Source organism: Bacillus sp. HNG, assembly GCF_003400205.1.
Taxonomy (GTDB): domain Bacteria; phylum Bacillota; class Bacilli; order Bacillales; family Bacillaceae_L; genus Ferdinandcohnia.
The window spans coordinates 288,358-724,551 of record NZ_QUQV01000001.1; the positions used below are offsets into that span (position 1 = coordinate 288,358).

Consider the following 436,194-nt stretch of genomic DNA (forward strand, 5'->3'; position numbering starts at 1 on the left):
TGTTATTAACTACCATTCCAGCAATTTTAATATGCATAGCATTTTACAGATTTTTAGATTTTCAATATGCCGTAAGACTAAGTGAACTAACAACATTCCCTTGGAAGGAATTATCCTTTATCAAGTTACTACCACCACTTATCTTAATCGTAGTGGTATTATTTCGGATTGGAATCGTATATGCTTTTCTAGCGAGTATAATCGTTGCTAGCATTATTTCAATTATTAATGGGACTACCTTTTACCAACTCTCTCATTCCTTATTCTTTGGCGTAGAAGGAATGGGCGGGGGACTTATTAATATGTACGTGCTACTACTATTTTTAGCACTGGCTGGTGCATATAACGGACTACTAGAAGAATATCGTGTCATCCAGCCACTAATCGACGGGTGGTTAAATAAATCAAAGACACTAGTTGAAGATTCCGTAAAAACAATTATTTCCACATTTGGAATCTCCCTAATTGCTGCAAATCAGACGTTGCCGATCATTCTTACAGGAAGATCGCTGCTACCACATTGGAAAAACAACCGAACGAGAGATGACTTAGCAAGGGTTATGGCTGACTCATCCATGCTTTTTCCTGGTATGATTCCATGGAGTGTACTAACGATTATGTGTAGTACGGTCTTGGGATTACCTGTTACAACTTATCTACCTTTTGCCATATTTTTATGGAGTTTACCGTTTATTACAATCGTAGCTTCTATTTTCAAACAACTTAAACTTAACAAGAGAAGGACTGGGCATGTACAAAGGGCTTCTTAGGAACATACATTCATGTATTGTGGATATGGACTAATTGTTAAGGTTACCTTGTTTCTTGTAATCCAAAACCAACAAGCTAGTCTAATGTGCAAGAGTCTAACTAGCCAACGTCAAATGAAAGACGTTGGTTTTTTTGTTCACAAATACCTATAAATCCAACAATAGGTATACTCAATGTTCAAATTTCAAGCACGGGATAATAGATACACGCATATTCTTTATAAGAAAAATGGTGAAATCATATAACTTAGGACGAGACCCTATAAAAAGGAAAAATTATCTCATTAATTAGGATTATGAAAGGAGACTTACTATGAATAATAGAACCAATAATTCAATTTACATCATTTCAGGTCCATATGGAGTTGGTAAATCAACGGTAACAAAGGCACTTGCCCGGGAGATGGAAAATGTTGTCCGAATCGAAGGGGATCTTATTAAATCAATGTACGTAGGAAAAACACCATTACCAAGGGAAAAACAGCGATCTTTACTTTGGAAGAATATTCTTTCCATAACAAAGAATTGCATTGAGAATAACATGAATGTAATGATTGATTATGTTGTTAGAAATGAATTACAGTGGTTTTGCAAACACTTTTCAAACCTAGATGTAAAAATTTATTATGTTGTATTAAGGGCAGATGGAGAGACGCTTATTAAACGGTTAAATAAAAGAGGTCATGGTTATTTAATACAAGGCTCATTGTATTTATTAGACCACCTTGAAAAAGGTTTACCCAACAAAAATCATCTCTATGATACAACGAATAAACTGCCAATTGAAATTATTACTGATTTACAAAGTCGCTTTGAACAATTTTCTCTGTGATTGTTTAATCTAATTGAACCCTTTGCCTAGCTGCTCTTGCTATCCTCTGTTGATTATGCAATGTTCATTTGAACGAAATACTCCATAATTTAATTTCTAGAATGAAAACTACCTTCAAAAGGAAATCCCAATCTAAATTCTTTCAATATATATGCTATCTAATTTTTTATATTATTTGCTGAGTTCATCAATCTCCTTTCCACTGCATGTCAAATGCACATTTCTTAATAAAGTATGTTTGCACCCATACAAAACTAGGGTTTCAGAATATGTTAATAAGAAATTAAAAGGAGGGAAGACATGAAAGTCGTAATTTTGGCTGGAGGATTTGGGACAAGAATAAGTGAAGAGACGCATTTAAAACCCAAACCCATGATAGAGATTGGCGATAAACCCATCCTATGGCACATTATGAAATTGTATTCTAGTTATGGTTTTAACGATTTTATTATCTGTTTAGGGTATAAGAGCCATGTAATCAAAGAGTACTTTTCAAATTATTTTCTCAATCATTCTGATGTAACCTTTGATTTTCAAAACAAAAATAATTGTACAATTCATCAGAGTCTTACAGAACCATGGAAGGTTACTTTAGCTGACACCGGTTTAAATACATTGACAGGTGGGCGAATCAAGAGGATCCAGGATTATATTGGGAATAACCCTTTTATGCTGACTTATGGAGATGGAGTTGGCGATATTAATATAAAACAATTAGTTGAGTTTCATCAGTCCCACGGAAAACTTGCTACAGTAACAGCGACACAACCAAAAGGAAGATTTGGAGCTTTATCCTTATCCTCTGATCAAAAAGTAGAGAAATTTCAAGAAAAGCTACAGGGTGATGGCGGATGGATCAACGCAGGCTTTTTTGTGTTACAACCGGAGGTATTTAACTATATAAATAATGGTGATGAAACCATATTTGAAAAAGAGCCATTAGAGAATCTTGCCAAAGATAGCGAATTAATGGCATTTAAGCATACGGGTTTTTGGCAACCAATGGATACGTTAAAAGATAAGAGGTATTTACAAGAGCTTTTGGACTCGAATAACGCTCAGTGGAAGATTTGGGATAATTAATAATGGAGGAAGATACAAGTGGATAAGAATGAAAAAATTACAATCTATCGGACAGATCTCCAGTATATCTTCAATAATCTTACACAGTCTGAAAAAGAAAAATTCAAAGATGCATCTATATTGATAACTGGCTGTGCTGGATTTCTAGGATATTATCTAATGTCATTTTTATCTGAATATGCAGATGAATTAGGTGTTAGAAGGATTATAGGAATTGACAATTTCAAACTAGGAAAACCCAAATGGATTACGGAAATAAACAGATTAAATCCAAAGATTGAATTATACACTTTTGATATTACTGAATTTTCACTGTTCGATACAACAAAAATCGCTGATGTTGATTTTGTTATCCACATGGCATCCATTGCTTCACCGACCTATTATAGAAAGTTTCCATTGGAAACGGTGGATGCAAATATTTGGGGATTACGAGCATTACTTGATTTTTATAAGGATAAAGAAATTAAAGGATTTTTATTTTTCTCAAGTAGTGAGATCTATGGTGATCCTTTTCCAGAGTATATTCCGACCTCCGAGGATTATCGAGGAAATGTGTCTATGATAGGACCGCGTGCATGCTATGATGAGGCAAAAAGGTTCGGCGAGACACTTTGTTATTTATATGCCGAAAAATTCCAAATGCCTATTTCTATTGTCAGACCATTTAATAATTACGGACCTGGAATGAGACTAAATGATAAGCGGGTTCCGGCTGATTTTGCTAAGGCAGTTATTGAGAATCAAAAACTAATCATGCATTCTGATGGAAAACCAACTCGAACATTTTGCTATGTAACTGATGCTATTACTGGTTATTTAAAGGCTTTACTCTATGAACCTTTCGACTACTTTAATATAGGAATAGACCAACCGGAAATTTCAATAAAACAATTAGCTGATATTTATAAGGAAGCGGGCGAAAAAATTTTTGATTATGATCAATCGATTGAATTTAGAAAATCGGATGAAGAGAGCTATTTAACACATAATCCATTAAGAAGATGCCCTGATATTTCAAAAGCTAAAAAACTATTAAATTATTCTCCTTCCATTTCAATTGTTGAAGGTGTGGAGCGCTTTCTAACCTTTTTAAAAGAAAGAGGGGAAAATCATTGATTACGGTTATCGGTCTTGGCTTTGTTGGATTGACAACAGCTTTAGGATTTAGCAATAAAGGATACAACGTTTATGGCTATGACATTGATCAAAAGAAAAAAACGATGTTAACCGATGGAAAAATTCCTTTTTATGAACCTCACCTTGATGAGAAACTAAACGAGCATTTAAATAACGGATTTAAGATTGTAGATGATTTACAGGAAGCTATAGACAATAGTGAAGTTATTTTTCTTTGCGTAGGAACCCCGAGTAAAGCAGATGGGAGTGCTGATTTAGGCTATATTTTCGATGCCGTTAAAAATATAACTGCATGTATTAAAAAACCAGATTTTAAAGTACTGGTTCTTAAATCAACAATTCCACCATCAACAACGAGTGAAAGGATTAAACCTTATATAGAAAATCTAGGTTTTAAGGTTGGTGTGGATATTGGCTTAACCAATAATCCTGAATTTTTAAGAGAAGGGTATGCTTGGGAAGATTTTATGGAGCCAGATCGAATTGTGATTGGTCAAGAAGAAGATAGGAGCGGCCAGATTGTAGAAAATATTTATCGGACATTTAAGGCTCCAATCTTTAGGGTTAGCCTTAATACGGCAGAGTTTATTAAGTATTTATCTAATACTTTACTAGCATCTCTTATTAGTTTTGCGAACGAACAGTCATTAATCGCTAAGTTCATTGGAGACATTGATATAAAAAAATCATTTCAAGTTTTGCATCTTGATAAAAGATGGTTTGGGGCTCCGGCTAAAATGACATCCTATGTATATCCCGGCTGTGGTTTTGGGGGATATTGTCTTCCGAAGGATACAATGGCTTTAGTTAATCAGGCATTAAAAAACTCATACTCACCTGAACTATTAAAAGCAACTTTAAAAGTTAATAAAGAAATTAAAGAATTTGTCGTGAATGACGTTATAGGAAAAATTGGAGAAAAAGAGACAGTAGGTGTTCTTGGTTTGGCATTCAAGCCAAATTCAAATGATATAAGAGATACACCAGCAAAATCAATTATTGAGAGCTTATTGGAAAAAGGGTTTAAAAATATTATCGCTTATGATCCGATGTCTATTGAAGAGTTTAAAGAGGCATATAGATTTCCGATTGAATATTCTACTGACTTAAAAACACTGCTTGCGAAAGTTGATCATGTTGTTATTTTAACAGCATGGAATGAATTTTTGATAAATAAAGATTTGATAGAACAGAAGAATGTTTTTGATTATCGTTATTTATATGACTAATTAACTATAATGAAAACTTCCTGATTAGTCACGTATAGGAAAAATTTCATTTGGAAGGAGCTTGGCAATTGAAACACTATTATTGTTCAACATTTAGTAAAGATTATACCTATAAAGGTTTACTATTATACAATTCTCTGGAAAAGCATGATAAAGATTTTGAGTTTTTTATGATTTGTCTCCACGAAGAGGCAAAAGATTTATTTGAGAAGATGAACCTATCACATGCAACGATCATAAGCATGGAAGAAATTGAGAAGGAAGACAAGGAATTACTTGCAGTGAAGAACTCGCGAAATGACAAGGAGTATATCTGGACATCAAAGGCATCAATCTGTCTATATTTATTTAAGCATTTCACTGAAATAAATCATATTGTATGGCTAGATGGTGATACTTTATTTCTCTCAGAACCAGAACCTATCTTTACTGAATGGGGAGACTATTCCATTACCCTGACAGAGGAAAAATGGCGTGAAGAACATAGCTTCTTAGGTGATACCAACGGTGTTTACAATACTGGGTATATGGGATTTAAAAGAGATGATCATGCGATGGAGTGTCTCCACTGGTTTAGAGAGAAGCTGATCGAATGGTGTTTTGATAAGTGGGAACATGGACTTTGGAGTGATCAAGTATATGCAAATGATTGGACGAAAAGATTTAAAAATGTAGGAATAATCGAAAATATCGGAGTGAATCTTACTCCATATATCATAAATTATCGGTACAAAGAAAGTTCAATTATTAAATCAGGTAATGATATTTATATCAATAATGAAAAGGTCATATTTTTCCATTACTATGGGTTTAAATATTATGATGGCAATGTATTTGATATCTGCCACTATGTCATGAATCACAGAGATGATGTGCTTGAGCATCTTTATATTCCTTATCTCCATGCATGCAATGGAATAATGGATCAGATCAAAACCATTGACAGCACCTTTAGTATTGAAAAAGACAGCAAAGATCATCATGTTAGAAATTACTTTAACCTTCAAGTGAACTTATCTTCTGAGGAAGCCTATAATCTTTGTACTATCATAAGCACACAACACCTACCACAAGGCTTGGCACTTTATCATTCCCTCAAAAAGCATACACCGAATTTTCGACTTTGGATTTGTTGTTTAGATGATCGGACTTATTCCTTACTAAACAAAATGAATTTAGAACAGGTCGTTCTCATTACTTTAAAAAATATCGAGGGCAATGAGTTATTAAGTATTAAGGATAGCAGGAGTTTCGATGAGTACAGTCGGACCTTAAAAGCTTCCTTTATTTCATATGTGCTCAAAAACAACTTTACTTTACATTCTGTTATCTATACAGACGCTGACATGTATTTTTTCGCCGATGTACAAAATTTATTTCATGAGTTGAATGAACAGTATCCAGTCTGTATTGTTCCTCGAAAAGCTTCCGTTGAAGAAGAAAAAAATTATGGAATTTATGATGCAGGGCTCATAGGTTTTTACAGAAATGAAATCTCCTTTGACTGTCTTTTTAAATGGAGAAAAGATTGTGTTAACTGGTGTTTTAATAAAGTTGAAGACGGACGCTGGGCCGACCAAAAATATTTAGACCAATGGATTCACCATTTTCCGTCAGTTAAGGTTATCGAGACACCCAATACAACAGCGGGTCCTTGGATTGTAAACGAAAATCTACAGGTTGATAAACTATTCGCCTTTCATTACAGCGGGTTTGTCATATTAAATCAAGTTGAATTTGATTTATGTAACACTAATACCTTAAATGAAAATATGATCAATTCCATTTATTTGCCGTATGTTAAAGCTGTCAGAGAAGAAATGGAAAACATAAAATCACTAGATGAACAATTTCTTGGGAGTGAATATCGAAATAAAGCCACTCAAAAAGCTTTAAACCATTATCATGTTGAATAGTCCAACTCCGTCTTTAAGAAACAGATGGTCGATTTTAACAACCTACTGATACAGGTCAAACCTTGAAAAAATAAACAATATGAGAATAAAGAGAAGACTCGTCTTTAACTACGGGAGAGATTATCATGGAAAATACTTTTAATAATCAAAGGGTTTTAATTACAGGGGCCAATGGTTTTATTGGGTCTCATGTAGTCCAAAGAATGGTACAAGAGAAAGCTCTTGTATCGGTTATAGTTAGGGAGTCATCCGATTTATGGAGAATTGAAGAATTAAAAAAAGAGATTGATATTAACCTGGTGGACTTAAGGGACTCTGCCTCAATTGATAAATGTGTCAAAAGCCTTAAGCCTGATTTTGTTTTTCATGTAGGTGCTTATGGAGTAGATTCAAGACAAAAGGATTATTCTACCGCAGCGAACACAAATATTATGGGGACAATGAATTTATTAAATTCAGTAAAAGATATAGGATGTAAGAAATTTATTAATGTTGGTACCTGTATGGAGTACGGTGATAAACAGGAGATTATTCGGGAGAATTCTTATTTAGAACCTGATAGCATTTACGGAAGCACGAAAGCATCTGCCACGATCATTGCTCACCAAATTGCCAAGGAAAACAACATTAATCTTGTAACGCTAAGGCCTTTTGGAATTTTCGGGGAAAAAGAGGGAAGCCATAAATTCTTTCCCTATATTATTCTATCAATTTTAGAAGGCAAAGACGTGAACTTAACACCTTGTGAACAATACCGGGATTATTGTTATATAGAAAATATTATGGATGGATTTGTTTTGGCTGCCAAAAACGAAACTGTTAACAATGAGATATTTAATATTGGGAGCGGTGAGATTTTCAAATTAAAGCATTTTGTAGATATTATTTACAACCAAATGAGATCAACGAAACAACCAAATTACGGAGCATTACCTTATAGACAAAATGAAGTTTGGAGACAACAGCCAGATACAAATAAAATGAAACGACTATTAAATTGGGAACCTAAAGTAAGCCTAGAAGAAGGTATCAAAAGAACTATTAATTGGTATGAGACAAATACAGAAAAATTTGTTGGAACAAAAAGATAACGAAAAAACGGTAAACCTCCTTCAGAAACTCAAAAGGGAGAGGAAGTGTGAAGATGGAAAAAGGATATGAATTAATTTCTATAAACCCTTTCGAGGATAAGCGCGGAAGTCTCAAAAAAATCATAATGAAGAGCCAACTTAAGGAAAATGAAAAAATAGAAGAAATTTACTTGTTATATTCTGAAAAGGATAGCGTTAGGGGAAATCATTATCATAAAAAAACATTAGAGTATTTTGTGGTTGTTAGTGGAAAGGCAAAGGTGGCACTGAAGAATTTGGAAACAGGAATGTTAGATGAAATCTATATCGCTGCGGAAGATAATCTAGTTTTAAAAGTACCGCCACAGGTCGTTCACGCTTTTAAAAATGAAGAAAATGTTCCTTTAATAATGCTCGCTATATCTTCAAAAGAATATAATAAACTCGATACAGATACTTTTCCAATCGACATTTTACAATAGTCTTGTAATGAAAATTAACAAGTTAATAAGAAGACAATGTGGGAGGTTAACTATGTTGGATTTAAGGAAGATGGATACTTCATTTTAGAAGAAATAAAATATTTTTCTTTGATCTAACTATACAGTGATAGACCTTCCACATATACGCTTGACGATAGTCATTTCATTCACCTGTAATCATATCCTCATTCGGGACTTTTTGAGTAGGAAAATATAACGAGAATAGTCAAAAAATTCATAAAATGATTATATACGTACTTGCATCGAAGGGCTTACCATTGTTTTGATATATAGACCTTTTTATGTGAAAGCAGCGTTAAATAGGTTTATATATATTTTCTAGAAAGGAGGATTTACGAATTCTTATTTTTGCCCATTACTAGGAAAAGGTGGTAAGCGAATTTGAAGAGATTTAAAGTGAATTGCTCTCTGTTTTTAATTTTACTATTAGTTTTCAGTAGCTTTAGTGGAGTAGCCGCCGCGAAAACGGAAGTATCTCCAAAATCACCAGCATCACCTGTTCATTTACAGATTCCAAACCTTGCTTACGACGAAACCAGCATAACACTTGTTTGGGAAAAGCCGGAGAATTATAAAGGCATCGTTGATTTTAACATCTATATGAACAAGAAGAAAATTGGAAGCGCTTTAGATGATAATAGTGGCCCAGCAAAAGCTTATATTGATAATTTCTATAAAAATATTGATAAAGATGATTTTCACGAGAAGATCCTAATCCATAATTTTAAGGTAAATAACCTTAAACCTAATAAAACCTATGAATTTTATGTAACATCAGTAAATGCAGAAGGGGTAGAATCAGCACCTTCTAATAAAATCGAAGGTAAAACGACAAAAGCACCCGAAGTTTTTAATATTGTAGATTTTGGGGCAACACCTGATGACGGAACAAAAGACACTGAGGCCATACAAGCAGCCATTGACGCCGCTACGCCAGGGTCTAAAGTCGTAATTCCAGAAGGGGAATTTATCTCCGGTGAACTGTGGCTTAAATCAGATATGACTCTCCAAGTGGATGGTTATTTGCTCGGATCTCCAGATGCTGAAGACTACAGCATGAATTTCTGGCTGTACGATTATTCAACAGATGAGCGTTCCTATTCACTCATCAATGCACATACATACGATTATGGAAGTTTAAAAAATATACGTATCGTTGGCAACGGTATCATTGATGGGAATGGGTGGAAATATGATAAAAATCATCCTACCGTCGATGAACTAGGGAACGAATTACCACGCTACGTTGCAGGTAATAATTCAAAAGTAACCGGGAATGTAAAAGTAGAGAACGGGAAGATGAGCCCATTAAATCTTGAGTCCGAAAATACGTTGGGAATCTTAGCAGCTAACCAATCATATGCCGCACAAGAAATGGGTATGGATGTGAAATCCGCTTATTCGACTCGTTCTAATCTAATTACTGTTCGTGGAGTAGATGGAATGTATTATGAAGGTATCACACAACTTAATCCAGCAAATCATGGGATTGTAAACCTTCATAGTAAAAACATTGTTATAAATGGAACCATTTCCAAAACATATGATGGTAATAACGCAGATGGATACGAGTTTGGTGACTCTCAAAATATCATGGTATTTAATAATTTTGTAGATACAGGCGATGATGCTATTAATTTCGCATCTGGTATGGGACAAGCAGCATCTAAAAGTGAACCAACAGGTAATGCTTGGATCTTCAATAACTATATTCGTGAGGGACACGGCGGGGTAGTTACCGGTAGCCATACAGGTGGCTGGATCCAGGACTTTTTAATAGAAGATAATATCATGTATAAAACGGATGTTGGTTTACGCAGCAAGACAAATACACCTATGGGTGGTGGAGCTAAAAATATCCTATTTAGAAACAATGCATTAGAGGGTATAGACGGAGATGGACCATTTGTCTTCACTTCCTCCTATACAGATGCGAATGCTTCAATCTTATACGAGCCAGCAGAGATTATCTCTCAATTCAGAGATATGGAGATCGTTGATACAACGGTTCGTAATCAAGGTGGCAGTAATAAACAAGCCATACTAGTGAATGGTAATAATAATGCAGGTGAAGTTTATCACGAAAATATTACTTTTAAAAATGTCAAATTTGATAATGTCTATTCTGTAAAAATGGACTACGCAAAAGACTTTAAATTTATTAATGTATCTTTCACAAACGTAAAAGATAATGGAGGAAATCCATGGAGAATATCAAATTCGACTGGACTTGTGTTTGAGAATACAACAGCAGCTCCAACTGACGCTATACAAAAACCGGAATGGCCAGAGGATACCATTATTGATGCTCAATCATCACCTGATGGAAAAAGTGTAACTTTAACATGGGGTGAAGCAATAGATAATGGTGGTGTTACGGGTTATACAATCTATAAAGATGGTGAAAAATTCAGCGGAGACTATACAACTACAAATCTCACAAGTGTTAAGGTAGATGGGCTGACTCCGGCCAAGGAATATTCATTTAAAGTGGAAGCTACTGATGCGACCGGTAACCGAACTTCGGATGGTCCGGAAATCAAAGTTACAACAAGTGGGGAAGCGGACCAGACAGCTCCTATTTTACCTGAGAATACAAAGATTTCAGAGTCAACTACCAAGATTCCTTCTAGTGATACTTTTAGCGGCAAAGAAGTTAATGTTGTCTATACTGGTTTTACCTGGACTTCTATAAATTGGAATGCTGCTAATGACGACACGGGAATCGCTGGTTATAATGTTTATGCAAATGGCGAACTACATGGATTTGCAACATCTACTAAATACACATTAACACGATTACAACCTGGAACAAAATATAATATTGAAGTAGAAGCAGTGGATCTTGCTGGCAATAAGACACCTTATAATAGTGTACTAGAATTTGAAATGGCTAAACCTTACCCAATCGGCGCTCCATCTTTTGATGGCAACTTAGAGGCAAAAATAAATACTGATGGAACGAGTGTATCCCTTTCATGGAACGCTGCAAAAGCACTCAATCAAGATGTAATCGGATACCGAGTATATGTGAACGGTCAACCTATCAAACCTGAAGGAGTGGCATTCACACCTATAAATTCAGAAATGACAACATCAGATACAAACTATACGGTAACAGGTCTAAAACAAGGAAAACGATACACATTTAAAGTAGAAGCAGTCGGTCATGCCATCAAATACTCTAAGAGAGAAAGACTCTCAGATGTACTTTCAAACGGTCTTCTTGAGGTTTCAGGTTACAGATGGAGTGGATTTGGACCAAGTGTCGATGTTCATCTAATACCTGGTAAAGCGAAGAGTGAACAAGCAAAATACAAATAAAGAAATGTTGGCACGGAAATTCTGTTTTTATTATGACGGATGCAAAATTTGAAAAAAATAAGCATCAAAAGCTTCGTTTTTATTAAAGATGTTTTCCGTCTTTTTTCAACAAAAAACTTTTAGTTACCTCATATTAAAATCCTCTCCTTTTATTAATATTTTTCAATGATTTCCATTGAAAAGATAAGGAGAGGATTTTTTAGTAGATTTTACCCACACATTATCTTTCAAGTTGTAGGCTATCAGGATTTAACACTATTCTTATAAATTTATTGCCAAGAATCCTTATTTAATATTTTGTGTTAAAGGTCAATTTAAAATAGGCGATACAATCAGGCACAATACCCAATTATCGTACATATTTTGTTGGGGAAAGTCTTTAAAATATTTCCAGTATAACTTGAATACATTACTTTTCTATTAGTTCGTTCTTTTTCATTTTAAAGTACTTTCATACCTTAATAAATAATGAAAAATCGGAGGTAATGTTCGTGAATAGTTTTCAAAATGAACTCCAAATGTTGAACCTTGGAGATTTCCATTCGACTGATGTAGTTCCTTGGGATCCAAACCAGTATTACGATGAGTCTGTACGACAATTAGGTGGATTTGGTGGAATCGGTGGTTTTGGTGGATTTGGACGTTGTTCTGGTTTCTTTAGTTGTTTTGGATGCTCTAGCTGTTTTAGTTGCTTTAGTTGTTCTAATTGTTTCCGTTGTCATAGTTGCTTTAGTTGTTTTCATTGTGGAGGCGGACGCTGCGGTGGAGGCCGTTGTGGAGGCGGCGGACGCTGCGGAGGTTACTAAAACAAAATAAAATATAAAACATATCCAGCCTTGTAAAAAGTGCAGCCCCTGAAAAAATACATTAGGGGCTATCCCTTTATGATTAGACATAATAGACAAATTTCAGTACATAGGATTATAGTGACAGTTTTCGTACAGAATCTCAAGCTGGATCTAAAGTAAAGGAGGAGCGCAATGACAAAAAAATTAACCCCTTCTATGCGTCTCAAGGTAAAAAGAGACACGTTTTTTCTCCCTTATGAAAACAGCGGTGTATATTTTCGGAACAACATAAGTTCGTTCCGTATGGAAGGAAATACAATCGATAAGTGGGTTGAAAAGCTAATACCGATGTTTAATGGAGAGTACACATTGGGGCATTTAACAGAAGGATTACCCGCCCCATACCGAAAGCGGGTATATGAAATTGCGGAAGCACTTTACCGTAATGGATTTGTAAAGGATGTAAGTCAAGAATTACCACATCATTTACAATCACATGTTATAAAAAAATATGCATCCCAAATTGAATTCCTGGAAAATTTCGGGGATTCCGGCGCTTACCGCTTTCAAGCATATCGCCAGTCAAAAGTTTTGGCAGTTGGCTCCGGCCCATTTTTAGTATCGTTGGTATCTGCATTACTCGAATCGGGATTACCGAGGTTCCATGTACTAATTACTGACCAAGAATCTACTAATAGAAAGAGATTGTATGAACACGTCGAACATGCCCGTCAAACCGACCCCGAGGTTAAGGTTAATGAATTAACCCATCAAAAGGATGACATGAGTTCATGGAGTGAAATTGTCCAAGAGTTTCAATTCATTTTGTATGTATCAGAAGAAGGTGATGTGGAGAAACTACGTGCACTTAATGAGATTTGTATAAAAGAGAAGAAGGGATTTCTCCCCGCTATTTGTTTAGATCATATGGGTATGGGAGGTCCCCTTGTGCTACCTGAATCTAAGGGATGTTGGGAATCTGCATGGAGGAGCATACATGAATCTGCGCTTCACAAAGAACAGCCGGCATCCAATTACTCTCAAGTAGCAGGAGCGATGCTGGCAAATGTAATCGTCTTTGAACTATTCAAAGAGATGACCAGAATAACCGAATCAGAAAAAGAAGTTAATCAATTCTTTCTGCTTAATCTAGAAACTCTGGAGGGGAACTGGCATTCCTTCATTCCACACCCCTTAGTGACGGGATTTGCCGAAGTTAGATGGATAAAGGATTTTGATGTACGGATCAACGATGCATCTAGCAGTGGTGATGTAGATAAGTTATTTCTATTATTCAATCATTTGACATCACCTGAAACTGGCATACTTCATATTTGGGAAGAAGGCGATTTAAAGCAGCTCCCCTTATCTCAATGCCAGGTTCAGGCAGTCAACCCGTTGTCAGAAGGACCCGCTAAACTGTTGCCAGACATTGTCTGTGCCGGCTTGACTCATGTGGAAGCTCGAAGGGAAGCAGGCTTGACAGGGATTGAAGCCTATGTGTCTCATCTTTTCAAAACTTTACTACAACAGGAAGTGGATAAAAGCATTATAGAAAAAAACGAGTTTGTCGGAGTAGGAATGGGAGAGTCGTTAGCAGAAAGTGTTTGCCGGGGATTGCAAATGTGTTTGGTTAAGGAGCTAAGCGAAAAAAATATTGAACAGAAGCATGCAGTTTCACGTATAGAATTGAAATCATTAGAAGATAAACACTGTCAGTTTTATCTGCAGGTATTAACCAGGTTAAATGGAGCGCCGTTTATCGGCGTAGGAGAGAAAGTTTCTGGATTCCCTGTAGTTTGGATTCGAACTAATAACCGGTGGTATAGCGGTATGGGTTTGACTATCACAAAGGCATTGGAAAACGCATTACAACATGCCATTATGGAGATAGAAAACAGAGAGGATTTTCGCACAGCTTATTCATATGAAGATTCATCCGTACTTCTGGAGCAAAATGTTCCACTAATCCTTGAAATACCTTCGAGTGAAGAGATGACACATTCAGAGATGTTAAATTCCGCAATAAAAGTACTAGAACGAAACAGCAAGCAAATCATGGTATTTAAACTTGAAATAGAACCATTTAACAAAAATGAATTGGTAGAGCTGCACGGTGTTCTTTTAAAAAAGGAGGAATCCACTTGAACGGTATCTTGGTGATTATCGGAGAAGGTTTTTTAGCGGATCACGTGTCCAAAGAATTAGCCTCCCAATTCATGTTAATTCGTCATCCCGATTTCGAATCAGGAATACCAGAAAAGGCCGATTTGGTTTTAGTATTGCAAGAAGCCTGGAATCCGTCCATTCATCAAAAGGCAGAAGAACTATTACGCCCTAAAGGCATCCCCTGGTTACGAGGCTTTGTTTCATTTGGTGAGGGTGTGGTTGGTCCGTTGGTTCGCCCAAATTCCCGAGGATGCTCCCAATGTGCTGACATGAGGCGGCTTATGGCTGGACGTGACCGAATAGATATGCGGCATTTGCAGGAACACCTTTCCAAACAAAGAGGTATTATTCGTGACGCATGGGCATCTAACACAGGGCTTTTACAGATGGCTTACTTGATAGTTGAAGAGTCAAAGAGAATTTTGGGTGGAAAGGACACTCACTCAGAAGAAAAACTTTTCTTACTAAACTTGAAAACTCTTAAAAGTTCATGGCATTCCTTTCTTTCAAACCCATTATGCTCGGTTTGCGGTGGACTTCCCGACGATTCAGAAAGTAGTGCCATAATTTCTCTTCAACCCAGTCCTAAGACCAGCCTAGACAGTTACCGATGCCGTTCTATAGACGAATTAGAAAATTTCTTAGTAAATGACTATTTGGACTTTAAGGCTGGCTTTTTAAATGGGAAAATGTATGACCTCTTGCCACCTTTTGCCGATGTAGGTGTGAATCTACCTTTGTTGCACGGCGATGAGGGTGTAGCAGGTCGGACTCATTCATACGCTGTAAGTGAATTGACTGCCATATTAGAAGGCTTGGAGCGTTACTGTGGACTTTCCCCACGTGGCAAAAGAACTGTTGTTCATGATAGTTTCCGCAATTTAGAAGGAAAGGCACTAAATCCTCTCACAGTTGGTATCCACGAAGCGGAAAAATATTCTCAACCTGGTTTTCCATTTAAACCGTTTGATCCAGATAGACCCATGAATTGGGTATGGGGCTATTCATTCTTGCAGGAACGCCCAATTCTTGTTCCAGAGTTGCTTGCCTATTACAGCTTAGGCGATGGGGAAGGGTTTGTTTATGAAACTTCAAACGGATGTGCATTAGGTGGGAGTTTAGAAGAGGCCATTTTCTACGGAATAATGGAAGTTGTAGAACGTGATTCATTCTTGATGACTTGGTATGCGCAAATGTCACTACCCCAAATAGACCCATATTCATCTAATGATCAGGAATTGGAGTTAATGTTAGAACGTATTCGTGCAGTTGCAGAATACGATATATTTTTGTTCAATTCGACAATGGAGCACGGTATTCCGAGCGTATGGGCATTGGCAAAGAACAGGAAGAATGTCGGATTAAATATTATTTGTGCTGCAGGGGCGCATCCAGACCCGATACGAGCTGTAAAAAGCGCAGTTCATGAGTTGGCAGGTATGATGCTTACGCTTGACAAGAAATTCGAGGGAAACAAGGAAGAGTTTGTTCAAATGTTGCATGATTCAACCCTTGTTCAGAAAATGGATGATCATGGCATGCTCTATGGATTACCCGAAGCAGAAGAGCGCCTAAGGTTTTTGCTGGACGAAAGTCGTCCATTGCGAACATTTGCCGAGGAATATAAGTTGAAGGTGCCTCATCAAGACCTTACCGAAGATCTTAAAGACATACTTCGAGAGTTTCGTCGCTTGAAACTCGATGTGGTTGTAGTGAATCAGACGACATCAGAAACCCTACGAAATGGACTTCACTGTGTAAAAGTTATAATACCTGGGATGTTACCGATGACATTCGGACACCATCTTACCCGGATAACTGGACTTGAGAGGGTACTCAGGGTACCAATGGAACTCGGGTATGCGGATCAACCTCTAACATTTGAACAGCTTAACCCACATCCACACCCGTTTCCATGAGATTGACTAGGAGGTAGTAGGATGAGTCTGGATGAATTTCTACACAACTTACATTTCGATATTGATAAAATAAGCCCGCCGGATCGTGTAATTGATTGGGAAGATTCACCATTACCCTATAAACTATACCGTGGTTTGCATGATTTTCCGCTATCGTTAGAAGTGCCATTGAAGCTAGTTAAGCAGGATGTCCCTAGCAAACCTAATCATAGCAGAATGGGGCATTTTCTTTGGTATATATTTGGTCTTAGTCAAATAAGCCAATCAGCCATTACAACGAATCAAGAAGTTGATCTAATGCAGTCATACAGACGGTTTGTCCCTTCCGGCGGAGCCTTATATCCAAACGAAGTATACGTTTATCTGAAATTGGAGGATTTGCCTGTTGGCGTATACCACTATGATGTCGCACGTCATCGATTGGTATTACTGCGAGAAGGCAATTTTGATTTTTATATCAACCAAGCACTTGGTCACCGCATTGATTTGTCTACATGTTTTGGTACTGTTTTTATATCCACAATGTTTTGGAAAAATTTCTTTAAATACCACAACTTCTCCTATCGTTTGCAAGGGTTGGATACAGGTGTTTTAATTGGGCAATTACTCGAAGTAGCAAAACGGTTTGGATTTGAGACAGGGGTATACTTCCAATTTCTCGATAATGCAATCAACCATCTACTTGGGCTATCTGAGAAAGAAGAAAGCGTATATGCTGTGATTCCACTCACCGTTGAAGCAACAAACTGGAACATTAATCAGAGTAATAGATTCGGGAATGTCAATTCCGTGGACTTGGCTACTAATTTGAATGAAATAAAGGATAATAATTACTATTTACGATCACAGAGAATAATAGAGTATCCCATTTTGACAAAGCTGAATGAAGAGTCTTTTATTGAATCAACAGAATCATTTAGTAAGATTAAGCCAAAAAGAATAATGATTGGAGAAGGTCCTAAAGTATCTCTTCCTCAAGTAAAACGTTTAGAGTACGACCTTGTGTCCGTCTTGGAAAAGCGTTTATCACCGGACATGGATTTTACAATGGGAAAGGTAGACCAACTGGATCTGGCAAGTCTCCTACAGGAGGCAACAGCTTCATTCGAATATCGAAATGATCTGGACAGTGAACTAAAAGGGCATCAGTCCCGTATCTCACTGTATGGCTGTTTTCATAATGTAGAGGACATTCCGGATGCTGCATATTTTTATGATAGCGTGTCTCATTCGTTACGACAGATAGAACCCGGAGACCATCGACTTACCCTTCAATACGGAATGTCTGCAGATAACGTAAATTTGATTCAAGTCCCATTATGCTTTCATGTGGCAGGAGATAAGGATCACTACAAAACATCACTAGGCCTAAGAGGCTACCGAATCCAACAAATGGAAGCTGGTATGCTGGTGCAGAGATTGCTTTTGGCAGCCTCTGCGATTGGATGGGGAGGCCATCCACTTCTTGGTTTTAATGCGAACATATCTGATCAAACTTACAAGATGGATTCACAACAAAGAACAAGTTTAATCCAAATCCCAATCGGCCCTTATCGACCTCGACCATGGCTAAGAGGTAGCTTGCGTTGCTAAAACAAGTTAATAGGTTAGAAGAGCAAAGAAAAGATTTCTTCTTTGCTTTTTTTGATAGAAACAAAGAGTTAGAGGGGACAACTTCACAAAATATATTATTATATGTATATGTAAAAGGATAAAAAAGCCTAAACTAGCTTGCTTTCGGTGAACAATTGTTAACATAAAAACATTATGATTATGATGGTTCTCTTAAAAATGTATTGGAAGTAGATCAAACTAACGCAGAAGGAATACATTTTAAAAGTGTTTTTTCCTTTTTAACTGAACTATACGACTATGTTGAAAATGTAGATCCTTCGCCATTCTAGTGGCCATAATCAATTGGTGGTTGATTCTCAACATTCGGTACAGATTGGTTAGATATATGAGTTTTTTATAAAACTAGCTACAGCACCTTTCCTATTCGTTAGGGTAGGTGCTGTTGATTATTTGTTGATTAGATGAAGGGAGTAGTTAGTGGGCTCTCTGTTTTCTCAAGTTGAAAATAAATGATATCATCATACTATAAGGAGGCCTATGAGAATGGATACGATAATTTTTGATGTCGATGATACACTATATGATCAAGCACAATCTTTTCATAAAACGGTGAGGAAGCTTTTTCAAGAGCCGTTTTCAGACGAAGAAATCGATCAATTATATAAAGCTAGTCGTAAGTATAGCGAGATTTTATTTGATCAAAGTGAAGCAGGTGAAATAACCCAATTTGAATGGCAAACTGGACGAATCATGGCTGCCTGTAAGGATTTTAACATCCCGATAGATACGGAAAAAGCGACTATTTTTCATGAAACGTATGTGACCGAACAAAAAAATATTACCTTGTTTCCAGAAGTCGAAGAACTACTAAATGTACTATACAAAGAAGGGAAACAACTTGGGATTCTAACAAATGGTGAAGAAAAACATCAAGCAATGAAAATTAAACAGCTCCGCCTTAGTCGGTGGATTCCGGCAGAGATGACGTTTATTTCTGGTACAATTGGTCATGCAAAACCGAAAAGAGAAGTATTTGATTTTATTGAACAGAAACTGAGCCTTGACCAAACCAAAACCGTATATATCGGGGATAATTTTGAAAAAGATATTATCGGAGCAAAACAAGCAGGCTGGCAAGCGATCTGGATGAATCATCGTAAGAAAGATCTACCGACTAACGCTACCTATAAACCAGATAAAGAAGTACATAGTGCCAAAGAGTTATTAGAATTATTTACAAAAAAGGCTTAGATCTTTATGGTAGGAATCAGCGATTGTCATCCTGGTTCCTATTTAGGTTTCATTGAAAACTTACTATATGAATTGCATTGAGCGGGTTTTTAAACAAAACGGAACCATTAGTTTTACAAGAACTGTCATCTAAAAAAGGCTCTTTGCTACGCAGTACAATGAAACTACTATTGATGGTGAAAATACAAGATTTCATATTATCCACTTTCCAAAAGTAGGACATTTAACGCCCCAAATGAACAATATGTGTTGAGGACTCTAGTAACAATATGGATGGGGTTATTGTGACCGTTCAAGATATGAATAGTGTCGAATATGGTTGTTGAAATGAAACTGAACAAAGTATGACAGCCCTGAAAAGTCCGTCACTAAGCCTTTATTTTATTGTGGATTCCATTAAATAAAGTTCCTTGTTAATTTCCCTTTATGTTAAAATTTAGATAGTTCTAACTATAAGGGGTGGATGGTGTGAAATTTGAAAATCAAGTGGCGCTTATTACCGGGGGGACTTCTGGAATTGGGCTAGCCGTAGCAGAACAATTACTTCTTGAGGGAGGAAAAGTTGTCATAGTAGGTCGTAATAGGGAACGAGGAAACTCAGCCCTAGAAAAACTGAAACAGATTAGTCCACATGTTCTTTTTCTATCAGTTGATGTAAGCAAAGGAACAGAAGTAGAACAGATGGTAAAAGAAACAGTGGACACATTTGGAAGAATCGACTTTGCCTTTAATAATGCGGGAAATGCAGAAGGTACGCCTGCATTGACACATGAATTCAGTGAAGAAGACTTCGATCATATGATGGGCTCTACAATCAAAGGAGTTTGGTTGTGTATGAAGTATGAGCTGCAAGCTATGATTGAAAATGGTGGTGGTTCAATCGTTAATACATCATCCCTGGATGCCTTAATTTGTTCGGCATACACGACAGCTTATGCAGCTGGGAAAAGTGGAATTCTTGCATTAACCCGCGGAGTCGCCCAAGAATATGGAAATAAAGGAATTCGAGTTAATGCCATTACACCTGGTGCAATCAGGACTCCGATGATGGAACGAAAATTTGAAAACTTGACTGAAGAGCAATCAGAACGGTTAGAAGAAAGGTACAACAGCCTGAATGCCCTAGGAAGAATGGGGACCTCTTCCGAAGCGGCAGATGTGGTAACCTGGTTATTTTCTAAAGAATCTTCCTTTGTTACAGGTCAAAATATCATTGTTGATGGTGGAGTTTCCATCGTAACAAAATAAAGTTTTTCGGACCTAGAACCGGATGGTCAATAAGTGAAGTAAATAATAAACTAAACCGTTTCTCTTTAAAATTACTCGCATATGAAAAAGCATAAATAAAATCACCTATAGAAATAGAAGCAGTGGATTTCACATCAGAAATCACACTGCTTCTAACAATCTATTAATTTAACGATTATGTGTAGTACGGTTCTTGAGAATACCTGTTACTGCTTATTTACCTTATACAATATTTTTATGGGGTTTACCTTACGATAGTAGCATCTTACTTAACAAAAAACACTGGACACATACAAAGGGCTTCCTAGGAAAATACATTCATTTTTTGTGGATTTGGACTAATTGTTGATGTTACCTTGTTTCTTGTGATGTAAAGAGCCAACAAGGGGAGTGGGGAGGAGTCTCCAATTCGGACTACTTTCTACAGAAAACATGCTACAGTTTATTAAAATTAAATGGTAAAATATGCGAATAGTAGGTGGAATTATATGAGTTTTATTAAATATAGAGGTGAAATCGGAAAAATCCTTTTTGAACCTCTTTATTTTGAATATGACGATAATAATGTTATTAGTCTAAAAATATACAAAAACGAAAAGGAAGAAAACTATATTTATTTTCACTTTACTTTCAAAGATAAGATTTCTGATTTAGAATCAGCAAAGAAACTAACTAAAAAATACTTAAATGACTTTACAAATTTATTACTTTATTTATATGGATATAGTGTAAAACACCTTGAAGTTCATGAATTTACAGATACAATCTTCCTAAAGGGAAGTTTTGACTATGTTGGGACTATAGAAGACAATTTTGAAAAGATTAAGGATAGAATTACTGATAGAGGCTTATTATGTACATTAGAAGAAAATATATCTTTTAGGTTATATAAATCTGCTATGGAAATCTCCGACCCCTTTGGAAAATTTATGTTCCTTTATAGTATTATTTATGATATTTTTGGGAATCAGGCAAAGCTAGAATCATATATCAAAAGTACTATGAATAATGTGGAGACCTTAAAAAGGGTAAAAACAAACTTAAAAAATGAAGAAATTATAGTTGAGGAAACTATTTTTACTTGGATTCGAAATCACATTGGACATACAAATAAGTTAACCGATATCGAACTTATTAGAGGACAAGTTATGAAAAATACAGCAAATTTATCAAACCTAGTCTTAAAAGCAATTTTTAGTTAAAAGTGAACATTGCTTTTATTTAAAAACCACCGACATTACTTGTAGAGGGTTTACTTTAGGAGTGCAAACATAGTAATTCACACATCGTAAAACGCACTTGATTTCACAGGTAAAATCACAATGCATTTTTTATTTATTTGTCAACTAGCATTAGGTTGGAGGAAACCAGAAGTTAAAACCATTCCATTCCTAACCTGTTTTATTTTAATAAATTTCTTCGTATTGTTGATTTACTTACCATGTTACACAAAGAACAATTAAATGTTTTTGATATTAAGGATGCTATTAGTACGATTTATTATATAGAGCTAATTTTAAATAATAATTAGTATTACTTATTTTTGTTAAAAGGGAAGTACTCCAGATTATGAATACACTTTTGCTTCAACGAACGAGAGGTAGCTAACCATTCTACCTAACTATTTAACTTTTATTCTAGTTAACATAATATCTATTCTCAGAACTTAGTTAAAAGTAACCGAAATATAGCAAAACAATGCTATAATTAACTTAATTGCTGTTAACTAATCTATTGTTTTAAAATCGTAACTCATGGTTACATATATCTAACTATTTAATTGAATTTATACCACGACTAAATTTTAATTTAAATCAGGAGTTGTTCTACATATGCCTTACGAAAGCAAAATTAGACCGCATAATGCTGATCGTGTAACTAAAAATACAACAATTAGCCGTGATTTGCTCAATCAAATTAAAGAAATTGCAAATCACATGCAAGTTCCGTTTAATCAATTGCTAGCTGAAGGAATTGATTATGTATTAGATACTTATAAGAAACCTAAAGAATTCAAAGCTCCAGTTAGACCTAAGGATCGAATTCAAATGGGTACAACATTTAGTCATGTTCAATATGAATTGCTAAAAGATCGTGCACGAAGACTTCATACTCATACAAATACACTAATCGAAATTGGGATGGAATTTATCATAGATAAATATCGGAATGTGTAATTCCAACCCTCCCTTTGATTTTCTTTATTTTAGTTTACATAATATAATTATAATAAACTAACTCTTTCTTCAGAACGGAATTTAAACTTAACTTAACTTCCCACGAATATCGATCAATTCTTGCAGCAGCTCCTCCATCTCAGAGTGATTGATCCTAACCGGCATCTGATCATTTAACGTGATAAAATGCTCCTGTTCCCCACTTTCTACCTTTTTCATTAAATAATCGCAAAGCGCCTCAAGCCTTTCCCTACTTATGACAGACTGTGTTTTCATATGCTTAAATTGTGTTAAAACAAATGCATTTTCTTCAATATCTCCACTAATTAGACTGTTCACTTCCATATCATTACCTCCTATTCTACTCTTAAATTGCTCCTCCTCCCTTCTATTTATTACAACTCATAATTGAATCTTTTTTATTTTTCTAGTATGTTTTTAATATCTGATGTCGAAAGGATCGAATACTAGATGACAAAAAAGCTATATTATGAAAATCCATACTTAACAAATTGGAAAACCGAAGTTACCAATATGATTACAAAAGATGATTACTGCCTTATTACTCTTAAAGAAACTGCATTTTATCCTGAAGGCGGCGGACAACCTTCGGACACTGGCTTGATTGGCAACATTAAAGTGTTGGATGTTTATCAGGAAGCTGGAGAAGTATACCATAAACTCCCCCATCCCCCAGAAAACAAGGTTGTCGAATGTCAGATTGATTGGGAGCTAAGATTTGATCATATGCAACAGCATACAGGTCAGCATTTGCTGTCAGCAATTTGTATCGAAGAATATGATGCACACACATCAAGCTTTCACTTGGGTAAAGATACAGTATCAATTGATTTGAGTGTACCGGAATTTAGTGATGATCAGCTATTACATATTGAAAACAAGGTGAATAAAGCTATCCATGAAAACCAGCAAATCAAAACATTTTTTGTTACTAAGGAACAAGCTAGCGCCCTTCCTCTTCGAAAAATGCCTGATGTTGAAGGAAATGAAATGCGGATTGTTGAGATTGAAGGATATGATACATCAGCATGTGCGGGTACACATGTCTCTAGAACTGGAGAATTAGGATTAATGAAGCTATTAAAAACAGAAAAAAGTAAAGGAAATACACGTGTTTATTTTATTTTCGGTGGTAGAGCCCTTCATGATTATCAAGCAACGCATTCGGTTTTAATGACTTTAAACAACCAGTACAGTACTAATCGTGAGGGTCTCATTGAGAAAATCAGCAAAATCGAAATGGAAAACAAACAATATCAAAGAGAAATTGAGGAGTTAAAAGGAAAATTAAATCAATTTTTAGCTCAGGAACTGATTCAAACTCATACCGAGCCCATCATTATTGAGAACTTTGAAGATAAATCGTTAAAAGAACTCCAAGGCATTGCAAAACAGATCAATGAAGTCTCAAATAAATGTGTGATTTTTACTACTACACTTGAAAATAAGTTGCTTATCTCACACAATGGTTCAGTCCCGGTCCAGTGTGGTCAATTATTCAAACAAGAATTAAAAAATTACCACGGGAAAGGTGGCGGCAACAATACCACTGCCCAAGCAGCTTTTGATAATGAAAGAGACTTAGAAACATTTAAAACATTTTTAGAAACAAAAATATTAGAAGCAATATAAGTGAAAAAGCTACCCATAGAGGTAACGGGTTCGGTTGTTGAGTTCAAAATGTAAAAAGGTAATACAAATGGGAGTTAAATTCGCATTTGTATTGGACTCCCTTTATTTATCGGTATATCAACATTTATAGAAATATATCCTCCATAATAGCATTAGAATTAACACAATAATTAGCAATTGACTTCTGACCAACAATCAGTATACCAATTATGTGTTGAAATTGATGCTAATTTGGCATAGTAAGTCGAGCAGTTTAGCTCGACTTATTTATTTAACTAGTCGTTTGGGATATTATGTTAAAATATGTTAAAGGGGGTTGCATATGAATAAATTAAAAGGAAAGATTTTTTTATGTTTTATCTTAACAATTCTAACAGTAGCTCTAACAGCGTGTACTTCAAGCCCAAATTTTGAACTGTATGAAGGACATTCTTTAAGAATAGCAGTGGTTGGGGAATCACCAGAAGTAAAAGAGGAACAAGTAAGATTTACAGAAATTTCATTTGATGAAATGACAAGTGAAGAATTGAAGTCTTATGATGCAGTCTTTATCAGGGAAGATAATCTTTCAGAGGCTGCCGAAAGCCAATATGCAGATGTTTACTTAAATTCAACAATTCCATTTTTCTTTATTGGAACTGATAATTTTGTACCTTTTACTGAAAAGGATTTGGAGTATGACAAAACTTCGAATTGGACTGGTAGTTATGCTACTGGCGTTCTTAAATCACAAGAAGATGATAGGTTAAAAAAATGGGAATATGGTTTGTATAATGATGAAAAGACTGATGAACACATTAAAGAAATGTATTCAAGAATTTTCAAGACAATTGATGAATTACATAAATAATGTAAAAAGGAGCATAAAGAACATGCTCCTTTTTACTGTTATTTTTTTTTGCTAATTAAGGTACTAATATGCAACTGTATGACTATCTTTTTTTACTGTTTTTTATCATTTTGTACTTCTGAACCGAACCCGTTACCATTTAGGTAGCTTTCTTATATTTTATCCGAATTAAAACTGAGGTTGATTACGCCAGCTTTTGTTAATGAATCGTAAAGGATGACGAGAAGCGGTCCAAGTAATAAACCAACTATCCCAATTATTTTAAATCCTAAATACATGCTGATTAGTGCTGCTAAAGCGCTAATACCAAAGCTTTGTGAATATACCTTTGGTTCGATAATTTTTCGAATCACGGTAATGAGTACAAATAGAATTAATAATCCGACTCCAAGTTTGGTGTTGCCGTTAATTAACACAAAAATGGCCCACGGTACAATAAAAGATCCCGTTCCAAGTATTGGTAGTAAATCGACAAGAACAATGAGCAATGAAAGGATTAAAAGATACTTAACATCTAAAATCCAAAGCCCAATATAAGTGATGATAAATGTGACACCACTCAGTACGATTTGTGCTTTTAAAAAGCCGACAAATATCTTTTTCAATTGGGTGGTTACAATTTTAACCTTTTCAATTGTACTCTCCTGCAACATTTCCTTAAGCCTGTTTTTAATTCCTGGTAGATCGTTCATGAAAAGGAAAGCTGCAACTAAATACACAATTAGCTCTAACAAAAGTTGTGGAAGACTTGAAACAAAACCAAACGTCCCTTCTGTAATATTCCTCGCTATAACAATCAATAAATCCTGGAAGGAATATAGAGTATTCATAATGGAATCCAAGACTTCCTTTGGTAAATCTTCAAAATAGGTTTCAAATTTTTGAAAGGTTGCAATGATTTGGTCCGTATCAATACTTGAGACATAGAACGGTATATTTTTTACAATCGTAATCAATTGATTAATAATGACATTGACTAATAAATATCCCAAAAATAGTACGAATACCATGAAGACAACAAAGGTTATTGTTACAGAATAGATTCGTTTGATTCGGTAATTTGTGATTAATACATTAACAACTGGCTCCAGTAAAAGAGCCGTTAAAAAGGCTAATATTAATGAAATTGACATTGGTAATAAATACAATACCGCAATTAATGCGATGACAAGGAGGATATTTCTTTTATTAATATATTTTTTAACCATTTTCTCAATATTACCTACTCTCTACCTGATAGATCCGACATCTTATAAAATTATTGTACAGTAAAGCAGAGATATTTAAAATATAAATATTTTTCGAAATTAAGACATTTGGTTTGACAAGTTCACATCATCAAAAAACAGCTACCAGTTAGTAGCTGTTTTTCATATGTTTATTTTGTTTCATCATTGGTTTCTTCGTGCGTGACAATCCATGTATCAATTACTTCTCCCGCTTCATCTGAATCAACTACAAACGAACCATTGCTATAGCGATCATTTGGACGTAATGAATTTGGATCGACTGACTCAATTTTACCGTTTTGAGTTTTAAGGAAAATTTGATCTAATTCTGTAATAAAATGTGCTCCTGCAATGCGATGTGGATGATTCTTTAACTCACGAAGCATGACTAATCCACGTTTTGCACGGGTTGCTTTTTCAAATTCTGTGATTTTCATTTTCTTCACTGCTCCACGTTGTGTAACAATCGTTAATTCAGCTGGTGTGGATGGTGGTACAACGTATCCAGCGACAACATAATCGTCGTCTTTTAGGTTAATCCCTTTAACCCCTGCTGCTCTTTGCCCAACATCATTTACTTCTTCTTCCCCGAACCATAGTCCATAGCCTAGATGTGTAACTAAGAAGACGTCCATATTTCCATTTGTGATGTGAACATTTACGACTTCATCATCATTTTTCAAATTAACCGCAACAAGTGGTTTTGAGTATCTCTGTGCTTTATATAACGAAAGCTCTGATTTTTTAACCATTCCATTTTTCGTGATGAAAAGAAGATATTCCGGCAGGTCAAAATTTGTAACCGGGAATGCTTCAATGATGGACTCATCGCGGTCAATACTTATAATATTAGCAACGTGCTGGCCTAGGTCCTTCCATCTAATATCAGGAAGCTCATGTACTGGAACATATAGATAGTTCCCTTTATTTGTAAAGAGTAGTAAGGTGTCCGTTGTATTGATTTCGAATTTGCGCAACAATCGATCCGTATCCTTCATGCCAAAATCAAGACCATTTGATGCGGCATAGGATCGAGGGCTTGTTCGTTTTACATAGCCATCCTGGGTCACTGTTACAATAACATCCTCAGACGGAATCATAACCTCAAGATTAATTTTAATCTCTTCAATCTCATCTTCAATTTTTGAACGGCGATTATCGGCATATGTCTTTTTCACACGTTTTAGATCTGTCTTAATTACTTGTAACAGCTTGCGTTCATTTTGAAGAATTTCAACTAATTCACTAATTTTTTTGTTGAGTTCATCAAATTCATGCTGTAGTGCTGTGATGTCTGTATTTGTTAAACGATATAGTTGCAAGGAAACAATCGCTTCTGCCTGAGGTTCTGAAAAATCAAATTTAGCGATTAAGTTGTTTTTTGCGTCCTTTTTATCTTTTGAAGCTCGAATTGTTGCAATGACCTCATCTAAAATGGATAAAGCCTTAATAAGTCCTTCTACAACATGCTGACGGTCACGCGCTTTTTCTAATTCATAGTGAGAACGATTGGTGATTACCTCTTTTTGATGGTTAATATACGCATCCAAAATTCTCGGTAAACTCATTAATACTGGTCTTCTATCTAAGATCGCAACCATATTAAAGTTATAGGTTATTTGAAGATCAGTATTTTTATAGAGGAAGTGTAAAACTCCCTGTGCATCCGCGTCTTTTTTTAGTTCAATGACAATTCTCAAGCCTGTTCGGTCTGTTTCATCACGGACTTCGCTTATCCCTTCCACTTTTCGGTCTAGGCGAATCTCGTCAATCTTTTTAACCATATTCGCTTTATTCACTTCATATGGAATTTCCGTTACGACAATTTGCTGTTTTCCACCGCGAAGATCCTCGATGTCCGCTTTACCGCGCACAATGATTTTTCCTTTTCCGGTTTCATAGGCTTTTTTAATTCCTTCAATGCCCTGAATAATACCACCTGTTGGAAAATCAGGACCCTTAATCACCTGCATAAGCTCATCGACGGTAGAATTTGGATTTTCAATTCTTTTAATGACGCCATCTATGACCTCACCAAGATTATGTGGAGGAATATCTGTTGCATATCCCGCCGAGATTCCAGTCGAACCATTTACGAGCAAATTAGGAAAACTGGCAGGTAATACAACTGGTTCTTTACTTGTATCATCAAAGTTTGGAATGAATTCAACTGTATTTTTCTCAATATCACGTAAAAGCTCGGAAGCAAGACTTGATAGGCGAGCTTCCGTATAACGCATTGCTGCTGGTGGGTCACCATCATTACTACCGTTATTTCCGTGCATTTCAACTAAAACATTGCGAACCTTCCAGTCCTGGCTCAAACGAACCATCGCATCATATACGGAAGTGTCACCATGTGGATGGTAGTTACCAATTACATTACCAACCGTTTTGGCCGATTTACGGAAACCTTTTTCACTAGTATTTCCTTCAACGTGCATCGCATATAGAATCCGTCTTTGAACTGGCTTTAGACCATCCCTTGCGTCAGGTAATGCACGATCTTGAATGATATACTTACTGTATCTACCGAAGCGATCACCGATTACCTCCTCAAGAGGCAGATCGCGAAATTTTTCTGCTTGTACCATCTATCTGTTACTCCCCTTCTACGACCGATAAATTTTCATTGTCCAAAATATTCGAATCATCCTCAAGACCAAAGGCAACATTTGATTCAATCCACTTACGACGTGGTTCTACTTTATCGCCCATAAGTGTTGTTATTCTACGCTCGGCTCTTGCTCCATCATCGATTCGGACTCGAATAAGCGTTCTCGTTTCAGGGTTCATGGTTGTATCCCATAGTTGGTCAGCGTTCATTTCTCCTAAACCTTTATAGCGCTGGATGATATAACCTTTTCCTACTTTGCTAATAGCATCCTTTAACTCGTCATCACTCCATGCATATTCTATGACTTCCTTCTTACCTGTTCCTTTACTTACCTTATAAAGTGGTGGAAGGGCAATATAGACCTTACCCGCTTCAATTAAAGGCTTCATATAACGATAAAAGAACGTTAAGAGCAAGACTTGAATATGTGCCCCATCGGTGTCAGCATCTGTCATAATGACAACTTTGTCATAATTGATGTCCTCAACAGTAAAGTCTGCACCAACTCCACCACCGACTGTATGAATGATTGTATTAATTTCTTCATTTTTAAAAATATCAGCAAGCTTTGCCTTTTCCGTATTGATAACCTTACCCCTTAATGGAAGAACTGCTTGGAAACGACGATCGCGTCCTTGTTTGGCTGAACCTCCAGCAGAATCACCCTCAACTAAGTAAAGTTCATTTTTTTCAGGGTTTCGGGATTGAGCAGGAGTTAGCTTACCACTTAATAGCGTTTCGGATTTTTTTCGTTTTTTTCCACTTCTAGCTTCTTCTCTTGCTTTTCTTGCAGCCTCTCTTGCTTGGGAAGCTTTAATTGCTTTTTTTACAAGAAGGGTACTCACATCTGGATTTTCCTCAAGGAAATAAGCAAGGTTTTCTGATACAACTGAATCTACGGCTGAACGAGCTTCACTTGTTCCGAGCTTACCTTTTGTTTGACCTTCAAATTGTAAAAGTTCTTCAGGAATACGAACAGACACAATCGCCGTTAACCCTTCACGAATATCAGAGCCATCAAGGTTTTTATCTTTCTCTTTTAATTGGCCGATTTTCCGAGCATATTCATTAAAAGCACGAGTTAATGCCGTCTTTGATCCAACTTCATGAGTCCCTCCATCCTTTGTTCTAACATTATTTACAAAGGATAAGATATTTTCTGAATACCCATCATTAAATTGGAAAGCAAAGTCTACTTCAATCCGGTTCTGAATACCCTCAAAAGATACAACAGGATGTAAAGTATCTTTTTCCTCGTTCAAGTAGTCTATAAACGCTTCTAGACCATTTTCATAATGATAAACTTCCAGAAAATCATTTCGCTCATCAATGATCTCTATTTTTAACCCTTTCAATAAAAAGGCCGATTCTCTCAAGCGTTCACTAAGTATTTCAAAATTAAAAGTAGTTGTACTAAAAATCGTTGGGTCTGGTTTGAAATGAATCGTTGTACCTGATTGATTCGTCTTCCCAATGTTTTCAAGCGTGGTAGCAGGTATTCCACCGTTTTCAAAACGCTGCTCATATATAAATCCATTACGCTTAATCGTAACAGTTAGCCATTCTGATAATGCATTAACAACAGAAGCTCCAACCCCGTGGAGACCTCCACTTGCTTTGTACCCACCTTGTCCAAATTTTCCACCTGCGTGTAACACTGTGAAAATTACTTCAGGTGTTGGCTTACCCATTTTATGCATTCCCGTTGGCATACCACGTCCTTTATCCTGGACACTTATACTATTGTCTTTATGGATTTTAACAATGATGTGATTACCATAACCAGATAGTGCCTCATCCACAGAGTTGTCTACAATTTCATAAACAAGGTGGTGAAGACCTTTGCTATCTGTGCTTCCTATATACATACCAGGTCTCTTTCTAACAGCTTCAAGTCCCTCTAGTACCTGAATCGCATCATCATTGTAATCAAATTGTTGCTTTACCAAAAAACATACCCCTTTCATATACAAAACACTTGGGAGTTTACCCAAGCACATAGCTAAAAATTAGCCTCTCTCTATATAAGTAGTACTATTAGAAGTATTTCTTACTTAACAGAACAAATGTTTTGTTTTTTGATGCCCTACCTTTTATTTTATATCTTTATCCAGATTTGGCAAACCGTTTCTCGAAAAAAGGCGAAAATCCTTGTGTAATAACAAGGATTTTTGTCTCGTGATTTGTTATTTTGTCAGCGCATGCTCAACCTTGATACAGCGATCCATGACAACGGTATATCCACGATCCTTTAAGAAATTGTATGCTTCCTCACTCACACAACCAAGCTGGGACCAAAATACATCTGCATCAATTTCAACAAAATCTTTTGCAACATCCATTAAATACTCAGAACGGCGAAAAACATTGACAATATCAATATGTCCTTTAATTTCTTTAAGTGATTTTACAGCTTTTACACCTAGAGTCTCATCAATTGTTGGATTTACAGGAATGATTTCATATCCAGCGTCCTGCATTGCTTTACTCACCATATTGGAAGTTCTTTCAGGGTTATCAGATAAACCTACAACAGCAATCCTTTTACTTTTCTTTAATATCTCACCAAGTTCAGCACGAGTTGGAATTTCCATTGTCATATTTGAATCCCCTTTTTTAAATAGTAGACAATTTGATATCTCTCATAGTATTTCGGTCCCAAGCATAGATATTCCTTCATTTATTTTGTTTTTTAACCGCTAATGATTGTTTCCTATTTGATATTTACCTATTTTTTGTTGAAATTTATAAAAAAAATCATTGTAAGGAAAAATTTCTAGTATAATGAGAATACTTGTACAAGCATGGTATTATAAGAACAGAACAATCTGCCAAAACTAGAGATGTTCATCTAAGTTCAAATTGTACAATGTTGCACACAAGCACTTATCTATATTTTATTAAAGGAGTTATGTGTATGGTAGTAGAACTTATTATTATTCTCCTAGCTTATCTTCTTGGATCAATCCCATCTGGGTTAATCGTTGGGAAGGTTGGCTACGGTATTGATATTAGGGAGCATGGCAGCGGAAATTTAGGTGGGACCAATACATTCCGGACACTTGGTAAAAAAGCCGGGTTAATTGTAACAAGCGCTGATATTTTAAAAGGAACCTTGGCAACTTTGCTTCCTTCTTTATTATTGGGTGATACATTTCCAGATTATTTCCCATTATTAGTTGGTATGGTGGCGGTTGTCGGCCATATGTATCCTATTTTTGCAGGCTTTAAAGGCGGAAAGGCAGTCGCAACCTCTGGTGGAGTTCTGTTGGGCTATAATCCTATCCTGTTCCTAACGACCTTATTATGCTTTTTCATTTTCTTAAAATTGACGAAAATGGTTTCCTTATCTTCTATGCTAGTTGCCCTTTATTGTATCACATTCAGCATTGTGTATAGTATTTTTATTAAAACAGATTATCCTTTAATCATCGTTGTTTCATTACTAGCGGCATTTGTATTTTATCGTCACCGTGCAAACATTTCTCGGATTAAAAACAAAACAGAACCGAAGATTAAATGGTTATAAGAAAAGTGTTAAGCGCCCAGTAATAGTCGACACGCATAAAACGAGAACTGACAAACTTCCGAAACAATTAGCTAGGCTAGAGAGTTGATAACGCCTGGAACTAGACAATAAAAATTGACGTGTGAGCCTTTTAGGTCACACGTCTTTCATTTCTTTAGATAAATCGATCAAAAAATTCGAGGATTTTACGGTTTACCTTTATTTCATTTTCCTTCTTCGAAAAACCATGCCCCTCATCCTCCAGTACAAGATATTCGACTTCCCTGCCTTTATCTTGCAAAGCCTGTACGATTTTATCAGATTCTGCCTTTACAACACGTGGATCATTAGCCCCTTGGATTACTAACATCGGCTTTACCATGCCATCTAAATGAGTAATCGGTGAATACTCGATTAACTTTTCACGGTCGTTCACAGGATCACCTACCCACTGATTCATGACCGGCTTCCAATGCTCGGGAACGGAATCAATAAAGGAGAAAAGATCACTTGGGCCAAAAATATCAATCACAGCTTTGAAATATTCAGAATGCTTGCCATGGAGTAGAAGTGCCATATATCCACCATAGCTGCCACCTAATAGTAGAATTTTGTCACGATCTGCATAGCCATTTTTGATTAACCATTCCAATCCTTCGATATTATCTAGGCGAGGTCCATGCCCCCAGTCACCCTCTACCATTTTCGTAAATTCCAAACCGTAACCGGTTGAACCACGGAAATTCGGTGCAAAAATGCTATAACCACGATTCACTAAAAACTGAAACATCGCTCGAAAAGACTTTCTTTCCGCAGACTGCGGACCACCATGCGGCCATAGAATGACATGTCCATTCGAAACATCCTTATTCGCCTTAAAAAAGAGCGCTTCAACTTCTAGACCATCAAATGATGGATACGTAATTACATTAGGATGAACAAGCTCCTCTTCTTTTACCCCGGGAACCCCATAATTAGTACATGCTGCCCATGTATGGTCATTAGCCGAGCGCTTATAAATATTAAATGGACTTGTAGCAGAACGTCCCAATACATATAAGTTATTACTTTCTGTCACAACTAATTTTTCAATCACAGATGCTGGAGTCTCCAGCTTCTTCAATTCACCAGATTGGATGTCAAAGGCATATAGAAAATCCTCCACGCCCTTCTCACTCACAATATATATCGTTTGAGATTGCTCATGATATTTAATTGATTTAAAATCTTCCATTTGAAGTGAAACAACCTTTGAAAATTGCTTTGAATTCACATCATATTTGGCCAGATACGAAAAATCATCATCATAATCTGTTAATAAGTAAATCGTTGTTTCAGATGTAAACAATACATCTGAAACAGTATGCTGTTTATCCGTTTCTGGTGTTAAGCGATATTCCCTATCGTCTTTATGTAAAAAGGCTAACGAATATGTATTTGCAAAATGTTTTAAATAGATTTGACTACTTTCATTCGGACTTAGAGCGGTTAAATAAGTCGCCGCATCAGTACCTTCGTTCATAATCCACTCTTTTTCCGTTTCTAAGTCAAAACAATAAGAATTCAAACACATAGCATTATCCTTCGTTGAAGTGTAAAACAATTTCTTTCCGTCCTTTGATAGTATTGCTATCATGTGACGATGCCCTTCATGTATTCTTACAGGCTTTAACTCCCCACCTTGTGGCTGTAATGCATATAATTGAGTATTTTCATCCCCATCTTTATCAAAGCCCGCAATCAAAAATTGACCATTTTTATCATAGGTAAGCTCTTGACAGCTTTGATCAATGAAAGTGAGTGGATAAGGAAATTGATTTGGTAAATCCATTGCCCAAAGATTATATGTCCCACTCAAATTCGTGCTAAATACTAACTGTTTTTCATTAGGACTAACCGTAAAACTTTGAATACCAAAGGTTCTAAAAAACTGTTCTACATCTGGCTTTTGGAATTTCATTACTAAACACCTACTTCAACATAGTTTAATTTTCTCTTTATTTAATTCGACAGACGTTCAAATTGTCCTTCCAACTTATTTCGACTTATGAAATACATTGAAGATAATAGACAATATTCGATAAATTTCTAACATTTTTTCATAGTTTTGTATTATAGTAGAATTATCATACATTACGGGGTGCAATGTCATATGAGAACAAGTAGAAGGAAACGAAAAAAAATTAATATCACGAAATACCTTATTAGTCTACTTATTTTATTGCTTATTCCATTAGGTGTTTATTTTACACTAAATAATGTTAAAGCTGATTCTGTTACTAAAGACTACATTGCCCATAATCACGATTATAAAAAGACAGAGCCGGAATTTAAGCCATTTACAACTTCAATGACACTTGCAGCAATTGGGGACATATTAATTCATTCAATTGTTTATGATGATGCGAAGACAAGCAATGGATATGATTTCAAACCAATGATTGCAAATGTAAAGGGATTACTAGAAAATGCAGACCTTACGATTGCCAATCAGGAAACAATCGTTGGTGGAACTGAAATTGGATTATCGACCTATCCGAGCTTTAATAGCCCTTTTGAGGTTGCTGATGCATTTAAGGATGCGGGTGTCGATATTGTTTCTATCGCAAATAACCATACGCTTGACCGAGGCGAAAAGGCAATTTTAAGTGCAACTAATTATTTAAATAAGATTGGTATGGAATATACAGGAGGTTATCAGAGTCCAGAAGATAAAAGTAAAATACGTGTGTTAAATCGAAATGGAATCAGCATAGCATTCCTATCTTACACATATGGGACTAATGGTATTCCTGTGCCACAAGGAAAAGACTACCTCGTTAACTTAATTGATATGGAATTCATAAAAAAAGACATCAAAGCAGCCAAAGAAGTAGCAGATGTCGTTTCAGTTAGTATGCACTGGGGAAATGAATATCAACTATACCCGAGTGATTATCAAAAACAACTAGCTCAACAGCTTGCAGATGAGGGCGTTGACATCATTATTGGTCATCATCCCCACGTATTACAGCCAATGGATTGGTTAACAGGTAAAAATGGTAATCAAACATTTGTTGTCTACTCACTAGGAAATTTCTTATCTGGACAGATGTGGGATTATAAAGATATTGGCGGGGTTTTACAGGTCGAAATTGTCAAAGAGGTAAAATCAAAGGATGAAACCATCATCCATGTTCAAAATCCACAACTTGCACCAACATTTGTGTCAAATAGTCACTATAAAAACTTTAAAGTCGTACCACTCCAAGACGCAAACAATTTTGGGTTAAGCAATGCGTCTAGTAAATATGATGAAATGACTCATCACATGAATCAATGGCTGGATTCGAAGCAATAGATTAAACACAAGGCATATCCTTCGATATGCCTTGTGATCTTTATTCCTCTTTCTTTTTAGCATCTTCATATGCCTCATGCCAGTCAGGATAGTGTTTTCTAATCGATATTGGCCGGAATGAGTCTTTTTTTACACAAACATGGGATGAGGTTGCATTCACTGATACCTCCCCATCTGGCCTTTCAATTTGATATCCATAAATAACGCGAAGGCCATCATAATGTTCAATCCATGTCTTCACTAGTGCTGTTTCTCCATATCTTAATGGTTTTTTGTAAGAAACCTGCAAATCAATTACAGGAGAAATGATACCATCACTTTCCATAGCTGCATAACTAAAACCTAAATCCTTAATTAACTGGGTTCTTCCTAATTCCATCCAAACTAAATAATTTGCATGGTAAACGACACCCATTTGGTCTGTTTCTGCGTAACGTACTTCGACTTCCTTCTTTGAAATGAGCAATGCGGTTCTCTCCCTACTCTTGTTATAAAAGTTTTATTTATACAAATATAGTATCATAAATGGAAAGGCTCTTAAAAATAAATGAAAACAAAATAGAGTATGCCATCAATCAGGCATACTCTTTCATGTTATTGGTACCCATTTTCACGATCTGCTGCTTCGTCTTTAATCTCTTCTCTCATAGCCGCTATTGATTCTTCACGACGTTCATTCTTCGCTTGAATTCGTTGGCGTTCTTCTGCATTTGAGAACTCCATAGATTCTTGAGCTTCCTCGATGTTTTCGATTGTGTTCTGAACCATGTCTTGTAGTTTTTCTACATTATCACTTCGATCGTCTGGTTTCGGTTTGTTGTGTGTCACGCCTATTCCTCCTATGTAATGTCGTACACCTCTATTTTGCTTCATATATAAAAAATTTATTTCTAAAAGGTAGAGAATTCTCATGTAAAAAAAGGAATATTTTCGCAAAAACAAAAGGACGTTGCTATAACGTCCTTTTATCCAGTGAATACGTAATTATTCACCTTTTGTTTGCATAACCTGAGCGTGCTTCCCAGATTTGTCCTGCATCTTTTTACCTTTATTTCCACCAAATCCACGTGGTTGTGTACCAATATGGTTAGGTTTGAATTGTTCATGGTCTTTTTGCGGCATTATTTATTTCCCCCTCCTCCTTTTCATTATCACCCGGAAAGGTGATTCTCATGTAAAAAGAAGAGTGGAGATTATATTCAGTAAAGGATTTTGATGGAAATTTACTCAGCTTTTTCTAATCTTTTTTGTTCTAGTCTTGCCTCAATTCGATCCATTGCTTCTTGGTCTTTTAACAATTGTTGTTTGTTTTCTTTGACCAAGTCTGCAAACGATACCTTTCTAACTTTTCTCAATTTTCTCACCTTCCTCTAATTACTATTGTAATAGTAATAATCTCCAAAAACGGCTGAAATTATTACAAATTTTCGAAAATTTATTTAAAAATTTAAAAAAGGTCGGTTTTTGTTGAAAAATACGCAAAAAAAAGAACCAATCTACTATTGGTTCCTTTTGTTACTTTAATTTTTTGACTTTGCTTTCAAGCATTTCTAAGTCCATTTGACCTTTTATAAAATCATTTATCGTCCCATCAGAGTTAATGAAAAACGTTTCAGGTAAACCCAAAACCTTATAATCACTACTGGCTTGGTTTTTAGGATCTACTAAAAGTGGAAATGTGTAACCCTTACCTTCCACGAATTTATGTGCATTTTCTGCCTTGACTTCGGAAGCTGTCATATTGACGGCTAGCACTTCAACATCATCACTTTTATTTTCATAAAATGTTTGAATTTCTGGCATTTCTTCACGACATGGTTTACACCATGAAGCCCAAAAATTTACAACAACCTTTTTCCCTTTTAAATCGGATAAACGAATTGTCTCGTTTTCATCATTTAACAATTGAAGTTCGAATTCAGGTGCTGAATTTCCAATCTCGATTCCGGTTACGCCTCTTTTTTGATCTTGAACAAATTCAAAAACAGCATATCCTACTAGTCCTATTAAAACGAGTGCAATCACTATTTTTTTCACGATTTCAATCCTCCGTAAAATTTCCGCAAATGTCATGTATAATTTCAATTTCCATTATATCTATTTAACCATATAAAAGAATAAAATTAAAAGGCAGTTTTGTGAACTCCACAAAACTGCCCTAGAATTAAGCGTAATGTCTAGCTTCTGCTCCCAACGACTAGCGAGACTTCCCTCACCTTCTGTACGATAAGTCAGGTTCAGTCCAGTCCGTACGTCGTTAAACGGTCGCTTTCGCCTTTCGTTTTTAACCCTTCATTTTCTCACGAAGAACCATTTGAAGGATACCACCGTGACGGTAGTAATCAATTTCAACTTCACTGTCGAAACGAACTAATACTTCAAATTCTTTCTTATTACCTTCTTCGTCAGTAGCCGTAACTTTGACATAGTCACGTGGTTTTACATTTTCGTCGATTTGAACTTCAATTTCTTCTTTACCAGTCAAGCCAAGAGTTTCTGCATTTTCACCTTGTTTGAATTGTAATGGTAATACACCCATTAATACAAGGTTACTACGGTGAATACGCTCGAAGCTTTCAGCAATAACTGTTTTAATGCCAAGTAGGTTAGTACCTTTCGCAGCCCAGTCACGTGATGAACCCATACCATAATCGTTACCAGCGATAACAGCTAGGCCAGTTCCATCTTGCTTGTATTTCATACATGCATCGTAGATAGACATAACTTCACCAGTTGGCCAGTAAGTAGTCCATCCACCTTCTGTTCCAGGAGCGATTTGGTTGCGAATGCGGATATTCGCGAAAGTTCCTCTTGTCATGACACGGTCATTACCACGACGTGAACCATAAGAGTTAAAGTCACGAGGTGTTACTCCTTTTTCTTGTAGGTATTTACCTGCTGGCGTATCTTTACCAATCGAACCTGCCGGTGAAATGTGGTCAGTCGTTACGGAGTCACCGAATTTACCAACTACACGTAAGCTATTAAGTGGCTGAACTTCACCTGGCTCTTTAGATAACCCTTCAAAGAATGGTGGGTTTTGAATATATGTGGAGTCTTCATCCCACACATAAAGTGCTTCATCCGTACTCTCAATTGCGTTCCAACGCTCGTTATCGTCAAATACACGCTCGTATTCTTTTCTGAATAACTCAGGTGTAACAGTCTTTTTAACTTCAGCTTTAACTTCTTCTGCAGTTGGCCAGATGTCATTAAAGAATACATCATTGCCGTCTTTATCTTTACCGATAGGTTCTTTTTGAAGATCGATATCAACAGTACCAGCTAATGCATATGCCACTACAAGTGGTGGAGATGCAAGGTAGTTACCTTTCACTAGTGGGTGAATACGTCCTTCAAAGTTACGGTTACCAGAAAGTACAGAAGTAATAACTAGATCATTTTCAGCAACTGCTTTTTCAATTTCTGGTGCTAATGGACCTGAGTTACCGATACAAGTTGTACAACCATAACCAACTGTACTAAAGCCAAGCTTTTCAAGGTATGGTAGTAGACCAGAATCTTCTAAATAACCTGTTACTACCTTAGAACCTGGTGCTAAAGATGTTTTAACATATTTAGGTACTTCTAGGCCTTTTTCAACCGCTTTTTTTGCAACAAGACCTGCACCTAACATTACATATGGGTTTGAAGTATTTGTACAGCTTGTGATCGCAGCAATTGCGATATCACCTGTCTTCATTTGTACTTCTTCACCATCATTGAATTTTACAGTAATCTCCTTTTTGATTTCTTCTGGAGTTAAACCGTAGCCTTGGTTACCAGTTGCAGTTAATGCAGTGTGGTAAGCTTCTTTCATTTTTGAAAGTGGAATTAAATCTTGTGGACGCTTAGGACCAGAAAGATTTGCTTCAATTTCAGATAGATTAATCTCAACCACATCTGTGAAAATTGGATCTTCTGCATCAGCTGTATAGAATAAGCCGTTTGCTTTGGAGTATTCTTCTACAACTTTAACTTGCTCTTCATCACGACCAGTTAAACGAAGATATTCTAATGCTTCTTCGTCAACAGGGAAGAATCCACAAGTAGCACCATATTCTGGAGCCATGTTAGAAATAGTTGCACGGTCAGCAAGTGGAAGTTGAGAAACACCAGGACCGAAGAATTCAACAAATTTACCAACAACGCCTTTTTGACGTAATACTTGAGTTACTTTGAGCGCTAAGTCAGTAGCTGTTGTACCATTTGGTAATGTACCAACCAGTTTAACCCCGATTACTTCTGGTACTGGGAAATAGGATGGCTGTCCAAGCATTCCAGCTTCAGCTTCAATTCCTCCAACACCCCAACCAAGTACACCGATACCGTTAATCATTGTTGTATGAGAATCAGTACCTACAAGTGTATCTGGGAATGCTTCGAACTCACCGTTTTCACCTTCAACTGCATGAACTACGTTCGCTAAATATTCAAGGTTTACTTGGTGAACAATACCTGTTGCAGGTGGTACTGCACGGTAGTTATCAAATGCTTTTTGAGCCCAGCTTAAGAACTTATAACGCTCAGCGTTACGCTCGAATTCTAGCTCCATATTGTATTTTAGTGCATCTAATGTACCTGCTCTGTCAACTTGTACAGAGTGGTCAATAACTAAGTCTACCGGAATTTCAGGGTTGATTTTTTGTGGATCTCCACCCATGTCAGCCATTGCCTTACGAAGTGATGCTAAATCAACTACAGCAGGTACCCCAGTAAAGTCTTGAAGAATAACACGTGATGGTTTGAATGGCACATCAACCTCTTTTAATTCATTAGTTCCCCATTTTGCTAAATTTTCAACATGTTCCTTTGTAATTACTCTTCCATCAACTTGACGTAATACAGATTCTAAAAGAACCTTAATGGAATATGGCAATTTTGAAACGTTACCAATTTTAGCATCTTCTAATGCTTGTAAGCTATAATAGTTATACTTTTTGCCGTTTGCTTCGAAAGAAGAACGTGCATTAAATACATCATGCTTTGCCATATGTATACCCCCTTTGTTATAATAATAACGCAATTTTACACAATTGTCGAAATTTAAGAGGAATTTTAAACTCTCCAATTAAATCCCCCGCATAACATATATTAATATAACTATATACATAAGTAAATAACAAGATTGTTATTATACTTTATAAGTTTTACTTATCATCTTGAAGGATAAATTGTTGAAAAAAGTATAAAATAAGGTCGGAGGTGAATAGAATGTCGAAACGTAAAGCAAATCATATTCGACCTGGAATGAATGATGCAAGCGCACAAGGTATTGGAGCGGGGTATAATGAAGAATTTGCAAATGAGCCATTAACGGCAGAACAACGTCAAAACAATAAAAAGCGAAAGAAAAATCAATAAATTTTTTATAAATTAAAGCCCGCTAATGCGGGCTTACTTTTTTATTCGTTAACTTCATTCATAATAGATTGTAGATCCTGTTGAAATTGCTGAAGTTGAGATTTTTGGTGCTCTGATGCCACTTCCAACGCATTTTCAATTTGTTGATAGGCTTCATTAACCTCATTTTTCAATCGTTTTAAATGAGTACCATAGTCAGGATCATTGCTAACGATGTTTGTATAAACATCCTTCGCTTGTTCTGTTCCTTGCTGTGCAGCTTGGAATGCTTGTTGTTGATTTTTATGATACGGCATTTTTTCAACTCCCTTAAGGTAATTCGTGCAATTATAGCTTACCTTTTTTCCAAAAAATCATTCGGCACACAATCGCATAAAAAAGTGGAAAAATACTATCCTAATACATAAGGGAGGGATAAAATATGGGTGAAAAAAATACATTCAAGGATATTAGAGCAAATGGTGGACAAAGCACCGGAAGTCAACCACAACCACTGAGTGGTTCGAAAAAAGTAAAAAACCGCAACCATTCAAGACAAAATAATAACCCTGGACACGATATGTAAAGATATATCATGATAAAAAGCCGCACTACTAGCGGCTTTTTATTCTATCAATGTAAAAGCTTTTACAATTTCATTCATTTCCTCTTTTTCAATGGTTCGAAAGTCAAGGACGACTTCGTTATTTTTAATCCGTACAATGATTGGTGTAGAGTGCTGACGTAACTTTACTGCGATATCCTCTGCTGACTTTTTTGGATGTGTTATACAAACTACATGAGTTGGTACCTCAACTCCAGGCATTGTTCCGCCACCGATTGGTGATCCTTCCTCTTTTAATTGAATGGTAAAATGATTTGTTTGTTCTAATAAACATTTCCTAAATAGATGACAGCGTTCCATGATCTCCTCTTTTGGAACAACGATGTCCCTTATTGTTGGAATTTCCGAATATCTTCCTTTCAGGTAGGAAAATAAAGTTGCTTCAAGAGCTGCATATGTCATCTTATCAACACGTAAAACCCGAGCAAGTTGATGTTTTTTTAGTTGATTAATTAATTCTTTTTTTCCAACAATAATACCTGCCTGTGGGCCACCAAGAAGCTTATCCCCACTGAATGATACAAGATCCACACCTTGTTGAAGAACTTCTTTTATGACAGGCTCATCCCCAATTCCATGCTGTTTAAAATCGTATAGGACGCCACTTCCAAGATCTTCATAAATAACAAGATTGTCTTTTTCTTTTTTCAGTCTGACCAATTCTGAAACCTCAATTGTTTTTGTAAAACCAATCGTCTTAAAATTACTTGTGTGTACCTTAAGAATCATGGCTGTTTCCTCAGTTATCGCATTCTCATAATCTTCTAGATGTGTTTTATTGGTAGTACCGACCTCAACTAGCCTAGCTCCACTTTCCTCCATAATCGCGGATATGCGAAATGCCCCACCTATTTCCACTAATTGTCCACGCGAAACAATTACCTCTTGGTTTTTAGCTAATGCACGCAAAACAATAAAGACAGCTGCTGCATTATTGTTTACCACCATCGCACTCTCGGCACCTGTTAACTCCTTAAGGAGGGATTCCACAATTGAATGGCGTGAGCCCCGCTTCCCCTCGCTTATGTCATACTCTAAATTGGAATAGCCTTTTGAGATATCTACCACATGTTGAATCGCTTGGTCACTAAGTCTAGCTCGTCCTAAATTTGTATGTAAAACTGTTCCAGTCGCATTGATTGTTTTGGTTAAGTAATATTTTGTTCTGTTTACTAGCTCTTCTTCCCCTTCTTGGAAGATAATATCCATCATTTCTTCCTTTGATGAAATCTGTTTATCCCACTTTCCATGAATGATATCATCTCGAATCTTTGTGACTACATCCCGCAACACGCTCGTCAAATAATCCTTTTCCACTTGATGCAGAGTCAGAAATTGTTCAAAGGATGGATGGGCTTGTAGATCATGTATGGCTGGAAGTAGTTTTACTTTATTTTTCATGCCGATTCCTCCACATAAACTTACATATGTATGTCTATTCTTACATAATTTCAGTTGACATTCCAACAGTTTGTACCTTTTCTATGTTTTCATTATCACGAACAGCCTTCCTCTTGAATACCTTAAATATAGAATGACATGGAGGTTCATAACATGAATAATTTCGATGATTCAAATCCTCTCTCCATAAATGGATTAGAGGACTGGATGAAACAATTCCTCGAAGACCCGTACCTTTTAGACGATTATCAATTTCGAATTGATTTGTTTGAAACACAAAATGAATACATTATTGAGGCTGAATTATCAGGATATCAGCCCGAGCAAATCCAGCTACATGTCAAAAACGATTCCATCCTTATCAAGGTGACAGATTGCGAAAAACCTCCAAATGATACACTTTTAACCGAAAGAATTGTTACCCTTCCTTTCGAATTAGAAAAAAAGAAAATAGAAGCGCTATTTCGAAATGAAATTCTTGAAATATACATCAAAAAAAATAGCAAACGTAAAAAGAAGAAAAGCAAAATCAAAATAAAAGTCCTGTAAAAAGCTACAGGACTCTTTTAATTTGAAACTTTTTCAAAATTTATGATCGTTGTTCCGGGAAAATAAAATTGGATAATGTCTACATATTTTTTCCCTTTATTCCCCATAATACTTGCTCCCCATTGACTCATCCCAATACCATGTCCATACCCTCTCCCCTTCATCACATATTTAGCATTATCAGAATCAAGTGAGTCAATATAATAGCTTTTAAAAATGGTACCGCCTATCATGGGTCGAATTCGATTTAAATTCACATCTTCAAGCGTAACCTTTCCTAAAAGAACTGTTCCATCAATTAATCTTTGTAAAAATTCAACTTCAATTGATCCTGTCTTAGAGCGACTCGATTGATAAGTTTCTGGATTTACTTCGAATTTAGGAATTGAGAGAATCTTAATATCTCCCGGGAAGCCTTGTCGATTTATAGATCTTTTCATGACACTTGTTATTTCTTTATCCTTTTCCTGGAGTTCGTCCCATGCATCAACAGACTCCCAATCGATTTCTTCAAGGTTAATTTGCGTTTTTGATAGTGTAAATCCCCACGGATGTATTGGGTCAAACGGATCTTCTTTGATTGGATAAAATGACCTACTGTCTCCTCCCCATACATTTTTATTATTCTCTGTCATTCCACCATTACTAGCCGAATAAAAGGCATCAATCAACTTATTTTTATATGTAATCACTTGACCCTTTGTAGCCTCAACTGCTTTTGTTGTTCGTGCATTCCACGCATATCCACCATACACCTGATAGAAAGTTGTGTCGTCCATTTCTTCTTTTATATGGGATACAGCATACGTTCTTGCAGCCAGTGCCTGCGCCTTTAGTGCCTCGATATTCCAAGAGGGAAACACCTCTAGTGGAACGACTCCTTTTAAATAGTCTTCTAACGGAAGTTGATTAACCGGACGTACAAAATGGTTATTCTCTACTTGAAACTCCATTGCACCTAGGTATGGGCGTTCGTCGATATAAACACGATGATTTTCGTTATAGCTGCGAGGGATTAAAACAAAGCTGCTATCTACCTGTTGGTTGACTTCTCCTCCTTTTAGATGGAGATTCCCATTTTTTATATATAACCGGTAGTTCACTCCTTCTTGCAATGATAGGGTAGGATCCAAAGTGAAATATTCTCCCTTAATTTTCATCTGAACCTCTTGTGCATTCCCTACAAAATTTTCGAGTCGAACACGCACTAGTTCTTCTGCATCACCATGTGATAAATCGATTGTAAAAATAAGTATACACGTAAAAAATAGAATCTTTTTCATATCCGTATCATGCCCATACACTCAAAAATATATGATGTTCTATTTTTGATATAATTTTACCTTTTCCTGTTACCAAACGATTGAAGAATAAGGTATAATGAACCAATGAGGTGAACAATTTCATGCAGCAATTATCTGGATGGTTTTTATGGTTTATTTTAATATGGGTAGTCTTTTTTATTACAATTCTTGCAATTGGCGGCTTTTTTATGTTTCGAAAGTTTTTAAAGAAACTTCCAAAAGAAGATGGAATGTCAGATTTAGATTGGCAGGATTATTACATAGAACAAACGCTTCATATGTGGTCAAGCGATCAGAAGGCATTATTAGAAGATTTAGTAAAGCCAGTTCCAGAGCTCTTTCGTGATGTGGCTAGACAAAAAATCGCTGGGAAGATAGGCGAACTTGCATTAGCCGAAAAAGCAAAACAAATTACACAGGATTTAGTTGTTCGAGGATATATCATAGCCACACCAAAACGTGACCATAAGTTCTTATTAAAAACATTAAAGGAAAAGCAAATAGATGTGACACCATATAATGATCTATTTTAACATTATTCATCGGGGTTGAAACCCCGACTGAATAATGTTAAAGCCTCCGGCGGATGCCACGATTTTTCAAAGGAAATTTTTCGAGTCGTAAGATCAAAGACTAAGAACGCCACATCCTGTGGCAACGTCTTTGTGACCCACCTCGTGTGGGCCTAAAAAATCGGGCACAAATATGCCAAGGCGCATTTAATTAACTCGGCATATAAAATGCCGAGTTTTTTTAAAGCTCTGAAGCAAGTCTTTTATACTTTACATACATTGCAATTCGCCATGGGACAATCATAGAAAATGCTAGAATCCAGAACATCCCACTTAATGCCCCAAAATCAATCGTTGTACTTAATACAGATTTTAAAATAATCCGAACTACTAATAAACCTACTAAAATATAAACAAATGCTTTAGAACGTTTCATATAGATATCATTATCTCTAATTTCAAACGATGATGTTTTTATTAAAAGAATAGAAAAAAGCATCCCAACGACGACAGCCTCTAAAATTTCAAGTGGAGTAACACGAAACATTGGAACTATAAACATAAGTGCTCCAGTGCTCATAAAAACAGGTGGCAAAATAATTTTTTTCACAGACGCAGGTTTTTGAGAAGATTTTGTTCTTAAAAAGGTTACGAAGATTGCCATCATAATCGCGACAATTGAAGATGCAATAACCAAATAAATCAGTCCTTTTAGTAATCGTAAATTGTTTGGTATAGCCAAATGAAACCCATTTAAGACAACATTCTTAAATGGGTTTACACTTAATTTAACACTCTATTAATGGCTTCAACAACTCTGCTTTCATCGAAAGGTTTTACAATATAATCCTTCGCTCCAGCTGAGATTGCATCCGCGACCATTTTTTGCTGCCCCATAGCAGAGCACATGATAATTCGAGCCTTTGGGTCAAATTCTTTAATCATTTTAACAGCTTCAATGCCATTCATTTCAGGCATTGTTATGTCCATTGTCACAAGATCGGGTTTTGTCTCTTTGTATTTTTCAACAGCTTCAAGACCGTTCTCAGCCTCCGAAACCACTTCATGATCCGCTTTAACTAATATGTCTGTGAGCGTAAGTCTCATAAATTTCGCATCATCAACTACTAAGATTCTAGCCACTGTACTGGTCCTCCTTGAAAACACTTATCTGGTAACTTATTCGACTAAAAACCCGTAAATCCTCCAAAGAGTGCAGTCGCATATGCAATTATTTTTGTCATCCAGTCAAAATACAGTATAACTCCCATAATAATCATTGCATATCCACCAATTTTTACTATTTTTAAACTGTTTCTTCGAATCCATTGTAATCGACCAATAAAAAATGAAAGGATAAGAAATGGAATTGAGAATCCTAATGAATACATGACCATATAAAGCATTGCAGAATCTGGATTTGTTCCCGCAAGTGCGATAACAGACATTAAAATAGGTCCCATACACGGTGTCCAGCCTGCAGCAAATGCCATTCCGATAAACACGGACCCGACATATCCTGCTGGACGATGTTTGAATTCAATTTTGCGATCCTTCATTAAAAACTTTGGTTTAATAATACCAAGTACAAAAAGACCAAAGAAAATAATGAAAATGGCTCCAATTTGACGAATCAAGTCTTTATAATCACTAAATATTTGACCGACGAAAGTTGTTCCAAAGCCAAGCATCACAAAAATAATCGAAAAACCAACTAAAAAGAAAATTGTATGTAAAATACTCCGTTTTTGCAGCATTGCATTTTCTGATTTTAATTCGCTAACAGATGCTCCTGTTATATACGATAAAAATGCTGGATATAACGGTAAACAACAAGGTGAGATAAAGGATAAGAATCCGGCACCAAAAGCAAGGAACACGTTAACATCTGCCATTTTAACAACCCCCATAATCAAATGCGCCTTGGCGTATTTGCGCCCGATTTTTTAGGCCCACGAGGTGGGTCACAAAGACGTTGCCACAGGATGTGGCGTTCTTAGTCTTTGATCTTACGACTCAAAAAGTTTCCTCTGAAAAATCGTGGCATCCGCCGGAGGCTTTAACTTTATTCAGTCTTTGTTTGAACTACAATACAAAGTGTTTAATCTTTTTACATCGTTATCCCACTTAAGAAAATAGAGACCTCAACTGAATAAAATAATGTTCATTACCATTCTAGCAAAAATACATTCGTATTCATAATTTTTAATATGAACGTTTTGTGTCTTTCCACTATTCGAAAGTTGAATATATTTCCAAAAAAGTTTTATTACCTAATTACCATTATATGTTATACTATAATATAACTTGTCCATAACGAACCTTAAAAACAAAAGAAGGGGTTTTACCTTGTGTCTAAAGAACAACTTCTCCTTAAAATTGAACAAAAGAGAACCGAACTGGTTGAGATTGTCTTGAAACACGGTTTTACCGCTACGGTCACCATTAAAGTTAGTCAAGATTTAGATCATCTTTTAAATCAATATAATACAGGAAGAACAAAGAAAAGCCTCTCTAATTCATGAGAGGCTTTTTACATGACTGCTTTTCCAACATGATCTACACTACCATTCTGCAGCAAAAACATTTTGTAATATAATCCTTTTAGTGCTAATAACTCCTGATGTGTTCCTCTTTCAACGATTTCCCCTTGATGCAATACTAAAATTAAATTAGCATCTTGAATCGTAGACAAACGATGGGCAATTGCAATTGTCGTTCTTCCCTGTCTCATTTTTTCGAGAGCCTTTTGAATTTCTTCCTCTGTTTCTGTATCGATATTTGCAGTAGCTTCATCAAGCACCAAAATCTTTGGATTGTTTACGATTGTTCGTGCAAATGCCAATAGCTGCCTTGCCCACTTGAGAAAGTTGAACCGCGTTCAACAACTTGATAATCATATCCTTCTTCTAGTTTTCTAATAAACTGATCAGCCTGAACGAATTTAGCGGCCTCCTCAATATCCTGATCCGAAATATGCGGATTATTTAAACGAAGATTTTCCTTAATGGTACCAACAAATAAAAATGGATCCTGAAGGACGAGACCTATTTTTTGACGAAGTTCATTATTTTCATAAGATGTAATGGAATTCCCATCTATTAATATATCTCCACGTTCAATCTCATAAAATCTCATTAATAAATTGATAATTGAACTTTTTCCACTTCCAGTGTGGCCAACAAGTGCAACCGTTTCTCCTTTTTTTGCCGTAAAGGAGATATTTTTTAATACATCTCGCTTTCCATCATATGAAAAGCTAACATTTTTAAATTCAATTTCACCCTTTATAATCGATGGGTTCTCATTTCCAATCGTTTGAGGTGCTAACTCATCATGATCAAGAAGTTCGAATACCCGCTGTGAAGCAACCACTGCCTGCTGCAGGAGCGATAAACGCATCATCATATGGTTAACTGGCTCGAAAAATCGTTCAAGATAATTCACAAACGCATAAAGGACACCTATTTCAATCGGACTCTCCAGTGCAGAGATTCCAAAAAAGCTTAATACCAAAATAATCGTCACGATATAAATAAAATCAACTGCTGGTCTAAGTAAAAGCCCATCAAGCTTTATATTTTTAATTCCCGCTTGATAATGGGCATCATTGATTTCAGCGAATTCACGTCGCAATCGTTTTTCCTGACGGAATACCTGAATGATTGCCATACCTTGAAGGGACTCATTGAGCTTAGCATTCAGTTGACTGAGTCGTTCCCTCATATCATGGTAATATTTTGAACTGAATTGACGATACGTTTGCATCAACATAAATAAAATCGGTAGTATTACCAAACAAAACAGTGCAAGTTGGACATTTAGATAAAACATTGTTATAAAAACTCCAACTAAAAACACACCATTTTGGACAAACGTGGCAACAACCTCGACAAACATATCCTTGATTGCCTCTGTGTCATTTGTAACCCTTGATACAATACTTCCTCCTGGCGTTTTATCAAAATATTTCAACCCTAGCTTATGAACCTTTGAAAATACCTCTATTCTCATTTCACGAATAATTTTTAAAGCGATTCCTTGAAATTTGACAAGTTGAAAATACTGAAGAATCACTTTTGAAAAATGAATAAAAAGGTAAACAGCCCCTAAATATACTAACGGCTTAACGGGAAGATGACGTGGTGTTAAATAGTCATCAATAAAAATTTTTATTAAAATTGGCCCAATAATGTCCAAAAGGGTAGCAAATAATAGCAAAGCAAATGCGAAAACAAATTCCTTCGTATGTGATTTTGTGTAAGAAAGGAGCCGTATTAACGTCCGCCTTTGTTCTTTTTTTGAGATTTTGTTCATGCTTTATCCTCCATGCTCAACAAGTGATTCAAGCTGTTGGCGTTGATACATATCACGATACCATCCTTCTTCCCCCATTAACTCCTCATGCGTACCTCGCTGAGCAATTTTGCCATCATCTATGACGAGAATTTGATTTGCATGCTGAATTGCACTTAAACGATGTGATGTAATGAAGGTTGTTTTTCCTTCTCGATTTTCTCGTAAGGCACGTAAGATTTCCTCTTCCGTCTTAGCATCTACTGCTGATAAAGAATCATCAAGAATCAAAATTTCTGGGTTCATTAAGAGTGCCCTAGCAATTGAAATACGTTGCTTTTGTCCCCCTGATAAAGATACTCCTCGTTCACCAACAACTGTCTCATATCCTTCTACAAACTGTAAAATATCCTCATGAATATTAGCTAGCTTTGCAGCCTCGATAATTTCTGACATGGATGAACCAGGTTTAGCAAACGCAATATTATCGGCAACTGTTGCAGAAAAGAGAAAGTGATCTTGTGGAACATAACCAATTCCCTTACGCAACGCATCTAATGTAAAAGCTTTAATTTCTTTTTCGCCAATCATAATTTCGCCTGTATAGCCTTCTATTTCGCGAATGAAAAGTTTTAACAATGTTGTTTTACCAGCACCAGTCTTCCCAACTATTCCGAGTGTATGGCCACGGTTTAGACTAAAATGAATCTCTTGAAGCGTTTGCTTAGACTCTCCCAGAAAGGAAAATTGGGAAATGGAATACGTAATATCACCAGATGGTGTCATTTCACTAGCATTTTCATAATCTGTTATTTCCATTGGTTCAGCAAGGAGACTTGAGACACGGTCATAGGATGCTCTTCCCCGCTCTACTATATTAAACAGCCAACCAAAAGCGAGCAATGGCCATATAAGCAACCCTAAATAAGTCGTAAAAGTAACCAATTCCCCTAGCGTCATTTCCCCTGAAAGTACATACCTAGAACCAAACACAATAGCTAGGAAGAAGGAAATTCCCACTATCAATGAAATAGTCGGATCATATAAAGCATCAACCTTTGCTACAGAAAGATTTTTCCGAACAACATCATCTGACTGTTTTCGGAAAGTTTCGATATCCTCTTCCTCCTGCCCAAAGGTTTTAATGACTTTAATACCACTCACACTTTCCTGTACTTTATCATTTAGGCTTGAGAATGCTTCTTGTGCTTTATGGAAGTGTCTATGTAATAGTGTTCCATAATAATTCGTAGATAGAGCCATAAACGGCAATGGAATCAGACAGATTAATGTTAGCTTCCAATTTATTGTTATGGCCATTGTTAATAGAACAAATCCGCCTGTAGCGAGTGAGTCGACTAGAGTTAACACACCTGAACCAGCCGTTTGCTGTATCGCCTGTAAATCATTTGTCGAATGAGCCATCAAGTCGCCTATTCTTTTCTTCTGGAAAAAGCTTTGTGACATTTTCGTAAAATGCTCATATAAACGATTCCTTAATAACCTTGCTAGTTTTACAGATGAACCAAATATCATGATTCGCCAAAAGAACCGAACGATATAAACGGTACATGCCGTTACCAATAAAATAGCCAGCCATTTAAATAAGATTTCTTTTGTTAGTGTTCCTTGTGATATATAATCAACGATTAAACCAATTACTTTGGGAGGAACAAGCTCCAGCAAAGCAACAATCAGCAATAAAAAAATACCTGTTATATATGATTTTTTCTCCTGCTTAAAAAACCACATTAAATCCTTAAAGATTTTCATCTAATAATCCTCCGAAAGACGAAATAAGTGCCATAATAGTTTACCAAATTTTTATAATTGTAGGAAGATGGTAACCAAGCTTTTCAAAATGTTTTAAGTGAAAAGAATTATATTTATTTAAAATATCTACTATAATTGGGTTTAGATGATAAAGTGAAATATCATTTAGTGAGGGTTTCCTTAATCCCCACCTATACATTTTGCTTTATCTGCATTCTTGAAGTGGGGTCTTACTGCCAATTAATGCGAGATAAATTTGAGGTGATTGATGATGATTAACTACAAGGAGCTTCACCATGTGAGTTTAACGGTAACGAATCTTGAAAAAGCGAAGGATTTTTACAGCAATATTCTTTGTTTACAAGAAATTGAACGTCCAAATTTCGACTTCCCCGGTGCTTGGTATTCAGTTGGGAATCAACAACTCCATTTAATTGTACTACCTGAATCCCAAACGATTCGAAAGGATAAAAGCTTAAGCAGCCGTGAAGGTCATTTTGCATTAAGAGTGGAAAACTATTATGACACACTAAATTGGCTCTCTATGCACAATGTAACCGTGCTTGAAAAGCCTGATAGTATTAGTGGTTTTGCCCAAATCTTTTGTGCGGACCCGGATGGAAATTTAATCGAGTTAAATGTGGATCAACGTGATTTATAGTCTCGAATACGTAGAAGGACCCTTTTATATTCGGGTCCTTTATTTTAATTATCTGTTCCTGGCTCATAGTAATAAGGATCATTTTTATGATTTTGTAGTTCATTATTGTCTATAAATAACTCTCCATTTTCAGAATAGGTGGCTAACATAATGTTTTCAACATTTTCACCCGCTTTTCCTACCTCATTAATGAGCCAGCTTTGCTTTAATTGTAAATATTTTAAATTATGGTAAATGATTTGACCATCCATTATCAGAGGAATAGGAACATATTCTTTTCTTACCCTTAAATTTAAATCGTTGGGCTGAACTGGACGATATTCTGACTTGGGGATCACACTAATACTTCCCGTTTCCTCCATAGTCGCCATGGCAATATTTTGCGTTTCCGTAAATCCTTTCACCCTTAAATGTGATAAAAATTCATTCATTGGCCTTCGCACTTTTTTAAGCCCGTTTCGGTCAATATCCCCATTACGAATTAACACTGTAGGTCTTTCATATAGAATCCATCTTAATTTATTATGTAAGGATAAACGAATTAAAACTTTGTAAAAAACCACAATTATAACCGCATATGTTAATGCTTTTCCGATGTGGTCATCTTCTACTGGCATACTTATAATATTTGTTAAAACAAAAATATATAATAAATCAAAAGAATGCATTTGGGATACAGCCTTTTTTCCCGTTATTCTTAACAACAAATATCCTGCCGTAAAAACAATAAATGCACGAAATATTATTTCCAAATTGGTATCTCTCCTAAATAATACATTGGTTGTTAAGAGGTATTTTATCCAAAAATAGAAGATACAACTATTAATTACCTATACAAAGCTAATTACTAGTTAAGACCGTTTTTACTTTTATCACATTTATCCTTTTCTACTATCCTGTCTCCGAAAATACCCCGACATAACAATTTCTAAAAACACAAAAAGACCACCTTTTTACTGAATCTTTCACCAGTAAAAACGCGGTCTTTGCGAACTCTAGAAAGTAAAACCAAATGTTTATCAAAATGAACGTTTCAGGTTACACTAACTTAACTATTATCCTTAGTTACCAGTGTCAACAAAAAACCCTTTTTGTAAATGGGTTCTATGCTTATTGCTTGTCCATTTGACCGTTCATTGCTTTTAGCATTTGATTGATTTTCTTCTGAGATGGTTTCATACCCATTTGCATCATCATTACTTTTAGCATTTGCTCATTGATTGGTGGATTTTTCTTTAAGTAATTCATCATGTATTTACGTGCAATAAAAAATCCTAATGCAACGCCACCAAGTAAAGCTACCACGATTAGTAAGATAGCTAACCATATTTGCATCATACAAAAACTTCCTCCTTCATGTTGTCTCATTACAGTGTACTAAACCAATAGCAATTATACAATATTTGTTTTATGTTTTCCTAGTCCTTAGACAAACTTTCTTTCCTTTATTGGATTTAACCACCCATATTTATTGGCAGAAAAGTCCATTGCTAAAAAACATCGGTCATATTTACGGAGGATTTCAAAAAAGGCAGTTTCTGCCTCAAAACTTCCAGTTGATTGAAGATGGATATAATCATTATGTATGGTTAGTTTTGCATAGCTATTAAATTCATTCCATTCTATCGTGTGCATATGACTTTGGCGTTGATAATAGGAATAATGAGCAAGGATTGATTCAATTTTTTGTTGGATGCGTATTGTTGGAATTGACCTTGTAATGAACTCTATTTGTTTATATAAGATTTGTTTCCGCTCTTGTTTGGATTGGTTATATTCTAAAAACAAATGATAGATTAGTGATTCACGCCCAAAGTAATGAGTGGCAAATTCTTCTTCTATTAAATAGATGTAATACTCTCTCATACTCTTTCCTCCCAATACTATCGATATTGAATAGTATATTCGAAAGAGTCTGTGTTTTTTGTCTGAAACTGGAGTAAGAATCGTCTAGTTTTGTCGAAATTGGTGTTTTATAAGAAAAGGGGTCGGATTCGACCCCTTTTCTTACGTTATTGAAGTAATTGCTTCACTCGATTTACGACATTTTCAACTGAGAACCCATATTCTTTCATCACAATTTCACCTGGTGCAGAAGCACCGAATTCGTGGATACCGAGGATATCTCCCTCATCTCCAGTGTATCTCTCCCAACCAAGGGGTGTTGCCATTTCAATGGCCAATCGTTTTTTTACGTTTTTAGGAATAACGGATTCCTTATACTCAGTTGATTGTGCCTCGAAACGGTCCCATGATGGCATACTTACTACGGATACCTCAATATTTTCGTCAGCAAGTTGTTTTTGTGCTTCTACAGCAAGACTTACTTCAGATCCTGTTGCTAAAAGTAAAGCTGCCGGTTGTCCAGATTTTGCAGGTGATACTACATATGCGCCTTTTGATACACCTTCATACGCATTTTCAACTGTTCCTTCTAGAGTAGGTAAGTTTTGTCTTGTTAAAATAAGTGCAGTAGGAACATCTTTTGATTCAATGGCTACTCTCCATGCTGCCGCTGTTTCATTTCCATCAGCTGGTCGTATCACTGATAAATTGGGCATCGCTCTTAATGCGGGTAGTTGTTCAACAGGCTCATGTGTTGGTCCATCTTCACCAACTGCAATGCTGTCATGTGTAAACACATAGGTGACTGGAACTTTCATTAATGCAGCAAGTCTTATCGCTGGTCGCAAATAATCAGAAAACACGAAGAATGTTCCACCAAATACTTTTAGTCCGCCATGGAGAGCCATTCCGTTCAAGGCCGCACCCATTGCAAATTCGCGAACTCCAAACCAAATATTGCGCCCACTATAATCATTTGGCATAAAATCAGCAGCATCTTTTATCATTGTTTTATTAGAACCAGCCAAATCAGCAGAACCACCAAAGAATTGTGGCACACTATTTGCGATTGCATTTAATGCCTCACCAGATGACGCACGTGTTGCAAGTTTCTTACCTACTTCATAGACTGGTAACGTCTTTTCCCAACCCTCAGGTAGCCTACAATCTATCGCCATTTCTAGTTGTTTTCCAAGCTCTGTATTGCTTTCTTTATAATTGTTAAACAATTTGTTCCATTCTTGCTCACTTTGTTCGCCAGCCTTTTTCACGGTTTCTTCAAAATGTTTATAGACCTCGCTAGGTACATGGAAGTCATTTTCAAATGTCCAATTATATGCTTCTTTTGTTAATTTTAATTCATCAGCACCTAATGGCTCACCATGTGCTTTTGATTTACCAGCACGATTAGGAGAACCATAGCCAATTGTTGTTCGAACCTCGATAAGTGTCGGACGGGTTAAATCTCCTTTTGCTTCCTCAATTGCCTTATCAATCGCATCAACATCATTCCCATTTTCCACACGAAGATACTGCCAACCATAGGCCTTATAGCGTTGTTCAATAGATTCAGAAAAAGCCTGATCCAGATCACCATCTAAAGAAATATCATTTGAATCATATAAAACAATTAAACGCCCTAATTTTAAGTGACCAGCTAGTGATGAAGCTTCTCCTGAAACACCCTCCATTAAGTCACCATCTCCACAGATGGCATATGTAAAATGGTTTACAATTTCAAAGGAGTCTTTATTGTAAACACCTGCTAAATGACGCTCGGCCATCGCCATCCCAACAGCCATAGCGATACCTTGCCCGAGCGGACCTGTTGTTGCATCAACACCCGCTGTATGCCCATATTCAGGATGCCCCGGTGTTTTGCTTCCCCATTGACGAAATTGCTTTAAGTCATCGATTGTTAAGTCATAGCCTGATAAGTGAAGCATGCTGTACAATAGTGCCGACCCATGTCCCGCTGAGAGAACAAAGCGGTCACGATTAAACCATTTTGGATTTTTTGGATTGTGCTTCATATGTCTGGTCCATAGAGTATATGTCATTGGAGCTGCCCCCATTGGCATCCCTGGGTGACCTGAATTTGCTTTTTCAACAGCATCGATCGAAAGTGTTCGAATCGACGCAATCGACAAGTCAGTAATTGAATTCGTCATAAAACAAACATCCTTTCAAATAATTAGTCGGTTCTTATGTAGTATGCACCAAAAAAAAAGAATACATAGAAATCTATGTATTCTTTGTTAATGCAATCTTTTCCGTTTGCTCTCTTTTAATTTTTCGGGAGTTACATCATTACCCTTTGGGTCTACGACCGTTACCGAATGTAAGGTGTTTGTCATTGAATTTCTAAAAACACGTAAATACTCTTGTCGCAGCTCTTGTTGTTCTTCTTTTTCTTTATCCGAAAGACCAACAGACTTTGCTTTTTTTGCAAGAGCATTGATCCGATTAAGTTTATCTTTTGAAAGCATCGTATTTCTCCTTGTTTCATCTTTTCTAAATCATAGTTCATAGTACTAAATGAAAAGAATTTTTACAAGTATTCCACTTTGCTTAACTTAGCTAGCAGTGATAAAAACCATTCCCATACTTAATAAAACAAATAAGACATAATAGATAAATCCACTTTGTAATTTTTTCAACATGTTATTTCCACTCCTACAGAATGTTTGTTCGTATTTTATGTTTTTATTATAAACCGAACAAATGTTTTGTGTCAACAAAAATTCGAACTTATGTTTGTATAATAAAATAAAACATGCTATACTCTACTTAAGAATTTAGGTTTTTGTCGGACAGACACATGCTTAAAAACCGAACATGATGAAGCGAGAATTTAATACATATAAAAAAATAAATAAGGGGATGAGTGTAGATGACGACAAAGCTTTCAAAAAGACAGCAGGACATATTGAATTATATTAAACAGGAAGTAAAAGATAAGGGCTACCCACCTTCAGTAAGGGAGATTGGAGAGGCAGTTGGGTTAGCATCGAGTTCAACAGTTCATGGCCATTTGTCCAGACTTGAAAGTAAAGGTTTGATAAGAAGAGACCCAACAAAGCCTCGTGCCATTGAAATATTACAGGCTGATACAAATGATACAATTCCAACTGCAAATGTTGTGAATGTCCCTGTCATCGGTAAGGTTACAGCGGGTCAACCAATCACAGCCATTGAAAATATTGAAGAGTATTTTCCACTACCTGATCGATTTGCTGCGCACGATGATCAAATCTTCATGCTTGAGATTATGGGTGACAGTATGATTGAAGCGGGTATTCTAGATGGAGACTACGTTATTGTTAAACAACAGCATTCAGCAAACAATGGGGATATTGTTGTTGCAATGACAGAAGAAGATGAAGCAACTGTAAAACGCTTCTTTAAAGAAAAAGACCATATTCGACTACAGCCAGAAAACTCAATGCTCGAACCGATTATTTTAAAAAATGTATCCATTCTTGGAAAAGTTATCGGTGTATACCGCACAATCCATTAAATATGCAAAGGAACATTTCTTCATTGAAATGTTCCTTTTTAATTTAGAATTTTTTATTTTCCCCAACGAAGTGCAATGCTTCCCCAACCAAGCCCAGCACCATACCCTGCTAGGATAACTAAATCTCCGTCTTTTATATTTTTATTTTTGACTTCTTCATATAAACCAATGCCTATTGTTGGAGCGGAAGAATTTCCATAATGTTGTATCGTTTTTGTATGTACTTTTTCTTTTGGAAACCCCAAAGTTTCAATTCCCTTTTCGATGATACGAAGGTTAGATTGATGTGGAATTATAAAATCAACATCAGATAAGGCAAGGTTTGAAACTTCAAGAGCTTTATTGACTGCATAAGGAAATTTTTCAACCGCGAATTCAAAAACGGCCCTTCCATCCATGAAAATGTTTTTCTTTTCAGTTAGATGTAGGTATTTGCCACCACTTCCGTCCATTTGCATATTAATGCCGAGAATACCTTTTCCATCAGACACTCTTCCGAGAACAACTGCGGATGCTCCGTCAGCAAAAATCAAAGCCGTTTTTTTATCCATCGGATCAAGCAAAGTGGAACATTTATCTACAGCAACTACCAGCACATTTTGATAAAGTCCTGTTTGAACAAATTGCGCCCCTGTTGATAATGCAGTGATAAAACTTGCACATCCTGAATGAAGATCAAGACCCGCGCAGACTTTAGCTCCAATTTGGTCTTGTACAAGTGCTGCTGTGATGTGTGTATCGTGTGTATTTGTTCCGATAATGACTAAATCAATAATACTTGGATCGATACCAGCATCTTCAATCGCCCTTTTCCCTGCAATTACAGACATTTCAGTAAGTGATGTTTCAGTTTTTTCGTATCGTCTTTCCAAAATTCCAGTTTTTCTTACAATTTCTTCTTCTTGGATACCAAAACGTTTTGCAATTTCCTTATTGGTAATAATTTTTTCTGGAATATTGACTCCAATTCCTAAAATACCTGCATTGTAATTCATTTAAATATCCTCCTAAAACAATGGTATAAAGTCAAATGCAAACATATAAGAGATTCTCGTTTATTACCTGTAATACCTTCTTTCACTAAAACCTTATTCATCGTAAATTTTATAATCATGTGTTTCATCTTCTTCCGTTAGCTATATTACTATTTTCATTTATAAACGGTTGAATGAAAGTGTTCTAAAAAGGGGAAGTTGCTGCTCTACGACGGAGTAACGTGGACTCGATTAAAGGAAGGAATATATTTGTGAAATTTCTCTACTCCCAACAGGATTGGATTGATGAATTATTTGGCGATACAAAAAACATAGTACTTCAAAATTTGGGTGAACGGAAAATCATCAATTCAGTTCCTTCCATTTTCCGCTAAAAAGAACCCTTAACACAACAATGTCAAGGGTTCATTCTTATTAATACATCGTCATATACTGCTCACGTTCCCAAGGGTGTACTTGGGTGCGGAACATATCCCATTCGATCTCTTTAGCTTCGATAAAGTGTTCGAACAAATGTCCGCCTAAGGCATTAATTAACACTTCATCCTCTTTTAATTTTTCTAAGGCAATTGCCAAAGTAGATGGTAAATCAACAATTCCTGCTTCATTACGCTCTTCTTTGTTCATAACATAAATATTTCTGTCGACAGGTGCTGGTGGTGTAAGTTTGTTCTTAATACCATCTAAGCCTGCAGCCAGTAATACAGCCATTGCCATATAAGGATTTGCTGCTGGGTCGACTGAACGAACCTCAACACGTGTGCTTAAACCACGTGAAGCAGGGATACGAACAAGTGGACTTCTATTTTGAGCAGACCAAGCCACATAACAAGGTGCTTCATATCCAGGCACTAAACGTTTATAAGAGTTTACAGTTGGGTTTGTAACAGCTGTAAAGTTAGGCGCATGTTTTAAAATACCGGCAATGAAATGTCTAGCATTATCACTTAATTGTAGATCAGCGTTTGAATCGAAAAATGCATTTTCTCCACCTTTAAATAATGAAAGGTTGCAGTGCATTCCGGAACCAGCTACACCAAACAATGGTTTTGGCATAAATGTAGCATGTAAACCGTGTTTGCGGGCAATTGTTTTTACAACAAGTTTAAACGTTTGAATTTCATCACAAGCTGTAAGTGCATCTTCATATTTAAAATCAATTTCATGTTGACCAGGTGCTACCTCATGATGGGACGCTTCAATTTCAAATCCCATTTCTTCAAGTTCTAACACGATATCTCGGCGACAGTTTTCACCAAGGTCTGTTGGAGCTAAGTCAAAATATCCACCATTATCATTTAACTCAAGAGTGGGTTCACCTTTTTGATCTAGTTTAAACAGGAAAAATTCTGGTTCAGGTCCAAGGTTGAAATTTGTAAATCCTAACTCTTCCATTTCTCTTAAGACTCTCTTTAAGTTATTACGAGGGTCACCTTCAAATGGAGTACCATCTGCATTATGGATGTCACAAATTAAACGTGCAACCTTTCCCTTTTCAGCAGTCCATGGGAATACTACCCATGTATTTAGATCGGGGTAAAGGTACATATCTGATTCTTCGATACGCACAAAGCCTTCGATTGAAGAACCATCAAACATCATTTTATTACTCAATGCTTTTTCTAACTGACTTACAGGAATTTCAACATTTTTAATTGTTCCAAGAATGTCTGTGAATTGTAAACGAATAAATTTCACATTCTCTTCATTTGCTAAACGAAAAATATCATCTTTCGTATATTTGGACATTAAGTCTTCCTCCCCAAACCTTGTTGTAAGTATAGTTTTTTACAAATTCATAAATTAATGAAAAAATCTCGACATATCACTATGATGAGGACCGGATTGCCTTTTAAACCTACCTGCTTGAAGCAATTCATTCCTCAATAATTTTCTAAGCTCTGAATTAGATATTTCATGTTTCACAGGCTCGACCGGTTTTTCTTCGACTTCTAATCCTTGGTTTTGAACTGCGAATATTTGTTTAATTCCAGCTAGGTTGACTTTTTGTTCGATCAAGCTTTTGATTTCAAGTAATCGATCAACGTCATTAAATGAATATAGCCTTCGATTTGTTTCAGTTCTTGCAGGAGAAATCAGACCATTTTCCTCATAATACCGGATTTGCCGGGCAGATAATTCAGTTAATTGCATGACAATTCCAATCGGAAAGAGTGGCATGGAACGTCGTATTTCGTCACTCATATGGGCTCCTCCTTTGCAATGAATAGTTTGATTTTAAATGATGTTAGATTATCTGTCAAGTTCATGTCAGAAAACCTAACATGATTTTTTATAAAAATTAAAAGGTTTTTCTAACAGGTTCAATTTAATCGGTTATTAGATGTGAAACATAAAATGTTGCCTAAATTTTCTAGTAACATTTCCGAAGTAACTTTTTAAAATACGACCGAGGGCTTAGAAAATAATTAGACTATAGAAGGTTAACCTAATAAAGACGATCTTGTATGATTATGTTTGTATATAAAGCAATTAAAAACCCACACAAAGTTATTGGAGGAAAGTTATTTGAACACAAAAGTAAACACGAAGAAATTAAGCTTTATTCTTCTGTTCATAATCCTTTTAACGCAAATATTTCATCTTCCCTTTTCTGTAGGAGCTCAAGCTGCCGTGCCATTTAAAACAGAAGATGTTGATAAATTTGTCACTACCTATATTGAACGTAATGGACTTCCTGGTGCAACTATAGTAGTTGTAAAAGACGGTACATTAGTATATGAGAAAGGATATGGTCACGATTCTAAAGGGAAACCTCTAACAGAAAATTCGTTAATGAGGATCGGTTCCGCATCCAAATCATTTACTGCGTTTGCTGTTTTACAACTTGTTGATGAAGGGAAAATCAAACTGGATGACCCAATAATAAATTATTTACCAGAGGTAAAACTTGACGATTCAAGATGGAAAGAAGTGACTGTACGGGAGGCTTTGAGTCACACATCAGGTATTCCAAACCCGGTTATTGTTCCACCAGCGAATAACTTAAAAGCCGGCGTGGAACGTATGAACGATTGGAAACTGCAATCAAACCCCGGAGAGAAATACTACTATAGCAATGGGAATTACTGGATGTTAGCACTTTTGGTGGAAAAAGTAAGCGGAATGGAATTTTCCCAATACCTTAAACAAAAGGTTTTCTCTCCACTAGGAATGAATGACTCACTTACTACTGTTAATTCTGGCGATTTTGTACCAGGACTACCTAAAGGATATGTAACTGCATATGGAACAGCAATACCTTGGACAGAGCTGGAAGCAATGAATATGGGGGCTGGAAGCATCATATCGACTGCGGCAGATATGGGAAAATGGCTTTCAATGCAAACGAACAAAGGAAAGACTAGAACAGGTGAGCAACTACTATCAGAAAAATTATTGGAAGAATCGTATTCGCCACAACTTGGAAGCGAAAAATACGGACTTGGTTGGGAGTTAAGTTCATCGGGTGTGAAGCCATCACGCATTTCACATAGCGGTGTAGAAACGACGTATCAAACTCAACAAGACATCATACCAAGTAGTGGTTACGCCGTTGCAGTTTTATTAAATAGCTTTACCCCAACTTTAGAACACGCTTATGAGATAAGTTCAGGAATTATCCAATTGACCGAGGGACAAGAACCCGAATTAAAGGCTCCAGTACCTAAAATCATTGATTTATCCCTTGGCGTTGTCACTTTGTTTTACTTTCTTCTAGGAATTAGAGGAATTCTGCGGAGCAAAAAATGGTCAGATAAACGGAAACAACATCCTACTTGGAGATTTATCCTTCGTTTAATTCCCCAGTTGGTTCCAACATTATTAATCGGGTGGTTGTTTTTTATTGTTCCAACATTACAAAATAATAGTTCGACCACAATTGATGCATTCGGTCTTTATCCAGCTGCGATGTGCCTATTAGCTATTATTTTCATTATTGGCTTAGCTCTTACCATTTTGAGAATCTATTATCGAATCACATTAAATAAAGATTAAGATTATAGAAAATTACATTCAAAAAACGCTCAGATTACTATGAGCGTTTTTGCTTGCATTTGTTTATTTATCTACTAATTTCTCTTTTAAAACGAAACCCGTTAGGATAATTCCTCTGTTTTTATGGATATTAGTTGTTTTACTAGTAAACGATTTAAAGCTAAACATATGGCAATTTTCACATGCGAATAAGTAAGGCCCCCCTGAACATAGGCAACATAGGGTGGACGAGTTGGACCGTCTGCCGTTAGTTCGATGCTGGCACCTTGAATAAAAGTACCTGCTGCCATGATCACATCGTCCTCGTACCCCGGCATATAACTTGGATATGGAGTTACATGGGAATTTATTGGTGAAGCGAACTGGATAGCCTGACAAAAGGCCACCATCATGTCTTTGTTATTGAATTGCACAGATTGAATTAAATCAGTTCGTTCACTATCCCAGCTTGGCTCAGTCTTAAGTCCAATTTTTTCTAAAATAGCAGACGTAAAGACAGCCCCTTTTAATGCTTGTCCTACAGTATGTGGAGCTAGGAACAATCCTTGATACATTTCCTGTAAAGTATAAAGAGATGCTCCAGCTTCTGCTCCAATCCCAGGAGATGTCATGCGGTATGAGCAAGCTTCGACGAATTCTTTTTTTCCTACTAAATAACCACCGGTTTTTGCAAGTCCGCCTCCCGGATTTTTAATAAGTGAGCCGGCAATTAAATCAGCCCCGACATGACAAGGCTCTTCGCGCTCGACAAATTCACCATAGCAATTATCTACAAACACGACCACATCCGGCTTGATTTCCTTTACAAATTCAACCATTTCTTTTATTTCTGCAATCGTAAAAGATGGTCTTGTCGCATATCCTTTTGAACGCTGGATCCCAATCATTTTTGTATTTTCATGTATGGCATTTTTAATCGCTGCAAAATCAGGTCTTCCTTCTGCAGTTAAGTCGACAGTGTTGTAGCTGATATTAAATTCCTTTAATGACCCATTTCCAGAACCACGAATACCAACAATTTCTTCCAAAGTATCATATGGATTCCCCGTAATATAAAGCAATTCATCATTTGGACGTAAAACCCCAAAAAGTGCGATTGAGATAGCATGTGTCCCTGATATAATTTGTTGGCGAACAAGGGCTGCCTCCCCGCCGAAAAGATCAGCGTACACCGCTTCAAGTGTATCTCGGCCGATGTCATCATATCCGTACCCTGTTGAGGGGATAAAATGTGAATCACTCACTCGATTGTTTTGAAAGCTTTTAAGTACACGATACTGATTATAATCAATATTTTTTTCTATTTTTTTTTGAACTTCTTTAATTTGTTGTTCTGTCTCATCTACTAATTTTGAAATTAGTTTACCATAATCTAATTCTGTAAACATGTTGTGTTCCCCTTTTTATGAATAAAAATCCCTAAGTTGTCCCATTAAAGAATGATTTGAAAAAATAAAACCTGTGCAATCGTATTTTTCGGAATCCTCATTATAACGTAGTTCTTTTAAAATCGTTTCTTGTTTTAAATATGCTAATATTCTACCTTCCGAACTAGGTAGAGACACCTTGTATTCTTCCATATTCTCAATCATGGAATCCTCCACTTTTGTCTTAATCACCACTAAATCACTTTTATCAAACGCACTAACTAAAATAGATTTAGATGTTGATGACGGAACAAAATCGGGATGGACTTTATCTTTTTTATTATAAAGTGTTAAGACTGGAATTGATTCTACACCTAACTCATCCAAAAGCTTTAATACTGTTTTTTCATGATTAAAATAATCTGGATTTGAAGAATCAACTACATGGATAATCAAATCTGCTTCCTTCACTTCCTCTAATGTAGAGCGAAATGCTGCAATTAGTGATGTTGGCAAATCCTGAATAAATCCAACGGTATCTGTTAAAAGGGTTGTTAACCCACATGGTAGAATCATTTTTCGAGTCATTGGGTCTAATGTTGCAAACAATAAATTTTCCTCAAATGAATCTGCCTCAGTTAATCGATTAAATAATGTTGATTTTCCCGCATTTGTGTAACCTACCAATGCGATTTGATATGTATTGTTTTTCTTTCTCCGTTCACGATATCGTTCACGGTGCTGCACGATGACCGATAATTGATTTTTAATATCATCAATCCGTTTATGAATATGACGTCTGTCTGTCTCTAGTTTCGTTTCACCAGGTCCTCTTGTCCCTATTCCTCCACCAAGTCTTGATAATTCAATCCCTTTACCGGTTAATCGAGGAAGTAGGTATTGAAGCTGTGCTAGTTCTACCTGTAACTTACCCTCTTTGGAATTTGCTCTAGAGGCAAAGATGTCAAGGATTAGCTGGGTTCGGTCAATTACTCTAGCTTCGAGCTTGGAGGATAAATTCCTAACCTGGCTTGGTGACAATTCGTCATTAAAAATAATGACGTCTGGTTCTAATTCTGCTTCAAGATTAATAAGTTCCTCCACTTTCCCTTTACCAATATATGTTGCTGAATGAACTCGTTCCCGCTTCTGGGTTACAGTCATTAAAACTTGACCCTTAGCTGTTTTCGTTAATGATTGTAATTCTTCAAGGGAATATTGAAACCTATCTTCGTCTTCGGTTTGAATCTGACACCCTACTAGTATGGCTTTTTCTAATTCTTTCTTTTGTTCGTTTGCCATTCAATTTACCTACTTTCTACAATCAAATGCGCCTTGGCGTATTTGCGCCCGATTTTTTCAAGGTCCAAACGAGGTGGGTCACTAAGACGTTTCCACAGGTTGTGGCGTTCTTAGTCTTCGTTCACTTTACCAGGCTTTTACTGGCAATTGCCCTCTATAAGGGCTTAGTGCCAGTTAATGCTGAAAAACTACCTTTGAAAAAATCGTGGCATCCGCCTTTTCCTTAAGCTATCATATCAAATTTATTGAAACTACACCAATTCGAAATGAAAAAATCCGCCTAGTTAGGTAGGCGGTAAGTTTATTCCTTAAAAACTAAATCCTGCGTTCTGATTGTTTGAAGTTCCTGTTTACTGTATGAGTCATCGATTAGTAATCTCATCGCTTGTGAGCGTATCGATTTTTCAATCACGTTCCGTACATAGCGGCCATTGCTGAATTTACCAGGAAAAGAATCCATTTTTACAGCTATTAAATGATCACGTAATTTCCTCTCCGCTTCAGGACTGAACATATATTCCCGCTCCACCATCATTTTTGATGCGATTTCCATTAACTGATCAACCGAATAATCCGGAAAATCAATGACTAATGGAAAACGGGAATACAATCCTGGATTTAAAGAGAGAAAGTGGTCCATTTCTTTTGAATACCCAGCTAATATCAAAACAAATTCATGTTGTTTATCTTCCATATGCTTTACAAGTGTATCAATAGCTTCCTTTCCAAAATCCTTCTCCCCACCTCTTGCTAGAGAATAAGCCTCGTCAATAAATAAAATGCCACCAATAGCTTTCTTTACTAAATCTCTTGTCTTTTGTGCAGTATGCCCAATGTATTCTCCAACTAGATCGGCTCTTTCCGCTTCAATCAAATGACCCTTTGAGAGGACATTCATTTGTAGAAATAACTTCCCTAGCAAGCGAGCAACCGTAGTCTTACCTGTTCCAGGATTTCCTTTAAACATCATGTGTAACGCTTGCTTACCTACCTTTAATCCCTGTTCTTCACGTTTTTTATTAATGTATATCCATGCATATATTTCTTTTACCATTTTTTTCATTTCATCCATACCAACAAGAGTGCTCATTTCTTCCTCTATTTCCACAAGAGCCGCATGCTTCGTTTGGATTTTTGTTAAAACTGCTTCTTTAGAAGTTGAATGCAAGACCTTTAATTTCTTTTTTTCTCCATTTAAAACAACATTTATTTGTCCATTGTTCTTCATTGTAATTGGTTGATCCAAGAGCTCTCACCTCTCATTTTGTAGTACATTATACGCTGCTGGGTTCAATTCGTGACAAAAGCCCAAGGAAATAAGAAAAGCGCTAAGCGCGCCCGCCTATCGGTGACAAGCATAAGACGAGCGCTGACAGAAGGAGCTTTTTACCTTCCGAAGCGATTGGCTTAGACCAAAGAGCCGATGGCGCCTGGAGCTAGACCTAAATCGCAAACTAAATTTCCCTTTTTATTTCAACATTTTTTTCACTTTTATGACAAAAGACCCTTGTTTTTTGTCAAAGATTGCGCTTTCCCAGAAAATAATATTCCATAACACTATATGTATATGAGGCACTTTTCAAATCTTGAAGAAAAATTAGACAAGATGAAAAAAAACAACCCTACTTTAAAAGTAAGGTTGTTTTTCGTTAGCTATTCAAGCTCAAGCTTAATATTTTTTTGTGGGGCAAAAGTAGAGATCGCATGCTTATAGATAAGCTGTTGCTTTCCTTCTGTTTCTAATAATACTGTAAAATTATCAAACCCTTTTACTAATCCTCGTAATTGGTATCCATTTAATAAGAATACAGTTACAAATGTCCCATCCTTACGCAGTTGGTTTAAAATCTGATCTTGAATATTAATAGCTTGTTTCATGAACTGTCCTCCTCTAAATCTTCCCGCAATATGCTGGAGCTGTCATTGTCCTTTTTATTGGACAAAACGAATAATCATATTATAATCTATTCTCCTAAATTCCCAGCTTTCCTGCTATATATTTATAAATTTCATTAAATTTTTCTTCAAACCCATTTTTCCCTGTCATATCAAACCACTTTACATCCATTTTATTTCGAAACCAAGTTAATTGACGTTTCGCATATCTCCGGGTATTTTGCTTTAACTCATTAATTGCCTCATCTAGGGATAATGTGCCATCTAAATAACGATAAAGTTCTTTATAACCAATAGCTTGAATAGATTGGCAATCACGTAAACCTTGAGAATGAAATGTGGAGACCTCTTCAAGTAGCCCTGATTCTATCATCATGTCAACTCTATCGTTAATTCGGTCATACAATTTGTCTCGGTCCATTGTTAATCCAACAAGGGCAAGGTCATATATGAGCTCTTGCTTCTGTTCTTTCATATATTCTGTCATCGTTTTTCCTGTTGTTTTAAAAATTTCCAAAGCACGAATGACTCTTCTTACATTATTAGGATGAATTCGCTCGGCACTTTCTGGATCAATCTCTTTTAATTCCTGATAAAGAGAATCCACACCATTATCATTAGCTTGTTGTTCGAGCGTTTTTCGATACTCGGGATTAGATGCATCATCTGTAAACTGATAATCATAAATCACAGATTGAATGTAAAGCCCAGTCCCGCCAACTATCATCGGTAATTTACCACGACTATGTATGTCTGAAATTAAATTTCTTACAACGGTTTGAAACTCGGCAACCGAAAAACTTTCATGGGGTTCCTTTATATCGATGAGATGATGTGGAATCCCCTCCATTTCATCAATCGAAATTTTCGCCGTGCCGATATCCATTCCTTTGTAAATTTGCATGGAATCTCCGCTAATGATTTCGGCATTTAGCTTCTTCGCAAGCTCTATACTTAATTTTGTCTTACCAACAGCGGTTGGACCAATTAGAACGACTAGTTTCTCTTTTTTCGATTCTTCCAATCAATCACTACCTTTACTTCAATTCATACTATTATCGTAACATAGATAATTAGACGAATACTAAATTATTATAACCAAATCGGCTAAGAAAATAACACCTTTTTCTAATCTTAACTAAACTTTATACAACTTTTGACTTATATGGTAAAAACTCGCCAATTCAGCGAGTTTTCAACCCTTATCATCCTATCGTTACATAACACGTTTGAACATTTTTTCCATTTCATAGGTCGAATGGTGTATGATGATTGGTCGACCGTGTGGGCATGTAAATGGATCACTTGTTTTACGAAGAGTTTCGAGTAAAGCAAATATTTCATCGTTCCGTAAGTGATGATTTGCCTTAATCGATGCTTTACAGCTCATCATAATCGCTGCTGCCTCTCTCAATTTCTTAATCTCTATTTTTTTATCATTTAGCACTTGCTCAATTATTTCTTCAATAACCTCTTTTTCTTCCCCTTTCGGAAACCATTGTGGGTGTGACCGAACAATGTAACTGTTATGTCCAAAGGGTTCGAGGAATATCCCGACCTTTTCCAAGTCCTGCATGTGTGCATTTATATTTATACATTCATCAGTCGAGTACTCAAGAGTAATTGGGATAAGCAATTCCTGTAAATCGGAAATATTTTCGCCAACTTTTTCTCTGAAATATTCATATTTGATTCGTTCTTGGGCAGCATGTTGGTCAATGATATATAATCCTTTCTCATTTTGAGCCAGGATATAGGTTCCATGCATTTGCCCAATTGGGTACATGACCGGAACACGTTCATCTAGATTTACGGCTACTACAGAATTTTTGATTTCCGTTTCTTCACTATTTTCCGTTACAGCATCCGCTGCATCCTCATTTTCAGCAATCACTACGTTTTCCATTTCAACCGATTTATTCTCATATGAAGGTTGGCTTATATGTGTTACTGTCTCGACTATCGTTTCTTCTTTCCTAGGAGCCTCTTCTACCGTCTCCGTAAATCTAGGGAGATATGGGTACTGCTCCTGAGGTTCTGTTTTTATAGAATGTTGAAACACAAATTCTTGTTGCTCAGATTTCTGAACTTCTTTCTTCTTAGGATATGCTGCATCTGGGATTAATTGCTTATGTTTAAAAACTTCTTTGATGCCTTCGTCAATTAATTGATTAAGTTCAGATTCTTTACTAATCCTGACTTCTAGTTTTGCTGGATGAACGTTGACATCCACTAATAATGGGTCCATCTTAATATCAAGTAAAACAATTGGAAATCTTCCTATTGGTAAAAGAGTATGATAGCCTTGTTGAATGGCTTTTACAAGCGCATAGTTTCTTATATATCTACCATTAATAATAGTTGAGATATAGTTTCTCGAAGCTCTTGTTACCTCTGGCATAGATACAAAACCTTCGACTGTAAAGTCTAAGGATTCTAGATGGATAGGCACCATTTGCTTTGCAATACTTAAACCATAGATTGCTGCGAGTACCTGTCTAACATCACCATTTCCACTTGTATATAAAAGTCTTTTCCCATTATGAAGTAAACGAAATGAAATTTCTGGATGAGCAAGTGCGATTCGATTTACAGCATCGGTAATATTCCCCAACTCTGTATGAATTGTTTTGACATATTTTAAGCGTGCTGGAGTATTAAAAAAGAGATTTGAAACTGTAATATCCGTTCCCTTGCGACTATTCGTTGCCTTTTTCCAGGCAAGCTGTCCGCCTTTAATTAAAATATGTGTACCCGAATTGTCCCCGGTGCTTGTCTTCATTTCCAGCTCGGATACGGAGGCAATACTCGGGAGTGCCTCTCCTCTAAAGCCTAACGTACGGATTCGAAATAAATCATTTTCGTCCTTTATTTTACTTGTAGCATGTCGATGGAAGGCATTTACGCAATCCTCACTGTCCATCCCGTCTCCATTATCAATAATTCGAATTTTGGAAAGACCTGCATCTTCTATTTCAATTTCAATTATTGTGCTATTTGCGTCAATAGCATTCTCGACTAATTCCTTCACAACAGAGGCTGGGCGTTCGACTACCTCCCCTGCTGCTATTTTATTTGAAAGAAGGTCATCTAATTGGATGATTTTCCCCATGCCATCACCTCATTGTCTTAACTTATTTTTATGCTTTTAATTGTTTTTGAATTTCATATAAACGATTGATGGCTTCTAGTGGTGTAAGACCTATAATGTCCATCTCTTTAATGGATTTCAATATATCCTTCTCTTTTGAAGATAGTGACTTTTCTTCTTTTTGATAACTAGCCTTTGATTCCTTTGATTCCTCAAAAAACGAAAGCTGCAGATTATCAGAAAGATCACTTGAATCTTCCTTTGTTGCTGCTATTTGCTTTTCACCTTGTTCAAGTTGGTTCAAAATTTCATTTGCACGTTCAATCAAGTTATCTGGAAGCTCCGCAAGCTTAGCGACATGGATCCCATAGCTTTTATCTGCTGCCCCTTCTTTAATTTTATGAAGGAAAACAACATTATCATTTTCCTCAATTGCACTTACATGAACATTGACTAAATTTTCAAGTGCTGCTTCCAAATCGGTCAACTCATGATAATGTGTAGAAAATAGAGTATGAGCTCCGATATTTTCATGAATATACTCAATAATCGCTTGAGCTAATGCCATCCCATCATAAGTGGATGTCCCGCGTCCAATTTCATCAAACAATAATAAGCTCCTAGATGTTGCATTCACAATCGCATTTTTGGCCTCAAGCATTTCCACCATAAATGTACTCTGCCCAGAAATCAAATCATCCGCTGCTCCTATTCTTGTAAACACTTGATCATAAATCGGCAGGGTCGCTTCACTTGCCGGAACAAAACAGCCGATTTGGGCCAAAATCGAAGTAAGGGCAATTTGTCTCATATACGTACTCTTACCAGACATATTGGGACCTGTGATAAGTAGTAGGGAACGGCCCTGTTCCATTACACAATCATTTGGAACATATTCCTGAGCTTGCATTACTTTTTCAACAACAGGATGACGTCCATCTTTAATGATGAGCTTGTCCTCTGAAAAATGAGGCATACAATAATGGCGCTCCTCGCTGATCGTTGCGAAGCATTGTAGAACATCCAGTTCACTAATTACCTTTGCTAAAGACTGAAGTCTTGGAATATATTCTTTCACTTGTTCACGAATATTGAGGAAAATATCATATTCCAACTGGACAATCTTTTCCTCCGCTTCAAGAATTAATGTTTCTTTTTCTTTAAGCTCAGGGGTGATAAAACGTTCGGCATTTGTTAATGTTTGTTTTCTTTCGTACATACCTTCCGGTAAAAACTGCAAGTTTGCCTTCGTAACTTCAATATAATAGCCAAATACACGGTTATATCCAATTTTCAAGGACTTGATTCCTGTTTTTTCTCGTTCTTGTTTTTCTAATGCTGCAATCCATGTTTTTCCATTCCGACTGGCATCACGATATTGGTCAAGAGTGGCGTTGAAACCATCCTTAATAATATCTCCTTCTTTAATCGTCATTGGAGGTGATTCCTTAATAGATTGCTGTAAAAGGTCAGTTAGTGATTCACAAAGATCCATTTGATTTCCTAGATTGTCTGCATATGGATGCTGTAGCTTGGTCACAAGATTATAAATACCAGGTACTTGTTCGAGCGATTTTTTTAACTGTAACAGGTCCCTTGCGTTGACATTCCCATAGGCTACTCGTCCAGCAAGACGTTCTAGATCATAGACTTCCTTTAATAAATCTCTTAATTCTAACCTCTCAAAATATTGATCAATAAAGGTTTGAACCATATTTAGACGAGCTTCAATTTCATTTTTATTTAATAGTGGTCGGTCAATCCATTGCTTTAACAGACGTCCTCCCATCGCGGTAACTGTTTGATCTAAAAGCCACAATAAAGAACCTTTCTTCCCTTTACTTCGAATCGTTTCTGTTAATTCTAAGTTACGCTTAGAATAAAGGTCAATTTTCATAAATTGATTTGTATAGTAAACCTGAACCTGCTGTAAATGATCCAGTGATCGTTTTTGTGTTTTCATTAGATAATTTAATAATCTTCCAAATGCAAGGACTAACTTTTCATCATCAAGACGATTGGTTAGTTGTTGTAAATGTCCTGCTACCTCACAATTATCCTCTTGTGAAATTGTAACCTGACAGCGTTCCATCATCGCTTTTTTATACATTTCCTCAAAATCAGATGGAACAACTACCTCTTTTACACTATTTGCATAAATTTCTCCGATCACATCTTCAAAATTTGAAGACAATAACGATACCCTATTTTCACCAGTTGATAAGTCGGTTAATGCAAATCCAAAACCATCTGAAAAACTTGTTACAGAAGCTAAAAAATTATTCTCTTTATCTAAAAGATTCTTTCCTTCCATCACAGTACCAGGTGTAATTAATTGAATAACCTCTCGTTTAACGACACCTTTTGCTTGCTTTGGATCTTCCGTTTGCTCACAAATTGCCACTTTATATCCTTTATTCACTAATTGTTCAATATATCCAGCAGCCGAGTGATAAGGAACCCCACACATCGGGATTTTTTCATCCATTCCACCATCTCTAGCCGTTAAGGTTATTTCTAAAATCTGGGATGCATTTATTGCATCTTCAAAAAACATTTCATAAAAATCACCAAGTCGAAAAAATAAAAAGGCATCTTGATAATCTGCCTTTATCGCTAAGTATTGCTTTATCATCGGCGTATATTCTGCCATTTATTAATCCCCCAACAACTATAGTTCTGTTCATATTATAACATAATTTAAAAATGGGATGGGGGAGACTTGTCTGCCATTAAATGAAAAAAAACTAGGAAGTCGTGCCTCCTAGTTTCAATTATTCTTCTAAATCCCCCACTAAGAAGTCAGGATTTAAATCCTCAAATTCTTCGTCATCTACATCCCAATCTTTTATGTCGTCATAGCAACCATCTGGATTTACATGGACGCATACCTTTGTTTCGCCAATCACTTCTGCAAGAAGCTCTCTTTCTACCTCAACAAGAATTTTGTTCCCATTAGGTGAAATTGTGCATTCTAAGCAATTTGGCTGTTGCAACACTTCAACAATTACATCACAGTCATCACCTAAGAAATTCTCATCTCTATACTTGAGTTTGATGGAATCTTTGTATGAAAGTGTTTCTGTAACAACCTCTGTTTTTGTATTGTTACCAAAAGAATACCATGTATTGACATCGAATCTGCCACTTACTTCTACCGTATTCCCTTTTTTCTCCGCTTCATACTGATGGTTAATGATCCAGCATCCTAAAATGTTGGATGGGTGGTGTGGTGGTGAAATTGTATAAGTAGACTGCGAAAACTTACGTCCTTTTCCTACAACAGCTTTTGTGATAATCTCTCTGTATTCAGACATTCGAACATACCCTCCTCAATCAATCTTCAATTCATCCTATGCGGGACATTTGACTAGTGTGATAAAGACTGATTTCTTTTTCGAAACTTTTTGCAGTACCTCGATATCTTACTTTTAAGTACATGGAAAAAAGTTGAATTAACCATTCAAAATAAGTACTAAAAAAACGCAATGTCCTTCTCTTTATACATCAACCTTACGATTACCGTATAGTTCATTGTATGCGCGTTCGCCCATTTATGTACCTTTTTTTAAAAGCGGTACAAGCAAAAATATAATCTCTACATGACCAAGCAAAAAAAATAAGGCAAAAGCTTTACGCTTTTGCCTCATATCTTTAGTGGCAACCACAGCCACTTTTGTTATTCATTTTTGAACCAGTTTCACCAGCTAATAAATCTCCGCCAGTAGACGTAATGATTTCATTTGTTACATTGTTTGAAATCGTATGTGCTACAAGCTGGAGAAGATCATTCACTTCAAGTTGTGAGTTTTTGAATTCTTCTACAACTGGGATGCTATCAAGTTCTGCTTGTAGATTATCAATTTTTTCTTCCACTTGCTTTAATGCTTCAGACTTACCGTAGTGCTGGAAATTAACTGCTTGTTTTTGCAAGCTTTTAATTGTCTCTATAATCTCTTGAACCTTTTTGTTCTCATTGATTTGTGCTTCTGCACGTTTAAAGAAATCAACTTCTTCTGTTTCTGCAATCATTTTTGCAAGTTCTGTTGCACGCTCAACGATTTGCTCTTTTGTGTATTGTGCCATCTTAGTTCACCTCTACCGCTTCTTCGATCATTTCCCCATCTAATGACCAAGTTTTTGCTTGTATAATTTTTACTTTTACAATTTTACCAATTGCTGATTTTGGACCTTTGAAGTTGACCAGCTTATTCTTACTTGTATATCCAGCTAAAACATCCGGATTGTTTTTACTTTCACCTTCAACAAGAACTTCCACAATTTGATCTTGGTATGCAAGATTTTTCTTTGCAGAAATCTCATTTACAAGTGCATTAAGACGCTGAAGTCTTTCCTTCTTCACTTCCATTGAAATGTTATCTTCCATTTTTGCTGCTGGTGTTCCTTCACGTGGTGAATAAATGAAGGTATAGGCAGAATCAAATTCTACTTCTCTATATAAAGAAAGAGTTTCTTCAAATTGTTCATCCGTTTCATTAGGGAAACCAACTATGATATCTGTTGTGAAGGAAGCATTTGGAATTTGTTCCTTCATTTTACGAACTAACTCTAAATAGGATTCTCTAGTATATTTACGAGACATTAGCTTTAATACTTGAGAACTTCCAGATTGTACAGGTAGGTGGATGTGTTCCATCAGGTTTCCACCTTTAGCAAGTACTTCAATTAAATGATCATCAAAATCACGAGGATGACTCGTTGTGAAACGAATACGTGGGATATCAATCTTACGTAACTCGTCCATTAAGTCACCTAAACCATATTTGATATCAGTAAAATCCTTACCATAAGCATTTACGTTTTGACCAAGTAAGGTAATTTCTTTATATCCTTGTCTTGCTAAATGTCGTACCTCTTCAATAATATCTTCTGGGCGACGGCTCCGCTCCTTACCACGTGTATAAGGCACGATACAGTAAGTACAGAATTTGTCACAACCATACATAATATTGACCCAACCCTTGATATTTCCTTTACGTACTTTTGGAAGGTTTTCAATAATGTCACCTTCTTTAGACCATACTTCAACAACCATCTCTTTACTGAACATCGCTTCTTTTACAATATGAGGAAGGCGGTGAATATTATGAGTACCAAAAATCATATCAATAAATTGATGTTTTTCAAGAATTTTATTAACCACTGATTCTTCTTGGGACATACATCCACAAACTCCAATTAAAAGATCTGGATTTTCAAGTTTTAATGGTTTAAGGTGTCCGATTTCACCAAATACTTTGTTTTCTGCGTTTTCACGAATCGCACACGTATTAAGTAAAATAATGTCTGCGTCTTCGGTATTTTCAGTTGGCTCATAGCCCATCTCCATAAAAATACCAGCCATTACTTCCGTATCATGCTCGTTCATTTGACAACCATACGTACGGATTAAAAAGCGTTTTCCTTTTCCTGCATTTTTCATATCCTCAGGGATTGAAAACTCCTTTAAGTAATTAACTTGTTCTTTACCACGTTTTTTCGCATCTTTTAATGAAGGTGGTTGATAAACGGATTGAAAATACTTACTGTAATCCTTTTCGGATTTTTTGTCCGCAGGTTTTACTTGAGTACTTTCAAGACGTTGTTTTTCGTTCATGTGGTATCTCCTTCCTTTTTACAAAAACGATCTGTTGTAAAGTTTTTAAATTCTTTAACACTACAAACCTACACATTTAACTAGTATAAGGTTTAACAAATTTTAATACAATAAAACCATAGAAAATGTAGAAATTTGTACATTTTTCATAGCCAAGACATACATGCCTATTTTATCATTCAAAAAACAGTGAGTAAAGGTTAAAACAAAAACCCTACTAAGACAAAAATCCTTAGTAGGGTTAGTGTATTACATAAATTCTGCAACTAGCTTATTGAATTTTTCTTCATCCAGATTCAAATCAGCATGCACGAGTGGAGTTTCATTATATCCATGCACAAGTTCTTGATAGGAAGGCTTTTCTGTATTCTGATAGATAAGCCCTGTTACGAGACTATTATGCTTCATCAATGTCTGCATAGCCATAGAACGATCAGATGGATCATATCCTTCTACATCCGCTAGTTTTGTTAGGTTTTCTTTAAACCAATCATATGTGTTCACCTTGTTATAAGTAACACATGGGCTAAATACGTTAATTAATGAGAAACCTTTATGCTGAATGCCAGCCTCAATTAGTGCTGTCAAATCTTTAAGGTCCGTAGAGAAACTTTGCGCAACAAAAGTTGCCCCGGCAGTTAAAGCCATTTCCATAACGGAAAGCGCAGACTCAATCGAGCCTTGTGGCGTACTCTTTGTTTTAAAGCCCATTTCACTTCTTGGTGAAGTTTGGCCTTTTGTTAAACCATAAATTTGGTTATCCATAACAATATATGTGATGTCGATATTTCGACGAATCGCATGAATTGTATGGCTCATCCCAATTGCATAACCATCACCGTCTCCACCTGAAGCAATAACGGTTAAATCACGGTTAGCCATTTTTACCCCTTGAGCAATTGGTAGTGAACGTCCATGAATACCGTGCAATCCATAGGCATTGATATATCCTGAAATACGTCCTGAGCATCCAATCCCCGAGATAACAGCTAACTGTTCAGGCTCAAGTCCAACATTTGCAGCCGCACGCTGAATTGCCGCTTGTACGGAGAAGTCACCGCATCCTGGACACCAGTTAGGTTTTACATTATTACGAAAGTCTTTAAATGTTGCCATATTAGAACAACTCCTTACACTTTGTGTGAACTTCATGAGGTAGGAACGGATTACCGTCATACTTTAAGAAATTAGTAATCTTGTCCGCATGTCCTACATTCATCTTCATAATGTTTGCGAGCTGACCTGTAGCGTTATTCTCAACTACTAATACTTTCTTAGCTGATTGAACCAAAGGTAAAATTTCGTCAGTTGGGAATGGATGAATTAAACGAATCTGAGCATGGTTTACTTTAATACCATCATTCTCAAGGCGAGTCATGGCTTCTTCAATCGCACCTCGAGTTGAGTTAAAACCTACAACTAAAAGGTCTGCCTCTTCATGTTTCACATTTTTATGGACAGGAGTCTTGAATTGAATGTTTTTAACCTTTCTAAGGCGTTTTTCCATTTGATCCTTACGGTTGCTTGCAACCTCGGATGGTTTACCTTGTTCATTATGTTCAACACCCGTTACATGGTGGATTCCATTTTTTACGCCTGGAACTACACGTGGAGATACTCCACTATCTGTTACTTCATAACGCTTAAAATATTCCTTATTCTCTAATTCTGGTAATTCATCATCAAGAACTAGATTTCCACGTCTGATTTCAATCTGAGAATAATCAAGTGGTTCAACTGATTGCTTACCAAGTGAAAGTTGTAAGTCTGTTAGAAAAATAACCGGACATTGATATTCCTCAGCAAGGTTAAATGCTTCGATGATGTCGTAAAAAGCTTCCTGTACAGTGCTAGGTGCCATTACGATCTTAGGAATTTCTCCGTGCGTACCGTAAATCATTGCCATTAAATCAGATTGTTCTTGCTTTGTTGGCAAACCAGTACTAGGTCCTCCACGTTGTGTATCAATAATAACAAGTGGTGTTTCAGTGATACCTGATAATCCGATTGATTCCATCATTAATGATAAACCTGGTCCTGCAGAAGCAGTAAATGCACGAACACCGGCATAGTTAGAGCCAATTGCCATTGTACACGCTGCGATTTCATCCTCCGTTTGGATTACTGTTCCACCAAATTCAGGTAGTTTGCTAATTAGGTATTCCATGATTTCAGAAGCGGGGGTAATTGGGTATGCAGGCATAAATCTTGCTCCACCAGCTAGAGCACCCAAAGCAATTGCGTCATTACCAATCATGAACATGCGCTGTTTTCCGTCTGCTTTTTCTAGCTTCATTTTTACGTCTTCGCTAAGTTGATCCTGTAGGAATTTAGCACCTGCTTTGATCGCTTCCATATTCTTTTCTACAACCTGCTGACCTTTACGGCCAAAGATTTCTTCTACAACATTTAAATACACATTCAAATCGAGGTCTAATAAGGAACTAGTTGCACCAATAGCAACCATGTTTTTCATAAGGGACGTTCCAAGTTCAGTTGCAATTTGAGTAAAAGGAACAGAAAATAAATGAACATTGGTGTTTTCAGGAATGGTTGGTCCGAATTTAGCATCCGCCAACACAACTCCGCCATCTCGTAACTCATGAAAATTAAAATCAATTGTCTCTTGGTCAAAAGCTACTAAAATATCAAGATCATCTGAAATTGAACGAACTTGAGTTGTACTTACTCGAATTTTGTTATTCGTGTGACCACCTTTAATACGTGATGAAAAATGGCGATAACCGTATAAATAGTAGCCTAAACGATTTAAAGCTATGGAAAAGATTTCCCCAGTACTTTCGATTCCTTCCCCTTGTTGTCCGCCAACTTTCCATGAAAGTTGATTGATCATGACTTACACCCCTTTGGAATACGTTCTATATAAGATTTTTTTTAGGTTTGAGTGTATAGCACTTTCCAACTCTGCAGTAATAGATTTTTTATGTGAATTCTAGTGATTAGATACAGGACCTTTTCCAACAACAAAGTTGGGATTAATTCACCAAAAATGAAGTGCAAAAAGCTGTCCGAATTTATCCTGTTGGATATGTACTAAACGCTTTCATTCTAGACCTATCAACGAAAAAAAGCAACCCTTAGTAAGCAAATTATGAAGAAAAATGTATATTTTTTTATTTTTCAATTAATTTAATTTCATTCAGTTAGAACAAGAGCTACTTTTACACAGGTAAATTCTCTATAAAATTATCATATAAGAATTTTCTCACCTGGTTCTCTGTGTAATGTTTTAACAAGTTATTTACAAGAATTTCGTACCCTAGGAAGCATTCAAGTCCAGTGGTTGTTTCTGTTATACCATCAAAATCAGATCCAAATCCAACATGGTTTTCTCCGCCTAATGAACAAATATAGTCAAGATGTTTCAATACATCATCTATAGTTGCACTGCCCTGATTATTTAAAAATTGCGGGACAAACGTGACTCCAATCATGCCATTCTTTTGTATGAGTGCGCGTATTTGATCGTCTTGAAGATTGCGTCGGTGATTGCAAATTGAGATTGCATTTGAATGAGAGGCAATCGGATAATCCGCTATTTCCATGACATCCCAAAACCCTTTGATTGATAAATGGGATACATCTGTCCAAATTAATGACCTATTGTGCTCCTTCACAACCTCTTTACCGAAGCTTGATAGCCCCGCTCCACGAGCTTCTCCTATGCCATCCGCAACAAAATTAGCGTAATTCCATGTTAGCCCAACAGACGACACACCCAGCCTAATAAGCGTTTGAAGTTTTACTATACTTTGATCAATTGCGTCACAGCCTTCTAACGTTAAGAAAGCACCTATCTCATTCTCTTTCAAGGCCACAATGTCCTCTTTCGTTCGTACCGCTTTTAATAACGGCGAAGGGGCAATTACTCTCTTATAAAAAATTTCTACCATTTCTAACGCTGTTTCAAACCGGCTTTCCGCTCTTACTTCTTCAGGAATATATATCGCAAAGCATTGCACTTTGCTACCTGCTGCTTTTAATTGATTATATGTAATATGTAATTTCGGTGAGTCGGCAAAATCAATGGTAGGGTCCATCCACATTTTATATAAAACATCGGAATGGGCATCAAATATTTTCAAATTAATCAACTCCCTTTTCTTTCTATTTTACACAAAAATACCTGTTTGTCTTATAAGACAAACAGGCTACTATCCGTCACTTGACCACTGTATATAAAAGGACATACATTCATCGTGGTTCAACGATTAATTTTATAGCAGTTCTTTCTTCACCATCAATTTGAATATCTGTAAATGCCGGAATACAAATTAGGTCCACTCCACTCGGTGCCACAAACCCTCTAGCTATCGCTACTGCTTTCACTGCCTGATTTAATGCACCTGCACCAATCGCCTGGATTTCTGCTGCTCCTCTTTCACGCAATACACCTGCAAGAGCTCCAGCTACAGAGTTTGGATTAGATTTTGCTGAAACTTTTAATATTTCCATTTCTACTTTCCTCCTTGTTCTTTACAATGTTTCCCTGAGTGATCGGTAGAACCATACAAACCAATACCGACTGATAAATTACGATCTATCACTATTTTTCTAAGATCCTAACACGATCGCAAGACATACCAGTGGCTATCTTTATTCAACCAGGGATTCCCAAGTCCTGTTGAACAACGAATAATGATCCCATAACTACTATATTCACTAGAAACTACCAGTATTCCTGCTTGTTTCTAAGTTTTTTCTAAAAATTCAAAAACTTGTTCAATACATGAAAAAACCAAGATATTGAAATGAATATCTTGGTTGAAAAGTTCAGTCAAAAAATGGGTGATCGTCATTAATGAGAATTCGTTGAATCCCTTTTGCCTTGCCACTCTTTGGGTCTACATCTATGAGAACACCATTTAATTGGGTTCTTCCTTGAACCACTTCAAATCGTGTAGGTAAAGTCGTTCTAAATTTATGAATAACAGCTTCTTTATCCATACCTAAAATCCCATCGTATGGCCCTGTCATCCCAACATCTGTTATAAAGGCAGTGCCTTGTGGTAAAACACGATTGTCCGCTGTTTGGACATGTGTATGTGTTCCAACGACAGCAGTTACCCGTCCATCAAGATACCAGCCCATCGCGATTTTTTCACTTGTAGCTTCCGCATGAAAGTCAACGAAAATGATGGAAGTTCGCTTTTTTGCTTGTTCAATTAATTCATCACATTTTTTAAACGGATCGTCAATAGCAGGGAGAAATGTCCGACCTTGCAAATTAATAATTGCAACCTCTTGTCCATTCACTTTACTATACATGATTCCTTGACCAGGAGTTCCTTCGGGGAAATTGGCAGGACGGATCATGTTTTTAGCAGTATCAATAAACTCGAAAATGTCTTTGTTGTCCCATGTATGATTACCTAGAGTGATTGCTTGGGCACCGCTCTCGAGAAATTGGTTGTATATTTTTTTAGTAATCCCTCGTCCCGATGCTGCATTTTCACCATTCACGATGGTAAGTGTAGGATGGAATTTTGCCTTTAGTTTCGGAAGATATTCACGAATCATATCTCTCCCTGGTGAGCCGACAACATCACCAATAAATAAAATCTTCATGTAAAAGCCCCTTTCATAACAAGTGAAGCACAAAAAGCGAAAAATCTCAATGTCAAAGGCCATTTTTTAGAGTATTTGCCAGTTGTAACTTTTCTAATAATTTTGAGCAAAAAAATAAAGTGGTCTTAACGACCACTTTATTTTGCATATTCAACCGCTCTTGTTTCACGAATAACGGTTACCTTGATATGACCCGGATAATCCAACTCTTCTTCGATTCGTTTACGGATATCGCGGGCTAATCGATGTGCATTTAAGTCATCGATTGCATCAGGTTTTACGATAATTCGAACTTCACGTCCAGCTTGTATAGCAAAGGATTTTTCAACACCATCATAGGATTCTGAAATCTCCTCTAGCTTTTCAAGGCGACGGATATAGTTTTCAAGTGTCTCACTTCTAGCACCAGGTCTTGCGGCAGATAAAGCATCAGCTGCTGCAACTAAGACAGCAATAATAGATGTTGGTTCCGTATCACCATGGTGGGAAGCAATACTATTGATAACAATTGGATGCTCTTTATACTTCGTGGCTAATTCTACACCGATTTCAACGTGGCTACCTTCCACTTCATGGTCAATAGCTTTACCGATATCGTGTAATAGTCCAGCACGACGAGCAAGTGTTTCATCTTCACCTAACTCAGCAGCCATTAAACCTGCCAAGAATGATACTTCCATTGAGTGCTTTAAGACATTTTGGCCATAGCTTGTACGATACTTCAAGCGACCTAAAATCTTAATTAAATCAGGATGGAGTCCATGAACACCAACCTCAAAGGTTGTTTGTTCACCCACTTCACGAATATATTCGTCAACTTCACGTCTAGATTTATCAACCATCTCTTCAATACGTGCTGGATGAATACGTCCGTCTTGAACAAGTTTTTCAAGTGCGATTCTCGCTGTTTCACGGCGAATTGGATCAAAGCCAGATAAAATAACAGCCTCTGGTGTATCATCAATAATGAGGTCAATACCCGTTAATGTTTCAAGTGTACGGATGTTTCGTCCTTCTCTACCAATAATACGACCTTTCATCTCATCATTAGGCAAGTTAACTACAGATACTGTAGTTTCTGCGACATGATCAGCGGCACATCTTTGAATAGCTAGCGAAAGTATTTCTTTAGCCTTTTTATCAGATTCTTCCTTTGCACGAATTTCTGCCTCTTTCACCATCATCGCAATATCATGGGAAAGTTCATTTTCAATACGTTCAAGGATGATTTGCTTTGCTTCTTCACGTGTTAAGCTAGAAATGCGCTCAAGTTCAACCTGTTGCTTGTGTACCATCTCTTCCACTTTGCTTTCCATCTCTTCAATATGCTGTTGTCTTTGAGCGAGAGAATCCTCTTTCTTTTCTAACATGGATTCACGTTTATCTAAAGTTTCATCCTTGCGATCAAGGTTCTCTTCTTTTTGCAATAAACGATTTTCTTGTTTTTGTAGTTCGTTTCTTCGATCACGGACTTCTTTTTCTGCTTCTGTGCGAAGTTTGTGAATTTCATCTTTTGCCTCTAACAGTGCTTCCTTCTTTAATGAATCTGCTTCTCTATTGGCATCTTCAATAATTTGTTCGGCAACACTTTTTGCACCTGCAATTTTTGTTTCGGCAATTGATTTACGAACATAAAAGCCAACAATCGCACCGACGATTAGGCCAAACAAAGCGGAGATGATTATAGAAATGGGATCCATCTTCTTCACCTCCTCTTGCTATAAACTTTTTCTTGCTAGATCAAAATGTCGGCATGTACATTAATCAATTTCGCCCTTGCGTATTTGCACCCAAATTTCTTGAGGTAACTCAAAAAAATTCAGTTAACAATTGCATATATACGCAGGAGCCTTTAACTTTATTAAGCACGATTAAACGTTACTGAATAAAGTTAGATAGATAACATACAGCGCAAAGGCTTTTTAAGCTAATCAGAGTCTTAGGTTACGATCCGAAAGCAGCTTTGACTACTCCGGGTCTGAATAGCAAAAGCTCAAACCGAGTTTTGCTTCTAACGTTTTAATTCTAACAAAATGTAAAATATACATTTTAATTGTAAATGTGTGAATTTTTATTGTCAAGAGCTGTCAAAAATACTGTTTCATGAAAATGGAAATTTTGTGTAGCGGAATTGTCTATATTCGCGTTCTACGAAGCTAAGAGGTGGTTTCTTTCGCGTTCAAATTTGAGTGAGTGGATGGAGAAATTAAAGAAGAGACACAAATGCTGTGTCTCCATCTTCATTAGTCTTGTAAATCAAACTCTTCCTGTTCCTCATCAGCTGGTGCTACTTTAACACCGTCAAGCCCATAATGATTTCTAATTTGCTGAAGGATTTCATTACGAACATCAGGGTTTTCTTTTAAGAATTGTTTTGCATTTTCGCGACCCTGACCCACTCTTTCTTCATTATAAGAATACCAAGAGCCACTCTTTTGGACGATATCAAGTTCCGAACCGATATCAATGATTTCGCCCTCAATTGAAATTCCTTCTCCGTACATAATATCTACTTCAGCTGTTTTAAATGGTGGTGCTACTTTATTCTTAACAACCTTCACTTTTGTTCTATTACCAACAAGTTCATTGCCTTGTTTTAATTGTTCCGCACGACGAACCTCTAGTCTTACAGAAGAATAGAATTTAAGCGCACGTCCACCTGGGGTTGTTTCTGGGTTTCCGAACATTACCCCAATTTTTTCACGGACCTGGTTAATGAAAATTGCAATTGTATTTGATTTATTGATTGCACCTGAAAGCTTACGTAATGCTTGTGACATTAAGCGGGCTTGTAGACCCATATGGGAATCTCCCATTTCACCTTCAATTTCTGCTTTTGGAACAAGTGCTGCAACAGAGTCAACTACTAAAATATCGACTGCACCACTACGTACTAATGCTTCAGCTATTTCTAATGCTTGTTCACCAGTGTCAGGCTGAGATAATAATAGTTCATCAATGTTTACACCTAATTTTTGTGCATATGCTGGATCAAGCGCATGTTCCGCGTCAATAAACGCTGCTTGTCCACCAGTCTTTTGTACTTCAGCAATTGCATGAAGTGCTACAGTTGTTTTACCAGAGCTTTCTGGTCCATATATTTCAATTATCCGTCCTCTTGGATATCCTCCAACACCTAATGCTACGTCTACCGCTAGTGAACCACTAGATATAGTAGAAATTCGACGATCAGTTTGTTCTCCAAGCTTCATGATTGAGCCCTTACCAAACTGTTTCTCTATCTGCTTCAATGCCATTTCTAAGGCCGCTTGACGATCACTCACTAATTTTTCCTCCTTTATTCGTGAAACTACTATTACTATACAATGTTTTGTTCGATTTGCCAAGCAAAAAGTCGAACATTTATTCGCTTATTTTTATTAATAGTTTTTTCCCATAAATCCAATTATTAATAGTTGAAAATTGTATTTTCAAAGTTATAAAGACCATTAAATTTTAATTTTTGTCTTTCAAATAAAATTATAATAATCATAAAAAAAAACGTAAGCATATGCAACTTACGCCCATTATCTATTTATTTCATTCAATCGGTAAAAGGACTATTTTTTATCTTCTTCCTTTGGTTTTATCGGACCACATATCCCTGTGTTGACATCGCAGACAAATCCTGAGGAACTGTCAATGTCCAAGCTTTTTAATTTTTTTACACCATTTAGTTCTTTCAACGCTCCATAGCCATCTGTTGAAGATGTTGTTGATTTAGTTTGCTTGTCATCTACCATCGATTTTCCTCCTCATTGTTTCATTATGATCATTTTATATGATATTCCCCTTGATTTCTAATAAATTGAACTTCGACCGTATTGGCATTATCCCTTGTATAGTCTCTGTAGTTCGGCCAGATCTAACTTTTTCATTTTTAGAACAGCCTTATTAACACGTTCAATTTGTTCTGGAGTGCTATTATTCATCATCTCATCCATTTCGCGTGGCACAATCTGCCAAGACACTCCATACATATCTTTCAGCCATCCACATTGTTCGGCTTCAGGAACAGCTGACAACTTATCCCAATAAAAATCAATCTCTTCTTGTGTGTCGCAATATACCATAAATGAAATGGCCTCGTTAAAATTGAATTCATGATCTTCGGCACTATCCATTGCTACAAACCAATGATTTTCTAGTCTAAAATCAGAAAACATAATTGTTCCTTCTTTGTTTGGTTCCATCCCCTTAGGGTAACGGACCAAATTGCCCTGCTTTGAGTTCTTGAATACAGATAAATAAAATTTTAGAGCTTCCTCTGTTTTACCGCATTTATCTCCAGTAAACATGAATGACGGTATAATCGTTGGTCGCTCTTCACCTTCTGGATTTGTAAGGATTAACTGCCAAGACAAGCCATACTTATCTTGAATCCAACCATACCTCTCACTAAATGGATATTTATCAAGTGGCATAAGAACTGCGCCACCTTCAGCTAATTTGTTCCAAACCTCATTCATTTTGTCGCGCGCATCTTTTTCTCGTGAAGGGTCAAAATTTACGAAGAAAGAAAGGGATGGATTAAATTTAAAATAAGGACCAGCACTAATTGCCATGAACTTTTGTCCCCACAATTCAAACGAGACTAAATCGGCATCGCCGGATGGCGTATCGTAAAGTGTGGTTACATTCGTAATGCTCGAGTTCGGAAAAACAGAAGTATAAAACTCTGCTGCTTCTTTCGCCTCCTTGTCATACCATAAATGCGGAACGATGTTTTGATTCGTTTTTGTCATTTTATTGCACCCCTTATGTATTTATTTTTTAGGCTCTTTTCTAAAAGATTGATGCTTTTAAAACACAGGGTGAGTTCTGCTCCTGATACTCGCTTTCCGCGGGCGATCCGCAAGCCTCCTTGCTTCACTACAGGGTCTTGCTTGGCTCGCTATTCCCGCAGGACGTTGAGTTTGCTTCCTTGAACTACACCGCACGAAGAAAATGCATGCATTTTCGAGGATCTCGTACCATCCGCTGAGATCACTGGAAGAACAACAATTACTACAATCATATCCAAAAACAACAATGTTTACGAAAACAGCCATTTTTTATTTTACCCATATCACTTTGATATTGAGTATTTTGATAAAAACTAAAACCATTATTACCTATGTGCATCTATTCGTGCTTGTTTATATCCATAAAATGCACAGGTACCATTTATAGTAGGGTCATTAACTTCGAATCCACATTTTTGATAGAAACTAAAATTATTAGCTGAAGTGTGAGCAAACCAATCACCATGTGGGAGCTTTTGAACACAATGCTCTACCAGCTTCTTACCTATTCCCCTTCCACGATAATCCGATAAGACAACTAAATCCATAATCGTAGCTGCCATTATCTTGTCTGAGATGACACGAACCATACCAATCATTTGTTCCTGATCCCAGACTGTATATGCCCATGTTGAGTTTTGAAATATCAACGAAAATTTTTCTTTTTGCCAATTTGGAATATTTTTCACCCATCCGGCATCTTTAAATAGACCCTCGACATTGTCTGCAGGAACACCTTCTGTGCCTTCCCTAATTTATGAAACCATTAAAATACTGATACACCTCAAACACCCCCATTTTAAAAAATCTAAAATCTTGAACACTATGGAATAAATACTTTCAACTAAATTGAGTATTTTCCTTCTTACTCCATAAAAAAAGACGATCTATTAAGATCGCCTTTGGGTGAAAATTTCAGTTTCCTTATTTGTTTAATAATTGGAGCAAATAGTAGAACCCATATTTAATGGTTCTAGTTCTGATACCTTGGCGGGAACCCGCTAACTGTAATGGATATACTTTTGTAGGCTGATCTAAATAGGAAATCCCAATATACACCGTACCTACCGGTTTCCCTTCCGATTCACTTGGTCCCGCTACACCAGTAAAACTTATCCCTATATCGGAATTTAGGAGCTTTCTCACGTTCTCAGCAAGCTGTAGGGCTGTTGAACGACTAACAGCCCCATCCGTATCGAGAGTTTCCTTCTTAACATGTAGCACATGTTCCTTCACTTCATTTGTGTAACAAACAATTCCACCCTTCACAACCGCAGAAGAGCCGGCTAGATTCGTTAATTCTTCGGCGAACAAGCCACCTGTTAAACTTTCAGCGCTCGCTATCGTTAGCTGAGACGCTTTTAGTTTATTCATAAGTTCATTAACTAACGAAGTCGAGTTATAGCCATATAAGAACTTTCCTACTCTTTTTAAGATTTGTGCCTCTGTATCATCTAATAATCTATTTGCAACGTCAAGAGAACTGTGCTTTGCTGTTAAACGAAGTGTAACTTCACCATCACTTGCCAATGGAGCTATCGTAGGGTTTGTTTGGTTATCGATTAAATCTTCAATCTCTGTTTCAAGATGCGATTCTCCAATACCAAAAAAACGTAATACCCTAGATTCAATTCGTTCAACAACACCTAATGTTTTTAATAAGAATGGTGCTCCGTATGAAAGAAACATTGGATTAAGCTCTTTAGGAGGACCTGGGAAAAGCATGTATATGATTTTATCGACTTCTAGTCCCATTCCAGGCGCCATTCCATGATCGTTAGGAAGGATTTCAGAGCCCTCAAGTACAAGAGCTTGTTTTTTATTATTCTCAGTCGTATGGCGGTTTGTTTTCTTAAAGAAATCTTCAATACTACGTAAGGCTGTTTCATCAAATACAAGCTGTCTTCCTAAAACCCTTGCAATCGTTTCTTTTGTTAAATCATCCTTTGTTGGACCCAATCCACCGGTAAAAATAATCAGATTGGAACGTGATTGTGCGATTTTAATCACTTCCTCTAAACGTTCGGAATTGTCACCAACGACTGTATGGAAGTAAACATTGATTCCAAGCTCGGCAAGCTGTTTGGAGAGAAATTGTGCATTGGTATTTGCAATTTGACCCAAAAGGAGTTCAGAGCCTACAGCAATTATTTCAGCATTCATTTAAGAATCTCACCATCCTATTTGGAGTTAGCAAAAACCCCTTTATTTTTCGCGAAGTAATCCCATCCTGAAACAATCGTAAATATAACAGCAACCCAAAGTGCAATCATATCAAAAGGGATTGATAGAAATTCAAACGGCCAATTATGTAATAATAATGCAGAAACAGCTACAACTTGAGCCCACATTTTTATCTTTCCTAACATTTTCGCAGCAGAAACCTCTCCACCCTCTGCTAATAAGAGACGTAAGCCAGTAACCGCGAACTCTCTACTTATGATAATAACAACCATCCATGCCGGCGCTAAGCCGAACTCAACTAAACTAACCAACGCTGCCGATACTAAAAGCTTGTCTGCAAGTGGATCTAAAAACTTTCCAAGGTTCGTTACTAAATTATGCTTCCTTGCTAAGTGACCATCAATCCAGTCTGTACTAGAAGCCACAATAAAAATAATCGCACCGACTAAATGGGCAACAGGTATTGACATTGAGCCAATCGAAACATCGCCCCATCCAAACGGAACAAACATAATAATTAAAAATAGTGGAATTAGGCAAATTCTTGCCACTGTAATCTTATTTGGTAAATTCAAAATTCATACCTCCAACATGTACTAAAATATCTATAATAGTGATAATACCACTTATACGAAACAAAAAGCCATCATAATGATGACTTTTTGTTATTCCTCGGTTCCTGGAGTGTACTTTAACGTAATGATTTGACGAACAATTTGTCCGGTATCAAATGGATACGTAAAAGGCTTACCATTGATTTCTACTGTGAGATCCGAAGACCTGCCAACTGTTAAAATCACTTCTGATTGATTTGTTAAATCAACCTCTTTTGTTGTGCCATTTGCAATTGTTTCGTAAATAAATCTTTCATTTTGACGATTTTGAAGCGTTACCCATGATTGACCAGCTTCGGAAGCGGTAACTTTCACTTTAAAAGTATCAGTATTTTTTAACTCATAGGTTGCGGTGCTTGTTTCTTTTGCAATTTCGACTAGCTCCTGAGCTGGAGTTTCTTCCACAGGTTCTTCTTCAGCAGGTGTATTATCTGTTTCACCGGCTACCTGTTCCTCGTCTTTTGGTTCCTCTTTAACAGGAGGTGGCTCATTGGATTCGTCATATTCAGTTTCCTGACTCTCAAGTTTTGTCTCCGGTTCTTGGGCAACATCTTTTTTGGATACAAACCAATAAATCGTCATCGCACCACCAAGAAGGAAGAGTGCTAATATAATGATTGGTACTTTATCTATGACTTTCGAACTTGTCGTAGAAATTTGCTTTCTCGATTGTACTCTAGAAATTTGTTCGGGAATGTCATCATTATATGTACCTGGAATTTCTGACTTAAATTCCTCAAATAATCCCTCAGGATTTAGCCCGACTGCTTCAGCATATTGTTTAATGAATGCACGGACGTAGAATTTGCCTGGCATTACAGAATAATTTCCTTCTTCAATACCAGCCAAATATCTTTTTTGGATTTTCGTTATTTGCTGTAAATCATCCAAACTTAAGCCTTTTTGTTCTCTCGCTTCTTTAAGTCTAGATCCTAATTCAGTCATTTTTTTCACCTACCAACTCTCAGATACCTATTCACATATTTGCGTTCATAATACTAGCATTTTTATCCTTCACAGTAAAGGTTTTACGATAATATTTACACAAAAATTAAAAATCAAAACCTGAAAAATTAGACTCAGAAAACTCTTGGTATTCCATATCATATGTAATTTCTTCTTCAGGTTCATTTCGAAGTTCAATAATGTAATCAAAATCCTTTAATGTATACTCGGTATTACGTACAAATATATCTGGATGCTCCACTAATTTAACTGCAGGAAGTCTCATGATCTCCCTAACTAACTGTAAATGTTTTTCAGTTGCGCGCTTTGTAGATACTATGCCATCGATGATAAAAAGATTATTGACGTTGTACTCATCATGAATTAACTCATTTCGCATTGTTTGCTTTAATAAAGTCGATGATACAAACAACCATTTTTTATGCGCACAAACACTTGCAGCTACAACTGATTCAGTTTTACCCACCCTTGGCATTCCCCGTATTCCTATCAGCTTATGCCCCTCCTGTTTAAAGAGCTCAGCCATGAAATCAACAAGAAGACCTAATTCATCGCGAGTAAACCGGAATGTTTTTTTATCATCTGCATCCCGCTGTATATATCTCCCATGTCTTACTGCAAGCTTATCACGAAGCTTTGGTTCTCTAAGCTTTGTAACGGTTATCGTATCCATTGTATGTAAGATTGATTCAAGTCTTTCAATTTGTTCACTACTATCACTTAATAAAAGCATTCCTCTTCTACGATCATCTACACCATTTATTGTGACAATATTTATCGAAAGCATTCCTAATAATGAAGATATATCCCCAAGTAGTCCTGGGCGATTTTTTGCAATTTCATATTCTAAATACCACTCTTTTTTCTCCAACATTCCCAGCCCCTCGCTTGGTGATTATCATTTTCCAATTGTGAAACTGTGCATCATTTTTATTATAAACTAATCAATTCACATTTTATAGAGGGGTAGAAAAATAATGGATAAACTAAATGAAAAAAGAGAGGAAAGTCCTCTCTCGTTTTAAACCACTGCCTAACCTATTGAACAAGCTTTACCATTACGTTGGCAATCGCTTGTTGCTCCTCTTCAGAAGCAACGTTCCAAAGGTCACGTAAAACTTTTTCTTGAGCATTTTTCGGCTCTACTTCACTAGCCAGGTAATCACCTAGTTGATGAGCCATATCATTGATCACATTTTGATCCATTCCTTCAGATTTAGCATGCTGCAAGCGATCACCTAAAAAATTTTTCCAATCCTCGAAATTGTCTAGTACTGACATAAGTGACCCTCCTTATAAGGTAATTACAATGTTAGTTTGTCGAATGTTAAATAATTTATTCGTAAAATAATCAAAGCACAAATAAAGTTAGCAATGCCAACCACCATTGACAGACAACACTTGACCCGTAATATAAGAAGCTTTATTTGAAAGTAGAAATGCAACCGCATTTGCAACCTCACTTGGCTCTCCAATTCTTCCCATCGGAATATCTTCACTAATGCCTTCGATATCTTCAGGAGTAAATTCCTTAAGCATGTTTGTATCAATTGCGCCGGGTGCAACAGCGTTAACTCTAATTCCACTAAGCGCAACTTCCTTTGCTAAAGCTTTTACAAATGAAATTTGACCACCCTTTACCATTGAATAAAGTACTTCACAGGAGGCTCCTGTGATTCCCCAAATCGAGGAGATAACGATAATATTTCCACTTTTTTTTGTGATCATGTTTGGAAGCAATGCTTTTGTTAACATATATGGTGTACTCACATGAAGTTGTACCATTTGTTCAACTGTCTTTTCATCAAAATCAGTCATAAGTCCAAACACACTCTTACCGGAATTATGGATAACTGCGTCAATTGGATGTTCAATTTGGTTAACTAATTGATTTACTCCGTTCGCAATGCTTAAATCTGCCTTAATCAGGAATGTTTCCACACCTTTAGAAGCTAACTCTTCTGCAATCGTTTTTATAGATTGTTCATTTTCATGGTAATGGAGGTATAACGAATAGCCCAGACTGGCAATTTCTTTAGCAATGGCACTTCCAATTCCTCCACTCGCCCCTGTCACTAATGCATATTTTTTCATTACTCATTTCCCCTTAAAAAAGCATCCTTCACAAAAGGATGCTTTTTTTCCATCAAAATGCGCCTTGGCGTATTTGTGCCCGATTTTCTTAGGCCAACACGAGGTGGGTCACAAAGACGTTGGATGTGGCGTTCTTAGTCTTTGATCCTACTCCTCGAAAAATTTCCCTTTGAAAAGTCGTGGCATCCGCCGTAGGCTTTAACTTTATTTAGCCAAGGTTAGTACCCTGCAATTATTATACTCATATTACGAATATCTCACCACTTAAAAAGATACGTAGCCTTCTGAAATAAACTTATCTATTTTTTAGGTATTACCTGGCACTCGGTCATTCGAACTTCATCAAAGAATTCATTTACCGTGTTTGTTATATCATCGACGGTTAGACTTTCCATCATGGGAACGACATCGAATAAATTCATTTCATTAAATGCATATCTTGTAAATTGATTTGCAATATAATCTGGTGAATTTAAAGAGCGTAAAAACGCACCAATCTTTTTCTTTTTGACACGTTCTAATTCTTCAGAAGTGATTCCTTGGTTTTTACTTGAAAGCATAATTTGTCTAATTTTTGATGATAATTCATCAGGGTTAGGTGTATCACCGCCAACGACCGCAAAACCAAACCCTTGTTCTTCCGTATAATCAAACGTAAACGTGTCATCGATTAAGCCCTCATCATATAATTCCTGATAGTACTTAGAGCTTTTTCCAAACAGCCAATCCAGAATAATCGTTAAAGACAATTCTTGTTTTAGCAATTGATCGCCCTTACGAGACGGATTTAAGGCTTTTACGCCCACCATACATTTTGAGGATTGAACATTCATTTTAAGAACTTTCTTCTTTTCATTTACTTCAATTGGTTCATCTTCAAAATGGCGTTTAATTTCTGGCTGATCCTTGTAATCTTTTTGTGCTTGGTTAGAACGAATTTGGTCCATTATTTTTTCCGGTTCAATGGGACCCACAACAAATAAAACCATATTACTCGGATGATAGAAGGTTTCATAGCATTCATAAAGCATATCTTTTGTTATTTTGGCAATGGAATCAATTGTTCCTGCAATGTCAATTCGTACTGGGTGGTTTTTATACATATTTTCAATGACACCAAAATATAGTCTCCAATCAGGATTGTCATCGTACATTGTAATTTCTTGCCCAATGATGCCCTTTTCTTTTTCTACTGTTTTTTCCGTAAAATAAGGACTTTGAACAAAGTCAATCAACGTCTTCAAATTCAATTCTACATTGGATGTAGATGAAAAAAGATAAGCAGTTCTAGTAAATGAAGTAAACGCATTGGCTGATGCACCTTGTTTACTAAAATCTTGGAAAACATCGCCATCCTCTTTTTCAAACAGCTTATGCTCTAAAAAATGAGCAATTCCATCTGGTACATGAACGAAATCATCCTTCCCTAATGGTATAAATTGATTATCCACAGAACCATAATTTGTCGTGAACGTAGCATAGGTTTTGTTAAATCCCTTTTTAGGAAGGATATAGACATTTAGTCCGTTATCAAGTTTTTCATGAAAAAGAACCTCTTGAAGTTGATCAAATGTGATTTTTTCCATTACTTGCCTCCCTCCAATCCAGTAAGGAAGTAGATGGTATCAAGTTCAATTTTTTTTGCCACATTGACTACTTCCTCCTTCGTTACAGCTTCTATTCCAGAAATCCAATCTTCAAGCTTCCTTGGTTTTGGGGAAACAACATTATGATACAGGACCTCTGCAATTCCTCGTGATGTATCAATGGTTTCAAGTAGTTGATTCCGGATTACAGCTTTTGTTTGAGTCATGATCTCATCTGTAAAATCACCATCGACCATCGCTTGCAATTGTTCCTTTATAATGGTTACTGCACGATCATAATTAGAAACATCGATTCCAGACATCACCATTAATAATCCCTTATGACTTTCTACCCTTGATGCTGCATAGTAGGCCAAGCTTTCTTTTTCACGTACATTAATAAATAATTTTGAATGCGAAAACCCACCAAATATCCCGTTGAATACCTGAAGAGCATCATAATCAGGATCACTATAGGTTGTATTTGTACGATATCCAATATTTAGCTTACCTTGTTTAACATCCTGTTTTTCAATCACTTCATTGACTTTTACGACCTGTTTTGTTTTCGTTTCTGTAAATGGCCGCTTGTTTCGATCAGCAAATACAAACGTGGATGAAACAACTTCCTTTACCTTTTCTGGTTCGATATTACCAATAATATATAAGTCAATCTCGTCTTCTTCGATTACTTTTTGATAATAATCGTATAAAGATTGTGCCGAAATAGTATCAATGTCTTCAATTCTTCCATTAACGTGAAGATGATATGGTTCATCTTTACACATTTCTTCAACTAAGCGTAGATTTGAATACCTCATTTTATCATCATTAACAGCTTGAATTCGTTGCTTAAGGCTACGTTTCTCTTTTTCAACGATCGTATTCTTAAAAGCTCCATTTTCAGTAATAGGAGAAAGTACCATCTCCTGTAACAATGCAATGGCTTTATCAAGAAGTGGTGTTTGATCTTTTAAAAATAATTCATTCGCAATTTCAACAAAAAATGTAATAATGTGATTTTCACCTTTTTTAGCTAAATCCACATATAACGCAGCTCCATATAATTCGTCTAGATAAGAGCGTAAACTAGTTGTTGAGGGATAGCTAGCTGTTTCACTTTGCAGGACGTATGGTAGCAATGCCCTCTGTGTTACGTATTCCTCCTGAAGCGGTGCTTTCATTCGTAATACAATCGTATTTGTTTTAAATTTATCTGTTTTTATCGTGTGAAGAGTCAAGCCACTTAATTTATGCTCAGTTTCATTAAGTAAAAACATGTAAACATAGCCTCCTTTTTTCGTCATAACTTAAAACCATATATGGCTATTTTTCAACCAAAACCGTTTAATTAGTCTTAAAATCACTATAACCTCAAATTAGCAATAATTTCAAGTTTTGACCCATAAATTTCCTATGAACAAAGTGCAAGTGCCTTGAAATAGAACATCGACTAACTACTGCCATGTCCTGTGGCAAACGTAGATGTCAGCACTAGGATGTCAGAAGGCGGTTTTGCCTTCCGAAGCGATTGCCTTATGACCTCGAGCGGCTAGGCGCTGGAGCTGGACTTGAATACAACTAACAAAATTTGTATACAATGAGATAAATTTTATAATTTCCTAGAACACAAAAAAGGAATGGCATTTAGCCATTCCTTTTAAAAATGATATTTATCGTTTCCCTGAATCAAAAGGTTCACCAGCAGCCTTAGGTGCTTGCGATGATTTAGAGAATATAACCAATGCAATTAAAGTGACCACATAAGGGAAAATTTTCAAGATAATTGGTGGAAAAACGGCAAGCTCAGGGATAACCTGTGAAACGTTGGCAACTGTACTTGCAAAACCAAAGAACAAGGTAGCGCCTAATATTCCCAGAGGCTTCCATTGTCCGAAGATTAATGACGCAAGAGCTAAGAATCCTAAGCCAGAAACGTTTCCAGTAAATTCACCCGCATATGTCACAATAATTAGAGCACCACCTAAACCTGAAAATGCGCCAGATAGTATGACTCCTAGGTAGCGTACTCGTTTTACATTAACTCCTGCGGCTTCTGCAGCTTGTGGATATTCACCACAAGAACGCAAACGAAGTCCTATTTTTGTTTTGTATAATACAAATGCACTTATTAACAAAACAACCAGGATAAACCACGTTGTTGGATATGTTTTTGTGAAAAACAGATCCCCGATAACAGGAATTGAAGCTAGTCCAGGAATATCAGTCGGTGTAAAACCACTTGTAATTCGGATATTTCCACTACCTGTAATATTTCTTGCTAAGAATACTGTTAATGCACCGGCTATCATATTGATGGCAGTACCACTAATAATTTGGTTAGCATTTAAGTTAATGCTAGCAAACGCATGTAATAATGAAAAGATAATCCCAACAACGGCTGCTGCAATCAAGCCAAGCCATAGAACTGCATTATGATTTGAAATTGTATCCTGAAGATAATAAATCGTTAGGGCACCAGCAAATGCACCAAAAATCATTAGCCCGTCTAAACCGATATTGACAACACCACTTCGTTCACTAAATAATCCTCCAAGTGCTGTAATAAGAAGGGGGATTGTAAATACGATTGCATATGGAAAAATCTGTTCAATGATTGACCACATATTACGCTTCCTCCTTTTTTACAGCTTTGCTTTTTGAATTATTTCGTCGTTTCATGAATTTATTTATTAAACGTTCAATCAAAATACTTGTTGCAGCAAAATATATAATGATTGCAATGATTGTATTTGCAAGTTCTGGTGGAATTTCTGTCATCGCATTCATAAATCCAGTTCCTGAATAAAGGATTCCAAAGAATACAGCTGCAAAGAATACTCCGATAGGATTGTTAGCTCCTAATAAAGCTACGGCAATTCCGTCAAAGCCTTGTGCTGGCAAAATTCCAATTTGCATGCTCGTCGCATTTCCTGTGTACATTGCAACACCAGCAAGACCTGCTAATCCACCAGAAATGAGCATGGATAATACAATATTTGAATTCACTCGCATACCTGCATACTCTGCAGCATCACGGTTAAACCCAACCGCTTTCAATTCAAAGCCTAAAGTTGTTTTATTAATGATAAAACCAACTATAATAACCGCAATAATACCTAGGAACAAACCAAGATTGATATAGGAGCCTTGGAACATTTCCGTTAAAAATGGCACACGTAATGTTGCTTCATCCGCTAACTTTCTTGATTCTGTTTCAAGAAACTCTCCCTTGAAATATCCAGGAACAACATAATATACAGTCCAATATGCAACCCAGTTCATCATGATTGTAGAAACAACCTCATGCACATTAAATCTTGCTTTAAGCAATCCTGGAATAAACGCCCAAAGAGCTCCTCCAAGAAAACCGAGTAATATCATAACGAGCAGGAGAATGGGTCTGGACCAGTCAAAAGTTAAACCAACAGCAGTCGCAACTAGACCACCAATTAGCATTTGACCAGAAGCTCCGATATTAAATAAACCTGTACGGAATGCAAAAGCAACCGATAAACCAGTAAAGATTAATGGTGATGCAGTCGCTAATGTATCCCCAATTCTAGAGATGTTTTTTAATCCTCCCTGGAACAAGTAACTATACCCTTCGAAGGGATTGCTTCCAATGAAAAGCATTAATATTCCACCAGCTATTAGACCTAAAAGCACTGCAATTAATGAAACAATTGTGGTTCTCATACACTTCTCTCCTTACCTACACCAGCCATCATGAGACCAACCTCATTTTCATTTGTTTCAGAGGCATTTACAATCCCAATAAGTTCACCGTTGTTAACTATGGCAATGCGATCAGATAGCTGCAATACTTCATCGAGTTCCAGAGAAATTAAAAGTACTGCCTTACCTTTGTCACGGTGCTCGACCAACCGTTTATGAATATATTCAATTGACCCAACATCGAGACCACGAGTTGGTTGAACCGCAACTAGCAAGTCAGGATCTAATTCGAGTTCACGTCCAATAATTGCTTTTTGTTGGTTACCACCGGATAAGGTTCTTGCTATGGAAACTTCCCCTTCTCCTGAACGCACATCAAAATTTTCTAAGATCTTTTTCGCATATTCTTTCATTGCAGAAACTTTTAGTAGGCCGTGCTTTGAAAATGGTGGTTTATTATAAACTTCAAGTACCATATTGGATTGGAGCGTGTAGTCCAATACAAGTCCACGTTTTTGTCTATCTTCAGGAATATGAGCAATCCCCTTATCAATTCTTTTACGAACCGATAGACTTGTGATATCCTCTCCATTTAATAGTATTTTACCCGACTCTGCCTTACGAAGACCTGTTATTGCTTCGACTAACTCAGATTGACCATTACCTTCAACGCCTGCAACTCCGACAATTTCTCCTTTGCGTACGGATATAGAAAAGTTTTTCAAACCTAAAACCTTTCTATTATTTTTTACGGAGAGAGAATCTATTTCTAAAACCACTTCACCTGGTTTACTTTCTTCTTTATCTACATTAAAGGAAACATGTCGACCTACCATCATTTCCGCTAAGTTTGCTTCACTTGTTTCTGCCACATTAACAGTACCAATATATTTGCCGCGACGAATTACCGTACAGCGGTCTGCGACAGCTTTAATTTCCTTTAATTTATGTGTAATGATGATGATGGATTTTCCTTCTTTAATCAGGTTACGCATAATTTTCATTAATTCATCTATCTCATTTGGTGTTAAAACAGCTGTTGGCTCATCGAATATTAGCACATCAGCTTCACGGAAAAGCATCTTCATAATCTCAACCCGCTGCTGCATTCCAACAGAAATGTCTTCTATTTTAGCATGAGGGTCTACATTTAGTCCGTAATATTTAGACAGTTCTTCAATCCGTTTCGCGGCACTATTAATATCTAGGACAACCCCATTCTTTATTGGTTCGCTACCTAAAATGATATTTTCAGTAACCGTAAAATTATCTACTAGTTTAAAGTGTTGATGCACCATTCCAATACCTAGACGGTTTGCCACATTAGGGTTGGAGATATGCACTTTTTCCCCATTTACTTTAATCATCCCTTGCTCAGGCTGATACATACCAAATAAAACACCCATAAGCGTGGACTTTCCTGCCCCATTTTCACCAAGCAGGGCATGTATCTCTCCCTTTTTTAAAGTAAGAGTGATATTATCATTTGCTACAATCCCAGGAAATTCCTTCCTAATATTCAGCATTTCTACAACATATTCCATAGTAGCACTCACCTTTTTCTAGACTCATATCCTTTTTTATTAGGAGTCCCCTATCCACATCTAAAAATGTAGAAAGATGTGTTACGTTCACCTTTTTAGGTTATATACAAAAGAGACGGATGAAAACCGTCTCTCTTTAAACTACACTTACTTGATTAAATCACCTTGTTCACCTGAGACTTTAATTTCACCTGATTTAACCTTTTCAAAGATTTCTTTCACTTGCTTAACTGTTTCCTCGCTTAAGTTAGGGTTTTCATCTGGAATACCTACACCATCATTTTTAACATCGTAGGTTAACGTTTCGCCACCAGGGAATTCTCCATTTAACTCTTTTTCAATTAGTTCTTGAGTTGCGTGAGCAAGTTTCTTCATTGCAGAAGTTAAAGTAACTGATTTTTCACCTTCATAAATTCCTTCAGAATATTGGTCTACGTCAACACCAACCATCCACACTTCTTCTCCTGCTTTGGCACGGTTTTTAGCTTCTGTAAAAGCACCTACACCAACACCACCAGCAGCAGCAAAGATTACGTTTACACCACGATCATACATTTGTGCAGCAATTTGTTGACCAGCAGCTGAGTTATCAAATGATCCTTGATATACTACGTTGTCAGCTTTAATTGTTAAATTTGTTCCTAAGTTTTCATTCGCATATGCTAGACCTTGTTGGAAGCCCCAGTTAAACTTTTGAACAGCTGGAATTTCCATACCACCGATAAATCCTGCTTCTCCTTCTTGTAACTCAAGTGCAGTAGCAACACCAGCTAAGAAACCGGATTCATGTTCAGCAAAAAATACAGCAACAGTGTTGTCAGCGACTGCAGGAACAAAGTCACCCTTATGTGGGTTACCGTCTAAAATAACAAATTTTGCGTCTTCGTATTTAGATTGTGCTTGGAAAATAGCGGTTTCAAATTTGAACCCAGGTGCTACAATAAATTTATAGCCTGCATCGTAAAGGTTACCCATTTCTTTTAGGTATTCTGCTTCAGTAGTACCAGCTGGCTTAAGATATTTTGTTTGAATGCCAAGCTCGTCTTCTGCAGCCAAGATTCCTTCCCAAGTACCTTGGTTAAAGGATTTATCGTCAATTGTACCAGCATCAGTAACCATACCTACTTTCAGGTCAGCACCTTTGCCATTTCCTTTACTTGTACCTTCGTCATCTGCGCTTCCACATGCTCCTAGTAATGTTCCAGCTGCAAGTAGAAATGCAAGACCAAAACCAGCTTTCTTTTTAAACATAATTTAACCCCCTAAAAAATTTTTAATAAAACAAAGCCTTACTTTAGAATATTTGTTAGTAACGGACTACTTATTCACCTCCTTAAAAAGTGCATTTTTATCACCTTTATAATACACGCTTTCTAACAACATGGAAGGAAAATTTGTCAGCTCTAAAATAATTTTGTGAAAATAATACAGGCTTATCATTTTCGTCGTAATGCATTTGTTTTAATAACAAAAGGGCTGTTTCCGGATCACAATTTAAAATAGGAGAAATGGTCTCATGGTACCCAATCGGTTCAATATGAGTCACAGCATATGTGATTTTTCTTCCTGCTTTTTTCTCTAATAAATCAAAGATAGATTCTTCATGTGAATAGCTAGAAGGTAAATTTTTACTAAGTATTTTATCAATACAATACACAACAGGCTCGTTGTTTGCCGTACGGACCCGTTCGATCACAGTTATTTCTTCATTTTCTAAACAACTAAATCCCTTAATATCGCCGTCAGTTGGTCCCTTCACTGTTTTTGACAAAAAGATGGTACCTGGTGACATTTCAGCTTGAATAATCATATCTGTAATACTACTAATCTGCTCAATTCCGGAATTAAAAAGAGGTTTTGCATTAACAAAGGTCCCAACGCCATGCCTTCTAATAATGACATTCTCTTCTTCAAGAATTCGTAATGCTTCTCTCAATGTTGCTCTGCTAACACCCAATTGTTTTGCTAGGAGAAATTCGGATGGTAGCTTTTCCTTTTCTTTGTAGACTCCGTTATCGATATCAAGTCTAATCTGATCTATCACTTGCAAATACAATGGTCGATTATCTAACTTGATAGTCATCTGCATTTCCCCCAGTTTATGTAAAGTCATCAGACCTCTGATGTTAGACCGATATTAATCCGAGATAACTATATCATTTTTTTTGAAAGAAATAAATAACAATTGCCAAATTTGTCGAAAAAAAAAGAAGAGCAATTGCCCTTCTTTGTTCAAAATTAACTTTCGAATTAACTTCCAACATCTTCATTTTTGGCTGTAACAAGGACTACTCTTGGTTTACTACCCTCATATGGACCTACAACACCTCTAAGTTCCATTGCATCGATCAGTCTAGCAGCTCTCGTATATCCAATTCTAAACCTTCTTTGAAGCATGGATACTGACGCTGTTTGCATTTCAATTACAAGTTGTACAGCATCGTCATATAATTCATCATCTACTTCCTCAGTCGTCTCAACTGTGTCTGTCGGAATCATCTCTTCTTGATACTGAGCCTTTTGTTGAGATATAACAAAATTAACCACCTCTTCTACCTCATCATCTGATAAGAACGCACCTTGTACGCGAACAGGTTTTGAGGCTCCAACAGGTAAAAATAACATATCTCCTCTTCCTAATAGTTTTTCTGCTCCACCCATATCTAAAATGGTTCTAGAATCGGTTGAGGAAGAAACACTAAAGGCAATACGCGAAGGTATATTGGCTTTAATAACCCCTGTGATTACGTCAACTGAAGGTCTTTGAGTTGCGATAATTAAGTGTATTCCGGCAGCACGAGCCATTTGCGCTAAACGTGTGATAGAATCCTCAACATCTGATGAGGCGACCATCATTAAATCAGCTAACTCATCTACGATCACAATAATGTATGGAAGAGTTGGTTGTTTTGCTTCTTCTTCCAAATTGTGACGTCGGATATATTCATTGTAGCCCTCAATATTTCGCGTATGGGTATGCGCAAATAACTCATATCTACGTTCCATTTCGTTTACGACTTTTTTAAGGGCTTGTGATGCCTTTTTGGGATCTGTCACAACTGGTGCTAGTAAATGTGGGATTCCGTTGTACACATTTAATTCAACCATTTTCGGATCAATCATCATCATCTTCACTTCATGTGGTTTAGCCCTCATAAGTACACTTGTAATAATGCCATTAATACATACACTTTTACCGCTACCTGTAGCACCTGCAACTAATAAGTGAGGCATTTTATTAAGTTCAGCAAATTTAGCCTCACCTGAGATATCACGTCCAAGCCCAATTAATAACTTAGAGTCTGAACGCTGTGGTTCAATATCCTCTAAGACCTCTCGTAGTGATACAACTGCAATTTCGGAATTGGGTACCTCGATTCCAACAGCTGATTTACCAGGGATTGGGGCTTCAATTCGAATGTCTTTGGCAGCTAATGCTAGTGCTAAGTCATCACTTAAATTAACGATTTTACTTACTTTTACACCAACATCAGGGTATACTTCATATTTTGTCACGGCCGGGCCGAGGTGAACCTTTGTCACCTTTGCTTTGACACCAAAGCTATGAAAAGTTTTTTCTAGCTTTCTAGCATTTTCATAAATATTTTCATGCTCTGCACTTTGATTTGTTTGTTTTGGCGGATGAAGAAGTTCAATTGGTGGTAATTCATAATCTACATTCTCCAACTCACCCTCAGTAAAGGTAATTGGCATTTTTTCATCATGGTCATCTTCATTTATATGATGTTTTTGCTCATGTTTTTCTTGATTAGTCTCGTGTTCTTTTGTATATGCCTTATCTGCAAAATTCGAGATAATCGGCTCGATCGGAATCTCGACAGGGTCTTCTTCGACCTGCTCATCTTGTGCAGCATGAACATCTTGTTTTTGTGTCTCTTTTTTCTTCTTTCGTTTTTCTCTTTTTGGCTGATTTTTTCGTTGCTGTGACCAATTTTTAATATCATCGACGAATGCAATCCATTGATTCTTAAAAAATGTAAAAACAGGACCAAACATTTTCGCAATGGTATCGTGGAGCGATTTACCGGTAACAAGCACACCACCAATCACAATTAAAAAGACGGAAATAATCTTCGTACCCGCTTCATCAAATAGAAAATACGAAGCAGCAAATAGGATGGAACCAATCATACCTCCGCCTAAATCAGTAGTGCTTGTATTGCCATTTACCACTGCCCAAAACATACTCCATGTATTTTTAATAACGCTTGGGTCAGTGAATTTACCCTCATTTGTTTGCAAATTAAATAATGGAATATGACTTAATAGGAGCAATGCGCAAATGATTAAATAGACTCCAATCAATTGCCTAGTAATCATTCTTGGCCATGTGCGGTTCCAAATGATATAAAGTGAAACGAGCAAAAGTCCAATTAATCCAAGAATGTCCCAATTGCCAAGGAAAAATCGAAATAAATAGACTAACGCCGTCCCTACTGTTCCAAGTCTAGCTAATCCAATACATGCTAGAGCTAGCAATAATAAGCCTAGCAATTCATATTTAAGTGTTTTTTTCCACTCATCTTTTCGCTTCGACTGTCTTCGTTTTCGTTTTGCCATACTACACCTACTCTACCTATCAATAAAGGAAAGCAGCCAAATTATGGCTGCCTATGTAATGAAAATCTACTTAAATTATAGCACAATCAAATGCGCCTTGGCGTATTTGCGCCCAAATTTTTTAGGCCCACACGAGGTGGGTCACAAAGACGTTGCCACAGGATGTGGCGTTCTTAGTCTTTGATCTTAAGCTCGAAAAGTTTCCTTTGAAAATCGCATGTCTCCGCCGGAGGCTTTAACTTTATTCAGTGGTGGTTAACCTCCAGTGAATAAAGTTATACCATTCTGTCTCAAAGTCTTATTTTCTGCCCTGGTGAATATCTTACATCCAGATAATGCTGAGGATCTGTGCTCATTACTCTCTCAATCGTGTATTCGCCGTTTTGAGCTTGACTTACAGCTAAAGAAACACCATGTAGATCGACATACTTTAATTGATTATCTTCTATATCAGTTTGTGGATAAATTAATTCCTGTGGCATCATCGTATATAAAATCATTGGATCATCTGCCCACTTTCGTCAGAAAGATTTCGCTCTTCAATTAACTCATTTAATTTCTTCAATGCCTGACCAATTCCACCAATCCCATCAATGAGCCCATATTCAACTGCATCCGAACCAATTACATTTGTCCCAATATCTCTTGTTAAATTGCCTTTTGAAAACATCAATTCCTTGAATTTCTCTTCTTTAATGTTTGAATGACTAATTACAAAATTGACAACACGCTCTTGCATTTTATCAAGATATTCAAACGTCTGTGGCACTCCTATAACGAGACCTGTCAGTCTAACCGGATGAATCGTCATTGTCGCCGTTTCCGCAACGTAGGAATAATCGCAAGCCACAGCAATTGGCACACCAATTGAATGCCCTCCTCCTAAAACGAGAGAAACAGTCGGCTTAGAGAGTGAGGCTAGCATTTCAGAAATGGCAAGTCCTGCTTCTACATCTCCTCCAACAGTATTTAAAATAACAAGTAAACCTTCGATTTTAGGATTTTGTTCAATGGCAACAATTTGAGGGATAACATGTTCATATTTTGTTGTCTTATTTTGCGGTGGCAGTTGAATATGACCCTCGATTTGACCGACAATTGTAAGGCAGTGGATTTTGCTGTCATTTGACAATTGAGGGACATTTGTTTGTCCTAATTGCTGTATCTTATCTACTAATGATGACCCCTTCGATTCATTTTTATCTTGATCCCCTTGTGGTTGTTCTTCATTTATGAATTGATTATTATTCATTGTAATCTCCTTTCAACCCATTTACCATTTAGTATAAACACATGACCCTATTTCATTCTGTAAATGGTTGAAAGAAAAAAAGTCAATCCAAATGATGATTGACTTTTTTCTATTTCTTATGAGTCTTGAAGTAAATTTGATAATTGAATACGTTCTTGCTCATTTAAAGGAACAAGGGGCAAACGAACCGATCCAACATCTAATCCTTTTATCTGAAGAGCTGTTTTTACAGGCACTGGATTTGGAGCTGTAAATAGTCCCTTCATGATTGGTAATAGCTTTTGATGGTAGTTAGCAGCTTCCGTTATATTACCAGTTAAAAATGCATTAACCATTTGTTGCATCTCATTGCCAATGACATGGGCAGCAACTGACACGACACCTTTTGCACCGATTGAAAGAGCTGGTAAAGTAATACCATCATCTCCACTATATACAGCAAAATCATCATCGGTATTTGCTATTATTTCAGTCATTGCCTCTAAGCTTCCGTTCGCTTCTTTTACCGCAACGATATTTGGAATCTTAGATAATTTAATAATCGTTTCAACTGACATATTAATAACCGATCTACCGGGGATATTGTATACCATAACAGGTAGATTTGTACTTTCAGCAATCGTTTTAAAGTGCTGATAAAGACCTTCCTGATTTGGCTTGTTATAATACGGTACGACTAGCATAATAGCGTCAACACCGGCTTCTTGTGCTTTTTTACTTAATTCCATTGATGCATACGTATTATTACTGCCTGTGCCAGCAATGACCGGAACCCGACCGTCAACTATTTTTACAACATGACGGAAAAGCGCCACTTTTTCCTCAGAAGATAATGTGGGAGATTCACCTGTTGTACCTGCTACAACTAGTGATTCTGTACCATTATTTAATAAATAATTAATTAACTGAGTTGTTTTTCCAAAATCGATGTTACCTTTATTATCAAATGGTGTCACCATCGCCGTTGAGATTCTTCCAAAATCAATCATGCTTTTACACCTACTCCCATCAATTATGCCTAGTGTATCAAATAAACAGTTAGGCTTGATCAAAAATTAAAAAACATATCTCTATTGAATAAGAAAGGGACACCTCACAACTGCAAGGCTCCCTACCTCTTCAATTTAATAGTCTACCACTTCTGCTCCAACAGGTCCATCGGATAAATGGAATGCCTTGTGTAAAGCATTAATCGCTTCCTTCATTTCAGTTTCTTTTACAAGAACCCAAATTGTGGACAGGCTATCTGCAGACTGTAGAATCTGGATTCCTTTTTCTGAAAGAGCCGTTACAATACGGGCAGTTACTCCAGGAACACCGCTCATACCCGCTCCGACTGTTGCTACCTTCGCACATTTCTCAGTCACTTGGGGCTCATATCCCATTTCCTTTAGTTTATTAACAGCACGGGCTGTCATTGCGCCTGCAACAGTATAAACAACTCCATTAGGCGTAATATTAAAGAAATCTACGCTAATCTTTTCATTTGCCATAGCCTTAAACACTTCTGTTTGAAGATTGTATTGGCCTTTTTTGGCTTGAACCTTTAATTGCGTAACATTTGTTACATGAGCAATACCCGTGATCAGTCTTTCTTTGACTTCAACGCCTTTGCGCTTTTCTATTGTTGTTACAAGTGTACCTGGTGCATCACTGTATGTTGAACGCACCCTTATTGGTACCTTTGCTTCCATCGCAATTTCAACAGCACGAGGGTGAATGACTTTCGCACCCTGGTATGCCATATTAACAATTTCGTTGTATGTGACGACAGATAAAGGCTTTGCATCCCCAACGATACGTGGATCAGCGGTCATGACACCTTCTACATCAGTAAAAATATCAATCCATTCTGCTTGTAGTGCAACACCAAGAGCCGCTGCAGAAGTATCACTTCCACCTCTACCTAAAGTCGTAATATCACCTAATTTAGAGATGCCTTGAAAGCCTGTGACTACAACCACGTCATGGTCTTCAAGCGTTTGAAGTAATCTATCACACTTCATTTCAGTAATGCGCGCATTTGTATGATCACTATTTGTACGGAAGCCCGCCTGGCCACCGTTTAAGGCAGCTGCAGAGATTCCGGATTGATTTAACATATTTGTAAAAACAACACTTGAAATAATTTCACCACAGGATACTAACATATCCATTTCCCTACTGCTTATCCTGGAGTTTTGATCCCCTACTAAGCTTAACAGTGTATCTGTAGCATATGGATCACCCATGCGTCCCATAGCAGATACAACAACTACTACTTTATATCCATCTGAAACAGCACTTGCAATATGATTTTTTGCTCTTTCACGAGATTCCTCATCTCGAACTGAGGTTCCGCCAAATTTTTGTACAACGATATTCATGAAACCACCTCATGTTTGGTTGAACGGATTATTTTGCAACTAAACCTAGCTTTAACAGACTGCCCGCAATTTGAACTGAGTTCCATGCAGCACCTTTTAATAGGTTGTCAGATACTACCCACATGTGGAATCCATTATCTTGGTCTAGGTCTTTTCTAATTCTTCCTACGAATACATCTTTTTTACCAACTGCATGAATTGGCATCGGGTATACTTGCTCAGCAGGATTATCCTCTAATACAACACCCGGTGAAGATGCTAATAAATCTTTTACATCCTGTGCAGAAACCCCATTTTGAGCTGTTTCAAAATAAACAGATTCAGAATGTCCAGTTTCAACCGGTAAACGAACGCAAGTTGCTGCTACAGGTAGTTCTGGTAAATGCATGATCTTCTTCGTTTCGTTAATCATTTTCATTTCTTCAAAAGTAAAGCCATTCTCTTCAAATTTATCAATTTGTGGAATTGCATTAAAGGCGATTTGATAATGTTTTTTGTCCCCTTTTACAGGTAATATCTGTGGAGTAAATTCATTTCCTTCAATGATATCCTTTGTCTGCTCTTTCATTTCTGAGATGGCAGCTACACCAGAACCTGAAACTGCTTGATAAGTTGAAACAATAACCTTTGATAAACCATAGGTTTTACGAATTGGCTCTAAGGCTACAACCATTTGAATGGTTGAACAGTTTGGATTTGCAATAATACCATTATGATTAAGGAGGTCATTTTCGTTAACCTCTGGAACAACAAGGGGCACATTTTCATCCATTCTAAATGCACTTGTGTTATCTACAACAATTGCACCACGTTTAACAGCTTCAGGAGCTAGCTCTTTCGAAACGCCACCACCTGCACTAAATAATGCAATATCAACACCTTCAAATTTTTCTGGTGTTGCAACCTCCACTGTTACTTCTTTACCCTTATACGTAATCTTTTTACCAGCAGAACGCTCTGATGATAATAAAGTTAGTTTTGTTAATGGAAAATTCGTTTCTTCAAGTGTTTTGATCATTTGCATTCCTACTGCACCTGTAGCACCTACAACTGCAACATGTAATTCCTTTTCTACTGTCATTTGATATTCCCCTTCCTAGAATTACTAGAACGTCTAATTTACGTTTAATGATTTATATTTTACCACATACAAGTACTAAAGGAGAGAAGAATTTTCATTCTTTCCCCTTTATTATGAATAATTTTATTATTTTTCATCGTCACGGTATCGTTCAACAAGTACCGGCTGTAACTGTTTTCCTTCAATTGCTGCTGCAACTGTATCCCTAAGCATACTCATACGAGCTACCATCGAATTAGGTTTCTTTGTCGGATCATCCTGCCCATATGGAATAAAATAAATATTTTTTGTGGCCATTAGTCTCATAAGATTGATACCATTTAAACCCAAAGCATCATTCGTTGAAATTCCTAAAACAACGGGACGTTGATTACGTAATGTTGCCTTCGCAGCCATCAAGACAGGAGAATCTGTTAAAGCATTGGCGAATTTACTCATTGAATTCCCTGTAAGCGGTGCAATGACCATGCAATCTAATGGCATTTTAGGACCTAATGGTTCTGCTTTTACTATTGAATCAATAACTTGATTACCTGTCGCTTTTTCAATTCTTTCAATCCACTCTGCGCCTTCTCCAAACCGGGTAGTTGTCGATTGAACAGTCCATGATACGACAGGAATTACATCAGCACCCTCATCGACAAGTCTAATAATTTCAGGCATTACAGCATCATACGTACAATGGGATCCCGTAACTCCAAATCCGATTCTTTTACCTTTTAATGAAGTCATATTATTCGTTCTCCTCTCTTTGTTGTAATAACTCAAGAAGTAGTTGAGATAACACATTCGCAACAATTTGCCCAGCAGTCTTTGGAGCGACAATACCTGGTAATCCTGGTGCTAATAATGCTTTAATTCCTCTCTTTTCTGCATATCTAAAATCAGTTCCCCCAGGTTTTGATGCTAAATCAACAATCAACGTGTGGGCTGGCATTTTTGAAATAACACTTGCGGTTACAATTAATTTTGGAACGGTATTAATACAAACATCGATATCCTTAACCTCTTCAGCTAGGTTAGAGAGATGAAAAGGTGTTAATCCCATTTCTGTAATTCTTGCAATATGCTCTGTTTTTCTGGCACCTACTTTTACATGTGCTCCTAATGCAGCAAAACTTCTTGCCACACTCATTCCTACCCTTCCTAGTCCAAGTACCGCAACGTTCGAATTATGAATCGTAATATCCGTATGTTGGATTACCATCATAATAGTACCTTCAACAGTAGGAATCGAATTATAGATTGCAACATCATCTCTTTCGAATAAACGTACTAATTTTCGATTAGTTGCATTCGTAATACCATCTAAATATGAGTTGCTTATCCCCGAAAAAACAACACAGTGTTCAGGTGTTTGTGATAGGATTTCTTCTGTTAAGACGACCGTTTCATTTGAAAAAATCGTTTCAACCTCACCTTCACTGTTTGTGCCAGATACTGGCAAAATAATCGCATCTATATCTGTAAAGTCGATTTCGTCTAATCGTTCCTTTGAAGCTCCTGTAAATCCATGATCTAATTGATCAAATCCAATTAAAGATAGCCTTGCATCTAATTCAATTAGTTTACGAATTATTTCTAACTGTCGTGCATCTCCACCAATGATTGCTACATGCATATCGGTTAACATACGCTTTATCACCTTCTTTTACCTAAAATGAAATCGAATGAAAGTGAGAATTGTTTAATGGCTCACATTAAGATACTTCGACTTCTGCTTTCTCTAATTTTTGAAAGATACCCCTCAAAGGCTTTTGATAAAATCACCATAACTTTATCTACTCCACCATACTATGAGGCATTGTTAAAATAGGTGAATGAACAAGATAAAATTTGCTCAGAATAACATTTTTTTCGAAGAATAGAAAAAACCCACGGAATACCGTGGGTTTAACTTATTCTCTATTCAATTTCCTCTGAATCCTTTTCTTCTGGAATATCAATGATAATCATATCTGTTCCGATTTTACGAATGTGTTGCCACGACACACGAACTTCATTGCCTTGCTTTTTGAAACCAAACCATTTTAATGAAGGAATAATAAGCGCCTTAATTTGACCTGTTCTTTCATCAATTTCTAAATCGGTTTGACCTAAAACACCTAGTCTTTCAGCACGTTTTACATCCACAATTTCTTTTCCACTTAATTCGCTTAACCTCAAAAGAGACCACCCCTTCAATGTCCTTTGTACATTCTATGGAGTAGTCCACTTTTTTAGAAGTAAATTCAGTTTGAAAGCTTAATTGGTAGATCATCAGAAGGACTAACCAACGCTAGTGAAAAATCATCGGTGAATATTTGAGTTGCCATTTCATTCACACTATTTTCATTGACAGCATTAATTTCGTCTATAATCTCATCGAGACTTTTATGTTTTTTCAATAATAATTCATTTTTTCCGTTACGGCTCATCCTGCTATTTGTACTTTCGAGGCTAAGCATGAGGCTGCCTTTCATTTGTTCCTTGCTATTCTTTAATTCTTTTTCAGTAATACCCTCTGCTTTCAGCTTTGCCAACGTATCCTGAATCGTTTCAAATAAGAGATTTAATTGATTGCTACCTGTCCCTCCGTAAATTGTCACCATCCCTGTGTCCTTATAAGAAGAGTGATAGGAGAAAACAGAATAAGCAAGGCCTCTTTGCTCACGAACTTCTTGGAATAATCGACTGCTCATGCTTCCTCCAAGAATATTATTTAACACAATTAAGTCATATACATCTTTATCACCGATTTGCAAGCCATTAAAGCCTAAGCAGAGATGGGCTTGTTCGGTTTCTTTTTTACGTGTGATTTTATTTGTATGGAAAGATGGCTTTTGTAACTCCTGATTTGTTTGGTTCCCTGAATAATTACCAAAATACGCTTCAACCTCAGAAATAAAGGCTTCATCAATATTCCCAGCAATGGATACGACCACTTTGTCCGGTGTATACATATCATTCATATATTGACGTAACTTATCTCCATTAAAGCTTTCCAACGTCTTTTCAGTGCCCAGTATCGGATAACCTAATGGATGATTCTCATAGCTTGCTTTACTTAATATGTCATGGACGATATCATCGGGTGTATCTTCGTACATTTTGATTTCTTCAAAGACTACATTTTTTTCTTTTTTCAATTCCTCTTCATCAAAAGTTGAATTAAAAAACATATCAGCTAGGACATCTAATGCATATTTTGCATGTTCATCTAACACCTTCGCATAGTAACAAGTATATTCCTTAGATGTGAACGCATTTACCTGTCCACCTATGCTATCAAAAGACTCTGCAATTTCTCTAGCAGACCTTGTTTTCGTTCCTTTGAAAAACATGTGCTCTAGAAAATGTGAAATCCCGTTGTTTTCCGGGTTTTCATAACGTGACCCTGTCCCAATCCAGACACCTATTGCAACTGATCGAACAGTTGGGATGTTTTCTAATACGATTCTTACACCATTTTGACAAGTATATTTTTTGATCAAGGCTGTATTCCTCCTGTTCTAAAAACAACGGATTACTTTTTCTTTAGTATTATACGTTCTTCGTTTAATAATGTAGAAACATTGTCGATTGCAAGATCTTTTTGTTTAATTGATAGAATTAATCTTTCAAGGCTTTGAGCAGTTGGTGATGTCGGATGCATTAAAACCATGGCTCCAGGATGAATTTTACCCATTACTCTTTGGACCAATACATGTGGTTGTGGAAGCTGCCAATCAATTGTATCCACACTCCACATAATTGTTTTCATACCAAGTTCATCAGCTATTGTAACAACTTCATCACGGTAACTTCCACTTGGAGGAGCAAATAGGGTCGGCTTTTTACCTGTTGCTGCCTCAATCACTTGATTTGTTTTGATTAATTGTTCCCTAACTAGATCGGATGACAATGTTTTCATATCTGGATGTGTATACGAATGATTTCCTACCTCATGACCAGCATCTACAATCATTTTTGCTAAATCCGGATTTTCCTTAACCCATCTACCTTCTAAGAAAAAAGTTGCCTTTACATTATGTTTTTTTAGGGTTTCAAGCATATCAGGAATATATTCATTCCCCCATGCTACATTGATTAAAAACGAAACGATCGGTTTATTCGGATTTCCACGATAAATCACGGATGTAGGTAAATCCTCTAAATGAATCTTCGGTGAAATCTGCTTATACACTAGCTTGTTTTCATCAAAAGTTCTATTTTTTTTCATCTTTTCATATGAAGCCTGAATATCCACCTCTAGGCCATTTAAGCCAGGAGTTGCTTTCCAAACAGGGTCTATTTTAGCATCTTCAGCCGGAATGCTATACTCAAACGCCCTTTTTTCAATTTCATTTAAAAGCTGATCACCTTTACTTACAGGGATTGCATCAGCAGTCTCTTTTAATCCTTGAACATAATTATTCGTATATGGATTATGTAATGAACCAATCGAAATCAATAAAATACATATAAAAACAAAAAATTGTATGTACTGTTTTTTCATAGCTATCCCCCTCTTTACTAGAAATTATGTAAAGGAGGGACAAGGTAGAACTCAAATCATAAATTTAAAGAAACTGTTTAAAAACCTAAAAAGCCCGGTTTACCAGGCTTTAGAATGGATTATTATTGTTGTTGTTCTTCTTTTTCCTTTTGTTCACGTAGAACGGCTTTTCTAGATAGGTTTACACGGCCTTGCTTATCAATTTCTGTTACTTTTACAAGGATTTCATCCCCAATAGAGACAACATCCTCAACTTTTCCAACTCGTTCTTCAGCAAGTTCAGAAATATGAACAAGTCCATCCTTACCACTAAAAATTTCAACAAAAGCACCGAATTTTTCAATACGTTTTACTTTACCAAGGTACATTTGGCCAACTTCTACCTCACGAACGATATCTTCGATGATTTTCTTAGCTTTTTGATTCATCGCTTCGTCGACAGAAGAGATAAAGATTGTTCCATCTTGTTCAATATCGATTTTAACGCCAGTTTCATCAATAATCTTATTGATTTGTTTACCACTTGGTCCAATAACATCACGGATCTTGTCTGGATTAATTGCCATTGTTAAAATCTTAGGTGCATATTTAGAAAGCTCAGTTCTAGGTGTTGTTAATGTTGCTAACATGGAATCAAGAATCTGCATACGACCTTTTTTCGCTTGCTGTAATGCTTCTTCAAGAATTTCACTAGAAAGACCTTCGATTTTAATATCCATTTGTAAGGCTGTAACACCTTTTGATGTCCCCGCAACCTTAAAGTCCATATCTCCTAAATGGTCTTCCATTCCTTGAATATCTGTTAGCACGGTATAATGCTCGCCTGATTTAACAAGTCCCATTGCAATACCAGCTACAGGAGCTTTTATCGGAACACCCGCGTCCATCATGGCAAGTGTACTTGCACAAATGCTTGCTTGTGAAGTAGAACCATTTGATTCTAAGACCTCAGAAACAAGACGGATTGTATATGGAAAATCCTTCTCAGAAGGAACAACTGGTTCTAAGGCACGTTCTCCTAATGCACCATGTCCAATTTCACGACGACCTGGACCTCTCATTGGACCAGTTTCACCTACACTGAATTGTGGGAAATTATAGTGATGCATAAATCGTTTTGTTTCTTCAATTCCTAATCCATCAAGGATTTGCACATCCCCTAATGCACCTAGTGTACAGATACTTAATGCCTGGGTTTGTCCACGTGTAAATAAACCTGAACCATGGGTACGAGCTAATACGCCAACCTCTGATGAAAGAGGGCGAATTTCATCGATTTGTCTTCCGTCCGGACGGACCTTTTCAACCGTAATTAAGCGTCGAACCTCTTCTTTTACAAGTTTATTTAGAATTTCCTTTACTTGTTTAATAGTAGCTTCTTCAGCTTCTTGTTCCTGGTATTCAGCAACAATTGCTGCTTTTACTTCATTAATTGCAGCTTCTCTAGCATGCTTTTCAGCAACTTGTACCGCTTTATTGATGTCCTCTTCTGCTTTTGCTCGAATTTGAGATTCTAGCTCTGCATCAAGCTCATAAAGAGGAATTTCCATTTTTTCTTTACCGATTTCAGCAACGATTTTTTCTTGGAATGCGATTAAACGCTTGATTTCCTCATGTCCAAACATAATTGCTTCAAGCATCACTTCTTCAGGAACCTCATCAGCACCAGCTTCAACCATGTTAATCGCATCTTTTGTACCAGCAACAACTAAATGGATATCGCTTTTTTCTTGGTCTGCTACTGAAGGGTTAATGATAAATTGATTGTCAACTCGACCAACCGTTACACCAGCAATTGGACCTTCAAATGGAATATCTGAAACAGATAGTGCCAATGATGAACCGAACATTGCAGCCATTTCAGAAGAGCAGTCCTGATCTACGCTCATGACAATGCTTATTACTTGTACTTCATTTCTGAATCCATCAGCAAATAAAGGTCGTATTGGACGGTCTATTAAACGACTTGCAAGAATTGCTTTTTCACTTGGTCTACCCTCACGTTTAATAAATCCTCCAGGGATTTTTCCAACTGCATATAATCGTTCTTCATAGTTTACAGTAAGTGGAAAGAAATCTAATGGTTTTGGCTCTTTTGATGCGGTTGCTGTACTTAAGACAGCTGTTTCTCCATAGCGAACTAATGCAGCTCCGTTAGCTTGTTTCGCTAATTGACCAATTTCTACGGTCAGTTGTCTGCCAGCCCAGTCCATGGAAAAAACTTGCTTTCCTTGTTCCATATAATAGTACCCCTCTCTAAATCACATTCAAATGTATATTATGTATTGATAGTATGAACTAATTTATTCGAACATATCAATACTCGTTCAATATGTAAAGTGAAATTTGTTCAAATTTGCTAGAATGGAAAGGAAAAAAATCCCTCCATTTTTAACCTAATAAAAAAGCGGGAATGCTCCCGCTTTTTCGTAGATTATCGACGTAGTCCAAGCTTGTTGATTAATTCACGGTAACGAGTTACGTCTTTATTACGAAGATATGTTAATAAATTACGACGTTTACCAACCATCTTTAATAGACCACGACGTGAATGATGATCTTTCTTGTGTGTACGTAAATGATCATTTAACTTATTGATTTGCTCAGTTAGGACAGCGATTTGAACTTCTGGTGAACCAGTATCATTCTCGTGAGTTTTGTACTCGCTGATAATTTCATTCTTACGCTCTTGTGTGATAGCCATCCTATTCACCTCCTATAATAGTATCCCCGATTACCTAGCAGACGTTGGTGATTCGATCTGCCACGCAATGGTTCTTTTTCATACTTAAATAGAATACATCTTTTTATGATAAAAAGCAAGTATGTTCGTCTATTTTCTCAAAATACTGCTTTGCTTGTTCCTTATCTCGTCCAATTTGCTTGATTAATTCATCGATGGACGAAAACTTTTTCTCAGAACGGATTCTTTTATGCCATTCAACAATAACTTCTTTTTTATAAATGTCTTCATTAAAATCAAACAGATGGACTTCAATCGAAGGTACAGTCTCGTTTTCATGAAAGGTAGGTTTAACACCAAGGTTACAAACACCATGATGCCATGTTGAACCAATCTTTAAACGAACTGCATAGACTCCCATTTTAGGAATAATATAATCCTCACTCGTTTTTACATTAGCTGTTGGAAAGCCAATCGTTCTTCCGCGTTTCTCCCCATCAACTACGATCCCTTTTACTGTATAGAATCTACCTAAAAGCGGTGCAAGTTGATCCACTTCTCCTTTTTGGATCAAACCTCGGATAACAGTCGAACTCACCTTTTCATTCTTAAACGTAAATTTCTCAACAGTAGTTTGAGTAAATCGTCCATTTGAAAGTTCAGGAAGAGTGTCCATCGTTCCTTTTCCAAATCGTCCAAACGTAAAATCAAATCCCGCGACAACATGTTTCACATTCAGACCAATGATATATTGATCCACAAATTGTTGTGGTGATAAACTTGCAAACTCAGATGAGAAATTCACAATGTATAAATAATCAATATCCATCTCTTCAAATAACTCTTGTTTATGATGTAATGGCGTTATATATTCAACATTTGTAACATCTTTTTTAAGGACAACGGATGGATGGGGATCGAAGGTCATGACAGAGCACGCAATTCCTTGTGTCTCTGCTTCCTTCTTTGCCGTTTCAACAACCTTTTGATGTCCAAGATGAACACCATCAAAATATCCCAAAGCTAAAACAGTTGGTGGTAAATCTGTTTGATTAAAAGAATGTGGGTGTGTGATATGAATCGTTTTCACTTCTATTTCACCTTTTCTACTTCTAAATCAAATACGCCTAGGCGTATTTGCGCTCGATTTTTAGGCCCACAGGAAGTGGGTCATAAAGACGTTGCCACAGGAAGTGGCGTACTTAGTCTTTGATCTTACTGCTCGAAAAATTTCCATTTAAAAATTGTGGCATCCGCCGGAGGCATTAACTTTATTCAGACAGGGTTTGAAATCAAACCAGATTTTTAAATGATATTTGGATGTGTTCCACTACCTAAATAGGAGTATTCTGCTGAATAAAGTTAACTATTTTAACTCTTGGTTATTAACTAATACCTTAATAGGTTTTATCAATTGAGTTTTTTCTGGATGTCTTTGATATATTGCTAGGATTTCTCCATTATGTAGGATAGCAATAGGCTCCCCGGTTGAAATCTCATTTAACTCTTTTGGAACCGGAAAAACAGACCCATTTTTTACTTTCTCTGCTACTTTATCATTAATTAAAATTTTGCGCAAATGGGAAACGGCGTCTTCAATTGTTAGAAGATGTTCTCCAATTGTTTCATTCTGAACATGCTGTTCTAATTCTTCTAGTGTCATACATTGATTAAGAGTAAAATCACCAGAAGAAGTCCTTTTTAAATCAGACATATGTGATGGATATCCTAGTTTTTCACCCATTTGAACAGCTAAGGTTCGAACATAAGTGCCCTTACTGCATGTTACACGGAAACGAAAGGAGACAGTTCCTTCCTTTTGAACGATATCACTGAGTAGCTCTAAGTGATGGATGGTTATTTTACGAGAAGGTCTTTCAATTACCAATCCTTGTCTAGCGTACTCATAAAGGCGTTTTCCATTTACTTTAACCGCAGAATACATAGGTGGTGTTTGAATGATTTCACCTGTTAATGAATGAAGTACGTCTAGGACTTCATCTTTTGTAATTGGTCGGTCCACTTTTTTTTCTTCGACGATCTCACCAGATGCATCTTCTGTCGTCGTTGAAATCCCTATGGTCGCTTCCCCTTCATAGGTTTTATTTGCCGCTGTGACATATTCAACGATTTTCGTTGCTCTTCCTAGACAAATAGGCAGTACTCCTGAAACATCAGGGTCTAGCGTACCAGTATGACCTACCTTTTTCATTTTTACTAACTTTCGCACTTTAAAAACACAATCATGGGAAGTCATCCCTTTTGGTTTATTGAGAAGTAAAATTCCATCCACTAAGAGCCACACTCCCCTATCCTTTTTTTAAATATACTTTCGTTCATTACTATCTAAAATCAACTGAAAAAAAGGGATAGACTTTATAAAAAAGCCTATCCTCTCCCTTATTCTCGGTTTGATTCTTGATTTGATTGCTTATTTATTTCATGAAGGATCGATTCAATTCGATTCCCATAATCAATTGATTCGTCAAATTCAAATAGAATCTCAGGTGTTTTCCGTAAGCGAATACGCTGACCGATTTCTGACCGGATAAAGCCTTTCGCTTTCGCGAGACCTTTTAACGTATTCTGCCTTTGTTCTTCATCACCTAGAACCGAAATAAAAACTTTCGCTTGCTGTAGGTCTCCAGTAACTTGGACGTCGGTTACTGTAACAAATCCAATTCTAGGATCCTTAATCTTCCGTCCAATGATGTCACTTAATTCCTTTTTCATTTGTTCTCCAACACGATTAGGTCGTAAACTCATCTAGCTTTCACCTCTTATAACCACTCAAAGTCGGTTATTGTTCGATCTAATTCTGGGAAAGAATCAATAAACTTCAGGGCATTGTTTAATTCGAGTTCAGAATGCTTGCGACTAGAAGATACAGTGACAATTGCAAGCTTAGTGCGTTGCCATGTATCTTGATAGTCTACCTCCGCAACTGAAACATTAAACTTTTGTTTGAGTCGAGTTATGACACTCTGCAATACTGCTCGTTTTGCTTTTAAAGAGTTTGCATCATAAATGACACATTCGCACTCCACATAGCCGATCAATGACGATCAACTTCTTCCATCACGAATGCTTCAATGATGTCTCCTTCTTTAATATCGTTATATTTCGTAATTGTTATACCACACTCGTAACCTTGCGCAACTTCCTTTACATCATCCTTGAAGCGTTTCAATGTATCGATTTCACCTTCAAAGATAACAACACCATTACGGATTAGGCGCACTCCACTATCGCGTGTGATTTTACCATCGGTAACATAAGAACCAGCAATTGTACCGATCTTAGATACTTTAAAGGTAGTACGAACTTCTGCTTGACCGATTACTTTCTCTTCAAATTCAGGGTCAAGCATACCCTTCATTGCAGATTCAATTTCTTCGATTGCTTTATAGATAATACGGTGAAGACGGATATCAACTTCCTCTGCTTCAGCAGTGCGCTTTGCATTCACATCTGGTCGTACATTAAATCCGATTACAATCGCATTTGATGCAGATGCGAGGGTAATATCTGATTCATTAATTGCCCCGACACCAGTATGAATAATCTTAACTTTAACACCTTCTACATCAATTTTTTGGAGAGATGCTGCCAAAGCTTCTACAGAACCTTGAACATCGGCTTTAACAATAAGATTGATTTCCTTCATTTCACCTTGTTTGATATGTTCAAATAAATCTTCAAGGCTTACTTTTACTTTATCGCCACGTTGCTCAACTAATTGCTTTTGCGCTCTAGCTTCCCCAACCTGACGTGCTTTCTTTTCATCCTCAAAGACTACAAACTGATCACCAGCTTGTGGCACATCATTTAATCCTGTAACTTCAACTGGAGTTGAAGGTCCTGCTTCCTTAACGCGGCGACCAATATCATTAACCATTGCACGAACACGACCAAATGTGTTTCCAACAACAATTGGGTCACCAATGCGTAATGTTCCGTTTTGAACTAATAGTGTCGCAACTGAACCTCTTCCTTTGTCAAGCTTGGCTTCAATTACTGTACCTGTAGCTCTTCTCTTTGGATTGGCCTTATATTCTTCGACCTCACTAACGAGAAGAATCATTTCAAGCAGGTTGTCGATGCCTTCTCCTGTTAACGCAGAAATTGGTACGAATATGGTTTCTCCGCCCCAAGCCTCTGGAATTAGACCATGCTCTGTTAATTCCTGCATAACGCGATCTGGATTTGCTGTCGGCTTATCCATTTTATTCACTGCTACGATGATTGGTACCTCAGCAGCCTTAGCATGGTTAATTGCTTCAACTGTTTGAGGCATTACACCATCATCTGCTGCAACAACTAATACTGTGATATCTGTGATTTGAGCACCTCTTGCACGCATAGTTGTAAACGCAGCATGTCCCGGAGTATCCAAGAAAGTAATTTTCTTACCATTAACAACTACTTGATAGGCACCAATATGTTGCGTAATACCACCAGCTTCGCCAGCTGTTACTTTGGTATTTCGGATTGAATCAAGGGTAGTTGTTTTACCGTGGTCAACATGTCCCATGATTGTTACGATAGAAGGTCTTTCAATTAGATCTTCATTTTTATCTTCTTCAACATATTGTTCGAATTCTGTAACATCAAAGACAATTTCCTCTTCTACCGCTACACCATAATCGGATGCAATTAATTCGATTGAATCTTTATCAAGATCTTGGTTAATTGTAGCCATAACACCTAACATGAAGAGCTTCTTAATAATTTCTGAAGGTTCTTTGCCAAGTTTTTTAGCTAATTCTCCAACCGTTAATGAACCAACAAACGTGATTTTTTCAGGCAATTTCTTTTCTGGCTTTGGCTGAACTGGTTGGTGATTGTTATTTGAACGATGATTGCCTTTTTGTTTATTCTTATTTCTCTTATTATCCTTTGGTTGAAATGCCTTTTTCTGACCTTGGTTCTCCGTTTTTTTACCATCACGATTTTTAGGAGGTACAGGCTTTTTCTTCGTTTCGTTTTTTTCAACCACTGCTTCATCGTCATTAGCAGGCGATACTGGTTTACTATTATTCGTTTGTTCCTTTGCAGGCTTAACCTGTTCTGACTTCTTTCCAAATGATTGATCTAGTTTTTTCAAAATATCTCCCTCGATTGTTGCCATATGATTTTTAACCTCAATGTCCATCTCTTTAAGCTTCGTAATAACTTCTTTGCTTGAGATATTTTGTTTTTTTGCATATTCGTATACACGCATTCTACTCATATGTTCACCCCCAAATATGTTAATCGAGCAAGTGACTCATCTTTTTTGCAAACCCACTTTCTGTTATCGCGACAACCACTCTGGCATCTTTGCCAATCGCATGACCCAATGTATAACGGTCGCTAACAGTACGAAGTTGAACCTGATAATACGTGCTTTTATCCGTAATTTTCTTTGTAGTGTTTGCTGACGCATCTTCAGATAATAGAACTAATTTTGCGTTTCCATTGCGAATTTCCTTCACAACAAGTTCTTCACCTGAAATGACTTTTCTCGCTCGATTGGCAAGACCCAATAACGACATCCATTCCTTGTTTTCCATCGATAAAGGCTACTCCTTATCTACCAACTGAAGTAATTCTTCATAAATAGAATCATCAATCGTAGCTTTCAGTTGACTTGCAAGAATGTTCTTTTTCTTTGCTAGTAAAATACATTCTTTATCTTTACTGAGGTACGCACCACGTCCCGACTTTTTTCCGGTCAGGTCAATTGTAACTTCGCCTTCTTTGGATCGTACAATTCTTACAAGTTCCTTTTTCGGCTTCATTTCACCACTAGCTATGCATTTACGTAATGGTATTTTTTTATTACCTACCAATTTCTTTCACCTCACTCGATTTCTTCAGATTGCAAATCGAATGCTTCAACCTCTAGTTCATCTTCATCATTTTCTTCAAATAAACCAAAGCCGTCTCTAGGATATATTCCCGCTTGCTCCGCCTCTGTTTGACTCTTAATATCAATTTTCCATCCTGTTAATTTTGCCGCTAAACGTGCATTTTGCCCACGTTTTCCAATTGCTAATGATAATTGATAGTCAGGAACAACAACAGTTGTTGCTTTTTCTTCTTCATTAACAATGACATCAAGCACTTTTGATGGACTTAAGGCATTCGCCACAAAAACAACTGGATCATCGGACCATTTGACAATGTCTATTTTTTCACCTTTTAATTCATTCACAATTGCTTGAACACGCTGCCCCTTAGGACCAACACATGAGCCAACTGGGTCTACCTCAGAATTATCAGAGTGAACAGATATCTTTGAACGATCACCCGCTTCTCTCGCAACCGACTTAATTTCAACTGTTCCATCATAGATTTCAGGAACTTCGATTTCAAAAAGGCGTTTTAATAATCCAGGATGTGTTCTAGAAACAAAGATTTGTGGTCCTTTTGTAGTTCTTTCAACCTTTGTTATGTAGACTTTAATTCGGTCATGTGGCTTATAATGTTCATTTGGCATTTGTTCGTTTACCGGTAGCAATGCTTCGATTTTTCCTAAGCTAACATAGATAAACTTTGAATCTAAACGCTGAACAATTCCCGTCATGATATCTTCTTCACGGTCAATAAACTCGGAATAGATGACTCCTCTTTCTGCTTCACGAACACGTTGAGTTACAACCTGCTTTGCAGTTTGAGCAGCAATTCTACCAAAGTCTTTTGGTGTTACTTCGATTTCCACAACGTCTTCTACTTGGTAATTTGGATTAATAGTTCTAGCTTCTTCTAAGGAAATCTCTAATCGTGGGTCAAACACTTCATCTACTACATCTTTTCTAGCAAACACACGCATTGAACCGTTTGCTAAGTTTAAATCTACTCTTACATTTTGAGCCTGATTAAAATTCCGCTTGTATGCAGAAATAAGTGCTGCCTCAATTGCTTCAATAATTACATCTTTACTAATGCCTTTTTCTTTCTCGAGCAATGTTAAGGCATCTAACAATTCACTACTCATTTGTCTTCTAATCCCCCTTATGAATTCTAACTATTAATGAAAAGTAACAGCAAGTCTTGCATTTGCAATTTTTTCATACGGAATTTCTACAGATTTTTTGCGTGTTTTGACCATAATGTTGATTATCATTATACTTCCATCAAAGGATGCAAGCTCTCCTTCAAAGACCTTTTCGCCATCGATTGGTTCATATGTCTTCACATACACCAGTTTTCCAATTGCCTTTTCGAAGTCGCTCATTTTTTTCAACGGGCGTTCAGCACCTGGACTTGAAACCTCGAGAAAATAGTTATAAGGAATCGGATCAATTTCATCAAGCTTTTCGCTTAACTTTTCACTAACTGTTCCACAATCTTCTATATCAACGCCCTTTTCAGAGTCGATGAAGACCCGAAGAAACCAGTCTTTTCCTTCCTTTACATACTCAACATCTACAAGTTCCATCTGTAATTCAGTTAATATAGGTATCACTAATTCTTCCACTATTTGTGTTACCTTTTTACTCATGTTTTTCCTCCTAAGCTGAAAAGGAATTTTCGTTTTTGTTCTTTAGTATTTCCTAAGTAGTGTAAAAACACCCTGCTATAGTAGCAGGGAGGCAGTTGGAAAATATAGAGAAGTTCCATCTTTAGAAAAAGTTGTTACACAATTTAGCCTCAGCCAAAGAATAAAGAGTGGGAAGCCCCACTCTTTCATCAGTAATTATACATAGCATTTCCATAAAAACTATAACATAATCGCTGTTTATATGCAAATAAATTTAAAAGCGCTAGTGCCTTGCTTAGCCCCGACAAGCACAAGACAGGCCGGCTAGAAGGTTGCCCTTTAACCTTCTCGACGGAATGGCTTGTGACCTCGAGGGGCTAGGCGCTGGAGCTAGATATCGATAATAACTAGAACAAGGATAATTGATTTTGTTCTGGCATATCTTCTAGGCAACCATGGTTCTCAAGGTATTCCATGATTGTCTTCGATACTTTACCACGCTTTTGTAAATCTTCTTTTGATAAAAATTCACCTTGTTCTCTTGCTTTTACAATATTAATAGCAGCGTTGGTACCAAGTCCAGGAATCGAATTGAACGGAGGAATTAAAGCATCCCCGTCGATGATAAATTCTGTTGCACTAGAGCGATACAAATCAATCTTATTAAAGGCAAATCCACGCTCACACATTTCAAGTGCTAACTCAAGAACTGTAAGTAGGTTCTTTTCTTTAGGTGAAGCATCAAGCCCTTTTGCATTGATTTCTTCCATACGCGCCCGAATTGTACTGGAACCCCGTACCATTGCCTCGACATCGAAATCGTCCGCACGAACAGTGAAGTATGCTGCATAATAGAGTAATGGCAAATGAACCTTAAAATATGCAATCCTTACTGCCATTAGTACATAAGCGGCAGCATGGGCTTTTGGGAACATATATTTTATTTTCAAACAAGAATCGATATACCAATCTGGGACATCATTTTTCTTCATTTCTTCGATAAATTCATCGGTTAGTCCCTTCCCTTTACGGACGGATTCCATGATTTTAAATGCCATCGAAGGATCTAATCCTTTATAGATCAGATATACCATTATATCGTCACGACAACCAATAACTTCACTAAGCGTACAAATATTGTTTTGGATAAGCTCCTGTGCGTTTCCTAGCCAAACATCTGTACCATGTGATAGACCTGAAATCTGTACGAGTTCAGAGAAAGTAGTCGGCTTTGTATCCTCAAGCATTTGGCGTACAAATCTTGTACCGAATTCTGGAATCCCGAGGGTACCCGTTTTACACATGATCTGCTCTTCGGTTACACCAAGAGATTCTGTCCCACTGAAAATTTTCATAACCTCAGGGTCATCTGTTGGAATCGTTTTTGGATCAATCCCACTTAAATCCTGGAGCATCCGAATAACTGTCGGATCATCGTGCCCAAGAATATCCAGTTTTAACACATTGTCATGGATAGAATGGAAATCGAAATGGGTTGTTCGCCATTCAGAATTAATATCATCGGCAGGAAATTGAATTGGTGAAAAATCATAAATATCCATGTAGTCTGGTACAACGATAATACCACCAGGGTGCTGTCCAGTTGTTCGTTTAACACCGGTACAACCCGCAACTAACCGATCTGTTTCTGCACCGCGCATCGTTAAGTTATGATCATTCGCATACCCTTTTACATACCCATAGGCTGTTTTTTCAGCAACGGTACCAATGGTTCCAGCACGATATACATACTCCTCACCAAATAGCACCTTTGTATAGTTATGAGCACGTGGCTGGTATTCACCAGAGAAGTTTAAGTCGATATCCGGTACCTTGTCTCCTTTGAATCCTAAAAACGTTTCGAAAGGAATATCATGACCGTCTTTTTTATAATTAGCCCCGCAATTTGGGCATTCCTTATCCGGTAGGTCAAAACCAGAACCGACTGAACCATCGTTAAAGAACTCTAAATGCTTACAATCCGGACATACATAATGTGGAGGTAATGGATTAACCTCTGTAATCTCTGTCATCGTAGCGACTAACGATGAACCAACCGAACCACGAGAACCTACTAGATACCCATCATCCAGTGATTTTTTCACAAGTTTATGGGAGATCAAGTAAATAACTGCGAATCCATGCCCAATGATACTTTTAAGTTCTTTTTCCAATCGCTTTTCTACGATTTCAGGTAATTCTTCACCATAGATACTTCTTGCCATGCTATAGCTCATATCCCTAATTTCATCTTCCGCACCTTCGATTTTAGGTGTATATAGATCATCTTTTATCGGCTTCACGTCACCAACCATGTCTGCGACTTTTTGTGTATTTGTCACGACAATTTCCTTCGCTTTCTCTTTATCAAGAAAAGAGAAACAGTCTAACATTTCGTTCGTTGTCCGGAAATGGACCTCAGGTAGCGAGTGTCGATTTAACGGATTGGCTCCACCCTGAGACCGTACTAAAATTTTTCGGTAGATATGATCCTCTGGGTTAAGATAATGCACATTCCCAGTTGCAACTACCGGTACATTCAGCTTTTCACCAAGGCTGACAATATTCTTTAAGATATCCTTAAGTTCCCGCTCATTTTGAATCAAATCTAATTCTAATAAATGTTTATAGTTTGATGGTGGCTGAACCTCAAGATAATCATAAAATTGAGCAATAGACTCTACTTCCTCAGGTGACTTCTGCATCATGCCTTCAAATACTTCCCCTTTATCACAAGCAGATCCTACTAAAATACCTTCTCGATATTTTTGTAATTGTGATCTTGGAATACGAGGTACACGATAATAATAATGAATATGTGATAACGAAATTAATTTAAATAAATTCTTAAGACCTACATCATTTTGGGCTAACAATGTCGCATGATATGGTCTAGAACGTTGGTAGGATTTACCTTGACCCATGTAATCATTTAATTGATCATGGTACATAATTTCTTTTTCAGCCGCATCTTTTAACAATTTTACTGCTAAAAATCCTGTTGCCTCCGCATCGTATATCGCACGGTGATGCTGGGTTAATTCAATATCAAACTTTTTACACAATGTATTTAAACGGTGGTTTTTTAAATCCGGATATAAAAATCTAGCAAGCTCTAGTGTGTCAATGACAGGATTGGTTGCTTGCTCAAGACCCGCTTTTTTATAACCTACATTCAGGAACCCCATATCAAAGCTTGCATTATGAGCTACTAATATCGCATCCCCAGTCCATTCCTTGAATTTTACTAAGACTTCACTAACTTCAGGCGCTGAACTCACCATGTCATCTGTGATTCCAGTAAGATCAATTGTCGTTGCACTTAAGCGATGATGTGGGTTAGCAAATGATTCGAATCGGTCTATGATTTCACCATTTTTTACTTTAACAGCGGCCAACTCAATAATCGTGTTATAAACTGCAGATAAACCTGTTGTTTCAACGTCAAAAACGACATACGTATCTTCTTCTAAATTACGATGTTGTGAATTATATGCAATTGGGACACCATCATCGACTAAATTAGCTTCCACACCATAAATCATCTTTATCCCATTTTTCTTAGCAGCGGAATATGCTTCTGGGAATGATTGAGCACCAGCATGGTCAGTTAATGCAATAGCAGTGTGACCCCATTTTTTAGCTTGTCCAACTAATTGGCTAATTGAAGTGACAGCATCCATCTGACTCATAGGTGTGTGCAAGTGAAGCTCGACACGTTTTTCTCCTTCAGGAGCAGTGTCTTTTCTTTCATTCATAGGCTGGATTTCATTAATATCATTAGCAATCATAACTAAGTCTCTAACAAAAGTATCATTCTGAATACTTCCTCGTACTCGAACCCACATACCTTTTTTAATTGATTGTAATAGTTGAACATCTTCTTTATCGCGTGAGAATACTTTTACTAAAATCGAATCCGTATAATCGGTAATTTTGAAGGTTAGAAGTGTTCTGCCACTGCGTAACTCCCTTGTCTCTGCAAAGAAGATATAGCCTTGAACCGCGATTCTCCGCTCCTCGTCAAGGATTGAACTAATTTCTTTAAAGTCTTCATCCTCTTTAATTGTATAACCAATCGTAATCGGTCCAGTAACGGCGTTAGCTTGTTCTTTATCCTTTTCTTTCTTCTGCATGTCAGCAACGGCTAACAATGCTCTTTCTTGGTCTTCTTGTTGTTTTTTCTCTAAAAACTGTTCATACTCCTTATTCGATAACTCTACCTCTGTTTCAAGCGTGAACATGGGAAAACCATAGGATTGATATACATTTCCTATCAATTGACCGTATTTTTTCTTAATCGCAATAGATTCAGTATCATTTCTTGTTTTGATATGAAGTTTAAGACCCTGTTGGGTAGGTAGTTGATTATGCAATAACGATAAAATTGGTGGTGCGATTCCATCTAATTCTTGTAAACATAGTGGCCAATAGGCCTGGACCATTTCTTCAGTCACGTGCTGAGACCCGACATGTAAAGAGAAGGTCACAGATGCGATATGGGCGAATTTTGTTTGTAATTGTGTAGAAAAAATTCTCATGACATCGGCAGGTATCACATTTTCAAAAGAAAATACAAAATGCCATGCTTTGTTTTCTTTGTCAATCATCAGTTTTACAATACCTGCATTTTCAAAGTGTGTAACCAATGCATCGTCAGTTAACTCAAGTTGTTGCAGTAATACTTTAAAACGCTCTTTTTGCTGTGGCGATAATTCCATCCTCGTTCCCCCTCTTCAGACAGAATAATGAAGGTACCTCAAATTATCGAGGTACCCTCTTCTTTTCTATTATTTATTTTACTACATATTTCTTAATTGTCTCGATAAGATTTTCAATATTTATTTCCAATGTTTCCCCTGTCTTACGAACTTTTACCTCGACGATGCCTTCACTAGCACGTTTTCCGACAGTGAGTCGTAGTGGCAGTCCGATTAAATCTGAATCTGCAAATTTTACACCAGGTCGTTCAATACGATCATCGAATAAAACGTCATAGCCGCTTTCCTGTAGGGCAACATATAAAGATTCAGAGAGAGCTTTTTGTTCTTCATTCTTTATATTTACAGGAATTAAGTGAAGATCATATGGTGCTAAATTCTCAGGCCAAATTAGACCATTTTCATCATTTGATTGCTCTGCAACAGCAGAAAGAGTTCTAGATACACCGATACCATAGCAGCCCATGATCATTGGCTGTGATCTTCCATTTTCATCGAGGAAGGTTGCACCCATCGCTTCACTATAACGTGTACCAAGTTTAAAGATATGACCAACTTCGATACCTTCTGCAAAGACAATCGTACCTTGCCCATCAGGTGATGGATCCCCTTCTTGAATAAAACGAAGGTCCGCAAATTGAATTCCTGCAAAATCACGGTCTGGGTTCACATTTATAAAATGATAGTTCTCTTCGTTTGCACCACAAACACCATTAACAACTGATGCCACTGCATGGTCCGCAATTACAGTGATTTCCTTTGTTACATTAATTGGTCCTAAAGAACCAACTGTACAGCCCATAATCCGTTCAGTATCTTCAGTACTTGCTAATTCGACAGTTGTAGCTTCTAACAGGTTTTTCACTTTTATATCATTTACTTCATGGTCACCACGAGCTAACACAAGAACAAATTTTTCGTCCACCTCAAAAAGAAGTGATTTAATACATTTATCCTTTGAAACGTCAAGGAAAGCAGCCACATCATCAATTGTTTTCTTCCCAATTGTTTCTACTTTTTCTAGCTCTTTTGCTGGCTCATCGCTTTTGGGATATTCCATGACAACTGGTGCCATTTCAATATTTGCCGCAAATGAAGAAGTATCAGAATACGCAATTGTGTCCTCTCCAACTTTCGATAGAACCATGAATTCGTGGGTATCTTTACCACCCATTGCACCAGAGTCTGCAATAACGGCACGGAAGTTAAGTCCACAACGTGCAAAAACATTTGAATAGGCGGTATACATTTTTTCATATACATCATCTAGGCTTTCTTGATCAGCATGGAATGAATATGCATCCTTCATAATGAATTCTCGACCACGTAGGAGCCCGAAACGAGGTCTTTTTTCATCACGGAATTTTGTTTGAATTTGATAAAGTGTAATCGGTAGTCTTTTATATGATTTAATTTCATCACGAACAAGACTAGTAATGACTTCTTCATGTGTTGGACCTAATACGAAATCACGCTGATGGCGATCATGAAGACGCATGAGTTCCGGACCGTACGAATACCAGCGTCCAGATTCCTGCCAGAGCTCTGCAGCTGTTAAAGCTGGCATAAGGAGTTCCGCAGCACCCGCACGCTCCATTTCTTCACGGACAATGGTTTCGATTTTTTGTAAAACTCGTCTTGCTAATGGAAGATAACTATAAACCCCACTTGCATTTTGTCTAATAAAACCTGCACGAATTAGAAGCTTGTGACTTTTGATTTCGGCATCAGCTGGTACTTCTCGTAGTGTAGGTATAAGCGTCATACTTTGTTTCATATCTTGCACCTCGTTTTATTGAACTTCAATTTATAAAAAGAATCGTTGAATATCATTCCAGGTAACAACCAACATTAGAAGCATTAGTAAGGCAAATCCAATAAAATGAACCATACCTTCTTTTTGCTTATCAATTGGTTTTCCACGTACAGCTTCCAACGCAAAGAATACTAATCGTCCACCATCAAGAGCTGGCAGTGGTAAAAGGTTCACAATTCCTAAGTTAATGCTAAGGATAGCAGCCCATTTCATTACATAGAAGATTCCAGATTGAACAACTGTATCGGTCGAAACATATATTCCAACTGGCCCAGATAACATGTCAATCGAAAATTGACCTGTAATAAGCTTTCCTAGGCCTAGTAAAATTTCCTTTGTCCACATAAAGGTTTCCAAGACACCATATTTCAAGGATGGCAAAACGGATTTCTCAACTGGACCATAAACACCTATGACCCCAATTGTTTCATTCTCAAGCTGCTGAGCTTTAGGGGTTACGGAAATTTCATGAAGGCTACCGTTACGTTCGACCACAAAGCCGATTTCTTCTTCGGGATGAGAGCGAATGATATTTACAATATCATTCCAGGTTGATACTTGTTCATTATCAATCTCGCGAACAAGATCACCTTCATGGAGCCCAGCTCGAAGTGCTGCTCCATCTTCAGTTAATTTTCCAAGGATTGGTTTATCAACCGGAGTTCCTTGTAGTAAGCCGATTACAATTAAAATAATAAAAGCTAGTACAAAATTCATTGCGGGACCAGCAGCAATTGCCAATGTACGTTGCATTAATGTTTTAGAAGCAAATTGGCGATTATAAGGAGCGATTTGCGTTTCTTGTCCATCCATGACAAAAAAAGCAGTCTCACTAACCTCAAATCTTTTTAGAACCTCATCTTCTCCATCTTCATATCCAGTAATAAATAAGTGATGCTCTAAGTCAGCTTCCTCAACCTCAATTACCTTTAAATCAGGATATTTATCCTTATTATTTAAAACAATTTTATCGACTTTCCCATCTTTATTTAATAACAACCCGATGTTATGACCTGGTTTAATTTCAACCATTTCTGGGTCTTCGCCAGCCATTCTAACATATCCGCCAATCGGAAGGAGACGAATGGTATAAAGTGTTTCATTTTTTCTAAAGGTAAATACCTTTGGTCCCATCCCAATTGCAAATTCACGACAAAGAATACCGGCTCGCTTAGCTAATACGAGATGTCCCCACTCATGAAAAAATACAAGTGCACCAAATATAATGATAAAGGCTATCACAGTCTCCACATATTTAACCACCTTTTGTTAGATTAAGCCAAAAGCGCTAAGCGTACCCGCTAATGGGCTAAAAGCACAAGACGAAAGCTGACGGAAGGCACTTTTTTCCTTCAGAAGCTATTGACTTATGACCTCGAGCCGATGGCGCCTGAAGCTAGACGTATACAACTATTTCCTATCTACCAAGTCACGAACAAATACTCGTGTTTGTTGATCTACTTGTTGGATGATATCCAAACTTGGATTTTGGATGGTATCGTGTTTTTCCAATGCTTCTTCTATGATTTCCTCAATTTCTAAGAATGAGATTTTACCATTTAAAAATCCTGACACCGCCTCTTCATTTGCAGCATTTAATACAGTTGGAAGAGTCCCACCTGTTTTACCCGCATGAAAAGCAAATCCAAGGCATCTAAATCTGTCAAAATCCGGCTTTGAAAAATGTAGTTTTCCTATTTCCCAAAGTCGTAATCTCTCCTTAGATGCAGGCATTGGATAACGATCTGGATATGAAAAGGCATATTGAATGGGAACCCTCATATCTGGTGTTCCAAGTTGTGCGATAACACTGCTATCATGAAACTCAACCATGGAATGAATAATGCTTTCTTTATGAAGAAGAACATCAATTTGTTCATATGGAAGATTAAACAGCCAATGAGCTTCAATCACTTCTAATCCTTTGTTCATCATGGTTGCTGAATCAATTGTAATTTTAGCACCCATTGACCAGTTCGGGTGATTAAGTGCATCTTCAATCGTAACATCCTTAAGCTCATCACGAGTTCGATCACGGAAACTACCCCCTGAAGCAGTCAAAATGAGTTTCTCCACATTCTTTTCATTTTCACCCTGTAGGCATTGAAAGATAGCAGAGTGCTCACTATCTACTGGTAATATGTCTACGCCATGTCTCTTTACGGCATCCATAACAAGGTGCCCTGCAGTAACGAGAGTTTCCTTGTTGGCAAGCGCAATTGTTTTTTTGGCTTCAATTGCTTTTAAAGTTGGTAATAATCCTACGCTCCCAACTACAGCATTGAGTAAGATTGTTGCTTCATCGTATGTTGCAACCTCAATTAAACCTTCATCACCATATACAAACTGAATATCACTAGAAAACTCACTTTTCAATAATTCACATGTTTCTTTTGTTTTTACAGAAACAAGTTTCGGTGAAAACTTATGTATAATTTCACGCCCTAAGGTCACATTACCCCCTAAAGACATAGCAACAAGCTTTAACTTTTCCGGATGCTGCTCGATCACATCCAATGTTTGTTGCCCAATGGAGCCCGTAGCCCCTAATAAACTAATTTTCTTCACAAACTCACTCCCAATACAAAACCACTACTGAATAATAGCACTTAAGAAATATAGAATCGGTAGAATGAAAATCATGCTATCAAAACGGTCTAAGATTCCGCCATGACCTGGTAGCAATGTCCCCGAATCTTTCACATTATAATGTCTCTTTAACGCGGATTCTACTAAATCCCCTATTTGTCCAAAAACAGACACAAACAAAGTCACAATTATAAGTGATAAGAAGGAATCAAATAAATCTGTGATTAAGTTAAATACAAACGCAAAAACGATAGCCGTAACAATTCCACCTAAAAAGCCCTCAATTGTCTTATTTGGGCTAATTTCTGGCCAGAGTTTCTTGTTACCCAGCTTTCTCCCAACAAAATAAGCCCCAGAATCAGTAGTCCAAATAACAACGAATGCATAAAATATATATGCTAATCCCATCGCTCTTATTTCAATCATATAATAAAAACCAAAACCTATATAGAGTGCTGCAAGGATAACTAGTCCAGCATCGTCAAAATTGAAACTATTTTTAGATATTACCGTATACGTTAAGATCAATAAAACGATCAGAAGGACTATTTCGATTTTCGTAAATTGAAGAGTTGTAAATAAATCATTATATTGATTTGGGATTAAAATAACCCATAACAATATGATAGAAATTAAGCCTGGGATAGATGCAATTTTAATTTGCTTCATCCGTAAAAGCTCAAAAATAGCTATAGCACCCATTAAATAAACTAAAATGGTAAACGGGATGCCTCCAATAATCACAATCGGTAGAAAGATTGCTGCTGCAATTATTGCGGTAATAATTCTTTGTTTCATCGTATCATTCCTTTTTCAAATGCGATTGGGTCTTATACTCCCCCAAATCGCCGACCTCTCTTTTGATATGCGTGGATGGCCTCTAATAAATGCTGCTCTTTAAAATCAGGCCATAACACATCTGTAAACCAAAATTCAGTATATGCAAGCTGCCAGAGCATAAAATTACTTAATCGTATTTCCCCACTAGTACGGATTAATAAATCCGGATCTTGTAATCCAGCACTCATTAAATATTGGTCAAATACATTCTCGTCTATTTTTTTATGTAGGTTTCCCTCTTGATAGTCCAAAAGAATGTGATTTACAGCATCTAAAATTTCTGCACGACCACCATAATTAAGTGCGAAGTTTAATACTAAGCCGGTATTGTGCTTCGTATCATTTACAGCTTTATCTACCGCTTTTTGAGTATGCGCAGGAATTGCTTCTTTATTCCCCATAATACGAACCTGAACGTTTTCCTCAATCAACTCAGGTAGAAAGGTTCCCAAAAATTCTTGGGGAAGTCTTAATAAATAATTAACCTCATCCTCTGGACGCTTCCAGTTCTCTGTTGAAAACGCGTAAACTGTTAAAGTCTTTACTCCAAGTCTGCTGGCAAGCTTGGTCACTCTTTTAACTACTTTCATTCCTTCATGGTGACCAGCAGTTCGGGGCAATGAACGTTTTTTGGCCCATCTCCCGTTACCATCCATTATAATCGCTATGTGATTAGGAATTGACCCTTTTACTATTTCTTCTTCTGAAATAGAAACTGGCTTTTTTTTCGTTTTCTTAAATTTTTCAAACATTCACAAGTCCTCCAACACCCGAATCAAATACGCCTTGGTGTTTTTGCACCCAGACCAGTTTCATTTTACCATTTTTGTATCGGTCAAGGTAACTAATTAGTAGTCAGTATTAACAAAAAAACCCCCTGTAAACGTTAGAGGGTCTTTTTACAATATATTGTACATTGAAATGGATTAGACTTCCATGATTTCTTTTTCTTTTTCTTTTGCAATGGAGTCAATCTTATTAATAGATTCGTCCGTGATTTTTTGAACATCATCTGTTAGGGTGCGTAATTCGTCTTCAGTAATTTCGCCATTTTTCTCAAGCTTTTTCAATTCATCGTTCCCATCACGACGAACGTTACGAACGGCAACTTTAGATTCTTCCGCATATTTCTTAACAAGCTTCACCAACTCACGACGTCTTTCCTCTGTAAGTGGTGGGATTGAAATACGAATAATAGACCCATCATTAGTTGGATTTAAGCCTAGATCAGCCTTTTGAATCGCTTTTTCCATATCCCCTAAAACAGACTTGTCATATGGTTGGATAACAAGCATTCTAGCTTCCGGTACATTGATAGATGCAAGCTGATTTAAAGGCGTTGGTGCACCATAGTAATCAACTGAAACCTTATCAAGGATCGCTGGGTTCGCTCTACCAGCTCTAACAGTTGCTAGTTCACGAGACAATGCTTGGACTGCTTTAGACATTTTATCTTTCACTTGATTTAATGTGTTATTTGCCATAAAGTTATTTCCCCCTTACAATTGTTCCGATATTTTCTCCTTGAACGGCACGTTTAATATTGCCTTCTTCCATAATTGAAAAAACAATTAACGGAATATCATTGTCCATGCAAAGTGAAGATGCAGTGGAATCCATGACAGCTAATCCTTCTTTTATAACATCGAGATAGGATAATGTGTCATATTTAACAGCTGTTTTATCTTTTGATGGATCTGCATTATAGACACCGTCTACATTGTTTTTAGCCATTAAGATAACCTCTGCTTCGATTTCAGCAGCACGTAGAGCGGCAGTTGTATCTGTTGAGAAATAAGGATTTCCTGTACCTGCTGCAAAAATAACAACTCGTTTCTTTTCAAGATGACGAATTGCCTTTCTTCTTATGTATGGCTCAGCGACTTGACGCATTTCAATAGATGTTTGGACGCGAGTTTGAATCCCTTGATTCTCTAGGCTATCTTGTAAAGCTAAGGAATTCATTACAGTTGCAAGCATTCCCATATAGTCAGCATTTGCACGGTCCATCCCCATCTCACTGCCAATCTTACCTCTCCAAATATTTCCGCCACCGACAACTACAGCAACTTCGACGCCAAGTTCAGCAACTTCCTTCACTTGTTTTGCTACAGACTGGATTACAGATGGATTTATGCCAAATCCCTGCTCACCCGCTAATGCTTCTCCACTTAATTTTAACACTACACGTTTATATTTGGCACCACTCATCGAATAAAAAACCTCCATCTTTTAAGAAAAGTACAAGGCGCCCGCCTATCGGCGACGAGCATAAGACGAGCGCTTCTGAAGGTGCGTTTTACCTTCAGAAGCGATTGACTTAGACCAGAGAGCCGATGGCGCCTTGTGCTAGACACAAAAAAAGTACTAGCACCTTTTAATGGCGCAATACTAAACATTTCAAAAAGAGGGAACACATAACGTGTTCCCTGTTTTCTTTTTACTTCTTCACTTGGCTCATTACTTCTTCAGCAAAGTTATCTTGACGTTTCTCGATTCCTTCACCAACTTCGTAACGAACAAAGCTCTTCACTGTAGCACCTTTAGATTCAACAAACTTACGAACTTTTTGATCTGGGTCTTTAACGAAGCTTTGGTCAAGAAGACAGATATCTTCGAAGAACTTACCAAGACGTCCTTCAACCATTTTCGCTACGATATTTTCTGGTTTACCTTCGTTTAATGCTTGTTGTGTTAACACTTCACGCTCATGTTCAACTTCTTCAGAAGAAACTTGATCGCGTGATACATATTTAGGATTTACAGCTGCTACGTGCATTGCTACATCCTTTGCAACATCAGCGTCTGTAGTACCACCTAAAACAGCTAGAACGCCAATACGTCCACCCATGTGAAGGTAAGCACCAAATACATCACCGTCTTCTTTTGTAGCAACTTCGAAACGACGAAGTGAAAGCTTTTCTCCGATTTTTGCGATTGCTGCATTAATATATTCAGAAACAGTTGAACCGTTGTCCATCTTTTGTTCTAATGCTTCTTCAACATTAGCTGGCTTTTTCGCTAAAAGATGAGCACCTAATTCTTTTACTAACGTTTGGAAACCTTCGTTTTTTGCAACGAAATCAGTTTCAGAGTTTACTTCTAAAATAACTGCTTCATTACCTGAAACTTCAATAGAAGTTAAACCTTCAGCAGCGATACGGTCACCTTTTTTCGCAGCTTTTGCAATACCTTTTTCACGAAGGTAGTCAATTGCTTTGTCCATATCACCATCAGTTTCTGTAAGAGCCTTTTTACAGTCCATCATACCTGCTCCAGTTTTTTCACGGAGCTCTTTTACCATTTGTGCAGTAACTGCCATTATGTTTTCCTCCTTATTTGCCACTATGTACTTGAACGAATTTAAATTCTTTAGACATTCTGTTTCTATTATGACTTAAAAACGGCAAAAATATATAGTTCTTAAAAAAGGTGATAAAAGGCATAACCCTCTTATCACCTTTCGCTCATTAAGCAGATGTTTCTTCACCTTGTTTAGCTTCTAGGATAGCGTCTGCCATTTTTCCTGTTAAAAGCTTAACCGCGCGAATTGCATCATCGTTTGCAGGGATTACATAATCAATTTCATCTGGATCACAGTTTGTATCAACGATACCTACGATTGGGATGTTTAATTTATGAGCTTCTGCAACCGCAATGCGCTCTTTACGAGGGTCGATGATGAATAATGCATCTGGTAATTGCTTCATATCTTTAATTCCGCCTAAGAATTTTTCAAGACGTTCTAACTCTTTTTTAAGTTGAACAACTTCTTTCTTAGGTAACACATCAAAAGTACCGTCTTCTTGCATTTTTTCAATGTCTTTAAGACGTTTGATACGCTTTTGAATTGTTTCAAAGTTTGTTAAAGTACCACCTAACCAACGTTGGTTAACAAAGTACATTCCAGAACGCTCAGCTTCTTCTTTAACAGAATCTTGAGCTTGCTTTTTTGTACCAACAAAAAGCATTGTTCCACCGTTGCCTGCTAATTCCTTAACGAAATTATAAGCTTCTTCAACCTTCTTAACAGTTTTTTGAAGGTCAATGATATAGATTCCGTTACGCTCTGTAAAGATGTAACGCTTCATTTTTGGGTTCCAACGGCGAGTTTGGTGACCGAAGTGAACACCAGCTTCAAGCAATTGCTTCATAGAAATTACTGACATGGATAAATCCTCCTAATGGTTTTTTTTCCTCCGTTCATATCATCTTTAAGCAAAACTGTATGAACAGCACCAATGCTTAAATCTATGAACGTGTGTGATAACACCAAAAATTAATATAACACAATCAAAATCCGTGGGTCAAGAAAAATTAGTGGTTTTGACGAAATTTGTGTAAAAGTTCGATTTCAGTCTTCCCCTTATGTAGTTTTTTTGCAATCTCTTCATAAGAAAGACCTAGGTTAATAAGATGTTCGATGTCTCTAACAATGTTGTCTTTATTATTATCATCTTTTTCTTGTGTATCTTGTTTTTTTTCATTTTCTAAAATAGTAACCTGTTCCACGTCCTCCTTATTTGAAAATGAAGGTAGAAGGTCATGAAGGTCATCCGTGGTCAATTCCGGCTCTCTAATATGGATTGATTTCTTATCGTTTTCTTCTGCTTGTTCATGTTTCATATCTTTGATTCTATTTAAAAAAACTTCATTTTCTTCTTTAATTTCCATCACATATGATGTGATCACACTTTCAAATTCCTTGAGTAAGCGTTCCTGTTTCATTTCAACATCTTTTAGTTGCGTTATCTTAAGGTATAAAAGAATGATTAAAAAAAAGGCAACTGCAAGTAACGCAAAGCTAAGAATAAATAATATGGTTGTCATTCAGTTCCCTCTATCCTACAATATCAATAAAATTTCCCTTGTATGGATGTTGCTCTTTCTCTTCTTGCTCAGTATGTTTTGTTTTATCTGAAGGCTGTTTTGAAAAAGCGTTTGATGATGCATCCTTATGTATGTGTGCGTTTTCAGATTTGTTGTTTTCGTTGACTTTTGTTCGGTTTCTTTTCTCCATTTTCTCATTTTCCGCAGTGATGTGGTCTTGCATATGCTGTCCACGGTTTATTACTTGTTCCTGGATTTTTCCTGCATCTTGAATTCTTGGAATCGCAACTTGTAATTCAACTAATTTTAGACTCAATGATGATCACTTCTTCCAATTTTTATTTTTCAGAATAGATGTCTATTGAAATCTCTTTATTAACTAGTTGCGCTTTTACATGGTGAAAGAGTTGGTTTATGATTCTTTTATATTTACCAAATTGGATATAGACATTCGGATACAGATTACCGGCAGCTATTATATATGTAGATTCTTTCTTCTGTTTTGAAGAAAGTTCTACAAATTCTAATTCAAGTAACGCTAGTTTTTTTGTTAGCTCCGTTTGTGTGAGTTTGTCTCTCTTGAGAAGTAAAACTTCATCCTCTGTTAAATTGGATGTCCTTTTGTATTTTTCCGATAATTTCTGCAGTATTAGTAAAACTTTTTGAAGTTGGGCTTTTGTTACGTCGATTTCTGTACGAATCCTTTTTTCTTCTTCACTATAACGTTCAGTTGCTCCAATTTGTATCTCAGTTTTTGTATGTAAAGCGTTTCCGATGTCCTTCGCCGCTACATGATTCCCTGCTGATATTAGACCTCCAATGATACTCCCAGTTATGGCATGAACATTTTCTTTCGCAAAACAGACACTATGTAAAATTGAACCTGTTGTTTCGATATTTTTTCCTGCATATACTTGACATTGATTCAAATAGGCTGCAATAATATCCCCCTGGGCACGAATCGATGCTTTGGCAAATCCAACTATCCCGCCAGATATAAAAATGGACCCTCCAGCCTCTAATTGTGCGCCTTCAACAATGCCATATATAGAGATGTCACCACCAGCTTTTACTACATAATCGCTAGGCACATCCCCTCTAATTGTTACATTCCCAACGAAGTCAATATTTCCGGTTTTTAGATTTAAATCTCCATCTACTTCAAAAACAGGGAGAACGTTGATCTTTTTATCAGTTAGGCTAATTTGTCCGTCTATTGAGGCATAAAGCTTTCCATTTGTCTCCACAATGTTTTTACCAACCATGGGTGGATTTGGTTTTCCATTTGCGGCTGCAATGGGATGTCCTAATACATTTCTTCCTGGAATCCCGGGCTTACTTGGATAAATGGTAGCAACTAACTGTCCCGCTCTAACGGACGGTATTTGCCTTACATTTCGAAAATTTAATACCTCGTTCGTTTGAATATCGTGTTTGTTTTCGACAATTTCAAGCTTTAAAAAACCATCTTCATCTTTTTTAGGAGCCTCGCCCTCTGCAATTAATAAGGGGAAAAACATGTCATTCATATTCGAAATCATATTCGAAATGACATCTCGTTTTATTCCAAACGAAATCCCATGTTTAGACAGTAAAGAATAGACGTCAGACTCTTCAATTTGAAGAGGTGTAGAATCTCTAATGACATTTACATGTACAGTTAATTTATCCTTGGATACTAATAATTCTAATTCTGACACAATCCTCCCGCCTTTTTGATGTCCTATTTTTAATGGATGTGTTTTTGTAAGATATCCCTTAGTTTAAAGAGGGCCTTTGAGTGAATTTGTGATATTCTTGATGTCGATAACCCCATAACCTGTCCAATTTCAGTTAATGTAAGCTCTTCTTTATAAAATAAACTTATAATCAACTGCTCTTTTTCATTTAACTGTTGGATAACATTCATTAATTGATCGAGTATTTCTTTTTTAACAACATGTTCTTCTGGTGTTAAGGTCCCATGATCCTTTATCGTAAAGGCTGATTTTTCACTACCCTCATCATCATGTTGATGATCGTCCATGGAAAGTACATTTGCAAAGAAGCCTTCATTCATTGTTTGATAAACATCTTCTTCACTCATCTCGACCTCAGCAGCGATTTCTGGAATTGTTACATTCCGCATCAGCTTTTGTTCTAGCTTTTCGATAGCAGCCTCGACCTTTTTTGCTTTTTCTCTTGAACTCCTAGGTAACCAATCTTCCTTTCTGAGCCCATCTAATATGGCTCCTCGAATTCGAAAGGAAGCATATGTATCAAATTTTAAGTCACGAGAAGGATCGAATTTTTCCAGAGCATCATATAACCCAATCATTCCAAGACTTTTTAAATCATCTTTATTCACACTTTTCGGTAGTGTAACTGAGATTCGCTGTACATGGTATGAGACGAGCGGCATGTATTTTCTAACAAGCGCATCCCCTGCATTTGGGTCTCGTGAGTCGGTCCATTTCTGCCAATATTCCCCTTGATCAGTTGATGATAAACTGGACATTCTACTCCTCCTTTTCGTTCATTTTAGAAACTTTATTTTAACCTACTTAAATTTCCTTAATCCCTTTGTTGACTGTGCGGATTTTTAAAATGGTAGTCACTGGATCAAATTCAATCGTTCGACCATTGCTCCCTCCAACATCTGATGCCACAAGACTGATATTTAAGCGCTTTAGCTCAGCCTCCACTGCTTCAATGTTGCGTGGACCAATTCTCATAATATCACTGCCAGATTTAAATTGAAACATTTGGGCTCCACCAGCAATTTTGGCTTTTAGACTCTTTTCTCGACCGCCGATTCCAGTAATTTTATAAATTAGCTCCTCAATTGCAGTATCTGCATATTTGGCAATGTTGATGTTTCCTGCTTTTGTCGATACCGAACTTGGTAACATGATATGGGCTAGTCCTGCTACCTTTTTTGCTTGATCATAAATGACGACACCCACACAGGAACCTAATCCAGAGGTGCGGATTAAGTCAGGTGCAGTAATAACATTCATGTCAGCTATCCCTACTTTAATGACTTGAGAAGAGTCAATCATGAATTTGAACTCCCAAGGCAGTGAAGATTTTTTCGAATGAATCTGGATCTGGCAACAGCAAAAAATGCCCATTTATATTGTTGTTATCAGGATTTTCATTTTCTTTAATTTCTGTTTCAATGACAATCGCAAAATCACTTACCTGGGAAAGTTCCAATAAGCCATAGCCAATAATGGCACCTACCATATCGATTGAAAAACCTGGAACGGAAGGATACAAATTCAACCCGGTAAAATCTGATAATGATGTAAGATAGGAGCCTGACAAAATATTTCCAACCTCTTGAAACGCTGATATCCCCATTTCGTTTTGGGAGTCACTTTCAAAAGAGAAGCTTTTATCACCGATAACATCCTGAATTAGTGAAGTTGCTTGTGGAAGCTGTAAAATAAAAAACATATTTCCGGTTAAATCCCCTTCAATACGCAGGAAAATGCCCGCAACAATATTTTCAGCCCCACCTGCAAACTCCATCATTTCATCAAACGAAACGATCCTGACATTAGGCACTTGCATATCAATTTTTCGATGTAATAGCTTTGACAAAGCAGTAGCAGAGTGTCCTGCCCCAATATTACCAATCTCTTTTAAAATATCTAAATGTGTGGAATTAATACGTTGGAAAAATGACATATCGATTACCCTTCCATCTTTTCCCTTACGATATCTGGATTAAGCACCTTGTCTAAATTTAATAAAATAAGCAGCCTTTTCTCTAATTTTGCTACTCCTTCTAAGTATTCCACCTCGACACTACCTACAATCTCTGGTGGGGGCTCAATTGTGTCAACTGGAATATCCATAACGTCATTTGCCGTATCAACAATTAATCCAACTTCAACTTCATCGGTCGCAACAATTATAATCCTTGTACTGTCCGTATACTCGGTTTCCGCCATTCCAAAGCGTGTTCTTAAATCAATTATGGGAGTTACAACCCCTCTTAAATTAATTACCCCCTTTACAAAAGGTGCTGTTCTAGGCACACGAGTAATGTGCTGCACTTTTTCAATAGAACGCACCTGGGAAACCGGGATTCCGTATTCCTCATCATGGAGTGAAAATATAATTACTTTTAACACAGCTGCTTGTTCAGTCATGTTTCCTCCTCCTTTAACCTACAAAAAATTCATTTAATTAATGCATTACAATCGACAATTAGAGCTACTTGGCCATCACCTAGGATGGTTGCTCCAGAAATCGCAAACACACTTGATAAGTAATTTCCTAACGACTTCAACACAATCTCTTGTTGGCCAATGAACGAATCAACAATGAGTCCTGCTGATTTATCAGCTTTTTTAACAATGACAACAGAAAGGTACTCATCCTCATCTGTAGTAGCAGGTACTTCAAAGATATCCTTCAAGTTTACTAACGGCACAACCTTGCCTCTAAAATCTATTACTTTTTGATTATGGGCATGAAGAATCTCACTTCTTTTGATAATTGCCGTTTCGATAATAGAAGAAAGTGGTATTGCATATTTTTCATTTTGAACTTCAACGAGCATAACAGATATGATAGATAATGTTAATGGTAACTGAATTGAAAAAACAGATCCTTTTCCCATCGTAGATCGAATCGTAATTGAGCCTCCAAGTGATTCGATTGTATTCTTTACAACATCTAGCCCAACCCCACGGCCAGAAACATCCGATATTTTTTCAGCAGTTGAAAAACCGGAAGAGAAAATAAAATCAAATACTTGGCTATCGGTTAAGGTCTCTGCTGATTTCGCTGTAATAAGCCCTTTGTTTATCGCTTTTTGAATGATTTTATCGCGACTAATACCAGCACCATCATCCTCAATTTCAATAAAGACATGATTTCCACTGTGATAGGCACGTAAAATAACAGTGCCTTCTTCTTGTTTTCCTTTTTGTAGCCGGATTTCCGGTGTTTCGATCCCATGATCTAGTGCATTACGTAAAAGATGTACAAGTGGATCACCGATTTCATCAATAACTGTCCGATCTAATTCCGTTTCCGCGCCAATAATTTGAAGGTCTATTTTTTTATGCAAATCCTTCGCTAATTGGCGTACCATACGTGGGAAACGATTAAAAACTGTTTCAACAGGAACCATCCGCATTGTAAGGATAATGTTTTGTAAATCTCCTGAAATTCTAGACATTCTTTCTACCGTTTCATTTAACTCAGAATGATTTAGGTCACGAGAGATTTGCTCTAAACGCCCTCTATCTATGACTAGTTCTTCAAATAAATTCATAAGAATATCAAGCCGTTCAATATTGACCCTTATAGTCTTATGATTACCACCATGCTTACTACTTGATTTAGCAGGATGTTGGTCTTCTTTTTCAACTTTCGATTGTTCATCCCGATCAGCTAGAGTAGGGGCAACTTCTGCCTGAGCCTGAATTTGTTCTTGAGCAACAGCCTTCAATGAATCAAGTTGGACATCTAGCACGGTTACTCTATCAATTTCAGATACTTTCATAATACGTTTTTCAATATTTTCGGCTATTTCGGTTGATACTAGGGTTACAGTAAACTCACTTTGAAATTGCTCTTCCTCCAACTGATCTACTGAAGGAATGGATTTAATTATTTCACCGACCTGTTCAAGGACCTCAAAAACCATAAATACACGAGCCGCCTTTAATAAACAATCCTCTCTAAGAACAATTGAGATTTCATAACAATTAAATCCTTGTTCTTTTGATTGTTGGATGACTGTTAATTCAAAATCATCATAGTTAGACTTTACCGCTGCATCTTCGGTTTTTGGCTCAACAGTGACAGGTGTTTCATTATCCTCAATTTCTTCTCCACTTTCGATTTTCTTCAATAAAAACACGACATCTGAAACATCTTTTTTCCCGTCGCCTCCGTCAGCAATCGAAAAAATCATTTCTTCCAGATAATCTACTGCTTTAAAAACAATATCTAAAAGTGATGGTGTTACGGTAATTTTCATATTTCGAATGCCATCTAGCACATTTTCCATTTGGTGAGTGAGGCTAGCTAAATCATCATATCCCATTGTCGCTGACATTCCCTTTAATGTATGGGCCGAGCGGAAAATTTCATTGACGATTGAAATATTTTCAGGTTCTTTTTCCAATTCTAATAAATGCTCATTACAAGCCTGGAGATGCTCTTTACTTTCTTCAATAAAGACTTCTAAATATTGATCCATTTCCATCAAACAACACCCCTTTACTTATGTAAGGCTAATTATGGTATCCGTTATATCCTCTAATTTTTCAACTCTATCGACTAAATGTGTCTCGATTGCCGACTTCGGCATTCCAAAAACAATTGAAGTTTCTTGCGATTCTGCAATGGCAACAGCTTGTCCAGATTCTTTTAATTTTTTCAAGCCACAGGACCCATCTGTTCCCATGCCAGTCATTATAACGGATATTTTTTGAATACCTTTGATTTCACTTATTGATTCAAACAGCACATCAACAGATGGTCTATGTCCATTTCTAATTTCGCTCTCATCAATATTCACAGCTAGTGAAGTGCCGATCCTTTTTATTTTCATGTGATGACCACCAGGTGCGATATAAGCTATTCCTGCCTTCAAAACGTCACCATTCTCAGCTTCTTTAACGGTAATTTCACATAAACTATTAAGTCTAGTAGCTAAGGATTTCGTAAAACCCGCCGGCATATGTTGAACAATAACAATTGGTGCAGGATAATTTTTAGGAAATCTGGGGAGAACCTGCTGTAAGGCTCTTGGTCCCCCAGTAGAAGTACCAATACAAACGATTTTTTTAATACTTCTATTTGAGTCTAGTTCTATTTTACTATATTCTACGTTTCTACTTGTATTATTTTCTTGTATTTTCAATGGCTTTTTTAACAAGGCCATATTTACTCTTCCTGCTTGTAGTACTTTTGTCACAATTTCGTTCTTAATAATATGAAGATCAATGGATATTGGACCTGATGGTTTTTGAATAAAATCGACAGCGCCATTTTGAATCGCTAGTAATGTGTTCTCTGCTCCTTCTTTCGTTGTGCTTGAGAGCATCACAACTGGTCGTGGACTTTCATTCATAATCCGCTGTAAAGCTTCAATTCCATTCATTTCAGGCATCTCAATATCTAAAGTTACAACATCTGGATTGAATTTTTTAATTTTATCCAATGCATCCAATCCGTTTCTTGCAGTTCCAACAACATGAATCCTTGAATCTTCCTGAAGAAAATTGGAAATGAGTTTCCTCATGAATGCCGAATCATCTACAATAAGAACATTAATTTTTTCCATTTTAAAGCTCCTATCTACCACGTACGAAAAAACGCTGTAACTTTGATATGAAGGAAATATCTTGTTTCTTTTCTTCCCTTTGTTCATTATTTTCATCAAGATATTTTTTGCAAATATCAAGCAAGTTTTTGCTTATTAAAGCTTTTGGTGCATATAGCAAAAATGGTTCTTGGTGACTCACAGCTTTTTGAACTGCTTTATCATCAAGTAAAACTCCTAATAGGTTGACTTCCTTTACTAAAAACTGCAACACCACTTGCTTTAATCTTTTAAGGGTTTGCATCCCTTCTGACTCATTTTCAGCACGATTAACAATAAGGTACAAAGGAATAGATTGATCAAACAAACAGATATATTTCATTGCTGAATAAGCATCTGTAATTGCGGTTGGTTCTGAAGTTGTTATAACAAAAATTTCATCCATCGCCAAAAGGAATTTTACATTTTCCTCTGTCATTCCTGCACCCATATCAAAAATAACGTAGTCATAATCATTGAGTATGAATTGCAATTGCTCAATTAAATATTCTGTTTTGTCTTCATCAAGCTTAAACAAATTCGGCAACCCATTCCCACCTGCAATATAATCAATGCCTTCCGGTCCCTTGATGAGCAATTCTTTCATGGTAAGATTCTTTTCAAATAAATCAACAATTGAATGATGGGCGGTAATCCCCATCAAAATGTCAATATTCCCCATTCCGATATCCATGTCAAAAAGCAACACCTTCTTACCAAATCTAGAAAGGGCAATAGAAAAGTTCAGGGAGAGGTTAGATTTTCCAACGCCACCTTTTCCACTGATTACAGCTATTGTCTTCGGTTGTTCTTGTTCGTTATTCATAGATGCTAGTTTTTTACGAAGAGCTGTAGCCTGGTCTATCATGATTCATCGACTCCAAGGATAGTATTAACGATTAAAGAAGGAGATGCAATGACAATGTCATCGGGTACATTTTGTCCATTCGTTAAATAGGCAACACCAATGCCAGAATTAACTATTAAATTCACCATTGCTCCATAGTTTGCCGTTTCATCCACTTTTGTAAAAATAAATTTAGATATCTTTATTTTGGAAAATTGTTCATAAATCACGTTCATATCCGTTATTTTCGATGTTAAAGAGAGAACTAATAACGTCTCCATATCATTTGAAAAATGGATTAATTGATTTAAATCATCAATATATTTTTCGTTCCGGAAGTTTCTACCTGCTGTATCAATGAAAACAACATCATACTCTTTATAGGCTTCCTTTGCTTTTTTAAAATCCTCAAAGGAATAACAAACTTCAACAGGTGCCCCTAAAATTTTTGCATATGTTTTCAATTGTTCAATGGCTGCAATCCGAAACGTATCGGTTGTAATAAATGCAATTTTCTTTTTATCTTTTAACATACAGTCGGCTGCAATTTTAGCAATGGTTGTCGTTTTTCCAACTCCAGTAGGGCCGACTACATTAATATATTTTTTTTGATAAGTTAAACCACCGTAATCAACGTTCGATATTTTTGAAATGATATATTTTTTTGTCCAATTTTGAACCTCTTCAAATGAAGCATTCTCAGACGCCAGATACCATTTTTCAAGTAGACTAGACATGATTTCTTTTCGAATCAATGGATCAATTTCTTGTTGAATTAACAATTGATTCATTTTCTGAAGATGTCCAGTATATGGGCTAATATCAGAGGATAAGTCCTTCATAGCTGCTTTTAATTCTTGAATTTCTTTTAGAAGATCTGGAGCAGGGCTATGAGTTTCCTTTGCGTCGTATTTAGTAAATGGTTCACGAACAATAGGTTGTTGTGATTCAATTCGTTTGCTGTTAACCGGAATTTTTCGTTCCTTTTCTTTAAGTTGCACCATTTGTTTTCTGGGTGCCTCTGGGTCTACAGCAGCAATTACTTCAAAATTCTTTTTTCGAAAAAGTCCGAAAAAACCTTGTGTTTGAACAATCTTTGAGTTTAAAATGACCGCTTCACTACCTAATTCTGTACGAATCATTTTCATCGCTTCCGGCATAGAAGGCGCAATATATTTTTTTACCTTCAATCTATATTCACCACCCCAACACTTTGAACTTCCACATTAGCTTCTAGCTCGTTATAGGAAAGGACAGGAACCTGTGGAAAATATCGTTCTATTAATTGCCTTACATACATTCTAACAGCAGGAGAACATAAAAGAATCGGTGTCTGCTCTTGGATACTAACAGTTTCAATTTGCTTAGCAATCGATTCAATGATTGATTGTGACACACTTGGGTCAATGGATAAATAATTTCCATGCTCTGTTTGTTGAACACCATCTGCGACGAATTTTTCAACTCTGCCGGAAAGAGTTACAACCTTCATTGTCTCTCCTTGTACGATGTATTGGTTTGTAATTTGTCTAGCAAGAGATTGTCTTACATATTCAGTTAATAAATCCGTATCGGTTGTCATTCGGCCAAAATCAGCTAACGTTTCAAAAATAATCGGCAGGTTTCGAATTGAAACATTTTCTTTTAATAATTTTGCTAGTACCTTCTGTACATCTCCAACCGATAGTGGATTTGGTGTTACTTCATCCACTAAAATTGGGTATGATTCCTTTAAATGATCAATTAACTGCTTCGTTTCTTGTCTACCGAGTAATTCATGAGCATTTCTTCTGATGACCTCCGTAATATGTGTAGATACAACAGATGGTGGGTCAACTACTGTAAACCCAAGCATTTCAGCTTGGTCCTTCATATCCTCAGAAATCCATTTAGCCGGAAGACCAAATGATGGCTCAATCGTATCAATCCCTTCAATCGAATCATCTTCATAGCCCGGGCTCATCGCCAAGTAATGGTCAAGCAATAGTTCCCCTCTTGCCATTTCACTTCCCTTTATTTTCAAGCGGTACTCATTGGGTTGCAATTGTATATTATCCCTAATTCTAACGACCGGTATTACTAAACCTAACTCAATTGCCAATTGTCTACGGATCATAACAATTCGATCTAAAATATCCCCACCTTGGTTTGTGTCGGCTAAAGGAATTAAGCCATAACCAAACTCAAACTCAATTGGATCTACATTTAACAAATTCACAACACTTTCAGGACTTTTTAAGTCCTCAACCTGTACTTCTTCTTCCGTATCTGGCTCAAGCTGAATCTCTTGATCCTTATTTTTGGAAATCATAAAGCCACCAATCGCTAAAAAGCTTGATATGGATATGGTTAATAAATCATGAATCGGTGTAAACAATCCTAACAGGAAAATGGTACCCGCAGTTACATACAGCATTTTAGGATAAGCAAATAATTGCTTTGTAATATCTGTTCCTAAATTTCCTTCTGATGCAGCACGTGTAACGACAATCCCTGTTGCAGTAGAAATTAATAAGGCTGGAATCTGACTAACGAGTCCATCCCCTATTGTTAATAGTGTAAATTTAGAAAGTGATTCTTGGAAGCCTAACCCATGTTGCGTCATTCCAATGATAAATCCAAATAATAAGTTAATAAGGACAATAATGATACCAGCAATGGCATCCCCTTTTACGAACTTACTCGCTCCGTCCATCGCCCCATAAAAGTCAGCCTCTCTGCTTACCTTATCACGACGTTCTCGGGCTTGGGTTTCAGAAATCATCCCTGCATTTAAATCAGCATCAATACTCATTTGCTTACCTGGCATTGCATCTAAAGTAAAACGTGCAGCCACTTCTGAAACACGTTCTGACCCTTTTGTAATAACAATAAATTGAATAACAACGAGGATTAAGAAAACGACGAATCCAACGACAATATTTCCCCCAACAACGAAGGTACCAAAGGTATGAACAACTCCCCCAGCATCCCCAGTAGAAAGAATCGATCTTGTTGTTGAAACATTTAGCCCTAATCGAAATAGGGTTAGAAGAAGTAATAATGATGGAAAGATTGAAAATTGAAGTGGTTCTTGCATATTCATTGAAGTTAAGAGGACCAAGAGTGCAAGAGAAATATTGATGATAATTAAGATACTCAACATCCAAGATGGAAACGGAATAATAAGCATCGCAACTATTAAGATTACACTTAGTAAAACGGATAAATCTCTTGCTTTCATTGTTTTTCTCTCCTTTAAGTCAAAAAGCACAAGTGATGATGAGAAGGTTTAAAAACTTTCAAAGGGTTTAAACCTTCTCTTTTAAGCGGTATACATAGGCAAGAATTTCAGCTACCGCTTTAAAATAATCTTCAGGAATCGCATCCCCGATATCTGTCCCTGCGTAAAGAGCCCTTGCAAGTGGTCTGTTTTCAATGGTTGTAATTTCATGTTCTTTAGCAATTTCCTTAATTCGCTGAGCTATAAAATCAACACCCTTAGCAACCACGAACGGTGCATCCATTTTTGCCTCGTCATATTTCAGAGCGACAGCATAATGTGTTGGGTTTGTAATGATAACATCGGCCTTTGGCACTTCCTGCATCATACGGCTCATTGCCATTTCACGCTGTTTTTGCTTGATTTTGGATTTGATTAGTGGATCCCCTTCAGTCTTCTTAAATTCGTCTTTAATATCTTGCTTTGACATCCTTATGTTTTTTTCATAATCAAAACGTTGATAAAGATAATCTAAAAAAGACAAAAATAAAAGTGCCCCACCAGCAAACAGTCCCATTTGGACGGTCAGTTTTGCCAGAACAATGAGTGCAGCCCCGACAGTTTTTTGTGATAAGGACAAGATATCCTCCAAACGAAACCAAAGAATTGAAAAAGTCACGGCACCAACTATGACAATTTTTAAGATGGATTTAATCATTTCAACAAGCGCACGAATCGAATAAATACGTTTGAATCCTTGTATCGGATCAAGTTTATTTAGCTTCATTTGAATCGCTTCTGGTGAAAATAAAAAACCAACTTGCATAAGGTTTGCTGCTATTCCAGCAATAAGCGCTACTACCATGATTGGTGCTAAAATTATCGCAGCTTCTATAGTTAACTCGATAAAAATTTCTTGTACGCTCTGTTCAGTCGGTGTAATTGATAAATAATAACTGAATGAATGTTTTAAAAACGTCATTATCCGATCAAAAATAAATCCTCCAAAAACAAGGAGAGTAAAAAAGATAGATAGCAATAAGATGGCCGTATTTACATCCGCACTTTTTGCAACTTGTCCTTTTTTCCTCGTTTCTTGACGTTTTTTAGGAGTGGCTTTTTCTGTTTTTTCACCTGCAAAAAATTGTAGGTTTAAACGAACAAAATACATCTAGCTTCCTCCTAAAAGTTCCATTAATCCTCGCATCGTGTACAACATATTGTCTACTAGCTTTCCGACCAGCATGAAGATCATTGACATCGCGATTAACATGACAACAAAACTAACTCCAATTTTTAATGGCAGTCCCACGACAAAAACATTTAACTGTGGAACGGTTCTTGCGACAATTCCTAAGGCAATATCCACTAAAAACAAAGCGCCAACGACTGGCATGGACATTTGAAATCCAATTATAAACATGGTGCTAAAAGCCCTTAAAACAAACTCCACCACATTTTCATTTCCAAAAGGAAGTGTCGCTTGTTCCATTGGAATAAATGAATAGCTATAAAAAATTCCGTCTAATAAAAGATGGTGACCATTAATAGCTAGTAAAAAGAGAAGTGAAAAAGTATATAAGTATTGACCCATTAACGGACTTTGTGCTCCAGTTTGGGGATCGATTACATTGGCAATGGCAAACCCCATCTGAAAATCAATAAAACCTCCTGCAATTTGGATTGCAGCAAAAATCATATAGGCAACTAAACCAATTAAAAGTCCGACCATGGCCTCTTTAAAAATCAGCATGATAAAATTACCATCAATTTGAAGAATCGGCTTTTCCATGGATAGGAACATAATCCAAGAAATAAAAAATGCAATGCCGATCCGATGAGTAGCGGGCAGAGTTCGATACGAAAACAACGGCATCGTCACAAAAAAGCTGGTTACTCTAACTAAAACCAGCAAAAACGCAGGAAAATAGGTATAAACCTCTGTCATTTTTTCAACCTACAAATCTCGTCAAATTACTAAAAATATCATGGGTATACGCAAGCATCTTAGAAAGCATCCAAGGTCCAAAGAATACCAAGCCAACAAGTACAGCAATGATTTTAGGTATAAAAGCCAAGGTTTGTTCCTGAATTTGTGTTGTTGCCTGGAACACACTCACAATAAGCCCGACGACGAGTGCAACCAATAAAAGTGGACCACAAATCATCAATGTCGTATATACACCTTTTTCTGCCAATGAAATGACTACTTCAGGATTCAACACGGTTCACCTACTTCTAGAAGGTCTGTAATAAGGATTTAACGATCAAATACCATCCATCCACAAGAACAAATAAGAGTATTTTGAATGGCAAGGAAATCATAACTGGCGGAAGCATCATCATCCCCATTGACATGAGGATACTGGCAACAACCATATCAATCACAAGAAATGGAATAAAAATCATAAATCCGATTTGAAATGCTGTTTTTAGTTCACTTATTGCAAAGGCTGGAACTAAAGCAGTTAAAGGGATATCTTGAATCGTCTCAGGTCTGTCTGCTCCAGAATAACTTAAAAATAACTCCAAGTCCTTTTGGCGAGTATGTACACTCATAAATTCCTTAAACGGTACAGCGGCCCGAGTATAGGCTTCCTCTAAATTAATTTCTTCATTAAATAACGGAGTTAAAGCTTGTTCATTCACTTCACTAAATGTTGGTGCCATCACAAAAAAAGTTAAAAACAAGGCTAGTCCAATTAAAACCTGATTAGGAGGCATTTGCTGTGTACCTAATGATGTTCTAACAAATGAAAGCACCACAATAATTCTTGTAAAGCTCGTCATTAAAATTAAAATACCAGGTCCAACTGAAAGAACAGTTAGTAGGAGAAGAAGCTTAACTGATGTCGAAACATTTTCAGGGGCACTAGTATTAAAAATTTCCATAAATTCATTCATTCTTTGCTAGACTCCTTATTTTCAAGTTGCTCGACAATCTTCTTTCTCCCTTGTTTTAACTCGGTTAATTGTTTTTGCAGAATCGAGGAAAAAAGAGCCTTATCCTTGTCCTTTGCTGATTTTCTTTTTTCAAGAAAACGATTAATAATATCTTGTGGTTGAATCATGGATTCTAATGACGAATTATGCTGTTCAAGTATTTCATTTATTTCATCTGTATCTTCGATTTCCTTTAGAAGCTGAATGGAATCTCCAACTCCCACAACTAAAATCCGTTCCCCAACCTTTACAATTTGAATCGAGCGGTTCGTTCCAAGACTGGTTCCACCAAGGTTTTCAATAAACTTATGCTGGTTAAACATACGATTTCTTTTATTTACAAATTTTAATAAAAAATAAATAAGTGCAAGAACAAATAAAGTCGTAAAAATCATTTTAAAAAAATCGCCAGCAGTTAAATCACTAGTAGGTTGTGTAAGTTCTGGGACATCACTCTCTTGATCAGGCTTTTCTTGGTTTTCTGGATTGTACTGGTTGTAAACATTTTTATCAATTTGACCATCTTCTGCTTGAACAGGAAAAGTGACAAGCAAGGTATGAAAGAAAATGATGGCTATAAAGACTTTTTTTATATGTTTCACTATGTTGCCACTCTCCTGTTAGTAAAAATTAATCCCATTAATACATTTAGCTTAAAGTTTTACTGATTGCTTCAATTACTCGGTCTGCTTGAAATGGCTTTACAATAAAATCCTTTGCTCCCGCTTGGATTGCATCAATGACCATCGCCTGTTGTCCCATTGCTGAACACATAATTACCTTTGCATTTGGATTCATTTTTTTGATTTCTTTCAGTGCTGTAATCCCATCCATTTCAGGCATTGTAATGTCCATTGTTACAAGGTCTGGTTGGTGTTCTTTATATTTTTCAACCGCCTGCGCTCCATCTGCTGCCTCTGCAACAACCTCATAACCATTTTTAGTTAGAATATCCTTTATCATCATTCTCATAAATGCTGCATCATCTACAATAAGAATTTTATGTGCCATTTGAATTGCCCCCTACATTAATTCAGTTTTTTAATTCGATCACTTTGGCTAATGATATCGGTAATTCTGACACCAAAGTTTTCTTCAATTACAACTACCTCACCTTGTGCGATGAGTTTTCCATTTACTAAAACATCTACAGGCTCGCCTGCAAGCTTGTCTAACTCAATAATTGAGCCAGTTGATAATTCAAGAATCTCTTTAATAGAACGTTTTGTCCTGCCTAATTCAACTGTAACTTGGAGTGGAATATCTAATAACATATTTAGGTTTCTTGATTCAGCTTCCTGTAAATGAACAGATTCAAACTCTGAAAATACGGCTGGTTGAATCTCAGGATGCTTCGCATGAGTACCACCTAAATGTTGTGGACCACTATTTGTCACGGGTTGATTAAAATCAGGTTGATGATATGGCTGTGTCGGTTGAGACGGTATTTCCATTTGCTGTTCAACATTAGGCAAAGAATAGTTCGATTGCTGGATTGGCATTCCAACATTAACAGGTTGAGTCGAATGCTCCATTGCCGAAGCTGTATTTTCCACCTGAGGGGAAAGGAGTTCTCCAACAAGACCTTTCGCAAATTCAACTGGAACCAACTGCATAATCGTTGAATCAATTAATTCCCCTATTGTTAAACGAAAAGATATTTTCACTAGAATATCATCAGCTGGAAGCTTTTCAGCCCCTTCACCTTGTTTTATGTCAAGTATATCAATACTCGGTGGAGATATATCAATTTTCTTACTGAAAACAGTTGACATAGAAGTTGCGGCAGAACCCATCATTTGGTTCATCGCTTCCTGAACAGCACTCAAATGTAGTTCGCCTAAGCTTTCTGGTGCCGCAAGCCCATTTCCACCAAGCATCAAATCAGCAATGATAGCTGCGTCACTTTGTTTTATAACTAATAAATTTGTCCCTGTAAAACCAGCTGTATAATCAACATAGATTGCTACATATGGGTGTGGAAACTCATCAGCTAGCTCAGATCTTAGAACAAGCGAGACATTTGGTGTCGTAATTTCAACCTTTTGATTGAGTAATGTGGAAAGCGCAGTTGCTGAACTTCCAAAAGAGATGTTTCCAATCTCCCCTAGCGCATCCTGTTCAATTAAAGATAAAAAATCTTCTACAAGGGGTTTATTCTCATTCGCTACCGGTTCATCGTTGTCTAAGTCAGCGGTACCTCTTAATAGTGCATCTATTTCATCTTGTGATAGCATATTTCCATTATTCATTTTCACGGTCCCCCCCTTTAATCTCCTCTAAGATTTGTACGGCTTGTTTTTTATTTACTTTACCAACCTGTGCATAAAATTTAGGTATACCCTCAACTTTCAACTCGATTGGTTGTTGAATCGTTTTATCGAGTTGAATAGTATCCCCAACATCCAATAATAAGAATTCCTGAATGGCGATATTAGTAGTCCCTAATTCTGCAACAATTGGTAATTTTGTATCCTTAAGATTGTTTTGAATATAAGTAAGTTCTTCATGATTTCGTTCTTTTTTAGGAGTTGATTGCATCCAATAATGTGCTGATAATTTCGGAATAATCGGTTCAAGGAAAACATGAGGAATACAAATATTAATCATTCCACTTGTTTCTCCAATTTGAGTATTCAGTGAGATAACTACCACAGTTTCATTTGGTGATACCATTTGAAGAAACTGTGGATTCACCTCAAATTCAGTTAAAATTGGATCGATTTCAACTAAATTAGCCCAAGCTTCCCTTGCTTGCTCAAAAGCTTTTTCAAACATATTGCTCATGATTTTCGTTTCAATTTCAGTTAAATTTTCGATTTTATTTAAACCTGTACCTCGTCCCCCAAGCATTCGATCAAGCATGGCATAGGCAATATTAGGATTTACCTCTAAAATAATACGGCCTTCTAAAGGAGGCATTTCAAATACGTTTAAAATCGTCATATTTGGAATTGAACGTATAAATTCCTCATATGGCACTTGGTCGGCTGTCCCCACTGTAATTTGCACATAAGTCCGAAGTTGAGCCGAGAAAAAGGTTGTTAATAATCGTGCAAAATTTTCATGGATACGAGTGATACTTCGAATTTGATCTTTTGAAAAACGAAGCGCCCTTTTAAAATCGTAAACTTTTACACGGCGTTCACTTTCTTCCCTTTTTAATTCTTCTGGATTCATTTCACCAGTCGAGAGGGCTGAAAGTAATGCATCTATTTCACTTTGGGATAATATTTCTCCAGGCAAGGTTCCACCTCCGCTCATTACATACTTGATTCTAATATTTTTGGTTATTGCGGAAGAAAGGATGTCGCATAAACTTTAATAACAGTTCCATCTTGCATTAATTCATTTATTCGATCTTTTAATCTATCTTCAAGATTGACAATTCCTTCTTCGCCTTTAAATTCATCAGATGTCATATTGGAAAGCTCTTTTATAATGATATTACTTACCTGGAATTGTCGTTTTTCTAATTCCTCTTTTCCCTTTTTACCATCTGTCTGAATGTTAAAGGATATACGAATATAATCATCACTAAGTAATTTAGTTGTGATTTCAGGAATTTCGACGGTAGCTTTTAGTACTTGATCAATTGACGGTTCCTTTTGATTTTCACTTGCTGTTACCTTTGTTAAAATGACAAAAGCAGTGGTACCGACTAAAGTTATCGTACTTAAAATGATGACCATTATTACAAGCAGCTTATTTTTCATAGCACCTTTTCCCCCCCAAGCATTAACGAAGGCCAAGTACATTTATTTTTTGATAAAATTCAAGAACCTTCACTTGTACATCCTCTTCCGTTTCCTTTACAACAAATTTTTTGCCATTTGTTAATGTAATTGTTGTATCTGGAAAGGACTCAACCTGCTCAATATAAATTGCATTTAATGTGAATTCTTTGTCATTTAATTTTGTCAATGTAATCAAGATTTATCGGGGTTTTAGTAAAATACTAAAACCCCTGCCCCCTTAACGTTTTAAGTTTACGAGTTCTTGTAGGATTTCATCAGATGTTGTGATGATACGAGTATTCGCTTGGAATCCACGCTGAGCTACGATCATTTCTGTAAATTCCTCAGAAAGGTCAACGTTTGACATTTCAAGTGCACCAGATTCGATTGATCCGAGACCAGATTGACCTGCAAAGTCGACGACTGGAATACCCGAGTTTGATGATTGTTGGAAGAGATTTCCTCCCACTTTCTCTAAACCACCTGTATTTGGGAATTTCGCTAACACAAGCTGACCTGCCCAACGTAATGTTCCAGCAGCATCTACATAAGTGACCGAACCATCTTTACCGATGCTCATGCTTTTTGCATCAGTCGGGATTTGGATTGGTTTAAAATTAATCGCTGGTTCTCCAGCAATATTATTTGGATTATATTCAGGTGGGGATACATTAAAATCGAACAACCCTGAATCTACATCAGTTGGTTCAATAACTGCATTTGGTGAAAAACCTTGAACATACATACCCGCACTTGTTACAAGATATCCATCTTGATCCATATAAAAGTTACCAGCTCTTGTGTATACTGCGTCTTGCGAAAATCCAGTAGTCGGTGTATCTGTTGGTGCTACCTGGAAAAATCCATCGCCAGCAATTGCTAAATCTAAAATTCTAGCAGTTGTTTGTGTACTTCCACTGTTGTGGATTGTATCTATAGCTGCTAAAGATGAACCTAAGCCAACCTGTTTCGGGTTAACACCACCGAGCGATTGACCAGGCGCTGTAGCACCATTAATCGTTTGACTCATGATGTCATTAAAGATTGTTCTACCTTTCTTAAAGCCATACGTATTTACGTTTGCAATATTATTACCAATCACATCTAGTTTGGTTTGAAAGTTTTTCATTCCACTAATTCCTGAGTACATTGAACGTAACATTTCATTTTCCCCTTTCGAATGTAGGTGGCTTCTGTCAGTCCGCACACCTTGGCTTCCTGTTAAGGTCCAGCCTAATTAATCTAAAATTATCGTTCCATTTATGTTCGTAAATATCTGTGAGTTTGCTTCATCTCGATTCATTGCTGTTATGACCGTGTTATTTGGGACATTTACGATTAATGCTGCATTATTCGTAACAACCAATGAATCTCGGATTCCTTTTGTTTTAGCTTCCTTTATTTTCAATTGGATTTCTTTCCATTTTGAATCTTGTATATTAATATTCCTCTCGTCTAACCGCTTTTGGGCATGCTTACTTATAACCAAGCTTGTCTCATTTTCAAGTGTTTCTTTAAATGATATTTTAGGTGGTTCAGCATGCAGCACCTTTTTACGAGTTTGTAAGGATAAAGGATGATTTTGTATTTGATAAATTCGATGGTCCATGTATTCACCTCCTATTCTTCTTTGTTAGAAGGTTGCTTCACTTTCAAAATTTCATCACTATAAATCTTCGTTCCATCCTTCAACTCTAGCTCAATATAACCGGATTTTTGTGAAACGGATGTGACAATTCCTTGTCCATTTTTAATGATTTCTTTTCCGTCCTCATCTTCCGTTTTAAAGCTGTATTCTACTTCTTTACCGATCATATTGCTGTATTTTAAGAGTTGTTCACCCTGATTAGCATTCACAAATTTTTCTAAAGTACTATTCATATTTGTCATTTGCTCTAATGAAGTAAAGGTCGCCATCTGCGCGATAAAATCTTTATCTTCCATTGGATTCATCGGGTCTTGATTTTGGAGCTGAGTCATTAAAATTTTCAAGAAATCATCTTTACCTAAAATGTCATTACCCGTTTTTCTTTCAGGTTTTAAATTCGATAGATAAAGATTTGAATCAATTTTAGTCGCCACTTCATTCACCACCTATACTTTAAAATTGACAAGTTCATCAAGTAGAACGGATGTAAAAGAGTGTTCATCATTGGTTTCTTGCTGGTCATTCTCTTTTGGTTGTCTTCCTGATTGTTGGCCTTGTTGCTGTTCACTTTCTCTTTGTAAACTTCTTTCAGTTTGATACTGAAGTTGTGTTGAGACCTCAATTTTTTCCACTGAAATATTTTGAGCTAAGAAAGTATGCTTTAGGTTCGTTAGTTGTGATTCAACTAACTCCTTTGCTTGAGTCGTAGAAGCCATAATTCTTGCAATCATTCCTGACTCACTTTGAAGAAGTTCAATTCGTAATGAACCAAGATGTTCAGGATATAAATTAAATAATAGTTTTTGCTGCCCTCCACTATTAAAAAAGTTGCTTCGTGCTAGGATGTTTTGAAATTGTTTAATAAATTGTTGCTGATTTGGCATCTGCTTTCCATTTTGTTCTACAAACAATGAAAATTGTTGCACTTTAGATAATTGATTTGAACCTACATCACTTAATGGTGTTCCCTCTGGCGTTGATGTTATAACCTGAGTCATATTGCTTGTCTTTTGCAAGAGCTTATCCGTTATAACTGTTTGTGGCGTTTCCATCCCTTTAGGTGTAGAGAAATACCTTGCATGGACTACTTGCAAATATTGATGCTTATTTTGTGATTCTGTTAAAGGCTTATCTGAAAGCTTATTTTCTAGTGTTTGCATCATATCCTGTATAGTCTTGTTAAACTTTATATCAGTCAGTTCTTTATCAGTTAGCCCATTAGATGATGCTGGTAAGAGCTCGTTAAAAGTCATTTTCAATTGTTTAAGTAAAGAGATAAGCCCTTCTTTATTTGTGTTTGAAGGTTCCTCTACATATTGTGCTGTTACTAAAAGTAGTCCTATGAGTTCGGCCTTACCATAACCCTGGTCAACTTCCAACTTTTTGTCACCATTTTGAATATCAGAAATAAATGCTTTTATTTGTTCAATTAAATCAGGTGGAAGGGTTAGAAATACATCTTCATAATCTGATAGGTCGATGGACTCCTTCGTAAACGTTTCGATGTCAGCTAATAAATACTGGATTAATTCAGATTCAGTTGATTCGCCTTCTCCTACCTCATCAGTTAAGCTTTGCGGACCCATTGTATGAGTCTTTTCGTTCGGTTGCTGCTCATTTACTAATGCCTCTAAACTTTCCCGAAAAGACATTTGTGATGAACCATTTCCTTGTAAAGATCTATTACCTACTGTTCCGGTTTCGACAGCATTACGAATGGAACCCATTGAAGGATCAAAGTTTGCAACCATGTTCACGTCATTTCACCTCCCTTCAAGTGCTTAAAATACTTTATTGGGTAATCAATTGGGTAAATCTTGCAGCATCTTCAGGTGACATTTTTTCAAAGATGGCAGCTAGTTTTTCAGTATTAATACTAGAAAGGATCTCTCTTGCTTCGTCATCTTTTAAATTTGGAATAATCTTTGCCGCATTTTTGGCAGACATTTGTTCATACATTTTGGTTAAATCATTTAATGATTTGCTTTTCGCTAAACGTTCTTCCCGAATTCTGACTATCTCATCTGAAAGATTTTCGATTTCAAGCTCTAATGACTGGATTTCGTCGTCTTTTGTTTCCAATTCACTTTCAAGTTGTGTAATTTTTGATTCCTTTGCTTGAATGTCTGCCTCTAAATCTGAAACCGATACTTCATCCTCTTTTTGGATCTTTGAATCTTCTTCGTTATTAAAAAGGGAAGAAACACCTGGAACCTTGGCCGCAAAATCCTTGACAGTTCCAATTGGATTAAATCCAGCCACAGATAATAGAACAAAAATGACAACCAATGTAAAGAAGGATGGAATTAGTACGACAAACAGAAACCATTGGAATTTGCTGTATTCTTTTTCATTGGGCTCCATTTGATCACCTATCTTCCTTTTGACATGTATTGTTGAATTGAAATTTCATCCATCATTTGGCTTTCCTGCATTTTTATTTGTCCTTCATAAATAGCAAAATCCTTTTCATGCATGACCTCATATTTCTTAACTTCAATATTTTTTTCGGTTAACATTGCTTGCAACTGCTGCATTTTACTTCTAGCTTTAATGACAAGATGTTGGTAATACATAATTGTTTTTTCCAGGGCGGTAATGAAAGACTGCTGATGCCTAATGCTCTGAATAGATAATCCACTTTGTAGCTGCTGTCTTTGATCTTCTTCTAATGTTTCTTTCTTCTTTAATGATTCATATAAAGCTTCTGCCGCTTCTTCAAATTCCTTAACGGAAGATTTATAATCTGCCAGAACTTGATTTTTCTCATTTTCTTTTATCGACATCACTTTTTGAAATTTGAACTTGTAGCTCATTTGATTCATTCACCTTTTTCAGCTAATTGTGCCAATAAGTGTAAACTTTCTTCAAACGTAAATTTCTCATCCGTTTGTTGTTTTATAAACGATATAATCTTTGGATAATACCTAATGGCTTCATCAACTTCTATGGAGGATCCTCTTTTATAGGCACCAATATTAATTAAGTCCTCTGAATTAAGATAAGTTGCCATAATACCCCTGAGTTTTTCAGCATTAGCCTTATGTTCACTTGTTGTAATTTGGTTCATAACTCGACTGATTGATTTTAAAACATTAATGGCTGGATATTGTCCTTTATTTGCAAGACTTCGATCAAGCACGAAGTGTCCATCTAGAATCCCTCGGACCGTATCTGCTATCGGCTCATTCATGTCGTCTCCATCCACTAGAACTGTATAAAAGGCAGTTATCGAACCTAAATGATTCGTCCCTGTTCTTTCCAACAGTCTCGGGAGTGTTGTAAAAACGCTTGGTGTATAACCTTTTGTTGTCGGTGGCTCACCAATTGCTAAGCCAATTTCGCGGCTCGCCATCGCAACACGAGTAACGGAATCCATCATTAACATGACATCAAGACCATTGTCTCTGAAATATTCAGCTATTGCTGTCGCAGTCATTGCTGCTTTGATACGAAGTAGCGCTGGCTGATCGGAAGTTGCCACAACTAAAATGGATCTTTTTAGACCTTCCTCACCTAAATCTTTTTCTATAAATTCTCGCACCTCGCGTCCACGTTCCCCGACAAGTGCAATCACATTAATATCCGCGGTCGTATTACGAGCAATCATTCCTAAAAGAGTACTTTTCCCGACACCACTACCTGCGAAAATACCGACACGCTGTCCTTTCCCAACAGTTAACAAAGTGTCTATCATTTTCACACCAACTTCAATTGGCTCATCAATAGGAGGGCGAGATAATGGATTTGGAGGATCTTGTTCAGTAGGTACAGAAGATAACCCCCTAGGTAGCCCACTTCCATCCAGCGGATGACCAAGTGGATCTAATACTTTTCCAACTAATCCAGTGCCAACCTTAATATCGAGTGGTTTGCCAGTAGCTTCGACAATGCTGCCGGGTGATATATCCTTCACATTAGAAAATGGCATCAGGATTACATGTTCCTCACGAAATCCGACTACTTCAGCTTGGATACATCTTTTATGATTTGAGCCAACATATATATAGCACAAATCTCCAATCGAACATTCTGGTCCGCGCGATTCAATCATTAAGCCCACGACTCTTGTAACTTTACCGTACCGTTTATAAGAATCGATTGAATGGATTTCATTTAGAAGCTCGATTGCCTTCACAGCCTATTCCTCCAATAACAAAGAAAGTAATTTTTCTTTAATCTCAGAAAGCTGGGTATCAACACTTGCATTAATCTTTCCAAAGGAAGATTCAATTTCACAATCAGCTTCTCCTAGATCTTCATTCGGATAAATAAAAAGATTGGTTTCCCGGTTAAGAATAGCGGTCAAATCCTCTTTTTGCTCTATCACAATTGGGTAAAAGCGTGGGTGGACTTGAATCGTTATATCGGAATGTTCCTTTACTTCTTTAATGGCCTTTTTTACAAGGTGGGTAAAGTCTCCTGGTTGCTCTGATAGATGAATCCCGATAACCTTTTCTGCTACCTTCATCGCAAGCTTTAAAATAACTTCTTCTGAAGAATCCAGATATTGATTGTAATCATGCTTTGATGCATCAATAATTTGACGAGCTTCGGTTAGTAAATCCGAATATTCTTGATAGCCTTGTTCTCTACCTTCAATCATCCCAGATTGAAAGCCTTCTTCCGATGTCTTACGGTACAATTCTTGTTGCTTTTCTTCCCAATTACGTTTTTCAACTAATACTTGTTGTCTCACTGAATTGGAATAAGCAATCGCATCTTTGACAATTTTATCAGCCTGTTCTTTCGCATCATCTAACATTTTTTTGGAAACAATTTGTATATCTTGTTGCTCTAGCTCTATTTGATTGTTTTCAATGGTTTGTAAGACTTTAAGCCCGATGACTCTCTTTGGAATATCCTTAGAGAGAGTCGAATTTGACTTTATAACGTTAGACAATGATATCATCTCCTCCACCACGAGCGATGACTATTTCTCCAGCTTCCTCAAGTCTTCTTATAACCGCCACAATACGTGATTGAGCTTCCTCAACATCACGCAAGCGAACTGGTCCCATATATTCCATTTCTTCTTTAAATGTTTCAACCATCCGTTTGGACATATTTTTAAAGACAATTTCCTTCACTTCTTCACTTGCAACACGAAGTGATAACATGAGGTCCTCATTTTCTACATCACGAATGACTCGTTGAATGGCTCGGTTATCAAGAGTAACAATGTCTTCAAAGACAAACATTCTCTTTTTGATTTCCTCTGCAAGCTCTGGATCTTGAATCTCAAGCGCATCTAAAATCGTTCTTTCTGTTGAACGATCGACTCCATTTAACACTTCCACAACAGCTTCAATGCCACCGGTTTGGGTATAATCATGTGTTACCGTCGCTGAAAGCTTGCGTTCAAGGATTTGCTCAACCTCATTAATAATTTCAGGTGAAGTACGATCCATTATTGCGATTCTTCTTGCGATATCTGCTTGAACCTCTTGAGGCAGCTCGGATAAAATTTGTGCCGCTTGTCTTGAATCTAAATAAGATAGTATTAAGGCAATCGTCTGTGGATGCTCATTTTGGATAAAGTTCAAAATTTGTCCAGGATCTGCTTTTCTTGCAAAATCAAACGGTTTAACCTGAAGAGAAGACGTTAATCGATTAATAATGACTCCTGCTTGTTCTTCCCCCAGTGCTTTTTCAAGAACTGTCTTTGCATAACCAATTCCACCTTGGGTAATATAATCCTGGGCAATGGCAATTTGGTGGAACTCTTCCATAATTTGTTCCTTTGTATTTGCTTCGACCTTTCGAACACCAGAAATTTCTAAGGTTAACTTTTCAATTTCTTCCTCTGACAGATGCTTATACACTGAAGCAGAAACATCTGGCCCTAGTGAAATAAGGAGAATGGCTGCTTTTTGTTTGCCGGTAAGACCACTATGAATATCTCTTTTTGCCATTTCGCCACCTCCTACTCATCTGCTAACCATGAACGTAATAATTTTGCAAAATCCTCTGGCTTATCCTTCGCAAGCTTCTCCAATTGTTTTTTTCGAACGGTTGCTTCTGATTCTTTTTCCTCATTAACATCAGGAATATGATCAAAGAATACTGGTTCTGTTTGAGGATCTTCCTCCTCGATAATCGTCTCTTTCTTTTTGCGTAAAAATAAGAATAATAGAATGATAAGTCCAAGTACTAAAAGACCACCTACAATATAAATCCATAAAGGAATTGTTGAAATTACTGGCGTTTCAGTAACTGTAGTTGATTTTCCATTAAATTCTTGAACAGAAACAACAATCTTATCTTGAATTTCTTGTTGTGTTAATTGATTATTCTCGTCCTGATTAATGCTAGTACTTACGATGGTACTTAGTATTTTTTCAATATCATCGACACGTTCTTGTGGCATCGATGCAGGATCCTTAGGGTCTGGCGCTTCAACCATAACCTGAATCCCTAAATCTCTTATTTTATAAGGAGCTTCAACAATATCCTTTGTGATTCGATTCACATCTTTATTAACACGTTCTTCAATGCGTTCGTAATCGCCATTACCAGTTTGTCCACCAGTATTATAAGCCGGGACTTCATTTTCTCCAGTTCCGCTTATTCCACCCACTTGCGCACCATCACCAGTAAAGGTTTCAGTTATTCTTTCAACACTGATATCAATACCTTCCATATTTTCAGGATCAACTGGTGTTACAAGGTTTTCCTGACGGTTTTCTTGTGTAAAATCAATATCCGTTGTAACCGACACGACGATTTTATCTGGTCCCATCATTGTTCCAAGCATTTTCTGGACCTGTCTTTGTAAATCTCTTTCAATTTCACGTTTTAATTCAAGCTGTGACGCCACATTTCCAACAACCGCTAATTTTTCTTCAGTTTCCAAGTCAAAATACTCAAAGTTTTGGTTGGTTATGACGATATTATCAGTAGGTAGATTAGGAATACTTTTTGAAACTAGGTGATATAAAGATTTGATCTGTTCTTGTTCAAATCTATACCCAGGTTTCGTGTTTAGAACGATAGAAGCGGATGCCTCTGCCTGGCTATCCTTAACAAAAATCCCATCGTTCGGCATGCTAATCATAACCTTCGCATCATTTATCCCATCGATGCCCTTGATTAGATTAGCTAATTCAGTTTGAGTGGATTCGAGTTTAAGCATATTAAATTCATTATCGGTCATCCCAAAACCCGCATTTTGACCAAAAAATGAATAATCAATATTACCACTATCTGGTATTCCTTCTGCCGCAAGTTCAACCATTAAGGTTTCTACCACTTCCTCTGGTACCTTAATGGTTGATCCATTATCCGCTATTTCTGATTGAATTCCCCGAGAATCTAAAGTTGCTTTTATTTGCCCTGTTTCCTGTGGTGTAAGGTTACTATACAAAGGAACAAGGGTTGATTTTGTTGTAAAAAACACGGTAAGCGAAATAACGAAAATTAAAAGTACAGGCAATCCAATTATTATGGTCTTTTGAAGACCGGATTGTTTCTTCCAATATTCACTTATCTTCGTTTTATATAAAAGAAGTTTCTCTTTCATTTACATACCCCTATCAAGCTGTATTATTTCGGATTAAACCTGCATCCTCATGATTTCTTGGTATGCCTCTACTACTTTATTTCGAATTTGAAGTGTCGCCTGCAAGGAAACACTCGCTTTCTGAGAAGCAATCATAACTTGGTGCAAATCAACGTTTTCGCCTTTAATCAGCTTTTCGGTCATGATATCCGATGACTTTTGTGAATCATTCACATTATTGATGGCGTCTTTTAAAAAATGGCTAAATTCCTTTTGAACAGCACTTGCTGTTTTTTGTTGTACCCCGGGCTTCGAAAAAACCTGCGGTGTCGCAATATTTATCTTTTCAATCACAGTTCATCACCTATTTTCCAATTTCTAAAGCCTTCATTAACATTCCTTTTGAGGCATTAAGGACTGTCACATTCGCCTCATACGATCTTGTGGCGCTAATTAAATCGACCATTTCCTTTAGAGGGTCTACATTCGGAAGTGCGACATAGCCATCTTCATTTGCATCAGGATGATCCGGGTTATATACAAGCTGGAATGGAGTGTCATCTTCAACGATTCCTGTCACCTTAACTCCGTTTCCAACTTTCGATTGGTTCATCGCTTTTGATAGATGTGAAGAAAAACTATTTCCTAGTGGCTGCTGAACTACCATTTTTCGTTTATACGGCTGCCACTGACCATCAACAAGTTTTCCCCTTGTTGTATCCACATTTGCCATATTTGAAGAAATAACGTCCATTCTAAGTCGTCCAGCAGTTAGTGCAGAAGCACTTGTATTAAGGCTATGAAAAATTGACACTCTTAGTTCCCTCCTTTAATCACGGTTTTTAAGGTATTAAACTTCCCACTAATTCTTTCGGTTACGGCATTATAGTAAATTTGGTTTTCCGCTAATAGTGTCATTTCTTTATCTATATCAACGTTATTACCGTTATGGTTATACGCTGTATCATTCTTTGTAGCGAGTAGGCTGTTTAGGCGTTTGCTACTAGTAAATTCGAAATGTTTTTCATTCGTACGATTTGCTCTCAATTGACTATTCATTTCATTCGATAGAAGGTTTTTAAAGCTAACATCCTGTGCTTTGTAATTTGGCGTATCAACATTTGCAATATTATTTGAGATTACCTTCTGTCGTAGAGCTGAATAATCTAATGCTTTTTCTAGTGAATGAATCGTATTAGAAAAAAGTTTCATCTTATCCCCTCACAAAAAATATAGTTACTTCGAATAAATATAACGTATTGTGTTAACTCTTTATTATTGTAATGAAATTAAATCTATCTGTCTATGAAGCTTGTGATAAAAAGTGATGTTTTTCGACAATATAGGACTTTATCCCTATGAATTCCATTCTTAATTATAGGATTAAAGTTGTGGACTTTCATGTGTTTTTTACAAAAAAAAGACATGAACTTATTTCCACTACAAAAAATCGACAATTTATGATAGAAATGTGATCTGCTTTTTTTGAACATTATTACATCGTTTGTCATTTGATAAAATCATAAAAAAAACGAAGATGGAGAAATCCATCTTCGTTTTTTGTTCTTAATGTGATTTTAGTTTTTCTAATTCCACTAAGAACTTATCGTTTAGTACTTTAATGTAAGTACCTTTCATGCCTAGTGAACGGGATTCAATTACACCAGCACTTTCAAGTTTTCTTAATGCATTAACGATAACTGATCTTGTGATTCCAACGCGGTCTGCAATTTTACTTGCAACTAATAAACCTTCATTGCCGTTTAATTCTTCAAAAATATGCTCAATAGCTTCAAATTCACTATATGATAATGAACTAATCGCCATTTGAACAACTGCTTTACTTCTTGCTTCTTCTTCAATTTCCTCTGCTTTTTCACGAAGGATTTCCATACCAACAACCGTTGCACCATACTCAGCTAAAATTAAATCATCATCTTCAAAACGTTGATCAAGTCTTGAAAGAATAAGTGTACCTAAGCGTTCACCGCCACCGATAATTGGTACAATTGTTGTTAGACCACTTTTAAACAAATCTTTGTTTTCGATTGGGAAAGCTGTATACGCACTTTCAATATCAAGGTTAGATGAAGTTTCTCGAATATTGAATAGGCTTTGTGTGTACTCTTCAGGGAAATGACGATCCTCGATCATTTTCTTCATTCTTTCATTTTCAATCTGTTGATTAATCGCAAATCCTAGAAGCTTTCCACGGCGACTTAATAAGAAAATATTTGCTCCAATTACATCGCGTAGAGTTTCTGACATTTCCTTAAAGTTAACTGGTTTACCTGCTGCATTTTGCAGCATCGCATTAATTTTTCGTGTTCTTTCTAATAATGGCATTTTACTTGTTCCTCCTGATAATCTTACAAAATAAACTGACTTAAATCTTTGTTCTTCACGATCGTACTTAATTTCTCATCCACATATTGTGGCGTAATCGTGATTTTTTCCATCGTAACATCTGGTGCTTCAAATGATAAATCCTCTAAAAGTCTTTCCAAAATCGTATGTAGTCGACGAGCTCCGATATTATCCGTGTCCTGATTCACTTGGAAGGCAACCTCAGCTATCTTACGAATAGCATCGTCAGAAAATTCAAGTTGTATACCTTCTGTTTCTAATAATGCTGAATATTGTTTCAATAGCGCATTATCTGGCTCAACTAAGATTCGATAAAAATCATCGACCGTTAGTTTCGTAAGCTCTACACGAATCGGAAAACGACCTTGTAATTCAGGGATTAAATCCGAAGGCTTTGACATATGGAATGCTCCAGCTGCAATAAATAACATATGATCTGTTTTAACGGATCCATATTTCGTTACAACGGTTGAACCTTCCACAATCGGTAAAATATCTCGTTGAACTCCTTCTCTGGAAACATCTGCCGAAGAAGAATTATGACTTTTACCTGCTACTTTGTCAATCTCATCTATAAAAATAATACCTGATTGTTCAGCACGATTTACAGCTTCTTGAGTAACCTCATCCATATCAATTAACTTTGCTGCTTCCTCATTTGTCAAGACTTTTCGAGCTTCTTTAACCGTTAATTTACGCTTTTTGCGTTTTTTCGGCATTAAACTGCTTAGCGCATCCTGCATATTCATTCCCATGCTCTCCATACCGGAGCCTTGAAAAAGATCAAACATAGACGGCTGCTGTTCTTCTACTTCCACTGTAACATAATAATCTTCTAGTTCTCCAAGTGCAAGCTTGTGAGCCATTCGCTTTCTTCTTTCGCTTACACTTTCTTCTTCTGTAGACTTTTCTGTTTCTTGCTCATTAGTATTCCCACCAAATAGCATCTCAAGTGGGTTTTTATAAGTTGTTTGCTTTTTTGAACCTGGGACAAGCAAATCGACAATACGCTTATTGGCATTTTCACCAGCTCGTTCAGAAACTTCCGCCATTTTTTCCTCTTTCACTAGACGAACAGCTGTCTCGATTAAATCACGAACCATTGATTCTACATCTCGACCAACATAACCTACTTCGGTAAACTTAGTAGCCTCAACCTTAATAAACGGAGCTCCAACCAGCTTTGCTAACCGTCTTGCAATTTCGGTCTTTCCAACACCAGTTGGTCCAATCATCAGTATATTTTTTGGAACGATTTCATCTTTCAGCTTTTCGTTAAGTAAACTGCGGCGGTATCTATTTCTTAATGCCACTGATACGGCTCGTTTAGCTTCGTTTTGGCCAATAATGTATTGATCTAGTTTTTCAACAATCTGTCTTGGGGTTAAATTCGTTTTCAAAGTAATCCCCTCCTTATAGTTCTTCAACTATAATATTTTCATTAGTATACACACAAATCTCACTTGCAATTTCCAACGAAGCTTTTGCTATCTCTCTTGCCGTTAAATGGTCACCTGAGTATTTTTTTAAGGCACGACCTGCAGAAAGAGCGTAGTTTCCGCCAGAACCAATGGCAAGAATTCCATCATCTGGTTCAATCACTTCGCCTGTTCCCGAAATGAGAAGCAAATCCTTCTCATCCATCACAATTAGCATAGCCTCTAATTTACGAAGAACTTTGTCACTTCTCCATTCTTTTGCAAGTTCAACCGCTGCCCTTTGTAAATTCCCATTAAACTCCTCAAGGCGTCCTTCAAACATTTCAAAAAGGGTAAATGCATCTGCAACAGAACCCGCAAACCCTGCAATTACTCTTCCTTGAAACAGCTTACGTACCTTTCTTGCTGTATGCTTCATAACCACAGCATTACCAAAGGTTACTTGACCATCTCCTGCCATCGCTGATTTACCATTATGTTTGACAGCAAATATTGTTGTTGCATGAAAATTTGACATTTTTTAGAACAACCTCCTTATGCACGTGGATGTGAGGATAGATAAATATTCCGCAAATGATCCTTTGTAACATGCGTGTAAACTTGTGTTGACGACAGATTTTCGTGCCCGAGCAGTTCTTGTACAGACCTCATATCAGCGCCCTCGTTTAAAAGGTGTGTAGCAAATGTATGTCTTAATACGTGTGGACTAATATGTATCGTAGATGAAGTCTTTTTAATCATATTATTTAGGATTAACCGGACTCCCCTCGTTGTTAAAGGTCCACCACGAAAATTAAGAAAAAGACTGTTTGTATGTACTGATGCTTTTTCGAGCAATTCCTTACGACCCTTTGATATATAGTTTGTAAGTGCTTGTTCGGCATAGCTTCCAAAAGGAACATAGCGTTGTTTATTTCCTTTTCCATGAACAAACACGGTTCCTACAGAAAAATCGAGATCCTGAAGAGTAAGCTTACAGCATTCACTTACACGGATTCCTGTTGCATAAAGCAATTCAAGTATAGCTTGATCCCGCTGCCCTAAACTTGTAGAAACATCCGAAACTTTGAAAAGTTTTTCCAATTCTTCTTCATATAAAAAGTGAGGAAGCTTTTGTTCTCTTTTAGGCAACGAAACCAATGAAAATGGGTTTTGAGAAATAAGCTTTTCCCTGAGAAGAAAATTAAAAAAACTGCGCAATGTTGAGATTTTTTTTGCAACAGTACGTCTTGCATATTGTTTCTTGTAAAGCTCTGTAAGATACAGTCGTACATCCGAATATGTCACATCAGATAACTCTGAGATGGATTCTTGATTCAGAAATAAGAAAAAATGTTCGATTGATTGCTCATAATGGACAATTGTATATTCTGAATAATTTTTCTCGATTTGTAAATATTCTTTGAACAACTGTAACGATTTGTTCACATTTTCCATTATTTTCACCTCACAAGGGCTACTAAATATTATCACAATTTAGTAGCCCTTGCAAATAAAAACTCTGATTTTTTTACAAAATTCTGAATTGCGCAAGAAATCACGTCTATTTCCACATACTTTAACAAGGAAAGTGGTGAGTCATAATTATAACCCACCACACAAGTTATTTTTGAGGTTCTTCTTTGTAGTCACACTCAACACACTGTACTTGAATGCCTTTTTTGAGTTTTTTCTCCACAAGCAAGTTCTCGCACTTTGGACATTTCCTCGGTAGTGGTTTATCCCAAGAAAGAAAATCACATTCAGGGTATTGATCGCAGCCATAAAAAATTCGTTTCTTCTTGCTTTTTCTTTCGACAATGTTTCCTTTACCACATTTCGGACAAGGAACACCGATTTCTTTAACAATTGGTTTAGTATTGCGGCAATCAGGGAAATTGGAGCAAGCCATGAATTTTCCATAACGTCCCATCTTATAAACCATGGGGTGTCCGCAATTTTCACAATCAACACCTGCAGGTTCATCCTTAATCTCAACTTCCTGCATCTCTGCTTCCGCAATTTCTAATCTTTTTTCAAAATCTTTATAAAAATCATCTATAATTTGAATCCATTCTGTCTTTCCTTCTTCGACTTCATCAAGGTCATTCTCCATTTTTGCAGTAAACTCTACATCCAAAATTTTCGGGAAAAACTCAAGCATTAATTCATCAACGATTTCTCCAAGTTCCGTTGGTACGAATCGCTTGTTATCTAATGACACATACCCTCTCTTTTGAATGGTATCTAGAGTTGGTGCATACGTAGAAGGTCGGCCTATCCCTAATTCTTCAAGGGTCTTTACAAGTCTTGCTTCCGTATAGCGTGGAGGTGGCTGAGTAAAATGTTGCTTTGGATCAACATCTTTCGAAAACACTTGGTCTCCTTCTACTAGCTCTGGAAGCATATTTTCTTTTTCTTCAATATTATCATCATTACCCTCAACATACACCTTCATAAAACCAGGAAATTTAACTTTTGAGCCAGTTGCTCGAAAGACAACATCGCCATTATTCAGGTCAACACTCATTGTATCCATAATTGCAGAAGCCATTTGACTTGCAACAAAACGCTCCCAAATAAGTTTATACAATCTAAATTGATCTCTGCCTAAATATTGTTTCACACTATTTGGCTCTCTAAAGACAGAGGTCGGTCGAATCCCTTCGTGAGCATCTTGGGTATTCTTTCCGTTTTTCCCTGTTCTTTTTGTATCTGTTAAAAATTGTTTACCAAAAGTCTTTTCAATATATTGTGAACCTTCCTCAATTGCGGTTTCTGAAATACGTGTTGAATCGGTACGCATATATGTGATTAGACCGACCGTTCCCTCTTTACCTAGGTCAATACCTTCATATAATTGTTGTGCAAGCATCATGGTTTTCTTTGCACGAAAATTCAATTTACGTGCAGCTTCTTGCTGTAAAGAAGAAGTAATAAAAGGTGGTGCCGGGTTTCTTTTTCGTTCTTTTTTTGTGACAGAAGTAATCGTAAATGAGTTGCCTTCAATTGTTGAAAGAATATCTTTTACCTCTGTTTCATTTGTTAACTCTAGTTTTTTTCCCTTTACACCGTAAAATTGTCCTTCAAATTGTTCATTTCCTTTTAAAAAGTCCGCTTTAATTGTCCAGTATTCTTCAGGCTCGAAAGCTTGAATTTCTTTTTCTCTATCAATGATAAGTCTGACTGCAACGGATTGTACTCGACCGGCACTTAAGCCCTTTTTTACTTTTTTCCAAAGCAGTGGACTAATATTATAGCCTACTAATCTGTCAAGAACACGTCTTGCTTGCTGTGCATCTACTAAATCCTGATTAATCGGGCGCGGATGCTTAAAAGACTCTTTAATAGCATCTTTCGTAATCTCGTTAAAAACCACTCGACAGTCTGAATGAATATCTAAATCTAATGAATGGGCAAGATGCCATGCAATTGCCTCACCTTCACGATCGGGGTCAGCTGCCAGATAAACTTTTTTTGCCTTTTTTGCAGCCGTTTTTAAATCCTTTAATACTGGACCCTTACCGCGGATTGTTATATATTTCACTTCGAAATGATTTTTTGGATCTACACCCATTTGACTTCTTGGGAGGTCTCTGATATGACCCATAGAAGCCTTTACCTTATATTTTTTTCCCAAATATCTTTCAATTGTTTTTGCTTTTGCTGGTGATTCAACTATGACTAAATAGTCCGACATGTATCGCTTCCTCCTTAGAGGTTAAATTCTGAATTAAAATAAATCCTCCATATTATTAAATATTCATGGACAGTTTGTCAAACTGTTATGATAATTTTTATAAATTTTTCATATATATTTTTATGATGAAGTGTGAATTTCTGATAAAATATCCTCGCTGGTACGCACCAATTTTGCTCCAGACTGAATTAATTTATTCGTTCCAACACATGAAGGTTCTAAAATAGAACCAGGAATGGCAAAAACCTCTCTACCCTGGTTTAGTGCTTGATCTGCTGTGATTAACGAACCACTTCTTTCCTTTGCTTCTACAACTAATGTGCCCTGGGTCAAACCACTAATTATTCGATTCCGCATCGGAAACTGCCATTTTTCTGGCTTTGTAAAAGGGGGATATTCAGATATAAGTATATGATTTTGAGTGATAGTAGTTGCCAACTCTTTGTTTTCAAGGGGATAAATATGTTGAAGGCCACCAGCAATGACCGCAATGGTTTTTCCATTATGAGCGATTGCTAGCCTATGAGCCATTGTATCTATTCCACGCGCCAAACCACTAACCAATACCCAATTCTGCTTAATTAAGGGCACCAACACCTTTGCCATACTTTGCCCGCATGTTACTGTAGGTGTTCGAGAGCCTACTACACTTAATAATTTTTCCCTGTTTAATAGGGCCTTGTCTCCAGCAGTATATAACACCCACGGTGGGTCATAAATTTGTTTGAGAAGACGAGGATATTCTTGATCAAATATGGTAATAATGCCCACACTTTTATTGCTATATTGTTTTAGCATACTTTGGATTGATAAAGAATGCAAATCTTTTAAAAAAATATTGATTTGGATTTTGGTTAATGGAAGGATTTTTTCATAAAACGATGAGGGGTAATTATAGATGGAAGAAAGTGTTGGATCATGCTGTAAAATTCGAAAAATAGATTTCCAGCCTATTCCCCGACAATGGTGTAGATGTATTAAATTTTCGCGAGTTTTTTCCATATTGACTCCTTTTTTTCATCAGAAAGAGACAGTTCCTTAAACAGAACTGCCTCATTTTAATATTTTTTTTAGTGAGTTTTACACTTTTCGTATAAACCTTTTTCTTTCAGAACGGAAATTAACGTTTCGCCCATTACTGATGGTGTTTCAGCAACCTTAATTCCACATTCATTCATTGTTTTAATCTTTTCAGCAGCTGTACCCTTACCACCAGAGATAATCGCGCCAGCATGGCCCATACGCTTTCCTGGAGGTGCAGTTTGTCCACCGATGAATCCTACAACTGGTTTTGTCATGTTTGCTTTAACCCATTCTGCTGCTTCTTCTTCCGCTGTTCCACCGATCTCACCAATCATGATAACCGCATATGTTTCATCATCTTCGTTAAATGCTTTTAGTACATCGATGAAGTTTGTACCGTTAACAGGGTCTCCACCAATACCTACTGCTGTTGTTTGACCAATACCAGCTTGTGTTAATTGGTGCACAGCCTCATATGTTAACGTACCAGAACGTGATACAACACCTACATGACCTTTTTTATGAATATATCCAGGCATGATACCAATTTTACATTCGTCAGCAGTGATAACACCAGGGCAGTTAGGACCGACTAAACGAGTCTTCTTCCCTTCCATATAGCGTTTCACTTTTACCATGTCTAATACTGGAATATGCTCTGTGATACAGATTGCTAGATCTAATTCTGCGTCAACTGCTTCCATAATTGCATCCGCAGCAAATGGAGCAGGTACATAAATGACAGAAGCTGTTGCACCTGTTTGATCTACTGCCTCTTTTACAGTATTGAATACAGGAACACCTTCTACCTCAGTTCCACCTTTACCAGGTGAGGTACCACCAACAATTTTAGTACCATATTCAAGCATTTGTTTTGTATGGAAAAGGGCCGTAGCACCTGTTATCCCTTGAACAATTACTTTTGTATCTTTATTAACAAATACACTCATGTTTGTCCCCTGCCTTTCTTACCCTACTAGTGATACGATTTTTTGTGCACCGTCTGCCATAGACTCAGCAGCCGTAATGTTTAGACCAGATTCTTGTAAAATCTTTTTACCTAAATCTACATTTGTTCCTTCAAGACGTACTACTAGAGGAATTTCCAAGCCTACTTCTTTAGTTGCAGCTACGACACCTTCTGCAATAACATCACATTTCATAATGCCACCGAAAATGTTTACAAAAATACCTTTTACGTTTTCATCAGATAGAATAATTTTGAATGCCTCAGTTACTTTCTCAGCTGTTGCGCCGCCCCCAACATCAAGGAAGTTCGCAGGATCTCCACCGTAATGTTTAATGATATCCATTGTTGACATCGCAAGTCCTGCACCATTAACCATACAGCCGATGTTTCCATCAAGTGAAATATAGCTTAAATCATATTTGGATGCTTCAATTTCTTTTGCATCCTCTTCGTCTAAGTCACGATATTCCAATACGTCTTTTTGACGGTATAATGCGTTAGAATCGAAGTTTAATTTCGCATCAAGAGCCATTACTTTACCATCGCCAGTTACAACTAGAGGATTGATTTCAGCAATTGAACAATCTTTTTCAACGAATGCAGTGTATAAAGCTGTCATGAATTTAACGGCTTGATTCACTAACTCTTTTGGAATGTTAATATTAAATGCAATTCGACGTGCTTGGAATGGCAATAATCCAACAACAGGATCGATTTCTTCTTTGAAAATCTTCTCAGGCGTTTTTTCAGCAACCTCTTCGATTTCTGTTCCACCTTCTTCAGAAGCCATTAAAACAACACGAGAAGTTGCACGATCAAGTACAAGTCCAATATAGTATTCTTTTTTAATATCGCAGCCTTCTTCAATAAGAAGACGCTTTACTTCTTTACCCTCTGGACCTGTTTGGTGTGTTACAAGAGTTTCACCTAGAATTTCATTAGCATATGTACGAACCTCATCTAGGTTCTTCGCTACTTTAACTCCACCAGCTTTACCACGACCCCCTGCATGAATTTGTGCTTTAACAACACAAACTTGGGTTCCAAGTTCTTTTGCAGCTTCAACAGCCTCATCAACCGTGAATGCAACCTTACCATTAGGAACAGCTACCCCATATTTTCTGAGGATCTCTTTTCCTTGATACTCATGGATATTCATTTCCCATCCTCCATTCTTATGTAAAAAAAGCAAAGAATTTTTTGTCAGTCCAAATGTTATTATACATTTTCTTTTTAAAACTTTCTATGACAATTATAATTTTTCAGAAAAATCATATACGCATAGAAAAGTACATCATTTAAATGACCGGGAATGGTCCCAAATCATAATGACGCAAACTAGACAAAAATTAGACTGCGCTTTCATTTTATAACTGAAAATACTACTTGTCTACCATTTCGCATGAATTTGTTCTTTTTTCTGCTTATTATAAAAATACTATATCAAAAAACTATTCATCTTGATTTTCAATACTTTTATCCATTTTATAAATAAAAGCAAAGATTTCCGCGATTACCTGGTACAAATCCTCTGGAATACCCTCATTTAATTTTAGTTCACCTAATAGTTCTACTAATGCAGTATCCTCTTGGATTGGTATACCATGAGCCTCTGCCATTTCAATAATATTTTGAGCAATAATACCTTTGCCTTTTGCAACAACCTTTGGCTCAGAATCTAGCTTTTCATCATATGACAGAGCAACTGCCTTCAGCTCATAATCTTCAGGTGTCTTTTTCATATTTTCACATCCACTCTTTCATGAACTTCTTCAAATTTTGTTTTCTCAAATTGATTATCTTGTTCCGTAGGGTTCACAATTTTGATCGATGAAAGCAAATACCCTTGCTTTTCCAAATTTGTTTGAAGAGTGGGTTTTAGTTCCTCTACTAGCAATCCGATTCCTTCTGTGTCATTAAAGATGGAAATGGAAAGAATACGGTTCTGAACTTTAACATCAATGACCACCTCTTTTAAATAATTCAGTTCTAACGAAAAAAGGAGATGACAAAAATCAGGATCGATTTTCCCATTTTTCTTCCTACCATCCATTCGAATCATAATACTTTGATTAGCTGAGTTTTGAAAGGTCATTTGTTGCTGTAGAAATTGGTTTGATTCATTAGATGTTAATTCAACAGTGTCTGATTGAGGTAAACGGCTTTGATTGATTACATTGTCTGCTTTTTCCCCCTCTAATACTGGTAATAACTTGGAGAGATGAGTGGTAGTATCTTGTGTTTTTTGTTCGCTCGAATTTGTATTTGATAAAGAGTGAAGCCTTTGAAAAGCTTCACCCTTCATTAATATTTGAAGTAAATGGACAGGTATCATTCTTTTACCTCTATTAAATCTCGTACTGGAGCAAATGAACGACGATGTTCACTTGTAACACCATATTTTTTAAGTGCTTCTAGATGGTGTGCCGTTCCATATCCCATGTGTTTCTCAAATCCGTATTCTGGATACTCATGGCTTAAGCGTACCATGAGGCGATCTCTAGTTACCTTTGCAATGATGGAGCTTGCAGCGATGGATACGCTTTTCGCATCTCCTTTTATGATAGATGTTTGTGGGACATCAATTGGTATTTCCATTGCATCGACTAAAAGATGATCAGGCTTTACTGACAAACCAGATATAGCCTTTTTCATTGCCTGCTTTGTAGCTTGATATATATTAACATCATCAATAACATCAGCCGGTATAATCCCGATTCCAACAGAGATGGCACGCTCTGTTATTAATTGAAATAATTCTTCTCTTTTTTGTTCAGATAGCTTCTTTGAATCATTTAAGCCAGGTAAATAGGCATCTTGAGGCAAAATAACGGCAGCAGCCACAACTGGTCCTGCTAATGGACCCCGACCAACTTCATCAACACCTGCAATATAAGAAATACCTTTTTTATAAAGAGCCTGTTCATATTGGGTCATTTCTTTATATTGTTGCTCTAACACCTTTTCCTCTGTCTTTTTCTTTTTCCAGCGTTGCAACAGAACTTGAACACCTTTTCGGCTATCTTGCTCGCAATCTTTTAGAAACGCATCCTGTTCATCATATATCGTGGCTAGCTTCTTTTCGATATCTTTGATTGTTAATTGTGACATTGCTTCACCTTCTATTTCTCGAGCTCTATGTAGTTAATATCGTCATTTTCCCAAAAAAATGAAGGCCCGCATTATGCGAACCTTTACGGTCTTTCAAATGTGAGCCTGCCAAGTTTTTCAGTTCGGATTTCTCTTATGATTAATTCAGCTGTTTTATCGTAATCGGTAACTCGACCTGATATTCTAGTACCACGACGCTTTGCAATTTCGTCAAATAGCAGTACAATATCGTCCGGAATTTCTTCAAGAGCATAACGTTGCTTTAGACTTTCTGGATAATTCTCCTCTAAAAATCGAAGAGCGTATACTGCGATATCTTGTAAGTTTAAAATTGTATCTTTAATCGCACCAGTTGTTGCGAGTTTCAAACCAACTTCTTGGTCCTCAAATTTTGGCCATAAAATACCAGGTGTATCAAGTAGTTCTAGTTCTTTTCCAACCTTGATCCACTGCTGTGCCTTGGTTATACCAGGACGATCACCTGTTTGCGCGATATTTTTCTTGGCTAAGCGATTAATTAACGTAGATTTGCCTACATTTGGGATTCCAACAATTAACGCGCGAATGGCACGTGGTCGAATCCCTTTTGCAGCCATTTTGTCGAATTTCTCTTTTAAAATTTCCCTTGCTTCACTCACTATTTGTTTCATGCCGTTTCCTGCTTGTGAATTTATAGCCAGGGCGTGTACTCCATTTTCTTTAAAGTACTCAATCCATTCCTTTGTTACCTTTGGATCAGCCATGTCAGCTTTGTTTAAAAGGAGTAGTCTCGGTTTATTTTTAATGATTTCATCGATCATTGGATTTCTTGATGATGCAGGGATTCTGGCATCCACAAGTTCAAATACAATGTCGATGAGTGATAGTTTTTCTGTGACTTGTCTCCTTGCTTTTGCCATGTGGCCTGGGAACCATTGAATTGTCAAAGTCTTTCACCAACTTATATGGTTTAATTTATGAATATTTTTTGCTTTTAGGTTATTTTACAATACCAAAGTCAGATAGTGGCCAGTAGATTAGGCTTGTTTCTCCTAGTACTTCGTTTATAGGGACTGGACCTATGTGGCGTGAATCTTTACTATAGCGACGATTGTCCCCCATAACAAACAGATGCCCTTCTGGAACTTCTTCAAAAACAAATGGGTCTGTTAGTGGACCATCAATTAGGTTTTTCTTATAGTCCTCTAGATACGGTTCATCATACGGTTTACCATTGATGTAAAGAATATCGTTTTTGTATTCAATTCGATCACCCGGTAATCCAATTATGCGCTTGATGTAATCTTTTTCTACTGTTGCATGGAAGACAACAATGTCAAAGCGTTCCGGTTTACCGACCTTATAGCCAATTTTATTGACGATCATACGGTCTTGGTGATGAAGAGTTGGCATCATTGATAGCCCGTCTACTACAATCGGTGCAAAGAAAAAATAACGGATAACAGCTGCCAAGATCACAGCAATCGCTAATGCTTTAATCCATTCCCAAAGTTCATTTTTTTGTTTGGCCATCATTGCTCCTCCACCTGTTCTTTTCACATCTATTAAATCGTTAGTATGTATTATTCTCTTATTATAATAATTACTCTCTCAAATGTAAAAGGAGCTTGTTATTTTTATACAAGCTCCTTTCTTTTTTATTATCGAATTTCTTTAATACGTGCTTTTTTACCACGAAGTTCGCGTAAGTAGTATAATTTCGCACGGCGTACTTTACCACGGCGTACTACTTCAAGCTTCGCAATTTTTGGTGTATGCACTGGGAATGTACGTTCAACACCTACTCCGTAAGATACCTTACGAACAGTGAATGTTTCACTAACTCCACCACCACGACGCTTAATCACAACACCTTCGTATACCTGAATACGTTCACGAGTACCCTCGATAACTTTCACGTGTACACGTACAGTATCTCCAGGACGGAATACAGGAAGGTCAGTTCTTAATTGTTCTTTTGTGATTTCTTCAATAATGTTTTGCATCGTCTCTTCAACTCCTTCCAACAGATGCTCTTACCAATATCCATTCATTGCAGCGGAACATCTTAATAAGACAAAGGACAAATTGCCCAAGTCACAAAGAGTATCTTACCATAATCCTGCTGTTGTTGCAATAGCTACTCTTCATCTAATTTAAATTCTTCGACCCATTTTTCTTGCTTAGGTGATAGCTGGTAGTTTTCTAGTAAATCTGGTCTTCTTTTATAGGTTCGTCGAAGTGATTCTTTTTCTCGCCATTCTTCAATATGCATATGATTTCCTGACAATAACACTTCAGGTACGGTCATTCCTCTAAAATTTGCTGGTCTTGTATAGTGGGGATGCTCCAATAATCCTGTACTATGGGAGTCTAGGACAGGCGAATCCTCATTTCCAAGTACACCTGGCAAGAGTCTTACAACACTGTCCGATATCACCATTGCAGCAAGCTCGCCTCCAGTTAAGACAAAATCCCCAATTGAAATTTCTTCTGTGCTTAAATGTTCACGAATTCTCTCATCATAGCCCTCATAATGGCCACAGATAAAAATGAGGTGTTCTTCTTTGGCTAGGTCTTCCGCTTTTTGCTGGGTAAATCTTTCACCCTGAGGACAAAGAAGAATGACTTTCGGCTTAGTTTCTGTTTGTTTCGTTAAATCCTCCACCGCATCAAAAATCGGCTGTGGCATTAATACCATTCCAGCTCCGCCGCCATATGGATAATCGTCGACTTTTTGATGTTTGTTATCCGCGTATTCACGGAAATTAACAACTCGAAACGAGACCTTTTCTTTTTCTTGAGCCTTTTTTAAAATAGATTCACCTAATACACCATTAAACATGTTAGGGAACAAAGTTAAGATATCAATTTTCATGTTAAATTAATCCTTCCATTAGGTGAATGGTAATTCTTTTATCCTCCACATCAATTTCCTTAACGATCTCATCGATATACGGAATTAATATTTCTTTACCTTTTGCTCCCTTTACAACCCAAACATCGTTTGCACCTGGTGTTAAAATCTCTTTGATGGCACCTAGTTCTTCGCCTTCCTCAGTTACAACCGTACAGCCGATAATTTCATGAAAGTAGTATTCACCGTCATCTAATTCCCCCAACTGACTTTCATGAACTTTGACAAGTGCACCTTTAAAACGTTCTACTTCGTTGACGTTATCGTAGCCCTCAAAGGTAACTAAATCAAAATTTTTATGAGTTCGGTAAGATTGGACTCTAACCTCAATTGGGTCTTTATCTTCCATAAAAATATATAAGGTATTCCCTATCTTGTATCGTTCCTCAGGAAAATCAGTTCTTGAGATAATTCGAACCTCACCTTTGATTCCATGTGTATTCACAATTTTTCCGACGTTATACCATTTATCCATTTCTTTTCACCCCTAACGAATTTCTTCAACTATACCTTCTTTAATTACGATTGTTCGTGCTGCTGTTTTTTCATCCCAGTTGTCGCCTACATTTATGTCAATAATGGATCGGACTTCTTTTTCTTTTATTTCACTGCCTATTGGTAGCATATGTATTTGTTCGATTTGAAACTCGAGTTGTTTTACTTTTTCCTGTCTAAGGTCCATTTCATTTGTAAAATAAAGTTTGATTTTAGTCGGATCGAACTTTTGCAGTCTTTCCATTTTTTTAAGTTCAAATTTAAGTTGGTCGCACTCTTTAAGTAATTGGTCTTTGTTCGTTTGCAGCGAACTAATAAGCTTTGACTTACTTTTTTCAGTTAAAACTTGTTTCACTTCAACTGTCTGGATGATTTTCATACACCACACAACCCTTACCATTTAATTCATAGGCTCACTTCTAAAAGATTGTCGCTTTTAAAACATAGGGTGATTTCCGCTCCTGGTACTCGCTTTCCGCGGGCGATCCACAAGCCTCCTCAGGCCTACACGATGTAGGTCACGAAGCCGTTGCTACAGGACGTGGCGCTCTTAGGCTTCGAACATTAATTGGTCTTGCTTGGCTCGCTATTCCCGCAGGACGTTGAGTTTGCTTCCTTGAAGCTGCACTGCACGAAGAAAATGCATGCATTTTCGAGGATCTCGTACCATCCGCTGAAATCACAGGAAGACAAATAATTACCAGTCCTTTTGAACAATCATATCAAAATCAACAAAACTTAGAAAACAGCCAATTCATAAGACTTTTCCTAAAGTGTTAATCATCAATACAGAAAAAAGGGGGAGGTTACCCTCTCCCTTTTTTTCTCATAATCATTCGTTAATTTCTAGATGAATTCGTTTATCATGGCCAGTTCCTGCTGCATAAACAACAGTTCTAATCGCCTTAATGACACGGCCTTGTTTCCCAATTACTTTACCCATATCTTCTTTATTTACACTTAGTAAATAGGTGATATTACGGTTGTCGGAAGTCTCAGTGACTTCGACGTCATCAGGATGATCAACAAGCGGCTGTACAATTGTTTCAATCAACTCTTTCATCTGTGAGTTACCCATTACTTACCGTTTTTTGCGTTATGGAATTTTTCCATAATACCTTGTTTTGAGAACAAGTTACGGACAGTATCAGATGGTTTTGCACCATTTTGTAACCATTTTAATGCTAATTCTTCATCAATTTTAACCTCTGCAGGTTGAACAACTGGATTATAAGTTCCAACTGTTTCAATTTGACGTCCATCACGTGGTGAACGAGAATCAGCTACTACGATACGATAGAAAGGAGATTTTTTTGCTCCCATGCGTTTTAAACGAATTTTTACTGCCATTTTATATAGCACCTCCGAAAATATTTCAACAAGATATAATATTAACTGTTCCACAACTGTTTGTAAAGTGTTTTTTCTTTACATCTATGAAATGGTTATTATTACTACGTTTTTTTAAGCAAAGTAATGAACTTTTACTTATTTTCTTACTTACATAAAAGGAAACTTAAATCCTTTTTTCTTTCCTTTTGTCATGTTTGTCATTTGCTTCATCATCTTTTTCATGTCTTCAAATTGCTTTAATAGACGGTTGACCTCTTGAACAGTTCGACCGCTACCTTTTGCAATTCGCTTTTTACGACTTGAATTGATGATTTCAGGTTGTTCTCTTTCAACTTTTGTCATGGAACGAATGATTGCTTCAACATGGCCAATTTGTTTATCATCAACCTGAACATTCTTAAGACCCTTCATTTTGTTAGCGCCTGGTAGCATACCTAGGATCTCATCAAGAGGACCCATTTTACGCACTTGTGCTAACTGTTCGAGGAAATCATCAAATGTGAAAGACATTGACTTAAATTTCTGTTCTAGCTCTTTTGCTTTATCCTCATCAACAGAAGCTTGGGCTTTTTCGATGAGTGAAAGAACATCCCCCATCCCTAAAATACGTGAAGCCATACGTTCTGGATGGAATGCTTCTAGCGCATCTAGCTTTTCACCAAGTCCCACAAATTTAATTGGTGTATTTGTAACAGCCTTTACAGATAATGCCGCACCACCACGGGTATCTCCATCAAGCTTTGTTAAAACAACGCCAGTTAAACCTAATAAATCATTAAAGCTTTGTGCCACATTGACTGCATCCTGTCCCGTCATTGCATCCACAACAAGGAAAATCTCATCAGGCTTAGCCACTTCTTTGACTTGCTTGAGCTCGTCCATCAGTTCTTCATCGATGTGCAAGCGACCGGCTGTATCGATTAATACATAGTCATGATGATCTTCTTTTGCTTTTTCAATTGCCTGCTTTGCAATTTCAACAGGACTAACTTTGTCACCAAGAGAAAAGACCGGCATATTAAGTTGTTTTCCTAAAGTTTGCAATTGATCTATCGCAGCTGGACGATAGATGTCTGCGGCTACAAGAAGTGGTTTACGGTTATGTTTTTTTCGTAATAGATTTGCAAGCTTACCAGTAGTTGTTGTTTTACCTGCACCTTGTAAACCAACCATCATAATAACAGTTGGCGGTCTATTGGCAACCGCAATTTTACTTTGCTCGCCACCCATTAATGCAGTAAGTTCCTCCTGAACGACTTTGATAACTTGCTGTCCCGGAGTTAAACTTTTCATTACTTCTTGTCCAACAGCTCTTTCGCTTACACGCTTTACAAAATCCTTGACAACTTTGAAGTTAACGTCTGCTTCAAGTAGGGCAAGACGAACCTCACGCATCATTTCTTTTACATCGGATTCTGATACTTTTCCTTTACCGCGAATTTTCTGAAGTGTTCCTTGCAGTCGGTCGGCTAATCCTTCAAATGCCATTCTTGCCGCCTCCTATTCTAATTTCTCAAGCAACTGTATCACATTTTGAAGCTCTACGCTATCATCATATTTATGTGAAAGTCGTTTTAGCTCAGTAAACAGTTTTCTGCGCTCTTGAAATTTCTGAAATAGTAACAGTTTTTCTTCATACTCTTCAAGCATTGTCTCTGTACGCTTGATATTGTCATAGACCGCTTGACGACTAATCTCATATTCCTCTGCTATTTCACCAAGGGAAAAGTCATCTAAATAATATAAAGACATATAGTTTCGTTGCTTTGGTGTCAACAACGATTGATAGAAATCGAAGAGATAGTTCATTCTCATTGTTTTTTCAATCATAGTATCTCCCCCTTGTTAAGTGAAATACCTTTACAATTCACTAGTTTACCTACTTTACAATGCGTTGTCAAGTTAATTTACTTTACTTAAAAGAGAGCCTGGGCGATAGGCTCTCTTTTAAACGTTTTATTCTTCTGTTTTTTCGACCAAATCTGCGAATAGACCATATACGTAGTTTTGAGCATCGAATTCTTGGAGGTCGTCAACTTTTTCTCCTAATCCAACCAGTTTCACAGGAATGTTTAGTTCATTTCGAATCGCAAGGACAATACCGCCCTTAGCTGTTCCGTCTAACTTAGTTAACACAATACCTGTTACATTTGTAGCCACAGAGAATGTTTTCGCCTGTGTTAAAGCGTTTTGTCCAGTTGTCGCATCAAGAACGAGCAATACTTCATGGGGAGCACCTGGTAATTCACGTTCGATCACACGTTTTACCTTTTCAAGCTCTTTCATTAGATTGACCTTGTTTTGAAGACGTCCTGCCGTATCACAAATTAATACATCGACATTACGAGATTTTGCCGCTTGTACTGCATCATACATGACCGCTGCGGGATCTGAGCCCTCTGATTGTTTGATCACATCTACACCCACTCGATCGCCCCAAACTTCAAGCTGCTGAATCGCACCGGCACGGAATGTATCACCTGCTGCTAATAGGACTGATTTCCCTTCATTTTTCAAGCGATTTGCAATTTTTCCAATAGATGTTGTTTTACCAACACCATTTACACCGACTACTAAAATGACTGTGAGTCCTTCATCCTGAATATTAAGCTTCGGTGATTTTTCTTCACCGCCTTGATAAATTTCGACGAGTTTTTCTGAAATAACACCTTGAACCTCTTTTGTATCCTGAATGTATCTTTTCTTTACTTCCATTTTCAATTCATCGATTAGTTCCATAACAGTTGAAACACCGACGTCTGCAGCAATTAAAATTTCTTCAAGTTCTTCGAAAAAGTCCTCATCAACCTTACGATAACGGGCAACTAAATCATTCACTCGTTCGGAAAAGGAATTACGAGTTTTAGATAAGCCATCCCTAAATTTTTCAGTAACCGCATCAGTTTGATTTGTAATCTTTTCTTTTAATTTCTTAAAAAAATTCATGTAAAATCCCCTTTCAATCTAGTTTTGGGTAACCAATTCTTTCGATTCTTCAAGACGAACTGAAACAAGTTTGGATACGCCTGATTCCTGCATGGTCACACCATATAATACATCTGCTTCTTCCATCGTACCCTTTCGGTGGGTGATCACAATAAATTGAGTTTCATTGCTAAATTTCTTTAAATATTGCGCAAATCGGAAGACATTTGCTTCATCAAGCGCTGCTTCAACCTCATCCAGTACACAGAATGGGACAGGACGAACTTTAAGGATTGAAAATAATAACGCAATTGCCGTCAATGCCCTTTCTCCACCCGATAAAAGACCTAGGTTTTGTAATTTTTTCCCTGGTGGTTGAGCGACAATTTCAACCCCTGTATTTAAAAGATCATCGGGGTCTGTTAGTCGAAGATCGGCTCGTCCACCACCAAAAAGTGCTTGAAAGACAGTTTCAAAATGCGATCGGATACTTGTAAAAGTAGATTCAAATCTCTTTTTCATTTCGTCATCCATTTCGTCTATAACCTGGAACAATGTATCCTTTGCTTCCTGCAAATCATTTTGTTGTTCAGTTAAAAACGTATAACGCTCAGAAACTCTGTCATACTCGTCAATTGCGCCAAGGTTTACCGTACCAAGTTCTTCAATTGCAAGCTTTATTAGCTTTACCTTCTTTCTAGCTTCAGAAACTTCAATTTGAAGTGGAAATTGTTCTTTTGCAGCTTCGTAGGTTAATAAATATTCCTCGCGTAGATGGGTTAAACAATTTTCCAATTCAACATCCAAGCGGTTCACCTTCACTTCTTCATCCTGTAAAATATCTACAAGTTGCTTATGTTGACGTCTTGATTCCTTCAATTCACGTTCAAGATCTTCAAGTGTTGTTTGTAGTTTCAGGCGATGATCCCTTTTATTGCTAATCGTTTGAATGGTATTATTTTTATCACTTGATTTTTGCTTTGCAGCTTCTTCGAGTTCTATTTCTCCAGAATTACTTGAGGTCATTTCATTATCAAGAAGCGATAAATCCTCTTTCAAATCAGTTAGTTTAGCAAGTCCTTCATTCATTTCTTCTTCTAAGCGATTCATTTTCTCTTGTTGATGTTCAAGCGCTTGTTTTTTTCTTGCTAAAATAACCTTTTGATCTGTAATTTCTGTTTGCACCGTTTCTCGTGATGTCTGTTGGTCAGACTTTTGTGAATTAAGCTGATTGATGGTCTCATTTAATGAGTGAAGTTCTTCCTCTAGGTTAGCTAATTCAGATTTCAGCTCTTCTAGTCGACCAGTCATTCTTTCCTTATCTACTTGATACTGTTGCTTTTCATCATCATACAATTCCAAATGCTCGTTCACATTTTGCTCTTTTAAAGCCACTTCTCTGTATTCACCTTTAATCGTTTGCTCTTTTAAGCGCAATGTTTCACCAGCTTGACGAAGCTTTTCAAGCTGATCTTCTTGTTCTGTGATTTGCTTTTTCTTATCCTTGACTGTTTTTTCAAGATCAGCCGTTTTCGCTTCCATATCAGCAAGCTTTTCTGTGATGCTCTCAAGCTCCCTACCACGGCTCAGTAAAGAATTTGATTTCTGTTTAACAGCTCCCCCTGTCATCGAACCACCCGGATTGACAACATCACCTTCAAGGGTAACCACTCGATACCTGTGCCCTACAAGGGATGCAAGTTCATTCGCACCTTTTAAATCTGTCGTAATCAAAATGGTTCCTAACAGATTTGCGATAATGGAGTGATATCTTTCTTCAAAGGTAACTAATTCGGAAGCTACACCAATAAACGCAGAATGTCCCTTGATAGCAACAAGCTGTGTTGCCGAAATCGAACGTTCCTTAATCACATTCATTGGTAAAAATGTTGCGCGACCAAAAGAGTTTTTCTTTAAATACTGGATCGCTGTTCTTGCATTTTTTTCGTTATCCACGACAATATGCTGTGTTGCTGCACCTAATGCAATTTCAATCGCGGTTTCATATTCCTTTGGAACATGAATAAGTTCAGCAATTGCGCCTTCAATTCCTTCAAGGTGTTCGTTTCTTGCTTTTAAAACTTCCTTAACACCCTGAAAGAATCCAGAATAATCATCCTGCATTTCTTCTAACATTTCTTTTCTTGACTTCGTTTGTTGTAAGTATTGATAAGCTTGGTAAAGCATACTCTCTTGCTTCTGATAGTTTTTCTTATTATTTTCTAGCTTAGTTTGTAAGTCTCTAAATGAAACAATTTGATGGTTAATTTCTTGCTCAATAACAGAAAGCTTTGTTTGAAGTCGTACTTTTTCATCAAGGATTTCCTTGCGTTCTGTCAAATATTTTTGATTTGAATCATTTAAACGATTTTCTTTCGCTTCTTGCTGTGCAAGCTGTTCCTTAATATAACCCATTTCGTTACGGTAGGAGGCTTGCTTATTTAACAACTCAAAATAATCACTTTTTAAATTTTCGATTTTTTCTTCGATGTTTTGATCATACGATGCAAGCAAAATTTGTTTATCTTTTAGTTGTTGTTCAAGCTCTCTTACTTCTTCACTAAGCTTTGATAATTCATGTTGCTCTGTTTGTTTTTTCTCGTTCAGGCTCTCTAGCCTTTGTGATAACTCATGAATTGAGTTTTCAAGCTGACCTTTATTTTGTGTCGCATTTTTTTTGCGTTCTTTTAAGACTTCTTTTCGACCTTCTAATTTTTCTAGTTCCTCACTAGTACGTAGAAGAAGCTGTTGAAGCTCATGAATCGATGAATCTGTCGCCTCAATTCCAGATCTTAGCTCCTCGATTTTCGCTTCCTTGCTTTGGAGTTTTGTGTTTAATGCTAGTTCCTGCTCTTTATGCTCTTCAACAAGCTTAGATAGCTTCTCCCATTTGTCGTGAAGATCTTCAATTTCAAATACAGTTAAACCGACTTCAATTTTTTCCAGTTCTTCTTTCTTCTCCAAATAGTCTTTTGCAATCGAAGACTGGATTTGTAATGGTTCAATTTGCGATTCAAGCTCATGAATAATGTCGTTAACTCGATTTAAATTTTCCTGTGTTTCTGCAAGCTTATATTCTGCTTTCTTTTTACGGGTTTTATATTTCAAAACGCCCGCAGCCTCTTCAAATATACTTCTTCGTTCTTCAGCTTTACTGCTTAAAATTTCTTCTACTTTCCCCTGACTGATGATCGAAAAAGCTTCACGACCAAGTCCGGAATCCATAAATAAATCAACAATATCTTTTAGTCGACATGCTTGTTTATTTATAAAAAATTCACTTTCACCAGACCGATAGACGCGGCGTGTCACACTCACTTCATGATAATCGATAGGTAAAAAGTGGTCTTCGTTATCCAATGTTAATGTTACCTCAGCCACATTCAATGCTTTCCGGCTGTCACTTCCCGCGAAAATGATATCTTCCATTTTCGAGCCGCGCAATGATTTTGCAGACTGTTCTCCAAGAACCCAACGGATTCCGTCTGTAATATTACTTTTTCCACTACCATTTGGTCCAACGACAGCCGTTACACCAGGTACAAAATCTACCGCAATTCTTTCAGCAAACGATTTAAATCCTACTATATCTAAACGTTTGAGGAACATAAACTTCCCCCTCAATTCGAAATTCAAGTCCTACATATTTTAACACAAACTAATGTTTTATTGGATTACTTTTTAAAGCAACCTTTAATAGCAATTGCTCTATTCTAAAAGATTATAGCTATTCAGCCGCAGGTGGACGCTTTCCTCGGGCGTGGCTTGAGCCTCATCAGTCCAACACAATGTAGGTCACGGAGCAGTTGCCACAGGACGTGGCGCTTTTAGGCTTCGTTCTACTGGTCGCTCCTGTGGGGTCTCAAGTCTCACGCTTTTCACGCTGGAGTCGCCACCTTCCGCTTAACTCAATATCATTTATGTCAAAGACAACAAAGATTACGAAAACAGCCGATGGCAAAAATATAACCCCACGAAATCGTGGGGTGCACTACCTTATTGTTGTTTGCTTTTCAGCTTTTTCAAAGCAATTTCTGCTGCATGCTGTTCAGCTTCTTTTTTCGATCTACCTGTACCTATCCCAAGTTCCTCACCATTTAGGGATACCCTAGAAATGAATTCACGACTATGGGCTGGTCCTTTTTCTTGGAGCACCTTATATTCGATAATTCCAGTACCATCTCGTTGCACAAGCTCTTGAAGCTGACTCTTATAATCCATCACATGAGAAAAAGCACCCGCATTAATTTTAGGAATCACTGTTTGATCTAAAAACTGGTTTACTACCTCTAAGCCTTTATCAAGGTATAATGCCCCGATAAATGCTTCAAACACATCAGCAAGCAGGGCAGGTCGCTCTCTTCCACCAGTCATTTCCTCACCTTTTCCAAGTAAAACAAGTTCCCCAAATTTTAGCTCATTTGCAAATGTAACTAGAGACGGTTCACAAACAATGGCTGCCCGCATCTTCGTTAATTCACCTTCGCTCATGATTGGAAATTTTTTAAATAAAAACTGTGAAATGGTTAGCTCTAAAACAGCATCTCCTAAAAATTCAAGCCGTTCATTGTCTTCATGCGGCTTTTTTCGATGCTCATTCACATAAGATGAATGTGTAAATGCTTGAATAAGTAGACTTTCATTGTGAAAATGAATCCCTAGTCGCTCCTGAAAAGCGTTAAATTTCGGAGTGAACTTATTGCCTTTGTCTTTATTTATCCGCTTCACCTTACGTAACCTCCAATGAGAAAAGCGCAAACGCCTTAGGAGTGGAACGTCTACTAAATACCACCACGTCCTGTGGCAAACGTAGACGTCAGCACATCCTGTGCAAGCCCGACAAGCTAATGTTCTGTGGCAAAAAAAGTCGCTCTTTGACTTTTCTTGACACAGGTTATTAGACCTCGAGGGGCTAGGCGCTTGTGCTAGACACTTTAAGAAAGCCCCGTTATATAACGGGACTTTTGCATTTTAAGAATTATAGCTGGCTTTTTATGTAATTAACAGCGTCACCAACTGTAGAAATTTTTTCAGCCTCATCGTCTGAAATTTCCATGTCAAACTCGTCTTCAAGTTCCATAACTAGTTCAACAACATCTAGTGAATCCGCTCCAAGATCATCTTTAAAAGAAGCCTCTAAAGTAACTGCTGATTCTTCAACACCTAAGCGGTCAACCACGATTTTTGTAATTCTCTCAAAAACATCTGCCATTTCCATTCACCTCCCCTCAAGGTATTATATTTGGTTTTACTAGAAAAGCGCAAGCGCGTTTAGTAAAAAGGATATCGATTTCGCTCTTTTTCTTTTTTACATAACCATTCCGCCGTCAATATGAAGGGTCTGACCTGTCATATAGTTGCTTTGGTCTGATGCTAGGAATAAAACAGCTCCAGAAATATCGGTTGTGTCACCGAATCTTGCAAGAGGAATTAATTTAAGCATTTCGTTTCTTACATCTTCAGGAAGTTTATCCGTCATATCTGTCGTAATGAACCCTGGTGCAACAGCGTTAACGTTAATATTACGACTCGCTAATTCTTTAGCAGCTGTCTTTGTTAAGCCAATCACACCTGCTTTTGCTGCAACATAATTAGCTTGTCCAGGATTACCACTAACCCCTACGATAGAGGCGATATTGATAATTTTACCAGAACGCTGCTTCATCATTTGTCTTGTAACAGCTTTTGTGCAGAGAAACACGCCTTTAAGGTTAATGTTAATAACATCGTCCCATTCTTCTTCTTTCATTCTCATTAATAAATTGTCTCGTGTAATTCCTGCATTATTAACTAGAATATCAAGACTACCAAATGTTGCAATAACCTCTTTTACCATAGAAGTAACAGAATCTGCATCAGATACATTTGCTTGTATCGCAAATGCTTCTTGTCCTAATGCTTTAATTTCATCGACTACTTCATTCGCTTTTTGCTCACTTCCGGAATAGTTTACCGCAACCTTCGCACCTGCTTTTGCAAGTTCAATTGCAATCGTGCGGCCGATTCCACGTGAAGCGCCCGTTACCAATGCTACTTTTCCACTTAACATCTTAATTTCCCTCCTTTAACGCACGAATGGTTGATTCAAGTGTTTCTAAATCGCTAATTGCATATGTTGCAACTCTGCGATTTACTTTTTTTATTAATCCAGAGAGAACCTTACCAGGTCCAATTTCGATAAAAGTGTCTACACCTTGTTCAAGCATGTATTGAACTGAATTTTCCCATAGTACAGGAGAATACAATTGCTTTACTAGATTTTCTTTAATTTGGTCAGCGGATGTCATTTCCATAGCATTCACATTTGCTACGACAGGAACAGATGCATCATTAATTTCAATTTGATCTAGTACTGAACGTAGCTTTTCGGCTGCTGGTTCCATTAATGAAGAATGGAAAGGTCCACTAACCTCGAGTGGAATAGCACGTTTCGCACCTTTTTCTTTCGCTAATTCACAAGCCTGCCTCACACCTTCGGCAGCCCCTGAAATCACAATTTGCCCAGGACAGTTGATATTCGCAAGCTGGACTGGATGACCTGCTGCAGAAATTTCATCTGTTACCGCTTGTAGGTCCTCGCTACCCATTCCAAGAATTGCTGCCATTGTTCCTTGTCCTGCAGGAACGGCTTCCTCCATGAACTCACCGCGTTTACGAACTGTACGTACAGCATCTTCAAAGCTTAATGCACCAGAAGCGACCAAAGCCGTGTACTCACCGAGACTATGACCGGCAACATAATGAGGTGTTATACCTGCTTCATTGAATTTTTCTAGAATTGCAATACTTGTTGTTAATAGAGACGGCTGTGCGTTCACTGTTAATGTGAGTGTGTCCTGTGGTCCGTTAAAAATCAGAGAAGAAAGCTCCTCATCTAAGGCTTTGTCAGCTCTTGTAAAAATCGCATGAACAACTTCTGAAGAATCAGCTAATTCCTTCCCCATTCCTACAACTTGAGATCCTTGTCCTGGAAAAACGAATGCAATCTTACTCATTCTACATTCCCCCTATTCATCTACTTTTGGATTGATATCCTCTAGTGTTTTACGTATTGTTCCTGAAACATCTTTTTCAACCATCTCGTATGTTTGTCTTACTGCACTAAATATACCATTGGCATCTGAAGAACCATGTGCTTTGATTACAGGTGCATTTAAGCCGAATAGTCCTGCTCCACCATATTCTGAGTAATCGAGCGTCTTTTTCAATACCTTTAATTCTGGCATTAAAAGTCCTGCCGCTATTTTACTCTTTAGATTGCTTGTAAAAGCTGTTTTTAGCATTTTAAACATAGAAAGAGCAGTACCCTCGATTGTTTTTAATGCTACATTTCCTGTAAATCCATCTGTAACAACAACATCTGCTACTCCGTCTAGTAAATCTCTGGCCTCTACATTTCCAACGAAATTGAGATTTGTAGCTTTGATTAATTCAAAAGCATGTTTGGTAAGATCATTTCCTTTTTTATCTTCCGTACCGACATTTAATAAACCCACTCTTGGATTCACCACTCCTCGAACCTTTTCCGAGTAGATTGATCCCATGATGGCATATTGAAGCAAGTGCTCAGGCTTGGCATCAACATTTGCGCCTACATCTAACATAAGAAAACCTTTTTTATCTAAAGTTGGGAGTGTAGGCGCTAATGCTGGACGGTCAATTCCTTCAATTCTACCAACGATAAAAAGTCCTGCCGTCATGAGAGCGCCCGTATTCCCAGCTGAAATACACGCATCAGCCCGGCCCTCACTTACTTCTTTCGCCATTAAGACCATGGATGCATTCTTTTTCCGTCTAACGGCTCGAACAGGTTCATCCGTACCTTCAATTACATCGGTTGTATGTATAATTGTAATCCTATCTTCTTCAGTTATGTATTGACGAATTTTTGCTTCATCACCAATTAGTGTTACTTCAAGGTCTTTAAAATGCTTTAATGCAGTCATTGTACCCTTAACAATTTCTTCTGGGGCATGATCTCCACCCATTGCATCTATCGCAAGTTTCATCTTGTATCATTCCTTTGTTTGCTATTAGGTAGTTGTCTACACGTATTGTTCTCTATTATAAATCAGTTTTTACTTGTTTATTAGAACGATACATTGTAAATTCACCAGAAAATACGAGTTCGTTTCCAACATAACTATTTACATCTACGATTGTTCTATCTTTTTCCTGAGCACCCTTCACTTTTGCTTTCGCGACGACACGTTCCCCTACTTTTACCTGTCTCGTAAACCGAATGTTAGCTTTGGCAGTAAGCGCAAGTTCATCATTAATTACAGCTACCGCCAGTGAATTTGCTTGGGCAAAGAGATGGTGCCCACGAGCAATTTGGTTTCGTTTAAACACATGCTCATTTGTTACATCAAAGATTGAAATTGCACTTTGGTCTAGTTCAATATCTATAATTTCACCAATTACTTCTTCAATTGGCAAAGCTTTCACTTCATCATCTAGTTTTTTCTCAGCAACATTTTTGATTCGTTCACGAAGTTCAGGAATCGATAATTCCAATCGGTCCAAACGAATCGTTTGAACACTCACCTTAAATTTTTCAGCTAACTCTTCATCCGTAATAAAAGGATTTATTTCAATCGTTTCTTGAAGCAATTGCTGCCGTTCTTTTTTATTTCTTCTCATTAAAAATACACCGTCCGCACTCTTATGACTAGGTACTAATAGTAAGTATATAATTAAAAAAAGCAGATTGCAAGAAAAAATATCCTTACAATCCACCCCTAAAAACAAATGGTTTAATCCAATTTTTCTCCATCTAAAATACCGGATTGCAACAAATCGTCCCGTAGGTGTTTGTATGAGGAATCCTCCCAAAACGCCTTCGAATTAATTAATTTCGCCGCATCATTTCGCGCCACCTCTAATGTGCGATAATCATGAACCATATCTGCTACCTTAAATTCAGGAACACCACTTTGTTTCCGACCGAAGAAGTCCCCAGGTCCACGAAGCTCCAAATCTTTTTCTGAAAGAACAAAACCATCGTTAGTTTCTGTCATGATCCGCATTCTTTCTTTCCCAACCTCAGATTTTGGATCCGCAAGAAGAATACAATAGGACTGTTCCTTACCTCTTCCGACACGTCCCCGCAATTGGTGTAGCTGTGAAAGACCGAAACGTTCAGCATCATAAATCACCATCAATGTCGCATTTGGGACGTTCACACCTACCTCAACTACTGTTGTGGATACGAGAATTTGAACTTCATTTTCACTAAATTGTCTCATTACATCTTCTTTTTCATCTGCTGCCAATCGACCATGCATTAAGCCAACTTTTGCCTTGTTTTGAAAATGAAAGGAGAGCATCGTATGAACATCTATCGCATTTTGAACGTCCAACTTATCAGATTCCTCGATCAGCGGACAAATGACATAGGCTTGTCTGCCTTTAGCCAACTCTTTTTCAATAAATACCAAAATCCGCTCAAGCATCTCATGCTTCACCCAATACGTTTCAATCTTCTTCCGTCCTGCTGGCATTTCGTCGATTACCGAAACATCCATCTCACCAAAAACAGTAATGGCAAGTGTTCTTGGGATTGGGGTTGCAGTCATAAAAAGGACATCGGGATTTTCGCCTTTTTCCCTTAAAATCCTCCGTTGCTCAACACCAAAGCGGTGCTGTTCATCTGTTATGACGAGCCCAAGCTTATGGAAATTGACTTCATCCTGGATAAGCGCATGTGTACCTACTAATATATGAATATCACCTGATTCTAGCTGTTCAAGGATTTCTCTTCTTCGTTTACCTTTAACAGAACTTGTTAACAGTTGAATATTTAACCCGTAATCTGAGAAAAGCTCAACAAGTGACTGGGCATGCTGTTCAGCTAAAATTTCCGTTGGGACCATTAATGCTCCCTGATAACCCGAAAGAATAGCAGCATATAAGGAGATGGCTGCTACAACCGTTTTTCCTGAACCAACATCACCTTGAAGTAATCGATTCATTCGATACGGGGAGCGCAGGTCATTCATAATCTCAGTAACAACTCGATTTTGGGCATTTGTTAATGGGAATGGCAACCTATTCATAAAATCTTCTAGTTTATCGGTTTGAAACTCCATGGCTGAACCGGCCGTTTGTTCTCGCTCAAACTTCCTTAATGCTTGCATTTTCAGTTGAAAAAGCAGAAATTCTTCGTACACAAAACGACGTCTCGCTTGTTTTAAATCCTGATGACTAGTTGGATGATGCATAATTTTAATTGCATCCTTCTTTGGTAAAAGCCGATATGCCGTTAATAATTGTTCAGGAAGATTATCCTCAATTTGGTCGCCAAACTGCTCGAGGGCAATCGCAATAAAACGCTTCATTCCTTTTATCGTGATTTTTCCTTTAATTGAATACACAGGCTCTATGCGGTTATCTTTTATCATCGGACCAAAAACAATCTCACTGACAGTTATGGTTTGCCGATGCTGATCCCATTTTCCTGTAATCGTTACAGTATCGTTTAACGAGATTTTGTTTTTATAATACGGGCGATTGAAACAGGTCGCTGTTATTAAATAGCGACCTACTAAGACCCTAAAGGTTAAGCGAGATCGTTTACGATTATAATAGGTTAACAGCGGTTCACTATGAACCTTACCCTCAATCGTAATTTTCTCCTCATGCTTGACCTCGGCAAGGTCTCGCAAACTATAATCTTCAAATCGATATGGAAAGTATAAAAGTAGGTCAAAAATAGTGAAAATGTGCATCTCATTAAGCTGTAAACCTGTCTCTTCACCGATTCCTTTAATTTCAGTAACAGGCTGCTGTAAATGACTATTCACTTTTGTTTAGCGAAATCCCAAAGATCTTTGCCTCAAGTGCACGACCTGTTGGGGTTGCCGCTAGCCCTCCCCGCGCTGTTTCTTTTAACGCCGTCGGCATTGTTTGACCTATTCTATACATTGCATCGATTACTTCATCACATGGGATACGACTTGTAACACCTGCTAATGCCATATCTGCAGCCACCATCGCATTTGCTGCTCCCATTGCATTACGCTTCACACACGGCACTTCGACAAGCCCAGCAACTGGGTCACAGACAAGTCCAAGCATGTTTTTTAACGTAATTGCCATTGCTTCAGCAGATTGTTGTGGAGTTCCACCTGCCATTTCAACGATTGCTGCTGCAGCCATTCCAGCAGCAGAACCAACTTCCGCTTGGCATCCACCTGCAGCACCTGAAATCGAAGCGTTGTTTGCAACAACAAATCCAAAAGCTCCAGCAGTAAATAAAAACTGAACCATTTGCTCTTTTGTCGGATTCAATTTATCCTTTACAGCAAATAAAGTCCCTGGCACTACACCAGCAGAACCAGCAGTAGGTGTTGCACAAATCGTTCCCATTGCAGCATTGACTTCATTTGTTGCAACAGCCTTACTGACAGCATCTAAAACTGTTTTACCAGTTAAAAAGTTTCCTTTTTTTATATAATCTTGTAAGAGAACCGCATCTCCACCTGTTAAACCAGAATGGGATGAAACACCGGCTAACCCTCTTTCAACAGCTTTTTCCATTACTTCTAAATTACGTTCCATTTGAGCAATGATTTCTTCACGGGTTTTTCCTGTTACTTCAACCTCTTGTTCAATCATCACATCTGCTATTTTCATATTTTTAGTAGTAGCAAGTTCTACTAACTCAGCAACATTACGAAACATATAAAAACCTCCTGTCAGAAAAGTGCAAGGTGCGCAGTTTTAGGCGACAAGCATAAGACAAGCGCTGACAGAAGGTCATTTTACCTTCCGAAGCGATTGGCTTAGACCCGTGAGCCATTGGCGCTTGGAGCTAGACATGAATAACGTGTAAACGTTTAATAAATGATGCTTATTCGACAATTTTAGTTACCTTTAAGATATTGGGTAAAGTAGAAAGTTCATCTAAAACATGCTCGTCGATGTTTTGATCCACTTCAATTGTCATAAGAGCTTGCATTCCTTTTTCTTTCCGTGCCACTTCCATATGTCCAATATTGATGGCATATTTCGCAAGCACATTCGCAACACCAGCAATTGCACCATAACGGTCATTGTGAACAACAAGTATAGCTGGATGATTTCCAGATAAACGAAGCTGAAACCCGTTCAACTCAGTAATTTCAATTTTTCCTCCACCTATAGAAATACCAACAAGCTCCAATTCCCCTTCATCATCACCGATAGAAACTCGTGCGGTATTAGGGTGTTCTGGTATAGCTTCCTCTTCAACAAACTTTATCTGAATACCTGCCTCTTTTGCAATTTCCAATGAGGTTTTAATTCTTTCGTCGAATGTGTCAAAATCAAGCAAACCACCAATGATTGCAACATCTGTCCCGTGACCTTTATAGGTTTCGGCAAATGATCCATAGAAGGAAATGTTCGCCCATTTTGGTTCACGACCAAACAAGCTTCTAGCAACCCTCCCGATACGAGCTGCCCCTGCTGTATGTGAGCTTGAAGGACCAATCATAACCGGACCAATAATATCAAAAACACTTCTAAACTTCATCTACTCTCCCCCTTACTTACTTAATCAAATATGCCTCGGCGTATTTGCGCCCAGATTTTTAGGCCCACAGGAAGTGGGTCATAAAGACGTTGCCACAGGAAGTGGCGTACTTAGTCTTTGAGCTTACTGCTCGAAAAACTTCCTTTAAAAAATCTGTGGCATCCGCCGGAGGCTTAACAATATACAGTCAGATTTTTATCTGACAGTATATTGTTATATGGAGTAAGGCAAAACTATGTTCCTACATATTACTCTATTTGTCTCTGACTTTTTTATCTACAGGAAATTCTCCCCAGACATTGAAATAGAAGGGATAAATCCCTTCTATTTTGTAACTTTATTCAACTGAGAAAATAAATGCGTAAAGTGGTTGCTCACCATTATGTGCTTCAACTTCTATGTCCTCATATTCTTCTTCAAGATATTGGACAATTGCATTTACCTCATCCTCTGAAGCGTCCTGACCATAAATAATCGTTACAATTTCATCGTCATCAGCAGAAATAATCTTTGCTAAAAGGTCTTTTGCAGCTTTTAATTTATCCTTGTCGGTAACAACAATTTTTCCATCTGCAATTCCCATGAAATCATCTTTAGCAATGTCGATTCCATCGATATTGGTATCACGTACTGCATATGTGATTTGACCAGTCTTTACATTGCTTAATGCACTTGTCATAGTTTCTTTATTTGCATCTAATTCACCTGATGGGTTAAATGCAAGTAATGCAGACATCCCTTGAGGCACAGTTCGTGAAGGAACAACGATCACATTTCCTTCTACAACAGAAGCTGCCTGTTCAGCTGCCATAATAATATTTTTGTTATTCGGCAGAAGGATAAAGTTTTCCGCATGTACTGATTCCATTGCTTTTACAAAATCCTCAGTACTTGGATTCATCGTTTGGCCACCCTCAATTACAACATGTGCACCGATACTCTTAAATAACTCAGTAATTCCCGTACCCATGGCAACAGTGATGATCGCAAATTTCTCTTTTTCTTTGTTACGTTTCTCCTGCACTGGAGCATGTGCTTCATCTTCATTTAGAATAGCTGTATGCTGCTCGCGCATATTTTCTATCTTCATTTTGATTAAGCTTCCATAACGTTGACCATAGGATAAAACCTCACCAGGCTGCTCGGAATGGATATGTACTTTCACAATATCATCATCAGAGATTACTAATAATGAATCACCAAGACGACTTAAATCATTTCGGAACTGTTCTTCAGAAAATGGATGTTTGCTCGTTTTTTCCTGTTCAAACTTCACCATAAATTCTGTACAGTAACCAAATACGATATCCTCGGTATTCATATGACTTTGAACACTTTTATGATGTTCTGCATTGACAAGTTCATTCATTGATGGTGATGCAATTGACATGTTCTCAATTGTTTCACCTTTTAGCTCTGATAGGAATCCTTCGTAAACAAGTACTAAACCTTGTCCACCACTATCAACAACCCCAACTTCCTTCAATACAGGTAATAGATCAGGTGTACGATTTAATGACGCCTTTGCTTCTTTTAAAAGTTCGTCCATTACAACAAGGATATCAGACTCGTTATCTGCAACAGCAACCGCACGTTTAGCAGCATCTTTTGCAACTGTTAATATCGTTCCTTCAACAGGCTTCATAACAGCCTTATATGCTGTTTCCACGCCCATCTCAAATGCGTGGGCAAATTCAGCAGCATTTAACGTTTCCTTTTGTTCGATAGCCTTGGAAAAGCCTCTGAAAAGCTGAGATAGAATAACCCCAGAGTTACCACGGGCACCCATTAATAATCCTCGTGCTAATGATGCACCGACTTTACCAATATGTGGGGTAACATTATTTTTTACTTCTTTTGCACCAGATGTCATGGAAAGATTCATATTCGTTCCGGTATCACCATCTGGAACAGGGAAAACGTTAAGGGCATCTACCATTTTTGCGTTATTAGATAAATGAGTAGCTCCTAATAACACCATTTTTGCAAAACGTTTTCCATCTAATGTAGTAATTGACACTCAATTTTCCTCCTCTTTATGGGTTCGTTACACGAACTCCTTGCACGTAAATATTAACCGAGCTTACAGCAAGTCCTACTGTTTGGTCTAATGTATATTTCACCTTAGATTGAACATTGTGGGCAACCTCAGAAATTTTCGTGCCATAACTTACAATTATGTACATGTCGATATGCACTTCATCATTTTCTTGACGAACAACAATACCACGGGCAAAATTTTCTTTTCGTAAAAGCTCAGAGATACCATCTTTAATTTGCTTTCTAGACGCCATTCCGACGATCCCGTAACAATCGATAGCAGCTCCACCAGCAACCGTTGCAATTACATCGTTTGATATATCAATTTGTCCGTACTTTGTTTTTAATTCGATGGACATGAGAGACTCCCCCTTTATAATTGTTCACCTTGGCTACAGTCATTTTACTATAATATCGCATATTTTAAAAGTAATTCATCAGGTTCTATTTTGGATTCATTATCATTTAGTATATAACTTTTAATAATTTCTATGTCTTGACAAGTATTTTTCCTTTAAACCCTGGTTATGAAGTATTGCAATATCCCATTAGTTATGATAAATTATATAAGTATTTCTATGAAGAAAGCGATATGTTTGATTGTTGCTGTGCAAGTTAGGAGGGAAATAGAATGGCACGTAAATGTGTAATCACTGGTAGAAAAACTACTACTGGTAATGCTCGTTCCCATGCAATGAACGCTTCAAAACGTAAATGGGGAGCTAACCTACAAAAAGTTCGTATTTTAGTTGATGGTAAACCAAAACGCGTATATGTTTCTGCAAGAGCATTAAAATCTGGTAAAGTAGAACGCGTGTAATAAAGAAACGCATTAGCTCTTACAATTTGTAAGAGCTAAAAATTCGCACAAAAAAAGCACCTATGGACGGTGCTTTTTTTATCCTTTTTTAAAAGATCCTAACATCGCACGGACGATACCGCCTAAGAACTTTGGTAACTTAATTGTATAAAATTTCATACTTTCCCTCCTCAATGCAATATCCACGTACTTTCTTTGAATTCACACGGTCTACCTTATTAATAATATTCAAATGAAAAAAAATAGTACCATAGTACATATAAATAAAAGCAATTTCATGGAAACCTCTTAAAACATTCTTATGCCTTATAGATGAAAAAAAGTACAATTCAATTGAAGATTATTACAAAACATCGTTCTCACTTAGAAGTAATATGCAAGAAAGCATAAAAAAAGAGCAGAAATTTCTGCTCTTTTTACAAACTACGAATTTTTTCAATTGCTGCCTTCCGATCTTCTTCATTATAAATAGCTGATCCGGCAACCAATACATTTGCACCAGCATTCACACAAAGTCTTGCCGTTTCTTGATTGACTCCTCCATCAACTTCGATTTCAACATTCAAATTCTTTTGTTTTACCATCTGTGCAACTTCCTCAATTTTAGGAAGGACAGAATGGATGAATTTTTGCCCACCAAATCCAGGATTCACTGTCATTAACAACACTAAATCAATATCCTCAATCACATGCTTAATCGAATCGACTGGAGTGGCTGGGTTTAAAACGACACCTGCCTTTACACCATGAGATTTGATTAGCTGGATGGTACGATGTAGATGTGGACATGCCTCAACATGAACCGTTAAAAAGTCGGCCCCTGCTTTTGCAAAAGCAGGAATATATTGGTCAGGATTTTCAATCATCAAATGAACATCTAATGGCAATTTAGTAATAGGTCTAATCGCTTCTACGATGAGTGGACCGATTGTAATATTTGGAACAAAATGACCATCCATGACATCTACATGAATATAGTCTGCTCCTCCATTTTCAACATCCCTGATCTCTTCTCCAAGCTTTGCAAAATCTGCTGAAAGAATGGATGGTGCAATTTTAATCATGATTAATACCTCGGCTTTCTTTCCTTTATTTCTTCATAAAAACTTACATAGTGGTCATAACGGAATTGTTCTATACTTCCGTCCTCTACGCTTTGTCTGACAGCACACTTCGGCTCAGAAATATGTGTGCAACCACGAAATTTACAATTTGCACCTGCTTCATATATTTCTGGGAAGCAATATGGAAGTTCTTCAGCTTCAATTGTAAGAAATTCCAACGAACTAAATCCTGGGGTATCTGCTACAAGCCCATTGCCGATTTCAATTAATTCAACATGTCTTGTCGTATGTTTTCCCCTGCCCAATGACATTGAAATTTCATTTGTTTCTAATTCTAAGTCTGGTCGAAGCGAATTTAACAAGGAGGATTTCCCTACTCCAGATTGACCAGCAAATACAGAAATTCGATTTTCCAATAATGGTAACAGCTGGTCAAGCCCTTCTTTTTCCTTCGTCGACGTTAACAAGACATGATAACCGATATCTCGATAGTTTCTTGCATATTCCTTTATTTCTTGAACCGCATCATCCGAAATTAAATCCGTTTTACTAATACAAATAATAGGTTCTATATCGTTTGATTCAACTAAAACAAGAAAGCGATCTAACAACAAAGGACTGAAATCGGGTTTAATCGCCGAAAAAACTAAAATAGCTTGATCAACATTTGCAATTGGCGGACGAACCAATTCATTTTTACGTTCCAATACTTCTAAAATATAGCCATCCGTATTATTTTCTGCTTGAAATAAAACATGATCGCCTACCAATGGGGTGACTTTATTTTTCCGAAAGACCCCCCTACCACGACATTGAATCAGTTCTCCATTTTCATCTTGAACATAATAAAAACCGCTTAATGCTTTAATGATTTTGCCTTCTGGCATAGTTTCACTCCTTGTTTCGTTTCGTTCGTCACGACATATCAGGTAACCAACATAAACACTACCCATTTTCAACCTATTCTTCTGGATACGGAATTTCCTCTTTCAGAGAAGGTTCATTGTCAATATACACCAGGTATTCTGCAGTTTCGCCTGGATTAATGACAAAATTAATATCAATTTTTTGTGTTTCCTTGATTTCAATCTGTTTATATACGTCCGTGATTTTATGATCTGCATCCTCAATATAAATTTTCACCAATTGTGGATTGCCTTCTTCATCAGGTGTATATTCAATTGTTAAAGTACGTTTAACCGTTACCGGCTTTTTCGGCTCAGGACCTTTTGACATAATTACTTTGACCTTGTCACCCTTGGTTAACTCGGCCCCTTTTTCTGGTGATTGAGAAATCGCTTGGCCTGCTGGTATATCATCTGAAAATTGTTCTTCTTTGTAGTCGATATTGAGCCCCGTTGTCCTTGAGTATTCATCAAGTGCATTTGCTGGATATTTTGTTAAATCAGCAAGTTTAATAGTTTCAAGTCCTTTACTTACCGTAAAGGTAACTTCGGTTTCTTCTGGAACAACTTCTTCTCCTTCTTCAATAGACTGTTTAAGGATGGTTCCAAGAGCACTGTCATCAAATACTTCTTCCTTTTTTACATAAAAATAATTTTCTTTATCTAATTTGGCCTTAACTTCCTCGAAATCTTTACCAATATAGTCCTTAAAGGCCACTTTCTTTTTACCGGTACTTTCATATAAATCAATCTTGGCGCCTTCCTTTACTGAAGCACCTGCTTCAGGGTCTGTCCGGACGATATATCCTTCTTGGATTTCTTGATCACTGATTTCAATTGTATCCCCAATCGTAAAACCAGCTTCCTTCAATTTGGCAACTGCTCGATCATATTCCATATTTGAAACATTAGGTACTTCAACATCCTTCGGTAAAAATAAAGCCGGAAAAACCGTAACTGCTGCTACACCAGCTCCAATGATAAAGAAAAAGATGATGGCAAGCGTTACTAAAAGCCTATTTTTCTTCTTTTTCTTTGGTTTTGGCTCGTCCTTCTCAGATTGATTCGTGTTCTTCTGAGAGTCTCTAACCAGTGTTTCAGTTGATAATGGGCTATTATCTTTGATAATCGGTATGGCTTTTGTCACTTCATCATCCATATCCGGTATAACAAATTTTTCTTCGTTTAAACGATTTGGAAAAAGTGCTGTCTGCAAATCCTCTTCCATTTCTTCAGCGGTATCGTAACGATGGAATGGGTCTTTTGCAGTCGCTTTTAAAATAATATTTTCAACACTCTGTGGTATTGTAGCGTTCCATCTTTTTGGTGAAGGAGTATCTGTTTGCAAATGCTTGAGTGCAATGGATACTGCAGATTCACCTTCAAAAGGAACACGGCCTGTTAAGAGCTCAAACATCACAATCCCAAGAGAATAGATGTCAGACTTTCGTGTTGACATGCCACCTCTCGCTTGTTCGGGTGATAAATAATGAACTGATCCTAGCACAGAGTTTGTTTGCGTTATAGTTGTTGAACTAAGTGCAACTGCAATCCCAAAATCAGTTACCTTTACTGTCCCGTCATGATCGATTAGGATATTTTGTGGTTTAATATCACGGTGAACAATCTGATTTTGGTGTGCATGTGTGATCGCAGACGTGAGCTGCAACATAATGTTAATTGCTTCTTTTGGATGCAGTGGTGCGTTTCGTTGTATGTATTGTTTTAAGGTTTGGCCAGGAACATACTCCATTACGATATAATAAATATCCTCTTCTTCACCAACATCGTAAATACTCACAATATTTGGATGAGCCAAACTTGTAGCCGCATGGGCTTCTCGTCTAAAGCGCTTGATAAATTCTTCATCATTTGAAAAATCTAACCGGAGAACTTTAATGGCAACATCTCGTTCGAGAATTACGTCACGCGCAAGATATACGTTCGCCATTCCGCCCCCACCAATGACTTCGAGAATTTTATAACGACCACTTAATCGTCTTCCAATAAGCATAGGATTATTCTCCCTCACTTTCAGACGTGTAATCGACGATTACGAGTGTTATATTATCTTCTCCGCCATTGTCATTGGCCAATTGAATAAGTTTTTCACCCTTATTTTCGATAGAATCGTCACTTTCTAGAATGCTTTTTAATTCAACTTCCGAAACCTTGTTAGACAAGCCGTCAGAACATATTAAAAGCATATCGCCTTCTTCTAAAATTAATGTTTTTAAATCCATTTGGACATTTGCTTCCGTACCTAATGCACGTAAAACCACATTCTTCCGTGGATGATGCTCTGCATCTTCCTTAGAAATATGCCCTGAACGGACAAGTTCATTGACAAGTGAATGATCTTCAGTAATTTGTTGGAAACCATGACTATTCAGACAATAGCAACGACTATCCCCAATATGAGCCACCGTTGTAAAAAGATCAGTACATATTGCAGCAACAACAGTCGTTCCCATACCTTTACATTCATCATTTTCTTGAGAATGTGTGAATAGGTTTGAATTTATTTTTAAAATATGCTCTTTTAGCCAGCTTTCAGCTGAATCAGATGTGGAGAGCTTTTCACTTGCTTCCCAGTAGGACTGGAGCTGTGATGTTGTCATATGACTTGCAACATCACCAGCTAAATGCCCGCCCATACCATCAGCTACGACAGCTAATATTTGTCCATCCTTATTATGATAAACACCACAACTATCTTCATTGATTTGCCTTACTTTTCCCCGGTTTGTCAAAAAGAACGACTTCATTTGTTTCACCTCGTCTCCTCTTTACGCTCCTTTGCTCGTAATTGACCACAGGCAGCATCGATATCATGACCTTGTTCACGTCGAATTGTTACATTTACACCATGCTTCTTTAATGTCTTTTCAAATTCAAAGATCTGCTCTTTTGGTGTTCTCACATAATCGCGTTCAGGAACATAATTCACTGGAATTAAGTTAACATGACACTTAATTCCCTTTAATAGCTCCGCAAGTTCTTCAGCATGTTCAACTTGATCGTTGACACCGCCAAACAACCCGTATTCAAAGCTAATTCTTCTCCCTGTCTTGTCAATATAATAGCGTACAGCCTCCATTAGTTCTGGCAGTTTATATGCACGATTAATCGGCATTAATCTGCTTCTAATTTCTGTATTAGGTGCATGTAAAGAGATTGCAAAATTTATTTGTAATTTTTCATCTGCAAACTTATAGATTTTCGGGATGATTCCACTTGTTGAAACTGTAATATGACGTGCCCCAATATTTAGTCCTTTATCATGATTAATAATTTTTAGGAATGAAAGCATTTGATCGTAATTATCAAATGGTTCACCAATTCCCATAATAACGAGATGACTTACTCGCTCACCAAGTTCATCTAATGCTTTTTGAACCTTTACCACTTGGGCAACAATTTCTCCAGCTTCAAGATTCCGCTTTAGTCCTCCTAATGTTGACGCACAGAAGGTACAGCCGATACGGCAACCAACCTGTGTTGTCACACAAATCGAGTTCCCATAGCTATGTCTCATTAGCACTGTTTCAATGGAATAACCATCATGTAGTTCAAATAAAAACTTCATCGTTCCATCAGCTGATGTTTGTTGAATGATCGTTTTAAGTGTTGTAATCGTAAAGTGCTCAGCAAGTTTTTGTCTTAGTGCATTTGATAAGTTAGTCATTTCATCAAAAGTTGTTACCCGCTTCGTGTAGAGCCATTCAAAAATCTGATTTCCTCGAAATTTCTTCTCTCCGTTTTCAATGAGCCAGTTTTCGAGTTCTTCTATTTGAAGAGAATAAATGGATGGTTTCGAATTTGGTAAGTTTTGTTTTTTTCTTCTAGTTGTTTGTACTTCTTCCAATACTTTACACCTGCTTTCTTAATCTTGCAATATAAAATCCATCCGTACCAAAATAATGTGGATAAAGCTGAAGTTGTCCGTTTTTAATATATGGCTTCACTATTTCAGGCAGGTAATTTTCTATTGAATCATCTAACATAAAATCTTCATGTTGTTCAAGGAAGGCTTTAATGACACCTTCATTTTCTTCGTACTCTATTGTACATGTGCTATACACGAGTATACCATCTTTTTTTAATAAAGTTGAAACCTCATTTAAAATGGCTAATTGTATTTTTGCAAGGTTTCCATTGTCTGATTCTGATTTTGAATATTTTATGTCTGGCTTTCTTCTAATAACCCCAAATCCTGAACAAGGGGCATCTACAAGAATTTTATCAAAGCTTTCTGCTTTGAAGATTTCGCTTGCTTTTCTACTATCAAGGGCTTTTGTCTCCACGTTTTCAAGCCCCAATCGGTTTACTGCTTCATTAATTAATTTAATTTTGTGTTCATGGAGATCTAGCGAAAAAACCTTACCTGTATGTTGCAGCAATTCTGCAATATGTGTTGTTTTACCACCTGGCGCAGCGCAACTGTCAAGAATTTGGTCTCCTTTTTCAACTCCAAGCGCACGGGCTACAAGCATGGAACTTTCATCCTGGATGGTAAAATAGCCTTCCTTAAAAGCTTTTGCATGGGCTAGATTTCCACGAACAGCTTTAATGGCATCTACAGAAACGCTACCCTCTTCTGCTTCAATTCCATCCTCTTTTAACATTTGAATGAGTTCGTCTCGAGTTGTCAATACTTGATTGACACGTGCAGTTTGTTCTGGAGGAGTACAATTGACCTCACACATTTTTCGAGTTTCTTCCATTCCCATTTGCTCAATCCATCGCCTAACAAGCCATACAGGGTGACTTGTTTCAATTGCGAGACGTTCCACTTCATCTTTTAGTTGTTCTAATGATGGTAAGCCCTCGCGTTGGATGGAACGAAGCACTCCATTTACAAGTGAAGCCGTCCCTTTATGGCCTCTTTTTTTAGCAATTTCGACCGCTTCAAAAAAAATTGCTCGTTCTGGAACTCGGTCTAAAAAGACCATTTGGTAGAGGGAAAGCCTTAATAGAATCCTCACCCATTGATCAAGCTTTTTATTCTTTTTTAAAAACGGCGCTAAATAAAAATCTAGAGTATCCCGGCGCTGGATCGTACCATAGACAATCTCAGTGAGTAGCCCTACATCTTTCCCTTTTACCTCATGCTTTTTAATCATTTGGTTTAAGAGAATATTGCTATATGCCTGGTTTTTTTCAATTTGTAATAGTATTTCAAGTGCTACAATTCGAACATTAGTTTTCGTCATTGTTGTCTCCTAACTGAGTCCCTACCTGTAAATCTGCCCCCATTAAGAATTGCGCTGCACTCATTTTTTTCTTTCCGGCAGGCTGGAGTTGAGTGATTTTTATAAAAGTAGTATTCCCAGTCGAAACAATAAACCCATCTTTTTCAATTGAAACAACAGTACCGCAGATTTTTGAAGTAGGGGAAGATATCTTTTCACCCCACCAGATTTTCATGACCTCTCCGTTTAATGTGGTATATGCAACAGGCCAAGGGTGGAGCCCACGAATATGGTTATAAATATCCTCTCCATCTTTTGTCCAATCTATCTTTTCCTGTTCGCGTTTAATGTTTGAAGCAAACGTTGCCTTGGAATCATCCTGTTTTATCGGTGTTATTTTATTGTCTAAAAGTAAAGGAATGGTTTCCGATAAAAGCTTTGAACCCGCCACACTTAATTTGTCATGTAATGAACCAACATGGTCCGTTTCTAAAATTGGGATTTCCACTTGTGTTAAGATATCCCCTGCATCAAGCTTTTCAACCATGTACATAATAGTAACACCTGTTTTTTTCTTTCCTTGAAGAATTGAATAATGAATGGGTGCTCCCCCTCTTAGCTCAGGTAGTAATGATGCATGTACATTTATACATCCATACTTAGGAGCTTCTAGTAGTTCTTTTGGAAGGATTTGCCCAAATGCCGCCGTTATGATTAAATCAGGCTTATAGCTTAATACTTGTTCTATTTCTTGTTTTTCTCTTATTTTATTAGGTTGTAGGACTGGGATATTATGTTTTAATGCCTCCACTTTAACAGGTGGTGGCGTTAAAACTCTTTTTCTTCCTACTGGTCTATCCGGTTGTGTCACAACAGCTACAACCTCGTATCCATCTTCTATTATTTGACGTAAAACAGGTACTGAAAAGTCTGGGGTACCCATAAATACAATACGTTCCATATCATTACCTACCCTTCAATTTCTCCTTCTTCATAAAAACGGTTCACCTTTGAGGTAAATAATATACCATGAAGATGATCGATTTCATGTTGAATCGCACGAGCCAAGAAATCTCTTGCCTCAAATATGTATATTTTTCCTCTTCGGTTTTGCGCTCTGACCTTTACGTAATCATAACGAGTTACTTCACCAAAAAGGTCCGGAAAACTTAGACAGCCTTCTGGACCTACCTGTTCCCCTTTTTGCTCAAGGATCACGGGATTTATCAATTCAATGAGTCCACTCTCGTCTCCTATATCAACGATCGCGATTTGTTTTGCAATTCCAACTTGAGGTGCGGCTAAGCCAACACCGTCTGCCTCAAGCATTGTATCATACATATCTTTGATTAATTTCGATAATTTCCGATCAAAGGTTGTCACCTTTTCACATTCAACTTCAAGTATTTCATTTGGATATTTAACAATTGGTAATAAAGACAAGCGATTTCCTCCAACATTCTACTTATTTACATGTCTAGCTCCATGCGCCATCGGCTCACGGGTCTAAGCCAATCGCTTCGGAAGGTAAAAAGCACCTTCTGTCAGCGCTCGTCTTATGCTTGACTTGCACAGGAAGTGCTGACATCGACGTTCGCCACAGGACGTGGCGGTAGTTAGTCGATGTTCTGCTACCAAGCCGCCTTACGCATTTCTATTAGTCTCTCTCTTTTTTCTCAACTTTAAACTACATCATAATATATGGGTTTAAGTCGATTGATAATGTAAGTGAATTTTGTGCAATTTCTCGTTGATAACGATCCAAAATCCCTTTTAAAAGCTTATTCAAATTTGGCTCATTTTTGTATTTTATCATGCATTGATATCGATATCTATTATTAATCCGGGCAATCGGTGATGTCACCGGGCCTAAGATGATGGATTGATTGGATAAAGACTTTCGTAAATAGATTGCAATTTTCTCAGCAACATCCACCGTTTTCGTAAGCTCGGGATGAGTTACTGTGACTAATGCCAAATAGTAAAAGGGTGGATAAGCATGAGCCTTCCTGATGCGCATTTCATTTTGATAGAATCCATCATAATTATGATGACTTGCAAGCTCAATGCTATAATGCTCAGGTGTATAGCTTTGAATCACTACCTCACCAGGTAATTCATGACGTCCCGCTCTTCCGCTAACCTGCGTGAGAAGCTGAAATGTTTTTTCCGAGGAACGAAAATCCGGTAGATTGAGCATTGTATCTGCAGTGAGTACACCAACTAATGTCACATTCGGAAAATCTAATCCCTTTGCAATCATTTGTGTTCCTAATAAAATGTCCGCTCTACCTTCACCGAATTCCTTCAATAATTTCTCATGGGCACCCTTTCGACTCGTTGTATCTACGTCCATTCGGATTACCCTTGCTTCAGGTAAGACTTTTGCAAGTTCTTCTTCGACCTTCTGCGTACCCGTTCCAAAAAAACGGATATGTTCACTACCGCACTCATTACATGTATTAGGCATGAATGTTTCATATCCACAATAATGGCATTTTAAGCGGTGATGTGGTCTGTGATAGGTTAATGAAATATCACAATGTGGGCAATTTGCGACATAGCCACAATCTCTACACATGACAAAAGAGGAGTGGCCACGTTTATTTAAAAATAAAACCGACTGTTCATTTCGTTCAAGTCTTGTTGTTAATTTTTCAAAAAGGGGTGCCGAGAACATCGAACGATTCCCATTACGCAACTCCTCGCGCATATCGACGATTTCAACAGTCGGCAGCGGCCTGTGATTTACGCGCTCCCTTAATGTTATAAGTTCATAGACATTTTTTGAAGCACGTGCAAAGGATTCAAGAGTTGGCGTTGCACTACCTAAAATGACAGGAGCATGATGAAGCTGACCACGAAAAATCGCGACATCTCTCGCATGGTATCTCGGATTATCTTCCTGCTTATAGCTGGACTCATGTTCTTCATCGATGATAATAATCCCGATATTTTCAAACGGTGCAAAGATCGCAGACCTTGCTCCGACTACGACACTTACTTCCTTACGATAAATTTTTCGCCACTCATCATATTTCTCGCCAATACCAAGTCCACTATGCATTACAGCAACTCGAGAACCAAAGCGACCCTTGAATCGACTCACCATCTGCGGGGTAAGGGCGATTTCAGGGACAAGCACAATCGCTTCTTTTCCCTTTTTTAAAACAGCGTCAATAGCCTGCATATACACCTCGGTCTTACCACTTCCGGTAACACCATACATTAAAAATACCTTATGAAGCACATCTTCGATTGAAGCTAGAACCGGAGAAATTGCCTTTTGCTGTTCAGTCGTCAAGGGCATTGGTGTTGTTTGTTCAAAATGCCTGTCCGCATACGGATCTCGGTAAACCTCAACATTTTGTTCAGAGATATACCCTTTCTTTACCATCGTTCGAATTGTACTATCAGTAACACCAACCTCCTGTAAAAGTTCCTTTAAAAAGATTGGCTTATTATTGTTCAGAAAAAACTCAAGTACTTGTTTTTGTTTTTTTGCAGTAGAAGTTAGCTCTTGAACTACATTTTCCGCTTCTTCTATCGAAAGTGACAGTTGCACCTGTTTCATCGTTTTCTTGTTGCTACGATTTTTTACCTTATAGACAACCTCGAGAAGACCTTTTTTAATATCCTTTTGGTAAATATGCAATAAATCATTTTTTTCAGCATCTTCCCAATGGACCTCATCATGTTCTTCAAAAGAAGCTTGAATTTGTGGATTCAATTCCATTCTTCTTGATGGGTCAAGAAGTCTTATTTCCTTCTCATATTTCGCCCGCATGGCGGATGGAAGCATTGCTTGAAGAGCAGATATCGTAAAGCATAGTGTTTTTTCCGTTAACCATTTGCCAATATGAAGAAGCTCTTCATTCAAAGCAGGTGTAAGGTCTAGCAAAGAGTGAATTTCCTTCAGCTTACTTACTTCGGCCTCGTTTGATAGACTCATCACAAACCCCTGTACTTTACGAGGACCAAAAGGCACGACGACCCTCATTCCGGGTACAATTACGTCACTCCATTTTTCAGGAACGATATAATCATATGGTTTATCTGTTTGCATGGCGGGAACGTCGACAATAATGCTAGCAATTTTCATTTTATTCGCCATCCATCATCAGCTTCACTTCACGAAGTAAAGCTTTCGCAACTTCAAGCTTTGTCATCATCGGCAGTTCCTTGAGGGTTCCATCCTTTTTGTAGATGGTTACAAGGTTTGTATCCGTACCGAATCCCGCACCTTGTATAGTCACATTATTAGCAACAATCATATCAAGGTTTTTCGATACTAGCTTCCGTTTTGCATATTCTTCAATATTGTCTGTCTCCGCTGCAAAGCCGACTAAAAATTGGTGTTCCTTTTGTTGACCTAATGTTTTTAAAATATCAGTGGTTCTTTCAAGTTCTAAGACAAGATCTCCAGCCTTCTTTTTCATTTTCCCATCATAGACTTGCTTTGGCCGATAATCTGCAACCGCTGCAGATTTGATGACGATATCACTTTGTTTATAAAAGCCCATGACTTGTGTATACATTTCTTCTGCCGATTCAACAGGAATGATTCTTACATTTGGAGGTGCCGGAAGATTAGTCGGACCCGAAATTAAGGTTACTTCTGCACCCATTTTATTTGCGGCTTCAGCTATTGCATAACCCATTTTTCCAGTTGAACGATTTGTAAAGAAACGAACGGGGTCAAGCTTTTCGCGAGTCGGTCCTGCCGTAATTAAGATTTTTTTACCTTGAAGTAACGGTGGTTCCGAAAAATGAGCAGTTATGAGTTCGACTATTTTTTCTGGCTCTTCAAGTCGCCCTTTTCCAACATATCCACAGGCTAAATAACCTTCTGACGGTTCAATAAATTGAAATCCATCCTTAGCTAAAATATCGATATTACGTTTTACTGCAGGATGGTCATACATATGGACATTCATAGCCGGAGCAATCCAGACAGGTGCCGTTGTTGCAAGTAATGTGGTAGTAATCATATTATCTGCGATTCCATTTGCAAGTTTACCGATTGAATTGGCTGTGGCAGGTGCAACGACTACAAGATCAGCCCAATCAGCAAGATCAATATGAGCAATAACTGCAGAATTTTTTTCATCGAAGGTATCAAAGTACACATCACTTCTAGATAGTGCTTGGAATGTTAGCGGAGTGACAAATTTCATTGCAGATTCACTCATGATCACTTTTACATTTGCCCCAGCTTGGGTTAGCTTGCTTGTTAATGCCGCAGCTTTATATACAGCAATCCCACCACTAACACAAAGCAGTATATTTTTATTGAGCATTTGAATCCCCCTTAACAGAAAAGCATACTTTGTAAAAAAATAACAACCTACAAGAGAGGTTGTTATTTTCGGTTATTCATTAATTGTTGGTGTTGTATCAACAGCCGTCTTCTTATCAGTTGTATAATAAAGAAGACCTGCATCGATTTCTTCTAGTGCTTTACCAACTGACTTAAAGGATACAGGATTCTGTACCATTCCATCATTTTTTTCTTGCATGACTCTTGCCCTTTTAGAAGCAACAGTCACAAGAGTATATTTAGAATTTAATTTATTTAATAATGAGTCAATAGATGGATTTAACATTAAAAATCAACCTCCAGCATTTTTTTATAGCGTCTTGCCACACGGTCACGGCGACAATGCTCAGCAGTAACAATCGCATTAATTCGATCGCAGGCAAGCTCAACCTGATCATTTTCAACCACATAATCATAGGCGTCCATCATTTCAATTTCTTCTTTTGCAACCTTCATTCTGTTAAGAATTAATTCATCAGTTTCAGTACCCCTCGTAACGATTCTGTTTTTTAATTCTTTCAGACTCGGTGGTGCTAAGAATATGAATAAACCTTCTGGAAATGCTTTCCTTACTTGAAGTGCACCTTGAACTTCAATTTCTAGAAAAACATCCTTCCCTTCTTGTAGGGTCGCTTCGACATAATCAATTGGGGTTCCATAATAGTTCCCCACATACTCTGCCCATTCAAGAAGCTTGTTATTTTTAATTAATTCTTCAAATTCCTCTTTCGACTTAAAGAAGTAATCGACACCATCGACTTCACCTTCTCGAGGCTTTCTTGTTGTCGCTGAAATGGAGTATTGATATTTTGTATCAGGCTGTGAAAAAATGGCTTTTCGAACAGTTCCTTTTCCCACACCAGATGGACCTGATAAAACAATTAGTAAACCTCTTTCTTTCATTCGTCCTTAACCCTACCCTTCGTCTGTTAGCTCTTCTTCTTTTGATAGTCTTTGTGCAACTGTCTCTGGCTGAACTGCAGATAGTATAATGTGGTCACTATCCATAATCATGACAGCGCGTGTCCTTCTTCCATATGTAGCATCAATGAGCATTCCTCGATCCCTAGCATCTTGAATAATTCGTTTAATCGGAGCAGACTCAGGACTAACAATAGAAATAATTCTGTTGGCCGAGACAATATTCCCGAATCCGATATTTATTAATTTGATTTGCACTTAATCTCCCCCATTACGTACCCCTCTATTTTTGCCGCGAAAATGGCTTACTAATCAAGCTTATTCTATATTTTGAACTTGCTCTTTTATTTTCTCTACTAAGCTTTTCAAATCCACCACATGTTTTGCAATTAAAGAATCGTTTGCTTTTGAACCAATTGTATTGATTTCCCTGTTCATTTCTTGCACGATAAAATCAAGCTTTCTACCAATAGGCTCATTTGTTTGGACGGTTTCCCTGAACTGACTTATATGACTTTCAAGTCGTGTTAATTCTTCACTGATATCCGCTTTTTCCGCAAATAATGCAACTTCTGTGAGAACTCGATTTTCATCAAATTCATTTCCGATATATTCTTTAATTCTTTTTTCAATACGGTCACGATAATGAGAAACTACTCTTGGTGCATATTCTTTGATCGTATGTATGTTCTCTTCGATTTGCCCAAGAAATAAAAAAATATCTTCGATTAACGCCTTACCTTCAACTTCTCTCATTTGTCTCAACTGCAGTGCAGCACTTTCAATTACCTCTAAAATTATAGTTTGCAGTTCTTGGTTTTCGGTTTCTTTTTCTTCAATAGAAAGAATATTTTCATTTGAAAGCAGCTGGCCGGTTGTGATTTGATCAGTAAGCTGATATTTATCTTGGATTTGCTTCGTTGACGTAACTAGGGCTTCTAATAAGTTCCAGTCAATGGAGATTGTTTTCTTAACAAGTCCTTCACCTTCAATTGTAAGAAAGACCTCAACACGCCCTCTTTTCACATGCTCTCCTATTGCTTTTTTTATTTTATCCTCAAGGAACAGTAGTTGTCTAGGTAATCTTACATTGATTTCACAAAATCGATGGTTTACAGATTTCAACTCTGCCTGAACGTAAAATGTATTTGATTCTTTCTTAGCACGTCCAAAACCTGTCATACTTGCAATCATCATACCACATCCAATCCTTCATAACAGGTATTTCATTATATGTACACGTTCATAATAGCCCTTTTTATTTTACCATTGTTTTCTAAAATCGAATAGTTTTTAACCAATGAAAAAAGGTAATAGAGTATGAACTCCATTACCTCATAAATTATAACATAGTTTTATATCTAAATTCCAAGTCTTGCTCGATTTTATGAACGAGCTTCGGACCTTTTGCTTGTTAATAACGATCCTGCAAGTAGAAATGTTGGAATTGCAGACATTCCAATTACTAGGAGCCAGTCTCTTGGTTCGATCGCATGTGTCTTGAAAACGGGTTGTAGTGGCGGATAATAAATAACAATTAACATTAAAACAATAGATGAGATAACCGCCCATACTAAATACATATTTTGAAATGGGTTACGATGGAAAATCGAACGCTCACTTCGACAATCAAATACATGGATTAACTGAGCCAAAACAAGTGTTGCAAACGCGATTGTTTGCGCATAACCTAGATTGTTTGGATCTCGATGATACACCACCATAAAGGCAGCTAGTGTCGCAATACCGATTAAGAAACCACGGCTTATGATTTTCCAACCTAGTCCTCTAGCAAATACACCTTCTTTTGGATGTCGTGGCCCATGTTTCATTAAATTACCCTCTGGTTGGTCAAGCCCTAGAGCCATCGCTGGTAATCCGTCTGTTACGAGGTTGACCCAAAGGATTTGAATTGGTACGAGTGGCAACGGAAGTGCCATTAGCATTGCAAACAACATCACAAGTATTTCCCCAACATTCGAAGCTAACAAATATCGGATGAACTTTCTAATATTTTCATAGATATTTCTACCTTCCTTAATCGCTGCACGTATTGTTGCGAAGTTATCATCTAGCAATACTAGTGATGAAGCTTCTTTCGCAACATCTGTTCCGGTAATCCCCATCGCAATTCCGATATCAGATGCTTTAATTGCAGGAGCATCATTTACCCCGTCACCCGTCATTGCAACAATATGTCCCCTGCTTTGAAGTGCTTTAACAATTTTTAGTTTATGTTCAGGAGATACCCTTGCATATACATAAACATCATCAACAATGTTCTCTAGCTCCTCAACATCCATTTTCGAAAGAGCATTTCCATCTAATACTTTACCACCTGCTGGTAGAATTCCAAGCTGAGTAGCAATTGCTTTAGCTGTTATAAGATGGTCACCTGTGATCATAATTGTCTTTATACCAGCATCCTTACACTCTTTTACAGCCGCTTTTACTTCTGGACGTGGTGGGTCAATCATCCCTTGTATTCCAATAAAGGTTAAATCATTTTCTGCCTCACGTTCAGATACTACCTGTTGATTAGGTCGTAACGGTTTAAAACCTACCGCAATTGTACGAAGTGCATTTGAAGCTAGTCCTTCAATCGCATGTTTAATCTTATTCTCGTATTCTCCTGATAATGGTTGTTGTTTATGATCCCAAAGGACCGATTTACTTATACCAAGTAATACGTCTGGTGCACCTTTCGTCACTACAAACTGATTGCCTGAACGATCCTTGACAATGACACTCATCATTTTCCTTGCAGAATCGAAAGGGAACTCTTCAACTATTTCAAATTGGTTTGCTAAAAAATCATTCGAAAGACCAGCCTTAATTCCCGCTACAAGAAGAGCACCTTCAGTTGGATCTCCATCAACGATAATATCATCATCCGTTCGCTTTAATGAAGCGTTGTTACATAACACCCCAAAGGTTAATAATTGTTGAAGCGTTTTATGATTGGAAGGTTTGATTTCGGTTTCTCCTGCGAAAAATTTCCCATTTACATCATAGCCTGTACCTGAAACGGTCCACGTTTTGCCGCCAGACCATAAGTGTGTAACTGTCATTTTATTTTGTGTCATTGTTCCTGTCTTATCGGAGCATATGACGGATGCACAACCTAATGTTTCAACAGCAGGCAAACGACGGACAATTGCATTCTTCTTAATCATCCTTTGAACACCTAATGAAAGAGCAACCGTAACAATTGCAGGAAGTCCTTCTGGTATTGCAGCAACAGCCAATGAAACTCCCGCTAAGAACATTTCATAGACTTCATGTCCATTTATAACACCTACAATGACGACTAAAAGAGTTAAAATTAATGCAACAGTTATTAAGATTTTCCCTAATTGTTCTAATCTTCTTTGCAATGGCGTGATCATCGCTTGTGCTGTTTGAAGAAGCTCTGCAATTTGACCCATTGCGGTATTCATACCAGTTCCAACTACAATTCCGACACCACTACCACGTGTTACCATCGTTCCCATAAAGGCCATATTTTCTTGGTCACCAAGTGAAACGTCATCATTTTCACGAATTGGTTCAACATGCTTTGTAACCGGAACTGATTCCCCTGTTAATGCAGATTCTTCAATTTCTAAGCTTTTCACATTCACTAATCGTATATCTGCTCCAATCCGGTCGCCACTAGTGAATTTGATAATATCCCCTACCACAAGTTCTTTAGAAGGAGTTCGAACCCACTCGTTATTTCGGAATACATTCACTTGAGGTGCAGAAAGCTCCTTTAACGCTTGAAGCGATTTTTCTGCTTTTCGTTCCTGAAAAAAACCTAAAAACCCATTGATTAAGACAATTGCCATAATGGCGATGGCATCTATGTATTCCCCTAGCAACCCGGACACTAGGGTTGCGGCAAGTAATACAAGAACCATGAAATCCTTAAACTGCGCTAAAAAAAGCAAGAGTGCTGAAGGGCGTTCCGCTTCCTTCAATTCATTATATCCAAATTGCTTTTGTCGCTGTTTCACTTCTTGGTCGGTAAGACCACTGGAAAGGCTTGTATTAACTTTTTTTTCGACTTCTTCTGACCTAAGTTCATACCACTTCATCCGTCTTTTACACACCCCTCGCTAAATCTGTATCTATGAAAGCTTATTCAGTCTCGTCCAAAAAAATGCTATACTTTTTCTTAGTTACCGTTTTGTTGGTACAATTGTTGAAGAGATGTAGAAGGTCTGCCTTCTATTGAAATAAAAAGGCTGTTTTCCAAACTTTATTGTTTTTGACACAATTGGATAAAACAAAACTATTGATTGAAGCGGAAGGTGGCGACTCCTCGAAAATGCATTCGCATTTTCTTCGTGCGTGGGTTATTTCAAGGAAGAAATTCAAAGTCCTGCGGGAAAAGCGTGAGACTTGAGACCCCACAGGAGCGATTAGCGACGAGGAGGCTCAAGCAACGCCCCCGGAAAGCGTCCACCTGCAGCGGAAATTAGCAACAATCTTTTAATAGAGCCAATTGAAAAGAGGATATTAAAATGACATTCGATGGGATATTCACTAATCAAATCGTAAATGAATTACAACAAACACTTGAAAACGGAAGAATTTCAAAAATCTATCAACCCTATAAAAATGAATTAATTTTTCAAGTTCGTTCAAATGGTAGGAATCATAAGCTATTGCTTTCTGCTCACCCAAGCTACGCCCGCATTCATGTAACAAATGAATTATATGATAATCCACATGAACCACCGATGTTCTGTATGCTTCTTCGCAAACATCTTGAAGGTAGCATCATTGAAAATATCCGTCAGGTAGAAATGGACAGAATTATCATCTTTGATATCAAGGGGCGAAATGAACTTGGTGATGTTTCATTAAAACAACTTATCATTGAAATTATGGGTAGACATAGCAATATCATTCTTGTTGATGCCCAAAAGCAGACCATTTTAGATAGCATCAAGCATGTTTCACCCGCGGTCAATCGACACCGCACTGTGTTACCAGGCTATACATATGTTGCACCTCCAGCACAAGAAAAGACAGATCCTTTTACAGTCGACGAAGAATTATTTTTGAAAAAAATCGACTTTAATGCTGGTAAATTAGATCAGCAAATCGTGAATAAGTTTTCAGGTATTTCGCCACTATTTGCTAAGGAAGCTGTATTTCGAGCTGGGCTAGCCAATCGCAAAACATTGCCAGGACCATTTTTATCGATGATCAATGCCTTAAAGCAACATCAAATTACTCCACAAATTATTACAAAAGGGCAGAAGGACTTTTTCTATATCCTTCCTCTACATCATATTGGCGGAGAGGCTAAAGAATTCGCTTCAATTAGCGAAATGCTTGATCGTTATTATTTCGGGAAAGCCGAACGAGATAGGGTTAAGCAGCAAGGAAACGATTTGGAACGCTTTATCGTGAATGAAAAATCGAAAAATGAAAAGAAAATCAAAAAGCTTGAAGCAACCTTAGTGGAATCTGAGAAAGCTGAAAAATACAAACTATATGGTGAGCTATTGACCGCAAATATGTATGCAATATCCCGTGGTGATAAGGAGGCGCAAGTGTTAAATTACTATTCCGACGACAATGAGGTGATAATCATTCCTCTAAATCCACAAAAAACGCCGTCTGAAAATGCACAAAGCTATTTTTCAAAATACCAGAAGGCAAAAAATGCTGTTGCATATGTAGAGCACGAAATAGAGAAAGCCAATGAAGAAATTGCTTATTTTGACTCCCTGTTACAACAAATCGAATCTGCTGCACCAAAGGACTTACAGGAAATTCGTGAGGAACTAATGGAGGAAGGCTATCTTAAGAACAAACAACAAAAAGGCCATAAAAAAGTAAAGCCGACCAAACCGTCTATTGAGCATTATCAAGCGAGTGATGGAACCGAAATTCTTGTTGGTAAAAATAATAAACAAAATGATTATTTAACCAATAAATTAGCGGCAAGAGATGATATTTGGCTTCATACGAAAGACATTCCAGGTTCGCATGTCATTATTAGAAGTAAGCAACCAACAAACGATACGATCCTTGAGGCTGCAACGATTGCAGCGTATTTCAGTAAAGCCAAAAACTCATCCTCCGTACCGGTAGATTACACATTGGTTCGTCATGTCAAAAAACCAAATGGTTCAAAGCCAGGTTATGTAATTTATGACAATCAACAAACTGTGTATGTAACTCCAGAAGAGGATGTAATACTAAAACTTAGAAAACCCTAGGAACGAATTCTAAGCAGCGCTCCGTTTTCGGATTCATTCTTATTAAATGACACAAGAATTGACGTATGAATTGGCATACGTCTTTTTCCTTATTTTTCAACATTTCTTAAAAATTTGGCGGAAAAATTTCGCTTATTTAGTAATTTTTACAAAAAAAGGCTTAAATAGACGGAAAGGTTCCGACTATTTACTCAAAAAATGCGAAAATAGGCGATTTTGCTTTTCATAATCTGAAAACTCCCCTTATTTACCCCTAGATAGTGCTCCATTCTGCCTCAAACAGGAAAATCTCCGCTTATTTTGAATATGGACAATTCATCATAATCAGAAGTAAGCAGGTTTGATCACAAAAATTCAAGAAATCCCATTTTACATATGACAAAGTTAGTGGGGTTTATATATATAAAACTCGCCGTTTGATGTGGCGAGTTTTCCTTTTTTATATTCCATTAACGATACCAATACTACTGTCATATCGGCACGTATTTTAAGACAAGCACCTCAAAACGGAACGGTTTTAAACGAATTCCTAGGGTTCTTATTAGGCTTTACTTGTATTCCATTCGGCTGGATTTTCTCTCCAGCTTTGAAGACTATCAATATCATCTTCAGTTACAACGTTTTTTTCTAAAGCTACTTCGAGTAGTATTGGATAATCAGTTAATGTATGTGCGGTTAGTTTTGCTGCTTGTAAACGTTCTGCAGCTGTTGGAAGCTGATAGGAAAATATAGCCACAATGCCTACTACTTCACACCCTGCTTCACGAAGGGCTTCAGCTGCTGTAATCGCACTACCTCCAGTTGAAATAAGGTCTTCAATCACAACTACTTTTTGCCCCTTCGTTACCTTACCTTCAATTTGATTTCCTTTGCCATGTGCTTTTGCTTTGCTACGAACATAGCACATCGGTAAATCTAATACATCACTTACCCAGGCTGCGTGCGGAATTCCTGCTGTTGCAGTTCCAGCTATTACTTCCACATCTGGGTAGTGAGTTTGAATCAATTCAGATAATCCTTTCGCTATTTCTCTACGAACATGTGGGAATGAAAGGGTCATACGATTGTCGCAATAAATAGGAGATTTCAATCCTGAAGACCACGTAAATGGTTCATTTGGCTGTAAAAATACCGCACCAATATCTAATAAATGTTCAGCTATTTCTTTATTCATACTTGTACCCCTTCCCATGCTGCTTTCATTTGTTTATATGCTTGTAATGGGTTATTCGCTCTTGTGATCGAACGACCGACAACAATTGCAGAAGATCCTAATTCTCGTGCCTTTTCAGGTGTAACAACCCGCGCTTGATCACCAACTTCATCAGATGCCTGACGAATTCCTGGTGTAACTGTCATAAAGTCGTTCCCTAGCTGGTTGTTAATGACTGGAACTTCAAGTGACGAACAGACAACTCCATCTAATCCGCTTTTTTTCGTTAATGTGGCATATTCAACAACTACATCTAGTAAATTACGTTCTATTAGTAATTCGTTTCTCATTACGTCTTCAGTTGTACTTGTAAGTTGAGTGACGGCAATACACTTAGGTCTTGATTGCCCGCTGGCTGTTCCAGCTTCAAGTCCTTCTCGAGCTGCTTCCATCATCTTCCGCCCTCCTGTAGCATGCACATTGACTAGGTCAACACCAAGTCCAGCTAGACGCTTCATGCTTGAATATACCGTGTTTGGAATATCATGAAGCTTTAAATCTAAGAAGACAGAATGGCCTTGCTCTTTTAAAAAATGAATCACTGGCGGGCCTTCCTGATAATATAATTCCATTCCAACCTTTACGAAAAGCTGTTCCTCTTGAAAGTCTGCTAGAAAATCTTTCGCAACTGTTAGACTTGGAAAATCAAGAGCGATTATGAGGGGACGTTTCATTATTTCCAGCTCCTTCCCTGACATTCAGATATATGATTAAATCCATATTTATCTAGTAAACTTGGAAGCTCCTCAATGATTGTTGGGCAGACGTATGGGTCAACAAAGTTCGCGGTACCGACAGCAACAGCACTTGCACCAGCATAGAAATATTCTAGTACATCTTCAGCTGTTTGAACTCCTCCCATTCCAATAATCGGAATAGACACGGCCTGACTTACCTCATGAATCATTCGAATAGCAACTGGTTTGATTGCCGGACCTGATAATCCACCTGTTTTATTCGCTAAAATCGGCTGCCCTGTTTTAAGGTCAATGCGCATTCCGATTAATGTATTAATCATCGTTAAACCATCTGCACCCGCTTCTTCTATCGCTTTTGCCATTTCCATGATGTTTGAAACATTTGGAGATAATTTTACATAAACCGGGACACTGGATGCTTCTTTCACATATCTTGTCAGCTCTGCCGCAATCTCTGGAATCGTACCGAAGGCGATTCCTCCTGTTTTAACATTCGGACACGAAATATTTAATTCAAGTGCATGAACATTTGGTGCTTTTGAAATTTCTTTTGCTACTTCGACATAGTCTTCAATTTGTGAACCCGCAACATTGGCGATAACTGGTACATCAAACTGCTCAAGCCATGGTAGCTCTTCAGACAAAACCTTCTCAAGCCCTGGGTTTTGTAATCCGATTGCATTCAACATTCCTGCACTCGTTTCTGCTACTCGTGGAGTTGCGTTTCCGAATCTTGGTTCAACGGTTGTTGCTTTGATCATAATCGCACCTAGCTCGTTTAAATCATAGAACTTCGAGTATTCTTTTCCGAATCCAAAACAACCAGATGCTGGCATAATGGGATTTTTTAATGATAAACCTGGTAGTTCAACTTGAAGTCTGTTCATAGTACCACCTCTCCAACCTTAAAGACAGGACCATCGCTGCAAACCTTCTTATAGGAAGACCCATCGGGGTCACTTTGAAGATGGCATACACATGCAAAACACGCGCCAATTCCGCAGCCCATTCGTTCTTCTAAAGAAATATATGCGTTTCGATCTGGATATTTATTTTCAAGTGCCTTAAGCATCGGTGTCGGACCACAGGAATAAAGGGTATCAAATGTGATTCCATACTGATTTATGACATCTGTCACAAACCCTTTAGTCCCGACAGACCCATCGACTGTGGCAATATGAGTTTTTCCTAACTCATTAAATTTTTCTTCATAAAAGACAGCGGCCCTTGTTTGAAATCCTAGTACATGGATAACATTTACACCTTTTGCAACTAATTGCTTTGATAATTCATAAAGAGGTGGAACGCCAATTCCTCCGCCGACAAGCAAAGCTGTCTCACCTTTTCTAACTTCATCTACCGGAAAACCATGTCCAAGGGGACCAAGGACGTCAACCGATTGGTCGATTTTTTTTTCAGAAAGGACTCTTGTTCCAAGTCCTTCCTTTCGGTAAATAAGTGTGCATTCTAAAGCTTCATGGTTAATATTTGCAATACTAATGGGTCTTCTTAACAATGGATCAATTCCATCACTTACCTTTACATGGACAAATTGCCCGGGTTCGCCCATTTCCTGCACTAAATCCCCTGCTAAGGTAAGCTCAAAAATATCGTCTGCAATTTGAGTGTGGCTGACAACCTTCATTTGTTCCTTTTTAATCATGAGTGTACCACCTCACGCTTTTGCACGTGAGAACCCATTGATTCACTTGAAAATGTCATTGATTCTAGCACTTTCACAATTGCTTTCGCTGTATCTAATGAAGTTAAGCATGCAACTCCATTTTCAACGGTTTCTCGGCGAATTCTAAAGCCATCTCTTGCAGGCTGCTTTCCTTTTGTTAATGTGTTAATGACGAATTGTGCTTTTCCTTGTCGGATAACATCAATTAGATTTGGTTTTTCCGAACCAATTTTATTAACAACTGTTACTGGGATATTCGCCTTTTGTATATAGCTAGCAGTACCACTTGTTGCAAGAAGTTGATAACCAATCGTATGGAATCGTTTTGCGATTTCTAGGGCTTCTTCCTTGTCTTTATCTGCTACAGTTATCAAAACAGAACCATATGTTGGAATTGTGATACCTGAAGCTACTAACCCTTTATATAAAGCTTTTTCTAGCGTATAATCTTTACCCATTACTTCCCCCGTTGATTTCATTTCAGGACCAAGGGAAATGTCCACATTGCGAAGCTTCGCAAACGAGAAGACTGGAACCTTTACGTACACTCCTTCACTTTCAGGGTGTAATCCTGTTTTGTATCCTAATGAAGGTAAGGAGTTTCCGAGAATAACCTTTGTTGCAATATTTGCCATTGGTACACCCGTAATTTTACTTAAAAACGGGACTGTACGGCTTGATCTTGGGTTTACCTCGATTACAAATACTTCTTCGTTATAGACTACAAATTGAATGTTTAATAGCCCGATAATCTTTAAACCTTTTGCAAGTGCGATTGTATGTTCAATGATTTGTTGTTTTACATGCTCTGATAATGTTTGAGGAGGATATACGGCAATTGAGTCGCCAGAGTGGACTCCAGCACGTTCGATATGCTCCATGATTCCTGGAATATAAACTGTTTCCCCATCAGAAATTGCATCTACTTCAATTTCTTTACCCGTTAAATAGCGGTCAATAAGAACCGGATGCTGCGGATTAATCTTCACCGCGTTTTCCATATAGTGAAGGAGCTCTTCTGTTTGATATACGATCTCCATTGCTCTTCCACCTAATACATATGATGGTCTTACAAGTACTGGGTAGCCGATGGCTTCAGCAATTACCACTGCTTCTTCTACAGATGTTGCGGTTTTTCCTTTTGGCTGTGGAATACCAAGTGAAATAACCGTTTGTTCAAATTTATCTCTGTTCTCTGCACGGTCTAGGTCTTCCAATGATGTACCTAAAATTTTAACGCCACGTTCTGCTAAAGCACTTGCTAGATTGATAGCTGTTTGACCACCAAACTGGACAACCACGCCTTCAGGCTGTTCAAGGTCAACGATGTGCATGACATCTTCGATTGTGAGTGGCTCAAAATAAAGCTTATCTGAAATACTGAAGTCCGTTGATACTGTTTCAGGGTTGTTGTTAATAATGATTGCTTCATAACCTGCTTGTTTAATTGCCCAAACTGAGTGAACTGTTGCATAATCAAACTCCACACCTTGGCCAATTCGGATTGGTCCAGAACCAAGAACGATGACACTTTTACGTTCCGTAACAATTGACTCATTTTCTTCTGCATACGTTCCGTAGTAATAAGGTGTCGCAGATTCAAACTCGGCTGCACATGTATCTACCATTTTATAAACCGGGAGGATCCCTGCTTGTTTACGGTTTTCATATATTTCTATTTCTGTTGTATTCCAAAGCTTTGCAATTATTTCATCAGCAAAGCCTCTCTTTTTCGCAAGTTTTAATGTTTCGAGGTCACCAACATTTTGACGTAATGTGTCTTCAAACTTAATAATATTTTCAAACTTTTGCAGGAAGAACAAATCAATTTCACACCATTCATGAATTTGCTGGATCGTGATGCCTCGTCTGATAGCCTCTGCAAGATAGAATAGACGTTCATCTCCTGCTTTGCGAATTCTTTTTTCAATTGTTGCAATATCAGCATTGGTTGCATCTTCAAGTTCTACATGGTACACTCCCGCTTCAAGGGAACGCACGGCTTTCAAAATGGATTCTTCAAAATTTCTTCCAATCGCCATGACTTCACCAGTAGCCTTCATTTGTGTACCCAGTCTTCGATTCGCAGACTCGAACTTATCAAATGGCCATCGTGGAATCTTTGTAACGATATAATCTAATGCAGGTTCAAAAGATGCATATGTTTTTCCTGTAACTGGGTTAATCATTTCATCAAGTGTTAACCCTACTGCAATTTTTGCCGCAAGCTTCGCAATCGGATAACCAGTAGCTTTCGATGCTAAAGCCGAAGAACGACTTACTCGAGGATTTACCTCAATAATATAGTAATTGAAACTTTTTGGATCAAGGGCTAGTTGTACATTACAGCCCCCTTCAATACCTAATGCACGAATGATTTTCAAAGATGTATTTCGCAAGAGCTGATACTCACGGTCACTCAATGTTTGACTTGGGGCAACAACAATTGAATCGCCAGTATGAATACCAACCGGATCGATGTTTTCCATATTACAAACCACAATTGCAGTATCAGCAGAATCACGCATTACTTCATATTCAATCTCTTTATAGCCCGCAATGCTTTTTTCTAAAAGACATTGAGTTACAGGACTATTTTTTAAACCACTTGATACAATTTCAATCAATTCTTCTTCGTTGTTACAAATACCGCCACCAGTACCTCCTAATGTGAAGGCTGGTCTTACAATTACAGGGTAGCCAACTTGGTCAACAAACCCATATGCCTCTTCTAAATTATGAATGATTTCACTATCTGGGACTGGCTCATTAAGCTCATTCATTAAACTACGGAATAAGTCACGATCTTCAGCTTGTTCAATTGCTGATAATGTCGTGCCTAATATTTCTACCCCACATTCTTCTAGTACGCCTGATTTTGAAAGCTCTACAGCCATATTTAAACCTGTTTGCCCTCCGAGTGTTGGAAGGATTGCATCTGGTCTTTCTTTTCGAATAATTTTACTTACAAATTCCAATGTTAATGGTTCTATATAAACCTTATCTGCAATTTCAACATCTGTCATAATGGTTGCAGGGTTTGAGTTTACTAAAATAACCTTATAGCCTTCTTCCCTAAGTGCTAAGCAGGCTTGTGTTCCTGCATAATCAAATTCTGCTGCTTGCCCAATGATGATTGGACCTGAACCGATTACTAATATAGAGTTAATGTCTAAACGTTTTGGCATAGCACTTCGCCCTCTTTCTTGAAGTTTTCAATCATCTGTAAAAAGTCGTTAAATAAGCTATTTGCATCCTCTGGTCCTGGCGAAGCCTCAGGGTGATACTGAACCGTAAAAGCTGGATAATCCAAATGGCGCAGTCCTTCTACAGTTCCATCATTAAGTGCTAGATACGTTACTTCAAGTCTAGTAGATGCTAATGATTCTTCTTTTACTGTATACCCATGGTTCTGAGAGGTAATGGCAACCTTGCCCGAAGCTAAGTGCTTAACTGGATGGTTAGAGCCTCTATGTCCAAATTTCATCTTTTCAGTGTCCGCTCCACATGCTAAAGCGAATAATTGATGACCTAAACAAATCCCAAAGAGTGGAACCTTTCCTAAAAGCCCATTAATCATAGTAATTGCTTCAGGTACATCTTTTGGATCCCCAGGGCCGTTACTTAACATGATTCCATCGGGATTTAAGCGAAGAATCTCTTCTGCTGTCACATTATATGGAACTACAATTACATCACAGTCGCGATTGTTTAATTCTCGTAAAATTCCATGCTTCATTCCGAAATCAACTAATACCACACGCTGTCCTCTACCAGGACTAGGATAAGAGCCCTTTGTTGAAACCTGTTTCACCTGGTCAGTAGGTAATGCTCTACCTTTTAATTGGTTGATAACTTCATTCACATCGACATCCATACCACAAATAGATCCCTTTAATGTCCCATATTGACGGATGATTCTTGTCAGCTTTCTTGTATCAATTCCTGAAAGTCCTGGAATGTTTTTTAATTTAAAATAATCGTCTAGACTAAATTGGCTTCTAAAATTTGAAGGGTGGTCACACACTTCATTTACAATAAAACCGTTTATAGCTGGGGTGATTGATTCAAAATCATCCCGATTTATGCCGTAGTTTCCTATCAAGGGGTAAGTTAAGGTTACAATTTGTCCACAATAGGATGGGTCAGATAATATTTCTTGATACCCTGTCATGCCAGTATTGAAAACAACCTCTCCAAATGTTTCTTCCCCGCTTCCAAATCCCTCTCCAACCATAATCGTTCCGTCTTCTAATATTAGTTGTCGTTTCATGCTAGCACACTTCCTTTCTGCCAAACAATGCTGCCATTTACGAGTGTCATGACTGGCCAACCTTTACATTCCCAGCCAACAAATGGTGTATTTTTTCCTTTTGATACAAAGTTTTCAGGATTGATTGTTTCTTTTGCATCTAAATCAATAACAGTTAAATCAGCATTTTTCCCAATTTCTAAGCTTCCAAATGGTAGCTTAAATGTGTTTGCTGGTTTGCTAGTTAAAAAGTCTACTAATTGCTTTAAGGTGATTTTATTCGTTTCGACAAAATGTGTATAAAGAAGTGGGAAAGCTGTCTCTAAGCCAACAATGCCAAATGGTGCTAAAGCCATCCCTTGAGCCTTTTCCTCATTTGAGTGCGGAGCATGATCGGTTGCGATAAAATCGATTGTTCCATCAAGCAGACCTTCAATAAGTGCTTCCAAATCTTCTTTTCCACGTAATGGAGGATTCATTTTATAATTTGTGTCAAGGCCTGAAATGTCGTTTTCACATAACAGTAAGTGATGTGGAGTAACCTCAGCAGTCACATGAATTCCTGCTCGCTTCGCATCTCTAATGACTCGCACAGACTCCTTTGTACTTACGTGACATACATGGTAGTGGCAGCCTGCGGCTTCAGCTAATAAAACATCCCTTGCAATATGTACAGATTCGCACACAGAAGGAATTCCGTTAATCCCATGCTTTTTCGAAAATTCACCTTCATGAACAGCCCCTTTATTAATGAGCGTATTTTCTTCACAATGAGCAACAATTGGCATATCTATAGCAGCCGCTTGCTTCATTGCTTCAAGCATCATTCCTGCTGATTGAATGCCAACACCGTCATCTGTAAATGCGAATGCTCCAGCTTCTTTTAATCCTTTCATATCTGTTATTTCTTCACCAAGCTCACGAATGGTGATAGACGCATATGGAAGGACATTAACATGAGCCGTATCTTTAATTCTTTGTTGTAGCCAGTTCATTTGCTCTACTGTATCTGGAACTGGTCTTGTATTTGGCATTGCTGCAATCGTTGTAAATCCACCTTTAGCAGCTGCAAGGCTTCCTGTTTCAATCGTTTCTTTATGTTCCCCACCAGGCTCGCGAAGGTGAACGTGGACATCAACAAGTCCAGCTGATACAAACTTTCCTTCTACATCAATAACCTCACTATTGGTTTGATCTAGACCCGCACCAATTGCTTCAATTAAACCTTCTCTGATTTTGATATCGGCAGCAATTAATTCACCATGTTCATTTAGAATCTTTGCGTCTTTTAGTATTGTGCTCATATTAAAATTCCTCCTTCTACCTGCTGTAAAACTCTTTTAAGTACGGCCATTCTTACAAATACACCATTTTCCATTTGCTTAAAAATCCTTGACTCTTTCGATTCGACTAATTCACTTGCCATTTCAACACCACGATTAATTGGTGCTGGATGCATAATGATGCTTCCTTTTTTCAAGTTTCTGCCCCGTTTTAACGTTAAGCCGTATTGTTCGTGATATTCTTCTTTCGTTAAGCCCATGGATGATTGATGACGTTCATGTTGAATCCGCAGAAGCATTACAACATCAGCTTGTTTAAGTCCTTCGTCGAGGTCTACATATTCACCATATGGATTTGTATGATCCTGCCACTCTAATGGAGCTGAAAAATAAACCTTTGCACCAAGTCTTGTTAAAGTTTGCGCATTTGATCTAGCTACTCGGCTATGACGGATATCGCCAACAATTAATACATTTATATCTTTGAATCTAGTAAACTCTTGTTTAATCGTTAATAAATCGAGGAGAGATTGTGTAGGGTGATGACCACATCCATCACCAGCATTAATGATTGGAATCGTGATACCATTCTTCAATTCGTTGAAATACTCATCTTCTGGATGACGAATCACAACTGCATTTGCACCAATTGATTGAAGTGTTTTTACGGTGTCATAAAGGCTTTCTCCTTTTTGAACACTTGAGGTCATTGCCTCTAAATGCAATACATCTGCACCTAATCTTTTTTCGGCAACTTCAAAACTAAAGCGTGTGCGCGTACTCGGTTCAAAGAAAAGATTAGCTACAAATGTTTGTTGATCAAGCTTCCATTTGCTCCCTTGGGCAAACAGTTCTGCATCAAAAAGGATACGGTCAATGTCTTCAATGCTTAATTCGGTCATCGTAAGTAAATGATTCATGTTCTCTCCTCCTAATCAAGTCCAATCTCTATAAAAAAACACCCTTACCAATATAAGGTAAGGGTGTATGGAACATGGTTTTGGTTAAAAAAGGGTACAGGAAAACATACCCCTCCTTCGCAAAAACCTTACACCCTTAATAACCTCTCTGGGTTATTTTAAAAGGTGTTGCATTTATGCAACAGAGTCATCATCCTCAAGATGAGTCTCATAGATATCTTCGTCTTCCTTCACTTCTCCACCAGGAAGAACGATGTTAAGTAAAACCCCAATAATTGCAGCCAAGGCCATACCGTGAATTTCAAAACCTACCACTTTGATGAAGGCTCCACCAATTCCGACGACAAGAATGACTGAGGAAATTACTAAGTTTCTGTTTTCACTAAGGTCTACCTTGCTATCGACTAACATTCGTAAACCAGAAGAAGCAATGATTCCGAATAACAGGATAGAAATTCCTCCCATAACCGGAGTTGGAATCGAACTGATTAACGCATTGATTGTTCCACTGAATCCAAAGAAAATCGCGACAACCGCTGCACCACCGATTACATAAACACTGAATACACGAGTGATCGCAAGGACGCCAATGTTTTCTCCATAAGTTGTGTTTGGTGGGCCACCAAGAAGTGATGCGATCATGGTTGCCACTCCATCTCCCATAATTGAGCGATGTAATCCTGGCTGTTTAATCAAGTCTTTTTGAACAACTTTACTTAATACCATTTGATGTCCGATATGCTCTGACAATGTCACAACCGCTACTGGAACGATTAAGGCAATCATGTCCATTGAAAAATGTGGTGTGTATGACACAAACGGGATAATAAAATCTGGCATTTCAATCAATTTTGCTTGTTTTACGGCTGTAAAATCAACCAATCCAATTGCTAACGCATAAATATATCCACCGATGATTCCGATTAACACCGGGATTAGATTTAAGAAACCTTTAAAGAAGATGGTTGCGATAATTACGATTGCGAGTGTAACTAATGCCACTGAAAAATGCTGTAGGCTATATGCGCCATTTGCATCATTCATTGCCATTCCTACTGCTGTACCCGCTAGGCTTAATCCGATAACGATAATGACCGGACCAACAACCACAGGTGGTAGAATTCGAACAAGCCATTTATGTCCTGTTGCTTTTATGATGAGTGCTACAACCCCATATACTAAACCTGCTAGTAGACTTGCCATCATTGCAGCGCCTGGACCGTCAGCTGCAATTGCTGTTTGAAGTGGGATGATAAAAGCAAAGGATGATCCTAAGTATGCAGGAACCTGACCCTTTGTAATGAGTAGGAATGCGAGTGTACCTAATCCACTGGAGATAAGCGCAACCCCAGGACTAATTCCTACTAGATACGGTACAAGAATTGTTGCACCGAACATTGCAAATAAATGTTGCAGGCTAAGTATTGCGAAGAGACCCGCTGATGGTTTTTCTTTTATGCCTAAAACAACCTTTTGGCTATCTTTCATTACCTTATTTCCTCCTCATGTTTAACATACCCAAAACAAAAAAATCTTTGTGCTTTTTACACAAAGAGGTACACATATCCCTTTACAAATTGAGAAGGAATGTTACCCCTTTGTTAGCCTCTCTGGACTACAATTAAAGGGTACTTATTTGTCTAGCTTCAGCGCCTAGAAACTCGAGAAACTTCAACTCCTCCTTCAGAAGCAAAGAACGCTTCTTTTGTCGGAGTCTCCAGTTTTCTCGTTTCTGAACAAGGCGCTTACGCATTTCGTTTTATTTTTTATGAATAGTTACCTGATCTGTTTTATCAATTTCTTCTAGTTCCACCACTATTTTTTCCGAGTTGGATGTTGGAATGTTTTTTCCAACATAATCAGCTCGAATTGGGAACTCTCGATGACCTCTATCAATTAAAACGGCTAGTTGAATCTGTGCAGGCCGTCCGATGTCAATTAGCGCATCTAATGCAGCTCGTACAGTTCTCCCAGTAAATAATACATCATCAACTAGGATGACTTTTTTATTCGTAATATCAACTGGTATATCAGAACCTTTAACAATCGGTTCTTGATCTGCTGTCTTTGTTGTTAAATCATCTCGATATAACGTGATATCTAGCTCACCAATGGCAATCTTTTTGCCTTCAATTTGTTCGATTCGATTTGCAATTCGTTTTGCCAAATAAATTCCCCTAGTCTTGATCCCAACGATTACACAATCCTCGATACCTTTATTTTTTTCAATGATTTCGTGAGCTACTCTTGTTAATGCTCTTCTAATTGCCTGATTGTCTAATACTACAGCTTTTTCAGTATCCGCCATTGTTACACCTCACTTACATTGAAAACTCCCTTATTTAACGAAAAAAGTCCTCCCACCGCTAGTGAGAGGACAAAGAGATTTTTACACAGAGATATAGTTATAGCTATCCCAATGTAATTTCCGTTTCCTTCTCAGCCTCACGGGACTGATTTTAAAGGGGCTCATTTAATTAAGTTAATTGTAAAGTGCATATCGAATTTTGTCAATCCTTTTACGCGACAAAATTTTAATGACGAAGTTTTTCAAGAAGCTCTTCAAAATATGCAGGTAGCGGTGCTTCAAATTCAAGATACTCATTCGTTCGAGGATGAACAAAGCCTAAAAGTCCTGCATGTAGTGCTTGTCCGTCAAGTTCTAATGTTTTTTTAGGTCCATACTTTGGATCACCCGCTAACGGATATCCAATATATTTCATATGAACACGAATTTGATGGGTCCTTCCTGTTTCAAGCTGACATTCAATAAAGGTAAAATCCTTATAACGCTCTAAAACATTAAAATGAGTAACGGCAACTTTACTGTTCTCATCTGTAACTGTCATGCTTTGACGGTCCTTTTTATCTCTTCCAATAGGAGCATCTATTGTTCCTTGGTCATGTGGTATTACTCCATGAACAATTGCTTTATATTTACGAGTTACTGTCTTTTCGACTAATTGATTTACTAAAGATTCATGAGCAATATCATTTTTTGCAACCATTAACAAACCTGAAGTATCTTTATCAATCCGATGGACAATCCCAGGGCGAAGTACTCCATTGATTCCCGATAAATCCTTGCAGTGAGCCATAAGACCATTTACAAGGGTGCCACTGACATGACCTGGCGCAGGATGCACGACCATCCCCTTTGGTTTATTGACAACAAGAACGTCCGCATCTTCATAATAAATATCTAAATTCATTTCTTCAGGAACCACATCAAGTGGTTCAGGATCTGGAATGTCAATTTTAATTTTGTCTCCAAGAATTGCTTTATAATTGGGTTTTACTTTATCCCCATTAACCGTAATGTTTCCATCCTTAATCCAAGTCTGAACTTGAGTTCTTGACCATTCTGAATTAAAGGCAGAGACAATTTTATCAATTCGGTCATTTTGCTGATGTTCCTCAATCGTTAGTTCGAATTGATTCATTTGATTTCTCCTTTTCCAATTTCCCTTCAAACAATGTTAATAGTAGGATTAAACCAACACCAATAACAAGTGCGGAATCGGCAATATTAAAAATTGGGAAATTATATGTGAAAATGTATGTATCTATAAAGTCGACAACTTCTTTACGAAAGATACGGTCGATAAAATTACCAATTGCACCTCCAAGCATAAATGAAAGCGCAACGCCAAATAAGCGCTGGTTTGGTTTGAGACGTTGTATGTACAGAACGAGCATAACAACAACGACTATGGTGATAATATAGAAGAACCACATTTGTCCCTGTAAAATCCCCCACGCTGCACCACGGTTACGATGCGAAGTTATGTACAAAAAGCTTGGAATAATTTCAATGGAATCCCCAAGTTCCATAAAACGGACAATTGTCCATTTTGTAACCTGGTCTAATAAAATTACAAATAAAGCTATTAAATAATAATACACGTAAACGCCCCCATGTTAACAAACTTTACCTTTCTGCATTTTAGCACATGATTGGACGGCTGTACAATTTATTTGAGGGATGAGGCAAGCAGAAGTAGAAGGTGCACCTTCACTTCTGCTACACTAAATATAGATGGTTTTCACGTTGTTGGGGTAGACAATTGTTTCTGTCATATAAATCAGTGAAGGAAAATTCAAAAATGGTACGAGCTGTCGGAAGAATCCGAAGCTTATGGATTGGAATTTCAGCACCTGTTTCTTCACAGATACCAAAGCTCCCGGAATTCATTTTATTTAATGCTCTTTCCACATCATACAGGTCTTCTTTAATATGATTGATGATAATTTTTTCTTTTTCAGATTGTTGGTTCTGAAAGAGTAATTCTTGACTTACCTCATATTGTGTTGACTGCATCAACCTTGATATTAGTTCCTTCTTCGTTAATTCTAACTCCGCTTTAATCTCTGCATACTGATCGTTCATTGGAACGCCTCCTTATCATGCTTTTGATTAAATGCATAAGAACATTTCTATTTCTATAAGGTAGTAAAGTTAGTGTTACCGATAAAGGTTTGTGTTAAAGCCAACAACTTTTTCCTGTAAGTTGAAAAAATGACGCGCGGAAATTAGTTTTATTTGAATATTATTGTGACTGTTTCTAATTACATAATACGTTCTTCTTATAAAGAATTGACGGTTGGCAAGCCATTTTTTCAGTTTACAGTTATATTAACGTAATATTTCAGGAAGGTATTTAAACCGCAAAAAAATGCCATGAACCTTAAGATTCATGGCATTTTTCCTAGATTAGTTTTCGTAATTTTCTTTTACAACAGATGCACAGCGTGTGCAAAGTGTTGGGTGATCTTGGTCTTCACCAACAGTTGGTGTTACGACCCAACAGCGATCACATGTTTCACCTTCTGCTACACCTACAACGATTTTTACTTGTTCAAAAACTTGTGCATTTTCCGGCGCATCCTCAAAAGTTCCACCAATTTCAAAGCCTGATACGATGAACAATTGCTTTAAGTTTTCTTCAACAGAATCTAAAAGAGCTTTTGTTTCGTTATTTGGATATAATGTGATGCTAGCAGCTAACGATTTTCCGATTACTTTTTCATTTCTTGCCGTTTCTAGTGCTTTAAGAACATCATCACGTAGCTCCATGAATGAATCCCATTTTGCCTCTACTTGATCAGCATTTGGAATTTCAACTGAATTAGGCATATCAACTAATTGAACACTTTCTTCTTTAACAGAATCGATATGAGACCATACCTCGTCTGCTGTATGTGGAAGAATTGGTGTTACAAGCTTAGTTAAACTTAATAATGCCTCATATAAAACAGTTTGAATCGAACGACGATCATGCTGATTAGCTGGTTCGATATATAAAATATCCTTCGCAAAATCTAGATAGAAGGAGCTTAACTCGATTGTACAGAAATTATGAACAGAGTGGTAAACACCTGCAAATTCATAATTTTCATAAGATGCTTTTACCTTATCAATTAATTTATTTAATTTAACAAGGATATAACGATCTACTTCACGTAATTCATTTACTGGAACTACATCTGTTTCTGGATTAAAGTCACTTAAGTTACCAAGTAAGAATCGGAATGTATTTCTGATTTTACGGTACACCTCAGCGACCTGTTTTAAGATTGCATCGGATACACGAACGTCTGCTTGATAATCTACAGAAGCTACCCAAAGACGTAAAATATCTGCTCCCAGCTGTTTCATAACCTTCTCAGGAACAACAACATTACCGAGTGACTTACTCATCTTACGACCTTCGCCATCTAGTGCAAAACCATGGCTTAGTACGCCTTTATATGGCGCTTTTCCAGTTACCGCTACTGCCGTTGATAATGATGAGTTAAACCAGCCACGATATTGGTCTGAACCTTCTAAATATAGGTCTGCTGGACGTTGTAAGTCGTCTCTTTCTAATAAAACTGCTTGGTGAGAAGAACCAGAATCAAACCATACATCCATAATATCTACTTCTTTTGTAAAATGGCCATTTGGACTTGATTCATGTGTGAATCCTTCAGGCAATAAATCTTTTGCTTCACGTTCAAACCAAACGTTTGACCCATATTCTCTAAATAACTCAGATACATGGTTAATGGTTTCATCTGTGATGATTGGTTCACCATTTTCACCATAAAAGACCGGAATTGGAACACCCCATGCACGTTGACGTGAAATACACCAATCTCCTCTGTCACGAACCATATTATAAAGTCGTGTTTCACCCCATGCTGGAACCCATTTTGTTTCTTTAACAGCTTCCATTAACTCATTTCTAAAATCCTTGATTGACGCAAACCATTGAGCTGTTGCTCTAAAGATGGTTGGTTTCTTAGTTCTCCAATCATGTGGATAGGAGTGAGTGATGAAGGTAAGCTTTAAAAGTGCTCCAACTTCATTTAATTTTTCTGTAATAGGTTTATTAGCCTCATCATAGAATAAGCCTTCAAAGCCTTCTGCTTCCGCTGTCATATATCCTTTTTCATCAACTGGACAAAGAACGCCGATACCGTATTTTTGACCTACAATAAAGTCGTCTTCCCCATGTCCTGGTGCTGTATGAACACAACCCGTACCTGCATCCGTTGTAACGTGTTCACCAAGCATTACTAATGAGTCACGTCCATAGATTGGATGAGCTGCAACAACATGTTCTAATTCGCGACCTTTCAGAGTTTTCACTACTGAAACATCTTCCCAGCCGATTTCTTTTGTTACCGATTTTAAAAGTGCTGATGCAACCACATATTTTTCATTGTTAACAAGTACCACACTATATTCAAGATCAGGGTGTACGCTAATTCCGAGGTTAGCAGGAATTGTCCAAGGTGTTGTTGTCCAGATGATAATTTTTTCGTCACCCTCTAATACACCTTTGCCATCCTTAACAGGGAATGCAACATAGATAGACGGTGAACGCTTATCTTGATATTCAATTTCGGCTTCTGCAAGTGCTGACTCACTTGACGGAGACCAATAAACAGGTTTAAGTCCTTTGTAGATATAGCCTTTTTTAGCCATCTCTCCAAATACTTTGATTTGTTGTGCTTCATATTCTGGTTTTAATGTGATATATGGGTTCTCCCAGTCACCACGTACACCAAGACGTTTAAATTGCTCTCTTTGGTTATTGATTTGCTCATATGCATATTCCTCACATAGCTTACGGAATTCTGCAACACTCATCGCCTTACGGTTAACCTTTTTATTCTTTGTAAGAGCTGTTTCAATTGGCAGTCCGTGCGTATCCCAACCTGGCACATATGGTGCACAATAGCCATTCATTGATTTAAAACGAACAATCATATCCTTGATAATTTTATTTAGGGCATGCCCCATATGAATATCACCATTGGCATATGGTGGTCCATCATGTAGGACGAATAATGGACGCCCCTTTGTACGTTCTTGAACCTTTTGATAAATATTCATATTTTCCCATTGTTCTTGAATTTGTGGTTCCCGGTTTGGGAGATTTCCACGCATCGGAAAATCCGTTTTTGGCATTAATAACGTATCTTTGTATTCCATTTCATTTCCTCCTAATAATCGTTCCAACTTTGTTGCAGCTTGTTACAGTATGCGACTAATGTTTATCATTTAATACAAAAAGACCTTCTCATCCCAAAAAGGGACGAGAAGGTCTCTCGCGGTACCACCCTTATAGACGAAGATTTCTTATTCGTCCACTCGACATTCGTAACGTGAATGATTCGCGAAATGCTTACTTAGAAATGATAAAAGGACAGCCTTAAACCATTTTTATGTGTTCAGCACCGAACTCCGAGGTGATCTTCATTCTTAACGCTTATATCAGGCTTCCACCATCCCTGACTCGCTTGCAAAATTGATAAGACGATATAAGAACTACTGTCCCCATCATAGCTGCTCTAAATATTTAAGTTTAATTAGTTGTTTTAAAATTATATGCGTATTAAACAGAAGAGTCAAGTATAGAAGTTAGTTTTCTTCTGATTCTGCAAAAACGGGTTCAACATTGTATTCCATGAGATGATCCCAATCATCATTATTAAGCATGTCTAGTTGTGCTTCAATTAACATTTTAAATCTGTTTCTAAATACTTTTGATTGTTTCTTCAATTCTTCGATTTCAATTGATATCTTTCTAGATTTAGATAAGGATTCATTAATAATTCGATCCGCATTTTTCTCTGCCTCTTTAATAATAAGCTTTGCTTCTTTTGAAGCATTGCGTTTCACTTCTTCTGCTGTTTCTTGAGCAATTAAAATCGATTTATTTAATGTTTCTTCGATATTTGTAAAATGTCCTAGTTTTTCGTTTAGCTCTGAAAGCTTTGATTCAAGTTCTTTTTTCTCACGTATAACCATTTCATAATCTTTAATGACCTGATCGAGAAACTCATTTACTTCGTCCTCATCATAGCCGCGAAAACCTTTATTAAATTCCTTATTATGAATATCTAATGGCGTTAAAGGCACGAATGCCACCTCCAAAAATTAATAAATTATTAAAATTAGAAATCATTACCTATATGTATGATACTTTACATTTCGACAAAAAAGAAGAAAATCCTGCACTCTTTTCAATTATTTTTGTCTACCAACAATAATTCTCCATTTTTCCTTTTTCGTTTTCCCTTCAATTGAATGAAGTTTACTTCTTCCAAACCCACGAACAGAGAGAACATCCGTTTCTTTACATTCAAATGAAGTTTGCTCGATTTTTTTCCAATTTACCTTTACAAGTCCATTCTCAATTAAGACTTGAACCTTTTGACGGGACAAATTTAAAATGGATGATAGTACCACATCTAACCGTAAAGAAGAAACAGTGACGGTTTGCTCTGTCCATTCTTCATTTACCTCAAGTAAATCAGTCGACATTATTTCTGAAAGTGAAATGGTTGCTTTTCCGACAGCAGTTAAATTCATTCGAACGTAGTCTGCAATCTCTTTTGATAGCACAATTTGAATCCGCTCACCTTGTGTCAAAATATCGCCAAATTTGGCTCGTTTTAAACCAAGAGACATTAATGAACCGAGTACTTTGCGATGATCAACTGTAACAAATTTAACTGGATACTTCACCTCAAAAAAGGCAAGATTATAATCTTCTTCATTTGGCTCGAAATAAGTGGGATACAATAAGGCTCGTTTTCGTTCAAACCCTTCTTTTCCACCAAAAAAACCAACAAGGATTTCTCCATTTGTTCCAATCACTTGTTTTACGATTTCTTGTTCACGTGGATCAAGAAAATCGGTTAACTTTGGACTATACTGGTTCTCTACAGTCTGCTTCCATTCTAAAACTTGATCAATGAATGCATGCTCTTCTTTTCGAAAATGTTGATATAAATTCATTTGTCTAGTACCTCAGATTGAAATAAGAAAGGGACCTAACATATGAGGTCCTTTTTATCAAATGCGCCTTGGCGTATTTGCGCCCGATTTTTTTAGGCCCACACGAGGTGGGTCACAAAGACGTTGCCACAGGAAGTGGCGTTCTTAGTCCTTGATCTTACGCTCGAAAAATTTCCTTTAAAAAATCGTGGCATCCGCCGGAGGCTTTAACTTTATTCAGCCGAGTTAGAACCCAACTAAAGTTTATGCAATTTTGCTTAGATTCCCTCTTATAAAAGTCGGGAAGTCTACTGAATAAAGTTAAAACATGAATTGTAGAGCATCAATTCCTCTACCAGCAAAATTAAGAACTAAGATTGCGACGATTGGAGAAATATCAATCATCCCTAATGGCGGAATAAATCTGCGGAAAGGTTCTAGATAAGGTTCACAAATTCTTGCTAAAAATTGACCTATTCCTGATTCACGTGCATTTGGAAACCACGACATTAATATATAAATGATAAGTGCATACGAATAAAGTACGATCACATTACCTATAATTCCGAAAATAATACTCATTTTCGACTACCACCCCTTTTCAGTGTATTCTTCGTTAGAAACAATCTCAGAGATATTTCCAGAGACATCAATATTGTCAGGAGTACATAAGAATATATTTGAACCTATGCGTTGAATATCTCCACCGATTGCATATACAGTTCCACTTAAAAAGTCAACAATTCGCTTAGCCTGATCATGTTGAACTCGTTGCAGGTTAACAACCACTGCTCGTCTGTTTTTTAAATGATCTGCAATTTCCTGTGCCTCTGCATACACGCGAGGTTCGAATAAAATAACCTTTGATGATTTTTGAACACTTTGCAAGCTTACCACATTTTGCTTTGCAGCAGATCTTGTAGGCTTTGTAGGTTCTACTTCCTCTTCAAAATATTCTTCCTCATCATAATCATATTCATCTTCTAATGCAAAAAAACTTTTAAATTTTGACTTTAAGCTCATTTCTAACACCTCTCTTTTTTAGAATTCTTTACCAACTAGCGAAGTCCCTATTCGAATGAAGGTAGCCCCTTCTTCTATTGCGATATCGTAATCATTAGACATTCCCATAGATAACTCTGTACATGGTGCATATGAGAATCCCAGGGCTTGTACATCGTCTCTTAGCTTTCGTAGTCTTATGAAGCATTCACGGATGATGTTCTTGTCTTCAGTAAATGGAGCCATTGTCATTAATCCAACAATCTTAATCGAAGGGAATTTTCCTAATTCCTTTATGAAAGGCTCAAGTTGTTCCGGTGTCATTCCATGTTTGGATTCTTCTCCAGAAACATTTACTTGTACAAAACATTTTATTTTTCCACTTGCCCGTTTATGTATTTCCTCAGCTAAAGTAATGCGGTCAAGCGAGTGAATGTAGTCCACTTTATCAATAATGTTTTTTACCTTTCTTGTTTGAAGTGAACCGATGAAATGCCAAGTCGGCTCATCTCCAATTTCCTCTCGTTTCTTTATCAGACCATCGTCACGGTTTTCTCCAATATGATGAACTCCTGCCTCTATCGCTTCTTTGGCAGTTTCGACACTCACATATTTGGTAACAGCAATGATCGAAACATCATCAGCAGAACGGTTTGCCCGCGTGCATGCCTGTTCTATCTTTTCTTGTATCTTTAAAAGATTTTCTTTCACACTCATATAAAATTTAGTCCTCCTTTAACCCAATAAAACTCATCATTCTACCCGTTTTCCCGTTATCCCTACGATGCGAAAAGAAAAGATGATTCTCACAAGATGTACAATACGAGGAAACTTGTATATTTTCAGGAGGGATTCCTGCTCTAACCAGCAGTTGATAATTCAGCTCTTTTAGCTCCAATCGATACTGATTATCACCTATTTTCTCAAATGGCTTTGAATCTACATTGTCCAAATCTTTGACGAAATTCATAACATAATCATCAACAATATAGCAGCATTTACCAATAGAAGGTCCGATGATAGCTTGGATTTCATTTGGACTAACATCTTCAATTCCCCAAGCCCGAACCATCTCACCTGCAATATCCTGAACAGTTCCCTTCCAGCCCGCATGCGCAATTCCAATCAGTTGTTTTGATGGTGCAAAAAAATAGAGTGGAACACAGTCCGCAAAGCAAAGGGTTAACAGAATATTTTTCTCATCGGTATATAATCCATCAGTATCTTTGATGCCTTCCTCATATGTAAAAACCCCTGCACTGAGATCCTTTTTAGCGACCTTAGCAATTTTATTTTTATGTGTTTGTTCAGAGCATACCCAGGATTCTAGTGGAAAATGAAGAATGTCTGCAAGTTTTTTTCGATTTGAGATAACAGAGTTGGATTTATCATGTACATGCAGCCCTATATTTAAGGATTCAAATTGTTCTTCACTTACTCCTCCATTTTTTGTTGAAAACCCAACAATGAGCCTTTCGGAGTACTTGCTCCAAGCTCGGGCCATTAAAACCTGTTTTGTATCCTCAATAAATGGTTCAAGCTTCATAACAACATCCTTTATACATATTTTCAAACCTATACATGACAGGTTGACAATAGTTTATTTTTTTCGAAAAATGAACCCTTCTCCTGCCTATTTTATCACATCTTAGCAAAAGAAAGGAGAATATGTTAGGAAAAATGTCAAAATTTAGCCGTGTTTATTCAATATTATTTTGTGTTCTAACTAAAATAACATCCTTGCCGACTTTAATTATATTTCTCCAAGGAATCACAACCTCTTCATCACGACCAAATAAACCTAATACTTTTCCATAGCCGCCAATAACAATAGCATCGATTTTACCGGTTGTTAGGTTAATATCGATATCACCTATATTGCCAAGTCTTTTTCCATCCACAACACTCACAACATCCTTTGCCTGAAAATCAGAAATTTTAACCATATCCCCCGCCTCCTTATAGTAACTATATGACTGTCTCAGTAAGTTTTATGTGATAAAAATAGGGAGAGTAGAAGACGTTAGAATCCCAACGTAAAAAAGACATTCGAATGATACGAATGTCTAGTTATTTTATCTTCTTTGGACGATTACTTGTCCACAAAATGGGGTTACTCCCCATTATTAATTTTGGATATTCTTATTCATTTGTTTAATGGCCGCTTTTTCAAGACGTGAAACTTGGGCTTGAGAGATTCCGATTTCTTCAGCAACCTCCATTTGTGTTTTTCCTTGAAAAAATCGTTTCCGAAGGATTAGTTTCTCACGATCATTTAGTCGTCTCATTCCTTCTTTTAAAGCAATCTCTTCAATCCAATTTGAATCTCGATTTCGCTCATCACTTAATTGGTCCACCACATAAATAGGATCTCCGCCATCATTATAGATTGGTTCAAATAATGATACAGGGTCTTGAATGGCATCGAGTGCAAAGACGATTTCCTCGTGTGGCACTTCTAGGACTTTTGCGATTTCTTCTGCTGTGGGTTCCCTCGAGGTTTCACTCATTAAACGCTCTCTTACCTGCAATGCCTTATAGGCAATATCCCGCAGTGAGCGCGACACCCTGATAGGATTGTTGTCTCGTAAATAGCGCCGAATTTCACCGATAATCATCGGAACTGCATAGGTGGAGAATTTTACGTTTTGACTGAGGTCAAAATTATCGATTGATTTCATAAGGCCGATACAGCCCACTTGAAATAAATCATCTACAAATTCTCCTCTGTTGTTGAAACGTTGAATGACACTGAGGACAAGTCGTAAATTACCATTTACAAGCTTATCGCGGGCTGACAAATCATTCCCACTTTGCATTTGTCTAAATAATTCCCGCATCTCTTCATTTTTTAATACTGGAAGCTTTGAAGTATCAACACCACAAATTTCTACTTTATTTCGAGTCAATTCTTTCCCTCCTAACAGGAGTTGCTGTACAAAGTTAAGTATCTCCGTTAGAGGGAAAAATATGCATTTTGAATTCACACCTATTTCCAAAACAGGTGAAAAAAAACAGAAAAATCAACTACTACAAAGTATAATAAATTTTTTTACACCATTTTATTAAATTCTTTACGTAGACGTTTTATGATTCGCTTTTCCAATCTTGAAATATAGGACTGGGATATTCCAAGCATATCTGCAACGTCTTTTTGTGTCTTCTCCTCACCACCAATTAGTCCGAAACGAAGCTCCATAATTTGTTTCTCACGATCATTAAGCTGATGGAGAGCTTTTATTAATAGTTTGCGATCAACGTTTGCTTCCAGATCCTTGGTAATGATGTCTTCCTCTGTTCCTAGTACATCAGATAGTAATAATTCATTGCCATCCCAATCGATATTTAATGGTTCATCGAATGATACCTCGGACCTAATTTTATTATTACGCCGTAAATACATCAAAATTTCGTTTTCAATACATCTTGAAGCATACGTAGCGAGTTTAATTTTCTTTTCAGGATTAAATGTATTCACTGCTTTAATTAATCCAATTGTTCCGATGCTAATTAAATCCTCAATATTAATTCCGGTATTCTCAAATTTTCGAGCAATGTATACCACAAGTCTTAAATTTCTTTCAATTAAGATTGACCTTGCCGCCTTATCACCACTTGGAAGTTTATTTAATAGGACTTCTTCCTCATCCTTGGATAATGGCGGTGGCAATGCTTCACTCCCGCCAATATAATAGATCTCATCCGTTTTTAAGCCTAATTTTATTAAAAGTTTATACCACCAATATGTAAGTTTTAATTTTAATTTAGCCACAGGTAAGTTCTCCCTTCTAATTTGTAAAAAGTGTGAGTATGATATTTATAGGAATCTAATCGTTCTTTTTCCCCATCATGAAGCTGACTTAATGGAGGATGATATAAGCATTTTCGGATGGACGATACAATCATATTCGCCATCAGTAGACAATGTTGTATGGTTAAATGCAACAAGGCCTTTTTTTACGATATTTTCTTCATTTCCTTGAAAAATCGTTATTTGGTCTGGTTTAATTGCGAGTAAAAATTGGTGCTCTTGTCCAACGCCCCGATATGGAATAAGCCTTACCCTGCTTTCCCATTTATGGGATTCAGTTGAAGTATCATTTGTTAATAACTCGATATTTTTAGACTGTTCGATTATAGATTTAGGAAATAGCTCTTCATATTTCGTCGTATCTAAAATCATAACCGGGCTTTTGGTAATCGGATCAAATAATTGATTTCCACTGTCAACCAAACCTTTTAAGTTCAGGGTAACATCATCTATTTCAAGCTTCACGTCGACAATCTGGTCATAGAAAACTTGTTTCGTTTCGATGTCAGCTATTCTATTTTTAGAAAAATACCATAAGAGAGGAAACCCAATTAATACAAATCCCCAACTAATTGGATTACCAAAACCTCTAGATTGCGTCAGGATTGTACCATCAAATACTTGAACATCAAATTCTAAGAAATAATGGACCCCTATCATTCCACCTCCAATCATGAAAGTAGCAAAATAAAAGGTTAATAGCCCCTGTATAAAATATCGGAATCGTTTATAACCAAAAGCAACTCCTACGATTGCGAATGAAAAGAGTAGTTTAGTAAGAGGATGTGACCCAATTGCCGCAAAAGGAGAAACCACTATCAGGACTACTAAAGATCCGATAAAAGCACCTACTAATATTCGCCTTTTGACAATTTTACGCTTAAGTATTAGCGCTGTTAAAAGTAACAACAAGGCGTCAAAGAAAAAGTTTAATAACCAGATTACATCTAAATAAATGGACAACCTATTTCTCCTTTCACCAATAGTCACTGCTCTTTTTCAAACGCAATTAACGTAAACTAGTTAGCTTAAAAAATAGTATATAGTACATCTTATATGGAGTCTGTCACTTCATGCCGATAATAAAAGAGAAATTTTGAAAGATTAGATCTTATTTTGTCAGTTCGCCTGTGAATGAAGATAGGATGGAATAAAACGAGGGAAATCTGAATAAAAGCGCAAGCGCCTTGTTCAGCCCAGACAAGTCTAAGAAAAGATGGCGAGAAGGATGTATTTTATCCTTCTTGACAGATTGGCTAGACCAGAGAGGGGCTAGGCGCTGAAGCTGGACTTGAATACACCCATAAAATGGAATCAACAACGATAAATTTTATATATGCTTCTAGACCACAAAAAAAAGGCATTCGACAATTTTGTTGTCAAATACCTTTACTTTATATTTAAAGAATCTTGAATGGTCTAGCTCCAGGTGCCATCGGCTCGAGGTCAAAAGCCTATCGCTACTGAAGGCTTAGAGCGCCTTCTGTCAGCGCTGTTCTTTTGCTTGTCGCCGATATACGGGCACCTTGCGCTTTTCTTTTTATCCTCTTCTTTTACGGTTACGTAGGAATGTTGGTACATCGATTTCATCTTCAACATGAACTGCGCCACGTGTATTTACTTCTTGTACTGGCTCCTCACGCTTCACTTCTCTTCTTGGTGCAGCCTGAACCTGTGGTTGTGGTTTAGCACCAAAAGATGGACGAGATGGACGCGTTGGGTCTAGTTCAGTCTCTTTAAAGCCTGTAGCAATCACAGTAACAACAATTTCTTCTTTTAAGTTTTCATTAATAACAGATCCAAAAATCATGTTCACTTCTTGATCTGAAGCTGATGCAACAATATCGGCAGCCTCTTGAACTTCATAAAGACTTAAATTGGTTCCACCAGTGATGTTCATGAGTACACCTTGTGCACCATCAATAGATGTTTCAAGCAATGGACTTGAAATCGCCTTTTTAGCAGCTTCTGCAGCACGGTTTTCACCTGTTGCAACACCGATCCCCATAAGTGCAGAACCTTTATTAGACATAATTGTTTTTACGTCAGCAAAGTCTAGGTTGATTAATCCAGGAACAGCGATTAAATCAGAAATACCTTGTACACCCTGACGTAATACATTATCAGCCTCACGGAAAGCCTCAAGCATAGGTGTATTTTTATCAACAATTTCAAGAAGACGATCATTTGGAATGACGATTAAAGTGTCTACTGATTCTTTCATTGCAGAAATTCCACCAGCTGCTTGTGTTTGACGCTTTCTACCTTCGAAGGTGAACGGTCTTGTTACCACACCTACTGTAAGGGCACCTAAATCTTTTGAAATTTGTGCAATCACAGGTGCAGCACCTGTACCTGTTCCACCGCCCATACCAGCTGTTACGAATACCATATCTGCTCCTTTAAGGGCTTCTTCGATTTGTTCTCTGCTTTCTTCTGCAGCTTTTTTACCAACTTCTGGATTTGCTCCAGCGCCTAATCCACGGGTTAATTTCCCACCGATTTGCATTTTGATTTCCGCTTTTGAAAGATTTAAAGCTTGAGCGTCGGTATTAACTGCGATAAACTCCACACCTTGAACACCGTGTTCAATCATTCGGTTAACCGCGTTATTCCCACCGCCACCTACACCTATTACCTTTATTGTAGCTAATTGATCAACATTTGTATCAAACTCTAACATTATAAGATCCTCCTAATTTGCAAATATACTACTCTTGTAACTGTGTGTTATTCAAAGAAGAGACCAAAAAACCTTTTAACCTTATTCCCAATATTTTGTTCTTCTTTTGAGTTTTTAGGGTGACTTTTCGCTTGAGGCTGTCTTGACGGTCTTTTCTCTGTATTTTCCACTTGAACCGTCGTACTAATTTTTCTCCCTTGAACTCTTGCTTGTTCATAAGCGAACTGCAATAGACCTACACCTGTTGAATATTGAGGTTCTCTAACTCCAATATAGTCAGGCTTTGCAATTCTAACATTGCTACGTAATACAAGTTGAGATAGCTCTAATACTCCAGGCATATTTACTACTCCACCTGTAAGAACAAAGCCACCAGGAAGATCTCCTACACCCATTTTCTTAATTTCCTTTTGAACTAATAGTAAAATTTCTTCTAATCTTGCTTCGATGATTTCAGAAATTTGTAATTGGGTAAACTGTTCTTGTTGATCACTGCCGATAATAGAAACATTGAATACTTCTTCATCAGAAGCATCATCATAGAAGGCATGTCCATGTTTAATTTTAATTTTCTCTGCTTCTTCAGTAGAAGTTCGCAATCCAATTGCTAAATCTTTTGTAATATGGTCTCCACCAATTGGTAGAACACTTGTTGCTTTCAAATAACCATGATTGAAAAGAGCAACGGTCGTAGAACCTCCACCAATATCAACGAGAGCAACACCTAGATTTTTTTCGTCATCAGATAATGAGATTGAACCTGATGCAAGAGGTTGTAAAGAAATTGCTGCAATATCAAGTCCTGCTTTTTCTACACAACGAAGCAGGTTATGTAAGATTGTACGTGAAGTTGTAATAATCGTACCTTCCACTTCAAGTCGAACACCTAACATACCACGTGGATCACTAATTTCATCATATCCATCTACGATAAACTGATTAGGAATCATATCGATAATTTCTCTTTCTGGTGGGAGAGAAATAAATTGTGCGGCATCGATTACACGTAGGACATCTTCATTGCTAATTTCACGATTTTGACGAGATTCAGTAGAAACTGCCACAACACCGTGGGCATCCTTTAACTGTACATTAATTGCAGGAACAGATACGACTACCTGATTAATAGAAATGCCTACCATTCTTTCTGCTTGCTCAACTGCCTTTTTAATAGAATGAACGGTTTCATCTATGTCTACAATTGAACCTTTTTTCAAACCTTCTGTTTTAACATTACCCACACCTATTATGTTAAGAGAATCATCAACCATTTCACCGATAATTACCTTAACACTGGATGTACCGATGTCAAGACTAACACATATTTCATTGCTGTTCATTCTGTGGCACCTCCTTTTTTTACATAAACACATTTACATATGATTTCGAACAACAACTGCTATTTTCATATGAATTTACACATATGAAAAATATTCAACAATCATAGGGATTTTCCCTTTATAAAAAATCAATTTTTTTCTATTTTATCACGAGAAAGGCTCCATTTGGATAAAATTATTCGTCTGATAACCGCAATATTTTGGAATAACCTTACTCCGAATGCAAAAACGGCTACCAAATACAAGTCTACACCAAGATGTACACCTAGAAAAGCTAAACTTGCTGCTAATAAAATATTAAAAAAGAAACCAGAAACAAAGACGGACTGATCATAAATATTTTGCAGGTGTGCACGGATGCCACCGAATAATGTATCAAGTGCTGCTAATACTGCAATTGATAAATAATTTGAATACTCTGCCGGAATCTTAAATTCCGATAACAGTCCGAGAATGATTCCGACTATTAGACCGAAGATTGGGAGCCACATATCTATGTTCCACCTTTATCACTTTTTATCTGGTTCCATATTAGGCTGCATTTCTGTAATCCTAATTGGGTCGTCATACGCAGGTATTGTTACGACTTTACTTGGCTTTGAAATTTTCAAGCGCAAATTATCAATGAAAAACTGACGCTCCGCTTCCGATGCTTTTAACTTGTTGTAAAGTCGTTCTGCATCATCGGCAATGACTTTTATTTCAATTGGCAATGGACTAATTGAATATGAATCGATTTTAGGTCTTCCTTGAATTTCCCGAATCACCGTGGTGGCAATTACTCTGTGACCATCAATTGAAATCGCCTTTGCTTGATAAGAATTTAATTCATTTATCAACCACCTTAACAAGCTAGGGGTGATGGTTGTTGCTTGTTTTCCAACTTCATTGAACGACTGCTCAACAGTTATCGTGATTCCTGGACCCGAAACTTCTGTTAGTCCAGCCTCTTTCTTTAACTCATCAAGGGTATCCTGTAAAATCGTTATTTTACTATCATCACGTTGACTTTCGTACTGCTCTACCTTCGCCTCATATGTATAAATTTTTGTCAAAAGCTCCGTATATAATTCTTGGGATTGCTTTAAATCCTCTCGTAATTCCCATAAATCACGGGTATCACGCACTTCAGGTTCTTTAATGGTTTGAAATTGGACAGCAACCATAAACCCTATTATACACGTAATGACCGTGAAGCTAATGCCTGTTTTTTTGTCCAATAAAACCACCTATTTCGCGTTAATTAATGGATCCATTTCAATTTGTGCCTTGTTCTCGATTTTCACGACAATATTATCCTGTATCAATTGGTCAGTGATTCCTCCATTCATATTTAAGGCAGGCACCAGTACATTTGGGTCACCGATTGCTGAAATTACAAATGGAGCAGGAAAAGGTGCACCATCGACGACAACAACAGGTCCGTTACAGTAAATATAAGAATCATGACTAAGTCGTTTACCATTAACAGAAACAGCTTGGGCACCAGATACGTAAAGTTCATTAATAACCTTGAATAAATGACTCTCATGAACTAAATAATTGTTCACGTCTTGTCCCGACGGAACGTAAGAGGCATCTTCAAGCGTAACGACAACTCCTGGACCTTTTACACCAATCTCACCTACAACCATACGGTACTTTTCTACTTCCTCGACGAGATTGAAATAAATCTGTTCTTGTTCTTCTTTTGCGAGCTCTTCTTCTATTGCTTGAATTTGATTTTGCTTTTCAATCAACTTTAATTGAAGTTCATTATTCTTTTCGTTTTGTTCGTTCAACTCTGTTCGAATTTTAGCTTCTTCATTCCATTGTTGTTCAGTTACCTGATTAGATTCCAATTGTTCCTTTGTAAATTGGTACGAGAATGAAATCATAAAGCCTAGGACTAAGCAAACAAATGAGAGAATAACGTGCTTACCCTTCACCTTCACCTGTTACCATCTCCTCATCTTCATTGGTGTTCTCGTATTCGTATGGAATAAAAGTTGGTACAACATCTAGCTCAATATAACCATTAAGAGAAGGATCCAATTCACTAATGATCGTTGGATAAGCTGTAATATTTTTCGCAAAATTCCTTACCGTTGCTTTTACCTCATACCCATCAATCATATACAATGTCATTTGTAAAGGATCATATTCTGTGGGGGTATGATGAATTTCAGAAATCAGCTTCGAAATGGACGGTTGAACTTTATTAAGTTCCTTTGCGAGCAAAGTTAAGGCTTCATCCTTCCAGTCAACTAAGATGGGTGCATCCACTGGAATTGCCTTTGAACCGAACTCCTCTGGTTTTTCAATAATTTCGCCATTTTCAAGAATTGGATAAAAAGTACTTGACCCACTTATATATCCTACCCTTTTCAATTCGCTAACATTTAACTTAATATGATTTGGTAGTCTTTTTTCAATCGATACTTCCTTAATTTCAGGGTGTTTTTTTATATTTTGGATTACTATATCCTTATCGACTTTCCAAAAGCTTGTCCCAACTTGTAATTTACTTAATTTTAAAATTTGATCGGATGAGATATTTTGGTTGCCTGTAATGGTGATTTCGCCAATTTTACTAAAAGGAGATTGGAAATAAAGTATTCCTGAAAGCAAAAAAAAGAAAAACGTTATATACATAATCAATCGTCGATTAGCCTTTTGTTTTCTCCTTTGCTTAAGCTTTGGAATCCGGTCTTCTATTGTAACAACCTTTTGCTTCGCCAAATAATATTCACCCCGCTCTATGAAAGCCACTAAAAATACAAACGTATGTATGTTTAAACAGTCATTATTCCAGTCATAAAAAAATGCGTAGAACGAAAGAATAAACGGCATGTATACATGCCGTTTATTCACCAGTACAGTAACACATACATGTTATTGTATTATATCATATTTTCCTAAGAAATGGGTGTAGAAACTGTCTAGCTTCGACCAATTATTTCAACTTCCGTTTCCATTCGCACACCATGTAAAGTATAGATTTTCTCTTTTACAAATTCAATTAGGTCTAGAACATCCTGAGCTTTTGCATTACCAGCATTGACAATAAAATTCCCATGCATTTCAGAAATTTTGGCCCCACCGATAGAATGACCTTTCAAGCCTGATTTTTCAACTAATTGTCCAGCATAATTTGGAAGTGGATTGCGGAAAATGCTTCCGGCGCATGGAAGATCCCATGGTTGCGTATCTCTTCGATACTCTTTATTTTTCTTCATAACAGCCGAGATTTCTGCTTTATCCCCTTCTGTTAATTGAAATGTAGCTTCAACCACAATCCCTGGTCGCTTTTTTTGAAGAATGGAGGTGCGGTATGAATATTCCATTTCCTCATTTGATAGCCATTCAAAGGTACCATCGTGAAATAATATATGAGCCTTTGTTAAAACTTTAGATACATCAGAACCATGTGCCCCTGCATTCATATAAACAGCTCCACCGATCGAACCAGGGATCCCGCTTGAAAACTCAAGTCCCGATAATCCTTTTCTTGCAATTTGTACAGCCAGACTTACAATTGAATATCCAGCACCAACAGTAAGTGTGGTACCATCAAGTTCCATATGGTTAAGGCCATTGCCTATTTTAATGACAGCACCCTCAATCCCATTATCAGATACGAGGAGATTTGATCCCCTACCGATTGCTCGCCACTTGATACCATGCTTTTTAATAATTTCAAGCGTCTTTTTTAATGATTCAACACTATCGGGTTCGATGAATAAATCAGCCGGACCACCTATCTTAATTGTTGTATGCTTTGATAAAGGTTCATTCACTAAAACCTTGCCGACACTTGCCTCTTGAAGTTCCTTTACAATATTGTCCATATTAACCTCCTTTATCAGCATTTCACTTGGAACAAAACATAATGTAGTATATGCTCCACGTGTGCTTCATGGTACATTTGCCTATTATAGAAAAGCGTAATGCACCCAAAGCTAGAAACTAACTAGCTATAGAATTTTTACTCGTGAACAAAGACGTCTTTTCTATATTAATTCCTTCATTACATTGTACAACCGTCTTGCGGCATCTGGTATACCTATTTGAGAGGAAGCTTTTTTCATTTCCTCTAGTTTGATTTGATTTAAAAGAATTGAGTCAATGTCCTTAATAAGCTGAGGGCCTGTTAAATCCTTTTCAAGTCGTAAAATCGCGGCCCCTTTATCACTTAATGATCTCGCATTTTTCTCTTGGTGGTTGTTTGTCACATATGGACTTGGCACCAAAATACTTGGCAGACCTAGAGCAGTTAACTCAGCCAATGTTGTCGCACCTGCGCGGGCAACAACAAGGTCTACACCCGCTAAAACCTCTGGCATATTGTGAATAAACGGCTTAATGATGACATTGTCAGGATTTCCAACTGCTTCTACCTGATTAATTACATTTTCATAATGAACCTCACCAGTTACATAGAGGAATTGATAGTCCTTTTCTTTCACATCAGATAAAGCATGTAAAAAAGCATCATTTAACGGTCTCGCTCCTCTACTTCCTCCCACTAATAAAACGGACTTTTGGGAGCCGTTGAGACCAACAGATTCTCTGCCAGCTTGCCCATCCTTACCAATGACTTCAGAAGCCCGTGGATTTCCTGTCAGAACGACCTTTTCCTTAGGAAAGAAGTCTCCAGCTTCTTCAAAGCATATTGCCACTTTATCAACATAGCGGCTTAAAAATTTATTGGTGAGCCCTGGCATACTATTTTGTTCATGAATAATTGTTGGGATATGTAATTTTGATGCTGCATATACAACGGGGCCACAAACGTAACCGCCTGTACCAATTACCACATCTGGTTTGAAATCCTTAATTATTTTTTTGCTGTCATTTACTCCTTTTAAAAAACGAGCGACCGTTTTAATGTTATCAAAGGACAGCTTTCGTTTAAACCCTGTGATATGAATCGTTTTAAAAGGGATCCCCTCACGAACCACAATTCCACTTTCTAACCCTTTTTCAGTACCGATATATAGAAACTCAGCTGACGGGTTTAGCTTTTTTATTTCTTTAATTAAGGCAAGTGCAGGATAAATATGACCTCCTGTACCTCCACCACTCACTACTATCTTCAAGGTTCATTTCCTCCCGTTTGGAAGTTTAATTAATCAAATGCGCCTTGGCGTATTTGCGCCCGATTTTTAGGCCCACAGGAAGTGGGTTATAAAGACGTTGCCACAGGAAGTGGCGTTTTTAGTCTTTGATCTTACCGCTCGAAAAAGTTCATTTAAAAAATCGTGGCATCCGCCGGAGGCATTAACTTAATTTAGTCGGGGTTTGCATCCGACTGAATTACGTTAAAAGTAGTTTAACCCTGTTTATGTAAACAGGGTTAAACCATTTTATAGTATAACATATATTCATGTGTTTTTGGGTTAATACCTTGAATACCTGCTAATATTTAAAAGGACACCGACTGCCATGAGCATTAAGGTTAAGGACGAACCCCCGTAGCTTAAGAATGGAAGTGTAATTCCAGTTACCGGCATTAAACCTGTAACAACTCCGATATTAATAATAACCTGGATCGCAATCATTCCAATAATTCCAATCCCCAGAAAGCTTCCATATAAATCAGGTGCACCTAAAGCAATTCGTACGCCTCTCCATAGTAGAATACTAAATAATATGATGACAAACGAACCACCGATAAAACCCAATTCTTCGGCTAAGATAGCAAAGATAAAGTCAGTTTGTGGTTCTGGTAAATAAAAGAACTTCTGCCTACTTTGTCCTAGACCTAAACCGAATAAACCACCCGGACCAATTGCGTAAAGGGATTGAATAATTTGAAACCCCGTTCCCAACGGATCTTCCCACGGATCTAAAAAGGAGGTGATTCGTTTAATTCGGTATGGGGCTGATAAAATTAAGGCGACAAACCCTACCACACCGATTAGACCCAAACCAACAAAGTGGGAGATTCTTGCTCCTGCTACGTAAATCATAACAATACATGTACCTACCATTACCGTTCCCGTCCCTAAATCGGGCTGCAACATTATCATTGCAAATGCTAGAAAAACAAGAGACAGTGAGGGCATTAAACCTTTTTTGAAGGATGTAATTTTCTTTTGATTTTCAGATAGGAATTTGGCCAAAAACGCAATCATCGCTAATTTCATAAATTCTGAAGGCTGGATGGAAAATGCACCGATTCCGATCCAACTTTGTGAACCATTACGTTCCATTCCGATTCCAGGAATTAATACAGCTACCAATAATACAAAACAAATGATGATTAGGACTTTTGCCCACGTCCTCCATGTCCAATAATCTACAGTCATAATGAAAAACATTGCTATGACTCCAACACTCGCAAACAGGAGTTGTCTTTTAGCGAAGAAAAATGAATCATCGAATTTATATGTAGCCCATACCGCACTGGCACTGTATACCATGATCAATCCAACTGCTAAAAGTGTAAGAGTAGTAATAATTAAGATAATATCCGGAGTCGTTCTTTGGGTCACAATCAAAACACCTCTACATTCTAGATTCAGAGCAAGGAAAAAGCGCAAGCGCCTTGATTAGCCCCGACAAGCATAAGACGAATCACGCAGGAAATCCTGATTTCTGTAGTGATTTGGCTTATGACCTCGAGGGGCTAGGCTGCTTGTGCTAGATTAATCTAGATTGTCCAAGCCCTTACTTAAGCTTATGCACGGCGTTTATAAAAATGTCTCCTCTTTCTTCAAATGTTTTATGTTGATCCCAGCTTGCGCATGCAGGTGATAATAAAATGACATCACCTTCATTTGAAAGAGTATAAGCTTCTTTTACCGCTGCCTCAACATTATCGACCAGTTTCATATTTTCTATTCCAGCAAGCTTCCCTGCTCGTTCAAGCTTTTTCGCAGTTTGACCAAACAGTACCATTGCTTTCACTCGTTCTAGTTCAGGAACAAGGTCATCAAATTCATTACCACGATCAAGTCCGCCAGCTAACAATATAATCGGTTGTTCAAATGCGGAAATTGCCTTTTTCGTTGCTAGGATATTCGTTGCTTTAGAATCATTATAAAATTTGCGATTCTGAATCGTAGTAACATATTGCAGGCGATGCTTTACTCCCGTAAAGGTTGTTAACACTTGGGTAATCGCATTATTTGGTGTATGGACGAGCTTTGCAACCGCAACTGCAGCCAGTATATTTTCAAGATTATGGACGCCCGGTAAAACAATATCCTTAATTTCAATGATTTTTTCCTCATCAAAATAAATACTTTGATCCTTAATATAGGCACCCGTTTGTAATACCCTCGTAGTGGAGAATGGTATTTTCTTACCTTGGCTACCCTCTGCTGCAAATACAACATCCTTGTCATCGACATTGATCACACTGTAATCATCTTCCGTTTGATTTTCAAAGATTCTCGCCTTTGCCTTCACGTATTCTTCCTTCGTTCCATGATAATCAAGATGCGCATCAAATATATTTAATAAAACCGAAATTTTTGGTGCAAAATCTTCAATTCCCATTAACTGAAACGAGGAAAGTTCAGTCACGATAAAATTTTCCTTTTTCGACGATTGTGCAACCTCACAGGCCACTGTTCCAATGTTTCCAGCGATTAAAGGTGATTTCCCGCCATACTTTAACATTTCAAAAATCAATGTCGTTGTGGTTGTCTTTCCGTTAGAGCCCGTAATACCAATAAACTCTGCAGGAGTAATGTGGTAGGCAAGTTCAACTTCCGTAATGACTGGAATTCCTTTTTCTTTTGCCTTTACAAGAAGTGGGTTGCTGTAAGGGATTCCTGGATTTTTAACAATAAAGTCAAAATGATCATCCAAAATTTCGATTGGATGACCTCCACATACTACCCTTATGCCCAATTTTTCGAGCTCTTGTGCAGGCTCGTTTTCTTCAAATGGCTTCTGGTCGTTAACTGTAAGGCGGGCGCCAAGATCATAAAGGACCTTAGCTGCAGCAAAGCCGCTTTTGGCAAGACCAAGTATTAAAATATGTTTGTTAGAAAATTTGTTTGCATTTTTCAATTAAATCCACACCTCGATATAAATTCCAAGAATCGCACACAATAGTCCTACCGTCCAAAAAGTTACAACAACCCGCCATTCGGACCATCCCACCAATTCATAATGGTGATGTAAAGGACTCATTCTAAACACACGTCTGCCCGTTGTTTTAAAAGAGATAACTTGAATAATAACAGACAATGTTTCAATTACAAAAACTCCGCCAATTAAGATTAGCAAGATTTCGAGCTTTAGGGTAATCGCAACTGTTGCTATCGCACCACCAAGTGCAAGTGAACCTGTATCACCCATGAATACTTTAGCCGGGTTTGCATTAAATACAAGGAACCCAAGAACTGCTCCGACTACAGCCACACAGAAGATCGCAACATCATATTGCGCTTGATTCCAAGCTAATACCGCAAATGCACCAAACGCTATTGCAGCCGTACCTGAAACTAATCCATCTAATCCATCCGTTAAATTAACAGCATTGGAGAAACCAACTAACCAAAAAATTAACAGGAAGACATATAGAATTCCTAACTCAAACTCAAAAGCTGTTCCTGGAATTGAAATCGCAGTTGAAAAATTATTTTGTTTAAAAATAAAATAAAAAATGATAGCAATAGCGATTTGACCAAGTAATTTTTGTAGGGAGGTCAAACCGAGATTCCTCTTTAGTACTACTTTAATAAAATCATCTAAGAAACCTAATACCCCGTATCCCAAAGTTACAAATAATAGTAAATATGTTGTAACTGAAAGTTCCCCTAATCGAGTCGACACTAAAATCGTCGTAAGTATAATCGACACCAAAATAATGATTCCGCCCATCGTAGGTGTTCCCGATTTTTTTTGATGGGATTTAGGACCTTCCTCACGAATACTTTGTCCAAATTTTAATCTACGTAAGAAAGGGATAAAAATGGGGGAGAGAATGACGCTTATGATAAATCCTATGGCAATCGAATAAATGACTACTTCTTCGATCATCTTTATCCCCTCCCTTTTTCAAGCATTGCTAATTTTCTAAGATGCATTGTTATTTCGTTTACTGCTTGATCGTTTTGCTTCATACTTTTCAGTTCATTTGTAAATAGTTTAAATTTTGTCATTGTATCATACCCATTTTCTTCGATTTTTTTTAGATAGAATTCCAAGATTTGATTGAGTGCTGGTAGTGGATCTGTAACTACGAATACTGGGAAATGATTGGGAAGAAACAGGGGTAATTTTTCATCCTTTGGCCAAACTGCTGCAACTGCACCATTATAAAGTGCTTGCTTTAAAAATTTATCCCTTTTTTCTTGTTCAATTGAAATATAAAGGCCTCTTTTCGTTACGATATTGGGGTCAGTAGTCACTTCCTCAAAATCAAAATTCTGATGATTGAACCCATACGCTTCTTCAAAAAGAGTCCACATATCTTGATTGGATAACAATTAATTCAACTCCTTAATTGCACGAGCAGCAACAAGGCGGTCATCAAATGAATGAGTTTTATTCCCAATGATTTGATAGGTTTCATGTCCTTTTCCAGCAATGATTATTATATCATTCTCACCCGCATTTGAAATAGCATAAAAAATTGCTTTTTCACGATCCGGGATAGTGATATAAAATTCTCCCTCTACCCCCGCTTCCATCTCCTTTAAAATTTCGAGAGGATCTTCCGAGCGAGGATTATCAGATGTAAAAATGGGGACATCCGCGAATTTTGTTGCGATTTTGGCCATGAGCGGACGCTTTGATCGGTCTCTGTCTCCACCACATCCAATAATTACGTTGATTTTCCCTTTTGCAAACTGTCTAACTGTTTTTAAGACATTTTCTAAGCTATCAGGGGTGTGTGCATAATCGACAATTACAGTAAAATTTTGCCCTTGGTTCACGATTTCAAAACGTCCGGGTACACCTTTTACCTTTTCGATTGCCCTAATTATTGTTGAAATTGGGATCCGAGACACGATGCCAGTAGCGATGGCAGCCAAAACGTTATAAACACTAAATTGTCCAATTAAATTCGTCTTCACTTCGTAAGAACCAAACGGCGTAATTAAATCAAATTCTGTCCCAGATGCGGTCATACGAATGTTAGCAGCCATAATATCAGCTGTCTGTTGAATTCCATATGTAACGATTGTTGCTGAAGTGGATCTGGCGTATTCCTCTGAAGCAGTGTCATCATTATTCAAAACCGCGAATTTCGGATTATCTTTATCAAAACGATTACCTAAACTAGCAAACAATAAACCTTTCACTCTTCGATACTCATCAATTGTTCGATGGTAATCCAAATGATCCTGTGTCAAATTTGAAAACACCGCTATATTAAAGTCACATCCGTGTACCCTACCAATATCGAGTGCATGGGAAGAGACCTCCATCACAACCCTCGTTACTTTATCAAAAACCATTTGATAAAAAAACTTTTGAAGTGTTACTGATTCTGGTGTCGTATTCTTCATTTCAATTGTTTTTTCACCGATTTTTGTGTACATCGTTCCAATGAGACCTGTTTTTTCACCGGCTTCTTTAAAAATTTCTTCAACAATATGGCTTATTGATGTTTTCCCGTTTGTCCCGGTAACCCCAATTAATTGGAGTTTATGTGTCGGTTGCTGATAAAACGCATCTGCCATTACAGCCATTGCTCTTCTTGTATCCTTCACTTTGATAACAGGAATCGATACCCCTACATCTTTTTCAGCGATGATTGCAACCGCACCTTTCGCTTCAGCTTCTGATGCAAATACATGACCATCGAATGTACTACCTTTTACACAAAAGAATAAACTTCCCTTTTCTACCTCCCTCGAGTCCATTTCAAGAGATGTGATAAAAGGATTGGCATTACCTTTTTCCGTAAAATCATGCAGGTTCGCTAATAAGTCCTGTAATCTCATCATGAATTTTACCATTCCCTCTCGAAAAATTTACCCAGGAATTGTATCAGATTAACATAATACGCTAGTCCCCGTGTGTTGTCTAGTACCCTAATTTCCCATAAATAGAAGGTTAAAAAGGACACCCTACCAAAAATTTTATTCCTCTATATTAAAGGTATTCCTTTTTATAGAAAAAAGAAGTTTGAAAGGGGGAAAATCCCCCTGAACTTAGTTCTTCTTTTTTGAATCTTTTTGGTCTGTCGCTTCCCCAAGATGGATCCGCAATGTTGTTCCTTCTTGAACCCGTTCTCCTGGATTTGGTGCCTGGTCAACAACAACATTTCCTTCTCCACTGATATCCAATTTGATATTCATTAATTGCTGCTGTAATTCCTTTTTAGTTAAACCAATTAGATTTGGAACCTCGAGATATTTTTTATCCGTCCACAATCTGATTTCTTTTTCAATTTGTTTATCTCGCTTTTCAATTCCTAGCAATGGCAGGCTTTCACGCATAATATTTCCAACAATCGGTGCTGCAACGACCCCACCAAATTGAACTGTTCCCTTCGGGTTATCAACGGCAATATAGACGACAATTTGAGGATCATCTGCAGGTGCAAAACCAATAAATGATACAATATGGTTATTTTGAAGGTAACCGCCACCCTTTTTTGATTTTTGAGCGGTACCGGTCTTTCCACCTACACGATAACCATCCACATAAGCGCCTCCACCTGAACCTTTTGCTACAACACTTTCAAGTGCATATCTTACTTGTTTAGACGTTTCTTCGGAAATGACCTTGCGCTTTGCTATAGGAGAATTACTTTTCACCACTTCTCCTGTAACTGGATTGATCCATTCCTTCGCGACATATGGCTGATATAAGGTTCCACCATTTACGGCTGCAGAAACAGCTGCCACCTGTTGAATCGGCGTCACCGCCACCCCTTGACCAAAGGCGGTTGTTGCTAATTCAACTGGACCTACATTTTCTGGTTTAAAGAGGATTCCAGTACCTTCACCTTGAAGATCAATGCCTGTTTTTTGGCCAAATCCAAAATCACGAACATACTTGAACAATGTATCCTTCCCTAATCTTGTTCCTAACTCGACAAAACCAGGGTTACAAGAGTTTTGAACAACCTCTAGGAATGTTTGATGGCCATGTCCGCCGCGTTTCCAACATTTAAGGGTAGCTCCCCCGACCTTGACAAAACCTGGGTCATTAAAATGATCATTATCTAAATTAACTTTGCCTTCTTCTAAGGAAGCAGCTAGAGTTATAATCTTAAAGGTTGAACCAGGCTCGTAGGTGCTCCAAACAGGAAGATTACGGTTGTACACTTCTTGCGGAACGTTTCGAAAGTTTGCTGGATCAAAATCAGGTCTTGAAGACATTCCTAAAATTTCACCATTATTTGGATTCATCGCAATCGCAATGATTCCATCTGGATTATATTGCGCCTCAGCATTATCGAGTTCACGTTCAATAAGAGATTGAATTCTCGTATCAATCGTTAGCTTTAAGTCAAGACCATCCTTAGGAGGGGTATAATCATCAGCGATATCCGGCATTCGTCTTCCTTTTGCATCGGAATAGAACTGCACACTTCCTTTTTCACCCTTTAATTCTTCATCATAGCTTTTCTCAAGTCCTGTTAACCCTTGATTATCAATACCTGCAAAACCTAATACATGCGATAGATAACTACCAAACGGATAATGACGTTTCGAATCTTCCGCTATATATACACCCTTAATTCCAAGCGCTCGAACTTCATTCGCTTTTTCATGAGAGATCTTTCTTCCCTCAGGATTGATATAGACTTTTGATTCATTTTCAGTTATTTTCTTATACGCTTTTTCTTTTGACATATTTAAAACGGCAGCAAGTTTTTCTGCTGCTTCTGCAGGATTCTCAATTTGTCGAGGAACGACTAGAACAGTCGGTGCACTCTGGTTCGTTGCAAGGACGACGTCATTTCGGTCAATGATCTTTCCTCGTTCCGGCTCAAATGGAATATCCCGGCTCCATGAATCCTTTGCCAGTGCAGTTAACTTATTCCCAACGAAAAATTGAACATATCCAAGTCGAACATCAATAATCAAAAATAATAAAAATCCTATAAATAGTACTAATGAGAGTCTTTTTCGTACTGTTACATTCGAAACACGCATATAGATGTACCTCCTATTAAACTTACAAATCAAGGCTCGTCTAAATATATGCTTGTACAAGAATGAATAGAACGAGTGTATCGATATCGAATTGCTTGGTCTGAACAAAAGCGCAAGCGCCTTGATTAGCCCCGACAAGCATAAGACGAGCGCTGACAGAAGGCGCCTCTTGCCTTCCGAAGCGATTGGCTTATGACCTCGAGGGGCTAGGCGCTGGAGCTGAACGTGGATACTCCAATAAGAGTTATTCACATTGATAAATTTTATAATATCCTAAACAATAAAAAAAGGAACTGAAATATCAGTTCCCTTCTTGTTCTTTCTTACTATTCTCGTTTTCTTCAGCTGGTTCTTCAGCTGTTTCCTCTTGTGGTGTGTATGGTCGTTCTAATTTAACGGATAATGAATCACCGTCTTTAATGATAGCCCCAGGTTCCAAGCTTTGTTGGACGACATATCCACTGCCGCTATGTGAAACTTTTATATTCGTTAAATCAGCAACTCTCATAACATCCCTTATTGACCAATTTGTCATGTCTGGCAAGGTCGCTTCCTGATCAGTAAGTAGAAAGACCTGTTCGTTAGGTAGTATTTTTTCACCTTGACTTGGACTTTGAGCGATAATATTTTTGCCTTTTCCAATAACAGTTGCTTTAAGCTGTAACTTATCAATAGAAGCTTTAGCCTCTTCAATAGATTTTCCAACATAGGAATCAACTTCAACTTCTTTTTCTACATCCACATTATTTTCCGTATTTTGCTCTATTGGTTGTATATTTAGGTATTGTAAGCTATTTTTCATCACATGATTAAATACCATCACAACAGGTTCGTGACCAATGTCTGTATCTTTAAGCTTAGGCTTCTCTACAGCAACATAGACAATTAATTTAGGGTCATCCATCGGTGCCATACCTAGGAATGAGTATAAAAAGTTACCCCTTCCCGATAAATACCCACCATGTGGACTTGGAATTTGAGCAGTACCTGTTTTCCCAGCAACTTGATAGCCATCAAGATCATAGGCCTTTCCTGTACCATCTGTTACGACTTGGCGTAATAAATCTAACACTTTTTTAGAAGTGTTTGCTGAAACAGGTTGTCCCGCGACTTGAGGCTTATGATCAACAACCGTTTTATCTGTATCCGGGTCGACGATTTTATCAACAACATATGGTTTCATCATCTTACCGCCATTAGCGATCGCTGTAGCTGCTTGTATCTGTTGAATTGGAGTAACAGAGGATGCTTGGCCAAATGCGGTTGATACTCTATCAATCTCCCATTTAAAATTGATCGTGTTTTGAACTTCACCTGCTAAATCGATGCCAGTTGGTCGATCAAGTCCAAAACGTCCCAAATACTCCAATAATTTATCCGTTCCTAGTTGTTCATTGGCTAACTTTGCAAACGCAACGTTTGAAGATTTAAGGACACCTTCATCATAGGTAATCGTTCCCCAACCTCTCCTATTATGGTCACGAATTGTTTCTCCTCCAGCCGTATAGCTTCCTGAAGCAAAGGTTGCATTCCCATTATATACTCCTTCTTCAATCGCTGCGGCCAATGTAAAGATTTTCATCGTTGAACCTGGCTCAAACGGGTAGGAAATGGCATCATTCAAGTAGTTTTGGATATTTCGAACATTTGGGTCAAAGCTCGGTCTCGACGACATTGCTAAAATTTCACCCGTTTTTGGGTTTGCGACAACACCAATGATTTTTTCAGGTTCATATTCCTTCATGGTCGTGTTCATGGCGTCCTCTAAAAACGTTTGGATTGTTTGATCAATTGTTAAATAAACATCGCTTCCATTGTCAGGTGCGACAATCTGCTCTTTTGCATCTGGTAATTTAAAGCCTTTCGTATCACTCTGGAATTTCATGTAGCCATCTTTTTCTTGAAGGTACTTATCAAGACTTTGTTCAATTCCCATCTTTCCGACCGTTTCCGTCTCTTTCGTTTTGGGATCAGTTACCATCTGTGCATAGCCAACAACATGTGAGGCGAAGGTCCCGTTAGGATAGTAGCGTTTTGATTCTCTTCTAAACGCAATACCAGGTAATTCTAAACTTTCAATTTCCTGTTTGAGTGATGTACTAATATCACGGCCATAAGTACCGAATTCAACCTGTTTCCTTTCAGGTTTTGTTAATATTTTATACATCTCGTTCTCGTCCATATTCAAGAGCGGTGAAAGCTTACGAGCCGTTTCTTCAGGATCAACAACATGTTGCGGGTCATCTTTATCTACCGTTAAATCTTCATCAAGGATCGCGACAACAGTATAAGAAGACGTATCCTCAGCAATTGGGTTTCCGTTACGGTCATACACCGTTCCTCGATGCGCTTCAATTGTTCTTTGTTTCGTATATTTTTTTTCTGCCAATGCCGCTAAAACAACACCATCAACCTTACCAGTACCTTGGATATACACAAATCTTGCCATCAATGTAAAAAAGAGCAAAGCAAATATTATACTAATAAATGCTGCTCCTCTATTTATATTGTTATTTTTAACCTTCATTTTCATGTTTTAATTCCCTTGAACAACTTTAACATTGTTTTCATTTAAAACAAGGCCAAGTTCTCTCGCTTTTTCCCAAAGACGTTCGTATTCGCTTAATTCCTGAACTTGTACATAAAGGTCATTATTTGTTTTTGTTTGTTGGCTAATTGATGCTTCGATTTGTTGGATTTCGATGTTTGTATGATAGATCGATACTTGGTTAGATATGATATGAATTGCGCAGAACATTACAGCTGCGGAGAATACAATCCCTAATACCTTTTCTCCTAACGTAAATCGAAACTTCTTTCTAATGGTTGGTCGTGTCTTCGGTGTCTGATCTGGTTGGTAGTTTTCTGTTTGCCTTACTTTGTATGCTAAATTACCCATCATATCCCTCCTCAAGTACCTATCGTAATATATTGTTTAAAGTCTTTCTGCGATTCTTAACTTCGCAGAACGAGCCCTCTTGTTTGCCTCAATTTCTTCCTCTGTAGGTAATATCGGTTTTCTTGTAATAAGTTTTAATTTTGGCTTGTATTCATCAGGAATAATCGGAATGCCGGGTGGAAGGGGTGGACCTTCGCTTGCCTTTTTAAAGGTAACTTTACAAATTCTGTCCTCTAGTGAGTGAAAAGTAATAACACTCACCCTTCCTCCTGTTGCAAGAAGCTCGATTGATTGATTAATCGCATCTTCAAATACTTTTAACTCATCGTTTACAGCAATTCGAATCGCTTGAAAAATCCTTTTTGCCGGATGCCCGCCAGTTCTTCTTGCTGCGGCCGGGATACCCTCTTTAATTAATTCCACCAATTCTCCTGTGGTTTCGATTGGTTTCTTCTCACGTGCGGCCTCTATTTTTCTAGCAATTTGTTTTGAAAATTTTTCTTCACCATATTGAAAAAAGATTCTTACCATTTGCTCATATGACCAATGATTTACGATGTCATACGCAGATAATGTTGCATCTTGATCCATTCGCATATCAAGTGGGGCATCGTGGTGATAGCTAAATCCTCTTTCCGGGGTGTCCAATTGTGGGGATGAAACACCTAGGTCAAACAAAATGCCATCAACAGTTGTTACACCTTGTTCGTGTAATTTATCAGTTATGTTAGCAAAATTACTTTTAATGATGGTAACAATATCACCATATTTAGCAAGCTTGTCCTTTGCATTTTCGATCGCAACATCATCTTGATCAAATGCATATAGCTTACCTTTGTTTGAAAGCTTTGAAGCTATGTATGAGCTATGTCCTGCTCCACCAAGTGTGCAGTCTACATAGATGCCATCTGGGTCTATCTTTAATCCATTTACAGCCTCTTCTAATAGAACGGTTTTATGTTCGAACATGTTAGCACCTCTTATAATCATCTGTGTAATATCCTTATTATCTTTAACACAATGAATAATTATATATCAAAACCGATCATATTTTCAGCTATATCAGAAAAAGATTCCTCAGAAGCGGCGAAATATTCTTCCCACTTGTCCTTACTCCAAATTTCTATGCGGTTTGATACTCCTAGAACCACACATTCCTTTTCAAGCCCTGCATATGAAAGAAGAGGTGATGCAATATTCACTCTTCCTTGTTTATCAAGTTCACATTCAATGGCTCCAGAAAAGAAAAATCGTGTGAAAGCGCGAGCGTCTTTTTTTGTTAATGGGAGTGTTTTTAATTTTTCTTCAAGTATTTTCCATTCAGATTGTGGGTAACCGAACAAGCACTGATCAAGACCTCTCGTTAAAACAAATGTTTCACCAAGATTATCTCGAAACTTAGCAGGTATAATCATTCGGCCTTTCGTATCAACAGTATGATGGTATTCTCCCATGAACATATCCATTGTCCCCACTTTCTGTATTTATCTTACCACAATCCCCCACTTTCCACCACCAGTTTTTATAAATTTTTACCAAATAAAAAAAATCCCCGGAAATTCCGAGGATTTTCAATACGAACTACATCTTTATCACTTTGTGTTTTCCGTTAAATTCAAACGGAAGAGCTAATAAATCTTTGATAAAATCGTCGCCATATTTATTTAAATAGTAAAAAACATTCCATAATCTCTCCTGTGGGGAGCCAAGTGGTAGAAGTGATTTTTCAATTCGGTTAAAACGATTTAATTCAATTTCATTACGCTTTAGGATACTTCGATTAAATGTATTTTTCAGAAAATCAAATTGTGATTGAATATTTTGGGCGTTCTTTATTAAAAGATCTGCCAACCCATGGTCCACTTCTAGCCCCACATTTCTAACCTTTTTATGAATTAGCTCGACTTCTTTCTTTGCTTCTGAAATGATGCCATCTACATCAGCCGTTTGTTTTTCCAGCCATGTTTCTTTCGCTTTTACAAGCTCCCCTGACAACACCGCTTGAATAGTCAAGCCAATTTCTTCTATATTAGACTCGATTGCTCTTTCTACAATTGTCATCATTAACCGTGGAAGAACAGGCGGCATCTTAATTTCCATTACTTCAAATACCTTTTTAAGCTCTGCCCAGTATGATACTTCACCAGGTCCAGATATAAAAGCAAGTGTCGGAAATAAGAACTCCTGCATAACCGGTCTTGTTACTACATTATTGCTTAATAGTTCCGGCTTTTCTATCGCAACCTCAAGCAATTCGTCGCCACAAAGGATACATTCATTATTCTTCCCACTAAAAATATCATGCTCTACATTGTACTCAAGCAAAATCCGTTCATCATTTTGCGTATAAAAAAGGTTTGCACTAGATTCATTCATATCGATTGTTTTAGGGTATTGATAGGAAGACAAAACTTCCTGCTGCAATAACAATGAATCATGAATCTCTCTATTTTTTTCAATCATTTTTTTAAAATAAGGTGATTGAAGTGTTCTAATTTCTTTTGAACCAGAATCCACAAGAACGAGCCCAGTTTCTCCAAAAAGTTCATTGATAATTTGTATAAAGAAATCAACATATGTCTTTGATTTTTCCACAAATCCATTCAGGAGTTCTAGAAGACCATTTGTATGATTGGTTTCACCATACGTCTCAAAGACTTCTTCAATCCATTCCATGAAACCATCCTGTTCAATTTCTATTGAAGATACCATTGTCTTACGGTTGTGATATTGTGGAACTGCTCTTTTTCGAATGCCAGTTTGAAGATTCACAAAAAGATGATTGATTTCTGCAAAATCATGATCCTCTCCAGCAATCCAAAATACTGGTATAACAGGTATATTTAATTTTTCCTCTTGTTCTTTTGCAAGCTTAATAATAGAAACGATTTTATGAATCGTATATAACGGTCCAGTCAATACACCTGCTTGCTGTCCACCAATCACCACAACACTCTGTGCGTCTAATAGCTTGTGTATATTCTCAATCGTATGGGGATGATAATTTAATCTTTTATTAAAAGAAACTAAGTGCTCCACAAGTTTCTCACGTTCAAAATGTCTCTTTTCTAAATCTTTTTTTCTCACCTCATACACTAGGGGAGATTGGATATCGTAATCAAAAAATTTCTCTATATCCATTTTATTAGAAAGATAATCGTTTACTAATCGATTTGAAGATGGCAGTGAGAGATCCAAAACCTCCATAAATTCTTGTTCTTCCTTTCATATCCAGTTTATATCTTAGTTGAGTATAGCACGCTTTTTTGATAAACCAAAAATTACTGCTCATTGTTTCAAAAATTTATGCTGTGACAAAAATTCGTTGAACAAGCCCAATGAGTAGTAATAGAAAATACGCAACCGTGGAAGCAAGGAATACGAAACGCCAAGACTTCCTTAAAACTTTCACTGTTTCAATTTCATGGTTTTTCCTCCAAGTCATATAGCCAATAATCAAAATGGACATAAGGAGGATGAGGAGAATGAGCCAAAGCATGCTTTTTCCAACAATCACAAGTAATAAATAATGCACTGCAATAAGAAAAAATACGGTCGTTACATCAACCGATAGAAAAAAGGATTTCCGAGTGCTTTTTATAATAAATCTACTAATCAAGTAGACTAGGACGAATCCTAGTAATGGAATTGTAACAAACGTCGCAGCGATTCCTGCAAAAAAGTCGACCATTCCTTATCCCCCTTTAGTTTCAAAGCCTTTTATAGAATCATATAGAAATTTAGTTATAACTACTTCCTTGCTCATCTTTATAGCTTCTTTTAATACGTAGCCTAAAATGGCATCAATCTCTGTTTTTCTTCCTTCTTCAATGTCACGCAGCATGGATGATTTGTTTTGAGCTGTATTTTCACATATCGTCTTTACAAGTTCCCACATTTTTTCATGATTACAAGGTATAACAGAGATGATTTCATCGAATAATGCTTTCATTTGGTTATGAAAATAATCATTTTCAAGCAACTCACCATTTCTAACACCAAATAGGGCAGTTAATGGGTTGATGACAGCATTTGCAATAAGCTTCGATGTTACAATTTCATACCAATTGTCAAAGTATTCAATTGAAAAATCAGGTGTTTTGTCCTCGAGTGCCTCATTTTTCCCTTTAATTACTCCTATTTTCGTCCGACCGACACCTGTGTGGATGACTCTAGTTTCATCTACTTTTAGTGCGCCATGTTCAACAACCCCCACAAGAATCGTAGGATTTTTCAGTTTTTCGATGAGGTTGATGTGGCTCATTCCATTTTGAAGGAAGCAGACCGTATGTACATTTTCTAAGTCAAGAGTGTTTGATAAAACTTCTTCTAATATGTATTGTTTCACCGCAAAGAGAACAATGTCTTCTTCTATTACAGATGCTAAGCTGGTAGCAGCTTGTACTCTATATGTTTTTGACGTATTTTGTTTATCAATAGTTACACCATTTTTGTTTATTTCGTTTGCCTGGTGTTCGGTTCGTGTATAGATGGTTACATCATGTTGTTCTGCCAAATATCCCGCAAAAAGCAATCCGATGGACCCTCCACCAATAATTCCAATCTTCATAGCCCCAACTCCATAGTTTGTCCTCCCTTTATTTTACCAAAAAGTCCGACAAAATGCCTAGTACATCTACTACGAAATGAAGGCAAAAACGTAGGAGCATGACAAAACCCCAAAGTTTACTCCTTGGGGTCTTGTACCTATTATTTAAACCGGATAAACAGGGTGTTTTTTGTGTGTGACATTGAGTTCTTTTGTTTCATATACAGCTAAGCGGTGGATGAGCACACTCCTTAGATCAGCCGCTGGGACGATATCATCAATGATAAGCTCAGAAGCTAACTTATATATATCGATTGCCTCTTTATACTCCTGTTGCTTTTGCTGAACAAAGGCAATACGTTCTTTCGGATCTTCAATTTCATTGATTTTATTTGAATAAACTGCATTTACCGCCGCCTCTGGCCCCATTACCGCAATTTGGGCAGTTGGTAGGGCGACGCAATAGTCGGGTTCAAAGGCAGGACCTGCCATTGCATAGAGACCTGCACCATATGCTTTTCTGACTATGACTGAAATCTTCGGTACAGTAGCAGAGCTCATAGCCGCGATTAACTTTGCACCATGTCTAATGATTCCTGCTCTTTCAACCTTTGTACCAATCATAAACCCTGGAACATCTGCCAAAAATACTAGAGGGATATGGAACGCGTCACATAAAGTGATAAATTTTGCTGCTTTGTCTGCTGAATCTACAAACAAGACGCCACCCTTCACCTTAGGCTGATTCGCAATGATTCCGACTGGTCTACCGTCAATACGGGCAAGACCTGTAATAATTTCAGGTGCAAATAGTTTTTTTATCTCATAGAAACTTCCTTCGTCAATGAGAGCATCAATCCCTTCATACATATTAAAAGGGGCATTCTGATTAACCGGAATTATTTCTTGTAGGCTCTTGCCTTCCTTTGGTGAGATTGTTTCTGTAATCGCCGGTTTGTTCAAATAATTAGCAGGAAAAAACTTTAAATAATCCCGAGCACTTTGGATTGCTTGCTCTTCATTTTCAGCAAGTACATCTCCACAGCCACTAACGGTACAGTGCATTCTTGCACCACCCATTTCCTCCAACGTAACCTTTTCACCAATGACCTTTTCTGCCATCCGAGGTGATCCCAAATACATAGATGCATTCTTATCAACCATGATGACTATATCGCAAAAGGCTGGTATGTAGGCTCCACCTGCTGCTGATGGGCCAAATAAAATACAGATTTGAGGAATCATACCTGATAATCTTACCTGATTATGAAATATTCTCCCCGCTCCGCGTCGGTTTGGGAACATCTCAAGCTGGTCCGTTATTCGCGCTCCAGCGGAATCTACTAGATATAAGAGGGGTATGCGTAACTTTTCTGCCGTCTCTTGAATCCGAATAATTTTCTCAACTGTACGAGCCCCCCATGACCCCGCCTTTACTGTGGAATCATTCGCCATAACACATACTTTTTGTCCGTTAATGTCTCCAATCGCGGTAACGACACCATCAGCCGGAAGGTCTCCTGCCGTATTGTTTGCATATTTACCATCCTCTTGATAAACTCCATTATCAAAAAGAAGTGCAAGACGATCACGAACAAATAATTTATGTTGTTCCTTCAGCTTTTGATGGTATTTTTCATGACCTCCTGCTTCGATTTCTTTGCTTTTTTCTACGAGCTTTTGGTCTAAATCCTTAGTAGTACGAAGCATGGTTACCCTCCTTCCATTATTCTAGAACAAGTAATACATCATCCTCATTTACAAAATCACCAATATCTACTTTTATGCTAGCAATCTTACCTTTTTGCTCACTTTCAATCGGAATTTCCATTTTCATTGATTCCAACATGACAACCATTTGACCTTCTGAAATCTCATCACCTTCTGAAACTAATACTTGTAAAACGGTCCCTGCCATGCTGGCTGTGATTTCTTTCATCTTGATTCCCCCTAGTGTTTTTTCATCAAAGAAATGTAGTTCGTGTCATATTCTCCTTCGGTATATGATCCTTCATTTAAAATTTCTTGCAATAATGGGATATTTGTCTTTATTCCTTTTATCACCATTTGATTAAAATAATCCTTAGCTATTTGAATCGCTTCGGGACGATTATCTGCTTTAACAATTATTTTGGCAACCATCGGGTCGTAAAATGGTGTAACCGTCGTCCCTGCTTCATAACCACTATCAATTCGGACACCTTTTCGATTTTGAGGCAACGTAAATTCTTCGATTTTGCCTGGGGAAGGGAAAAACTTTATCGGGTCTTCTGCATACACGCGAAATTCAATTGAATGCCCTGATGCCATGATTTCATTCTGAGCCAATGGCAGCTTTTCTCCCCTTGCAACAAGCAACTGCCATTTAACTAGATCAAGATTCGTGATCATCTCTGTAACCGCATGTTCAACCTGAAGCCTTGTGTTCATCTCTAAAAAAAAGAAATTTTCCTGTTCATCAACAATGAACTCGATTGTTCCGGCATTTGTATAGCCAACATATTCTGCAGCTTTTTTTGCCGCATGACAGATTTTTTTACGTGTCGCTTCCGAAAGAAAAGGAGATGGTGTTTCTTCAATCACTTTTTGATTGCGACGTTGTATGGAACAATCTCTTTCAAAAAGATGAACAATATTTCCGTGATAGTCACCAAAAATTTGCACCTCAATATGTCTTGCATTCGGGATGAATTTTTCAATAAACATTTCATCATTCCCGAAATACGATTTGGCCCTATTTTTTGTTGTTTGAAAAGCTTTTTGTAATTCTTCATCAGAATGACAACACACCATTCCGATTCCGCCTCCACCTCCACTTGCTTTTAACATGACAGGATAACCAAAACCTTTTGCTAACTTTAAGGCTTCTTCTACGGTTTGAATGCCCTTTTCACTCCCTGGGACTACAGGCACACCCGCATCAATCATTGTTTGTCTTGCTTTCACCTTATCCCCCATTAAGGAGATCACCTCGGGTGTTGGACCTATAAAAACAATCCCTTTCTTAGCTACTGCTTTGGCAAAAGTTGCATTCTCTGATAAAAATCCATAACCAGGATGGATTGCATCAACCTGCTCTTTTTCTGCTACTTCAATGATTTTGTCCATTTGAAGGTATGATTTCATAACCGGTGGTTCGCCGATTCGATGAGCTACAGTTGCATTTTTTACAAACGGCAATTCTTGATCCGCATCAGAATAGACAGCGACTGTTTCAATCCCCATCTCGTGACACGTTTTCATAATCCTCGATGCTATTTCACCTCTGTTTGCAATCAACACTTTTTTCAAGCTCATTTCCCCTTTCGCCATTAGTTAAAAGGTGCAATATATAATTTCTACATACATCTACATATTCCTGCACCATATTGAAAACGCTTTCTATATTTTTCTACAGAATTTTTTGTTTTTTTGTTATATAATGAATGTACGATTAAAGTAAAACAGTTTTTTATTGTAGAATCGCAAGGGGGATATCAAATGTATACGGCAAAGGTTGAGAAATTATTAGTAAACTATAAAACTCTTGAAGAATTTAAAGCATTTAAGGAATATGGCCTCCAGGAGCTATCCATGCTGGAAGACCTTGAATCAAATATTATTGAAAATGATAGCGTTTCACCTTTTTATGGGATATTCTTTGGCGATAAATTAGTGGCACGTATGAGCCTTTATCGTGTTGATAAAAAATTCAACAAATACTTTGAACCCGCACAGGACTACTTAGAACTGTGGAAGCTTGAAGTACTTCCTGATTATCAGAAAAAAGGCTTTGGTAAGGCACTAGTGGATTATGCTAAATCCTATAATCTACCGATTAAAACAAATCCACGTGTAAAATCTTCTGATTTTTGGGAGAAAATGGGTTTTACACCTGCAGCCTATAATATGGAACGTGACCTTGGGGAAAATCCGCTACTTTGGTTTCCGGAAGGTGTACATGAAGTCGACTAACAAATGAGCCTCTGGCTAGATAATAAAAAGAAGAAAACAGCTGAACATCATGTCAGCTGTTTTCTTCTTTATTTTTCTACTCGTTCAAGGTTCCCATTTCTGTCCATTTGAAATTTTACCTTTTTACTTCTTTCATCTTCTTGAAGAACCACCATTTTGCGGGCACGTTCCATAATCTCAATTAATGCTTTATAATCTTCCTCTATTAATTGAATATTATTTTCTAATGTGTTATTTTCTGCCTTCAAGGCTTTCACTTGGTCTTGGAGTTTGCTTATTTGATTGTTCAGGCTCTGATTTTCTTTAACAACGCTTTGAAGCTCTTTTTCAGTTTTTTCGTATTCCTCAAGGAAACGGATGACATCCCTTAGTTGTAGCTCAGGTGATTTGCTAAGTGTAATTTCAGTAGTTTCAGGTTCTGCTTGTTTTTCCTGGGGCTGTTCTCCGTTATTTTGCTTTTTTAATTCTTTACGCTGTTTTTTCGCAAGTTCAATTCCAGATTTATATTGTTTGCGTACATACGAATTCCATCGAAAACCACAGGCAGCTGCAGTACGTGAAAGTGTACGACCTACCTCTTCAAAGGCGCCTAATTGTGTTCCTCCCTCACGGATGTGGCGCAATACTACTTCTGCAAGTAATAAATCCTCATCTTGAGTCCATGCATCTTGACGTGTTGAAGTCATATCTTTCCCTCCTATACTTTTTTACTTATACATATGCATGTAGTAGAAAAGATAGACTACTCTCACTCTAGTAAGAAAATAATTATTCTTTACGCATGATTTTTCGAACGGCCTCAAGATGTTCGTCCGTTACCCACAAGGCTGAACATTCCTCAATTTCTTCAAGCATTCTCTCCTTTAAACCTGTAGCCAACCATTTTCTAATCACTACCTTTTTATATGCTTTTACAACTTTAGTAGTATGCAAGAATTCATTAGCTATAATTTCTTCACAATCCCTCTTCAGATCGTCGTCTGATAGGACATGTTGAATAAACCCAAGCTCTATTCCGACTTCAGCAGAATTAATGTCTCCAGTCATAAGAAGGTGATATGCTTTATCAAAAGATATTCTTTCTAGTAGGAGCGATGCACCACCCCACCCTGTGGTAATTCCTTGTTTTCCTTGAACAAAACCAAATCTACTTCCACGGGATGCTAGTCTATAATCACAGGCGGTTGCAAGCTCACATCCCCCACCAATTGCTAGTCCATTCAATAGAGCAATCGTCGGTTTGGATAATGTTGCAAGTTTGTATAGGATCATCCCCATTTTACTAAGCATTTGGTATGCATCTTCAACCGTTTGAAGGTTTTGAAAAACCGATAAATCCCCACCCGAACAAAATGCTTTTTGCCCTGCTCCTGTTATGACGAAAACGCGATCATCCTCGTTCTTTTCAACCTCTGTAATCGTTTGTAAAAGTCCATCCATTACATCATAATCAATTGCGTTCCATTTCTCTGGTCGATTGATCGTAAACCATACAATTCCCTGTGTATCACGGTTAACTATGTATTTAGTCATCATTTTCCCCTTTACCCCTTTTACTCTAATTGTACTGGTATTAAACAGGGACTCGCAACTTAGACAAATTAAAAAGCGTATGAATAACAATGTTATTCATACGCTTTTAACTTGTTAACAAAGATTATTTGCTAACAACTTCTTTTCCTTTGTAAGTACCGCATTCTTTACATACGCGGTGTGCTAATTTCATTTCACCACAGTTTGGGCAAGCCACCATACCTGGCACTTGTAATTTGAAATGTGTACGACGTAATCTTTTTCTTGTCTTAGATGTTCTTCTAAAAGGTACAGCCATTATTCCCACCTCCTTAAAAAAATGAATAGATAAAGATGGATTTTATTCGTCTTCAAAGAATTTTGCTAGTCCTGCCAATCGCGGATCAATCTTGTTCTTTTTGTCATCTTCGCTGATAACTTCCCAATCTTGTCCTGATTGTGGCGCAGCATCTTCTGAGTTCGAATCATCACAAAAAATCTGCATCGGAATTTCAAGTAAAATATTTTCCTTGATAATCGGAAGTAAATCAATTACTTCGCCTCGAATTTGATGAACATCCTCGTCCGACTCTAGGTCATATACAGATGTATCTTTAAGTAGAAACGTTTCAGTTGTTCGGATCTCGAATGGAAATTTTACATCAACCAATGTTCGAGAACAAGGCAGAATCATTGATCCTGAAATTGTTATATGAAAGCTCGCTTTTGTAGAACTAAGATCAGCACGACCGGTTATTTGCACCGGAGAAATGTCTCGTATCGATTTTTCGAGCTCCATTATGTCTTTTACATCAACAGTTTCATCAATCGTTAGGCCTTTATGAGCCAACTGATTTAATTGATTAATTGTCCATTTCAATTGAAATCACCTCGAAGCGCAACAAAGGTAATTATAGCTTTGCAGATTACATTTGTCAATATTTTTTCTTTACACTATACTTGATGTATAGATACTTTTCTACTATATCAGCTTTTCCATTAAAGTGAAACTTCAATCAGTGGTTTTTTTGAAATAAAAGACGTGCTAGTAAGACTTCGCAAAAGAACGTCGCGATTTTATATCGCTAATTCCCACTGAATGTTAGTTGAGACCCACATGATGCGGGTCATAAAGACGTTGCCACAGGACGTGGCGTTTAGTATTTGTTCATTTAATTGGGCTTTTACGGGCAGTTGTCGTCACCTAACTCATTTTTTTATTTATATTAAAGTTTTGAGGTGGGGGCTTACTGCCCGTTAATGCGGGAAAAAATGATATTTAAAAGTAAGATTTTAATAATAAAGGATGAATAGGTGAAATAATGAAGGCTGTTGGTGTAATTGTTGAATATAATCCTTTCCATAATGGACATAAGTACCATCTTGATGAAACGAAGAGGAAGACAAACCCTGACTGTACAATTGCTGTGATGAGTGGAAATTTTCTACAACGTGGCGAGCCTGCCTTAGTATCGAAATGGGCAAGAACAAAAATGGCATTGGAAGCTGGCATCGATATCGTCATTGAATTACCATATGCATTTGCGACTCAAAAAGCAGAAAACTTTGCAAACGGTGCCATATCACTTTTGAATGCTCTTCATTGTGAAGAAGTTTGCTTCGGTAGTGAAAATGGAACAATCGATGACTTTCAGGCTACTGTTAATTTTATGAAAAGTAATCAACACTCATATGATCACACCACCCGGCAATACTTGAAAGAAGGATATAGCTATCCAAAAGCAGCATCCCTTGCTTATTCTTCACTTACAAATCATGATACATATGTGGATTTATCAAAACCAAATAATATTTTGGGCTATCATTACGTTAAAGCCATCCAAGACCAAAATAGTTCATTAAAAGCAGAAACCATTATGCGGACATCTGCTGGCTACCATGATGAGACATTTTCACACGAAACGATTGCTAGTGCAACTAGCATTCGCAAAACATTATTTTCTGCTAAAAAAAACATCGAGGAAATTCAAAACTATCTACCCGTGTCCACTACCAAATGGCTTTCAGCTTATTTCGAGGAGTATCAGCTTTTCCATCGGTGGGAGGATTATTTTACTTTATTAAAATACAAGCTACTGACATCTACACCATCTGAGTTGGCAACTATTTATGAGGCTGAAGAAGGAATTGAAAATAGACTACTCACTTATATTTCCGAATCAACTTCCTTCAAAGACTTTATGGAAAAAATTAAAACAAAACGCTATACATGGACTAGATTACAAAGATTATGTGTACATATCTTAACAAATACAACAAAAGAACAGCTAAAAAAAATCAATGAAAACCCGGTTGCAACCTATATTCGCTTACTTGGGATGTCCCAAAAAGGACAGAGCTTTTTAAATTATGTCAAGAAGGATGTTGAATTACCTATTCTCTCAAAGGCGACGGGCTTTTCTGATGACCTTTTTACACTCGACCAGAAGGCTGCTCAAACGTATGTAGCTATTTTCCCTGAACCTCTTCGCACTCAACTTCTACGACAAGAATACGCCAAACCACCGATTCGATTTAATGAAGAACAACAAGAATACCTATAAAAAATAAACAGTCGCACCATTTGGTAGCGACTGTTTTTCATTATTTATTCTCATCAAGATTCTCTAAATAGTGGAGTGCGTCTTCAAATGTATCAACAGGTACGATTTTCATATCACTCTTGATATCCTTCGCTGTTGCTAGAGCTTCGCGATAATCTGAGTCTGCTGCCCCATTTTCATTAGGTGCGAAGAAAATATCGACATCAGAATTATTGGCAGCAACGATTTTTTGACCAATTCCACCGATTGGACCAACTTGTCCATCGATATTAATTGTTCCGGTACCCGCAATACGCAATCCATGGGTTATATCCTTTTTAGTTAATTGATTATAGATTTCAAGGGTAAACATAAGTCCAGCAGAAGGACCTCCGATTTTTTTGGTATCTATTTTAATTTTCGGATCGGTCACCACTTCAATATCTGTAATTAATTCAATTCCAATTCCAATTTTGTCTGGATTCTTTGGAAAAGGAGCAAGTGGAACGGAAACTGTTTTCACTTCACCATTTCGTTCGACGGAGATTTTAATGACTTCATTTTCTTTCTTCCCCGCTACATACTCCATAAATTTTGTATGTTCTTCGATTTGGTTTCCATCAACTTCAAAAATTCGATCACCGGCTTTTAGTACTTTTTCCGCAGGCATTCCTTCAACGATTCCCATAATGTAAATCCCATTGTTTTTGACTGTTACTGGCTTGTTCGCATGATGATAAGCAACAGAAATCGCAGATTCCTGTGAGTCCTCCATATAAAACAGCTGTCGATTGTTATATTCCTCATCGCTTTCATTGTCACGTCTTACATGTTTAATCGGTAAAATCTCATGATACTTTTGAACCTTCGCCCATGCATAGCTAAATATATTTGCTTGCCCCATGCGAATAGTCGTTAACATGAATTCCCCGTCTTCTTTATAGCCGTTTTCCACTTCAATAATTGGAGCAAGCTCTGTCGCCATTCCAGGCTTAGTCACGTAATATGGGAGTTGGATAAAGGTGCCTAGTATCGCAAGCACCACCCCAACTGCAAGAGCTTTTACATAAGCCTTATTTCTCTTTTTCTTCATACAACAAAGACTCCTTCCACTTTGCGATTGCCTCTTGGATTGCGGGGAGTTGTTTTCTTGTTTCTTCTTCCCCGATTGTGATTATGTCCTCAATATTTGTAAAAGCACGTGAACTATAATGTCCTACATGTGGTCGGATCATAATATCAGATGAAAATTCTCCATACTTCACTAGCTCTTTCTGCATAATATCAATACTTTGTAAAATCACATCAAATATTGAAGTAACCTCTTCATTTATTTTAACATGTGAGACGTCAACCGCAATAACTATATCAGCTCCCATTTCTTTTGCCACTGAAATGGGAACCCGATCAATTACACCACCATCAACAAGAATTCGGCCATCTATTTTTTCTGGAACAAAAATTCCAGGGATCGCAATGCTTGCTCGTACTGCATCTGCGACAGGGCCATTTCGAAACACTACTTTTTCACCCGTTAATAAATCTGTTGCAACAATACCAATGGGAATATCCAGTTGCTCGATATTTTTACTGTGTGTAAAGACACGGATTAATTCCTTTACTCTTTTTCCTGCTATGAAGCCCATCTTCGGTACAGTAAAATCCAAATAATACTTTCGCTTAAAAGCAAGTGCAAGTTTATAAAGTCGATCAATATCAAGTCCCGCTCCATAAAAGCTTGCTACCAATGAGCCCATGCTTGTTCCTGCAATAAGATCGATTGGTATTTTATTTTCTAAAAGTACTTTAATCACCCCTAAATGAGCAAATCCTCTTGCTCCACCGGATCCAAGTGCCAATCCAATTGTAGGTTTGTTCATTAGAATCATCCCCTGAGTTATTTTCATTGAATTTTCCACGCATTAACTGGCAGTACAGCCCTCAATTCAAAACTTTAAGGAAACCAATAAAGTACAAGTGAGATCAACTGCCAGTAAAAGCCTGATTGGTTCAACTAACATTCCGTTAGGGGTGAATACCCCCTCACTGAATGAAGTTTCACTTTATATCATTATATGAAAAAAGAATTGAAAACTTGTACATTCTTTTTGGTCTAAACTTGCCACCCATCTACGTATATTTAAATAGATGTACAAACCATACGTTTGTTTCTTGCACTTTTTTTCACTTTTTTAATGACATTCTAGAAAACAATAGAGGATTGTGAAAATTGTGGGCTCTCTTATTCTATCACTCAGATGATCTCACTATATAAAAAGAAGACTTCAGTAGGAGGAGTACCATTGATACGTTCTAGATTTAAAACTGTAACAATTGCAGCAGGAATTTCATTATTAACAATTGCCCTAATTTATTTTCCAAAGGAATCACTAGAAGCTTCTAGGGTTGGTTTGGAAATGTGGTGGAAGATTGTATTTCCTTCCTTACTCCCTTTCTTAATCTTATCAGAGTTATTAATTGGTTTTGGGATTGTTAAATTCATCGGTGTTTTATTTGAACCATTAATGAGACCTCTATTTCGAGTGCCAGGTGTGGGTGGATTTGCATGGGCCATGGGTATGGCTTCAGGATTTCCAGCAGGTGCAAAATTGGCTGCACGACTTAGGCAAGAGAAACAGATTACGAGGATTGAAGCAGAAAGGCTTGTTTCCTTCGCAAATGCTTCAAATCCCCTATTTATATTTGCCGCTATTTCTGTCGGTTTTTTTGAAAATCCACAGTTAGGGATCTTACTTGCAGTCAGCCATTATGTTGGGAATTTTTGCGTTGGTTTAATCATGAGATTCCATGGTAAAAAAGGGGATGAACAAACACCTAAAGATGAAGAAAAGAAGAGTATCATTGTAAAAGCCTTACAGGAGCTTCACCGAACTAGACTAAAGGAAAAAAGACCATTTGGTCAATTATTAGGTGACGCGGTTACTACCTCGATTCATACATTATTAATGATAGGAGGATTTATCATTCTTTTTTCTGTTTTTAATAAGCTCCTTTCATTGATTAATGTGATTGCATTAGTTGGGGCTGGACTATCCATCCTATTAAAACTCTTTCAGCTACCTTCCGAGCTTAGCATCCCACTTATTTCTGGAATATTTGAAATAACGACTGGTTCAATGATGACGAGTCAATTGGAACATATTGACTTACTTTCAAAAGTAATTACCGTAAGTTTTATCCTAGGATTTTGTGGACTTTCTGTTCAAGCACAGGTTGCAAGTATTTTAGCAGAAACGGATGTTAGGTTTAAACCCTTTTTTATTGCGCGAATAATGCACGGATTTTTAGCAAGTGTTATCACATTTCTATTATGGAATCCACTTTATGCAAAAAATGCTGGTTCAGAGGAAACACTCGGCGTCTTCTCTCCATTCGTTTCGGAACAGACTGCCGATTGGGTCGAAACGTTATGGAACGGGTTATTGACGTACGGGCCACTCTTTACAATTATTTCGTTGCTAGGTTATATTGTCATATACTCAAGCAAAATGAAAAGCCCTCGCATTTAATTTGCAGGGCTTTTGAATTTCTCCTTAAGCGCCAATTCAACTGGCTTTGGTACAAGCTCGGAAATCTCTCCATGATATTTGGCAGCTTCCTTTACAATGCTTGAGCTTAAGAAGGAATATTGATTATTTGTCATCATAAAAAAGGTTTCAATTTCTTCATTTAAAATACGATTCATTGATGTAATTTGCATTTCATACTCAAAATCCGAAACAGCACGAAGGCCTCGTAAAATGGCATTCGCATTCTTCTGGCTCGCATAGTCCATCAATAGGCCAGAAAAGGACTCAACTTCAATATTATGTAAATCTTTCGTGCTTTCCTGTAACAATTGGATTCGTTCTTCTACGGTGAACAATGGCTGTTTTGAAGAATTATTTAATACACACACATACATTTTATCAAACACTTTTGCTCCTCTTTTGATAATATCGAGGTGCCCATTTGTTACTGGATCAAAACTCCCTGGGCAGACGGCAATTCTAGTCATTTCGTTTCCCCTTTCTATTCTTCTTCATGTCTATATATAGATACCCCAATGATTCCATACACTTCATGACGAACTAAACGAAGGTTACCAATGGATGACTCTAACGAAACATCCGATCCATGTTCTGCAACAATATAACCGTGTTTTGTTAACAACTGATGTTTGCTTATTTCTTCGAGTAACTCAGTTAATTTTTGTTGCTTATATGGTGGGTCTAATAGGATTAAATCAAATTTGATATCCCGTTTTACAATAGCCTTTAATGCTCGAAACGCTTCGTTTCGATATACTTCTGCATGTTCAACAAGTCGACATGTCTCTAAATTTCCTTTAATCGTTTGAATTGCTTTTTGATCACGGTCAACAAAGATGACCTTATCAATTCCACGGCTTAAGGCCTCAATTCCAAGTCCTCCGCTTCCTCCAAATAAATCAAGTCCATTCCCTCCATCAAAATATGGACCGATAATATTAAAGATGGCTTCCTTCACTTTGTCTGTAGTTGGTCTAGTAGACACCCCTGGTACCGCTTTCAAGTGAATACCTTTCTTCGACCCGGATACGACTCTCACTGCTATCACCACTGTCTATGTAAATTGAATAAGATTATCCTACCATAAACCTAAACGTTTGTTAATGAATTACGAAAAATTGTAGGTCTTATGTTTAATAAAAATTTTTCTCGGATAATAAAAATATGTCACATGATGTATACACAATTTTCAATTGGTCATAATTAGTAATAACAACATCATTCGAGGATGTTGTTGCCAACCGCGGAGAAGACTTACGTTTCCCCATAAGTTCTTCCTCCGGTTTCTCCTCTCCCTTTGCCTTCTTCCATGTGAACGGTAAGAAAACATGGAATGGAAGGACCCTGCAGGTAGACTTGCAGGGTTTTTTTGTTTTTATTTGTTACCTATTCGTGTTAAAGTAGACATGGAAAATATGAATTTGAGGGGAATTTAGGATGATACAACGTTTTATTGAGATTGGTGAAGGATTTTCTGATATTTATGAACTCGTTGAGCTAGTAAGAGGAAATAGACACAGAGTTTCGAAGCTATTTGCATTTCATACAACGATCCAGGATAAACAGGTTAGCTCTTTGGCAGCCGCATTTCAACCGACGAATCCTGGGGATTTTCAAGCAATCTATATTTGTAGAGAAGGCATTCCTAATCCTAATGTGAAACCAAATCAACGTTACACGCTAATTGCAGAGGTAGCGAAAGAACTTGATTTGCAAATCATCACACTTGATGTAAAGCCTTCTACGATGTTTCATGAAAAAGAGCTCTATTATCAGCATTTAATCGGAATTTTACGAATGAATCGTTACATTCCGCCAATGAAATAAGAAAAAAAAGCTTATCAAAAGCAAGATGCCTTTGATAAGCTTTTTTATAAACCAATTTTATAGTCGTATTCCTTTGCACGATCTGGTTTTTTATTCTCAAATTCAATCTTTAAAAATGGTTTATAGGACGGCTCTACCTTTTTTACAAAGGCAAGAGCGTTTAATTTTTCTACGATTGAATCCGTATTTTCCATATCGTTATATAGGACCACGTATTTAAGTCGTTTTGATACATAATGAATATTTCCAAATTTACGCAGCATTTTGGAATGTTTGAGCGAATGTAGCCAAACGATAATTCCTTGGCGTTGTCCAATCATCGTGTTTTCTCCTTATTTCAATAGATTACATTAGATTATTAAATAGTGTAGCATAACAAGTTAAAATTTTACAATATGAAATAAAGTAGAAAACTTACCTTTTTCTGAAAATAACATGAACATCAGCTATTCCTTTTGGAATAGCATCACTTACAACCGCAAGCCCCACCACTTCCACAGCCACCACCGCAGCTCGAAATGGAATCAAAATAAGGATTCCCCGTTGGGACTTTAATATGCTTTGATACAGCTCCACCTAGTAGCACACTAATTTCATCAAGGACCTTTTGTAAATTATCCTCTGCTGTTTTAAAATTAGCAATAGATTCGTGAAGATCGAGTTTTCTTTTTAGTTCCCTCGTCTCTTTTGAAACGGTTCGAAAATCAGGATGGTATTTCCCAAATCGTTGAACCTCTTCATATTTTTCCTTCATCCTCTGAAAATCAGCGATTAACTTTTGTGCTTCTCTATCTTGTTGTAACATATATAAACAGCTTCGGTATTCCTCTGCAAGTTCTGAATGTAGAATCATTAATGAAATTTCTTGAGCCTCGTCAAGGATTTCAATTTTTTCAATTGTAGCAATCAAAATTAACACCTCCACAATCACTATACCACGAATTTTTACGAATCGCATCTCTGTAATAACACATGCTTATAAAAGTTAATGTATTTGAACATGAATCGTACGCTCAAGAGGATATGTAGTTAAGTCATTATGTACAACTTGAATCGCTAATGTATGTTCTCCTCTAGACAGCCCTTTAATAATAAAGGCTGCTGTCGATATTTTTTCTATTCTCTTCCCATCAATAATGACATTCAGATGACCCTCTCCATCCCTTTTCTGACCACCACTTTGTTTGAATGTAAAATTCGGAATCAAGCATTCTAGATATACATCATTCCCTCTAACCTGATGCTTGACTTGAATGGTTCGCTCAATTTCTAACTCACTTGTATTGCTAAAACTGGTAGGGTGAATAATCGCGTCCGCAACAGACTTTTCATATATTTGAATCGGGGAGCATAGAAAAGAAAAAAGCAAAATATATATGTACACATTCTTCAACTCCTTTTTTCCTAGTTTTTCCTTTAATTATTCAAATATCCTTGAGCATTAAAAGAAGGAGCCCTTCTAAAGGTGGCTCCTTACTTAATCACTTTGTCGCATCCCTTGATACATCTGTAGCATAAATGAGGCCATCTCTAAGGACTGGTTTATTTTTTGAACTTTATGTGGAATGGTTTGTTTGAAATAAGCCTTTGCCTCATTTTCCAAGACTTGAAAATCTCTTGGATTTCTCGTTAATTTACGGTACCAAACTGGATTTTGACGGACAAACGCGTGTAAATGTTTTTTTGAATTGATGTATTCATATGTGTCTTGTCGCATCCTAAACTCCCTTCTCACCTAATCTTTGCGAAAAGCAAAAGGATGATGATGCTTTTGGGTAGTGTTCAGTTGCTGTTGATTTTCGTTACCACGAAACTGGTGAATAACGGCTTGAATGGTTGAAATGGCTTCCCCTACATTTGTGATTGTCTCCTGGATATTATCCATATCTGCATTTTTAATAGTTGAAAAAATTTTACCAATAAAATCGCCTTTTCCACTTTCTTCTTTTTTACTGTCTTTATCTTTAAACTTATTCCACTTCTCATCTTCCTCACCGAGTATATACCAGTCTTCGTATACTTCCTGCCATTTAAGTGTTCCTTTTCTCACTTCCTGTACCAGTAAAGGATGTTTTTTGACGAAGGCTTTAAATTCCTGAACGGATGGATGAAGCTTACTCCCCATTTAAATCACCTCGATATTCATACAATTGCCTACTATAGTTTATCTTTATTAAATTGAATGGTTCGCCCAAATTGCCAAAATGATAGGTAAATTGATAAAATAAGAATAATAAAAATATTATGGATTTGAGGTAATGTTAATGGAAGATCGCATTCTACATAAATTACAAACATTTTTCCTAGAGGCAGATGAAAAAGAAAAACAAGCAATGGAGCAAGTAATCGATGCGGTGATTCGTAAACAAACAAAAGAAAATGGCTCCTATATTGGCGCGTTAATGCAAACAAATCGACGTATTACCGATGACGAAACCTATGAAATTATTATTCCCAATACGGAACTTATTCAAAATCCATTACAAATTGTCCATGGCGGTATCACTGCCACTTTACTTGATTCTGCAATGGGCTCACTTGTACACCATTTCCTCCCTCAAGAAAAAGCCGCTGTTACAACCGAAATGAAAATAAATTATCTTGCACCAGGAATCGGAAAAGAATTACGTTGTGTTGCACACATGATCCATAAAGGAACGAAAATTTGTGTAACTGAAGGAAGGGTATACCGTGAAGACGGAAAATTAATCGCACATGCAACCGGAAGTTTCTTTATTATTGACAGACCAATAAAAAAATAACGCGATATAAAAAACCAGTAAGCAAAACCATGTCAGGTTCTCTTACTGGTCTTCTTCGTCCCAGGCTTGAATAAAGTTTTGCGTGTAGTATTTTTCGTACACCCCTACTCCTAGGTAATTGTATTCTTCGTTTAACAGGGTTTCTCGATGACCTTCGCTATTTAGCCAGCCTTCTACAGCAGCAATTCCGTCCACATATTTTGCTGCAATATTTTCTCCTGCCAATTGAAAACTTATCTCTCCCTCCGCAAGTCTGTCTGCAAGACCACCTTTTGTTGGGGAAATATGGTCAAAATATTGATTGACTCGCATATCTTTACTATGTAAATACGCGACATCTGCTAATTGTTCGTCGCTTTTTAATGGTTGTATTCCATGTCTTAAACGGATGACATTTGTAATATCCAGGATTTGGGCTTTAGTGCCCTGTTCAATTTCTTGCCACTTTGCCGGGGTGACCTCTTTAGCTGAAAGTAATTCTCCTCGGTAGGCTAATTCATAGGGTCGAAGTTTGATTAAAGTTCTCCCGTCTAAAAAACGAATACTTGATATTTTGTCCGTAAATGTATCCACGTATAGTTGAATATAGACATTTCCCATCGCAATTAATGGTCTTGCTTTCATTTCCTTATCAGTTAACTCAAACCGATAAGGGTTTTTATCAACGTTTAATGAAATTTTAGGCTTTATTAACCCTTTTGAACGGATTTCCGCTACCGGTTGTCCGATTGCAAAGGGCTCAACCAGAACATCATTGCCCGTTCCAAATACGGAGACAACTCTGCCATTTTCAATTCCCACTTGGATATAATTTTGTGGATTTGTATTATACACCCACCAGTCATAGTCATAGGAAGAGCGATCAATTCGTTGGGGTTCCCCTAATTTTTCTTTGATTTGCGTACTATCCATTCCAATGAACGAGATCGGCCCATTGTATTGGTGAATTTCTTTTTGAAGAGGAATATTTTGCTTGGTTGTGCTCGAATGTTTTAATTTGGTTGCTGTATGTTCAACACCATTCACGAGTTCGGTTCTTCCGTGATTAATAGAAATATAATAAAAGCTAGAGACTAATAGTAAGATGGTTACTGCAATCCTTGCCACTTTCAGACTAACCACTTCCTAACATTAATGGTATTTCTACTATGTATATTTAAATTTGCTAGAGTTATGCGTTTTTGAAAAAAATAAACAGGCACCCATCTGGTGCCTGTTTTTAATGAAGTTGGTCTTGTTCGGAAATATCACTTAAAGCTTCTCCTGCCAAATTATCAGATGTTTCATTCGTCGATAAATCACCTAGTGATAACATTCCAACTAATTGGTCATTTTCTACAACAGGTAAGCGTCTAATTTGATGTTTCGACATCAGCTGGGATGCTTCCTCAAGAGAAGTATCTGGTGTACATGTAATTAAGTCATCACTCATCACATTTGTCACTTTATTTGATCCCGATCTTTTTTCCGCATATCCTCGAACCACTAAATCACGGTCAGTGATCATTCCAATTAATTTTTTATCTTCCAAAATTGGAATCGCACCAACATCTAAATCCTTCATTTTAACGGCTACTTCATAAACATTATCAAGGGGCGTACAATATTCAACATCAGTACTCATTACGTCGCGAACAGAATCCATTGTAACCTCCTATTTCCCAATAAACATTTGTGTCCAGTAATGTCGCTTTGAACCACCTTCTGCATACCCAACACCGATATGGGTAACGTCCTTCTTCAGGATATTCGCACGGTGTCCAGGGCTGTTCATCCATGCATTTACCACTTCTTGTGGTGTTCTTTGTCCAGCAGCAATATTTTCTGCAGCTGTACGATATGAAATACCAAAGTTTCGCATCATCGTAAATGGTGAACCATATGTTGGTGACGTATGTTCAAAATAGTTTCGATCTCTCATATCTACGGATTTATAGCGTGCTACGCGTGACAGTTCCCAATCAGTTTTTAATGCAGGTAAACCATATTTTGCACGTTGTTGATTGGTTAGTGATATAACCTGATTTTCAATACTTTTGACATTTTCTATGATTGGAATTGTAACTTTCTGACCTGGATAGATCAGGTTTGGGTTTTTAAACTGCGGGTTTGCAGAAATAATTTCCGACAAACCAACCTGATAGCGTACGGCAATTTTCCAAAGAGAATCACCTCGTTGTACGGTGTATGTAGTTGTACCTTGTCCATTAGCTATAAATGGATGACTTAAAACAAACAATAAACTCAATACAATAAAAAGTATTTTTTTCAATCTCGTCCCTCCTTTCGATGTTAGTTTGACCAAAACAGAAAAATTTCACCAAAATATTTTTTATTTTTCGTGACATATTAATGTCAAACGTTGCAACTTGTATCTTTTCGTACTATTATTATACTGAGAACATATAAATCGTTGCTTGACGGTTTTTGGAGGGATTTATTATATGAGATTTGAAAAAACGGGGATTGAGAACGTTACAATCGAATTACCAAGATTAACTGACATAATGAGATCACAAGGATTTATTCTCGCAGGTCAGTGGGATTATGAAAGAATTACATACGACCGTAAGTTTGAAATTAAAGGTGATATTTACTACCTTCGCGTTCAAGGTTATGCGGTTGAAGGAATTATCGAAGAAAATGCAAAAGATGCAGTCATTAAACTACTTACTCCATTTGTTGGTAAGTACTATTACCCACATGGAGTTGAATATGGTGAAGATGAAAACTTCCCTAATTCACTAGTTGAACAATGCAACCGCATCCTTGCAAAAGTAAAAGAAGAAATCGATGCAGTTGTAAACGCATAAACTGCCACGTCCTGTGGCAAACGTAGACGTCAGCACACCCTGTGCAAGTCAGACAATCGCTGGAACCCCGACGAGGAGGCTTTCGCCACCGGCAGGAGGGGTGAAGCCTCCTCGAGGGTCTAGGTGCTGGAGCTACACAACAACACAAAAAGGAACAGCCAATGCTGTTCCTTTTTGGTTAGGTTGTCACAAGTACTTTTGAATTTGTAAGGCCTTCTACTTTAATAGTTAGACTTGAAACACTAATGTCAGTCATACTTTTTATCTCATGTAAGATTGCTTGTTGTAATCGTTCACAGGTCCTTTTAATTTCTAAGCCGTATTCAATGGCAATCTTTACTTCAAGGGCAATCCCTTCCTCTTCTTCAATAACCGTAATCCCGTTTTTATGGAAATTTCGATTAAGGATGCCGGTAACCCCATCCTTAAAGCCAGAAACAATCGTTACCCCTTCTGTTTCCTCCGCACATATGGATGCAATCATTGCCAGCACATCATTCTTAATATATAGGGAACCATTTTCCAATGATTTACGAACCACCCCAACCACACTCCTTCACATTTTCAAAGCCACAAAGATTACTCCTACCATATGCAAGAAGGACTGAATTGGGCACTAGTCTAGAAAAATTCTTTTATCATAATCGGTTTTATTAAATGACCTTACGAAGCTCCCAAGTTAAAAATCTACCATCCTTCTTCGTACATCTCATCCCAAGCTTTTCAAACAACCGGATGGATTGATAATTACTATCACTACATTCCATTAATACCTTTTTCGCATCGGCTTGAGTAACTAACCAATCAATTAAAGCATCAACTGCTTCATAAGTTAAACTCGTCTTCTGATAATCACGATTCATCGTATACGTCAATTGGACATTCCCTTTCTTATCAGGTTTGCCATGAAGATAAATATCGCCAATGATCCGTTTATCAGCGTAATTAATGATTAGCCATAATCCCCATCCATAATGACTCTCATCCTTCTCGAGCTTTTCTATATAAAACGGAAGAATACCTGTCATTAATGGAGATGGCCAATTTTGTGGAATCGTTATAGGTGATCGTTTTTCAAGTTCTTTGCGATGAAATACTAACGATTTGGCGATATCCAACGAACATGGAACCAATAATAAGTTTTCTGTAAAGATTTCAATCATCCTTAACACTCCCCTCTAACGAAAATGAAAATGGCTAAGGTGTTAATTATGTGAAACGAATTACAAAATAAAAAGGTGCTCTAGAATATTGTATTCTAGAACACCTTATACATATTACAAACAATCCTATTTGTAGTTCGTTAAAAGCCTAATATTGCTTTTAACATGGACGTTGTTTCTCCACCCTCATAAAAAACATACAATAAGAAGTATACTGCTACACCCGTTATGGCTGTAAAGAACCAAATGATGCTTGTAATCGGACCAAGCTTACGATGCTTTGCAATTTTATTTTTATAGCCAAGATATAAGGTAATGACTCCAAATATCGCACCAGTGGTTGCAAGGAAGATATGAAAGATTAAGAAAATCGTGTAGTACATTTTCACATCGTCAGGACCACCAAATGATGTATTTCCGATAAAAACCGTTCTTGACATATAAATAATGAAGAAAATTAAAGCAAAAATCGCAGCAGTCGTCATCGCTTTTTTATGTGCTTCAATTTTTTTCTGTTTTATTAAATACCAACCGATGGCAACAGTTACTGCACTTAAAATGATAAAAGTGGTGCTAATCGTAGGCAGAATCGGTAAATTCATGTTTAACCTCTCTCACAGTTTCTCTTTGTTAATTTGTTTGTGGTTTAAGTAATTGCTCATCTAGTAATTTTTCTTCTTCACGTTCTTTACGAACCCATTCAAAGAATACCTTACCTAGCAGAATCGCATATACGAACTCTTGAATAATCTTCATAATGACACCGCCAGTACGTTGGTCTTCAAGCGGTGGCATAAAGTTAAACATCTCTGGACCTGTAAGGTTAATACTAGATAACATAGATTCTGGGACACAAAGTGCAAGTGCAGTCATCCATGACCCAAAATCCGTATATGTTGAATACATAGCTGTATCTGCAAAAATGATGAGCGCACATGCAGGTGTTAATAACATACCATCTGCAAAGATATACCCAACTTTTTTGAGGCCACTCAAAGTGTTCCACTCTTCTAATTTATTGATTAATGGCCACCACATAAAGAAGGCAGCAATAAAAATAAAAACAGTTGTTGCAGCATGTATAAATACACCAGTTTTCACATAGTCAAATACGAGTGGAATATGATACATAGAAAATGAACCGTTAAACAGAACTAAAGCAATTAAAGGCTTTGTAAGAAATTTGAAAATTGGTTTTATTACCTTGAGATTTATAAACTTTCTCCATAACCAATTTGGGACACCTAAAATGAAAAATGTAGGTACGATTAAATAAAGAATCGCCATTTGTGTCATATGAGCGGTCATGGTCATGTGACCTAATAAATCAATCGGACTTCCTTTACATACATAAAGTAAGATCATCCCTATGACAAATAATATTTTCGTTTTAAACGATGTAGGTTCAGAATGAGCAAATCGATGTCTCCATGGACCAACAATCATAAAGTATAAAATCGTTATGATTAATAGTGAAGCGAAAAAATAGGGACTCCATAATGCCCGAAAACCAAAGATATCTATAGACATCTCCATCTCACCCCTTTTAGTAATATAGTCAATGTACATATACTATTAATTATACTCTTAGGGAAATAGCCATGCAAACAAACCAATTATGAACATTTCTTGTCTAAAAAAAAAATATAAGAAATTGAAAAAAAGCCGGCTTTTACACCGACTTTTTCTGACACTTACCACCAAATGATTGTCATAAAGCATAGAACTGTTACAGCAGCAATTAATACTCCTGAAAACATGAACATTTTTGGTGCTTCATGTCCTTTATGATTCATGTGCATGAAGTAATACAATTGTAAGATAACCTGAATTACAGCTAGAAGTAAAATAAATGGTACTACAAACCAAGGTGAAAATTGTTCAGATCCAACTGCAATAAAGGCAATGATAGTAAGAAAAATCATGAGAGCAAAAGAAATAACATGATGTTTCATTTCTTCCGCACTTTTTCTTCTACGATAGGCTAAATCAACATTAGTGTTATTCGAATTATTTGCCATGTGTTTATCCCACCATTCCCATTAGATATACAACAGTAAAGATGAACACCCATACTACGTCAATAAAATGCCAGTAAAGGCTAAAGACATAAAACTTAGGTGCATTATATAAATCTAAACCACGGTTACCATTTCGAATCATAAGTGTAAGAGCCCAGCATAATCCAAATAGTACGTGAGCACCGTGCGTTCCAACTAATAAATAGAATGCAGATCCAAATGCACTTCCTGTAATTGTATGTCCTAAATGTACATAATGTTGAAACTCATAGATTTCTAATCCTAAGAAAGAAGCACCAAGTAGTACAGTTAGACCTAACCAAAGTTGCATTTTCTTGAAATTGAAATTCTTCATATGGTACATTGCGTACACGCTAGTTAATGAACTAGTTAACAGGATCATCGTCATTGCAAAAGCAAGTGGTATTTCGAACAAATCCTGTGATGATGGACCTGTACCATTGCTTTTGTTTAATGCTAAGTATGTTGCAAAAAGGGAAGCGAATAATACTGTTTCGCCTCCAAGAAAGAGCCAAAAACCAATAAATTTATTTTTTCCTTCTAGGGTCGCTTTTTCAGGCTCTGCAGGAAATGTTTCAGCTGTTAATTTTTCTTCCACGTGCATTATGCCTCAACCCCTTTCTTGTCATCATCATCCATTAATTCTGCTTTGTGAATATGGTATCCATGATCATCAATGATTGAACGTAAGAACATGGAACCGAAAGTAATGATTCCTCCAATGATCATCACTGGAACTGACCAACTTACACCATCTGGATGGTGCAAGAAACCAAATGCAGCAACAAATAATCCTAAAGAAATCATGAAAGGTAAGAAAGAACTATTTGGCATATGAATGTCTCCAAGTGGTTCTGCAGGAGTCATTTCTTTTTTGCCTTGCATTTTTTCTACCCAAAACGCATCTAAGCCACGAACTAAAGGCAATTGCTTAAAGTTATATTCTGGTGGTGGTGATGAAATTGCCCATTCAAGTGTACGGCCATCTCCCCATGCATCTCCAGAAACTTTTTCTCCTTTAATAGATGTAATTACAACGTTATAAAGAAGAACTAGTACCCCTGCCGCCATGAATGCAGCACCAATTGAACTGATTAAATTTCCAAGTTCCCAACCATGGTTTGGTAAGAATGTGAACACACGACGTGGCATTCCCATTAGACCAAGGAAGTGCTGAATAAAGAATGTTAAATGGAAACCAATTAGGAATAACCAGAAAGTAACTTTTCCTAGAGTTTCGTTTAAAATTTTACCAAACATTTTTGGCCACCAGTAGTGAGTTGCTGCAAATACCGCTAATACAACCCCACCGACGATAACGTAGTGGAAGTGAGCAACTACGAAATACGAATCGTGATACTGATAGTCTGCTGGAGCAGAACCTAACATAACACCAGTTACCCCACCCATGATGAAAGATGGAATAAATGCAACTGCATATAACATAGGTGTAGTAAATTTCATGGACCCGCCCCACATTGTGAAGAGCCAGTTAAAGATTTTAATACCAGTTGGCACGGCAATTGCCATTGTAGCAACCGCGAAAATAGAGTTCGCAATTGGTCCTAAACCTGTTGTAAACATGTGGTGAGCCCACACCATGAATCCTAAGAAACCAATTAATACAGTTGCGAATACCATTGAAGAGTATCCGAACAATCTTTTTCTTGAGAATGTAGCAAAGATCTCAGAGAAAATACCGAACGCTGGGAGAATTAAGATGTACACTTCTGGGTGACCGAAAATCCAGAATAAGTGCTCCCAAATGATTGTGTTTCCGCCCATTGATGGAACGAAGAATGCTGTACCAAAGATACGGTCAAACATCATTAATAATAGCCCCACAGTTAATGGAGGGAATGCAAATAGAATTAATGCTGATGCTACAAACGTAGTCCATGTGAATAATGGCATACGCATATACGTCATACCAGGTGCTCTCATTGTGATGATAGTCGCTAAAAAGTTAATACCACCAATTAAAGTACCTATACCCGAAATTTGAAGACCTAGTACATAGAAATCAATACCATGACCTTCTGAGTGTAATGCAAGTGATGCATAAGAAGTCCAACCTGCATCAGGTGCACCACCCATAAACCAACTTAAGTTTAAGAATACTCCTCCGAAGAAGAATAACCAGAAACCTAAAGCATTTACAAATGGGAATGCAACGTCACGTGCACCAATTTGAAGTGGCATGACGGCATTCATAAATCCAAGTAATAGCGGCATGGCTGCCAAGAAAATCATGGTTGTACCATGCATCGTTAAAATTTCATTAAAAAAGCCAGCACTTACAAAGTTATTATCAGGTATAGCAAGCTGAATCCTGATAATGAGGGCTTCGATTCCACCAAGTAGGAAGAAAAAGCCACCAGCCATTATATAAAGTTTAGCAATCTTTTTATGGTCAACAGTAGTTAGATAATCCCATAAAACAGCACCAAACCCTTTTTTCTGAGTTAAAGTACTCACAATGTGACCTCCTTATTCCTTAATCTTACTCTTCGATTTTAAGTCCCATTAGATATTCAGCTAAAGCATCCAAGTCTTGGTCAGATAAACCTTTATTGTCATAAGTTCCAGTCATATTGTTACCTGGCTTAATTGATTCAGGATCCTTCAACCAATCCTTTAAATTATCTTTATTAAATTCTAATTTACCAGCGATACTTGAGCGCTCACCGAAATTAGCTAAGCTTGGTGCAGTCGGACGCTTTTCACCAGGATTGATTGCGTGACATGAAATACAGCCATTAGAAGTGAATAATTCTTCACCGGCTTTTGCAACATCGTTTGCTGGTACATGTTCAGCGTCTTTAGCAGCTACCATTTTGTCCATCCACTGATCAAATTCAGCTCGTGGAACTGGCTTTACTTTAAAATCCATTAAAGCATGTGAAGGACCACAAAGTTCAGCACATTTACCATATAGTAAGCCACCTGCTTTTTCAGTACTTGCTGAGTCAAACTCTAACCAGAATTTGTTTACGTTATCTGTGTTCGTGTCCATTTTCCCACCAGCTGCTGGAATCCAGAATGAGTGCTTAACATCTGCAGCTATAAGGTTAAAATAGACTTTTTCATCCATAGGAACAACTAGCTCCTGCGCAGTTACAACACCCTGACCAGGGTACTCAAATTCCCACCAATATAAATTTGCAGTAACATTGACAACAACCGCATCTTTATCTTGTTCCATTGCTTTTACATCAGCTAATTTAAATGTAGCCGATACTGTTGGAATTGCAAGAATCAGAAGCAAAAGAATTGGAATAGTAGTCCAAATGATTTCTAAGGTGTGATTTCCTTCAACTTGCTTTGGTATCTTGTCCTCACCAACTTTTGTGCGTCTAAACTTGACTAAGGCAATAATAAAGATAATTGTAACAATTGCAATTACGATTACCATGATTGATGTTGCGAGAATCATTAAATCGTATTGCATTTTTGCAACTTCCCCTGCCGGAGTTAGTGCAGATACGAATGGTTCCCCACACCCCGCTAACAGCAGCGCCATGAAACTAAACAGTGTAAATAAGCGCACTTTTGGTAGCCATTTTTTCATAGCTTAATCAAACCCCTCTTTCAATAATATTTTGCTACTATCTTTATGAAAAAGATATTAAATCCCCCTACTTGAATAGAAGAATTATGTATATTTTGAAACCCACTTATACTAATGTCACGATAATCATTGTTACAAACATAATCGTTAAATAGTTAAGCGAGTAAACAAACATTTGTTTTGCCCATTTGATATCATCCTTCTTTTTATATCCCCTAAAACCAAGGACTAGCCATCCGATATTTAGGAGAGTAGCGATTGTAACAAATAGAGCTCCTAAAGAAAACATATAGAAAGGAAGTGGCAGCAAGCAAAGAACCCAAATCATGATTTGTCTCTTAGTCATTGCAAACCCGTGAACAACTGGCAGCATTGGAATTCCTGCTGCTCGGTATTCTTCAACCCGCCTCATTGCTAATGCTAAAAAGTGAGGGGGTTGCCAGATAAACATAATCAAAAATAAGAGCCACGCGATTACGTGTAATTCTGGGTCAATCGCTGCCCAACCAATAAGTGGAGGTACAGCCCCGGATATACTTCCGATTACGGTATTAATTGTATATCTTCGCTTTGACCAAATTGTATATAAATATATATAGGAGAAAACTCCAATTAAACCAATTACAGCAGCTGTAACTGTAGTTAGAAGTAGAAATCCAGTTCCTATTAGTATGAGTATTATTCCCAATCCTAAAACATGTTTCGGATTAATTCTACCAGTTACAGTTGGACGTACTTTAGTACGTTCCATTACGTGATCAATATCTCGATCATAGTAGTTATTCACAACACAGGAACCCGCAATTACCAGCGCTGAACCTATAAGCGTATACAGCACAATGTCTATTTCCTGCAAGAAACTTTTTCCTGTAAAAAATAAGGCCAGCCAAACACCAGTAAAGGCAGTTATTAGATTGGAATTTACAATTCCAATTTTAATTAATGCCAGGAAATCTTTATAGGCAGTCGTTACATTTTCCTGTTCACGAATGTCTTCATTTTTTATTTTTTCATCTGTACCAAGTACAGACCTTGTCGTCGTCATCGAGAAGCCTCCTTATAATCTTCATACATACATTTCGATACATGACAATATATCGCTTGCATACAGCAACCTGATCTACCTCATTTTATATATATTAAAAAGTAAACTTCGTTTGGAAATTCTTTTTTTACCAATTTCAGCCTTAAAAAACGCAATCATATAAATAAAGCGTTTTCGGGTTTAGGGGTATGTAAAATGAATAGAATATTTATCTTAACAAGGTTATTATACTGTAGATATTATAAATTATATTAAAAACTATCCTTTCTGTATATTAAATCACATTTTTTATATTTTTTGTGAACATTTCGTTAAGAATTTATGACTTTTTTGTGACCTTCCCTAGACAACAAAACCGCTATATAAATACTATTAGCACTATAATAATAGTGTTAAACCTTTGTTTTAAGGAACTTGTCGAAAATTAATTTTCCCCTCCTATCTATTTCTAGCAAACTCCTTCATAATATTCAACCTTTTTTACTACAATAATAAATTTTTTTCAAATTCATGTGGGTTGTAAACAATTCGTAAATTGTGTAATATCGAGAAGAGCGTTTCTTTGAATTTTATCTATTATTTAGATAAGATGAATATCGAGAAATTTAAACTGGATAATAGAAATAACGTTTTAATATGTAAGAAGGTGATTTTTTGAGCCGTTCATTAAAATGGTTATCGGTTCTAACTACGATCGGTATGCTATTTGTGTTAATCGGTGGTGCACTAGTAACAAAAACTGAATCAGGTGCTGGATGTGGAGATTCATGGCCCCTTTGTCACGGACAATTAATTCCTGATGAGATAACTTTTGAACTAGTTATTGAACTAAGTCATAGGGTTGTTTCTGGAGTTGTTGGGATTTTAGTTCTAGCACTATCGATCTGGTCTTGGAAGGCAATCGGTCATATTAGAGAAACAAAGTTTTTAGCTTTTATATCATTCTTTTTCTTAGTTTTACAAGGACTGATTGGTGCAGCTGCAGTTATGTGGGGACAATCTGATCTCGTCCTAGCGCTTCATTTCGGAATTTCGCTTATCTCCTTTGCATCAGTTTTGTTATTGACTTTGCTAATTTTTGAAGTGGATAAGAAGTTTGATGCCGATTCTCTAGTAATAGACAAAAAACTACGAACACAGTTTTACGCAATAACCATTTATAGTTTAGTTGTTGTTTATACAGGCGCATTGGTTCGACATGTTGGGGCTTCCCTAGCTTGCCCTGATTGGCCAGTATGTACATATAATAATATTGGTCTTCCAACTCAATTGCATGAATGGATTCAAATGGGACACAGACTATTGGCAGGCATATTATTTATATGGGTATTGATGCTTTTTGTTCGTATTTATAAGCATTATAAGCACGAAAAGGTTCTTTATCACGGATGGATGATTGCATTAGGCTTCATTTCGTTGCAAGTTATATCGGGGGCAATTGTTGTTTTATCTGACCTAAATCTTTATATTGCACTTGCACACGCTTTATTTATCGCTTGCCTATTCGGAGTTTTTAGTTACTTTATTTTATTATCATCAAGAAGTAATAGAAATGAAATGGCATTAAAGACAGAAGCGCAAAATCCAAATGAGGAACCAATTAGTTCAAATCGAACAGTCCCAATTCAATAAGATAGTAAACCCGAGGGAGCTTTTCCTCGGGTTATTTTTTTGCATAAAAGAGCCCCAAAGTAATAACCTTCGGGGCTCAAAGTGATTTATTTTGTAAGTTCTAGTAAAAGGTCACCCGTTTGGATCGCTTCACCATTTGCTACGTGAATATCCTTAACTACACCCGTGAATGGGGCTTGAACAGTTGTTTCCATCTTCATTGCTTCTGTAATCATGAGATGGTCCCCTTTATTTACTTTATCGCCTTTTTCTACTAATACTTTAATCACTGTACCTGGCATTGTAGCGCCAATATGGTTTTCGTTATCACGATCTGCTTTTAGCTTCGCAACAACAGTTGATTTAATATTCGTATCCTTAACGATAACTTCACGAGGCTGTCCATTCAATTCAAAATAGACAATTCTTGTACCATCTGGCTGTGCTTGACCAACTGAAACAAGTTTAACAATTAATGTCTTTCCTTGTTCAATCTCTACTTCAATTTCCTCACCAAGTCTCATTCCGTAAAGGAACGTTGGTGTATCTAACATTGAAATGTTACCAAATTGCTCAAACGTTTTTTGGTAGTCCATGAATACCTTCGGATATAACGCATAAGAAACCAAATCTTTATTCGTTACATCACGATTTAGACTGTGAGTTAAGGTATCTTTTACATCACTGAAGTCTACAGACTCTAGTAATTCACCTGGACGAACGGTAATCGGCTCGCGTCCCTTTAAAATAATCCGTTGAAGTTCTTTAGGGAATCCACCATGTGGTTGACCTAAATATCCTTCAAATAACTCCACTACAGAATCAGGGAAGTCAAGAGTTTCTCCTCTTTCGTAAATATCATCTTCCGTTAGGTTGTTTTGAACCATGTATAATGCCATATCACCGACAACTTTTGAAGACGGTGTTACCTTTACTATATCGCCGAACATATCATTTACACGACGATACATTTCTTTAACCTCTTCCCATCTTGTGCCAAGGCCAACTCCCTTAGCCTGTTGCTGAAGATTACTATATTGTCCACCTGGCATTTCATGTTGATAAACCTCAGTATGTGGTGCATTCATACCACTTTCAAAATCTTGATAATATTTGCGTACACCTTCCCAGTATCGTGCAATCTCCTCATATGCTTTTACAGAAAGCTCTGGTTTTCTTTCAGAACCTTCCAATGCATATAATAATGAGTTTGCACTTGGTTGAGATGTTAAACCTGCCATCGAGCTTGCCGCTACGTCAACAATGTCTACACCTGCTTCAATCGCTTTAGCATAAGTGAATAACCCGTTTCCACTTGTATCATGTGTGTGTAAGTGAATTGGAATTGAAACTGTCTCTTTCAATTCTGAAATTAACGCATATGCTGCTTGAGGCTTTAGTAAACCTGCCATATCCTTGATTCCCAGAATATGAGCACCAGATTGCTCTAGTTCTTTTGCTAGGTCTTTATAATATTTCAAATCATACTTTGTTCGTGTTGGATCACTAATATCACCTGTATAACAAATGGCCGCTTCAGCTATTTTTCCGTTGTTACGAACAGAATCAATCGCTAGTGTCATCCCATTCACCCAGTTGAGACTGTCAAAGATACGGAATACATCGATTCCAGACTGAGCTGATTCTTTCACAAACTCACGGATCAGATTATCAGGGTAGTTTTTATATCCAACTGCGTTTGAGGCACGGAGTAGCATTTGGAATAAAATATTTGGAGCTTGCTTTCTTAATGTTTCAAGGCGCTCCCAAGGATCCTCATTTAAGAAACGGTAAGCTACATCAAATGTTGCTCCCCCCCACATCTCTAGTGAGAATAACTCTGGTAATAATCTTGCGGTTGGATCTGCAATTTGTTTAATATCATTCGTTCTAATTCTTGTTGCCAGTAGTGATTGGTGAGCATCACGGAATGTTGTATCCGTAAAAAGAACTTGTTTTTGTTCCTTTACCCAATTCACTACCCCTTCTGGACCATGTTCATCTAAAATTTGTTTTGTTCCAGATGGAACCGGTTCATCATGTCTTACTTTTGGTAAGAATGGTTTATCAAATACTGGCTTTCTTTTCTTTTCAACACCAGGGAAACCGTTGATTGTTACTGTTCCAATATAGGAAAGCATCTTTGTACCACGGTCCTTTGGTTTAGGAAAAATAAACAACTCAGGTGATGAATCAATAAAAGAAGTATCATATTCACCAGATAAGAACTTGTCGTGTTTTACAACGTTTTCCAGGAACGGAATGTTTGTTTTAATTCCGCGGATTCTGAATTCCTTCAAGTTTCTGACCATTTTTGATGCAGCATGTTCAAAGGTTAATGCTTGTGTAGATAGTTTCACTAATAATGAATCATAATATGGTGTTATCACTGCGCCTTGGAATCCGTTTCCTGCGTCTAGACGAACACCAAATCCGCCACCACTTCGATATGCGCTAATTCTACCTGTATCTGGCATGAAATTATTTAATGGATCCTCTGTTGTTACACGGGATTGAATGGCATACCCATGTGTTTTAATATCTTCCTGTGCTGGGATACCGATTTCATTACTGTGTAATGAATGACCCTCAGCAACCTGGATTTGTGTTTGAACGATATCTATACCTGTAATCATTTCTGTGATCGTATGTTCAACCTGTACACGTGGGTTTACTTCGATAAAGTAGAATTCATCATTGGCTACGAGGAATTCAACAGTTCCGGCATTCACATACTGTACATTCTTCATTAATTTTACCGCAGCATCACAAATATCTTGACGTAATTGTTCAGATAAAGAAACACTTGGTGCTACTTCGACCACTTTTTGATGACGTCGTTGAACAGAGCAATCACGCTCATAGAGATGAACGATATTTCCATGACTATCACCAATAATTTGGACTTCAATATGTTTTGGATTTTCAATTAGCTTTTCAATATATACTTCATCACTACCAAATGCAGCCTTAGCTTCTGATTTAGCACGTTCGTACGATTCTTTAATCCCCGCCTTATTACGAACAATACGCATTCCGCGTCCACCACCACCAAGTGATGCTTTGATGATTACAGGATACCCGTATTCTTCGCCAAAACGCACTGCCTCTTCTAAGCTTTTTAGTGGCCCATCACTACCAGGAATAACTGGGATACCTGCTTTTTCTGCTTGGTGTCTTGCTTTTACCTTGTCACCAAACATATCAAGATGTCCAGTATTAGGACCGATGAAAATAATATTCTCTTCTTCACATCTTCTAGCAAAATCAATATTCTCAGATAAAAATCCATAACCTGGATGAATGGCATCTACGTCATTTTCTTTTGCAATCTCAATAATTCCTTCAATATCCAAATAGGCATCTATTGGTTTTTTTCCTTCACCAACTAAATAAGCCTCATCTGCTTTATAACGATGATAAGAGCCTGCATCTTCCTTGGAATAGACAGCAACTGTACGAATATTTAATTCCGTACATGCCCTAAAAACACGTATCGCGATTTCACCACGATTGGCAACTAGTACCTTCTTGATGCGCTTGTCCATATAAATCCTCCTTCTAAAAAATCATATAATTTAAAAAGTATAATACATTTTATCATCAACATATAGATATTTTTATCTATAAGAGACATAGTTTTTTTGAAAAGAACGAGCCGGTTGGCTTTGCGGTTGTTTTTCTTTTGTGAGATACATAGATTGGTAATTTGTAAACATTGAAACATTTATTAGAATTCCCATAGAGGCCATTAATAACAATAGAGATGAACCTCCATAGCTAATAAATGGCAAGGTAACCCCAGTGATTGGAATTAACCCCGTTAATCCTCCTAGATTAATAAAAGTTTGAATGGCGATCATGGAGGAAATACCAATCGCTAGCAAACTTCCAAAAGGGTCTGTACATTTTCTTGCAATTTGGAATCCTCGTAAAACAATATATGCTAACAATAATAATACAAATAAGACTCCAAATAAACCTAATTCTTCAGCAATTATTGCCATAATGAAATCTGTATGGGCTTCTGGAAGGTAATTAAACTTTTGAATACTTTGTCCTAAACCTAGACCTTTCCATCCACCAGCACCTAAAGCTATATAGGAGTTTACTAATTGGTAGCCATTCTTTTCATCTTCAAAAGGATTCATAAATCCTAAAAAACGCCCCATACGTCCCTCAGATAGGATCCCACCTGATAAGATGTATAGTAACGGTGATAAAAGTACCGCTGTAACAAAGCCCAGAAAGATAAGTTTACCGAGGCTTTTAATCCCCATACCTGAACATAAAATAATGGTCAATGCAATTAACCCAATAATAAAGGCTGTTCCAAAATCAGGTTGTATCGCTACTGTCATACATATAAAAAGGGTAAAAATGATAGGTGGCATAACTGCTATTCCAAATTGGTTAATATACGCCTGTTTCTTCGAATAAACGGCAGCAAGATAGATGATAACACTAAGTTTAGTAAACTCAGAAGGCTGAATTCCCCTTGCCCCTACCATAATCCAACTTTGAGCGTTATTTGCTGTATGACCTACAACAAATACTAATAAAAGCATTGCGACTGAACCTAGAACAATAGTGAGAAGAATTTTTTTAGATGCATATATTTTATAAGGTAAGATCATGGTAACAAAAAATGCAGCTGTACCAGCGAGTAAAGCCACTTTCTGTCTATCAAAGAAGAAGGATGGGTTTTCTCCAAACTTTGGGGCTGAGGCAATGACCATGCTTGCACTATAGACCATGACGAGTCCAAAGGAACATAAAAGAAACACAGCAACTACTAGGGTATAATCATATGATTTTAAAATTTTCTTAAGCATTGGCATCTTCCTCTAAATACAGGATATAATTATTTATTGTACTATATTTTTTCGGTTTATATCGTAAAAATCCTGCATTTTTCTTCTAATCTTACACCAATTAAGGTGTTTAGTATTATCTACAACGTGAAAACCTTTTTTATAAAATTACTGTAAAAAAGAAATGCTGTAAACCCTTCTTATAAAAAAACTCAAATTATCCATTAGAACGGATAATTTGAGTTGATTTATCTATAGGTTACCTATTTTCGAGTTGAAGCTTCATGAAGAACGGATAATTCACGCTCAAGTTTTGAGATGAGCTCTTTTCCTTCAAGCCCCTCTATTAATCCTAATCGTACTGCAAAATCTATTTCCCTGGATAATCCGAACATTTGCGTATCAAGTACTTCTTCATAAAGTGGACATTGAGGCATGGTTAAATTATCCATTTGAACTTTAATAAGTTTTAATATTTTTTCAGCATCTGCTTGTAGTAAAGACAATGCTTTTTCACGATGATTGATCGAAATCTCTGAAGTCAATTTATAACCCCTCCGTTCAGAAGCGATACCTAATCCTATCTATAAATATTAACCTGTATACAATAAAATTGCAAGAATAAATAGATAAGACTATTATTCTTTAAAATCGATTTCATTAACAAATAGCGTTAATTCAGACAATTAATGAGCTTATACTTCCTATTACGTTTCAAAAGCACTATAATATGAATGAAAGGATTGATGCATCGATGAACTCAATTATTTTAATTGAAGGAAAGACAAAGTATAAAATTACACTTGACCCAAGTGTGTGGATTTTTGATGATCGTAGAGTGGATTTACTTACATATTTCGAGTCTGATCAAATCGTCGAGCAAGATTTAAGCGAATACACAAAATCAGTTTCCAAGCATTGGGATCGAGAAATTACGGAAGGTGCGATTTACCCTCCTACTTTAAAAACAGAGAAAAAGTTTTTAAAGGAAAAAGTATTAACTGGTACATTTGGGATCCCTTTTACGGATTTTATTAAAAATGCAGAACCCTTTGAAGATGCTACTACATTAAAAATCGTACAAAATGATCAAGAAACAATTGTTCCACTTAGCGAAGCATATAATGCTGTTCTTGGCTTTTCAAAAGAAGGTAAGCCTTTACGTGAAGACGGACCTGTCCATTTTTATTTTGGAGATGGATCAAATCGTGAAAACCCAATAAAGAATATTACAAGTTTTATCATTGAATAACATGGGAATAGAGCCTGTCACTAACCCTCTTAACGGATAGTGACAGGCTTTATTATCTTTAATGATGGCTCTTTTTAAAAGATAGTTGTTATTAACTTATAGTTTTTTTGAAACTAGGGGTGATTTCTGCTTCTGGCACTCGCTTTTCGCGGGCGATCTGCAAGCCTCCTCTGGCCTACACGATGTAGGTCACGAAGCCGTTGCTCCAGGACGTGGCGCTCTTAGGCTTCGATCATTAATACCTCACTGCGGGGTCTCGCTTGGCTCGCTATTCCCGCAGGACGTTGAATAGGCTTCCTTGAAACTACATCGCACGAAGAAAATGCCTGCATTTTCGAGGATCTCGTGCCATACGCTCCAATACTTGAAGTAACACCAAAAGTTTTATTAAATAATACTTATTAATCTCTATAATAATAACAACAATGTTTAAGGAAACGGCCTTAAAGAATATCCGCAGCTAATTGCGCTAGACCAGACCGTTCTCCTTTTACTAATCGAATATGGCCAGCAATCTTTTGATCCTTAAATTTCTCTACCACATATGTTAACCCATTATTGTATTCATCTAAATATGGATGGTCGATTTGTTCGGTATCTCCCATAAACACGATTTTACTCTTATCTCCCACTCTCGTGAGTATCGTCTTAACCTCATGCTTGGTTAAATTTTGCGCCTCATCAATAATGATAAATTGCTCTGGAATGCTTCTCCCTCTGATATAGGTAAGAGCCTCAACCTCAATTGAGCCCATTCCGGCTAAAATAGCATCCAATTCACCAGGCTTTTTCGTATTAAATAAATATTCTAGATTATCAAAGATTGGTTGCATCCACGGCCTTAGTTTTTCCTGTTTTTCTCCAGGTAAGAATCCAATATCTTTTCCTACAGGGACTATAGGGCGCGCGACTAGTAGCTTTTTATACTGCCCTAAATCCTCTGTCTGCATGAGTCCAGCCGCAAGGGCTAATAATGTTTTTCCAGTCCCAGCCTTCCCTATTAGCGTCACCAATGGTATATCCTCTCTTAATAACAACTCAAACGCCATTGTTTGCTGCACATTTCTTGGTTTAATACCCCAAATATGATCCTGTTTAAAATGGAGCTTTTTTACCACTTTACCTGTCTTATCAACGATCCCAATAGCAGATGATGAACCACCTAATGCATCTTTTAAGAGGATAAATTGATTTGGATAAAATGGGTGATTGACTAACTCTGTTACGTGAAGTTCCCCTTTTTCATAAAAGAGATCAAGAAGGTTACGGTTTATATATATTTCGAGAAATCCGGAATATATATGGTCAACCTCAACCACACGATCGCTTAAAAAATCTTCCGATTGTAACCCTAATGCATCAGCCTTTACTCGAACTAATGCATCCTTACTTACTAAAATAACCTGTTTTCCATTTTCTTTTGATTGTTCTTCCAACGAGAGATTTTTGGCAACTGCTAAAATGCGGTTATCATTTGTTTTCTCAACAAAGATCTCTTGAAGTTCATGAAAGGATCTATGATTTAATTCAATCCGCAGGCTTCCACCTGTTTCAAGCAGTATTTTTTCGTGTAATTTCCCTGTTTGCCGTAAATTATCGATAAGCTTTGATACGTGCCTCGCATTTCTACCTATTTCATCCATATAACGTTTTTTTGAGTCAACCTCTTCTAACACTACTGCAGGTATAACTACCTCATTATCTTCAAATGAAAAAATTGCTCTAGGATCTTGCAGTAATACATTTGTGTCTAATACATAAATTTTCCCCAAAATCACGCCTCCTACTCAAGTGGGTTTCAATTTTTGTTTTAGGAGTGAAACAGGTAATCCTTTCGTACGAAAATTTTTTTATATTATATTAGCCAATCCTAATTTTTGTTCGTGTAAGGACGACCATTGATAAAAATATATGTCTGGATGCATAAAGATAGAAGAATAATTAAACAATAAAAAAAGAAAACATATAGAACGATGGGAGGCAAAACGGTGAGATATATTTATATCCTTCTGTTCTCGAGTATACTATTTTTGGTTTCTGGTTGTGGTGGAAATAATAATGCGGGTGAAAACGGAAAAGATGATCGGGTAAAGGTTCAAAATACAGTTGAAAACAATATCGACAGAAAAACAGGGCAAGAAATTGCAAGCCATCTTGTCGAACTTGCAAGTAGTGTCCCTAAGGTGAATGATGCCACAGCCGTTGTACTAGGAAAGTTTGCCGTCGTTGGCATTGATGTAGATTCAAAATTGGAACGTTCAAGGGTACAGACGATAAAATACTCGGTAGCTGAGAGCTTACAGCATGACCCTTACGGAGCAAACGCCATTGTAATTGCAGATGCTGATACTTATGAGCGCTTGAAGCAAATGAGGAAACAAATTGAAGATGGAAGACCTATTACGGGTATTTTAGATGAATTGGCACAAATTGTCGGGAGATTGGTACCAGATGTTCCGAGTGATTTAATCGATAATCAAAACACTGAACCAACGAAGACAAATGATAAGCAACTAAATCAAAAAGAACAACAAAAAATAGATAAAGAGCAGCAAGATCAATCAAACGATAAAATGGGTACTAAATAAGGTATGAAGCGCGTGGAAAACATTTTGTTTTTCTCGCGCTTTTTGTTGCGTTGCCATCCCGGGAGTACTCAGCGGCTGAAGGACTTCTTCACCCTGTTTGATCCCTCATTATTTCGTCACTTAAAAAGACAAACTTTGTCAGAAAAGTAAGTAATGTTGTATAATATAGAAAAGCTCTAGGCGCCCGCTTATCGGAGACAAGCATAAGTCGAGCGCTGACAGAAGGTCTCTTTTACCTACAGAAGCGATTGGCTTAGACCAGAGAACCGATGGCACATGGAGCTAGACATGAAAAAATAGATACTAGATAACACATGAGGGGTTTAAAAAATGAAGGTAAAATGTGTAATTTGTGATAAAATCGAGGACATTGAGGATGAATCCAGCCTCGCTAAACGACTAAGAAACCGCCCAATCCATACATATATGTGTCAAGATTGCCATGATCGAATTGAAACTAGAACAAAAGAAAGAATTGCAACTAATAAATTTAAATTGTATCGCAAAAAGAAAACCGATGACGATTGGTGGTAATAAGAAAAGCGCAAGCGCCTCGAACAGCCCCGACAAGCATAAGAAAGCCGGCGAGAAGGATGTATTTTATCCTTATTGACGGATTGACTAATGACCTCGAGGGGCTAGGGGCTAGGCGCTGGATCTAGACCCAAAACAAAAAGCCAAGCACCCACGCTCGGCTTTTTGTTTTATTCGTAATTCTGATATCTCTCTGGATGTTGACTGATTTGGTTGTGCATGACTTCGATTAACTCTGTCGGAAACCAAGCACTTTTCGCTTCCCCATCAATCGTATAGTTCACAAGATACATCACATCATCTTTTTGAATTTGGATGTCCTTCAACTTAAACTCATTTACCAAAATATCTTCAAATAGATCGAATGTTTCCTTGGCTGCCTTATCATCAGGTCTTGCTTCAGCTACAATTTTAATCGTTAACCAATTATAAATCGCATCCTGTAGGGATTTCATCAGATTACCTCCTTACGCTTCACGATTTTTCGTCTGGTGAAGACGTACTTTATAAATAAGTAATATAGCAGCGGTAATCGCTAATCCTTCCGCAATCGGTAAGAATGCACCTAAAAACGTTAAAATTGTACAGCCAAAGGCAAGACATGCATAAATGACAATATTTTTTAACAATGGCAGTTTTTTTGCAAACCCTAAACGAAACACGATAATCGTTAAGAGTAAAATGACAACATACAATATATTTGACCCGACATTAGGAGTTGTCGAACTATAGATTGTTTTTGCAATCGGCCACATGTGTTCATAGACATCCATAACTATTTATCCCCTCTTTCTGACACTTCCTATCATAAAAGTATCAGAAAGGGACAACGTTCACAACCCTATTGATTTACTTCAGCAAGTTTTTTTCGTTTTGCTGCTTTTTCACGTTCATTCTTATCAAGAACCTTTTTACGCAAACGGATGGATTCAGGAGTAACCTCACAGTACTCATCATCGTTTAAATATTCAAGTGATTCCTCTAATGACATAATGCGTGGCTTTTTCATCGTTGTTGTTTGGTCTTTATTGGCTGAACGCATGTTTGTCATTTGTTTAGCTTTCACGATATTAACCGTTAAGTCATTTTCACGGGTATGTTCACCCACGATCATTCCTTCATAAACCTCTGTACCAGGCTCAACAAAGATCGTACCACGGTCTTCAACACCAGTAATTCCGTATTGAGTTGCTTTACCAGTTTCCATCGAAACAAGCACACCTTGTCTTCGTCCACCTACTTGGCCTTGTGCCATTGGCTTGTAACTATCAAAGGTATGATTAATAATACCGAAACCTCTTGTTAACGTTAAAAATTCTGTTGTGTAACCGATAAGTCCACGTGCAGGAACCATGAAAATAAGTCGAACTTGACCATTCCCATTGTTAATCATGTCTAACATTTCGCCCTTACGTGCACCAATAGATTCCATAATGGAACCAGTGTGTTCCTCAGGTACATCGATTTGAACTCGTTCAACTGGTTCACAACGAACTCCATCAATTTCTTTTACAATAACCTCTGGCTTAGAAACCTGAAGTTCGTAGCCTTCACGACGCATATTCTCAATTAATATTGATAAATGAAGCTCACCACGTCCTGAAACAATCCATGCATCAGGAGAATCTGTATTATCCACGCGTAAACTTACATCGGTATGAAGTTGTTCACGAAGACGTTCTTCAATTTTACGTGATGTGATATATTTACCTTCGCGGCCAGCGAATGGGCTATTATTTACTAAAAATGTCATTTGTAAAGTCGGCTCATCGATATGAAGAATTGGTAAAGCATCCTGGTGTTCGATTGGACAAACTGTTTCACCAACATTGATATCTTCCATACCGGATACAGCAACAAGATCTCCCGCTTTTGCCTCTTGGACTTCAATTCGTTTTAATCCTGAGAAACCAAAGATTTTTGTAACACGGAATTGTTTTACACTACCATCTAATTTCATTAAAGCAACTTGCTGACCAACATGCATGGTTCCTCTGAATACTCGTCCGATTCCAATTCTTCCAACATAGTCGTTATAATCAAGTAACGCTACTTGGAATTGTAATGGTTCTTCACTATTATCAATTGGAGCAGGAATGTTCTCGATAATACACTGGAATAAAGATTCCATGTTTTCATCTTGTTGATGTGGGTCTGTACTTGCTGTTCCATTGATTGCTGATGCATATACAACCGGAAATTCTAATTGTTCCTCAGAAGCATCTAGTTCGATAAATAAGTCGATTACTTCGTCTACAACTTCTTCTGGTCTTGCAAAGTCACGGTCAATTTTGTTTACAACGACAATCGGAGTAAGATTTTGCTCCAATGCTTTTTTCAATACAAAGCGAGTTTGTGGCATACAGCCTTCATAAGCATCGACAACTAATAGTACTCCATCAACCATTTTCATAATACGTTCAACTTCTCCACCAAAGTCAGCATGTCCTGGAGTATCCATAATATTAATACGGGTATCCTTATAATTAATTGCTGTATTTTTGGCAAGAATGGTGATGCCACGTTCACGTTCAATATCATTTGAGTCCATTACACGTTCATCTACATGCTCATTTGAGCGGAATGTTCCTGATTGATGAAGCAGTGTATCTACAAGGGTTGTTTTACCATGGTCTACGTGTGCAATAATCGCTATATTTCGTAAGTCATTACGTGTTGTCACTATTTCACATCTCCTATTATCAAATTAAGGATTTTAATTTCTTTTTACATTTTTTTACTTCCGAAAAGAGTCGCAACTAAAATATTATATACCAAAGTATAGAAATAATATATATTTATCTGTAAAATAAATTATGGAAAGGGGCAAATTACTTTGAAAAACGTGAATATCCCAATGCTTCTCATTGCGATTGCAACAGCTGTTTGTATTATGCTAATTGGTGTATCAATAGCTGAAAAAAGTCTATTAGGTATTATTTTGTCTATTATTGCAGTAATTATTGTAACAGGTTTAGGATTTACGACAAAGAAAAAAATGCGTGAGAACGGCAGACTCTAATTCTGCCTTCTCACGCTTTTTTATTTCCTCTTTAAAAACTTTGTAAAAATCTCTTCATGTAAATTAGGTCTTGCAACAAAAATACTGTTTTCCTTTAAAAAATTTAATGGCTCCCCGTCAAGCGTAGTGATCACACCTCCAACTTCCTGTAAGAGAACAACACCTGCAGCAAAATCCCAAGGTGAAAGGCGCATGGTGATGTAAACATCAATTCGGCCGGTTACGAGATAGGCTAATTCCAGTGCAGCAGACCCATAAGAACGAGTTCCGCGAACAGCATTGACAATTGGAATTAAAATTTTCGGATCTATTCGTTTATTCTCAGTAACCCATGTAGCATTTATAGCAACAATGGCTCTTTCAAGAGGGACCTCCCCTAGTGGCTCAATTTTTGTAGAGTTAAGATAGGCACCCTGACCTTTACGCGCGTGATAAAGTTCATCATGTACGACATCGTATATCAGTCCAATTTGCCCTACTCCGTCTTCGTACACTGCAACAGAAATTGCAAAATTGCGTTGTTGATGAACGAAATTCATCGTGCCATCGATTGGATCAATAATCCATGTGATCCCCTTTAATGACTGAAGTTTGTCTCCAAAACCTTCCTCTCCAAGAATTTTGTGTGCTGGAAAGGTACTATGTATTTTTTCGATAAAAAACTGTTCAGTTTCTTTATCCATATTTGTAACTAGGTCATCAGGATTTGATTTTGTCTCAATCACAAGCTTGGCTTGAAACGAATCTCTTATTCGTTCCCCCGCTTCTCTTATCCAATGTTTGGCATAGTCTTCTATTTCATTCCAATTAATCATTGTAAGTACCTCACTTTTTTATCTCATCGGATAGTATACGCTAAGTATTATACTTTAAAAGCTTACTTCACTTTTTTACTGAAAAGCAAGCAATAAGGAAAGCAAACCAACTTTGGTTCGCCTAGAGAATGTTGACAAACGCTCGCATACTTCGTTGCTTGCCTCTCTCGTCCGCTCATGAAGGCAACTTCTATTACCGTCTTCGATCGACTGCGCGCCTTGTCTAGCAAGCGTTTTCAAGACAGTCTGGAAAAGTAATTTACATCTAGATACCTGTAAAAAAAGTGTAGACAAAGTCACAGTACTGACTTTGTCTACACTCGAAAGCGAACCAACTTTGGTTCGCCTTTGTGCCTTTATGCTTCAAGTTTAACTATTTCTTTGCTTAATTTTTGTAGCTTCTTTTTACATTCTGCTTTTTTCACTTCATCATTTTCAATCATCGCATCATAAAGGGTTGCCAATTCATAGTCTACTTCAAGACGTAACACTGCCAAGCGTTTCTCACCGTCTTTTCGCTTTAAATCATTTATCACTTGTTTCAATTTTCGCACCCCTTTCATTTATTTCAAACATTCACTTTCCCTTTTTAACTATTCCACTTGTTACAACTATCTTATGAAAAAATCGGAGCATTGTAACAAATATGTGCGTATACCTAGCAGCATACGTTATATTCAAAGCAGACTAGTACAGAAAATCTTATGTTTTTGGTAAAATGACTATAGGACTATCAATAGGAGGATACATAAATGACTTTTACAGGGTTTACAAACGAAGACTTTGATGTGTTTACAATAGATGGACTTGAAAATCGAATGAATGCATTAGTTTCACATGTTCGGCCTAAATTAGAGGATTTAGGGAATTATTTTGCACCTACCCTTTCAAGCCTGACAGGAGACGAAATGTTTGCTCATGTCGCAAAACATGCGAGAAGGACAATCAATCCACCTAAAGATACTTGGGTTGCTTTCGCAAATAATAAACGCGGATATAAAATGTTGCCTCATTTTCAAATCGGATTGTGGAATACCCATCTTTTTGTTTGGTTTGCGGTAATATATGAAGCACCAATTAAATCTGAGTTTGGAAAAATATTAATGGAGCATTCAAAACAAATTAGAGAAAGTGTCCCAAACCATTATTTATGGTCAGTCGATCACACAAAACCAGATACGAGTATTCATCATGAGTTAAACGATCAGGAACTTGAATCGATGTTCACACGACTTCAATCAGTCAAAAAGGCTGAAATTCTTTGTGGAATTAACATTTCTCGAGATAAAGTAGTTAACATGAATGGCGAAGAATTAATACAAACAATTGATGAAACTTTCAGAAAGTTACTTCCATTATATCAGCTAGCGCAAAAAAGTTCAAAGTAAGTTTTAAAACTGAAAGATTTTTCGACAAGCTAAAAGGATGTCCTATTTATCATAGAACATCCTTTTAATCTACATTTTGATGATTTCCTTATTTTCTTTTGCTTTTTGGATAACACGGTATGCAGAATAACCACTCGTTTCTTCGAATTCTCCGCAAACCTGTTTTTCCTCTAATTTGCTTGGCACAATTTCTTTAAACCGCTTATATGCCTGCATTAATCGATCCCTTGCAATTCCCTTTTCATAAGCTTTTTCAACACATTCAAAAAAGGAGATGACATCAACTACTTCATCTGTGCTCCAATCAAAGGAAATAGGATATTGATAATCCAATTCGTTCACCTCTATTTGCTCCACCTGTTTCGAATTTGCTCAGCCTCAGTGATCATCCTCTCAAATAGCTCAGCAACTGTTGGTTCGTCTTTTATAAGACCCATAACCTGACCTGCCCAAGCATAGCCACCATCCAACTTTCCATCATAAATATAGTTCATATTAGCTTGACCACTTATGTATTCCTTTAATCCTTCATATCCGCTGTTTGCTTCTTCTAACTGAAGAATCTTTGAGGTCCATTCATTCGAAATCGCTCGACCTGGTGCCCCAAGTGATCGTTTAATCACAACTGTATCATTTTCAGTTCCTTTTATCAATGCGTCTTTATAGCCTTGATGAGCATGTACACATTCTTTTGTGGCAATAAAACGTGTACCCATTTCGATTCCTTCAGCCCCTAAGCTTAATGCTGCCATTAATCCACGTGCATCACCTATGCCCCCGGATGCGATAACTGGAATGGAAACCGCATCGACCACCTGTGGAATAAGAACCATCGTTCCGATATCCTGTCTTCCTAGGTGACCTCCGCCCTCCTGACCAACCACCATCACAGCGTCTGCCCCTAGTTCCTCGGCTTTTTGAGCTTGCCTTCTAGCTGCAACAAGAACGAGTTTCTTTGTATTAACACCTTTTAATTGTTCAAAAATTGGAGCTGGGTTTCCCCCGGTCATTGTAATGACAGGTACTTCTTCCTCAATGGCAACTTCAAGCATGTCAGAAAATGGCCTTCCATGTTGTCCAATTGCATAGTTAACCCCGAACGGCTTTTTTGTTAATTCTTTTACTTTTTTAATTTCATTACGTAGTTCTTCTGGTGAATGAAGTGACATTGCTGTAATTTGACCAAGTCCTCCTGCATTCGAAACAGCTGCTGCAAGCTCAGAATAAGCTAAATAAGCAAGTCCTCCCTGAATGATTGGATATTTTATTCCTAATAAAGTTGATACTCTTGTTTCCCAATTCATTAAACTCCCACCTTTCAAATAAATCATTTCGAGACGATAACCAAAAACTCCTCTTTTTTATTCTGGTTCTTGAATATCCAGTAAAGTTTAACAACCCCTAAAAATGTTTAATAATCCTCTACCTGTGACACTTTAAAAGAGAGAAATATTTTTATATGCAAACGGTAAAAGAAGTGCTATAATTCTCTTGTTTTATGCAAAAAAGACATTTTAAAACGAGTAAAATTATATAAATAAAGAGGTGTGGTTATCAATTGTCACAAAATGAAACACCATTATTTACTGGTCTTGTTGAACATGCAAAAAAGAATCCAACCCAATTCCACATACCTGGACATAAAAAAGGAGCTGGAATTGACCCTGAATTTCGAAACTTTATCGGTGATAATGCCTTATCCATCGATTTAATCAATATTGGACCTTTAGATGACCTTCATCAGCCTAAAGGTATCATTAAGCAGGCTCAAGACCTTGCTGCTGAAGCCTTTAGCGCAGATCATACATTTTTTTCTGTTCAAGGCACTAGTGGAGCAATCATGACAATGGTCATGGCCGTCTGTGGCCCTGGAGATAAAATCATTGTACCAAGAAACGTCCATAAATCGGTTATGTCAGCCATTGTTTTTTCCGGTGCAGTTCCTATTTTCATCCATCCCGAAATTGACAACAAATTAGGAATTTCTCATGGAATCACAACTGACTCTGTTGAAAAAGCACTTGAACAGCATCCAGATGCAAAAGGTTTGCTCGTGATTAATCCAACATATTTTGGGATAGCTGCAGACTTAAAAAGAATTGTAGATATCGCTCATTCCTATGATGTTCCGGTTCTCGTTGACGAAGCACACGGTGTTCATATTCACTTTCACGAAGGGCTTCCCCTATCAGCCATGCAAGCTGGTGCTGATATGGCAGCAACGAGCGTCCATAAACTTGGTGGGTCTATGACACAAAGCTCTATTTTAAATGTAAAAGAAGGTTTAGTCTCTTCTAACAGAGTACAATCGATTTTAAGTATGCTTACAACAACGTCTACCTCCTATTTATTATTGGCATCCTTGGATGTCGCTAGGAAGCGTTTAGTAACAGAAGGTCATGACCTTATTGAAAAAACGATACTCTTGGCCAATTATATTCGAGACAAAATCAACGAAATCGAAAAACTATATTGTGTAGGACGAGAAATTTTAGGCTCAAAAGCAACATTTGATTTTGATCCAACAAAATTAATCATTTCTGTAAAAGACCTTGGCATTACAGGATCAGATGCGGAAGTTTGGCTACGTGAAAAATATAATATAGAAGTGGAGATGTCCGACCTCTATAACATCCTATGTATTATAACACCAGGTGATTCCCAAAAAGAGGCCGATCTACTGATTGAGGCACTTGCTAATCTTTCCGATGAAGTATCTCACTTTTCCGAATCAAGAATCGTTCCAGAAGTATTACTTCCAGACATTCCAGTTCTCGCTTTATCGCCAAGGGATGCTTTTTACTCTGAAACAGAAGTGGTACCATTTGAAGAATCTGCAGGACGTGTAATCGCAGAATTCGTGATGGTTTATCCACCAGGTATTCCCATTTTTATCCCTGGAGAAATTATTACTGAGGAGAACTTAACTTATATTCAAACCAATATCGAAGCTGGCCTACCTGTCCAAGGACCTGAGGATTATGAATTAAAATTCCTCCGTGTCATTAAAGAACACCGAGCGATTCGATAAAATAAAGAAAAGCATAAGGCGCCCGCCTTTAATAAACAAGTGCTGACAGAAGGCGTTTATTGCCTTCCGAAGCGATTGTCTTAGACCAGAGAGCCGATGGTGCCTGAGATAGACATCGAAAACTAGGTAATAAAATTTTATACTTTCTTATCATTCAAAAAAAGAAAGCATGCAAATTCTGCATGCTTTTTTCATATGTTTTTAATAAAGATTAATTCTCTTCGTGATTACAATCGCAGTGGTCGCATGTTGAATAAAGTGTTGTAACCTTCTCGTATTCAAAGTGCTCGATTGTCTCGCTGCAAGTTTGACAGATGATTGTACCCATTATTCAAAGCCCCTTTCGAAAAGTAGTTTTTTCTTCATTGAAAACGTTTTATGATATGTTATTTATATAATAGTATGTCACATTTAATTAGTCAATGGTTAATTGTATAACATTATTATTTTTTTATTTGTTTTTATGATTCATATTAAAAATGTATACATTTATCACAAACAATATGAAGTTGTAAGTCTTATCTGTTAAATGCTAGAATAGAAGTGAATTCACATAGAAAAAGAGACAATAACCGAATACTTTCTGGAGTAGGAGTGAACAGTTTGGAAAACGCATACATAAAGCTTGTCCCTAATTCAAACGTACAACAAATCTCACTTGATGATGTGAAAGACCTCTTTAGCTATTACACAGAAATCACAGGTAAAACTGGCAAACAGCTCAATTGGGAATACGATAACGCTGCATTCCCTTACCAAATAAAAGAAATCAATCACGAAAAACATTGGTTTTACTTAAAATCAGATCATCAAAAATACAAGGCAATCATAGTCGGTGTGGGTCAAGAAAAAATTGTAGACGAAAATGGTGAGAATACAGATCAAAGCTATATCCAAGTCACCCTTCCTGAAATTTCAACTGCAGGTGACAAAGGAAAAGCAAACGAATTTTGTAAGTTTTTAGCTAAAAAACTTGAAGGTGAATTACACCTATTCAATGGACGGGTTATGTATTTTTACAAACGAAAATAGGAAAATAAAAATAGACCATATCCTACAGATGTGGTCTATTTTTTACGTGAGGAACCAAAACACTTTTTCAAACGAGAAAAAGCAAAAAAATGAGATTGCTGTTATCAGTAAGGATCCTTTTCGCGTTAAACCGATTTTAGTAGCGATTACGAAGGCGATATAACAAAAAATAATCAATAATACACCTCTAGCAAGCAGGCTATCAGATCCTGACAACCATGTCACCAATGAAAAAGTACTCCAAATTAAAACCTGGATCAACCCAATTACATATACCCTCATTAGAAAACTCTCCTTTTATTTACAATAAAAGAACATAAACTAAGAAAGCAGCTTCTCAAATTGCTACGTCTTTTCCCAAAATGGTGTGAGAACAAGCTTGTCTTCTATAAATTTCTGTTTACTATATTAATTAATATGCACAGATAGATGGTAGTATTTTTCATTTTTGTAACAAATCGATTACATCGGAAAGAATTTTTAGAATACATGATAAAATGAATTGGAATGAAAAAATAGGTGTTTTGTATTACTTTTATTAGCTGTAAAGACCTATCCATTTGACTATTTTATGGAAGAGTGATTATTAAAATGAAAGCCTATACTCTAATCATACTTTCTTTTTTTATACTTTCCTCGTGTTCTTCGTACAAGGCACAGCCGCCAATACCGAAAACCGATGAAAAACAAATTATCTTTTTTTCGGATGAGGATAATCTGCGTAATGAAAGCAGCTACTATGATGCTCTACTGGAACTTAAGAATAAATACCCAACAGAAATCGCAAACATGAAAGTTGTTTCTTCTGAAGATAATAGACTTTATACGAAGTATCAGATTGAAACATATCCATCTTTATTAATTGTTCAACAAGATAAAGTCCTTCAAAAAATTGAAGGTAATGTAGACAAAGACGAAATAATCACTCCTCTAGAAAACGTATTATCTTCTTCGGCAAGTTCAAAATAAGAATGAATAGCAGCCTGAAACTAGATTTAGGTAGCAAAAAAATCGCCCCAAAAAGGGGCGATTTTTTTATAATCATTATTTTACAATATGAATTGGAGTACCTAGAGCAACTTCTGCTGCTTCCATTGTAATTTCACCAAGAGTTGGATGAGCATGAATAGTCATAGCGATATCTTCAGCTGTCATTCCAGCTTCAACAGCTAGACCTAATTCAGAAATAATATCTGACGCACTTTCACCAGCTACTTGTGCACCGATTAGAAGTCCATCTTCTTTACGAGTAATGAGCTTCACAAAACCATCGGTTGCTTCAAGAGCAAGTGCGCGACCGTTTGCTGCATAAGGGAACTTAGCTGCCACGATTTCAATTCCTTCTTCTTTAGCTTGCTGCTCAGTGTAACCAACAGTAGCAAGTTCTGGTTCAGAGAACACAACTGCAGGAATTCCTAAGTAGTCAATTTCAGATGGGTGACCAGCGATTGCTTCCGCAGCAATTTTACCTTCATATGATGCTTTGTGTGCTAATTGAGGTCCTGGAACAATATCACCGATTGCGTAGATATTGCTTACGCTTGTACGGCATTGTTTATCAATCTCAATTACGCCTCTTTCATTCATTTTAACACCAGCAAGCTCTAAACCAAGCTCATCAGTATTAGGACGACGTCCAACCATTACGAATACATAATCTGCATCGATTGATTGTTCTTCACCTTTTGTTTCATATTTCACTGTTACGCCATTTTCAGTTTCTTCTACACCTTTAGCTAACGCTTTTGTGATGATTTCTGCACCTTTTTTCTTTAGGTTCTTCTTCACAAGTGTAGTCATTTGCTTTTCAAAACCAAGAAGGATGTCATCTGCTCCTTCTAAGATTGTTACTTGTGATCCAAAGTTTGCATAAGCGCCACCAAGCTCAATACCGATAACACCGCCACCGATAATAACGATTTTTTCTGGTACTTCTTTAAGCCCTAATGCACCTGTTGAATCAAGTACACGTTTTGAATATTTAAAAGATGGTATCTCGATTGGACGAGATCCAGTAGCAATGATTGCGTTTTTGAAATTGTAAGTTTGTGCAGAGTTTTCACTCATTACACGTAAAGAGTTTCCATCAACGAAATATGCTTCGCCTTGAACAACATCAACTTTGTTACCTTTAAGTAGTCCTGAAACTCCACCAGTTAATTTCTTAACAACACCATCTTTAAATGCTTGAACTTTTGAAAAGTCAAGTGTAACATTTTCAGCTTTGATTCCCATTGAATCAGAATGTTTAGCTGTTTCAAAACGGTGCCCTGCAGAGATTAATGCCTTAGATGGGATACATCCAACGTTAAGACATACACCACCAACAGTGCCTTTTTCTACAATGGTAACTTTTTGTCCTAGTTGGGCTGCTCGTATAGCTGCAACATACCCACCAGGTCCAGCACCAATGACTATTGTGTCTGTTTCAATCGGGAAATCTCCTACTACCATGTTGAATTACGCCTCCATTAATAATAATTGTGGATCATTTAACAAACGTTTGATTTGGTTGAGTGCGTTTTGTGCAGTAGCACCATCAATCATACGGTGGTCAAAGCTTAATGATAAAGCAAGAACTGGAGCTACAACAATTTCACCATTTTTAACAACCGGCTTCTCAGCAATTCGTCCTACTCCTAAGATCGCAACCTCAGGGTGATTAATAACTGGAGTAAACCATTGTCCACCAGCTGAACCAATATTACTAATAGTACATGAAGCACCCTTCATTTCATCTGGAGCAAGCTTACCATCACGAGCTTTACCTGCTAATTCATTAATTTCATTTGAGATACTGAAGATAGATTTACGATCCGCATCTTTTACAACCGGAACAAGTAGACCTTTTTCTGTATCTGCAGCAATACCAATATTGTAGTAGTGCTTATGAATAATTTCGTTAGTAGCATCATCAAGTGATGTATTTAACGCAGGGAAATCACGTAGCGCTGCTGTTAATGCTTTAACGATATATGGTAGGTATGTTAATTTAATACCTTTTTCAGCTGCGACAGCTTTGAATTTCTTACGGTGTGCAACCAACTCTGTTACATCTACTTCGTCCATTAAAGTAACGTGTGGAGCAGTATGTTTTGAGTTAACCATAGCCTTAGCAATTGCCTTACGGATTCCACTCATCTTTTCACGAGTCTCTGGATATGTGCCCGCAGGAATTGGTTGTTTTGCAGGAGCTTTTTCTGCTTCTTGAGTAGCTGCAGCTGGAGCTTCGGTCGCTGGTGTTTCTGTAGCAACTGGTGCACCGCCAGAAATAAACGCATCAATATCCGACTTCATTATTCTACCATTATCACCGCTTCCTGCAACCTTTTTGATATCCACGCCTTTTTCACGTGCATATTTACGAACAGAAGGCATTGCGATAATACGACGGTTTTCATCAACATCTGCTGCAGGTGCAGTTGCTTCTGATGTAGTCGCTGCTGGTTGTTCAGCTTGAGCTTCTTCTTTAGGAGCTTCCTCAGTTTCATCACCTTTAAATTGAAGGTCCTCATATCCAGGAGCATCAAATTTAATTAGTGTATCTCCTACAATTGCAACAGTACCTTCTTCTACAAGTACTTCTAGTACTTTACCTTTAACAGGAGAAGGAATTTCTACTACTGCTTTATCATTTTGGACCTCACAAAGAACATCGTCCTCATTTACTTCATCGCCTGGTTTTACAAACCATTTTACGATTTCACCTTCATGGATACCTTCACCGATATCTGGCAACTTAAATTCAAATGCCACGGTTTTCGCCTCCTAAAATAATTAGTTTCATGATTCTCACCTCTATAAAAGATGTGAGATTTTCGCTGAATAAAGTTAAATATGCCCTGGTGTACGGCTCTACATATGATGTAATCAATCTTATCCTGTACACCAAAGGCTGTTCTTAGGTAATAAGGAAATATTATTCCTCTGTATAATTAGAAGTTCAATACTTTCTTAGCTGTTTCCAATACATCCTTGAAGTTTGGTAACCAAACTGACTCTGCTTGTGAGAATGGATATACAGTATCAGGTGCAGCTACACGTAATACTGGTGCTTCTAAGCTTAAAATTGCACGATCATTGATTTCAGCTACTACGTTTGCTGCAATACCAGCTTGCTTTTGAGCCTCTTGAACAACAATTGCGCGTCCTGTTTTTTCAACAGAAGCAATGATTGTAGGAATATCTAATGGGCTAACAGTACGTAGGTCAATAACCTCAGCAGAAATGCCCTCTTTTTCCAATTCAGTTGCAGCTTTTAAGCATTCATGTACCATTGCACCATAAGAAATCATAGTAAGGTCAGTACCTTCACGCTTCACTTCAGCTTTTCCAAGCTCAATTGTGTATTCTTCCTCAGGAACTTCCTGGCGGAATGAACGATAAAGCTTCATGTGCTCTAGGAATACAACAGGGTCATTATCACGAATAGCTGCAATTAGTAGTCCTTTTGCATCGTATGGTGTAGATGGAATAACAACCTTCACACCAGGCTGTTGAGCAATTAGACCTTCTAAGCTATCTGCGTGAAGTTCTGGAGTATGTACCCCACCACCAAATGGTGAACGAATCGTTACTGGAGCAGTGTAGCGACCACCTGAACGATAACGCATACGAGCTAATTGACCACTAATGGAATCCATTACTTCGTATACAAATCCGAAGAATTGGATTTCTGGTACTGGACGGTAGCCCTGTAAGCTTAAACCAACTGCAAGCCCACCAATACCTGATTCAGCAAGTGGTGTATCAAATACACGATCTTCACCGAATTCAGCTTGTAGGCCTTCAGTAGCACGGAACACGCCGCCGTTAACTCCAACGTCTTCACCGAAAACTAAGACATCTGGGTTATTTTTTAATTCTGTGCGTAACGCATCAGTGATTGCTTGAATCATTGTCATTTGCGCCATGGCTTACTTCGACTCCTTCGCTTTATAGATTTCCATTTGCTCCTCTAAATTTTGAGGAAGCACTTCGAACATATGTGAAATAAGGTCAGTAACCTTTTGCTTTGGTGTTTCGTCAGCTTTTTTGATTGCGTTCTTGATGTCTTCTTTTGCTTCTTCAATCACTTGGTTTTCAATTTCTTCGTTCCAAATTCCTTTACCTTCAAGATACTTACGGAAACGAACGAGTGGATCTTTCTTTTCCCATTCATTGTCAAGCTCTGAAGTACGATATCTAGTTGGGTCATCCCCAGCCATTGTATGTGGACCATAACGATAAGTCATAGTCTCAATTAATGTTGGACCATCGCCATTAACTGCGCGCTCACGAGCTTCTTTAACAGCTACATAAACAGCAAGTGGATCCATTCCATCAACTTGAATTCCAGGAATACCAGCTGCTACAGCTTTTTGAGCTAGTGTATGAGCTGCAGATTGTTTTTCTACTGGAGTAGAAATGGCAAAACGGTTATTTTGAACAATAAATACTGCAGGTGCTTTGAACGCTCCTGCAAAGTTGATTCCTTCATAGAAATCACCTTGTGAAGTACCACCGTCACCAGTATAAGTAATAGCAATTGATTTCTTGCCGCGTTTTTTCATACCTAAAGCCACACCAGCACACTGTATGTATTGTGCCCCAATGATGATTTGTGGAGAAATTACATTAACTCCTTCAGGCATTTGGTTCCCATGGAAATGTCCACGTGAGAATAAGAATGCTTGGTATAATGGTAATCCATGCCAAACAATTTGAGGTACATCACGGTAACCTGGTAATATGAAATCTTCTTTTTCTAAAGCAAATTGAGATGCAAGTTGAGATGCTTCTTGACCAGCAGTAGGTGCATAGAAACCTAAGCGCCCTTGACGGTTTAATGAAATAGAACGTTGATCAAGGATTCGTGTATAGACCATTCTTCTCATTAATTCTTTTAATTGATCATCACTTAAATCAGGAACAGCAGCTTTATTTACCACTTCTCCTTCTTCATTTAAGATCTGAAACATAGGAAAGTTTTCAGCAACCTTATCCAGTTGCCCTTGTAAATCAAAGACATTTGCTTTTACAGCCATCTTCTTCTCGCTTCCTTTCTTACCCTATTTTCTTATTCGAATGCGCCCTCGTGATTTTCACCAAGGTGCTTCAACTTTATTATGGCGAAATAGCCATTTATAAAGTTTGGAATGATACAAAACATACAGCATTAGGTTACCCAAAAATATATCTTTTCAAAGACATTTTTTGTCCCTGTGGACATGGTCTTTAGTTGTAATGACTTTCAGTAATGCTCGAAAAGCATATTCTGTTTCCTAAATGAAGCTGTATTAATTATTTTGGTAAAGCAATTAATACAACTGCTCTCTATCCATTTCCAAGTTTACAACAATGAAAGTGAGTCGTCAAATTGTTTGTTTACTGTTTTATTTCTTGTCCACAAAAAGTTTTGCCTTGGAATTCTTATCCATTTTCAAAAACTGTACCAGTACACATTTATCGTCTGTATCATAAAAAATGAAAAATATTAAGATGTTTTCAACTCAAAAACCTTAAAAACAACAATAGAAAAGGACTACCAGCATTGGTAGCCCTTTCATCATGTGTATTATTCTTCCTCTTTAAAAACAACCTCTAGTCCTGCTTTTTTATAAAATGAAACCTTTGCATTGTTGTACTGGTCAGTAAGTTTATTAAACGACTCGTTTGCCGCAACCACTTTTTCATAGGTCTCATTAATGAGATTGATTTGTTGTTCCAGTTCTTCTAATGTTAATTCTTCATTTTGAAACATCTCATATAACTTTTTATCATATCCAATAGCTTCAGTATAAGAAGTATATAATTCCTCATAGCTTTCATAACGCTGATTCATCACCGAAACTAAAGCATCTGCTTCTTCCTTTACACTTTCTTCTTTTATCTCAGAAACAAAGGAATCAATTTTTTGAAACTCCTTTTTAGAATCTTTGATACTTTCATGTTCATTGTTAATTCTTGTTTCACGTTCAGACACAATATCTAGGGCTTCTTTAGATAATGTAACGATTTGATCAAATTCTTTCATTCCCAATGTTAAAATTTCATCGTAAAGTTCTTTTTCTCTTTTCTCCAATTCGACTAATGGGTCTTGTTGTTCTTCAAAGTCCTTTTCAACAGCAACAACTTTTTCTAAGGTCTCATAAATTTGTTCTTCAGGTGATGGTCCATTCATGCATCCCATTAAGAGAAAAATCATACAAAGTAAAACAAATGACAGTTTAAACGTTTTATTTTTCACGATCTGTTCCCCCTTAGCTACTTACAATATACTATATAATAATATGTTTTCATAACATAAATTTTGGGTTTAGGATTTATTTTATTATATTTAGTTGTCCTAAGTTTAGAACAAGGTTGTCCTCTTCTTTTTGTATTTCAAAAACATGAGACCTTTGTTAAACTAAAACTACAAAAAGCATCAAGAGCAGGAAGTGATAACATTGATTACAATGGAAAATATAATCCGCGAAGGGCACCCAACATTGCGTCAAATGGCAAAAGAAGTTGCTTTACCTCCATCGCCTGAAGACCGAAAAATCTTGGAAGAGCTCCTTGAGTATGTAAAAAACAGTCAAGACCCAGAAATAGCCGAAAAATATGGATTAAGACCTGGAATTGGGCTTGCTGCACCACAGATTAATGTATCAAAGCGTATGATTGCAGTTCATTTAATAGAAGATGATGTGCTTTATAGCTTTGCTTTGTTCAATCCTAAGATTATCAGTCATTCTGTTAAAAAGAGCTATCTAACAGCAGGTGAGGGTTGTTTATCTGTTGACCGCGCTGTACCAGGCTATGTTCCTCGTTATGCAAAAATCAAGGTCAAAGGAACTAATTTAGATGGCGAAGAAATCATTGTAGATCTTAAAGGTCTTCCAGCGATTTGTTTTCAGCATGAGATTGATCATTTAAATGGGGTAATGTTTTATGATCATATTAATATGGAGAATCCTTTTACAGAGCCAGAAAACGCCATTCCAATTGAACGTTAAAATTGAAAGTATCGATGTGCACAGCATGTCGATGCTTTTTTTGTTGTTTCCAGTATTTTTCCATGATAAACATCCTTTTTTTCCACATACTAAGGACAAACTTAAAACCATCGCATCGTTTTTGAAATGTTTAAAGTCAGTGAAAAAAGGAGATGATAGTCATGCTAAAAAAGTTACGGGAGAAATTAATAAAACAATGGCAGGATTTATTGAAAAGGAAGTCGATTGCGTAATTCATTAAAGTCATTAAAGAGAAAGACGATAGGGTCCTTCGTGTTTCGGAGGGCTCGTTATGTACTACAATTAATATTAATGGTATAATACATTTTTAGGTGTACGGTGGATTAATCTTCATTTCCCAATTCGTTTTATCCGAAAATTTATAGTCTTTCCCCTTAGACTACCCCCTCTTTTTACCTATTAGGTATACATTTGATAATAAATATTTAGGAAAAGTAAGAAAAAACATGAAAATCATGTTATATTTTTATATAATAGAAAAAGTTACTCTAACTTTCGGAAATTAAGGAGAGATTTGGCAATGATTTTTAAAGTTTACTACCAAGAAGATGCTTATGAAGTTCCTGTAAGAGAAAATACAAAAACGATGTTTATTGAAGCAGAATCTCAAGTTGAGGTTCGCCAAAAATTAAAGGAACGGAAAATTAACATTGAATATATTCAACGGGTGGAAGGGGCCTATCTTGAATATGAAAAACTAAATGAAGATTATAAAGTATTGGAGATTTGATGAATGATGAAATTTGTAAAAAACGATCAAACAGCTGTTTTCGCCTTAGGTGGACTTGGGGAAATCGGTAAAAACACTTATGGCGTACAGTTCCAGGATGAAATTATCCTGATCGATGCTGGAATTAAGTTTCCAGAGGACGAGCTGTTGGGAATCGACTATGTTATTCCTGATTACAGCTATCTTGTTAAGAACGAAGAAAAGATTAAAGGATTATTTATCACACATGGTCATGAAGACCATATCGGTGGTATTCCTTATTTACTTCGTGAAATTAATATACCGATATACGGTGGAAAGCTTGCCTTAGGTTTAATTCGAAACAAGTTAGAAGAGCACGGACTTCTCCGACAGGCAAAGCTAATTGAAATTAAAGAGGATGACATCATAAAGTTCCGTAAAACATCGGTTACTTTTTTCAGAACAACACATAGTATTCCTGACTCTTACGGGATTGTGGTTAAAACTCCTCCTGGACAAATCGTACATACAGGGGATTTCAAGTTTGACTTCACACCTGTCGGAGAGCCTGCAAACCTTCAAAAGATGGCGGAAATAGGTAAGGAAGGGGTTCTTTGTTTACTGTCTGATAGTACAAATGCTGAAATCCCTCATTTCACAATGTCAGAAAGACGTGTAGGCGAAAGTATTCAAGATATCTTTCGTACGGTCGATGGTCGGATTATTTTCGCTACTTTCGCATCCAATATTCATCGTCTTCAACAAGTGGTTGAAGCCGCTGTTAAAAATGATCGAAAAATCGCGGTGTTCGGAAGAAGTATGGAATCGGCAATCACAATTGGTTATGATCTAGGTTATATCCAATGCCCGAAGGACACTTTTGTAGATGCTAACCAAATCAATCGTCTTCCAGCGAATAAAGTAGTTATTCTATGTACAGGAAGTCAAGGTGAACCAATGGCAGCTCTCTCAAGAATTGCAAATGGTACTCACCGACAAATTCAAATCAATCCTGGGGATACAGTTGTATTTTCATCCTCCCCTATTCCTGGAAATACATTGAGTGTTAGTCGAATCATTAATATGCTTTATCGTGCAGGGGCCGATGTAATTCATGGTCCACTTAGCGACATCCATACTTCTGGACACGGAGGGCAGGAAGAGCAAAAATTAATGCTTCGCCTCATGCAACCAAAATACTTTATGCCTATTCACGGCGAATATCGTATGCAAATCATGCATGCAAAATCAGCTGTTGATTGTGGTGTATTTGAAGAAAATTGCTTTATCATGGACAATGGTGAAGTTCTTGCGTTAAGCGAGAATGAAGCGTCTGTAGCTGGTAAAATCCCTTCAGGCAATGTGTATATTGACGGTAGCGGAGTCGGTGATATCGGTAATATCGTATTACGCGACCGCCGGATTCTTTCTGAAGAAGGACTTGTCATTGTTGTGGTAAGTATTAATATGAAAGACTTTAAGATTGCAGCCGGTCCTGATTTAATTTCTCGTGGATTTGTGTATATGCGCGAGTCAGGAGATTTAATCAATGATGCCCAAAGTTTAATATCAAAGCATTTAAATAAAGTAATGGAGCGCCGTACGACACAATGGTCTGAGATAAAGAATGAAATCACAGATACGCTTGCTCCTTTCCTATATGAGAAGACAAAACGCCGTCCAATGATTTTACCAATCATTATGGAAGTGTAATTCGTTTTCATTACCCTTATATTCAATGTTGATCTCCCACTGAGGTATTCTCAGTGGGTTTTTATATTTTTGGATATGATTCTGCCAAGAGAAAATTTTTTCCAATGATAGTATCAATGTTCTTATTGCGGATAAAAACTAAAAAAATAATTGTAGATTATACGACCGTTTAAAAAGGCAACCCAGGGTAAGCCCCATAATGTTGCGATGATAACATGTGGAAAGTCGCCCATGTTCCTTGGAGTGCAGGCGCTCCACTCCTGCGGGAATAGCATGAGACTTGAGACCCCGCAGGGAGCACGCTTTTCGCTCTCGAGGAGGCTCAAGCCATGCCCGCGGAAAGCGAACGCTGGAACGAAGAGGAACAGCCTTTGACAACTTTAAATTTTATTTTGAAAATTACTTTGACTACAGGTAAAAAAGCGATTACGGAAATCACCATATGTTTTAAAAACAAAAGTTTTTTAGTAATGAGCCTTATATTAAAAATAAAAAACGCCTCAAATGAGACGTTTATTCTTCGATTAAGTTTTTTTCGAAACGACTGATATCTGTATCGGCTCCGATAATGATTAAAATATCACCTTTTTGAATTTGTTCGGTTGCTTGCGGCGAAACAATAATATTTTTTCCTCTTTTCATCGCAACAATGGTTACCCCATATTTGGCGCGAACATCTAATTCAATTAATGACTTTCCATCTATTTTCTGCCCTGCAACAATTTCAATAATACTATGCTCATCTGAAAGCTCTAAATAATCTAGTACATTATTTGAGATGATATTGTGAGCAATTCGTTTCCCCATATCACGTTCTGGGTGGACAATTCGATCTGCTCCAATTTTACTTAAGATTTTCTCATGATAATCGTTTTGTGCCTTTACCCAAATTTGTTTAACACCTAATTCTTTCAAGATAATGGTTGTTAAAATACTTGCCTTCAAGTTATCCCCGATTGCCACAATAACAAGATCAAAATTACGAATCCCAATACTTTTGAGTACAGATTCATCCGTGGAATCCCCTACAACCGCATGCGAGGCAATCGTTGAATATTCATTCACTCTATCTTCATCAATGTCCATGGCCATAACTTCCATGCCTTCATCACTCAATGCCCGGCAAATACTTCCTCCGAAACGACCTAGGCCAATGACCGCAAATTCTTTTTTATTCACTACTATTCCCCCAACAATTTTAGATACCATTGATTGTAACATAATTAATTACGAATGTGGAAGCACCTTATCCCCCTTCATTCATGCCCACGAGACATAAAAAATGAAAGGACAATTTTTATTGTCCTTTCATTTTTTCCTTATATTGCTTCAAGCATCTTAAATTGTGCCCTAACTAGACCGAAATACTCACCTTGTTGTTTCATAAGTTCATCATGATTTCCTTGTTCAATAATTTCGCCGTGGTCTAATACAAAAATTTTGTCGGCTTCACGAATCGTTGAAAGTCTATGGGCGATGATAATAGCCGTCCGATCCTTTAATAGTTGTTTCAGAGCCTGTTGTATTTTTACCTCAGTTTCTGTATCGATGCTAGCTGTTGCTTCATCTAGAATTAGAATTTTCGGATCTGCTAGAAGTGCGCGGGCAAATGATAATAATTGTCGTTCACCCACAGATAAGATATTTCCTCTCTCCTCGACTTCTGTATCATATCCGTTAATGAGCTTCTCAATAAACTGATGAGCCCCCACTGCTTTTGCGGCTTCTATCACCTCTTCATCGGTAGCATCCGGTCGACCAAAACGAATATTTTCTTTAATTGTACCTGAGAAAATAAAGGTATCTTGAAGAACCACACTAATTTGGGAACGAACACTTTGAAGCGATAATTCTCTAATATCGATTCCATCAATTCGAACTTCCCCACTTGTTGCATCGTAAAAACGGCTTATTAGATTGGCTATTGTTGTTTTACCTGATCCGGTATGACCTACAAGGGCAACCGTTTGACCCGCTTCCATCGTTAAGGAAATACCTTTTAACGCTTTACGACTATCGTCATATGAAAATTCAACCTTATTAAATTCAACCTTCCCTTTCATATCTGTTAGGTGAATCGCATTTTCTTTTTCACCAACGATTGGCTTTTCATCGATAAATTCAAAAATGCGTTCAGATGAAGCCATCCCTACTAATAGTTGATTATACACTTGACCTAAACGAGAAATCGGCTCCCAGAACATACCTAGGTAAAAGGCAAAAGAAACGAAAACCCCAATAGTTAATCCATTGTCCTGGATAAGTATCGCGCCAAACCAAATGAGAATCGCTGTCCCAACCGCATTCGTCATTTCAACAAACGGCCGGAACATTGCGTTCTTTTGGGTGGCAACTCTCCAACTTTCAAAGTTTTCGTTATTAATACCATCGAAGAATTCGATATTCTCATTTTCCTGTGTAAATGCTTGTGTGACTCGTATCCCCTGAATACTTTCATTCAAATGGGAGTTAAGCATGGATTGTTTAATCCGCACTGTCTGCCATGATCTTCTAATATTTCTTCTTAATTTTGTTGTGATTAAGACCATCAAAGGTAGAATAATCAAGATAGCCAGTGTGAGCTTTGGACTTAATCCAAAGAGAATAAAAATAACCCCAAATAACAGAACAAAGTCCATTAATAGATTAATAATCCCATTGGTGAATAATTCTTGAAGAGAATTTACATCATTAAGAATACGAACTAATATAGAACCCGCTGATCGCTTGTCAAAAAAGCGGTGTGAAAGCCCTTGAACATGTGTAAAAAGATGCTTTCGCAAATCGTAAATAATATTTTGACCTAGCATATTCGTCCATTTAATTCTATAAATGTTTGCCACATAATTGATCGCATATAACCCGGCAATCACCGCAACTAAAATAATTAATAAATTCGTATCTTTATTTGCAATTGCATGGTCGATCGTATACTTACCAATTAATATTGGTGCAATTAACCTTACCGCAGTTGTAAGTAATACCATGATAATTGCGAGTGGTAATAAACTCTTAGAATATGGTTTCATATACGCTAGTAATCTAAGCATTTGCTTCCAGTTAAACGGTTTCTCTATGACTGTATCGCTTGAATAATGGAAGCGATGTTTTATATCTTGTTTTTCTTCCTGGGACATATCATCTCACCTACCTATCCGACTTGTGACTGAAGGACCACTTTTTGATCCTTAAATTGAATTTCATAAATACGTTGATATGGTCCCTCATTTTTCAATAATTCTTCGTGAGTTCCACGTTCCACGATGACACCATTATCTAATACTAAAATTTCATCAGCATGTTTCAGGGAAGAGATACGATGAGCAATGATAAATGTTGTACGTCCTTTCATAACTTCCTTTAAGTCCTGCTGAATCTTGAATTCCGTTTCCATATCGACTGCACTTGTGGCATCATCAAGAATTAAAATACTTGGGTCAATGCAGATGGATCGAGCAATGGCGATCCTTTGTTTTTGACCTCCTGATAATCCCATACCGCGTTCACCTAACATCGTATCGTAACCATTTGGAAGCTCCATGACGAACTCATGTGCCTGCGCTCGTTTTGCTGCATCAATAATTTCTTCCATGGTTGCATTCGGTTTTCCATAAGCTATATTGGCACGGATTGTTGACGAGAATAAGAACGACTCTTGCATTACAAAACCAATATTACTTCTTAAGGTTTGGATTGAATAATCGGTTATGTTTCTACCATCAAGCAACACTTGACCCTTTACTGGTTCATAAAATCTCGTCATCAGCTGAGTAATACTTGTTTTTCCAGAACCGGTAGCCCCAATTAAGCCAACTACCTTGCCTGGTTCAGCAGTAAATGATATTGATTCAAGGGCTGCCTCATCATCCTCTGTATATTTTAAGGTAACATCTTTAAATTCAACATGACCCTGTAATTTTTCTTTCGTGACACAATCGTCTCGGTCAACAATTTTCTCATCAGCCTCAAGAATTTCTAAAAGGCGTTCTCCTGACGCTTTTGCTTGTGAAAACATGTTGATAATAAACCCAAGGTTCATGATTGGATTAAGCAAGTACCATACTAAACTAAAAAAGGCGACAAGTTCACCATGTGAAACTGCACCATCAATAACTAAATATCCTCCATATGAAAGAAGCGCAACGACACAGACATTACCGATAAACTCCATTAATGGGAAGAATTTCGCCCAAATCGTAGAAGTTGCAAGTGATACATCACGATAGCCCTCGTTGGACTGATTAAACTTATTGATTTGATACTCTTCACGTGATAATGATTTTACTGTATTTATGCCACTAATATTTTCTTGGACATTTGTATTCAGGCGACCAAAGGTTTTTCGAACCTTACGAAAAGCAGGGTGAACACGTTTGTCAAAGCGATAGACAACAATCGCTAAAAATGGCAATGCCATAATTGTCACGAAAGTAAGTGGTACAGAATAGGAAAACATGACCATTAAGCTAAAGACAATTAATAGAGCAAAACGAAGCAACTCTGCAAATCCAAAAGATAGGAAGAATCGAAACCCTTCTACATCTGCTGTTAAGCGTGACATCAGATCCCCTGTTTTCGCATTGTCATAGTAGCTAAACGATAATCGTTGAAGTTTTTCATATAATGCATTTCTTACCCTATATACAGCAGTTATTCCAAATAAATCACCTAGATATTGGTTAAAATATGTAGCTACCCCCTTAATAACCATAATAGCAACGAAACCTAGGGCAAGATATGGTACAAGCTGATAGTTACCCGCTCGAAAAACTTCATCAATTGTTAACTGAAGCACAATTGGATACACAACTGTAATCCCTGTCACAAAAATCATTGCAAATAATGACCAGAAAAAATACTTACGATACGGCCAATAAAACCCCTTTAATTTCTTAAAGGTCTCCATTAAACTCCCCCCTTGGTGTTTCCAAAAACATGAAGAAAATGTTAAAAAACTACGTAACATATAATATATCGGTTTTCGAAATAAATTACTAGTGCATTATCAGAAAATCTTAAATTTTTTCTATAGAGAGATAAAAAAACAAGACCAGGTCAAAAAATGACTTGGTCTTGGATGCTACCATTAATCCTGGTCTGCTTTCTCTGTTTCCTCTAACACACGATTAACACGTTTCGTTAGCATTTTCATTCCACTTCCACCCGCTTGGAAGTGACGAAGTTTACCTTCTTTATCAAACACATAATAGGCAGGAACATATTGATTTTCAAATTTATCATTTAGTTTAAGATCACTGTCAACAAAAATGGGTTGTGTGATGTTATGTTGTTGGGCTACTTGCTTGATTTCATCTAAACCAAGATCATTTTCTGATCTCGGCATGTGAACTGCCACAACATTTAATTTGTCTTTATATTGGTCGCGGAATTCATTGACTTGTGGCATGGCTTCTTTACATAGACCACAGCTGATTGACCAGAAATGAATGAGTGTAGGCTTATCACCAACTAGGTCAGACTTATGAACCTCACCATTAAACCAAGCCTTTGCACCTTCAAGCTCAGGCATTTGTTCACGTAATTTCATAGCGTTATCCTCCAAACTTATGGAATAAAGGGCCAAACTATATGTTAGTCCCTGCTAATGATAGCCTTACACATTTAGTGTAGCTTGACCTGGTCTCCAGTTAGCAGGGCAGAGTCCACCTGTTTGAAGTGCTTGGAGAACACGTAAGGTTTCGTCAACGTCACGACCGATATTGTTGTGGTTAACGACTGAATACATCATTTCACCTTCTGGGCTGATGATGAATAGACCACGAAGTGCAACACCTTCTTCTTCGATTAGAACGCCATATTCTTTAGAAATAGTGTGGTTTGTGTCAGCAGCTAATGGATAATTGAGATCACCTAACCCATTGTCTTTGCGGTCAGTGTGAATCCAAGCTAAGTGTGTGTGAATTGTATCAGTAGAAGCGCCGATAACAACAGCATCTAAATCATCAAACTCGTCAAAACGATCAGACATTGCAGTGATTTCTGTTGGACAAACGAAAGTGAAATCAATTGGATAGAAGAACAATACAGTCCATTTGTCATTTTTCATGTTTTCTTCAAGACTTACTTTACCAAATTCTTTGTTTGGCATAACAGCGTCCATTTCAAAACGAGGAGCTTGTTTACCTACCATACGTTCTGCCATATGTAAGACCTCCAACTATTTTATAAGTTAATTGATAACATTTACACTAATATCTTGTATAACCAAATTAGACTTTGATTAAACCATTTGGGTTGAAAGGGCTACTAACAAAGACTCTGCTATTGATGTAAGCAATATCTTGTCATATTTTCAAAAATGAATACAATCTTAACAACATTTATAAAATGAAGCATAAAAAAGACTAGGTGGTGTACCTAGTCGTTTTCTTCTTCTATATTGTCCTTTACGCTTGTCCTAAGCGACTCTCCACTTGTTGACAAACCTCGTCAGCAGATAGGCCATTTGCTTCAATAACCGGCCCTTTCATGACAGTATCAGCTATACCCATCACATTTGAATCTAAACCTGTCACAACACAGCAGTCGCAGTTTTGTGCATCACTTTCCTGTTTTAACTGAACAACTTCATAGCCTTTTTCTTGAAGAGCTTGCTGAACATTTGTTAAAGAGCCTTCAACTCCAATTTTCGCCATTAATCATCCACCTCCTCATATATGTAATTTGTCACAATCATACTGTGATTATTCTACACATATTTGAAGATTGAATTCATTGTGAGGATAAATTTATAAAGAATCCACGTTTTCCTTGATCATTTCCACAAATGCTTGAACCTGCTTAAGTTCAAACGCATAATCATAGCCAACCAGCCATGTATCCCGTTTCATTGGTTCATTGTTTTCATTCATTAACGGGATTTTATAGATGTTTTTCGTTTCCTCATCATTTAATGTGACAGATGGCAAAATGGCATATCCAATTCCATTTAAGGTCATTTGTTTACACGTTTCAATTTGATCAACTACGATTGTTCGGCGTGGTGTTGACTGGAAGGTGCGATGCCACCATTCTTGGATTTCTTGATAATAGGTTGAGTCACTTTTAAATTGTATAAACGGTCGATCGGTTTCCCACACCTGTTCAATTTTTTGGATTTCTTTATCAACCATATACATCGTGTCCGTTAATAAATGGTGTTTGGCACCCTTCCAATCAGGTTTACCGCGAATGATTCCAATATGGACAGTATCATCATATAGATTTTTTAAAATCTCACTACTCCAGCCAGTAATTAGTGAAATTTTTGCATGTGGATATTTATTTACATATTTCTTTAAAACCTTTGGAAGCCAATTTTGCCCTATAATGGAAGCACACGCAATTTTTAGCGTCCCATGCACTTCTTGATTTAGCCCTTGCAGCTGCTCCCTTATTTTCTCCTCTTTTTCTACAACCTCTTTTGCAAAATCTATAATCTTTTCTCCCGCAGGTGTAGGCGTTAGCCCTTTCTGGGAACGAATAAAAATCTTTGTATTCCACGCTTTTTCAATCGTTTGAAGACGTTGAGATAGCGCTGGCTGAGTAACAAATAGGCGCTCTGAAGCCTTTCTCATATTTAATTCAGATGCAAGCACTACTAATAATTGAAATTCGGAAAATTGCACACTTGTTCCTCCCTAACCTACAAGCATAAGTTTTACTTATAGTATAATTTATTTACTATTAAATTTCATTAATAACAAAAAAAACCTCCACTATAAAATGGAGGAATTTGAACTTTATTTAATTTTAAGTTGTTTATTCAATTGTTTTAAGATTGCGCGACGGGTAAAAATCCCCTCAAATACTAATTCATCATTTTCTACACAAACAAATGGGTTATCAATGACTAGATGAAGGCCTTTTAAAACATTGTCATTAAGGTTCAACCTCGGGATTTCCCTATTCATTACTTCTTCAACCTTCATTTTCTCTAGACGTTCAAATTCAATTCGTTCTAATCCGAGGATTGAGTCTAGGATATGGGTTGAGCTGATTAATCCGTGTAGTTTATATTTTGGGTCTAATACTGGAACGGCGGTATAACCGGTTTTCGTAAGGACTAAAAGTGCGTGTTCTAGGCTGTTTCCAATTTGAACATGGGCAACTTTATCCGCAGGAATAATCATGTCATTAATTGTTGTTTCAAATAAATTTTCACTTTGAAGACCAAACATGTAAGCCTCACAACCTCACATCGTAATTATTTTTCATATGTTCCCAGTTTACTATTATTCATGATCCCCCTTTATTTTACCATAATTTAATAGGGATAACTTGTATTATTTTGCAACTGGGGTATTATGAAAGGTCGCTTAAAAAGAAAATGGTCCGGCAATGCGCCGAACCGTTACAATGATGTTTAGCTAATTAAATCAAAAATTTCAATTGCGATCATATCAATATTATCGAATTGATATGTTTTTGGTTTTTCCCCTGGCTGGTATACTTCAAGTTCAAATGTACTTGTTTTGTTAAAATATTTTACACTGCACTTTCTTTCACCATTCACTTCAAAAAAACGTTGAGGGGGCTCCCCACCATTTGCATTTTCCTGAAGGCTGATAAGGCGAGTAATGATTCCTTGCAACTGTGACATATGTGCCTCTCCTTTCGTATGCGTAAAGCCTGTTTCTTTTAGGATTGAGCAATATCCATTCTTCTATCCACATTTTTCGAACGGAGTAATATTATCAGAATATTGTATTCAATACCTTTACATAACTACTATGTAACAATACAATAAAATTAGCCATGAAACAATAAAAAATTGGGAGGAAAACATGACAAATCTTACGCAACTAAATGAGCGAATATTTTTAATTGATGCACATGATTTGGGAAGGAAAGCTAGAACGGGTTCTTACATAATTAAAGAAGAAAAAATTACAATTGTTGAAACAAGTGCTAGTCCGTCCGTTCCTTACATTTTAGAAGGGTTAAAAGAACTCAACATTCATCCAAATGAAGTAGAGTATATTATCGTAACTCATATTCATTTAGATCACGCAGGAGGTGCAGGACTCCTTTTACAGCACTGTCCAAATGCAAAAGTGGTTGTGCATCCAAAAGGAGCTAGACATTTAGCTGATCCTAGCCGTTTAATGGCAGGTGCAAAAGCAGTATACGGGGAGGACTTTGATAGGTTATTTCATCCAATCATTCCCATCTCTGCAGAAAAACTAATTGTGAAGGAAGACCGAGCAGAGCTGACAATTGGACCAGATTGTACACTTGTTTTTTATGATTCACCAGGGCATTCTAATCATCATTTCAGCATTTTTGATCCTGTCAGTAACGGTGTTTTTACCGGTGATACAATTGGTGTTTATTATCATGAACTTGTAAAAGATGATATTGAGCTCTTTTTGCCTTCCACCTCACCCAATCAATTCCGGCCTGATGCGATGTTAGATTCCGTTGAAAAAATAAAATCGCTACAAGTTACAACTATTTATTTTGGTCATTATGGGATGACAACAAATGTGAATGAGGTATATAAACAGATCTCCTTTTGGTTGCCGATTTTTGTTAATGCTGGGAAACAATCATTTGCTGAACATCCTTCAGCAAGTCCAAGTGAGCATAAAAATAGGATCAAGGAACTGATTTTAAAAAAGGTTACCTCCTATCTTGATGAACGGAATGTACCAAGGAATCATGACGTATACGAAATAATTGAACTCGACCTTGATATATGTTCGATGGGAATTGTAGATTATCTCTTAAAATAAAATAGAAATCCCATTGGGATTTCTATTTTAAAGGTTTTAAAATATTCCATTAAAGCATCCCGATTGTAACGGGGTGCGATTGTCCATCTCAAGTAAGGAATAAATCGTTGTTTTAAACGGATTCCAAGTTAAAAATGATGTATCCGTTTTAGCCTTTTCATTTCCCTTGACCGCTTCCCTCTTGGTCTCTTTTACAAAAGGGGGCTCATCTTCCATAGCTAGTTCAGTAATCACCCAATTTGAATTTATTTTTTCAAGCGTGATGATTTCATAATGATCTTTATACGAAACTGGTCCTGATTCGGGAGCTTTGAATAATTCATAGACATACATTTTATTTTCTTGCTGATCAAATAGAATTTTTGTTTCGTCGGTATAGGAATAAAACGGAACAAAGTATAAGGCAAAATCGGAGCCATATACAATATACCCCTCTTCTTCCTTCATTAAATTCTCCTCTAAAAAGGTTGCTGCATAGTCCTCATGAAAATAAGGTGCGAGGATTTGCTCTACCTCATCATATGTACGAAATTCTAGTGTTAGTGAAGATTGTGCTTGAAAGGCTTCTTGTAGAAGTGTGAACGCTTGTTCTTTTGGTAAAGGTTGATTAGATGATGCTGTAGCCACTGGAACAGTAACGAGTCCGATTAAACAAATGATTATGAGTAGTAGTACAATTCGCTTGTTCAAAATATCATCCCTTCCTTGCTAGACTGTCTTTGTACAAGTACCATCATTTTAACAATTTCTCTTCATCCTATGGGTATCAATCGTTCGTTAAATAGTTGCATATTTTGACACAATAAACGGTATACAAACAATTCATTCATTAATCCAGTGAAAAAAAGAAAGAATTTTGACAATCTACATACTAAAAAAAGACCACAAGTCGTGATCTTTTTAATCTCTGAATCTATTAAAATGGATGCTGATTTAGCCACTGACCGCCATCCATCGTAATGCACTCCCCATTCACATAAGCTGCATGATCGGATAATAAAAAATAGGCGAGTTCTGCGATTTCTTCTGGTGTTCCTAATCGTCCTAATGGCACACTTCCAAGCGTTCGTCCTGCTGCTTCTTCTGATTCCCAAAGTTTTTCCGCTCCACCTGTACGTTCAATCGGGCCAGGTGCAATCGCATTAACACGGATTCCATATTTACTTCCCCATTCAACAGCAAGTGTCCTCGTCATGGATAACACACCAGCTTTTGCTGCTGCTGAATGAATCACTCCGGCACCAGCACCCCAAGCATATGTAGCGACCATATTAATCATACTGCCCTTGATATTCTTTTCAATCCAATACTTTCCAACCGCGGAGCTGCAATAAAATGTTCCGTTTAATACAATATTGATGACAGCATTCCAACCATTCACCGATAGCTTTTCAGCAGGACAGATAAAATTCCCTGCCGCATTGTTTACGAGATAATCAATTCGACCAAATGCTTCATCAGTTACCTTAACCATATGCTGGGCATGCTCCGGCTCTCTTACATCCATTTGAACCATAAGAACTTGATCTGGAAAGGTTTCAATTTCTTTTTTCGTCTCTTCCAATTTTTCAAGTGTCCTACCTGTAATAACAACAAAGGCTCCAGCACTTGCAAACCTCTTTGCCATATATTTCCCCATACCACTTGATGCCCCTGTCACAATTACAACTTTCCCCTTCATCCTATCCCCTCCATAAAATGAATGACTATTCATTTTTTATTATACCATTTTAACATGTGTAATACATATTTAAAATTTATTTGAATATGAATATGCTACACTAGTGTCATGACTTCAAATGATTTGATAGATAGGTTGGCGGTTAGGATGTCTAAAAAATATACAAGAAGACAATTTTTAAAAAGAGCGTTAGCTACTACTTCAACAGCAATTATCGCTTCTTCAATCGGGTATGGCTATGCCCGCTATATTGAACCGAAGCAACTTGAAGTTTCAAGGCACATTATTAAGCATCCTACCATTCCGACGAAATTCGATCATATAAAAATAGTTCAATTCAGTGATACACACGTTGGGCACTATTTTTCTTTAGAGCAACTAAGTAATATCGTAGATAAAATAAATAATCTCAAGCCTGACCTTCTGTTTTTTACAGGCGATTTAATGGATGAGCCTAATAAATACGCTGCTACCAACCACCTTATTCCGATTCTTGAACGTTTAGAAGCACCCCTTGGAAAATTTGCAATTTATGGGAACCATGACCATGGAGGCTATGGATCGGAAATATATAAAGAAATGATGAATCAAACGGGTTTTACTCTTTTAATGAATAGCTCGGAGGAAATTTTCATAGAGGATTCTAAGATTACAATTGTTGGGCTAGATGATGTCATGTTGGGTCGCCCTAATTTTGAACAAGCGTTTAAAAACGTAGATTCTTCGAGTTTTACCATTCTGCTTGCACATGAGCCAGATATTGCCGAGCGCGCAGAAGAAGTTGGAGCTCATATGCAATTATCAGGTCATAGTCATGGTGGCCAAATCCAAATTCCATTTTTCGGCCCACTGATTACCCCTCCGCTTGGTAGTATCTACGTTGAAGGTGATCACCTAATTGGGCCAACTAATATGTTCCTTTATGTCAATCGAGGGCTTGGGACAACAAGATTACCACTACGTTTTCTTGCTAAACCCGAAATCTCTTTTTTTACATTAGTTGCTACCTAGCGAAAAGAGGATGTCACAATGACATCCTCTTTTACTATCTCTACTTGTTTTTGAGATAATGTTCAACCATTTCATCTTCTGGAATGGGTTTACTAAAGAAATAGCCTTGTACCTTATGACAACCCATAATTTTGAAAAATTCTACCTGTTGTTCTACTTCTACACCCTCTGCAATAACAGAAAGACCCAGGCTCTGTGCTAAGTGAATAATCGTTGTTGTAATCGCAGCATCCTTCTCATCACGAAGCACATCCCTAACAAAGGATTGGTCAATTTTAAGTGTATCAATCGGAAGTTCTTTAATATAGCTTAAGGAAGAATAACCAGTTCCAAAATCGTCTACCGAAATTCGTACACCAATCTGTTTTAATTTTGCGAGGGTTTGCAACGTTCTTTTCGGGTCCTGCATAGCCCCTTCTGTAAGCTCAAATTCAAGACATCCTGGGTAGATTTGATTTTCTTCGATATTTTGTTGAATCATTGTCACTAATTCAGGTTGCTGGAATTGCTTTGGTGACAAATTGATTGAAATCGAAACTGAACCATACCCGATCTCTTTCCATTGCTTTAGTTTTCGACATACCGTCTGAATAACCCATTCTCCAATTGATAAAATAAGACCTGTATCCTCCGCAATTGGAATAAACTCAGCTGGTGACACGAACCCGAGAACCGGATGCTTCCACCGTAAAAGCGCCTCAAAGCTAGTCACTTTATCTGTACTCAGATCCAACTGTGGTTGGTAATAGATTTCAAGTTCTTTTTTTTCGATCGCTTTTCTAAGACCTGTCTCCAGTTGCATCAAATGAGTTGTTTGTTTTTGTAAGTCTAAACTATAAAATTGATAAAGTGACCTCCCTAATTCCTTCGCCCGATACAAAGCCGTATCAGCATTTTTTATGAGTGAGTCGCCATCTCTTCCATCTGTAGGAAAGAGACTAATGCCGATGCTAGCGGATATAAAAAACTCCTTTGCTTCTAATCGGAAAGGCTTTTCAAAAGCTCTGTTCACGTTTTGAGCGAATTGTTCAGAAAGTTCTCTGGATGTGTTTGGTAGGATCACAATAAATTCGTCCCCACCTTGGCGGAACACCTTATAGCTTTTTTCACTAATAGAAGCTAATCGTTTACCCACTTCTTTTAATAGATGATCGCCAGCAACATGCCCCATTGAATCATTAAAAAATTTAAAACGGTCAAGATCAATAAACATTAATGCTAGATTTTGATTTTTCATTTGTGCTTCTTCTACTGCGTCATCTAAGTCCTCTTTTAATGAACTACGATTTGGCAATCCTGTAAGTGGGTCATGATAGGCCATGTACGTTATCATTTCTTTATCGGCAACTCTAGCAGAGATATCACGTGTAACACTTACGATAAATGTAATATCACCATTGTCATCAAATATCGGTGTTAGGATAGATTCTCCATGAACGACACGCTTATCAGCTAAAACAACCACATCCTGAAAAGAGACTGGTTCTTTTTTCACCATAACAGACATGTATTGTTCATGAAGATGATCTGCAGTTTCAAATGGTAATACCTCGTGAAGTGTTTTCCCTAGACTGTCACTCGTTAATTTTGCATGCCCCTTGGCTTCTTCATTTAAGAAAACATAGGAAAAGCTGCCGTTGTCCTCTACTTTCATAACGTATATTAAATCCTTGATATGCTTAAGGATAATTTCAAAGATGATTGCTTCGATTTTATCATCAAAACGGCTAAATTGATCATCCTTTAAGATGACATTGTTCATTCTGTTCATAATACCATTCCCTATTTTCATGTAATAGTAAATCTTTCTGCATATATCGATAAAAACCTTTATTTTTAATAGAACTATTTTAATATATCAATTGATAACATACTATGTATCGTATACATGCTATTGAATTTGTCAAAATTCACTACTACAAGTATAATAAAAGATAGAAAGGAGAGAAAGTATGAAAAAACAGGTAAATCAAACCCCGCTTGAACCAACTGTGGACAACCTTGCTCGTGCTATCTTTGTTGTGAATCGTCATGCTAAAACAGCAACAAACCCTAAGTATTTATATTTACTTAAGCGCAAAGCCCTAGAAAAGCTTATCTTAGAAGGAAAAGCCAAAAAAGAAGGGCTTCATTTTTCCAGAAATCCGAAAAATAGTCAACAGCAATCTGATGTTTTAATTTCAGCAGGGGATTATTATTTTCACATGCCTCCTACAAAAGAAGACTTCTCACGCCTGCCACACCTTGGAAAGTTGAACCAGACATATCGCAACCCAAAAACTCATCTATCACTTTCTCTAGCTAAAAGCCTTCTGCAGCAATACGTTGGAATCGAAGAAAAAATAGAAAATACTCAATCACCACACAAACGAACCTACCAAAAACCCGTATTCAAAAAATTAGGAGAAAGTTATCGATAAGTCCAAAGAAAAAACCAGGTGTATGTACCTGGTTTTTTAATAGAGGTAATTTAAGGTGCGTTGATCGGCTAAATTTGTATCAATCGGGCATTCTTGGGCGTCTCTTCCATATTGCCATACCCATACATTTGCTTTGCATTTCGGTGACACTGGTCTAAAGGAGGGCGCATTTCGTTCCTTCGACACCCCAGGCTCAGGTTCAGCACTCCATAATATGGTTTGGACTGCAACCTGCTTATTTTTTCGAACTGCCTCACAATATGCATTGGAAAAATCGCCTTCGACTGGATCATGGTAAATACCTGGACGATAACCGGTTGGGTAAATAGACTCCACCCACCCGCGAATCCACGCTTCATCTACAGCAAAAAAGCGCTCGATATTTGCAAACAGAGCTACATTATTGGGAATACCGAGACGTCTTGCATTAAATACGGCATTTCGGGCAGCGAGCTGTCCTTTTTCATAGCTAGTCGCATCAGAAAAAACATTATAAATCGGCAAAACCTTAATTCCACGATTTCGTAAAAATGAAATTTCTTCTCTTGTTAAGGCGTGTGAAACATTTGGCACTTCACTTAAATATCTCCCCCAAAATTTCGGGTTTCCAAATTTACTTTTCACACACGTATATAATTCTTCATCGGCTGTTGCCGCCGAATCCACTCCCCATACATATCTTGGCATTTTTACAACTCCTTAGTGCATACAAGATCAAACTCTGAATTAGTTATTCTTCTGCATTCCCGCCATCAATAGTGGAGGATTGCTGCTACCTAAAATTATGCTTTCCATTTATGGATCAGTTGATTGTTTTCTCCTCTTGCAAAGACATCAATTCGATTGCGACTCCATGAGGCAGAGGATGGTTCGGAGGTTAATGTTCCACCAAGATTTTCCCACTCACTCCAACTACTTCCGTCCCAATTTTTTAAATACAGATGATTATCTGTGCCTTTTACGAAAACATCTAGATTATTAGATTTTCTTGAAGATGCAGCAGGACTTGAGGTTAATTGACCACCAAGATCCTCCCAATTGCTCCAGTTCGAGCCATCCCAATACTTATGATAAAGAGCTCGATTCTCTCCTCTAGCAAAGACATCGATACGATTAGGTCCCCATGATACGGCACCAGGTGCTGAAGTTAAGACACCGCCTAAATCCTCCCACTCACTCCATTCCAAACCATCCCAATATTTATGATAAAGATGGCGATCCGTACCTCTGCCAAATACATCTAGTCGATTTTCCCCCCACGATGCAACAGCAGGCGATGACGAAAGAACTCCTCCTAAATCCTCCCACTCACTCCATGATGAGCCATCCCAGTATTTATGAATTAAATGGTTATTATCACCACGCGCAAAAACGTCTACTCGCCCTGGTCCCCATGACACGGCAGCCGGTGAAGAAGTGAGAGATCCTCCAAGGTCCTCCCAATCTGTCCAGTTTGATCCGTCCCACATCCGGCGGTAGAGGACCCGATTTCTTCCACGTACATAGACATCTAATTGGTTTCTTCCAGGAACCGTAGCCGACGGTCCTGATGTTAGGTAACCCCCAAGGTCCTCCCAATCGCTCCAATTTTTTTCAGGAGTGTAGCCAATATTTTCATAAGTAAGTCGAATAATCGACTTCATAATCCGTTGAAGAACCTGCTCTGGAATGCGATATGGGCCCAGCACAACGAAGATCCAATTAGCTTGATTCTGAAAAGCACGATAGGCCTGATTTACCTTTTGATCTAGAGACCCTGAAAATTGATTTTGAGTCATAAGTGTAAACATTACAAGCTGCATCGCTATATACCGAGACATTCTTCGGTTAACATTAAATTCTGCTAATTCATCATAATGAGGTTTTACATATTTTCGTACTTCTTTCCACACGTTTTGAAACTCTTCTGTTTGTCTTTTTTGATTTTCCGGTGTGTTTGGATTTATATAATAAGCTTGTTGGTAGCCATTAACGGGATAATTTGGATAATAATATTGTGGAACTGCTCGGTTATACGGATTCATTTGATATCCACCATATGGTTGATTCATAGCAGGTACCTCCCTTTTATAAAAAGTCCTCATATCATACTATGATGTAAATTAGGAAAGTAACCCATTTTTTCTTAATCTCTAACACTTATCACAACGTTTTTCCAATTCAACTAAGTTCTGACATATCTAAATTTTCTAAAAAATACTTTACTTTTTACCGTTTTCCCTTCATAATAGAAAGACAACTAGATGATGCAATAGTTTCCTAAAATAGCATGGAGTATCTAGGGACGCTTATAGGTAAACCAACGTTTTTTACAAATAAGCGAAAAATCAAAAGGAGTGATTACGTAATGGACCATTTTAACAAAGAGCAAAAAAATGAAGTAGTTGTTATACCTCAAACGCCTGATGAAGAGATGTATGAGAAGGTAGCAGAAATGGTTCTCATCCAATCACAGGCCTCCTTTAAGAAAGAACAGTTGCTTAAACAAATTGACCAATCACTAATTGATCGAGATGAAACTTTATTTATGAAACTTACAAAACAATATAATATGTTACTGTCCCAACATCATTTTTTACAATAAATAATAGGCTAGTGCGAGATGCACTAGCCATTTCTTTTCACAAAAACGGTGCAGCCTTCAGTAGCTACACCGTTTCGTTTATCCGCGGAAGCTTTATTTTAAAGGTTGTGCCTTCGTTTTCTTTACTATCTACGGTAATTTCTCCATTATGGTTTTCAATAATATTATAGCTTACCATTAGGCCAAGGCCTGTTCCTTTTTCTTTCGTTGTATAAAAAGGCTCCCCAATTCTGTCAAGGATGGATTTTGGAATGCCACACCCCTCATCAATAAATAAGATATAGATGAAGTCATTTGTAACCCTTGTGCGAATAATGATTGTTCCGCCATTTTCCATCGCATCTATGGAATTCTTAATGAGGTTGATGAAGACTTGCTTAATCTGATTTTCATCACAGGTAATAATCGAATCTTCATTCACAAAATCAATATTGATTTGAATATTTTGCAGAATGGCCTGTGTCTCAAGAAGTGTCACAACGTCACGCAAAATAATCCGGATATCCTTATTCTTGAATTTTATTTCGGACGGCTTTGCCAATAGCAAAAGCTCACTTAAGATTAATTCAATGCGATTTAATTCAGAAAAAATAATGTCAAAATAATTCTGTTTCCCTTGGAATTCATCATTAAACAATTGCAAAAATCCTTTGATTGCGGTTAATGGATTCCTTATTTCATGCGCAATTCCCGCAGCAAGCTGTCCGGCAATAGATAGTTTTTCAGATTTAATCATTAATTCCTCTGCTTTTATTCGGTCAGATATATCTCGAATAATGACTTGAACGGCTGCTTCCCCGAAATATGTGGTTGGTATGCCGATTAATTCTGTATAAATTTGCTTTCCTTGAAACGTATACCATGATTGTTTACTAAAATTAACTTCCTTCTTTTCGGAATTTACAATACCGATGAATTCTCTGACTTGGTCATGATTATCTGGATGAAGAAAGGTATAAATATTTTTCCCTAACATTTCTGTATAGCTGTTAGCCCCAAACATTTTTACACCTGAGTCATTGATAAACACCCAATTATTTTGATAAATGACAGCGATGGTATCGATTGAATTTTGAATAATTCGTTGGTAGCGTTCACGGCTTCTATGGATGATATCGTGGAATGACTTTCGTGATGAGATATCGTGCAAAACGATATACTCATAGATTTCATCATGGATGTAGATCGGAACTTCCTTCACTTCCACATAAATTTTTTCGTTGTTTTGTTTCTTCCATCTTTGTTCAATTATACCTAAACGAAATCCACTCTGAAGCTGCTCAATTCGTTTACCCACCACTTCGTGGAATTCTTCGTCTATAAACTGATAAATTGTGTTCCCAATTACCTCATCCGGGTGTTGAATTTCTAATAAGGAAGCTGCTTCCCTGTTCAAATACACGACTTGACCTAATTTTGCAATAATGATTGGAAATGGAGCTTCATCTATTAAAATAGGGGCATCAACTAACCTAGTAATCGGGAAAGTCTTATCCGGAAAAAGCGACGATAACAACGTATTAGGGCTGTTCTCCTCAATAATGCAGTCATTTGCGGGATCCACTAACACGTTCATTTTTAAAAGAATTTCTTCATATTCGCAAGACGTGGTGTCAAAGATAGGCTCAACAATAGTCTCGAACCAGATAACATCATTATTAGTTTTCAACACTCTTAGTGCACATGCTGATTGTTGTTGTTTGTTGAAAAAATAACTTTCAAGCATGAACCGGTCATCTTTATGTATGATATTTTTGATTGAAGTTCCAATTAACATATCTTTTGTGTAGCCTAAAACATCTTTACAGTTGCTAGAAATATAAAGAATTTGACCATTTACAGTCACTGTTAATACAAGATTAACAGATGAAGGTGTTGCCGATACATGTTCCGGAGCACTTTGTGAATTTCCTGTTCTCATCTATTGAACCCCCACCTCTCTATCACTTATTTCGTCGTTATGGTCAATCTTGTATATGAATTTGGAAGTATTCTGTACGTGTATGTTGGTAGGTGTAACCATTTTTTTACTATACTATTACATTAAGTTAGGGGCTAAATCATATCCATAGGTAGAAAGACCTGTTTTATTATTATTATAAAGAAAATTCAGCAAAATTCCCAATATTTTTTGGAGTTTGTCAAAATGCGAAAATCTAGGTCGTAGAGTGACCTAGATTTTACGTTTATTTATGGATGGATGCAGAAAAAAATTCGACAAGTTCATATACTTGTCGAATTTGGTAGGTGAGGAACTAAAGTCCACCTTCGTATTTTCCATTGTTTTTAGACGCTTTTTCTTTTTTTGCTTTTTTCTTGTGCGCTTTGTTTGCTGCTGCACTACCCAACTCTTTCCCGAATTCAGTATCCGTTACAGCCGAATCAAAACCTTTTTTGTTCTTTTGTTCGGGATCATTCTTTTTATTTCGTTTTGCCATAAGAAAGTGCACCCCCTTAGAGATTATCATCCTTATTTTCTTCTCTAAGGGTTTTTCTATACAAAAATAGGCAAGTGAGTTAATTGCCAAACGTATTTATAGTCATAAGTTATAAAATACGGCTATTAGTAGGATTTTTCGGCCAATTCCTAAAAGATACGGTCAATAAATATAATTAGATAGCCGATAGCAGAATCGTGGGTCTCTGAATCCATCGAACCCTTTATTCCCAGAGCTTGAAGATGGCTTGGGTGCCGCTATTTTCTTCCCCTTTTTCAGCTAGTTCGTCGTACATTTGTTTCGCAAGCTCAAGACCTGGTGTTTCCATTCCCATTGCTTTGGCCTCTTCAAGAGCGATTCCCATGTCTTTAATAAAATGTTTAATGAAGAAACCAGGTTCAAAGTTACCAGCGATCATCCGAGGAGCCAGGTTGCTTAGTGACCAACTTCCAGCGGCACCTGTTGAAATACTTTTTAATACTGTTTCAGGATCAAGGCCAGATTTTTTCGCATAGACCATCGCTTCCGCTACACCAATCATATTTGAAGCAATCGCAATTTGATTACACATTTTCGTATGTTGGCCGGAACCCGCTTGTCCTTGGTATACGATGTTCTGTCCCATTATTTCTAGAAGTGGCTTGCATGCTTCAAATACATCACGATCGCCACCTACCATAATGGCCAATCTTGCTTCTTTTGCACCGACATCTCCACCGGAGACAGGTGCATCTAAGGAATGCATGCCTTTTTGTTTTGCAGCCTCATAAATTTTGATTGCTAAAGAAGGAGTCGAGGTTGTCATATCAATAAAGTACGTTCCCTTGTTTGCATGTGCCAAAAGTCCGTTTTCACCTAGGTAGACCTCCTCCACATCGTACGGATATCCAACCATTGTAATGACAATACTTGCTTCTTGAGCCACTTCTGCTACTGACTGTTTCCAAACTGCGGCCTGTTCAACAAGTTCAGCCGCTTTTTCCTTTGTACGTGTATAGACGAGTACTTTATATCCTTTTGAAAGGATATGGCCAGCCATACTTTTTCCCATCACACCTATTCCAATAAACCCAACTACCGTGTTACTAGGTAAGACATTTTTATGTACCATCATATTAACTCCCTCGTTTTTTTATTTGGCTGTTTTCATAAACTTTGTTGTTTTTGACACTATTGATTACCGCTGCAGGTGGACGCTTTCCGCGGGCGTGGCTTGAGCCTCCTCGTCGCTAATCGCTCCTGTGGGGTCTCAAGTCTCACGCTTTTCCCGCAGGAGTCGCCACCTTCCACTTCCATCAATAATTTTGGTTTATCCCATAGCAGCAATCTTTTAGAAAAGAGCCTTTTATTTTCATCATACCATATTTTAAAATGTAGCAAGACTAAAAAAAAATCTAGGAAAATTGGGGATTTGTACCTTACATACTCTGTGCTTTTTCCATAGGATATAACAAATAGATATATGGAGGTGTTCTAAATGAGTGGTGGAGTAGGATATGGAACAGGGTTTGCTTTGCTTGTCGTATTGTTCATTTTATTGGTTATTGTAGGATCTGCTTATGTAGGATGGTAATTCTTTAAGTAAATTAAAGATTCATTATAAAAAAGAAAGGGAGATGTGTTATGGGATTTGGATATGGATACCCAGGATTTGGTTACGGTGGCTGTGGTTACGGTTATGGTGGCTACGGATTTCGCGGAGGCTTTGCGTTGATTGTTGTGCTATTCATCCTTCTAATCATCGTTGGAGCTGCTTGGTGCTAAGTTCACCATTACAAATAAGAAAGCCAGCAACTATTGAAGGTTGCTGGCTTTCTTCATGTCATTTCTCTTCAAACATATCCTGAAACTTTTTCATTTCCTTATCAACTTTAGGCTTCATATTAAAAGGATTTTTCGGTTGAACCATGTTTTCGGGGTTCACATCAGACCTAATCCCTATTTTATTTCCTGCCACATCATCATTGATAACTCCCTCATATCTCCCATCAAAATGTGGGTCTCGTGCATGATAATCTCGATCATTGTCTGGCATAGCTAATACCTCCTCATCATTAAATTGGCGTGTTTTATGAAAAATATGTACTTTTTTATTCAACAATAAGGAACAATAAGAACATCATGAAAGTGAAAAGGAGCGATGAAAATGGGTGCAATTGACCGTGATGGCTATCGGTTTGAAACAGAATACAGTGTGATTAGTCAAAAAGGGGCAATCCATGTATATCGGGATGGTGAATTTATCAAGGAATTGACATTCTCTTTTACAGGAGAACAGCCCGTGCCTAGCTTAATTGAAGAAGTGGTTGATGAGTTTTTTGAAACGAGTCAAAAATGCGAATAGTTTCCCTTCTCATTACACGATTTGTAACGTAAAATGTGTGGTGAGGTGAATAGCATGTTTCAAAAAGAATTGTATGTGTTTGATAAAAATCAACCGAAAAAGTGCGTGATTCGAAATTATCGGGAAACTGATTTTGATGGCTTAATACAAGTTCAACGTGAAAGCTTTCCTCCCCCATTTCCTTCTGAATTATGGTGGAATAAAGAACAATTACATAATCATGTAACCTTATTTCCTGAAGGTGCTCTTTGCGTTGAAATCGATGAAAAAATTTGCGGGTCCATGACTGGATTAATTGTTCAGTTTGATCCTAGTCATCCAAGGCATACATGGGAAGAAATCACGGATAATGGATATATACGAAATCATAGCCCTGGTGGAAACACATTATATATTGTAGATATTTGTGTGAGTCCGGCATACCGAAAATATGGCCTAGGTAAATGGCTTATGCAGTCGATGTATGAGGTGGTTGTTCATTTAAAATTAGAGCGATTATTAGGTGGGGGACGAATTTCCGGCTACTCAAAGCACGCCACAGAAATTAGTGCGGACAAATACATTGAAAAGGTCATGACAGGTGAACTACGAGACCCTGTAATAACCTTTCTCCTCCGTTGTGGACGTACGCCGGTCCAGTTAATTGAAAACTATCTCGAAGACGAAGAATCCTGTAATTACGGATTATTAATGGAATGGAAAAACCCCTTTCAAGGAACAAAAGCGCAAGTGTTGAATTGAACATTTACTAAATACTGCCACGTCCTGGTCCTGTGGCAAACGTAGTTAGCACAACCTCGAAAATGCTATGCATTTTCTTCGTGCGATGAATATGTTCTCGAAGTTTTCCTTTTCCTGTACAAGTCCACAAGCATAAGACGTGCGCTGATAGAAGGCACTTTTTGCCTTCCGAAGCGATTGGCTTATGACCACGAAGAGCTAGGTGTTGGAGTTGGACTAGGATACACCCATAAAAGTTATCCACAATGATAAATAGTATAATTTCCTAGACCATAAAAAAACGAGTCTAAGCTAGACTCGTTTCTTCTTTAGTTCATATAGTTCGCTTTAACAAACTCAACAACTTCTTCAGTTGTGCTCATAGATAAAATCTTTTCTTTATTGCTTGCAATTTCAGCTTTTGAAAGCTTTTTAATTTGAGTGCGTGCTGGTAAAATGGATGTCGCACTCATACTAAACTCATCTAGACCAAGACCTAGAAGGATTGGAATCGCAATTGTGTCGCCAGCCATTTCTCCACACATTCCTGCCCACTTGCCTTCTTTATGTGCTGCGTCAATAACCATTGAAACAAGGCGAAGGATGGAAGGTGAATATGGCTGATAAAGGTAAGACACACGTTCATTCATTCGGTCTGCAGCCATTGTGTATTGAATTAAATCATTGGTTCCAATACTAAAGAAGTCAACCTCTTTTGCAAACTGATCAGCCAATACTGCAGTGGATGGAATTTCAACCATGATTCCAATTTCAATGGAATCAGAAACAGCAGTTCCACTAGCCACAAGCTTTTCTTTTTCTTCCATTAAAATAGCTTTTGCTTGTCTAAACTCATCAAGTGTAGCGATCATTGGGAACATAATCTTTAGGTTACCAAATGTACTTGCACGAAGTAATGCACGTAGCTGTGTACGGAAAATTTCCTGTTCTTCTAAGCAAAGGCGAATCGCTCTGAAGCCAAGAAATGGATTTAGTTCTTTTGGTAAGTTTAAATATGGAAGTTCTTTATCTCCACCAATGTCTAGTGTACGAACGACAACAGGTTTGCCTTCCATTTTTTCAAGAACGGTTTTATACGCATCGAATTGTTCTTCTTCGGTAGGAAGCTGGTCACGCCCCATGTATAAGAATTCTGTACGATAAAGTCCGATTGCTTCTCCACCATTTTCAAGAACACCCTTCACATCTTCAGGAGTTCCGATGTTAGCAGCAAGTTCAACATGCTCTCCATCACTTGTAACGGTTTTTTCATTTTTTAATTTAGCCCATTCAGCTTTTTGAGCTTCATATTGTTCTTTCTTTTGACGATACTGAGCTAAAACCTCTTCTGAAGGATCAACGATAACATCGCCATCAAGCCCGTCGACAATCACCATAACCCCGTTTTGAATAGTTGAAGTAACAGACTTTGTTCCAACAACAGCAGGAATTTCCATCGATCTTGCCATGATGGCAGAATGAGAGGTACGACCTCCAATATCAGTTGTGAATCCTTTTACATATTTACGATTTAATTGAGCAGTATCTGAAGGAGTTAAGTCTTCTGCAATAATGATTACTTCTTCAGAAATCATACTTGGATTCGAGATTGAAACTCCTAGCAAATGCGCAAGTACACGTTTTGTGACATCACGAATATCAGCAGCACGTTCTGCCATATATTCATTTTCCATGCCTTCAAACATTGTAATGAACATACTTGCAACTTCATGCAACGCAAATTCAGCATTTACACTTTCAGAACTGATTTTATCTTTAATTGGATTAATGAGCTCAGGATCACTTAGTACGAGAAGGTGAGCGGAAAAGATTGCTGCTTTGTCTTCTCCAAGTTCTTCATTTGCACGATTTTTAATCACTTCTAATTCATCTTTTGATTGATTAACTGCATCCTCAAAGCGCTTTATTTCAGCATCTTTATCACTGATTGTTTGTTTTTCAACTGTCAAATCAGGATGCTCTAAACGAAAGCTTTTTGCAATAGCAATCCCTGCAGAAGCAGCAATACCTTTAATCATAGTAGACATTATTCACCAAGTCCTTCATTAGCCATGATTTCTGTTAAAGTTGCGATTGCTTCTGCTTCGTCAGAACCTTGAGCAACAATTTTCACTTCAGCACCTTGACCAATTCCAAGAGACATAACACCCATAATAGATTTAAGGTTAACAGACTTTCCGTTATATTCTAATTGAATATCTGAATTATATTTACTCGCTCCCTGAACTAATACTGTTGCTGGGCGTGCATGAATTCCCGATTCACTTGTAACTTTAAACGTTTTTTCTGCCATGGATTATTTCCCCTTTTCAATTATTTAAGAATCAAAATGATTACTTGTAGTATTTGTTCGTTTTCGGTAGATATGTAAAGAAAGAGTCGCATACCTGTATTTAAACGCCAAAAATTAAAAGGCATGAGAAAGACAATAAAACACTAGGGAGAGGATGCTACTCCTTTCCTCAAGCTTTTACTTTTTCTTTACTCATGCCTGATCGTATCAGTAACACGTAAATGCAATGCGTATGTAGAAATGTAGAAGTCGTGACAAACACTTACCTTTACAACCTAACCTCTTACACCGAAGAGTATAGCACAATCAACAAAGTTTTTTCAACAATTTGATTCATAATCCGACAACAATAAAAATTGAGAATCTTTTTCATTTGCAAAATTTATAATAAAATGGACGTTATTTTACAAAACATAAACCTTTAGGATACCAGTCCGTAACGATTATCATGTATAATAAGCAAATATTGTATTTATTTACAAACTAAAGTTGGAGGTGTTTTCATTGATCAAACTAATTGTGAGTGACTTAGATGGAACACTATTACAGGAAAATAATACAGTCAAATCTGAGGACGCCGAAGCCTTAAAACAAGCATTACAAGAAGGACTTCAAATCAGTATTGCGACAGGTAGAATGGATACTGAAATAAAAGAAGTATTAACATCGATTGGGCAAAATTTTCATCGCATTAGTCAAAATGGTGCTTTTGCATCGACAATTGATGAGAAGTCGATTTTTTCTCGTACTTTTACAACAGAAACAGCTGAGAGTATTTATAAAAGAGTATTAGACCCAAAATTCGTTACGATTGTTTGTAGCTACGACACCAATTACACACATGAAAACAATGAGTACGTCGAGGGAGTCCAAAAAAGAATGTTTCATCCAATCATCATTGATCCTGAAATAGGTTCGAAGTTTAACGAAGTCAAACCTTCAAAGATTACATTAATTGGCTTTGAGAATGATATTATTGAGATTCACAAAAGACTTTCGAATGAATTTAAAGACGAAGTTGATATATTCATTTCTGAAACACATGTCTTGGACATTATGCCAAAACAAATTAGTAAAGGGAATGCAATCAAAAAACTTCTTGAAGATCTTTCTTTAAAACCTGAGGAAATGGCCTGTATTGGAGATTCTTTTAATGATATTCCTATGTTTCGTTTAACTCCTTACAGCTTTGTGATGTCTACAGCACATGATGATGTAAAAAAAGAAGCAAAATTCGTGGTTGAAACAGTAGCAGAAGCAGTTGAAATGATTTTGAAAGAAAATAGTAAACAATTCGTTTGATTGAAAAGAAGAACCTGAGCAAATAAGGATAATGACGTGTGCTAATTCACACGTCATTTTTAATGTCATTAATAATATAGTAACCAAAACAAACTAAGGACCCAGGCCGGTGAATAGACGGAAAAATTTCGCCTAATCTGTAAAAAGTACTGAAAAGAGCCTAAATAGACGGAGAGATTCCGCTAATAAGTCTGCAAATACGAAAAAGAAGAGCTTTTTCTTTGGATAACCGGAAATCCTACTCTTATTTATTTTTAGCAGTTCTTCATTAATGGCAAGAAAACTCACCAGCTACTGGGACAATTATGATGCCTAATCTACTCTTATTTCGGCACTTATTTTAAGAAAAGAACCTGAATGGAACGTCAGGTTCTTTTTTAATTTATTTTTGCTTTTTTACATTTTTTATTTTTGCTTTTATTTCCTTCGCCATTTCCTCGCAAGCCGCATTTTCATTATCGTTCAGTTCTTCATCTCCATATCTTACTCTTTCGTAGAGTTCAACAAGACGAGCATCGAGGAATTGGTTTCGCATTAGCCATTCTGTGACACTTTCATGATGAAAGCGACCTAGGCCGTTCTGAGCCGAAAGGACCTCTAATTCAAGGATAAGCCTTCTAACCTTTGCCTGTGGCGTTTGTTTTCTTGGTCTTCTCCATTTTGCAGTAGGCACCTGAATCCCTTCAGTGACAGTTGCATATTGAAAGACATCTCCCACTACAACTGCCTCTTTTACAAATCGTTTTCTAGCTAATAAGAAGAGAATCACCGCTAAAATGATCGCCCCTAAAATCGTTAGATAAAACCAGATATCAAAATATCCTAGCATTTCTAAAAACGGATTTTTATTATCATTATCCTCCCAATTTAAGGAACCAACACTTTCACCACGTGAGCCTCTAAATGAATCAATATCTTCAACTGCATTAAAAAGTGGCTTTGAGACCCAATACAAGCTGGTCCCAATAATTGTTGATACAAAAGACAAGCCCTTCACAAAAACAATTGGAAAAATCACCGCAACACCAATAGCACCTACAAACAGACCACTAAATAATCCGACTACAGACCATGAGTTGTTTTTCGTGGCCATCTCTTTCATGACAAGTGAACTCGTACTTACACTGTTTAAGATTTTACCAATCATAAAGAACACCAATTGGGTCACAAGTAAATACAACACAAGATCACTATAGATATACCCTTGAACTTTTGCCGCAAAATACGTAAGTCCACCAAAAAGCAAGCTACCATTTAAGATAAATGCTTCTGTCAGCTTCGGATTTTTATGAAAATGAACAACCATACGGTAACAAACGATAGCTCCAAGAACTAGACTCTGACTGAAAGACATCCCTATTTCACTGCTAACAAGAGCAAGCAGTGGTACAACTAACATAATAAATACATACGGTGTGTTTGATTTCATCAGTGATAACAAGAACGCAATCACCATAGCTCCAACACCTGTAATAAACAGAAATGGCAGAATAGGTGGCAACTGCTCCGTGTGAATATATAACAGCATGAATAAAACATAGAGAAGGATGACTTCCATTACATATTGGTAGGACTTAAGTAATGATTGACTAAATCGCATATGAATCCCCCCTCTTCACTGAGGAGGAAGCTTTCTGTAAATAAATCGCGTCCTCATTTTCGATTATTTTAAAACAATCGACACCTTTTCTTGCAAAACTTCGTAAAATCAATTGCTCATTTTCTTCCATTTCTCCTAACACAATCATATAGGGTGATAGTTGCTGTTGTCTTGTAATTTTATTGATCATGTAATGAAATGGAATTGTCACACTATGTTTACTCAGCCTAGCAATCAATTCGAGTGCTTTCGCTAAATGCTCCTTCCCTACTCCAAGAGGCAGATGGATATAGGGTGTTTTTCCAGCTCTCCTTACATTGACAAAAACCTCGAAAGGAATATTTTTTACGGTTGCTGTTTCTAGCAAATACGTTAATCCGCTTAAATATTTCTCCAATTTTCGCTCACGTACATTGATAATGATCGTCCATGAAAACTGAGCCGTTTTATCAAATAGTTTTGTTTGCAATTGATTGGTACGTGCACTCGCCTTCCAGTGAACCCTGTTAAAAGGATCGGTTGGTACATAACTCCTCGTTCCAACAATCGCTGTCATGTCTTCAAAAAACGAAGTCCGGATAGGGTACTCCCCTTGATTTTTCGGAACGATTTTTTCAATTCCTCCTACGGTTTCAGGTGAAGAATAAATGATCGTCTCAAAGTTAACTGGCTTCAAATAACGAAGATATGCCTCACCAAAGCCAAATAAATGGGGAATTCTTATCTCGAGTGTACGGATTTTCGCAACTCCCCTTTGCTTCCCTTCGAATGGAAGTGTTGTCGTAAAGGCCTGTCTTCCGAAAAGAGTTAGCGGTAAAGTTAGTTCTATCTGTTCCGTTTCTAATACTTTTCTTTCATTCTTAAAACCTACTACATGATCTATCGTCATCCGGATGTGACCATTAAAGATTGGTAACAGACCCTCTTGACTCAACGTAAGAGAAAAATCACTTTCTTCACCTTTAAAGAGTTTGACAGTATCCTTATCAACAGAAATGATTATTTTATTTCCAACATGCCTTAAATAATATTTGTTTAAAAAGACAAATAAAAGAAATAGTACCCCAACAAACACAAGTAAAAAAACCTGGGAAAGGATCCCCACTAAAATAAATGTGGAAGAAAGGAAGATCAAGTAGGACATTTCATTTCCAATTGATATTTGCCGTTGCCAGTTCATTATTTTACAGCTCCAGCTTCTACCGGCACAGAAACGGTTGAAAGCAACTCCTGAACGATCTGGCGATTCGTCTTCTTCAATGATCCCTCCATCGTCAGTACAAGACGGTGTGAAATCACATACAGAGCCATAAACTTAATATCCTCTGGAGTTACAAACATACGCCCTTCTAAATATGCCTTACCCTGAGCAGCTTTCATCAGTGCTAGCGTCCCCCTTGGGCTCACTCCAACTTCGACATCTGCATGATTTCTAGTGGCATGAACGATTCGTAATAAATAATCCTCAACTTCATCAGAAAGCCTGACTTCCCCGACTTCCGCTTGCATGGCTTGAATCTCTTCTTTTGTAAGAACTTCTAAAATGTCCTCGATTGGGTTGTTTTGTCGATACGTTCTCATGATTTGCCTTTCTTCTTCAAAGCTTGGATAGCCAAGATCAATTTGCACAAAAAATCGGTCCATTTGAGCCTCTGGAAGTGGAAAAGTTCCCTGTTGTGATTCGATTGGGTTTTGTGTTGCGATTACGACAAATGGTGAAGGTAGTTTTAATGTTTCACCATCAATCGTTACCTGTCGTTCTTCCATAACCTCAAGTAAACTAGATTGCGTCCTTGGAGTCGCACGGTTAATTTCATCGGCTAACAGGATATTGGTCATAACCGGACCCGGACGTAGTTGAAATTCCTGCTCCTTCGGGTTAAAAAATTGAATTCCGGTAATATCACTTGGAAGCACATCTGGAGTAAATTGAATGCGCTTAAAATTACCACTAATCGATTTTGCAAAACTCTTGGCAAGCATTGTTTTTCCTGTGCCAGGAACACTTTCTAGTAAAATATGACCTTTATTAATGAGAGAATTTAGGACTAACTCAATCACATCATCCTTTCCGATGATTACTTTCCCAATATTCTCTTTGATTTTTAACACATTCTCTTTTACAGACATAAGCGCCCTCCGTATTCACTAAAATATGTAATTCTATGATAATTTAAATTTATCAAAAATGTAGGTATATTCCAACATAATTATTCTGCAATGCTTGGAATTAATCCTATGAACAAAAGCGCAAGCGCCTTGATCAGCCCCGACAAGCATAAGACGAGCGCTGACAGAAGGCACTTCTTGCCTTCCGAAGCGATTGGCTTATGACCTTGAGGGGCAGGAGCTGGACGTGGATACATCCAATAAAAGTTATCCACAATGATAAATTTTATAATTTCCAGGCTATAAAAAAAGAGAGTCATGAACTCTCCTTCTAACAAACGATAAATAAAAACAGACAGATCCACAAAATTGCCTATGGTCTGTCTGTTTCATTTTAGTTATGCTTTTGTAATCTCAATGATATTTTCTTCAGAGAGATCAATATTTCCTTGCTTTTTATTCACAATCTTTTCGCCTTCTGCAAGGTTTGTGAATACAATTGGAGTCATAATTGAGGTTGCATTTTCCTTAATATAATCTAAATCAACTTTTAAAAGCTGTTGACCTATTTCGACCTTATCATTTTCACTCACAAATATTTCAAAGCCTTGTCCTTTTAGATTAACTGTATCAATCCCAACATGAATAAGAATTTCACGACCTGAATTAGATAGAATACCAATCGCATGTTTTGTTGGGAACACGTTGATAATTTTCCCATTAACAGGTGAAGCAATCACACCTTCTGACGGAATAATCGCAAAGCCATCACCCATCATTTTTCCAGAAAATACGGCATCAGGTACTTCGGTAATTGGTTTTATTTCACCTTTAATTGGTGAAACAAATTGATCTTCACCATGATATTCATTAGTCAATATATCTGGTTTTACTTCTTCATTCCGGCTCGTTTCTACTTCACGGGGCTTTTTCCCGCTCATTACATCTTGCATTTGACTTTTAATGATTTCAGAGCGTGGGCCAAAGATTGCCTGAATATTATTTCCAACTTCTAGCACACCAGCCGCTCCTAGTTTTTTCAACTCATCCTTATCTACATGTTTAATATCGTTTACAGAAACACGAAGTCGAGTAATACACGCATCAAGATGTGCAATATTTTCTTGTCCGCCCATTGCATGTAGGATGTTAAAAGCGAGATCTCCAGCCTTCCCTTCCTTTTCCTCTTCACCTTTTGCTACTTCACGTCCAGGTGTCATGAGATTAAATTTACTAATTGCAAAACGGAATATAACATAGTAAATAACTGCAAAAACAAGACCTACTAATATCGCAATCCACCAAGGCTCTCTACCAGGCAAAATACCAAATAAGAAAAAGTCAATTCCTCCACCCGAGAAGGTATAGCCAATATTAACATTCAAAGCCGTCATTAGAACAAAAGATAATCCATCCAAGATTGCGTGGATTAAGAAAAGAATAGGAGACACAAACATAAATGAAAATTCTAGCGGCTCTGTGATACCAGTTAAAAACGATGTTAGAGCACCCGAACCTAATAAACCGGCTACAAGTTTTTTATTTTCTGGACGTGCAGCATGATACATCGCAAGTGCAGCAGCCGGTAAACCAAACATCATAATTGGAAATTCACCAGCCATAAAGTTACCAGCCGTAATATCTACCCCATCTTTCAATTGGGCAAAGAAAATTGTCATATCTCCCCTAACAACTTGTCCAGCTGATGTTGTATAAGAACCAAATTCGTACCAAAACGGCGCATGGAATATATGATGTAATCCAAACGGGATCAGCAATCTTTTTATTAATCCGAAGAAAAACACAGCAAAATACGAACCTTCTTCTATTAGCCATAGAGAAGCACTATTCATTGCTTCTTGCACTGGTGGCCAAATGATTAATAATAAAAGACCTGCTATAAAAGAAAATGCGGCTGTTGCAATCGGAACAAAACGTTTACCTGCAAAGAAACCAAGAAATGAAGGCATTTCTATATCATGAAAACGATTGTAGGCAAACGCAGCAATTAGACCAACAATGATTCCTCCAAATACACCTGTTTGCAATGTTGGAATTCCTAAAACGGACGCAAATGCTGGATTGTCAGCAAGCATTTCGGGAGTTACTCCCCGCCATGAACTCATTACCTGATTTAGAACTAAATAACCAACTAAAGCGGCAAGTGCTGCTGCACCATCACCAGCTAAGCCAATCGCTACCCCAACCGCAAAGATAAGGGCTAGATTACTAAAGACAATGCCACCTGCATCCTCCATCACTGATGCAGCGAGTTGAATCCAATCAGCATCCAGGAACGGAAGATATTGCAGCATTGATTCTTGTTGCATAGCATTTCCTATCCCAAGTAATAGACCTGCTGCCGGTAATAGTGCTACAGGTAGCATCAGCGCTTTACCGATCTTTTGCAGGATGCCAAAAACTTTTTTAAACATGTAAAAACCCCCTATGTTTTTTCATTCTCATTAAGAATGTCCAAAAAACAAAAAAAGACATGAGTAAGAAAGAACAATCAAAAGAAGCCGCACGGATACTATCTCCGAAAAATGGAAGGTATATCCTGTTACACTTCATTTAATCATTCTCTTTACTCATGCCTGATCGAATCAGTGACACGTCAAAAACAATGTACTATTTAATTTTCTTCTGAAGCCTCTGCAGATGCATCGTAATATAGACAGCTTCAGCGTCAAAAACTGGCTTCTTTAATGTTTGCTGCATTATCTTAATGAGTTTCCATGAGAGATTATAGCATAAGGGATATTCTTCTTTCAAGAGAGCAGTGATTATTTCAGGTTCTTCTACTTTCTCTCCAGCTTTTACCCGTTCAATTGCAAATCTTAAATGCCGTACAAGTCTCATATAATCAATGCTATTTTTATCTATCACTATTTTCAACTGATCTTCTACCGTCTGCACCAATTTTGTCACAAGTTGAGAGTGCATATTGACTTCCGACAATTCTTTATTGGTTATTGCACTGTGTATGTGGAGGGCTATAAACCCTGCTTCTCCCTCAGGTAAGAGTATATTACTTTCTTCCCTAAATAGATCCATTACTTCTTTGGCTATTCCGTATTCCCTCGGATACAATGCTTGCGTTTCTATTAAAAAAGGATTACGGATTTCCATCCCCTGTGAGACCCTCGCCACAGTAAACATCAAGTGGTCGGTCAAGGCCACATGGATATGCTCATTAAGCGACGATTCCGTTCTTCTTTTAATTAACTCGATAGCAGAAATAATTACTCTCTGTAAATCATCCTCTAAATATGGTAGAAGCTTAATATAATTTTTTTGTTCTTTTTCATTCTTTAGAACAAACAGCTTTTCCACACTCGCATCATCCAGTACATCATGTTTCTTTCGGTTAAAGCCGATGCCCTTCCCTATGATAACGACCTCCCCATAGTCGGAGTGATCTGCAATAATTACATTATTATTTAGAGCTTTAGATATGATAATATCAGACATCTTAATTCCCCACTTTTTTACTGTACATACCCTCATATCCTATCTGAACGAGCAGTAGAAATCAATCATTTGAGCATAAGGATCTCTGTTTACGGATGTCTACTTGGTAATGTGATGATTACTTTTGTTCCCAATCCAACTTTACTTCTAATATTGAAGGTTCCCTTATGATCTTGAATAATCTTATTGCTCATCGTGAGCCCAAGTCCCATTCCTTTTTCTTTTAATGTAAAAAATGGTTCCCCTATTTTTTCAAGTCTTTCTTTTGGAATTCCGACCCCAGTGTCAATGACTTCAATTTTGACTTTATCATTATTCACCCACGTACGGATTCTTATTTTCCCTCCAGTAGGCATGGCATCTATTGAATTTTTGATGACATTGACAAATACCTGTATAAGTTCGTTTTTATCTCCATAAAGAAGCGCCTCGGCTGCCAGATTTTCGACTCTTACTTCCACATTATGAAGGATTGCTTCGTGTGAGGTGAGTTTGATCAGATAATCAATAAGGTCGCTTACTTTAAATTCCTTTAGAATTTTACTTTGTGGCTTGGAAAATACAAGTAACTCACTGACAATTTGATTAATTCTGTCGAGTTCAGAAAGGATGATATCTGATATTTGGGAGTTTGGCTCGTCTTTTTCCTTTTGCAATTGGACGAAGCCTTTGATCGTTGTAAGAGGATTTCGTATCTCATGAGCAATTCCAGCAGCCAATTCACCTACAACAGAGAGTTTTTCCCTTCTCCGGGCAAGCTCTTCAGCAGCCTTCACGTTTGATATATCCCTTCCTATAGTAACAAGGCCAGCTCTCTTTCCCTCTTCAAATAAAGGGACACGAATGACATCAAAGGTTTTAAGTTCTCCACTAGGAATCATGATGGTTTGCTCATAACGAGTCTCCCTCGCCTTTTCCCAGGTCTCTTCATCTAATTGAATATTTTGAATCAAGTATTCCTTAAAATCTGGATACATCTGTGCAATTTCTATATCCGTTTTATTTTTATACTTTTCCGTTTGGAGGTTATAGAGATCTTTTGCATACCGATTGACACGAATCCACCTCCCTTGTCCATCTTTAAAACAGACGAAATCAGGCATTGCATTGATTAGTGTCGTCAGTTCATTTTGCTCTTCCAAAGCCTTAATATAGGCATCATGCTTCTTGATGATCAGATGGATTAGAAGCGTAGTAAAAAAGACGAAAACGAGTCCTTTTCCAATCTGAAGATAGTTCGCATTGACAGAAGGAAATTTATCCAAGAGATATTCAGAGAATGTAATCCAAAAAAGGCTTGCCAAAAAATAGATGAGCCACAATCGCTTTTTAAAAACTTCTTTAAACATGACAAGCACCTCGTAACCATTTGACAATAAATTCAATTTGCCGTATAATAATATTTTGCTCCCTTAAAACTTATAACATAATTTTTTATATATAGAAAGATAAGTTCGTTTTATCTTTTACATTTGAGAAAGACTTATTCACACTGGACCGGCTTCGGAGCCGAAAGGACGAAAGAGAGGTAGGGCTTTCGTTGTTTAAGATTTTCAAATCTACCGCGGCAATAAAATTATGAAAAGTGAATCTCGCCCAAAACAAGAACCAACCGTATCATGCGGTTGGTTCTTTTTCATAAGTTGTAGTTTGCACCATGTAGGGTGATTGTTTTTCCCTTTCGAGGTTCAATCCCCATTATATATGGCCGTTCACCTCTTTGATGATTTTCATTACAAAAATAAACATCTATAGAGTCGAGGTTTACTTTAAAAGCGTGTTGTTCAGTACCAGGCAGAACCGTGTCCGAAATAGTCCCTTTTAATACATCGGCCCAAAGCCTTGCAGTTGTTTGGGGTTCCTTCACCGAGTAGCCAACATACGAAATTCCTTTACTATCCGGAACATACATACCTTTTGAAATAAGGTCTTTTTCCCTGACTGCATCCTCTTCTCCCCACTCAATAAAAAATGGCATTGGATGTGTGTGCTGAATAAACAGCATCGACCATTCAAGCATCGTGCCGTCCGGTCGCTTTCGTGATCCTGGGAATGGCCCGAGAGTTTTAAACCCTTTTTCAGATAGCTGTTTTTGTACCTTTTTTATCGAGGATGTTCGAAATGCAATTTGAGAAAGCCCTTCTCCTAGCTGATAGTCTTTGTAAAGGTGGCTACTAAACGGATGGCTACCTTCCTTTGTAACATCTAATTTGTTGATTCCAATCCATTCAATATAAGCTACATTTTTAAAATAACATAATGTATTGTAGGTCCCCCAGAAATCATGGTTTCCACCTTTTACAGGATGAAAACCCAACAATTGAAAAGCTGCCATTGTGTCATGTGGGTCATTCACATAATGAACAACATGGTCAAAACGAATCTCCAACACACCCACTCCAAACCCGGTTTTTATATTATTTTATCAAAAAAAGACCCAATAAAGGGTCTTTTTACAAGAAATCTTATGCACCTAGTGATTGCGTTGGGTTTGAATATGTTTCTTTATCAAGTTCATTTGTCATTCTACTTGTAAGGACACCCGCTGTCATACTGCCGCTAACGTTAAGTGCTGTACGACCCATGTCAATTAAAGGTTCAACAGAAATCAATAAACCGGCTAATGCAACAGGTAAATCGAGAGCTGATAAGACAAGGATGGCAGCAAATGTTGCTCCTCCACCAACACCAGCAACGCCAAATGAGCTAATTGCAACAATCACTACTACTGTTAAAATAAACGATGGGTCCAATGGATTTATACCAACTGTCGGAGCAATCATCACAGCAAGCATCGCTGGATATACACCGGCACAACCGTTTTGACCAATGGATAGGCCAAATGATCCTGCAAAGTTGGCAATACCCTCTGAAACACCTAAATCATTTGTTTGTGCCTTGATATTAAGTGGTAGAGTCCCTGCACTAGAGCGCGATGTAAAGGCAAATGTTAAAACAGGGAATGCCTTTTTCAGATAAGTGATAGGATTTAATCCAGCGAATGTTAGTAACAATAAATGGATTGCAAAGACAATCAATAACGCAACATAAGATGCGACAACAAATTTTCCAAGCTTATAAATCGCACCATAATCACTGGTAGCTGTCACACGTGTCATAATTGCAAGAACACCATAAGGAGTTAAGCGTAAAATGATCGTTACTACACGCATGATAACTGAGTAAAGCGCATCAATTATTTTCGCAAACAGATCTGCATTCTCTGGATCTTTACGACGAACTCCAAGGAAAGCCATTCCGATAAACGCCGCAAAAATAACAACCGCGATGGTTGAAGTTGGACGAGCGCCAGTAAAGTCTAGAAATGGATTGGCTGGTAATAAATCGACAATTTGTTCTGGAAACGTCTTATCTTGAATATCAGCATAGCGCTGGTCGAGTGCTTCTCCTCTTGCTGTTTCAGCATCTCCAGCTTCAATTTGGATAGCTTCCAAATCAAATGCAACAGTTGTACCAATCCCAACTAGAGCTGAAATTGCTGTTGTACCTACTAAAATAGCAAGGATGAGGAAACTAATTTTTCCGATATTATTTGCCAATTTCATTTTCGTAAATGCGGAAACGATAGAAATGAAAACAAGTGGCATGACAATCATTTGTAAAAATTTCACATAGCCGTTACCGACGATGTTAAACCAACTAATCGACTCGGAAATAATTTCTGATTCTGCCCCATAAATGAGTTGCAGGATAAGACCAAAAACAATTCCTAAGCCAAGTGCTGCAAATACTCGTTTTGAAAATGAGACATGCTTTTTTTGCATATAAACTAATAATAATAGCAATAAGACCATCAAAACGATATTAACAATACCTAGTAAACTCATATGATTTTCCCCCTTTTATATGTCAATGTATTAAAATATAATTCAGTTTATACCAATCCGTCAAGTAAGAAATGATTCACTTAAAAAATTATAACAATTTCGAAAAGTAAAAGCGTCTAGAAACATTCTAGACGCCCTCATCCATGTTATGCCACTTTTATCGCCTTTCCAAACGGTACTTTCGGTACATAATCATCTGGAACGAGCCAAAATACTTCGGCTTTTACATCCAATTCATCGTAAAAATAGCCTGTAACATCCGTTATATAAAACAAGGTATCAATTTTCTCCTGATCTGCCCACTCGAGCACTTCCGTATAGGAGGACTTGCCATGCGTATAATATTTAATAGTAGGATTTTGTATAGCTGTGATGCTTCTAATTTTAAAATCAGCTTGAATAAGCTGGGTTTCTGGAATCATTTCACCAAAAAATTTGACAATATTGTTTATTAAAATGGATCGTACTTGATTGGTTGAAGTATCAATGGCTAATGCAATCTTCTTGTCTTTTCGATCCTTAAGTAAACCCATTAGTGACCTTTGCCATCTCACAATAGCATCACTCCTCATGCTTAATCACCAAAGGAAGGTATCTTGTCCAGCTTAAGCGACTAGAAACTCGAGAAATTTCAACTCCTCCGTAGAGACATAAGACGCCTATTTGTCGGAGTCTCCGACGCACAGGAAGTGCTAGTGCCGACTTTGCCACAGGATGTGACGTTCTTAGGAAGCCTTCTCGTTTCTGGGCGAGTCGCTTTCACTTTTCACCCTGGCTACTCTATTTTGTCACGTTTTTTGAACAAATATGAACTGTTCAACTAACAATACTTGGATAGCTTATTTGTATGATTGTAGGCAAACCTATCAATAATTGGGGGAATGAAAATGAATATTTCAAACCAGGAATTACTTGAAAAACTATCAGAAAATAATGGAATTGGTTATGTTGAACTTGATGGTCTTCTTCATGAAATTAGACTTGTAAACGGAAATCAAATTGCTTTTACAGGAGCGTGTCGGAAATGGACGCAAACAGAAATGCCTTCCGCTCACGGTGACTACAATGTATTAACCGATGTTCTAATGGAAGAAGACCTCATGATTCCAAGCTTTCCAACACACGATTACTATGAATTTCACGAAACGGTTCATGATTTTTCATAAGCAACTTAGTGGTATGATTTTCCTTAATCATTTATAGTAAATGCAGATAATAATTTTGAGGAGGCATACATAATGACAAACTTAAAGCCATGGTTTGAAAAAGGCATGAACCAATACGACTATATTAACAGCATGCAAGTTCATAAAGAAAATTTACTAAAGGTGTATAATCAGTTTCGTTTAGACGAATCTGATAAAGAACTACTCCAGGCACTTCAGGAAAAAGAATTAAAAGCAATCATTTTGGCAGCTGATTGGTGTGGTGATGCAATGGTAAACCTCCCTATCCTCATGAGAATTGCAGATGAGGCATTGCTCGAAACTCGTTATTTAATTCGCGATGAAAATCTAGAGCTAATGGATCAATACTTAACAAACGGAAAGTCACGTTCGATTCCAATTATTATTTTCGTGAACAAAGACTTTGAAGAGGTTGGTAAATGGGGACCAAGAGCGCCAGAAGCTCAAGCGATTGCGGATGAATTAAAGGCACAGGTTCCAGATAAGGAGTCGCCTGAATATGATGCTGCATTTAAGGCGTTTATCAAATCTTTTACTGAGCGGATCACAACAGATGAAGCGCTTTGGAATGACATTAAAAATAGTATCATTTCCACTTTGAAAAACGCATAATAGTTTGACCCTAAAACATATACTAAACTTAAGACCGTCCACTACTTCCAACATCGCTTGTTGCGGGACTAACCAGAACGGAAATGTGGGCGGTCTTTTTTGTATGTCTATATAGGAAGAAAGATGTGTATCAGGAATACGAAGGTGAAAATAAAAGCGCTTGTATAATGGAATTTCCGCCTAAATCCTGAGGCCCTTTTATGCCGTAGATATCCTGCAAAAATCGTCAGCGCTAAACATAGAATGGCTAAAATTCCGCTTATGATCTTAGGACTTGTATATCCCACAATTTCACCGAGTTTGACCAACATAATTCCCCCATGAAAAACGATCAAAATTGTTCCAATGATGGCAAGCTTAATATGTGACTTCATCATATAGCGTGATAGCTTGGCAAGAGTTATTTTGAGTTTTCGAACCTTTGTCCTCCGGATGACTAGAAAGATAAAATACATATTTACATTCACGATAAAAAGGATAATTGCAATTTGGGAAAAAGCCTGCCCTAAGGTAACGATTTGAGAGTCATGGGTTCTAAAAATCCATATGTAAATAACTGTGCTAACAACAAGTAGCGCATTTATGAATATCCAAATGTAATAGGCCATCCTCAACCCTCCCCTTCTATTTTTACCAATTTTACCAGATGGTTATGAAATGTGTAGTGTGGGATATCACTCGGGGTGTTTTGAGCGTTGATTGGGCAGTATTTTGGTAACCCCTTCGTTTTTTCCTACTTTTCCTAATTGAGGGGTTACTAGATTGGTTTGCGAGTTCATCTTGTCCTGATTTTATCCATGTGCAGGGACGATAAAATAGTTTACTGGTTCACCTTTTCCTAGTTTTATCCATGTGTGGGGATGATTAATTAGTTTACTGGTTCACCTTTTCCTAATTCTATCCATGTGTGGGGATGATTAATTAGTTTACTGGTTCACCTTTTCCTAATTCTATCCATGTGCGGGGACGATTAATTGGTTTACTGGTTCGCCTTTTCCTAGTTTTATCCATGCGCGGGGACGATTAATTAGTTTACTGGTTCGCCTTTTCCTAGTTTTATCCATGTGCGGGGACGATTAATTAGTTTACTGGTTCACCTTTTCCTAATTCTATCCATGTGTGGGGATGATAGCTGACTTGTCATTCTTCGCATTCTACTATTTAAACCAAGTACTAGCACAAAATTACAGTTTCCTGCCCAACACTTCACCTAAAGACCCCCTCTACCATATTCATCCTTCTTCAAACATGCTAGAATTAAGGTACGATCATGAAATGGAGGTAAGTCAAATGTCTACATGTAACATCGATCACACATTAGAAGATGTGGTCAAAAAACTTCAAAGTCAAGAAACCTTTTTGCCGAAAGAACTTTATCACAACGCGATTCAATTTTTAGAGACAGAACGTACCCAACTTACACTAAACGAATTCTTTCACCTTTTAAAGAAATATGATTTAGCATCTGAGGAAGAACAACAAAAACGTAATCTTGCCATGGAAGAACTCTTCCAAGCATAAAAGTAAGGCAACACAAATGTGGTGCCTTTAGACTGTTGACAAACGCTCGCATACTGCGTTGCTTGCCTCTCTCGTCCGCTCATGAAGGCAACTTCTTATCGCGTCTTCGATTGGCTGGGCGCCTTGTTTGACAAGCGTTTTCAAGCCAGTCTGTGGATAGTAATTGATATCTAGATATCCTCTAAAAAATCGTGTAGACAAAGTCAACACTGACTTTGTCTACACTCTGGAGGCACCACAAATGTGGTGCCTTTAGTTAACTGCACTTTTTTCCTCCACATATTCCCGAATGGCTGTTAAGAAATCCTCTCCATACCGCTCTAGCTTCGTCTGCGCAACCCCTTTAATTTCAAGAAGTTCTTTCTCGTCTACAGGAGCCACTTCACTCATTTCCCGTAATGTACTATCTGAAAAGACGATATACGGTGGAACCCCATCCCTGGCAGAAATCTCCTTACGTACCTCGCGAAGAATTTCAAATAACGTATTGTCGGTCACAACTTGCTTTTTCTTCACCTGTTCCTTCTTATAAATTTTGACTTCTCCCTTTAGAACAGGTAATGCCTTTGAATCAAGAATGAGCACTGGATATTGAGAGTTGGTCAGTTTGACATATCCTTCTGCAGCCAAAAAGTCAATTAAGCCGACAATTTGCTTTTCTGAATACTGCTTTAATAAACCGTAGGTCGACAAGGAAGTAAAACCAAACTCTTGAATTTTTTTATTCCTTGAACCCTTTAACACCTGTGCAACCAAGGTTTTTCCATAGCGCTCCTTCATCCGTTTGATACATGAGAATACCATGAGCGCCTCAGTTGTCACATCGATTTTTTCACGGTCATCTTTACAATTAAAACAGCGACCACATTCCACACTCTCCTTCTCCCCGAAATATTCCAGGATGTAGCTTTGCAAGCATTTCTCCGTGTGACAATAGTCAATCATTTGCTGGAGTTTATGATATTCCTGCTCCTTTTTCACTTCATCCACTGTAGATTGCTCGATTAGGAATTTTTGGAGTTGGATATCCTGTGATGCAAATAAGAGATAACAATCACTCTTTTCACCGTCACGCCCTGCTCGTCCCGCTTCTTGGTAGTAGGCTTCAATATTTTTCGGAAGACTGTAGTGAATCACGTATCTGACGTTACTTTTGTCAATTCCCATACCGAATGCATTTGTCGCAATCATAACATTCACGGTGTCAAACAGGAAATCCTCCTGTGCTTGTTTTCGTTCTTCATCCGATAACCCAGCATGATATTTTCCCACTAAAAAGCCTTCTCTTTCTAAAAACGAATGAAGTTCATTAACCTCCCGACGGGTTGCGGCATAAACAATCCCCGATTGATTCTTATTCTCTAGTAAAAAGCTTTTCACAAAATCTCGCTTGTTTTCACCTTTTAAGACATTGAAAGTTAAATTATCTCTCGCAAACCCTGTGATGAATACAGCATAAGGGTCAATCTGAAGTTGGCTGCAAATATCTTCTTTTACCTCAACCGTTGCAGTTGCAGTTAATGCTGCTACAACCGGCTTTGATGGAAGTTCCGCAATCATATAATGAATATTTCGGTAGCTCGGCCTGAAATCATGTCCCCATTGTGAAATACAATGCGCTTCATCAACAGCAATCATAGAAATGGGTATCGAAGATAAAAGGGATCGAAATTGAGAGGATTCGAGTCGTTCAGGAGCAATATAGATTATTTTATAGCGGCCAGCGCGTGCATCCTGCAGTCTTTCCTGAATTTCTTGCATTGAAATACTACTATTAATATAAGTAGCTGATATACCCACACCAAGCAATGTATCTACTTGGTCCTTCATCAATGAGATTAATGGGGAAATGACAATTGTGATTCCTTCAAAAATCAGAGCTGGAATTTGATAGCATAACGACTTTCCGCCTCCAGTTGGCATAATCGCGAGTGTATCGTTTCCCTGTAAAATATTTTCGATAATGGATTCCTGTCCCGGTCTAAAAGACGGGTAACCAAAATACGACTGTAAAACTTGCTTTGCTTCTTCAATCATATAAAACACCTTTTTTAATTATTTTACTTCATTTGCCAAAAATGTGCGTTTGACGTAGTGTACTACCCCACATGTCCGAGTACCTTCGTGCATACTATACAGTGTGGTGTTAGCTCCTTATTCTTTATCTGTTCGTGTTTGGAAGTGAGAAATCACTTCCTCTTTTTTTAGACTACTCGATGTGAGCCACAAAGACGTTGCCACTCAAACGTGGCGTTCTTATTCTTAAATCATTCGTTAAGTTAATTATAAAGGAAGAAGATTAAGGTGGGAAGGGTATCCACCCTGTGGTAATATAAAACTAAAAAACTATGTCGAGGATGAAGCACGTGAGGAATGCAGATCTACAAGTATCACAACCATATGAAAAAAAATCTTTCTTATTCGATTATACACTCTCATTTCGGAACAAACTACCCGGTATCGCTCTTGTTTTTATGATCGGAGTATTAGCTAACTCTTTAGGGAAAGACTTCCCATTAATCGGAGGAGCAGTGATTGCCATTATTATTGGCATCCTGGTTCGAAATTTTCTACGTATTCCGGCGGTCTATACAGAAGGTATCTCCTATACATTAAAGACGTTACTGAAAACGGCCATTGTGTTGCTTGGTTTCGGGCTAAGTTATGCAAGTATTTTTCAGCTTGGATATGAAGCAATCCTTTTAGTCATTATTGCGGTGTTATCTGGTATTCTATTTACTTTTATTTTGGCCAAGCTATTTAAGCTTGGTGGAAATATCCCGATTCTCGTTTCACTTGGAACCGCCATTTGTGGGGCGACCGCGATTGTAACATCAAGTCCGATTGTTCGTGCAAAAGAGGAAGAAACGGCTTATGCGATTAATACAATCTTTGCTTTTAATGTGTTGGCAGTATTATTCTACCCTCTGATAGGACATCTTTTTTCGATGCCAGACGATATTTTTGGAATGTGGGCAGGTGTAGCGATTCATGATACTTCGTCAGTAGTCGCTGCGGGGTATAGTTATAGCAGCGCTGCCGGAGATACATCTGTTGTCATTAAATTAATTCGAACACTCATGTTAGTACCTGTGACTCTCATTCTATCAATCATCATTTCAATGAGATCAAAAGGGAGCACAATAAACAAAGTAAAAATGAGCAAGGTATTTCCAACCTTTATCTTATTTTTCGCTGGAGCTGTTGCGATTAATACGATTTTCTCACTACCAACATCACTGACGAGTGTAACAGATGGAGTAGCGAAATTCTTAATCCTTATGGTAATGGCGAGCGTGGGTCTTGGTACAGATTTTAAAAAGATTAAATCCGTTGGTTTACGCCCTTTATTTGTTGGGTTAATTTCATCTATCATGATGGGAATTTTAACCCTAACCATCATTCTAGTGCTGTATTAAAAAGAAGTTGGGAACTCATTTCCCAACTTCTTTTCGTTCCTCCAAAATATCACAAATCATTTTAATATGGAAAGATGCCCATGCTCTTTCGCGAAAGTGTAGTATGACAGTAAAAAAAAGGAGAAAGAAATAAATAATGGTGAAGAGAATTAGATAAAGATATCCTCTTCCAAACAAAAATTTTTGCAATTGATTAGAAAAAAGAAATAAAAACCACGGTATGGCTGTAATTAAAATGGGAATGATGCCGGACCCGTTTTTTTCTTTTAACATGCGATAATAAATGATTTTTAAGGTCTGCGAGTCTATTCCTTCATAAAAGAGTTGGATGGAACGCACTTCTTCCATTTCCTTCAAATGTTTAAATGTTCGATCTTTGCGCGCATTCCTTTTTAGCTTTAAATAGATTTTATGTGCATCTCCACGAAACGAAATCAATTGTAACACCTCAGAATATTTAACATTATTTTTAACAATTCCCTGTTTTACGCATAAAAATGCCCCCAACTTTTAGATTTGGGGGCATAATCATTTATGCTGGAGGATCGATGTCTAGATCATCCTCAATTTCCTTTTCTTGATATTGTGTATCCTTCCGTGCATTGAAACGTTCAGCTTTTTCAACGTACACTGCAATGTTGTAATCAGGGATTCCTGCAAATTTTTCATAGCGACCCTTTGGAAGTAAAAAGTTACCTTCTGGGAAGAATACGCCAAGATTTTTTCTTGCAATATCCGCAAATTTTGCTTTCCCTTGGAAGACACCAAAGCCATTATGAACAACAATCGCTTCTCCTTCTGTAATACGAAGCTCTGCAGCATCCTGAGGATTGATTAACACATCATAACGGCCTGCTCCATTAAATGGATCGACCTCTTTATAAATCATCGAGTTAAATTGCTTTCCACGGCGAGTGGTTAACACGAATTGTTCTTCTTTTTTCCCGAAGTCAGGAATTTCAACTTGAATTAAGTTCCCTCTTCCATCAGGGGTCGGGCACACGCCACCTTCACAAAGCCATGCTCCTCCCCATTGGAACACATCCCCTTTTTTCTTAAGATGTTGGATTCCATTGTAGTTTGGATTGGCAATCGCAATTTCGTCGCGAATTTCCTGTCCACTCTTAAAATCAATTAAATGTGCACTTTCAGGTTTAACTCGCTTGGCGAGATCCACATAAATCTTCCATTCTGCGCGAGCCTCTTTTATCTCATTTTTATTCCCTTCAATTTCAGGTGAAAAATACACCATTCGTTCTGTCGAAGTCGAAGTTCCTCCACCCTCTTGTTCATAACGGGTTTTTGCAGGTAACACAATCACAGCTTCTTTCGCATCCAATAGGGTTGACGTATTTAAAATGATATCTTGATGGACACGTATTTCAAGCTCGGATAACGCTTTTTCAACAAAATCAGGGTCTGGCATGGTTTCTAAGAAGTTTCCGCCGGACATATAATAAAGCTTAACTTTTCGCTCATGATCATCTGGAAGGACAATATTTTCTAATGTGACTCCGACAATATCGCCTTGCCACTTTTCAATCTCAAAGCCCCAAACCTTTTCCATTCGCTCAATATTTTTTTCATCAAATTCGCCGCCAGGCAGAACAAATGGATCTGCTCCCATTTCACCTGACCCTTGTACAGAGGAATGACCACGGAAAGGCATTAGTCCGTTGTTCTTACGCCCTAGGTGGCCACGAAGAAGGGCAAGGTTTGCTACCTGTGAAATATTATCGGTCGCAAAGGAATGCATCGTCAATCCCATAGCCCATGTATACACCACATTTTTACTATTGGCTAGAAGCTCCGCTAGCTCGATCATTCGTTCCTTCGACACGCCAGATGATTTTACAATCTCATCCCAGTTTTGTTCCTTAACATGTGCTTTTAATTCTTCAAACCCATTTACATGTTCTTTCACGAATTGATGGTTGATTGCAGAACCATGTTGGTCTTCCTCCATTTCAAACCAATGCTTCATAATTCCGAACATGAAGGCAATATCTCCACCAATGTTAACTTGATAGAAATCATCCGCAAGCTTTGTTCCAAATAAAGCGGATTCCATATTGGATGGGATCCAATATTTATCCATTGCCGGTTCTCTATGTGGATTAATGACTATAATTTTTGTACCGCGTTTTTTCGCTTCGAGCATGTATTTTGTAGAAACAGGTGAACTGTTTGAAGCCACACTACCCCAGAATAATAAAACGTCTGCACCTATCCAATCCTGATAATTGGCAGTTGATGCACCAACACCAACGGAACGCTTCATCGCTGTTTTACTAGGAGAATGACAAATTCGTGAAGCGTTATCAATATGGTTCGTACCTAGGAAACGAGCAACTTTAGCAGCTACATAATAGGATTCATTCGTAATCCCACGAGAAGTTAAATAAAAAGCATATTGCTTCGGATTCAACTTTTGCATCTTTTCCGCAATCATATCCATCGCTTCATCCCAGGAGATTTTAGAAAACTCTCTTTCTCCTTTTCTACGAATCATTGGATATGGAATTCTTCCTAATTTTCTAAGTTCAGTGCTATTATATTTACGCAGTTCATCAATATCTGCGTGGAGAATTTCTGAATCAATGGCTGGCATTGTACTTAGACGTAACACATTAAGGCGAGTTGTGCACATATGTGGCCCCTTCAGTGTTTGGTCATAAAGACCAGAAACACCAAGAGCACAGCCATCACATACACCCTGTGTTAAAATGCGGGTTGCATATCCGAGATTGTCCTTATTTTCCCAAGCCACTTTCATCGTGTCACGAATGTGCTTTGGCTTCACCTTTCCTAAACCAAAGGGAATCGGACTGACCCAGTGCTTTGGTTGTGGCATTTTCGTAGTCTTAATTGGTCCCTGATGCTTTGTTTCTCCCATGATTAATCCCCCTCTTCCTACTCGTTATTACTATGTGTATGGTGAAAGTCAACTTATATTCAAATACGCCTTGGCGTATTTGTGCCCGATTTTTTTAGGCCCACACGAGGTGGGTCACAAAGACGTTGCCACAGGATGTGGCGTTCTTAGTCTTTGATCTTATGCCTCGAAAAACTTCCTTTGAAAAATCGTGGCATCCGCCGGAGGCTTTAACTTTGATTTGCAGAAGAGCAAGCTTCTGCTAATTGAAGTTAACTATGGTTTCGGTATTCAAACTGCCTATTCCTTTATAAAAGGTACGAATTATAGAAAAAACCACCGAAACATGATTCTAGGATGTTAGAAAGATGCAACGGTGGTTAGTCTTTAGCAGGGTCGCTACCAAGTGCCAACACGATAGGATTTTCAAAAAGTGCGGTGTATATGACTCATCGAATTTCTGCGTTGGCTTGCTTCTCTGTTCCTCACGTATTAACTGCATACGCACCGGTACTCAAAGCTGCGCCGCCTTGAAACTCTCGGTCCTATCCATCCTCCTTTTTGAACTCTTATTGCTGTTGTAATTTATTTAGTTGAAAACTTTTTCTCTAAATCTTGATCAAATACAAAGACGGACATTCCGAAATCTCGGTCAATATCAATATCTACAAATAAATCAACTAGGTTTGAACCTAAAAATTCTTCCATTTCAACGGGTCTGTTTTTTCGATACATTTCTTTTACCATTTCGGTTCTTGCCGCACGAAGCATTTGTTTTCCTTCATCTGCGGCTGCAATAAACTTTTCAACTGGAGATAGGTTTCCTTCCATTTCACAAATGGCCCAATTTTTACAAAAGGTTGTTGTGATTTTACTCGGTCCTTTTCCCATATGTTTTTTTCGAAAAGACCTTACTAGATTGCTAAACTCGGCTTCGTACTTATTCATTTTTGTTCTACCCTCTTATCAGTAACTTCATTAACCTTAGTTAATCAAGATTACCAATGAATGTCAACTAGCAAGCTCAGCACCTTTTCCAGCTTGTTGTTTTCGTAGTTTCTTAATATCTAAACGGATTAAAAGTGAAATCGCCAATGCGACCGCAAATAATGCCGTAAACACGGTTAAGCTTTGAGTATAGCTTCCAGTGGTATCACGAATCCAAGAAGCGAACATTGGACCTGCAAGTCCTGCAGCTGCCCAAGCTGTTAAAATATAACCGTGGATCGCCCCAAGTTGTTTTGTTCCAAACAAATCGCCGATGTATGCAGGGATTGCTGAGAACCCACCACCATAACAAGTGTAAATAAGGGCAAGTAAAATTTGGAATAACAACGGATTTGAGACATGTGGTAATAACGGGAATGCAATCACTTGAATGGCAAAGAATACTGTATATGTATTCGGTCTTCCTAAATAATCAGACACTGATGCCCAACCAATACGCCCAAGTCCGTTAAATGCACCTAAAACTCCAACTAATGCTGCTGCTGCAACTGGTGTTAACCCTACACTTTCCTGTGCTAGTGGCGAAGCTGCAGAGATAATGGCAATTCCGCACGTTACGTTGATGAAGAGCATAAGCCATAAATAATAAAATCGTTTTGTTTTTACAGCTTGGTTTGCAGTTAATTGTGATAAGTCCTGTTTTAATTTAGTCGTACCAGATGATACTTTCTCTTTAAATCCAGCTGGCATCCAACCTGCTTGAGGTGGAGCAAGGTATAAAGATGATAGGATCATAATGATAAAGTAAGATATTCCGAGAATATAAAATGTATTTGCTATTCCTACCGATACAATCAGCTTTTGCATGATTGGGCTACTAATTAGGGATGCAAATCCAAAGCCCATAATCGCAAGTCCTGTAGCCATTCCACGTCTATCTGGGAACCATTTTACTAATGTTGATACAGGTGCAATATATCCAACACCTAGACCAATTCCACCTAAAGCACCATAGAATAAATATAATAATGGCAGTGATTCTAAGTTGATTGCAAGTCCAGAGCCTGTGATTCCGATACCAAAGAAAATCGCGGCAAGAATACCGGATGCACGAGGACCATATTTTTCAACGAAATGTCCTAGGAAGGCTGCGGATAATCCTAAGAAAAGAATTGCGATACTAAAGGTCATGCTGATGTCGGTTAAATCCCAACCGAATTCTGTCTGTAATGGTTTTGTAAATACACTCCAAGCATAAACAGAGCCAATTGATAAGTGAATGCCAACTGCCGAGGCTGCGATCAGCCAACGATTTTTTGTCTTTTCCATTTCTTCTCTCCTTTATTTTGAAATATTGATGTTCCTTTTGCAGTATTTCTCTCTAGAACAAAAAAACCGCCAGCAGCCCTATGCTTGAATAAGCATAAAAAGGATGATGACGGTTAATTTCCCTAGCAGGATCGCTACTACAAAATTAACAGTAATCGTTTCCAATATTCCACCTTTTGCACTAGAGACAGGTTCGCTATCCTGTGACAAAAGTGTGTCTATATTGTGAACTATTTGTTACGATATTATCAAACCTAGGAAAATATTACAATAGCTTTTTGTTAAATTATTTCGAGTTGCAAGAAAACTTAATAGTTGTTTTACCAAAAAAAGTATGATTATATATTAGTAATTAATCTAGGAAAAGCTTTAACTCAAAATTGGGACCACAAAAGTGAGGTGTAAAGATGGTAGAGTCTATTACCATTCGAAAAGGTATTATCAAATTTGAAGATGGTCAATTAATTGACGAAGAGGATCAAATTGTCACTGAATTTCCTTTAACCATTATCTTGAACCAACAGGAATTTGCGACAATGGTTTGTACCCCTTCTGAGCTAGATGAACTTGTAATTGGCTTTTTAGCTTCTGAAGGTGTCATCCGCTTCAGAGATGACATTAAGAGTCTTCATATTGACGAAGGTCAGGGCTATGCATATGTGGAAACAACAACCGAAGTGACAACAAGTCAGGAGTATTATTCAAAGCGTTTTATCGGTTCCTGCTGTGGAAAGGGCAGACAATTTTACTTTGTGAATGATGCAAAAACGGCTAAAACATCAACTTCAACCATTACCCTTACACCAGAAGAATGCATCAATTTAATGAACGAAATGCAACAAAGTAGTATTGTTTTTAAAGACACAGGCGGTGTGCATAATGCTGCACTTTGTACGCCTAACGAAATGATTGTTAACCGAACCGATATTGGCAGACATAATGCCCTTGATAAAATATACGGATATTGCTTAATGAACAAAATTCCAGTTCGTGATAAAATCATTGTGTTTAGTGGAAGAATTTCTTCAGAAGTCTTATTAAAAGCCGCAAAAATCGGAGTCGGCATTGTGTTGTCAAAATCCGCACCTACCGATCTAGCAATCAAAATGGCGGAGGAACTCAATGTTACGGCTGTTGGCTTTATCCGTGGTGGCAAACTTAATGTGTATTCACATCCAGAACGAATCGTACAAGAGTCTTTTGAAAGCACTTTCTAAAATGAAAGAGATTAGCAGAATTCTTTTCTGCTAATCTCTTTTTTGGGTATTGTGGTTTTATTATTGGCTATATTTTTTACGTATGCTGGAACAGTTCTTGTACGTTTTTCATGAATTCCTCGGATTGTTTATTACTCGATCCCTTCATTAAGACCTCGCCAACCTTGGCTAATTTACCAGTCATTTCAAAATCCATTTCATATTCAACTAATGTTTTATCTGGTTCAATAGACGTTAGGTTTGCTATAAGAGTATTTGTAAAGGAGCCCGCAAGTGAAACAGGTTTTCCCTTCATTTCAACCACAATTCTCTCATTTTCAATGGTCTCTTTCAGTTCTCCTACACCCTGAATTTTAATGGGTACAAATTGCACCTTCACTTCAACTAATGTTTCATATTTAGTTGGACTTAATTGCTTAACCTCTTTACAGCCTGGAAAGCATCGTCCCAATTTCAGTGGATCCATAAAAACAGAATAGACCCTTGCTCTGTCTGCATGTACGATAAATTGATCAGCCTTTTTCAAAATCCCACTCCTAACCATTTTTCTAAGATGATGTTACAAGTGTATTAGGGTATTTTGAATGTAGAACAACAAGTTATGGCCAAAATGGCAAATCATCATAAGAAATCCTTTTACAAACGCTTATGTATCAAAGTTTCTCACGATAATCGATTTCGAAAATGTATTGGCATATGGCCCTTGCTACCCCGTCCTTTTCGTTTGAGGATGTGATCTTATCGGCAGCTCTCTTCACCTCATCTGATGCATTTTCCATTGCAACACCTAACCCAACAGATGTTAGTAACTGCAAGTCATTAAAACTATCCCCGATCGCCATTACGTTCTCTAATTCGATATCTAACAAACTGCAAACCTTTCGGATACCATATTCCTTTGTGATTCCTTTTGCTGATATCTCAAGATTATTCTCTGCGGACTGAGTAATCTCTAGATGACCCCAACTTTCTAATTCAAGCTTTAGTTCTTTGATTAAAGTTACATTATTATTTAATAATCCAAATTTCATCCATCTATCATTTATATCCTCATCCTGCCAGTCAGGTTTTCTAATGAAGCGGTCTACAGTAAAGCCCCAAAACCAGGAGTCGGTTTGGGTAGCAAGTTGGTGAAGTCTAAGGATGTCCTGAGTCTTTAAATAATGCCTTTCAAATAGGTCATCCGGTGTTTTCCATATCTCTGCACCATTTAAAAACACCATTGGTGAACTAAGGGATAATTCTTTTCTAAACGCCTCTGCAGTCTGTCGCCCCCTACCAGTAGCAATAGAAACAATCACCCCATTCTCAATTGCCTGTTTAATCCAGTATTTAGTGGGGAAAGTAATTTCCTTGTTATCATTTAAGGTTGTTCCGTCCAAATCTAACGCTAGTAACCGATATGGCAGCAAGTTTCAAACTCCTTTCATATACATTCATTTTCTTATGGGAATCGTTTAACAGATTGATTTACATATTCTATTTTTTTCATTTCAAAATTAATATAATATTCTTTTTCCTTTATCAATTCGAGAATGAAATCAAAAGGAATTTCTCCATCTCCAAGCGCTAAATGTTCATCCTTCATTCCGTGGTTATCGTTGATGTGAAATCCTTTTATAAATTCCTTTAGGGCTAACAATTCCTCAACAAACTGACCTTTACTGGCTAAGTACGCATGCCCTGTATCAAAGCATAGTCCCACCTTATCTTTATCAATTGCACTCAGAATAGTTAATAAATCATCACTCGTAGCTCCAATTTCATATTTATAAGGGGGGACATTTTCCAGTAGAAGAAATGTGTTTTCAGGTATTTCATTATACTTTTTATTAAAAAAATCCTGAATGTTAGTTAGCCCTTTTTGATGATCTGAGGATCTACCAGGATGACAAAGTAAATAATCACTATGAAAGTATTTGGCTAATTTAATACACTTGTTCCAAATGTCTTCTGTTTCCTTGATAACTATTGGATCACAGGAAGCAGGATTAAACTTATGAATCGGCAAATGAAATTGAACTTTCGCTTGGTGTTTTAATAGTAAATCTAAAAGTTGTTTACATTTTTGTTCATTCCAGGAAAGCAGCTCATATCCATGGCCTTCACACATAATTTCAATCTTCTTCCACCCTTGTTCAAGAAGGGTGTATATGGCTTTTTCAATTGGCTGATGGTATAAAGCGTATGAAGAAATTATATATTTCATATCTATTCCTCTTTTTGTTTTTTATTTCCTTTTCGACCCCTAACAAACCCCTTTATTCAACAGTCATTCTTTTAGAGATGGTTCTTTTACAAGTATAGTAATTCGCAAACCCTAAAAGACTAAAACCACATAAAATAGGTAGAAATGGAACAAAGGTCCAAGTGAAAATAATGATACTGATAAAAAGGAACATGATAATTGGGGTAGCAGGTCGTGTTATTGATAAATAAAACGATTGTTTAATCAATTCCTTATTCGATATATTAAAATCCACTAACAATGGATAAATATATAAAGACATCGATAAAAAAATCAGCGCAAATAAGCCAAATAAGGGAAACATGAGATAACGAAAAACCCTCTCTAGATTCCACATAACGAGAAGGTCCACTACCAAAACAAGTCCAATTAGAAATTGAAATATCCCAATCATACTTGCTTTTTTTAATAATTTCTTAAAGTGACCATAAAACGCTTTTGGTAAAGAGAGCTCATTACCTTCTGCTAAGTCCTTAATGACTCCAAGCATGGCAGAGGTTGAAGCTGGGATTGTGATGATAGGAAGCGAGAATATAAGCCATAATACATTTAAGAAACAGATATTTCCAATTACCTCCATTACTCTAAACAACTTTCCATCATGCGCGAACACTATACCACCTCTTTCTAGATTGGAAGGATTAAAGCTCATATATTACAATATTACGAACCACTCCAAATTCTTAGTAAGGTAAGTTCGAGTGGTTCGATTATGATTTGAATTGGGAATGTAAGTGGCTCTCCACTTTTGTAGGTTTTAAAATCTACAAAGCTTGCAATATTTGTTTTAGATTATCCACTGACTTCTCTGTTCCTACCTTTGGATCGTCAGTTCCTTCATATTCTACAGAGAGCCATCCCTCGTAATTGACACTATTTAGCTCATGAATGACATGATGCAAATCCACTTTTCCTTCCCCTGCGATTGTTCCTAAAAATTCCCCTCCGGATAGTGAGAGAAAAAAATGCCCCTCGTAATCTGTTCCTACATTAACAAAATCCTTAAAATGCACATGTGCAACATATTTTTTTAGTGCAGTTACGGCATGACTAGGCTCTTCATCTACTAAAAGGAAATTACCTGTATCAAGAGTACTTCTAACATGAGTAGAACCGACAGTTTCAATTAATTCAATAACTTGTTCACTTCTACCAGCGAAATAACCGTGATTTTCAATTGCAAGAATAATCCCTTGTTTTTCCGCATAACTAGCACATTCTTTTAAACATTCAATAATCCAAGACTTACCTTGTTCGAAGGAAACGTTTTCAGTTACATCACCACTAAAAATTCGAACGACATTGGTGTTCAAATTTTTAGCAATATCTATCCCGTCGTATACTTTTTGAATTTCCATTTTTCTTTCATCTTCACTGGTTTTCACAAAATTATTTGAAATATCGTAGGCACTTACCATCAGATTTCTTTCTGCCAACATAAGCTTCACCTTTGGTAATTCTTGCTCCACATCTTTCCAGTACATGTCTAAAAGTTCTACCCCTTCTAGACCAATAGAAGATGCATAATTAATAAAACCAAACACATCCAGATTTTCATTTACTGTATATTTATGTAAACTATACATACTAACACTGGTTTTCATTATATTCACCCCAACCTTATTCGTAAATTTGTACTGCAGCTTATAAAAGAAGATGCAGCAAAAAAAACTGCATCTGTTGCAAAGAAAAAATTAGTACATTTTATCTAAAACCGCTTTTGCTGTCTGTTCAATAGATTTGAAGGTTTGGTTCTTATCCTTTAAGGCAATCACAGTTGTTAAAATATCGAGTAAATGAAGTTGTGCAATCTTTGAAGCAAATGCACCACCTTGGAGTGGTGACTCCTTGGACGCCGCTAATAAAATAACGTCAGCATACCTTGTAATGGGTGATCGTGCATGATTGGTTAAACAAATGACAAATGCGTTATTTTCCTTAGCAATTCGAATTGCGTCAACCACATCTTTTGTACTTCCTGAGGTGGATATGCCAAAGACAACATCATCCCTTGTTACGAGGGCAGCATTCATTGCCATGACATGTGAATCAGCAGAATGGATAACGTTATATCCGAAACGCATGAACCGGTGATTTGCGTCCAATGCTGTTATCCCAGATGAACCAATGCCGAAGCAAAACAATCGATTTGCCGAGACAATCGCATTGGCAGCTTTCTCAAGTGTTTGTGTCTGTAATAAGTTAAGCGTGTTTTCAAGTGCATGTGTGTTTTGGGTTGTAATTTTTCGAGAAACGACTTCAAGCGTGTCATTCTCTTCAATTTTTCCATGAACATGCTCTTCAGGACTAACAAGGTTTTGTGCAACAGCTAACTTAAACTCCTGATACCCACGAAATCCAAGCTTCCGACAAAATCGAATAACAGTCGTCTCTCCTACTCCAGATTTTTCTGCAAGATCTGTTACTGACGAATAAACAGCTTCTTCCGTGTCTATCATTACGACATCTGCTACTTTTTGTTCGGCCTTTGTTAGTGATTTATAGATACTTGTAATCATTAAAATGGGGTTCGATTTCGTCAACGTATTCAATTCCTACACCTTCTTTTCAGCTTAGTGTCTATTAATCAATTAGGATCCCAATTTGTACATTAAAAGTGAATTTCCGTACCCTTCTTACTAGATTCATATATTCCACATAAAATTTTCATCATCTCAACTCCATCTTCCACAGGACTAATGGTTTCATTTCCAGTACGGCAGCAATCAATAAAATAATCGATCTCGGATTGAAATGCCTTCACAAAATCAAATGACAAATTGTCAATTTGTGGATTCAAATTAACAATTGTATCGTACTTTTCTGAAACGACTAGGAGTTCAGGTTCAATTTCCGCTCCACCCTTGTCTCCAAATAATTTAACAGATATTTCATCCTTCTTCGCGTGAAGTGAAAAACTTACATCAACAAATAATGATGCTCCGTTCTCAAATCGGATGAGAGCATTCGCAAGATCCTCTACTGTATTTTTTGTTGCATCAAAATCTGATGCTTTATAGTAGGATAAGTTTTCAATATTTGATCTGTTTCCAAGTTTATGATATGTATTACCACTAATCGATTTTACTTTTGGCCGCCCCATTAGATACCAGCATATATCAATCATATGAACACCTAAATCAATTAATGGTCCCCCACCGGAACGTTCTATGTCAGAGAACCATCCACCTGGATTACCTAATCTTCGAATACAAGAGGCTTTCGCATAATAGATATCACCTAACTCATCATTCTGAATAAATTTTTGAAGAATCTGTGTGTTGCTTGCGTACCGTCGAACAAATCCAACCTGGAGGAGCTTACCAGTTTCCTTTACAGCTTTTTCAATTGCCAACGCCTCTTCTACCGTTTTACATAATGGCTTTTCTACAAGTACGTTCTTACCAGCTTTAAGTGCGGCAATACTTATTTCAGCATGACTATTGTTCCATGTACATATACTGACTGCGTCAATTTCGGGATGAGCTAAAAGCTCATGGTAATCCGTGTACACATGCTCTGCACCATATGTCTTTGCTTTCTGTTCTGCCCTTTCAATATTGAGATCACAAACTGCAACTATTTTGACATGATCATTCTTGGCATAAGAACCAAAATGAAGGTCTGAAATACTTCCAGCACCAATAACTCCAATTTTTATCTGTTTCATTGCCGATCCTCCTTAAATTGTGAATGATACTGTTTATTCACTTCTTATTTAACCCCTACATCCACTCCATACACCCATGGTTGAATGGCCGCGCCTATTATTCCAGCATCATTACCGAGTTGGGTCCCTTTTATCTCAACTGGATCAACAAGGGAACGTATCCCCAATTCACCTACTCTCTTTCGAACCTTTTGAATAAACCATTCACCCTCGTGTAATACACCGCCACCAAGGATGATCAGTGTAGGATTGAAGGTATGGATCATGCTAACTATCGCGAATGATAGGGCATTAATAGCTGTGTCCACCACTTTTTCAGCTACTACATTGCCTGCACTCATTAATTCAAATACTAGTCTACTTGTTACTTCTTCTGGATGTTTTTGATAATATAAGAGTTCACTATTCCCTTCGCTTTCAGGATAAGATTTTATTTCTTCCCTCATCATTCTTGCAATTCCCGTTCCTGATGAATAAGTCTCAACACACCCCTGAAATCCACAGTTACATAAAGGCCCATTCATATCAACTGTAATGTGACCTAATTCAGCACCACCGCCCCATGCACCTCGAAGTAAATGACCACCTGTGATTACACCACCACCAACACCTGTGCCTAGAGCGAGACATATAAGATTTTCAACATTCCTACCTACACCAAGTTGTTGTTCAGCGAGGGCAAGAACATTTACATCATTTTCTATGAAAATTGGCAAATCTGTTTTCTTTGAAAGAATATCTCTTAATGGAACATCATTCCAATCTTTGATATTTGCTGTTCCGGACAGAACTTTGCCTTTTTCGAAATCGATTTGTCCAGCAGTACCTATTCCTATGCCAACCAGCTTTTTCCCTTCCATTTTCGCTGTCTCAGAAAGGGAAAAAATGATATTTTCGAGTAACTGAATAATCGCATCCTTTGTATCTTGGGGTGTAGAAAATGTTTTCTTAATTAAGACACTGCCTTCTCTATTCATAATACCCGCCGCTATCTTTGTACCACCAATATCAATTCCAAGTGAATATTCCATTGTTATTCCACCTCCACCCACAACTATTTAGAAAGCTAATGAAAGAACCTCAAGAATATTGTCACATGAATATGCAGCTGTTAATCCGTCAATACGTTTACATCGCATACCATCAAAATACCTTTGATCTACTTGGTCTGTGCTAAAAAATTTCATTACTAGTTCGTATGGTCCATCTAATGTTACAGGCAACACATTTTCTCGATGATCAATTGATTCCTTTATCATTTCTTTTAATTCCCTATATACTAGCTTAGGTGGTTTAACCAATGCTGCGTGCCTTCCCAACCCCTCTTTTGTTTCGTAAGTTCGGACGTTAGGAATTTCCTTACTTGCCTCTTCACACGTCTTCTTATCTCCCGTCACGAAAAGGACGGGTACATTATGTAAGCCAAATATTAGGCTATCTATTCCTATCTCACCAATAGGCCTTCCATTGAGATGTATAGATTGCCAACCAACCGATGTCATTGTATGGTCTCTAATTGCAAATTCAGTTCCACCCATTGCGTGATATCCGATTAACATAGCACCATCAAACGATGAATCCAACCCAGGAAAGCGATTGGATACATTTGTTGCTCCCATACAGTATCTCGCCCCATGATGTAATTCTGAAGCGATAAAATTGTACCCTGTACCATGAGCATCCTTCACGTAAATGTCATCAGCACCAGCCTCAATTAGCGCCTCAATCACTACATTTACCTCTGCAGTTAAGAGTTTCCTGGCCTCTTCATAGGCCCGTTCTCCTTTTTTCAACTGTTCAGGTAGTAAAACACCTGCGATTCCCTCCATATCAACACTCACATAGATTTTCATAACGAAGCCTACCTTACAAGTAAACTTCTTTTTGGGTTTTAGAAGATTTGTAGATTGACAGGATTAAGTCAACAGCTTTCCTTGCTTCCTCACCAGGCACCATAGGGGCTCGGTCTTCGATAATTGCTTTAGCCATATCTTCAATAAAATAATAATGGCCAATTGACCTTACGCCTTCAATATTTTCCTGGTCAATTTTTATCTCTTTCGTAATATTTCCTTTTTCCATGGTGATCCACTCTTGGATGCCATTATCATCAAAGATAATTGTGCCTTTTTCTCCATAAAGCTCAATTCGAGTATTCCTCTCAGGAAAAACAGAGGTGGTACCTTCAATAACTCCAAAAGCTCCGTTCTTGCATTCTAGAACAGACACGGCCGTATCCTCGACCTCAATTTTTCTTGATAGAGCAGCCGTTCTTGCAAAAACTTTCGAGACCCCACCTGTTAACCACACAAATAGGTCAATCCCGTGTACACCTTGATTCATTAGAGCCCCTCCACCGTCCATTTCCCATGTACCACGCCAACCTGCACTATCGTAATAGGCTTGGTCTCGATAATATTTTAAGTAGGCATCACAAAGTATCAATTTACCAATCTCATTGTTTAAGATGGCCTCTTTAACTCTTTTAACAATGGCTGTGGCTCTTCGCTGGTAAACACAACCTAACTTTACCCCTTGTTCCCTACAAGTCTCTATCATTTCCGTCATCCGTTCAGACCTTATCTCGAGGGGTTTTTCACAAAGAATATGTTTTTTAGCTATAGCTGCATCAATGGCAATTTGACCATGTGTCCCACTAGGTGTACAGATTGAAACGACATCTATATCTTCTATCGCGAGAAGTTCTTTATAATCAGATAGATAGGTAGGGACACTAAAAGTTTCGGCAAACTTCCTTGCTGCCTCTAATCTCAAATCAGAAACTGCAACAAGTTCAGTAAATGGACATGCTTTAATCGCCTCAGCATGTAAAGGAGAAATCACACCACAACCAATGATTCCAAATCTGATTTTTCGAGCCATTTTATCCTCCTGCTATACTAGAGTTTTATACGTTTCAAGCTTATTAATATCTACTTCGCACCCGATACCATAGCCTGAAGGTAGTAAGATTGCTCCCATCTCAATATCTCCTTTGTTCTGAATCGGATCATCCGCGAGGAAAAACGGACCATTCAAATCAGAAGGAAGAGTGATTCCTAAATAATTGAACAAGTGTGCACTACTAGTGAGTCCTAAAGACGATTCTGTTAAACCACCGCCTAGTAAACCAAGGTTTGCTTCTTTTGAAATTTCTCCCGCTAATTTTGCACCCGTAATGCCTCCCATTTTGGTGAGTTTAATCACAGCATAATCACATGCTTCTAAACGAATCGCTTGTAACACGTCACTTGGACTCCAAATACTCTCGTCTAAAGCAATTGGTACTGACGTTTTTCTTCTCAATTCTCGATGACCTAGCAAATCATTTGCTTTTAAGGGCTGTTCAAAAACGTCCACACCGATTCTTTCCATTTTTTTTGCTGCTTTTATTGCTTCGGGTAGAGTATAACCTTGATTAGCGTCCACCCTTAAAAAAAGATTGGGGGCTTCTGCTCTCACTGTTTCCAACACTTCCATATCAAAATCAACATTGAATCCGATTTTCACATCAACCGCTTTATAACCATTCTCACTTGCATATTTGGCTTTATCAGCAGCCTCCTCAATGTTTCTTGTACTAATAAGATAAGAAAGGTCAATTTTTTCTTTTGACCTACCAAGCAATATTTCAGCCAATGATTTTTTGGAACTTTTCCCCATCAGGTCATAAAGCGCCATATCAACAGCTGCTTTACAAATGGGCTGTCCCTTAGAGATTCCAGAAGAAATTTCCTTGTCAATTATTTCATGTAAAGTAGTGAGGTCATCCCCCCTCTTTCCAATAATTGCAGGTCTTATATATTTCTGAAGGGTTGAAACAACAGTCTCCATCGTTTCATAACTCCATCTATGGCTAGGCCTAGCCTCGCCCCATCCCTCAATACCGTCATCAGATATAATTTTCACATAAACATGTGGTGCACCTTGATTACCGTCTCCTACCGTCCCTCCTGAAATTTGAAAGCTTTGCTTCATTGGCAATAATAAAGGAAAGACTTGGAGGTCCTTAATAATCATTTTTATCACCTCATCATTTCTTTAATTCTGCTTTTTTGATTCCATCTACAAATTTCTTCGTTATTTCCTGTGGTCTCGTAATTGCAGATCCAACAACGATTGAATGGGCACCATTTTCAAAGGCCATAAGTGCCTCATCCGGGGTCGAGATTCTACCCTCAGCAATAATTGGCACGTTACAACTAGAGGTAAGCTCCTTAATAAGCTCAAAATCAGGTCCTTCAATTTGGGGACTATATGGCGTATATCCTGAGAGCGTAGTAGAAATGAGATCACACCCCGCTTCAACTGCAGCAATACCTTCTGCAACAGTAGATACATCAGCCATGATTAGACTAGAACTATGATTTCGTATATACCAAACCAAATCGTTGAAAGTAACCCCGTTTGGTCGCTCACGAAACGTTGCATCAAGGGTGATAACATCCGTTTCAGACTCTATTAGCTCCTTAACTTCCTTTAAGGTTGGTGTTATAAACACATCGCTTTCCGGATAATCTCTTTTTATGATGCCAATCGTAGGTAAGCCCGTCGCTTTTCGAATGGCAATGATATCATCTTTCCCATTTGCTCGTATCGCTACAGCTCCACCCATTTTCGCAGCAACGCCCATTTTAGCCATGTACATCGACCCATGTAATGGCTCATCCTCTAAAGCCTGACACGATACGATTAATTGTTTATATATTACGTTCAAAAACTCTTTTTTCTTCATCATTTCCCCCTTTTTTCAACATCGTTCCAATACACTGAAAGAATAATCCACCCTCAAAATACCAAAAAGGTTTATTTCTTCACTCTTATTCAAAAAAATTTACAGTGAATCACTTATATAAATTTTGTTAAATAATTGGATACGATTAGAATTTTTCTTGAGCAAATTCTACCCTTTAACGGCACTGCTATAGGCACCTTTAATAAAGTAATTCTGAAAAGCTACAAAAACAATTAATATTGGTATGAGCGCGATTATTGCACCAGCAGATACCAATCGAGTATTCGTTACAAAGGCTCCTTTTAAGTCATATAAGCCCACTGTTAACGGATATGTGTTTGGATCCTGTAAAACAAGAAGCGGCCATAAAAAATTATTCCAGGAACCTATGAAACTTAAAATGGCTAATGTTGCTAGCATCGGCTTTACCATTGGAATCATGATATACCACCATATTTGCCAAGGTTTTGCACCATCAATAATGGCAGATTCGTCTATTTCCTTAGGGATACCCATAAATGCTTGCCTCATCAAAAAGATACCAAATGCCGTAACTGCACTAGGCAATATCACTCCGGAAAAAGAACCGATTAGGTGGAGTTTCTCTAGAATTAAATAGATTGGAATCATTGTGACCTCTCCAGGAATCATCATTGTGGATAAAATCACTAAAAATACAATGTTTTTCCCTTTAAAGTTCATACGAGCTAAAGGAAAGGCTGCTAACGAACAGAATAACAATGGCAAAAGAACCCCCCAAAAGGCTAAAATCGTACTATTCCATAAGTAAAGAGGAATGGGGAGTGTATTCCATACTGTAATAAAGTTATCTAAGGTGATATTTTCAGGAATAAACTGCGGAGGAAATGAAAAAATGGCTTCGTTTTGTCCTTTTAATGCAGTCGATACTGACCAAAAAAAAGGAACAATCATAGCAACCATAATGACGCTCAAAAAGAAATAGGAGATAATCAGGCGACTAATCTTCCGTTTACTCGGTAGATTCCGAAACTGCCTTTTTGGTTTAATGTCTGGTACTGTATTAGTATTTGTTTGTGTAGGCTGCATATACTACTCTACCTCCTTAAGACTGGTTATCCAATGTCCGTTTATTTAACAAAGTCAAAATGAGTATGATAATAAATAGAATAAAAGAAATCGCACTCGCATATCCCATTTCCAATTGCCTAAACGCTTTTTCAAAAACGATGAACACAACCGTTTTGGATGCACCTATTGGTCCGCCATCCGTCATTGTTAACATTAATGTAAATTCCTTGAACGCTGACATTGTTGATATGACGGCCGTAAAAAATATAATAGGCTTCAACATAGGAAACGTAATGTGAATATGTTTCTTCCAAAACCCTGCCCCATCTAATTCAGCTGCTTCGTACAGATCTGTGGGCACCGATTGTAGTCCTGCTAGATAGAAAAGCATATAGTAACCTAAGCCTTGCCATATCGTTACAATCGCTAGACTAATCATTACAAACTTCCTACTTGTTAACCAATCAATTGGATTTATTCCAATAAGGCTTAATAAGTAATTGAAGATTCCGTCACTTGCAAATAGCCAATTCCATAAAATAGCGGTAATGACAACAGAAACAAGTGCTGGGAAGTAATACGTTAATCGAAATAGCTTAATGCCAATTAATTGTTGATTAACGAGAATTGCCAGAAAAACGGGTAGAACGACTAATGCAGGTGTAACTAAAATCCAATAATACGCCGTATTTTTTAAGGCATTCCAAAACTCTTCATCTTTAAAAGCTCGAATAAAATTTTCAAGCCCAACCCAATCTACCGTCCCCATGAATACATTATAGTCTGTAAAACTAAGTCCTAACGCTGCCAGCGCTGGAAGTAAGGTAAACGTCGTTAACAATATAGCGGTTGGTAAAAGAAACATCCAAGCGTGTCTTGATTTATACATACAATCACTCCTACCATAGTCACGAATGCTAGTCGGTTTCAACCAGGCTACTCATTTCAGCCTAATTTAGTAATTAGTTATTCCTTAGAAAAGAAGGCATTCACTATGCCTAAGCAATCATGAATGCCATAGATAATTACTATTGTTCTATTAATTAAAGGATGCTAGGTTTTTGATGTATGTTATTTCGTCTTAAGAAGCTCATTAATTTTTGCTTCAGCATCTTCAATCGCTTTCTGTGGATCTTTATCTTCTAATAAGACCTTATGGAATTCTTCGTTGACAGCCTTATTAATTTCTGAAATATTCTCAACAGGAGCAAACATATCCTTTGCAATATCTAACTGTTTTGCAGCATAAAATTTACCTTTTTCTGCAGGATCATCCGAATTTTCACCTTGGGTAAAGAATTCATCAGCCGCAGCTTCTTTTACTGATGGGAGAATTGCCACAATCTTACTGAATGCTAACTGACTTTCAGCGTTTGTAACAAACTTAGCAAATTTAACAGCCTCATCAGGAGCCTTTGATTTTGCAGAAACCGCAATGTTCATAATCGAAACATGTCTAAATCCTGATGAACCAACGATGGCTGGTGCCGCATCAGATTTTTCATATACTTCTGGGGATAAATCTTTAACTTGACGATAAAGTTGCGGACCAGTGCCCCACCATGCCATTTTCTCTTGTGCATACCACTCGTTTGGTTTTGCTTGAGCTAACAAGATTTCTTTTGGAATTAAGCCTTTATCAAAACGCTCTTTAAAAGTCTTAAATACTTCAACTGCCTCAGGCGTATTAATGGCAGCACTCTTTAAGTCTTCTGAGACTAAAGGAATACCATTTTGTGGTAAGAATAAATGGATATCAATTGGTGTATTTCCATATACCCCCAACTTCTCATAAAGAATCTCTGACATTTCCCAAGCTTCTTCTTCACTTGCAGGCGGATGGTCAATACCTGCTTTTTCTAATAATTCCTTATTGTATAAAAGACCACCAGTTGATAGATACCAAGGAAGAGCATATGTTTTGTCACCTAAATTTCCTGCTTCCCATACGCCTTCAAAGAAATCATCTTTTACATCTGCTGCTTTTTCTGTAAGATCTAGAACAGCACCAACAGCTGCAAGTTTCTTAAGATAGTCTGTGTTTAAGTTCATAACATCAGCAAGCTGTCCAGAAGCTGCAGCAGTTAATGTCTTTTGTTCAACAGTATCGTATGGAATATCTTCCCATACCACCGTTACTCCAGGATTTTCTCCTTCGAACTGGTCAATTAAACCGTTTATGTAATCATCAAATGTAGGGCTTAGCGAAATCGTCCAAAACTTAATTTCAACATTCTTTTCCTGATCTTTGTTACCTTCGTCATTTGTCCCTGTACTTTCAGTTTTCGAACAGGCAGTTGCAACAAAAAGCATTAAAACGATCAACAACATTGAAAGCCTTTTCAATCTTTTCAATTCGATTTCCCCCTTTTTTAATTGAAGAAGATTTCACATCCTGATGGAACTTTGCTCCTAAATAACATGTTGAAAGTGAAGTTATTCTTCACAATTTATTTTATTGCAAGAAGATTACCATGTCAATACAATTATTTCAATTTTTAGAATTTTAAATCTAAACAGAATATGAGTTCTACTTTTATCAATCTTTGCCTCTCCATAATTTCTAAAATCTATAAATTTTCTTTAATATAAGCTATGGTTTCGTCTATATGTGAAATGATTCCTGGAGCGTCGTGTCCTGAAAATGGGTAAGCAATTATTGATTTTTCTGCAACAATGTGACTGTATACGCCGTAAATGGATTGAGGCGGGCAAATTAAATCCTTGAAGGCGACAGAAACTCTAGTCTTACTCTTTATCTTTGGAGCTAAATTTAGATTGTCAAAATATGAAAGTGTTTCAAATACCTGTTTACTCTTTTCAGGATATCTGTGCATAAAATTTTCGATACTAACGAGAGAACCTTCGAATTTTTGCTGGATAGCAAGTTCGATATTGCACATATTTGGAACATCCGCAACAACTAATGAAAGACGATTGTCTAGTGCTGCAACCGCTAATGAAATTCCTCCCCCTAAGCTTGCACCAAGTAAGCAAATTCGGGATTTATCGATTTCCTCTCTAGTAAAAACAACATCGACCGCACGTTTGCAATCCATATAAAGCTTTCTATAATAATATTCATATTTATCGAGGATTCCTTGAGTTGCCCATGTTCCAGTAGCACCAACGGAATAGTGTGTATCCTCGGCACTTTCTCCATGTCCGCGACAGTCTACTGCTAAAACTGCATATCCCTGAATGATCCATTTCATATAATTTGATATTGAACCTTTATTACCACCGTAACCATGAAATGTAATGATACAGGGTACTTTATCAGTTTGATTTTTTGGTAAAATATAAAAGGCATTTATAGGCGTTCCTGCAAATCCCTTGTATAACAAGCTATAAGCTTCTATTTGACTAATTGGGTAATCAATCTCTCTCATTTCAATTTGCAGTGGAGTTTCAGTCGATTCCTTCAAGGTATCTTCCCAAAATTGGGCAAAATCCCTTGCTTTAGTTAGTTTCGGTTTATAATTCTCAAATTCTTTGATTTGTTCTTCATAAAATATCATTTGTTCCCTCGTCCTTATATTTTTTTCTAGCATATTTTTTAGTGCTCATTTTCCTCTTGCTGGCTCTTTGAAATTCAAACATGAAGTACTATTCCATCGTAGGCAACCTTAATGCCAGTGGACGCAAAGATTTCCTCTAGATCCTCATGCATTAGACCTATATTATGAGAAAAATGAGTCGCAATCATTTGACTTTCGTTCGTCATAATCCCTTTTTCAAGAAATACGTTCTGGATGTCCTTCACTGCCTCTATATTAAGATGATTTCTTCGCTCAGGTAGTAATCCATTTGTACAATCCAGTATCGCTACGTCTATCTTTTTCGTGGATAACCATTCCCATGTTTGTTTAGGAAACCACCCTGTGTCATGACCATGAAATATCCTTTTTCCATCCTTCTCTATGTAGAAGAGTAAACATGTTTCTAATGGGTTATGGTCTGCAGCCAAAGGAGTCACCTTTGCTGTACCGACCTGATACGTAGTAAAAGGGTGCATTAAAGTAAATGTAAAATATTGATCAGTGTGCCATAATACTTCTTTACATTTATAGATAGCTGCGTCATTTCCATAAATATGTAGAGGATATGAAAAATCATGAGCAAATCCTGGTGTTCTCATTCCTAGATCTTTTGGATTAAAATGGTCCATATGTGTATGGGTAAATAACAAATGTTCTATCTTTGAAAGATCGAGATTATGTGTTAAGACATGATGATAGGTGTCTGGTGGAAAATCAATTTTAATCGTATCATCAATAATCGTTGAGGAACGTGTTCTAATGTTCTTTCCCCCTAATTCTCTTGCTTTCTTACAATGTTTGCAATTGCAAAACAGTCCCGGAAATCCTTCTGCCGCTGCTGTACCTAGAATTTGTATTTTCATATAATGATTATCCTTTCTCTTTAGAAAAGTAAATTTCCCCATTATTCATCGCAATTGAGTAATTTAGGGTTTCAAGTTTATTTATTCAATAGGATGTTTTCGTAAACTTTGTTGTTTTTTAAATCGTTGATTTCCGCTTCAGGCGGACGCTTTCCGCGGGCGTGGCTTGAGCCTCCTCGTCGCTGTCGTTCCTGCGGGGTCTCAAGTCTCACGCTTTTCCCGCAGGAGTCGCCGCCTTATGCTCCAATTAACTAGGTTTATGCTTTTTTTTCTAAAAGCACATTCTTTTAGAAAAGAGCCATTCAATAAAACTATTACGACACGACAAGGAAGAGCAGGTTAATTAAACCCACTCCTCCTTGTCTATTACGTATCGCTTCGAACCATTTTAAGGAATCCAGGAATATGATGCGGAGCTGTACTAGGCTTTGCAAATTCCTCTTCAACAATTGGCCACCAGTCAAACAATTCTAGATAGACTAAATCAAAGATCATAACACCATGTGTCAATTCGATATCCTTGCGAAGCGCCTTACGGAACTGTTCAGGATTATTAATATATTGATTGAGATATAAACTTCCATAAACAAATGTCGATTCATTAATAACATCCATTGCTAACTCAGCAGAACCCTCAACACTATGTTCAGCAATTCTACCATTTGCAATTGCTTCATCTTTTGTGACATGTTCAAAGTACGTACCTGTCATGATGAAATCTAGTGTTTCAGCATAACCGGTTTTATGATAATCCGGTGAAGTCCAGCTGTAATCTGGTTGATAGGTTTTACTTGCCCAGTTTACACCCTCACTATAATAATCTGAATACCATGCACCTACATACGTACTAAAATATACCTCGTCTTTTATATCATGGATTGTTTTCTCTGCCTTCTTAAAGAAAGACTGGATATTCCCTGCACGCCATTCAATCCATTTTTGGTATAAAGGACCCTCTACCATATTTTGCTGACCGTTCTCAGCAAATTTGATTTCAAAAATATCTTTTGGGAAATTATCAACCTTTTTACCAATATACGCTTCAAATTTTTCGCGGCTTAATTCACTAAAGTCAGCGTAAATATTATTATATCTCGCGCGATCTAGAACAATTCCATCCACATCATAATTCGTAACTAATTCTTCAATGATACCCAATTCATAATTTTGAACATCTTCACGAATTGGGTTTACAAATGTTGAATGACCTGCTGCCTGTGAAGATGGTACAAGTTTTATTTCGGTTGATGCGACATCAATCTGATCTCCAACCTTCACATTATCAAGTAACCAAGTTCTTGCTGTACCATGACCAGACAATACGTAACCGTTTTCAGGAATTTCTAAGGCAGGTGTTCCAAATGTGTTCCGGTCAGAAACCTGTGTTACAATTCCATCTGTAATTTGAACTTCAGCCCCCCAACGGTTTGCAGGAGAGACATCATACTTATCTGGCGTATACAATACAAGATAATTTGTATTTCTTGTAGTATTTGAACCATCAATTTTTCTTGTTTCTCCGTTAGCAGCTGTAGCTACCCTTGAACCCTCATAAATGACGGATTGCCATTCTGGATTCTCATATGCTGGCCCTTCTTGGTAAGTAGTGCTTCCCTCTGAGAAAACATTAATAGCCGCATGGACCTTTATCCCGTATTTATGTGCTTCTTCTATTACATTTTGTAATAAATCATAATTCTCGGGGTAACCTTGAAATTTATCAATCTTCTTAGATGTACTTGCATGAGGAGCTAAATTACTATTGTAGGCAACAAAACCTGTTGAATTTTTTATATCTAGAATAATTGTGTCAATATTTGCTTTAGCCGTTTTGCCAACAATCTCTTTCACTTTTTCTTTCGTATTTAGATATTCGATATTTGCTGACAAGTCATACCAGAGAATTCTAGCCTTTTTATCCGGATCTTTTACTATATTTTGTAATACATTCTTCCTAGCAGTATCATTCCCGCCTTGAGCTGAAACCGGAATAACCAAAAAAGTTAACAATAAGAAAGCAGTAACAACAGCAATTAATTTTTTCATATCTCGCTCCTTTTTACACCTTTTCTTTTCTGTTACCTTTATGTATTTCAACGATGCAAGAATGCCTACCCTCCTTTTTTGAATTATCTAAATAATAGCACATTTATAACAAAAGAAGAATATTTTCTTCTTTTTTATAAAGTAAACAGGATAAATTATCTATCTGTTATTAAAACATTACATTTTACAACAAAACACCCTATGACTTAGGACCTATGTCCAGATGATTGATATGCTCATCTGTTACACATATTCACACGTTTTAATCGACTGACTTAATTTTTGATATAATAAGGCATAGCATTTTTGTGGTAAATTAACATTGGACAGTACTTCCACAAGAAGACGTTAGGGCATTTAACAATAAGAATACAATCAAAAATCTGACTTTCGTCATATTGAAAGTTTAGTGTATGAGGTGAAACTTTATGGCTTTTGGCATTAAACGAAAAGAACTTGTTGAGTGGAAGAAAAAGGTTTCACAAGGGGAAATTGCGTTTTTGACGCATTATTGGATAGACGACCGTTTTCCTGGAATGACAACCGTCACAAAGGTTGGTTGTGCTGACCTTGAAAAGCTTAAAAGATGGGGCAGCAAATATGGGATTCCTTCCAAGTATATTCATAACCGGACAGGCTTCCCCCATTTTGATTTATTAGGTGAACGACAGATTGAAATTCTTAGAAATGAAAACATGCTACATCAACTACAACGGTTCAAAGGATAAGCCATTTGGACTATTTTCTTTTCAACGAATTTGGATAGAATAAAAAGGGTTATGAAAGGAGGACGTCAATATGCTTAATGAATTTAAAAAATTTGCTTTAAAAGGTAATGTGATTGACCTTGCAGTCGGGGTTATTATTGGTGGTGCATTCGGAAAAATTGTCACATCTCTTGTGAATGATATTATAATGCCGCTCATCGGTTTTTTACTCGGTGGAGTAGATATATCAAAGGCTTCCATTCCCTTTAATGGTGAGGAGATCATGTATGGTGCTTTTCTACAAACGGTTTTGGACTTTTTAATTATTTCTTTTTCTATTTTTCTCTTTATTCGCTTCTTCCAACGCTTTAAGAAAAAAGAAGAAGAAAAACCTTCAGAACCAACACCAACAAAAGAAGAACAATTACTTACTGAGATCCGTGATTTGTTAAAAGAACAAAAAGGAATGTCCGAGTCGTAAATGACTAGGACATCCTTCTTTTATACTTCCCAAGGTAAGGCAATGCTAAATTTAGCTGCCATTTTTTCGTTTTCTTTTTTGCGTCTTTTTCGATTTTCCGCGCGTTCTTTTGCAGATTCATGCAACATCTTTTCTTCCTCGGACTTCGGTATAACTTTTGGGACTGGCTTCGGCTTGCCATTCTCATCTAATGCGACAAATGTTAAAAACGACAATGCGCAAATATGCCGTTCTCCCGTATATAAATCCTCGGCTATCACTTTCACAAAAACCTCCATCGAGGAACGTCCCGTGTATGTGACAAACGCTTCCAAACAAACAGAACTTCCTTCCTGAATTGGGTGAAGGAAATCAACGGAATCAGTTGATGCTGTAACAACTGGAGAGCGTGAATGTCGAACCGCTGAAATGGAAGCAACATCATCAATATAAGCCATGAGCTTACCGCCAAACATTGTTCCATGATAATTCGTATCAGGCGGAAATACATTACTTGTCTTCACAACAAAAGATTCCTTGCAATACTTAGCTTCTACCATATGTAAATCCCCCTTATAATATCTTATATTATTCTTCTCGTAAATTTTATTTGTAATTCACAGTACAATAAACATCGTATGTCTTAGCACTACGAATTTCAATCATTTTTTCAAAAGAAAAAGCGGTAGCCAAATCGCTAACGCTGGTTATGCAGAGAATTTTTTTTCAAGTCCTTCGAATGAATATACACGATCTATTAATAAAGCGTAAATTGAAGCTAATATCTGCTGGAAGAGCATCCCCACCACGACAGGCACAGCGACTTCAGCTGGGAAGAATGTAATGGCAATGACGGCTCCGGCACTAATATTGCGCATGCCCCCCGTGAAAATAAGAGCAATTATGACATCGGAGTCTAATTTCATGAAGCGACCTATTCCCCATGCGATTAAATATCCACAAAAGGCAATAAAGAAAACGACCGCTCCAATCAGTATCAATTTCAGGTTTACATTTTTCAAATAAGGTGCTATATCGGCACTATTGATCATCACCACTACTCCAAGGCCAATCTTTGAAAAAGGCGCTAGGTTTGGGCTAAGTGTTTTTGTACACTTGCCTTTTGTAACATGGTTAACAAGCATGCCAAGAATTGAAGGCAGCACAACCATGAAAAAGAGCCCCTGCATAATACTTAAAATATCCATCTCAACATTACTTCCTACAAATAATGTTAGACTATACGGCACCACAAAAGGTGAAATTAATGTATCAATTAAAATAATGGAGAGTGTAAGTGCAATATTACCGTGCTTCATCGCAACCCAGATAAAACTTGATATCCCAGTTGGAATCACCACTGCTAAAATCAATCCAGTAATTGTAAAGCTGTCACCTGGAAAGGTTAAATGCCCAACAATCCAAGCCCAAGCTGGCATGATTAAGTGTAATGTAAAAAGAGCAATTATGATTGGAAATGGATGTGTGATTGCACGTTTTAACGAACTAAAACTAGAACTTAAAGCTCCTGAAAACGTGATGAATGCAAAAATCCATGGTACTAAATACGAAAAAGGAGCCAAGTATGCAGTTAATAAGACACCCAATACTACACTTGTAGGTGTAATGAGTGGCATAAGTTTCTCTAATTTTTTGTTGAGCTTCTGTAACATCATCATTCTCCTAATTTATAAATCTACCACTATAAGTCCATTTTTTAAGTATACTACAATTTTAGCATTTTAGAGGTTGTCTAATAAAGGAAATCAGTAAACTTGGGTATTATGACAGGAAATGAGAAAAGCATCATCACAAAGTGACAATGCTTTTCGCCGTGCTTAGCTCGGATCATTTTCGTCATATGAAAGGGTTGTGACCTGTGTGTAGTCACCTTTTTCAATTTCCTTCATTGACGCATCTTCTCTTAAGTCCTCCTCCGTGTCCATTCCAACTGCAATGGTTGGTTCTTCCTTCTTTTGACTTTTTTTCATTGTTAACCACTCCTTTCATTTTTATATTCCCCATTATGATTTGGTTTGAGTTGGGAATGCTACAAAAAAGCTGGTAGAAATAACAGTCCTTTTTTCAGAATAGTATTTTTATGCGAATCAAAGAATTTTTATTAAAAAACCCTCGCATTTTTATGCAATTTGTTATAAAGTAGGTTTTGTGACTTTTTTACGAGGTGAAACAACTATGGCAATTCAAAAACATCAAGAGAAACCAGCAATCACTGATTATTTAAAATTTATTATTCCATCTTTAATCGGAATTATTTTATTTATTGTACCCTTTCAATATCAGGATACCTTTACGATCCCGGTTGCCATTTTGGCTGGCATTGTTCAAGATTTATTAGGTGATTCAATTCCGTATATCATGACCGGTTTAATCGCGATTACTGGGGTTATTTCCATTTTTACAGTATTCGTTAAACCCGCATTTATTACGAAATCTCCGTTTTTATCGGGACTCTTTTATGTATCACCAGTATGGGTTGTAACAAGAATTTTAGGGATGATTTTTTCAATTATGACCCTCTTTAAGCTTGGTCCTTCTGCTATTTGGTCAGATGCAACAGGTGGTACTTTGCTATTTGATTTAATTCCAGTTCTATTTTCTGTCTTTTTATTTGCAGGACTCTTTTTACCATTATTGCTTGATTTTGGTCTACTAGAGCTATTTGGAGCATTGTTGACTAAGGTGATGCGTCCCCTTTTCAGATTACCTGGACGTTCATCTGTTGATGCCATCGCCTCATGGTTAGGTGATGGAACCGTTGGTGTCCTTCTTACAAGTAAGCAATATGAGGAAGGCTATTATACAAAAAGGGAAGCAGCCATTGTTGCAACAACCTTTTCTGTTGTTTCAATTACGTTTACTGTTGTTATTTTAGCTCAAATGAGATTGGAAAATATGTTTGGTCAATTCTATTTTACAATCTTATTAGCAGGTTTGGTTGCGGCAATCATAACGCCAAGAATCCCACCCTTATCACGAAAAACAGATACGTATTATGAAGGTACAACACAAAAGGCGGACGAAACGATTCCAACAAATGTTAGTCGTTTCCAGTGGGGAATGGAACAAGCGGTCATTCAGGCAAGAAAAAGTGCTGACTATTCTAAGGTGTTTAAAGGCGGTATGCAAAACGTTTTAGATATGTGGATGGGCGTAGTTCCAGTTGTAATGGCGATCGGAACAATCGCTCTAATTATTGCAGAATTTACTCCAATCTTTAAATATTTAGGAGCACCATTCGTACCGCTTCTAACCTTGTTACAAGTTCCCGAAGCGGTCGCAGCTTCTGAAACAATGGTAATTGGATTTGCGGATATGTTCTTACCATCCATTATTGGTGCAGGCATCGAAAACGATCTCACTCGTTTTGTAATCGCTGGTGTGTCCATCACTCAGTTAATCTACATGTCAGAGGTCGGTGGATTGTTGCTCGGTTCAAAAATACCAGTTTCATTCCTAGACTTAGTCCTTATCTTTTTACAGCGAACACTGATTACATTACCAATTATAGTCGGAATGGCATATTTGTTTTTTTAAACGAATGACCATAAGAGTCCGTTTATCAGCCATAAAAATGAATTAATAACCATTGAGTGCTGTCTAATGGCCATAAAATGAAAATAATGACCATAAAACACAAGTAAGCCCTACGAATTAAACCTTCGTAGGGCTTTTTACATTATGCTACCATTGATTGAAGCGGAAGGTGGCGACTCCGGCGGGAAAAGCGTGAGACTTGAGACCCCACAGGAGCGATTAGCGACGAGGAGGCTCAAGCCACGCCCGCGGAAAGCGTCCACCTGCAGCGAAAATCAAGGGTGTCAAAACAACAAAACTTGCGAAAACAGCCTACATGAAAAATATCAAACCTTCACCGGAACTTCTTCCTTCGAAAAACCTTCTTGGTAAATTCGGCTGATAATTGACTCAATTTCAGGCTCTTCTACTGTCAAGTCCGTGATATTGTGAGTTTGAGTAATTTGGGAAATCACATCCGACGCAGAGTAATCGTCACGATTGAAACGAATCCATTTGCGATTCCCTTCCTCTTTGCAAATTTCCCCATTCGATACCTGTAAGTCGATTCCATTTTCCTCCACATCGACAATCAACGTCCGCATTTTTCCATAACGCGATTTAACGGATGCAATCTCGCCATCATACACCTTTTGACCATGATCAATCAGAATCATACGCTTACATAGCTTTTCAATGTCTTCCATATCATGGGTAGTTAAAATCACCGTCACATTTCGGAGCTTATTGATTTCTTGAATAAATTCGCGCATTTTTTCTTTCGCCACGACATCAAGACCAATCGTTGGCTCATCCAAAAACAAGATGTCTGGGTCATGTAACAGGGATGCTGCAATGTCTGCTCTCATTCGCTGACCTAGTGAAAGCTGACGAACAGGCGTGTTCAAAAACTCACCCAGGCCTAAAATGTCTGTAAAAGTATCCATATTCTCTTTATAACGGACTTCTGGGACCCGGTAAATTTCCTTAAGCAATTCGAATGATTCGATCGTTGGCAGGTCCCACCAAAGCTGGGTCCGTTGGCCAAACACCACGCCAATGTTTTTCGCATTTTCCTTCCGATTTTCATACGGGATAATCCCGTTAACACGGATTGACCCGGTTGTAGGAACTAGAATGCCGGTAAGCATTTTAATCGTTGTTGATTTCCCAGCACCATTTGGTCCAATGTATCCAACCATTTCCCCTTTTTCAATCGAAAATGAAATATCTTTAACCGCTTCTTTCGTTACAAATTGCCGGTTCACTACACTTTTTAAAGCGCCAATGAACCCGGTCTCTCTTTTTGCAATCTTAAATTCTTTTCGTAAATTTTCGACCTCTATAATAGCCAAGATGGAACCCCCTTTTTTACGATCCAGCACTCTTATAGCGACTTAAACCAAGCATCCACACATGATACGCAACGATAAAAAACACGATGCCCACGAGTGGTGTAAAATACCCAATAGAGGAAGGAAAATAAGGTGTTTCCTTCTCTAAAATCACCGCTGCCGGGAAATAGTTCACAAACCCAAATGGCACAACAAACGCTGTTACCCATTGGACCACTTTTGGGTAAATCGCAAGAGGATAGTTTGTTAAATTTCGAGCTGGATACATCACGACCCAATAAAAACGCTCTGATTTTGTTGTCCAGAAGGCAATTGCCGAAATGAACACGAGGAGTCCCCCTTGAACCAAAATCCCTCCGGTAACGGCACCAAGTAAAAAGAGGATTTTTCCAAACTGCCAATGAATATCAAGGGCAGTGCTCACCCAAATAAAGACCAAGATACTAAAAATAAACTGCCCCGCTGCCCCGATATCGAATTTCATCGCCATAAAATGAAAGAATGGATTGATGGGGCGAACGAGGAACCGATCAAAGGTGCCATTCACAATATACGTATCCAAGCTTCTAAAGTGGAAAAAGAGAATGATACAAAAACCCCATGACAATACGGCAAGTGCAAATAAAAAGAGCAACTCATAGAAATTCCATTTTCCTAGTTCTTTAAATTGATAGAGCATAACCCACATCGTGATAGCAGTACCTGTATAGGCTGCGACCATCCCGACAATGCGCATGATAAATGCAAAGCGATACTGCATTTGGGCACGGACACCTGCTCCGACGAGGCGAAAATATAATTTTATGTAATCGACTATTTTTTTCATGCTTCACCCTCCCTGAACGATCACTTTGTTTGATGCCTTACGCCAAACAAATCGGAGGATTCCATACGAAACTGCTACCCAAAATAACTGAATCCCAATTGATAGAAAGACCTCGTTACCTGAAATCTCTTCTATGAAAATAGCATTCGGAATAAAATAGATTCCTTGAAATGGCAAATAGGATGCGAGCGTTTGCAACCAACCAGGGAAAAACCACAACGGGATGACCGATCCGGATAGAAGTGAAACCGAAAAATAAAAAACGTCCTCGATTCCCCCTGTTTCAATGAGCCAGAATGTAAATAAACCAAATGTCAGTTCAATACAATATCGAATGAGAAAGCCTAAAAAACCTGAAATAATAAATAAAATCCACGTCTGCCATGAGGTTGGCAAGCTCAGATCAACAAAGAAAAACAACAGAAAATATAACGGGACCAACGCGGTTAACATATAAAATGCGACACTGCCAAAATCGGCAAATAAATAGCGTAACGGAACATCAAAAGGTCTCATTAATTCAAGTGCGATGTCACCTGTTCGAACCTTTTCCTGCAGTTCCCACAATGGCGTCCCAGCACCATTCACTGCCGTTAAAAATTGACTGACGACTACATAGGTAAGCATGGCTGTTAAAGAAATTCCACTTGCTTCTTCTTTGCCAGCATATAGTGCATACCAAATGGACATCCACATTAATAGAAAGATAATATTTGAAACCAGCCTTGTCCACACATCAAATCGATAGGCGGCTGACCTCATAAAAGCTTTTCTCGTAAAAGCCGTATACATTTTTACCGTATCCATCAAGTCACCTACTAGACATTTTGCTTTTAACAAATTTTTCTTTATAGTAGCATAATTGCCTGCCTTCCGACTAGGCTCTTTCTTTCTTTTTGGAGCCTAGTCGTGTAACAGTTTGTTCAATTAAGATGGCGACAATTGTTCCCAGAACAAGTCCATTATTTAATATAGACGTTAAAATAGGGGGCACATCTTTGAAAGCATCTGAAGGTACGAACATCGACCCAACCCCAACAAATAAAGAAAACACAATAATCATTCGGGAACGACTTTTATTCAACAAGTTTTCAAATGCAGCTAACGCAGGCAGCATGAGATTGGCAAAAATGATAAATACCGTTGCATACCCGATTGGTGCCGGCAACCCAGAAACAAAATTCATGATTTTAGGAAAAAAACTAATGCCGACTAAAATAAAACTACCGACTATAAAAGGGAGTTTTGTATTAATTTTCGTGGTTGCAATGAAACCTGCCGCTCCTGAGATGGGTACTGGTGCAACCGCTGAAAAAATCCCTGCGAAAATTTGGTTAACCCCTGCCATAAATCCTGCCGGACGATATCTCGTTTTTTCGGTTTTTATCTGTTGGGAATGCAGCACCTGCTCAACAACTCGTATGCTTGCGATTAAATTTGTTAACAGCAATAACGTCACAAGGATTGCTGTGGCAATCATTCCACTATCAAAGACTGGACTCCCGAAGGCAAATAGACGAGGAAATTCCACCCATTTATTCGATGTCACTTTGATTGGCTCAGTAAGGCCGAAAATAGCAAAAATGATCCAACCAAGAGCTAAGCTAATAAGAACTGAATATTGCCTCAATGCTCGAGGTCCCTTTTCTGCAAAAACAAACGTAAAAACAATAATAAACAGACAAATCACTAAGATTTTTAAATTTACCGTTTCTTCGCCCCGGTACCCCACCCCAAAGATTCCATTTAAAAATGAACCACTTAGTTGAAGGGAAAGTAAAATCAAATACGTCCCGGTTACAACCGGTGTAAATAGCTTTGAAATTCGATCAATAATTCCAAATACACTTAAAAGCATAAATAAAATTCCACTAAATAAAATACCCGCTTCTATGGCTCGAAGTGTATTTTCCCCTGAGCCGTACAAGGTTGGCCCTAGACCAGCATAAATGATAAACACGCCCCACCATAAACCGGCCGGCCCTTCATTAATCGGCAGACGGTGTCCCAAATACACTTGGACTAAGCTTGATAATCCAAGTACTAGGAAAGTCCGCGAAACAAAGCTTGCCGTTTCCGCTGGGTCCATTCCATAGAGAGCCGCTATCGCGATTGGCGCGACAATCGAACTCGCAATGATAAACGCAAGCCATTGTAATGAACTAAAAAACACTTTCACTAATCTCATCCCTATTCCATTATGTATGGTCTTTATTTTATCCCGCATTAACGGGCAGTAAAATAATTTTAGCATATGCTAAGTGTTTAAGTGGAAAATAACTGCCCGTAAAAGCCCGATTAAGAAGAACAAAGACTAAGAACGCCGCGTCCTGTGGCAACGTCTTTGTGACCCACATCGTGTGGCCCTCAACAAACAATCATTGAAGGATGAAGCCCCCCAATGATTGAAGTTTCACTTTATCATTTTTTTCAATGTGTGTATGTCTGATATAATTTAGTATATGCACTAATTTTTGTTTATGGAGGAATATAGATGATTCGTTTTGGAGTAATCGGAACTAACTGGATAACAGATGCATTTTTAGAAGCAACAAAGGCAATCGAGGATTTTTCATTAACCGCTGTTTACTCGCGTACAGAGGAACGTGCAAAGAAGTTTGCTGAAAAATATCAAGCACCCTATATCTTTACATCGATTGAGGAAATGGCACAATCTAATGTCTTTGATGCTGTATATATCGCAAGCCCGACTTCCTTTCACGCCTCACAAGCGATTATTCTATTGAATCATGGCAAGCATGTTCTTTGTGAGAAACCGATTGCCTCAAATACGAGAGAACTAAAAGAAATGATTCAAGCGGCAAAGGAAAATCAAGTGCTCTTAATGGAAGCATTGAAGTCTGGATTTCTCCCTTCTTATGCAAACATTCGGGAGAACTTGCATAAAATCGGTCCCGTTCGTCGCTATTTTGCGAGCTATTGTCAATATTCATCCCGCTATGATGCCTATAAGGAAGGTACGGTATTAAATGCCTTTAAACCTGAATTTTCAAATGGGTCGTTAATGGATATTGGCGTGTACTGTGTGTATCCAATGGTCCATTTATTTGGAAAGCCCGATTCGATCAAAGCAAGTGGGCTAATGCTTGATTCTGGTGTAGATGGCGAAGGAAGTATTCTTGCCCATTACGAGGAGATGGAGGGTATGATGATGTTTTCAAAAATCACGAATTCATACATCCCTTCTGAAATACAAGGTGAAAATGGGAGCATTCTGATTGATAAAATCTCATCACCTGAAAAAGTTGAAATTCGGTATCGGGATGGTCGTGTCGAAGATCTTTCAATCCTCCCCGAGCAGCACACGATGTATTATGAGGCAAAGGAATTTATCGAGTTGATTAAACATGGTTCAATCGAATCAACTGTCAATACATACGAAAACTCATTGGCTGTAATGGAAATCCTTGACGAAGCCCGGCAGCAAATGGGAATAGTATTTCCTGCAGATCAATAAGTTAAAACGCTTGCGACACAAACATGTCGCAAGCGTATGTATACTCTATATCTTTTTTAATGCATCCACGATCGGTTCATCGCCACTTACAAGATCAAAAGCTTGATTAAATGTACGTTCCTCTGTTAACGAAGCAACAATCACTTTTGCCACATCTGCACGGGGGATTGTATTTCTCGTTAAATTCTCCCCTACAGCGATCTTCCCAGTGCCTTCCTCATTCAATAAGCCACCAGGTCGAACAATCGTATAGGTTAACTCACTTTGCTCGAGAATTCGGTCTGCATAATGCTTTGCGACATAGTATGGACGGATGGCCTCATTCCATTTTTCACGTTGATTAGCGCCTAATGCACTTATCATGACAAAGCGTTTGACCCCAGATTGTTCTGCGGCTTCAATGGTTTTTACTGCACCATCCAGGTCAATTAAGAGGGTTTGATCTGGACCTGTATGACCGCCGGACCCTGCAGTAAATACAACTGCATCACATCCCGAAATTGCTTTACGAATTTCTGATACACTATCTGCAATACTTGCAAAGACTGTTTCAACACCTAGATTGTCAAAATAGGCTACTTGCTCCTGCTTACGTACCATAGCGAGTGGTGTATGCTCACCACTTTCCTTCAAAAGCTTCACCACTTGTTTTCCGATTTGTCCATTTGCTCCAACTACACAAACCTTCATCCACCTAGCCCCTTTCAGATTGTATTTCTTTTATTATTACAAGTTGAGGAAGAGATATCAAACGATAGGGCTTATAATTAAGGACCACCGAGCCTTAACTCGTGTGGTCCAAAAAACTTACGCATATAGGGACTGTGCTTGCATGCGATACATGTTTGCATATATACCGCCGTGAGCCAATAATTCATCATGGGTTCCTTGTTCTTTAATGACTCCTCGCTCTAATACAAGTATGCGATCGGCATTTTTGATGGTTGACAGGCGGTGAGCAATAATAAAGGTTGTGCGCCCTTTCTTAAGAACATCCATCGCGTGTTGAATAATCTCTTCGGTCTCCGTATCAATATTGGAAGTCGCTTCATCAAGTATTAAAATCGCTGGGTCAAACGCAAGTGCACGTGCAAATGAGATAAGCTGACGTTGACCTGATGAAAGTGTACTTCCTTTTTCAATTACCGGTTCATCGATTCCTTTTTCCAGATTCTTAAGAACTCGTTCTGCACCAACTGCTTGTAATGCTTTCTCTACTGTTTCCCGTGTGATCTTCGGGTCATTCAAACTTACATTTGAGGCAATCGTACCCGTGAACAAATACGGATCTTGCAAGACGATTCCCATATGCTGACGAATGGTCTGTCTTGGCAAGGTCGTGATGTCGATTCCATCGATATAAATCTTTCCTATGGATGGATCATAAAAGCGGAAAAGCAAGTTCATGATCGAGCTTTTTCCAGAACCGGTATGACCAACCAAAGCAACCGTTTCACCACGTTTTGCTTCAAACGAGAGACTTTTTAATACATATTCATCGTCTTTATAGGCGAAAGTGACATCCTCGAATACCACATGGCCATCATATCTTGGCATGGTTTCCTCGGATACCTCTTCCCCTTTTAAATCTAATACATCAAATACTCGTTTTCCGGCTACAAGAGAGCGTTCTAATTGGGAAAACTGATTCACTACATTTGTTATCGGATTAAATAATCTTGTTAAATAATCAACAAATGCGTACAATGTACCAGCCGAGGCAACCTCACCTACCGATAATGATTGTGTGCCAAAATAAACAATGAAAACGGTGAACATCATGAGACGTAAAGTATTTACTAAGTTAAATGAAGTGGCAGAATCTAATAATAAAAGTTTTCGCCCATATGCATAATGCTCATTATTCATATCATCAAATTCCTTCGTCATTTGCTTTTCACGACGAAAGGCTTGAATAATCGTCATTCCTTGAATGGACTCATTGATCATCGCATTGATGTCCGCAATTTTTTTACGAATCACTTTATTATACTGTGATGCATATTTCCGGTATAAAATCATCCATACATAAATGAGCGGAATCATGAGTAATGCAAGCATTGCCATTTTCCAATTGAGTATAAATAGGGCAATATAAACACCCGCTATTGAAATAAAGCTTGTGGCAAAGTTTGAAAGCACCTGCACGTATAGATTTCGAACGGCTTCTGTATCATTCGTAACCCGTGCGACAATTTTTCCGGCTGGCCGTTGATCAAAAAATTGAATCGGCAATGTATGGATATGCCCAAATACATCCCTACGCAATTTTTGGATGACCCGATTCGCTCCCACTTGTAAATAAATATACATGAAATATCGTAAAATCGCAGTTGCGATGGCTAAAATGAGGTATAAGCAAAGCAACCAGGCAATTGGCTGAATTTCAATATTTCCAATGACCATATATTCATCGATGATGTACTTCGCAATAAATGGACCTGCTAAATCCGTAAAGACTGCAATCGTTAAGAAAAACAGTCCAATAAAAATAGGTCTCTTGTAATACATCGCATATTTTGTTAATCGTTTACCTGTACTCATGCCCGACCCTCCTCTAGCTGCTGACGGTCAAATTGTTCCTTATACCAACCATTTTGTCTTAGAAGTTCTTCGTGAGTCCCTTGTTCTGTAATTTGCCCTTCATCCAGCACGATAATATGATCAGCGTGTTGAACACCAGATAAACGATGTGTCGTAATAATCGTTGTTTTGTCACTTCGCTCATTCTGAATGTTTTCGATGATGCGTGCCTCTGTTTTCGCATCAACCGCGGATAGCGAATCATCCAGGATTAAGATTTCAGGGTCTTTGATAAGTGCACGTGCAATGGACACACGTTGCTTTTGTCCTCCAGATAAGGAAACCCCTTTTTCACCTACAAGGGTTTCAAGTCCCCTTGGTAAGTTTTCCAAGTCTTTTTTAAAGTATGCTAAATGAATCGCCTTCTCGATTTCTGCATCCGTAGCATCTTCTTTACCAAACAAAATGTTTTCTCGAATCGTCCGTGAAAATAACACGTGATCCTGTGGAACGTATCCGATCCAATCAAGTATTTGTTCCTTCGTCTGTGACGCGATATCAATTCCAGCAATACTGAGTTGCCCTTCCTGTAATGGATATTCGCGTAGTAATTGTCGTAAAAATGTGGTTTTTCCAGCACCTGTTTTCCCAACGATACCAAGTGTTTCTCCCTTTTTTAAGGACAGGGTGATCTTCTGTAAGTTTTTCACCTGACTCGTTGGATACTGGAACATTAAATCATGAAATCCAATCTTATTCGGTGTCGAAACAGCAACTGGATCATTTGAATTTTTAACATCTGCCTCATAATTGAGCGTTTCTTGCACACGATCCAGTGAAGCATTCCCTTGCTGCATGACATTGATTAGTTCACCAATTGCAAAAATGGGCCATACGGCAAGACCTAGATAGACATTAAATGTAACAAGCTGACCTACTGTCATTTCACCATTTGCTACAAGAAATGCACCATATCCTAGTGCTACGACATAGCTAATACCTGTTCCGACTTTCGTAATCGGGCCGAACAAAGCATTAATCTTCGCTGTATGCATATTTTTCTGGTAAACCTCTTCGCTTTTATCAGCAAAGACTTGTTCATCCTTCTTTTCCTGGACATAGGCGCGAATGACTCTCACACCTGCAACAGATTCTAGAACATCATCATTCAATTCTCCAAATGAATCTTGGGCTTTCATATATCGTTCATGGACAATTTTCCCTAAATATTGAATGAGCACGGCCATAATCGGAACCGGCAGCATTGAAAAGAACGTTAATTTCCACGAAATCATAATTCCCATTGCTAAAATAATCGTTCCTAAAAATAAGGTGGAATCGATCAATGTCATAATCCCAAAACCCGCGGTTAGTGAAACGGAATTCAAATCGTTTGTTGCACGGGCCATTAAGTCACCAGTACGGTTCTTCTCATAAAAGGTAGGTGTCATTTTTAAAAACTGTCGCATTAACTTACGACGCATGACTTTTTCAAGGTTTAAGGAACCTTCAAATAATCGGTACTGCCAAAAGAAATTTAAGAAATAGCCAGAAACGATAATGGCTACGAATATTAAAATATATTGAATCAATACATTCCTAGTCATTTCTCCTGCTGTTAAAACATCGATAATGGAGCCCAGTAAATAAGGTGGAATTACTTCCAACACTGTGGCGATCATTAACAAGACGATAGCAATTGTATATTGCAACCAATATTTTTTAAAAAACCAACCAAGTTTACCTAATACTTCAAACATTTCTCATACCTTCTTTCTCGTTCACAGTTGAAAGCCCTGAGCTACCCACTGTCTAGCAACTCCTTGTTAAAAATCAATACTCTTCGCTTTTTCCACATTGTCTCTACTCCCTTTCATGTTTGAAAAGCGCAGGGTGCCTGCTTATCGGCGACAAGCATAAGACGAGACCTGATAGAAGGCGCATTTTGCCTTCTGAAGGTATTGGCTTATGACCTCGAGCCGATGGCGCCCGTAGCTAGACTTATTCACTAAAAAATTCCACAAAAAAGATGCATACCCTAAAAAGAGCATGCATCTTTTGTAAAGGTATAGTAGGCGTACCATACCTGTTATTTCATGAGGAATCTACAATTCTACAAATATAGGTATGGACAATGTATAAAATTGTTGTGTAGTTTACGTGTTTTCATGTCTCTCATTGTCCTTTCCTCCTTTGTAAAATTTTTATTAGTGTTCTTGAAGATTACCATTTTTTTCATAACATTGTCAACTAGTAATTTGCGTTTTATTCAGAATACAAGCTCTTTATTTTGAAACGTAAACAAAAATAATTTAAAACCGACTTTTTTGGAGAAAGTATTCATACAATTCTTGTAGGGGTGATGAAAATGCCTAGAGTACAATATACGGACAATGATGTAAATTTAGTGGCAAGGATGATGCGAGCAGAGGCTGAGGCTGAAGGGCGACAAGGGATGCTGATGGTTGGTAATGTCATTGTAAATCGCGCAGTAGCCGATTGTTTAGATTTTAAAGATCTAAGGTCCATACGGCAAGTGATTTTTCATGTACAAGGTGGAAATTATTCATTCGAAGCAGTCCAAAAAGGCAACTTGTTTTATAATCCTGCTAGAACTGTGGAAAAAAGGCTCGCGAAGAAGACATTAGACTATTGGAGGGAACACCCTTCCAAATATTCTCTTTGGTATTTTAACCCGTATGGTCCTTGTCCACCTACATGGTACGGTCAACCATTTGCAGGCCAATTTAAAAATCATTGCTATTATGAACCAGCGCCTAACACTTGTGATAGCGTTTATTCGAGGTAGGGACTGTCCGATAAGTCCTAAAAAATAAGGCAAGGGGGAAAAACAATTCGTTTTTCTCCCTTGCCCTTTTTGAGTTTTTCGATTTTTCTCTGAAAGTAACTGGCGGATGCCTGCTACTTTCAGCATATTGTGGGCTAATGCCACAATCCCAAACTCGACATGTACTTTGTCGAGCCCCCGCAAGGAAAATCTGCGGAACGACCTATTGCCCTTGATGTGACCGAACACACTTTCTACCTCAACTTTACGTTGAGCGTAGATAGCGGCCTTTTCTTCACATTCAAGGGCTGCTTTCGCCTTGGCTTTCATTTCTTCAAAGATTGTATTCCAGTGAACCTGACGATTGCCTTTTGCTTTTGTGCATTGTGCTTTTAGTGGGCAATCTGTACAATCTTCACATTCATATATTTTGAAACTTTGCTCGAAGCCAGACTGATTCTTTTTGTTTAAGTATTTTTTAAACGTCACTTTCATTCCGTTCGGGCAAATAAAACAGTCATCCTTTTCCACATAAGTCCAGTTTTTTGCGTTTTTGATGTCTTTTTTATATTTGCGTGTTTGTTCCTTTACATAGCTCCCGTAAGGGATAAGAAACTCGAATCGTTGCTCTCTCTCCTCACCAACGGCATACAGATAATTTTCTTCACTGCCATATCCAGCGTCTGCACTCACTACTTTAGGCATTGGTAGAGAGGATCTGGCTAGCTTTTCCATGTGCGGGATAAAACAGCGAGTGTCCGTTGGGCGTTGATGGATTGAATAATTAAGAATAAACTGTTTTTCAGTTCCTATTTGTACGTTATATCCTGGCTTAAGTTGTCCATTTTTCATATGATCTTCTTTCATACGCATGAAGGTGGCATCTTTGTCCGTTTTAGAATAACTATTACGATCACCGAATATTTCATTTTGTTCTTTGTACTTGGTCAATCGAGGTATAAAATCCTCGCGGATTTGTTTGATTGATTTCTTTAATTGACTGCGTTCTTGCCTTTTTTCTTTTCGAACGTCTTTATCCGTTTCGCTATCAATTACCTCTGTTAATGCCTCAACTTTTTCCTCGAGTTTTTCGGCAACTTCTACTAATTCTTGTCCAGTGATTTCTTGTTCTTGATCTGCTGGTTGTGCTTCTGACTGCATTAATTCGTGTATATGCTGAAGGGTTTCCTTGATTTTTTCTTTTAGTTTCTCTTCAAAATTTGAAGTCGCCCGTTTCCATACAAAACTAAACTTGTTGGCATTGGCTTCAATCTTAGTACCAACCAAAAAGTAATTTTCGAATGTTATGTAGTTCTCTTCAATTAACTTGTGAATCATAGTTTCGAAGAGTTCATCCATAAAGTCTTTCATGCGTCCCCCACGGAACTCATTGATTGTACGGAAATCTGGTTGTTGCATTGCTGATAACCACATGGCGGGGATACTTTCAGTTGTTAATTTCTCGATTCCACGGCACGAATATACTTTTTGGGAGTAACCATAAAGAATGACTTTAAGCATCATTTTGGGATGGTAACTACTTCTGCCACCACCTACATAGTACGAAAATAGATTCTCATCAGGAATAGCTTCAACCATTTCGTCTACTACACGGGCTTCGTGATGTTCTGGAATAAGAGATTCGATATCATAAATCATTTGAATTTGTCGATTATCGTAGGGTTTGAATGTAGGTGCTAATTGTCTTGGATTAGGTTCTTTTTGCTTTTCAATTTCTTGCTTATCTACTTTTTGAACTTCTAATTTTTCCTCCTCGTACTCTGGAAAAAAGGAAGGTTGCATGTTATAATTTTCATTAGTAATCAGTTGATTGCTCATTAAAAATCATCCTTTCTGGAATGTTGTGTGGTAACTTCATTTTACTAAAAAGGATGATTTTTTTGTGCGTTTTTTTAAAAAATTTTGGTGTAAAGACTACTGAATCTTGTAACCTTGTTGATTGGAGCGGAAGGTACGAGACTCCTGCGGGCAAAGCGTGGCCAGGGGAGACCCCGCAGGAGCTTGCGACGAGGAGGCTCCGGGACCGCCCGCGGAAAGCGAGTACCTGCAGCGGAAATCAACAACCTAGTTTTAGTTGACCCAATAAATATAAAAAATGAGGGGCTGTCCTCAAAAGTCACTTTTCAATGACTTTTTGGACAGCCCCGTTTTTATATTTTAACTTTATCCTTTAACTGCCTTCACCAACCGAGAAAATTGGCTAGAGGCCGATCTATCATAAAAAAAATGACAAGCGCTTTGCACTTGTCGATTATGAAAACTTCGCATCAATATTCCGTAAATGTTCAAGGTCTTTTTCCTTCACCAGCAGGCTTACGACCACAAAACTAATAAGCGAGAAAAACACAGGCAAAACAACGGAATGCATACCAAAGGGCTCTGGATTCGTGGTATGGATCAGGATATAGCTACCTACTCCAACGATGATTGAGGAGATGGCTCCATACTTATTCCCCCTTCGCCAATATAAGCCTAGTACAACCGGCCAAATAAAGGCAGCCTCAAGCCCGCCGAACGCAAACAGATTTAACCAAATCAATAAGTCAGGGGGATTGATGGATAGAAAAAACACCAAAATACCCACGAGCCCTGTAACACTCATACTTATTCTTTTTACAGCTTGATCTGTTGCATCAGGCTTTATGTAATTTAAATACACATCCTTCACAATGGAAGAGCCTACAATTAATAATAACGAGTTAACAGTAGACATGATCGCCGCCATTGGTGCGGAAAGAACAATTCCAGCCAACCATGGGGGTAATACTTCCATGGCTAACAACGGCATAACGGTATCAGGAACTTCAATCCCTGGAATGATAGCTCTTGCAAAAACTCCTGATAAATGCATGCCAAGCATAATAAATCCAACAACAATGGTTCCGATAATCATCGCCTGGTGCATCGCTTTTGCATGACGATACGACATCGCTCTTACGGCAATTTGAGGCAACCCAACAACGCCTACCCCAACAAGAATCCAAAACGAAGATAAATAGATGGGAGTAAGAGATTGATCATGTCCAAACGGGGATATGAGATTTGGATTTTGCCCAATAAGTTCTTTGATAATGGCTGGGATTCCTCCACCTGCAATAATCGTTCCAATGAGGATAATCAACGTCCCAATAAACATGATGATGCCTTGTATCGTCTCTGTTAGAGCAACGGCACGAAAACCACCAATCGTCACATAAACTAAAATGGAAATTGCAAAAATGAATAATGAACTCGTATACGACAAGCCTGTTAAGGACTCAATTAATCTGCCTCCCCCAACCCATTGGGCAATCATGGAAGCAAATAGAAAAATGATAATACTTCCCGCTGATAGTAAAACAACCCACTTCGAGTTATAGCGCTCCTTTAAAAAGTCAATGATGGTGACAGCATTTATTTTACGGGCAACAATCGCAAATTTTTTCCCTAACACCGCTAGAACAAAATACCCTGTGACCACTTGAATCATGGCAAGAAGTACCCACCCAAGCCCAATCGTGTACGCAGCACCAGGGCCACCGATGAAACTACTTGCACTTCCATACGTCGCAACCATTGTCATAGCTAGGACAAAACCACCTAACTCACGGCTTCCTAAAAAATAATCTTGAAGAAATCCGGAGCTATTCTTTAAATGGCCTGCTGCATAAATTCCAATTATAAAAATAATCACTAGTAAACCAAGGAAAGGGATTAATACTTCCCAATTCATAACGAGTCCCCTCCCTCTTCTTCATCAAACGGTACCTCATTAAAGAACACTTTTACAAGAATAATCACCAACAAGACCACCACAATAAAACCAACAACACAACTGTAAAAAAACCAGCTTGGTAATCCTGCGATATATGTATATTCTGAAACTGGCTCTGACCCGAATCCATATGCAAAGCCAAACCACCATATGAAATTGAAAACCGCTAAACCGATTCCAAGTAATGCTTCCTTTTTAGCGACCTTATATCTGCGGTCACCCGTATGTTTATTTTTCTCCATGCCAATTTCCCCTTACTACACGTCGAATCGTGTTCTTATTTACCTATCCTGCCCCAAAATGGTGTCTGCCCATCAAAAAAGCTACCTAAGAAACATCCTTAGGTAGCTTTTTAATCATTATTCGGCTGATTCCTCACCATCAATCAAATAATTGTAATCTGAACGATTAACCGGCTCAAATCCTTGTGGTGTGTAGAATCGTAACAAGTCACCATTTACAACCTTATCAGAAGTTGCTAACTTTTCTTCTACGATGTCCTGAAGCTTTTTCGCAGTGTCTAGCTGGTCTTCTGTGATTTCAACACCTGTTGTTGAATCATAAAACTTTCCATCAACTGCGGAAATAGTTGGACTTACGAAATCACCATTACGGAATGGAATCACTTGATCATGTTGTTCAGAAAGTAAGTCTGTTCCGAATTGCATATAATCCTTCGTATCAATTCCAAGTAAGTGTAGGAGTGTTGGCAGAAGGTCAATTTGTCCACCATATTGGTGTTGAACCCCACCTTCCATACCTGGAACTCGGATGAACAATGGTACCCGTTGAAGGGAAGCACTATCAAATGGTGTAATTTCTTCTTTTTCCAGCACTTGCCTCATGGCTTTATTATGGTTTTCGGAAATACCATAATGGTCACCGTACATAATGATAATTGAATTATCGTATAAGCCTTTTTCTTTTAAATCATTGAAGAATTGCTCTAATGCTTCATCTGCATATCGAGCCGTTTGGAAATATCCATCAACAGAACGATCACCTGTTGTATGAGGCGCAATCGTTGCATCCTCTTCATTAATTTTATATGGGTAGTGATGCGTTACAGTAATAAATTTTGTATAAAACGGCTGTGGTAATGTGTCTAATAAATCTGCTGATTGCTCATAAAATGGTTTATCCATTAGTCCATATTCAGCAAGGTCTTCTGGATTCATTTGATAATAACTTGAATCAAAGAAATGATCATAACCAAATGACTTATAAATTTCATTTCGATTCCAGAAACTTCCTGAGTTTCCGTGGAATACAGCAGATGTATAACCTTCTTGTCCAAGGATTGCTGGAGCAGCTTGATATGTGTTCAAGCCTTTCGTTGTAAAAGCTGATCCTTGCGGTAAACCATATAATGAGTTTTCAAGAAGAAATTCCGCATCAGCTGTCTTACCTTGTGCAGTCTGATGGAAGAAATTATCAAAGTAAAGTGTATTTCCTTCATTCACTAATGAATTTAAGAAAGGTGTTACCTCTTCCCCGTTTAGCTTGTAATTGATTAAGAAATTTTGCATGGACTCAAGGTGAAGATAAATAACGTTCATGCCTTTACCTGCTCCAAAATATTCTGGATTTGGCTCAGCATAGTTTGCTTTTGTATAGTTAATTACTTCAATGCTATCATTACTATCCGCTAATGCTCTTTGTGTAGAAGCCTTTGTACTTTGAACTGCATCGTAAATCGTGTAGTTATACATACCTAAATATTTCACGATATAATGGCGGTCAAATCCACGTGTTAATAGCTGTGGACGATCAGCCTCTGCAAGAGTAAGGTTAACAACTGAAATTAAAATCGCAAATGCAAATAATGCAGCTACTTTTAAACCTTTCATACTACTTGCTGTCGTCTCAGTCTTCACTTTTTTAAATAAAACCAGTCCTAGAAGGACGAAAAAGTCAATAAAGAATAAGAAATCATATGGTTTTAAAAGTGAAACAACACTTCCACTCACATCACCAAAGTTCTGTGTTTGGAACAATGTTGGCAATGTAATGAAGTCACTAAAGAAACGGTAATAAACAATATTCGCGTATAAAAGGAAAGACATTAGAAAATAAAGAATGAGAAGTCGTCTATTTCTCTTTTTCTCTTTCCCTAAGAATGCTAGACCTAAAAAGAATAAAGCCGATCCAAGAGGATTCAAAATCAATAAAAAAGTCTGTAATGAATTATCAATATTTAAGTTAAATTCGGTTGATTGTGAAATGAATGTTTTAATCCAAAGCAATAACACTGCTAATAAGTAGAAGCCAAAAAAGCTAGTGAAGATATTTTGACCACGTTTTAGAAAATTCTTTTTCATGATTGCACCTACCTTCAATCTAAACAAAAATTATTTCAATAACTAAAATCGTAAAAACTATTTTACCAAGCAAATATGAACAAATTATTAACAAATGTAATTTAATTTACATAAGCGATACATTCACTTACTTTACTACGTTTCGTCAAAAAGTCAATAGTTCTAGAAAACCCCGAAATTTTCTTGCAACTTATGTATTCCCTTACACACCAGCCTGTACACCGTATTTACAAACTTTTATAAAATACGTTACATCCTTCTTATTTATGATCATTTTTTCTTTACAAAAGAAAGCAAAAACAAAGACGTAAAGATTCCTTTCAATTATACTACTATAAAAGGAATTACTTTAAATGGAAAGGGCTATTCGAACTATGTTTATTCTAGCAATTCTCCTATTTCTCTTGCTTTATAGTGGTATGAGCTTTTATTTTGGGTATATGGGATGGGTGTGGCTCAAATATTCATTTTCTTTTCGACATAAAAAGACATATACCTTAGTCATTCTGGTTTTATCCTTAACCATTTTTGTTGGTTACTCGACATCATCAGCTATTCTACAAACGATCGGGTATTATTGGCTTCTCCTCGCAGGATTTGGACTTATCCTCCTACCAATCGCTACCCTTCTCTTTTTTAGATTAAAAAAGAAAGGCATTCGTGCAATTGGATTCGTGCTACTCTCGGTGTACATCTTGATCTTTAGTTTCAGAACTTTCTATGCTTGGAGTCCTGTTGTACAAACGTATCAACTTTCGATCGACAAAAATGTCGAACGGGATCGGTTGAAAATTTTAATGGCTTCTGATTTTCACCTCGGGAGTATCGTCGGTAAAAACCATCTTGAAAAATTTGTCCATTTAGTAGAAGAAACTCGTCCAGATATTGTGTTGATCCCTGGAGATCTTATCGATGATCACATTGAGCCATTTTTGAAAGAAAACATGGGTGAGATGATGCGAAAAATCGACGCACCACTTGGCGTCTATGCCACACTTGGAAATCATGACTACTACGGGCAGGATAACAAAAAAATTGTCGAAGAAATGGAGGAGCTCGAGATTGAGGTTTTAACTGATGAAGTGACGATGATTGAAAACGAAATCTATATAATAGGAAGAAATGATGATACAGATAAAAATCGTGTCGAAATGACGAAGCTAGTTTCAACACTTGATTCATCCAAACCGATGATTATGCTCGATCATCAGCCGAATGAATTAGATGCTGCACAGGCAAACGGGATCGACATACTTCTGTCAGGACATACCCATCGTGGACAAGTCTTTCCTGGAAATCTAATCACTAACATGCTTTATGAGAATGACTACGGTTTATTGAAAAAAGGAAATATGCATTCCATCGTTTCTTCTGGATTTGGAACTTGGGGACCTCCCCTTCGACTTGGAACGAGATCTGAGGTTGTGGTGATTAATGTAGAATTCAAGTAAAAAAGCATTACCTTATTTTTAAAGGTAATGCTTTTTTTCCTTAATTAATAGAAGGTGTTGTATTTTCTTTTCCTTTAGAAATCAGTTGATCAAGAGCAAATGCCTTCGAACCTGTGATAGCAAGCATCACAGCCATTGCTAGAAACGCTAAATCTAATTCATAACCTGCCATTTGTCCATTCCCTAAAAAGCCTATTGCAAGTTTCACTTTAACAATGGCACCAACCATTACGATTGCAAATAGGATTGACACAATTCTACTAAATAATCCAAGAACTAACATAATTCCACCAACAAGTTCAATACCTGCTACGCCATATGCTAAAACACCTGGTAGTCCAATGCTGTCAAACCAACCAACCGTGTTTTCAATTCCGTCTTGAAATTTCACAAGTCCATGAATAAAAAATGTAATCCCTAACACAACTCTTATAATTAAACTACCTAATTCAATTTTATTTTCCATTTCCAATTCCTCCATTTTTTAATTCGTTCGTGATCCATTCCCTCAAATCACGATAATTTTGTAGTGATAAGGTGTGTCCTTCTGGATAGGAATGAAAGCTCACATTCGCTCCAAGCTTTTCAAAAAACTCCTTGCTCTCCACTCCCCATTGATACGGCAACACAGGGTCTTGTTGCCCATGCGAAATAAAGATTGAAAGATTTTCGACAGATTGAATGTCATATTCCTCTTTTACAAATCGAGGAATATACCCGCTCAAAGCGACAATGCCCTTAATTCTGTCTCCTAATGAAAGCCCTAAAGTCATCGAAACGATTGCTCCTTGACTGAATCCTAGTAAATAGACGTTTTCTTGATCAATCGGATAGCTTTGCGCAGTATAATCAAGAAAATGTGTGAGTTGATCAATACTCTGGTCAAATACTTCTCTGTGCGGTTTGCCATAACCTTCAATTGTAAAAAAGGCATAGCCTGGTGGTTGTGGTAATGGCCCACGAATACTAAAAATATAAAATAACTCCTCCAAGCCTTTTGTTAATGAGAGGAGATCTTGTTCATTGCTCCCCATCCCATGCATTAAAAACAACGCAGGGTATTTTTTATTCGGTTCAATTGTTGAAGGATTACGTAGTTCATAAACAAAAGGTGAATTCAATTCAAATCAGTCCTTCCTTCATCATATTTAGTTAAAGTATCCCCACAGCGTAGTATTTATATAGAAATAAAATATTCGTATGAAGAAACACGAAGGCAAAAAAAGAAAACCTCTAGGGTTTGTTTCATAATATGAATATTTGTTGTTTATAAGATAACAAGACCTATGGTAGATTGTCAACAGTTTTTTTGCTAATATAAAAATATGTTTCCTACTAGAATACAAGTGAGGTACAAATTATGGATATTGGCACTAAAATTCGCGCAATACGAAATCGCAAAAAAATAACCATCGCCCAAATGTGTGAAGGTACTGGCCTTTCCAAGGGATTCATCAGCAATGTTGAAAATAACAATACCTCTCCATCAATTAATACATTAAAAACAATTTCGGATTTCTTAGAAGTTCCGCTTCCCTACTTATTATTAGAAAAGAAGGAACATATGCGGGTTGTTCGTAAGGATGCTCGTACAAAAACATCTTTTAATCATTTACAAGTGGAACATCTCACCTCCAAGGGTGGCTTGCGCATGATGATTGTCGAATGTCCGCCAGGCGCTTCCATGGGAGAACCGAACGCTCATGAAGGAGAAGAATGTCATTTAGTCTTAAAAGGAAAAATTCTCGCGGAACAAGGAGAGGATTCCGTTGTCGTAGAAGAAGGAGACTCCTTCAGCTGGAATGCCAGTGTTCCCCATTTTGTAAAAAACATAGGAGAAACAACGGCAGTGATTTTGATCTCTGTCTATTCCGATTCAGAATTGAATGATATTTTATAGGTTTGTTTTAAGTCTGCGGAAATCGCAGGCTTTTTTTCTTTGTTAACGTTTGTTCGGCTACCATTAAGAAAAAAACTTTGACATCGTTTTAAAAATCATGTACATTATCTAATGTACGAACATTATTAAATAACAAAGAAAACAATATTCGGTTTTAGGAGTGTTTTTAATGGATAATGTATTTGATTACGAAGATATTCAATTAATCCCAGCAAAATGTATTGTAAACAGTCGTTCAGAGTGTGACACAACAGTTGAATTTGGTGGACACACCTTTAAACTTCCGGTCGTTCCTGCTAATATGCAGACCATTATAGATGAGAAAATCGCATTATTTTTAGCTGAAAATGGCTATTTCTATATTATGCACCGTTTCAACCCAGAAAAACGTGTTGGTTTTATTAAAGATATGCAATCCCGCGGGTTAATCGCCTCAATCAGCGTCGGTGTTAAGCCTGAGGAATATGCGTTCATCGAACAACTTGTTGAAGAAAACCTTGTACCAGAATTTATCACGATTGATATTGCTCACGGTCATTCAAACTCAGTCATTGAAATGATAAAGCATATTAAGGCTCACCTGCCAAAGAGCTTTGTCATCGCTGGTAACGTTGGTACTCCAGAAGCGGTAAGAGAATTAGAAAATGCTGGAGCTGACGCAACAAAGGTTGGGATTGGACCTGGTAAGGTGTGTATCACGAAAATCAAAACTGGTTTCGGAACTGGTGGCTGGCAGCTAGCAGCACTTCGTTGGTGTGCAAAAGCTGCAACAAAGCCTGTAATTGCAGATGGGGGTATTCGTACTCACGGTGATATCGCAAAATCAGTCCGCTTCGGTGCGAAAATGGTCATGATCGGTTCCCTATTCGCTGGACATGAAGAATCACCTGGTGAAACAAAAGAAGTTGAAGGTAAACTAGTGAAAGAATATTTCGGTTCCGCTTCTGAATTCCAAAAAGGCGAAAAGAAGAATGTGGAAGGTAAGAAAATCTACGTTGAGCACAAAGGCTCACTAAAAGATACACTTAAAGAAATGGAGCAAGACTTACAATCTGCTATCTCTTACTCCGGCGGAAACAAACTAGATTCCATCCGCCACGTCGACTACGTCGTCGTCAAAAACTCAATCTTCAACGGCGACCGAATTTATTAAGGACCAACGTGCTATAGGTACCTGGGGTGCCAGGGTGCCAAGGGTGCCATGGGGACGGTTCTTGTGGTCCCCTGGACTACGACACTTCTCAACTAAGCATATTTTTGAAAAGGGAACCCCCGGGTATGTTCCCTAACAGGTTCACTTGTGAGGTGCAAAACGTTAAATCACAGACAAATCACAGTATATTTCACAGTCAAAAAGGCTTAGAGTTATTTTCAACCCTAAGCCTTTTTGGTATTATCTTATAAAACTAAACCAGCTAATAGGATGTCAATATTTTTCTGTAAAATTGTTATGTACTTAATGATATACTAAAAGTGCTCATGCCAAATAACCTTCCTATTCCGTAATGGAAGGTTTTTCATGTATTGCTTAATTGTCACTTTTATTCTAAATCAAGGAAAGTTTCTTTACGTTTTAGTAAGGCATAAATCCAATGAATAAGTTTGTTTATACATGCAATCACAGCTACTTTAAAGGGCTTTCCTTCATCTCGCTTTCTATCATAGAACTCTTTTAACTTCTTATTGCGAGAGCCCCTAATTCCACAGAGAACAGCCATATATAATGCATGTCGTAACCTACTTGAACCTCTTTTGGTAATCCGATTTATCGTCGCTGTAAATTTACCAGACGAATGTACACTCGGATCAATTCCAGAGAAGGCAACCAGTTTTTTAGGATGATTAAACCTCTCAACCTCACCAATTTCGGAAAGAATCGTTGCAGCGATTTTTTTGCCAATCCCAGAGATTGATTGGATAATCTTATATTCTTCTATTTCTCCTGCCAGGGCATCTATTTGATCATCTAACTTTGCTAGATGCTCTTGGTACTGGAGAAGCATCTGAATATACATTTCAAGACTTATCAAATGACTCTGATACAATGTATTTTTAAATGGATTACGCTGTGCCGCTTCAATCAGTTTCTTCGCCCTTTCATGTGCCCAACGCTCTGAACGAGTTATACATAAACCCGCAATCTTATCTGTTAAATTACGCTCCCCAGCTTGTAACACGGATTCGGATGTTTTAAATTCCAATAAAGTATTTAAAGAGACTTTCGAATACATATCTCCGAATACACCTTTATATTCAGGGAAAACTTGATCTAATATGGCATGGAACTGTAATTTAGCTTGCACATACAGACCCGTAATTGTATCGTGTTGTCTAGTTAGATTACGAAGGTTTAAGAGTTGAATACCCCTTTTCTTATAAGGTTCCAGATCCTCTTTGTAATACAACTCACATAAGTGAAAAGCATCAATCGCATCTGTTTTCACCTTTCGCAAGCTCGATTTTTTTGCCTGATAAGACAGTAATGGATTGATCATAATATACAAGTAATTCTTTTCCTCTAAAAACTGAATTATAGGAGCGTGATAATGACCCGTTGATTCCAATATCACCGTTGGCTCCAACCCTGATTCATTTTCTACCTCTTTTAAAAAATGAAGTAAGGAATCTAAAGCCTCATTGGTGTGCGATACTTTAAAACTTTTTCTGTAAGGCTTACCCTTATCTAAAAATGCTTGGACTTGACTTTCCCCTCTTGAAACATCCAGACCAACTACTGGATTCATTATTTATCTCTTCCTCTCACAATTTATTTACCAGTAACCCCTATTCCACCTTGAAGTATCATAGCTTCGCTTGTTATACGAGATCTACGTCCCAACCAGCCTCAAACATGTTTCTACAAGTAGGGGGTGGACAGTTTAGTTGACGGGATCAATGCCCCACGCACCCGTACGTCCTACCCTGGCTACTGCTATAATAGAATCTATTAAAAAAAGGTCAACCAGTAAAAACTGGTTAACCTTATAATACGAATGCACCTGTTAGTCATCCATAAAGCAGAGATTCACCACAGAAAATAAAATTTATTTACGTTCTTTCAGGATAGATTAATAACATTACTTTGTAAAAGATAAGCCCTTTCCAACAGGTTGAATTGAATTTATTACTGCTTCTCCTACTTTCTTACTTATCAATCTTTCAATTATCCATCCAACTAAATATTGTACGGCTAAGCAACCAGCCGCAGTTGCGATATTTTTTTCAACAATAAATGATTCTTCGACAACGGTAACATTAAATTTTTGTAATTCCTTTTTCGCTGTTGGGTAAGTGGTTGCAGTCATACCGTCTAATAAACCAAGAGCTCCTAAAATAAGTGCTCCAGAACACATAGAACCTACTAACTGTTTCGATGGATTTATTTTTAGTCTTTTAAGATAATTTTCATCCTTATATAGTCTCCTCGTACCTGGACCACTGGCAAATAAAATTGCATCTGCATTTCTTAGTTCATCAATAGATGAATGGATTGGAACTGTAAGACCAGTAACCGAACTATGAGTTTCTTTAGTCCCATAAATTTGAACATTCCATTCAGGATGATTAACACGATTTAATATGTCCCAAGGTAAAAAAACATCAATATCCGTAAAATCATCAAATGCAACAATAGCGACTTCCATTAAATCTTCTCCCTCTCCTTATAAAGGATAATTTTTTTTGTTAAACTAACCTACACCGTTTGTAGAATAAATTCAACAAAAAAGTGCATTAATCCTTCTTGGATCAACGCACCCGTAAGTTAAGCGAAAACCTTCACATTACCTTAACAATATCAAATCCCTTAATATATAGGGGCATATCAAAAAGACGCCTCCGATTGCTGAAGATCATTGCTTAAATCTTATTCAAGATAAGTTAGCAATAGGTAAGCATTTGATGTTATCTTCAGCTTTTCCCTGCTCCACACGGAACGTGACAGTTTCCCGTCATCCGCGTTACATCTAACTGTCCATTATAGTTTATGAGTTCCATGTTACTTAAAGTTTGGTCTACTTAATGGGTTCCAAACTCAATATTTCACGGTAATTAATTATTTTATTCATTATTGACGTTGAATAACCGGGATCATTGTAAGATTGTCGTTATCGATAATATGGAAGCTTTTACTGGTGGTATTAATGTTGGGGATAATATACTGGATTAAAGCCCGACGTAGGATACTGGCGTGATACCCATGTAAGAATTGTGGGTGAAGCCTCAGTTGACTTGCAAAGGCTCTTCGAAGCTCATTGGAATAGCTCTGTACCAGAACCGAGCGCATTGTTGAACAGGGTGCTCGCGTGCTTTCTCCATTATTATAAGTTGATGAATCTTATTTTTTTGTTCTATGCTTAAATCTAGATTTAACAAATTTTTGTTTTAAAAATATTTCTGTTTTTTTATAAAAAAGGCTAAAACCCGTGTTATAAGAACTTCCAACATGGGTTTTTTTCTTATTTACGATGGAAATTCATTACTAAAAAACAGAAATGCTAAAAAGGCAGATCAAAGAGGTTGAAATTAAAAATATCTGTTACCTTTAGACTAACCATGGAGAGACACTTAATTCTGCCTTCTGGAATGGGTGGTCTGAATTTCTTAGATTGGAAATAGAGGTTATTAGATACCTTACTTAATCTAGACACAATAATGGTTTAAGCTGTCCATGATGATGAAATAGTTTACTGTCCTTCAATCCATATTCTGTATAAATTAATTGTTTTTACAGACACTATTAAAAACGGTTGAAGGATATGTTAATCATGACAGAAATGCATAATAATGATAACTTCCCAGGTTATGAAAAAATTAAATCGATTCTTAATGAATCACCCGACTTGAAGTGTCGAAAGATTGAAGCTGGACAAGAGGGGATTCATATTATTTTCATGAAGAATTTAATTAAACCAGAGATTCTAAATGAATATGTCATTAAATACATGGAAGAACTTTCTGTAGAATGCTTACATTACACCTATTTAATGAAAAACATACCTATAGAAGAAATAAAGGTAAATATAGAGGAACAAGAGGTAATCTCTTCCCTATTAAATGGATTTGCTTATATTTATTTCTTAGACGAGAAAAAGGGATTCATTGTGAACTGCGCAAATCCCATTGAACGCTCTATTGAGAAAGCAGAAACAGAATCGTTAGTATATGGACCTAAAATTTCGTTTACTGAATCATTAACTTCTAACATTAAGATAATAAGACAAAATCTAAAAGATAAGAATTTGTGCACAGATGAAATAAAAATTGGGGTTCGCGTTCAAAAGCAAGTTAGAATTGTATATATAAAAGATATTGCGAACGATGACACTCTTCAGACACTAAAAGACAGGATTAATCAATTAAAATCGGAAAATATAATTGACAGTTCCGTTTTGGCTCAATGCCTTGAAGATAATCATTACTCTTTACTTCCACAATTTATTTTAACGGAACTTCCCGATCGGTTCATCTATTCGATTTTAAACGGCAGAATTGGAGTTTTTTTAGATGGTAGCCCAGTAGCCATTATTGGGCCTGCTAATTTTTTCTCATTTTTCGAATCAACAGAAGATAACTATTTGAGATGGTCTTTAAGTACATTTATTCGTTTTATCCGATTATTTGCTATGGTAGGTTCTCTATTTTTAACAGCCATATATGTGGCTGCCATGACTTATCATTTTGAACTTATACCATCTAAATTGTTATTTATCATTGGACAATCACGTTCACAAGTTCCTTTTCCACCCTTATTAGAAGCACTCTTACTAGAATTTTTAATTGAATTACTTAGAGAAGCTGGGGCCCGCCTTCCTTCAAAAGTAGGACAAACAATGGGAATTGTAGGAGGAATTGTTATTGGTCAAGCAACGGTTGAGGCAGGGTTAACTAGCAATATTTTAATTATCATTGTTGCATTTAGTGCATTAGGAGCATTTTCGGCACCTATTTATGAAATGGGCACTGCTGTCAGAATTGCTAGATTTCCATTCATTATTTTAGCAGGTGTTTGGGGGTTAAACGGAATCATTGTCGGTATATGTATTCTAATGGTTCACTTGTTAAAATTAACTTCTTTAAATAAACCTTATCTTGCCCCTCTATATCCGCTAAGAATGAAAGATTTGAAATATTTTTTAATACGTCTCCCCCATCATTTTTATATACGACGACCGTTAGTAAATCGAACAAAAGACTCCATTCGCCTAAAGGAACGATTAAAAAATTCACCAGATTTAGATGAATTTTGAGGTGCAAAATGAAATCAAATATACGTTTTGTTAACGCCTTTATGGCATTTTTTATCATACACACTTCGCAAATTGGTATGGGGATTCTTGGAGTTCCAAGAATTATATATCTAGAATCAAAAAAAGATGCTTGGATCTCCATTTTACTTTCTGGTTTATTCGTTAGCTTAATTACATGGATAATAATATCTATCCTAAATAAAAATGAAGGTGGTACTCTATTCGAAATTCATGATCATATTTTTGGACGCTTGATTGGTAGTATTTTAAACTTCGTTATTGTCATTTACTATATTGCCGTCCATTATTCGATTACCATTAGTTATGTCGAGTTGTCACTAACATGGGGATATGAAGGCGTTTATGAATGGGTCGGGGTATTGGCTTTATTAATGATAACCATTTATGCTGTATCAGGCGGATTTAGAGTAGTGACCGGTGTTTGCTTCTTATCCTTTTTATTGACTATATGGCTGCTATTTGTTGTTTACCAACCTCTTCAAACCATAAACTTAACAAGGATTTTACCTATAATGACGACAACTCCTTCAGAAATGATGAAAGGAGTTTTCAAGAGCAGTTATACAATGTTAGGTTTCGAGACGTTACTTTTTATTTTTCCATTTATAAAGGAGAAAAATAAACTTCAGCTTTTTAGTCAAATAGCAGTCTGGTTTACGACCATTCTTGTTTTAATAACAACTGTAGTTTCTATTTTATTTTTTAGCGCTAAAGAATTAGAGAAGAATGTATGGCCTGTTGTCAGCATGATTAGCACTGTCCATTTTCCATTTATTGAACGTTTTGAATTTGTTGCGGTTCCATTATGGATTTTAGTTATTTTTCCAAACCTATGTATCACTCTATATATTTCTTCCAAGGGTATTAAACAGATTTTTCATATAAAACAAAAATATGGAATATGGCTCATCTCCATTATCCTTTTTATCTGCAGTTTTTTAATTACGAAAAGAGTAGATAATAATTATTTTTTTGATCAAATTGGCAAAACTGGATTTTTTCTCTGGTTTATCTATCCAATTTTCTTGTATGTAATCATCTTTATAAGATCAAAAATCAATGCTCGTTCCAGACGGAGTTGAAAGAATGAAGAAAATTGTTATTCTGCTGTGTTCTCTTCTTTGTACTGCATGCATGGCCCCTGAAAAAACAATAGAAATGCAAGGGATTTCAACGATTATTGGTTATGACTTGCTTGAAGACAATACATACAAAGGCACTATCAGTTTGTTACAATTTGACCGACAAGAAGAAAGGACCAGTGTAACCCTTTCAGCTGAAGGAACGACTAGTAAACAAATCAGACAAAAACTAGAGGAACAAACAAGCCATGACATTACGTCTGGTCAATTAAGGACCATACTATTTAATAAAAATATGGCAGAAACAGTAGGAATTACTTCTTTTCTGGATACAATGCAACGAGATAGTAGTATCAGTTCTTTAATCTTTTTGGCCATTACCGATAATGCTGAGGAGACAATTAACAATACAAACTATGAAGAATATCCCGAAATGGGATCCTATATCTATCAACTATTGGATAAACACGAAAAGAAAGAAATGTTAGTCAACTCCAACTTACATGATTTTATTACTACACTATATGAAATAGGTATTGATCCTACACTACCCATGATTAAAAATGCAAATGGGGTAGCACCTTCTATAGGTGGTGTTGCATTATTCAAAGATGATAAAATTGTGGGGTCTATTTCGTTAATAAACACCTTTTACCTAAAATTATTCACAAATAATAATGCATTTTTAGGTGATATAACGGTAGAGATTCCTGCTGATGAATTAGAGAAAAGAGGTATGACAAAACTCAACCTTCCTAAAAGTGATATTTATAAGATTACACTTCATCCAATAAAGTACAAAGGAAACATTGAAATAAAGAACGAAGAATTTGTTCATTTAAATGCAACGATATCCGTTTCAACATTAGAATTTCAACCCACTACATCTTTGAATAATAAAGAAACACTAAACAAAATGGAGCAATTAATTAGTGAAGCCCTAAACAAAGAATTTGATTATATACTTGAGGAATTAAAAAATTTTAATACGGATCCCATTGGCATCGGAAGAAAAATAAGAAGTGTAAGAAAATATTCCCATTTAACTGAAAGAGATTTAAGGCAAAATTACCCAACACTAAAGATAAAACCAAAAATAAAGGTGGAAATTAAACGAACAGGAGCAGTTGATTAACAGGTTTTTAAGAACAAAATCGCTAACGCCACATAAACACGGCCCAAGTGTTGATTATTCACTGGGCCGTTGTTTCGCTTGTTGCATGGGACCATTGCAAAAAGGACAGACTACTTCAACTTGTGAAGAAGTTGCATGAAAATGAAAAGTAATTCCTTAGTTTAAAAGTTGAAAATCTAAAAGAATCTCCTAAACGTAGATATATAAGTAAGCGTAAAATAGGCACTGGTTTGATTTGTTCAGCTAAAATATGGATGAAGTTCCCTATTTTCTGAAGAAGGACTTTTATTTAATCGTTTGATGGTAAACGGCAAAGAATCCCCACCTGTATGTCAGATGGGGATTTAGTTATAGATAACTGGTTAATATGGTTTAATTTATTAGGTTTCTTTCGATTGACAATTTTTTACTGGTAACCGAACTTCAACTGTAGTTCCTGCATTTTCTTTACTTTTTATATTTATTGACCCGTTATGTTCCCGAACAATTCTAAAACATATCATTAAACCTAAACCTGTACCCTTTTCTTTATTACTATAGAACGGCTCACCTAATTTCTGAACTCGCTCCTTACTTATCCCTATTCCATTATCGATTATTTTTATTAGGATATTTTTCCCTTCTATACTGCCTTGGATTTTTACAAACCCATTTTTAGGAATTGCTTCAATACTATTTTTAATGATATTAATGAAAACTTGTTTTATTTGGTTTGAATCACACATAATCTGAGGAAGATCTTGTTTATTCTCTTGGAAAATTTCTACGTTTTTCAAATTTGCTTCTGGTTTTAATAAAGTCTCAACTTCTTTAAGTATATTTTTAATACTAACCTTTTTTAATTGAATTTCTTTTGGTTTGGCAAGATTAATAAATTCTTCAAGAATTTCCTCAACTTGTTTAAACTCTCTGGAAATTACTTCGAAAAATTCTTTCTTCGTGATTCCTTCCTCTAAAAGTTGAATGAATCCTTTTATAGAAGTTATAGGATTTCTAACTTCATGTGCAACACCTGCAGCTAGTTGACCCACAACCGCTAATTTCTCTGATTTTGAGAGTTGTTCTTCCATTTCCCTTTTTTCCGTAATATCTCTTCCCACTAGTATAAAATGTTCTGGAGCGCCATTCTCTCCAAGGACTGGGGTACCTAGTCCTTCAATTAATAACGATTTTCCATCAACGTTCTCAAAACGAGCTTCCATCCTTAATGGATTCATAGTGTTTAATACTTTTTCAAATTCCATCATTACGCTTTGCTTGTCATCAGGATGAATTAAATCAAACGATCTTTTACCTATATATGATTTTAATGGGTTACCCAATACATTTCCAAGGGAAGGTGATGCATACTGTATCGTTCCATTTATATCTAATAACATTATTATGTCCGTCATGTTTTCAGAAATCAGCCGATATTTAGCCTCGCTTTCTTGTAAAGCTTTCTCCACTTTTTTACGTTTCGTTATATCTATACATGAACCTATGACTTGTACTACTTCTCCAGCTTTTTTAATAGGACGTAAAGTTGTAAGATAATTAATTCCATTTAGCTCTCCCTCATAAGTAACAAATTCCTCTCCTTCCCACGCCTTCTTATAGTAGGCAGTTTTATCGAGGGCAGTTCTATAAGGAAGAAAATCAGCCAATTCTTTTCCGATCACTTGAGAAGGAATCATTCCAAGACGGTATAATAACTCCCCGTCACATTGTGTATGAATAAATCGTTCATTCATTTTTTTATACTTAAATATCATCCCTTGCTGCAAACGAATCGTATCGTGTAACTCTCTTTGGGATGATTCCAATAATTCTTTCAATAACAATTGTTGGTTTATATCTTTAGGGATTCCATGTTCTTCAACTATTTTTTCTATTTCAAACCGTTTTTCTTGTAATTGGAATGCAGTTAAGGGCTTACTTAAAAAATTTCCTTGTCCTTCATCACATAAATGTTGCTGCAGAAAAACTAATTGTTCTTTTGTTTCTATCCCTTCAGCTACTACAATCAAATTTAAATTATGAGCCATTGAGATAATGGTTTTAACTATAGTTTCATCATTTGGGTTGTTTCGAAGTTCATTAAGGAAAGACTTGTCCATTTTTAATCTATCAACAGGAATGTTTTTTAAATAACTTAATGAACTGAAACCTGTACCAAAATCATCGATACTAATATGGACTCCAATCTTTTTAAGCTGTTGTAATATTGAAATTGTACGGTCAATATCAATTGTCATACTTTCAGTAATCTCAATTTCTAAAAAGTGAGGTTCTAATCCTGTTTTGTGAAGAATGGATTCAATGGTATCAATAATAGTAGTCTGATTAAATTGAATAGCTGATAAATTGACGGAAACAACTGTTGAAAAACCTTGTTGCTGCCAAGTTTTATTTTGTTTACACGCAGCATTCAAAACCCATTCTCCAATTGGTAAAATTAATCCTGTCTCTTCAGCAATAGGTATAAATGTTTCTGGCGATACCATTCCCCATTCTAGATGGTCCCAACGAATCAATGCCTCGACACCCACAATTTTCCCCGTATTTAAATTGATTTTAGGTTGATAGTGAAGTAGTAACTGATTATTTTCTATCGCCTTGTGGAGCTCTAACTCTAATGTTAAAGCGTCTACTCTTCCTTCATTCTCATCAAAGGTGTAAAACTTATATTTATTTCTACCCTCTTTTTTCGCCTTATACATTGAATTTTCTGAATGTTTTATTAATAATTCTTCACTTTGCCCATCCTTAGGAAACTGGCTAACCCCAACGCAGATTGAAATTTTTATGTCAAACCCATTTACACAAAATGGACTTGAAAATGATTCAATTATTCGTTCAATCACAGATGAAATTTCATGATCATCAAGGTTTTCCAACGTTAGAAGAAATTCATCACCAGAGTAACGAGCTATGAAACCAAATTGAATTATTATTTCCTCAATTTGTCTCGAGATTTGTTTTAATACCAAATCACCTACTCCATGACCATATGTATCATTTACATTTTTAAAATTATTAATATCAATAAATAAAACAGCAAATGAGCCATCAATAGATTGTGATTTTATCTTGCGTTTTAAGTATTTATTAAAGTAAAAACGGTTAGGTATTTCTGTTATAACGTCGTAATTAGCTAGAAAATTAATTTTTTGAAACTCTTTCTTTTTTTCTGTAATATCTCTAAAAAGTACAGACAAGCCTTCACTAGAAGGAAATACCCTTATTTCATACCATCTATTATTAAAAAACTCTTCAAATTCTACAGGTACTTGTTCTGACAATGCCCTTTCATATCGTGATACAAATTTACGCAAGTCACTGTGTGGTAATACATCATGAATATATTGCCCAATTGCATTTTCTCGTTTAATTTGTAAAAGTTTTTCTGTAACATTATTTATATATTCAAATTTTAATTCATTATTTAACGAATAAAATCCATCGGATACTCGCTCCAAAATATCCTTAGTATTGGTTATAGGACTCAATGGTGATCTCCTTTCGTTAGGACCTAAAAAAAGGAACTAAATTATTCACTAATATATTATACAGTTATTTCCATTCAAACGACAAATTTAATATAATACATCGATATTCGTAAAACACCTTGAGCTTTCATCCATTATTAATCCCTTTTTGAAGAGTGTACCTAGCATCATGGTATTTTTCGCTCTACAACTAAAGCTTCGTTAGCCCAACAAGAAAAAGCTGCTCAGTTAATGGCAGCTTGATTTTTAACTCTTGCACCAATTAGTTGAATAAGGAACTGAATCTCACCAAATTCTTTTCGATTTTTATTTCATTCAGGTTTAATTGATTTTTTGCATTGTGCTTGGACTAAAGTGTTATGTTTACTAATTTTCTCACCTTTACTGAGATACTATCACGTTGTGCTATTTTTATTTATTTGATTTTTGATATAACTATATTTATTTGATTGAACTTGTCTGCAATTTGGAACAAGAGGATTTGTCCTAATTTTTAATGAAAGATTATTTAATGTTTTTGCTAGAAGTTCCCGTTCCGATTCAGATATAAGAAATTCTACCCCATAACGATATATACTTTCTTCATTTTCTTCCTTCCAAACTATACGCCCTGTTAAATTAAATACTTCACCTAGAATCTCTACTTCAAACTCATAAATAATATCATGATTAACAGAAAGAAGGAGATGGGATAAGAACCGAAGTCCACCAAGTCCGATATCTTCAACTAAAATCTCGGTACGCCCTAATTGAATATCCTTATTTTTAAACTTTATGATAGTCATTTGTGAACTCATAGGGAAATATAGCTCTACTCTGAAATAATTTCGTTTATTTTCGGAGTAACTTTGTTTTTCCAATTTTGGCTTTATTACTCTATTTCTTAACATTATTAATAAATCCGAGACAGGAACTGGTTTACTGAAAATATAGCCTTGAATTTCATCACATTCTTGCTGTTTTAAAAACTGTAGTTGTTCAGGAGTCTCAACACCTTCAGCTACTACACTCATACCTAACCCGTGTGCTAGTTGAATAATGGACTTTACAACAGTTGAATTAGAACTATTAACGGATACATCTTCAATAAATGATTTGTCTATTTTTAACACATGTATCTTATATCTAGTTAGATAGGATAGAGAGGAATAACCTGTCCCGAAATCATCCAAAGATACTCTTACGTTCAAATTATTAAGCTCATTTATGGTTTTCTCAACAAGACTCTGGTTATCTAAAATTGAAGTTTCAGTTATTTCAATTTCTAACCAATTTCCTTCTAATTTAGTTTCCTCTAATAGCCTCGTTATGTTCGGAACAAAATCAGCAGAGATAAATCGATTAGCAGAAATATTTATTGAAATAGGTATTAGATTCAAGCCTTCATTTTGCCAGGAATTTAGAAATAGACACACTTTTCTTGCAACCCAATTTGAGAGGGAGTGAATCAATCCTGTTTCTTCCGCAATGGGTATTATATCAGCAGGTGTTAACATTCCCCAATCTGGATGATTCCATCGAATTAATGCTTCAGCACCTATTATTTCACCTGTACTCACTTTTACTTTTGGTTGGAAATGTAATTCTAACTTGTTCTCATTAATTGCTTTTCGTAAATCAGTTTCTAACGACAACCTTTTGTAACTATAAATATCCATTATTGGATTATATTCTTCTGCCTTACTTTTCCCCATATCTTTGGCATGATTAACTGCTATATCTGAATTCTTCATTAAGGTTTTGCAATCTTCACCATGTTGAGGAAATACACTAATTCCTATACTTACAGTTACAAACAATTCATAATCATCGACAATAAAGGGTTCTTCTTTTACTTTTGTGATAATTTTTTCAGAAATAGTATAAATTTGTTCTTTTTCAATCGTATTGCTTAATATAACTGCGAATTCATCCCCACCAAGTCTTGCTATGAAACCCTGACTACTAATGATTCGAACCAATCGTTCAGCAAACTGTAAAATAAATTTCTCACCAACTATGTGACCCAGTGTATCATTTATATATTTAAACCTATCTACATCCATGTAAATTAAAGCGAATGATTGCTTATTACCTTTTGATTTCTCAATTAATTCATTTAATTTTTTCTCTAATAAAATCCGATTTGGAAGATTTGTTAAAACGTCATAAAATGCCAAATTTTCAATTGTTTGTTCATAAGATTTTCGCTCTGTAATATTAATTGCATATCCAATTATTCCTTCATCAGTTGGAATAACTCTTACCTCTAGCCATTCTTTTGTTGGTTCATAATAATCTTCAAACGTAACTGTAACTCTTTCTTCCATAGCTTTATGGTAAAAGTTATAAAACTTAGTACCCACCGCCTGCGGGAGTACCTTCCATATGTTTTGTCCTATAAGTTCTTTTCTCTCTTTATTTACGTACCTCTCCATCTCTTTGTTTGTATATATAATCTTCCACTTACGATCTATTATAAAAAAACCATTTGTTATATTATCCAGAATCGTTTCACTTGGTGGTAAATAAGTGACATTATCCTTGCGTTCTAAATTCACACTGGTAAGATATGATTTATTAAATAATTTCATGTATCCACAACCCTTTTCCAAACTTTTCGACACTATTTGACAATATTTTATCACAAACGACACCAGTTAAGAATAACTCCTATTAACTTTCTCTGAATTCAGCATTAATATTATGATTTGAATAATAAAAGTATAGAACTGCGCGGTTTAGTATGTTTTTTTTCAATAAGACAAAAAATATGAAGCTGACTCAAAGTTAAGTGACGACCCTTTTGCGTCATTTTTTTTATTTTTGGCTGTGTTAAATAACTATGTTGATAATTCAACAAAATTAAACGCTTAGATTGATTCCAAGCGTCTACAATGTGTTTTTGCACCCGTTAATTGAAAAGAAATTGCGACTTTATTATTGAGTTTCTCTTCTATCCGCAGTGTAGTCTAATACGAAATAAAGGATGTACATTGAAATAAAGTAAGCCACCGCCGAATATATTATATTCCATTCACCATAATGTAAAATGCTAATACAAACTGCATACAACTCAAGTAATACAAGAATGCATGTCCAACACAAGATATATATAAATTTCTTAATGGTATTAGATTTCAGGGGAAAATAATTAAAAATAATAACCAGTACAGCAATTTCACCAAGGACTACAACTAGGTACAACAACTCTATTTGTTCTTTATCAAAATACCAGTAAAGATTGTACTTTAAATCTAGATAAAGATCAGTTACAAAATTCATTAACAATGCAAACTGTATTGTAGCTAATAACTCGTGCCTTGTTCTTTTTCTAGGCATTTTTAGAGCAACTAAGAAAACTAATATAACAGTTACTGTAAATAGCTTCATCAAGAGGAACACCTCGTTTTAAAAAACAACAATATCAACCCTATTATCATTATTTTATCGATGAATTATTCTTCTTTAACTACCCTTCCCCTTTAGTGGAGGAACGATAAACTTTCGCGTAAAAGGAATTTTTAAAGTTTTCCATTAAACAAAAAAACGACTTAATGACGGTCTTAGAATTCTTTTAGAATTAGATTAACGGAACTTTCACACCTTCCAATAATAATTTCATACCCTGTGATTTATTATGTGAATTAAGATGAAATGAGCGATTGAAATTCGCCAAAATGTTGATAAATAAATAAAAAACGCACTGTGAATTTTGAACTGCCCCCTGTCAAGTAGACAGTGGAAATAATAAAAAATGACCTAAGCGGCTTTAGCTCTATATTCCATAGGGCTGAGGCCGTTTAGTCGTTTTTGATATCTATTGTGATTATAGAAATAAAT

General features: G+C 37.3%; 414 protein-coding genes, 5 pseudogenes and 1 other annotated feature (1 of these 420 only partly in view). Of the genes and pseudogenes, 75 read left to right on the forward strand and 344 right to left on the reverse strand.

Going from position 1 to position 436,194, the window contains the following annotated elements:
• The 17 genes from DZB84_RS01330 to DZB84_RS01410 all read left to right on the forward strand — a co-directional run.
• Positions 1 to 770 carry the 3' portion of a Na+/H+ antiporter NhaC family protein gene (locus DZB84_RS01330; RefSeq protein ID WP_223254368.1) on the forward strand. 517 nt of this gene lie to the left of the window's left edge, so the window shows 770 of its 1,287 coding nt (coding positions 518-1,287); its start codon lies off the left edge, out of view; it ends in the stop codon at positions 768 to 770.
• A 313-nt stretch (positions 771 to 1,083) separates the two neighbouring features.
• Positions 1,084 to 1,602 (forward strand): AAA family ATPase, encoded by a 519-nt coding sequence (locus tag DZB84_RS01335; protein WP_116350452.1) that lies wholly within the window; start codon positions 1,084 to 1,086, stop codon positions 1,600 to 1,602.
• 300 nt (positions 1,603 to 1,902) lie between these two features.
• Positions 1,903 to 2,685 carry a glucose-1-phosphate cytidylyltransferase gene (gene rfbF / locus DZB84_RS01340; protein WP_116350453.1) on the forward strand — a complete coding sequence of 261 codons (783 nt, stop codon included), beginning with the start codon at positions 1,903 to 1,905 and terminating at the stop codon, positions 2,683 to 2,685.
• 18 nt (positions 2,686 to 2,703) lie between these two features.
• A complete protein-coding gene (locus DZB84_RS01345) occupies positions 2,704 to 3,804 on the forward strand; it encodes an NAD-dependent epimerase/dehydratase family protein (protein ID WP_223254355.1) in 1,101 nt (366 codons plus the stop codon).
• Positions 3,801 to 5,054 (forward strand): UDP-glucose dehydrogenase family protein, encoded by a 1,254-nt coding sequence (locus tag DZB84_RS01350; protein WP_116350454.1) that lies wholly within the window; start codon positions 3,801 to 3,803, stop codon positions 5,052 to 5,054. The genes DZB84_RS01345 and DZB84_RS01350 overlap by 4 nt, the downstream gene beginning before the upstream one ends.
• A 68-nt stretch (positions 5,055 to 5,122) precedes the next feature.
• Positions 5,123 to 6,970, forward strand: coding sequence for a glycosyltransferase (locus tag DZB84_RS01355; RefSeq protein WP_189655110.1), 1,848 nt, complete (start codon positions 5,123 to 5,125; stop codon positions 6,968 to 6,970).
• Between the two features lie 125 nt (positions 6,971 to 7,095).
• The gene (locus DZB84_RS01360) at positions 7,096 to 8,061 is read left to right on the forward strand and encodes an NAD-dependent epimerase/dehydratase family protein (RefSeq protein WP_116350456.1); all 966 of its coding nucleotides are present in this window, start codon (positions 7,096 to 7,098) and stop codon (positions 8,059 to 8,061) included.
• A 53-nt stretch (positions 8,062 to 8,114) separates the two neighbouring features.
• Positions 8,115 to 8,522 carry a polysaccharide biosynthesis C-terminal domain-containing protein gene (locus tag DZB84_RS01365; RefSeq protein WP_116350457.1) on the forward strand — a complete coding sequence of 136 codons (408 nt, stop codon included), beginning with the start codon at positions 8,115 to 8,117 and terminating at the stop codon, positions 8,520 to 8,522.
• Between the two features lie 402 nt (positions 8,523 to 8,924).
• Positions 8,925 to 11,867 carry a fibronectin type III domain-containing protein gene (locus tag DZB84_RS24775; RefSeq protein WP_189655111.1) on the forward strand — a complete coding sequence of 981 codons (2,943 nt, stop codon included), beginning with the start codon at positions 8,925 to 8,927 and terminating at the stop codon, positions 11,865 to 11,867.
• 518 nt (positions 11,868 to 12,385) lie between these two features.
• Positions 12,386 to 12,673, forward strand: coding sequence for a heterocycloanthracin/sonorensin family bacteriocin (locus DZB84_RS01375; protein WP_317616337.1), 288 nt, complete (start codon positions 12,386 to 12,388; stop codon positions 12,671 to 12,673).
• A gap of 174 nt (positions 12,674 to 12,847) precedes the next feature.
• Positions 12,848 to 14,803: a putative thiazole-containing bacteriocin maturation protein gene (locus DZB84_RS01380; protein ID WP_116350459.1), complete on the forward strand. Its 1,956-nt coding sequence runs from the start codon at positions 12,848 to 12,850 to the stop codon at positions 14,801 to 14,803.
• Entirely contained in the window at positions 14,800 to 16,743 is a 1,944-nt protein-coding gene (locus DZB84_RS01385; RefSeq protein WP_116350460.1) for a TOMM precursor leader peptide-binding protein, read from the forward strand. The genes DZB84_RS01380 and DZB84_RS01385 overlap by 4 nt, the downstream gene beginning before the upstream one ends.
• A 21-nt stretch (positions 16,744 to 16,764) precedes the next feature.
• Positions 16,765 to 18,336, forward strand: a complete 1,572-nt coding sequence (locus DZB84_RS01390) for a SagB family peptide dehydrogenase (protein WP_116350461.1) — start codon at positions 16,765 to 16,767, stop codon at positions 18,334 to 18,336.
• Positions 18,337 to 18,861: 525 nt separating this feature from the next.
• Complete coding sequence (locus tag DZB84_RS01395; protein ID WP_116350462.1) at positions 18,862 to 19,569, forward strand: HAD family hydrolase; 708 nt, start codon at positions 18,862 to 18,864, stop codon at positions 19,567 to 19,569.
• Between the two features lie 468 nt (positions 19,570 to 20,037).
• Positions 20,038 to 20,817, forward strand: coding sequence for an SDR family NAD(P)-dependent oxidoreductase (locus DZB84_RS01400; protein ID WP_116350463.1), 780 nt, complete (start codon positions 20,038 to 20,040; stop codon positions 20,815 to 20,817).
• 488 nt (positions 20,818 to 21,305) lie between these two features.
• Entirely contained in the window at positions 21,306 to 22,019 is a 714-nt protein-coding gene (gene mauJ, locus DZB84_RS01405; protein ID WP_116350464.1) for a methylamine utilization protein MauJ, read from the forward strand.
• 630 nt (positions 22,020 to 22,649) lie between these two features.
• A complete protein-coding gene (locus DZB84_RS01410; RefSeq protein ID WP_116350465.1) occupies positions 22,650 to 22,994 on the forward strand; it encodes a hypothetical protein in 345 nt (114 codons plus the stop codon).
• 87 nt (positions 22,995 to 23,081) lie between these two features.
• On the opposite strand, the gene DZB84_RS01415 is transcribed toward DZB84_RS01410, so the two are convergent.
• Positions 23,082 to 23,339, reverse strand: coding sequence for a hypothetical protein (locus tag DZB84_RS01415; RefSeq protein ID WP_116350466.1), 258 nt, complete (start codon positions 23,337 to 23,339; stop codon positions 23,082 to 23,084).
• A 126-nt stretch (positions 23,340 to 23,465) separates the two neighbouring features.
• Here DZB84_RS01415 and DZB84_RS01420 point away from each other — a divergent pair, with 126 nt between their 5' ends.
• Positions 23,466 to 24,647 (forward strand): alanyl-tRNA editing protein, encoded by a 1,182-nt coding sequence (locus DZB84_RS01420; protein ID WP_116350467.1) that lies wholly within the window; start codon positions 23,466 to 23,468, stop codon positions 24,645 to 24,647.
• Positions 24,648 to 24,969: 322 nt separating this feature from the next.
• The gene (locus DZB84_RS01425) at positions 24,970 to 25,497 is read left to right on the forward strand and encodes a hypothetical protein (protein WP_116350468.1); all 528 of its coding nucleotides are present in this window, start codon (positions 24,970 to 24,972) and stop codon (positions 25,495 to 25,497) included.
• Between the two features lie 152 nt (positions 25,498 to 25,649).
• Here DZB84_RS01425 and ytvI read toward each other — a convergent pair whose 3' ends face one another.
• The 4 genes from ytvI to DZB84_RS01445 form a co-directional block, all read right to left on the reverse strand.
• Entirely contained in the window at positions 25,650 to 26,705 is a 1,056-nt protein-coding gene (gene ytvI / locus DZB84_RS01430; protein ID WP_116350469.1) for a sporulation integral membrane protein YtvI, read from the reverse strand.
• A 170-nt stretch (positions 26,706 to 26,875) separates the two neighbouring features.
• Complete coding sequence (gene parC, locus DZB84_RS01435; RefSeq protein WP_116350470.1) at positions 26,876 to 29,320, reverse strand: DNA topoisomerase IV subunit A; 2,445 nt, start codon at positions 29,318 to 29,320, stop codon at positions 26,876 to 26,878.
• Positions 29,321 to 29,327: 7 nt separating this feature from the next.
• Entirely contained in the window at positions 29,328 to 31,292 is a 1,965-nt protein-coding gene (gene parE / locus DZB84_RS01440) for a DNA topoisomerase IV subunit B (protein WP_223254356.1), read from the reverse strand.
• Positions 31,293 to 31,529: 237 nt separating this feature from the next.
• Positions 31,530 to 31,943 carry a CoA-binding protein gene (locus DZB84_RS01445; RefSeq protein ID WP_116350472.1) on the reverse strand — a complete coding sequence of 138 codons (414 nt, stop codon included), beginning with the start codon at positions 31,941 to 31,943 and terminating at the stop codon, positions 31,530 to 31,532.
• 317 nt (positions 31,944 to 32,260) lie between these two features.
• On the opposite strand from DZB84_RS01445, the gene plsY reads away from it, so the two are divergent.
• Positions 32,261 to 32,872, forward strand: coding sequence for a glycerol-3-phosphate 1-O-acyltransferase PlsY (gene plsY, locus DZB84_RS01450; protein ID WP_116350473.1), 612 nt, complete (start codon positions 32,261 to 32,263; stop codon positions 32,870 to 32,872).
• 154 nt (positions 32,873 to 33,026) lie between these two features.
• Here the strand turns inward: plsY and DZB84_RS01455 are convergent, their stop codons facing one another.
• Positions 33,027 to 34,811 carry a S9 family peptidase gene (locus DZB84_RS01455; RefSeq protein WP_116350474.1) on the reverse strand — a complete coding sequence of 595 codons (1,785 nt, stop codon included), beginning with the start codon at positions 34,809 to 34,811 and terminating at the stop codon, positions 33,027 to 33,029.
• Positions 34,812 to 35,003: 192 nt separating this feature from the next.
• On the opposite strand from DZB84_RS01455, the gene DZB84_RS01460 reads away from it, so the two are divergent.
• The gene (locus tag DZB84_RS01460) at positions 35,004 to 36,191 is read left to right on the forward strand and encodes a CapA family protein (RefSeq protein ID WP_116350475.1); all 1,188 of its coding nucleotides are present in this window, start codon (positions 35,004 to 35,006) and stop codon (positions 36,189 to 36,191) included.
• A gap of 40 nt (positions 36,192 to 36,231) precedes the next feature.
• Here the strand turns inward: DZB84_RS01460 and DZB84_RS01465 are convergent, their stop codons facing one another.
• From DZB84_RS01465 to acnA, 6 genes are all read right to left on the reverse strand, one after another.
• Positions 36,232 to 36,657 carry an acyl-CoA thioesterase gene (locus DZB84_RS01465; RefSeq protein WP_116350476.1) on the reverse strand — a complete coding sequence of 142 codons (426 nt, stop codon included), beginning with the start codon at positions 36,655 to 36,657 and terminating at the stop codon, positions 36,232 to 36,234.
• A gap of 128 nt (positions 36,658 to 36,785) precedes the next feature.
• Positions 36,786 to 37,019 carry a small acid-soluble spore protein Tlp gene (gene tlp, locus DZB84_RS01470; protein ID WP_223254357.1) on the reverse strand — a complete coding sequence of 78 codons (234 nt, stop codon included), beginning with the start codon at positions 37,017 to 37,019 and terminating at the stop codon, positions 36,786 to 36,788.
• 156 nt (positions 37,020 to 37,175) lie between these two features.
• Positions 37,176 to 37,313, reverse strand: coding sequence for an acid-soluble spore protein N (locus DZB84_RS01475; RefSeq protein ID WP_116350478.1), 138 nt, complete (start codon positions 37,311 to 37,313; stop codon positions 37,176 to 37,178).
• 101 nt (positions 37,314 to 37,414) lie between these two features.
• Positions 37,415 to 37,546 carry an FbpB family small basic protein gene (locus DZB84_RS01480; protein ID WP_116350479.1) on the reverse strand — a complete coding sequence of 44 codons (132 nt, stop codon included), beginning with the start codon at positions 37,544 to 37,546 and terminating at the stop codon, positions 37,415 to 37,417.
• 160 nt (positions 37,547 to 37,706) lie between these two features.
• Entirely contained in the window at positions 37,707 to 38,228 is a 522-nt protein-coding gene (locus DZB84_RS01485) for a TlpA family protein disulfide reductase (RefSeq protein WP_223254358.1), read from the reverse strand.
• 247 nt (positions 38,229 to 38,475) lie between these two features.
• Complete coding sequence (acnA, locus tag DZB84_RS01490; RefSeq protein ID WP_116350480.1) at positions 38,476 to 41,184, reverse strand: aconitate hydratase AcnA; 2,709 nt, start codon at positions 41,182 to 41,184, stop codon at positions 38,476 to 38,478.
• A 221-nt stretch (positions 41,185 to 41,405) separates the two neighbouring features.
• Between acnA and sspO the strand changes: the two genes are divergently transcribed.
• Positions 41,406 to 41,555 (forward strand): small acid-soluble spore protein SspO, encoded by a 150-nt coding sequence (sspO, locus tag DZB84_RS01495; RefSeq protein ID WP_116350481.1) that lies wholly within the window; start codon positions 41,406 to 41,408, stop codon positions 41,553 to 41,555.
• 41 nt (positions 41,556 to 41,596) lie between these two features.
• On the opposite strand, the gene DZB84_RS01500 is transcribed toward sspO, so the two are convergent.
• Positions 41,597 to 41,851, reverse strand: coding sequence for a hypothetical protein (locus tag DZB84_RS01500; RefSeq protein WP_116350482.1), 255 nt, complete (start codon positions 41,849 to 41,851; stop codon positions 41,597 to 41,599).
• Between the two features lie 125 nt (positions 41,852 to 41,976).
• On the opposite strand from DZB84_RS01500, the gene DZB84_RS01505 reads away from it, so the two are divergent.
• Positions 41,977 to 42,120: a small acid-soluble spore protein P gene (locus tag DZB84_RS01505; protein ID WP_116350483.1), complete on the forward strand. Its 144-nt coding sequence runs from the start codon at positions 41,977 to 41,979 to the stop codon at positions 42,118 to 42,120.
• 39 nt (positions 42,121 to 42,159) lie between these two features.
• Here DZB84_RS01505 and selA read toward each other — a convergent pair whose 3' ends face one another.
• Positions 42,160 to 43,560, reverse strand: coding sequence for an L-seryl-tRNA(Sec) selenium transferase (gene selA / locus DZB84_RS01510; RefSeq protein WP_116350484.1), 1,401 nt, complete (start codon positions 43,558 to 43,560; stop codon positions 42,160 to 42,162).
• Between the two features lie 153 nt (positions 43,561 to 43,713).
• On the opposite strand from selA, the gene DZB84_RS01515 reads away from it, so the two are divergent.
• A complete protein-coding gene (locus DZB84_RS01515; protein ID WP_189655112.1) occupies positions 43,714 to 44,109 on the forward strand; it encodes an Hsp20/alpha crystallin family protein in 396 nt (131 codons plus the stop codon).
• A 17-nt stretch (positions 44,110 to 44,126) separates the two neighbouring features.
• On the opposite strand, the gene DZB84_RS01520 is transcribed toward DZB84_RS01515, so the two are convergent.
• Positions 44,127 to 45,392 (reverse strand): SpoIID/LytB domain-containing protein, encoded by a 1,266-nt coding sequence (locus DZB84_RS01520; RefSeq protein WP_116350486.1) that lies wholly within the window; start codon positions 45,390 to 45,392, stop codon positions 44,127 to 44,129.
• A 122-nt stretch (positions 45,393 to 45,514) separates the two neighbouring features.
• Here DZB84_RS01520 and DZB84_RS01525 point away from each other — a divergent pair, with 122 nt between their 5' ends.
• A complete protein-coding gene (locus tag DZB84_RS01525; protein ID WP_116350487.1) occupies positions 45,515 to 45,946 on the forward strand; it encodes a DUF2621 domain-containing protein in 432 nt (143 codons plus the stop codon).
• A 220-nt stretch (positions 45,947 to 46,166) separates the two neighbouring features.
• Here the strand turns inward: DZB84_RS01525 and DZB84_RS01530 are convergent, their stop codons facing one another.
• The 3 genes from DZB84_RS01530 to DZB84_RS01540 all read right to left on the reverse strand — a co-directional run bounded on the left by DZB84_RS01530 (position 46,167) and on the right by DZB84_RS01540 (position 47,820).
• Complete coding sequence (locus DZB84_RS01530) at positions 46,167 to 46,628, reverse strand: CcdC family protein (RefSeq protein WP_116350852.1); 462 nt, start codon at positions 46,626 to 46,628, stop codon at positions 46,167 to 46,169.
• 80 nt (positions 46,629 to 46,708) lie between these two features.
• Positions 46,709 to 47,068: a response regulator gene (locus DZB84_RS01535; RefSeq protein WP_116350488.1), complete on the reverse strand. Its 360-nt coding sequence runs from the start codon at positions 47,066 to 47,068 to the stop codon at positions 46,709 to 46,711.
• A gap of 44 nt (positions 47,069 to 47,112) precedes the next feature.
• Complete coding sequence (locus DZB84_RS01540) at positions 47,113 to 47,820, reverse strand: cytochrome c biogenesis CcdA family protein (RefSeq protein WP_116350489.1); 708 nt, start codon at positions 47,818 to 47,820, stop codon at positions 47,113 to 47,115.
• 456 nt (positions 47,821 to 48,276) lie between these two features.
• Between DZB84_RS01540 and DZB84_RS01545 the strand changes: the two genes are divergently transcribed.
• A complete protein-coding gene (locus DZB84_RS01545) occupies positions 48,277 to 48,450 on the forward strand; it encodes an aspartyl-phosphate phosphatase Spo0E family protein (protein WP_116350490.1) in 174 nt (57 codons plus the stop codon).
• An 8-nt stretch (positions 48,451 to 48,458) separates the two neighbouring features.
• Here the strand turns inward: DZB84_RS01545 and DZB84_RS01550 are convergent.
• Together DZB84_RS01550 and DZB84_RS01555 are read right to left on the reverse strand one after the other, a co-directional pair.
• A pseudogene (locus DZB84_RS01550) lies at positions 48,459 to 50,242 on the reverse strand (ABC transporter ATP-binding protein).
• A 3-nt stretch (positions 50,243 to 50,245) separates the two neighbouring features.
• Complete coding sequence (locus DZB84_RS01555; RefSeq protein WP_116350491.1) at positions 50,246 to 51,994, reverse strand: ABC transporter transmembrane domain-containing protein; 1,749 nt, start codon at positions 51,992 to 51,994, stop codon at positions 50,246 to 50,248.
• 271 nt (positions 51,995 to 52,265) lie between these two features.
• Between DZB84_RS01555 and DZB84_RS01560 the strand changes: the two genes are divergently transcribed.
• The gene (locus tag DZB84_RS01560) at positions 52,266 to 52,655 is read left to right on the forward strand and encodes a VOC family protein (RefSeq protein ID WP_116350492.1); all 390 of its coding nucleotides are present in this window, start codon (positions 52,266 to 52,268) and stop codon (positions 52,653 to 52,655) included.
• Between the two features lie 44 nt (positions 52,656 to 52,699).
• Here DZB84_RS01560 and DZB84_RS01565 read toward each other — a convergent pair whose 3' ends face one another.
• The 5 genes from DZB84_RS01565 to DZB84_RS01585 all read right to left on the reverse strand — a co-directional run bounded on the left by DZB84_RS01565 (position 52,700) and on the right by DZB84_RS01585 (position 56,989).
• Complete coding sequence (locus DZB84_RS01565) at positions 52,700 to 53,407, reverse strand: DUF421 domain-containing protein (RefSeq protein ID WP_223254359.1); 708 nt, start codon at positions 53,405 to 53,407, stop codon at positions 52,700 to 52,702.
• A 358-nt stretch (positions 53,408 to 53,765) separates the two neighbouring features.
• Positions 53,766 to 53,990: a YneF family protein gene (locus tag DZB84_RS01570; protein ID WP_116350854.1), complete on the reverse strand. Its 225-nt coding sequence runs from the start codon at positions 53,988 to 53,990 to the stop codon at positions 53,766 to 53,768.
• A gap of 90 nt (positions 53,991 to 54,080) precedes the next feature.
• Positions 54,081 to 54,521, reverse strand: a complete 441-nt coding sequence (sirA, locus tag DZB84_RS01575; RefSeq protein ID WP_116350493.1) for a sporulation inhibitor of replication protein SirA — start codon at positions 54,519 to 54,521, stop codon at positions 54,081 to 54,083.
• A gap of 146 nt (positions 54,522 to 54,667) precedes the next feature.
• Positions 54,668 to 56,671: a transketolase gene (gene tkt, locus DZB84_RS01580; RefSeq protein WP_116350494.1), complete on the reverse strand. Its 2,004-nt coding sequence runs from the start codon at positions 56,669 to 56,671 to the stop codon at positions 54,668 to 54,670.
• Between the two features lie 87 nt (positions 56,672 to 56,758).
• Complete coding sequence (locus tag DZB84_RS01585; RefSeq protein WP_116350495.1) at positions 56,759 to 56,989, reverse strand: DUF896 domain-containing protein; 231 nt, start codon at positions 56,987 to 56,989, stop codon at positions 56,759 to 56,761.
• Between the two features lie 404 nt (positions 56,990 to 57,393).
• On the opposite strand from DZB84_RS01585, the gene lexA reads away from it, so the two are divergent.
• Positions 57,394 to 58,020 carry a transcriptional repressor LexA gene (gene lexA, locus DZB84_RS01590; RefSeq protein ID WP_116350496.1) on the forward strand — a complete coding sequence of 209 codons (627 nt, stop codon included), beginning with the start codon at positions 57,394 to 57,396 and terminating at the stop codon, positions 58,018 to 58,020.
• Between the two features lie 53 nt (positions 58,021 to 58,073).
• Here lexA and DZB84_RS01595 read toward each other — a convergent pair whose 3' ends face one another.
• The 3 genes from DZB84_RS01595 to DZB84_RS01605 all read right to left on the reverse strand — a co-directional run bounded on the left by DZB84_RS01595 (position 58,074) and on the right by DZB84_RS01605 (position 61,220).
• Positions 58,074 to 59,015 carry a 3-oxoacyl-ACP synthase III family protein gene (locus DZB84_RS01595; RefSeq protein WP_116350497.1) on the reverse strand — a complete coding sequence of 314 codons (942 nt, stop codon included), beginning with the start codon at positions 59,013 to 59,015 and terminating at the stop codon, positions 58,074 to 58,076.
• A gap of 414 nt (positions 59,016 to 59,429) precedes the next feature.
• Positions 59,430 to 60,764 (reverse strand): type I glutamate--ammonia ligase, encoded by a 1,335-nt coding sequence (gene glnA, locus DZB84_RS01600; RefSeq protein WP_116350498.1) that lies wholly within the window; start codon positions 60,762 to 60,764, stop codon positions 59,430 to 59,432.
• A gap of 54 nt (positions 60,765 to 60,818) precedes the next feature.
• Positions 60,819 to 61,220 carry a MerR family transcriptional regulator gene (locus DZB84_RS01605; protein ID WP_116350499.1) on the reverse strand — a complete coding sequence of 134 codons (402 nt, stop codon included), beginning with the start codon at positions 61,218 to 61,220 and terminating at the stop codon, positions 60,819 to 60,821.
• Between the two features lie 324 nt (positions 61,221 to 61,544).
• Here DZB84_RS01605 and DZB84_RS01610 point away from each other — a divergent pair, with 324 nt between their 5' ends.
• Complete coding sequence (locus DZB84_RS01610; protein ID WP_116350500.1) at positions 61,545 to 63,014, forward strand: serine hydrolase domain-containing protein; 1,470 nt, start codon at positions 61,545 to 61,547, stop codon at positions 63,012 to 63,014.
• Between the two features lie 101 nt (positions 63,015 to 63,115).
• Here DZB84_RS01610 and DZB84_RS01615 read toward each other — a convergent pair whose 3' ends face one another.
• The 134 genes and pseudogenes from DZB84_RS01615 to DZB84_RS02280 all read right to left on the reverse strand — a co-directional run bounded on the left by DZB84_RS01615 (position 63,116) and on the right by DZB84_RS02280 (position 200,397).
• Entirely contained in the window at positions 63,116 to 64,402 is a 1,287-nt protein-coding gene (locus tag DZB84_RS01615; RefSeq protein ID WP_116350501.1) for a methionine gamma-lyase family protein, read from the reverse strand.
• Between the two features lie 15 nt (positions 64,403 to 64,417).
• Positions 64,418 to 65,683, reverse strand: a complete 1,266-nt coding sequence (hflX, locus tag DZB84_RS01620; protein WP_116350502.1) for a GTPase HflX — start codon at positions 65,681 to 65,683, stop codon at positions 64,418 to 64,420.
• Positions 65,684 to 65,984: 301 nt separating this feature from the next.
• Positions 65,985 to 66,911 (reverse strand): stage V sporulation protein K, encoded by a 927-nt coding sequence (gene spoVK, locus DZB84_RS01625; RefSeq protein ID WP_116350855.1) that lies wholly within the window; start codon positions 66,909 to 66,911, stop codon positions 65,985 to 65,987.
• A 425-nt stretch (positions 66,912 to 67,336) separates the two neighbouring features.
• Entirely contained in the window at positions 67,337 to 67,561 is a 225-nt protein-coding gene (hfq, locus tag DZB84_RS01630) for an RNA chaperone Hfq (RefSeq protein WP_010282243.1), read from the reverse strand.
• Between the two features lie 94 nt (positions 67,562 to 67,655).
• Positions 67,656 to 68,603, reverse strand: coding sequence for a tRNA (adenosine(37)-N6)-dimethylallyltransferase MiaA (gene miaA / locus DZB84_RS01635; protein ID WP_116350503.1), 948 nt, complete (start codon positions 68,601 to 68,603; stop codon positions 67,656 to 67,658).
• 192 nt (positions 68,604 to 68,795) lie between these two features.
• Positions 68,796 to 70,691, reverse strand: a complete 1,896-nt coding sequence (gene mutL, locus DZB84_RS01640) for a DNA mismatch repair endonuclease MutL (RefSeq protein ID WP_116350504.1) — start codon at positions 70,689 to 70,691, stop codon at positions 68,796 to 68,798.
• Between the two features lie 28 nt (positions 70,692 to 70,719).
• Positions 70,720 to 73,323 carry a DNA mismatch repair protein MutS gene (gene mutS / locus DZB84_RS01645; protein ID WP_116350505.1) on the reverse strand — a complete coding sequence of 868 codons (2,604 nt, stop codon included), beginning with the start codon at positions 73,321 to 73,323 and terminating at the stop codon, positions 70,720 to 70,722.
• Between the two features lie 121 nt (positions 73,324 to 73,444).
• Complete coding sequence (locus DZB84_RS01650; RefSeq protein ID WP_116350506.1) at positions 73,445 to 73,987, reverse strand: outer spore coat protein CotE; 543 nt, start codon at positions 73,985 to 73,987, stop codon at positions 73,445 to 73,447.
• A gap of 337 nt (positions 73,988 to 74,324) precedes the next feature.
• Positions 74,325 to 74,756 carry a regulatory iron-sulfur-containing complex subunit RicA gene (gene ricA / locus DZB84_RS01655; RefSeq protein WP_116350507.1) on the reverse strand — a complete coding sequence of 144 codons (432 nt, stop codon included), beginning with the start codon at positions 74,754 to 74,756 and terminating at the stop codon, positions 74,325 to 74,327.
• Position 74,757: 1 nt separating this feature from the next.
• The gene (gene miaB / locus DZB84_RS01660; RefSeq protein WP_116350508.1) at positions 74,758 to 76,287 is read right to left on the reverse strand and encodes a tRNA (N6-isopentenyl adenosine(37)-C2)-methylthiotransferase MiaB; all 1,530 of its coding nucleotides are present in this window, start codon (positions 76,285 to 76,287) and stop codon (positions 74,758 to 74,760) included.
• A 249-nt stretch (positions 76,288 to 76,536) separates the two neighbouring features.
• The gene (locus DZB84_RS01665; protein ID WP_116350509.1) at positions 76,537 to 77,403 is read right to left on the reverse strand and encodes a 2-oxoacid:ferredoxin oxidoreductase subunit beta; all 867 of its coding nucleotides are present in this window, start codon (positions 77,401 to 77,403) and stop codon (positions 76,537 to 76,539) included.
• Position 77,404: 1 nt separating this feature from the next.
• Complete coding sequence (locus DZB84_RS01670; RefSeq protein WP_116350510.1) at positions 77,405 to 79,141, reverse strand: 2-oxoacid:acceptor oxidoreductase subunit alpha; 1,737 nt, start codon at positions 79,139 to 79,141, stop codon at positions 77,405 to 77,407.
• Positions 79,142 to 79,469: 328 nt separating this feature from the next.
• Positions 79,470 to 80,393 (reverse strand): dipeptidase, encoded by a 924-nt coding sequence (locus DZB84_RS01675; protein ID WP_116350511.1) that lies wholly within the window; start codon positions 80,391 to 80,393, stop codon positions 79,470 to 79,472.
• A 109-nt stretch (positions 80,394 to 80,502) separates the two neighbouring features.
• On the reverse strand, positions 80,503 to 80,763 hold the full coding sequence (gene spoVS / locus DZB84_RS01680; RefSeq protein ID WP_003181955.1) for a stage V sporulation protein SpoVS: 261 nt from the start codon (positions 80,761 to 80,763) through the stop codon (positions 80,503 to 80,505).
• A 318-nt stretch (positions 80,764 to 81,081) separates the two neighbouring features.
• Entirely contained in the window at positions 81,082 to 81,876 is a 795-nt protein-coding gene (locus DZB84_RS01685) for a TIGR00282 family metallophosphoesterase (RefSeq protein ID WP_116350512.1), read from the reverse strand.
• A gap of 137 nt (positions 81,877 to 82,013) precedes the next feature.
• Positions 82,014 to 83,576: a ribonuclease Y gene (gene rny / locus DZB84_RS01690; protein WP_116350513.1), complete on the reverse strand. Its 1,563-nt coding sequence runs from the start codon at positions 83,574 to 83,576 to the stop codon at positions 82,014 to 82,016.
• Between the two features lie 543 nt (positions 83,577 to 84,119).
• Positions 84,120 to 85,160 carry a recombinase RecA gene (recA, locus tag DZB84_RS01695; RefSeq protein WP_099355307.1) on the reverse strand — a complete coding sequence of 347 codons (1,041 nt, stop codon included), beginning with the start codon at positions 85,158 to 85,160 and terminating at the stop codon, positions 84,120 to 84,122.
• A 276-nt stretch (positions 85,161 to 85,436) separates the two neighbouring features.
• On the reverse strand, positions 85,437 to 85,619 hold the full coding sequence (locus tag DZB84_RS01700; protein WP_116350514.1) for a hypothetical protein: 183 nt from the start codon (positions 85,617 to 85,619) through the stop codon (positions 85,437 to 85,439).
• An 87-nt stretch (positions 85,620 to 85,706) separates the two neighbouring features.
• Complete coding sequence (locus tag DZB84_RS01705) at positions 85,707 to 86,621, reverse strand: VOC family protein (protein WP_116350515.1); 915 nt, start codon at positions 86,619 to 86,621, stop codon at positions 85,707 to 85,709.
• Positions 86,622 to 86,986: 365 nt separating this feature from the next.
• Positions 86,987 to 87,443, reverse strand: a pseudogene (locus tag DZB84_RS01710) (GNAT family N-acetyltransferase).
• Between the two features lie 141 nt (positions 87,444 to 87,584).
• Positions 87,585 to 88,823 (reverse strand): competence/damage-inducible protein A, encoded by a 1,239-nt coding sequence (locus DZB84_RS01715; RefSeq protein ID WP_116350516.1) that lies wholly within the window; start codon positions 88,821 to 88,823, stop codon positions 87,585 to 87,587.
• A 17-nt stretch (positions 88,824 to 88,840) separates the two neighbouring features.
• Positions 88,841 to 89,419: a CDP-diacylglycerol--glycerol-3-phosphate 3-phosphatidyltransferase gene (gene pgsA / locus DZB84_RS01720; RefSeq protein WP_116350517.1), complete on the reverse strand. Its 579-nt coding sequence runs from the start codon at positions 89,417 to 89,419 to the stop codon at positions 88,841 to 88,843.
• A 90-nt stretch (positions 89,420 to 89,509) separates the two neighbouring features.
• Positions 89,510 to 90,403: a RodZ domain-containing protein gene (locus tag DZB84_RS01725; protein WP_116350518.1), complete on the reverse strand. Its 894-nt coding sequence runs from the start codon at positions 90,401 to 90,403 to the stop codon at positions 89,510 to 89,512.
• A gap of 106 nt (positions 90,404 to 90,509) precedes the next feature.
• A complete protein-coding gene (locus tag DZB84_RS01730; protein WP_116350856.1) occupies positions 90,510 to 91,295 on the reverse strand; it encodes a YmfK family protein in 786 nt (261 codons plus the stop codon).
• Between the two features lie 167 nt (positions 91,296 to 91,462).
• The gene (locus DZB84_RS01735; RefSeq protein ID WP_116350519.1) at positions 91,463 to 91,705 is read right to left on the reverse strand and encodes a DUF3243 domain-containing protein; all 243 of its coding nucleotides are present in this window, start codon (positions 91,703 to 91,705) and stop codon (positions 91,463 to 91,465) included.
• 87 nt (positions 91,706 to 91,792) lie between these two features.
• Entirely contained in the window at positions 91,793 to 92,518 is a 726-nt protein-coding gene (ymfI, locus tag DZB84_RS01740; RefSeq protein WP_116350520.1) for an elongation factor P 5-aminopentanone reductase, read from the reverse strand.
• A gap of 299 nt (positions 92,519 to 92,817) precedes the next feature.
• Positions 92,818 to 94,104 (reverse strand): EF-P 5-aminopentanol modification-associated protein YfmH, encoded by a 1,287-nt coding sequence (gene yfmH / locus DZB84_RS01745; protein WP_116350521.1) that lies wholly within the window; start codon positions 94,102 to 94,104, stop codon positions 92,818 to 92,820.
• A complete protein-coding gene (yfmF, locus tag DZB84_RS01750; protein WP_116350522.1) occupies positions 94,104 to 95,384 on the reverse strand; it encodes an EF-P 5-aminopentanol modification-associated protein YfmF in 1,281 nt (426 codons plus the stop codon). The genes yfmH and yfmF overlap by 1 nt, the downstream gene beginning before the upstream one ends.
• Before the next feature lie 393 nt (positions 95,385 to 95,777).
• Complete coding sequence (locus tag DZB84_RS01755) at positions 95,778 to 96,731, reverse strand: ABC transporter permease (RefSeq protein WP_116350523.1); 954 nt, start codon at positions 96,729 to 96,731, stop codon at positions 95,778 to 95,780.
• A 1-nt stretch (position 96,732) separates the two neighbouring features.
• A complete protein-coding gene (locus DZB84_RS01760; RefSeq protein WP_116350524.1) occupies positions 96,733 to 97,803 on the reverse strand; it encodes an ABC transporter permease in 1,071 nt (356 codons plus the stop codon).
• Entirely contained in the window at positions 97,800 to 99,326 is a 1,527-nt protein-coding gene (locus tag DZB84_RS01765) for an ABC transporter ATP-binding protein (protein ID WP_116350525.1), read from the reverse strand. Before DZB84_RS01765 ends, DZB84_RS01760 begins: the two co-directional genes overlap by 4 nt.
• 147 nt (positions 99,327 to 99,473) lie before the next feature.
• A complete protein-coding gene (locus DZB84_RS01770; protein WP_116350526.1) occupies positions 99,474 to 100,577 on the reverse strand; it encodes a BMP family lipoprotein in 1,104 nt (367 codons plus the stop codon).
• A gap of 106 nt (positions 100,578 to 100,683) precedes the next feature.
• Complete coding sequence (locus DZB84_RS01775; RefSeq protein ID WP_116350527.1) at positions 100,684 to 101,409, reverse strand: GntR family transcriptional regulator; 726 nt, start codon at positions 101,407 to 101,409, stop codon at positions 100,684 to 100,686.
• A 167-nt stretch (positions 101,410 to 101,576) separates the two neighbouring features.
• Positions 101,577 to 103,907, reverse strand: a complete 2,331-nt coding sequence (locus DZB84_RS01780) for a DNA translocase FtsK (RefSeq protein WP_116350528.1) — start codon at positions 103,905 to 103,907, stop codon at positions 101,577 to 101,579.
• Positions 103,908 to 104,197: 290 nt separating this feature from the next.
• A complete protein-coding gene (locus DZB84_RS01785; RefSeq protein ID WP_116350529.1) occupies positions 104,198 to 104,407 on the reverse strand; it encodes a YlzJ-like family protein in 210 nt (69 codons plus the stop codon).
• A complete protein-coding gene (locus DZB84_RS01790) occupies positions 104,404 to 105,159 on the reverse strand; it encodes a ClpP family protease (protein WP_116350530.1) in 756 nt (251 codons plus the stop codon). Before DZB84_RS01790 ends, DZB84_RS01785 begins: the two co-directional genes overlap by 4 nt.
• 116 nt (positions 105,160 to 105,275) lie before the next feature.
• Positions 105,276 to 106,148, reverse strand: coding sequence for a 4-hydroxy-tetrahydrodipicolinate synthase (dapA, locus tag DZB84_RS01795; protein WP_116350531.1), 873 nt, complete (start codon positions 106,146 to 106,148; stop codon positions 105,276 to 105,278).
• A 135-nt stretch (positions 106,149 to 106,283) separates the two neighbouring features.
• Complete coding sequence (gene dapG, locus DZB84_RS01800) at positions 106,284 to 107,525, reverse strand: aspartate kinase (protein ID WP_116350532.1); 1,242 nt, start codon at positions 107,523 to 107,525, stop codon at positions 106,284 to 106,286.
• Between the two features lie 28 nt (positions 107,526 to 107,553).
• Complete coding sequence (gene asd, locus DZB84_RS01805; protein ID WP_116350533.1) at positions 107,554 to 108,606, reverse strand: aspartate-semialdehyde dehydrogenase; 1,053 nt, start codon at positions 108,604 to 108,606, stop codon at positions 107,554 to 107,556.
• Positions 108,607 to 108,732: 126 nt separating this feature from the next.
• Positions 108,733 to 109,338: a dipicolinate synthase subunit B gene (gene dpaB / locus DZB84_RS01810; protein ID WP_116350534.1), complete on the reverse strand. Its 606-nt coding sequence runs from the start codon at positions 109,336 to 109,338 to the stop codon at positions 108,733 to 108,735.
• Position 109,339: 1 nt separating this feature from the next.
• Positions 109,340 to 110,239, reverse strand: coding sequence for a dipicolinic acid synthetase subunit A (gene dpaA, locus DZB84_RS01815; protein WP_116350535.1), 900 nt, complete (start codon positions 110,237 to 110,239; stop codon positions 109,340 to 109,342).
• A 272-nt stretch (positions 110,240 to 110,511) separates the two neighbouring features.
• Positions 110,512 to 110,772 (reverse strand): YlmC/YmxH family sporulation protein, encoded by a 261-nt coding sequence (locus tag DZB84_RS01820; protein ID WP_116350536.1) that lies wholly within the window; start codon positions 110,770 to 110,772, stop codon positions 110,512 to 110,514.
• Positions 110,773 to 110,837: 65 nt separating this feature from the next.
• A complete protein-coding gene (locus DZB84_RS01825) occupies positions 110,838 to 112,079 on the reverse strand; it encodes a M16 family metallopeptidase (RefSeq protein ID WP_116350537.1) in 1,242 nt (413 codons plus the stop codon).
• A 32-nt stretch (positions 112,080 to 112,111) separates the two neighbouring features.
• Entirely contained in the window at positions 112,112 to 113,083 is a 972-nt protein-coding gene (locus tag DZB84_RS01830; RefSeq protein ID WP_116350538.1) for a polysaccharide deacetylase family protein, read from the reverse strand.
• A 122-nt stretch (positions 113,084 to 113,205) separates the two neighbouring features.
• The gene (gene pnp, locus DZB84_RS01835) at positions 113,206 to 115,323 is read right to left on the reverse strand and encodes a polyribonucleotide nucleotidyltransferase (protein WP_116350539.1); all 2,118 of its coding nucleotides are present in this window, start codon (positions 115,321 to 115,323) and stop codon (positions 113,206 to 113,208) included.
• A gap of 194 nt (positions 115,324 to 115,517) precedes the next feature.
• On the reverse strand, positions 115,518 to 115,787 hold the full coding sequence (gene rpsO / locus DZB84_RS01840; protein WP_010282323.1) for a 30S ribosomal protein S15: 270 nt from the start codon (positions 115,785 to 115,787) through the stop codon (positions 115,518 to 115,520).
• 103 nt (positions 115,788 to 115,890) lie between these two features.
• Positions 115,891 to 116,856: a bifunctional riboflavin kinase/FAD synthetase gene (gene ribF / locus DZB84_RS01845; RefSeq protein ID WP_116350540.1), complete on the reverse strand. Its 966-nt coding sequence runs from the start codon at positions 116,854 to 116,856 to the stop codon at positions 115,891 to 115,893.
• Between the two features lie 276 nt (positions 116,857 to 117,132).
• Positions 117,133 to 118,059 (reverse strand): tRNA pseudouridine(55) synthase TruB, encoded by a 927-nt coding sequence (truB, locus tag DZB84_RS01850; RefSeq protein ID WP_116350541.1) that lies wholly within the window; start codon positions 118,057 to 118,059, stop codon positions 117,133 to 117,135.
• Positions 118,060 to 118,166: 107 nt separating this feature from the next.
• The gene (rbfA, locus tag DZB84_RS01855; protein ID WP_116350542.1) at positions 118,167 to 118,532 is read right to left on the reverse strand and encodes a 30S ribosome-binding factor RbfA; all 366 of its coding nucleotides are present in this window, start codon (positions 118,530 to 118,532) and stop codon (positions 118,167 to 118,169) included.
• A gap of 14 nt (positions 118,533 to 118,546) precedes the next feature.
• Positions 118,547 to 118,825: a DUF503 domain-containing protein gene (locus DZB84_RS01860; RefSeq protein WP_116350543.1), complete on the reverse strand. Its 279-nt coding sequence runs from the start codon at positions 118,823 to 118,825 to the stop codon at positions 118,547 to 118,549.
• Positions 118,822 to 120,999, reverse strand: coding sequence for a translation initiation factor IF-2 (infB, locus tag DZB84_RS01865; protein WP_116350544.1), 2,178 nt, complete (start codon positions 120,997 to 120,999; stop codon positions 118,822 to 118,824). The genes DZB84_RS01860 and infB overlap by 4 nt, the downstream gene beginning before the upstream one ends.
• A gap of 19 nt (positions 121,000 to 121,018) precedes the next feature.
• Positions 121,019 to 121,321: a YlxQ family RNA-binding protein gene (locus tag DZB84_RS01870; protein ID WP_116350545.1), complete on the reverse strand. Its 303-nt coding sequence runs from the start codon at positions 121,319 to 121,321 to the stop codon at positions 121,019 to 121,021.
• A 9-nt stretch (positions 121,322 to 121,330) separates the two neighbouring features.
• On the reverse strand, positions 121,331 to 121,600 hold the full coding sequence (rnpM, locus tag DZB84_RS01875) for an RNase P modulator RnpM (RefSeq protein WP_116350546.1): 270 nt from the start codon (positions 121,598 to 121,600) through the stop codon (positions 121,331 to 121,333).
• 11 nt (positions 121,601 to 121,611) lie between these two features.
• Positions 121,612 to 122,748 (reverse strand): transcription termination factor NusA, encoded by a 1,137-nt coding sequence (nusA, locus tag DZB84_RS01880; RefSeq protein WP_116350547.1) that lies wholly within the window; start codon positions 122,746 to 122,748, stop codon positions 121,612 to 121,614.
• A gap of 33 nt (positions 122,749 to 122,781) precedes the next feature.
• Positions 122,782 to 123,255, reverse strand: coding sequence for a ribosome maturation factor RimP (gene rimP, locus DZB84_RS01885; protein WP_116350548.1), 474 nt, complete (start codon positions 123,253 to 123,255; stop codon positions 122,782 to 122,784).
• Between the two features lie 386 nt (positions 123,256 to 123,641).
• On the reverse strand, positions 123,642 to 127,955 hold the full coding sequence (locus tag DZB84_RS01890) for a PolC-type DNA polymerase III (RefSeq protein WP_116350549.1): 4,314 nt from the start codon (positions 127,953 to 127,955) through the stop codon (positions 123,642 to 123,644).
• 73 nt (positions 127,956 to 128,028) lie between these two features.
• On the reverse strand, positions 128,029 to 129,732 hold the full coding sequence (locus tag DZB84_RS01895; protein WP_116350550.1) for a proline--tRNA ligase: 1,704 nt from the start codon (positions 129,730 to 129,732) through the stop codon (positions 128,029 to 128,031).
• A gap of 30 nt (positions 129,733 to 129,762) precedes the next feature.
• The gene (gene rseP, locus DZB84_RS01900) at positions 129,763 to 131,022 is read right to left on the reverse strand and encodes an RIP metalloprotease RseP (protein ID WP_116350551.1); all 1,260 of its coding nucleotides are present in this window, start codon (positions 131,020 to 131,022) and stop codon (positions 129,763 to 129,765) included.
• A gap of 159 nt (positions 131,023 to 131,181) precedes the next feature.
• Positions 131,182 to 132,339: a 1-deoxy-D-xylulose-5-phosphate reductoisomerase gene (locus tag DZB84_RS01905; RefSeq protein ID WP_116350552.1), complete on the reverse strand. Its 1,158-nt coding sequence runs from the start codon at positions 132,337 to 132,339 to the stop codon at positions 131,182 to 131,184.
• A gap of 24 nt (positions 132,340 to 132,363) precedes the next feature.
• Positions 132,364 to 133,158, reverse strand: coding sequence for a phosphatidate cytidylyltransferase (locus tag DZB84_RS01910; RefSeq protein ID WP_116350553.1), 795 nt, complete (start codon positions 133,156 to 133,158; stop codon positions 132,364 to 132,366).
• 32 nt (positions 133,159 to 133,190) lie between these two features.
• Positions 133,191 to 133,952 carry an undecaprenyl pyrophosphate synthase gene (gene uppS, locus DZB84_RS01915; RefSeq protein ID WP_116350554.1) on the reverse strand — a complete coding sequence of 254 codons (762 nt, stop codon included), beginning with the start codon at positions 133,950 to 133,952 and terminating at the stop codon, positions 133,191 to 133,193.
• A gap of 174 nt (positions 133,953 to 134,126) precedes the next feature.
• Positions 134,127 to 134,684 (reverse strand): ribosome recycling factor, encoded by a 558-nt coding sequence (frr, locus tag DZB84_RS01920; RefSeq protein ID WP_116350555.1) that lies wholly within the window; start codon positions 134,682 to 134,684, stop codon positions 134,127 to 134,129.
• Positions 134,685 to 134,688: 4 nt separating this feature from the next.
• On the reverse strand, positions 134,689 to 135,411 hold the full coding sequence (gene pyrH / locus DZB84_RS01925) for a UMP kinase (protein WP_116350556.1): 723 nt from the start codon (positions 135,409 to 135,411) through the stop codon (positions 134,689 to 134,691).
• Between the two features lie 229 nt (positions 135,412 to 135,640).
• The gene (gene tsf, locus DZB84_RS01930; RefSeq protein WP_116350557.1) at positions 135,641 to 136,522 is read right to left on the reverse strand and encodes a translation elongation factor Ts; all 882 of its coding nucleotides are present in this window, start codon (positions 136,520 to 136,522) and stop codon (positions 135,641 to 135,643) included.
• Between the two features lie 148 nt (positions 136,523 to 136,670).
• Positions 136,671 to 137,369, reverse strand: a complete 699-nt coding sequence (gene rpsB / locus DZB84_RS01935; RefSeq protein ID WP_010282364.1) for a 30S ribosomal protein S2 — start codon at positions 137,367 to 137,369, stop codon at positions 136,671 to 136,673.
• Positions 137,370 to 137,517: 148 nt separating this feature from the next.
• On the reverse strand, positions 137,518 to 138,030 hold the full coding sequence (locus tag DZB84_RS01940; RefSeq protein WP_116350558.1) for a hypothetical protein: 513 nt from the start codon (positions 138,028 to 138,030) through the stop codon (positions 137,518 to 137,520).
• A 10-nt stretch (positions 138,031 to 138,040) separates the two neighbouring features.
• On the reverse strand, positions 138,041 to 138,346 hold the full coding sequence (locus DZB84_RS01945; RefSeq protein ID WP_116350559.1) for a hypothetical protein: 306 nt from the start codon (positions 138,344 to 138,346) through the stop codon (positions 138,041 to 138,043).
• 22 nt (positions 138,347 to 138,368) lie between these two features.
• Positions 138,369 to 139,730: a flagellar assembly protein A gene (locus tag DZB84_RS01950; RefSeq protein ID WP_189655115.1), complete on the reverse strand. Its 1,362-nt coding sequence runs from the start codon at positions 139,728 to 139,730 to the stop codon at positions 138,369 to 138,371.
• A 29-nt stretch (positions 139,731 to 139,759) separates the two neighbouring features.
• Positions 139,760 to 140,527, reverse strand: coding sequence for a FliA/WhiG family RNA polymerase sigma factor (locus DZB84_RS01955; protein ID WP_116350561.1), 768 nt, complete (start codon positions 140,525 to 140,527; stop codon positions 139,760 to 139,762).
• 46 nt (positions 140,528 to 140,573) lie between these two features.
• On the reverse strand, positions 140,574 to 141,071 hold the full coding sequence (locus tag DZB84_RS01960; protein WP_116350562.1) for a chemotaxis protein CheD: 498 nt from the start codon (positions 141,069 to 141,071) through the stop codon (positions 140,574 to 140,576).
• Entirely contained in the window at positions 141,064 to 141,705 is a 642-nt protein-coding gene (locus DZB84_RS01965) for a chemotaxis protein CheC (protein ID WP_116350563.1), read from the reverse strand. The genes DZB84_RS01960 and DZB84_RS01965 overlap by 8 nt, the downstream gene beginning before the upstream one ends.
• A gap of 5 nt (positions 141,706 to 141,710) precedes the next feature.
• On the reverse strand, positions 141,711 to 142,172 hold the full coding sequence (locus DZB84_RS01970) for a chemotaxis protein CheW (RefSeq protein WP_116350564.1): 462 nt from the start codon (positions 142,170 to 142,172) through the stop codon (positions 141,711 to 141,713).
• 29 nt (positions 142,173 to 142,201) lie between these two features.
• Positions 142,202 to 144,244, reverse strand: a complete 2,043-nt coding sequence (locus DZB84_RS01975; RefSeq protein ID WP_116350565.1) for a chemotaxis protein CheA — start codon at positions 144,242 to 144,244, stop codon at positions 142,202 to 142,204.
• Positions 144,245 to 144,262: 18 nt separating this feature from the next.
• On the reverse strand, positions 144,263 to 145,327 hold the full coding sequence (locus tag DZB84_RS01980) for a protein-glutamate methylesterase/protein-glutamine glutaminase (protein ID WP_116350566.1): 1,065 nt from the start codon (positions 145,325 to 145,327) through the stop codon (positions 144,263 to 144,265).
• Between the two features lie 10 nt (positions 145,328 to 145,337).
• The gene (locus DZB84_RS01985; RefSeq protein WP_116350567.1) at positions 145,338 to 146,213 is read right to left on the reverse strand and encodes a MinD/ParA family protein; all 876 of its coding nucleotides are present in this window, start codon (positions 146,211 to 146,213) and stop codon (positions 145,338 to 145,340) included.
• Positions 146,210 to 147,382: a flagellar biosynthesis GTPase FlhF gene (flhF, locus tag DZB84_RS01990; protein ID WP_116350568.1), complete on the reverse strand. Its 1,173-nt coding sequence runs from the start codon at positions 147,380 to 147,382 to the stop codon at positions 146,210 to 146,212. The genes DZB84_RS01985 and flhF overlap by 4 nt, the downstream gene beginning before the upstream one ends.
• A complete protein-coding gene (gene flhA / locus DZB84_RS01995; protein WP_116350569.1) occupies positions 147,379 to 149,415 on the reverse strand; it encodes a flagellar biosynthesis protein FlhA in 2,037 nt (678 codons plus the stop codon). The genes flhF and flhA overlap by 4 nt, the downstream gene beginning before the upstream one ends.
• A gap of 67 nt (positions 149,416 to 149,482) precedes the next feature.
• Positions 149,483 to 150,565, reverse strand: a complete 1,083-nt coding sequence (flhB, locus tag DZB84_RS02000) for a flagellar biosynthesis protein FlhB (protein ID WP_116350570.1) — start codon at positions 150,563 to 150,565, stop codon at positions 149,483 to 149,485.
• Entirely contained in the window at positions 150,566 to 151,342 is a 777-nt protein-coding gene (fliR, locus tag DZB84_RS02005; RefSeq protein ID WP_116350571.1) for a flagellar biosynthetic protein FliR, read from the reverse strand. It lies immediately after the preceding gene.
• Positions 151,343 to 151,346: 4 nt separating this feature from the next.
• A complete protein-coding gene (gene fliQ, locus DZB84_RS02010) occupies positions 151,347 to 151,616 on the reverse strand; it encodes a flagellar biosynthesis protein FliQ (RefSeq protein WP_116350572.1) in 270 nt (89 codons plus the stop codon).
• 16 nt (positions 151,617 to 151,632) lie between these two features.
• Complete coding sequence (gene fliP / locus DZB84_RS02015; protein ID WP_116350573.1) at positions 151,633 to 152,298, reverse strand: flagellar type III secretion system pore protein FliP; 666 nt, start codon at positions 152,296 to 152,298, stop codon at positions 151,633 to 151,635.
• Entirely contained in the window at positions 152,295 to 152,939 is a 645-nt protein-coding gene (gene fliO, locus DZB84_RS02020; protein ID WP_116350574.1) for a flagellar biosynthetic protein FliO, read from the reverse strand. Before fliO ends, fliP begins: the two co-directional genes overlap by 4 nt.
• Before the next feature lie 46 nt (positions 152,940 to 152,985).
• Entirely contained in the window at positions 152,986 to 153,348 is a 363-nt protein-coding gene (cheY, locus tag DZB84_RS02025) for a chemotaxis protein CheY (protein WP_116350575.1), read from the reverse strand.
• Positions 153,349 to 153,365: 17 nt separating this feature from the next.
• On the reverse strand, positions 153,366 to 154,589 hold the full coding sequence (gene fliY, locus DZB84_RS02030) for a flagellar motor switch phosphatase FliY (RefSeq protein ID WP_116350576.1): 1,224 nt from the start codon (positions 154,587 to 154,589) through the stop codon (positions 153,366 to 153,368).
• Positions 154,582 to 155,583 (reverse strand): flagellar motor switch protein FliM, encoded by a 1,002-nt coding sequence (fliM, locus tag DZB84_RS02035; protein WP_116350577.1) that lies wholly within the window; start codon positions 155,581 to 155,583, stop codon positions 154,582 to 154,584. Before fliM ends, fliY begins: the two co-directional genes overlap by 8 nt.
• Positions 155,584 to 155,627: 44 nt before the next feature.
• Positions 155,628 to 156,053 (reverse strand): flagellar basal body-associated protein FliL, encoded by a 426-nt coding sequence (gene fliL / locus DZB84_RS02040; RefSeq protein ID WP_116350578.1) that lies wholly within the window; start codon positions 156,051 to 156,053, stop codon positions 155,628 to 155,630.
• A 22-nt stretch (positions 156,054 to 156,075) separates the two neighbouring features.
• Entirely contained in the window at positions 156,076 to 156,270 is a 195-nt protein-coding gene (locus DZB84_RS02045; RefSeq protein WP_116350579.1) for a flagellar FlbD family protein, read from the reverse strand.
• Positions 156,271 to 156,312: 42 nt separating this feature from the next.
• The gene (locus tag DZB84_RS02050) at positions 156,313 to 157,236 is read right to left on the reverse strand and encodes a flagellar basal-body rod protein FlgG (protein WP_116350580.1); all 924 of its coding nucleotides are present in this window, start codon (positions 157,234 to 157,236) and stop codon (positions 156,313 to 156,315) included.
• A 75-nt stretch (positions 157,237 to 157,311) separates the two neighbouring features.
• On the reverse strand, positions 157,312 to 157,683 hold the full coding sequence (locus DZB84_RS02055; protein ID WP_116350581.1) for a TIGR02530 family flagellar biosynthesis protein: 372 nt from the start codon (positions 157,681 to 157,683) through the stop codon (positions 157,312 to 157,314).
• Between the two features lie 11 nt (positions 157,684 to 157,694).
• The gene (gene flgD / locus DZB84_RS02060) at positions 157,695 to 158,156 is read right to left on the reverse strand and encodes a flagellar hook assembly protein FlgD (RefSeq protein ID WP_116350582.1); all 462 of its coding nucleotides are present in this window, start codon (positions 158,154 to 158,156) and stop codon (positions 157,695 to 157,697) included.
• 12 nt (positions 158,157 to 158,168) lie between these two features.
• Entirely contained in the window at positions 158,169 to 159,473 is a 1,305-nt protein-coding gene (locus DZB84_RS02065) for a flagellar hook-length control protein FliK (protein WP_223254369.1), read from the reverse strand.
• A 40-nt stretch (positions 159,474 to 159,513) separates the two neighbouring features.
• Positions 159,514 to 160,086, reverse strand: a complete 573-nt coding sequence (locus DZB84_RS02070; RefSeq protein ID WP_116350584.1) for a MotE family protein — start codon at positions 160,084 to 160,086, stop codon at positions 159,514 to 159,516.
• 8 nt (positions 160,087 to 160,094) lie between these two features.
• A complete protein-coding gene (gene fliJ / locus DZB84_RS02075; protein WP_116350585.1) occupies positions 160,095 to 160,538 on the reverse strand; it encodes a flagellar export protein FliJ in 444 nt (147 codons plus the stop codon).
• Between the two features lie 5 nt (positions 160,539 to 160,543).
• Positions 160,544 to 161,860 carry a flagellar protein export ATPase FliI gene (fliI, locus tag DZB84_RS02080; protein ID WP_116350586.1) on the reverse strand — a complete coding sequence of 439 codons (1,317 nt, stop codon included), beginning with the start codon at positions 161,858 to 161,860 and terminating at the stop codon, positions 160,544 to 160,546.
• Between the two features lie 3 nt (positions 161,861 to 161,863).
• The gene (fliH, locus tag DZB84_RS02085) at positions 161,864 to 162,625 is read right to left on the reverse strand and encodes a flagellar assembly protein FliH (protein ID WP_189655116.1); all 762 of its coding nucleotides are present in this window, start codon (positions 162,623 to 162,625) and stop codon (positions 161,864 to 161,866) included.
• Entirely contained in the window at positions 162,618 to 163,637 is a 1,020-nt protein-coding gene (gene fliG / locus DZB84_RS02090; protein WP_116350588.1) for a flagellar motor switch protein FliG, read from the reverse strand. Before fliG ends, fliH begins: the two co-directional genes overlap by 8 nt.
• A gap of 11 nt (positions 163,638 to 163,648) precedes the next feature.
• Positions 163,649 to 165,244, reverse strand: coding sequence for a flagellar basal-body MS-ring/collar protein FliF (gene fliF / locus DZB84_RS02095; RefSeq protein ID WP_116350589.1), 1,596 nt, complete (start codon positions 165,242 to 165,244; stop codon positions 163,649 to 163,651).
• A gap of 33 nt (positions 165,245 to 165,277) precedes the next feature.
• Positions 165,278 to 165,559 carry a flagellar hook-basal body complex protein FliE gene (gene fliE / locus DZB84_RS02100; protein WP_223254370.1) on the reverse strand — a complete coding sequence of 94 codons (282 nt, stop codon included), beginning with the start codon at positions 165,557 to 165,559 and terminating at the stop codon, positions 165,278 to 165,280.
• Between the two features lie 28 nt (positions 165,560 to 165,587).
• On the reverse strand, positions 165,588 to 166,037 hold the full coding sequence (gene flgC, locus DZB84_RS02105; protein ID WP_189655117.1) for a flagellar basal body rod protein FlgC: 450 nt from the start codon (positions 166,035 to 166,037) through the stop codon (positions 165,588 to 165,590).
• A 2-nt stretch (positions 166,038 to 166,039) separates the two neighbouring features.
• Entirely contained in the window at positions 166,040 to 166,435 is a 396-nt protein-coding gene (flgB, locus tag DZB84_RS02110; protein WP_116350591.1) for a flagellar basal body rod protein FlgB, read from the reverse strand.
• A gap of 354 nt (positions 166,436 to 166,789) precedes the next feature.
• On the reverse strand, positions 166,790 to 167,569 hold the full coding sequence (gene codY / locus DZB84_RS02115; RefSeq protein WP_116350592.1) for a GTP-sensing pleiotropic transcriptional regulator CodY: 780 nt from the start codon (positions 167,567 to 167,569) through the stop codon (positions 166,790 to 166,792).
• Positions 167,570 to 167,592: 23 nt separating this feature from the next.
• Entirely contained in the window at positions 167,593 to 168,990 is a 1,398-nt protein-coding gene (hslU, locus tag DZB84_RS02120) for an ATP-dependent protease ATPase subunit HslU (protein WP_189655118.1), read from the reverse strand.
• A 13-nt stretch (positions 168,991 to 169,003) separates the two neighbouring features.
• Positions 169,004 to 169,546, reverse strand: coding sequence for an ATP-dependent protease subunit HslV (gene hslV, locus DZB84_RS02125; RefSeq protein WP_116350593.1), 543 nt, complete (start codon positions 169,544 to 169,546; stop codon positions 169,004 to 169,006).
• Positions 169,547 to 169,563: 17 nt separating this feature from the next.
• Entirely contained in the window at positions 169,564 to 170,466 is a 903-nt protein-coding gene (gene xerC, locus DZB84_RS02130) for a tyrosine recombinase XerC (protein ID WP_116350594.1), read from the reverse strand.
• Between the two features lie 166 nt (positions 170,467 to 170,632).
• Positions 170,633 to 172,708 carry a type I DNA topoisomerase gene (topA, locus tag DZB84_RS02135; protein WP_116350595.1) on the reverse strand — a complete coding sequence of 692 codons (2,076 nt, stop codon included), beginning with the start codon at positions 172,706 to 172,708 and terminating at the stop codon, positions 170,633 to 170,635.
• 120 nt (positions 172,709 to 172,828) lie between these two features.
• Positions 172,829 to 173,710 carry a DNA-processing protein DprA gene (dprA, locus tag DZB84_RS02140; RefSeq protein ID WP_116350596.1) on the reverse strand — a complete coding sequence of 294 codons (882 nt, stop codon included), beginning with the start codon at positions 173,708 to 173,710 and terminating at the stop codon, positions 172,829 to 172,831.
• Between the two features lie 68 nt (positions 173,711 to 173,778).
• The gene (sucD, locus tag DZB84_RS02145) at positions 173,779 to 174,681 is read right to left on the reverse strand and encodes a succinate--CoA ligase subunit alpha (RefSeq protein WP_116350597.1); all 903 of its coding nucleotides are present in this window, start codon (positions 174,679 to 174,681) and stop codon (positions 173,779 to 173,781) included.
• Positions 174,682 to 174,699: 18 nt separating this feature from the next.
• Positions 174,700 to 175,860, reverse strand: coding sequence for an ADP-forming succinate--CoA ligase subunit beta (gene sucC / locus DZB84_RS02150; RefSeq protein WP_116350598.1), 1,161 nt, complete (start codon positions 175,858 to 175,860; stop codon positions 174,700 to 174,702).
• Between the two features lie 292 nt (positions 175,861 to 176,152).
• Positions 176,153 to 176,443 carry an EscU/YscU/HrcU family type III secretion system export apparatus switch protein gene (locus tag DZB84_RS02155; RefSeq protein WP_116350599.1) on the reverse strand — a complete coding sequence of 97 codons (291 nt, stop codon included), beginning with the start codon at positions 176,441 to 176,443 and terminating at the stop codon, positions 176,153 to 176,155.
• The gene (locus DZB84_RS02160; protein WP_116350600.1) at positions 176,440 to 177,036 is read right to left on the reverse strand and encodes a hypothetical protein; all 597 of its coding nucleotides are present in this window, start codon (positions 177,034 to 177,036) and stop codon (positions 176,440 to 176,442) included. Before DZB84_RS02160 ends, DZB84_RS02155 begins: the two co-directional genes overlap by 4 nt.
• Positions 177,033 to 177,812, reverse strand: a complete 780-nt coding sequence (locus tag DZB84_RS02165) for a ribonuclease HII (protein WP_116350601.1) — start codon at positions 177,810 to 177,812, stop codon at positions 177,033 to 177,035. The genes DZB84_RS02160 and DZB84_RS02165 overlap by 4 nt, the downstream gene beginning before the upstream one ends.
• An 83-nt stretch (positions 177,813 to 177,895) precedes the next feature.
• Positions 177,896 to 178,738, reverse strand: a complete 843-nt coding sequence (ylqF, locus tag DZB84_RS02170; protein ID WP_116350602.1) for a ribosome biogenesis GTPase YlqF — start codon at positions 178,736 to 178,738, stop codon at positions 177,896 to 177,898.
• Between the two features lie 52 nt (positions 178,739 to 178,790).
• The gene (lepB, locus tag DZB84_RS02175; RefSeq protein ID WP_116350603.1) at positions 178,791 to 179,324 is read right to left on the reverse strand and encodes a signal peptidase I; all 534 of its coding nucleotides are present in this window, start codon (positions 179,322 to 179,324) and stop codon (positions 178,791 to 178,793) included.
• Positions 179,325 to 179,452: 128 nt separating this feature from the next.
• Positions 179,453 to 179,797: a 50S ribosomal protein L19 gene (rplS, locus tag DZB84_RS02180; RefSeq protein ID WP_057996892.1), complete on the reverse strand. Its 345-nt coding sequence runs from the start codon at positions 179,795 to 179,797 to the stop codon at positions 179,453 to 179,455.
• 134 nt (positions 179,798 to 179,931) lie between these two features.
• A complete protein-coding gene (gene trmD / locus DZB84_RS02185) occupies positions 179,932 to 180,669 on the reverse strand; it encodes a tRNA (guanosine(37)-N1)-methyltransferase TrmD (protein ID WP_116350604.1) in 738 nt (245 codons plus the stop codon).
• Position 180,670: 1 nt separating this feature from the next.
• A complete protein-coding gene (gene rimM / locus DZB84_RS02190; protein ID WP_116350605.1) occupies positions 180,671 to 181,183 on the reverse strand; it encodes a ribosome maturation factor RimM in 513 nt (170 codons plus the stop codon).
• 12 nt (positions 181,184 to 181,195) lie between these two features.
• A complete protein-coding gene (locus DZB84_RS02195; RefSeq protein WP_116350606.1) occupies positions 181,196 to 181,582 on the reverse strand; it encodes a YlqD family protein in 387 nt (128 codons plus the stop codon).
• A gap of 453 nt (positions 181,583 to 182,035) precedes the next feature.
• The gene (locus DZB84_RS02200) at positions 182,036 to 182,266 is read right to left on the reverse strand and encodes a KH domain-containing protein (protein ID WP_116350607.1); all 231 of its coding nucleotides are present in this window, start codon (positions 182,264 to 182,266) and stop codon (positions 182,036 to 182,038) included.
• 14 nt (positions 182,267 to 182,280) lie between these two features.
• On the reverse strand, positions 182,281 to 182,553 hold the full coding sequence (rpsP, locus tag DZB84_RS02205) for a 30S ribosomal protein S16 (protein ID WP_077617792.1): 273 nt from the start codon (positions 182,551 to 182,553) through the stop codon (positions 182,281 to 182,283).
• 150 nt (positions 182,554 to 182,703) lie between these two features.
• Positions 182,704 to 184,044 (reverse strand): signal recognition particle protein, encoded by a 1,341-nt coding sequence (ffh, locus tag DZB84_RS02210; RefSeq protein WP_116350608.1) that lies wholly within the window; start codon positions 184,042 to 184,044, stop codon positions 182,704 to 182,706.
• A 12-nt stretch (positions 184,045 to 184,056) separates the two neighbouring features.
• On the reverse strand, positions 184,057 to 184,386 hold the full coding sequence (locus tag DZB84_RS02215; RefSeq protein ID WP_116350609.1) for a putative DNA-binding protein: 330 nt from the start codon (positions 184,384 to 184,386) through the stop codon (positions 184,057 to 184,059).
• Between the two features lie 126 nt (positions 184,387 to 184,512).
• Complete coding sequence (gene ftsY / locus DZB84_RS02220; RefSeq protein ID WP_116350610.1) at positions 184,513 to 185,502, reverse strand: signal recognition particle-docking protein FtsY; 990 nt, start codon at positions 185,500 to 185,502, stop codon at positions 184,513 to 184,515.
• Between the two features lie 18 nt (positions 185,503 to 185,520).
• Positions 185,521 to 189,090, reverse strand: coding sequence for a chromosome segregation protein SMC (smc, locus tag DZB84_RS02225; RefSeq protein ID WP_116350611.1), 3,570 nt, complete (start codon positions 189,088 to 189,090; stop codon positions 185,521 to 185,523).
• Positions 189,091 to 189,477: 387 nt separating this feature from the next.
• A complete protein-coding gene (gene rnc, locus DZB84_RS02230; RefSeq protein ID WP_116350612.1) occupies positions 189,478 to 190,209 on the reverse strand; it encodes a ribonuclease III in 732 nt (243 codons plus the stop codon).
• Between the two features lie 250 nt (positions 190,210 to 190,459).
• Complete coding sequence (locus DZB84_RS02235) at positions 190,460 to 190,693, reverse strand: acyl carrier protein (protein ID WP_010282514.1); 234 nt, start codon at positions 190,691 to 190,693, stop codon at positions 190,460 to 190,462.
• A 96-nt stretch (positions 190,694 to 190,789) separates the two neighbouring features.
• Positions 190,790 to 191,530 (reverse strand): 3-oxoacyl-[acyl-carrier-protein] reductase, encoded by a 741-nt coding sequence (fabG, locus tag DZB84_RS02240; RefSeq protein ID WP_116350613.1) that lies wholly within the window; start codon positions 191,528 to 191,530, stop codon positions 190,790 to 190,792.
• A 1-nt stretch (position 191,531) separates the two neighbouring features.
• Positions 191,532 to 192,476 carry an ACP S-malonyltransferase gene (gene fabD, locus DZB84_RS02245; RefSeq protein ID WP_116350614.1) on the reverse strand — a complete coding sequence of 315 codons (945 nt, stop codon included), beginning with the start codon at positions 192,474 to 192,476 and terminating at the stop codon, positions 191,532 to 191,534.
• 12 nt (positions 192,477 to 192,488) lie between these two features.
• Complete coding sequence (plsX, locus tag DZB84_RS02250) at positions 192,489 to 193,490, reverse strand: phosphate acyltransferase PlsX (protein ID WP_116350615.1); 1,002 nt, start codon at positions 193,488 to 193,490, stop codon at positions 192,489 to 192,491.
• A gap of 55 nt (positions 193,491 to 193,545) precedes the next feature.
• Entirely contained in the window at positions 193,546 to 194,124 is a 579-nt protein-coding gene (fapR, locus tag DZB84_RS02255) for a transcription factor FapR (RefSeq protein ID WP_116350616.1), read from the reverse strand.
• Positions 194,125 to 194,237: 113 nt separating this feature from the next.
• Positions 194,238 to 196,286: an ATP-dependent DNA helicase RecG gene (gene recG / locus DZB84_RS02260; RefSeq protein ID WP_116350617.1), complete on the reverse strand. Its 2,049-nt coding sequence runs from the start codon at positions 196,284 to 196,286 to the stop codon at positions 194,238 to 194,240.
• Positions 196,279 to 197,166 carry an L-serine ammonia-lyase, iron-sulfur-dependent, subunit alpha gene (sdaAA, locus tag DZB84_RS02265; protein ID WP_116350618.1) on the reverse strand — a complete coding sequence of 296 codons (888 nt, stop codon included), beginning with the start codon at positions 197,164 to 197,166 and terminating at the stop codon, positions 196,279 to 196,281. The genes recG and sdaAA overlap by 8 nt, the downstream gene beginning before the upstream one ends.
• A 169-nt stretch (positions 197,167 to 197,335) precedes the next feature.
• Positions 197,336 to 197,998: an L-serine ammonia-lyase, iron-sulfur-dependent subunit beta gene (gene sdaAB, locus DZB84_RS02270; protein ID WP_116350619.1), complete on the reverse strand. Its 663-nt coding sequence runs from the start codon at positions 197,996 to 197,998 to the stop codon at positions 197,336 to 197,338.
• 337 nt (positions 197,999 to 198,335) lie between these two features.
• Positions 198,336 to 200,018: a DAK2 domain-containing protein gene (locus DZB84_RS02275; RefSeq protein ID WP_116350620.1), complete on the reverse strand. Its 1,683-nt coding sequence runs from the start codon at positions 200,016 to 200,018 to the stop codon at positions 198,336 to 198,338.
• Positions 200,019 to 200,034: 16 nt separating this feature from the next.
• Positions 200,035 to 200,397, reverse strand: coding sequence for an Asp23/Gls24 family envelope stress response protein (locus DZB84_RS02280; protein ID WP_116350621.1), 363 nt, complete (start codon positions 200,395 to 200,397; stop codon positions 200,035 to 200,037).
• A 272-nt stretch (positions 200,398 to 200,669) separates the two neighbouring features.
• On the opposite strand from DZB84_RS02280, the gene rpmB reads away from it, so the two are divergent.
• Entirely contained in the window at positions 200,670 to 200,858 is a 189-nt protein-coding gene (rpmB, locus tag DZB84_RS02285; RefSeq protein ID WP_010282529.1) for a 50S ribosomal protein L28, read from the forward strand.
• A gap of 78 nt (positions 200,859 to 200,936) precedes the next feature.
• Here the strand turns inward: rpmB and spoVM are convergent, their stop codons facing one another.
• The 16 genes from spoVM to DZB84_RS02365 form a co-directional block, all read right to left on the reverse strand.
• Positions 200,937 to 201,017: a stage V sporulation protein SpoVM gene (gene spoVM, locus DZB84_RS02290; RefSeq protein ID WP_010282530.1), complete on the reverse strand. Its 81-nt coding sequence runs from the start codon at positions 201,015 to 201,017 to the stop codon at positions 200,937 to 200,939.
• Positions 201,018 to 201,274: 257 nt separating this feature from the next.
• The gene (gene rpe / locus DZB84_RS02295; RefSeq protein WP_116350622.1) at positions 201,275 to 201,922 is read right to left on the reverse strand and encodes a ribulose-phosphate 3-epimerase; all 648 of its coding nucleotides are present in this window, start codon (positions 201,920 to 201,922) and stop codon (positions 201,275 to 201,277) included.
• A 2-nt stretch (positions 201,923 to 201,924) separates the two neighbouring features.
• Positions 201,925 to 202,809 carry a ribosome small subunit-dependent GTPase A gene (gene rsgA / locus DZB84_RS02300; protein ID WP_116350623.1) on the reverse strand — a complete coding sequence of 295 codons (885 nt, stop codon included), beginning with the start codon at positions 202,807 to 202,809 and terminating at the stop codon, positions 201,925 to 201,927.
• Positions 202,810 to 202,882: 73 nt separating this feature from the next.
• On the reverse strand, positions 202,883 to 204,841 hold the full coding sequence (gene pknB, locus DZB84_RS02305; RefSeq protein ID WP_116350624.1) for a Stk1 family PASTA domain-containing Ser/Thr kinase: 1,959 nt from the start codon (positions 204,839 to 204,841) through the stop codon (positions 202,883 to 202,885).
• Positions 204,842 to 204,845: 4 nt separating this feature from the next.
• Positions 204,846 to 205,595 (reverse strand): Stp1/IreP family PP2C-type Ser/Thr phosphatase, encoded by a 750-nt coding sequence (locus DZB84_RS02310; protein WP_116350859.1) that lies wholly within the window; start codon positions 205,593 to 205,595, stop codon positions 204,846 to 204,848.
• Between the two features lie 5 nt (positions 205,596 to 205,600).
• Positions 205,601 to 206,695 carry a dual-specificity RNA methyltransferase RlmN gene (rlmN, locus tag DZB84_RS02315; RefSeq protein WP_116350625.1) on the reverse strand — a complete coding sequence of 365 codons (1,095 nt, stop codon included), beginning with the start codon at positions 206,693 to 206,695 and terminating at the stop codon, positions 205,601 to 205,603.
• Positions 206,696 to 206,699: 4 nt separating this feature from the next.
• Positions 206,700 to 208,043, reverse strand: a complete 1,344-nt coding sequence (gene rsmB / locus DZB84_RS02320) for a 16S rRNA (cytosine(967)-C(5))-methyltransferase RsmB (protein WP_116350626.1) — start codon at positions 208,041 to 208,043, stop codon at positions 206,700 to 206,702.
• A complete protein-coding gene (gene fmt, locus DZB84_RS02325; RefSeq protein WP_116350627.1) occupies positions 208,030 to 208,983 on the reverse strand; it encodes a methionyl-tRNA formyltransferase in 954 nt (317 codons plus the stop codon). The genes rsmB and fmt overlap by 14 nt, the downstream gene beginning before the upstream one ends.
• A gap of 8 nt (positions 208,984 to 208,991) precedes the next feature.
• Positions 208,992 to 209,465 (reverse strand): peptide deformylase, encoded by a 474-nt coding sequence (def, locus tag DZB84_RS02330; protein ID WP_116350628.1) that lies wholly within the window; start codon positions 209,463 to 209,465, stop codon positions 208,992 to 208,994.
• A 244-nt stretch (positions 209,466 to 209,709) separates the two neighbouring features.
• The gene (gene priA, locus DZB84_RS02335) at positions 209,710 to 212,124 is read right to left on the reverse strand and encodes a primosomal protein N' (RefSeq protein ID WP_116350629.1); all 2,415 of its coding nucleotides are present in this window, start codon (positions 212,122 to 212,124) and stop codon (positions 209,710 to 209,712) included.
• A 1-nt stretch (position 212,125) separates the two neighbouring features.
• Positions 212,126 to 213,322: a bifunctional phosphopantothenoylcysteine decarboxylase/phosphopantothenate--cysteine ligase CoaBC gene (gene coaBC, locus DZB84_RS02340; RefSeq protein ID WP_116350630.1), complete on the reverse strand. Its 1,197-nt coding sequence runs from the start codon at positions 213,320 to 213,322 to the stop codon at positions 212,126 to 212,128.
• Positions 213,323 to 213,394: 72 nt separating this feature from the next.
• On the reverse strand, positions 213,395 to 213,628 hold the full coding sequence (gene rpoZ, locus DZB84_RS02345; RefSeq protein WP_116350631.1) for a DNA-directed RNA polymerase subunit omega: 234 nt from the start codon (positions 213,626 to 213,628) through the stop codon (positions 213,395 to 213,397).
• Entirely contained in the window at positions 213,628 to 214,245 is a 618-nt protein-coding gene (gene gmk, locus DZB84_RS02350; protein ID WP_116350632.1) for a guanylate kinase, read from the reverse strand. The genes rpoZ and gmk overlap by 1 nt, the downstream gene beginning before the upstream one ends.
• 12 nt (positions 214,246 to 214,257) lie before the next feature.
• Complete coding sequence (remA, locus tag DZB84_RS02355; RefSeq protein ID WP_116350633.1) at positions 214,258 to 214,521, reverse strand: extracellular matrix/biofilm regulator RemA; 264 nt, start codon at positions 214,519 to 214,521, stop codon at positions 214,258 to 214,260.
• A gap of 60 nt (positions 214,522 to 214,581) precedes the next feature.
• Positions 214,582 to 215,457, reverse strand: a complete 876-nt coding sequence (locus DZB84_RS02360) for a YicC/YloC family endoribonuclease (RefSeq protein ID WP_116350634.1) — start codon at positions 215,455 to 215,457, stop codon at positions 214,582 to 214,584.
• Between the two features lie 191 nt (positions 215,458 to 215,648).
• Positions 215,649 to 218,342 carry a calcium-translocating P-type ATPase, SERCA-type gene (locus DZB84_RS02365; protein ID WP_116350635.1) on the reverse strand — a complete coding sequence of 898 codons (2,694 nt, stop codon included), beginning with the start codon at positions 218,340 to 218,342 and terminating at the stop codon, positions 215,649 to 215,651.
• A gap of 429 nt (positions 218,343 to 218,771) precedes the next feature.
• Between DZB84_RS02365 and DZB84_RS02370 the strand changes: the two genes are divergently transcribed.
• Positions 218,772 to 220,484 (forward strand): Rqc2 family fibronectin-binding protein, encoded by a 1,713-nt coding sequence (locus tag DZB84_RS02370; protein ID WP_116350636.1) that lies wholly within the window; start codon positions 218,772 to 218,774, stop codon positions 220,482 to 220,484.
• Positions 220,485 to 221,025: 541 nt separating this feature from the next.
• Here DZB84_RS02370 and pyrE read toward each other — a convergent pair.
• The 48 genes from pyrE to DZB84_RS02610 all read right to left on the reverse strand — a co-directional run bounded on the left by pyrE (position 221,026) and on the right by DZB84_RS02610 (position 272,444).
• Complete coding sequence (pyrE, locus tag DZB84_RS02375; RefSeq protein WP_116350637.1) at positions 221,026 to 221,658, reverse strand: orotate phosphoribosyltransferase; 633 nt, start codon at positions 221,656 to 221,658, stop codon at positions 221,026 to 221,028.
• Complete coding sequence (gene pyrF, locus DZB84_RS02380; RefSeq protein ID WP_116350638.1) at positions 221,655 to 222,371, reverse strand: orotidine-5'-phosphate decarboxylase; 717 nt, start codon at positions 222,369 to 222,371, stop codon at positions 221,655 to 221,657. Before pyrF ends, pyrE begins: the two co-directional genes overlap by 4 nt.
• Positions 222,371 to 223,282, reverse strand: coding sequence for a dihydroorotate dehydrogenase (locus DZB84_RS02385; protein ID WP_116350639.1), 912 nt, complete (start codon positions 223,280 to 223,282; stop codon positions 222,371 to 222,373). The genes pyrF and DZB84_RS02385 overlap by 1 nt, the downstream gene beginning before the upstream one ends.
• Positions 223,279 to 224,058 carry a dihydroorotate dehydrogenase electron transfer subunit gene (locus tag DZB84_RS02390; RefSeq protein ID WP_116350640.1) on the reverse strand — a complete coding sequence of 260 codons (780 nt, stop codon included), beginning with the start codon at positions 224,056 to 224,058 and terminating at the stop codon, positions 223,279 to 223,281. Before DZB84_RS02390 ends, DZB84_RS02385 begins: the two co-directional genes overlap by 4 nt.
• On the reverse strand, positions 224,055 to 227,267 hold the full coding sequence (gene carB, locus DZB84_RS02395; RefSeq protein WP_116350641.1) for a carbamoyl-phosphate synthase large subunit: 3,213 nt from the start codon (positions 227,265 to 227,267) through the stop codon (positions 224,055 to 224,057). The genes DZB84_RS02390 and carB overlap by 4 nt, the downstream gene beginning before the upstream one ends.
• A complete protein-coding gene (locus DZB84_RS02400; RefSeq protein ID WP_116350642.1) occupies positions 227,252 to 228,352 on the reverse strand; it encodes a carbamoyl phosphate synthase small subunit in 1,101 nt (366 codons plus the stop codon). The genes carB and DZB84_RS02400 overlap by 16 nt, the downstream gene beginning before the upstream one ends.
• Complete coding sequence (locus DZB84_RS02405) at positions 228,349 to 229,635, reverse strand: dihydroorotase (protein ID WP_116350643.1); 1,287 nt, start codon at positions 229,633 to 229,635, stop codon at positions 228,349 to 228,351. The genes DZB84_RS02400 and DZB84_RS02405 overlap by 4 nt, the downstream gene beginning before the upstream one ends.
• The gene (locus tag DZB84_RS02410; protein ID WP_116350644.1) at positions 229,632 to 230,534 is read right to left on the reverse strand and encodes an aspartate carbamoyltransferase catalytic subunit; all 903 of its coding nucleotides are present in this window, start codon (positions 230,532 to 230,534) and stop codon (positions 229,632 to 229,634) included. The genes DZB84_RS02405 and DZB84_RS02410 overlap by 4 nt, the downstream gene beginning before the upstream one ends.
• A gap of 174 nt (positions 230,535 to 230,708) precedes the next feature.
• The gene (locus tag DZB84_RS02415) at positions 230,709 to 232,022 is read right to left on the reverse strand and encodes a solute carrier family 23 protein (protein WP_116350645.1); all 1,314 of its coding nucleotides are present in this window, start codon (positions 232,020 to 232,022) and stop codon (positions 230,709 to 230,711) included.
• Between the two features lie 271 nt (positions 232,023 to 232,293).
• Positions 232,294 to 232,842, reverse strand: coding sequence for a bifunctional pyr operon transcriptional regulator/uracil phosphoribosyltransferase PyrR (gene pyrR, locus DZB84_RS02420; protein ID WP_116350646.1), 549 nt, complete (start codon positions 232,840 to 232,842; stop codon positions 232,294 to 232,296).
• Between the two features lie 226 nt (positions 232,843 to 233,068).
• Positions 233,069 to 233,977 carry an RluA family pseudouridine synthase gene (locus tag DZB84_RS02425; protein ID WP_116350647.1) on the reverse strand — a complete coding sequence of 303 codons (909 nt, stop codon included), beginning with the start codon at positions 233,975 to 233,977 and terminating at the stop codon, positions 233,069 to 233,071.
• Positions 233,952 to 234,440 carry a signal peptidase II gene (gene lspA / locus DZB84_RS02430; RefSeq protein ID WP_116350648.1) on the reverse strand — a complete coding sequence of 163 codons (489 nt, stop codon included), beginning with the start codon at positions 234,438 to 234,440 and terminating at the stop codon, positions 233,952 to 233,954. The genes DZB84_RS02425 and lspA overlap by 26 nt, the downstream gene beginning before the upstream one ends.
• 118 nt (positions 234,441 to 234,558) lie before the next feature.
• On the reverse strand, positions 234,559 to 234,924 hold the full coding sequence (locus tag DZB84_RS02435; RefSeq protein ID WP_116350649.1) for a TraR/DksA C4-type zinc finger protein: 366 nt from the start codon (positions 234,922 to 234,924) through the stop codon (positions 234,559 to 234,561).
• Between the two features lie 324 nt (positions 234,925 to 235,248).
• Positions 235,249 to 238,017, reverse strand: coding sequence for an isoleucine--tRNA ligase (gene ileS, locus DZB84_RS02440; RefSeq protein ID WP_116350650.1), 2,769 nt, complete (start codon positions 238,015 to 238,017; stop codon positions 235,249 to 235,251).
• Positions 238,018 to 238,113: 96 nt separating this feature from the next.
• Positions 238,114 to 238,378 (reverse strand) — a binding site (T-box leader).
• Positions 238,379 to 238,446: 68 nt separating this feature from the next.
• Positions 238,447 to 238,947, reverse strand: a complete 501-nt coding sequence (locus tag DZB84_RS02445) for a DivIVA domain-containing protein (protein WP_116350651.1) — start codon at positions 238,945 to 238,947, stop codon at positions 238,447 to 238,449.
• A gap of 108 nt (positions 238,948 to 239,055) precedes the next feature.
• Entirely contained in the window at positions 239,056 to 239,829 is a 774-nt protein-coding gene (locus DZB84_RS02450; RefSeq protein ID WP_116350652.1) for a YlmH family RNA-binding protein, read from the reverse strand.
• A 300-nt stretch (positions 239,830 to 240,129) separates the two neighbouring features.
• Positions 240,130 to 240,390 carry a YggT family protein gene (locus DZB84_RS02455; protein ID WP_116350653.1) on the reverse strand — a complete coding sequence of 87 codons (261 nt, stop codon included), beginning with the start codon at positions 240,388 to 240,390 and terminating at the stop codon, positions 240,130 to 240,132.
• 6 nt (positions 240,391 to 240,396) lie between these two features.
• On the reverse strand, positions 240,397 to 240,831 hold the full coding sequence (locus DZB84_RS02460) for a cell division protein SepF (RefSeq protein ID WP_116350654.1): 435 nt from the start codon (positions 240,829 to 240,831) through the stop codon (positions 240,397 to 240,399).
• Positions 240,832 to 240,849: 18 nt separating this feature from the next.
• Positions 240,850 to 241,527 (reverse strand): YggS family pyridoxal phosphate-dependent enzyme, encoded by a 678-nt coding sequence (locus tag DZB84_RS02465; protein ID WP_116350655.1) that lies wholly within the window; start codon positions 241,525 to 241,527, stop codon positions 240,850 to 240,852.
• 7 nt (positions 241,528 to 241,534) lie between these two features.
• Positions 241,535 to 242,356 carry a peptidoglycan editing factor PgeF gene (gene pgeF / locus DZB84_RS02470; RefSeq protein ID WP_116350656.1) on the reverse strand — a complete coding sequence of 274 codons (822 nt, stop codon included), beginning with the start codon at positions 242,354 to 242,356 and terminating at the stop codon, positions 241,535 to 241,537.
• A gap of 154 nt (positions 242,357 to 242,510) precedes the next feature.
• A complete protein-coding gene (locus DZB84_RS02475; RefSeq protein ID WP_116350657.1) occupies positions 242,511 to 242,756 on the reverse strand; it encodes a YlmC/YmxH family sporulation protein in 246 nt (81 codons plus the stop codon).
• Between the two features lie 180 nt (positions 242,757 to 242,936).
• Positions 242,937 to 243,719 (reverse strand): RNA polymerase sporulation sigma factor SigG, encoded by a 783-nt coding sequence (gene sigG / locus DZB84_RS02480; protein WP_116350658.1) that lies wholly within the window; start codon positions 243,717 to 243,719, stop codon positions 242,937 to 242,939.
• A gap of 143 nt (positions 243,720 to 243,862) precedes the next feature.
• Positions 243,863 to 244,582 carry an RNA polymerase sporulation sigma factor SigE gene (gene sigE / locus DZB84_RS02485; protein ID WP_116350659.1) on the reverse strand — a complete coding sequence of 240 codons (720 nt, stop codon included), beginning with the start codon at positions 244,580 to 244,582 and terminating at the stop codon, positions 243,863 to 243,865.
• Between the two features lie 75 nt (positions 244,583 to 244,657).
• Positions 244,658 to 245,584 (reverse strand): sigma-E processing peptidase SpoIIGA, encoded by a 927-nt coding sequence (gene spoIIGA, locus DZB84_RS02490; RefSeq protein ID WP_116350660.1) that lies wholly within the window; start codon positions 245,582 to 245,584, stop codon positions 244,658 to 244,660.
• A gap of 577 nt (positions 245,585 to 246,161) precedes the next feature.
• Positions 246,162 to 247,304, reverse strand: a complete 1,143-nt coding sequence (gene ftsZ, locus DZB84_RS02495; protein WP_116350661.1) for a cell division protein FtsZ — start codon at positions 247,302 to 247,304, stop codon at positions 246,162 to 246,164.
• A 47-nt stretch (positions 247,305 to 247,351) separates the two neighbouring features.
• On the reverse strand, positions 247,352 to 248,644 hold the full coding sequence (gene ftsA / locus DZB84_RS02500) for a cell division protein FtsA (protein WP_116350662.1): 1,293 nt from the start codon (positions 248,642 to 248,644) through the stop codon (positions 247,352 to 247,354).
• 128 nt (positions 248,645 to 248,772) lie between these two features.
• Positions 248,773 to 249,135 carry a small basic family protein gene (locus DZB84_RS02505; RefSeq protein ID WP_010282644.1) on the reverse strand — a complete coding sequence of 121 codons (363 nt, stop codon included), beginning with the start codon at positions 249,133 to 249,135 and terminating at the stop codon, positions 248,773 to 248,775.
• 18 nt (positions 249,136 to 249,153) lie between these two features.
• Positions 249,154 to 249,864: a DUF881 domain-containing protein gene (locus DZB84_RS02510; RefSeq protein WP_116350663.1), complete on the reverse strand. Its 711-nt coding sequence runs from the start codon at positions 249,862 to 249,864 to the stop codon at positions 249,154 to 249,156.
• Between the two features lie 9 nt (positions 249,865 to 249,873).
• Positions 249,874 to 250,572 carry a DUF881 domain-containing protein gene (locus tag DZB84_RS02515; RefSeq protein ID WP_189655129.1) on the reverse strand — a complete coding sequence of 233 codons (699 nt, stop codon included), beginning with the start codon at positions 250,570 to 250,572 and terminating at the stop codon, positions 249,874 to 249,876.
• Positions 250,562 to 251,365: a cell division protein FtsQ/DivIB gene (locus DZB84_RS02520; RefSeq protein WP_116350664.1), complete on the reverse strand. Its 804-nt coding sequence runs from the start codon at positions 251,363 to 251,365 to the stop codon at positions 250,562 to 250,564. The genes DZB84_RS02515 and DZB84_RS02520 overlap by 11 nt, the downstream gene beginning before the upstream one ends.
• 200 nt (positions 251,366 to 251,565) lie before the next feature.
• Complete coding sequence (murB, locus tag DZB84_RS02525) at positions 251,566 to 252,474, reverse strand: UDP-N-acetylmuramate dehydrogenase (protein WP_116350665.1); 909 nt, start codon at positions 252,472 to 252,474, stop codon at positions 251,566 to 251,568.
• Positions 252,475 to 252,636: 162 nt separating this feature from the next.
• On the reverse strand, positions 252,637 to 253,725 hold the full coding sequence (gene murG, locus DZB84_RS02530; RefSeq protein ID WP_116350666.1) for an undecaprenyldiphospho-muramoylpentapeptide beta-N-acetylglucosaminyltransferase: 1,089 nt from the start codon (positions 253,723 to 253,725) through the stop codon (positions 252,637 to 252,639).
• A gap of 300 nt (positions 253,726 to 254,025) precedes the next feature.
• Positions 254,026 to 255,126 carry a stage V sporulation protein E gene (gene spoVE, locus DZB84_RS02535; RefSeq protein WP_116350861.1) on the reverse strand — a complete coding sequence of 367 codons (1,101 nt, stop codon included), beginning with the start codon at positions 255,124 to 255,126 and terminating at the stop codon, positions 254,026 to 254,028.
• Between the two features lie 172 nt (positions 255,127 to 255,298).
• The gene (gene murD, locus DZB84_RS02540; RefSeq protein ID WP_116350667.1) at positions 255,299 to 256,651 is read right to left on the reverse strand and encodes a UDP-N-acetylmuramoyl-L-alanine--D-glutamate ligase; all 1,353 of its coding nucleotides are present in this window, start codon (positions 256,649 to 256,651) and stop codon (positions 255,299 to 255,301) included.
• Positions 256,652 to 257,626 carry a phospho-N-acetylmuramoyl-pentapeptide-transferase gene (gene mraY / locus DZB84_RS02545; RefSeq protein WP_116350668.1) on the reverse strand — a complete coding sequence of 325 codons (975 nt, stop codon included), beginning with the start codon at positions 257,624 to 257,626 and terminating at the stop codon, positions 256,652 to 256,654. It lies immediately after the preceding gene.
• A gap of 2 nt (positions 257,627 to 257,628) precedes the next feature.
• A complete protein-coding gene (locus DZB84_RS02550) occupies positions 257,629 to 258,075 on the reverse strand; it encodes a hypothetical protein (RefSeq protein WP_116350669.1) in 447 nt (148 codons plus the stop codon).
• Positions 258,076 to 259,539, reverse strand: coding sequence for a UDP-N-acetylmuramoyl-L-alanyl-D-glutamate--2,6-diaminopimelate ligase (locus tag DZB84_RS02555; protein WP_116350862.1), 1,464 nt, complete (start codon positions 259,537 to 259,539; stop codon positions 258,076 to 258,078).
• 210 nt (positions 259,540 to 259,749) lie between these two features.
• Positions 259,750 to 261,705 (reverse strand): stage V sporulation protein D, encoded by a 1,956-nt coding sequence (locus DZB84_RS02560; RefSeq protein WP_116350670.1) that lies wholly within the window; start codon positions 261,703 to 261,705, stop codon positions 259,750 to 259,752.
• A gap of 301 nt (positions 261,706 to 262,006) precedes the next feature.
• Positions 262,007 to 264,238 carry a penicillin-binding protein gene (locus DZB84_RS02565; RefSeq protein WP_116350671.1) on the reverse strand — a complete coding sequence of 744 codons (2,232 nt, stop codon included), beginning with the start codon at positions 264,236 to 264,238 and terminating at the stop codon, positions 262,007 to 262,009.
• 3 nt (positions 264,239 to 264,241) lie between these two features.
• On the reverse strand, positions 264,242 to 264,604 hold the full coding sequence (ftsL, locus tag DZB84_RS02570; protein ID WP_116350672.1) for a cell division protein FtsL: 363 nt from the start codon (positions 264,602 to 264,604) through the stop codon (positions 264,242 to 264,244).
• 36 nt (positions 264,605 to 264,640) lie between these two features.
• A complete protein-coding gene (rsmH, locus tag DZB84_RS02575) occupies positions 264,641 to 265,573 on the reverse strand; it encodes a 16S rRNA (cytosine(1402)-N(4))-methyltransferase RsmH (protein WP_116350673.1) in 933 nt (310 codons plus the stop codon).
• Between the two features lie 59 nt (positions 265,574 to 265,632).
• Positions 265,633 to 266,064: a division/cell wall cluster transcriptional repressor MraZ gene (gene mraZ, locus DZB84_RS02580; RefSeq protein WP_116350674.1), complete on the reverse strand. Its 432-nt coding sequence runs from the start codon at positions 266,062 to 266,064 to the stop codon at positions 265,633 to 265,635.
• 121 nt (positions 266,065 to 266,185) lie between these two features.
• The gene (gene bshC, locus DZB84_RS02585; RefSeq protein WP_116350675.1) at positions 266,186 to 267,811 is read right to left on the reverse strand and encodes a bacillithiol biosynthesis cysteine-adding enzyme BshC; all 1,626 of its coding nucleotides are present in this window, start codon (positions 267,809 to 267,811) and stop codon (positions 266,186 to 266,188) included.
• Positions 267,812 to 267,908: 97 nt separating this feature from the next.
• A complete protein-coding gene (locus DZB84_RS02590) occupies positions 267,909 to 268,295 on the reverse strand; it encodes a DUF3397 domain-containing protein (protein ID WP_116350676.1) in 387 nt (128 codons plus the stop codon).
• Between the two features lie 3 nt (positions 268,296 to 268,298).
• Positions 268,299 to 269,174 (reverse strand): 2-dehydropantoate 2-reductase, encoded by an 876-nt coding sequence (locus tag DZB84_RS02595; protein ID WP_116350677.1) that lies wholly within the window; start codon positions 269,172 to 269,174, stop codon positions 268,299 to 268,301.
• A gap of 144 nt (positions 269,175 to 269,318) precedes the next feature.
• Positions 269,319 to 270,863 carry an acyl-CoA carboxylase subunit beta gene (locus tag DZB84_RS02600; protein WP_116350678.1) on the reverse strand — a complete coding sequence of 515 codons (1,545 nt, stop codon included), beginning with the start codon at positions 270,861 to 270,863 and terminating at the stop codon, positions 269,319 to 269,321.
• A gap of 16 nt (positions 270,864 to 270,879) precedes the next feature.
• Positions 270,880 to 271,092, reverse strand: coding sequence for a biotin/lipoyl-binding carrier protein (locus tag DZB84_RS02605; protein WP_116350679.1), 213 nt, complete (start codon positions 271,090 to 271,092; stop codon positions 270,880 to 270,882).
• An 11-nt stretch (positions 271,093 to 271,103) separates the two neighbouring features.
• Positions 271,104 to 272,444, reverse strand: a complete 1,341-nt coding sequence (locus DZB84_RS02610) for an acetyl-CoA carboxylase biotin carboxylase subunit (RefSeq protein WP_116350680.1) — start codon at positions 272,442 to 272,444, stop codon at positions 271,104 to 271,106.
• A gap of 189 nt (positions 272,445 to 272,633) precedes the next feature.
• Between DZB84_RS02610 and DZB84_RS02615 the strand changes: the two genes are divergently transcribed.
• Positions 272,634 to 273,107 (forward strand): N-acetyltransferase, encoded by a 474-nt coding sequence (locus DZB84_RS02615; RefSeq protein ID WP_116350681.1) that lies wholly within the window; start codon positions 272,634 to 272,636, stop codon positions 273,105 to 273,107.
• Between the two features lie 68 nt (positions 273,108 to 273,175).
• Here DZB84_RS02615 and gerR read toward each other — a convergent pair whose 3' ends face one another.
• The 4 genes from gerR to DZB84_RS02635 form a co-directional block, all read right to left on the reverse strand.
• Positions 273,176 to 273,793, reverse strand: a complete 618-nt coding sequence (gene gerR / locus DZB84_RS02620) for a sporulation-specific transcriptional regulator GerR (protein ID WP_116350682.1) — start codon at positions 273,791 to 273,793, stop codon at positions 273,176 to 273,178.
• Between the two features lie 82 nt (positions 273,794 to 273,875).
• Positions 273,876 to 274,643 carry an enoyl-CoA hydratase/isomerase family protein gene (locus tag DZB84_RS02625; RefSeq protein ID WP_317616330.1) on the reverse strand — a complete coding sequence of 256 codons (768 nt, stop codon included), beginning with the start codon at positions 274,641 to 274,643 and terminating at the stop codon, positions 273,876 to 273,878.
• A 121-nt stretch (positions 274,644 to 274,764) separates the two neighbouring features.
• Positions 274,765 to 274,938 carry a 50S ribosomal protein L32 gene (gene rpmF / locus DZB84_RS02630; protein WP_116350684.1) on the reverse strand — a complete coding sequence of 58 codons (174 nt, stop codon included), beginning with the start codon at positions 274,936 to 274,938 and terminating at the stop codon, positions 274,765 to 274,767.
• 42 nt (positions 274,939 to 274,980) lie between these two features.
• Positions 274,981 to 275,499, reverse strand: a complete 519-nt coding sequence (locus tag DZB84_RS02635) for a YceD family protein (RefSeq protein ID WP_116350685.1) — start codon at positions 275,497 to 275,499, stop codon at positions 274,981 to 274,983.
• Between the two features lie 442 nt (positions 275,500 to 275,941).
• Between DZB84_RS02635 and DZB84_RS02640 the strand changes: the two genes are divergently transcribed.
• The gene (locus DZB84_RS02640; RefSeq protein ID WP_116350686.1) at positions 275,942 to 277,183 is read left to right on the forward strand and encodes a nucleotidyltransferase; all 1,242 of its coding nucleotides are present in this window, start codon (positions 275,942 to 275,944) and stop codon (positions 277,181 to 277,183) included.
• 40 nt (positions 277,184 to 277,223) lie between these two features.
• Here DZB84_RS02640 and DZB84_RS02645 read toward each other — a convergent pair whose 3' ends face one another.
• Both DZB84_RS02645 and DZB84_RS02650 read right to left on the reverse strand, forming a co-directional pair.
• A complete protein-coding gene (locus DZB84_RS02645) occupies positions 277,224 to 278,255 on the reverse strand; it encodes a SepM family pheromone-processing serine protease (protein WP_116350687.1) in 1,032 nt (343 codons plus the stop codon).
• The gene (locus DZB84_RS02650) at positions 278,236 to 279,042 is read right to left on the reverse strand and encodes a patatin-like phospholipase family protein (protein WP_116350688.1); all 807 of its coding nucleotides are present in this window, start codon (positions 279,040 to 279,042) and stop codon (positions 278,236 to 278,238) included. Before DZB84_RS02650 ends, DZB84_RS02645 begins: the two co-directional genes overlap by 20 nt.
• A 423-nt stretch (positions 279,043 to 279,465) precedes the next feature.
• Between DZB84_RS02650 and ylbJ the strand changes: the two genes are divergently transcribed.
• Entirely contained in the window at positions 279,466 to 280,692 is a 1,227-nt protein-coding gene (gene ylbJ / locus DZB84_RS02655) for a sporulation integral membrane protein YlbJ (RefSeq protein ID WP_116350689.1), read from the forward strand.
• Here ylbJ and coaD read toward each other — a convergent pair.
• Positions 280,689 to 281,180 (reverse strand): pantetheine-phosphate adenylyltransferase, encoded by a 492-nt coding sequence (gene coaD, locus DZB84_RS02660; protein ID WP_116350690.1) that lies wholly within the window; start codon positions 281,178 to 281,180, stop codon positions 280,689 to 280,691. The two genes, ylbJ and coaD, sit on opposite strands and share 4 nt — an antisense overlap.
• Before the next feature lie 14 nt (positions 281,181 to 281,194).
• On the reverse strand, positions 281,195 to 281,752 hold the full coding sequence (gene rsmD, locus DZB84_RS02665) for a 16S rRNA (guanine(966)-N(2))-methyltransferase RsmD (protein WP_116350691.1): 558 nt from the start codon (positions 281,750 to 281,752) through the stop codon (positions 281,195 to 281,197).
• 398 nt (positions 281,753 to 282,150) lie between these two features.
• On the opposite strand from rsmD, the gene DZB84_RS02670 reads away from it, so the two are divergent.
• Positions 282,151 to 282,540, forward strand: coding sequence for a DUF7147 family protein (locus DZB84_RS02670; protein WP_116350692.1), 390 nt, complete (start codon positions 282,151 to 282,153; stop codon positions 282,538 to 282,540).
• Positions 282,541 to 282,584: 44 nt separating this feature from the next.
• On the opposite strand, the gene DZB84_RS02675 is transcribed toward DZB84_RS02670, so the two are convergent.
• The 5 genes from DZB84_RS02675 to ylbD all read right to left on the reverse strand — a co-directional run bounded on the left by DZB84_RS02675 (position 282,585) and on the right by ylbD (position 284,665).
• A complete protein-coding gene (locus DZB84_RS02675) occupies positions 282,585 to 282,860 on the reverse strand; it encodes a YlbG family protein (protein WP_116350693.1) in 276 nt (91 codons plus the stop codon).
• Positions 282,861 to 283,006: 146 nt separating this feature from the next.
• On the reverse strand, positions 283,007 to 283,450 hold the full coding sequence (locus DZB84_RS02680; protein ID WP_116350694.1) for a YlbF/YmcA family competence regulator: 444 nt from the start codon (positions 283,448 to 283,450) through the stop codon (positions 283,007 to 283,009).
• A 75-nt stretch (positions 283,451 to 283,525) separates the two neighbouring features.
• Positions 283,526 to 283,924 carry a hypothetical protein gene (locus DZB84_RS02685; protein ID WP_116350695.1) on the reverse strand — a complete coding sequence of 133 codons (399 nt, stop codon included), beginning with the start codon at positions 283,922 to 283,924 and terminating at the stop codon, positions 283,526 to 283,528.
• Positions 283,925 to 284,017: 93 nt separating this feature from the next.
• A complete protein-coding gene (locus DZB84_RS02690; RefSeq protein WP_116350696.1) occupies positions 284,018 to 284,257 on the reverse strand; it encodes a YlbE-like family protein in 240 nt (79 codons plus the stop codon).
• A gap of 18 nt (positions 284,258 to 284,275) precedes the next feature.
• The gene (gene ylbD, locus DZB84_RS02695; protein ID WP_116350697.1) at positions 284,276 to 284,665 is read right to left on the reverse strand and encodes a YlbD family protein; all 390 of its coding nucleotides are present in this window, start codon (positions 284,663 to 284,665) and stop codon (positions 284,276 to 284,278) included.
• Positions 284,666 to 284,804: 139 nt separating this feature from the next.
• On the opposite strand from ylbD, the gene DZB84_RS02700 reads away from it, so the two are divergent.
• Entirely contained in the window at positions 284,805 to 285,302 is a 498-nt protein-coding gene (locus tag DZB84_RS02700) for a PaaI family thioesterase (protein WP_116350698.1), read from the forward strand.
• A 42-nt stretch (positions 285,303 to 285,344) separates the two neighbouring features.
• On the opposite strand, the gene DZB84_RS02705 is transcribed toward DZB84_RS02700, so the two are convergent.
• The 3 genes from DZB84_RS02705 to safA all read right to left on the reverse strand — a co-directional run bounded on the left by DZB84_RS02705 (position 285,345) and on the right by safA (position 287,574).
• Positions 285,345 to 286,409: a CAP domain-containing protein gene (locus DZB84_RS02705; protein WP_223254361.1), complete on the reverse strand. Its 1,065-nt coding sequence runs from the start codon at positions 286,407 to 286,409 to the stop codon at positions 285,345 to 285,347.
• 112 nt (positions 286,410 to 286,521) lie between these two features.
• Positions 286,522 to 286,947 carry a CBS domain-containing protein gene (locus tag DZB84_RS02710; RefSeq protein WP_116350699.1) on the reverse strand — a complete coding sequence of 142 codons (426 nt, stop codon included), beginning with the start codon at positions 286,945 to 286,947 and terminating at the stop codon, positions 286,522 to 286,524.
• Between the two features lie 9 nt (positions 286,948 to 286,956).
• Complete coding sequence (gene safA, locus DZB84_RS02715) at positions 286,957 to 287,574, reverse strand: SafA/ExsA family spore coat assembly protein (RefSeq protein ID WP_116350700.1); 618 nt, start codon at positions 287,572 to 287,574, stop codon at positions 286,957 to 286,959.
• 172 nt (positions 287,575 to 287,746) lie between these two features.
• Here safA and DZB84_RS02720 point away from each other — a divergent pair, with 172 nt between their 5' ends.
• Positions 287,747 to 288,115 carry a YugN family protein gene (locus DZB84_RS02720; protein ID WP_116350701.1) on the forward strand — a complete coding sequence of 123 codons (369 nt, stop codon included), beginning with the start codon at positions 287,747 to 287,749 and terminating at the stop codon, positions 288,113 to 288,115.
• Positions 288,116 to 288,293: 178 nt separating this feature from the next.
• Here the strand turns inward: DZB84_RS02720 and DZB84_RS02725 are convergent, their stop codons facing one another.
• The 9 genes from DZB84_RS02725 to cyoE form a co-directional block, all read right to left on the reverse strand.
• A complete protein-coding gene (locus DZB84_RS02725; protein WP_116350702.1) occupies positions 288,294 to 288,656 on the reverse strand; it encodes an Asp23/Gls24 family envelope stress response protein in 363 nt (120 codons plus the stop codon).
• Positions 288,657 to 288,768: 112 nt separating this feature from the next.
• Positions 288,769 to 289,278 (reverse strand): GNAT family N-acetyltransferase, encoded by a 510-nt coding sequence (locus DZB84_RS02730; protein WP_116350703.1) that lies wholly within the window; start codon positions 289,276 to 289,278, stop codon positions 288,769 to 288,771.
• Positions 289,279 to 289,418: 140 nt separating this feature from the next.
• Positions 289,419 to 289,880 carry a DUF420 domain-containing protein gene (locus DZB84_RS02735; RefSeq protein ID WP_116350704.1) on the reverse strand — a complete coding sequence of 154 codons (462 nt, stop codon included), beginning with the start codon at positions 289,878 to 289,880 and terminating at the stop codon, positions 289,419 to 289,421.
• A gap of 28 nt (positions 289,881 to 289,908) precedes the next feature.
• A complete protein-coding gene (ctaG, locus tag DZB84_RS02740; protein ID WP_116350705.1) occupies positions 289,909 to 290,814 on the reverse strand; it encodes a cytochrome c oxidase assembly factor CtaG in 906 nt (301 codons plus the stop codon).
• Positions 290,815 to 290,972: 158 nt separating this feature from the next.
• Complete coding sequence (gene ctaF / locus DZB84_RS02745; RefSeq protein ID WP_116350706.1) at positions 290,973 to 291,299, reverse strand: cytochrome c oxidase subunit IVB; 327 nt, start codon at positions 291,297 to 291,299, stop codon at positions 290,973 to 290,975.
• A gap of 4 nt (positions 291,300 to 291,303) precedes the next feature.
• Positions 291,304 to 291,924, reverse strand: coding sequence for a cytochrome (ubi)quinol oxidase subunit III (locus DZB84_RS02750; protein ID WP_116350707.1), 621 nt, complete (start codon positions 291,922 to 291,924; stop codon positions 291,304 to 291,306).
• Positions 291,924 to 293,798, reverse strand: a complete 1,875-nt coding sequence (gene ctaD, locus DZB84_RS02755) for a cytochrome c oxidase subunit I (protein ID WP_116350708.1) — start codon at positions 293,796 to 293,798, stop codon at positions 291,924 to 291,926. The genes DZB84_RS02750 and ctaD overlap by 1 nt, the downstream gene beginning before the upstream one ends.
• A 25-nt stretch (positions 293,799 to 293,823) precedes the next feature.
• Positions 293,824 to 294,891 (reverse strand): cytochrome c oxidase subunit II, encoded by a 1,068-nt coding sequence (coxB, locus tag DZB84_RS02760; protein WP_116350709.1) that lies wholly within the window; start codon positions 294,889 to 294,891, stop codon positions 293,824 to 293,826.
• Between the two features lie 106 nt (positions 294,892 to 294,997).
• Positions 294,998 to 295,936, reverse strand: a complete 939-nt coding sequence (gene cyoE / locus DZB84_RS02765; protein ID WP_116350710.1) for a heme o synthase — start codon at positions 295,934 to 295,936, stop codon at positions 294,998 to 295,000.
• Between the two features lie 654 nt (positions 295,937 to 296,590).
• On the opposite strand from cyoE, the gene DZB84_RS02770 reads away from it, so the two are divergent.
• Entirely contained in the window at positions 296,591 to 297,568 is a 978-nt protein-coding gene (locus tag DZB84_RS02770) for a COX15/CtaA family protein (protein ID WP_116350711.1), read from the forward strand.
• Positions 297,569 to 297,654: 86 nt separating this feature from the next.
• On the opposite strand, the gene pyc is transcribed toward DZB84_RS02770, so the two are convergent.
• The 3 genes from pyc to DZB84_RS02785 all read right to left on the reverse strand — a co-directional run bounded on the left by pyc (position 297,655) and on the right by DZB84_RS02785 (position 302,906).
• Positions 297,655 to 301,095 (reverse strand): pyruvate carboxylase, encoded by a 3,441-nt coding sequence (gene pyc / locus DZB84_RS02775; protein WP_116350712.1) that lies wholly within the window; start codon positions 301,093 to 301,095, stop codon positions 297,655 to 297,657.
• Positions 301,096 to 301,167: 72 nt separating this feature from the next.
• Complete coding sequence (ftsW, locus tag DZB84_RS02780; protein ID WP_116350713.1) at positions 301,168 to 302,382, reverse strand: putative lipid II flippase FtsW; 1,215 nt, start codon at positions 302,380 to 302,382, stop codon at positions 301,168 to 301,170.
• A 242-nt stretch (positions 302,383 to 302,624) separates the two neighbouring features.
• The gene (locus DZB84_RS02785; RefSeq protein WP_116350714.1) at positions 302,625 to 302,906 is read right to left on the reverse strand and encodes an Fpa/YlaN family protein; all 282 of its coding nucleotides are present in this window, start codon (positions 302,904 to 302,906) and stop codon (positions 302,625 to 302,627) included.
• Positions 302,907 to 303,115: 209 nt separating this feature from the next.
• Here DZB84_RS02785 and DZB84_RS02790 point away from each other — a divergent pair, with 209 nt between their 5' ends.
• Positions 303,116 to 303,613 carry a peptidyl-prolyl cis-trans isomerase gene (locus DZB84_RS02790; RefSeq protein WP_116350715.1) on the forward strand — a complete coding sequence of 166 codons (498 nt, stop codon included), beginning with the start codon at positions 303,116 to 303,118 and terminating at the stop codon, positions 303,611 to 303,613.
• A gap of 443 nt (positions 303,614 to 304,056) precedes the next feature.
• Here DZB84_RS02790 and DZB84_RS02795 read toward each other — a convergent pair whose 3' ends face one another.
• Positions 304,057 to 305,385, reverse strand: coding sequence for a PhoH family protein (locus DZB84_RS02795; RefSeq protein ID WP_116350716.1), 1,329 nt, complete (start codon positions 305,383 to 305,385; stop codon positions 304,057 to 304,059).
• Positions 305,386 to 305,586: 201 nt separating this feature from the next.
• Here DZB84_RS02795 and DZB84_RS02800 point away from each other — a divergent pair, with 201 nt between their 5' ends.
• Positions 305,587 to 306,201 (forward strand): YhcN/YlaJ family sporulation lipoprotein, encoded by a 615-nt coding sequence (locus DZB84_RS02800; RefSeq protein ID WP_223254362.1) that lies wholly within the window; start codon positions 305,587 to 305,589, stop codon positions 306,199 to 306,201.
• 330 nt (positions 306,202 to 306,531) lie between these two features.
• Positions 306,532 to 306,735, forward strand: a complete 204-nt coding sequence (locus DZB84_RS02805) for a YlaI family protein (RefSeq protein ID WP_116350718.1) — start codon at positions 306,532 to 306,534, stop codon at positions 306,733 to 306,735.
• A gap of 170 nt (positions 306,736 to 306,905) precedes the next feature.
• Here the strand turns inward: DZB84_RS02805 and DZB84_RS02810 are convergent, their stop codons facing one another.
• The 3 genes from DZB84_RS02810 to typA form a co-directional block, all read right to left on the reverse strand.
• Positions 306,906 to 307,190 (reverse strand): hypothetical protein, encoded by a 285-nt coding sequence (locus DZB84_RS02810; protein WP_116350719.1) that lies wholly within the window; start codon positions 307,188 to 307,190, stop codon positions 306,906 to 306,908.
• 12 nt (positions 307,191 to 307,202) lie between these two features.
• Entirely contained in the window at positions 307,203 to 307,508 is a 306-nt protein-coding gene (locus DZB84_RS02815; protein WP_116350720.1) for a YlaH-like family protein, read from the reverse strand.
• Between the two features lie 68 nt (positions 307,509 to 307,576).
• A complete protein-coding gene (typA, locus tag DZB84_RS02820) occupies positions 307,577 to 309,418 on the reverse strand; it encodes a translational GTPase TypA (RefSeq protein ID WP_116350721.1) in 1,842 nt (613 codons plus the stop codon).
• Between the two features lie 153 nt (positions 309,419 to 309,571).
• Here typA and DZB84_RS02825 point away from each other — a divergent pair, with 153 nt between their 5' ends.
• Positions 309,572 to 309,757 carry a YlaF family protein gene (locus DZB84_RS02825; protein WP_116350722.1) on the forward strand — a complete coding sequence of 62 codons (186 nt, stop codon included), beginning with the start codon at positions 309,572 to 309,574 and terminating at the stop codon, positions 309,755 to 309,757.
• A gap of 20 nt (positions 309,758 to 309,777) precedes the next feature.
• Here the strand turns inward: DZB84_RS02825 and DZB84_RS02830 are convergent, their stop codons facing one another.
• Positions 309,778 to 310,572, reverse strand: coding sequence for an inositol monophosphatase family protein (locus DZB84_RS02830; RefSeq protein WP_116350723.1), 795 nt, complete (start codon positions 310,570 to 310,572; stop codon positions 309,778 to 309,780).
• A 356-nt stretch (positions 310,573 to 310,928) separates the two neighbouring features.
• The gene (locus tag DZB84_RS02835; protein ID WP_116350724.1) at positions 310,929 to 311,117 is read right to left on the reverse strand and encodes a hypothetical protein; all 189 of its coding nucleotides are present in this window, start codon (positions 311,115 to 311,117) and stop codon (positions 310,929 to 310,931) included.
• A gap of 207 nt (positions 311,118 to 311,324) precedes the next feature.
• Here DZB84_RS02835 and DZB84_RS02840 point away from each other — a divergent pair, with 207 nt between their 5' ends.
• Positions 311,325 to 311,960 (forward strand): YktB family protein, encoded by a 636-nt coding sequence (locus DZB84_RS02840; protein WP_116350725.1) that lies wholly within the window; start codon positions 311,325 to 311,327, stop codon positions 311,958 to 311,960.
• Between the two features lie 69 nt (positions 311,961 to 312,029).
• On the opposite strand, the gene DZB84_RS02845 is transcribed toward DZB84_RS02840, so the two are convergent.
• Together DZB84_RS02845 and DZB84_RS02850 are read right to left on the reverse strand one after the other, a co-directional pair.
• Positions 312,030 to 312,293, reverse strand: a complete 264-nt coding sequence (locus tag DZB84_RS02845; RefSeq protein WP_116350864.1) for a UPF0223 family protein — start codon at positions 312,291 to 312,293, stop codon at positions 312,030 to 312,032.
• Positions 312,294 to 312,304: 11 nt separating this feature from the next.
• Complete coding sequence (locus DZB84_RS02850) at positions 312,305 to 313,264, reverse strand: NAD(P)H-dependent flavin oxidoreductase (protein ID WP_116350726.1); 960 nt, start codon at positions 313,262 to 313,264, stop codon at positions 312,305 to 312,307.
• A gap of 254 nt (positions 313,265 to 313,518) precedes the next feature.
• On the opposite strand from DZB84_RS02850, the gene DZB84_RS02855 reads away from it, so the two are divergent.
• A complete protein-coding gene (locus DZB84_RS02855; RefSeq protein WP_116350727.1) occupies positions 313,519 to 314,991 on the forward strand; it encodes an aminotransferase class I/II-fold pyridoxal phosphate-dependent enzyme in 1,473 nt (490 codons plus the stop codon).
• Positions 314,992 to 315,202: 211 nt separating this feature from the next.
• Here the strand turns inward: DZB84_RS02855 and DZB84_RS02860 are convergent, their stop codons facing one another.
• Positions 315,203 to 315,319 (reverse strand): GapA-binding peptide SR1P, encoded by a 117-nt coding sequence (locus tag DZB84_RS02860; protein ID WP_116350728.1) that lies wholly within the window; start codon positions 315,317 to 315,319, stop codon positions 315,203 to 315,205.
• Positions 315,320 to 315,594: 275 nt separating this feature from the next.
• Between DZB84_RS02860 and DZB84_RS02865 the strand changes: the two genes are divergently transcribed.
• Positions 315,595 to 316,023: a DUF1885 family protein gene (locus DZB84_RS02865; protein WP_116350729.1), complete on the forward strand. Its 429-nt coding sequence runs from the start codon at positions 315,595 to 315,597 to the stop codon at positions 316,021 to 316,023.
• A gap of 42 nt (positions 316,024 to 316,065) precedes the next feature.
• Here the strand turns inward: DZB84_RS02865 and DZB84_RS02870 are convergent, their stop codons facing one another.
• A complete protein-coding gene (locus DZB84_RS02870; protein ID WP_116350730.1) occupies positions 316,066 to 316,305 on the reverse strand; it encodes a hypothetical protein in 240 nt (79 codons plus the stop codon).
• A gap of 309 nt (positions 316,306 to 316,614) precedes the next feature.
• Here DZB84_RS02870 and DZB84_RS02875 point away from each other — a divergent pair, with 309 nt between their 5' ends.
• On the forward strand, positions 316,615 to 316,992 hold the full coding sequence (locus tag DZB84_RS02875; protein WP_116350731.1) for a thioredoxin domain-containing protein: 378 nt from the start codon (positions 316,615 to 316,617) through the stop codon (positions 316,990 to 316,992).
• A 75-nt stretch (positions 316,993 to 317,067) separates the two neighbouring features.
• Here DZB84_RS02875 and lpdA read toward each other — a convergent pair whose 3' ends face one another.
• The 5 genes from lpdA to DZB84_RS02900 all read right to left on the reverse strand — a co-directional run bounded on the left by lpdA (position 317,068) and on the right by DZB84_RS02900 (position 323,251).
• Complete coding sequence (gene lpdA, locus DZB84_RS02880; protein ID WP_116350732.1) at positions 317,068 to 318,477, reverse strand: dihydrolipoyl dehydrogenase; 1,410 nt, start codon at positions 318,475 to 318,477, stop codon at positions 317,068 to 317,070.
• Positions 318,478 to 318,483: 6 nt separating this feature from the next.
• Positions 318,484 to 319,779 (reverse strand): dihydrolipoamide acetyltransferase family protein, encoded by a 1,296-nt coding sequence (locus DZB84_RS02885; protein WP_116350733.1) that lies wholly within the window; start codon positions 319,777 to 319,779, stop codon positions 318,484 to 318,486.
• 179 nt (positions 319,780 to 319,958) lie between these two features.
• Complete coding sequence (locus DZB84_RS02890; RefSeq protein ID WP_116350734.1) at positions 319,959 to 320,936, reverse strand: alpha-ketoacid dehydrogenase subunit beta; 978 nt, start codon at positions 320,934 to 320,936, stop codon at positions 319,959 to 319,961.
• A gap of 3 nt (positions 320,937 to 320,939) precedes the next feature.
• The gene (gene pdhA, locus DZB84_RS02895) at positions 320,940 to 322,049 is read right to left on the reverse strand and encodes a pyruvate dehydrogenase (acetyl-transferring) E1 component subunit alpha (RefSeq protein ID WP_116350735.1); all 1,110 of its coding nucleotides are present in this window, start codon (positions 322,047 to 322,049) and stop codon (positions 320,940 to 320,942) included.
• A gap of 530 nt (positions 322,050 to 322,579) precedes the next feature.
• Entirely contained in the window at positions 322,580 to 323,251 is a 672-nt protein-coding gene (locus DZB84_RS02900; RefSeq protein WP_116350736.1) for a YkyA family protein, read from the reverse strand.
• A gap of 202 nt (positions 323,252 to 323,453) precedes the next feature.
• Here DZB84_RS02900 and def (DZB84_RS02905) point away from each other — a divergent pair, with 202 nt between their 5' ends.
• The 3 genes from def (DZB84_RS02905) (at position 323,454) to rnjA (ending at position 326,430) form a co-directional block, all read left to right on the forward strand.
• A complete protein-coding gene (gene def / locus DZB84_RS02905; RefSeq protein ID WP_189655119.1) occupies positions 323,454 to 324,005 on the forward strand; it encodes a peptide deformylase in 552 nt (183 codons plus the stop codon).
• Positions 324,006 to 324,546: 541 nt separating this feature from the next.
• Entirely contained in the window at positions 324,547 to 324,756 is a 210-nt protein-coding gene (locus DZB84_RS02915; RefSeq protein WP_116350738.1) for a DNA-dependent RNA polymerase subunit epsilon, read from the forward strand.
• Positions 324,757 to 324,762: 6 nt separating this feature from the next.
• Positions 324,763 to 326,430 (forward strand): ribonuclease J1, encoded by a 1,668-nt coding sequence (gene rnjA, locus DZB84_RS02920; protein ID WP_116350866.1) that lies wholly within the window; start codon positions 324,763 to 324,765, stop codon positions 326,428 to 326,430.
• 513 nt (positions 326,431 to 326,943) lie between these two features.
• Here the strand turns inward: rnjA and DZB84_RS02930 are convergent.
• The 9 genes from DZB84_RS02930 to DZB84_RS02970 all read right to left on the reverse strand — a co-directional run bounded on the left by DZB84_RS02930 (position 326,944) and on the right by DZB84_RS02970 (position 335,032).
• On the reverse strand, positions 326,944 to 327,639 hold the full coding sequence (locus DZB84_RS02930; protein ID WP_116350867.1) for a potassium channel family protein: 696 nt from the start codon (positions 327,637 to 327,639) through the stop codon (positions 326,944 to 326,946).
• A gap of 110 nt (positions 327,640 to 327,749) precedes the next feature.
• Positions 327,750 to 329,567: an ABC transporter ATP-binding protein gene (locus DZB84_RS02935; protein WP_116350740.1), complete on the reverse strand. Its 1,818-nt coding sequence runs from the start codon at positions 329,565 to 329,567 to the stop codon at positions 327,750 to 327,752.
• A 14-nt stretch (positions 329,568 to 329,581) separates the two neighbouring features.
• Positions 329,582 to 331,336, reverse strand: a complete 1,755-nt coding sequence (locus DZB84_RS02940) for an ABC transporter ATP-binding protein (protein WP_116350741.1) — start codon at positions 331,334 to 331,336, stop codon at positions 329,582 to 329,584.
• Between the two features lie 180 nt (positions 331,337 to 331,516).
• The gene (locus tag DZB84_RS02945) at positions 331,517 to 331,978 is read right to left on the reverse strand and encodes a TlpA disulfide reductase family protein (protein ID WP_116350742.1); all 462 of its coding nucleotides are present in this window, start codon (positions 331,976 to 331,978) and stop codon (positions 331,517 to 331,519) included.
• Positions 331,979 to 332,044: 66 nt separating this feature from the next.
• Complete coding sequence (locus DZB84_RS02950) at positions 332,045 to 332,593, reverse strand: peroxiredoxin (protein ID WP_116350743.1); 549 nt, start codon at positions 332,591 to 332,593, stop codon at positions 332,045 to 332,047.
• Positions 332,594 to 332,837: 244 nt separating this feature from the next.
• Complete coding sequence (locus DZB84_RS02955; protein ID WP_116350744.1) at positions 332,838 to 333,086, reverse strand: YkuS family protein; 249 nt, start codon at positions 333,084 to 333,086, stop codon at positions 332,838 to 332,840.
• A 93-nt stretch (positions 333,087 to 333,179) separates the two neighbouring features.
• Positions 333,180 to 334,058, reverse strand: coding sequence for a transcriptional regulator CcpC (ccpC, locus tag DZB84_RS02960; RefSeq protein WP_116350745.1), 879 nt, complete (start codon positions 334,056 to 334,058; stop codon positions 333,180 to 333,182).
• A 114-nt stretch (positions 334,059 to 334,172) separates the two neighbouring features.
• Positions 334,173 to 334,610 (reverse strand): cyclic-di-AMP-binding protein CbpB, encoded by a 438-nt coding sequence (gene cbpB / locus DZB84_RS02965; protein WP_116350746.1) that lies wholly within the window; start codon positions 334,608 to 334,610, stop codon positions 334,173 to 334,175.
• Positions 334,611 to 334,795: 185 nt separating this feature from the next.
• Positions 334,796 to 335,032 (reverse strand): YkuJ family protein, encoded by a 237-nt coding sequence (locus DZB84_RS02970; protein WP_116350747.1) that lies wholly within the window; start codon positions 335,030 to 335,032, stop codon positions 334,796 to 334,798.
• 184 nt (positions 335,033 to 335,216) lie between these two features.
• Between DZB84_RS02970 and DZB84_RS02975 the strand changes: the two genes are divergently transcribed.
• Entirely contained in the window at positions 335,217 to 336,167 is a 951-nt protein-coding gene (locus DZB84_RS02975; RefSeq protein ID WP_116350748.1) for an MBL fold metallo-hydrolase, read from the forward strand.
• A gap of 36 nt (positions 336,168 to 336,203) precedes the next feature.
• Here DZB84_RS02975 and DZB84_RS02980 read toward each other — a convergent pair whose 3' ends face one another.
• A complete protein-coding gene (locus tag DZB84_RS02980) occupies positions 336,204 to 336,857 on the reverse strand; it encodes a DUF3993 domain-containing protein (RefSeq protein WP_189655120.1) in 654 nt (217 codons plus the stop codon).
• A gap of 226 nt (positions 336,858 to 337,083) precedes the next feature.
• Positions 337,084 to 337,848, reverse strand: a complete 765-nt coding sequence (gene fadH, locus DZB84_RS02985; RefSeq protein ID WP_116350750.1) for a 2,4-dienoyl-CoA reductase — start codon at positions 337,846 to 337,848, stop codon at positions 337,084 to 337,086.
• A gap of 147 nt (positions 337,849 to 337,995) precedes the next feature.
• Between fadH and DZB84_RS02990 the strand changes: the two genes are divergently transcribed.
• Entirely contained in the window at positions 337,996 to 338,859 is an 864-nt protein-coding gene (locus DZB84_RS02990) for a metallophosphoesterase (RefSeq protein WP_116350751.1), read from the forward strand.
• A 40-nt stretch (positions 338,860 to 338,899) separates the two neighbouring features.
• Here DZB84_RS02990 and DZB84_RS02995 read toward each other — a convergent pair whose 3' ends face one another.
• On the reverse strand, positions 338,900 to 340,630 hold the full coding sequence (locus DZB84_RS02995; protein WP_116350752.1) for a sensor domain-containing protein: 1,731 nt from the start codon (positions 340,628 to 340,630) through the stop codon (positions 338,900 to 338,902).
• Between the two features lie 181 nt (positions 340,631 to 340,811).
• On the opposite strand from DZB84_RS02995, the gene DZB84_RS03000 reads away from it, so the two are divergent.
• Entirely contained in the window at positions 340,812 to 341,279 is a 468-nt protein-coding gene (locus tag DZB84_RS03000) for a YkyB family protein (protein WP_116350753.1), read from the forward strand.
• A gap of 36 nt (positions 341,280 to 341,315) precedes the next feature.
• Here the strand turns inward: DZB84_RS03000 and DZB84_RS03005 are convergent, their stop codons facing one another.
• On the reverse strand, positions 341,316 to 341,966 hold the full coding sequence (locus tag DZB84_RS03005; RefSeq protein WP_116350754.1) for a glycoside hydrolase domain-containing protein: 651 nt from the start codon (positions 341,964 to 341,966) through the stop codon (positions 341,316 to 341,318).
• A 95-nt stretch (positions 341,967 to 342,061) separates the two neighbouring features.
• Positions 342,062 to 343,330 (reverse strand): PLL family lectin, encoded by a 1,269-nt coding sequence (locus DZB84_RS03010; protein ID WP_116350755.1) that lies wholly within the window; start codon positions 343,328 to 343,330, stop codon positions 342,062 to 342,064.
• Positions 343,331 to 343,626: 296 nt separating this feature from the next.
• Here DZB84_RS03010 and DZB84_RS03015 point away from each other — a divergent pair, with 296 nt between their 5' ends.
• The gene (locus DZB84_RS03015) at positions 343,627 to 343,863 is read left to right on the forward strand and encodes an IDEAL domain-containing protein (protein WP_189655121.1); all 237 of its coding nucleotides are present in this window, start codon (positions 343,627 to 343,629) and stop codon (positions 343,861 to 343,863) included.
• 64 nt (positions 343,864 to 343,927) lie between these two features.
• On the opposite strand, the gene DZB84_RS03020 is transcribed toward DZB84_RS03015, so the two are convergent.
• The 3 genes from DZB84_RS03020 to DZB84_RS03030 form a co-directional block, all read right to left on the reverse strand.
• Complete coding sequence (locus DZB84_RS03020; RefSeq protein ID WP_116350757.1) at positions 343,928 to 345,784, reverse strand: PAS domain S-box protein; 1,857 nt, start codon at positions 345,782 to 345,784, stop codon at positions 343,928 to 343,930.
• Positions 345,785 to 346,118: 334 nt separating this feature from the next.
• The gene (locus DZB84_RS03025; protein WP_116350758.1) at positions 346,119 to 346,301 is read right to left on the reverse strand and encodes a hypothetical protein; all 183 of its coding nucleotides are present in this window, start codon (positions 346,299 to 346,301) and stop codon (positions 346,119 to 346,121) included.
• A 223-nt stretch (positions 346,302 to 346,524) separates the two neighbouring features.
• Complete coding sequence (locus DZB84_RS03030; RefSeq protein WP_116350759.1) at positions 346,525 to 347,412, reverse strand: NAD(P)-dependent oxidoreductase; 888 nt, start codon at positions 347,410 to 347,412, stop codon at positions 346,525 to 346,527.
• Positions 347,413 to 347,778: 366 nt separating this feature from the next.
• Here DZB84_RS03030 and DZB84_RS03035 point away from each other — a divergent pair, with 366 nt between their 5' ends.
• Both DZB84_RS03035 and DZB84_RS25600 read left to right on the forward strand, forming a co-directional pair.
• Complete coding sequence (locus tag DZB84_RS03035; RefSeq protein WP_116350760.1) at positions 347,779 to 347,874, forward strand: YjcZ family sporulation protein; 96 nt, start codon at positions 347,779 to 347,781, stop codon at positions 347,872 to 347,874.
• Positions 347,875 to 347,981: 107 nt separating this feature from the next.
• Positions 347,982 to 348,065: pseudogene (locus DZB84_RS25600) on the forward strand (YjcZ family sporulation protein); the annotation flags it as partial.
• 58 nt (positions 348,066 to 348,123) lie between these two features.
• Here the strand turns inward: DZB84_RS25600 and DZB84_RS03045 are convergent.
• On the reverse strand, positions 348,124 to 348,336 hold the full coding sequence (locus DZB84_RS03045) for a hypothetical protein (RefSeq protein ID WP_116350762.1): 213 nt from the start codon (positions 348,334 to 348,336) through the stop codon (positions 348,124 to 348,126).
• A gap of 111 nt (positions 348,337 to 348,447) precedes the next feature.
• On the opposite strand from DZB84_RS03045, the gene DZB84_RS03050 reads away from it, so the two are divergent.
• On the forward strand, positions 348,448 to 348,645 hold the full coding sequence (locus DZB84_RS03050) for a YbxH family protein (RefSeq protein WP_116350763.1): 198 nt from the start codon (positions 348,448 to 348,450) through the stop codon (positions 348,643 to 348,645).
• A 54-nt stretch (positions 348,646 to 348,699) separates the two neighbouring features.
• Positions 348,700 to 349,386, forward strand: coding sequence for a GNAT family N-acetyltransferase (locus DZB84_RS03055; protein ID WP_116350764.1), 687 nt, complete (start codon positions 348,700 to 348,702; stop codon positions 349,384 to 349,386).
• 308 nt (positions 349,387 to 349,694) lie between these two features.
• On the opposite strand, the gene ptsP is transcribed toward DZB84_RS03055, so the two are convergent.
• Entirely contained in the window at positions 349,695 to 351,413 is a 1,719-nt protein-coding gene (gene ptsP / locus DZB84_RS03060; RefSeq protein ID WP_116350765.1) for a phosphoenolpyruvate--protein phosphotransferase, read from the reverse strand.
• Positions 351,413 to 351,679 carry a phosphocarrier protein HPr gene (locus DZB84_RS03065; RefSeq protein ID WP_116350766.1) on the reverse strand — a complete coding sequence of 89 codons (267 nt, stop codon included), beginning with the start codon at positions 351,677 to 351,679 and terminating at the stop codon, positions 351,413 to 351,415. Before DZB84_RS03065 ends, ptsP begins: the two co-directional genes overlap by 1 nt.
• A 504-nt stretch (positions 351,680 to 352,183) precedes the next feature.
• Between DZB84_RS03065 and DZB84_RS03070 the strand changes: the two genes are divergently transcribed.
• Entirely contained in the window at positions 352,184 to 352,981 is a 798-nt protein-coding gene (locus DZB84_RS03070) for an HAD family hydrolase (RefSeq protein WP_189655122.1), read from the forward strand.
• 382 nt (positions 352,982 to 353,363) lie between these two features.
• On the opposite strand, the gene DZB84_RS03075 is transcribed toward DZB84_RS03070, so the two are convergent.
• From DZB84_RS03075 to DZB84_RS03120, 9 genes are all read right to left on the reverse strand, one after another.
• Positions 353,364 to 354,581 (reverse strand): hypothetical protein, encoded by a 1,218-nt coding sequence (locus DZB84_RS03075; RefSeq protein ID WP_116350768.1) that lies wholly within the window; start codon positions 354,579 to 354,581, stop codon positions 353,364 to 353,366.
• Positions 354,571 to 355,761, reverse strand: a complete 1,191-nt coding sequence (locus tag DZB84_RS03080; RefSeq protein ID WP_116350769.1) for a DUF58 domain-containing protein — start codon at positions 355,759 to 355,761, stop codon at positions 354,571 to 354,573. The genes DZB84_RS03075 and DZB84_RS03080 overlap by 11 nt, the downstream gene beginning before the upstream one ends.
• Positions 355,761 to 356,711, reverse strand: a complete 951-nt coding sequence (locus tag DZB84_RS03085) for an AAA family ATPase (RefSeq protein WP_116350770.1) — start codon at positions 356,709 to 356,711, stop codon at positions 355,761 to 355,763. The genes DZB84_RS03080 and DZB84_RS03085 overlap by 1 nt, the downstream gene beginning before the upstream one ends.
• Before the next feature lie 377 nt (positions 356,712 to 357,088).
• Positions 357,089 to 359,125 carry a glucose-specific PTS transporter subunit IIBC gene (gene ptsG, locus DZB84_RS03095; protein ID WP_116350772.1) on the reverse strand — a complete coding sequence of 679 codons (2,037 nt, stop codon included), beginning with the start codon at positions 359,123 to 359,125 and terminating at the stop codon, positions 357,089 to 357,091.
• A 196-nt stretch (positions 359,126 to 359,321) separates the two neighbouring features.
• The gene (gene glcT, locus DZB84_RS03100; RefSeq protein ID WP_116350773.1) at positions 359,322 to 360,164 is read right to left on the reverse strand and encodes a glucose PTS transporter transcription antiterminator GlcT; all 843 of its coding nucleotides are present in this window, start codon (positions 360,162 to 360,164) and stop codon (positions 359,322 to 359,324) included.
• Positions 360,165 to 360,253: 89 nt separating this feature from the next.
• Complete coding sequence (locus DZB84_RS03105) at positions 360,254 to 361,513, reverse strand: ATP-binding protein (protein ID WP_116350774.1); 1,260 nt, start codon at positions 361,511 to 361,513, stop codon at positions 360,254 to 360,256.
• 287 nt (positions 361,514 to 361,800) lie between these two features.
• Entirely contained in the window at positions 361,801 to 362,553 is a 753-nt protein-coding gene (locus DZB84_RS03110) for a VOC family protein (protein ID WP_116350775.1), read from the reverse strand.
• Between the two features lie 76 nt (positions 362,554 to 362,629).
• On the reverse strand, positions 362,630 to 364,012 hold the full coding sequence (locus tag DZB84_RS03115) for an L-cystine transporter (RefSeq protein WP_116350776.1): 1,383 nt from the start codon (positions 364,010 to 364,012) through the stop codon (positions 362,630 to 362,632).
• A gap of 146 nt (positions 364,013 to 364,158) precedes the next feature.
• Complete coding sequence (locus DZB84_RS03120) at positions 364,159 to 364,566, reverse strand: VWA-like domain-containing protein (RefSeq protein ID WP_116350777.1); 408 nt, start codon at positions 364,564 to 364,566, stop codon at positions 364,159 to 364,161.
• 333 nt (positions 364,567 to 364,899) lie between these two features.
• Between DZB84_RS03120 and DZB84_RS03125 the strand changes: the two genes are divergently transcribed.
• Positions 364,900 to 365,178 (forward strand): hypothetical protein, encoded by a 279-nt coding sequence (locus DZB84_RS03125; RefSeq protein WP_116350778.1) that lies wholly within the window; start codon positions 364,900 to 364,902, stop codon positions 365,176 to 365,178.
• Positions 365,179 to 365,250: 72 nt separating this feature from the next.
• Positions 365,251 to 365,811, forward strand: coding sequence for a thioredoxin family protein (locus DZB84_RS03130; protein WP_116350779.1), 561 nt, complete (start codon positions 365,251 to 365,253; stop codon positions 365,809 to 365,811).
• 107 nt (positions 365,812 to 365,918) lie between these two features.
• On the opposite strand, the gene DZB84_RS03135 is transcribed toward DZB84_RS03130, so the two are convergent.
• The gene (locus tag DZB84_RS03135) at positions 365,919 to 366,419 is read right to left on the reverse strand and encodes a hypothetical protein (protein ID WP_116350780.1); all 501 of its coding nucleotides are present in this window, start codon (positions 366,417 to 366,419) and stop codon (positions 365,919 to 365,921) included.
• A 682-nt stretch (positions 366,420 to 367,101) separates the two neighbouring features.
• Here DZB84_RS03135 and DZB84_RS03140 point away from each other — a divergent pair.
• Positions 367,102 to 367,332, forward strand: a complete 231-nt coding sequence (locus DZB84_RS03140) for a group-specific protein (protein ID WP_116350781.1) — start codon at positions 367,102 to 367,104, stop codon at positions 367,330 to 367,332.
• 252 nt (positions 367,333 to 367,584) lie between these two features.
• Here the strand turns inward: DZB84_RS03140 and recQ are convergent, their stop codons facing one another.
• Complete coding sequence (gene recQ / locus DZB84_RS03145; RefSeq protein ID WP_116350782.1) at positions 367,585 to 369,369, reverse strand: DNA helicase RecQ; 1,785 nt, start codon at positions 369,367 to 369,369, stop codon at positions 367,585 to 367,587.
• 329 nt (positions 369,370 to 369,698) lie between these two features.
• Between recQ and DZB84_RS03150 the strand changes: the two genes are divergently transcribed.
• Entirely contained in the window at positions 369,699 to 370,751 is a 1,053-nt protein-coding gene (locus DZB84_RS03150; RefSeq protein ID WP_189655123.1) for a YeiH family protein, read from the forward strand.
• Between the two features lie 15 nt (positions 370,752 to 370,766).
• Here DZB84_RS03150 and DZB84_RS03155 read toward each other — a convergent pair whose 3' ends face one another.
• The 4 genes from DZB84_RS03155 to DZB84_RS03170 all read right to left on the reverse strand — a co-directional run bounded on the left by DZB84_RS03155 (position 370,767) and on the right by DZB84_RS03170 (position 375,903).
• Entirely contained in the window at positions 370,767 to 371,189 is a 423-nt protein-coding gene (locus DZB84_RS03155) for a hypothetical protein (protein WP_116350784.1), read from the reverse strand.
• A 94-nt stretch (positions 371,190 to 371,283) separates the two neighbouring features.
• A complete protein-coding gene (locus DZB84_RS03160; protein WP_116350785.1) occupies positions 371,284 to 373,647 on the reverse strand; it encodes an FdhF/YdeP family oxidoreductase in 2,364 nt (787 codons plus the stop codon).
• 564 nt (positions 373,648 to 374,211) lie between these two features.
• The gene (locus DZB84_RS03165) at positions 374,212 to 374,574 is read right to left on the reverse strand and encodes a Na-translocating system protein MpsC family protein (protein ID WP_116350786.1); all 363 of its coding nucleotides are present in this window, start codon (positions 374,572 to 374,574) and stop codon (positions 374,212 to 374,214) included.
• Between the two features lie 63 nt (positions 374,575 to 374,637).
• Entirely contained in the window at positions 374,638 to 375,903 is a 1,266-nt protein-coding gene (locus DZB84_RS03170; protein WP_116350787.1) for an L-lactate MFS transporter, read from the reverse strand.
• Positions 375,904 to 376,310: 407 nt separating this feature from the next.
• On the opposite strand from DZB84_RS03170, the gene fdhD reads away from it, so the two are divergent.
• On the forward strand, positions 376,311 to 377,120 hold the full coding sequence (gene fdhD / locus DZB84_RS03175) for a formate dehydrogenase accessory sulfurtransferase FdhD (protein ID WP_116350788.1): 810 nt from the start codon (positions 376,311 to 376,313) through the stop codon (positions 377,118 to 377,120).
• Positions 377,121 to 377,196: 76 nt separating this feature from the next.
• Here the strand turns inward: fdhD and DZB84_RS03180 are convergent, their stop codons facing one another.
• The 18 genes from DZB84_RS03180 to DZB84_RS03265 form a co-directional block, all read right to left on the reverse strand.
• The gene (locus tag DZB84_RS03180; RefSeq protein ID WP_116350789.1) at positions 377,197 to 377,646 is read right to left on the reverse strand and encodes an SRPBCC family protein; all 450 of its coding nucleotides are present in this window, start codon (positions 377,644 to 377,646) and stop codon (positions 377,197 to 377,199) included.
• Between the two features lie 127 nt (positions 377,647 to 377,773).
• Complete coding sequence (locus DZB84_RS03185) at positions 377,774 to 378,532, reverse strand: Cof-type HAD-IIB family hydrolase (RefSeq protein WP_116350790.1); 759 nt, start codon at positions 378,530 to 378,532, stop codon at positions 377,774 to 377,776.
• A 32-nt stretch (positions 378,533 to 378,564) separates the two neighbouring features.
• Complete coding sequence (locus tag DZB84_RS03190) at positions 378,565 to 379,329, reverse strand: sugar phosphate isomerase/epimerase family protein (RefSeq protein ID WP_116350791.1); 765 nt, start codon at positions 379,327 to 379,329, stop codon at positions 378,565 to 378,567.
• A 52-nt stretch (positions 379,330 to 379,381) separates the two neighbouring features.
• Positions 379,382 to 379,981, reverse strand: a complete 600-nt coding sequence (locus DZB84_RS03195; protein WP_189655124.1) for a YesL family protein — start codon at positions 379,979 to 379,981, stop codon at positions 379,382 to 379,384.
• 151 nt (positions 379,982 to 380,132) lie between these two features.
• On the reverse strand, positions 380,133 to 380,972 hold the full coding sequence (locus tag DZB84_RS03200) for a sugar phosphate isomerase/epimerase family protein (protein WP_116350793.1): 840 nt from the start codon (positions 380,970 to 380,972) through the stop codon (positions 380,133 to 380,135).
• A gap of 90 nt (positions 380,973 to 381,062) precedes the next feature.
• On the reverse strand, positions 381,063 to 381,887 hold the full coding sequence (locus DZB84_RS03205) for a MurR/RpiR family transcriptional regulator (RefSeq protein WP_116350868.1): 825 nt from the start codon (positions 381,885 to 381,887) through the stop codon (positions 381,063 to 381,065).
• Between the two features lie 92 nt (positions 381,888 to 381,979).
• Positions 381,980 to 383,038: a Gfo/Idh/MocA family protein gene (locus DZB84_RS03210; RefSeq protein WP_116350794.1), complete on the reverse strand. Its 1,059-nt coding sequence runs from the start codon at positions 383,036 to 383,038 to the stop codon at positions 381,980 to 381,982.
• Positions 383,039 to 383,082: 44 nt separating this feature from the next.
• A complete protein-coding gene (locus DZB84_RS03215; RefSeq protein WP_116350795.1) occupies positions 383,083 to 384,069 on the reverse strand; it encodes an ROK family protein in 987 nt (328 codons plus the stop codon).
• 27 nt (positions 384,070 to 384,096) lie between these two features.
• Positions 384,097 to 384,891: a M55 family metallopeptidase gene (locus DZB84_RS03220; protein ID WP_116350796.1), complete on the reverse strand. Its 795-nt coding sequence runs from the start codon at positions 384,889 to 384,891 to the stop codon at positions 384,097 to 384,099.
• A gap of 13 nt (positions 384,892 to 384,904) precedes the next feature.
• Positions 384,905 to 385,921, reverse strand: a complete 1,017-nt coding sequence (locus DZB84_RS03225; protein WP_116350797.1) for a Gfo/Idh/MocA family protein — start codon at positions 385,919 to 385,921, stop codon at positions 384,905 to 384,907.
• 12 nt (positions 385,922 to 385,933) lie between these two features.
• Entirely contained in the window at positions 385,934 to 387,058 is a 1,125-nt protein-coding gene (locus tag DZB84_RS03230) for a mandelate racemase/muconate lactonizing enzyme family protein (protein WP_116350798.1), read from the reverse strand.
• A gap of 13 nt (positions 387,059 to 387,071) precedes the next feature.
• Positions 387,072 to 387,773, reverse strand: coding sequence for an N-acetylmannosamine-6-phosphate 2-epimerase (locus DZB84_RS03235; protein WP_116350799.1), 702 nt, complete (start codon positions 387,771 to 387,773; stop codon positions 387,072 to 387,074).
• 168 nt (positions 387,774 to 387,941) lie between these two features.
• Complete coding sequence (locus DZB84_RS03240; protein WP_116350800.1) at positions 387,942 to 388,841, reverse strand: carbohydrate ABC transporter permease; 900 nt, start codon at positions 388,839 to 388,841, stop codon at positions 387,942 to 387,944.
• 16 nt (positions 388,842 to 388,857) lie between these two features.
• Positions 388,858 to 389,712, reverse strand: coding sequence for a carbohydrate ABC transporter permease (locus DZB84_RS03245; RefSeq protein ID WP_116350801.1), 855 nt, complete (start codon positions 389,710 to 389,712; stop codon positions 388,858 to 388,860).
• A 182-nt stretch (positions 389,713 to 389,894) separates the two neighbouring features.
• Positions 389,895 to 391,178 (reverse strand): ABC transporter substrate-binding protein, encoded by a 1,284-nt coding sequence (locus tag DZB84_RS03250; RefSeq protein WP_116350802.1) that lies wholly within the window; start codon positions 391,176 to 391,178, stop codon positions 389,895 to 389,897.
• 215 nt (positions 391,179 to 391,393) lie between these two features.
• Positions 391,394 to 392,344, reverse strand: coding sequence for an acetylxylan esterase (locus DZB84_RS03255; protein WP_189655125.1), 951 nt, complete (start codon positions 392,342 to 392,344; stop codon positions 391,394 to 391,396).
• Positions 392,345 to 392,418: 74 nt separating this feature from the next.
• Positions 392,419 to 393,228 (reverse strand): MBL fold metallo-hydrolase, encoded by an 810-nt coding sequence (locus DZB84_RS03260; protein ID WP_116350804.1) that lies wholly within the window; start codon positions 393,226 to 393,228, stop codon positions 392,419 to 392,421.
• Between the two features lie 366 nt (positions 393,229 to 393,594).
• Positions 393,595 to 395,274 carry an alpha amylase family protein gene (locus DZB84_RS03265; protein WP_116350805.1) on the reverse strand — a complete coding sequence of 560 codons (1,680 nt, stop codon included), beginning with the start codon at positions 395,272 to 395,274 and terminating at the stop codon, positions 393,595 to 393,597.
• 428 nt (positions 395,275 to 395,702) lie between these two features.
• On the opposite strand from DZB84_RS03265, the gene DZB84_RS03270 reads away from it, so the two are divergent.
• Complete coding sequence (locus DZB84_RS03270; protein ID WP_116350806.1) at positions 395,703 to 396,002, forward strand: hypothetical protein; 300 nt, start codon at positions 395,703 to 395,705, stop codon at positions 396,000 to 396,002.
• A gap of 70 nt (positions 396,003 to 396,072) precedes the next feature.
• On the forward strand, positions 396,073 to 396,462 hold the full coding sequence (gene mscL / locus DZB84_RS03275) for a large conductance mechanosensitive channel protein MscL (RefSeq protein WP_116350807.1): 390 nt from the start codon (positions 396,073 to 396,075) through the stop codon (positions 396,460 to 396,462).
• A 20-nt stretch (positions 396,463 to 396,482) separates the two neighbouring features.
• Here the strand turns inward: mscL and DZB84_RS03280 are convergent, their stop codons facing one another.
• The 3 genes from DZB84_RS03280 to DZB84_RS24780 all read right to left on the reverse strand — a co-directional run bounded on the left by DZB84_RS03280 (position 396,483) and on the right by DZB84_RS24780 (position 398,432).
• On the reverse strand, positions 396,483 to 397,001 hold the full coding sequence (locus DZB84_RS03280) for an acyl-CoA thioesterase (protein WP_116350808.1): 519 nt from the start codon (positions 396,999 to 397,001) through the stop codon (positions 396,483 to 396,485).
• Positions 397,002 to 397,148: 147 nt separating this feature from the next.
• Positions 397,149 to 398,114: a bile acid:sodium symporter family protein gene (locus tag DZB84_RS03285; RefSeq protein WP_116350809.1), complete on the reverse strand. Its 966-nt coding sequence runs from the start codon at positions 398,112 to 398,114 to the stop codon at positions 397,149 to 397,151.
• Positions 398,115 to 398,279: 165 nt separating this feature from the next.
• The gene (locus DZB84_RS24780) at positions 398,280 to 398,432 is read right to left on the reverse strand and encodes a hypothetical protein (protein ID WP_189655126.1); all 153 of its coding nucleotides are present in this window, start codon (positions 398,430 to 398,432) and stop codon (positions 398,280 to 398,282) included.
• A 205-nt stretch (positions 398,433 to 398,637) separates the two neighbouring features.
• On the opposite strand from DZB84_RS24780, the gene DZB84_RS03290 reads away from it, so the two are divergent.
• Positions 398,638 to 399,999 carry a YjiH family protein gene (locus DZB84_RS03290; RefSeq protein WP_116350810.1) on the forward strand — a complete coding sequence of 454 codons (1,362 nt, stop codon included), beginning with the start codon at positions 398,638 to 398,640 and terminating at the stop codon, positions 399,997 to 399,999.
• Positions 400,000 to 400,325: 326 nt separating this feature from the next.
• Here the strand turns inward: DZB84_RS03290 and DZB84_RS03295 are convergent, their stop codons facing one another.
• The 4 genes from DZB84_RS03295 to DZB84_RS03310 all read right to left on the reverse strand — a co-directional run bounded on the left by DZB84_RS03295 (position 400,326) and on the right by DZB84_RS03310 (position 404,338).
• Positions 400,326 to 401,333, reverse strand: a complete 1,008-nt coding sequence (locus DZB84_RS03295; RefSeq protein ID WP_116350811.1) for an ABC transporter ATP-binding protein — start codon at positions 401,331 to 401,333, stop codon at positions 400,326 to 400,328.
• Positions 401,334 to 401,349: 16 nt separating this feature from the next.
• A complete protein-coding gene (locus DZB84_RS03300) occupies positions 401,350 to 402,159 on the reverse strand; it encodes an ABC transporter permease (RefSeq protein WP_116350812.1) in 810 nt (269 codons plus the stop codon).
• Positions 402,160 to 402,162: 3 nt separating this feature from the next.
• A complete protein-coding gene (locus DZB84_RS03305; protein ID WP_189655127.1) occupies positions 402,163 to 402,966 on the reverse strand; it encodes an ABC transporter permease in 804 nt (267 codons plus the stop codon).
• A 70-nt stretch (positions 402,967 to 403,036) separates the two neighbouring features.
• Complete coding sequence (locus DZB84_RS03310) at positions 403,037 to 404,338, reverse strand: purine/pyrimidine permease (protein ID WP_116350814.1); 1,302 nt, start codon at positions 404,336 to 404,338, stop codon at positions 403,037 to 403,039.
• 315 nt (positions 404,339 to 404,653) lie between these two features.
• Here DZB84_RS03310 and DZB84_RS03315 point away from each other — a divergent pair, with 315 nt between their 5' ends.
• On the forward strand, positions 404,654 to 405,637 hold the full coding sequence (locus tag DZB84_RS03315) for a Gfo/Idh/MocA family protein (RefSeq protein WP_116350815.1): 984 nt from the start codon (positions 404,654 to 404,656) through the stop codon (positions 405,635 to 405,637).
• Positions 405,638 to 405,682: 45 nt separating this feature from the next.
• On the opposite strand, the gene DZB84_RS03320 is transcribed toward DZB84_RS03315, so the two are convergent.
• From DZB84_RS03320 to DZB84_RS03330, 3 genes are all read right to left on the reverse strand, one after another.
• Positions 405,683 to 406,327: an SDR family oxidoreductase gene (locus DZB84_RS03320; RefSeq protein ID WP_116350816.1), complete on the reverse strand. Its 645-nt coding sequence runs from the start codon at positions 406,325 to 406,327 to the stop codon at positions 405,683 to 405,685.
• Positions 406,328 to 406,444: 117 nt separating this feature from the next.
• Positions 406,445 to 408,181: an ABC transporter ATP-binding protein gene (locus DZB84_RS03325; RefSeq protein WP_116350817.1), complete on the reverse strand. Its 1,737-nt coding sequence runs from the start codon at positions 408,179 to 408,181 to the stop codon at positions 406,445 to 406,447.
• Positions 408,178 to 409,920 (reverse strand): ABC transporter ATP-binding protein, encoded by a 1,743-nt coding sequence (locus tag DZB84_RS03330; protein WP_116350818.1) that lies wholly within the window; start codon positions 409,918 to 409,920, stop codon positions 408,178 to 408,180. Before DZB84_RS03330 ends, DZB84_RS03325 begins: the two co-directional genes overlap by 4 nt.
• Positions 409,921 to 410,528: 608 nt before the next feature.
• Between DZB84_RS03330 and DZB84_RS03335 the strand changes: the two genes are divergently transcribed.
• Positions 410,529 to 410,969 (forward strand): cell wall hydrolase, encoded by a 441-nt coding sequence (locus DZB84_RS03335; RefSeq protein WP_116350819.1) that lies wholly within the window; start codon positions 410,529 to 410,531, stop codon positions 410,967 to 410,969.
• Between the two features lie 123 nt (positions 410,970 to 411,092).
• Here DZB84_RS03335 and DZB84_RS25155 read toward each other — a convergent pair.
• From DZB84_RS25155 to ltaS, 4 genes and pseudogenes are all read right to left on the reverse strand, one after another.
• Positions 411,093 to 412,787: pseudogene (locus tag DZB84_RS25155) on the reverse strand (IS1182 family transposase); the annotation flags it as partial.
• 433 nt (positions 412,788 to 413,220) lie between these two features.
• Positions 413,221 to 414,681, reverse strand: a complete 1,461-nt coding sequence (gene panF / locus DZB84_RS03345) for a sodium/pantothenate symporter (protein WP_116350821.1) — start codon at positions 414,679 to 414,681, stop codon at positions 413,221 to 413,223.
• Positions 414,678 to 414,965 (reverse strand): YhdT family protein, encoded by a 288-nt coding sequence (locus tag DZB84_RS03350; protein ID WP_116350822.1) that lies wholly within the window; start codon positions 414,963 to 414,965, stop codon positions 414,678 to 414,680. The genes panF and DZB84_RS03350 overlap by 4 nt, the downstream gene beginning before the upstream one ends.
• A 117-nt stretch (positions 414,966 to 415,082) precedes the next feature.
• Entirely contained in the window at positions 415,083 to 417,044 is a 1,962-nt protein-coding gene (ltaS, locus tag DZB84_RS03355) for a lipoteichoic acid synthase (RefSeq protein WP_116350823.1), read from the reverse strand.
• A gap of 353 nt (positions 417,045 to 417,397) precedes the next feature.
• On the opposite strand from ltaS, the gene DZB84_RS03360 reads away from it, so the two are divergent.
• Positions 417,398 to 418,495 (forward strand): metallophosphoesterase, encoded by a 1,098-nt coding sequence (locus DZB84_RS03360; protein WP_223254363.1) that lies wholly within the window; start codon positions 417,398 to 417,400, stop codon positions 418,493 to 418,495.
• Positions 418,496 to 418,535: 40 nt separating this feature from the next.
• On the opposite strand, the gene DZB84_RS03365 is transcribed toward DZB84_RS03360, so the two are convergent.
• Positions 418,536 to 418,961, reverse strand: coding sequence for a DoxX family protein (locus tag DZB84_RS03365; RefSeq protein WP_116350824.1), 426 nt, complete (start codon positions 418,959 to 418,961; stop codon positions 418,536 to 418,538).
• Positions 418,951 to 419,616: an alpha/beta hydrolase gene (locus DZB84_RS03370; protein ID WP_116350825.1), complete on the reverse strand. Its 666-nt coding sequence runs from the start codon at positions 419,614 to 419,616 to the stop codon at positions 418,951 to 418,953. Before DZB84_RS03370 ends, DZB84_RS03365 begins: the two co-directional genes overlap by 11 nt.
• A gap of 239 nt (positions 419,617 to 419,855) precedes the next feature.
• On the opposite strand from DZB84_RS03370, the gene DZB84_RS03375 reads away from it, so the two are divergent.
• Positions 419,856 to 420,395 (forward strand): helix-turn-helix domain-containing protein, encoded by a 540-nt coding sequence (locus DZB84_RS03375; RefSeq protein WP_116350826.1) that lies wholly within the window; start codon positions 419,856 to 419,858, stop codon positions 420,393 to 420,395.
• Positions 420,396 to 420,564: 169 nt separating this feature from the next.
• Positions 420,565 to 421,548, forward strand: coding sequence for a GMP reductase (gene guaC, locus DZB84_RS03380; protein ID WP_116350827.1), 984 nt, complete (start codon positions 420,565 to 420,567; stop codon positions 421,546 to 421,548).
• A 388-nt stretch (positions 421,549 to 421,936) separates the two neighbouring features.
• Here the strand turns inward: guaC and DZB84_RS03385 are convergent, their stop codons facing one another.
• Together DZB84_RS03385 and DZB84_RS03390 are read right to left on the reverse strand one after the other, a co-directional pair.
• Positions 421,937 to 423,139 carry an IS110 family RNA-guided transposase gene (locus DZB84_RS03385; protein ID WP_116350828.1) on the reverse strand — a complete coding sequence of 401 codons (1,203 nt, stop codon included), beginning with the start codon at positions 423,137 to 423,139 and terminating at the stop codon, positions 421,937 to 421,939.
• Between the two features lie 333 nt (positions 423,140 to 423,472).
• Complete coding sequence (locus DZB84_RS03390) at positions 423,473 to 424,039, reverse strand: DJ-1/PfpI family protein (RefSeq protein ID WP_116350829.1); 567 nt, start codon at positions 424,037 to 424,039, stop codon at positions 423,473 to 423,475.
• Positions 424,040 to 424,473: 434 nt separating this feature from the next.
• Here DZB84_RS03390 and DZB84_RS25535 point away from each other — a divergent pair.
• The 4 genes and pseudogenes from DZB84_RS25535 to DZB84_RS03405 all read left to right on the forward strand — a co-directional run.
• Positions 424,474 to 424,670, forward strand: a pseudogene (locus tag DZB84_RS25535) (phospholipase D-like domain-containing protein); the annotation flags it as partial.
• A 491-nt stretch (positions 424,671 to 425,161) separates the two neighbouring features.
• Complete coding sequence (locus tag DZB84_RS03395; RefSeq protein ID WP_116350830.1) at positions 425,162 to 426,643, forward strand: spore germination protein; 1,482 nt, start codon at positions 425,162 to 425,164, stop codon at positions 426,641 to 426,643.
• A gap of 8 nt (positions 426,644 to 426,651) precedes the next feature.
• Entirely contained in the window at positions 426,652 to 427,746 is a 1,095-nt protein-coding gene (locus tag DZB84_RS03400; RefSeq protein WP_116350831.1) for a GerAB/ArcD/ProY family transporter, read from the forward strand.
• Between the two features lie 4 nt (positions 427,747 to 427,750).
• A complete protein-coding gene (locus DZB84_RS03405; protein WP_116350832.1) occupies positions 427,751 to 428,881 on the forward strand; it encodes a Ger(x)C family spore germination protein in 1,131 nt (376 codons plus the stop codon).
• A 380-nt stretch (positions 428,882 to 429,261) separates the two neighbouring features.
• Here the strand turns inward: DZB84_RS03405 and DZB84_RS03410 are convergent, their stop codons facing one another.
• The 4 genes from DZB84_RS03410 to DZB84_RS25610 all read right to left on the reverse strand — a co-directional run.
• On the reverse strand, positions 429,262 to 432,372 hold the full coding sequence (locus DZB84_RS03410; protein ID WP_116350833.1) for an EAL domain-containing protein: 3,111 nt from the start codon (positions 432,370 to 432,372) through the stop codon (positions 429,262 to 429,264).
• 395 nt (positions 432,373 to 432,767) lie between these two features.
• Positions 432,768 to 434,945 (reverse strand): EAL domain-containing protein, encoded by a 2,178-nt coding sequence (locus tag DZB84_RS03415; protein ID WP_116350834.1) that lies wholly within the window; start codon positions 434,943 to 434,945, stop codon positions 432,768 to 432,770.
• Positions 434,946 to 435,291: 346 nt separating this feature from the next.
• On the reverse strand, positions 435,292 to 435,744 hold the full coding sequence (locus DZB84_RS25605; RefSeq protein ID WP_116350835.1) for a CBO0543 family protein: 453 nt from the start codon (positions 435,742 to 435,744) through the stop codon (positions 435,292 to 435,294).
• 369 nt (positions 435,745 to 436,113) lie between these two features.
• Positions 436,114 to 436,194 (reverse strand): IS3 family transposase (locus DZB84_RS25610; RefSeq protein ID WP_142759824.1); only part of this gene is annotated, 81 nt, incomplete at its 5' end.

Excerpts from the sequence above, each read along its gene's own strand:
- DZB84_RS01335 (WP_116350452.1), top strand. The coding sequence starts at position 1,084 with ATGAATAATAGAACCAATAATTCAATTTACATCATTTCAGGTCCATAT.
- rfbF (WP_116350453.1), top strand. The coding sequence starts at position 1,903 with ATGAAAGTCGTAATTTTGGCTGGAGGATTTGGGACAAGAATAAGTGAA.
- DZB84_RS01360 (WP_116350456.1), top strand. The coding sequence starts at position 7,096 with ATGGAAAATACTTTTAATAATCAAAGGGTTTTAATTACAGGGGCCAAT.
- DZB84_RS01365 (WP_116350457.1), top strand. The coding sequence starts at position 8,115 with ATGGAAAAAGGATATGAATTAATTTCTATAAACCCTTTCGAGGATAAG.
- DZB84_RS01375 (WP_317616337.1), top strand. The coding sequence starts at position 12,386 with ATGTTGAACCTTGGAGATTTCCATTCGACTGATGTAGTTCCTTGGGAT.
- DZB84_RS01380 (WP_116350459.1), top strand. The coding sequence starts at position 12,848 with ATGACAAAAAAATTAACCCCTTCTATGCGTCTCAAGGTAAAAAGAGAC.
- DZB84_RS01390 (WP_116350461.1), top strand. The coding sequence starts at position 16,765 with ATGAGTCTGGATGAATTTCTACACAACTTACATTTCGATATTGATAAA.
- DZB84_RS01395 (WP_116350462.1), top strand. The coding sequence starts at position 18,862 with ATGGATACGATAATTTTTGATGTCGATGATACACTATATGATCAAGCA.
- mauJ (WP_116350464.1), top strand. The coding sequence starts at position 21,306 with ATGAGTTTTATTAAATATAGAGGTGAAATCGGAAAAATCCTTTTTGAA.
- DZB84_RS01410 (WP_116350465.1), top strand. The coding sequence starts at position 22,650 with ATGCCTTACGAAAGCAAAATTAGACCGCATAATGCTGATCGTGTAACT.
- DZB84_RS01415 (WP_116350466.1), bottom strand. The coding sequence starts at position 23,339 with ATGGAAGTGAACAGTCTAATTAGTGGAGATATTGAAGAAAATGCATTT.
- DZB84_RS01420 (WP_116350467.1), top strand. The coding sequence starts at position 23,466 with ATGACAAAAAAGCTATATTATGAAAATCCATACTTAACAAATTGGAAA.
- DZB84_RS01425 (WP_116350468.1), top strand. The coding sequence starts at position 24,970 with ATGAATAAATTAAAAGGAAAGATTTTTTTATGTTTTATCTTAACAATT.
- ytvI (WP_116350469.1), bottom strand. The coding sequence starts at position 26,705 with ATGGTTAAAAAATATATTAATAAAAGAAATATCCTCCTTGTCATCGCA.
- parC (WP_116350470.1), bottom strand. The coding sequence starts at position 29,320 with ATGGTACAAGCAGAAAAATTTCGCGATCTGCCTCTTGAGGAGGTAATC.
- DZB84_RS01445 (WP_116350472.1), bottom strand. The coding sequence starts at position 31,943 with ATGACAATGGAAATTCCAACTCGTGCTGAACTTGGTGAGATATTAAAG.
- plsY (WP_116350473.1), top strand. The coding sequence starts at position 32,261 with ATGGTAGTAGAACTTATTATTATTCTCCTAGCTTATCTTCTTGGATCA.
- DZB84_RS01455 (WP_116350474.1), bottom strand. The coding sequence starts at position 34,811 with ATGAAATTCCAAAAGCCAGATGTAGAACAGTTTTTTAGAACCTTTGGT.
- DZB84_RS01460 (WP_116350475.1), top strand. The coding sequence starts at position 35,004 with ATGAGAACAAGTAGAAGGAAACGAAAAAAAATTAATATCACGAAATAC.
- DZB84_RS01475 (WP_116350478.1), bottom strand. The coding sequence starts at position 37,313 with ATGCCGCAAAAAGACCATGAACAATTCAAACCTAACCATATTGGTACA.
- acnA (WP_116350480.1), bottom strand. The coding sequence starts at position 41,184 with ATGGCAAAGCATGATGTATTTAATGCACGTTCTTCTTTCGAAGCAAAC.
- sspO (WP_116350481.1), top strand. The coding sequence starts at position 41,406 with ATGTCGAAACGTAAAGCAAATCATATTCGACCTGGAATGAATGATGCA.
- DZB84_RS01500 (WP_116350482.1), bottom strand. The coding sequence starts at position 41,851 with ATGCCGTATCATAAAAATCAACAACAAGCATTCCAAGCTGCACAGCAA.
- DZB84_RS01505 (WP_116350483.1), top strand. The coding sequence starts at position 41,977 with ATGGGTGAAAAAAATACATTCAAGGATATTAGAGCAAATGGTGGACAA.
- selA (WP_116350484.1), bottom strand. The coding sequence starts at position 43,560 with ATGAAAAATAAAGTAAAACTACTTCCAGCCATACATGATCTACAAGCC.
- DZB84_RS01515 (WP_189655112.1), top strand. The coding sequence starts at position 43,714 with ATGAATAATTTCGATGATTCAAATCCTCTCTCCATAAATGGATTAGAG.
- DZB84_RS01520 (WP_116350486.1), bottom strand. The coding sequence starts at position 45,392 with ATGAAAAAGATTCTATTTTTTACGTGTATACTTATTTTTACAATCGAT.
- DZB84_RS01525 (WP_116350487.1), top strand. The coding sequence starts at position 45,515 with ATGCAGCAATTATCTGGATGGTTTTTATGGTTTATTTTAATATGGGTA.
- DZB84_RS01540 (WP_116350489.1), bottom strand. The coding sequence starts at position 47,820 with ATGGCAGATGTTAACGTGTTCCTTGCTTTTGGTGCCGGATTCTTATCC.
- DZB84_RS01555 (WP_116350491.1), bottom strand. The coding sequence starts at position 51,994 with ATGAAAATCTTTAAGGATTTAATGTGGTTTTTTAAGCAGGAGAAAAAA.
- DZB84_RS01560 (WP_116350492.1), top strand. The coding sequence starts at position 52,266 with ATGATTAACTACAAGGAGCTTCACCATGTGAGTTTAACGGTAACGAAT.
- DZB84_RS01570 (WP_116350854.1), bottom strand. The coding sequence starts at position 53,990 with ATGCAAATATGGTTAGCTATCTTACTAATCGTGGTAGCTTTACTTGGT.
- sirA (WP_116350493.1), bottom strand. The coding sequence starts at position 54,521 with ATGAGAGAGTATTACATCTATTTAATAGAAGAAGAATTTGCCACTCAT.
- tkt (WP_116350494.1), bottom strand. The coding sequence starts at position 56,671 with ATGACGAATTCAATTACTGACTTGTCGATTGCGTCGATTCGAACACTT.
- DZB84_RS01585 (WP_116350495.1), bottom strand. The coding sequence starts at position 56,989 with ATGCTTTCAAAAGATAAACTTAATCGGATCAATGCTCTTGCAAAAAAA.
- lexA (WP_116350496.1), top strand. The coding sequence starts at position 57,394 with ATGACGACAAAGCTTTCAAAAAGACAGCAGGACATATTGAATTATATT.
- DZB84_RS01595 (WP_116350497.1), bottom strand. The coding sequence starts at position 59,015 with ATGAATTACAATGCAGGTATTTTAGGAATTGGAGTCAATATTCCAGAA.
- glnA (WP_116350498.1), bottom strand. The coding sequence starts at position 60,764 with ATGTCCAAATATACGAAAGATGATATTTTTCGTTTAGCAAATGAAGAG.
- DZB84_RS01605 (WP_116350499.1), bottom strand. The coding sequence starts at position 61,220 with ATGAGTGACGAAATACGACGTTCCATGCCACTCTTTCCGATTGGAATT.
- DZB84_RS01615 (WP_116350501.1), bottom strand. The coding sequence starts at position 64,402 with ATGTTTACAGAATTAGATTATGGTAAACTAATTTCAAAATTAGTAGAT.
- hflX (WP_116350502.1), bottom strand. The coding sequence starts at position 65,683 with ATGGCAAACGAACAAAAGAAAGAATTAGAAAAAGCCATACTAGTAGGG.
- spoVK (WP_116350855.1), bottom strand. The coding sequence starts at position 66,911 with ATGAAGAACAATGGACAAATAAATGTTGTTTTAAATGGAGAAAAAAAG.
- hfq (WP_010282243.1), bottom strand. The coding sequence starts at position 67,561 with ATGAAACAAGCTATTAATATTCAAGATCAGATTTTAAACCAACTGCGT.
- mutL (WP_116350504.1), bottom strand. The coding sequence starts at position 70,691 with ATGGGGAAAATCATCCAATTAGATGACCTTCTTTCAAATAAAATAGCA.
- mutS (WP_116350505.1), bottom strand. The coding sequence starts at position 73,323 with ATGGCAGAATATACGCCGATGATAAAGCAATACTTAGCGATAAAGGCA.
- DZB84_RS01650 (WP_116350506.1), bottom strand. The coding sequence starts at position 73,987 with ATGTCTGAATACAGAGAGATTATCACAAAAGCTGTTGTAGGAAAAGGA.
- ricA (WP_116350507.1), bottom strand. The coding sequence starts at position 74,756 with ATGGCACAATACACAAAAGAGCAAATCGTTGAGCGTGCAACAGAACTT.
- miaB (WP_116350508.1), bottom strand. The coding sequence starts at position 76,287 with ATGAACGAAAAACAACGTCTTGAAAGTACTCAAGTAAAACCTGCGGAC.
- DZB84_RS01665 (WP_116350509.1), bottom strand. The coding sequence starts at position 77,403 with ATGGCAACATTTAAAGACTTTCGTAATAATGTAAAACCTAACTGGTGT.
- DZB84_RS01670 (WP_116350510.1), bottom strand. The coding sequence starts at position 79,141 with ATGATCAATCAACTTTCATGGAAAGTTGGCGGACAACAAGGGGAAGGA.
- spoVS (WP_003181955.1), bottom strand. The coding sequence starts at position 80,763 with ATGGAAATATTAAAAGTTTCAGCAAAATCTAATCCAAACTCTGTAGCT.
- DZB84_RS01685 (WP_116350512.1), bottom strand. The coding sequence starts at position 81,876 with ATGAAGATTTTATTTATTGGTGATGTTGTCGGCTCACCAGGGAGAGAT.
- rny (WP_116350513.1), bottom strand. The coding sequence starts at position 83,576 with ATGGATCCCATTTCTATAATCATCTCCGCTTTGTTTGGCCTAATCGTC.
- DZB84_RS01700 (WP_116350514.1), bottom strand. The coding sequence starts at position 85,619 with ATGGTAGATGACAAGCAAACTAAATCAACAACATCTTCAACAGATGGC.
- DZB84_RS01705 (WP_116350515.1), bottom strand. The coding sequence starts at position 86,621 with ATGACAAAAACGAATCAAAACATCGTTCCGCATTTATGGTATGACAAG.
- DZB84_RS01715 (WP_116350516.1), bottom strand. The coding sequence starts at position 88,823 with ATGAATGCTGAAATAATTGCTGTAGGCTCTGAACTCCTTTTGGGTCAA.
- DZB84_RS01725 (WP_116350518.1), bottom strand. The coding sequence starts at position 90,403 with ATGACTGAATTAGGATCTAGACTTAAAGAAGCGAGAGAACAAAAAGGC.
- DZB84_RS01735 (WP_116350519.1), bottom strand. The coding sequence starts at position 91,705 with ATGTCAGTACTAGACAATTTCGAGGATTGGAAAAATTTTTTAGGTGAT.
- ymfI (WP_116350520.1), bottom strand. The coding sequence starts at position 92,518 with ATGAAAAAATATGCATTAGTGACAGGGGCGAGTGGAGGAATTGGAAGT.
- yfmH (WP_116350521.1), bottom strand. The coding sequence starts at position 94,104 with ATGGAAAAAATCACATTTGATCAACTTCAAGAGGTTCTTTTTCATGAA.
- yfmF (WP_116350522.1), bottom strand. The coding sequence starts at position 95,384 with ATGTTTTTACTTAATGAAACTGAGCATAAATTAAGTGGCTTGACTCTT.
- DZB84_RS01755 (WP_116350523.1), bottom strand. The coding sequence starts at position 96,731 with ATGTGGTCAATCATTGAACAGATTTTTCCATATGCAATCGTATTTACA.
- DZB84_RS01760 (WP_116350524.1), bottom strand. The coding sequence starts at position 97,803 with ATGAGAACCACAATTGTTTCATTAATTGCAGTGCTTTTAGGTCTAATA.
- DZB84_RS01765 (WP_116350525.1), bottom strand. The coding sequence starts at position 99,326 with ATGGAATATGTTGTAGAAATGCTGAATATTAGGAAGGAATTTCCTGGG.
- DZB84_RS01770 (WP_116350526.1), bottom strand. The coding sequence starts at position 100,577 with ATGTTTAAAAAGAAAGCTGGTTTTGGTCTTGCATTTCTACTTGCAGCT.
- DZB84_RS01775 (WP_116350527.1), bottom strand. The coding sequence starts at position 101,409 with ATGACTATCAAGTTAGATAATCGACCATTGTATTTGCAAGTGATAGAT.
- DZB84_RS01780 (WP_116350528.1), bottom strand. The coding sequence starts at position 103,907 with ATGGCAAAACGAAAACGAAGACAGTCGAAGCGAAAAGATGAGTGGAAA.
- DZB84_RS01785 (WP_116350529.1), bottom strand. The coding sequence starts at position 104,407 with ATGATTTTATATACGATGATGCCACAGGAATTAATTTATCCACAAACT.
- DZB84_RS01790 (WP_116350530.1), bottom strand. The coding sequence starts at position 105,159 with ATGAATAATAATCAATTCATAAATGAAGAACAACCACAAGGGGATCAA.
- dapA (WP_116350531.1), bottom strand. The coding sequence starts at position 106,148 with ATGATTGATTTTGGAAGAATCTCAACGGCGATGGTGACACCATTTGAT.
- dapG (WP_116350532.1), bottom strand. The coding sequence starts at position 107,525 with ATGAATATCGTTGTACAAAAATTTGGCGGAACCTCAGTTCGAGATGAG.
- asd (WP_116350533.1), bottom strand. The coding sequence starts at position 108,606 with ATGACAGTAGAAAAGGAATTACATGTTGCAGTTGTAGGTGCTACAGGT.
- dpaB (WP_116350534.1), bottom strand. The coding sequence starts at position 109,338 with ATGACTTCATTAAAAGGTAAAAGAATCGGATTTGGAGTTACGGGATCC.
- dpaA (WP_116350535.1), bottom strand. The coding sequence starts at position 110,239 with ATGTTAACCGATATGCATGTAGCAATCATTGGTGGAGATGCACGACAG.
- DZB84_RS01830 (WP_116350538.1), bottom strand. The coding sequence starts at position 113,083 with ATGAAAAAACAGTACATACAATTTTTTGTTTTTATATGTATTTTATTG.
- pnp (WP_116350539.1), bottom strand. The coding sequence starts at position 115,323 with ATGGAACAAGGAAAGCAAGTTTTTTCCATGGACTGGGCTGGCAGACAA.
- rpsO (WP_010282323.1), bottom strand. The coding sequence starts at position 115,787 with ATGGCTATCACACAAGAGCGTAAGAATGAAATTATCAGCGAGTACAAA.
- rbfA (WP_116350542.1), bottom strand. The coding sequence starts at position 118,532 with ATGAGTTTACGACCTAATCGTGTTGGAGAACAAATGAAAAAGGAATTA.
- infB (WP_116350544.1), bottom strand. The coding sequence starts at position 120,999 with ATGAGTAGAATGCGTGTATACGAATATGCAAAAAAACAAAATATCTCA.
- DZB84_RS01870 (WP_116350545.1), bottom strand. The coding sequence starts at position 121,321 with ATGGAAAACAAGGAATGGATGTCGTTATTGGGTCTTGCCAATCGAGCG.
- nusA (WP_116350547.1), bottom strand. The coding sequence starts at position 122,748 with ATGAGTAGTGAATTGTTAGATGCCTTAACATTGCTCGAGAAAGAAAAA.
- rimP (WP_116350548.1), bottom strand. The coding sequence starts at position 123,255 with ATGAGTAAAAAGGTAACACAAATAGTGGAAGAATTAGTGATACCTATA.
- DZB84_RS01890 (WP_116350549.1), bottom strand. The coding sequence starts at position 127,955 with ATGGAATTATCGCCACAGCAAAAAGAGCGTTTTAAAGTATTACTGCAA.
- DZB84_RS01895 (WP_116350550.1), bottom strand. The coding sequence starts at position 129,732 with ATGAAACAAAGTATGACGCTTATACCTACACTACGAGAAGTACCAGCT.
- DZB84_RS01910 (WP_116350553.1), bottom strand. The coding sequence starts at position 133,158 with ATGAAACAAAGAATTATTACCGCAATAATTGCAGCAGCAATCTTTCTA.
- uppS (WP_116350554.1), bottom strand. The coding sequence starts at position 133,952 with ATGTTTGAAAAATTTAAGAAAACGAAAAAAAAGCCAGTTTCTATTTCA.
- frr (WP_116350555.1), bottom strand. The coding sequence starts at position 134,684 with ATGGCAAATAACACATTAAATCAAGTGAAAGATAAAATGTCTAAAGCA.
- pyrH (WP_116350556.1), bottom strand. The coding sequence starts at position 135,411 with ATGAGTGGTGCCAAATATAAACGTGTAGTGTTAAAATTAAGTGGAGAA.
- tsf (WP_116350557.1), bottom strand. The coding sequence starts at position 136,522 with ATGGCAGTTACTGCACAAATGGTAAAAGAGCTCCGTGAAAAAACTGGA.
- rpsB (WP_010282364.1), bottom strand. The coding sequence starts at position 137,369 with ATGTCAGTAATTTCTATGAAGCAATTGCTTGAAGCTGGTGTTCACTTC.
- DZB84_RS01940 (WP_116350558.1), bottom strand. The coding sequence starts at position 138,030 with ATGACAACCATATTATTTATTCTTAGCTTTGCGTTACTTGCAGTTGCC.
- DZB84_RS01955 (WP_116350561.1), bottom strand. The coding sequence starts at position 140,527 with ATGTCCAGTTTATCATCAACTGATCAAGGGGAATATTGGCAGAAATGG.
- DZB84_RS01960 (WP_116350562.1), bottom strand. The coding sequence starts at position 141,071 with ATGATTGACTCTTCTCAAGTCATTAAAGTAGGGATAGCTGACATGAAT.
- DZB84_RS01965 (WP_116350563.1), bottom strand. The coding sequence starts at position 141,705 with ATGTCATTTTTCCAACGTATTAATTCCACACATTTAGATATTTTAAAA.
- DZB84_RS01970 (WP_116350564.1), bottom strand. The coding sequence starts at position 142,172 with ATGACTGAACAAGCAGCTGTGTTAAAAGTAATTATATTTTCACTCCAT.
- DZB84_RS01975 (WP_116350565.1), bottom strand. The coding sequence starts at position 144,244 with ATGGAAATGGATCAATATTTAGAAGTCTTTATTGAAGAAAGTAAAGAG.
- DZB84_RS01980 (WP_116350566.1), bottom strand. The coding sequence starts at position 145,327 with ATGGAAAAAATTAATGTTCTTATTGTAGATGATTCGGCATTCATGAGG.
- DZB84_RS01985 (WP_116350567.1), bottom strand. The coding sequence starts at position 146,213 with ATGATAGACCAGGCTACAGCTCTTCGTAAAAAACTAGCATCTATGAAT.
- flhA (WP_116350569.1), bottom strand. The coding sequence starts at position 149,415 with ATGAAAGCAAGAGATTTATCCGTTTTACTAAGTGTAATCTTAATAGTT.
- flhB (WP_116350570.1), bottom strand. The coding sequence starts at position 150,565 with ATGTATTTTGTTCGTTTAAACCTACAATTTTTTGCAGGTGAAAAAACA.
- fliR (WP_116350571.1), bottom strand. The coding sequence starts at position 151,342 with ATGACAGAGGTTTATACCTATTTTCCTGCGTTTTTGCTGGTTTTAGTT.
- fliP (WP_116350573.1), bottom strand. The coding sequence starts at position 152,298 with ATGAATGAATTTATGGAAATTTTTAATACTAGTGCCCCTGAAAATGTT.
- cheY (WP_116350575.1), bottom strand. The coding sequence starts at position 153,348 with ATGGCACATAAAATTCTTATTGTAGATGATGCAGCATTTATGAGAATG.
- fliY (WP_116350576.1), bottom strand. The coding sequence starts at position 154,589 with ATGAATAATGGAAATATGCTATCACAAGATGAAATAGATGCACTATTA.
- fliL (WP_116350578.1), bottom strand. The coding sequence starts at position 156,053 with ATGAAAAATAAGCTGCTTGTAATAATGGTCATCATTTTAAGTACGATA.
- DZB84_RS02050 (WP_116350580.1), bottom strand. The coding sequence starts at position 157,236 with ATGTTACGTTCAATGTACTCAGGAATTAGTGGAATGAAAAACTTTCAA.
- DZB84_RS02055 (WP_116350581.1), bottom strand. The coding sequence starts at position 157,683 with ATGGACCATCGAATTTATCAAATACAAAATCATCCTTTATCCTTACAA.
- DZB84_RS02065 (WP_223254369.1), bottom strand. The coding sequence starts at position 159,473 with ATGGTTGCAAACTTTGATCCTTCAATGGGTTCCATTCGTAATGCTGTC.
- DZB84_RS02070 (WP_116350584.1), bottom strand. The coding sequence starts at position 160,086 with ATGGAGCCCAATGAAAAAGAATACAGCAAATTCCAATGGTTTCTGTTT.
- fliJ (WP_116350585.1), bottom strand. The coding sequence starts at position 160,538 with ATGAGCTACAAGTTCAAATTTCAAAAAGTGATGTCGATAAAAGAAAAT.
- fliG (WP_116350588.1), bottom strand. The coding sequence starts at position 163,637 with ATGGCAAAAAGAGATATTCATAGTGGTCTTACCGGCAAACAAAAAGCA.
- fliF (WP_116350589.1), bottom strand. The coding sequence starts at position 165,244 with ATGAAAGAGAAACTTCTTTTATATAAAACGAAGATAAGTGAATATTGG.
- flgB (WP_116350591.1), bottom strand. The coding sequence starts at position 166,435 with ATGAAACTTTTTTCTAATACGATTCATTCACTAGAAAAAGCATTAGAT.
- codY (WP_116350592.1), bottom strand. The coding sequence starts at position 167,569 with ATGCCATTATTAGAAAGAACACGAAAAATTAATGCGATGCTGCAAAAT.
- hslV (WP_116350593.1), bottom strand. The coding sequence starts at position 169,546 with ATGTCAAATTTTCATGCAACAACAATATTTGCTGTCAAACATAATGGT.
- xerC (WP_116350594.1), bottom strand. The coding sequence starts at position 170,466 with ATGGAAAATGTGAACAAATCGTTACAGTTGTTCAAAGAATATTTACAA.
- topA (WP_116350595.1), bottom strand. The coding sequence starts at position 172,708 with ATGTCGGACTATTTAGTCATAGTTGAATCACCAGCAAAAGCAAAAACA.
- dprA (WP_116350596.1), bottom strand. The coding sequence starts at position 173,710 with ATGGAAAAAACTCGCGAAAATTTAATACATCTACACCATTGTCGGGGA.
- sucD (WP_116350597.1), bottom strand. The coding sequence starts at position 174,681 with ATGAGTGTATTTGTTAATAAAGATACAAAAGTAATTGTTCAAGGGATA.
- sucC (WP_116350598.1), bottom strand. The coding sequence starts at position 175,860 with ATGAATATCCATGAGTATCAAGGAAAAGAGATCCTCAGAAAATATGGG.
- DZB84_RS02155 (WP_116350599.1), bottom strand. The coding sequence starts at position 176,443 with ATGAAAAAGACACCTGAAGATTATGAGCTGAAGGCAGTTGCTCTGTCA.
- DZB84_RS02160 (WP_116350600.1), bottom strand. The coding sequence starts at position 177,036 with ATGATACCTGTCCATTTACTTCAAATATTAATGAAGGGTGAAGCTTTT.
- DZB84_RS02165 (WP_116350601.1), bottom strand. The coding sequence starts at position 177,812 with ATGTCACAATTAACAATCAAAGATATCGAAAAGAAGCTAGCCACGATA.
- lepB (WP_116350603.1), bottom strand. The coding sequence starts at position 179,324 with ATGGCCAAACAAAAAAATGAACTTTGGGAATGGATTAAAGCATTAGCG.
- rplS (WP_057996892.1), bottom strand. The coding sequence starts at position 179,797 with ATGCAAAACATTATTGAAGAAATCACAAAAGAACAATTAAGAACTGAC.
- trmD (WP_116350604.1), bottom strand. The coding sequence starts at position 180,669 with ATGAAAATTGATATCTTAACTTTGTTCCCTAACATGTTTAATGGTGTA.
- rimM (WP_116350605.1), bottom strand. The coding sequence starts at position 181,183 with ATGGATAAATGGTATAACGTCGGAAAAATTGTGAATACACATGGAATC.
- DZB84_RS02195 (WP_116350606.1), bottom strand. The coding sequence starts at position 181,582 with ATGAAAATCATCCAGACAGTTGAAGTGAAACAAGTTTTAACTGAAAAA.
- DZB84_RS02200 (WP_116350607.1), bottom strand. The coding sequence starts at position 182,266 with ATGAAAGAGTTGATTGAAACAATTGTACAGCCGCTTGTTGATCATCCT.
- rpsP (WP_077617792.1), bottom strand. The coding sequence starts at position 182,553 with ATGGCAGTAAAAATTCGTTTAAAACGCATGGGAGCAAAAAAATCTCCT.
- ffh (WP_116350608.1), bottom strand. The coding sequence starts at position 184,044 with ATGGCATTTGAAGGATTAGCCGACCGACTGCAAGGAACACTTCAGAAA.
- DZB84_RS02215 (WP_116350609.1), bottom strand. The coding sequence starts at position 184,386 with ATGATTGAAAAAACAATGAGAATGAACTATCTCTTCGATTTCTATCAA.
- ftsY (WP_116350610.1), bottom strand. The coding sequence starts at position 185,502 with ATGAATTTTTTTAAGAAATTAAAAGAAAAGATTACAAATCAAACTGAT.
- smc (WP_116350611.1), bottom strand. The coding sequence starts at position 189,090 with ATGTTCCTCAAACGTTTAGATATAGTAGGATTTAAATCGTTTGCTGAA.
- DZB84_RS02235 (WP_010282514.1), bottom strand. The coding sequence starts at position 190,693 with ATGGCAGATGTTTTTGAGAGAATTACAAAAATCGTGGTTGACCGCTTA.
- fabG (WP_116350613.1), bottom strand. The coding sequence starts at position 191,530 with ATGTTAAGTGGAAAAGTAGCATTGGTAACGGGCGCTTCACGTGGAATC.
- fabD (WP_116350614.1), bottom strand. The coding sequence starts at position 192,476 with ATGAGTAAGATTGCATTCGTTTTTCCAGGACAAGGATCTCAAGTTGTA.
- plsX (WP_116350615.1), bottom strand. The coding sequence starts at position 193,490 with ATGAAACTTGCGATAGATGCAATGGGTGGAGATCATGCCCCAGAAGAA.
- fapR (WP_116350616.1), bottom strand. The coding sequence starts at position 194,124 with ATGAGAAGAAATAAAAAAGAACGGCAGCAATTGCTTCAAGAAACGATT.
- sdaAA (WP_116350618.1), bottom strand. The coding sequence starts at position 197,166 with ATGTTTCGTAATGTTGCTGAGTTAGTAGAACTTGCTACTACTAAAAAT.
- sdaAB (WP_116350619.1), bottom strand. The coding sequence starts at position 197,998 with ATGAAGTTTAGAAGTGTTTTTGATATTATTGGTCCGGTTATGATTGGT.
- DZB84_RS02280 (WP_116350621.1), bottom strand. The coding sequence starts at position 200,397 with ATGTCCATCGAATTAAAAACAAAGTACGGACAAATTGATATATCAAAC.
- rpmB (WP_010282529.1), top strand. The coding sequence starts at position 200,670 with ATGGCACGTAAATGTGTAATCACTGGTAGAAAAACTACTACTGGTAAT.
- spoVM (WP_010282530.1), bottom strand. The coding sequence starts at position 201,017 with ATGAAATTTTATACAATTAAGTTACCAAAGTTCTTAGGCGGTATCGTC.
- rpe (WP_116350622.1), bottom strand. The coding sequence starts at position 201,922 with ATGATTAAAATTGCACCATCCATTCTTTCAGCAGATTTTGCAAAGCTT.
- rsgA (WP_116350623.1), bottom strand. The coding sequence starts at position 202,809 with ATGCCAGAAGGCAAAATCATTAAAGCATTAAGCGGTTTTTATTATGTT.
- pknB (WP_116350624.1), bottom strand. The coding sequence starts at position 204,841 with ATGCTTATTGGAAGACGATTAAGTGGTCGTTATAAAATTCTCGAAGTC.
- DZB84_RS02310 (WP_116350859.1), bottom strand. The coding sequence starts at position 205,595 with ATGAAGTCGTTCTTTTTGACAAACCGGGGAAAAGTAAGGCAAATCAAT.
- rsmB (WP_116350626.1), bottom strand. The coding sequence starts at position 208,043 with ATGACGAAAACTAATGTTCGAATTGTAGCACTTGAAATACTATTACAA.
- fmt (WP_116350627.1), bottom strand. The coding sequence starts at position 208,983 with ATGGAACGTATTGTATTTATGGGTACCCCAGACTTTTCAGTACCTGTT.
- priA (WP_116350629.1), bottom strand. The coding sequence starts at position 212,124 with ATGAAAATTGCTAGCATTATTGTCGACGTTCCCGCCATGCAAACAGAT.
- coaBC (WP_116350630.1), bottom strand. The coding sequence starts at position 213,322 with ATGCTCAATAAAAATATACTGCTTTGTGTTAGTGGTGGGATTGCTGTA.
- rpoZ (WP_116350631.1), bottom strand. The coding sequence starts at position 213,628 with ATGTTAAATCCATCTATTGACTCATTATTAAATAAATTAAATTCTAAA.
- gmk (WP_116350632.1), bottom strand. The coding sequence starts at position 214,245 with ATGAAAGAAAGAGGTTTACTAATTGTTTTATCAGGTCCATCTGGTGTG.
- DZB84_RS02360 (WP_116350634.1), bottom strand. The coding sequence starts at position 215,457 with ATGATTGCAAGTATGACAGGTTTTGGACGTGCTAAGAAAGAATCAAAT.
- DZB84_RS02365 (WP_116350635.1), bottom strand. The coding sequence starts at position 218,342 with ATGAAGTGGTATGAACTTAGGTCAGAAGAAGTCGAAAAAAAAGTTAAT.
- DZB84_RS02370 (WP_116350636.1), top strand. The coding sequence starts at position 218,772 with ATGACATTCGATGGGATATTCACTAATCAAATCGTAAATGAATTACAA.
- pyrE (WP_116350637.1), bottom strand. The coding sequence starts at position 221,658 with ATGAATAAAGAAATAGCTGAACATTTATTAGATATTGGTGCGGTATTT.
- pyrF (WP_116350638.1), bottom strand. The coding sequence starts at position 222,371 with ATGAAACGTCCCCTCATAATCGCTCTTGATTTTCCAAGTCTAACAGTT.
- DZB84_RS02385 (WP_116350639.1), bottom strand. The coding sequence starts at position 223,282 with ATGAACAGACTTCAAGTTGAACTACCAGGTTTATCATTAAAAAATCCC.
- DZB84_RS02390 (WP_116350640.1), bottom strand. The coding sequence starts at position 224,058 with ATGATTAAAAAGGAACAAATGAAGGTTGTCAGCCACACTCAAATTGCA.
- carB (WP_116350641.1), bottom strand. The coding sequence starts at position 227,267 with ATGCCAAAACGTTTAGACATTAACTCTATATTAGTAATCGGTTCAGGT.
- DZB84_RS02400 (WP_116350642.1), bottom strand. The coding sequence starts at position 228,352 with ATGAAACGACAACTAATATTAGAAGACGGAACGATTATGGTTGGAGAG.
- DZB84_RS02405 (WP_116350643.1), bottom strand. The coding sequence starts at position 229,635 with ATGAGCACAATACTAAAAGACGCAAAGATTCTAAATGAACATGGTGAA.
- DZB84_RS02410 (WP_116350644.1), bottom strand. The coding sequence starts at position 230,534 with ATGAATCATTTACTTACGATGACCGAATTAAGCATTGAAGACATTGAC.
- DZB84_RS02415 (WP_116350645.1), bottom strand. The coding sequence starts at position 232,022 with ATGAAAGATAGCCAAAAGGTTGTTTTAGGCATAAAAGAAAAACCATCA.
- pyrR (WP_116350646.1), bottom strand. The coding sequence starts at position 232,842 with ATGGCGGATACTGAAAAAGCTGTAGTATTAGACAATCAGGCAATTAGA.
- DZB84_RS02425 (WP_116350647.1), bottom strand. The coding sequence starts at position 233,977 with ATGAATCAATTCGAACTAACGATTGAGGAACATCAGCAAAATGACCGA.
- DZB84_RS02435 (WP_116350649.1), bottom strand. The coding sequence starts at position 234,924 with ATGAACGATCAGTATGCAGAGATTAAAGCGGAGTTAGAATTAACGAAG.
- ileS (WP_116350650.1), bottom strand. The coding sequence starts at position 238,017 with ATGGAATACAAAGATACGTTATTAATGCCAAAAACGGATTTTCCGATG.
- DZB84_RS02450 (WP_116350652.1), bottom strand. The coding sequence starts at position 239,829 with ATGAATTTATATCAACATTTTCGAAAAGAAGAGCATGCATTCATTGAT.
- DZB84_RS02455 (WP_116350653.1), bottom strand. The coding sequence starts at position 240,390 with ATGAGTATTATTTTCGGAATTATAGGTAATGTGATCGTACTTTATTCG.
- DZB84_RS02460 (WP_116350654.1), bottom strand. The coding sequence starts at position 240,831 with ATGAGCTTAAAGTCAAAATTTAAAAGTTTTTTTGCATTAGAAGATGAA.
- DZB84_RS02465 (WP_116350655.1), bottom strand. The coding sequence starts at position 241,527 with ATGAGTGTGAAAGAAAATCTTTTAAAGATACAAGAAAAGATAGAACAG.
- pgeF (WP_116350656.1), bottom strand. The coding sequence starts at position 242,356 with ATGAAGCTTGAACCATTTATTGAGGATACAAAACAGGTTTTAATGGCC.
- DZB84_RS02475 (WP_116350657.1), bottom strand. The coding sequence starts at position 242,756 with ATGGTTAAAATTTCTGATTTTCAGGCAAAGGATGTTGTGAGTGTTGTG.
- ftsZ (WP_116350661.1), bottom strand. The coding sequence starts at position 247,304 with ATGTTAGAGTTTGATACAAATGTTGATCAATTAGCTACAATAAAGGTA.
- ftsA (WP_116350662.1), bottom strand. The coding sequence starts at position 248,644 with ATGAACAGCAATGAAATATGTGTTAGTCTTGACATCGGTACATCCAGT.
- DZB84_RS02505 (WP_010282644.1), bottom strand. The coding sequence starts at position 249,135 with ATGTGGCTCCCAATCTTCGGTCTAATAGTCGGAATCATTCTCGGACTG.
- murB (WP_116350665.1), bottom strand. The coding sequence starts at position 252,474 with ATGGACAATATTGTAAAGGAACTTCAAGAGGCAAGTGTCGGCAAGGTT.
- mraY (WP_116350668.1), bottom strand. The coding sequence starts at position 257,626 with ATGATCGAAGAAGTAGTCATTTATTCGATTGCCATAGGATTTATCATA.
- DZB84_RS02555 (WP_116350862.1), bottom strand. The coding sequence starts at position 259,539 with ATGAGATTACAGGACTTATTAGCGAACCTGCATGATTTTACGGAAAAA.
- DZB84_RS02560 (WP_116350670.1), bottom strand. The coding sequence starts at position 261,705 with ATGCGTGTTTCGAATGTAACAGTACGAAAAAGACTCTCATTAGTACTA.
- DZB84_RS02565 (WP_116350671.1), bottom strand. The coding sequence starts at position 264,238 with ATGAAAATGAAGGTTAAAAATAACAATATAAATAGAGGAGCAGCATTT.
- ftsL (WP_116350672.1), bottom strand. The coding sequence starts at position 264,604 with ATGGGTAATTTAGCATACAAAGTAAGGCAAACAGAAAACTACCAACCA.
- rsmH (WP_116350673.1), bottom strand. The coding sequence starts at position 265,573 with ATGTTCGAACATAAAACCGTTCTATTAGAAGAGGCTGTAAATGGATTA.
- mraZ (WP_116350674.1), bottom strand. The coding sequence starts at position 266,064 with ATGTTCATGGGAGAATACCATCATACTGTTGATACGAAAGGCCGAATG.
- bshC (WP_116350675.1), bottom strand. The coding sequence starts at position 267,811 with ATGGAGGTTTTGGATCTCTCACTGCCATCTTCAAATCGATTAGTAAAC.
- DZB84_RS02590 (WP_116350676.1), bottom strand. The coding sequence starts at position 268,295 with ATGGTCGACTTTTTTGCAGGAATCGCTGCGACGTTTGTTACAATTCCA.
- DZB84_RS02595 (WP_116350677.1), bottom strand. The coding sequence starts at position 269,174 with ATGAAGATTGGAATTATTGGTGGAGGGTCCATCGGATTGCTTTTTGCG.
- DZB84_RS02600 (WP_116350678.1), bottom strand. The coding sequence starts at position 270,863 with ATGCTTCGTACTACTAAGGATTTAGACCAAAAGCTCGTAGAAAAAAGC.
- DZB84_RS02605 (WP_116350679.1), bottom strand. The coding sequence starts at position 271,092 with ATGAAAGAAATCACAGCCAGCATGGCAGGGACCGTTTTACAAGTATTA.
- DZB84_RS02615 (WP_116350681.1), top strand. The coding sequence starts at position 272,634 with ATGTATACGGCAAAGGTTGAGAAATTATTAGTAAACTATAAAACTCTT.
- gerR (WP_116350682.1), bottom strand. The coding sequence starts at position 273,793 with ATGACTTCAACACGTCAAGATGCATGGACTCAAGATGAGGATTTATTA.
- DZB84_RS02625 (WP_317616330.1), bottom strand. The coding sequence starts at position 274,643 with ATGATGACTAAATACATAGTTAACCGTGATACACAGGGAATTGTATGG.
- rpmF (WP_116350684.1), bottom strand. The coding sequence starts at position 274,938 with ATGGCTGTACCTTTTAGAAGAACATCTAAGACAAGAAAAAGATTACGT.
- DZB84_RS02640 (WP_116350686.1), top strand. The coding sequence starts at position 275,942 with ATGAAGGCTGTTGGTGTAATTGTTGAATATAATCCTTTCCATAATGGA.
- DZB84_RS02645 (WP_116350687.1), bottom strand. The coding sequence starts at position 278,255 with ATGAAGAAAAAGAGAAATAAGGCTTATGTAAAAGCTCTTGCAGTTGGG.
- DZB84_RS02650 (WP_116350688.1), bottom strand. The coding sequence starts at position 279,042 with ATGAACAAACCTACAATTGGATTGGCACTTGGATCCGGTGGAGCAAGA.
- coaD (WP_116350690.1), bottom strand. The coding sequence starts at position 281,180 with ATGACTAGAATTGCCGTCTGCCCAGGGAGTTTTGATCCAGTAACAAAT.
- DZB84_RS02670 (WP_116350692.1), top strand. The coding sequence starts at position 282,151 with ATGATACAACGTTTTATTGAGATTGGTGAAGGATTTTCTGATATTTAT.
- DZB84_RS02675 (WP_116350693.1), bottom strand. The coding sequence starts at position 282,860 with ATGATTGGACAACGCCAAGGAATTATCGTTTGGCTACATTCGCTCAAA.
- DZB84_RS02690 (WP_116350696.1), bottom strand. The coding sequence starts at position 284,257 with ATGCGACAAGACACATATGAATACATCAATTCAAAAAAACATTTACAC.
- ylbD (WP_116350697.1), bottom strand. The coding sequence starts at position 284,665 with ATGGGGAGTAAGCTTCATCCATCCGTTCAGGAATTTAAAGCCTTCGTC.
- DZB84_RS02700 (WP_116350698.1), top strand. The coding sequence starts at position 284,805 with ATGGAAGATCGCATTCTACATAAATTACAAACATTTTTCCTAGAGGCA.
- DZB84_RS02710 (WP_116350699.1), bottom strand. The coding sequence starts at position 286,947 with ATGGATTCTGTTCGCGACGTAATGAGTACTGATGTTGAATATTGTACG.
- DZB84_RS02720 (WP_116350701.1), top strand. The coding sequence starts at position 287,747 with ATGAGATTTGAAAAAACGGGGATTGAGAACGTTACAATCGAATTACCA.
- DZB84_RS02730 (WP_116350703.1), bottom strand. The coding sequence starts at position 289,278 with ATGATTGAAATCTTTACAGAAAACTTATTATTGGTTCCATGTTCGTTG.
- DZB84_RS02735 (WP_116350704.1), bottom strand. The coding sequence starts at position 289,880 with ATGAATTTACCGATTCTGCCTACGATTAGCACCACTTTTATCATTTTA.
- ctaG (WP_116350705.1), bottom strand. The coding sequence starts at position 290,814 with ATGGAGATGTCTATAGATATCTTTGGTTTTCGGGCATTATGGAGTCCC.
- ctaF (WP_116350706.1), bottom strand. The coding sequence starts at position 291,299 with ATGGCAAATAATTCGAATAACACTAATGTTGATTTAGCCTATCGTAGA.
- DZB84_RS02750 (WP_116350707.1), bottom strand. The coding sequence starts at position 291,924 with ATGCACGTGGAAGAAAAATTAACAGCTGAAACATTTCCTGCAGAGCCT.
- coxB (WP_116350709.1), bottom strand. The coding sequence starts at position 294,891 with ATGAAAAAATGGCTACCAAAAGTGCGCTTATTTACACTGTTTAGTTTC.
- cyoE (WP_116350710.1), bottom strand. The coding sequence starts at position 295,936 with ATGACGACGACAAGGTCTGTACTTGGTACAGATGAAAAAATAAAAAAT.
- pyc (WP_116350712.1), bottom strand. The coding sequence starts at position 301,095 with ATGGACAAGCGCATCAAGAAGGTACTAGTTGCCAATCGTGGTGAAATC.
- ftsW (WP_116350713.1), bottom strand. The coding sequence starts at position 302,382 with ATGCTTAAGAAAATTTTAAAATCATATGATTATACCCTAGTAGTTGCT.
- DZB84_RS02790 (WP_116350715.1), top strand. The coding sequence starts at position 303,116 with ATGAACTCAATTATTTTAATTGAAGGAAAGACAAAGTATAAAATTACA.
- DZB84_RS02800 (WP_223254362.1), top strand. The coding sequence starts at position 305,587 with ATGGGAGGCAAAACGGTGAGATATATTTATATCCTTCTGTTCTCGAGT.
- DZB84_RS02805 (WP_116350718.1), top strand. The coding sequence starts at position 306,532 with ATGAAGGTAAAATGTGTAATTTGTGATAAAATCGAGGACATTGAGGAT.
- DZB84_RS02810 (WP_116350719.1), bottom strand. The coding sequence starts at position 307,190 with ATGAAATCCCTACAGGATGCGATTTATAATTGGTTAACGATTAAAATT.
- DZB84_RS02815 (WP_116350720.1), bottom strand. The coding sequence starts at position 307,508 with ATGGATGTCTATGAACACATGTGGCCGATTGCAAAAACAATCTATAGT.
- DZB84_RS02830 (WP_116350723.1), bottom strand. The coding sequence starts at position 310,572 with ATGATTAATTGGAATGAAATAGAAGACTATGCCAAACATTGGATAAGA.
- DZB84_RS02840 (WP_116350725.1), top strand. The coding sequence starts at position 311,325 with ATGACTTTTACAGGGTTTACAAACGAAGACTTTGATGTGTTTACAATA.
- DZB84_RS02850 (WP_116350726.1), bottom strand. The coding sequence starts at position 313,264 with ATGAATTGGGAAACAAGAGTATCAACTTTATTAGGAATAAAATATCCA.
- DZB84_RS02860 (WP_116350728.1), bottom strand. The coding sequence starts at position 315,319 with ATGGGTACAATCATCTGTCAAACTTGCAGCGAGACAATCGAGCACTTT.
- DZB84_RS02870 (WP_116350730.1), bottom strand. The coding sequence starts at position 316,305 with ATGAGGGTATATGTAATTGGGTTGATCCAGGTTTTAATTTGGAGTACT.
- DZB84_RS02875 (WP_116350731.1), top strand. The coding sequence starts at position 316,615 with ATGAAAGCCTATACTCTAATCATACTTTCTTTTTTTATACTTTCCTCG.
- lpdA (WP_116350732.1), bottom strand. The coding sequence starts at position 318,477 with ATGGTAGTAGGAGATTTCCCGATTGAAACAGACACAATAGTCATTGGT.
- DZB84_RS02890 (WP_116350734.1), bottom strand. The coding sequence starts at position 320,936 with ATGGCGCAAATGACAATGATTCAAGCAATCACTGATGCGTTACGCACA.
- pdhA (WP_116350735.1), bottom strand. The coding sequence starts at position 322,049 with ATGGCTGTAAAAGCAAATGTCTTTGATTTACAAGGGCAACTGGATAAG.
- DZB84_RS02915 (WP_116350738.1), top strand. The coding sequence starts at position 324,547 with ATGATTTTTAAAGTTTACTACCAAGAAGATGCTTATGAAGTTCCTGTA.
- rnjA (WP_116350866.1), top strand. The coding sequence starts at position 324,763 with ATGAAATTTGTAAAAAACGATCAAACAGCTGTTTTCGCCTTAGGTGGA.
- DZB84_RS02930 (WP_116350867.1), bottom strand. The coding sequence starts at position 327,639 with ATGGTATCTAAAATTGTTGGGGGAATAGTAGTGAATAAAAAAGAATTT.
- DZB84_RS02935 (WP_116350740.1), bottom strand. The coding sequence starts at position 329,567 with ATGTCCCAGGAAGAAAAACAAGATATAAAACATCGCTTCCATTATTCA.
- DZB84_RS02940 (WP_116350741.1), bottom strand. The coding sequence starts at position 331,336 with ATGGAGACCTTTAAGAAATTAAAGGGGTTTTATTGGCCGTATCGTAAG.
- DZB84_RS02945 (WP_116350742.1), bottom strand. The coding sequence starts at position 331,978 with ATGAAATTACGTGAACAAATGCCTGAGCTTGAAGGTGCAAAGGCTTGG.
- DZB84_RS02950 (WP_116350743.1), bottom strand. The coding sequence starts at position 332,593 with ATGGCAGAACGTATGGTAGGTAAACAAGCTCCTCGTTTTGAAATGGAC.
- DZB84_RS02955 (WP_116350744.1), bottom strand. The coding sequence starts at position 333,086 with ATGGCGAAAATTGGAGTTGAAGGCTCTTTAACAAATGTTCAGCAAGCT.
- cbpB (WP_116350746.1), bottom strand. The coding sequence starts at position 334,610 with ATGTTTGGTCTTCAAAGTGAAAATTTATTTGAAACAACAATTAATGAC.
- DZB84_RS02970 (WP_116350747.1), bottom strand. The coding sequence starts at position 335,032 with ATGTCACAGTTGCAAGGAATCATTACTCGCCTTATCAGCCTTCAGGAA.
- DZB84_RS02975 (WP_116350748.1), top strand. The coding sequence starts at position 335,217 with ATGACAAATCTTACGCAACTAAATGAGCGAATATTTTTAATTGATGCA.
- fadH (WP_116350750.1), bottom strand. The coding sequence starts at position 337,848 with ATGAAGGGGAAAGTTGTAATTGTGACAGGGGCATCAAGTGGTATGGGG.
- DZB84_RS02990 (WP_116350751.1), top strand. The coding sequence starts at position 337,996 with ATGTCTAAAAAATATACAAGAAGACAATTTTTAAAAAGAGCGTTAGCT.
- DZB84_RS02995 (WP_116350752.1), bottom strand. The coding sequence starts at position 340,630 with ATGAACAGAATGAACAATGTCATCTTAAAGGATGATCAATTTAGCCGT.
- DZB84_RS03000 (WP_116350753.1), top strand. The coding sequence starts at position 340,812 with ATGAAAAAACAGGTAAATCAAACCCCGCTTGAACCAACTGTGGACAAC.
- DZB84_RS03005 (WP_116350754.1), bottom strand. The coding sequence starts at position 341,966 with ATGCCAAGATATGTATGGGGAGTGGATTCGGCGGCAACAGCCGATGAA.
- DZB84_RS03010 (WP_116350755.1), bottom strand. The coding sequence starts at position 343,330 with ATGAATCAACCATATGGTGGATATCAAATGAATCCGTATAACCGAGCA.
- DZB84_RS03015 (WP_189655121.1), top strand. The coding sequence starts at position 343,627 with ATGGACCATTTTAACAAAGAGCAAAAAAATGAAGTAGTTGTTATACCT.
- DZB84_RS03020 (WP_116350757.1), bottom strand. The coding sequence starts at position 345,784 with ATGAGAACAGGAAATTCACAAAGTGCTCCGGAACATGTATCGGCAACA.
- DZB84_RS03025 (WP_116350758.1), bottom strand. The coding sequence starts at position 346,301 with ATGGCAAAACGAAATAAAAAGAATGATCCCGAACAAAAGAACAAAAAA.
- DZB84_RS03030 (WP_116350759.1), bottom strand. The coding sequence starts at position 347,412 with ATGGTACATAAAAATGTCTTACCTAGTAACACGGTAGTTGGGTTTATT.
- DZB84_RS03035 (WP_116350760.1), top strand. The coding sequence starts at position 347,779 with ATGAGTGGTGGAGTAGGATATGGAACAGGGTTTGCTTTGCTTGTCGTA.
- DZB84_RS03045 (WP_116350762.1), bottom strand. The coding sequence starts at position 348,336 with ATGCCAGACAATGATCGAGATTATCATGCACGAGACCCACATTTTGAT.
- DZB84_RS03050 (WP_116350763.1), top strand. The coding sequence starts at position 348,448 with ATGGGTGCAATTGACCGTGATGGCTATCGGTTTGAAACAGAATACAGT.
- DZB84_RS03055 (WP_116350764.1), top strand. The coding sequence starts at position 348,700 with ATGTTTCAAAAAGAATTGTATGTGTTTGATAAAAATCAACCGAAAAAG.
- ptsP (WP_116350765.1), bottom strand. The coding sequence starts at position 351,413 with ATGTCTACTATGATTAAAGGTATTGCTGCTTCTGCAGGGATTGCTATT.
- DZB84_RS03065 (WP_116350766.1), bottom strand. The coding sequence starts at position 351,679 with ATGGCAGAAAAAACGTTTAAAGTTACAAGTGAATCGGGAATTCATGCA.
- DZB84_RS03075 (WP_116350768.1), bottom strand. The coding sequence starts at position 354,581 with ATGCGATTTAGTCAATCATTACTTAAGTCCTACCAATATGTAATGGAA.
- DZB84_RS03080 (WP_116350769.1), bottom strand. The coding sequence starts at position 355,761 with ATGAACTGGCAACGGCAAATATCAATTGGAAATGAAATGTCCTACTTG.
- DZB84_RS03085 (WP_116350770.1), bottom strand. The coding sequence starts at position 356,711 with ATGTCTGTAAAAGAGAATGTGTTAAAAATCAAAGAGAATATTGGGAAA.
- ptsG (WP_116350772.1), bottom strand. The coding sequence starts at position 359,125 with ATGTTTAAAAAAGTTTTTGGCATCCTGCAAAAGATCGGTAAAGCGCTG.
- glcT (WP_116350773.1), bottom strand. The coding sequence starts at position 360,164 with ATGTCTGATATTATCATATCTAAAGCTCTAAATAATAATGTAATTATT.
- DZB84_RS03105 (WP_116350774.1), bottom strand. The coding sequence starts at position 361,513 with ATGTTTAAAGAAGTTTTTAAAAAGCGATTGTGGCTCATCTATTTTTTG.
- DZB84_RS03115 (WP_116350776.1), bottom strand. The coding sequence starts at position 364,012 with ATGAGTTTACTAGGTATTGTTAATATCGTTTTGATGGTCTTATTGCTA.
- DZB84_RS03125 (WP_116350778.1), top strand. The coding sequence starts at position 364,900 with ATGAATATTTCAAACCAGGAATTACTTGAAAAACTATCAGAAAATAAT.
- DZB84_RS03130 (WP_116350779.1), top strand. The coding sequence starts at position 365,251 with ATGACAAACTTAAAGCCATGGTTTGAAAAAGGCATGAACCAATACGAC.
- DZB84_RS03135 (WP_116350780.1), bottom strand. The coding sequence starts at position 366,419 with ATGGCCTATTACATTTGGATATTCATAAATGCGCTACTTGTTGTTAGC.
- DZB84_RS03140 (WP_116350781.1), top strand. The coding sequence starts at position 367,102 with ATGTCTACATGTAACATCGATCACACATTAGAAGATGTGGTCAAAAAA.
- recQ (WP_116350782.1), bottom strand. The coding sequence starts at position 369,369 with ATGATTGAAGAAGCAAAGCAAGTTTTACAGTCGTATTTTGGTTACCCG.
- DZB84_RS03160 (WP_116350785.1), bottom strand. The coding sequence starts at position 373,647 with ATGGGAGAAACAAAGCATCAGGGACCAATTAAGACTACGAAAATGCCA.
- DZB84_RS03165 (WP_116350786.1), bottom strand. The coding sequence starts at position 374,574 with ATGAATAAGTACGAAGCCGAGTTTAGCAATCTAGTAAGGTCTTTTCGA.
- DZB84_RS03170 (WP_116350787.1), bottom strand. The coding sequence starts at position 375,903 with ATGGAAAAGACAAAAAATCGTTGGCTGATCGCAGCCTCGGCAGTTGGC.
- fdhD (WP_116350788.1), top strand. The coding sequence starts at position 376,311 with ATGGTAGAGTCTATTACCATTCGAAAAGGTATTATCAAATTTGAAGAT.
- DZB84_RS03190 (WP_116350791.1), bottom strand. The coding sequence starts at position 379,329 with ATGAAATATATAATTTCTTCATACGCTTTATACCATCAGCCAATTGAA.
- DZB84_RS03200 (WP_116350793.1), bottom strand. The coding sequence starts at position 380,972 with ATGAAAACCAGTGTTAGTATGTATAGTTTACATAAATATACAGTAAAT.
- DZB84_RS03205 (WP_116350868.1), bottom strand. The coding sequence starts at position 381,887 with ATGATTACAAGTATCTATAAATCACTAACAAAGGCCGAACAAAAAGTA.
- DZB84_RS03210 (WP_116350794.1), bottom strand. The coding sequence starts at position 383,038 with ATGAAACAGATAAAAATTGGAGTTATTGGTGCTGGAAGTATTTCAGAC.
- DZB84_RS03215 (WP_116350795.1), bottom strand. The coding sequence starts at position 384,069 with ATGGAATATTCACTTGGAATTGATATTGGTGGTACAAAGATAGCGGCG.
- DZB84_RS03220 (WP_116350796.1), bottom strand. The coding sequence starts at position 384,891 with ATGAAAATCTATGTGAGTGTTGATATGGAGGGAATCGCAGGTGTTTTA.
- DZB84_RS03225 (WP_116350797.1), bottom strand. The coding sequence starts at position 385,921 with ATGGCTCGAAAAATCAGATTTGGAATCATTGGTTGTGGTGTGATTTCT.
- DZB84_RS03230 (WP_116350798.1), bottom strand. The coding sequence starts at position 387,058 with ATGATTATTAAGGACCTCCAAGTCTTTCCTTTATTATTGCCAATGAAG.
- DZB84_RS03235 (WP_116350799.1), bottom strand. The coding sequence starts at position 387,773 with ATGAAGAAAAAAGAGTTTTTGAACGTAATATATAAACAATTAATCGTA.
- DZB84_RS03240 (WP_116350800.1), bottom strand. The coding sequence starts at position 388,841 with ATGCAGCCTACACAAACAAATACTAATACAGTACCAGACATTAAACCA.
- DZB84_RS03245 (WP_116350801.1), bottom strand. The coding sequence starts at position 389,712 with ATGTATAAATCAAGACACGCTTGGATGTTTCTTTTACCAACCGCTATA.
- DZB84_RS03255 (WP_189655125.1), bottom strand. The coding sequence starts at position 392,344 with ATGATATTTTATGAAGAACAAATCAAAGAATTTGAGAATTATAAACCG.
- DZB84_RS03260 (WP_116350804.1), bottom strand. The coding sequence starts at position 393,228 with ATGAAAATACAAATTCTAGGTACAGCAGCGGCAGAAGGATTTCCGGGA.
- DZB84_RS03265 (WP_116350805.1), bottom strand. The coding sequence starts at position 395,274 with ATGAAAAAATTAATTGCTGTTGTTACTGCTTTCTTATTGTTAACTTTT.
- DZB84_RS03270 (WP_116350806.1), top strand. The coding sequence starts at position 395,703 with ATGGCTTTTGGCATTAAACGAAAAGAACTTGTTGAGTGGAAGAAAAAG.
- mscL (WP_116350807.1), top strand. The coding sequence starts at position 396,073 with ATGCTTAATGAATTTAAAAAATTTGCTTTAAAAGGTAATGTGATTGAC.
- DZB84_RS03280 (WP_116350808.1), bottom strand. The coding sequence starts at position 397,001 with ATGGTAGAAGCTAAGTATTGCAAGGAATCTTTTGTTGTGAAGACAAGT.
- DZB84_RS03285 (WP_116350809.1), bottom strand. The coding sequence starts at position 398,114 with ATGTTACAGAAGCTCAACAAAAAATTAGAGAAACTTATGCCACTCATT.
- DZB84_RS24780 (WP_189655126.1), bottom strand. The coding sequence starts at position 398,432 with ATGAAAAAAAGTCAAAAGAAGGAAGAACCAACCATTGCAGTTGGAATG.
- DZB84_RS03290 (WP_116350810.1), top strand. The coding sequence starts at position 398,638 with ATGGCAATTCAAAAACATCAAGAGAAACCAGCAATCACTGATTATTTA.
- DZB84_RS03300 (WP_116350812.1), bottom strand. The coding sequence starts at position 402,159 with ATGAAAAAAATAGTCGATTACATAAAATTATATTTTCGCCTCGTCGGA.
- DZB84_RS03305 (WP_189655127.1), bottom strand. The coding sequence starts at position 402,966 with ATGGATACGGTAAAAATGTATACGGCTTTTACGAGAAAAGCTTTTATG.
- DZB84_RS03315 (WP_116350815.1), top strand. The coding sequence starts at position 404,654 with ATGATTCGTTTTGGAGTAATCGGAACTAACTGGATAACAGATGCATTT.
- DZB84_RS03320 (WP_116350816.1), bottom strand. The coding sequence starts at position 406,327 with ATGAAGGTTTGTGTAGTTGGAGCAAATGGACAAATCGGAAAACAAGTG.
- DZB84_RS03325 (WP_116350817.1), bottom strand. The coding sequence starts at position 408,181 with ATGAGTACAGGTAAACGATTAACAAAATATGCGATGTATTACAAGAGA.
- DZB84_RS03330 (WP_116350818.1), bottom strand. The coding sequence starts at position 409,920 with ATGTTTGAAGTATTAGGTAAACTTGGTTGGTTTTTTAAAAAATATTGG.
- DZB84_RS03335 (WP_116350819.1), top strand. The coding sequence starts at position 410,529 with ATGCCTAGAGTACAATATACGGACAATGATGTAAATTTAGTGGCAAGG.
- panF (WP_116350821.1), bottom strand. The coding sequence starts at position 414,681 with ATGAATTGGGAAGTATTAATCCCTTTCCTTGGTTTACTAGTGATTATT.
- DZB84_RS03350 (WP_116350822.1), bottom strand. The coding sequence starts at position 414,965 with ATGGAGAAAAATAAACATACGGGTGACCGCAGATATAAGGTCGCTAAA.
- ltaS (WP_116350823.1), bottom strand. The coding sequence starts at position 417,044 with ATGAAAAAGAATTTTCTAAAACGTGGTCAAAATATCTTCACTAGCTTT.
- DZB84_RS03360 (WP_223254363.1), top strand. The coding sequence starts at position 417,398 with ATGGAAAGGGCTATTCGAACTATGTTTATTCTAGCAATTCTCCTATTT.
- DZB84_RS03365 (WP_116350824.1), bottom strand. The coding sequence starts at position 418,961 with ATGGAAAATAAAATTGAATTAGGTAGTTTAATTATAAGAGTTGTGTTA.
- DZB84_RS03375 (WP_116350826.1), top strand. The coding sequence starts at position 419,856 with ATGGATATTGGCACTAAAATTCGCGCAATACGAAATCGCAAAAAAATA.
- guaC (WP_116350827.1), top strand. The coding sequence starts at position 420,565 with ATGGATAATGTATTTGATTACGAAGATATTCAATTAATCCCAGCAAAA.
- DZB84_RS03385 (WP_116350828.1), bottom strand. The coding sequence starts at position 423,139 with ATGAATCCAGTAGTTGGTCTGGATGTTTCAAGAGGGGAAAGTCAAGTC.
- DZB84_RS03390 (WP_116350829.1), bottom strand. The coding sequence starts at position 424,039 with ATGGAAGTCGCTATTGTTGCATTTGATGATTTTACGGATATTGATGTT.
- DZB84_RS03395 (WP_116350830.1), top strand. The coding sequence starts at position 425,162 with ATGACAGAAATGCATAATAATGATAACTTCCCAGGTTATGAAAAAATT.
- DZB84_RS03400 (WP_116350831.1), top strand. The coding sequence starts at position 426,652 with ATGAAATCAAATATACGTTTTGTTAACGCCTTTATGGCATTTTTTATC.
- DZB84_RS03405 (WP_116350832.1), top strand. The coding sequence starts at position 427,751 with ATGAAGAAAATTGTTATTCTGCTGTGTTCTCTTCTTTGTACTGCATGC.
- DZB84_RS03415 (WP_116350834.1), bottom strand. The coding sequence starts at position 434,945 with ATGAAATTATTTAATAAATCATATCTTACCAGTGTGAATTTAGAACGC.
- DZB84_RS25605 (WP_116350835.1), bottom strand. The coding sequence starts at position 435,744 with ATGAAGCTATTTACAGTAACTGTTATATTAGTTTTCTTAGTTGCTCTA.